This window comes from Allomuricauda ruestringensis DSM 13258 (assembly GCF_000224085.1).
Lineage (GTDB): Bacteria > Bacteroidota > Bacteroidia > Flavobacteriales > Flavobacteriaceae > Flagellimonas > Flagellimonas ruestringensis.
In genome coordinates, this window is record NC_015945.1 from 2,760,857 (window position 1) to 3,222,229 (window position 461,373).

Annotated in this window: 407 protein-coding genes, 1 tRNA gene, 9 pseudogenes and 1 riboswitch (2 of these 418 only partly in view); of the genes and pseudogenes, 254 read left to right on the plus strand and 163 right to left on the minus strand. The window is 42.0% G+C overall.

The genetic code is table 11. From position 1 onward, the window contains the following. The 23 genes from MURRU_RS12390 to MURRU_RS12495 all read left to right on the plus strand — a co-directional run. On the plus strand, window positions 1-268 hold the 3' portion of the coding sequence (locus tag MURRU_RS12390) for a CPBP family intramembrane glutamic endopeptidase (protein WP_014033815.1). Its footprint begins 464 nt before the window's first position; only the last 268 of its 732 coding nucleotides appear in the window; its start codon lies off the left edge, out of view; the stop codon is at window positions 266-268. Between the two features lie 287 nt (window positions 269-555). After that, window positions 556-2,259: a serine hydrolase domain-containing protein gene (locus MURRU_RS12395; protein ID WP_014033816.1), complete on the plus strand. Its 1,704-nt coding sequence runs from the start codon at window positions 556-558 to the stop codon at window positions 2,257-2,259. Window positions 2,260-2,293: 34 nt separating this feature from the next. After that, a complete protein-coding gene (locus MURRU_RS12400; RefSeq protein WP_014033817.1) occupies window positions 2,294-3,406 on the plus strand; it encodes a serine hydrolase domain-containing protein in 1,113 nt (370 codons plus the stop codon). After that, window positions 3,403-4,107, plus strand: a complete 705-nt coding sequence (locus tag MURRU_RS12405) for a hypothetical protein (protein ID WP_014033818.1) — start codon at window positions 3,403-3,405, stop codon at window positions 4,105-4,107. Before MURRU_RS12400 ends, MURRU_RS12405 begins: the two co-directional genes overlap by 4 nt. A gap of 6 nt (window positions 4,108-4,113) precedes the next feature. Beyond that, window positions 4,114-5,577 (plus strand): serine hydrolase domain-containing protein, encoded by a 1,464-nt coding sequence (locus MURRU_RS12410; protein ID WP_014033819.1) that lies wholly within the window; start codon window positions 4,114-4,116, stop codon window positions 5,575-5,577. After that, window positions 5,574-6,674 (plus strand): serine hydrolase domain-containing protein, encoded by a 1,101-nt coding sequence (locus MURRU_RS12415; RefSeq protein WP_014033820.1) that lies wholly within the window; start codon window positions 5,574-5,576, stop codon window positions 6,672-6,674. The genes MURRU_RS12410 and MURRU_RS12415 overlap by 4 nt, the downstream gene beginning before the upstream one ends. A 282-nt stretch (window positions 6,675-6,956) precedes the next feature. Beyond that, the gene (locus tag MURRU_RS12420; RefSeq protein ID WP_014033821.1) at window positions 6,957-8,075 is read left to right on the plus strand and encodes a serine hydrolase domain-containing protein; all 1,119 of its coding nucleotides are present in this window, start codon (window positions 6,957-6,959) and stop codon (window positions 8,073-8,075) included. A gap of 70 nt (window positions 8,076-8,145) precedes the next feature. Further along, window positions 8,146-8,481: a hypothetical protein gene (locus tag MURRU_RS12425; RefSeq protein WP_014033822.1), complete on the plus strand. Its 336-nt coding sequence runs from the start codon at window positions 8,146-8,148 to the stop codon at window positions 8,479-8,481. Then, entirely contained in the window at window positions 8,465-9,043 is a 579-nt protein-coding gene (locus tag MURRU_RS12430; RefSeq protein ID WP_014033823.1) for an RNA polymerase sigma factor, read from the plus strand. Before MURRU_RS12425 ends, MURRU_RS12430 begins: the two co-directional genes overlap by 17 nt. A gap of 21 nt (window positions 9,044-9,064) precedes the next feature. Continuing rightward, window positions 9,065-9,409, plus strand: coding sequence for a hypothetical protein (locus MURRU_RS12435; protein WP_014033824.1), 345 nt, complete (start codon window positions 9,065-9,067; stop codon window positions 9,407-9,409). 3 nt (window positions 9,410-9,412) lie between these two features. Beyond that, on the plus strand, window positions 9,413-10,174 hold the full coding sequence (locus MURRU_RS12440; RefSeq protein WP_014033825.1) for a helix-turn-helix domain-containing protein: 762 nt from the start codon (window positions 9,413-9,415) through the stop codon (window positions 10,172-10,174). Between the two features lie 350 nt (window positions 10,175-10,524). Further along, window positions 10,525-10,650 carry a hypothetical protein gene (locus tag MURRU_RS18165; protein ID WP_281023837.1) on the plus strand — a complete coding sequence of 42 codons (126 nt, stop codon included), beginning with the start codon at window positions 10,525-10,527 and terminating at the stop codon, window positions 10,648-10,650. Between the two features lie 44 nt (window positions 10,651-10,694). Further along, window positions 10,695-12,152 carry an amidohydrolase family protein gene (locus MURRU_RS12445; RefSeq protein ID WP_014033826.1) on the plus strand — a complete coding sequence of 486 codons (1,458 nt, stop codon included), beginning with the start codon at window positions 10,695-10,697 and terminating at the stop codon, window positions 12,150-12,152. Further along, complete coding sequence (locus MURRU_RS12450) at window positions 12,149-13,105, plus strand: PD40 domain-containing protein (protein WP_014033827.1); 957 nt, start codon at window positions 12,149-12,151, stop codon at window positions 13,103-13,105. The genes MURRU_RS12445 and MURRU_RS12450 overlap by 4 nt, the downstream gene beginning before the upstream one ends. Continuing rightward, the gene (locus tag MURRU_RS12455; protein WP_014033828.1) at window positions 13,105-14,112 is read left to right on the plus strand and encodes a C45 family autoproteolytic acyltransferase/hydolase; all 1,008 of its coding nucleotides are present in this window, start codon (window positions 13,105-13,107) and stop codon (window positions 14,110-14,112) included. Before MURRU_RS12450 ends, MURRU_RS12455 begins: the two co-directional genes overlap by 1 nt. A 51-nt stretch (window positions 14,113-14,163) precedes the next feature. Beyond that, window positions 14,164-15,183 (plus strand): polysaccharide deacetylase family protein, encoded by a 1,020-nt coding sequence (locus tag MURRU_RS12460; RefSeq protein WP_014033829.1) that lies wholly within the window; start codon window positions 14,164-14,166, stop codon window positions 15,181-15,183. A 31-nt stretch (window positions 15,184-15,214) separates the two neighbouring features. Next, window positions 15,215-17,086: an RCC1 domain-containing protein gene (locus MURRU_RS17405; RefSeq protein ID WP_014033830.1), complete on the plus strand. Its 1,872-nt coding sequence runs from the start codon at window positions 15,215-15,217 to the stop codon at window positions 17,084-17,086. 67 nt (window positions 17,087-17,153) lie between these two features. Further along, a complete protein-coding gene (locus MURRU_RS12470) occupies window positions 17,154-18,287 on the plus strand; it encodes an amidohydrolase family protein (RefSeq protein WP_014033831.1) in 1,134 nt (377 codons plus the stop codon). Window positions 18,288-18,357: 70 nt separating this feature from the next. Further along, the gene (locus tag MURRU_RS12475; RefSeq protein WP_014033832.1) at window positions 18,358-18,912 is read left to right on the plus strand and encodes an NUDIX hydrolase; all 555 of its coding nucleotides are present in this window, start codon (window positions 18,358-18,360) and stop codon (window positions 18,910-18,912) included. 89 nt (window positions 18,913-19,001) lie between these two features. Next, window positions 19,002-20,345 carry a serine hydrolase domain-containing protein gene (locus tag MURRU_RS12480; RefSeq protein WP_187289847.1) on the plus strand — a complete coding sequence of 448 codons (1,344 nt, stop codon included), beginning with the start codon at window positions 19,002-19,004 and terminating at the stop codon, window positions 20,343-20,345. A 25-nt stretch (window positions 20,346-20,370) separates the two neighbouring features. Continuing rightward, window positions 20,371-21,063 (plus strand): DUF4386 domain-containing protein, encoded by a 693-nt coding sequence (locus MURRU_RS12485; RefSeq protein ID WP_014033834.1) that lies wholly within the window; start codon window positions 20,371-20,373, stop codon window positions 21,061-21,063. A 548-nt stretch (window positions 21,064-21,611) separates the two neighbouring features. Next, complete coding sequence (locus MURRU_RS17410) at window positions 21,612-22,130, plus strand: DUF5004 domain-containing protein (RefSeq protein WP_014033835.1); 519 nt, start codon at window positions 21,612-21,614, stop codon at window positions 22,128-22,130. A 236-nt stretch (window positions 22,131-22,366) separates the two neighbouring features. Next, a complete protein-coding gene (locus MURRU_RS12495) occupies window positions 22,367-23,365 on the plus strand; it encodes an NAD(P)-dependent alcohol dehydrogenase (protein WP_014033836.1) in 999 nt (332 codons plus the stop codon). A gap of 73 nt (window positions 23,366-23,438) precedes the next feature. On the opposite strand, the gene MURRU_RS12500 is transcribed toward MURRU_RS12495, so the two are convergent. Next, a complete protein-coding gene (locus MURRU_RS12500; protein WP_014033837.1) occupies window positions 23,439-24,353 on the minus strand; it encodes a PAS domain S-box protein in 915 nt (304 codons plus the stop codon). 340 nt (window positions 24,354-24,693) lie between these two features. Between MURRU_RS12500 and MURRU_RS17415 the strand changes: the two genes are divergently transcribed. From MURRU_RS17415 to MURRU_RS17420, 3 genes are all read left to right on the plus strand, one after another. Then, window positions 24,694-26,322: a leucine-rich repeat domain-containing protein gene (locus MURRU_RS17415; RefSeq protein WP_049789107.1), complete on the plus strand. Its 1,629-nt coding sequence runs from the start codon at window positions 24,694-24,696 to the stop codon at window positions 26,320-26,322. A 114-nt stretch (window positions 26,323-26,436) separates the two neighbouring features. Beyond that, complete coding sequence (locus MURRU_RS12510) at window positions 26,437-27,723, plus strand: serine hydrolase domain-containing protein (RefSeq protein WP_014033840.1); 1,287 nt, start codon at window positions 26,437-26,439, stop codon at window positions 27,721-27,723. 202 nt (window positions 27,724-27,925) lie between these two features. Continuing rightward, on the plus strand, window positions 27,926-29,494 hold the full coding sequence (locus MURRU_RS17420) for a choice-of-anchor D domain-containing protein (RefSeq protein WP_014033841.1): 1,569 nt from the start codon (window positions 27,926-27,928) through the stop codon (window positions 29,492-29,494). Window positions 29,495-29,738: 244 nt separating this feature from the next. Here MURRU_RS17420 and MURRU_RS12525 read toward each other — a convergent pair whose 3' ends face one another. Next, on the minus strand, window positions 29,739-31,010 hold the full coding sequence (locus tag MURRU_RS12525) for a hypothetical protein (protein ID WP_014033842.1): 1,272 nt from the start codon (window positions 31,008-31,010) through the stop codon (window positions 29,739-29,741). A 129-nt stretch (window positions 31,011-31,139) separates the two neighbouring features. Between MURRU_RS12525 and MURRU_RS12530 the strand changes: the two genes are divergently transcribed. The 7 genes and pseudogenes from MURRU_RS12530 to MURRU_RS18105 form a co-directional block, all read left to right on the plus strand. Further along, window positions 31,140-32,507, plus strand: coding sequence for a hypothetical protein (locus MURRU_RS12530; RefSeq protein ID WP_014033843.1), 1,368 nt, complete (start codon window positions 31,140-31,142; stop codon window positions 32,505-32,507). Between the two features lie 205 nt (window positions 32,508-32,712). After that, the gene (locus MURRU_RS12535; RefSeq protein WP_014033844.1) at window positions 32,713-33,252 is read left to right on the plus strand and encodes a helix-turn-helix domain-containing protein; all 540 of its coding nucleotides are present in this window, start codon (window positions 32,713-32,715) and stop codon (window positions 33,250-33,252) included. Between the two features lie 104 nt (window positions 33,253-33,356). Next, entirely contained in the window at window positions 33,357-34,826 is a 1,470-nt protein-coding gene (locus MURRU_RS12540; protein ID WP_014033845.1) for a serine hydrolase, read from the plus strand. A gap of 826 nt (window positions 34,827-35,652) precedes the next feature. Next, window positions 35,653-37,191: an ABC transporter permease gene (locus MURRU_RS12545; RefSeq protein WP_187289848.1), complete on the plus strand. Its 1,539-nt coding sequence runs from the start codon at window positions 35,653-35,655 to the stop codon at window positions 37,189-37,191. A gap of 103 nt (window positions 37,192-37,294) precedes the next feature. Beyond that, window positions 37,295-38,977 carry an FISUMP domain-containing protein gene (locus MURRU_RS12550; RefSeq protein WP_014033847.1) on the plus strand — a complete coding sequence of 561 codons (1,683 nt, stop codon included), beginning with the start codon at window positions 37,295-37,297 and terminating at the stop codon, window positions 38,975-38,977. Window positions 38,978-39,126: 149 nt separating this feature from the next. Continuing rightward, window positions 39,127-40,806 (plus strand): serine hydrolase domain-containing protein, encoded by a 1,680-nt coding sequence (locus MURRU_RS12555; protein ID WP_148261509.1) that lies wholly within the window; start codon window positions 39,127-39,129, stop codon window positions 40,804-40,806. 145 nt (window positions 40,807-40,951) lie between these two features. Continuing rightward, a pseudogene (locus MURRU_RS18105) lies at window positions 40,952-41,496 on the plus strand (P-loop NTPase family protein); the annotation flags it as partial. A 70-nt stretch (window positions 41,497-41,566) separates the two neighbouring features. On the opposite strand, the gene MURRU_RS12570 reads toward MURRU_RS18105, so the two are convergent. Then, window positions 41,567-42,163: an N-acetylmuramoyl-L-alanine amidase family protein gene (locus tag MURRU_RS12570; RefSeq protein WP_187289849.1), complete on the minus strand. Its 597-nt coding sequence runs from the start codon at window positions 42,161-42,163 to the stop codon at window positions 41,567-41,569. 262 nt (window positions 42,164-42,425) lie between these two features. Here MURRU_RS12570 and MURRU_RS12575 point away from each other — a divergent pair, with 262 nt between their 5' ends. From MURRU_RS12575 to MURRU_RS12670, 17 genes are all read left to right on the plus strand, one after another. Beyond that, on the plus strand, window positions 42,426-42,713 hold the full coding sequence (locus tag MURRU_RS12575; RefSeq protein WP_014033850.1) for a hypothetical protein: 288 nt from the start codon (window positions 42,426-42,428) through the stop codon (window positions 42,711-42,713). Window position 42,714: 1 nt separating this feature from the next. After that, the gene (locus MURRU_RS12580; protein WP_014033851.1) at window positions 42,715-42,993 is read left to right on the plus strand and encodes a hypothetical protein; all 279 of its coding nucleotides are present in this window, start codon (window positions 42,715-42,717) and stop codon (window positions 42,991-42,993) included. Continuing rightward, window positions 42,986-45,400 (plus strand): TraG family conjugative transposon ATPase, encoded by a 2,415-nt coding sequence (locus MURRU_RS12585; RefSeq protein WP_014033852.1) that lies wholly within the window; start codon window positions 42,986-42,988, stop codon window positions 45,398-45,400. The genes MURRU_RS12580 and MURRU_RS12585 overlap by 8 nt, the downstream gene beginning before the upstream one ends. Continuing rightward, window positions 45,397-46,002, plus strand: coding sequence for a TrbJ/VirB5 family protein (locus tag MURRU_RS12590; RefSeq protein WP_014033853.1), 606 nt, complete (start codon window positions 45,397-45,399; stop codon window positions 46,000-46,002). Before MURRU_RS12585 ends, MURRU_RS12590 begins: the two co-directional genes overlap by 4 nt. Window positions 46,003-46,008: 6 nt before the next feature. Continuing rightward, window positions 46,009-46,839, plus strand: a complete 831-nt coding sequence (locus MURRU_RS12595; protein WP_014033854.1) for a hypothetical protein — start codon at window positions 46,009-46,011, stop codon at window positions 46,837-46,839. Between the two features lie 57 nt (window positions 46,840-46,896). Continuing rightward, window positions 46,897-47,523, plus strand: a complete 627-nt coding sequence (locus tag MURRU_RS12600) for a conjugal transfer protein TraK (protein ID WP_014033855.1) — start codon at window positions 46,897-46,899, stop codon at window positions 47,521-47,523. Continuing rightward, on the plus strand, window positions 47,504-48,451 hold the full coding sequence (gene traM, locus MURRU_RS12605; RefSeq protein WP_014033856.1) for a conjugative transposon protein TraM: 948 nt from the start codon (window positions 47,504-47,506) through the stop codon (window positions 48,449-48,451). Before MURRU_RS12600 ends, traM (MURRU_RS12605) begins: the two co-directional genes overlap by 20 nt. Before the next feature lie 10 nt (window positions 48,452-48,461). Then, entirely contained in the window at window positions 48,462-49,259 is a 798-nt protein-coding gene (locus MURRU_RS12610) for a DUF4138 domain-containing protein (RefSeq protein WP_014033857.1), read from the plus strand. Window positions 49,260-49,379: 120 nt separating this feature from the next. After that, window positions 49,380-50,036 carry a response regulator gene (locus tag MURRU_RS12615; RefSeq protein WP_014033858.1) on the plus strand — a complete coding sequence of 219 codons (657 nt, stop codon included), beginning with the start codon at window positions 49,380-49,382 and terminating at the stop codon, window positions 50,034-50,036. 271 nt (window positions 50,037-50,307) lie between these two features. Then, on the plus strand, window positions 50,308-51,654 hold the full coding sequence (locus tag MURRU_RS17425; protein ID WP_014033859.1) for a T9SS type A sorting domain-containing protein: 1,347 nt from the start codon (window positions 50,308-50,310) through the stop codon (window positions 51,652-51,654). 10 nt (window positions 51,655-51,664) lie between these two features. Further along, window positions 51,665-53,743: an AHH domain-containing protein gene (locus tag MURRU_RS12630; protein WP_014033860.1), complete on the plus strand. Its 2,079-nt coding sequence runs from the start codon at window positions 51,665-51,667 to the stop codon at window positions 53,741-53,743. Continuing rightward, window positions 53,721-54,434 (plus strand): imm11 family protein, encoded by a 714-nt coding sequence (locus MURRU_RS12635; RefSeq protein WP_014033861.1) that lies wholly within the window; start codon window positions 53,721-53,723, stop codon window positions 54,432-54,434. Before MURRU_RS12630 ends, MURRU_RS12635 begins: the two co-directional genes overlap by 23 nt. A 577-nt stretch (window positions 54,435-55,011) precedes the next feature. Further along, window positions 55,012-56,262 carry a site-specific integrase gene (locus MURRU_RS12645; RefSeq protein ID WP_014033862.1) on the plus strand — a complete coding sequence of 417 codons (1,251 nt, stop codon included), beginning with the start codon at window positions 55,012-55,014 and terminating at the stop codon, window positions 56,260-56,262. 356 nt (window positions 56,263-56,618) lie between these two features. After that, a complete protein-coding gene (locus tag MURRU_RS12655; RefSeq protein ID WP_014033864.1) occupies window positions 56,619-57,167 on the plus strand; it encodes an RNA polymerase sigma factor in 549 nt (182 codons plus the stop codon). Further along, window positions 57,148-57,417 carry a hypothetical protein gene (locus MURRU_RS12660; protein ID WP_014033865.1) on the plus strand — a complete coding sequence of 90 codons (270 nt, stop codon included), beginning with the start codon at window positions 57,148-57,150 and terminating at the stop codon, window positions 57,415-57,417. The genes MURRU_RS12655 and MURRU_RS12660 overlap by 20 nt, the downstream gene beginning before the upstream one ends. Window positions 57,418-57,437: 20 nt before the next feature. After that, window positions 57,438-58,067: a ClpP family protease gene (locus MURRU_RS12665; RefSeq protein ID WP_222835036.1), complete on the plus strand. Its 630-nt coding sequence runs from the start codon at window positions 57,438-57,440 to the stop codon at window positions 58,065-58,067. 407 nt (window positions 58,068-58,474) lie between these two features. Further along, complete coding sequence (locus MURRU_RS12670) at window positions 58,475-60,271, plus strand: ParB/RepB/Spo0J family partition protein (protein WP_014033867.1); 1,797 nt, start codon at window positions 58,475-58,477, stop codon at window positions 60,269-60,271. Between the two features lie 47 nt (window positions 60,272-60,318). On the opposite strand, the gene MURRU_RS12675 is transcribed toward MURRU_RS12670, so the two are convergent. Beyond that, window positions 60,319-61,077 carry an SOS response-associated peptidase gene (locus tag MURRU_RS12675; RefSeq protein WP_014033868.1) on the minus strand — a complete coding sequence of 253 codons (759 nt, stop codon included), beginning with the start codon at window positions 61,075-61,077 and terminating at the stop codon, window positions 60,319-60,321. 118 nt (window positions 61,078-61,195) lie between these two features. Here MURRU_RS12675 and dinB point away from each other — a divergent pair, with 118 nt between their 5' ends. The 8 genes from dinB (at window position 61,196) to MURRU_RS12715 (ending at window position 71,463) form a co-directional block, all read left to right on the plus strand. Then, window positions 61,196-62,410 (plus strand): DNA polymerase IV, encoded by a 1,215-nt coding sequence (dinB, locus tag MURRU_RS12680; protein ID WP_014033869.1) that lies wholly within the window; start codon window positions 61,196-61,198, stop codon window positions 62,408-62,410. Beyond that, window positions 62,410-65,388 carry a DNA polymerase III subunit alpha gene (locus MURRU_RS12685; RefSeq protein WP_014033870.1) on the plus strand — a complete coding sequence of 993 codons (2,979 nt, stop codon included), beginning with the start codon at window positions 62,410-62,412 and terminating at the stop codon, window positions 65,386-65,388. Before dinB ends, MURRU_RS12685 begins: the two co-directional genes overlap by 1 nt. Before the next feature lie 260 nt (window positions 65,389-65,648). Further along, window positions 65,649-66,323 (plus strand): hypothetical protein, encoded by a 675-nt coding sequence (locus MURRU_RS12690; RefSeq protein WP_014033871.1) that lies wholly within the window; start codon window positions 65,649-65,651, stop codon window positions 66,321-66,323. A 637-nt stretch (window positions 66,324-66,960) separates the two neighbouring features. Further along, complete coding sequence (locus MURRU_RS12695; protein WP_041802015.1) at window positions 66,961-67,308, plus strand: single-stranded DNA-binding protein; 348 nt, start codon at window positions 66,961-66,963, stop codon at window positions 67,306-67,308. A gap of 67 nt (window positions 67,309-67,375) precedes the next feature. Beyond that, entirely contained in the window at window positions 67,376-67,825 is a 450-nt protein-coding gene (locus MURRU_RS12700) for a JAB domain-containing protein (protein WP_014033873.1), read from the plus strand. Window positions 67,826-68,246: 421 nt separating this feature from the next. Beyond that, complete coding sequence (locus MURRU_RS17430; protein ID WP_014033874.1) at window positions 68,247-68,834, plus strand: BfmA/BtgA family mobilization protein; 588 nt, start codon at window positions 68,247-68,249, stop codon at window positions 68,832-68,834. 2 nt (window positions 68,835-68,836) lie between these two features. Beyond that, window positions 68,837-69,856 (plus strand): MobB family relaxase, encoded by a 1,020-nt coding sequence (gene mobB / locus MURRU_RS12710; RefSeq protein WP_014033875.1) that lies wholly within the window; start codon window positions 68,837-68,839, stop codon window positions 69,854-69,856. Window positions 69,857-69,867: 11 nt separating this feature from the next. Continuing rightward, window positions 69,868-71,463, plus strand: a complete 1,596-nt coding sequence (locus tag MURRU_RS12715; RefSeq protein ID WP_014033876.1) for a type IV secretory system conjugative DNA transfer family protein — start codon at window positions 69,868-69,870, stop codon at window positions 71,461-71,463. A gap of 14 nt (window positions 71,464-71,477) precedes the next feature. Here the strand turns inward: MURRU_RS12715 and MURRU_RS12720 are convergent, their stop codons facing one another. After that, complete coding sequence (locus tag MURRU_RS12720; protein WP_014033877.1) at window positions 71,478-72,248, minus strand: hypothetical protein; 771 nt, start codon at window positions 72,246-72,248, stop codon at window positions 71,478-71,480. A gap of 383 nt (window positions 72,249-72,631) precedes the next feature. Between MURRU_RS12720 and MURRU_RS17960 the strand changes: the two genes are divergently transcribed. From MURRU_RS17960 to MURRU_RS12750, 7 genes are all read left to right on the plus strand, one after another. Continuing rightward, window positions 72,632-72,808, plus strand: coding sequence for a hypothetical protein (locus MURRU_RS17960; RefSeq protein ID WP_014033878.1), 177 nt, complete (start codon window positions 72,632-72,634; stop codon window positions 72,806-72,808). A gap of 74 nt (window positions 72,809-72,882) precedes the next feature. After that, window positions 72,883-74,826, plus strand: a complete 1,944-nt coding sequence (locus MURRU_RS12725; RefSeq protein ID WP_014033879.1) for an ATP-binding protein — start codon at window positions 72,883-72,885, stop codon at window positions 74,824-74,826. A 14-nt stretch (window positions 74,827-74,840) separates the two neighbouring features. Further along, a complete protein-coding gene (locus tag MURRU_RS12730) occupies window positions 74,841-75,506 on the plus strand; it encodes a helix-turn-helix domain-containing protein (RefSeq protein ID WP_014033880.1) in 666 nt (221 codons plus the stop codon). A 103-nt stretch (window positions 75,507-75,609) separates the two neighbouring features. Beyond that, window positions 75,610-75,993, plus strand: a complete 384-nt coding sequence (locus MURRU_RS12735) for a PEGA domain-containing protein (protein WP_014033881.1) — start codon at window positions 75,610-75,612, stop codon at window positions 75,991-75,993. A 164-nt stretch (window positions 75,994-76,157) separates the two neighbouring features. Further along, window positions 76,158-76,307, plus strand: coding sequence for a hypothetical protein (locus tag MURRU_RS17965; RefSeq protein ID WP_187289850.1), 150 nt, complete (start codon window positions 76,158-76,160; stop codon window positions 76,305-76,307). Between the two features lie 285 nt (window positions 76,308-76,592). Then, window positions 76,593-77,642 carry a type I restriction endonuclease gene (locus MURRU_RS12745; RefSeq protein ID WP_014033884.1) on the plus strand — a complete coding sequence of 350 codons (1,050 nt, stop codon included), beginning with the start codon at window positions 76,593-76,595 and terminating at the stop codon, window positions 77,640-77,642. After that, the gene (locus MURRU_RS12750; RefSeq protein WP_014033885.1) at window positions 77,632-77,859 is read left to right on the plus strand and encodes a hypothetical protein; all 228 of its coding nucleotides are present in this window, start codon (window positions 77,632-77,634) and stop codon (window positions 77,857-77,859) included. The genes MURRU_RS12745 and MURRU_RS12750 overlap by 11 nt, the downstream gene beginning before the upstream one ends. Before the next feature lie 8 nt (window positions 77,860-77,867). Here the strand turns inward: MURRU_RS12750 and MURRU_RS12755 are convergent, their stop codons facing one another. After that, window positions 77,868-78,680: an endonuclease/exonuclease/phosphatase family protein gene (locus MURRU_RS12755; RefSeq protein WP_014033886.1), complete on the minus strand. Its 813-nt coding sequence runs from the start codon at window positions 78,678-78,680 to the stop codon at window positions 77,868-77,870. 136 nt (window positions 78,681-78,816) lie between these two features. Here MURRU_RS12755 and MURRU_RS12760 point away from each other — a divergent pair, with 136 nt between their 5' ends. From MURRU_RS12760 to MURRU_RS12775, 4 genes are all read left to right on the plus strand, one after another. Further along, a complete protein-coding gene (locus tag MURRU_RS12760) occupies window positions 78,817-79,581 on the plus strand; it encodes a hypothetical protein (protein ID WP_014033887.1) in 765 nt (254 codons plus the stop codon). 72 nt (window positions 79,582-79,653) lie between these two features. Beyond that, complete coding sequence (locus tag MURRU_RS12765; protein WP_014033888.1) at window positions 79,654-80,016, plus strand: hypothetical protein; 363 nt, start codon at window positions 79,654-79,656, stop codon at window positions 80,014-80,016. Window positions 80,017-80,633: 617 nt separating this feature from the next. Beyond that, on the plus strand, window positions 80,634-82,847 hold the full coding sequence (locus MURRU_RS12770) for a DNA cytosine methyltransferase (protein WP_014033889.1): 2,214 nt from the start codon (window positions 80,634-80,636) through the stop codon (window positions 82,845-82,847). Beyond that, entirely contained in the window at window positions 82,844-84,022 is a 1,179-nt protein-coding gene (locus tag MURRU_RS12775; RefSeq protein WP_014033890.1) for an MvaI/BcnI family restriction endonuclease, read from the plus strand. Before MURRU_RS12770 ends, MURRU_RS12775 begins: the two co-directional genes overlap by 4 nt. Before the next feature lie 231 nt (window positions 84,023-84,253). Here the strand turns inward: MURRU_RS12775 and MURRU_RS12780 are convergent, their stop codons facing one another. The 4 genes from MURRU_RS12780 to MURRU_RS12800 all read right to left on the minus strand — a co-directional run bounded on the left by MURRU_RS12780 (window position 84,254) and on the right by MURRU_RS12800 (window position 89,603). After that, window positions 84,254-86,035, minus strand: a complete 1,782-nt coding sequence (locus tag MURRU_RS12780; RefSeq protein ID WP_014033891.1) for a GmrSD restriction endonuclease domain-containing protein — start codon at window positions 86,033-86,035, stop codon at window positions 84,254-84,256. A gap of 87 nt (window positions 86,036-86,122) precedes the next feature. Continuing rightward, on the minus strand, window positions 86,123-87,658 hold the full coding sequence (locus MURRU_RS12785; protein WP_014033892.1) for an IS1182 family transposase: 1,536 nt from the start codon (window positions 87,656-87,658) through the stop codon (window positions 86,123-86,125). Window positions 87,659-87,921: 263 nt separating this feature from the next. Then, window positions 87,922-88,881, minus strand: coding sequence for a hypothetical protein (locus MURRU_RS12790; RefSeq protein WP_014033893.1), 960 nt, complete (start codon window positions 88,879-88,881; stop codon window positions 87,922-87,924). 467 nt (window positions 88,882-89,348) lie between these two features. Continuing rightward, entirely contained in the window at window positions 89,349-89,603 is a 255-nt protein-coding gene (locus tag MURRU_RS12800; RefSeq protein ID WP_014033894.1) for a helix-turn-helix domain-containing protein, read from the minus strand. A 742-nt stretch (window positions 89,604-90,345) separates the two neighbouring features. Here MURRU_RS12800 and MURRU_RS12805 point away from each other — a divergent pair. The 3 genes from MURRU_RS12805 (at window position 90,346) to MURRU_RS12815 (ending at window position 97,217) form a co-directional block, all read left to right on the plus strand. Continuing rightward, on the plus strand, window positions 90,346-93,375 hold the full coding sequence (locus MURRU_RS12805) for a SusC/RagA family TonB-linked outer membrane protein (RefSeq protein ID WP_014033895.1): 3,030 nt from the start codon (window positions 90,346-90,348) through the stop codon (window positions 93,373-93,375). A gap of 15 nt (window positions 93,376-93,390) precedes the next feature. Further along, window positions 93,391-94,827: a RagB/SusD family nutrient uptake outer membrane protein gene (locus tag MURRU_RS12810; RefSeq protein ID WP_014033896.1), complete on the plus strand. Its 1,437-nt coding sequence runs from the start codon at window positions 93,391-93,393 to the stop codon at window positions 94,825-94,827. Between the two features lie 80 nt (window positions 94,828-94,907). Next, the gene (locus MURRU_RS12815) at window positions 94,908-97,217 is read left to right on the plus strand and encodes a zinc-dependent metalloprotease (protein ID WP_014033897.1); all 2,310 of its coding nucleotides are present in this window, start codon (window positions 94,908-94,910) and stop codon (window positions 97,215-97,217) included. Window positions 97,218-97,339: 122 nt separating this feature from the next. On the opposite strand, the gene MURRU_RS12820 is transcribed toward MURRU_RS12815, so the two are convergent. From MURRU_RS12820 to MURRU_RS12835, 4 genes are all read right to left on the minus strand, one after another. Further along, window positions 97,340-97,588 carry a DUF6520 family protein gene (locus tag MURRU_RS12820; RefSeq protein WP_014033898.1) on the minus strand — a complete coding sequence of 83 codons (249 nt, stop codon included), beginning with the start codon at window positions 97,586-97,588 and terminating at the stop codon, window positions 97,340-97,342. 70 nt (window positions 97,589-97,658) lie between these two features. Further along, complete coding sequence (locus MURRU_RS12825; protein ID WP_014033899.1) at window positions 97,659-98,096, minus strand: MauE/DoxX family redox-associated membrane protein; 438 nt, start codon at window positions 98,094-98,096, stop codon at window positions 97,659-97,661. A 96-nt stretch (window positions 98,097-98,192) separates the two neighbouring features. Further along, window positions 98,193-99,119 (minus strand): helix-turn-helix domain-containing protein, encoded by a 927-nt coding sequence (locus tag MURRU_RS17435; protein WP_014033900.1) that lies wholly within the window; start codon window positions 99,117-99,119, stop codon window positions 98,193-98,195. 18 nt (window positions 99,120-99,137) lie between these two features. Then, a complete protein-coding gene (locus MURRU_RS12835; RefSeq protein ID WP_014033901.1) occupies window positions 99,138-99,524 on the minus strand; it encodes a DUF7793 family protein in 387 nt (128 codons plus the stop codon). 198 nt (window positions 99,525-99,722) lie between these two features. Between MURRU_RS12835 and MURRU_RS12840 the strand changes: the two genes are divergently transcribed. From MURRU_RS12840 to MURRU_RS12865, 6 genes are all read left to right on the plus strand, one after another. Continuing rightward, window positions 99,723-102,128, plus strand: coding sequence for an aminotransferase class I/II-fold pyridoxal phosphate-dependent enzyme (locus MURRU_RS12840; protein WP_014033902.1), 2,406 nt, complete (start codon window positions 99,723-99,725; stop codon window positions 102,126-102,128). A 12-nt stretch (window positions 102,129-102,140) separates the two neighbouring features. Next, window positions 102,141-102,980 carry an RteC domain-containing protein gene (locus MURRU_RS12845; protein ID WP_014033903.1) on the plus strand — a complete coding sequence of 280 codons (840 nt, stop codon included), beginning with the start codon at window positions 102,141-102,143 and terminating at the stop codon, window positions 102,978-102,980. A gap of 286 nt (window positions 102,981-103,266) precedes the next feature. Further along, complete coding sequence (locus tag MURRU_RS12850) at window positions 103,267-103,545, plus strand: helix-turn-helix domain-containing protein (RefSeq protein WP_014033904.1); 279 nt, start codon at window positions 103,267-103,269, stop codon at window positions 103,543-103,545. A 2-nt stretch (window positions 103,546-103,547) separates the two neighbouring features. Beyond that, entirely contained in the window at window positions 103,548-104,087 is a 540-nt protein-coding gene (locus tag MURRU_RS12855) for a hypothetical protein (RefSeq protein WP_014033905.1), read from the plus strand. After that, window positions 104,084-104,746, plus strand: coding sequence for a P-loop NTPase family protein (locus MURRU_RS12860; protein ID WP_014033906.1), 663 nt, complete (start codon window positions 104,084-104,086; stop codon window positions 104,744-104,746). The genes MURRU_RS12855 and MURRU_RS12860 overlap by 4 nt, the downstream gene beginning before the upstream one ends. A gap of 2 nt (window positions 104,747-104,748) precedes the next feature. After that, a complete protein-coding gene (locus tag MURRU_RS12865) occupies window positions 104,749-105,024 on the plus strand; it encodes a hypothetical protein (protein ID WP_014033907.1) in 276 nt (91 codons plus the stop codon). A gap of 159 nt (window positions 105,025-105,183) precedes the next feature. Here MURRU_RS12865 and MURRU_RS12870 read toward each other — a convergent pair whose 3' ends face one another. The 6 genes from MURRU_RS12870 to thiM are packed head-to-tail and all read right to left on the minus strand — an operon-like array spanning window position 105,184 to window position 109,684. Continuing rightward, a complete protein-coding gene (locus MURRU_RS12870) occupies window positions 105,184-106,101 on the minus strand; it encodes a ketopantoate reductase family protein (protein WP_014033908.1) in 918 nt (305 codons plus the stop codon). Window positions 106,102-106,140: 39 nt separating this feature from the next. Beyond that, window positions 106,141-106,788: a hexitol phosphatase HxpB gene (gene hxpB / locus MURRU_RS12875; protein WP_014033909.1), complete on the minus strand. Its 648-nt coding sequence runs from the start codon at window positions 106,786-106,788 to the stop codon at window positions 106,141-106,143. Then, window positions 106,779-107,429 (minus strand): thiaminase II, encoded by a 651-nt coding sequence (tenA, locus tag MURRU_RS12880; protein ID WP_014033910.1) that lies wholly within the window; start codon window positions 107,427-107,429, stop codon window positions 106,779-106,781. Before tenA ends, hxpB begins: the two co-directional genes overlap by 10 nt. Continuing rightward, on the minus strand, window positions 107,416-108,249 hold the full coding sequence (thiD, locus tag MURRU_RS12885) for a bifunctional hydroxymethylpyrimidine kinase/phosphomethylpyrimidine kinase (RefSeq protein WP_014033911.1): 834 nt from the start codon (window positions 108,247-108,249) through the stop codon (window positions 107,416-107,418). Before thiD ends, tenA begins: the two co-directional genes overlap by 14 nt. Next, the gene (gene thiE / locus MURRU_RS12890; RefSeq protein WP_014033912.1) at window positions 108,246-108,884 is read right to left on the minus strand and encodes a thiamine phosphate synthase; all 639 of its coding nucleotides are present in this window, start codon (window positions 108,882-108,884) and stop codon (window positions 108,246-108,248) included. Before thiE ends, thiD begins: the two co-directional genes overlap by 4 nt. Then, a complete protein-coding gene (thiM, locus tag MURRU_RS12895) occupies window positions 108,881-109,684 on the minus strand; it encodes a hydroxyethylthiazole kinase (RefSeq protein ID WP_014033913.1) in 804 nt (267 codons plus the stop codon). The genes thiE and thiM overlap by 4 nt, the downstream gene beginning before the upstream one ends. 70 nt (window positions 109,685-109,754) lie before the next feature. After that, window positions 109,755-109,847, minus strand: a riboswitch (TPP riboswitch). A gap of 354 nt (window positions 109,848-110,201) precedes the next feature. Here thiM and MURRU_RS12900 point away from each other — a divergent pair. The 8 genes from MURRU_RS12900 to MURRU_RS12935 are packed head-to-tail and all read left to right on the plus strand — an operon-like array spanning window position 110,202 to window position 116,952. Beyond that, a complete protein-coding gene (locus MURRU_RS12900) occupies window positions 110,202-110,489 on the plus strand; it encodes a hypothetical protein (RefSeq protein ID WP_014033914.1) in 288 nt (95 codons plus the stop codon). Next, window positions 110,489-110,767, plus strand: a complete 279-nt coding sequence (locus MURRU_RS12905) for a hypothetical protein (RefSeq protein WP_014033915.1) — start codon at window positions 110,489-110,491, stop codon at window positions 110,765-110,767. Before MURRU_RS12900 ends, MURRU_RS12905 begins: the two co-directional genes overlap by 1 nt. Continuing rightward, window positions 110,760-113,171: a TraG family conjugative transposon ATPase gene (locus tag MURRU_RS12910; RefSeq protein WP_014033916.1), complete on the plus strand. Its 2,412-nt coding sequence runs from the start codon at window positions 110,760-110,762 to the stop codon at window positions 113,169-113,171. Before MURRU_RS12905 ends, MURRU_RS12910 begins: the two co-directional genes overlap by 8 nt. Beyond that, window positions 113,168-113,773 carry a coiled-coil domain-containing protein gene (locus MURRU_RS12915; RefSeq protein WP_014033917.1) on the plus strand — a complete coding sequence of 202 codons (606 nt, stop codon included), beginning with the start codon at window positions 113,168-113,170 and terminating at the stop codon, window positions 113,771-113,773. The genes MURRU_RS12910 and MURRU_RS12915 overlap by 4 nt, the downstream gene beginning before the upstream one ends. Then, window positions 113,773-114,612: a hypothetical protein gene (locus tag MURRU_RS12920; RefSeq protein ID WP_014033918.1), complete on the plus strand. Its 840-nt coding sequence runs from the start codon at window positions 113,773-113,775 to the stop codon at window positions 114,610-114,612. Before MURRU_RS12915 ends, MURRU_RS12920 begins: the two co-directional genes overlap by 1 nt. Before the next feature lie 12 nt (window positions 114,613-114,624). Continuing rightward, the gene (locus tag MURRU_RS12925; protein WP_014033919.1) at window positions 114,625-115,251 is read left to right on the plus strand and encodes a conjugal transfer protein TraK; all 627 of its coding nucleotides are present in this window, start codon (window positions 114,625-114,627) and stop codon (window positions 115,249-115,251) included. Next, on the plus strand, window positions 115,232-116,164 hold the full coding sequence (gene traM, locus MURRU_RS12930; protein WP_014033920.1) for a conjugative transposon protein TraM: 933 nt from the start codon (window positions 115,232-115,234) through the stop codon (window positions 116,162-116,164). The genes MURRU_RS12925 and traM (MURRU_RS12930) overlap by 20 nt, the downstream gene beginning before the upstream one ends. Beyond that, window positions 116,161-116,952, plus strand: coding sequence for a DUF4138 domain-containing protein (locus MURRU_RS12935; RefSeq protein ID WP_014033921.1), 792 nt, complete (start codon window positions 116,161-116,163; stop codon window positions 116,950-116,952). The genes traM (MURRU_RS12930) and MURRU_RS12935 overlap by 4 nt, the downstream gene beginning before the upstream one ends. Window positions 116,953-117,901: 949 nt before the next feature. Here the strand turns inward: MURRU_RS12935 and MURRU_RS12940 are convergent. From MURRU_RS12940 to MURRU_RS12980, 8 genes are all read right to left on the minus strand, one after another. After that, the gene (locus MURRU_RS12940; protein ID WP_014033922.1) at window positions 117,902-118,822 is read right to left on the minus strand and encodes a DUF5777 family beta-barrel protein; all 921 of its coding nucleotides are present in this window, start codon (window positions 118,820-118,822) and stop codon (window positions 117,902-117,904) included. After that, window positions 118,812-119,357, minus strand: a complete 546-nt coding sequence (locus MURRU_RS12945) for a YceI family protein (protein ID WP_041801538.1) — start codon at window positions 119,355-119,357, stop codon at window positions 118,812-118,814. The genes MURRU_RS12940 and MURRU_RS12945 overlap by 11 nt, the downstream gene beginning before the upstream one ends. Further along, on the minus strand, window positions 119,350-119,787 hold the full coding sequence (locus MURRU_RS12950) for an OB-fold protein (protein ID WP_014033924.1): 438 nt from the start codon (window positions 119,785-119,787) through the stop codon (window positions 119,350-119,352). The genes MURRU_RS12945 and MURRU_RS12950 overlap by 8 nt, the downstream gene beginning before the upstream one ends. A 106-nt stretch (window positions 119,788-119,893) precedes the next feature. Further along, window positions 119,894-121,135 (minus strand): hypothetical protein, encoded by a 1,242-nt coding sequence (locus tag MURRU_RS18030; protein WP_014033925.1) that lies wholly within the window; start codon window positions 121,133-121,135, stop codon window positions 119,894-119,896. A 127-nt stretch (window positions 121,136-121,262) separates the two neighbouring features. Continuing rightward, entirely contained in the window at window positions 121,263-122,111 is an 849-nt protein-coding gene (locus tag MURRU_RS12965; RefSeq protein WP_041802033.1) for a DUF5777 family beta-barrel protein, read from the minus strand. Between the two features lie 29 nt (window positions 122,112-122,140). Continuing rightward, window positions 122,141-122,530, minus strand: a complete 390-nt coding sequence (locus MURRU_RS12970; RefSeq protein WP_014033927.1) for a preprotein translocase subunit YajC — start codon at window positions 122,528-122,530, stop codon at window positions 122,141-122,143. After that, entirely contained in the window at window positions 122,520-123,095 is a 576-nt protein-coding gene (locus MURRU_RS12975; protein ID WP_014033928.1) for a YceI family protein, read from the minus strand. The genes MURRU_RS12970 and MURRU_RS12975 overlap by 11 nt, the downstream gene beginning before the upstream one ends. Before the next feature lie 18 nt (window positions 123,096-123,113). Then, complete coding sequence (locus MURRU_RS12980; protein WP_014033929.1) at window positions 123,114-123,482, minus strand: hypothetical protein; 369 nt, start codon at window positions 123,480-123,482, stop codon at window positions 123,114-123,116. 215 nt (window positions 123,483-123,697) lie between these two features. Here MURRU_RS12980 and MURRU_RS12985 point away from each other — a divergent pair, with 215 nt between their 5' ends. The 8 genes from MURRU_RS12985 to MURRU_RS13025 all read left to right on the plus strand — a co-directional run bounded on the left by MURRU_RS12985 (window position 123,698) and on the right by MURRU_RS13025 (window position 133,760). Then, on the plus strand, window positions 123,698-124,765 hold the full coding sequence (locus MURRU_RS12985; protein WP_014033930.1) for a LytR/AlgR family response regulator transcription factor: 1,068 nt from the start codon (window positions 123,698-123,700) through the stop codon (window positions 124,763-124,765). Window positions 124,766-125,237: 472 nt separating this feature from the next. Beyond that, window positions 125,238-126,134, plus strand: a complete 897-nt coding sequence (locus MURRU_RS12995; RefSeq protein ID WP_014033932.1) for a LysR family transcriptional regulator — start codon at window positions 125,238-125,240, stop codon at window positions 126,132-126,134. Window positions 126,135-126,169: 35 nt separating this feature from the next. After that, entirely contained in the window at window positions 126,170-126,805 is a 636-nt protein-coding gene (locus MURRU_RS13000) for a peroxiredoxin (protein ID WP_014033933.1), read from the plus strand. Beyond that, window positions 126,802-128,589 (plus strand): assimilatory sulfite reductase (NADPH) flavoprotein subunit, encoded by a 1,788-nt coding sequence (locus MURRU_RS13005; protein WP_014033934.1) that lies wholly within the window; start codon window positions 126,802-126,804, stop codon window positions 128,587-128,589. Before MURRU_RS13000 ends, MURRU_RS13005 begins: the two co-directional genes overlap by 4 nt. A gap of 13 nt (window positions 128,590-128,602) precedes the next feature. Then, the gene (locus tag MURRU_RS13010; protein ID WP_014033935.1) at window positions 128,603-130,267 is read left to right on the plus strand and encodes an NADPH-dependent assimilatory sulfite reductase hemoprotein subunit; all 1,665 of its coding nucleotides are present in this window, start codon (window positions 128,603-128,605) and stop codon (window positions 130,265-130,267) included. Between the two features lie 18 nt (window positions 130,268-130,285). Further along, complete coding sequence (locus tag MURRU_RS13015; RefSeq protein ID WP_014033936.1) at window positions 130,286-131,437, plus strand: trans-sulfuration enzyme family protein; 1,152 nt, start codon at window positions 130,286-130,288, stop codon at window positions 131,435-131,437. Between the two features lie 90 nt (window positions 131,438-131,527). Beyond that, entirely contained in the window at window positions 131,528-132,817 is a 1,290-nt protein-coding gene (locus MURRU_RS13020; protein WP_014033937.1) for an O-acetylhomoserine aminocarboxypropyltransferase/cysteine synthase family protein, read from the plus strand. Window positions 132,818-132,827: 10 nt separating this feature from the next. Continuing rightward, entirely contained in the window at window positions 132,828-133,760 is a 933-nt protein-coding gene (locus MURRU_RS13025; protein ID WP_014033938.1) for a ketopantoate reductase family protein, read from the plus strand. A 218-nt stretch (window positions 133,761-133,978) separates the two neighbouring features. On the opposite strand, the gene MURRU_RS13030 is transcribed toward MURRU_RS13025, so the two are convergent. The 22 genes from MURRU_RS13030 to MURRU_RS13135 all read right to left on the minus strand — a co-directional run bounded on the left by MURRU_RS13030 (window position 133,979) and on the right by MURRU_RS13135 (window position 154,245). Beyond that, entirely contained in the window at window positions 133,979-134,758 is a 780-nt protein-coding gene (locus MURRU_RS13030; protein ID WP_014033939.1) for a DUF4843 domain-containing protein, read from the minus strand. Window positions 134,759-134,771: 13 nt separating this feature from the next. Next, complete coding sequence (locus MURRU_RS13035) at window positions 134,772-136,274, minus strand: SusD/RagB family nutrient-binding outer membrane lipoprotein (RefSeq protein ID WP_014033940.1); 1,503 nt, start codon at window positions 136,272-136,274, stop codon at window positions 134,772-134,774. A 9-nt stretch (window positions 136,275-136,283) separates the two neighbouring features. Next, window positions 136,284-139,364, minus strand: coding sequence for a SusC/RagA family TonB-linked outer membrane protein (locus MURRU_RS13040; protein WP_014033941.1), 3,081 nt, complete (start codon window positions 139,362-139,364; stop codon window positions 136,284-136,286). Between the two features lie 501 nt (window positions 139,365-139,865). Then, entirely contained in the window at window positions 139,866-140,810 is a 945-nt protein-coding gene (locus MURRU_RS17440; RefSeq protein WP_014033943.1) for a helix-turn-helix domain-containing protein, read from the minus strand. A 264-nt stretch (window positions 140,811-141,074) separates the two neighbouring features. Further along, window positions 141,075-141,467: a group III truncated hemoglobin gene (locus tag MURRU_RS13050; protein ID WP_014033944.1), complete on the minus strand. Its 393-nt coding sequence runs from the start codon at window positions 141,465-141,467 to the stop codon at window positions 141,075-141,077. Between the two features lie 121 nt (window positions 141,468-141,588). Next, on the minus strand, window positions 141,589-141,948 hold the full coding sequence (locus MURRU_RS13055; protein ID WP_014033945.1) for a DUF488 domain-containing protein: 360 nt from the start codon (window positions 141,946-141,948) through the stop codon (window positions 141,589-141,591). A 37-nt stretch (window positions 141,949-141,985) separates the two neighbouring features. After that, the gene (locus MURRU_RS13060; RefSeq protein ID WP_014033946.1) at window positions 141,986-142,690 is read right to left on the minus strand and encodes an SDR family oxidoreductase; all 705 of its coding nucleotides are present in this window, start codon (window positions 142,688-142,690) and stop codon (window positions 141,986-141,988) included. A gap of 4 nt (window positions 142,691-142,694) precedes the next feature. After that, the gene (locus tag MURRU_RS13065) at window positions 142,695-143,162 is read right to left on the minus strand and encodes a carboxymuconolactone decarboxylase family protein (RefSeq protein WP_014033947.1); all 468 of its coding nucleotides are present in this window, start codon (window positions 143,160-143,162) and stop codon (window positions 142,695-142,697) included. 11 nt (window positions 143,163-143,173) lie between these two features. Next, on the minus strand, window positions 143,174-143,488 hold the full coding sequence (locus MURRU_RS13070; RefSeq protein WP_014033948.1) for a carboxymuconolactone decarboxylase family protein: 315 nt from the start codon (window positions 143,486-143,488) through the stop codon (window positions 143,174-143,176). A 24-nt stretch (window positions 143,489-143,512) separates the two neighbouring features. After that, window positions 143,513-143,929 carry an OsmC family protein gene (locus MURRU_RS13075; RefSeq protein ID WP_014033949.1) on the minus strand — a complete coding sequence of 139 codons (417 nt, stop codon included), beginning with the start codon at window positions 143,927-143,929 and terminating at the stop codon, window positions 143,513-143,515. A 60-nt stretch (window positions 143,930-143,989) separates the two neighbouring features. Then, a complete protein-coding gene (gene acnA / locus MURRU_RS13080) occupies window positions 143,990-146,758 on the minus strand; it encodes an aconitate hydratase AcnA (RefSeq protein ID WP_014033950.1) in 2,769 nt (922 codons plus the stop codon). Between the two features lie 148 nt (window positions 146,759-146,906). Then, on the minus strand, window positions 146,907-147,200 hold the full coding sequence (locus MURRU_RS13085; protein ID WP_014033951.1) for a cupin domain-containing protein: 294 nt from the start codon (window positions 147,198-147,200) through the stop codon (window positions 146,907-146,909). A gap of 2 nt (window positions 147,201-147,202) precedes the next feature. After that, window positions 147,203-148,114: a tryptophan 2,3-dioxygenase family protein gene (locus MURRU_RS13090; protein ID WP_014033952.1), complete on the minus strand. Its 912-nt coding sequence runs from the start codon at window positions 148,112-148,114 to the stop codon at window positions 147,203-147,205. A gap of 3 nt (window positions 148,115-148,117) precedes the next feature. Further along, window positions 148,118-148,555, minus strand: a complete 438-nt coding sequence (locus tag MURRU_RS13095) for a hypothetical protein (protein WP_014033953.1) — start codon at window positions 148,553-148,555, stop codon at window positions 148,118-148,120. Further along, window positions 148,552-148,941 carry a group III truncated hemoglobin gene (locus MURRU_RS13100; protein WP_014033954.1) on the minus strand — a complete coding sequence of 130 codons (390 nt, stop codon included), beginning with the start codon at window positions 148,939-148,941 and terminating at the stop codon, window positions 148,552-148,554. Before MURRU_RS13100 ends, MURRU_RS13095 begins: the two co-directional genes overlap by 4 nt. Continuing rightward, window positions 148,941-149,363, minus strand: a complete 423-nt coding sequence (locus MURRU_RS13105) for a hypothetical protein (protein WP_014033955.1) — start codon at window positions 149,361-149,363, stop codon at window positions 148,941-148,943. The genes MURRU_RS13100 and MURRU_RS13105 overlap by 1 nt, the downstream gene beginning before the upstream one ends. After that, window positions 149,350-149,637 (minus strand): hypothetical protein, encoded by a 288-nt coding sequence (locus MURRU_RS13110; RefSeq protein WP_014033956.1) that lies wholly within the window; start codon window positions 149,635-149,637, stop codon window positions 149,350-149,352. Before MURRU_RS13110 ends, MURRU_RS13105 begins: the two co-directional genes overlap by 14 nt. A gap of 3 nt (window positions 149,638-149,640) precedes the next feature. Further along, window positions 149,641-150,654: a cbb3-type cytochrome c oxidase subunit II gene (locus tag MURRU_RS13115; RefSeq protein ID WP_041802039.1), complete on the minus strand. Its 1,014-nt coding sequence runs from the start codon at window positions 150,652-150,654 to the stop codon at window positions 149,641-149,643. A gap of 10 nt (window positions 150,655-150,664) precedes the next feature. After that, window positions 150,665-152,470 carry a cbb3-type cytochrome c oxidase subunit I gene (locus tag MURRU_RS13120; RefSeq protein ID WP_041801542.1) on the minus strand — a complete coding sequence of 602 codons (1,806 nt, stop codon included), beginning with the start codon at window positions 152,468-152,470 and terminating at the stop codon, window positions 150,665-150,667. A 57-nt stretch (window positions 152,471-152,527) separates the two neighbouring features. After that, window positions 152,528-152,839, minus strand: coding sequence for a hypothetical protein (locus MURRU_RS13125; RefSeq protein WP_014033959.1), 312 nt, complete (start codon window positions 152,837-152,839; stop codon window positions 152,528-152,530). 262 nt (window positions 152,840-153,101) lie between these two features. After that, window positions 153,102-153,464 (minus strand): hypothetical protein, encoded by a 363-nt coding sequence (locus tag MURRU_RS13130; protein WP_014033960.1) that lies wholly within the window; start codon window positions 153,462-153,464, stop codon window positions 153,102-153,104. Window positions 153,465-153,564: 100 nt separating this feature from the next. Next, complete coding sequence (locus tag MURRU_RS13135) at window positions 153,565-154,245, minus strand: RNA polymerase sigma factor (protein WP_014033961.1); 681 nt, start codon at window positions 154,243-154,245, stop codon at window positions 153,565-153,567. Between the two features lie 210 nt (window positions 154,246-154,455). On the opposite strand from MURRU_RS13135, the gene MURRU_RS13140 reads away from it, so the two are divergent. From MURRU_RS13140 to MURRU_RS13175, 7 genes are all read left to right on the plus strand, one after another. Beyond that, a complete protein-coding gene (locus tag MURRU_RS13140; RefSeq protein ID WP_014033962.1) occupies window positions 154,456-155,121 on the plus strand; it encodes an FAD-binding oxidoreductase in 666 nt (221 codons plus the stop codon). Then, complete coding sequence (gene folE / locus MURRU_RS13145) at window positions 155,121-155,780, plus strand: GTP cyclohydrolase I FolE (RefSeq protein WP_245545038.1); 660 nt, start codon at window positions 155,121-155,123, stop codon at window positions 155,778-155,780. Before MURRU_RS13140 ends, folE begins: the two co-directional genes overlap by 1 nt. Before the next feature lie 64 nt (window positions 155,781-155,844). After that, window positions 155,845-156,363 carry a DUF4142 domain-containing protein gene (locus MURRU_RS13150; protein WP_014033964.1) on the plus strand — a complete coding sequence of 173 codons (519 nt, stop codon included), beginning with the start codon at window positions 155,845-155,847 and terminating at the stop codon, window positions 156,361-156,363. Window positions 156,364-156,367: 4 nt separating this feature from the next. Then, entirely contained in the window at window positions 156,368-156,718 is a 351-nt protein-coding gene (locus MURRU_RS13155; RefSeq protein WP_014033965.1) for a plastocyanin/azurin family copper-binding protein, read from the plus strand. 94 nt (window positions 156,719-156,812) lie between these two features. Continuing rightward, a complete protein-coding gene (locus MURRU_RS13160; RefSeq protein ID WP_014033966.1) occupies window positions 156,813-158,165 on the plus strand; it encodes a hypothetical protein in 1,353 nt (450 codons plus the stop codon). A 296-nt stretch (window positions 158,166-158,461) separates the two neighbouring features. After that, entirely contained in the window at window positions 158,462-159,217 is a 756-nt protein-coding gene (locus MURRU_RS13170; protein ID WP_245545039.1) for a CPBP family intramembrane glutamic endopeptidase, read from the plus strand. 94 nt (window positions 159,218-159,311) lie between these two features. After that, window positions 159,312-162,467 carry a cytochrome c biogenesis protein CcsA gene (locus MURRU_RS13175; RefSeq protein ID WP_014033969.1) on the plus strand — a complete coding sequence of 1,052 codons (3,156 nt, stop codon included), beginning with the start codon at window positions 159,312-159,314 and terminating at the stop codon, window positions 162,465-162,467. Here the strand turns inward: MURRU_RS13175 and MURRU_RS13180 are convergent. From MURRU_RS13180 to MURRU_RS13195, 4 genes are all read right to left on the minus strand, one after another. Continuing rightward, window positions 162,464-163,921, minus strand: coding sequence for a pyridoxal phosphate-dependent decarboxylase family protein (locus MURRU_RS13180; RefSeq protein WP_014033970.1), 1,458 nt, complete (start codon window positions 163,919-163,921; stop codon window positions 162,464-162,466). The genes MURRU_RS13175 and MURRU_RS13180 overlap by 4 nt on opposite strands. 6 nt (window positions 163,922-163,927) lie before the next feature. After that, window positions 163,928-164,644 (minus strand): FAD-binding oxidoreductase, encoded by a 717-nt coding sequence (locus MURRU_RS13185; protein ID WP_014033971.1) that lies wholly within the window; start codon window positions 164,642-164,644, stop codon window positions 163,928-163,930. 80 nt (window positions 164,645-164,724) lie between these two features. Further along, window positions 164,725-165,030 carry a hypothetical protein gene (locus tag MURRU_RS13190; protein WP_014033972.1) on the minus strand — a complete coding sequence of 102 codons (306 nt, stop codon included), beginning with the start codon at window positions 165,028-165,030 and terminating at the stop codon, window positions 164,725-164,727. Window positions 165,031-165,039: 9 nt separating this feature from the next. Next, complete coding sequence (locus MURRU_RS13195) at window positions 165,040-165,402, minus strand: group III truncated hemoglobin (protein ID WP_041801544.1); 363 nt, start codon at window positions 165,400-165,402, stop codon at window positions 165,040-165,042. Between the two features lie 152 nt (window positions 165,403-165,554). Here MURRU_RS13195 and MURRU_RS13200 point away from each other — a divergent pair, with 152 nt between their 5' ends. Beyond that, window positions 165,555-166,121, plus strand: coding sequence for a 5-formyltetrahydrofolate cyclo-ligase (locus MURRU_RS13200; protein WP_049789113.1), 567 nt, complete (start codon window positions 165,555-165,557; stop codon window positions 166,119-166,121). A gap of 118 nt (window positions 166,122-166,239) precedes the next feature. On the opposite strand, the gene MURRU_RS18230 is transcribed toward MURRU_RS13200, so the two are convergent. The 12 genes and pseudogenes from MURRU_RS18230 to MURRU_RS13255 form a co-directional block, all read right to left on the minus strand. Next, window positions 166,240-166,488, minus strand: a complete 249-nt coding sequence (locus tag MURRU_RS18230; protein WP_148261512.1) for a hypothetical protein — start codon at window positions 166,486-166,488, stop codon at window positions 166,240-166,242. A 114-nt stretch (window positions 166,489-166,602) separates the two neighbouring features. Beyond that, window positions 166,603-166,716: pseudogene (locus tag MURRU_RS18235) on the minus strand (FAD-binding protein); the annotation flags it as partial. A 488-nt stretch (window positions 166,717-167,204) separates the two neighbouring features. Continuing rightward, window positions 167,205-167,552, minus strand: coding sequence for a hypothetical protein (locus MURRU_RS13210; protein WP_148261513.1), 348 nt, complete (start codon window positions 167,550-167,552; stop codon window positions 167,205-167,207). Then, window positions 167,509-167,970, minus strand: a complete 462-nt coding sequence (locus tag MURRU_RS13215) for a hemerythrin domain-containing protein (RefSeq protein ID WP_014033976.1) — start codon at window positions 167,968-167,970, stop codon at window positions 167,509-167,511. Before MURRU_RS13215 ends, MURRU_RS13210 begins: the two co-directional genes overlap by 44 nt. A gap of 7 nt (window positions 167,971-167,977) precedes the next feature. Then, window positions 167,978-168,707 (minus strand): annotated as a pseudogene (ric, locus tag MURRU_RS13220) (iron-sulfur cluster repair di-iron protein). 65 nt (window positions 168,708-168,772) lie between these two features. Continuing rightward, window positions 168,773-169,207, minus strand: a complete 435-nt coding sequence (locus MURRU_RS13225) for an RrF2 family transcriptional regulator (protein ID WP_014033977.1) — start codon at window positions 169,205-169,207, stop codon at window positions 168,773-168,775. Window positions 169,208-169,790: 583 nt separating this feature from the next. Continuing rightward, window positions 169,791-171,074 carry a chloride channel protein gene (locus MURRU_RS13230; RefSeq protein WP_041802051.1) on the minus strand — a complete coding sequence of 428 codons (1,284 nt, stop codon included), beginning with the start codon at window positions 171,072-171,074 and terminating at the stop codon, window positions 169,791-169,793. Window positions 171,075-171,325: 251 nt separating this feature from the next. After that, window positions 171,326-172,717, minus strand: coding sequence for a pyridoxal phosphate-dependent decarboxylase family protein (locus MURRU_RS13235; RefSeq protein WP_222835037.1), 1,392 nt, complete (start codon window positions 172,715-172,717; stop codon window positions 171,326-171,328). Window positions 172,718-173,338: 621 nt separating this feature from the next. Next, a complete protein-coding gene (locus tag MURRU_RS13240; RefSeq protein ID WP_014033981.1) occupies window positions 173,339-174,049 on the minus strand; it encodes an SCO family protein in 711 nt (236 codons plus the stop codon). Window positions 174,050-174,060: 11 nt separating this feature from the next. Next, window positions 174,061-174,840 carry a formylglycine-generating enzyme family protein gene (locus tag MURRU_RS13245; protein ID WP_014033982.1) on the minus strand — a complete coding sequence of 260 codons (780 nt, stop codon included), beginning with the start codon at window positions 174,838-174,840 and terminating at the stop codon, window positions 174,061-174,063. 21 nt (window positions 174,841-174,861) lie between these two features. Further along, window positions 174,862-176,301, minus strand: coding sequence for a copper-containing nitrite reductase (nirK, locus tag MURRU_RS13250; RefSeq protein ID WP_014033983.1), 1,440 nt, complete (start codon window positions 176,299-176,301; stop codon window positions 174,862-174,864). 109 nt (window positions 176,302-176,410) lie between these two features. Continuing rightward, the gene (locus tag MURRU_RS13255) at window positions 176,411-176,716 is read right to left on the minus strand and encodes a Crp/Fnr family transcriptional regulator (RefSeq protein WP_014033984.1); all 306 of its coding nucleotides are present in this window, start codon (window positions 176,714-176,716) and stop codon (window positions 176,411-176,413) included. Between the two features lie 469 nt (window positions 176,717-177,185). Here MURRU_RS13255 and MURRU_RS13260 point away from each other — a divergent pair, with 469 nt between their 5' ends. Then, window positions 177,186-177,995, plus strand: coding sequence for a ThuA domain-containing protein (locus MURRU_RS13260; RefSeq protein WP_041801545.1), 810 nt, complete (start codon window positions 177,186-177,188; stop codon window positions 177,993-177,995). Window positions 177,996-178,034: 39 nt separating this feature from the next. Beyond that, entirely contained in the window at window positions 178,035-179,237 is a 1,203-nt protein-coding gene (locus tag MURRU_RS13265; protein WP_187289852.1) for a serine hydrolase domain-containing protein, read from the plus strand. 63 nt (window positions 179,238-179,300) lie between these two features. Here the strand turns inward: MURRU_RS13265 and MURRU_RS17970 are convergent, their stop codons facing one another. After that, on the minus strand, window positions 179,301-179,546 hold the full coding sequence (locus MURRU_RS17970; protein ID WP_187289889.1) for a hypothetical protein: 246 nt from the start codon (window positions 179,544-179,546) through the stop codon (window positions 179,301-179,303). Between the two features lie 148 nt (window positions 179,547-179,694). On the opposite strand from MURRU_RS17970, the gene MURRU_RS13270 reads away from it, so the two are divergent. The 4 genes from MURRU_RS13270 (at window position 179,695) to MURRU_RS13285 (ending at window position 183,930) form a co-directional block, all read left to right on the plus strand. Next, on the plus strand, window positions 179,695-180,339 hold the full coding sequence (locus MURRU_RS13270; protein WP_222835038.1) for a ThuA domain-containing protein: 645 nt from the start codon (window positions 179,695-179,697) through the stop codon (window positions 180,337-180,339). Between the two features lie 256 nt (window positions 180,340-180,595). Continuing rightward, on the plus strand, window positions 180,596-181,738 hold the full coding sequence (locus MURRU_RS13275; protein WP_014033988.1) for a lactonase family protein: 1,143 nt from the start codon (window positions 180,596-180,598) through the stop codon (window positions 181,736-181,738). A gap of 33 nt (window positions 181,739-181,771) precedes the next feature. Further along, entirely contained in the window at window positions 181,772-182,707 is a 936-nt protein-coding gene (locus MURRU_RS13280) for an SMP-30/gluconolactonase/LRE family protein (RefSeq protein WP_014033989.1), read from the plus strand. 146 nt (window positions 182,708-182,853) lie between these two features. Continuing rightward, the gene (locus tag MURRU_RS13285) at window positions 182,854-183,930 is read left to right on the plus strand and encodes a PKD domain-containing protein (RefSeq protein ID WP_222835039.1); all 1,077 of its coding nucleotides are present in this window, start codon (window positions 182,854-182,856) and stop codon (window positions 183,928-183,930) included. Between the two features lie 422 nt (window positions 183,931-184,352). Here the strand turns inward: MURRU_RS13285 and MURRU_RS13290 are convergent, their stop codons facing one another. Then, entirely contained in the window at window positions 184,353-184,910 is a 558-nt protein-coding gene (locus MURRU_RS13290) for an RNA polymerase sigma factor (protein WP_014033992.1), read from the minus strand. Window positions 184,911-185,076: 166 nt separating this feature from the next. Between MURRU_RS13290 and MURRU_RS13295 the strand changes: the two genes are divergently transcribed. The 13 genes from MURRU_RS13295 (at window position 185,077) to MURRU_RS13355 (ending at window position 202,899) form a co-directional block, all read left to right on the plus strand. Next, window positions 185,077-186,207: a FecR family protein gene (locus MURRU_RS13295; RefSeq protein WP_041801546.1), complete on the plus strand. Its 1,131-nt coding sequence runs from the start codon at window positions 185,077-185,079 to the stop codon at window positions 186,205-186,207. A 181-nt stretch (window positions 186,208-186,388) separates the two neighbouring features. Next, window positions 186,389-189,766 (plus strand): TonB-dependent receptor, encoded by a 3,378-nt coding sequence (locus MURRU_RS13300; RefSeq protein ID WP_014033994.1) that lies wholly within the window; start codon window positions 186,389-186,391, stop codon window positions 189,764-189,766. A gap of 10 nt (window positions 189,767-189,776) precedes the next feature. Then, window positions 189,777-191,351 carry a RagB/SusD family nutrient uptake outer membrane protein gene (locus MURRU_RS13305; RefSeq protein WP_014033995.1) on the plus strand — a complete coding sequence of 525 codons (1,575 nt, stop codon included), beginning with the start codon at window positions 189,777-189,779 and terminating at the stop codon, window positions 191,349-191,351. A 550-nt stretch (window positions 191,352-191,901) separates the two neighbouring features. After that, window positions 191,902-193,641: a PQQ-dependent sugar dehydrogenase gene (locus tag MURRU_RS13310; protein ID WP_014033996.1), complete on the plus strand. Its 1,740-nt coding sequence runs from the start codon at window positions 191,902-191,904 to the stop codon at window positions 193,639-193,641. A gap of 97 nt (window positions 193,642-193,738) precedes the next feature. Then, complete coding sequence (locus tag MURRU_RS13315; protein WP_014033997.1) at window positions 193,739-194,515, plus strand: SDR family NAD(P)-dependent oxidoreductase; 777 nt, start codon at window positions 193,739-193,741, stop codon at window positions 194,513-194,515. 50 nt (window positions 194,516-194,565) lie between these two features. Further along, window positions 194,566-195,420, plus strand: coding sequence for a fumarylacetoacetate hydrolase family protein (locus MURRU_RS13320; RefSeq protein ID WP_014033998.1), 855 nt, complete (start codon window positions 194,566-194,568; stop codon window positions 195,418-195,420). Between the two features lie 10 nt (window positions 195,421-195,430). Further along, a complete protein-coding gene (locus MURRU_RS13325) occupies window positions 195,431-196,579 on the plus strand; it encodes an alpha-hydroxy acid oxidase (RefSeq protein ID WP_014033999.1) in 1,149 nt (382 codons plus the stop codon). Window positions 196,580-196,737: 158 nt separating this feature from the next. Next, a complete protein-coding gene (gene ppsA / locus MURRU_RS13330) occupies window positions 196,738-199,176 on the plus strand; it encodes a phosphoenolpyruvate synthase (protein WP_014034001.1) in 2,439 nt (812 codons plus the stop codon). 187 nt (window positions 199,177-199,363) lie between these two features. Continuing rightward, on the plus strand, window positions 199,364-200,593 hold the full coding sequence (locus MURRU_RS13335) for an MFS transporter (RefSeq protein WP_014034002.1): 1,230 nt from the start codon (window positions 199,364-199,366) through the stop codon (window positions 200,591-200,593). A 386-nt stretch (window positions 200,594-200,979) separates the two neighbouring features. Next, the gene (locus MURRU_RS13340) at window positions 200,980-201,255 is read left to right on the plus strand and encodes an integrase core domain-containing protein (RefSeq protein ID WP_083816281.1); all 276 of its coding nucleotides are present in this window, start codon (window positions 200,980-200,982) and stop codon (window positions 201,253-201,255) included. Window positions 201,256-201,453: 198 nt separating this feature from the next. Beyond that, a complete protein-coding gene (locus MURRU_RS13345) occupies window positions 201,454-201,669 on the plus strand; it encodes a type II toxin-antitoxin system Y4mF family antitoxin (RefSeq protein ID WP_014034003.1) in 216 nt (71 codons plus the stop codon). Continuing rightward, complete coding sequence (locus tag MURRU_RS13350; RefSeq protein ID WP_014034004.1) at window positions 201,666-201,983, plus strand: HipA N-terminal domain-containing protein; 318 nt, start codon at window positions 201,666-201,668, stop codon at window positions 201,981-201,983. Before MURRU_RS13345 ends, MURRU_RS13350 begins: the two co-directional genes overlap by 4 nt. A gap of 58 nt (window positions 201,984-202,041) precedes the next feature. After that, complete coding sequence (locus MURRU_RS13355) at window positions 202,042-202,899, plus strand: HipA domain-containing protein (RefSeq protein ID WP_245545040.1); 858 nt, start codon at window positions 202,042-202,044, stop codon at window positions 202,897-202,899. Window positions 202,900-203,314: 415 nt separating this feature from the next. Here MURRU_RS13355 and MURRU_RS13360 read toward each other — a convergent pair whose 3' ends face one another. The 7 genes from MURRU_RS13360 to MURRU_RS13390 form a co-directional block, all read right to left on the minus strand. Further along, window positions 203,315-206,476, minus strand: coding sequence for an ABC transporter permease/M1 family aminopeptidase (locus tag MURRU_RS13360; RefSeq protein WP_014034006.1), 3,162 nt, complete (start codon window positions 206,474-206,476; stop codon window positions 203,315-203,317). Further along, window positions 206,473-207,348, minus strand: a complete 876-nt coding sequence (locus tag MURRU_RS13365) for an ABC transporter ATP-binding protein (protein ID WP_014034007.1) — start codon at window positions 207,346-207,348, stop codon at window positions 206,473-206,475. Before MURRU_RS13365 ends, MURRU_RS13360 begins: the two co-directional genes overlap by 4 nt. Before the next feature lie 21 nt (window positions 207,349-207,369). Then, on the minus strand, window positions 207,370-207,573 hold the full coding sequence (locus MURRU_RS13370) for a helix-turn-helix domain-containing protein (protein WP_014034008.1): 204 nt from the start codon (window positions 207,571-207,573) through the stop codon (window positions 207,370-207,372). A 3-nt stretch (window positions 207,574-207,576) separates the two neighbouring features. Then, a complete protein-coding gene (locus tag MURRU_RS13375; RefSeq protein ID WP_014034009.1) occupies window positions 207,577-208,086 on the minus strand; it encodes a DUF2975 domain-containing protein in 510 nt (169 codons plus the stop codon). A gap of 127 nt (window positions 208,087-208,213) precedes the next feature. Beyond that, window positions 208,214-209,032: a serine hydrolase gene (locus MURRU_RS13380; RefSeq protein WP_148261514.1), complete on the minus strand. Its 819-nt coding sequence runs from the start codon at window positions 209,030-209,032 to the stop codon at window positions 208,214-208,216. Next, window positions 208,981-209,610: an NAD(P)H-dependent oxidoreductase gene (locus tag MURRU_RS13385; RefSeq protein ID WP_014034010.1), complete on the minus strand. Its 630-nt coding sequence runs from the start codon at window positions 209,608-209,610 to the stop codon at window positions 208,981-208,983. Before MURRU_RS13385 ends, MURRU_RS13380 begins: the two co-directional genes overlap by 52 nt. Window positions 209,611-209,649: 39 nt before the next feature. Then, the gene (locus tag MURRU_RS13390; RefSeq protein ID WP_014034011.1) at window positions 209,650-210,099 is read right to left on the minus strand and encodes a DMT family transporter; all 450 of its coding nucleotides are present in this window, start codon (window positions 210,097-210,099) and stop codon (window positions 209,650-209,652) included. A 175-nt stretch (window positions 210,100-210,274) separates the two neighbouring features. On the opposite strand from MURRU_RS13390, the gene MURRU_RS13395 reads away from it, so the two are divergent. The 7 genes from MURRU_RS13395 to MURRU_RS13425 all read left to right on the plus strand — a co-directional run bounded on the left by MURRU_RS13395 (window position 210,275) and on the right by MURRU_RS13425 (window position 217,345). Further along, the gene (locus tag MURRU_RS13395; protein ID WP_014034012.1) at window positions 210,275-211,735 is read left to right on the plus strand and encodes a serine hydrolase domain-containing protein; all 1,461 of its coding nucleotides are present in this window, start codon (window positions 210,275-210,277) and stop codon (window positions 211,733-211,735) included. A gap of 4 nt (window positions 211,736-211,739) precedes the next feature. Further along, window positions 211,740-213,077 (plus strand): amidohydrolase family protein, encoded by a 1,338-nt coding sequence (locus MURRU_RS13400; RefSeq protein ID WP_014034013.1) that lies wholly within the window; start codon window positions 211,740-211,742, stop codon window positions 213,075-213,077. 3 nt (window positions 213,078-213,080) lie between these two features. Further along, the gene (locus MURRU_RS13405; protein WP_014034014.1) at window positions 213,081-213,425 is read left to right on the plus strand and encodes a 5-carboxymethyl-2-hydroxymuconate Delta-isomerase; all 345 of its coding nucleotides are present in this window, start codon (window positions 213,081-213,083) and stop codon (window positions 213,423-213,425) included. Between the two features lie 9 nt (window positions 213,426-213,434). Continuing rightward, window positions 213,435-214,577 (plus strand): alpha/beta hydrolase, encoded by a 1,143-nt coding sequence (locus MURRU_RS13410; RefSeq protein WP_014034015.1) that lies wholly within the window; start codon window positions 213,435-213,437, stop codon window positions 214,575-214,577. A gap of 4 nt (window positions 214,578-214,581) precedes the next feature. Further along, window positions 214,582-215,043, plus strand: coding sequence for a nuclear transport factor 2-like protein (locus MURRU_RS13415; protein ID WP_014034016.1), 462 nt, complete (start codon window positions 214,582-214,584; stop codon window positions 215,041-215,043). A 220-nt stretch (window positions 215,044-215,263) separates the two neighbouring features. After that, a complete protein-coding gene (locus MURRU_RS13420; protein ID WP_014034017.1) occupies window positions 215,264-216,361 on the plus strand; it encodes a type 1 glutamine amidotransferase domain-containing protein in 1,098 nt (365 codons plus the stop codon). Between the two features lie 87 nt (window positions 216,362-216,448). After that, on the plus strand, window positions 216,449-217,345 hold the full coding sequence (locus MURRU_RS13425) for an MBL fold metallo-hydrolase (RefSeq protein WP_014034019.1): 897 nt from the start codon (window positions 216,449-216,451) through the stop codon (window positions 217,343-217,345). A gap of 39 nt (window positions 217,346-217,384) precedes the next feature. On the opposite strand, the gene MURRU_RS13430 is transcribed toward MURRU_RS13425, so the two are convergent. From MURRU_RS13430 to MURRU_RS13450, 5 genes are all read right to left on the minus strand, one after another. Then, the gene (locus MURRU_RS13430; RefSeq protein WP_014034020.1) at window positions 217,385-217,684 is read right to left on the minus strand and encodes an antibiotic biosynthesis monooxygenase family protein; all 300 of its coding nucleotides are present in this window, start codon (window positions 217,682-217,684) and stop codon (window positions 217,385-217,387) included. Window positions 217,685-217,708: 24 nt separating this feature from the next. Then, complete coding sequence (locus MURRU_RS13435) at window positions 217,709-218,110, minus strand: DoxX family protein (RefSeq protein ID WP_014034021.1); 402 nt, start codon at window positions 218,108-218,110, stop codon at window positions 217,709-217,711. Window positions 218,111-218,127: 17 nt separating this feature from the next. Then, window positions 218,128-218,751 carry a hypothetical protein gene (locus MURRU_RS13440; protein ID WP_014034022.1) on the minus strand — a complete coding sequence of 208 codons (624 nt, stop codon included), beginning with the start codon at window positions 218,749-218,751 and terminating at the stop codon, window positions 218,128-218,130. Window positions 218,752-218,917: 166 nt separating this feature from the next. Next, window positions 218,918-219,646, minus strand: a complete 729-nt coding sequence (locus MURRU_RS13445) for a GNAT family N-acetyltransferase (protein WP_014034023.1) — start codon at window positions 219,644-219,646, stop codon at window positions 218,918-218,920. A gap of 84 nt (window positions 219,647-219,730) precedes the next feature. Then, window positions 219,731-220,312: a Crp/Fnr family transcriptional regulator gene (locus tag MURRU_RS13450; RefSeq protein WP_014034024.1), complete on the minus strand. Its 582-nt coding sequence runs from the start codon at window positions 220,310-220,312 to the stop codon at window positions 219,731-219,733. A 169-nt stretch (window positions 220,313-220,481) separates the two neighbouring features. On the opposite strand from MURRU_RS13450, the gene MURRU_RS13455 reads away from it, so the two are divergent. Continuing rightward, on the plus strand, window positions 220,482-221,162 hold the full coding sequence (locus MURRU_RS13455) for a DUF4386 domain-containing protein (protein ID WP_014034025.1): 681 nt from the start codon (window positions 220,482-220,484) through the stop codon (window positions 221,160-221,162). 15 nt (window positions 221,163-221,177) lie between these two features. Here MURRU_RS13455 and MURRU_RS13460 read toward each other — a convergent pair whose 3' ends face one another. Both MURRU_RS13460 and MURRU_RS13465 read right to left on the minus strand, forming a co-directional pair. Next, window positions 221,178-221,753, minus strand: a complete 576-nt coding sequence (locus MURRU_RS13460) for a Crp/Fnr family transcriptional regulator (RefSeq protein WP_014034026.1) — start codon at window positions 221,751-221,753, stop codon at window positions 221,178-221,180. Window positions 221,754-221,873: 120 nt separating this feature from the next. Continuing rightward, window positions 221,874-222,242, minus strand: a complete 369-nt coding sequence (locus tag MURRU_RS13465) for a VOC family protein (protein ID WP_187289853.1) — start codon at window positions 222,240-222,242, stop codon at window positions 221,874-221,876. Window positions 222,243-222,921: 679 nt separating this feature from the next. On the opposite strand from MURRU_RS13465, the gene MURRU_RS13470 reads away from it, so the two are divergent. The 8 genes and pseudogenes from MURRU_RS13470 to MURRU_RS17645 all read left to right on the plus strand — a co-directional run. After that, complete coding sequence (locus tag MURRU_RS13470) at window positions 222,922-223,437, plus strand: site-specific integrase (protein WP_083816284.1); 516 nt, start codon at window positions 222,922-222,924, stop codon at window positions 223,435-223,437. A 289-nt stretch (window positions 223,438-223,726) separates the two neighbouring features. Continuing rightward, window positions 223,727-224,167 carry a hypothetical protein gene (locus tag MURRU_RS13475; RefSeq protein WP_014034028.1) on the plus strand — a complete coding sequence of 147 codons (441 nt, stop codon included), beginning with the start codon at window positions 223,727-223,729 and terminating at the stop codon, window positions 224,165-224,167. Between the two features lie 124 nt (window positions 224,168-224,291). Further along, window positions 224,292-225,506, plus strand: coding sequence for an efflux RND transporter periplasmic adaptor subunit (locus tag MURRU_RS13480; protein WP_049789148.1), 1,215 nt, complete (start codon window positions 224,292-224,294; stop codon window positions 225,504-225,506). Window positions 225,507-225,612: 106 nt separating this feature from the next. Beyond that, window positions 225,613-228,783: an efflux RND transporter permease subunit gene (locus tag MURRU_RS13485; RefSeq protein ID WP_014034030.1), complete on the plus strand. Its 3,171-nt coding sequence runs from the start codon at window positions 225,613-225,615 to the stop codon at window positions 228,781-228,783. Between the two features lie 17 nt (window positions 228,784-228,800). Further along, complete coding sequence (locus MURRU_RS13490; RefSeq protein ID WP_014034031.1) at window positions 228,801-230,270, plus strand: efflux transporter outer membrane subunit; 1,470 nt, start codon at window positions 228,801-228,803, stop codon at window positions 230,268-230,270. 66 nt (window positions 230,271-230,336) lie between these two features. Beyond that, complete coding sequence (locus MURRU_RS13495) at window positions 230,337-231,224, plus strand: helix-turn-helix domain-containing protein (RefSeq protein ID WP_014034032.1); 888 nt, start codon at window positions 230,337-230,339, stop codon at window positions 231,222-231,224. 109 nt (window positions 231,225-231,333) lie between these two features. Beyond that, window positions 231,334-232,002, plus strand: a complete 669-nt coding sequence (locus tag MURRU_RS13500; RefSeq protein WP_014034033.1) for an SDR family NAD(P)-dependent oxidoreductase — start codon at window positions 231,334-231,336, stop codon at window positions 232,000-232,002. A 254-nt stretch (window positions 232,003-232,256) separates the two neighbouring features. Continuing rightward, window positions 232,257-232,373 (plus strand): annotated as a pseudogene (locus MURRU_RS17645) (aldose epimerase family protein); the annotation flags it as partial. A 147-nt stretch (window positions 232,374-232,520) separates the two neighbouring features. Here MURRU_RS17645 and MURRU_RS13505 read toward each other — a convergent pair. Next, the gene (locus MURRU_RS13505) at window positions 232,521-234,101 is read right to left on the minus strand and encodes an amidohydrolase family protein (protein WP_014034035.1); all 1,581 of its coding nucleotides are present in this window, start codon (window positions 234,099-234,101) and stop codon (window positions 232,521-232,523) included. Window positions 234,102-234,341: 240 nt separating this feature from the next. Then, window positions 234,342-234,881: an RNA polymerase sigma-70 factor gene (locus MURRU_RS13515; RefSeq protein ID WP_014034036.1), complete on the minus strand. Its 540-nt coding sequence runs from the start codon at window positions 234,879-234,881 to the stop codon at window positions 234,342-234,344. A 169-nt stretch (window positions 234,882-235,050) separates the two neighbouring features. On the opposite strand from MURRU_RS13515, the gene MURRU_RS17455 reads away from it, so the two are divergent. The 6 genes from MURRU_RS17455 (at window position 235,051) to MURRU_RS13545 (ending at window position 246,206) form a co-directional block, all read left to right on the plus strand. Continuing rightward, window positions 235,051-236,211: a FecR family protein gene (locus tag MURRU_RS17455; RefSeq protein WP_014034037.1), complete on the plus strand. Its 1,161-nt coding sequence runs from the start codon at window positions 235,051-235,053 to the stop codon at window positions 236,209-236,211. 162 nt (window positions 236,212-236,373) lie between these two features. Further along, the gene (locus MURRU_RS13525) at window positions 236,374-239,934 is read left to right on the plus strand and encodes a SusC/RagA family TonB-linked outer membrane protein (protein WP_014034038.1); all 3,561 of its coding nucleotides are present in this window, start codon (window positions 236,374-236,376) and stop codon (window positions 239,932-239,934) included. A 19-nt stretch (window positions 239,935-239,953) separates the two neighbouring features. Continuing rightward, entirely contained in the window at window positions 239,954-241,372 is a 1,419-nt protein-coding gene (locus MURRU_RS13530; RefSeq protein WP_014034039.1) for a SusD/RagB family nutrient-binding outer membrane lipoprotein, read from the plus strand. A 240-nt stretch (window positions 241,373-241,612) separates the two neighbouring features. Beyond that, the gene (locus MURRU_RS13535; RefSeq protein WP_014034040.1) at window positions 241,613-243,112 is read left to right on the plus strand and encodes a S10 family peptidase; all 1,500 of its coding nucleotides are present in this window, start codon (window positions 241,613-241,615) and stop codon (window positions 243,110-243,112) included. A gap of 46 nt (window positions 243,113-243,158) precedes the next feature. Beyond that, complete coding sequence (locus MURRU_RS13540) at window positions 243,159-244,766, plus strand: amidohydrolase family protein (RefSeq protein WP_014034041.1); 1,608 nt, start codon at window positions 243,159-243,161, stop codon at window positions 244,764-244,766. A gap of 246 nt (window positions 244,767-245,012) precedes the next feature. Then, on the plus strand, window positions 245,013-246,206 hold the full coding sequence (locus MURRU_RS13545; RefSeq protein WP_014034042.1) for a proline dehydrogenase family protein: 1,194 nt from the start codon (window positions 245,013-245,015) through the stop codon (window positions 246,204-246,206). A gap of 131 nt (window positions 246,207-246,337) precedes the next feature. On the opposite strand, the gene pruA is transcribed toward MURRU_RS13545, so the two are convergent. Further along, window positions 246,338-247,966 carry an L-glutamate gamma-semialdehyde dehydrogenase gene (gene pruA, locus MURRU_RS13550; protein WP_014034043.1) on the minus strand — a complete coding sequence of 543 codons (1,629 nt, stop codon included), beginning with the start codon at window positions 247,964-247,966 and terminating at the stop codon, window positions 246,338-246,340. Between the two features lie 112 nt (window positions 247,967-248,078). Here pruA and MURRU_RS13555 point away from each other — a divergent pair, with 112 nt between their 5' ends. After that, window positions 248,079-248,399 carry a GNAT family N-acetyltransferase gene (locus MURRU_RS13555; protein WP_049789121.1) on the plus strand — a complete coding sequence of 107 codons (321 nt, stop codon included), beginning with the start codon at window positions 248,079-248,081 and terminating at the stop codon, window positions 248,397-248,399. A gap of 80 nt (window positions 248,400-248,479) precedes the next feature. Here the strand turns inward: MURRU_RS13555 and MURRU_RS13560 are convergent, their stop codons facing one another. From MURRU_RS13560 to nirB, 5 genes are read right to left on the minus strand one after another with little or no spacing between them, the layout of a single operon-like run. Beyond that, the gene (locus tag MURRU_RS13560; protein ID WP_014034044.1) at window positions 248,480-248,857 is read right to left on the minus strand and encodes a DUF7009 family protein; all 378 of its coding nucleotides are present in this window, start codon (window positions 248,855-248,857) and stop codon (window positions 248,480-248,482) included. Then, on the minus strand, window positions 248,847-250,712 hold the full coding sequence (locus MURRU_RS13565) for a PAS domain-containing sensor histidine kinase (protein WP_014034045.1): 1,866 nt from the start codon (window positions 250,710-250,712) through the stop codon (window positions 248,847-248,849). Before MURRU_RS13565 ends, MURRU_RS13560 begins: the two co-directional genes overlap by 11 nt. A gap of 9 nt (window positions 250,713-250,721) precedes the next feature. Next, a complete protein-coding gene (locus MURRU_RS13570; RefSeq protein WP_014034046.1) occupies window positions 250,722-251,312 on the minus strand; it encodes a DUF4202 domain-containing protein in 591 nt (196 codons plus the stop codon). A gap of 20 nt (window positions 251,313-251,332) precedes the next feature. Continuing rightward, on the minus strand, window positions 251,333-251,710 hold the full coding sequence (gene nirD, locus MURRU_RS13575) for a nitrite reductase small subunit NirD (protein ID WP_014034047.1): 378 nt from the start codon (window positions 251,708-251,710) through the stop codon (window positions 251,333-251,335). A gap of 10 nt (window positions 251,711-251,720) precedes the next feature. Beyond that, window positions 251,721-254,240: a nitrite reductase large subunit NirB gene (gene nirB, locus MURRU_RS13580; RefSeq protein ID WP_014034048.1), complete on the minus strand. Its 2,520-nt coding sequence runs from the start codon at window positions 254,238-254,240 to the stop codon at window positions 251,721-251,723. Window positions 254,241-254,373: 133 nt separating this feature from the next. Between nirB and cobA the strand changes: the two genes are divergently transcribed. The 6 genes from cobA to MURRU_RS13610 all read left to right on the plus strand — a co-directional run bounded on the left by cobA (window position 254,374) and on the right by MURRU_RS13610 (window position 263,984). Beyond that, window positions 254,374-255,138: a uroporphyrinogen-III C-methyltransferase gene (gene cobA / locus MURRU_RS13585; RefSeq protein ID WP_222835040.1), complete on the plus strand. Its 765-nt coding sequence runs from the start codon at window positions 254,374-254,376 to the stop codon at window positions 255,136-255,138. 208 nt (window positions 255,139-255,346) lie between these two features. Continuing rightward, entirely contained in the window at window positions 255,347-256,747 is a 1,401-nt protein-coding gene (locus tag MURRU_RS13590) for an MFS transporter (protein ID WP_014034050.1), read from the plus strand. 51 nt (window positions 256,748-256,798) lie between these two features. Beyond that, window positions 256,799-258,091 (plus strand): alginate export family protein, encoded by a 1,293-nt coding sequence (locus MURRU_RS13595; RefSeq protein WP_014034051.1) that lies wholly within the window; start codon window positions 256,799-256,801, stop codon window positions 258,089-258,091. A gap of 98 nt (window positions 258,092-258,189) precedes the next feature. After that, window positions 258,190-258,873 carry a response regulator transcription factor gene (locus MURRU_RS13600; protein WP_014034052.1) on the plus strand — a complete coding sequence of 228 codons (684 nt, stop codon included), beginning with the start codon at window positions 258,190-258,192 and terminating at the stop codon, window positions 258,871-258,873. 133 nt (window positions 258,874-259,006) lie between these two features. Further along, the gene (locus tag MURRU_RS13605) at window positions 259,007-262,540 is read left to right on the plus strand and encodes a nitrate reductase (protein WP_014034053.1); all 3,534 of its coding nucleotides are present in this window, start codon (window positions 259,007-259,009) and stop codon (window positions 262,538-262,540) included. Between the two features lie 4 nt (window positions 262,541-262,544). Beyond that, complete coding sequence (locus MURRU_RS13610; RefSeq protein ID WP_014034054.1) at window positions 262,545-263,984, plus strand: rubredoxin; 1,440 nt, start codon at window positions 262,545-262,547, stop codon at window positions 263,982-263,984. A gap of 91 nt (window positions 263,985-264,075) precedes the next feature. Here the strand turns inward: MURRU_RS13610 and MURRU_RS17820 are convergent. Next, window positions 264,076-264,267: pseudogene (locus MURRU_RS17820) on the minus strand (tyrosine-type recombinase/integrase); the annotation flags it as partial. A 600-nt stretch (window positions 264,268-264,867) separates the two neighbouring features. Here MURRU_RS17820 and MURRU_RS13625 point away from each other — a divergent pair. The 9 genes from MURRU_RS13625 (at window position 264,868) to MURRU_RS13665 (ending at window position 271,534) form a co-directional block, all read left to right on the plus strand. Next, the gene (locus MURRU_RS13625) at window positions 264,868-265,278 is read left to right on the plus strand and encodes a carboxypeptidase regulatory-like domain-containing protein (RefSeq protein WP_041801559.1); all 411 of its coding nucleotides are present in this window, start codon (window positions 264,868-264,870) and stop codon (window positions 265,276-265,278) included. A gap of 155 nt (window positions 265,279-265,433) precedes the next feature. Further along, a complete protein-coding gene (locus tag MURRU_RS13630) occupies window positions 265,434-266,285 on the plus strand; it encodes a helix-turn-helix domain-containing protein (RefSeq protein ID WP_014034055.1) in 852 nt (283 codons plus the stop codon). 203 nt (window positions 266,286-266,488) lie between these two features. Further along, a complete protein-coding gene (locus tag MURRU_RS13635; RefSeq protein ID WP_187289854.1) occupies window positions 266,489-266,932 on the plus strand; it encodes a lipocalin family protein in 444 nt (147 codons plus the stop codon). Window positions 266,933-266,962: 30 nt separating this feature from the next. Next, complete coding sequence (locus MURRU_RS13640) at window positions 266,963-267,541, plus strand: lipocalin-like domain-containing protein (RefSeq protein WP_014034057.1); 579 nt, start codon at window positions 266,963-266,965, stop codon at window positions 267,539-267,541. A gap of 17 nt (window positions 267,542-267,558) precedes the next feature. Next, a complete protein-coding gene (locus MURRU_RS13645; protein ID WP_014034058.1) occupies window positions 267,559-268,257 on the plus strand; it encodes a hypothetical protein in 699 nt (232 codons plus the stop codon). A gap of 10 nt (window positions 268,258-268,267) precedes the next feature. Continuing rightward, window positions 268,268-268,906, plus strand: coding sequence for a hypothetical protein (locus MURRU_RS13650; RefSeq protein WP_041801562.1), 639 nt, complete (start codon window positions 268,268-268,270; stop codon window positions 268,904-268,906). A 5-nt stretch (window positions 268,907-268,911) separates the two neighbouring features. Continuing rightward, window positions 268,912-270,306 carry a hypothetical protein gene (locus MURRU_RS13655; RefSeq protein ID WP_014034060.1) on the plus strand — a complete coding sequence of 465 codons (1,395 nt, stop codon included), beginning with the start codon at window positions 268,912-268,914 and terminating at the stop codon, window positions 270,304-270,306. A 1-nt stretch (window position 270,307) separates the two neighbouring features. Beyond that, a complete protein-coding gene (locus MURRU_RS13660) occupies window positions 270,308-270,715 on the plus strand; it encodes a hypothetical protein (protein ID WP_014034061.1) in 408 nt (135 codons plus the stop codon). Between the two features lie 288 nt (window positions 270,716-271,003). Then, window positions 271,004-271,534, plus strand: a complete 531-nt coding sequence (locus MURRU_RS13665; protein WP_014034062.1) for an RNA polymerase sigma factor — start codon at window positions 271,004-271,006, stop codon at window positions 271,532-271,534. Between the two features lie 25 nt (window positions 271,535-271,559). On the opposite strand, the gene MURRU_RS13670 is transcribed toward MURRU_RS13665, so the two are convergent. Beyond that, window positions 271,560-272,228: an NUDIX hydrolase gene (locus tag MURRU_RS13670; RefSeq protein WP_014034063.1), complete on the minus strand. Its 669-nt coding sequence runs from the start codon at window positions 272,226-272,228 to the stop codon at window positions 271,560-271,562. Window positions 272,229-272,357: 129 nt separating this feature from the next. Between MURRU_RS13670 and MURRU_RS13675 the strand changes: the two genes are divergently transcribed. From MURRU_RS13675 to MURRU_RS13725, 11 genes are all read left to right on the plus strand, one after another. Beyond that, window positions 272,358-273,212, plus strand: a complete 855-nt coding sequence (locus MURRU_RS13675) for an SDR family oxidoreductase (protein ID WP_014034064.1) — start codon at window positions 272,358-272,360, stop codon at window positions 273,210-273,212. Between the two features lie 36 nt (window positions 273,213-273,248). Next, entirely contained in the window at window positions 273,249-274,433 is a 1,185-nt protein-coding gene (gene uxuA / locus MURRU_RS13680; protein WP_014034065.1) for a mannonate dehydratase, read from the plus strand. Next, entirely contained in the window at window positions 274,433-275,860 is a 1,428-nt protein-coding gene (gene uxaC, locus MURRU_RS13685) for a glucuronate isomerase (protein ID WP_014034066.1), read from the plus strand. Before uxuA ends, uxaC begins: the two co-directional genes overlap by 1 nt. After that, window positions 275,857-276,903 (plus strand): sugar kinase, encoded by a 1,047-nt coding sequence (locus MURRU_RS13690; RefSeq protein WP_014034067.1) that lies wholly within the window; start codon window positions 275,857-275,859, stop codon window positions 276,901-276,903. Before uxaC ends, MURRU_RS13690 begins: the two co-directional genes overlap by 4 nt. 64 nt (window positions 276,904-276,967) lie before the next feature. Next, window positions 276,968-277,642, plus strand: coding sequence for a bifunctional 4-hydroxy-2-oxoglutarate aldolase/2-dehydro-3-deoxy-phosphogluconate aldolase (locus tag MURRU_RS13695; RefSeq protein ID WP_014034068.1), 675 nt, complete (start codon window positions 276,968-276,970; stop codon window positions 277,640-277,642). Continuing rightward, window positions 277,642-278,622, plus strand: coding sequence for a TRAP transporter substrate-binding protein (locus MURRU_RS13700; protein WP_014034069.1), 981 nt, complete (start codon window positions 277,642-277,644; stop codon window positions 278,620-278,622). Before MURRU_RS13695 ends, MURRU_RS13700 begins: the two co-directional genes overlap by 1 nt. Next, window positions 278,622-279,080, plus strand: a complete 459-nt coding sequence (locus MURRU_RS13705) for a TRAP transporter small permease (protein WP_014034070.1) — start codon at window positions 278,622-278,624, stop codon at window positions 279,078-279,080. Before MURRU_RS13700 ends, MURRU_RS13705 begins: the two co-directional genes overlap by 1 nt. A gap of 5 nt (window positions 279,081-279,085) precedes the next feature. Continuing rightward, entirely contained in the window at window positions 279,086-280,381 is a 1,296-nt protein-coding gene (locus tag MURRU_RS13710; RefSeq protein ID WP_014034071.1) for a TRAP transporter large permease, read from the plus strand. Between the two features lie 40 nt (window positions 280,382-280,421). Next, window positions 280,422-281,786, plus strand: a complete 1,365-nt coding sequence (locus MURRU_RS13715) for a 3-keto-disaccharide hydrolase (protein ID WP_014034072.1) — start codon at window positions 280,422-280,424, stop codon at window positions 281,784-281,786. 3 nt (window positions 281,787-281,789) lie between these two features. Next, window positions 281,790-283,118: a Gfo/Idh/MocA family oxidoreductase gene (locus tag MURRU_RS13720; RefSeq protein WP_014034073.1), complete on the plus strand. Its 1,329-nt coding sequence runs from the start codon at window positions 281,790-281,792 to the stop codon at window positions 283,116-283,118. A 5-nt stretch (window positions 283,119-283,123) separates the two neighbouring features. Continuing rightward, window positions 283,124-284,299 carry a Gfo/Idh/MocA family protein gene (locus MURRU_RS13725; RefSeq protein ID WP_014034074.1) on the plus strand — a complete coding sequence of 392 codons (1,176 nt, stop codon included), beginning with the start codon at window positions 283,124-283,126 and terminating at the stop codon, window positions 284,297-284,299. Window positions 284,300-284,746: 447 nt separating this feature from the next. Here MURRU_RS13725 and MURRU_RS13730 read toward each other — a convergent pair whose 3' ends face one another. The 6 genes from MURRU_RS13730 to MURRU_RS13755 form a co-directional block, all read right to left on the minus strand. After that, window positions 284,747-285,352: a MarR family winged helix-turn-helix transcriptional regulator gene (locus MURRU_RS13730; protein ID WP_014034075.1), complete on the minus strand. Its 606-nt coding sequence runs from the start codon at window positions 285,350-285,352 to the stop codon at window positions 284,747-284,749. Then, window positions 285,349-285,705, minus strand: coding sequence for a gamma-glutamylcyclotransferase family protein (locus MURRU_RS13735; RefSeq protein ID WP_014034076.1), 357 nt, complete (start codon window positions 285,703-285,705; stop codon window positions 285,349-285,351). The genes MURRU_RS13730 and MURRU_RS13735 overlap by 4 nt, the downstream gene beginning before the upstream one ends. Beyond that, complete coding sequence (locus tag MURRU_RS13740) at window positions 285,702-285,965, minus strand: DUF2024 family protein (protein WP_014034077.1); 264 nt, start codon at window positions 285,963-285,965, stop codon at window positions 285,702-285,704. Before MURRU_RS13740 ends, MURRU_RS13735 begins: the two co-directional genes overlap by 4 nt. Window positions 285,966-286,035: 70 nt before the next feature. Beyond that, on the minus strand, window positions 286,036-286,764 hold the full coding sequence (locus MURRU_RS13745) for a hypothetical protein (protein WP_014034078.1): 729 nt from the start codon (window positions 286,762-286,764) through the stop codon (window positions 286,036-286,038). Window positions 286,765-286,841: 77 nt separating this feature from the next. Then, window positions 286,842-287,075 carry a hypothetical protein gene (locus MURRU_RS13750; protein WP_014034079.1) on the minus strand — a complete coding sequence of 78 codons (234 nt, stop codon included), beginning with the start codon at window positions 287,073-287,075 and terminating at the stop codon, window positions 286,842-286,844. 232 nt (window positions 287,076-287,307) lie between these two features. Continuing rightward, a complete protein-coding gene (locus tag MURRU_RS13755; RefSeq protein ID WP_014034080.1) occupies window positions 287,308-288,984 on the minus strand; it encodes a SulP family inorganic anion transporter in 1,677 nt (558 codons plus the stop codon). Window positions 288,985-289,133: 149 nt separating this feature from the next. Between MURRU_RS13755 and MURRU_RS17655 the strand changes: the two are divergent. Then, window positions 289,134-289,771: pseudogene (locus MURRU_RS17655) on the plus strand (transposase family protein). Window positions 289,772-290,108: 337 nt separating this feature from the next. On the opposite strand, the gene MURRU_RS13760 reads toward MURRU_RS17655, so the two are convergent. After that, a complete protein-coding gene (locus MURRU_RS13760; protein ID WP_014034081.1) occupies window positions 290,109-290,876 on the minus strand; it encodes an NUDIX hydrolase in 768 nt (255 codons plus the stop codon). 88 nt (window positions 290,877-290,964) lie between these two features. Between MURRU_RS13760 and MURRU_RS13765 the strand changes: the two genes are divergently transcribed. Continuing rightward, window positions 290,965-292,593 (plus strand): carboxylesterase/lipase family protein, encoded by a 1,629-nt coding sequence (locus MURRU_RS13765; RefSeq protein WP_014034082.1) that lies wholly within the window; start codon window positions 290,965-290,967, stop codon window positions 292,591-292,593. 143 nt (window positions 292,594-292,736) lie between these two features. On the opposite strand, the gene MURRU_RS17660 is transcribed toward MURRU_RS13765, so the two are convergent. Then, the gene (locus MURRU_RS17660) at window positions 292,737-292,964 is read right to left on the minus strand and encodes a helix-turn-helix domain-containing protein (protein WP_014034083.1); all 228 of its coding nucleotides are present in this window, start codon (window positions 292,962-292,964) and stop codon (window positions 292,737-292,739) included. Window positions 292,965-292,967: 3 nt separating this feature from the next. After that, a complete protein-coding gene (locus MURRU_RS13775; RefSeq protein ID WP_014034084.1) occupies window positions 292,968-293,456 on the minus strand; it encodes a DUF2975 domain-containing protein in 489 nt (162 codons plus the stop codon). A gap of 711 nt (window positions 293,457-294,167) precedes the next feature. Here MURRU_RS13775 and MURRU_RS18110 point away from each other — a divergent pair. Next, window positions 294,168-294,563, plus strand: a pseudogene (locus MURRU_RS18110) (integrase core domain-containing protein); the annotation flags it as partial. A gap of 81 nt (window positions 294,564-294,644) precedes the next feature. On the opposite strand, the gene MURRU_RS13790 reads toward MURRU_RS18110, so the two are convergent. Beyond that, window positions 294,645-295,055, minus strand: coding sequence for a Crp/Fnr family transcriptional regulator (locus tag MURRU_RS13790; RefSeq protein WP_222835041.1), 411 nt, complete (start codon window positions 295,053-295,055; stop codon window positions 294,645-294,647). Between the two features lie 895 nt (window positions 295,056-295,950). Here MURRU_RS13790 and MURRU_RS17825 point away from each other — a divergent pair. The 4 genes from MURRU_RS17825 to MURRU_RS13810 are packed head-to-tail and all read left to right on the plus strand — an operon-like array spanning window position 295,951 to window position 303,558. Continuing rightward, a complete protein-coding gene (locus tag MURRU_RS17825; RefSeq protein ID WP_014034088.1) occupies window positions 295,951-301,713 on the plus strand; it encodes a PAS domain S-box protein in 5,763 nt (1,920 codons plus the stop codon). Next, window positions 301,710-302,135 carry a response regulator gene (locus MURRU_RS13800; RefSeq protein WP_014034089.1) on the plus strand — a complete coding sequence of 142 codons (426 nt, stop codon included), beginning with the start codon at window positions 301,710-301,712 and terminating at the stop codon, window positions 302,133-302,135. Before MURRU_RS17825 ends, MURRU_RS13800 begins: the two co-directional genes overlap by 4 nt. A gap of 18 nt (window positions 302,136-302,153) precedes the next feature. Further along, window positions 302,154-303,200 (plus strand): response regulator, encoded by a 1,047-nt coding sequence (locus MURRU_RS13805; protein ID WP_014034090.1) that lies wholly within the window; start codon window positions 302,154-302,156, stop codon window positions 303,198-303,200. Next, window positions 303,172-303,558, plus strand: coding sequence for a response regulator (locus MURRU_RS13810; RefSeq protein ID WP_014034091.1), 387 nt, complete (start codon window positions 303,172-303,174; stop codon window positions 303,556-303,558). The genes MURRU_RS13805 and MURRU_RS13810 overlap by 29 nt, the downstream gene beginning before the upstream one ends. A 116-nt stretch (window positions 303,559-303,674) precedes the next feature. Here MURRU_RS13810 and MURRU_RS13815 read toward each other — a convergent pair whose 3' ends face one another. Further along, a complete protein-coding gene (locus MURRU_RS13815; protein ID WP_014034092.1) occupies window positions 303,675-305,171 on the minus strand; it encodes a sensor histidine kinase in 1,497 nt (498 codons plus the stop codon). Between the two features lie 453 nt (window positions 305,172-305,624). Here MURRU_RS13815 and MURRU_RS13820 point away from each other — a divergent pair, with 453 nt between their 5' ends. The 17 genes from MURRU_RS13820 to MURRU_RS13900 all read left to right on the plus strand — a co-directional run bounded on the left by MURRU_RS13820 (window position 305,625) and on the right by MURRU_RS13900 (window position 335,319). Next, window positions 305,625-306,812 (plus strand): GAF domain-containing sensor histidine kinase, encoded by a 1,188-nt coding sequence (locus MURRU_RS13820; protein WP_014034093.1) that lies wholly within the window; start codon window positions 305,625-305,627, stop codon window positions 306,810-306,812. A gap of 484 nt (window positions 306,813-307,296) precedes the next feature. Further along, window positions 307,297-307,878, plus strand: coding sequence for an RNA polymerase sigma-70 factor (locus tag MURRU_RS13825; protein WP_014034094.1), 582 nt, complete (start codon window positions 307,297-307,299; stop codon window positions 307,876-307,878). A gap of 69 nt (window positions 307,879-307,947) precedes the next feature. Next, complete coding sequence (locus MURRU_RS13830; protein ID WP_014034095.1) at window positions 307,948-308,892, plus strand: FecR family protein; 945 nt, start codon at window positions 307,948-307,950, stop codon at window positions 308,890-308,892. Between the two features lie 143 nt (window positions 308,893-309,035). Further along, window positions 309,036-312,410, plus strand: coding sequence for a TonB-dependent receptor (locus MURRU_RS13835; RefSeq protein WP_148261516.1), 3,375 nt, complete (start codon window positions 309,036-309,038; stop codon window positions 312,408-312,410). 17 nt (window positions 312,411-312,427) lie between these two features. Beyond that, on the plus strand, window positions 312,428-314,002 hold the full coding sequence (locus MURRU_RS13840) for a RagB/SusD family nutrient uptake outer membrane protein (protein WP_014034097.1): 1,575 nt from the start codon (window positions 312,428-312,430) through the stop codon (window positions 314,000-314,002). 168 nt (window positions 314,003-314,170) lie between these two features. Continuing rightward, complete coding sequence (locus MURRU_RS13845; RefSeq protein WP_014034098.1) at window positions 314,171-315,895, plus strand: GMC oxidoreductase; 1,725 nt, start codon at window positions 314,171-314,173, stop codon at window positions 315,893-315,895. A gap of 4 nt (window positions 315,896-315,899) precedes the next feature. After that, window positions 315,900-316,610: a gluconate 2-dehydrogenase subunit 3 family protein gene (locus tag MURRU_RS13850; protein ID WP_014034099.1), complete on the plus strand. Its 711-nt coding sequence runs from the start codon at window positions 315,900-315,902 to the stop codon at window positions 316,608-316,610. A 199-nt stretch (window positions 316,611-316,809) separates the two neighbouring features. After that, complete coding sequence (locus MURRU_RS13855) at window positions 316,810-319,566, plus strand: DNA-directed RNA polymerase sigma-70 factor (protein WP_014034100.1); 2,757 nt, start codon at window positions 316,810-316,812, stop codon at window positions 319,564-319,566. A gap of 233 nt (window positions 319,567-319,799) precedes the next feature. After that, on the plus strand, window positions 319,800-322,850 hold the full coding sequence (locus MURRU_RS13860) for a SusC/RagA family TonB-linked outer membrane protein (protein ID WP_014034101.1): 3,051 nt from the start codon (window positions 319,800-319,802) through the stop codon (window positions 322,848-322,850). A gap of 13 nt (window positions 322,851-322,863) precedes the next feature. Then, window positions 322,864-324,414, plus strand: coding sequence for a RagB/SusD family nutrient uptake outer membrane protein (locus MURRU_RS13865; RefSeq protein ID WP_014034102.1), 1,551 nt, complete (start codon window positions 322,864-322,866; stop codon window positions 324,412-324,414). A gap of 24 nt (window positions 324,415-324,438) precedes the next feature. Next, window positions 324,439-326,811, plus strand: coding sequence for a LamG-like jellyroll fold domain-containing protein (locus tag MURRU_RS13870; RefSeq protein ID WP_014034103.1), 2,373 nt, complete (start codon window positions 324,439-324,441; stop codon window positions 326,809-326,811). Between the two features lie 54 nt (window positions 326,812-326,865). Continuing rightward, window positions 326,866-328,242, plus strand: coding sequence for a glucoamylase family protein (locus MURRU_RS13875; RefSeq protein ID WP_014034104.1), 1,377 nt, complete (start codon window positions 326,866-326,868; stop codon window positions 328,240-328,242). Further along, complete coding sequence (locus tag MURRU_RS13880) at window positions 328,235-329,614, plus strand: glucoamylase family protein (protein WP_014034105.1); 1,380 nt, start codon at window positions 328,235-328,237, stop codon at window positions 329,612-329,614. Before MURRU_RS13875 ends, MURRU_RS13880 begins: the two co-directional genes overlap by 8 nt. A 1-nt stretch (window position 329,615) precedes the next feature. Then, window positions 329,616-330,422, plus strand: a complete 807-nt coding sequence (locus tag MURRU_RS13885; protein ID WP_014034106.1) for a carboxylesterase family protein — start codon at window positions 329,616-329,618, stop codon at window positions 330,420-330,422. A gap of 26 nt (window positions 330,423-330,448) precedes the next feature. After that, window positions 330,449-332,716, plus strand: coding sequence for a beta-glucosidase BglX (gene bglX, locus MURRU_RS13890; protein WP_014034107.1), 2,268 nt, complete (start codon window positions 330,449-330,451; stop codon window positions 332,714-332,716). Between the two features lie 7 nt (window positions 332,717-332,723). Next, window positions 332,724-334,352 (plus strand): sulfatase family protein, encoded by a 1,629-nt coding sequence (locus tag MURRU_RS13895; RefSeq protein WP_014034108.1) that lies wholly within the window; start codon window positions 332,724-332,726, stop codon window positions 334,350-334,352. A 40-nt stretch (window positions 334,353-334,392) separates the two neighbouring features. Beyond that, complete coding sequence (locus MURRU_RS13900; RefSeq protein ID WP_014034109.1) at window positions 334,393-335,319, plus strand: TerC family protein; 927 nt, start codon at window positions 334,393-334,395, stop codon at window positions 335,317-335,319. A 169-nt stretch (window positions 335,320-335,488) separates the two neighbouring features. Here the strand turns inward: MURRU_RS13900 and MURRU_RS13905 are convergent, their stop codons facing one another. The 3 genes from MURRU_RS13905 to MURRU_RS13910 form a co-directional block, all read right to left on the minus strand. Next, a complete protein-coding gene (locus MURRU_RS13905; protein WP_041801569.1) occupies window positions 335,489-337,666 on the minus strand; it encodes a TonB-dependent receptor in 2,178 nt (725 codons plus the stop codon). A 69-nt stretch (window positions 337,667-337,735) separates the two neighbouring features. Then, entirely contained in the window at window positions 337,736-337,969 is a 234-nt protein-coding gene (locus MURRU_RS17830) for a hypothetical protein (RefSeq protein WP_148261517.1), read from the minus strand. A 188-nt stretch (window positions 337,970-338,157) separates the two neighbouring features. Continuing rightward, window positions 338,158-338,733 carry a Crp/Fnr family transcriptional regulator gene (locus MURRU_RS13910; RefSeq protein ID WP_014034112.1) on the minus strand — a complete coding sequence of 192 codons (576 nt, stop codon included), beginning with the start codon at window positions 338,731-338,733 and terminating at the stop codon, window positions 338,158-338,160. A 247-nt stretch (window positions 338,734-338,980) separates the two neighbouring features. On the opposite strand from MURRU_RS13910, the gene mgrA reads away from it, so the two are divergent. Both mgrA and MURRU_RS13920 read left to right on the plus strand, forming a co-directional pair. After that, a complete protein-coding gene (mgrA, locus tag MURRU_RS13915; protein WP_014034113.1) occupies window positions 338,981-339,988 on the plus strand; it encodes an L-glyceraldehyde 3-phosphate reductase in 1,008 nt (335 codons plus the stop codon). 93 nt (window positions 339,989-340,081) lie between these two features. After that, window positions 340,082-340,825, plus strand: coding sequence for an NIPSNAP family protein (locus MURRU_RS13920; RefSeq protein WP_014034114.1), 744 nt, complete (start codon window positions 340,082-340,084; stop codon window positions 340,823-340,825). 227 nt (window positions 340,826-341,052) lie between these two features. Here MURRU_RS13920 and MURRU_RS13925 read toward each other — a convergent pair whose 3' ends face one another. From MURRU_RS13925 to MURRU_RS13990, 14 genes are all read right to left on the minus strand, one after another. Beyond that, a complete protein-coding gene (locus MURRU_RS13925; protein WP_014034115.1) occupies window positions 341,053-341,433 on the minus strand; it encodes a group III truncated hemoglobin in 381 nt (126 codons plus the stop codon). A gap of 19 nt (window positions 341,434-341,452) precedes the next feature. Then, on the minus strand, window positions 341,453-341,776 hold the full coding sequence (locus tag MURRU_RS13930) for a hypothetical protein (protein WP_148261518.1): 324 nt from the start codon (window positions 341,774-341,776) through the stop codon (window positions 341,453-341,455). Between the two features lie 99 nt (window positions 341,777-341,875). Further along, the gene (ric, locus tag MURRU_RS13935) at window positions 341,876-342,604 is read right to left on the minus strand and encodes an iron-sulfur cluster repair di-iron protein (RefSeq protein WP_014034117.1); all 729 of its coding nucleotides are present in this window, start codon (window positions 342,602-342,604) and stop codon (window positions 341,876-341,878) included. A 64-nt stretch (window positions 342,605-342,668) separates the two neighbouring features. Then, a complete protein-coding gene (locus tag MURRU_RS13940; protein ID WP_014034118.1) occupies window positions 342,669-343,103 on the minus strand; it encodes an RrF2 family transcriptional regulator in 435 nt (144 codons plus the stop codon). Window positions 343,104-343,246: 143 nt separating this feature from the next. Further along, window positions 343,247-344,449, minus strand: coding sequence for a hypothetical protein (locus MURRU_RS13945; RefSeq protein WP_014034119.1), 1,203 nt, complete (start codon window positions 344,447-344,449; stop codon window positions 343,247-343,249). Window positions 344,450-344,478: 29 nt separating this feature from the next. After that, on the minus strand, window positions 344,479-345,261 hold the full coding sequence (locus tag MURRU_RS13950) for an ABC transporter permease (protein WP_014034120.1): 783 nt from the start codon (window positions 345,259-345,261) through the stop codon (window positions 344,479-344,481). Continuing rightward, complete coding sequence (locus MURRU_RS13955; RefSeq protein WP_014034121.1) at window positions 345,254-345,967, minus strand: ABC transporter ATP-binding protein; 714 nt, start codon at window positions 345,965-345,967, stop codon at window positions 345,254-345,256. Before MURRU_RS13955 ends, MURRU_RS13950 begins: the two co-directional genes overlap by 8 nt. Next, window positions 345,964-347,163: a nitrous oxide reductase family maturation protein NosD gene (locus tag MURRU_RS13960; RefSeq protein ID WP_041802081.1), complete on the minus strand. Its 1,200-nt coding sequence runs from the start codon at window positions 347,161-347,163 to the stop codon at window positions 345,964-345,966. The genes MURRU_RS13955 and MURRU_RS13960 overlap by 4 nt, the downstream gene beginning before the upstream one ends. A gap of 154 nt (window positions 347,164-347,317) precedes the next feature. Then, a complete protein-coding gene (locus tag MURRU_RS13965) occupies window positions 347,318-347,785 on the minus strand; it encodes a pyridoxamine 5'-phosphate oxidase family protein (protein WP_014034123.1) in 468 nt (155 codons plus the stop codon). 2 nt (window positions 347,786-347,787) lie between these two features. Then, entirely contained in the window at window positions 347,788-348,222 is a 435-nt protein-coding gene (locus MURRU_RS13970) for a nitrous oxide reductase accessory protein NosL (protein ID WP_014034124.1), read from the minus strand. A gap of 2 nt (window positions 348,223-348,224) precedes the next feature. Beyond that, on the minus strand, window positions 348,225-348,845 hold the full coding sequence (locus MURRU_RS13975; protein ID WP_014034125.1) for a hypothetical protein: 621 nt from the start codon (window positions 348,843-348,845) through the stop codon (window positions 348,225-348,227). A 124-nt stretch (window positions 348,846-348,969) separates the two neighbouring features. Then, window positions 348,970-350,922 (minus strand): Sec-dependent nitrous-oxide reductase, encoded by a 1,953-nt coding sequence (gene nosZ / locus MURRU_RS13980; RefSeq protein ID WP_014034126.1) that lies wholly within the window; start codon window positions 350,920-350,922, stop codon window positions 348,970-348,972. 25 nt (window positions 350,923-350,947) lie between these two features. Further along, window positions 350,948-351,529, minus strand: a complete 582-nt coding sequence (locus MURRU_RS13985) for a fasciclin domain-containing protein (protein ID WP_014034127.1) — start codon at window positions 351,527-351,529, stop codon at window positions 350,948-350,950. A 5-nt stretch (window positions 351,530-351,534) separates the two neighbouring features. Beyond that, on the minus strand, window positions 351,535-352,047 hold the full coding sequence (locus MURRU_RS13990; RefSeq protein ID WP_014034128.1) for a c-type cytochrome: 513 nt from the start codon (window positions 352,045-352,047) through the stop codon (window positions 351,535-351,537). A gap of 116 nt (window positions 352,048-352,163) precedes the next feature. Between MURRU_RS13990 and MURRU_RS13995 the strand changes: the two genes are divergently transcribed. Next, window positions 352,164-352,595 (plus strand): RrF2 family transcriptional regulator, encoded by a 432-nt coding sequence (locus tag MURRU_RS13995; protein ID WP_014034129.1) that lies wholly within the window; start codon window positions 352,164-352,166, stop codon window positions 352,593-352,595. 17 nt (window positions 352,596-352,612) lie between these two features. Here the strand turns inward: MURRU_RS13995 and mobA are convergent, their stop codons facing one another. Continuing rightward, on the minus strand, window positions 352,613-353,200 hold the full coding sequence (gene mobA / locus MURRU_RS14000) for a molybdenum cofactor guanylyltransferase (protein ID WP_014034130.1): 588 nt from the start codon (window positions 353,198-353,200) through the stop codon (window positions 352,613-352,615). Next, window positions 353,194-353,571 carry a DUF7009 family protein gene (locus MURRU_RS14005; RefSeq protein ID WP_014034131.1) on the minus strand — a complete coding sequence of 126 codons (378 nt, stop codon included), beginning with the start codon at window positions 353,569-353,571 and terminating at the stop codon, window positions 353,194-353,196. The genes mobA and MURRU_RS14005 overlap by 7 nt, the downstream gene beginning before the upstream one ends. A 195-nt stretch (window positions 353,572-353,766) precedes the next feature. Between MURRU_RS14005 and MURRU_RS14010 the strand changes: the two genes are divergently transcribed. Then, entirely contained in the window at window positions 353,767-355,383 is a 1,617-nt protein-coding gene (locus MURRU_RS14010) for a carboxylesterase/lipase family protein (RefSeq protein WP_014034132.1), read from the plus strand. Window positions 355,384-355,527: 144 nt separating this feature from the next. Here the strand turns inward: MURRU_RS14010 and MURRU_RS14015 are convergent, their stop codons facing one another. The 5 genes from MURRU_RS14015 to MURRU_RS14035 form a co-directional block, all read right to left on the minus strand. Beyond that, window positions 355,528-356,571, minus strand: coding sequence for an LLM class flavin-dependent oxidoreductase (locus tag MURRU_RS14015; RefSeq protein ID WP_014034133.1), 1,044 nt, complete (start codon window positions 356,569-356,571; stop codon window positions 355,528-355,530). Between the two features lie 36 nt (window positions 356,572-356,607). Next, window positions 356,608-356,877, minus strand: a complete 270-nt coding sequence (locus MURRU_RS14020) for an ArsR/SmtB family transcription factor (RefSeq protein ID WP_014034134.1) — start codon at window positions 356,875-356,877, stop codon at window positions 356,608-356,610. Window positions 356,878-357,068: 191 nt separating this feature from the next. Then, the gene (locus MURRU_RS14025) at window positions 357,069-358,466 is read right to left on the minus strand and encodes a Gfo/Idh/MocA family protein (protein ID WP_014034135.1); all 1,398 of its coding nucleotides are present in this window, start codon (window positions 358,464-358,466) and stop codon (window positions 357,069-357,071) included. Between the two features lie 24 nt (window positions 358,467-358,490). Further along, window positions 358,491-359,849: a TolB family protein gene (locus MURRU_RS14030; RefSeq protein WP_014034136.1), complete on the minus strand. Its 1,359-nt coding sequence runs from the start codon at window positions 359,847-359,849 to the stop codon at window positions 358,491-358,493. 55 nt (window positions 359,850-359,904) lie between these two features. Then, complete coding sequence (locus tag MURRU_RS14035) at window positions 359,905-360,606, minus strand: arylesterase (protein WP_014034137.1); 702 nt, start codon at window positions 360,604-360,606, stop codon at window positions 359,905-359,907. 43 nt (window positions 360,607-360,649) lie between these two features. On the opposite strand from MURRU_RS14035, the gene MURRU_RS14040 reads away from it, so the two are divergent. From MURRU_RS14040 to MURRU_RS14075, 7 genes are all read left to right on the plus strand, one after another. Then, window positions 360,650-361,327: an ABC transporter ATP-binding protein gene (locus MURRU_RS14040; protein ID WP_014034138.1), complete on the plus strand. Its 678-nt coding sequence runs from the start codon at window positions 360,650-360,652 to the stop codon at window positions 361,325-361,327. 1 nt (window position 361,328) lies between these two features. Further along, window positions 361,329-363,866, plus strand: a complete 2,538-nt coding sequence (locus MURRU_RS14045; protein WP_014034139.1) for an ABC transporter permease — start codon at window positions 361,329-361,331, stop codon at window positions 363,864-363,866. 306 nt (window positions 363,867-364,172) lie between these two features. Next, window positions 364,173-365,627, plus strand: coding sequence for an efflux transporter outer membrane subunit (locus MURRU_RS14055; RefSeq protein WP_014034140.1), 1,455 nt, complete (start codon window positions 364,173-364,175; stop codon window positions 365,625-365,627). Continuing rightward, entirely contained in the window at window positions 365,617-366,825 is a 1,209-nt protein-coding gene (locus MURRU_RS14060; RefSeq protein ID WP_014034141.1) for an efflux RND transporter periplasmic adaptor subunit, read from the plus strand. The genes MURRU_RS14055 and MURRU_RS14060 overlap by 11 nt, the downstream gene beginning before the upstream one ends. An 8-nt stretch (window positions 366,826-366,833) precedes the next feature. Continuing rightward, window positions 366,834-369,980 (plus strand): efflux RND transporter permease subunit, encoded by a 3,147-nt coding sequence (locus tag MURRU_RS14065; protein ID WP_014034142.1) that lies wholly within the window; start codon window positions 366,834-366,836, stop codon window positions 369,978-369,980. Between the two features lie 85 nt (window positions 369,981-370,065). Beyond that, on the plus strand, window positions 370,066-370,908 hold the full coding sequence (locus tag MURRU_RS14070) for a hypothetical protein (RefSeq protein WP_014034143.1): 843 nt from the start codon (window positions 370,066-370,068) through the stop codon (window positions 370,906-370,908). Window positions 370,909-370,914: 6 nt separating this feature from the next. Then, entirely contained in the window at window positions 370,915-372,285 is a 1,371-nt protein-coding gene (locus MURRU_RS14075; protein ID WP_014034144.1) for an MBL fold metallo-hydrolase RNA specificity domain-containing protein, read from the plus strand. 7 nt (window positions 372,286-372,292) lie between these two features. Here the strand turns inward: MURRU_RS14075 and upp are convergent, their stop codons facing one another. Beyond that, entirely contained in the window at window positions 372,293-372,946 is a 654-nt protein-coding gene (gene upp, locus MURRU_RS14080; protein WP_014034145.1) for a uracil phosphoribosyltransferase, read from the minus strand. A 176-nt stretch (window positions 372,947-373,122) separates the two neighbouring features. On the opposite strand from upp, the gene MURRU_RS14085 reads away from it, so the two are divergent. The 3 genes from MURRU_RS14085 (at window position 373,123) to MURRU_RS14095 (ending at window position 375,296) form a co-directional block, all read left to right on the plus strand. Further along, on the plus strand, window positions 373,123-374,037 hold the full coding sequence (locus tag MURRU_RS14085) for a DnaJ C-terminal domain-containing protein (RefSeq protein WP_014034146.1): 915 nt from the start codon (window positions 373,123-373,125) through the stop codon (window positions 374,035-374,037). A gap of 6 nt (window positions 374,038-374,043) precedes the next feature. Further along, window positions 374,044-374,334, plus strand: coding sequence for a chaperone modulator CbpM (locus MURRU_RS14090; RefSeq protein WP_014034147.1), 291 nt, complete (start codon window positions 374,044-374,046; stop codon window positions 374,332-374,334). 140 nt (window positions 374,335-374,474) lie between these two features. After that, the gene (locus MURRU_RS14095) at window positions 374,475-375,296 is read left to right on the plus strand and encodes a universal stress protein (RefSeq protein WP_014034148.1); all 822 of its coding nucleotides are present in this window, start codon (window positions 374,475-374,477) and stop codon (window positions 375,294-375,296) included. Here MURRU_RS14095 and MURRU_RS14100 read toward each other — a convergent pair whose 3' ends face one another. Then, the gene (locus MURRU_RS14100) at window positions 375,297-375,704 is read right to left on the minus strand and encodes a hypothetical protein (RefSeq protein WP_014034149.1); all 408 of its coding nucleotides are present in this window, start codon (window positions 375,702-375,704) and stop codon (window positions 375,297-375,299) included. It lies immediately after the preceding gene. Window positions 375,705-375,823: 119 nt separating this feature from the next. Here MURRU_RS14100 and MURRU_RS14105 point away from each other — a divergent pair, with 119 nt between their 5' ends. From MURRU_RS14105 to MURRU_RS14155, 11 genes are all read left to right on the plus strand, one after another. Continuing rightward, window positions 375,824-377,320 (plus strand): sensor histidine kinase, encoded by a 1,497-nt coding sequence (locus MURRU_RS14105; protein WP_014034150.1) that lies wholly within the window; start codon window positions 375,824-375,826, stop codon window positions 377,318-377,320. Beyond that, window positions 377,298-378,347 carry a response regulator gene (locus MURRU_RS14110; protein ID WP_014034151.1) on the plus strand — a complete coding sequence of 350 codons (1,050 nt, stop codon included), beginning with the start codon at window positions 377,298-377,300 and terminating at the stop codon, window positions 378,345-378,347. Before MURRU_RS14105 ends, MURRU_RS14110 begins: the two co-directional genes overlap by 23 nt. Window positions 378,348-378,434: 87 nt before the next feature. Next, window positions 378,435-379,271 (plus strand): universal stress protein, encoded by an 837-nt coding sequence (locus MURRU_RS14115; protein WP_014034152.1) that lies wholly within the window; start codon window positions 378,435-378,437, stop codon window positions 379,269-379,271. Window positions 379,272-379,425: 154 nt separating this feature from the next. Then, on the plus strand, window positions 379,426-380,268 hold the full coding sequence (locus MURRU_RS14120; protein ID WP_014034153.1) for a universal stress protein: 843 nt from the start codon (window positions 379,426-379,428) through the stop codon (window positions 380,266-380,268). A gap of 9 nt (window positions 380,269-380,277) precedes the next feature. After that, window positions 380,278-381,087, plus strand: coding sequence for a universal stress protein (locus tag MURRU_RS14125; protein WP_014034154.1), 810 nt, complete (start codon window positions 380,278-380,280; stop codon window positions 381,085-381,087). A 58-nt stretch (window positions 381,088-381,145) separates the two neighbouring features. Beyond that, a complete protein-coding gene (locus tag MURRU_RS14130) occupies window positions 381,146-381,997 on the plus strand; it encodes a universal stress protein (RefSeq protein WP_014034155.1) in 852 nt (283 codons plus the stop codon). Window positions 381,998-382,010: 13 nt separating this feature from the next. Next, window positions 382,011-382,439, plus strand: coding sequence for a hypothetical protein (locus MURRU_RS14135; protein WP_014034156.1), 429 nt, complete (start codon window positions 382,011-382,013; stop codon window positions 382,437-382,439). Between the two features lie 111 nt (window positions 382,440-382,550). Beyond that, window positions 382,551-382,928 carry a hypothetical protein gene (locus tag MURRU_RS14140; RefSeq protein ID WP_148261519.1) on the plus strand — a complete coding sequence of 126 codons (378 nt, stop codon included), beginning with the start codon at window positions 382,551-382,553 and terminating at the stop codon, window positions 382,926-382,928. A 77-nt stretch (window positions 382,929-383,005) separates the two neighbouring features. Further along, the gene (locus tag MURRU_RS14145; protein ID WP_014034158.1) at window positions 383,006-383,446 is read left to right on the plus strand and encodes an Hsp20/alpha crystallin family protein; all 441 of its coding nucleotides are present in this window, start codon (window positions 383,006-383,008) and stop codon (window positions 383,444-383,446) included. Window positions 383,447-383,494: 48 nt separating this feature from the next. Continuing rightward, window positions 383,495-383,941 (plus strand): hypothetical protein, encoded by a 447-nt coding sequence (locus MURRU_RS14150; protein ID WP_148261520.1) that lies wholly within the window; start codon window positions 383,495-383,497, stop codon window positions 383,939-383,941. Window positions 383,942-383,962: 21 nt separating this feature from the next. Then, complete coding sequence (locus MURRU_RS14155; RefSeq protein WP_014034160.1) at window positions 383,963-384,970, plus strand: 2-hydroxyacid dehydrogenase; 1,008 nt, start codon at window positions 383,963-383,965, stop codon at window positions 384,968-384,970. On the opposite strand, the gene cls is transcribed toward MURRU_RS14155, so the two are convergent. Beyond that, window positions 384,965-386,371: a cardiolipin synthase gene (gene cls / locus MURRU_RS14160; RefSeq protein WP_041801575.1), complete on the minus strand. Its 1,407-nt coding sequence runs from the start codon at window positions 386,369-386,371 to the stop codon at window positions 384,965-384,967. The two genes, MURRU_RS14155 and cls, sit on opposite strands and share 6 nt — an antisense overlap. A gap of 398 nt (window positions 386,372-386,769) precedes the next feature. On the opposite strand from cls, the gene MURRU_RS14165 reads away from it, so the two are divergent. The 8 genes from MURRU_RS14165 (at window position 386,770) to MURRU_RS14200 (ending at window position 397,649) form a co-directional block, all read left to right on the plus strand. Continuing rightward, window positions 386,770-388,410, plus strand: coding sequence for a TldD/PmbA family protein (locus MURRU_RS14165; protein WP_014034162.1), 1,641 nt, complete (start codon window positions 386,770-386,772; stop codon window positions 388,408-388,410). A 27-nt stretch (window positions 388,411-388,437) separates the two neighbouring features. Then, complete coding sequence (locus MURRU_RS14170; RefSeq protein WP_014034163.1) at window positions 388,438-389,754, plus strand: TldD/PmbA family protein; 1,317 nt, start codon at window positions 388,438-388,440, stop codon at window positions 389,752-389,754. Window positions 389,755-389,846: 92 nt separating this feature from the next. Continuing rightward, on the plus strand, window positions 389,847-390,467 hold the full coding sequence (locus MURRU_RS14175) for a DUF4159 domain-containing protein (protein WP_041802089.1): 621 nt from the start codon (window positions 389,847-389,849) through the stop codon (window positions 390,465-390,467). Window positions 390,468-390,477: 10 nt separating this feature from the next. Further along, on the plus strand, window positions 390,478-391,482 hold the full coding sequence (locus MURRU_RS14180; RefSeq protein WP_014034165.1) for an AAA family ATPase: 1,005 nt from the start codon (window positions 390,478-390,480) through the stop codon (window positions 391,480-391,482). Continuing rightward, the gene (locus MURRU_RS14185) at window positions 391,482-392,381 is read left to right on the plus strand and encodes a DUF58 domain-containing protein (protein WP_014034166.1); all 900 of its coding nucleotides are present in this window, start codon (window positions 391,482-391,484) and stop codon (window positions 392,379-392,381) included. Before MURRU_RS14180 ends, MURRU_RS14185 begins: the two co-directional genes overlap by 1 nt. Beyond that, the gene (locus MURRU_RS14190) at window positions 392,382-393,653 is read left to right on the plus strand and encodes a BatA domain-containing protein (RefSeq protein ID WP_014034167.1); all 1,272 of its coding nucleotides are present in this window, start codon (window positions 392,382-392,384) and stop codon (window positions 393,651-393,653) included. It begins immediately after the preceding gene. Further along, window positions 393,650-395,893, plus strand: a complete 2,244-nt coding sequence (locus MURRU_RS14195) for a hypothetical protein (RefSeq protein WP_041801577.1) — start codon at window positions 393,650-393,652, stop codon at window positions 395,891-395,893. The genes MURRU_RS14190 and MURRU_RS14195 overlap by 4 nt, the downstream gene beginning before the upstream one ends. Beyond that, complete coding sequence (locus tag MURRU_RS14200; protein WP_014034169.1) at window positions 395,886-397,649, plus strand: hypothetical protein; 1,764 nt, start codon at window positions 395,886-395,888, stop codon at window positions 397,647-397,649. Before MURRU_RS14195 ends, MURRU_RS14200 begins: the two co-directional genes overlap by 8 nt. A 47-nt stretch (window positions 397,650-397,696) precedes the next feature. Here MURRU_RS14200 and MURRU_RS14205 read toward each other — a convergent pair whose 3' ends face one another. Together MURRU_RS14205 and ppdK are read right to left on the minus strand one after the other, a co-directional pair. After that, complete coding sequence (locus MURRU_RS14205) at window positions 397,697-398,578, minus strand: cation diffusion facilitator family transporter (RefSeq protein WP_014034170.1); 882 nt, start codon at window positions 398,576-398,578, stop codon at window positions 397,697-397,699. A gap of 129 nt (window positions 398,579-398,707) precedes the next feature. Then, a complete protein-coding gene (ppdK, locus tag MURRU_RS14210; protein WP_014034171.1) occupies window positions 398,708-401,428 on the minus strand; it encodes a pyruvate, phosphate dikinase in 2,721 nt (906 codons plus the stop codon). A gap of 341 nt (window positions 401,429-401,769) precedes the next feature. Between ppdK and MURRU_RS14215 the strand changes: the two genes are divergently transcribed. From MURRU_RS14215 to MURRU_RS14235, 5 genes are all read left to right on the plus strand, one after another. Next, entirely contained in the window at window positions 401,770-402,372 is a 603-nt protein-coding gene (locus MURRU_RS14215) for a YceI family protein (RefSeq protein ID WP_014034172.1), read from the plus strand. A 35-nt stretch (window positions 402,373-402,407) separates the two neighbouring features. Continuing rightward, a complete protein-coding gene (locus tag MURRU_RS14220; protein ID WP_014034173.1) occupies window positions 402,408-403,670 on the plus strand; it encodes a hypothetical protein in 1,263 nt (420 codons plus the stop codon). A 78-nt stretch (window positions 403,671-403,748) separates the two neighbouring features. Continuing rightward, entirely contained in the window at window positions 403,749-404,348 is a 600-nt protein-coding gene (locus MURRU_RS14225) for a YceI family protein (protein ID WP_014034174.1), read from the plus strand. 141 nt (window positions 404,349-404,489) lie between these two features. Next, window positions 404,490-405,356: a sugar phosphate isomerase/epimerase family protein gene (locus tag MURRU_RS14230; protein ID WP_014034175.1), complete on the plus strand. Its 867-nt coding sequence runs from the start codon at window positions 404,490-404,492 to the stop codon at window positions 405,354-405,356. Between the two features lie 105 nt (window positions 405,357-405,461). Beyond that, window positions 405,462-405,538 (plus strand) — tRNA-Arg (locus MURRU_RS14235). 594 nt (window positions 405,539-406,132) lie between these two features. On the opposite strand, the gene MURRU_RS14240 is transcribed toward MURRU_RS14235, so the two are convergent. The 4 genes from MURRU_RS14240 to MURRU_RS14255 form a co-directional block, all read right to left on the minus strand. Continuing rightward, a complete protein-coding gene (locus tag MURRU_RS14240) occupies window positions 406,133-407,131 on the minus strand; it encodes an aldo/keto reductase (RefSeq protein ID WP_014034176.1) in 999 nt (332 codons plus the stop codon). Between the two features lie 23 nt (window positions 407,132-407,154). Continuing rightward, on the minus strand, window positions 407,155-408,309 hold the full coding sequence (locus MURRU_RS14245; protein WP_245545042.1) for an MFS transporter: 1,155 nt from the start codon (window positions 408,307-408,309) through the stop codon (window positions 407,155-407,157). 115 nt (window positions 408,310-408,424) lie between these two features. Beyond that, window positions 408,425-409,000: a Crp/Fnr family transcriptional regulator gene (locus MURRU_RS14250; protein ID WP_014034178.1), complete on the minus strand. Its 576-nt coding sequence runs from the start codon at window positions 408,998-409,000 to the stop codon at window positions 408,425-408,427. 274 nt (window positions 409,001-409,274) lie between these two features. Further along, window positions 409,275-410,312 carry an alpha/beta hydrolase gene (locus MURRU_RS14255; protein ID WP_187289855.1) on the minus strand — a complete coding sequence of 346 codons (1,038 nt, stop codon included), beginning with the start codon at window positions 410,310-410,312 and terminating at the stop codon, window positions 409,275-409,277. A gap of 251 nt (window positions 410,313-410,563) precedes the next feature. Between MURRU_RS14255 and MURRU_RS14260 the strand changes: the two genes are divergently transcribed. Next, a complete protein-coding gene (locus MURRU_RS14260; RefSeq protein ID WP_014034180.1) occupies window positions 410,564-411,040 on the plus strand; it encodes a (2Fe-2S)-binding protein in 477 nt (158 codons plus the stop codon). A gap of 101 nt (window positions 411,041-411,141) precedes the next feature. Then, window positions 411,142-413,295, plus strand: coding sequence for a xanthine dehydrogenase family protein molybdopterin-binding subunit (locus tag MURRU_RS14265; protein WP_014034181.1), 2,154 nt, complete (start codon window positions 411,142-411,144; stop codon window positions 413,293-413,295). Between the two features lie 262 nt (window positions 413,296-413,557). Here MURRU_RS14265 and MURRU_RS14270 read toward each other — a convergent pair whose 3' ends face one another. The 5 genes from MURRU_RS14270 to MURRU_RS14290 all read right to left on the minus strand — a co-directional run bounded on the left by MURRU_RS14270 (window position 413,558) and on the right by MURRU_RS14290 (window position 416,845). Continuing rightward, window positions 413,558-414,568, minus strand: a complete 1,011-nt coding sequence (locus tag MURRU_RS14270) for a helix-turn-helix domain-containing protein (protein ID WP_014034182.1) — start codon at window positions 414,566-414,568, stop codon at window positions 413,558-413,560. A gap of 125 nt (window positions 414,569-414,693) precedes the next feature. Then, window positions 414,694-415,149: a DUF1569 domain-containing protein gene (locus tag MURRU_RS14275; RefSeq protein WP_222835042.1), complete on the minus strand. Its 456-nt coding sequence runs from the start codon at window positions 415,147-415,149 to the stop codon at window positions 414,694-414,696. After that, window positions 415,130-415,564: a VOC family protein gene (locus tag MURRU_RS14280; protein ID WP_014034185.1), complete on the minus strand. Its 435-nt coding sequence runs from the start codon at window positions 415,562-415,564 to the stop codon at window positions 415,130-415,132. The genes MURRU_RS14275 and MURRU_RS14280 overlap by 20 nt, the downstream gene beginning before the upstream one ends. A gap of 43 nt (window positions 415,565-415,607) precedes the next feature. After that, the gene (locus MURRU_RS14285) at window positions 415,608-416,060 is read right to left on the minus strand and encodes a helix-turn-helix domain-containing protein (protein ID WP_041801579.1); all 453 of its coding nucleotides are present in this window, start codon (window positions 416,058-416,060) and stop codon (window positions 415,608-415,610) included. A 137-nt stretch (window positions 416,061-416,197) separates the two neighbouring features. Further along, window positions 416,198-416,845 (minus strand): NAD(P)H-dependent oxidoreductase, encoded by a 648-nt coding sequence (locus MURRU_RS14290; RefSeq protein ID WP_014034187.1) that lies wholly within the window; start codon window positions 416,843-416,845, stop codon window positions 416,198-416,200. Window positions 416,846-416,936: 91 nt separating this feature from the next. Between MURRU_RS14290 and MURRU_RS14295 the strand changes: the two genes are divergently transcribed. Further along, window positions 416,937-417,326 carry a winged helix-turn-helix transcriptional regulator gene (locus MURRU_RS14295; RefSeq protein ID WP_014034188.1) on the plus strand — a complete coding sequence of 130 codons (390 nt, stop codon included), beginning with the start codon at window positions 416,937-416,939 and terminating at the stop codon, window positions 417,324-417,326. Window positions 417,327-417,392: 66 nt separating this feature from the next. Here MURRU_RS14295 and MURRU_RS14300 read toward each other — a convergent pair whose 3' ends face one another. Then, window positions 417,393-417,749, minus strand: a complete 357-nt coding sequence (locus MURRU_RS14300) for a winged helix-turn-helix transcriptional regulator (protein ID WP_014034189.1) — start codon at window positions 417,747-417,749, stop codon at window positions 417,393-417,395. 96 nt (window positions 417,750-417,845) lie between these two features. Between MURRU_RS14300 and MURRU_RS14305 the strand changes: the two genes are divergently transcribed. Then, complete coding sequence (locus MURRU_RS14305) at window positions 417,846-418,376, plus strand: NAD(P)H-dependent oxidoreductase (protein ID WP_014034190.1); 531 nt, start codon at window positions 417,846-417,848, stop codon at window positions 418,374-418,376. 127 nt (window positions 418,377-418,503) lie between these two features. Here the strand turns inward: MURRU_RS14305 and MURRU_RS14310 are convergent, their stop codons facing one another. Beyond that, complete coding sequence (locus tag MURRU_RS14310; protein WP_014034191.1) at window positions 418,504-418,866, minus strand: winged helix-turn-helix transcriptional regulator; 363 nt, start codon at window positions 418,864-418,866, stop codon at window positions 418,504-418,506. Between the two features lie 96 nt (window positions 418,867-418,962). Here MURRU_RS14310 and MURRU_RS17465 point away from each other — a divergent pair, with 96 nt between their 5' ends. Together MURRU_RS17465 and MURRU_RS18265 are read left to right on the plus strand one after the other, a co-directional pair. Continuing rightward, window positions 418,963-419,472 carry a DoxX family protein gene (locus MURRU_RS17465; RefSeq protein WP_014034192.1) on the plus strand — a complete coding sequence of 170 codons (510 nt, stop codon included), beginning with the start codon at window positions 418,963-418,965 and terminating at the stop codon, window positions 419,470-419,472. 247 nt (window positions 419,473-419,719) lie between these two features. Further along, window positions 419,720-419,963, plus strand: a pseudogene (locus MURRU_RS18265) (IS1182 family transposase); the annotation flags it as partial. Between the two features lie 280 nt (window positions 419,964-420,243). On the opposite strand, the gene MURRU_RS14325 reads toward MURRU_RS18265, so the two are convergent. Together MURRU_RS14325 and MURRU_RS14330 are read right to left on the minus strand one after the other, a co-directional pair. After that, window positions 420,244-420,609, minus strand: coding sequence for a DUF2200 domain-containing protein (locus MURRU_RS14325; RefSeq protein WP_014034193.1), 366 nt, complete (start codon window positions 420,607-420,609; stop codon window positions 420,244-420,246). A gap of 1 nt (window position 420,610) precedes the next feature. Next, window positions 420,611-421,003, minus strand: coding sequence for a DUF1801 domain-containing protein (locus MURRU_RS14330; RefSeq protein ID WP_014034194.1), 393 nt, complete (start codon window positions 421,001-421,003; stop codon window positions 420,611-420,613). A 637-nt stretch (window positions 421,004-421,640) separates the two neighbouring features. Between MURRU_RS14330 and MURRU_RS17845 the strand changes: the two genes are divergently transcribed. From MURRU_RS17845 to MURRU_RS14360, 5 genes are all read left to right on the plus strand, one after another. Further along, window positions 421,641-422,759 carry a nickel-binding protein gene (locus MURRU_RS17845; RefSeq protein WP_014034195.1) on the plus strand — a complete coding sequence of 373 codons (1,119 nt, stop codon included), beginning with the start codon at window positions 421,641-421,643 and terminating at the stop codon, window positions 422,757-422,759. Window positions 422,760-422,961: 202 nt separating this feature from the next. Then, a complete protein-coding gene (locus MURRU_RS14345; protein WP_014034196.1) occupies window positions 422,962-423,450 on the plus strand; it encodes a nuclear transport factor 2 family protein in 489 nt (162 codons plus the stop codon). Between the two features lie 115 nt (window positions 423,451-423,565). Next, complete coding sequence (locus MURRU_RS14350; RefSeq protein WP_222835045.1) at window positions 423,566-424,750, plus strand: acyl-CoA dehydrogenase family protein; 1,185 nt, start codon at window positions 423,566-423,568, stop codon at window positions 424,748-424,750. Between the two features lie 627 nt (window positions 424,751-425,377). Further along, window positions 425,378-426,691 carry a YaiO family outer membrane beta-barrel protein gene (locus tag MURRU_RS14355; RefSeq protein WP_014034198.1) on the plus strand — a complete coding sequence of 438 codons (1,314 nt, stop codon included), beginning with the start codon at window positions 425,378-425,380 and terminating at the stop codon, window positions 426,689-426,691. Window positions 426,692-426,711: 20 nt separating this feature from the next. After that, a complete protein-coding gene (locus MURRU_RS14360; protein WP_148261522.1) occupies window positions 426,712-427,833 on the plus strand; it encodes a hypothetical protein in 1,122 nt (373 codons plus the stop codon). 2 nt (window positions 427,834-427,835) lie between these two features. On the opposite strand, the gene MURRU_RS14365 is transcribed toward MURRU_RS14360, so the two are convergent. After that, the gene (locus tag MURRU_RS14365) at window positions 427,836-429,575 is read right to left on the minus strand and encodes an LTA synthase family protein (protein WP_187289856.1); all 1,740 of its coding nucleotides are present in this window, start codon (window positions 429,573-429,575) and stop codon (window positions 427,836-427,838) included. Between MURRU_RS14365 and MURRU_RS17975 the strand changes: the two genes are divergently transcribed. From MURRU_RS17975 to MURRU_RS14390, 6 genes are all read left to right on the plus strand, one after another. Then, window positions 429,574-429,807: a hypothetical protein gene (locus MURRU_RS17975; protein WP_187289857.1), complete on the plus strand. Its 234-nt coding sequence runs from the start codon at window positions 429,574-429,576 to the stop codon at window positions 429,805-429,807. The genes MURRU_RS14365 and MURRU_RS17975 overlap by 2 nt on opposite strands. A 391-nt stretch (window positions 429,808-430,198) precedes the next feature. Further along, entirely contained in the window at window positions 430,199-434,170 is a 3,972-nt protein-coding gene (locus tag MURRU_RS17475; protein ID WP_014034201.1) for a response regulator, read from the plus strand. Window positions 434,171-434,247: 77 nt separating this feature from the next. After that, window positions 434,248-434,964 (plus strand): Hpt domain-containing protein, encoded by a 717-nt coding sequence (locus MURRU_RS14375; protein ID WP_014034202.1) that lies wholly within the window; start codon window positions 434,248-434,250, stop codon window positions 434,962-434,964. Next, window positions 434,961-435,329 carry a response regulator transcription factor gene (locus MURRU_RS14380; RefSeq protein WP_014034203.1) on the plus strand — a complete coding sequence of 123 codons (369 nt, stop codon included), beginning with the start codon at window positions 434,961-434,963 and terminating at the stop codon, window positions 435,327-435,329. Before MURRU_RS14375 ends, MURRU_RS14380 begins: the two co-directional genes overlap by 4 nt. Before the next feature lie 48 nt (window positions 435,330-435,377). Beyond that, on the plus strand, window positions 435,378-436,343 hold the full coding sequence (locus MURRU_RS14385) for a HEAT repeat domain-containing protein (protein ID WP_148261523.1): 966 nt from the start codon (window positions 435,378-435,380) through the stop codon (window positions 436,341-436,343). Window positions 436,344-436,361: 18 nt separating this feature from the next. Continuing rightward, window positions 436,362-437,795 (plus strand): glycosyltransferase family 2 protein, encoded by a 1,434-nt coding sequence (locus MURRU_RS14390; protein WP_014034205.1) that lies wholly within the window; start codon window positions 436,362-436,364, stop codon window positions 437,793-437,795. Window positions 437,796-438,052: 257 nt separating this feature from the next. On the opposite strand, the gene MURRU_RS14395 is transcribed toward MURRU_RS14390, so the two are convergent. The 3 genes from MURRU_RS14395 to MURRU_RS18240 form a co-directional block, all read right to left on the minus strand. Next, window positions 438,053-441,178, minus strand: a complete 3,126-nt coding sequence (locus MURRU_RS14395) for a ligand-binding sensor domain-containing protein (protein ID WP_014034206.1) — start codon at window positions 441,176-441,178, stop codon at window positions 438,053-438,055. Between the two features lie 405 nt (window positions 441,179-441,583). Beyond that, window positions 441,584-441,820 (minus strand): helix-turn-helix domain-containing protein, encoded by a 237-nt coding sequence (locus tag MURRU_RS14400; protein ID WP_041801586.1) that lies wholly within the window; start codon window positions 441,818-441,820, stop codon window positions 441,584-441,586. Window positions 441,821-441,870: 50 nt separating this feature from the next. Beyond that, window positions 441,871-441,981 (minus strand): DUF7009 family protein, encoded by a 111-nt coding sequence (locus tag MURRU_RS18240; protein ID WP_417870660.1) that lies wholly within the window; start codon window positions 441,979-441,981, stop codon window positions 441,871-441,873. 431 nt (window positions 441,982-442,412) lie between these two features. Here MURRU_RS18240 and MURRU_RS14405 point away from each other — a divergent pair, with 431 nt between their 5' ends. Then, window positions 442,413-444,788 carry a nitric-oxide reductase large subunit gene (locus tag MURRU_RS14405; protein ID WP_014034207.1) on the plus strand — a complete coding sequence of 792 codons (2,376 nt, stop codon included), beginning with the start codon at window positions 442,413-442,415 and terminating at the stop codon, window positions 444,786-444,788. Then, window positions 444,775-445,131 (plus strand): 6-carboxytetrahydropterin synthase QueD, encoded by a 357-nt coding sequence (gene queD / locus MURRU_RS14410; RefSeq protein ID WP_014034208.1) that lies wholly within the window; start codon window positions 444,775-444,777, stop codon window positions 445,129-445,131. Before MURRU_RS14405 ends, queD begins: the two co-directional genes overlap by 14 nt. A gap of 44 nt (window positions 445,132-445,175) precedes the next feature. Here queD and MURRU_RS14415 read toward each other — a convergent pair whose 3' ends face one another. Further along, window positions 445,176-445,628 (minus strand): RrF2 family transcriptional regulator, encoded by a 453-nt coding sequence (locus MURRU_RS14415; RefSeq protein ID WP_014034209.1) that lies wholly within the window; start codon window positions 445,626-445,628, stop codon window positions 445,176-445,178. Between the two features lie 179 nt (window positions 445,629-445,807). Here MURRU_RS14415 and nadA point away from each other — a divergent pair, with 179 nt between their 5' ends. Both nadA and nadB read left to right on the plus strand, forming a co-directional pair. Beyond that, a complete protein-coding gene (gene nadA, locus MURRU_RS14420) occupies window positions 445,808-446,773 on the plus strand; it encodes a quinolinate synthase NadA (protein WP_014034210.1) in 966 nt (321 codons plus the stop codon). Between the two features lie 9 nt (window positions 446,774-446,782). After that, window positions 446,783-448,351: an L-aspartate oxidase gene (nadB, locus tag MURRU_RS14425; protein ID WP_014034211.1), complete on the plus strand. Its 1,569-nt coding sequence runs from the start codon at window positions 446,783-446,785 to the stop codon at window positions 448,349-448,351. 86 nt (window positions 448,352-448,437) lie between these two features. On the opposite strand, the gene MURRU_RS14430 is transcribed toward nadB, so the two are convergent. The 8 genes and pseudogenes from MURRU_RS14430 to mnmE all read right to left on the minus strand — a co-directional run bounded on the left by MURRU_RS14430 (window position 448,438) and on the right by mnmE (window position 456,821). Then, window positions 448,438-450,246 (minus strand): hypothetical protein, encoded by a 1,809-nt coding sequence (locus MURRU_RS14430; protein WP_014034212.1) that lies wholly within the window; start codon window positions 450,244-450,246, stop codon window positions 448,438-448,440. A 190-nt stretch (window positions 450,247-450,436) separates the two neighbouring features. Further along, window positions 450,437-452,290: an anaerobic ribonucleoside-triphosphate reductase gene (nrdD, locus tag MURRU_RS14435; protein WP_014034213.1), complete on the minus strand. Its 1,854-nt coding sequence runs from the start codon at window positions 452,288-452,290 to the stop codon at window positions 450,437-450,439. A gap of 8 nt (window positions 452,291-452,298) precedes the next feature. After that, the gene (gene nrdG, locus MURRU_RS14440) at window positions 452,299-452,748 is read right to left on the minus strand and encodes an anaerobic ribonucleoside-triphosphate reductase activating protein (protein WP_014034214.1); all 450 of its coding nucleotides are present in this window, start codon (window positions 452,746-452,748) and stop codon (window positions 452,299-452,301) included. Window positions 452,749-453,143: 395 nt separating this feature from the next. Continuing rightward, window positions 453,144-453,305 (minus strand): annotated as a pseudogene (locus tag MURRU_RS17705) (helix-turn-helix domain-containing protein); the annotation flags it as partial. 76 nt (window positions 453,306-453,381) lie between these two features. Beyond that, complete coding sequence (locus MURRU_RS14450; RefSeq protein WP_014034215.1) at window positions 453,382-454,185, minus strand: hypothetical protein; 804 nt, start codon at window positions 454,183-454,185, stop codon at window positions 453,382-453,384. A 530-nt stretch (window positions 454,186-454,715) separates the two neighbouring features. Further along, complete coding sequence (locus tag MURRU_RS14455) at window positions 454,716-455,075, minus strand: helix-turn-helix domain-containing protein (protein WP_014034216.1); 360 nt, start codon at window positions 455,073-455,075, stop codon at window positions 454,716-454,718. A 2-nt stretch (window positions 455,076-455,077) separates the two neighbouring features. Continuing rightward, the gene (locus MURRU_RS14460) at window positions 455,078-455,374 is read right to left on the minus strand and encodes a type II toxin-antitoxin system HigB family toxin (protein WP_014034217.1); all 297 of its coding nucleotides are present in this window, start codon (window positions 455,372-455,374) and stop codon (window positions 455,078-455,080) included. A 76-nt stretch (window positions 455,375-455,450) separates the two neighbouring features. Beyond that, window positions 455,451-456,821, minus strand: coding sequence for a tRNA uridine-5-carboxymethylaminomethyl(34) synthesis GTPase MnmE (mnmE, locus tag MURRU_RS14465; protein ID WP_014034218.1), 1,371 nt, complete (start codon window positions 456,819-456,821; stop codon window positions 455,451-455,453). A gap of 86 nt (window positions 456,822-456,907) precedes the next feature. On the opposite strand from mnmE, the gene MURRU_RS14470 reads away from it, so the two are divergent. After that, window positions 456,908-457,270: a DUF4870 domain-containing protein gene (locus MURRU_RS14470; RefSeq protein ID WP_014034219.1), complete on the plus strand. Its 363-nt coding sequence runs from the start codon at window positions 456,908-456,910 to the stop codon at window positions 457,268-457,270. A gap of 56 nt (window positions 457,271-457,326) precedes the next feature. Here the strand turns inward: MURRU_RS14470 and dnaN are convergent, their stop codons facing one another. The 5 genes from dnaN to MURRU_RS14495 all read right to left on the minus strand — a co-directional run. Then, window positions 457,327-458,445 (minus strand): DNA polymerase III subunit beta, encoded by a 1,119-nt coding sequence (dnaN, locus tag MURRU_RS14475; protein ID WP_014034220.1) that lies wholly within the window; start codon window positions 458,443-458,445, stop codon window positions 457,327-457,329. Between the two features lie 120 nt (window positions 458,446-458,565). Continuing rightward, window positions 458,566-460,230: a gliding motility-associated ABC transporter substrate-binding protein GldG gene (gene gldG, locus MURRU_RS14480; RefSeq protein ID WP_014034221.1), complete on the minus strand. Its 1,665-nt coding sequence runs from the start codon at window positions 460,228-460,230 to the stop codon at window positions 458,566-458,568. Further along, window positions 460,230-460,961: a gliding motility-associated ABC transporter permease subunit GldF gene (gene gldF, locus MURRU_RS14485; protein WP_014034222.1), complete on the minus strand. Its 732-nt coding sequence runs from the start codon at window positions 460,959-460,961 to the stop codon at window positions 460,230-460,232. The genes gldG and gldF overlap by 1 nt, the downstream gene beginning before the upstream one ends. A 102-nt stretch (window positions 460,962-461,063) precedes the next feature. Further along, window positions 461,064-461,354: a putative quinol monooxygenase gene (locus MURRU_RS14490; RefSeq protein ID WP_014034223.1), complete on the minus strand. Its 291-nt coding sequence runs from the start codon at window positions 461,352-461,354 to the stop codon at window positions 461,064-461,066. Further along, a protein-coding gene (locus tag MURRU_RS14495) for an SAM hydrolase/SAM-dependent halogenase family protein (protein ID WP_014034224.1) crosses the window boundary here: on the minus strand, window positions 461,355-461,373 show its 3' portion. The gene runs 812 nt beyond the window's last position; only the last 19 of its 831 coding nucleotides appear in the window; its start codon lies off the right edge, out of view; its stop codon occupies window positions 461,355-461,357.

A 461,373-nucleotide genomic window follows, 5' to 3' on the forward strand; every position in this document is an offset into this window, starting at 1 on the left:
TTTTAATAGGGGTTATTTTATCAATGTGTTAAAGGAAACTTTCAAGAATCCAAAAACGGGGCTCTGGTTTTCGGCAGTTTTGTCCATCTTGATATTTGCTTTGGGCCATATGCCGCGTACTGCCTTGGATTGGTTTGATATTTTGGTGCCCACCATTCTTTATACGGTATTGTTCATTTGGACCAAACGCCTTACGGCTTCCATGGTGGCGCATGGGGTGTACAATATGTCGGCCATTATTTTAACGTATTACATGTATTTTCTTTAGGAATCAATGTCAACCCAATGGTGGGTAACGTGACCGTCACCAGGTTGTGGGTTTTATGGCGTCCCTTACCGTCCTAGTTTATATTCCAGAATGCCCCTACTAACAAGATGAGTATCGCTCGGCTTTATCGCGGGATATACACAGGAAGATCGGATGAAATGGATAAAACAGAAACCCGAGTTTTCTGAGATACGGGAGGTTTATCAACACTGAATTGAAAATTGAAGCCTATTGGATTGCAGGTGTGATTTTTATCAAAAACTACATCCAACCATCAAATATTCATTATGATCAAAATATGTTATATCATACCATTACTGGCCGTACTGTTCTCCTTTTGTTCCCCAAAAAAGGCACAATTTGAAACTAATGAACTCATTGGGGTATGGTCTGGATTGTTGTTCCAGACCGAATCAAAGTACGATTCTTTAATCTTGTCACCTGCAAGTGATCCCACCGAAGCCCGCTTGTACTCGAAGGGCAAGGAAACCGTTCACTATATCATCAAAAAAGGAACAGATTTAAATTTCAAGGATTCCTCAGGTTTCCGTTTTGATGCTTTTCTGACCCAGAATGAAAAGACTTTGCATGGAATGCTTACCCATGATCTATGGGCACAAAGCCTCAATTTTCAAAAAAAAGGGAAGCAATGGACCGCCAAAATCCATAAACCGGAAATAATTGACACTGATTACCTTGTCTATTTGGAGTTTTATAAAGATTCCGCAGGTGCGGTACAGGCCAATATTCAGAGTAACAAGGAAAATAGGGAGCTGCATTTTACCATCGATGAGGTTTTGATCGAAGGAAACCATATCGACTTCAACATTACGAACGACCGATTCGGGATTTCGGCTGAGTACAATACAGAGAAAAGGAATATATCCCTTACGTATGGCAATGCTGGGGGGAAAAGGGAAATTCAGTTGGAAAAACTCAACGACGATCAACTGGAAGGCTATTTGCCAAGATCGCCCCATGAAAACTATGTGTATGAGATTCCCAAGGCTCCCGATTCCACCATGCAAACAGCTTCTTTGGAAGATGTCGGCATCAATAAGTCGCTTTTGGACCTCATGGACCCAAAGAACAACAAGAACCTGGAGCACATCCATAGTATTCTGATCACAAAGAATGGAAAACTTGTGTTTGAAGAATATTTTCACGGTTATAATAGGGAATACCTTCATGATGTACGGTCCGCTTTTAAATCCTTGGCATCCTTGGTGGTGGGCAAGGCAATGATGCTAAACCATGAGCTCAAGGTAGAAAATGTCATTTTGGACTACTATCCTGAATATGACATCAACGATGGCCAGAAGAAAAACATTACCGTCCATCATGCATTGACCATGAGTACGGGCTTACAATTGGAGGATGAAGATAAAATGCAATGGGAGCACGATGACTGGGTGGGGTACAAACTCAACCTCCCCATGGAGCACGAGACAGGAACCGTTTACGAATACTCCTCTGGAGGCAGCAACCTTTTGACCGAGGTCATTCAGAAATCGGTGGACACCTATCTTCCTCTTTTCTTTTATGAGGAACTATTGTTGCCCATGGAAATCTATAACTTTCAAATGCTCACATCGCCACAAGGGAGAGGATATTTGGCAGGCTCATTTTATATGCGGCCCATCGACTTTACCAAATTCGGATTGTTGGTGCTCAACAAGGGGGCATGGAACGGAGAACCCTTGATTTCGGAATCCTGGATCAAGAAATCCACGACACCCCATATAAAAGGAAGTTGGCCCAAAAATTCAGATTATGGGTATTTGTGGAGGCTGCTGGAACGCGAAGTAGGTGGGAAACAGATGAAAACCATTGAAGCTTGGGGCAATGGAGGCCAATTTCTTATCATAATTCCTGAAATTGAAATGACCATTACCATGACAGGGGGCAACTATAACTTATTTCCGGACATGGAAGACCGTCCTTTTTCAATTGTAAACAAATACATATTGCCCGCCGTTCAATTAAAATAAGTGCTTACATCATCAAACCGAAAAATGAGTTTAAATGAAATCTAAGAAAATACTTAAAAAGATCCTATTGGCCCTATTGTTTTTGATCGTGGCCTTTGTGATCTACAGTCTTATACCAAGGGTTGGACATTCACAAAATTCGTATGCCAAGGCACTTAAGAAATCCAACGTACTGTCAAAATCGTTTCAAGAAGAGTTGAGGAAATTTGCACAGGACACGGCCACAAAAACAGAAGTTGTCATTGCGCTAAAGAACAACGAAATAATTTTTGAAAAAGGGGACACAAAAAAATTGATCAACCTCCATTCTGCAAGAAAAAGCATTATGAGTCTCTTGATTGGAATTGCAAAAGAAAAAGGGATGTTGCAATTGGATGAAAGTTTGGGGAGTTTGGGTATTGATGAAAGCAAAACACCTTTGACAGAACAGGAAAAAACAGCGACAATCAGAGATTTACTCATGGCACGTTCCGGAGTGTATCTTCAGGCAGAGGCAGAAGTGGACTATGCCAGGGACAATCGCCCAAAACGGGAGCAATACAGACCAGGAGAGTTTTTCTTTTACAATAATTTCGATTTCAATGTTTTGGGGGCCATCCTTGAACAAAAAACAGGGAAATCAATCGGTGAATTTATGGAAGAACATTTAGCCAAACCTATGGGAATGCAAGATTTTTCTGCCTCAAATGTGGTTTATGACAGTCCTTGGCCCATCCCCAACAAATCCTTATCCGATTATCCGGTCTATTGGATATATATGAGTGCAAGGGATTTGGCTAAAATAGGCACTCTGGTTGCCCAAAACGGAAATTATGAAAACAAGCAAATTATATCTGCCGAATGGATGGATGAAAGCTTGAAGCCATATACAAAATTAGCTGACTTTAATTTGGACAAGGCTCCATTGGACGCTTACGGATATTTGTGGTGGCTTGATACGGATGAAAACCTGATTTGGGCAGATGGCTATGGCGGGCAATATCTTTTGATAGACCCTGCAACCAAGCTCGTATTTGTGCAACGGAATTTTACGGGAAATTCATTGATGTCCTCTGGACTTTTTCTATTGGACAAGCACCGGGATGCTTCGCACAAAAATGATTTAAAACATTTGTACGAGAGAACAAAAAAGTATTTGGAAAAATGAAAAAACAGCTTCCAATAATCAACTTCGCTTTTCTGATTGTTTTGACCTGCTTTTACTTTTATGACAGACAGGTCAAGAATGTGGAAACATTCAAAGAAATTCAGGCAGAAAGGTTGAGCATCATAGGACCTGATAAGAATTTATATATCTCGATCAGCAATCCTGAAAGACAAGCCTTGGCCACTACCCATGGTATTCCACATAACCCAGGCTCAAAAAGGGATTTGCCGGGAATCATATTCTTTAATCGCGTTGGGGATGAAGTAGGAGGTATCTATTATGATGGAACTGATGAAGAGAATTTTGCAGGTATCACCTTTGATCAACAAAAGAATGACCAAATAATGGCCATTATGAAAGATGAGTACCTGGAAGGGGGCGAGTGGAAAAGGTGGTATGGAATGTTCTTTAGGGAACGGTCTGACTCCATACGGGTTGAAAAATTATATAATCAGTTTCTTGAGAGGACGAAATCAATGACAAAAAAGGAAAAAGACACTGAATATTTGAAATTCAAAAAACACCTGGACTCCGAAATTAATGTGTACAGAATGTTTCTGGGTCGTGAAGAAAACAAGAATACCGGCTTGTTTATTTATGATTCAAAAGGAAATGAACGGATAAAGATCTACGTGGATGAATTGGACCAATCGCATTTTGAAATTATCGATGAGAACGGTTTTAAACAACCCCTTAAATAGTAACGCATGAAAAAAATAGTTTTATTCCTTCTGGTCATCCTTTCAGCATGTAAGGATAGAAAGAATGCAGAAACAACAGCCATAGGAGGGCATGGCGATTCTGTAGCACCAATTGAACATATAGAGAAAAACTTGGTCCCTGTTCATTACCTGACCGGGAGTACATATAAAAAATCTATCCAACAAATCATGCAAGCAGATCGTATTGCAGGAGTCAGTATAGCCTTCGTTGATAATGGAAAGATTGCCTGGCAAGGGACCTATGGATATTCCCAACTTGAAGATTCCACAGCGGTTACACCACATACGGTGTTTAATGGCGCTTCGTTAAGCAAGCCTGTGACCGCTATGGCGGCCTTGCGCTTGGTCGAGTTGGGTACCCTGAACTTGAACGAAAATGTCAATAATTACCTCGAGGGTTGGAAGGTACCCGAGAATGAATTTACCGCGCAGGAGAAAGTGACCCTTAAGCGACTCATGGGGCATACCGCCGGTTTTGACCGATATGTCCAATCGTCCTTCTATCCCGATGAAGCCCTTCCCACCATTACGCAAATGTTGACGGGAGCGTACCCCTCTGTGGATCCAGCTGTTTCCTTGGTATACGTTCCTGGAGAAAAACAACTGTATTCAAATCCTGGGTATTCCGTTATGGAAAAATTAATTGAGGATGTCACCGACAAGCAATTCAATACGGTACTCACCGAATTGATATTTGAACCATGTGGCATGACCGAAAGTTCTTTTGAACAGCCAGTCCCCGATAGGTTGACCCAACAAATGGCCACAGGTTACTCCAATGATTTACAGCCCTATCCCTATAAGTTATTTCCGTATAAGGCAGCAGGAGGGATTTGGACCACCCCTACCGATTTGGCAAAGTTTTTAGCGACCGTCTTGAAGGACCATCAATCGGGTTCGAATACCATTCTTTCACAGCAAATGACCGATAGCATATTTGCCAAGTCCCCAACACGATTGGGGTTTGCCAAGATCTGCCATGATGAAAGTCAAGATGTTCTCATCGAACATTGGGGAAGTAATTCTGGATTTACCTGTTATATGGTCGCTTCCCCAAAGCATAATCAGGGTCTGGTCATTATGACCAACAGTGATAACGGGATGTCACTGATGAGTTATATCACCCGTGCCGTGGCCAGGGAATATGACTGGGATTTTTTTCAACCTGTGGCATATGACCCCATAACATTGGATGCCTCTAGCTTGACGCGTTTTACGGGAACGTTTACAGGTGGGAATGAAGTTTTGGAATTTAAGGTGACCGCAGGAGAACTTCATTTGATTGCACCAATGGGCACTTCGCTAAAACTGGTTCCTGTGGCGGAAAACAGCTTCATTGATGCCAATGATCAAATACGTTATGACTTCTTGGACAATACGGATGGAGAGGTAGGTTTTGTGCGCATGACAAAAGCAGATGGCTACAATAGTGATTATATCAAACAATGAGCAGATTGCAACATAAGTTCTTGATTTTTGTACTGGTGTTGGGTGTTTCCTTTGTTTATGGGCAAGTGAATCGGAATGAAATACCAACCATCAAAGGCAATCGGATATTGCAATCGGACGTCGACGAATTTATACGGCATCAAATGGACTCACTACAGGTGGCGGGCCTTTCCATAGCAATCGTCCGTAACAATACCATTGTTTATGAAGGAGCGTTTGGTTTTAAAAACCTTGTCACCCAAGACGAGTGTACACCCAATACACTCTTTGAGGCATGCTCACTTTCGAAACCAGTATTTGCCTACTTTGTGATGTTGCAGGTGAAGAAAGGGTTGCTGGATCTGGATAGACCGCTCTACCACTATTTGCCAAACGAGGATTTGGCAGATGATGTCCGTTATAAACGGATAACAGCCCGAATGGTTTTGTGCCATACTTCTGGTTTGCCCAATTGGAGGGAAAATACCGGTGGGAAATTGAAACTTTTGTTTGATCCAGGGTCCAAGTTCGGATACTCAGGGGAAGCTTACCAGTACTTGAAGGATGTACTCAAAAGGGTGTTGAATGTGGATGAGGTTGGCCTGGATGACCTGTTCCAGGAAGCGGTTGTTCAACCATTGGAACTGGAAATGATGCGTTTTACATGGCAAGATGTATTTGCGTCAAAAAAAGCCTATGGACATCGGGATGGGATTCCGACACAGAATGGCCCCAAAGCATTACGGAAGGGGGAAAATACCTTTGGCGCAGCCTACAGCTTGCATACCACAGCTTCCGATTATGCCAAATTTTTGATTCATTTGATGGATAGGGACAAGTATAATGATGAATTTGTACAACAGTGGTTGTCCCTGCAAATGGATATGCCGAATGAAGAAGGCGAGATGCATCGAAGCTTGATTTTTCCAGTGAAACAGGTGGGGGAGACCATACGTTATTATCACTCTGGAAACAATGGTGATTTTAGGGCGTATTGCCATTTTTATAGGAGCAAGGGATACGGTCTGGTCATGTTCAGTAACAGTGATGTATTTTTTTCCTCTGGATGTGCCCAACGCATCATCGAGTTTTTGAACGATAAATGGTTTTATATGTGATGGACGGGTGATTTGAAGCCGCCGCATCCTTGCCCCCTTGTCCAAAATGTTTGTCATCTTAATCGTGTTTTAGGGGGCAAAATATCGTTTATGGTTTGAAGTATCTCCATATCATCCCCCCCTTTTTGTAATGCCATTAAAGGATCAAACATAGGAGGGAGAAGGATTGCTCCAAGATATCCTCTTTTTTTTAAGGGATTTGTAACCATTTCAAAAGTCGTCTTGTCCTATGGATGTGAATTCACAAAAAAAGACGAATTATCAATTTAAAATCACATAGAAATGATTACTGTTACATTAAAACGATTTTCCTTTTTCCTTTTTACCCTGACCCTGTTTTCAGGTGTAAATGGCTATGCACAACAGAAAACGATACATACCATGTATGGAAAAAGTGTTGCGCCCGCTGAACTTACCGAGGGCATCAAAAAGATTATGGAACAATATGATGTCCCTGGTCTCTCCATTGCCGTGATCAATGACAATGCATTGGTCTATCACAATGCATTGGGGGTCTCCAATATCGAGACCAAAGAGCCTGTGGACGGCCAAAGTATCTTTGAGGGAGCTTCCCTGTCCAAACCCATATTTGCCTATTTCGCCTTGAAAATGGTGGAGGAGGGAAAATTGGACCTCGACCGTCCACTCTACGAGTATTTACCACATCCTGGTTTTGCAGATGAATCCCAAGAGGATGCCAAGTTGATTACAGCACGAATGGTATTGGCCCATCAGACTGGAATGCCTAACCATGCTTTTGGCAAAAAGATGAAGTTGGCCTTTAAGCCAGGTACCGGATTTGAGTATTCCGGGGAGGCCTATCAATATTTGGCCGCGGTTATTGGGAAACAGCATGGCATCGGCTTTAAAAGTGATTTGAACAAACTTTTTGAAAAGAAGGTGACCAAGCCTTTGAAGATGCCCCATTCTACTTTTATTTGGGATAATTATGTGGCCCAACATAAGGTATATGGCCATGATGAGGAGGATGGAACGCCAAAGCACAGAGTACCCTCAGAAGGATATTGGGATGATGGGGTCTTTAGTGCCTATTCCAGTTTGCATAGTGAGGCCAAGGAGTACGCGCAATTTGTCATCGCCATGTTAAAGGAAGAGGGCCTGAAGCCAGAGACCTTTGATGAGATGCTTAAGGAGCATACCCATTTTGATAAGGACAATCCCTTGCGTAAGCAGGTCGGTCAGACGGGGTGGGGACTTGGATTTGCACAAAAACGAACTCCTGAAATGACCATGCATATGCACACGGGAAACAATCATGATTTTCAGGCCTATGTGATGTTTGTTCCAGAGAAGAACTATGGATTGGTACTGTTTACCAACAGTGGCAAAATGATCCAGGTGGTTTCCGGTATATCCCAAATCTTAGGGCCACAATTCTAAAGAGGATGCCCCGGGATGGGAAAATTAGTACCTTCTTGGGGCATAATATAAACGCAATAAAAATAATAGTATGGAAGATTTTCAAGATGCCATAGGGGCCGTAGTCCTGATGTCCGGATTGGTAGTGGTCACTTATATCATTGCACGATATACCTATCTGGTCAAAAAGGCCATGATCGAGAACGGGCTTGCATCGCCCACAAAATCAAAGCAAATCATGTTCATTGACTTTGGATGCATTTTGGGGGGCATTGGTCTTGGCTTAATGGTTTCTTCTGTGTTCAGTGCGATGGACTTGGACGAAAATACCACTGACCTTTTGGTGTGGGGAACCATTTTGATATTTGGTGCCGTGGGCATGATCCTGGCCCACTTTTTAAGAAACAAATTTGGCGATCAGGGATAACGATATAGATGCCATATTGATCGAAAGGGTCAAGGAGGGAGACGAAAAGGCCTTTGTTCAGCTTGTTGACAAGTACAAAGACCTTTCCCTTTCCTTGGCCCATTCCATCATGAAAGATCGGGACAAGGCCGAGGATGTGCTGCAGGACGCCTTTATCAAAGTTTATGAAAAGGCAGGAAGTTTTAAGCACCAATCCGCCTTTTCCAGTTGGTTGTACCGTATCGTTGTCAATACGGCCTATAATGCCCTGAAAAAGGAAAGGAAATATCGTGAAATGGATGATTTCACTTTGGAGGGCAAAGGCATTGAGAATCCTCCCGATTCGGACAAGATTCGAGACGGGGATCGAAAAAAATATATTGTAATGGCCTTGGAGCGGTTACGACCGGATGAAGCCCTGGTGCTCAGGCTCCATTACCTTTGCGGGTATACTATCCCGGAAATTCATGAGATTACCGGATTTGGCAATTCCAAGATCAAGGTGGACCTACACCGGGGAAGAGGCCATATGGAAGAAGTCCTTACGGATTTATTGGGAGATCATGTCAAAGATCTATTGTAACGGATACTAAATCAAATACAAATGGAAGACAAAGTGTTTAAAAAAATAATGATGCAAAGTGAGATGGCCACCTCAGAGGGGTTCACGGATGAGCTGATGAAAAAACTGGCTTCCCGAAAAGCGGAACGCCCCACGTTGATACAAATAGCACTTCGACCTGCGTTATGGGGTCTGGTGGTGGTAGGCATGGCCGTATTGGTCATCCTCTTTCTGGTACCGATGTCCTCTTTTACCGTTCTCGAAATGGTGGAGATGGGAAAAACCCCGCTAATGGTAGGGTTTATATTCCTGTTTCTGGCAGCTGTTAACCATTTACTGCGACTTTCACAAAATGTGGAATCCTATAACCAATTGGCCAAACAATAAGGTATGGACTATCAGCGTATCTTGCCTTGCCCGGAGTTGAGAAATTATATCAGTTATTTCTGGGTTGGGACTTGGGATGTGAACCTACCGCCCAACGATATATACTATGTGGTCGCCAATAGCCTTACCGAAATCTCCTTTGCCTTTGAAGGAAATCAACGGGAGGATGACCTTTTGTTCACGGTCGTGCAGGGACAGACCCATCGGCCACAACAGTTCAAGGTGGATGGTTTTTACCATGTGATAGGCGTCTGCTTGCATTCCTTTGCCATCCCCAAGCTTTTTAATATTTCGGCTACGGAATTGTATATGGGGTTTTTGACCTTGGAAACCTTCTTGGGACTGGAAGGAAGGGAGCTTACAGAGAAGATGGCTTTGGCCGCTACTACCGGAAAACGCATTGCCATTTTGACCGATTTTTTCAAGTCATTGGTAAGGAAACGACAGAGGGAGGATCAATTGATTGCCCAAGCCGTACAGATTATTAAAGATGAGGGAGGATCTACACGGATCAATGAATTGGCACAAGAGTTCTGTCTGTCGGAAAAACAATTTAAAAGACGATTTAAGGCCAGTACGGGCTTCAATCCCAAACTCTTTAACCGGATCGTTCGTTTTGAGTCCGTGATCAAGACCAATCCAGACTGGACCAATCTCACTGAAGCGGCTTACAACAATGGGTATTTTGATCAATCACATTTAAACCATGACTTCAAAACATTTACGGGGTTTAGTCCGACCGATTTTTATAAGTTGAGTACTTGAGTTGGCCAATTTATGGGGGAGGCCATAGCGTTTGAAAACTTACTTTAAAAGGTCTTTTATTCATTGCTAACGGTATGTTAACGGTTTGAATGACATGCTATTTTCAGTCATTCTTAATCAAGGTATTTTTGGCTTTAACCATTGGAAGCGATACAAAAGGGTTATAGAGGGCGGTGTTGCGTGTATTGTTGAATTCCTATGAAGAGATGGGGAGTGAAACAAAGATGATCTTAAAATGTCCCTTTTTTACAAGCCTGGTATATACTGCCCTTTATAGTTTTGTTGCCGGTTTTGATGCTGCATTTATCGTTGTTTACGGCGGTGCCGGGTGCATTGCATCAACATAAACTATGAACAGAACGATTGCTCCCACATCGACTATGAATAGGATATCTTCCTTGGATTTTCTGCGGGGGGTCGCCATTTTGGGCATTCTGCTCATCAATATCGAATCTTTTGCTTATCCCAATCCATAGGAGAAGTTATGGCGAACATTGACCTATAAAGCAAATTAGAAGTAATGAACAAAAAAATGTTATTGGTAGGGATTGTCCTTGTATTGGTTATCATACCCCTTTTGGGATATGATTTTGATTCGGACACTGGAGTGGAACGATATCAGAATGGGCAATTGGAATCCACTCGGGACGTATATGCCGATAGTATCGTGAACTATATCAAGCATAATTACTCGGTTTTAGCACTTCGCAATGCCACGATTATTGATGGTACCGGAGCCCCTCCCAAGGAAGAGCAAACGATTATTGTCAGATCGGGAAAATTTCACCTGATCGGAAATGATGATGAGGTGACCATCCCTAGAAATGCAATCGTGATGAACATGCGGGGGAAAACGATCATTCCAGGCCTGGTCGGTATGCACAACCATCTTCATATTCCAGGTTTTCCCGACGTTGGGGAAGTTGCGTCCAAACTGTATTTGGCCGCTGGGGTGACGACCATACAGACCTGTGGGGCCACCGATGCCGGGAAAGAGCTTTTGCTGTCCGATGAAATTGAGCGAGGGCAAAGAGTAGGGCCCAATATTGTCCCGAGCGCCCCTTTTGTAAATGGTCCCGGGGGAAATCCGAACATGATCATACCAAAGAATTGGGGGCATTTGAAGGATACCCTGGGCTATTGGTTGAACAGGGGTGTTAAATGGATCAAGGTCTATAGAAATGTTGACCCGGATGATCTTGAGGTAATCATTGATATGGCGCACAGTAACGGGGCAAAGGTCCGTGGACATTTGTGTTCCGTTACCTTCGAAGAGGCCACCAATTTTGGAATCGATGGCATCGAACATGGATTGAACAGCGCAAGCGATTTTCGTACCGATAAGGCTTACGGTCTTTCCGGGGGAGGTAGGGAATATATGGACCAATTGGACATGAATGACCCGAAAGTCACAAGCTTGCAACAACAAATGATCGATAAAGGGGTGTTTTTGACATCCACACTATCGATATATGAGGCCAGTGTACCCGGTAGGATTTATTTGGACGATCGAGCCAAATCGGTCATGTCCCCCTATTTGATCGGTCAATATGAGGAGCGGTTGAAAGAGGCTCAACGACATAGGGATGATATGACCAGGGAGTTGCGTTTGAAACGTATCATGGCCTTTGAGCGACAATACTTCAAAATGGGCGGTCTTTTGTGCAGTGGAGTGGATGCCGGTAGACATATTGTTCCCGGTTTTGGGGATCAACGAAATTTTGAGTTGCTGCGCGAAGCTGGTTTTAAAACAGAGGAAGCAATCCAGGTCATGACCGGAAATGGGGCCAAGGTACTTGAAAGAAATGATATTGGTTCGATAGCGGTTGGGAAAAAGGCGGACTTTGTCATTTTGGACGGGTCCTTGGTCAACGATACCTCGGTAATCCATAAGGTCAATACGGTATTCAAGAATGGCTTGGGCTATGATCCCGGTAAACTGATTGGGGATGCCCAAGGTAAATTTGGTCTCGAATGAAACGGGAGCGTTTGATGCTGGTCATATTGGTGGTGGTCGTTCCCTTGATGTTTGCTGCCTCACTGTCCTATTTTGGACCACCTGTCTTGGCGTATCTCGGTCAAGATAGCCCAACAATGACCCCAAAAATATTCGCCCCTGGGGTTATTTCCCAAAAAGATGTCTCCGAGTTTGGATCTGTTTTCAATCAGGAGGGAACGGAGTTGTTTTATGGGGTCGACCTCCAAGGTAGATCTGAAATTCGTTACACTTATCTTAAAAATGGTGAATGGACAAAACCTGTGGCCCTTTTGTCGGATAGCCTTGTGAGTTACAATGATCCATTTCTTTCTCCCGACGAAGATCAACTTTATTTTATTTCCAATTATTCGGGTGAAGACCAACCGCCCAAAAGTGATTATGATATGTTGTATATCAAAAGGGGGAAAAAGCACTGGGAAACAAAGGTTTATAATGTGGGACCCAATATCAATACGGATAGGGATGAATACTATATGTCCTTTGATGAAAGGGGTACCGTTTATTTCTCTTCCAATTTTAATGCGTCCGTGCATCGGGAACATGATTTTGATATTTATGCCTCCAGCGTTGTTGATGGCGACTTCCAACCCTCCATTCTTTTGGATGAGGCCATCAACACCAATGCCTATGAGGCCGATGTCTTTGTGGCTCCGGACGCTTCTTATATACTATTCTGTGGGATAAGGGACAATGGCTATGGGCAAGGCGATCTGTACATCAGCTTTAAAGATGAACATGACAACTGGACCAAAGCGGTAAACATGGGAGATGATATCAATACCGGGTTTCATGAACTGTGTCCTTTTGTGACCAAGGATGGTCAGTATTTGTTTTTTACCAGAAACCAGGACATTTACTGGGTAGATGCTGACATTATTGAAAAGATTAGAGCGCGATTGGGAAGAAGTTTAATAATTCAAAATAAAAGCTGATGTATCATCCAAGACTTTATGGGAGGTATTATGATATGGGTTTCAAGTATGGGAAACTGTTATACGAAAAGGTAAATTTTGGTGTACCCATTATAAGTAATGAAAAGATGGATTTTGGATTGAAATCCTATCAGATGCTAAGGGAATACTACCCCGAGGTCATTGAAGAAATTGAGGGGTTTGCATGTGGGATACAAGATCGACCCGAAGTTTTGGGTGCCTTTTTACTCAGTCTTGGGGTTTTTGATACCACGGGACAGTGCAGTGTTTTTGCCTGTAGGAACAAAGAGGATGTTATTATTGGACGCAACTATGATATGCGTTATGACTTTAAAAAGTTCACCGAAAGTTCATTGATTGCCCCAATGGACAGGTATGCCTATATCGGGCAATCCGATGTATTTATAGGCCGATCGGACGGGATCAATGAAAAAGGACTGTTCATTGCGATGTCCTTTGTCAATGGAACGAAGGTCCAGCCGGGAATTGGATTCCATTTTATTATCAGAAAGGTGTTGGAGAACTGTAGCGTTACCCAGCAGGCCATTGAAGTTGTTCAGCAGGCCAATATCTCTACGGCCTGTAATTTTCTCATTGCGGATCGTATGGGTGAGCTGGCCGTTGTGGAATCATGTCCCCAAGGAAGTTTTGTGAGAAGGCCCGGAGCAGGAGAACAGCATCTATTTATCACCAATCAGTTCCAAAGTGCGGAGATGAAAGCGTTCGAGGCAGAAGGAGTAGCCTGGAGCAAAAGCGCCGAACGCTATCAAGGAATGGAAACATTGCTTGGTGGCATGGATGGTATGGACCTACAGAAGGCCAAAGCAATCTTATCCGATGGTTGTGTCTGCCTGGATTTAAAAAAAGAGCGCTTTGGGACCATATGGTCCGTTGTATCCAATTTGAACAAGGGCATCATTGAAAGGGCAGAGACGAAACCGAGGATGAATAATTACAAACAGGATACCCGACTGGCGTGGTGGCTACAAAAAAGAAGTCGGTCCTAATGGATCCAATAGAGCAAATGAAGTTAGAATGATAAAAACAAAGAAGGACAAATGGGGAATGAAAACATAAGGTCAAAACTATTTTTTAAGCGGGCCATTTCAGGGAACCTGGTGGTGCAAGGTATTCGCTATGCTCAGGACAAGTTTCTTTTGATGCTACTGATGCTATGTTTTTTCCAAAACGGTAGAGCACAGGACAAAACAATTTCCATCACCATAGACGATATCCCGAATACCGAAATGTACGAGCAGAATGGATTCCGCTCGGACCTGCTGTTGATGTTGGACGCCCTTGACGTTCCCTTCACCATTTTCATCAATGAGGACAAAATATATAAGACACGATTCCGGGCCAAGAACGAAAAATTATTGGAAGCATGGATAGCGAATGCACAGTCCTTAATTGGAAACCATTCCTATAGCCATCCCAGGTATTCCGAAGTGGGGTATGAGGCCTTTATGGCAGATGTGGTCAAAGGCGAGGAACTGTCCAGGGACTTGGCCATCAAATATGACAAAGAGCTTCGGTATTTTCGCTTTCCCTTCAATGATATGGGGAAAGATTCCCTTCAACACCATCGGATGAGAGACTTTATGGAGTCCAGAAATATGGTCATCACACCCTTTACCATTGAAAGTTCCGATTGGATGTTCGATGTGGTTTACCGATATTATCTCGAACAAGGGGAGCTGGAAAAGGCCAAGGCCATTGGGGAAGCATATGTGCAAAAGACCATGGCGATGGTGGAACATTTTGAAACCGTTGCCCAAACCGAGCATGGGCGCCCCATGAGCCATATCTATCTCTGTCATGACAATCGGTTGAACACGGATTACCTAGAAGAAATCATCATACGGTTAAAGCAGCAAGGTTACGATATTGTAGACCTTGATCAATCTTTGGAGGACCCATTGTATCAACTCCCGGATCATTACTATAGAAAATGGGGGGTCAGTTGGTTGTACCGTTGGATGGCATCCCAAAAAATCAGGGTTTCATGGATGAAACAGGAACCCAGCCTCAAGGATATTGAGAGCACCTATCATGAAATAATCAAAAAACGACAGTAAATACGTAACCTTATTTAAACAATCAATGGACATGAATACATGTATAATCAGAAAATTCAAAACAGTTTTTTTAGTCTGTTCCCTCATTTTTTTGGGAGCCTGTAGTAAGGATGATAACGGAGATGGTGGGCAACCTGTTGTCCCTATAATTAGTGATTTTGCCCCGACCAGTGGTCAGGTAGGGGACGAGGTCACTATAAATGGTAAACATTTCAGTACCACGGCCAGTGGGAACGCGGTGAAGTTCAATGACATCAAGGCCACCGTAAAGACGGCCACGAAGACCCAATTGATAGTGACCGTACCTGAGGGGGCAGCAACTGGAAAGGTCTCCGTAACCGTTAATGGGGAGGTTGGGACCAGTTTAACCGATTTCACCGTGTTGTTTTCCCCGAAGATTACCGTTCTTTCTGTGGACAATGGTTATGTGGGGGACCAGGTGACCATCGAGGGGGAAAACTTTGATGCCACCACCAGTGGCAATGAGGTTCTTTTTAACGGTACTTCAGCAACAGTGACCAGTGCCACGGAAACCGCTTTGGTGGTGACCGTGCCCGAAGGGGCCACAACGGGCAATATCAAGGTGACCGTCAATGGCATGACCACCACAAGTAGTGAAGTGTTTACGGTCAACCAACCACCAAGCATCAGTGGTTTTTCGCCCTTAAGCGGAATTATTGGTGAGGGAATCACCATTGAAGGTGAACATTTCAGCGCTACGGCTTCGGAGAACGAAGTTCTTATTAACGGTATGGTTGCCAATCTCATATCGGCTTCTGAGACCACATTGGTAGTGGTGGTTCCTGAAGGGGCCAGTACAGGAAAAATCAGTGTCACTGTCGATGGAAAGGAAGTGATCAGTGGTGAAGACTTTGCGGTCCTGCCCCTGAAACAAATCGAAGCAGGAGGATATCATACCTTGATGGTAAAATCCGATAATACCTTGTGGGGATTCGGTTGGAATTACCAAGGCCAGTTGGGTGTTTCCGGTCAGGACAGGTATTTGAAGGCAGTTCATATCATGTCTGATGTCAAAACAGTAGCAGCGGGTGAAAGACATACTTTGATTCTAAAAACCGATAATACCTTGTGGGCAACCGGTCGCAATACGTCGGGTGAACTGGGCGATGGTACCCAAACAAATGTCTTTGTACCCAAGCAAATCATGACAGATGTCCAGGCTATTGCGGCTGGACAGGCACATTCATTGATTTTAAAAACAGACAACACCCTTTGGAGTACTGGGAGTAATTCTTTTGGACAATTGGGCAATGGCGGTTCGGGAAACATACATGTTGATTGTCAACAAGTAATGACAGATGTCAGGGCCATAGCTGCAGGGGCTGCCCATTCTTTGATCGTAAAGGAGGACAATACCTTATGGGTTACCGGATTCAACGGATATGGGCAGTTGGGTGACGGTACCCTTGTTCATATTCCTACTCCTAAGCAAGTGATGTCCGATGTGCTAATGGTTTCGGCAGGGCACAGTCACAGTTTGGTGATTAAAACAGATAAGACCTTGTGGGGTATGGGCCATAATGAATTTGGACAATTGCGGGGTAATGAAACAGAAAACGTTCTCATACCAAAACAAATCATGGCCGGTGTTGCCAAGGTATCCGCAGGATATGTGTATACGCTGATATTGGATCAGGATCAAACCTTATGGGGATTGGGCAACAATGAACATGGACTTTTGCATTCTGGAACCACCGAAGTTTCCAATTTTGCCCCAGTACAGATAATGGGGAATATCAAACTACTGTCTGCCGGTAGTGTTCACAGTATGTTATATAGGGAGGACAATACCTTATGGAGTGCAGGAAGCAACAGTTATGGTCAATTGGGAGATGGGTCTACTACTTCCTCCACCAATTCTGTTGGGGTGGAAATACCTTGAATTTCAGTTGATGTTATACTTGAATGTTGGCCACCTCTTCTAAGCATCGACTATTAATTAGAGACGTATGAAAACTTTTTTTTTCAACAATTCAAGACCGATATTGCTTGTACTTTTATTAGCCATGGGCCATATTGATTCTTTGAGTGGACAAAATGTCCTCTTTTCGGAAATAAGATATTTGATTGATCACGTCAATGTAGTGGATGTCAAGAAGGAAGAGGTGCGTCCCGACCAAAGTATTTTGGACTCAAAAGGAATCATCGAATCCGTAAGGAACTCCTATGGGGTAGATGTAAATGATTTTAAAACGGTCATTGGTGCCCAAGGGAAATATCCTTTTCCGGGTCTTAGGGATATGCATTCCCCTAAGCGAGGGAATCGTATGCCCTCCTTTATTAACAGGGAATGTATGATACCGTTTTTTATCGCCAATGAGGTAACCGGAGTTCGCGATATTGTCCTTGGTGGACGCATTCCCCTTCGTAGGTCAGAGGCAGATGCGTCCCGTAAAGGATTGCGCAGTTTGGAACATGCACGTGATCTGTTGTTTGAAGGATTTTTTAACGCCGAGGACTTTCGGCAATTGGCCATGTCCCAAGACCCTTCAGCGGAATGGATGCAGGCGATAGTCGGTCTATACGATCCGGATCGGACAGCAGATATTTCTGAGATCATGGTCAAGAACGATACATGGTATGTGCCCACCCACGTGAAGTGCAAAATGGAGACATTTGATGACGCCCCCAGTTTTATTGAGGATGCCAGAAATCAATATAGCCTCACCATGCTTTTGGATGCTTGGAATGCCGATGCTGATCGGGTGGTCGCCTTGGATTCCACAGCATATGGAAGGGAAGCTTATCGAAAGTTTTACCGAATGGGATTGGAAATCACCATGGAGGCCTTTGACGCTGGGATACGGATCTTAGTGGGAACCGATGTTGGCGACAGTTATGTATATCCCGGATTTGCTGTGCATGATGAGTTGGAAGAACTGGTGTTTGCCGGATCGACCCCTATGGAAGCCTTTCGTGCGGCTACAATCGATACAGCTGAATTTTTAGGTATGGAAGGGCAATTTGGAACCATTGTAGCGAGAAGGGAAGCTGACTTTTTGCTATCGGATGCGATTCCTGTTCGGGACATTGGTCATACCAAGGATATCCATGTACTAATTTGTAGAGGGGGCAGTACCTAAATCGGGATCGACTTGATGGCATGTTGGAAAGTATTAAATCATTGCCGTTTGGCAACTAATTCAAATAATCATGATGAAAAAAAAGATGTTTGTGCTTTTAATGGTTTTGGGAGTATTTGTTCGAAGCAGTGCCCAAGTACCTGAACCAGTAAATCAAACCATCATACGTTTGACCGTGGTCAAGGACGGGGATAAAATCCTAATCCGAAAAACCCCGTACGGGTGGATGACCCCGGCAGTTTATTTTAAAGAACCGCAAAGCATACAAGAGGTTATTGATAAAATGGCGGGAAGCTATGGTGTTCAAATTTCCGGGATTGGTCTAAGGGGACTGTTTACCTATACCTATGATTTTAAGCCTACCGCTGATATACGCCAACTTTATGTGGCCAATTATGTCCGTGGGACCTTGGTGCCGCCATCCAAAAATGAGGAAGTGTATTGGATGCCGATAGAGGAGGCCTTGGGCAAATTAGGTGCAACGGTACCGGCATTAAAGGAAATGACCAAACAAATCTTGGATAAACCCGACAAGGTATGGGGAGGAGCTTTTAATCTTTTTAAAGTAAATGGAAATATGAAATCAAGTATGGTAGAGGACTTTTATCCATTGGCCGGTATGTAATGGATAAATCAAAAATCCTTAGTAACCTCCCAATAATTTTCAAAAATAAAACGGTGTTTAAAAAAATGATCTGTTACCTATTTAGTAAGATGCGATTGTTCACATATAAACCAATTATGATGCTTTGTGCAATTATGCTCTTGGGAATGTTCTTTAATGGAACCTTTGCACAAGATATGGATATCAATAGGTTGGATACCTATTTCAATACCTTGGAAAGCAATGACAAGTTCATGGGCAGCGTGGCTATTCTAAAAGATGGCAAGGTTGTCTATGATAAGCAGGTGGGATATTCCAATTTGGAATTGGAACAACAACCGGATGTAAACACAAGCTATGGGATCGGTTCTATTTCCAAGGTATTTACCGCTGTCCTGATTTTTAAGGCCATTGAGGAGGGGATGCTCGATCTGGATGGAACCATTGAAGGGTATTTTCCTTCGATAATAAATTCGGAAAAGATTACCATTGCCCAATTATTGAGCCATCGAAGCGGTGTGTTCAATTTTACCGATGATAAGGAAAACTACCTTAGTTACCATACTTCCCATAAATCCCCCGAGGAAATGGTCAACATCATAGCGCAAGGGGGAAGTATGTTTGAACCGGGGGATAAAGGGGGGTACAGCAATTCCAATTATGTATTGCTCTCCATTATTTTGGAAAAGGTGTACGGGCAGTCCTATGCAGCGATTTTGTGGGAGCAACTGATCGATCCGCTAGGACTTGCCCACACGTATTTTGGAGGTCCTATGAATGGGAACCAGAAGGAGAGCCGTTCCTATACGTATGATGGCCGATGGAAACTCATGGAGGAAACAGATCCTTCCATTGGATTGGGAGCGGGGGGTATTGTTTCTACCCCGTCGGACCTATTGGTCTTTGCTGATGCCCTGTTTACGGGTGGCCTATTGTCCAAGGCAAGCCTGTCCAAAATGAAGACCATACGGGAGAATTTTGGGATGGGACTGTTCAAGATAGCTTATAATGATCATGTCAGTTATGGTCATAATGGTGAGATTGACGGTTTTATTGGGGCTATGCGATATTTTGAGGACGATAAGTATGGTTTTGTTGTCCTATCCAATGGATTGAACTATACCTTGAACACCATAACGGTCACCATGGTCAATGCGCTTTACGGTAAGCACTATGATATCCCGGACTTTAGGGTGTACCACCCTAGGGCTAAGGAATTGGACGCCTACCTTGGCGTGTACTCCAGTGAATCCTTTCCTGTAAAATTATCGATTACCAGATCAGGGAAACAATTATTTGTACAAGCCCCAGGAGATGCAAAAATGAAGATGGTAGCCACTGCAAAAGGTGAATTTAAATATGAACCTGCGGGGATTGCGATCAGGTTTTTCACTGAAAATGGTCAATTGGCCATTATCCAAGGCGGGAAAACACATGTGCTGACACGGGAGTAACTAAAAATTTATATGAAATACGTACATGATGAAATTTGTTAATCGTAGGGATACCATGGCCGGGCTATTGATTTTACTGGGCCTTGTGGTGGGAATCTTGAGTATTGCCCCTGCCGTGGACAGTGAGGATTTTCTGATCAATGTGGTTGTTGATCCCATAGGAGTACAACTTAGTGCGCTGTTCCAATTCATTCTGTTTTTGACTTATATGGGGTTTGCGATTCTTTTATTTCCCATTTTGCAAAAAATAGACAGGGATCTGGCCCTTGGCTTTTTAAGCTTTCGAATCATTGCCGGTTGTATTTTGATTTTTGGTATCATGGTCATGCTTGCCATTCTGGCCCTAGGGCAAGAATTGGAGCTTTTTGGAAGTGGAAATGTTGGGGTCGGGCAGGCCGTTGGCCAGATGTTAAAGGTAATCAGGGATCAAACCAATCATGTTTTTATGGTCTTTGCCCTTGGTACGGGAAACCTGATGCTTTATTGGATGTTGCTTCGTTCGGATTTGTTACCGGACTGGCTTCCGTTATGGGGTTTGTTTGGCACCATGTTGTCCATTTCCGCTAGCGGGTTTTTATTGTTTGAATATGTGGAGGTAATCACTCCGGAATATTTGATGATGAATGCTCCAACGGCACTTTTAGAACTGGTGTTGGGGATTTGGTTGTTGACCAAGGGGTTTAAGGTGAACAAAGGAGGTGAAGGGCATGTTTTGTAAAATGGTCTGAAAGTATTGAAATATGTCTTGCGTATATGGGTGAATGATATACTATGGGTTTACCCATTTAAAAAATAGTGGTCTACGCTTGGATTACCTTGGCTGTTGATGCGATGGGAAGGACAGTTGGCCCATTCCCTTGCCCCGGCACGAAGGTATATTTTCCTTGTCTTTCGGCTTCTATTTGGGCAACTTTACGGGGAATAAAGGCGTGGAAACAGTGCATATTGAGTTTGGAGACAAAATAGGTGAGGTAGAGAACAATTTTCCTCCTAACATGATGACATGTTTTTGCAGAAAATTTCCTTGGACAGCCCCTGTGTTTTGGGTGAACCAGGAGCCGTATTTTTAATCATAGGTATTGCCTTGTTTTGAGAAAACCAGGAAGTGATCGGTATGATAGGAACAAGAAGTTTGGAACCCTTAAAAAATGAGGTGTATGCCTTGGAAGATTTGTTGAAAAACATTCTAAAAATATCCGATGCAATGGGCAACCTTTTGTGTGTCCGTTAATCAAATATGTAAATCATTTAAACATAAAAATGGCTATGAAAAAAAATGTTTTGGCTTTTGCCGGTTGGGTTTGTTTTGCCTTAATTGTAGTATCCTGTGATTCGGATCAGGGTAATGCTTGTCCCAAGGATTTTGTGGGTGCATTGACCGGGCAGGAAGAACAGTTGGTCGGTACATGGGTATTGTCCGAGATAACTTCGGAATCTGCAATTGACCTGACCGATGATGAAGAGCAGAACCCTTCGACCGATCTGTTCGAACAATATTCCGAATGTGACCGGGATGCTTCCTATATTTTTGATGATGACCGAACCTATCGTTACGATCTAGGTCAACGTGTTGGAGATTGTGATTATCCTATCACTGCAACGGGATCTTGGAAATTCAGTGCCCAAATATTGAGCCTAACTTCGACTTGTAGCATTCAGACCGCTCCATTGAAGTTGAACGCGGAGGGAGATACTTTTACGTTTTCAGAAGTATACAAGCTAAAGGATGTTCATGGAACAATCATCCAGACCAAAATAGTATTTACCTATTCGTTGGCCCCATAGTTGAAGTACATGGCGTTCCCAATGGTTGGTTAGGCGGAGTAAGTTGTAGATATCGGAGATATTGTTGTTGGCTTTTTCCCATGATGGAAGGCTAGATTTCCACCATTTTTATGAATAAATTTCAGTTTCAGGGATAGGAAGGTAAAAAGCTGTTCTAATCCGGTTTAGATTGACCAGAAGGAAGTTCCATGCGTTTCAAAATGTTATTCAATGACGACCATTAAAATCAAAATTATATGTACAAACGGATGAAAGCTGTTACCCTAAATAAGTACGGGAAACCAGATGCACTTCAGTTGGTAGATATTGAAATGCCCATACCCAAGGAGGATGAGGTCTTAATAAAAATTGATGCCATACCCGTTACTACGGAAGATCCGTTGCAAAGAATGGGGAGGCCATACTTTACAAGATTGTTTTTTGGGTTTACCAAACCTAAAAACCCCATATTGGGCGCTGAATTTTCCGGTGAAATAGTGTCAACTGGAAAGCATGTTAGCCAATTTGAGACAGGTGACAAGGTTTTTGGGCATTCCGGAAAAGGATTGGGATGTTATGCAGAATATGTCTGTGTTCAAGAAAAGGGGCTGTTGTTAAAAAGGCCGAAGAAGATTAAGGATGAGGAATTGGCGCCGGTTTGTACATTTATGGCCGCTTGGAACTTTATGGTGTCACTCGCTGAAGTAAAGCCCAACCAAAAGGTGCTTATCAATGGTGCTTCTGGAACCGTTGGTACCGCCGCTGTTCAAATAGCAAAATCATTCGGTGCACAGGTCACCGGGGTTTGCAGCACCTCTATGATGGAAGTGGTCCAATCCTTGGGTGCCGATAAAGTTATCGACTATAGCTGCGATACCTTCACTGAAAATGGAGAGATTTATGATATCATTTTTGATGTTGCCAACAAGACTTCATTTAAAAAATGTTTAAACTCTTTGAGTGAAACGGGTGTCTATTTGAACCCGGTGCTTTCCATAGGAATTATTATACAGATGTGGTGGACCAAAGTGTTCTGTAAAAGAAAGGTGCTGTTTTCTGCAACAGGTCTTTTACCCATTTCAAAAAGAAAAGCATACCTTACAAAACTGTCCAAATTGTTTTCGGATGGAAAATTGAGAACGATTATTGACAAAAGATATCCTCTCGAACATATGGTTGAAGCACACCGATATGTTGAAAGTGGGGTGAAAAAGGGGAATGTGATTGTTGATCTGAATTGGAAATCCAATTCATGAAGGCTGTTTTTCCAAAGTTCAATGGATTAATGGCCCAAATTAAGCATCAAGTTCAATTAAGCCTTGGTGCTACCTAAAGACGTTTTACAAAAGTCACCAGGTCTTCGGAGGCGTCCAATCCCAATTTTTTTTTCAATCGGTTCCTTACCACTCTTAGGCTTTCCTTTTTTACCATCATGATTCGCGAAATATCCGATGAGGTCATCCCTATCCTCATAAAAGCCAAGTGCTTCATATCCTTTTGGGATAGTGTGGGGTAATGCGTGGATAAGTTGGTATAAAAATCAGGATGTACTTTTTTATAGTGCATCATAAAATCCTCCCAATCTTCATCTAGGTTCATGGTTTCCTGAATATGGCATAGGATGCTTCTCAATTCTTTTCTCGTGTCCGGTTCAACCTCCAAGATCCGCTGTTCTATTTTTTTGATAATGTTCTTCTTTTTTTCAAATAATATGGAAGACATCAGGAGGTTCTGTTGGATAATTTCTTTTTCCTTTCGTTCCAATTCCGCCAATTTTCTGTCCTGAATATTCCGGGTACAGCTCAATACCAATACCACTTTGTCCTTTTTATCAAATATCGGCTTGGTATATCCTTCAAACCATTGGTAACCATGGTGTTTGGTCTTGAACCTCAGTTCCAATTTTTCAGGCATGGAGGTCAAGCCCTCGGAAGAATTTGACACATTTTTCAGAAGCTTGGAATATTGTTCGGGATGAATGAAATCATAGGGAACTTTTCCTTTAAGATCTTCCGGGGTATATCCCATGATACGTTCCGTCGAAGGGCTTGCATATAGATATTGTCCATCGGCAGGATGGTGTAAACAGACGACATCAATGGTGTTTTCTGCAATCAGCTTCAACTTGTCCAGTTGTTGAAGTGCCAACATTCTGGACAAAGCTTCCCCATCAAGGTTGTTGTCCTCCTCCAGCAATCGCAACAGCCGTTCCGTCTCTTTACCTTGTCCCTTTGTTTCTTTCATGTATACATTTTGGGTCCCTCTGACCGTGGGATGCTACAAAACTACTATGGTATTTCAAGTTAAAAAAAATGATTGAACCATTATGTTTGTTGTTTGGTTCAAGGCTGAAATTAAACCTGTTCCATGATCTTTCGAAACCATATCCATTGAATATAGGATGCTTATAAGGACTTGGGTTGTTTGGATATGAATAATTTTTTTGGAATTGCTAACGCTATGTTAACGCGACTGAAGATTCAGTCTTGTCAGCGCTGCCATGAACGGCTAGATTTGGCCCAAAATTTAAAAAACGAAGTGTTCTTGGATACTTCACAATTCCTAAATCTTAATCTTATTAATTATGAAAAACATGAAATTCACATTGGCCGTTATGGCGGTAGTCTTACTTTGGGTAGTTGGATGTAGTAAGGATGATGGTCCTGAAATGGCTCCCGCAGCATTTTCAGTGGATAAAAATACTATTGATTTTGGCGAAGTAGAGATCGGATCAATAAAAAAGGTGAAAATTAAGATAACCAATACCGGTGAAGATGATTTGGTATTAAAGGATTATTCGCTTTCCAGCGCTGATACATCTGGGTTCAGTGTGAACTTTAGTGAGTCGGAAGTAATTTTGCCAGCCGATGGAACATATGAAATGGACGTGAATTTTAGTCCAACGGAGGAGGGGGAGAAGACTTCCGTTTTGACCATTGTCAGCAATATTGGTGAGCATAGGATAAATTTATCTGGTAGAGGTGATCTTGGCGCAAATGCCATAGTGCATGTTCCTGACGATAACTTTAAAGCAGGGCTATTGGCCCATGGTGATAGCTTGGTGGCAGCAGATATCAGCAAAATCGATATCAATGGTGATGGTGAGATCCAGGTTGGCGAAGCGGAGGCCTATACGGGACGTATAGCCTGCGTGGGGATGGGTATTACAGACCTAACTGGTATCGAGGCCTTTAAGAACATTAAGGTGCTGACCCTGGTAGATAACCAGTTGACCAGTTTGGACCTTTCCAAAAACATTGCCCTTGAAAAGTTGGTTTGCGACTCCAACGAACTGACCGGTTTGGATGTAAGCAAAAACACTGCCCTGATTGAGCTATGGGTGCAGCGCAATAAATTACTCAGTTTGGATATCACACAGAATACTGCCCTTGAACGATTGATTTGTGACAATAATCAACTCACTGCGCTCGATGTTTCAAACAACACAGCCTTAAAGCAAATATGGGTCCAAAACAATACGTTGACCAGTTTGGACGTATCCAAGAACCTTGCCCTTGAGAAACTATACCTGTCAAACAATAATTTGACCTCCCTGGATATTTCCTTCAATACGGCCCTCAATACCCTGGCGGTCCAAAACAATCAGTTGACCACTTTGGATGTTGCCAATAATACGGGTCTTTATGACCTCGCGGTACATAACAACCAGCTTATGGATTTGGATGTTTCAAAGAATACCGAATTAAAGCATTTAACGGTGACCAACAATGAAATAGCAATTTTGGATGTTTCTCAAAACACCCTTTTGGAAGACCTTTCCTGTGACAATAATAATCTGACCAATTTGAACCTTGTGCAAAACACCAACCTTAGGGAACTCCGCTGTAATTATAATCAAATTTCAGATTTGGATATTTCCAACACTACCAAACTACAAATCTTGGCTTGCGTAGGCAATCAATTGACCAGTTTGGATGTATCCCAGAATGTTGCGTTACGGACTTTTGCTTGTGGAGCCAATCGGTTAACCAGTCTACGATTGGTGGATAACGTTGAATTACGGTCGCTACGATGTGAGCAAAACCAATTGACTTTGTTGAATCTTGCCAACGGGAACAATAGCCTGCTAACGAATGTATCCGCTACCGAAAATAATCTTGATTGTATCCAAATAGATGAAGGATTTACCCCTCCCAATGATAGTTCTTGGTTAAAGGACGATACCGCGAGCTATAGTTCGCTATGTCCGTAATAATTCCTCCCAGGGGGCGTTATCCTTTACATGGGTTAGGTGGTTATCACCTGTAAACAACACTGCCCCCTTTATTTTTTTTGGAAGCATATATTTAAAAGGTAATTTTAAAACATGCATAATTTTAAGGTTTCCCCGAAGATACTTCCAATGCTTGCTTTCCTAACCCTGATATTGGTGTTTTTTGGCAATGGCCCAGTCCAAGATGTTCAAAAATCTGTTAGTAAGCCCATGGTACGGAAGACTGTTGCCGATACGATGGAGCTTAAACGGTATCAGGTGAAACAACGGGAATTGATGCTTGCCGTAAAGTCCTATTTTGATGCCGCCATTGCTTCAGGGAAAATTGTAGGAGCGGGTGTGAGCATTGTCAAAGGGGACTCCATTCTTGTTTCGGAAGGATTTGGAAGGAAAAACGCCAAGCGGCCCGATAAGGTGGACCAGGAAACCATATTTAGATTGGGCTCTTTGTCCAAGGGATTTGCTGGTGTATTGGCGGCCAGCCTTAAAAATGATGGCCTTTTGGACTGGAACGATAGAATTAGTGATTATGTCCCCAAGTTTCAATTGGGGGACATCGAAAACACCCAAAAAATTACATTGGCAAACATTTTGTCCCATACGTCGGGTACCCCGTATCACAGTTTTACCAATTTGGTGGAGGCAGGTCTTTCTCCTAAGGATATCGCAAGCCGGTTCAAAACAGTGGTCCCTATAAGTGAGCCCGGGACCATATACAGCTATCAAAATGCTATGTTTGCACTTTGTGGAGAGGTGGTCCGGCAAAAAACAGGCCAGGATTTGAAATCAGTTTTTACTGAACGAATTTTCAGGCCTTTGGGGATGCACACCGTCAATATGGATCATGTGACTTTGGTCGGTTCACAGAATCGGGCCATTTCCCATAGCAATACGAGTAAGGGTTGGAAACCCCAAAAATTGAAGGATAACTATTATAATGCCATCGCGGCTGGTGGTATCAATGCCAGTGCCCTGGATATGGCCAAATGGATACGTTTTTTATTGGGACATAATCCTGAGGTCTTGGAGGAATCGGCATTGAATGAAGCCTTTACACCTTTTATTGAAGTAAAGGGACATAGCAAGTATTACCAACGTTGGCCAGGCCACTTAAAATCCTATTATGGGTTTGGCTGGCGTATCCATGAGTATGTTGATCGGTTTACCCGAGAAACAAAAACCATGGTACATCATGGTGGAAGCGTCAATGACTTTAGAAATGAAATTGCCCTATTTCCTGATGAGGACTTTGGTATTTGTGTGCTCTTGAACAGTCACTCCAAGATGGCCTCAAGAGTGATTCCTGATGTACAGGCAATCTTTCAAAAGGTGTACCATCAAGATGACCCTGTGCAAAAAATTGATCCAATCAACTCTTAAGGGTGTTGGATATCGGGTATAAATGAATGGAAGTGATTTCATTTTGTTATTAAAACCATACTTTTTTTTGAGACGCTAACGCTATGTTAACGATGGTCGTGTTATAGCCTTGTTCAAGCTGAAATAACCCTTTACTTTTAATCAAAACTTGTAAGCGAAGTGTTTTTTGGATGCTTCGATGTATTCCTAAATCTTTTTAATTATGAAAGACATGAAATTTGCTTGGGCCACTATGGCCGTTGTTTTGTTGTGGGCCTTTGGATGTAGCAAGGACGATGGGCCTACTGTTCCTTCTGGTACTTTTGAAATCGATCAAAGCAGTATGGATTTTGGCCATGTGCCAAAGGGTGAGGTGAAAAGTATGAAAGCTACCGTGACCAATGAGGGGGTAGGGGATTTAATGCTTAAAGAAGTAGCCTTTTCAGGAACCAATGCCTCGGATTTTAATTTGGGCAGTAGTATCGCTGATAGGACAATCCAAATGGGAGGTTCCCTTGAATTGGAGGTTGTTTTTGAGCCAACACAAATAGGCGCTAAAGAAGCCTTATTGACCATCAATAGCAATTTGGGAGTTCATACGGTAAAGCTATCAGGGGAATCATTGGATCCTGATGGTGTGGTAAATGTCCCGGATGCTGCGCTAAAAACCCGCTTGTTAGGCCTTGGAAAGACTTCCAATGGTACCCTCGAAGGGTATACGACATCCATAATTGATACCAATGAAGATGGTGAGATACAGGTCAGTGAGGCCTGGGCACAAGAAGGACTACTTATGTGTTTGGATGGTGAAGTGACCGATATGACGGGCTTGGAAGCTTTTGTTAATATTAGGGCACTGCTGATATCGGGTACCCAAGTTTCCGCTCTGGATCTTTCCGATAACCAAGCTTTGGAGTTTGTATTTGTTCAGGACAATGTTTTGACACAGTTGGATATATCGGAACTCCCCAATCTTCGAGGGTTATATTGTAACGACAATCAACTGACCTCATTGGATGTATCCAATAACCCAGAGCTAAAGGAACTGATGGTTTATAAAAATCAACTGACCGGGTTGGATGTTTCCCAGAACCCAAATTTGAATCGATTGGTAGCATCGGACAATCAATTGGGTTCCTTGGATGTGACAAACAATACCGAGCTAGTCCAATTAAGGGTGCACAATAATCAACTGACCGCTCTGGACGTCACCAACAATGCTAAGTTGATCGCACTGTGGGCGAATGGAAATGAACTTTCACAATTGGACCTATCCCAAAATACGTTATTGATGGATCTGGACATTTCCAATAACCAGTTGAATACCTTGGATATTTCCAAGCTTCTTCTTTTGGAGGAACTGTCCTGTGGCAACAACCAATTGACAAATCTCGACCTGAGCAATAATGTGGAATTAAAAAGTCTGAGCTGTATTTACAATGCGTTGACCAATTTGGACGTGACCCAGAATACCAAGTTGATTTCACTGAGTTGTTTCGATAATGGGTTGACCAGTTTGGATGTGTCCCAAAATGTAACATTACAGTCCTTGTACTGTGGGGTCAATCAATTGACCGCCTTGGATGTTTCCAGCAATGTGGCATTGAGCTATTTGACCTGTGAGCAAAATCAATTGGTCAGTCTGAACCTGGCCAACGGGGTCAATGAAGAATTATTTTTGATGAACGCCCAAAATAATGATTTGAGCTGCATTCAGATCGATGAGGGCTTTGTCCCTCCTGTCGATTGGGTTAAAGATGAGACGGCCAATTACAATTCAAATTGTCCCTAATCCACAATTTCTGTCCTTTTTTCCCATGGACTTGTTTTCATTGTTAAAGCCTTCTTGGTTTTTTGGCTTCGCCAAATTCTTGGTAAGGGGTATTTTATAGCTGTTTTTTATTGTGGCCACTGTATGGACTTTTTGTTCTGCAGTGGCCCATTGATTTATACAGCGTTTTTGGTAACTTCCGCCCAAGCTAATGGGTCAGGGTGGCTCATTGAGGTTGGACTCTTATGCAAGTTATGGAACCACGTTACTTTTCTCTCCCACCATCCTTGGACCCCAAGGAATGAACAACCCCCGAGTCGTTTCCCAGAACTAGTTGATTGACTGTTCCTGTGCCTTCAAATAGAATCCTAAGGCCCAATATTTTCTTTGGAGATTTTGGCACGTTCAAGGTGAATACGGATGTATCGTTGATGCGGATGTCCATTTTCCTGTCCTTTGAAACACAATCCAGTTTCACACCTTTGGACATGTCGACCCCAAATCTGGAAAGGTCGTTCTTTTTGCCATCGATTATCGAATCAAAGGCAAATAGCGAAATATTGGAAATACAACCTTTGTTTGAGAGTACCATACTTATGGGGCCATCTTCGTGCATGATTTGGATTTGGGCTGCCTGGCACGGACTGGCACCGGATTGAAGATTGTTTTTCAAGCTAAGGGACAAATTAAACGCATCCGTATAGATACTTCCAAAATCCCTCACCAGATAAAACCCCGTAATGGTATGCTTGGCAAGGGGATTCACTCCGTGGGAACGCAAGGTTTCAGCTGAGGTGCTGAGCCGATTTTCATATTGATATGCTGTTTTGTTCAAATAGATGGGCAAGGAGTCGGTTTCAATGGTGCCCAACCAATCTTCTGTGGGAATCAATATCTGCCTTTCCTTTACAATGGAATCATCCACCACTAATTTGGATTTGAAATAACCAGGCCAATAGTAGATACTTGTCGACACACTGTCCTCTCTATTGACGGAAACTCTTTTTCCCTCGTCCCAGTCTTGTTGGATAGCAACTTTGGCATCCTTATCGGCCGCTTTTGCATTGTACCTAAAAACAACGGAATTAGGGATTCCCGTGGAGACCGATTCGGCATTGAATTCAAAATCGTTTGCATCATAGTTCACGGGCTTGCGGTAAATCATGAGGAGCACGGTGACCATTATGAGGGCCAACACCAGCAGGGGTTTGGCATATTGAAGCGACTTAGGTGTTGTTGATTTTTCTTTTTTTTGAATTGGATCGGGCTTTTCTTGTGATACAAACGTACGCCAATCCGGATATCCCAAATAAGCTGCCAATACATCCAAGGTGGTTGGGTTGGGTTTTGAGGTATAACTGACCTTCCCACTGAGCCGTTTCAAAGTGGAAACACTCAAAAGGGTACCCGTCGCTTTGTGTATCGATTCACTGAGTATTTGGAAATCGCGAGTGCCCCATGTCGCTATGGGCCCCCACGATAACTTTTGGGCTATGAGGTCAAAGCAATGGGCAAGATAATTTTTGTGATCTTCCATGTAAGGGACGGCTTACCGCCTGTGAATAAACTTGAACAGATTTGAACAGGGTGTTGAGGCCTGTCATATGTACCGCTAAACTACTTTTGACTTTCATCAATCCATAGCAATCAAAAATAAAATTTTAATATGAGAACAAACAGTTTGACTATCCTAATCTTTGCCATTTTGATCAGTACCCTGTCCTGCGGACAGCAAGGACAAATACATAATGGAAAGCAGTACATTCCCTTTAGCAATTCCCTCTGGGACATTTATGATCACAAGGACTCCTTGCTCAGTATCCATGTGGTGACCGATGAGGGAAAACAGGCCCTCAGGTTGGAGCCGGGCCAACGTGCATTGGTCAAGGACAGGAACTTTAAGAATTTCCAAGTGGAGTTTTGGACCAAAGGTCTTACTCCGGGTATAGGTTTTAGGATGCAGGATGCCAAAAATTTTGAGTACCTCTATTTGAGGGCAGCTAAAGGAGGCTATAAGGATGCCCTACAATATGTCCCTGTTCATGGGGGCAATTTGCCATGGCAATTGTACAATTACCCAAAATACGAAGGCAAGGCATCTTTTCCCAGAAAACAGCAAGCTTTATTACCGATATCCTTTAAATCAGATATCGTCAAGGGAGGGGCCAATGAAAACCTCTTAAATGCCTTAAAGAATAGGGGTCTGGTATTTTCTAAAACTTCCTTCATTGATTTTATGGAAGAAGATTTATCCTATATATATGATCCTGAAACAAGCAAGGTTCTTGGCATCCGGTTCACTGAAAAAGGTATCTCTTTTTTGGAATTTAAGCAATGGATTCAAGTGAAAATCATGGTGGTGCAAGACCAAATGTCCGTTTTTATTGAGGATATGGATAAACCAGTTTTTACGGTTGACCATTTGAAGCGGGATGACCTGGGAGGTGGAATCAGCTTGATCAGCAGTTTTGACCCCGTGCTTTTCAGTGATTTTTCCGTTGCTGAAATAAGCGATACAACAAAACCACAAAATGTGGATAAAGGGAATCCATCCGATACGGAAGAATTTCTAAAGACATGGCACATATCACAGCCCTTTGCAAAGGATTCCACAAATTTTAAATCGCAAGTGGATTCAATTTTAAAGCATCGAGTAAAATTTAAAACCGTTTTGGCCGATGAAGATGGTTTGATCAATATCAGTAGGTATCATGATGATATGACCAAAACCGTAGTCTTGACCTGTAATTTGGTATCGGATTCGGATAGGACCGTACTCATGAATTTTGACTATGCCGATCATTTGGTGGTGCTATTTGATTCCAAAATACGATTTGATGGAGGTATGGATTTTCGTCCCCCTGCCGACAAGGGGGTGGAAGGACGGGTCATTGTTACGGACGAGCAAGTGCCTTTGGAACTGAAAAAAGGATCGAATGAACTGGTTTTTATGCTTTCCGGGGATGCAAGACAACAATTCAACTGGGGCTTTATCGCAAAATTGAACAATATGGAGGGAATATCCATTGAATGATAGTATTGAAGTATGATGTGATAACCAAGGACTTTTGTCCTTGGTTTTTTTGTTGGCATCCAAATGGGTTGTGCTATTCTGTAAGACCGTATAATCGTTGGTATCTCAGGAATTATTGTTTAAATCTGTTAAATATCGGACATTTGAAATGAAGCAAACTATTGAAATTAAGGGTTTGCCTTTCTATTTTTAAAAAGTACGTATCGTGTCCAAGATAAAGGAAAAAAGAGAGGAATTGAACATCACACAGGAACAGTTGGCGGAGAAATGTGGGGTTTCCACAAGGACCATACAACGTATTGAGGCAGGTGCGGAACCCAAGGGCCATACTTTGAATGCACTGACAAAGGCTTTAGGACTAGAGGTTTCGGATTTGAAGGAAAGTCCTTCCGTTATGGTACATAGTGACCATACCTGGCTAAAGATCATCAATTTTTCTTCCTTGCCGCTTACGGTGCTGCCTCCTTTGAATATTGTTGTGCCCCTTATTATCATGTTTGCCAAAAAAGAAGTGAACAGGATGAACAAACAGGTGGTGACCCTTCAGATTTTTTGGACCATTGGGGCCTTTATTCTTTTTATGCTGGCTTCATTTATGAAGAATTGGTTTGATTTGGGCAATAAGCTTATTCTCGTAACCATGATTGTTTTGGTGTTGTCCAATGTGTTTGTCATCCTCAGGAATTCCTTTGAAATCGATAAACGGGGAAAGCTTTATGTTGACCTTAACTTCAGTATCATATAGGTCTGTCGTGTGATTGTCATGTGATTGTCGTATGTCTTTTTGGTCGATTTGAAGTGTGTTGCGGGATATTTGCAAAAAATACATTCATCAAAAAATCATCAATCATGAAAATCACAAAGTTTATCATTTCGCATCTTATGTTGACCTGTGTCGGTTTGTTGCAGGTTTGTGCGCAAGTGGGTAGGGATTCCGAACTGTTCCATACCCTCAAGAAACAGGACAGTATTTTTTTTGCCAGAGGCTTCAATCAGTGCGACCTCACTTATTTGGAGGCCCATATTGCGGACGATTTAAAGTTCTATCACGACCAAAGTGGATTTCAGGACAAAACCTCCTTCTTCGAAAATACCAGAAAATACATCTGTTCCAATCCTGATATAAAGCCCATCCGGAAAGTGGATGCCAGCAGTTTGGAGGTATTCCCATTATATAACAACGGTACTTTATATGGGGCCATCCAAAAAGGCAAGCATGATTTTTACATCAGGGAAAAGGGAAAAACCGATATCAAAACGAGCTCGGCCCTTTTTACCCATGTTTGGCTGGTAGAAGGGGAGGATTGGATATTGGGCGAAGCATTGAGCTTTGACCACCAGGACCCGGAGAAGGGCAAGGCAAGTGTCTCTACTATAGAAAAGATGCTTTTGGAAACCAAGGTCCCTGCTTTGGGATTGGGGATCATTGAGGATGGTCAATTGACCAAGGTGAAGGTGTTTGGGACATTGGACAAAACCAAGAAAGCACCTTATAATACTATTTTCAAGGTGGCCTCACTTACCAAACCATTGACTGCATTGACCGTGTTGAAATTGGTGGACCATGGGTTGTTGGATTTACAGGAACCTTTATATAAATACTGGATTGATCCAGACCTAAAGAAGGATAAGCGTTACAAAGAACTGACCCCTTATTTGGTCTTGACCCACCAGACTGGATTTCCGAATTGGAGGTACATGACGGATTCCAATAAACTGCATTTTCAATTCGATCCCGGGGAAAAATACCAATATTCCGGGGAAGGTTTTGAATACCTTAGAAAGGCCATTGAGAAAAAATTGGGAAAGACCTTGGAGGACCTGGCTCGGGATTTTATTTTTGAACCTGTAGGTATGAACGATACCCGATTCTGGTGGGACGGTTCCATGAATGAATCCAGATACGCCAAAAACTTTGATGAAAACGGCAACCAGATTGAAACCGTAAAATATTATGAGGCCAATGCAGCGGCCAATCTATTGACCACTGTAGAGGATTATGGAAGGTTTGTGGCCTATGTAATCAACGGGGCAGGGTTGGATGAGCAGCTTTTTAAAGACATGCAGAAGCATCAGGTGAAGTTGAAGGAAAATGATTTTTTTGGTTACGGTTGGGAAATCTTGACCGGTTTCAATGATGATGAGTTCGCCATGTTGCATACCGGGAAAGACCCAGGGGTAAGTACCTTGGCCATCATGTTCCCTAAATCCAAAAATGGGTACGTGGTCTTTTTGAATGGAGACAATGTCAATCAAATTTATGAATACTTGTTGACCCAAAAGTTGTATCTAGGTCAAGAGCTGTGGGACAAAAGGTAATATTCTATATTAAGCTAACATAATCATGGGTGTTTTGGGAGTGGGAGTGTTCGTGCTTTATGGACGTGCTAGGTAGTTCCAATATATTCATCACTTTTTTTACTCGATTGATAACGTTTTGTTAACGGTCTACCTTAAATCTTATTGTTCATGCATATTCCCCTGATTACTTTTGGTATGGTCTTTCAAAGCCAGTGTTACTTGACTCCAATTTGACTTGGGTTAGCGTTTCGATACCTTGAGAAGCAATATTTGTATTGTACCATCATGAAACCAATTCAGAGGTCATTGTAGCAATGAAGGGAACACTTTATTGAATGGTTTCATGTATTGTCTGGATAATACCCGTCCTTTTGGACCATACAGGCAATACCAAAGTTGTTGATACCAGTGAACTAAAACTGTCCCATAGTGCTTTGTGACTACTTTATCAACCGATTGGATGACATATTGCAGTGGCTTGAAAAAGGGCAACAGGGACTTAACGATTTTCCTTGTCGGTTCCTGTTTTACCGTCGTAGATGTCCCGAAGAGTTTGCATTACCTTCACTCAGTTTCTGATGATTACGTGAGGTCGGATGATAGCATTTGATATGATATAGAAGCGTTTCCTTAAAGTTAAGGAGGTATGGTCAAGGAACAGGGTCATTTATTTTTTAAGCGTATTGACGTAATGTTCGTCAGGTTTTTTCTATGGAATATCTCAAAAACTATCTTGGGGATTTTCTGTTGTTTGATGATTGGATTTGGGATAGGTCAAGAATGGGATTCGAACTTGTTCTATCTGAGTGGGGGTACCTTGTACCAAAAGGTGTCTCCTGTTCAGATGAAAAAAGATCATGGAAAAAATTTGAAGGCATTGGATGAACTTGATTCGGATCAATTGTTTATAAATGCTATCCGTATTGCGAGTTCTGGCGGAGTTTCGAACGTGCTCCATCCTTTGGGTACAAGGGGTATAAGCAATATGGTTTTCCCACATATTGCAGGACAACGTACAATCTCTCGCGCCCTCACCTTTCTTAAATGGTCCAATTTTAAATCCGAACCGAAATATGATGTGATGATGTCCACGAGTCACGTGCTCGGCCTTTATCAGATTAGTTGGAACAACGGTTGGCCCATCGTTCGGAAGTATTTGGAGCGGCATGTATCCATAGATACGATGAAGTATTCCTTCATACAGCAAGGCAGTGCTACAGGAGGCAGGTTGCCCTATATTGAATTTTTTAAGATACTTCCCTTTATCCTTGTATTGCTGACATGTCTTAATTATATGGGTATCATCCTATCTCGTTCAATAAAGTGGTACCGGGAAATAGGGGTAAGAAAAGTTATAGGGGCAAGGAAAGGGACATTGAGGATGCGTTTTTTTACGGAAGTTTTTGTGCAGATCGTCATGGCCATGATACTTGCTGCTGTTTTAATGGAATTAGCCTTGCCTTTGATCAACACAATAACCTCAAGTCAACTGGACATCAACTTATACCAACCCAAGTTATATTTTTCGATACTGGTCATGGCATTCCTCATGCTGATTCTTGCCGGATTATACCCAGCAATGCAATTGGCTGCACTCCCGCCGTTAGGAGCACTGGAAAAAGAATTCCAAACCAAAGGCTTCCCATTGCCGCTGCGTAAAGCCTTGTTATCGATTCAAGTCGTCATAGCTGTTATTTTAATGGTTTGCTTAGGTACCATTTGGCGACAATTGCCAGATGTACAGGAAAAGGCTCCTTACCACTATTTTACAGGTAATCCATGGGACAGCGAATTCAATACCCACTCCAAATCCATGAAGCCAATGCTTTCCCCCAGTAAATTATCTCAAGGCGACAACCAAGCTATCACAATAAAATATGGCGATTCAAAGCAAACTTTGGCATATTTTGATAAAGAAGATCGGCATGTTGGGGAGCAACCATTCCGTTCCAAGTCACTGGGCCAAAACATTGAACGAAACCATATGAACATTCGAAAAGTTTGGACATTATTGATAAGCTGTTCCCTGGTATCCCTGTTTATGGTCTTTCTGGGCATATGGGGTATAGCGATACAACTTTCCAATGCGCATCAAAGGGAATTTGCCGTTCGAAGAGTATTAGGGGCCGGAACCATTTCAATTTTTATCGTCCTTTCAAAGAATTTCATCAAGCCCTTGCTATTGGCTTTTTCAATTGCAATACCAGTCTCAAGCTATATAGGGGTACGATGGCTGGAATCATTTGCCATACATGCCTCCATGCCTTGGGGGAGCTTGGTAGGTGCCATTTTGGTTATCATTTTTAATGCCCTTGTCACCATTTGTGCACAGACCTATACGATTAACAAAAGCAATTGGGTAGGGAGCCTGCGGATGGGGTAAGACATAATTATGGGTTCAAATATTAAAAAAAGATGACAAAACTGTAACATTATGTTATACAAGGTATCTTTTAATGTAAACTACTAATCAAAAATCAATCTAAATGAAACTGAGATTACAACGGGTTTTGCCCGTATTCACACTGGTCTTTATCATGGGATTTACCGCTTCGACTGCACAATATAATGGTCCAAAGGGAAAGCGTGGAAGCTTTACAGACCATAGGGATGGGAGTAGCTATACGACCGTGGAAATAGGAACGCAGGTTTGGATGGCAGAAAATTTTGCCTATTTACCAGAGGTTGACACCATGAACATATCAGTATACGGTTATAAGGGAAATTCTGTTAAAGAAGCCAAACGTAGCAAGTACTACAAAAAATATGGAGCCCTTTATTCATGGGAAAAGGCCAATGAGTTGGCTCCCAAGGGTTGGCGATTGCCGACGGACAAGGATTGGATACTTTTGGAAACCACTGTGGGCATGTCCAGAGATGAGGCCGTTAAAGAAGGTTGGAGAGGAACAAGTAATAGCGTGGCATACTTAAGGGAAAATGGAGGTGCAGGTTTTGATGTTCAGTTGGCAGGCTGGCGAACAGATTACGGTGATTTTAGGTTTATGGGTGAGCATGCCAATTTTTGGGTAGCGGACAGTCATGATTCCGAAAGGGCCTTTGAAAGAATGATTGGTGCGACCAATACGAAAATCGGTAGGGAACAAGGAAACAAAGGCTGTGGATTCAGTGTACGCTATGTTAGGGATGTTCCGGCCGAAAAATATATTACCTATCCTGAAGCTGAATGGGAAATGATGGAGAACGTCTCGGAGTTTGGCTGGAGCCAGGATAAAATAAACCAGCTCTACCGCTATGCGATAGACAGTACACATGCTACGGGTATTATCGTTGTCCAAAGTGGCAAAATGATCTATGACTATGGCGATACCCATGAACTTAGCTATATCGCATCTGTCAGGAAAAGTATGCTATCCATGTTGTATGGGAAGTATGTGGAGGATGGTACCATTGACCTTAATAAGACCCTTGAAGAATTGGACATCGATGATGTTGGTGGGCTCTTGGAATCCGAAAAAAAAGCGACCATATGGGATATCCTGACCTCTAAATCCGGAGTGTTTCATGCAGCCAGTAATCCTGGCGGGAATGAATGGTTGTTTCCTGAACGCGGGAGTAAGGCACCCGGGACCTATTTTATTTATAACAACTGGGATTTCAATGTGGCCGGTCACATCTTTGAGCTGGAGACCGGTCAAAATATCTACAATGCCTTTGAGAACGATATTGTCAAGAAAATTGGGTTCCAACAATGGGACCGCAGTAAGCAGCAGAAATCCGGGGATACCTCCAAATCCAAGTTCAAAGCCTATCATTTTGAAATGTCCACTAGGGATATGGCCAGGGTCGGTTATCTGATGCTACGCAAGGGCAAATGGAAAAATGAACAGGTCTTGCCTGCTTCTTGGGTGGATAAAATGACCACGATTACCACTAGTTATGCGGACATGTACCAAGTCGACCCAAGGCTCAAGGATTGGCCATGGTGGAAATGGGGACAAGGATTGATGTGGCGGATTTGGGACAGTCCGGATATATTGCCTGAATTCAAAGGAGCATATACCGCCACAGGGAACGCAGGTCAATATATTACCGTTATTCCATCAATGGATATTGTTGTCGCCCTTAAGACCAAAGCTGTTTATGGGAGAAGGACAAATAAAGAGGTCTACGAAAAGTTTTTGTATCAATTGTTTGATGCCAGGAAATAATTCCCCTCGTTATTCTTATTTTAGGTAGTCCACGCAATACAGGGATATCTTGCGTAGAAGACCTTGCCGATTGCAAACCTGAAAAGTTGAAGTCGGCAGGTTCTTTTTCTATTGAAGGGGGTATAAAACCTGTGAATTTATTCATTGTAATGAAAGCAGTAATCACCATATTTTTTGTTGTACTAGCCTTGGGATTGGATGTCAATGCCCAGATAAACCCAGAAGAGCAAGCTAAAATCGATAGTATTTTTTCCCAATGGGACCATCCCAACTCCCCCGGGGTCGCTATTGGGACTGTTAAAGATGGAAAATTGGTCTATTCCAAAGGTTATGGTATGGCAAATCTTGATTACGGGATTCCAATATCTGGAACATCAAAATTTTATATCGCTTCTATGGCCAAACAGTTTACCGCGGCATGTATCGCCTTGTTGGCCATTGAAGGTAAGATTGACCTGGATGATGAGGTCCATGCATATATTCCTGAATTGCCCAGATATGGAGAAGTAATCACGATTCGTAATCTGGTGCACCATACAAGTGGTTTACGTGATTACTTGGAGTTGATGTACCTGTCAGGAACGTCGTTCGAGGACTATTTTACTATTGAAGATGGAATTCAACTTTTGGGGCGACAATCCAATGTCAATTTTTTACCGGGTGAGAAACATAGCTATTCCAATTCCGGATATATCCTATTGGCCGAGATTGTTAATCGGGTCAGTGGGATGACCATTCGGGAGTATGCTGATAGGAACATCTTCAAGCCTTTGGGCATGAACGATACTTTTTTCAATGATGACCACAGCCAAATCATTAATAACAGGGTTGTGAGTTATCGAAAGGAATCCGATACTTTCAAACGATATGTACAGAATTTTGATGCCTTGGGAGATGGTAACCTGATAACAACCATCAAAGATTTGTATTTATGGGACCAGAATTTTTATCGACCAAAAGTTGGAGGAGCAAAGTTTCTGGACCTGATGTTGACCAAGGGACGATTGAACAATGGGGACACCATTGATTATGCCTTTGGTCTGGTACACGATACCTATAAAGGGTTACCTACCCTTTCACATGGTGGGGCTTTTTTAGGTTTTCGAACACAGTTTATTCGTTTTCCAGAGCAACGGTTTTCGATAATTGTGTTGGCGAGCGTTTCAGGTTCAAATCCTACAGGGAAGGCCTATCAAATTGCGGATATCCTTCTGAAGGATAAACTTTCTGCTTCTGAACCAGAAGTTCAGAAGCTAACATCGTTCGAGGTGGAACCAGTCCCTTTGACTAAAGATGAATTACGCCAGTTTGAAGCTTCCTATTGGAGTTACGAAGAGAATTATTCAAGAAAGATTTACCTGAAAAGTGACACCCTAAGATATTCACGTGGGGAACAAAATGAAAATAGGTTGTTGCCAATCGATAGGAATGAATTCCAAATGTTGGATGTTACGGATGGTCTAAGGGTCAATTTTCATTTGAAATATGGTAAACCCTATAAAATGATTGTTACGGTCAATGGAAACAATCCAAGTGAATTATATGCCTATATGCCCTTGGAAGCAAAGGACCAAGACCTTAAGGCGCTGGAAGGGTCTTACTACAGCAAAGAACTTGATTGTACTTATGTGCTAAAAGTTAGGCTTGATGGGTTGGTCCTCATGGTCAATGATGTAGAGATGGGGCATTTACGACCGGTTATGGATGGATTGTTTGTTATTGAGGATTTCGGTGTAATTAAGTTTGATGAGAAAAATAAGAACGTATTTGTTTTGGATGCTAACAGAGTCAAGCAAATAAAATTTTCCAAATCGAAGACTATAGGATGAGCCATATGGTTTAGACCACCAAAAACGGAAAATGTTAGCCAATCAATTTTTCGATTTAGTGAACCGAAAATCAGTTTTTTGCGTTAGTCTTGAGGGTGTTCACTTTCATCCGCCGCTGGTGGGATACATTGACCGCCCTATCCACAGGGACAAGCTCATGTCCGGGGAACGGTTCAAGATCTACAAGGAAGACCGTAGGATATTGCTGAAACTCTGCAACTACACATCAAGGACTATGACAGCTGCAAAAAGGACGGCATCGATCCCAACAAGGGCCTGTTGCTGACCGGGCCAGTGGGCTGTGGCAAGAACAGCCGGATGCGGCCATTGAAATTCCTGGAGCCCTACCAAAAACCCTATTCCGTCATTCCCAGCCGAAATATTGTGTTCGGGTTCAACCACATTGGTTTCAAGGTCATTGAGGATTACGGCAACGGGCATTACTTTTGTTTTGATGACCTTGGCGTGGAACCCACGGGAAGGCATTATGGAAAGGATTGCAATGTGATGGGGGAGATCCTGTTACCGCCCTATGAGCTTTTTGTCAACCGGCAGATCAAGACCCATTGCACCACCAACCTCAATGCCAAGGAGCTGGAGGAAAGTTATGACAAGCGGGTTAGGAGTCGCATTCGGCAGATGTTCAATCTGGTGGCCTTTGAAAAGGACAGCAAGGACAAGCGCAAATAACTTCATTACCGTTTGAGCACCATTCCCAATAGTTTTCCGATGACCTTGATGATCTCCATTAAAAATGCTTTCATAGTTCCAGGTTTTTATAATTGTCAATGCCCAATAGGATGGCCCTGATGTTCCTGCCCTTTGATAGATAACCTACTTCATCCTGGTGGGAGAGAAAGGCGATTTCAGCCAAAACAGACGCACAAGTGTGAACTTCCCGCAGCACCTGAAAGTGGGCAGATTCAATGCTTCGTTGTTTGATGCCAAGGTTCCATGCCACTTCATTCAGAATTGACCTTCCCAATGCGAGGGATCCCTTGCTATGGTTGTGCGGTGTGCCATGTACAAAAACCTCCATGCCTTTTGTTTCCGGGTTTTCCGCATGGTTACAATGCAGCGACACAAACACATCGGCACACAGGGCTTTTGCCAATCTGGAGCGATCATCAAGGGATATCAAGGTATCGGTGTAACGGGTAAGATAGATATCGTATTTGCCATCCAAAAGGGTATGGTTCCATCGAAGGATTCCCCTAGCCACACCTAAGGTCACATCCATTTCCCTAACTCCGTATACCCCAATGGCACCGGAATCCACCCCACCATGTCCGAGGTCAATGACTATAATTTCTTTACGGGGTATTTCCTGACCAAAAAGCGAATTGAAATTGCACATCAAAAGGACAAAAACTTTAACTGAGCGAAGTCGAAGTTTAACGTTTTTGACGTTTTTGAGGGTTTTGTAGATCCAAGGTTTTAAGGTTATCAACATGGCATTCCGCTTTTTACATAGATTTTGGTACCAATCCGCAGCAATAAAAACCAAATCATATCAATGAATATGTTATTCACAAATATCTGAAATTCAGTTGTTTGTGTATCAATATAAGGTAATTTTCGAATATCAAAACCAAACGAATTTTTAAACACTTTTTGATATGAAAAAAGCACTGTATTTCACCCTGTCAACATTTTTTGTTCCCTATGGTCTTTTGGCCCAGATCGGGGGCATTGAGGATTCTGTCAATGATATTTCCGATACCATACGGGCCATCTTCCCTATTATACTGGGGGTCATCTTTCTGGTGGGCTTTCTGTTCAATGCGGGACATTTCTTTGGGGAGAACTCCGACTTGAAAAAGGGCATTACCCGGGTACTGGTCTTTGTGCTGATCGCGGGGGCCGTTGTGGGCATCTTCACTTATCTCATCGGAATAGTGGTCTAGAATGAAAAAGTACGAGGTCTATAGAAATATCCGCAAGCAGGCCATGATCATGGGCTTGTCCCTTTCCCTGTTTGCCTTGCAAATGGTATCGGTCATCGGTTCCCTGCTGATCATCATATTTTCCTTCAGTCTTGGTGTCATCGTTGCCCTGCTGTTGTTCAATGCCCTGTTGTTCGGGGTATTGGCACAGTGGGTTAAAAACCCCCATATACTTGCTATCCAAAAGGTCTTTCCCCGGACCATCAGTAATAAACGCTTAAGCCCCTTCTCCTATGCATAAGATCAACCTCAATGCCTATCATCCCATTCTGGACATCCAGGGGCATACCGTGTTTGCCTCCAATGGCAATGTAGTACTTTGTTACAAAGTGGATCTTCCCGAGGTGTATTCCCTTTCCGAGCCCGATTTTGAGGAACTGCACAGTATGTGGTTCCAGGCCTTCAAACCCCTGCCCACGGGTACGGTCATCCATAAACAGGACAACTACCAAAAAGTTGGGTATGATAGCAAGCAATTGCCAAACGGTACCTTTTTGGAAAGGGCCACCCATGATTATTTTAAGGGCAGGGAATACCTAAAACATCTAAGCCATCTGTTCTTTGTACTGCCCTTGGACAAGGCCCTGAATGCGGCCAAGTATGTCAACCCCTTTCGGAAAACGGAAAAAGGCTATTATCGAAAATTGGACGTCCAGGTAGCGGAATTCATCACCGCGGTGAACGATGCCGTTTCCTTCATCAACAATGGCCAAAGAGTGTCATTGGTGCCCATGGCACCCGCTGGGATTCTTACCCATACAAACGATTATTACAACGGTTTCAACCAAGATTTCGATACGGATATTTTGTTGGACAAAAAACATATCGAGATCGGGGACCATTATTTTGATGCCATAGCCGTCAACAATGAAGGGTGTTTTGGCGGAACGGTCCAGAGCAGTAAGATCAATGAAAAATTTACTTCGGATGACTTTAGCTTTCATCAAGGGTTTATCGATGGATTGGGATTGGACCTTAACGAGAACCATATGGTCAACCACATCCTCTATCTGGATGACAAACACAAATGGCGCAAGCTCTTGGACAAGAAAGTGGAGGAACTCAGCAAAAGTTCCAATTTTGGTTCCCAGAACAAAGTGGTCCTCAAAAAGGTCCAGCATATCCTGGATCAGATCAATAGCGATGATTCGTCACGTATCATCCGTGGCCATCTCAATATCATTTTTTGGCATCCGGAAACCGAACAGCTAAAACGGATAGGCTCCAAGATCAAGGCCGAGTTCAAGGAATTGGACATTACACCCTATCACCCCAATGGCGAGGAGCGCAAGCACTACTTTTTGAACTCGCATCCCTGCCATACCACCAACTTCTCCAACGAAGATCTGTATGTAACGGATCTCAAACATGCGCTGTGCCTGTACATCAACAATACGAATTACAGATCCGATGATACGGGCATCCTTTTCGGTGACCGCCAGCACAACATTCCTGTCTTTAAGGATGTCTGGGACGAACGGAAAAAACGCATTAAGGCACGGAACTTTGCCATTTTCGCCCCCACCGGGGAGGGAAAATCCTTTTTGGCGAACAACATACTCCGCCAATATTTCGAGGCGGGTGTTCGGCTGGTCATTATCGACCTGGGGGGCTCCTACGCCAAATTTGCCAAGCTGTACCCGGATGACCATATCATCCTGAGGTACGAGCAGGACAAGAACCTGGGCATCAACCCTTTTTTTATTTCGGATGAATCCGACCTTACCCCTGAAAGGCTGGAGGACCTGGCCGTATTCTTATTGGAACTGTTGGCAGAGGGCAATACGATGTCCAAAGGTAGGGAAGTGGCCATGAAAAAGGTGCTGCTCCATTATTACAAAACTGTACGGGAACACCATTCCCTTGCCTCACTGTACCGGTTTGTGGACCATCATAAGGACAATCTGATCCAGGAGCTCCATATCAGGGAGGAGGATTTCAGTGTTTATGGATTTCTGCACATCCTTTCGGAGTATGTGGATAATGGTCTTTACAGCTTCCTGTTCCATGTCGGGGAGGATCAAACCTATACCATCGAGGACAAAAGGATGATCGTCTTTGAACTGGACGAGGTGCGCGACAACAAGGAAATCCTTTCGGTAATGCTCAAGCTCATCAAGTCGGCCATCCAACGGACCATTTGGAGAAACCGTTCCGAACGGGGCATCATCCTCTTCGATGAGTTTGCCAAGCAGCTGAAATTTGCGAACGTGCTGGAAAGTGTGGAATTCTATTATCAGGCCATCCGGAAGCAGAACGGGGCCATTGGCATCATCCTACAGTCCATCAACCAATTGCCCAATAATTCCACTTCTGCCAGCATTTTGGAGAACACACAGGTGATTTACAGCCTCCGTAACGAAAAGGGCTATGACGAGCTGAAAACCAGATTGAACTTATCGTCCCATGACCTGAATCAACTGCGGTCCATCCGCAACAACCTGACGGGGGATAGGAAGTACACCGAGATCTTTATCAAGATCGGAAAGGAGAGCAACATCTTCCGCTTGGAGGTGCCACCGGAGGTCTTTGCCGCCTATCTGACGGATGGGACAGAGAGTACACAGATATTGGAACTTTTCGAAAAGACGAACGATATGGAACAAGCCATCACCACATTTATTAACTATAAAGACAAAGCGACATGAAAACAATTAGAAAGCTCACTTTTGGGAAAAAGATACTTACTCTGGGATTTGCCCTAACCTTCACTTTATTTATGCCCGGCCGAGCCACGGCCCAGGGGATGCCGGTGTATGACAATACCAACTTTATCAGTCTGGCCAAACAGCTTGTCGAATCCGCCAAACAGACCTCCCAACTGTTGAAGACCGTGGAGTTTTTACAGCAGCAGAAGGAACGTATCGAACAGGTCAGCAGTGTTCTGCAACAGCTCAATGCAGTTCAGGAACTCATCCAGAACAACCAACAGCTCTTCCATATGGTCCAGAACGACCTACAGGAGATATTGAACTCCCCCTATATCAAACCGGGGGAAATTGACAGGATTACGGATTCCTTCAATGATATCATAGAGCGTTCCATGGAAAGCGTGGATTATGTCAACACCATCCTGTCGAGCGGACTTTTGAAAATGGAGGATGCCGAACGTGCCAAGGTATTGAAGGACCATGAACTCAAATCCAAGGAAATGGTCGCCGAGATTCAGGCCAAGACCCGTCGCTACCGGGAGATCATTTCCTTCAGAAAGATGCAGGACAGGATCAATAATCGTGAAACAAATTATTAGGAAGCTATGTTCTTGGGAATAGGATTGGAATATGTGGATGCGGTCTACCGGACCATCATGGACAGTGATTTTGCCCAGTACACCATTACGGGCATGAAGGCACTGGCCGTCCTGTTTTTTTTGGTGAACATCTTAAAGAAGTACAACGAGGGCATCGCTTCGACCGATGGCCATACCTGGGGGCTGACACCTACGGAACTGGCCAAGAACTTTGCCATAGTGATCTTGGTGATATTCTCCACACAGGTATTGGATGTCTTTGATACCATTTTGGTCTCCATTGAGGCCCAATACAGGGATACGGCCCCGGCGCTCCTCCCGTTACAGCTACAGGATGTGGATCTGGAACGGGATGTGGGCGCACTGGAGGCCGCCAAAAAGGCGTTGGCACTGTTGTACGAGGCCTTGGTGACCCCCTTGTACGGATTGAAGGTGCTGGCCTTTATCATCGGCATTTTCCTTTGGATGATGGACCTGTTCATCTATCCGCTGTTCCTGGCGGAACGTTTTTTCTTATTGGGCATTATGCGGGCCTTCTTTCCCTTGGTGATCAGCTTGGCCGTGTTCGAAAAGTTCAGGGGACTGGCCTATAATTTCTTTAAGCTTTATGCGGGGGTCTATATGCTCGTACCGGCCTTCTTTTTGGTCAATGTCTTCGTCAATGCCCTGTACACGGAGATCAACACAAACTTTTGGAACAACCTGTTCGGGACGGACTGGGGCAGTGAATTTTTTGCGCCCTTGATCGAACTGGCTTCCATTGGATTCATCGTGCTGTTGAAGTTCAAACTGTACCGCAAGGCCACCTCCTTTACCTTCAAACTCTTTGGTACCTAAGGGTGCCTAAGGCACATTTATAATTGCATATTATCTGCACTAAAAACTACTACTGAAATGAAAACACCCTATAAAAACATATTCGATGTTCTTAAGCTTAACCGCTTTATCGTGCTGGGCACGATCATCGGGGCCGTACTGACCTGTATCGTTTCGGTGCTGATGGTCATCAAGCTCCACAGGGAAAGTATGGACAATGCCTTTGTGGTCAACGGGGATGGAAGCGTGATTCCGTTAAAAATGGTCTCCCAATTGGAAAACCTCGAAGTGGAGGCCAAGGCACATCTGGAACTGTTCCACGGCTATTTCTATGGAATCGATGCCAGCAATTATGAGAAAAACCTTGAAAAGGCACTGTGGCTGGGCAACAGCTCGGTGGATGCCCTCTACAGACAGAAAAAAGCGGAAGGGGTCTATAACCGTTTGCTTCAATATTCCCTGGTACAGAAAATACGTAGCATTGCATCCAAGGTGGACCTGCAAACGGAACCCTATAGGTTTGAGACCGTCACCGTATTTGAGATCAACCGGGGGTCGGTCACCGATACCTATGAGCTGACCACCACGGGGAACCTGATCCATGTATATCGGAACTTTCCGAACAACACCCATGGCCTGTTGATCACCAACTTTTTTGAAAACACTTTAAAAAGAATTGAAAATTATGAAAGTAGAGAAAAATAAGATTGTCTTTGCGGCAGTCATACTTTGCGTGGTCCTGTTCATTGTGGGCTATGCAATGATGGCATTGGGCGGGGACGAAGAGCCAAGTATTGATATTAACCAAATTCCCGTGCCGGAACTGGGGGAGGAGCAGGAGCAGTACAAAACCAAACTGGAGGCCCTGGATGCCATCAAGGAAGAGCGGCAGACCAACGCCCCGAGCATTTATGACGAGGGCTTCTTGGATTCTACGGGTGTATACGACCCGGACCTGATGGAAAAGAAAAAGATGCGGATCATTGACAGTATCTACAACGAAGGGCGCATTGATTACTCGGAAGGAACATACCGGAATCCCAAGACAGGGAAAGTGGCATTGGGCAATACCAAACGGGATACGGCATCAACTTCTAAAAAAGTTGATGACAAAGACCCATCCATTGAAGTGAAGGAATTGGGACTGGAGCACCAGTTGTTCTTTGCTTCAGATCCCATGGAACAGCCCTTGGAGATGAATGGAACCACGAATGCCCAGATCCTGGTCAGGGTGGATGGCACCCAAACGGTACGCCAGCATTATCGGTTACGGATGCGGCTCTTGGAAGATGTTATGATCAATGGAACTGTGATTCCAAGAAACACGGCCATTTACGGATTCGTGAGATTTAAGCCCAACAGGGCAATAATTGCCATTAATAGTATCGAGCATAGTCCCGTTAGATTGGCCGCTTACGATTTTCAGGATGGCAGTGAGGGCATCTACATCGAGAACAGTTTTCGGGCGGAGGCCAGGCAGGAAGTGGTGGGGGATGCCATTGACGACATCAATATCGGTGGAGTGCCGCAGGTAAGGAGCATCAAATCACTTTTTCAAAGGGACAACCGACAAGTCAAGGTGACCGTCATGGACAATTATCAACTCATATTAAAAGTCCTTAAGGGACAGTAAAACCAATCTTATGAAAACAGTAATTATTATATCGCTATTGGCATTCACCAGTTCATTAAGCGCACAGAAAGTTTTGGATACCATCTACGCCAACGAGCATAAAAATGTGGCCCTGTTCTTTCCAAATCCCATCCGACAGGGCATTGTAGGTTCTTCAAATTTCGTGTTTACCTATAACAGGCAAAAAGAGCAGCACTTTGGATTGTTGCAAGCAAGGCCGGGAGAGGAGAGTAACCTATTGGTGTTGACCAAGGGAGGTAGGGTGTATTCATATATCCTTAAATACCAAAAGGAGCTTAATAAGCTGAATCGCTTCGTGGCCGGTTCTGAAAGCATTGGAACTGAGAAACCACTCGTAATCCCAAAGGAACTGGATAACAGGCAGCTTGACAGTATTACCGAACTTAGGGAATATTTTCAACGTTTTTGCAACTACCTTTTAAAGGCCAAGAACGAGAGATTGGCCACCAAACGAAAAAGGGGAATCAAGCTTCAATTACAGAAAGTGGCATACAATGGGAATGTGACCTATTTGGTAATGGAAGTGTCAAATACATCAACTATAGATTTTGAGGTGGACTATATAAAAGTTTATAGTGTTACCGGGACCAAAAAGAAGAGGGCATCCCAGCAAAAATTGGAGATTATGCCGATACATCGATACAAAATGCCCCCTTCTATCAAGAAGGGAGAATCCAAAAGGTTCGTGTATGTATTGCCCAAGTTCGTATTGGACAAGGGAGAGCATTTGGAAGTGGAATTGCATGAGTTAAGGGGGCACCGAAAGATAGTGCTCATTGACCGTTGATGATCCAATCCATGGCATCGATGTGCCATTTGTTGCCGATTATACATTGATGGTTTCCGGTTATAACGCTTTTGGTAACTTAGTAGGTCCCAAAACCATTAACTAAACCTTGCCTTTGATTTGGAACCAAAAAGAGTACTGATCGTAGAGGACGAGCCCTTGACCTGTCATGCCCTTAAATTGGCATTGGACGATATTTCACAAAAGGACCCTGGCCCAGAATTTGAAGTTGCAATCTACCATACCTATGGTGAAGCCCAAGATTTCATTAGTTCCAACAACATGGTGCATCTTGCTCTATTGGATTTCACGTTGGGACCCGATACCAGTGCCACAGGGTTCAATCTTGCCAAACTTTTAAGAGCATCGGCTACCAATGCCAAAATAATATTCCTCACGTCCATCAGTGATCGGCACCAGTATTACACCATTTTCAGGGAGATCAACCCAGAAGGCTTTATTATCAAGAGCGAATTGGATTTTAAGGGGATTGAAGGAGCCTTGACCAGGGTAATTTCCGGAGAAACCTATTTCAGTCCATCGATCCAGGATTTTTTGAGAAAGGAAATGTCAATACCGAAGGAGGTCGAGGATGTGGACCGACAGCTTTTGTTCCTGTTGTCCAAAGGGGCCGGTACCCGTGACCTTTCAGAGGAACTCAAAATGTCCCCTTCAGGAATCGAATGGCGAAAACGAAGGCTTGCCAGGTTGTTTGGACTTGAAAGCGGACAGACCCTTCCCCTTATCGAAAGCGCCAAGACCAAAGGTCTTTTATAGTGAAACCTTAGTAAAACTAAGGTAAATACCTTAGAAATTCCAAGGAGCCACCGTTGAGTGAAAAAGTAAATTTTGATTTACCTTGCCCCCATATTTCAGAACCAAGAACCTCATGGTCTTGGGACTGAAAAGAGCCCAATCTACCAACAAAACCTAACCAAGTATTTATGGTACATGGCTACTTTTTACACCCTAAAGGGAACCTACTTGATTCCGACTTTATTTCCATTTGGTTTAGAAAAAACCGGAACAAACCATTAATCCATATCATATGAACAGAAATCCGATCATGGCACTTATTGCCATAGTATTATGTATATCCCTCCATGCGCAGGAAGTGGACAACGATTCCATTCTGAAATCCGTAGAGGACTATATCTACCTTGGGGACCTTGACAGAAGGGAATCAAAGCGTGTTTTTACCAAGGTAAAGGAGCTTTCAGAAGCAGGGGATGCAGCGGCTACATGCCTGCTCGGTATCCTGTACAAAGACGGTATTGGGACCCAGCTAAGTTTTGATAGAGCCCGGGAGCAGTTCAGGATAGCCCATGAAATGGGCAATGCCAAGGCCAGCTACAGTTTGGGTTACCTATACCTTAAAGGCTTGGGGAACATCTCTCAGGATTATACCAAGGCCGTGGAATGGTTCACCATAAGCGACCACCCCATGGCCAAGCACTGGTTGGCAAAGATGTACTATTTCGGATATGGGGTTCCGAAGGACAGGGCAAGGGCTTTGGACATCTTAAGCAACAACCCCATTTACAATAGTGAGGTACTATTGGGCCAATTGGAAAATTTGGATGTAATAAAGGATTCAACTGCTCAAGAGGAAATAGAGGATGGGGAATTGTTTGAGGCCATGGCCGATGGGCAAAGGGAAATCCTTTCCATTGCACCAACTGAAATGGGAACCATTCCGGAATCCATTACAGGAAATTGGAAAGGCCAATGGGTGGAAATGGACTGGTCGGGGACATGGATGATCCGAAATTTTCCCGCAAGTTTGACCGTTGGGGAGGTTTCTGATGTCTACGGAACCGTGGAAAGCACCATTCAAGTAGGAGAGAGTTCCACGACCAGCGAGGCCATTTGGAGGAACGGAGATCTGACCATTTTTGATGGGCAGGTGACCATCGAGAAGCAATTTACCGACCATCCCGATTATACAACCCTCGATTACGGATTAAACTCTATGTCTTTTACCGTGAGGAATTTGGAGGGTACTGATTACCTATTGGGAAGATTGGAATCACAGATTCTGAATTGGTCAGAACCCGGTCCACCGATATTGATGGTACTGACCCGTGAAGGTACCCCGATTTCCGAAGAGGCCCTGGCCGCCTTTGCCGAACAGGGGGACAGCTTTATCAAACTGTACCCGAATCCCTTTATGGATGACCTTCTTATCCATTATGGACTGGAATCCGATGCCCATGTACAGGTAAGGCTCATGGACTATTATGGTGGTGCCAATGTGGAAAACGTGGCCAATGGTTTTCTAAGGGCAGGTGAGCATGTCCATACCATTTCCAATGGTTCCCTGAAATCTGGAATCTATGTCGTTCAGGTCCAAGTCAATGACAGATTGTATACAAAATTGGTAATCAAACGATAATCACAAAAAAATGAAGAATCTATACATAACTATATTATTTCTTTCGTTCTTCCTATTAGCGGGGAAAGCAACCTATGCCCAGTACGAACTGCATTATTATGACAAGCAGGCTGCCATCGATGCGGAAAAGGCGGATGTCTCTGGCACTATAATTAAAAAACCAGTGGCCAAGACCGAGGAAAACCCCTTTAATTTTGAAATCACATATAATAACATGCAGGTTTTGCTTGATCTGCAAAGTGCAATTTCCATAGCACAACAAAAAGCGGTGGATGATTGGTTAAAAAAACAGGAGGCCAATTTCACGAAGGAAATCAATAGGCAATTAGGAACGAACCACACAGATTTTGGAACTGCTCAGAAGGCTTTCTTCAAGAATTTTGAAAAGAATTTTAGAAGGGTCGAAACACGCGCAAGATCGGTAGCGTATAGCCATACAAAGAAGGCCAATGGTTTCGACGAGGAACAAGAACAGTATACTTTTGAGCTAAACCTTCTTGATGAATGGGACCAAGTAAAGGGAACTTGTGGATCATACGTAGAACACCGAATAGACTGTTACTTATTTGATATCAATGTCAGAGGGGTCAATTTGGGCCGAGCTAGTGGAGCCCAGCTCACAAATGTTAAAAATCAGGCCACCAAGGATTTTGCTGATCCGGAATATAATTCGGCATTAAACCGTTCTTGGGCACAGGGCTTGATTAAAATAATTAACAATGGGAGTTTGGTCAGTACTATGGCCGGCAAGCATTATTCTTATTATAGACAAAAAGGACTTCAGGACAGGATATTTCTGATGACCGCCTACTTGACCCAGTACAATAACCGTAATTCAGGAGTTATGTCGGTTCCGATTTCAAGATATAACCTTCCGCAGTTCTGGGAATCCACGACACTTTTGAACTTAGGTAAAAAGAATGCCCCAAGCTTATCGCTTGATGCCCTGGTCTTCAATGACGCCTATGTTACAGATGTCCTGAACAAGCAAGCCCAAGGGGTTGGTCCTTACCCTGGAAAATCACCAGGCCAGGTGGCGGCAATGTTCAACGATATCAAAGAGAGGGTAATCGAGGAGCACAAGGATGAGTTTTACACCGAGAGCGAGGCGGGACTGACCTATAAATTGGACAAATTAACGGATGGGTTTCTACCCTCCAATGGTTCGGGTAAATTGGGAGGTTTGGATGCACTGTCCTACAATACCTATGTTTTGGATGGAAGGGGACCTAATAGATTTTACCATCTCAATAATGGCGGTTGGGTTTATCGTTCCAGTTCCCCAAGAAAGGGGATAAACGGGGGGAATTCTTTTTCAGAGCCGAGCCTAAACGATGATGGTTACTACTATTACATTTATAACAAGGAACTTGATGGGTGGCACGAGCTCCTGATGCCTGCTAGTGGTTACAGCACAACCAGTGACCCTTACTTGGCCCAGGTATTCTGGAAGGGCATGAAAGGCGTTGCTAGGTACGCCCTTCCATTTGAGGATGTTGTGATTCTTGTCAATGGAGAGGATTTTGATGGGAATGAGGTCAGCCGAGTGGAAGCAGGTGTTTGGTTGATAATTGGTTCAGTACCTGGTGGAAAAATACTGAAACCAGTGGCAAAGATTACAAAAGCCGGACTGAAAATATCTGCAAAAATGGTCAAAGTTGGAAGTAAGACCGTAAAACTATCATTCAAAACGGTAAATGGTCTTGTTGAATTTGGAGGCAAATCAAGGTTCCGTGAAATTGTCGGTGCAATATCAGGTGAAGAAGCGCACCATATTATTCCTTGGGCTTGGCGCGAAAACAAGGTTGTGCAAAAAGCAGCAGAATGGGGATTTCACATGAACGATAAAATCAATGGGATAGCACTAAAAAAATACTTTCAGGGAATAGGTGGTGTCCATGCCAACCACCCTGCCTATAGTGATTATGTGCTAAGGAGATTAAATCTTTGGGCCAAACAAAACGCTAGTTTTACAGGAAAGGATGCGGTTTATTTTCTGGAAAAGGAGTTAATCCCAGAATTGTTGGAGCTGATTGAACGAGCAGAAAAGTCTGGTTTAAATTTGAATGATTATTTTAAAAACTTATAGTATTTTGGTTTTTATGAAATACTCAAAATTTAGTCATTCAACAGAAATATCACAAATTGGGATTTTTCCACAGTGTGAGTTAAGCCGCAATGTCAACCCTAGGGCTCCAGATGGGATATATAATGTTCCTTACAACGAGTTTCCTGATTTCATACCAAGAGTTGAATTCGATTTGGCCCCTAAAGCTAAATGGACGGATATAATGACATCGGGGGCATTGAGCCACGGATATATCGTAAGCGAAAGAGTTAAAGAAATATTCGAAAAGCACAACTTGCCATCCCATGCATTCTACCCAGCAAAAATCCATTCAGGAGATTTATCGAAGGATTATTACTGGTTTCATTTCTTCAATAATGATTTCTGGAATTGGGTTGATAGAGAGAAATCTGAATTGTACTTGCGGAGTATTTTTCCTGAAGAACGGGATGATATTATCATGGAGGCCAATTTAAAAAAGGATAATGAAGGGTTTATGGAGATGGCACGAAATAAACCAAGTTTAACTGATTACTATTGGGAAAAATTGGTTTTCAATGAAAGTTTTCCAGACCTCGATATTTTTACGACTTTATCTCCCAGCATGCATGATGTTATTAGTAATCGACTTTTAACTGGCTTAGAAGATGTAGGTATAACTGGATATGAGGTTAAGGATTTCTGTATAGAGGAAAGTAATTTAAGGCTTTGAAATTGACTGCAAAAGGAAGTTTATCCGAATTTTGATAATCAGAATACCGTTGGAATTTGAAGAGGAGTTTATTCGAAAATTCATGAAAAATTGGGTCTCCCAAGTATTCTTGTAAAACATTCAATAATATAACTTAATGATTAACAATGCATAGGAATATAGGGTTTAATAAAATTTAAATTTCTTTGTTTTCATTTGTGTTAATTTAAAACCATTTGGTATATTTGCAGCCGTGAAAGACTCAAGTTTCACACGAAGATGTCCTATAGGATGTCCTATTTTGGAATACAGAACATAAACATCTGGTTTATATGGGGTTATGGTCAAGGGTTCAAGCTCTGCCACCCCGACCAATCTAGCAATAGATAAAAATAAAAGCACTGTTAATCAATTGATTTTCAGTGCTTTTTGCTTTTTATGCATTTATCTGATATCATTTAAGACCAAATAATAGGTGTGCAATCAGGTGTGCAATTCGGTGTACAGCCATTTACTTGAATTGTCCTATCTTTAAAGAGCTTTTGGATATGATTTGACTTTCGATTCAACATTATTGTTTAACCAAAGTCATTCAAAAATGAAAGCTAAAAACACATTCGCGGTAAGCTTCTTTACCAGAAAATCAAGGAGCGTTGCAAACCAATTATCCATTTATGTCCGCATTACCGTGGACAAAAAGCGCTCGGAAATCAGTCTCAAACGTAATGTTTCCACTAAAAATTGGGACAATAACAGAAATCGAGTTAAAGGAAGTTCCCAGCCAATAAGGGAATTGAATTCTTACTTAGAGAGCGTATATGGGGCACTGTTAGTGTGCCATAAAGAACTATTAGAAGAGAACAGGGTGGTTACATCAGAGGCCATCAAATCACGTTTTCTCGGGGAGGATGATCATAGCAAGACCTTAAGGGAACTCCTTTGTTACCACAACGAGAAGATGTCCGCTGTCCTTAAAGAAGGTACTATGAAGAACTACTATACCACGGAAAGGTATCTGCACAGATTTTTATCCAAGGAAAAAAAAGTGGATGATGTATTCCTCAAACAATTGAACTATGCCTTTGTGACCGAGTTTGAATACTACTTACGTAACTATCGAGACTCAAATAAGAAACTCTCATTGGGGAATAATGGAGTCATGAAGCATCTGGAAAGATTCAAAAAGATAATCAACCTTGCCGTAAAATTGGAGTGGATGGAGAAGAATCCGTTCAACCAATTTCAATTAAAGTATCACAAGTATGATAGAGAATTTTTGGACGAAGTGGAACTTGAATTATTACAAAGTACCGAGCTAAAAAATGAACGTTTGGAGAAGATAAGGGATTGTTTTGTTTTCGCCTGCTATACTGGCCTTTCCTATGTGGATGTGAAAGAACTCTGTATGGAGAACATTGTTAAGGGAATTGACGGCAACCAATGGATCAGTACCAAACGGGAAAAGACGGACAAGCCTGTCAAAGTTCCATTAATTCCCCAAGCAAAGGCGATTTTGCAAAAGTATAAGAATATCAATGGGACTGGACCGAAAGTGGGGCTATTGCCCATAAACTCGAACCAAAAGACCAACGCCTATCTAAAGGAAGTGGCCGCAGCATGTGGTATTGAGAAGCATTTAACCTTTCATGTGGCCAGGCATACTTTTGCCACTACGGTAATGCTCTCCAATAATGTACCCATTGAAACGGTCTCCAAGCTTCTGGGGCATACCAAATTATCCACGACCCAGATCTATGCCAGAGTAGTGGAGTCTAAGATAAGTGAGGATATCGATGATCTTTTGGTTCGTTTCAAGAGAAAGGAAAGCAAAAGAAATACTGGAACATAAATAAGGTTTGCACTGTTATAATTGAAGTGTGGATGGGATGGTTATTGAGAGCCAATTAAAGTAGCTAATTTGAACTACCCAATGTTTTTTGCAATGGTTTGTAAATCATTATCTTGGGAACGTTGGATAGTGCTCTATTCTTTTCAGTGAAAATGGTATAGGCTGCCTTTTTTTCGCAAAGTTGGAAACAAGACCCTTTAATTGCAGTACTTTTTCCGGAATAAAACTTTTCTGTGGATTGGTTCAATGGGACTGTAACTATATTGTCTCGGCTATCCATTCATTTTCATTTCTTAAAATTTTTTTAGTGATATTCTCATTTATTTCTACACTATACTAATAGAGACCTTGAACAAATGGAACTAAAAGAAAAAACTAGCGTTAAACAGGGAACTGCCAAAAATATGAGGGAAACCTATGAAGCGGCTTTTCCAAAAGTTGCCCGATTTGTAAAAAAAATGGGGGGTTCGTTAGACGATGCAAAAGATATTTTTCACGATGCAATGGTTGTTTATTACGAACTCAAATCAAAAAATGAAAATAATATCCATACCTCCGAAGTAGCGTATATTTTGGGAATAGCCAAGCACATGTGGATTAAAAAATATAATGGCCAACGCATTCACGTTTCTTTAAACCTTATGGAAAACCAGATTGTGATTCCAGAAGATTATAATTTGGGTGTACAGGATAAAAAACTGCTTAGCTTACTGAGTTTGACAGGGAAAAAGTGCATGGAATTATTAAGGACCTTTTATTTCAAAAGAACAGCATTGGATGAGTTGACCAAGGTTTTGGGGTATCCAAACAAACACGCTGCAAGCGTCCAAAAATATAAGTGTCTAGAAACGTTAAGAAATTTCGTCAAAAAAAACGCTCTTTCGTATGATGACTTTAAAAAATAACACCGAATTAATAGAGAAATATATTGAAGGTTCCTTAAACCCTTCCGAAAAGGTATTGTTTGAAGCAAAACTTATTTTAAGCCCTACGCTTCTAGAACAGTACCATTCACAGAAAAAGGTTTATGAAATGGTTAAATCATACCATCGTATGAAGCTAAGGGAGGAATTGGAAACACTGCATGGAACGATATTCAGCGATTCTAAAAATTCTAGGTTCAAACTTAAAATTTATAAGATATTCAATTTATGATACAGTCCAATTTGATCCCAATGGTAGTTGATAATACGGGGGCAGGGGAAAGAGCTTTTGACATTTATAGTCTTCTTCTAAAGGAACGTATTATTTTTCTAAATGGGCCCATAGAATCAAAACTGGCAGGGGTTGTTATAGCCCAACTTCTTTATCTCAATAGTGTGGATGGTAAACGTCCGATAAACCTTTATATTCAAAGCCCTGGCGGAGAAGTTTACTCAGGTCTTGGCATATATGACACAATGAATATGCTGACCGCTCCGGTACATACTTATTCAATAGGATTTACAGGAAGTATGGGTACATTCTTGTTAAGCGCTGGTGCTAAAGGGCACAGATATGCGCTTCCGCATTCAACCATTCATATGCACCCAACGGGAGGTGGGGCCAAGGGCTATACGGAGGACGTGCGCATTGCCACAAGGGAACAGGAACGCTTACAAACCCAAATCTTTCATATAATGGGAAGTAACTCCAATAAAACGTGGAAAGAGATTGAAGCATTTTTTTTACGGGACAAATATTTAAATGCCATTGAAGCCAAAGCATATGGAATTGTTGATGAAATATTGGGTGATACAAGTAATCTTGTTGCTTTGAACAGAGAAGATTTTAAGGTGAGCTTTCTTTCGGAGGATAGTAAATAATGACAATTCAACTAACTGACCTATATTGAAATTGTATTGAAAGGGCCAAATGGCCAAACCGTTCTGGGCCTTCGACAATGTCTTTATCAAAAGGCCGTGGAGAAACATAACATACGAAAAGATTTACTAGAGCCCACCATTTGATTGGGACTTGAAAAGATTGTTCATTGCACCTTTCCAGCAAACCTTTGGCCGATGGCCATTCCATGGGACATCTTTATTTTGGTTTTAATAGCTAAGGATTCCATCAATATTCATCGAAAGATAAACCCGCAAAATATTTCTCGGACAAGGGACGGCATAAAACCGTTCCTGACCTCACTATTTATTCCGTTGCCTTGCCGCTCCAAAATTTTGTCTTCCGTTTGGACCATACTCAAATATTGTTTAACCAAAATCCAAAAATCATGGAAGCACAAACAAAACAAAGAGCGACCCGAAAGAAAAGCAAGGGGCAATCAACAAAAAGACCGGAAATCAAAACTGCTAGAAAAGTAGCCGTAGCTCCACAAATCCAAATACTGGACATCGGATTAATTTCCCCCGATCCCGACCAACCGAGGAAAACCTTTGATGAGCAAAACCTGAATCAGTTGGCCCAGAGTATTTCAGAACATGGGGTATTGCAGCCGATCACGGTCCGTAAATTTGAGGAAGGCTATACCATTGTTATGGGGGAACGAAGGTATCGGGCCAGTAAATTGGTAGGGAAACCGACTATTCCTGCCATGGTCAGGGAGTTTGCGGACAACGATGTCCTAGAGGTACAGATCATCGAGAATCTGCAACGCAAGGATGTGGAACCCACAGAGGAGGCTGAGGCCATCCAGTTTCTGTTGGATCGGTACGAACCTTCAGAAATTGCCAAACGTCTAGGCCGTTCGGAAAACTATATCCGGCAGCGTATCAAATTAGCCAGCTTGATTGAAGGATTTAAGCCCTTTGTACGAAATGGGGAAATGACCTTGGGCCTTGCTGTGGCAGTGGCCCTGTTTGAACCAGGGGAACAGCAGCTGATTCTGGAGAGCCTAGAAGGTGATTTTCAGCCTCATCGAGTTAAACGGATGGTTGATAGCCGGACCTTTGATCTGACCAGGGCCCCCTTTGCTTTGGACGATAAAACTTTGGTACCCAAAGCAGGGGCGTGTACTATGTGTCCCTTCAACGCTGCCAACCAAGGGAACCTATTCGGGGAAGGAAAGATGGTCTGTACCCGGACATCCTGTTTTGAGAACAAAAGGACCAAGACTTTTATGAAACTCTTGAAAAGAGTGAAAAAAGAGGGATTGAAACTGGTGCCCAACATTAGTAAATACTGGTTGGATGAAGAACGCAACCAATGGGTCATGGCCCAGATGGAAAAAGAAGGTCTTCAGGTACATTTGACCAATGAACTGGAAATTTTAAAGGAGCCTGCCGAGCCTACTCTGGAAAACATTAAAGAGGAACATCGGCACTATGAATACACCAAAGAAGAATTGACCGAATTCTTAGACGAGGCCAAGGAATCTTTTACCGAGGAAAAGGAAGCTTGGGACAATGCCATAGAACATGGATTTGAAAAGGGTATCCTACTGGAAACGGACACCTATTTGACCCAGACCATTTTTGTGAAGGTCAGGGAGGAAGTCAATCAAGCAGGTTCAGGCTCCAAGCCCTTGGAGAAACGAAAGATGGCCGAGTGTACTCCAGCCGAACAGATCATAAAGATCAATTCCCGGGAACTGCGAAAAAAGCAGATTGAAAACAACCACCTGTTCAAGGAGGTGGTGGACATGATTCGTGAGACCAATTATATCGAACAAAAGAAAGCCCTGTCCAAGGATGAAATGGTGGCCATCTGCATTTCATTGTTCGAGAACAATATTGGGTTTTACGCCCAAAGAGAGCATTTTGTGGGATTTCTTGGGGATGATACCAAGTTATCTTATGAAGATTCGGTGGCGCAATTCAAAAAGGACTTCAAAAAGGAGTCGTTTTATAAACTACTTCGGTACCTGTTGACCAGACAAGTGCATCTGGGGGAAAGCAACCATACCAATGACCTGACCAATCAATCCTTCTATGTGGCGATGCAAAGCTTTTACAAGGACAATATCTCCGTCATTGAGGAAACCTATAATGAAAAGCGCAAAAAGCGAGAGGCACGGATAAAGGAAAGGGTGGCAGCGTTGGAAGAACGGGCCAAGTTGTTGGAAGAATAGTTGAGATATATTGAGGGGCCTGGAAACAGGTCTCTCTTTTTTTATGGTCATCCATAGGAAATGGAAACCTCCTCGTAGTCCACTTTGTCAATGATGCCTGCATAGTTGGAATCTACACTTCTACTGTACAGGTCCTTGGTGACTGGATAAGCTTCCAAATCTCCTTCCCATAGATCGTCATCGATAAGATCTTGAACATCGGATTCATTATTGCCATTATGTAACCAAGCATCTAAATTTTCATCATCAATGATCACCGGGCGTCGTTTCTTTTCATTGTGGATTTCTTCAAACATAGGAGTGGCATCCTTGGTCAATACAGCAAAGGTCCTCCGTCCATCTGAGGTGTTGGTATAGATGCCTGCAAGATATATGGGGTCACCGTTCTTTCTATGGAAGTAAAAAGGTACTTTAAAGTCTTTGCCCTTGACCTTCACTTTGGTATTGTGGGGTTCGAAGAACCCATCCACAGGAATGACACACCGCTGGTTCTCCCAACAGTATCGGTACACGAAATGGTCAAAGAGCTTTTCGGATTTTGCATTCAGCCCACCAAAGGTCTTTGGGTTCTTGAAATACTCCGTGTAATTTTCCTGCTTTTCCTTTGGGGGCATGATGCCCCACATCGCTGGGAGCAGGTTGTTGGGCTCTTCCTGGCCCAAGGTCCACATTACAGGATGGCTCCAACCGTTGGCATGGAAATAAATAAGTTCCAGGTCGGTGTCGAGATCACCGTACATGGCCTTGACGGATAACAGTTTTTCCAGCTCCTTCCGTTCCCGGGTCTGTCTGGTCGAATAGCACATCTTGAGGTTGATTTTTGTAGCAATAAGATACGCAAAATTGTTAAAGTTTTGAAATGGGTTATCCCTTTCCGTACATTTGGATATTTTCCAATTTATAGGAATAAATCCAATAAAGTTTATGAAACCCACCATTCTTCATCTCGATTTGGATACCTTCTTTGTCTCCTGTGAGCGGCTGCTGGACAGCCGTCTGATGAAGCGGCCCCTCTTGGTCGGTGGGTTGGGGGACCGTGGGGTGGTCGCGGCCTGTAGCTATGAGACCCGGCGTTTTGGGGTGCATTCGGGCATGTCCATGAAAGTGGCACGGAGACTGTGCCCAGAGGCCACAGTCATCAAGGGCAATGCAGGAACCTATATGAAGTTCTCGGACAACGTGACGGAAATCATCAAGGAGAGTGTTCCGGTCTTTGAAAAGGCCAGTGTGGATGAGTTCTATGCAGATCTCTCGGGAATGGACCGCTTCTTTGGCTGCTATAAGTATGCCTCGGAATTGCGACAACGGATCTTGAAGGAGACGGGATTGCCCATTTCCTTTGGACTCTCCCAGAACAAGGTGGTCTCCAAAGTGGCTACTGGGGAGGCCAAACCCAATAATCAGATGAAGATTGATCTGGGGCTGGAAAAGGAGTTCTTGGCCCCTTTGCATATCCGTAAACTGCCCTCAGTGGGGGAAAAGACCTATGGACTCCTTTCGAATATGGGGGTGACCACCATAAAGACCGTACAGGAACTGCCCTTGGAACTATTGGAAAGTGGTTTTGGACGGCACGGGCATACCATCTGGATGCGGGCCCAAGGACTGGACAATTCCCCCTTAGTCCCGTTCCATGAGCGGAAGTCCATATCCACGGAACGGACCTATGGCAAGGATACCACCGATATGGACAAACTGGAGACCACCTTGGCTGCCATGGGGGAGAACCTTGCCTACCAATTGCGCCGGGCCAACAGGATGACTGGCTGTGTCAGTGTGAAGATCCGGTACAGTGATTTTAAGACCTATACCAAACAAAAGCGAATTCCCTATACCTCTGCGGACCATGTGTTGGTACCCTTGGTGAAGGAGCTTTTTACCGCTTTGTATGATAGAAGGATGTTGATTCGATTGGTAGGGGTCAACTACAGCCATATTGTTGGGGGGCACTATCAGATCGACCTGTTTGCCGATGATGAAAAGCTGCTCAACCTCTATCAGGCCATGGACCGGGTAAGGAACCGCTTTGGGGAATCCAGTCTGATGCGGGCCTCGGCCATGGGAGCCCATAGTATTGGAAGGGGTGGGAACCCCTTTGATGGACAGCCACCCATCTTATTGGCCCATAGACAGCAATAATGTACCTTAACTGTCATACATACTATTCTTTGAACTATGGGGTGCTCTCCGAAACGGAGCTCTTGGACCTTGCCCGTTCCCATGGGGTGGAAGTGCTTGCCCTGACCGATATCAACAACAGTTCGGCAGGGATGAACTTTGTGCGCTCGGCCAATGAGCAGGGGATACGTCCCATTCTGGGGATTGATTTTCGGAATGGAAATGTGCAGGAGTTTGTGGGCCTGGCCCAGAACAACGAAGGGTTTCGGGAAGTCAATGCCTTTCTTTCCGAACACCTGCACAAGGGAACACCCATTCCGGCTGTGGCCCCTGCCTTTGAACATGTCCATGTCATCTATCCCTTCGAGAAGATCCAGGAAGAGGAACGGACGAATTTTATGGTCTATGAATATATTGGGGTCTCGGTGGAAGAACTCCGGAAATTACGGTTCTCCCGGTATCGGGATTATAAGGACAAATTAGTGTTGTTACAGCCCGTGAGTTTTCGGAACAAAAAAGATTTCAATACCCATCGCTTGCTTCGGGCCATAGGCTTGAACACACTGTTGAGCAAACTGCCCCAGTCCGAGGAGGCCAGACCCACCGATACCCTTCGGCCTATGGAGGAACTGAAAAAAGCTTTGGTTGATTTCCCCCATATCTGGGAGAACACACGCCGATTGATGGATTCCTGTTCCATTGCCTTTGGGTTTGGAAGTGAGCGGGTTTCCCAGAACCAGTCCCGTTTTTTGACGTCCAGAGCATTGGATGTGGAACGGTTGCGGGAACTGGCCTTGGATGGCTTGTCCAAGCGGTATGCCCATCTCACGGAAAAGGTCAAGGAGCGTATGTTCCGGGAGTTGAAGACCATCCAGGAACTGGATTTTGTGTCCTACTTTTTGATCAACCATGATATTGTCTCCTATGCCAAGTCAAAAGGTTATCCCTATGTGGGCAGGGGGAGTGGGGCCAACAGTCTGGTGGCCTACCTAATCGGAATCACCGATGTGGACCCTATTGAACTGGACCTGTATTTCGAACGGTTCATCAATCCCTTTCGGGCCTCGCCCCCGGATTTTGACATTGATTTTTCCACCTGGGACCGGGACGATGTCACGGCCTATATTTTTGAACGCTTCAAGCATGTGGCCCTATTGGGAACCTACAATACGTTTAAGTACCGGGCCGCCGTTCGGGAACTGGGCAAGGTGTTCGGTCTGCCCACCGAGGAAATCGACAAGCTCAGTGCGGGACGGTACGAACAGGGCACATTGGATGAACTGGCACGATTGGTCTTGAAATATGCCACCTATATCCATGGGATGCCGAATTATATCAGTGTGCATTCCTCGGGGATCTTGATCTTGGACCGCTCCGAGCATTGTTATTCAGCCACCACCTTACCACCCAAAGGGTTCCCTACGGTGCAGTTCGATATGATCATTGCCGAGGATGTGGGCCTGTTCAAATTTGATATCCTTGGCCAACGTGGATTGGCAAAGATCAAGGAAGCGGTGGAGGTGATCAAGGGCAACCAACCCCATGCCGTGCTTTGGGACATCAAGAGTGTGGAAGCGATGAAGCAGGATGCCAACATCAACCGGCTGTTGAGCCAGGGGAGGGCCATTGGGGCCTACTATGTGGAATCCCCGGCCATGCGGGGGCTGATGAAGAAACTACGGACCCATGACTACTTGGGACTGGTGGCGGCCAGTTCCGTGATCCGTCCTGGGGTATCTTCATCTGGGATGAAGGATGAGTACATCCGTAGGGAACGGGAGCCGGAACGCCGCAAGGAGGCCAATCCCATCCTGTTGGAGATCATGCCGGAGACCCATGGAATCATGGTCTACCAAGAGGATGTGCTCAAAGTGGCACACCTCTTTGCAGGACTGGACCTTGGGGAGGCCGATGTGCTGCGGCGGGGGATGAGCGGAAAGTTCCGTTCCCGGGAGGAGTTCCAGGCTGTGAAACTCAAGTTTTTTGAAAACTGTAAGCAGAGGGGGCATGATGCTGCCTTGACCCAAATGGTATGGGAACAGATCGAGAGTTTTGCAGGCTATGCCTTTGCCAAGGGGCATTCCGCTTCCTATGCCGTGGAAAGCTACCAGAGCCTGTACCTGAAATGTTATTTTCCCTTGGAGTTCATGGTGGCCGTGCTCAACAATGGGGGAGGGTTCTATGATACGGAACTTTATGTCCATGAGACCCAAATGTGGGGCGGGGTCATCCATCCTCCTTGTATCAACCGCAGTGACCACGTCAATGCCATCTATGGCAGGAACATCTATCTGGGGCTGGGGCAGCTGAAAAGCTTGGAACGTCTTATCATCCAACGTATCCTCAACGAAAGGCAGCTCCATGGCAAGTTCAGGGATTTTGATGATTTCATCGACCGGGTCCCCATTTCCATCGAACAGTTGACGATCTTGGTACGTATCGATGCCTTTCGGGGCTTTGGCGTGCCCAAGAAGCAAGTGCTTTGGCAGGCCGTGTTCAAGACCAAGGCCCATCGAAAGGATACCATTCAGAAGTTGCTCTTTAGACCCAACCATAGGCATTTTACCTTGCCCGACCTGCCGTCCCATCCCATTGAGGATGCCTATGACCAATTGGAACTCTTGGGATTCCCGCTGTGTGGGTACTATGCGTTGATGGATGCAACAATTAAGAGCCGGTTGACTGCCGGTGATTTTGAAACCCATATCAACCAAAAGATTTGGATCTATGGCTCCATGGTGCATACCCGTTTGAACACTACATCCAAAGGGGATACCATGCGCTTTACCACCATGCTCGATCTGGAGGGACAGTTTTTTGACTGTGTGCATTTTCCGCAATCCATGGCATCCACACCCATTCAAGGAAAGGGCATTTATCTGTGCCACGGCACCGTGACCGAAGAATTTGGGCATTATAGTCTGGAAGTGGTCAGAACCATAAAACAGCCCTTGAAACCCGATCCGAGGCAAGTCAAAACAGTTTCCTTGGCCAAATGACCCATCCCTTGCACCACAACATATGGGATAAACCTTTATTCATAGTATAGCCGGGTTTCCACAGTGCCATTTCCAATCCATTTATAGTGTGTCAAACAATGCCATACAGTGACCAAATGGACACTTGGAGGGTTTCTAGGCAAACCTACGGCCCGCACCGATATACCATTTCGCCATGCTCATGGCTTAATCGGTCTGGGCGGCCCGTGTGCCGATTGCATGAAACTTCCAAGCATGTAACCATTTAAAAACTGTATATCATGGCAAATCATTGTTACAACACCATTACCATTACTGGAACCGATGCCGAGTTGGAAACCCTCCATACGCTGCTTACCAAGGAAAAGGACCATATCGATTTTGAGCACGTCCTAAAGCGCGAGATTCCCTTTAAGGATATCTACAAGGTCGTTGGCACCAAATGGTTCACTCCCGACATTGATTTTAGGGACGGGGAATTGAAACTCTATGGCGATAGTGCATGGTCACCGCCCGTACCTTTTTTCGAAACCCTTGTCGGGACCTACCCATCCTTGAAAGTGGCCATGCGTTTTGAAGAACCGGGGATGGGCTTCGGGGGAGAACTGGAAATCAACAGTGACGGGACCAATATCATATTCGGGGGCACGTACTGGCAGTATATGGTCTACCTGGATTATGAGAGTTTTTACCAAAATGCCATCTCGGAATTGCAATCCTGTTTGGAGGATGGTTACATCTCTACGGAAACCCAACTGATGGAACAGGATATTTTCAGGTGGGTCTACAAGGAGGACCGCCCCAAGCTTCTCAAGAAACTATGGGAACTTACAGGTTTGAAACTTTATACCGTCACATTTGAGGAAAATCCTCATATCGAGGAACGGGTTTTTGCTACCTCTATCGATGACCTGAAACAAAAAAGTCCCAAGGCGGTCATCAAGGAGGACAACTGATAGAAAGGACATTACCACGAAAGAGACTTCCGGTACTTTAGTGTATTGGGAGTTTTTTTGTTTGAACAAGAAGGTACTGGCCAAATACGGAAGGTCAACTGCACGGGCTTCCTAACGTCCTTCCTGGCAAACCCTTCTTGGGGCTTTGCCACGGAACTCCTGAACCCCGCTTGTTGCCCACAAATTTTAAGGGGTCTGTAATAAAAGAAGCCCTGGTTGTTTTTCGGTGCATCGAAAAACAGGGCAGTGCCCAAAGACTTCCAATCAGGACCCCATCGCCTGCACTCGCTTAACTTCCCGTACGCTCCCTGGTCAATGGGTCTGAAGGAATTCCTAAGGGCCCTTATCGAACCTGTCAAGGCCAAGGCAGGTTTTGCTCATAAATAGGGTATCCATTTCCTTGAAAACCGATCCGGCCATTAAAATGACCAAAGGTTTTCTACGTCACGGAACCTCCCGATTTCATCCCAAAAGCCTTGACAGAACCCCCTTCTTCTATTGTGCTGCGCACGTAAGAAGCAAACAAACGCCCCTTAAAATTTGGGAAACAATGACCAAAGAAAATGGGGGGAATTTATTAACCAGTCTGCCCTTATATCAAATGGATGTAGAAGGGAGGCACTTAAAGCTTTTTATCATGAGTACATTGAGAAACAAAGTACAACTTATTGGAAATGTGGGACAAGATCCCGTAATCACTGATTTAGACGGCGGCAAACGTGTGGCACGCCTGACCTTGGCCACCAACGAACATTACAAGAACAAACAAGGGGAGCGTGTCACCAATACCGAATGGCATACCCTGATCGGTTGGGGCAAGCTGGCCGATATCATTGAGGGCTTCGTGACCAAGGGCAAGGAGATTGCCATCGAAGGGAAATTGACCTCCCGTTCCTATGAGGACAAGGAAGGGAACAAACGCTATGTGACCGAAGTGGTGTTGAGTGAGATCTTATTGTTGGGTGGAACTACCAACGAAGAGTAGCAACCATGGGGTGCCCGGGCGTAAAACTTGGGTACTCCATTCTTTTTTCAATTTTAAAACGACCACAATGGAACATAAAGTCAAAGAACTACAAATCAGTTACCGAGAGAAATCGAATACACTTGATTCCACTCCGGTAACCAACTCAGCGGAAGTGGCCCAACTGCTATACCAGAATTGGGATGCCGATACCATCGGACTTCATGAAACCTTTATGATTGTTTTGCTCAACCAAGCCAATCACGTCAAGGGAATCCATGCGCTTTCCAAAGGAGGTATTACGGGAACAATGGTGGATATTAGGGTTCTTTTTGCCATAGTGCTAAAGTCGTTGTCCGTTAAGCTGATTTTAGCCCATAACCACCCGACAGGGGTATTGGTGGCCAGTGAATCGGATAGAATGATAACCCAGAAAATCAAAGAAGGTGCTAAACTCTTGGATGTACAGGTATTGGACCATATCATTCTCGCACCCGATGGTAGATACCATAGTTTTGCCGATAAGGGCGAGCTGTAAGGGAGGGCATGCCCATTAAGATTTTCTGAACATGGATGACAATTGGAACCAAATGAACCCAATCATTATGATTGGGTTTTTCTATGTTCAATGGCTTAATTTTCCTATTTTTAAATCGTTGCTAAATAGCACTTAAAATGTACGGCAATTCGATTTGACTTTCCTAAAGTCCGTACACTTCGATTTGACTTTTAGATAAAATGCAACTGGTTTTTAGGCCATGTTGTGCGCATCATTTTTGTCCCTACGGGACAGAAAGGAGGAGCAAGAGGATAGCGTGCTCGCGCAGCGCTACCGACCATAGTTGCTTCGCAAGGCCCTGTTCATAGGGGTTTTGAGGTGATGTTGAAAAACAGGGTGTTCGATTTTTGGTGAAAAAACCCGATCAGCCCAGTAAAAACGGGAAATTTTTGGTGAAAAAATGGATAAAGGATACGAAAAAGAACGGTTTGCAGCCATGAAGATCAAAATCTCGGTGGCCCTAAAATTCAGGAGTTTTTCCAAGCGGCAAGGGAAGTCCCAATCCCTCACCTTGTTGGCCATGGTGGAATTCTTTGACCACAATGGCATCTCCCCGGACGAGCGGATGCACGAGACCATTGCAAGTCTCAAATACCTGATCAAAAGACGCTTCAATGTCATGGTCGCCATTATGCGCAGTATCGAAAAGGAACAGACCTTGCCCACGGTCAGTATGATCCAGGCACTCTTTCAGCAAGAACTGGAGTCCGATGGAGAGGAGGGATGGGAAGGGGACTTCGATTTTTTCGAACAGCAGCTGACCGAAAAGAAAATACCTTCCAATCCCGAACTCTTGGATACGGAAACCACGGTTCCCAAGATCCTGCACGAACATCTGAAGGAGCAAATGGAGGAATTGAAGCGGGACTTTGGGTATGTCCTGGACCATCTAAGCTTGGTGAAAAACCGCCTTGGGAAGGATTACCTCAAATTGGACCTTGATCCTGAGGCCATTGAAAAGTACCGACAAAAAATCAAAAACCTATAAATATGTATATCGCCATTACACCTCAACAACTGGGGAACAACCATCGGGGCAGTGCCGGGGACTTTGTCAAGTATCTGGAAAAGGAGAACGAGGGGAAATCCCCGGAAGACCGGGAACTGTTTTTCAACCAGAGGGAAAACGACATCGAGGCCGAAAGGGTCATCGCCGAGATCGATACCAACACCGGCAAACTGTCCAAGCGAGACCCCAAGTTCTATTCCATTATGGTCAGCCCTTCCCAGGCAGAATTGAAGCATATCGGGGATGATCCCGAAAAACTGAAACAGTACACCCGTGAACTCATGAAGCGCTACGCTGCTTCCTTTTACCGAGACAATGAGGTGACGGTAAAAGATGTGCTGTATTTCGCAAAACTGGAACGGGAACGGACCTACTCCGAGAAAGATAAAGCGGTCAAGGAAAACCAGGTCTATGCCAGTAAGATATTGGAACTGCATCACCAGGTCAGAGCTGTTCATAGGGGAGAAGCACAAGGGGATATCGCAAAGCTCGAAGAGCGAATCCAAGCCTTGGAACGGGAAGCACCGCATAAGCTGAACGGCAGACGTATTGTTCCCGGGATGGCCAAGGAAGGTAAGCAGAGCCATATCCATATCATCGTCAGCCGAAAAGATGTCACGAATTCCCATAGTCTTTCCCCGGGATCCAAGTTCCGGACCTCTGAAACCATCCTCAATGGGGAAAAAGTAAAACAGGGCTTTGATCGGGATAAATTCTATCGGGCTGCTGAAAAAACATTCGACACGAAGTTTGGCTATCGAAGGAACTTTGTGGAGACCTACCATGCCCGTAATCTATTGGATAAGGACCCCAAACGCTTCTTTGCGACACTCTTGGGACTTCCCGTCAATGAAAAGCAGGCCGCCAAGGAGTTGTTGTTCAAGGCAGGGGTCAAGGTGCCGAGCATACCGACCAACACCGCACAGTTGGCCTACAAGGCCTTGATGCAATTAAAAAAGGGTATCGGAAAGGCCATGGAATCTGGATCGATAGGAATTTAAACTTTTCAATTATGGAAGAAATAGAAGCAATGTACAGTCTATGGTCAGTACTACTGGGAGGAGGGATATCGGTCGTGTTCAATAGGTATGTAAAATACGGGTATGTGTATTTTGTTGGAATCCTTGTAATTGCGGTTTTGACCACAGCCTGGGCACAACATTGGGATGATTTTTTAAAAGGGTCCTTGACCCTTTGGCTCCCCTTGTTTTTTGTGCATACCGTGATCTATGGCCTGGTGGATTACCATAGGGACGCTCCCAAAAAATCCAAAGTTTTCGAGGTGAAACTAAAAGTCCGTGGAAGACCTTTGGTCTTGGGGAATATTCGAAGGGGCGTTTCCGTGATGGCCTCGGCAGGAAGTGGAAAGACCGAAAGTATCATCTATGGGTTGCTGCAACATTTTCGAAAGCAAAGGTTTTCCGGGATCATCCACGATTACAAGGATTTTGAGATCACGGAAATGGCCTATCCGCTATGGAAGGACAAAAAGGTGCCTTTTCGGATCGTGTCCTTTGGCCCCATATACCATCGGGTCAATCCCATTGCCCCTAAATACCTGCCCGATGAGGAAAGCGTGCACGAGGTGTCACGGGTACTGTTGGAAAACCTCATGGAGCATAGGGACTCGGGTGAGAACAGTACTTCCCGCTTCTTTAAGGATGCCGCTGAGGGTCTGGTCAGTGGGCTTATTTGGCGATTAAAAACGGATTATCCCCAATACTGTACCTTGCCCCATCTGATGGCCCTTTACCAACAGTTGGCCACCAAAAGCCTGATCAAGTTTTTACGGGGGAACATCACCTCTCGTGCCATGGCCGATGCCTTTATCAGTGGAATGGGTTCCGATCGGCAGACGGCAGGGGTCCTCAGTACCCTGGCCAATGCCATTAAAAAGATTGCTACACGAAAGATTTTTATGGTCCTCTCCAAGGATGAGATTCCCTTGGATATCAATACGGAAAAACACCCGTCCATTATTTGCTTGGTGAACAATCCGCAAAAGGATGCTTCCTTGTCCCCAGTAATCGCCACGATTATTCACACGATCTCGAAACAGATGAGCCAACGCAACCGTAAACCCTCCTTTATGTTGTTGGAAGAGGCCTCTACCTTACGGTTGTTGAACATGCACCGGATACCGGCGACCTTGAGGAGCTATGATATCGTGAGTGTTTATGTGCTACAGGATAAGATCCAAAATGATATGATGTATGGCGAGAAGGCGAGCAAGGCGATACTTTCCAATCTATCCTATCAGTTCTTTGGAAAGGTCAACGACCCGGATACGGCACGGTATTACGAGCGTTTTTTTGAACTGGTCAAAATACCAACTAGGAGTGTGAGCAAGAGTTCGGGACTGAACCTGGAACGACGGATCACGGAAGGGGAAAAGGAAGTATCCAAAAGGCGTGCCGAGGTGTTCTTTCGGTTGAAAGAGGGGGAGTTTGTGGTGTTTGCAGATGGGAAGGATCGGAAGGTTCGGTTTCCGAGGCCTGAGATTCCCAAAGGCTTGCCCGATCCGTTGGAGGTTACGGAGGAAGCGTTGGAACAGCATTACTTGAAGGTGCACCGGGAGATCAGTTCGATTTTTAAGGGTTTGCAATAATCTTGACGAAAAGTTCAATTTTCCTTTAAAAAAGAACCCGGTCTATTAATATGAGGTGGTACATATTTTTCAATGATATACTCTGTAATCTCATCTAAAGTCTTTCCAGTGGTTGGGTGAAGCCCTGGAGCTGTGAAGTATTCAATTTCATCATCTTTATTTTTGGTGTACCAAATTAGGGGCTGGTTGGTTTGATCAGAAAAAAATTGGGTGGCCATATTCACCTCTACTTTTTTGAAATTTTTCATTTTTTTGGAATCCAAAGGATCAATGGAAGTACCATATGTGGACAATGGTCCTTTATCACAGGAAATGGGAACATATACAGAGTCTGCCCAAGTCATGCATTTTTCATTATTGACCGCATTTTTCGATTCGTTTACGGGCCATATATTATAAACCATGATCAATAAAATTATTCCAATCACGACGAGTATGGTAGACTTGAGTCTTGTCGCTGAAGTTGGCTCCGAAACGGTATCTGTTGGTGGCTTTTCTTGTTCTTCGGTTTTGCCCTCATTTTTTATGAAACCCACATAATTTTCAAAACCTAAATATTGACAAAAAAGGTCAATGCTCTCTGCATTACGTTCACTTACCGTCGTGTCCTTTATGATATGGCGGTCATACGCCCTTTCCAAGGTGCGATAGCTGATATATCCGTGATTTTCCTGGATTTGATTTGCGATATGTTTGGAAAGGGCACTTTTCTTCTGGGAAACACACTCGGTTTTGGCCTTGGCAAAAACCTTTTGAACGATTTCACCGATTCTGTTGTCATCCATAATAGGTAAAAGTACAAATTTAGAATAGACCGTTTTGTGATTTTGTACTCTGGACCCCTTGAATTCATTGGTGTCCAAAAGATGTCCAATACAAGTCTATTCTTTGTCCGCAATCTTGATCAACACTTCAATTTACTTTGTTGCAGAAAATGGATTCCGCTATGTGTTGCTGACATAGCCGTTCTAGAAAATTCATTTTTATGGGATGCTGCAATGTGACCTGTATAGGGTTCATTGGAAAGTAACCTAAAGGGTCACATGCAGTTTCCACTTTCCAACCATAGCAAAGGAGTACTCCAAAACTCGTAGGGTGGCTGTAAAACTCCATCGCTCCGGAAAATCCGGACAGCCCCCTCTTTGTTAAATCTTAAAATTTCATAAAAATGAAAAAAGTGTTTTGGGCCTTGATGGCCGTTGTTTTGAATATGTTTCTGTTCTCTTGTTCCACTACGGATACGGCTGAGATTGAGAGCGAATATGATATGGTCGCGACCGAAGGTGATGACCAAGATCCGACCCCACCACCACCTCCACCACCCCCCGGAGAAGGTGATCAGTAAGAATAATTTCATTAATTTGAGCCATGTCTGGAAATCGGACATGGCTTTTTTAATGAACCACAACTTCTTTATTCTTGAAACGGTACCCATTCCTTATCATATTGACGATTTTAGTTTCCTGTGTACCATCCGATAAAGGTGGGACAAGGGTTGTTTCGGATAAAAACGACAGTATAAACATCTACTATACTCGCTCCATTGGTAAGGATGTTTCATTGGAAGAAAAAAGGGAAAGTATAGACAGGGCCCTTTTCTTGGCCAGAGATCTGGAAGCGGATTCCATCTTGGGCAAGTTGATGTACAAAAAAAGTTCCTTGCTCTTTCAAGCTGGGGACTACGATAGCTTGGTGGCTTACCATGACAGTTTTATCACAATGCGATCCCAATTTGATAACCCTAGAATAAGGGCGTCCCAGTACTACCTAATGGGCTATTATTATGATCGGGTCCGGTCTGATTATAGCAAGGTATTTGAAAATTACAGTGCAGCCAAAAGCCAGTTCGAATTGGCAAAAGACAGCAGCTGGACAGGGAAGTGCTTATTGTTTATGGGGGTTATCCAGAAGAACCAAAATGATTTTTTCGGAAGCAAGGAAACCGTGACCGAGGCCCTGCAATTTTTGAGGGAATCTCATGACAGTACTGAAATTGTCCAATGTTATGGGCTCTTGGCTACTAACCATAGGAAGTTATTAAATTTCGAGGATGCCATATTCTATTATTCCAAGGCCATTAAAAATAGCAATTCTAAGGATGATAGGGTTGCATTTGAAAACAATTTGGCAGCCACCTATATTGATGATGGAAGATATGAAGAGGCCATAGTACTTTTAGATAAGATTATGGGAAATACAGCTTTGGATTCCACTCCTGTGGTTTATGCAAGGATATTGGATAATTTGTCCTATGCCCAATGGCTATCCGTGAATAGGGACGTTGAAGAAGCTTTGCAAAAAGCCCTACAATTTAGAAAGGTGAAAAATGATATACGAGGGCAAATAGCCAGCTATACTCATTTAGGGGAATATTTTATGGAAAAACGGCCCCAAGTGTCCCGTGCTTATCTGGACACTGTAATCCAATTGGCACAAAGAATCAAAGTACCAAGGGCGGAGACCGATGCATTGAAGTTCCTGATGCAGATAAGTCCCGAAAATGTAAAACTCCGTGACCGCTACATATTTTTGATCGATAGTCTTGATGCTAAAGAAACGATGGTCAAGACCCAATTCGCCAAATACAAATACGACGACAAGCTGAAGCAAGAATCCATCTTGAGATTGGAAAAAGAAAATGCGGAACAAGCCTTGTTGGCCACCGAGGAACGCAGTAAGAAAACCATGTCCTACCTAGGTTCCATAGTCTTATTGTTGGGCCTGAGCTTTGCCATTTATTTTTTTGGTCAACGTACCAAACGTTTAAAAGAGCGAAACAAACTCGCCAAGTTGGAGGCTACCCTCGAAACGGAAGCTGATATGTCCCGACGGCTCCATGATGATTTTGGAGCGGGCCTCAACCAGACCATGCTGATGGTACAGGGGGATATGGATCGGTCAAAGATCTTAGATCGCTTGGATGGACTCTATAACCAAAGCAGGAATTTTTCCAGGGAGGTCAATGAGGTGAGCACGGGAGGCCTATTTAAGGCTGAGTTTTTGGAAATGCTACGTTTTCGAACCCCAAATGAGGCGAACCTTTTTGTTACCGGTGTCAAGGATATTGATTGGGGTGAAATGGCCCCTTTATCGCAAAAAGTGCTCTTCAAGGTGATACAGGAACTGATGATCAATATGGGCAAACATAGTAAGGCAAATGTGGTCACCATTGGATTCAAACATACCGGAAAAACCATAGTGGTGAAGTATTCCGATAATGGTGTAGGGGCATCCAAGGAAGAACTAAATGCCAAAAATGGTCTTCGGAATACGGAAAAGCGTATTCAGGCCATTGGAGGAACCGTTATTTTTGATTCCGGTAAGGGTGAGGGCTTTACGGCCCATATCACGATTCCGTTTTAATAAAAAAAACCACTATGTTCAAAAAAGTATTGATTGCCGAGGATTTTCAGGATACCAATCAGGGGATTTCTGAAATGTTGCGGGATACATTGCATATTCCTGTGCTACAGGATGAACTCTATTGTGATAAGGCATACAACCGTTTAAAATATGCTGCAACCAAAAATGAACCTTTTGAATTATTGATCACCGACCTGTTTTTTAAACGTGACCATGTACAACGGAAGCTTACTTCGGGACTTCAACTGATAGGGGCCGCTAGGGCCCTTCAGCCCAACTTAAAGGTCATCGTGAATTCCATGGAGGACAACCCGGTCACGGTCAATGCACTTTTCAAGGAAGAAAAGATCAACGGTTATGTATGCAAGGGACGCCACGGGCTTACCGAATTGGTCAATGCTGTTCAGGAAGTCTATCATAACCGTACCTATGTGTCCCCTGGCATCGACTTGAATGTTTCCAATAACGTATTTGAACTCGAAGAGTTCGACCTGATGATTCTGCAAAGTTTGGCGGGAGGACTTACCAAAAAGGAGATTTCGGAAAAGTTCAAAAAGGAGCATATCACCCCTAACAGCGAAAGTACTATAGACAAAAGGGTCAGTAAAATGTTCGATGAATTCGGGGCCAAGAACACCAATCATTTGATCGCAAAAATGATCCGGGAGGAAAAGATCTGATTTATAGTTTGTTAGTGAACCTTTGAATTTCCCTTGCAGATATCTGTAAGGGATTTTTTTGTTTTAAGGCTAGGTTTGACCAACATATAGAATCAATACAATTATGAGAAAAACCATCATTCTAAGCATTTCGTTATTAATTGTCGCATCCCTGAGTTTTAGTAGTTGTGCCACCTTGTTCGGAAAAAAGAGCCATGCATTGGCCGTAGGTTCGGATCCCGCAGGTGCTGAGGTGTATGTCAATGGATTTAAAATGGGCACTACGCCCGTTGAGCTCAACCTGAAGGCTGATAAGAGTTATACCATTGAATACAGGAAGGAAGGTTATCAGAATGTAACCCGCATCGTTAACACAAGGGTGGGGGCCGGTTGGATAGTGCTGGATGTACTTGGAGGACTAATTCCCATTGTTGTGGATGCAGCTACCGGAAATTGGAACAAACTCGATCAAGATGCCGTCAATGCCGTATTGGAAGAGCAACAGTAGTAGCCAAAAATCCATAACACTGACCATTTTTGTTCACTTTAAAAGAGTGGTGTACTAACGTTCACCAAAAATTTTTTGGACCACATTGATGTCCCTTACAGATTTCTGTAAGGGATTAATTTTTTATAGGGGTAGGTTTGAAAATATAATCAATAATGATCGATATGGCAGTAAAACATATTCCAACAGGAGAAGTACACAAAGGATACAAGGGAGGAATTACAGATTGTGGATTTGATACAAGGGCAAAGCCAGACCATTGGGAAGAAAGCGTTGAGAAAATTACATGCGATAAAAAAGGATGTAAAAATTAGCTATTGGTAAAATGGGGTCGTTTTTAATTTCATATGATTTGTATGTTCCAATTCGAAATCATCAACTATTGGTTGAAGAAATACAAAGAATTGGAAACTGTAGGCAATGTTTGGATTCGTTGTGGGTGGTAAAATCCAATGAAACCTGTGGTTTAATAAAGGAGCGGCTCACCAAACATATCGATAGGGACGATAAACTCCTTGTCGTTGGATTAAAACCCCACTGGGCCGTACATAATCTGAGTAAGGACTGTACCGATTGGCTATCTAAAAAAATATAAGAACATGGAACTTCAGAACCAACTTAAGGCTTTGGCCGAAAAAGTCATCAAGCTCAAAGAGCAAATCGATACCGAGGAATCCACCAAACATGCCTTTGTGTTGCCATTTATCAACTTGTTGGGGTATGATACCTTCAACCCTACCGAGGTAGTGCCTGAATTTACCGCAGACCTGGGATTGAAAAAGGGGGAGAAGGTGGATTATGCAATCTTTCAGCATGATGTTCCCATCATCATTATCGAATGTAAAAACTGGAAAGAAAAGTTGAATGCCCATAATTCCCAATTGTTCCGGTATTTCCATACCACGAAAACCCGATTTGCACTGCTGACCAATGGTATCGAGTATCAATTTTTTACCGATTTGGAATCGGCCAATAAAATGGACGAAAAGCCCTTTTTGGAATTTGATATTACCCAATTAAAGGAGAATGTGGTCAACGAGATAGCTAAGTTCCACAAGACCAACTTTAATGTGGATGAGATTGTGGACAATGCCAGCTCACTGAAGTATACCAAGGAAATTAAAAAACTTATAGGCGAAGAGCTGCAAGCGCCAACTTATGATTTTGTCAGGCTTTTCGCATCACGGATCTATACTGGCCGGCTTACCGAAAAGGTAATGGGGGAATTCACCGATTTGGTAAGCAAGGCCTTTATCCAGACCATTAGCGAAAAGGTGAACGATCGTTTGAATTCAGCGCTTCATAAGGAAGCGGAAAAACAACAGGAAGAGGACAAAGAGCCGGAAAAAGTGAGCAAAGTCGATACCACAGAGGAAGAGATGGACGGGTATCGCATTGTGGTGGCCATTTTGCGCAGAAAACTCTCGGTCGATCGTATCGTGCATAGAGATACCCAGTCCTATTTTGGTATCTTGTTGGACGATAACAACCGAAAACCCCTCTGCCGTTTACATCTCAATGGGGGCAATAAATACTTGGGTACCTTTGATCAACATAAGGAGGAGACCCGGCATCCGATTGAAACGGTGGACGATATTTATCAGTTTGAAGAACTTTTATTGCAAACCGTGGATTACTATGAGGATTAGGATTTTTTTGCTCCCGGTACTTTTTATAGTGCTCTGTGCTTATGGTATGCCTTCCAATAATGATACCATGGTCTATGTATGCATGGGAAAGGGAAGCAAAAAGTACCACTATCGTAAAGACTGCAGGGGCCTTTCCAATTGTTCCACCAAGATCTATGAGGTCACTTTGGCCAAGGCCAAGGATATGGGGCGGGCCCTTTGTGGTTGGGAGGATTGAAGCTTTTTCTAGTTCATCCTAAATTTTATAAATACCGGCAAATGATCGGATAGCTTTCGAGCCTTTTCCAATTCATCACAGTAGCGTACAAAATCTATGACCTTTCCTTCCAATTTTTGAATATTTTTAGAATAAAAAATATTGTCAATGGGGTGGTTGAGATAATCAGTTCGTTCACAGCTCCATTTCAAAGTGGTCTTTTGGTTGGTGATGGCCGTTTGGTACCCCGATTTTTTCAAGGAATTGAAAACGGGCATCTTTTCATCAACATTAAAATCCCCGGCAATGATCAAAGGGGTTTTCAGGGAATCGGTAACATATGTTGAGAGGGCCCGAATCTCACTTTCTGGGTCTTTGTTATAGGGCCTGGAATGAAAATTGACCACGGTGAACGGTTTTCCCTCGATATAGAAGTGTAGTAAAAATGGCTCCCGGTCAATTTGGGTTGCCAATTCGGAAATGAGCCACCCCCTGTTCTTGATCTTGATTCTGCTGGTCTTCCAAATAAAGGCATAACGCTCGGAAACATATTTGGGGCTGTTGGTGGGGTCACTGATGACATAGTCCCATTTGCTCCCTTTTCGATTGAGGATGTCCGAAAGCTTGGCCACCGCTTGTGCTCCGCCATAGCCTGCTACCACTTCTTGGATGGCCAAAATATCGGTATCCCTAACGATTTCTGCAATTTGATTGAGTTCTTCCGTGTTTTTGGTTCTGCCAAAGTCTTTGATGTTCCAGGAAACCAAACTGATCTCATCGCTTTGGGAAAATGCAAGGAAATGGAAGAAAATCAGTACTACTAACGCCAGTCTTCGTATCATGGGGTTGTTTGGTTCAGTGGTTTAAAATTAACAAAATTAAATCACGGGGTTTACGGGAAACTGTAAAGCAATGTGGATGGGACAGTGTAATTTTGGACTACCTAAAGATTTTTGAAAATTATAAAACCAAAGTCCCATGAAAAATTTTAAGCTACCACTAGCTTGTGCTATCGTTTCCTTATTAAATGTTGCCTGTAGTGAGGAATCCGTTACCGATGAATTTGAAGATGCCAATGGAAATGTGGAGGAGAAGTTAATCCGCAGTGTTTCGTACATCTCCCCGGAAAAGCCGGAAGATAATACAACGATCGGTTTCTCCTATAATAATGATGGTAGTTTGAATACGGTCTCCGATGGGACCGATACGAGCATCTTTTTGTATGAGAACAGTGAATTGAAAACGATTACCGGCTCCAATGATAACCTTGATACGGAAGAATTATATCAGTCTCCCTATGATGCCTTTGACATAGGTCAGGTGGTTTCCTTTGATGATAATGGAAATCCAGAAGTGATTGAGTTTTTTGAAGAAGAATGGGATGAAGGGTATGGGGATTATATCGCTAAAGTGTATACCGCAAACTTAGAGTACGACGATGCTCCTAATCCTTTTTATTATACAATGAAATCTGGGGGATTGATAGCTATGCTGGACAATGTACAACTCAACTTTTCAATGACCCCACAATCTTCTGAAATTGTGCAGGCCAGATTGTTGTTTCCGGTAAACAACCTTTCACAGATCATATATAAGAATGAGGAGGGAGAGACAGTGTATTCCATTAATGCAAACTTTGATTATGACGAAGATAATTATCCGACTTCCGCGGATATCACTGCGGTTTCTGTAATGGATTCTGATCAAGGAGTGGTGTCATTGACTTTCACCTATATGGAGTAGGAAACAGGTCGCGATTATTTTACAAAATATGCAAAGGATTTTTTGGGTAGGGGTAATATCAATGTTTGACGTATGAAAAAAATAGTATTAAGTATAATCGTATTGCTGTGCTTCAAGGGTTTGAAGGCCCAGACCTGTGAGGAGATGATGGATTTCGTGAAGTCGGAGAGCTATGGCAGTACTTTCTATAGCTACGATAGTGATGCCATTTCTAAGGTTACCTTCTACAGTGTATATATGGATTATAAAACGTACTATTTTGCAATCGTATGTTTTAAAAGAAAATACGCCTACCAATGTTCGGAATATATTTATCAAGTTGCCTCGAACACCAAAATGTACTATTCCATGAATTATATGGAAAGTGCAGGTAAGGCGTTCTGGGAATATATACAACCCTATAATAAAAATTTGGGATGCGCTCCAGATTTTTAATGATAAAACATATACACTAGATTAGTCCAATACGTGTAACATTTGCGCACTTTGTAAAAGAGAAATAGGGATTTGATAAGGGGAGTGCTGGTACATGTTATAAAAAGGATGGAATTCTTGAAATAGCGGGTTCATTGCCACACCACGCTGTCTTTATCAGCCGTCTGTGCCCCCATCACCCGCAAGGTGCTGGCCCATCCTTGACCGCGGTGTGGCAACTATATGGTAAATTTACGGAAAAGGATCGGGGTCCATCGATGTTTCACGATGGTAAAAGGACTTTTTTACTCTGAACTACTGGATGATGGGCAATTTGTTTTTCTATCGTAAAAGCCTATTTACTATACATGTGATAACAGTATTGTGGAAGTTTATGGGAGGCGTATAAAACAAAAGACACACCCTGGGACGCTGTTCTTACGGTGTAGCGTGGTGTGTACTATTAGTGCAAAATTACTATTCTTATTTCATATTTCACTTCAAATTTTTGGAGTTTATTGTTTTTAAGATGTTAAACAATTGTTCTCAAAAAAATATGGAAGTTCAAAACAAAAATTGGAAATTCCCATTGGTGTCCGTAGATTTGTCCGTGTCCGTAAAAACGTCCGCAACCTATCATGGCAACATTTAACTTCTATCTCGACAAGACCGACAAAAAAGGTTTTTCCCCTATCCATCTGAGGATCAATTGTAATTCCGAACAGGTAAAGATCTCTACCAAGGAGAAAATCAGACCGAAAGAATTTGATAAGGAGACCCAATCCGTGATCGACACGGCAGAGAGGGCAATTGAGATCAATCATTATTTGGGATATTTGAGGGATAGGGCAGAAGAACTTTTCAACAACTCCCCCAAGAAAAATTATACAGATAAGGAAATAAAGGACAAACTCTCTGATTATGTCAATGCCTATAAAGAGGGCCATGATGTCAATATTGTAAGGGAACCCAGCTTCCCAAAGGGAGAGGCATTTACCTTTGTAGACCTGTTCGCCGGTGCGGGGGGATTCAGCGAGGGTTTTTTACAGGCAGAGAGCAAAAACAAGTATTTTGAATTTTTGTTGGCCAATGACATCAATGAAAATTCGGAATTGACCCATTTGGTGCGGTACAATTATCAATTGGGCCTGGATGCCGAATTTTTGTGCCAAGACATCACAGAACCTGATTTTTTGGACAACTTGCTGACCAAACTCAAAGGAAAGCAGGTGGATGTGGTCTGTGGGGGACCTCCATGCCAAAGTTTTAGTCTGGCGGGAAAACGTAAAAAGTTCGATAAGAAGGACGATCTCTTTGCCCATTATCTGGAGGTCATCAAAGTATTGCAGCCCAAATACTTTGTGATGGAGAACGTAAAGGGGATTCTGACCAAGGAACGGGGAAAGATCAAGGAATTGATATTGGCGGAAATCAATTCAATAGTGGACATAAATGAAGTTCCCCGACTGTCAACCTTTATTACGGCGTTGAAGAAAAGCAACCCAGAGGAAAACTTCATTTTGGACTGTCTGGTCAAGCGCATTGAAATCGAACGGTTCACGGATGCCAAGGCGGAAATGGAGAAAGAAAGTTATATAAGGAACGTTGACGCCAGATTTAAAAAATTGACTCCCAATATTGTCGATTACAAAACAAGCAAGACAGATACCCGAATCAGTACCATCAGACACGGTTTCAATATACTGATACGGAACAAGGAATGGGAAAAGCTTAAAAGGGACATCATACGGGAAAAGGATTTCTGCAACATCGACAATGATGCATTTGTGGATACCTTCACCCAATTCCTGACGCATCTTGATTCGCAAGAAATCATTGACAAGATCGAACAGGCCTTCAAAGAATTAAAAGTAGAGAAGAAATTCCGGAAACAATGCGAGGATATTATCCATGCTTTGAAGATCTATATCCTTAACATCGATGACTGTCTATCCATTATCAAGACGTTTTGCAACAAACGACAAAACAATGAGCTTCAAAAGATAATCGATGATATCAGACTGTACAGGATCGAAGCACCATTTGTGGCCAACTCCTCAAATTATGGGGTGCCGCAGAATAGGGAACGTGTACTCTTCATTGGTTGTAGAAAGGACCAGAAGTTTATATCTGAAATACCTGCCACCGTTACCGAGCAGGAGAAAGTATCGGTATTTGAGGCCTTGTACGATCTGGATTTTATCGGCAACAACCAAGAGGCTCACCATTATCATCTTGTCGATATCTCAAAACAGTACAATGGTACTGCCAAAAAGATGAAAGGCTTATTAAAACATCGATCAATTGATGGAAAACCTTTGGTCAAAAAGGGTAAGACCTTTGCCGAGTGGAGCAAGTCTGGCCGCCTCAATGGTAGGTTTACCAACGCCACAAAGCCCTTTTATGTCAAGAATTCGGAGGCATTGGATAATAATCAAAAAGATTATGCCGTGCTGCACAACCACAAGACCAGCAATCAAGGGGAAGATGTCATCAAACGTTTGGATATCATCCTAAAGGAAGGGGATTACAAGAAAGCACAGGTAAAACTGAACCAATATGGTCTGGCTTCAAACAAGCGAAACTATAATGTATTGAAACCTGAATCCCAGAGCCCCACGGTAATGACCATCCCGGATGATTATATCCACTATAATACCCCAAGGGCGCTTACCGTCCGAGAAATGGCCCGTTTGCAATCCTTCGATGACTCCTTTGTGTTTCAGGGGAAGCGCTCCACTGGTGGAAACAATCGCAAATCGGAACTGCCCCAATATACTTTGGTCGGGAATGCGGTTCCCCCTTTGATGGCACGGGCAGTGGCGATGGAAATCTTAAAGAATATCAAGTGAGAAAACTTTCCGACGCCGAACAGAATAAGATAAAGGTCTTAACAAAATACCAAGTCCCATTTACCTTAATAGAGCCGACTGAAACAGGGTTGAAAAAATCCATTATGGATGCCACCGGTGCGGTGCGCAGCTTTTTGGAAGAGGAGAATATCCATAATTATGAATCACAACTGCAAGGACCGAAGAATAAAGTACTGATGCCAGCCGTGATATATGAGGGGTTAAAGATTATAAAGTCTACAGCTTCTCTTTACCGCCCTTTAACAAAAAATGGTGATCCCAGAATCTGGTTCTACGGGCTGTCCAATTTTGCAGACCCCAATGATATTGTTGCCATCATCTATTATGATAATAGTTTTCAGGTCTTTAACCTGACAAAAATGGATGTGGAAGGACTCATAAGCTCTTCCATCGGAAATCCGCTTCAGGAATTGATACTTGAAATCAACACTACGGAAAATGAAGTGGCCCTTGAGCTTTTGGCTATACTGCGAAAACTGGCAAGTAAAGGTCCGATACCCTCCATGGTGGATGCGGACACCTCAGTGGGCAGGACGCTGGAAACAGCATTGGGAATCGATATCAATTCATCCAAACAACCGGACTACAAAGGAATTGAACTCAAATCTTTTCGTGGTAAAAGAAACAATAGGAAAAACCTTTTTGCACAAGTGCCCAATTGGACATTGAGCAAGTTCAAGAGCTCCCAAGACATTTTGGATGCATTTGGTTATGATCGCGGAGATGATTTTAAACTATACTGTACCGTCTCGGCAATAACACAAAACTCCCAAGGCCTGAGCCTTAAATTGGATTCGGACATCGACCAATTGATTGAGAATTCCAACAATCCTGGTATTGGTGATTTTGTGGTGTGGACCTTGGACAAGCTTCATAATCGATTAAGGGAAAAGCACAAAGAGACTTTTTGGGTGGAAGCAGATAGTATCCATAAGGATGGGAAGGAACATTTTCAGTACAAATTGGTGGAACATACCAAAAAGCCCATCACCTCACAATTTGATCTATTGATTGATCAAGGAATAATCACTTTAGATCATTTGATCAAGCGAAATTCCAAAGGAAAGGTTGTTGAAAAAGGTCCATTGTTTAAGATAAGACCCAAGGGAATTGAGCTGCTTTTTCCACCTAGTGAGACATATGCCTTAATTTAAATAGGCAGTCCATTCTGGTTTTTTTCAGATGGCAGTGAATTAAACTGACTTGGTGCGGCACCAGCCACATTTTTCGGGGAGGGTTTCAGGTTGGGTGAAAAATATGCAGTGATTAAGGATGGGTTTGCATGCTTTTACTCAATTACCACTGGCTTTTTTTTATTCCGCAAATGCAAATTTTTCAATGTGATAGTTTTCATAAAGTAAGAAACTAGCATTGTTAGCCTTTCGTTATTCTTTTTCCGCTAATACACTTTCTCTCGTATCAATAACCTCAAATTTAATTCCGTTCAATTTTGATTTTAACTGTTCGATTATCAAATCAATTCTTTGCTCTATGAATATGTCCAAAGCATTTTCAGGCATTTCGGGTAAACTTGACCATTCCAATACTTGTTCAGGGATTAAATGTGATTTAATAGCTGTCGGGAAGTCAGGATTTTTATCATAGTCGCAGATATAATCTAAAGGATTTTTATTGCTAATTTCTAAATTTGTTATTTGTGTCAAATAAGCAATATTCATTAGAGAATTATTGTCGATAGTATTAGAGCCTGGGTTTTTTGCAATGTAGTCTGTTGGGAAAATGTGGTGTAAATTTGGTTTGTCAGTTGAGAAAAAGAAGTTTTCCGCAATTACATTTCTATCAGTAAATTTCCAATCTTTCGGTTGGTTAGTCGCAAAAAGTGCAAGGATTGCTCTTGAAGATACACCTTTTGAACTATATGAAGCTTTTCTCAAAGTGTCTCGGTCAATTAAGAAGCGTTCAAATTGATATTCTTCTTTATTTTTCTCCTTGTTTAGAAAAGTAATATGATTTTTAATATCGGTGGTATTGCTCAATAAGTCGTCTCTATGCAAACTATTAAACCAAAAGTATTTCTTTAGAAAATCGTAATCTGGATTGTTGTTTTGATAGAAGTAATTTGATATTGTAAGATAGAAATATCTGTATGGTATTAACTGTGGACCTTTTAGGTTCAATGTGTTCTCGAAAAAGTCGAATGTCTTTAAAATTGCCTTTTTAGAATCTGCCCAAATCGTTTCTATCTGTTCCGTTTTTATGTCGTTTAAATATCGAGGCGTAATGTTTGCAATTCCCGAATTTTCGATATTTTCCCTAATTAGAATTGATAGAATTTGCAGATAGTCAAAGTCACTTAATTGTAGAAATCTACTGTTGTTAATTTCTCGAAATCCGTCTATTAAATCTCTTAAATAAAATCCGCTGTCCGAATCTGATTTTGGTCTAAATGTTTTAGCTACAACTATATCAAAAATATCTAACGGTTTTCCTGCTTGATTTATACGCTCAAATATTTGACAAACTTCTGAAACTTGAATGCCTTTTAATTCAATGAATGAAAGTCTGTAATTATCAAGAACTTGTTTTATACGACCGAGTTCCTCAATATATTGGTGATCAAAATTCAGGTCAATTTCTGGATGTTTGATAACCGTTTTTTGAATATCGTTGTACTTTTCTTTAATATCGATTAGCTTTAAAATCAGTCCTTCGTCAAACTTTTTTTTCTTGCTAATGTTCCTTTTAAAAGTTCCGTTCTTGTCGTCAATTTCATCCCAATAAAGAAATCGTTTTTTGTAGCTTTCGTCATCTGTATCGTCTGAACTCTCAACTGTAATATCTACAAAAAGTGCTGGGTCTAAATCTTCTCTGCCCTCAATTTTTCCACCATAAAGTGAAGTCAGTAGGGAAGTGGTTCTTTGCTGTCCGTCTAATAAATATTGATATTCAGTTCGGTTGAAATTGTCATTAACGATTTTATGTCCGCCAATTTCTCTGTGATTTTGAAGCTTTAAATCAGTTTTCCAAACGAGAATACTGCCTAATGGATAGAATTTATAAATACTGTCCCAAAGTTTTTTTACATTTTCCTTTTCCCAAACTACGTCTCTTTGGAATGTTGGAATTTGATAATCTTGATTTTTCAGTTCGTCAAGGTAAGTTGTTATTCCTTTGTCTGTTGGTTTTATTCTATCTGTAAAGTTCATTCAGTTTCTCGTTTTTTTTAATGAAGGCTAACGGCAGTCTGTCTCAAAACCACCTTTGATTTTGAATAAATTTACACAATTTGTGATTTAGGGGGTGTTTGGCCGTAAGAAGGTTGGATTTTCACAAATGTGGACATATTGTGCCAAGAACGCGTTTTCCAGCCTTTTAAGGTTGATCAGGAGCATTTTTAGGGCACAGATTGGCTGTTTCATGTTTCTTTTGGCCTCCCATCCCAATTTCATCAGTCTTTTGAGGTTGTACGCCAATGCAATGAGCCCAAAGTCGGCACTGGCCGCGGGCATTCCCTTTTTGGTTATGATGTGGTCAAAGCCCCATTGCCTTTTTATGGTACCGAAGGGATGTTCGACCAGGGCCTGTCGTTTTTTGTAAATATCGGGTTGCGCCGTTACCCTGCGGGCGTTGCGTTCGATGAATCCGGTGAACTCACTGCGTTGCAGGATCTTGCCGTTTTGCTTTGCCGATGTGCATAGGCTTCGGACCGGGCAATGTCTGCATGCCTTTGTCCTGTATTGCTTGAACCGGTAGTTGCGTGCCCTGTACCAGTTCCCGTTGCTGGTAAGCCCGTGGCCCTGTGGGCAGCGATAGCTGTCCCGTTGCGGGTCGTAGTCGAAATGTTCGGCGTTGTATGCCGGGTCCGGTGCTTGGCTGGCACGACCGATACCGGGCACGGCCACCAGGGTGTCGATCCCAAGGTCGCTGGCCATCTTGAACTCGCTCCCAGTATGGTACCCCTTGTCATATAGTGCGTTAAAGGCGTTGGTCCCCAAAATGGCCTTTGCCCTTCTGAGCATACCGCCCATGGCCTTTTTGTCGTTTTGGTTGGTGATCTTGTAATCGATCAGTAGCTTATGTTCGGCATCCACCGTTGTCTGTGCGGTATAACAGACCTCCGTTATGGTGCCCCGCACGATCTGGTGGCGGCTATCGGGGTCACTGGTGGAGATCTGTGGGTTTTCGGTGGAGGTATCGGCCCGCAGTTCCTTTTGGATGCGGACATACCTCTCCCGTTGTAGTTCCCTGTTCTTTGCCAACTGACGGATTTCCTCTTTCCCGTCACCGTCCGCCTTGGCCAGTTCCCGTTGGTGTTCCCCGAGTTTTTTATCGATGTACTCCAGGTGGCGTGCGACCTTCTTCAGGTTGAAGTTGTTCTTTTTGCTGTTCTGTGCCCTGAGTTTGGTGGAATCCCCTGCTATCAGTACCGCCCCTATCAGCTCGTGGTTCTTTGCAATGGACACCGTGGCACGGAACACCCGCTTTATGGCCTTTGGATTGTCCTTCCTGAAACGGGCGATGGTGTTATGGTCTGGCCTTAGGTTGCCGAGCAGCCACATCAGCTCGATGTTACGGGAACACTCCAGCTCCAACTGTCGGGAAGAACGTATCCGGTTCAAATATCCATAGATGTAAAGTTTTAACAGATCTGCGGGATCGTAAGGTGGGCGTCCTTGCGATGCCATGGACCCAAAACCTAAGGAATGTAGATCCAGACCGTCCACAAAACGGTCAATGGTGCGTACCGAATTTTCCTCGGCGATCATATCGTCCAGGCAAGTGGTGTAGAGGGCAAGCTGGGTTCGGGATTGTTTCTGTTGATACTCCATACTTAAAGATAAAGAATATCAAACCTTACAAGGTAAAGCTATCTTTAAGTTTTGAGACAGTCTGACGTCTCCGTATATGAAAAGTAGCGCTGAAAATAGGCGATTACTTTTCGGATAAAACACAAGCCGAATTTTTAAATTTTACTATTTATCTTTATTATTGGGAATCGTCAAATTTAAAAATTTGGCGACTTTCCAAAAAAGCCCAAACCTTAGTGTTAGCAAGGTTTTGCGCTATTTTTTATATACATTGTTGCCATTAGTTATTTTTTCGTCAGTTCTTTTTCAGTTATTTCAATCTCTTGAATTGTTCCTGACTTACTTGCTGTTTCGTTATTGGCTGAATTTATGACTACGAAGTAAAAAATCTTATTATTAAACTGAATTGATGGCGGGAAAATATTACTGTTATCTGTAAAATTAAAATTCAATTCGGCTTTATCCATATTGAAAATTACTAAGTATCCAACATCTTTATTGTAGTCATTAGCATATTTTACTATTTGATTAAATCCATCTTTAATTCGCTCCTTTCCATAGCTCTTGCTTCTGTCAAAAATTTTTATTTCTACAACTAATGGGTCATCAGTTTCAATTTCTCCAATTATATCGGCTCTGCCTGAAGCGGAAGTCGGTGTGGAAAATGGATAATCAATTCCTTGGTCAAAAAGGAATAATCTCAAATCATCTTCAAGAATCTGTTCGTAGCTTTTGTCAGCCGTTTTATATTTTTCAAACAGTTCCTTTTTAGTAAACCATTCTGTTCGCCTTTTATATTTTTCTAATAAGTAGATTGTTGAATTAGATTTGTCAAGTTTATCGTGTAAGTAGTAGATTATTGGCGAAATATAATCTTCAACAATTTTAGTTTTTGTGTCATTAAAGTCTCTACGTGAAAAAATGGTAAGATTGTGTAGATTATGATTTCCAGATTTTGCAATAATATACTTTATAAATTGATAACAATAAGCCGTTTGATGAATCTCAGATTCAAATTCCATATCAAGACCTCTTCTTTCTCGTTCGGTTTGTTTGTCAAAATCCTCATCAGAATAAGGATGCTTATTTATTGTTTCTTGTACAAGACCTTTTATCTGTAAATTGTTGTCAAGGTTATTGAGTAAATATTTGAGCTGATTACCAAATTGAGCATATGGTGCTCTGTATAATCTATTTTTCCATTCTTGTAAATCTGTTCTTAAGTTATGGTTTGAATAATTCATTTTCCGAAATTCTTTAATGTGTTTTCAAGTTCCTTTAAAGCATTATTCATACTATCAATTCCTGTATGAACAGAAGCTTCGCTATCGGAAAGTTTTATTTGAATTTTGCAATTATGACAATAGATGGTTTTTTCTGTCTTTGCATCGATTAGCTGTATCTCGTCCTGATATCCACATTTCGGACATTCCATATCAACCCATAAATTGTCAAAGTCTATCATTTTGCTGGATGAGTCATAATTAATGGTAACTCGTTTATATCCCCAACTTTCTTCGACATATACCACCAAATAGGTTGGCTACGCCCAAACTTTTACATTTCAATGCAAAGCATAGCTTCCTTGGCGTTCAATAAAGCTTTGGGGGGAGATGACGTTAAATGTAAGAATTTTCTAAGACAAGTAAATGTGGAATTCTGTAAGGAAATTAAAAAAAAGAGAAAATCGATAAGTTGAAGGAAGCCAGAATTATTGATTTTTAAATGAGTCTGAAGCAAAAAAATCTTTTAGGTTTATGTTTATCATTCTGCAAAATCTATTGATTGTGTGTATTGAAACTCCTCGGTCATCATTAACACTTTCCCATCGATTTAAAGTTTGCCTTTCCAAATCATTATTTTCTGCAAACCTTTTTTGATTAGGGTCAACCTTTATGCGCAATTCCTTTATTCTACGCGCAATCTTATTGTTCAATGCAATATCCTCTGGTTTTAGCTTACCCATATTGCAATTTTCATTTAATTGTAAAAAAACATGTAGGCCATTTGGATTACATTTTTATATTTCGTTATATTTGGAACTGAATACATACATTTGCGATTCTTCGTTTAGAACATATTTGAAGCTTTCGCTTAGAGTCCTTAAATAGAAAACTGGTAATTTTTGCAACAGGACAATAAGCAGATTGCTCACGACCCGGGCGTGGGCTCTCTTATCGTTGCACGGTATCACCAGTACCTCTATTTAGATAAGTTGAGTTCCGCGCCTTTTTTTGGTGCAATGGTACATTGCAACTTTCTTCTTAGCGTTTGGTTTCTTTGGTCCTTTCGGGGCATCGCCCAACCAATGGGTTATGGGAAACATTTGGCAATTTTTTTATGTAGGGTTCACTCCGTGTTGTTGTCCTGTTTTTGGGGCATCATATTCGGTGTTCGATATTCTGTTTAAAAAGAAGCCAAAGAACCCCGTATAATCCCAAGGCTAGGGTTGTGGGATACACGTTACACTATTTTCCGGTTCACGATATCCTTTAGTCCCACAATCAACACACACACTTTTAGGGCAACCGGCCCAATCACGAAACCATGGTCTTTTTGGTTTAGGAATCCTATTTCCAAGTGCTTTTGCTTCTTGGACAGGATGGCCTTTATCCGAACCTTGATGTCCTTCTGGAAGTTACGGCTTTCCCGTGACTTTTTGGGCAGTGTGGAGAATAACTAACGCTTTAATTAAAAGAACTCAATTTATGCAACCAATAACAATACGCATGCGCAGTGCATCCCTGTTCGTGCTCCTTTATATCTTTTTAATGCCCTTTTGTGCCTTTTATATGCAGGCGGGCTTCTTGGAACCACCGCAGGCCACCGTTTCCGGCACCGTGACAGATACTTCGGGAGAGCCCCTGGCCGGGGTGAACCTTGTGGTGGAATCCAAGAACAGCGGAACCATGTCCGATTTGGACGGTTCCTTTTCTATTCAAGCTGATGGTGACGATGTACTGATCTTTTCCATGGTGGGTTTCAAGACCCTTTCCGTGCCCATTGGGGGTAGGGAAGAGGTCTTTGTTTCCTTGGAAGAGGATGTAACCCAGTTGGGGGAAGTGGTGCTCAATGCGGGCTATTATACCGTTTCCGAGAAGGAACGCACCGGGAACATTGCCACGGTAAAGGCTTCAGTAATCGATAAACAGCCCGTGGGCAATCCCTTGGCGGCCATGCAGGGCCAAATGTCCGGGGTCAATATCGTCCAGACTACCGGGGTGCCCGGGGGCGGCTTTTCCGTGGAGGTCCGTGGCCGGAACTTCCTTAACGGAGTTACCGACCCACTTTACATTGTGGACGGAGTGCCCTTTGGGTCCCAATCCATGGGTGATTTTCAAATCTCAGGCCAAATCGTGGGCGGGAATATCAGTCCACTCAATGCCATCAACCCCAACGACATCGAGAGCATTGAAGTGCTCAAGGATGCGGATGCCACTGCCATCTATGGTTCCCGGGGAGCGAATGGGGTCGTACTGATCACCACTAAAAAGGGAAGGGCCGGCAAAACACGATTCGATGCCCGTCTGAGCACCACCATGGGAGAGGTTTCCCATTTTTTGGACTTATTGAATACCCAACAATATTTGGAAATCCGTCGGGAAGGGATTGAAAACGACGGTTATGGGCCTTTATTGGAAGGTTCCGCCTTCGATGCTTTCTGGCCCGATGTCAAACTCTGGGACAATAGTCGCTATACCGATTGGCAAAAGGAACTCATAGGGGGTACGGCCTATCGGTACAATGCCCAGCTTTCGGTTTCAGGTGGGAGTGAAAGGACGCAGTTTCTGATCAGTGGTGCCTACCAAAAGGAGACCACGGTGTTTCCTGGGGATTCCAATTATCAAAGGGCCAATATCCATAGCAATGTGAGCCACCGATCCAATGATGGTCGTCTCAAGCTTGACCTTTCCACCAGCTATGCCCATGAGGACAACCTCATGCCCAGAACGGACTTTACCGCAAAGGCCTATACGCTTGAACCCAATGCCCCTGCACTTTATGATGATGAGGGCAACCTCAATTGGGAGAACAATACATGGGAAAACCCCTTGGCTTCTTTGGAAGAACGTTTTCAATCCAAGTCCAAGACCCTAATCTCCAATGCCATGGTCTCTTATGCCATACGGCCAAATTTTGAACTACGTTCCAGTATGGGCTTTACCAATTACCGCTTGGATACCTACCGGGCCATGCCAAGTTCGGCCAGAAACCCTGGGTTCGGCCTAACGCCACAGAGCTATTCCAACCTGACCACCAATGCCTCCCAAAGGCAGTCTTGGATTGTGGAGCCCCAACTGCATTGGAACAAGCATTGGAACAAAGTTTTTATGGATGTGCTCATCGGAACGACTTTTCAAAAGGAGAGCACCGAACGGTTGATATTGAGAGGGTCCGGTTTTCCCAGCAATGAACTACTGCTCAATATGGCAGCTGCACAAGAAATAGATGCCATTTCCAATACTGATAGCGAGTACAGTTATAATGCAGTCTTCGGCCGGGTCAATCTTAAACTAATGGACCGCTATATTCTGAACTTGACCGGTCGTAGGGACGGATCTTCCCGATTCGGGCCAGGAAAGCAATTCGGGAACTTTGGGGCCATTGGTATTGCCTGGATCTTTTCCAAAGAGGCCCTTTTCGGCGAAGATTCCGTATTGAGCTTTGGCAAGCTGCGAGCCAGTTATGGGACAACAGGAAGTGACAATATCGGGGACTATCGCTATTTGGATACCTATACGGTCACAGGAAACAACTATGATGGGGTCACCATTGTTGAACCTACCGGTATTTTCAATCCCGAGTTCGGATGGGAAGAGAACCAAAAACTGGAGGCAGCAATGGAACTTGGATTCTTCAAAGATCGATTATTGCTCAATGCCTCCTGGTACCGAAATCGTTCATCCAACCAACTGGTCGGGATACCCTTGGCAGCTACCACCGGTTTTTCACAGTTGACCGGGAATTTTGATGCGATTGTGGAAAACTCCGGGGTGGAAGTGGACCTGCGAAGTGTCAACTTCGATTCAGGGAAATTCAAATGGTCCACGAACCTTAACTTGACCATCCCCAAAAACAAACTGGTCGCTTTCGACGGATTGGAGACCTCCACCTTTGCCAACCGTTATGTCATTGGGAAACCCTTGACCATCTTGAAACTCTACCATGCCCTAGGAGTAGATTCTGAAACCGGGCTCTACCGCTTTGAAGATTATGACGGGGACGGAAATTACAGCAGCATTGGGGACCGGCAATGGATCGAGGACCTCAACCCTAAATGGTATGGCGGTCTGGGCAATTCACTTAGTTATGGGAAACTATCATTTGAATTCTTTTTCCAATTCAAAAAGCAAAAGGCCTACAATACCCTGCGCTTTGATGCGACCCCTGGGTTCAAAAGAAATACCTCGGTCGAATTGTACGATAGGTGGCAACAGGCAGGGGACGACAGCCCCTTTCAAAGGGCTTCCGCCGGCCTAGTGGGTGGACAAGATCTTGGGGAACTCCAAAAGGAGAGCAGTGCCGCTGTTTCGGATGCATCCTTTCTCCGTTTGCGAAGCGTTTCCCTGAATTATAAGATACCCTTTTCGCATCAGGGAACCGAAGTGAATGTGTATCTGCAAGGGCAGAACCTCTGGACCCTTACCAATTACAAGGGGCCAGACCCAGAACAGCCCACCAATAGCCGTTTGCCCCCATTGCGCCAGATTACCCTCGGATTACAAGTCAGTTTTTAACAAAAAAAAATAAACATGAAATATTTGAACAACATAAATATTGGGCAGTCGCCCCTACTTCGAGCATTACTTGGAATGAACCGATTGCTCCAACGCACCCTCCTTATGGTCATCAGTATGATGTGGTTGGGATGTTCCGATTTTGTGGAGGTCGATCCCCCAAAGAACAACTTGGTTTCAGAGACTGTTTTCAAAGATCCAGCCACAGTGGAATCTGCCTTGGCCAACCTCTATTACGGGATGAGGGAACAAGGGATGGTGTCGGGCTCCTTCGGCCTGACAACGGCCTTGGGCATCTATGCCGATGAATTGGACTATTACGAATTCAATGCAGACCAGATGCAAATGTACAACCACAATGTTATGGCCGACAACAATCTCCTGTTGGGGTGGTGGAAACAGGCATACCATCTGATTTATGCCGCCAATGATATTATCAGGGGAGTTGAAAGTTCCAAGGACCTAAATATGGATGAAAAGAAAGCCTTTCAGGGGCAGGCCCTTTTTGTGCGTGCCTATTTGCACAGTCTGTTGGTCTCTCTTTTTGGGGATGTACCCTATATCACCGAAACGGATTATTTGACAAACAACAAGGTGGCCCGTTTGACTCAGGAAGAAGTCTATGATCGCATCATAGAGGACCTTAACGAGGCCATGGCACTATTGGAGGGAATAGGTTCGATTTCCGAAGAACGGGTATGGCCGGACAGTGATGTGGTCAAAGCCCTATTGGCACGAATATACCTCTATACCGAAAACTGGGGAATGGCAGCAGCAACAGCTACCGATCTTATCAATGATTTTCCCTTGGAGGCCGAACTGGACCATGTGTTCTTAAAGGATTCCCCAGAAACGATTTGGCAACTCAAGGCAGATGATGATTTTCCAAGGAACACGCGGGAGGCCGGACAGTTGATCATCCAGACAGTTCCGGGCCAGACCTACGCACTGACCGATGAACTCTTGGCATCCTTTGAACCTGGAGACCTTCGCTCGGACCATTGGATCGGAAGTGCAACGGATGCCGAAAATGGGACTACCCTGTACTTTGCCCACAAGTACAAGGCCGGTATCAATGAAACGGAATCCCTTGAATATTCCATTCTTTTTCGATCTGCCGAGCAGCATCTGATCAGAGCGGAGTCCCGGGCACACATGGGGAATCTGGTCGGGGCACAAAACGATCTTAATGCAATACGCAACCGTGCTGGGCTAAGCAACACCATGGCCAATACCATGGACGGTGTTTTGGAAGCCATTCTTCAGGAAAGAAAGATGGAACTGTTTACTGAACAAGGCCATCGATGGTTCGACCTAAAACGTACTGGAAATGCAGGGAACGAATTGAACGGGATAAAAACGAATTGGCAGGAAAACCATGTATTGCTCCCCGTTCCTGAGGACGAATTGGAGATTAACCCCAATTTATTGCCACAGAACCCTGGGTATTAACTCCATACAATCATGACCGGAAGCTCATGGGATATGGGCATCCGGTCCATTGAATATTTCATTAAAATCAATTGAAGGTTATGAAAAGTATTGTTCTTTTATGTCTTATTTTTCTGGTTCTCACCAGTCATGCCAATGACTCCCCAAAAAAGAGTGTACAACAGCATACCGTGGTTGCAACCTCTGGTAATCAATCTTTTTTGAGCTCCTTTATTAAAGGGGGTCAGCTCTATCTGGACATTCCAGATCATCTATTGGACAAATCCATATTGTTTACTTGTTACGGGCGTATGAGGCGTAGTTACATGCAGGTGGCCTGGTCAAAACACTATGGTAAGATTGTATTAAAGCGTCAGGCGATCAGCTCGACCTCTGGCATTATCTTGCCCCCAAGTAATGGCCTTGTTCAAATGGACAATATCCTCGCCATATTTCCCATTGAGACAGCAGATGATACGCCCGGTCATCACCGGGTCAATATCACGGACTTTATTTTAAGGCAGGATATCGAATGGCCCCAAAAGATGGGGGTTTCCTTGCAAAATACGGTTCCGAAATTATCCCTGTTGCTTGGAGCAAAGGACATGGATAACGAAGTACTGATCAAAACCCAAAGGGGTATGATAAAAAACAAATCCAAGGTTTCCGTTCCCATATTCTTCGGCTTCGGTGCCCTGGGACCGCCTATGGAGTCAAGAAGTTTCGACTTTCGCATGGGCTTCTATGCCGATGAAAAGATGGAGGTCAGATTTGGCTTGAAGAACGGAGCGGCCAATATTGCCCGATGGCGTTTGGAAAAGAAATATCCAGATCAGGAAATCAGTGTTCCGATAAAGCCCATCACCTTTTTAATCTCCCCCGAAGTGCCCAAGAAATGGCGGCCCTATCTCAAGGCGGGTATCGAGGAGTGGTTACCGGCATTCGAATCGGCAGGTTTCAAGGACGCTCTTGTGGTCAAGGAAGTGGACAGTCTGGATCAATGGCAGGCCCATAGCATCCATTCCAATGTGGTGTACTGGAACCAAAGGAAATATTTTAGGGGTTCGGAATATGAGGACTATGGAGGTACCCTGGGCCATATCATCGATCTAAGGACCGGGGAGATCCTACGGGGCGATATCTTTATGGGGGCTTCGGAACGTACTGTTTGTGAAAAATACTTTGTAAGGGCGGCTCCCCTGGACAAAAGAGCGCAGCGGTTTCCCTTTCCCGATGCACTGACCGGGAGATTGTTCCAGGTCATAGCAGCCCATGAAGCTGGACATGTGTTCGGCATCATGGATGCCAATTTTGGGGAATACCATTACCCTTGGAACAAAATGAACGATAGCCTATGGCTGCGAATCATGGGCCATACACCTAGTATCATGAACTATACAAGGACCAACAATATTCCCCAGCCGGAGGACAGCGTTCCCCCAACCCTCTTGCTCCAAAAGGTTGGGCCCACGGATAGGTACAACATCCAATGGGCGTATACGGAATTTCCAGCGGACATGTCCGCAGAAGATAAAAGGGATGCTTTGGAACGTATGGTCCGATGGCAGGATTCCGTTCCTTGGTATAGGTTCAACATCAACCAAATGGAAGTGGTCGGACCCAATGCATCGGATGAAGTGGTGGAGACCAATGATCCCGTAAAAAGTACCAAACTGGCCCTTAAAAATGTGAAACGTGTCATAGGCCTAATACCCGAAGTTTCTTCTGGTCAAAACGAAGATGGGCGTATGGAACGGCTATATGATAAATCCATTCAGCTTTGGAACAACCATATGCTACATGTCTTGACCCTTGTCGGGGGGTACGACATACATTATAAAGCCTTGGGCCAACCTGGCGACCAGTTTATTCCCATACCATGGGAAGACCAAATGGAAGCTCTTGATTTCCTGCTGGAGAACGCCTTGGAGGCTCCAGAATGGTTGACCGAACCGCCTTTCTTGGAAAGGACCGGATACTCCACCTTCCCCGACCATGTTATGCACTATCAACAGAAATTGGTTTTGGACATGCTTACGGCACGAAGAATTAAACGTATGGAAAACCTGGAAAAAATACCGGATCAAGAAGGTCTGGTCAATGCTTACATAGAAAGGTTACAAGATGGATTGTTCAAAGAGTTGAAGGAGGATTTTGGTCATGTTGACCGAAGGAGACAGGAAGTTCAAATGACTTATATCGACTATTTGGGAATGGTCTTCAAGCAGAAAGAAACGGTTATGGATATCCAGTCCCGGTTCTTTGTACATTCCGATTACTCCAAGGGAATCATGATGCAGCACCTTTTGGATTTGAAAAAGGAAATAGAAAACAGACTCAAAAGAAACAAGGAATCAGCGACTTCTGCCTATTGGCAATTATGTCTCAAAAAAGTCAATTCAGTTTTGTAGGGGTTTTCAAATTTTCGTGGGTAAGACCAAAGGTCTTTTCAACCATGGAGATGTTTGAATTAGTGAAAAAGGTGCCTTTGAACAAGGCACCTTTTGTTTGGATTGGAATGGAAACCCTGATTTTAAGGTTTGCTCAATTCCGTGCTATCAAATCGAGGAGCAGAATACAATTGCTGTCCCAAATGCAGACAGGCATTACTTCCTCCATCATAGCAGGCATCCTCCACTGTGGTTTGTTCCCAGTTTTCGGTCCCCGGGATGTTGTAATAGGCATCCATTACCACAACTTTATCTTCAGTGGCAAATGCCAGGCCGACCGCCAACAAAATGGCGAAGGCCGGTAAAACGATTTTTAAAAGATTATTTTTCATCGTAATATGTTTTAATTGTTTTGCCTACTCTTTTCTAGGTTTTCGGCTTCCCCTGTCCCTACGTAGTATTTTAATGTGTTTGCACGTTATATTGTTTTTTGGACCAAAGCATTCCCAAAAAGGCAAGGACCATAAAAGTGATGTTCAATAGTATGTGATCCTTCCATCCCAATGCTGAAATGACCCCACCGCAAGAGCATGGGATGGAATGACTGTACTTAAGAACAATTGTGATATAGGTGGTGAACAGTCCCAAAAGGATAAAACTGGCATAAAATGCTATGATTTGATATCTACGAAACCACAATAGTCCAGCAATAATCAATTCCAGAAAGGGTACGGCCCATGAGAGCAAAGAGGCATAGGGAGCTATGTAGGGCATCCGCTCCAGGCGGAATTCAAAGCTATCCAAATGGATCATTTTGCTCACCGCTGTATACACAAATAAAAGGGTCAGTAAAAGGCTGAACAGGGTAACAAGCTTGGAGTGGATTCCTTTGTTTGACATATCCTTTGATTTGATATGACAAAGTTCGGGAGTTTGGTTTATCCCTTAGGGAGCAATTGTTATCCGAAACGGATTAAATTGATGTTTTTGAAGCTGTTACGACCGTAACTCGCTTGGGGAACGCCCATATTTATCCTTGAATGCCCTTGAAAAATGGGTCTTGCTCTTAAAGCCTGTCATTTGAACAATTTGCTTTATAGTATGCGTACTGTGCAGGATAAGGGTCCTAGCCATTCTAAGACGTTCCTGAATCAAAAACCGAAAAATGGTCGTGCCGTACACTTGTTTGAACCCATATTTCAACTTGTACTCATTGGTGCCCTCTTGATGCGCCAACTCCTTTAAGGAGGGAAGGTCCTTGTCCAGATTGTTGATGATCGCGTCATGGACACCACGGATGATCTGGATATCTTTTGGGGTCAAGGTGACCTTGTGTTCCTTGGTGCCCTTGGTCACTTTAAGTGTCTTTTTGGGAAGTCCCGTTTCAAAAGGTTCCCCTTTGGAAAAGAAAACCGTGTTCAATAGGATTTTTTGACCGCTCCCATCCAATGCCTGGTAGACCGATATTTGACAATCCTTGGCCAGCAAAAGACCATTTTTCGTAATGAATTCCAGGAACAATACCGTTTCAGATCGCTCTCTTTTCAGGTGTTTGGACAACTTTTTGGTCCATCTTTCCCGGGACTTTTCAGTCATGAATTCGGTGATATACGTTCCAATAAGGTCCTTGGGGAGATAGGATAATAGGGAGCAGGTTCCGTTGGTGACCAATTCAATTTGACCGTGACCATCCAAGATAAGAGACAGTTGGATGACACACTGTGGAGTATGGTGTGCGTTGGCAAAACCTTGGTGGATAAAGGCAGCCCTGATTTCTTCACTGACCATGTTCAGCAGGACCACCAGAGAGGCAATATTGTCATTCTTATCCGAAGGTTCAATGGAATAGAAGAAATTGCCCTTGGCCATTTCCAAGAGCATCTTTTGTATTCGTTTTACCCTAAAGTCATCACTGTTTGGCATCCTGTTTTATAGTATAGATCAGTTGACATCGGTTTCCTTAATGCCCAAATAGGCCAGTGCCTCCGCTTTTTTGGTAAAGGATCGTGTAGGTACCTTTTGGGCATGGGTATCCAGGTAAATGGAACTGATCATGTCTGTAACCGGTGGATCGATCAAAAAGGCCAATTTCTCGACCCAAAGGGAACCTTCCAAGGCCAAATAGTCCCGGGCCGCCTTATTGATGGTCCTCACATCCCGAATATCACAGAGCACCGGCATTTCCCTGCCTTCCTGCAAATGCATCCGATCCTGAACGATCAACTGCGCCGCCTTCAGGTCGATGAGGGGCACCTTTTTATAAATGATGTGTATCAGCTCATGGGTCAGGAGATAAATCGCATAGTTGTTTTCATGTGTTCTTTTCATTTTCTGAAAACTGGTTAGCTGGATGAATTTACAAAAATATTGTAATTGGATGAATAGAAATGGATATATCCCATTTTAAAAGGGCTATAGAGTTATCTAAAAAGGAGTATCTGTTATCTCAAAAGGATTATATCATTGTTTGATAATCGTTAATCTGACAATTGCCAGTACTTTTTAGCACAATTTAAACCAAACGATATGGCAAAGATCAAACACCACAATTTTTTGAACACCGTACACGAGGTGTTCACCGATGCCAAACAGGCCGGGGTCCTACATCTGTATGCCGGGGGGAAATCCTTTTCTGGGAGAACCATTGAAGTTGAAGGCAGGGAACTGTACCATTTCGGGACCACGGGTTATTTGGGCCTGGAGCAGGATGCCCGATTAAAAGAGGCCGCTAAGGAGGCCATTGATAAATATGGCACCCAATTCCCCCTCTCCAAATCCTATATTTCCAATCCATTGTACGAGGAACTGGAAGGTTCCATTTCCGAAATGTACGGGCATCCCATTGTCATTACCAAGAACAGTACACTGGGACATTTGGGTGTCATCCCCAGTGCCGTGGACGATGATGATGTGATTATCTTGGACCATCAGGTCCATTGGAGTGTACAGAATGCCGCCAAGATGCTAAAGACACGAAGTGTTCCCATCGAAATGATACGGCACAATAATTTGGAGATGTTGGAGGACAGGATCAAGAAGTACCAACATTCCAAAAGGCATATATGGTATATGGCCGATGGCATCTATTCCATGTATGGAGACTATGCCCCCGTTAAGGAATTGATGGCACTATCTGAAAAATATCCACAACTTCATTTTTATTTTGACGATGTGCACGGGATGAGCTGGACAGGCAGGAATGGTACGGGTTATGTATTGGACCAATTGGGAGATCTGCCCGAAAATGTGTTATTGTTCGGGACACTAAGCAAAACCTTCGGTGCCAGTGGTGCGGTGTTGGCCTGTTCCAATACCGAGATGTACGATAAGATCAAGACCTTTGGCGGCCCCTTGACCTTTTCGGCCCAATTGGAACCGGCTTCTGTGGCCGCTGCCATGGCCTCCGCACTGATTCACCTTTCTCCCGAAATCTATGACCTTCAACAAGAATTGCGGGAACGCATTGACTATTTCAATGCATGCCTATCCACGACCGAGTTACCATTGATAGACCAAAATGAATCCCCGGTATTTTACATTGGTACAGGAATGCCCAAGACCGGCTATAATTTTGTCAACCGATTGATGCGAGAAGGATTCTATGTCAATCTGGGCATTTTTCCTGCGGTACCGGTCAAAAACACCGGGGTACGAATTACTATTTCACGGCATAACGAAAAGGCCGAGATCAAGGGATTGGTGGAAGCCATGCAACATCATTTTCCATTGGCCTTGGAGGATACCCAAACGAATCCAGAAAGGGTCTTTCATGCCTTTAAATTGGAACCCAAGGTCAAAAGGGAACCGCAGCAGTCCACCGAACTGACCATCGAAATTTTGGATACCATCCATCAGGTCGATAAAGTAGCATGGAACCGATATATGGGTGGGCAAGGTGCATACGACTGGGATGGGTTGAAATTTTTGGAAGCTGCTTTTCAAGGAAATATCAAAAAGGAGCACAACTGGTTGTTCCGGTATGTGATCGTCAAGGATTCCAAGGGTATTCCCATTTTGATGACCTTTGTGACCCGTTCCCTGTGGAAGGATGACATGCTGGCCCAGGCGCAAATATCAGCTGCCATTGAACAAGAGCGGAAAGAAGATCCTTATCATTTGTCGTCCATGGTACTATCATTGGGTTGCTTGTTTACGGAAGGGGAGCACCTGTTTTGGGACAAATCCCATGAACTGAGCGGTTCTGCAAGGGATGGCTTGTTGGAACTCATGGAAAAAATGGAGCACCACTTAGGGGCAAAAATGACTGTGTTGCGGGACTATGGGGCAAATACAAATTGGAACGAAGCCCTGTATGGCCATGGGTTTTTACGGGTACAGATGCCCAACTCCTGTACTGTTGACCTGACAGGAATTGATTCGATGACTATGTATATCGAACAATTATCAGCTAGGAACCGAAGACATTTTCGGAAGGATATCCAACCATTTTTCGATTTGGTCCAATCCGAAATTATCCCCAAGGCGAATGCTTTCCAAATACAGGAGTTCAAACGTCTCTTTGGCGGGGTACAAAGGCGGAACCTGGGTCTCAATACCTTTTCCTTTCCCGACAAACTGTTTGAACGAATGAACGAAAATGACCTTTGGGAATTTATCGTTCTTACGCCAAAAGGGAAGCCCAAAACCATCCTCGGGGTGATGTTCTGCTATACCAATCAGGCAGTTGTCTATGTTCCTGCTTTTGTCGGCATGGACTATGACCTATTGGAAACCTTTTCCCCCTACCGCCAATTGCTGTACCGGACCATTGAACGGGCCATAGCACTTAAACTACCCAAAATTGATTTTGGGATGACCGCCTCCTTTGAAAAACGAAAACTGGGAGCGAAGGTCCATGAAAAATATGCATATCTCCAGACCAACGACAATTTCATCATGGAAATGATCGGGGTCATGGAAGGGCAGCACTAATGGGCAGTAATCATGAAGTACCAAAAGCTGCTATCGGAATTTGAAGGCCAATTGGATACCTTGGAAAGCGGGAACGGGGATGTGCTGTTCAAGGCAGAAAAGGGCATTGCAATTGTGGAGAAGTGTATCCGTAAACTGCAAAAGCAGATAACAGGGAAGAATTTTGCCACACAATCCGATGAGATTTACTTTTTCAAGCATGTAAAGCCCCAGATCTTTAGCAAGCTCATCTATTACGCCAGACTATTTAGTATCGAGAGTAAGCGTCCCCGGGGCAACAATGCTGCCCAGATCAAATACCTTCAGCACCAAATTGACAAGTTGCAGGCTTTCTTCAATGACAATTTGGAATTCTATAATTATTACCGTCGCGGCGCCATGTCCTTGGACGAACAATATTTTGTCCGTGGCAACCGTGACCTTAGACTGCCTTTGGAATCCTTCCATTTTCTGATCGATGATCAATTCTCGACCTGTCAAGATGGTACGGTGGCAACCATTATGGCCTATGACATGTTGATCGTATACCTGAGAAAGGAAGTGGACGATTTGAACAACACCCTTGAACCCCCAAAACCCATAACCATGGAAAAACCTTCAAAATTATTCTGGACAGGGAGCAAGACCGACCTTATCGAACTGTTATATGCGCTACATGCCAGTGAATCCATCAATGGCGGTACGGTCGATATCAAGGAAATGGCCTCCCATTTTGAACACTTTTACAATATCGACTTGGGGAATTACTACCACACCTTCATCGAGATCAGATCAAGAAAGACCAGTAAAACTAGGTTTTTGGACAAGCTCATTGAACTGCTTAATCAACGCATGGAATCCTTGGATGAATAAACAAGGATTTTTCCCAAGGTGGGTCCCACCTTGGGAATTTTGGTTTTGAGCCAGTTTCGGGCTATTTTTTTTATCCAACAAGGCAGTAGAATTGATTGCTATATGTCAAATCCCTTCATTTGTGACCATACTTTATGTTGCAAAAATCTTTCCCAAGGTGGGCCCCACCTTTGGAAGTTTTTCCAAAATCATTTTTGAGTTTTGTGGGTGAAAGTCAAATCAGTGAAAGGGCCATCAAATTGAATGAACCCAAGGCGATGGTCCCTTTTTAAAAAACTTAAAAAGTATGGGAGCGACCATCATTACCACAGAAGACCTTATGGAGTTCAAAGTCGAACTGCTGGAGGACATCAAGGATCTATTGGAAAACCAAAACAAGCAAACGAACAAAAAATGGCTCAAATCCAATGAGGTCCGGGAATTGCTGGGCATTTCCCCTGGCACCTTGCAGAACTTGCGCATCAATGGCACTTTGCCCTATACCAAAATAGGAGGGGTGTTGTACTATGAGTACCATGAAATCATGGGGGTACTGGAGAAGAACAAGATCCATAACCGTATCTAGTTTTGGAAGACGTCAATTATATCAAACATCTCAATGGGATATTTGGGCAATTCTCCAAGGACAGCCGATTGAACCCAACCCATGTCAGCCTCTACGTGGCCTTGTTCCAGTTATGGAACACCAACTACTTTAAACCGGAATTCTTTATCAACCGGGATGAAGTCATGCAGTATGCCAAGATCGGGTCCAAGTCCACCTACCATAGATGCATCAAAGAACTGGATCATTGGAATTATATCGTCTACACCCCATCCCACAATCCTTTCAAAGGGAGTAGAATCAAGATGTTCGATTTTGGGACAACTCCTGGACAAGCGGTGGACCCAAGCCGTACCAATATCGGGACAAGCAATGGACAAGCAGTGGTACCTATAAACAAACATATACAAACTATAGAAAACCAAAAAAACAATAATAAACAGGCTAATTTTAAAAATTTGGAATTCGATGGTTTGGAAAACGGAAGCAAACAGAAGGGCAGTGTCCCATACCGGGACAACCTAAAGACCAAGAAGCATAAAGATTACAACCAACCATTGTGAAGTACAGTGCGCCACATATCATCACCGAAGGAGCCGTCCAATATCCTCTGGGCACCCTCAAGGGCCGGGAAATCCATTACGATTTTGAAAAGATCTTGATATATCTCGACGCCAAGGGTAAACTTTTGTTCGGCAAAAAGTTCAAAATCTATCGGGAGGACCGAGAGATTCTCTATAAGCTATGCCTGTACTTCATTCAGGACAAAACCCGTTGTACCCAGTTGGGAATTGACATAAACAAAGGGCTGCTCCTCTCCGGGCCCGTAGGCTGTGGCAAGACCAGCCTGATGAAACTGATGAAACACATCGTCCCCCACCAACGGCCCTATGAAGTCATTCCCTGCAGGAACATTGTTTTTGGCTTCAATCATATCGGGTATAAGATCATAGAGGACTATGGCAGTTCACAATTCTTCTGTTTTGACGACCTCGGCGTCGAACCTACCGGATGGCACTTTGGCCAAGATTGCAATGTCATGGGGGAGATATTGCTCTCCCGCCACGAGCTCTTTATCAACGATAGACGCAAGACCCACACCACTACCAACCTCAATGCCCAAGAGCTTGAGGAACGTTATGGTACCCGTGTGCGGTCCCGAATGCGGGAACTCTTTAATTTAGTGGGGTTTGACAGAAAGAGTAAGGATAAAAGAAAATAAGTATGGATTCAAAGGGAGCCTTTAACCTTTACGAGCAATATTATCGGAACAATAAAACTTACGGGTTTTATTTACGGGAAAGCACCTGGTATTCCATAGGTCAGGTACTTTTTATCGTGGGCGTCCGGGAAGGGGACGAGCTCCAGGGAACTCTTCCGTATTTCAACAATCCCCAAGTGTATGTCAAATTGTACTACACCAATTCCATTGGGGAGATAAACGAGGCTACAAAATACAAGGTCATCAGAATTGAGGATGGAGGCAGTTACCGTTATTAGCCCGTGGAGGAAGATTTTATTCTAACGTAAAATACCCTCCATGCCCCGGAGGGATGCTCTTTCCAGTAGTCTTCATAAAATTCTTTTCCATCAAAACATACGGAATGGGAAGCTTTGTCGAATAGCCCTTTATCCAATCAACACATCATGGAAATACGGTTATTTCATTTTGATGGCTGACTTAAGTTGGATCAATTCCCCAAGCAGCCTCGTATGCGTCACAGTTTCCGGTATTCCTAGATCGTCGGCCAGTTTGGCCACCTCTAAGTTCAAGCTTTCGATTTCCGTCCTTCTGTTATGGAGGATGTCCACATACGTGGAAATCAATTGGCCATCCGAACGCTGGCTGATCAGCATCAGGTTTTTCTCTATGGTGTCACAATCCAGGTCGATTCCTTGTCTTTGAGCCAGTGAAACACATTCTTCAATAATGGTTCTAGCCAATTGTAGCGCATTTGCATTTCTGATAAAAATCCCATTATCGGTTTCGAGCAATGGACAAATGGAATTAAAGGCACAATTCGCGATGACCTTTGTCCATATATGTCGCGTGATATCAGGTTCGCTATGAAAACTGAAATATGGTGTGTTGATCTTATCGATCACATCTTCAAGGCCATCATTATTTCCCTGTAAGTTTCCTACGGGCGATGACATCACGGATTTAAAGGTAACCTTGTTGTCTTCCGTTACTTGACTGGTGGAAAACAGGACACAGCGATATACCTTATCAAACTCTTGAAAAGGGCGTTCGACATGAAGTCCATTTTGAAGGAGAACTAAAGAAAAATCTCCTTCTTTGTCTTTGAGTTTTTTAGCGATTACCGTATTGGCGAATGCCTTGGTCGCGATCAAAACAATACCATTAATGGCCTGTATAGCACTAAATGTAGTTGTGATGATCCTTTGTTGAAATGTGTTGTCTTTTCCAACAACAGTAATAGTATCTTCCGTGTCAGGTATATTGTCCTCTCTGCCCCTGACCAGCACGACCTGTTTGTTTTCCTGTTGTAAAAAGACGGCCAGTGCTTTTCCAATGGCTCCCGAGCCAACAATATAAATTTTTGAGTTTTTCATAGTTAGATTTTTTAAAATGTACCTGTAGTCCAAAAAAAATTACGTTGATCCATCTGAAAACCGGTCTATTTCATAATCGGCCAAATCGAATGACATGTTTTTGTTTCCCTTGGTATAGGCAATCACGGTCATGCCAGCAAGGTTGGCAGCTTTCATTCCTGTCTGACTATCTTCAATTACTACACATTCCTGGGGCTTGACCTTCAGTTTCCTTGCCGTATTAAGATATATGGCCGGGTGGGGCTTGCCTTTTTCTTCACAATCTGCGGATGAAATAATATCAAAAAGAAGCGTGGTCTTGGTTTTTTCCAATACCGTCGGAATGATTTTTTCCGGTGCATTGGTCGCAAGTCCTATTTTATAGTGTTGTGCTTTGAGCTTTTTGATAAAGGCCCTGACCCCCTTGATAATACAATCTTCTGAGCGAATCAGTTCCATGACCCTTTGGATGACCATTTCTTCCACTTCGATAAGTGTTTTTCCCTTCCAGGGAAACTTTTGATACCAAAAACGGGTAACCTCTTCGGTGGTCATACATTGGGTCTGTAGACTTTCTTTTTCTGTTACCGAAACCCCGAGCGAGGAAAAGATTTCAAACTCCGCTTGCTTCCAGATGCCTTCACTGTCCACCAGCACCCCGTCCATATCGAATATGACCGCTTTTTTGTCCTTTAATATCAGTTCCATGTTCTTCCGGTGTATGCCGCATCCCAGAAATGGTACTCCAAATGCGAAGCATGGATAAAGGCTTCGGTCATCCTAGCTCTTGTCCTGGGGGTGGTACGCTCCGCTGCAAGGTCACAGATCATGATTGCACGTTGCACACTTTCGGAAAATTCCTCCCCGCCATAGGTGTCGATCCATCGTTGATATGGGTTGTTGGCTATCTGTTGTCCATTGTAAATGTGGTCGCCCACTTTTTTATAGATCCAAAAACAGGGCAAGGTGGCGGCCATGGCCACTTCCACAGGTTCCAAGGCTGCCGTGCTCTTTAAAAAGTGGGTATAGTGGTGACATGCTGGTTGTATTATACCCTTGTCCCTTACCCCAAAATCCTCAAAATAGGATTCGTGCAAGGCATTTTCCACCACTATGGCCCCTTCCGCAAAACGGATATATGCCAATACATCCCCAATATCATGGGATTTGGCACCTATCAGTGCAAGCGCCCTCCCAAAATGCTCCAAGTAGAGGGAATCCTGCGCCATATAAAATTGAAACTTGGTCTTGGGCAGGGAGCCGTTCGCCAACTCTTGGACAAAGGGCATGTTCAAAATGGCATTGTAATTTTTATCTATTTTTTTCCAGGTCTGTTCAGTCCATTTCATTTTTGATCATTTTTTGAGGGTTAAAAAAGTGGTTCAAGGGACCGTTCCCTTTTCCGGTCCGTACATTTTTTCCGCTGTGAATGGCATGGTGCACATAGCGTTGGCCAAGAGCAACGGCATCGTACAAGTTTTTGCCCTGTGCCAGATAGGAGGCTATGGCCGATGACAGGGTACAGCCTGAACCATGGGTGTTTTTCGTTGGAATTTTAGCCACTTCAAAGGGATGGCATTTATCGTTCTGGTCAAAAAATAGGGAAGTGATATGGGTTGTTTCCTGATGTCCCCCTTTCATGAGGATACTGTTGCACCCCAGTTCCTTGATACGTTCCCCGGCAGTCCGCATTTCTTCCAAGGTCTTCACTTCCGTGTGGGCCAATAGGGCCGCCTCGTCCATATTGGGTGTAATGAGCGTTGCGATGGGCAGCAACTGCTCGATCAGGGCATCTATCGTATCAGTTTCGATAAGACGATGTCCGCTGGTGGCGACCATTACAGGGTCAAATACGATGGGTATCCTGTTGTAATTTCCTAAAGTCCGTACAATGGTTTCCACTAGTTCCGGAGTATGTACCATTCCTATTTTTATGGCTTCAGGTTGAATATCGTCCATGACCGCTTCGATCTGATCGGCAACGGCTTCAACGGGAATGGGATAAATCTTTCGCACCCCTTGGGTGTTCTGCACGGGCAAGGCGGTCAGTACGGAAGTAGCATAACAACCCAGAGCCGATATTGTTTTGATATCCGCTTGAATTCCGGCCCCGCCGCTTCCGTCAAAACCGGCAATGGCCAATACGGATGGATAGGTGTATTTCTTCATTTTACGATTTCATTTTTTAGTTCATAGGCTGCTTTCTTGGGGTTGTCGGCACCACATATGGCCGATACCACGGCAATACAGTTGGCACCTGCCTGTATAACGGCTCCTGCATTTATTGCATGGATGTTGCCAATGGCCACCAATGGTTTTTGCGTCAATTCGCGTATTGTGGCAAGGCCTTCCAATCCCCATTCCGTTACGGTATCCCTTTTTGTATCCGTCCTGAATACCGGGCTTATCGCGAGATAGTCGGACACGGTCGTTTGCGCATTGTCCAGTTGTGCCAGATACTCTATCGAATATCCTATCAGCTTTTCCTTGAAATAAGGCTGCTGTCTCAAGGTTGCGGGACGGGAATCCTTGTTGCCCACATGAATGCCGGCAGCATTTACCTGGTAGGCAACCTTTGGATTGTCATTGATGATCAACGGGACACTATATTTCTCAGTGATTTCCCTTAACCGTTGTGCCCTTTCCAAAAACAGATGCTCCAGTAGCTTCTTTTCACGCAATTGGAGGATATCGACACCTCCCTGAATGGCTTGTTCCGTAACTTTCAACATATCTTTTCCTCTGCAGGCTTCTTCCGAAATGACCAAATACAGTGGGTAAGGGAATTGGGAATGGAGCTTCATGGCTTCGATATCTTGATATAGTCGCAAAACTCCTTTTCCGTTAAGCTATAGAGCTTATCCAAAAGATGCAGTTGTAAGGTACCGGGGCCTTTAGATTGTTTTCTGGCCAATTCACCGGCTATGCCCAACAACGCCATTGCTGCGGTCACTGCCTCGGTTTTATTTTCCACAACTCCAATAAAAGCACCGATCAATGCAGATGCGGTACAGCCCGTTCCGGTCACCTTGGTCATTAAGGGTGTTCCATTGGCTATTTGGATTCTTTGCGCACTATCTGTGATAATATCCGTGGCACCAGATATACAGACAATGGCATTATATGCTGAGCAAATAGTATGTGCAGCTTCTATGGCTTCATTGCTCGCCGCCGTACTGTCCACTCCTTTGGTAGCCTCTTGGTTTGCTTGGGCCAATGCCATGATTTCAGAGGCATTGCCCTTGACCACGGTTGGTTTAAAGTTCAACAATTCTTGCAGTACTTTATCCCTGAACGGGCTGGCTCCGGCACCAACAGGGTCCAATACCCACGGTTTGCCCAATGTATGGGCTGTCTCGGCGGCCAAAAGCATGGCTTCGGACCAGTATTCGTCCAGGGTTCCGATGTTGATGACCGTTGACGAGGCAAGGGCAACCATATCAGGGACCTCGGATTTTGCATGTGCCATAATAGGGGATGCTCCGGCCGCAAGAAGGGCATTTGCCGTATTGTTCATCACGACATAGTTGGTGATATTGTGTACCAGTGGGGATTTTGTTCTTACGTATTGGATGTGTTTCCAAAGATTTTGTTCCATTACCATTTTTGATTTTAAATTAAAATGGCCTTAGGAGCAAATCGGAAAACAAAGGAAAGTAACGTCACAAGAAAGTGATGCCTGTTTCGCTTTTCCCTACGTCGGTGTGAGCCGTATCAGGTTCCAAGGGACTCTCTCAATTCTTTTCAGAATACCCCTAAAGCATAGGCGAATATACATATAATTTAAGCAAAAAAGGTGTTTGAAATACTACTATGCAGTCCCATCCGGGAAATGGGCGAAGCACAAATTCAGAATTATCAGAAAACAGCCTGATTCGTCCAATTTTTTTTGTCCAATGAATTCAAATGGAATTTTATAGCACTATTCTTGCCGGTGATTTTTTGCCTGTCAACAGCGATACCTCGAATTACCCTTCAGGATAAAGCCAATTCACATTAAAACGCAGTCTTTGGATTGAAACAATATGTTATTCACAAATATCTAATATTCAGTTATTTGAGTTGGTATTTCAAGTACTTTTCGTCTATCAAAAATCGTCTAATCCAAAAGCGTTTACGATATGCGAAAATCACAATTCATTACCATCCTCTTACTTTTCGTTTCCAGTTCCATTTTGGCCCAGATCGGGGGTATCGAAGATTCCGTCAATGACATTTCCGAAACCATCCGGGCCATATTTCCCATTATCCTTGGGGTCATCTTTTTAGTAGGATTCCTTTTTAATGCAGGACATTTCTTTGGGGAGAATTCAGACCTCAAAAAAGGGATTACCCGTGTACTTGTCTTTGTGCTGATTGCAGGGGCCGTCGTGGGCATCTTTACCTATCTCATTGGAATCGTGGTCTAATGAAAAGGTATCAGGTCTATCGGAACATTCGAAAACAAGCGATGATCATGGGACTCCCCATAGCCCTTTTTGCCCTGATGATGGTATCGGTCATCGGCTCCTTATTGGTCATCATCTTTTCTTTCAATTTTGGTGTCATCGTGGCCCTACTGCTGTTCAATGCCCTGCTTTATGGGGCATTGGGGCGGTGGGTCAAAAATCCTCAATTACTTGCCATTCAAAAGGTCTTCCCTGGCACCATCAGCAACAAACGCTTAAGTTCCCTTTCCTATGCATAAGATCAACCTGAATTCCCATCATCCCATTCTGGACATCCAAAACCATGTGGTCTTTGCCAACAACGGCAATGTGGTACTATGCTACGATGCAGCCCTTTCCGAAATCCATTCCCTCTCCGAATCCGATTTTGAGGAACTGCACGGGATTTGGTTCCAAGCCTTTAAGTCCCTGCCCACGGGTACGGTCATCCACAAACAGGATGGCTACCAAAAAGTGGGATACAATGCCGAACGATTGCCCAACCGTACTTTTTTGGAAAAAGAGACACATGACTATTTTAAGGGGAGGGAACACCTAAGCCATCAAAGTTACCTGTTCTTTGTACTGCCTTTGGACAAGGCTTTGAATGCTGCCAAATATGTCAATCCCTTCCGGAAAACCGAAAAGGGCTACCACCGAAAGCTGGATGTCCAAGTGGCGGAGTTCATCTCTGCGGTCAATGATGCTGTTTCCTTTGTCAACAATAGCCAACGTGTGTCATTGAGCCCAATGGCTCCTGATGACATTTTTTCCCATACGAACAACTACTACAATGGCTTTAATCAAGATTTCGATACGGATATTTTACTCGGTAAAAAACACATCGAGATTGGCGACCATTATTTTGATGCCATAGCGGTCAACAACGAGTGTTGTTTTGGCGAATCTGTCCAGAGCAGTAAGACCAATGAGAAATTCACTTCAGATGATTTTAGCTTTCATCAAGGGTTTATCGATGGATTGGGATTGGACCTGAACGAGAACCATATCGTGAACCACATCCTTTATCTGGACGATAAACACAAATGGCGCAAACTGCTGGACAAGAAAGTGGTGGAATTGAGCAAAAGCTCCAATTTCGGTTCCTTGAACAAGGTCGTCCACAAAAAGGTCCAGCATATTCTGGACCAAATCAACAATGATGATTCATCGCGTATCATCCGGGGCCATCTCAATGTCATTTTCTGGCATTCGGAAGCTGAACATTTGAAACGGATAGCATCCCAAATCAAGGCAGGTTTCAAGGAATTGGACATCGTGCCATATCATCCCAATGGTGAGGAACGCAAGCATTATTTCCTGAATTCCTATCCCTGTCATGCCACCAATTTCTCCAATGAAGATATGTACGTGACAGATATGAAGCATGCCCTCTGCCTGTATATCAACAACACCAATTATAAGTCGGATGCTGCGGGCATCATCTTCAATGACCGGCAGTACAACATTCCCGTATTGAAGGATGTCTGGGATGAAGGGAAACATCGCATCAAGGCGCGCAACTTTGCCATTTTCGCCCCCACGGGCGAGGGCAAATCCTTTCTTGCAAATAACATCCTTCGGCAATATTTTGAATCCGGAGTCCGGTTGGTCCTAATTGACCTGGGAGGTTCCTATGCCAAGTTTGCCAAGCTCTACCCGGACGACCATATCATCCTGCGCTACGAACAAGGCAAAAATCTGGGCATCAACCCTTTTTATATTTCCGACGATGCCGACCTGACACCGGAACGGTTGGAAGACCTTGCTATCTTTCTCTTGGAACTACTCGCTCAAAACCATGCTTCCAAATCCCAAGAAGTAGCCATCAAAAAGGTGCTGCTGTTGTATTATAAAACCATACGACAAGACCATTCCTTGGCTTCGCTCTACCAGTTCGTGGACGACAGAAAAGACATGCTTATCCAAGATTTGCAGATCAAGGAAGCACATTTCAGCACCTATGACTTTTTGCATATCCTCTCCGAATATGTGGAAGGTGGTCCTTACAGCTTTCTGTTCAATTCCGGGGCCGATCAGACCTATACCATCGAGGACAAGCGGCTCATCATCTTTGAACTGGACGAGGTCCGGGACAACAAGGAAATCCTCTCCGTGATGCTCAAGCTTATCAAGTCGGCCATCCAACGCACCATTTGGCGGAACCGTTCCGAGCGGGGCATTATTCTCTTTGATGAGTTTGCCAAGCAGTTGAAGTTCCCCAACGTATTGGAAAGCGTGGAGTTCTACTATCAGGCCATCCGAAAACAGAACGGGGCCATCGGCATTGTCCTGCAATCCATCAACCAATTACCGGAAAATTCAACTTCGGCCAGTATCCTAGAGAATACCCAGGTCATTTACAGTTTGCGGAACGAGAAAGGTTATGATGCACTGCAAAAACGACTCAACCTTTCTAGCCATGATTTGAACCAACTGAAGTCCATCCGCAACAACTTGACCGGAGACCGGAAGTACACCGAGATATTTATCAAGATAGGGAAGGAAAGCAATGTCTTTCGTTTGGAAGTCCCACCAGAGGTCTATGCCGCCTATCTCACCGATGGGGTCGAGAATGCCGAGATCATGGGGTTGTATGAACAATTGGGTTCGATGGAAAGGGCCATCAAGGAATTTGTAAAACAAAAAAGCACAAGACTATGAGAAAAGTATCAAGACAAAGCATTGGGAGATGGGTACGTACCCTCGGTCTGGCCCTGATTATCGCCATTTATCTGCCAGGCCATGCTACGGCCCAAGGAATGCCGGTGTATGACAATACGAACTTTATCAGCATGACCAAATCCTTGTTGGAATCCGCCAAACAGACCTCGGAACTGTTAAAGACCGTGGAGTTTTTGAAGGAACAAAAGGATAACATTGTAAAGGTGAACAATACCATCAAGCAATTGAAGGCGGTCCGTGAATTGGCGCGGAACAACGAGCGGTTGTACCGGACGGTGCAAACCGATTTGCGGGATATTTTAAACTCGCCCTATATCAAGGCTGGGGAAGTAGAGCGAATATCAGAGTCTTTTGAGGAAATTATGGATGCGGCCATCGATGACCTTGATTTTGTCAACCAGATTTTGTCCAGCGATTTGTTGAAGATGACCGATGCGGAGCGCACCGCTATTTTGATGGAAAAGAAAAAGCAGTCCCAAGAAATGGTGGCCGAACTGGAGGTCAAGACAAGACGTTACCGGGAGATCATCTCTTTCCGGAAGATGCAGGATATTATCAATAACCGTGAAACCGAATATTGATGGCAGGGTTCTTTTTGGGCATAGGATTGGAATATGTGGACGCGGTCTTTCAGACCATCAAGGATAGCGACTTTTCACAATACACGATTGTGGGGATGAAGGCTTTGGCCGTGCTGTTCTTTTTGGTCAATGTGTTGAAAAAATACAATGAAGGCATCGCTGTGACCGATGGGCATACCTGGGGGCTCACCCCCACAGAGCTGGCCAAGAATTTTTTGGTGGTGCTCTTGGTCATTTTTTCCACACAGGTATTGGATGTGTTTGATGGTATCTTGGTCGCCATTGAATCCCAGTACCGGCACACAGCTCCGGCACTCCTCCCGTTACAGCTGCAGGATGTAGATCTCGAACGGGATGTGGGTGCCCTGGAAGCCGCCAAGAAGGCCATGGCCCTGTTGTACGATGCCTTGGTCACCCCCTTGTACGGATTGAAGGTGTTGGCCTTTATCATAGGCGTTATCCTGTGGTTGTTGGATATATTCATCTATCCCTTGTTTTTGGCCGAACGGTATTTCCTTTTGGGGATTATGCAGGCCTTTTTTCCACTGGTCATTAGCCTATCGGTATTTGAAAAGTTCCGAAATCTGGCCTATACCTATTTCAAGCTCTATGCTGGGGTCTATATGCTGGTGCCCGCTTTCTTTTTGGTCAATGTCTTTGTAAACAACCTCTATACCGAGATCAATACCAACTTTTGGGGCAGCCTGTTCGGGACGGATTGGGGCAGTGAGTTCTTTGCCCCGGTCATCCAGTTGGGCTCCATCGGTTTTATCGTATTGCTCAAGTTCAAACTCTATCGAAAGGCCACAAGTTTTACCCTGCGATTGTTCACCGGATAAACAATTATATAAATGAAAACACCTTTTAAAAATATTCAACAAGCTTTACGGTTGAACCGATTTGTGGTCTTGGCCTTGATCATCATGACCGGCCTGGTCTGTATCATTTCGGTCACTCTGGTCGTCAAGATCCATAGACAGACTTTGGATAGTGCCTTTGTTGTCAGTTCCGAAGGAAATGTCATCCCTCTAAAACTGGCTGCCCAACGTGAAAATCTGGAAGTTGAGGCCCTGGCCCATCTGGAACAGTTCCATAACTGGTTCTATGGGGTGGAGGCCAACAGCTATGAGAAAAACATGGAAAAGGCCCTATGGTTGGGCAATGCTTCCGTGGATGCCGTCTATCGACAAAAAAAGGCCGATGGCTTCTATAACCGTTTGCTGCAATATTCATTGGTCCAACAAGTGGAACGCATCGATTCCCAAATCGACATGACGAAGGAACCTTATGCCTTTCAGACAAGAACGATGATTCGGATTAACCGAGGAACCGTTACCGATACCTATGAACTGATCACCTCGGGTCATTTGATCCGTGTGGAGCGGAATTTTCCGCACAATCCCCACGGGTTGTTGATCACTGATTTTTTTGAAAACTCGTTACGTAAAATAGAAGATTATGAAACCGCAAAAGAATAAGATTGTATTTGTATTGGTCCTGGTGGGCGTGGTGCTCTTTATCGTGGCCTACTCCGTTTTCACCTTTGGAAAGGACAAAAAAAGCGAACTCAAACCGGATCGCATTCCGATGCCCGACCTAGAAGAAAACCAAAAGGTTTATGAATCCAAGATGGAGGCCTTGGATGCCCTCAAAGAGGAGCGCGAGGTTACCGCACCACAGATATACCCCGACCATATGGTCGATGATAAGGGCTACTTCAATCTGGACTATATGGAATATGAAAAACAGCGTATCATCGATAGCGTGTACAGCCATTCAAAACTTGTGGGTAAGGGAAATGCTTTACTCCATATGGAGCGGGAAGAAAAAGTCCCTGAAAATCGGATGGTTACCTCCGAAAATAAAAAGGTGGAGGGGCCTGAACCTGTGTCGATTCAAGAGCGATATCTTGCTCACCAACTTTTTTTTGCCTCCAATCCCAATAGGACACAGGCTATGATTTTCAGGTCAGGAGGGCATGGGATACTGGCCTATGTGGATGGGGACCAGACCGTGAGGGATGGACACCGTTTGAATTTGCGGTTGGCACAGGATGTACAGTTCCATGGAGTATCCGTTCCCAGGGATACCCGAGTCTATGGTTTTGTGAAGGTCAGGCCCAACCGGGTCCTGGTGGACATTCTTGGGTTTGGGGATAAAGACATTTCGTTGAAGGCCTATGACCTTGAGGATGGGCGGGAAGGTGTTTATGTGGAAAACCATATAAAGGGAGAAGTGGTGGAACGGGGCCTGGATGAAACCATAGGGGAGGTGAACCTGCCCGGAATGCCTCAGATCGGGGGACTGAAGCGTATCTTTCAAAGGCGGAACAGGGCCATAAAGGTGGATATCAAGAACAACTATCAAGTAGTATTAAAACCGGCATTATGAAAAGTAAGGAAGTTATCCTAGTTGTTTTGGGATTGTTTTGTATCGTTGTTGTCAGGGGACAACGGGTATTGGATACTATTTATACCAACGAAACCACCAATGTGGCACTATTCTTTCCTAGTCCCGTTCAACAGGCCGTAACGGGGCATGAAGGTTTTGTCTTTTCCTATGATAGGGAAGAGGCAGGCTATGTTGGGTTGTTGCAGGGTGTAGAGGGTCCCAATAGTAATTTATTGGTGATCACTTCAAATGGTGGGGTATATGCTTATATTCTTAGCTATGCCAAGGAGCTTTTGCAACTAAACCACTTTGTCCAGAAGGAACATCGGATTGGGATTGAGCGACCGAATGCTGCCAAAGTTCCCATCAATTCCACATCACATAGGGTCAGTGGCCATAATGAAAAAATAATTGGGAAACTGTTGGGTCAAAACTCTAAATCCTTGGCAAGGGAAAGAAAGAAAGGAATGGTATTTCGATTGGAAGATATGCATTATATCGAAAATGATGTTTATCTAGTGGGTGCTATCAAGAACAGATCGGGAATTGATTTTGAGGTAGGTTATTTGGAGGTGTTACGGATCAACGGGTCTAAAAAAAGAAGGGCCTCCTATCAAGAAATTCAATTGGAAGTAAAACAAACCGTTGGATTGTCCCATACCATTGCCACGGGAGAAACCATACGGTTTGTGCTGGTGATGCCGAAATTTGTTCTTGGGGATCAAGAACGATTAAAGTTGATATTACGGGAATTACAGGGAAATAGAACCCTTGAAATTATATATTAGTACCCAATGGCCTAAAGCAAGTTTTGACCCCTTAATTAAGTACGTCATTTCTCAACAAGCTCCCTTTTGGACTTACAACCAAAAGTAATCATACCTGTTTGGACAATAAACAATATAGCACGCCAGTCTTACCAGTATAATCTTTAATTGAACAACTGAGGTTATTAACCTAAAGCATATATCGGGGTGTATTTTCAGACATCTAAGCTATATATTGGGAGATATTTACCATTACAAATTTTAATAGAATATATTATTTTATATGGTAATGGGTTAACCAAGAAATTAGAGTTGGAAATGATTCTATTACCAAGGTAAGTTCAGGTTCAATGATGATTTCATGACACTCAATCCCCTTCCGGTAACGCTCATGATTTTTCACTTTATGAAGCTAGGATGTTACTATAGATTCGTGCCATAATTTAAATCTACTTTGTATTATGAAAGTTTTATTACGAATAGGGCCACACAGCGCAAAAAAGACTATGGCTGCGGTTAGAGGATATTGTGTATGATGGAAGGGAGGAATATATGGTTTTGGCAATCCGAAACCATTCCAGGATCGATTTGGAAGTGAACCGTTTGGAGGTGTTCCGGATCCATGGCAGTAAGAAACGAAAGTCCTCTTATCAGGAAATCCGGATGGTGCCCGTCCACAGGTAACATTACCCCAAAAAAGTGAGACATGGCGAAGCCAAACATTTTGTGTATGTGCTACCTAAGTTTGTATTGGGCACGGGGGAACAATTGGGAATTAGGTTAGGCGAATTTGGAGGCAATAGAGAGTTGGTGCTAAAGATTCACTAGCCAAAAGGATTTTCCATTAAACTTATTCACCTAAAATCCTTAAACCAACTAAGTTGTTTGATCCTTACCTAAAATTGTATTAACAGGGGAAAGAAAAGCCTATCAGAACCAATTCAAATGGAACTTTTGGATTAAATCGCATTCAAGGGTTTTGACCTGTTTGCTTCAAACCTTTCAATTTTCGGTTAAAATGGATAACATATGTGGCGGTAAAGCCAAAATTGAGGTTGGGGTTCTTGAAATTGAAGTTATACGCTGTATCCGTGATATAGGCATCCTCAACTATATGTGAGGCGTTTGTGAGCATAAACTGGAGCATAACATCCCCCAATTCCCAATTTACCCCGATGCTAAAGGGTCCATAAGTATTTCTTGATGTAATGGGATTGAATACCGCATAATACTCCGAGACAAAGGAAATATGTCCTCCCAATTTATACCTTCCCCCAAAGCCAAGTGCAAAATGATTTTGTGGGTCTTCTCCTGAGAACCGTAACCCTTTATGCACAAATGTTGGGGCTATTTGAAAGGAAAAATCGGAGGTAAACTTTCTTGCAATAAGCGCCTGTGTGGTGAACGACAACCTATTGGAAAAATCATCATCAATATACGGTCCAAGGGCTTCGCTGTAATAGCTCGCATTCTGAAAAAGGGTAATACTGAGCGGGGAACCGCTTTTATCGCTTCGTTGCCTTATCAGTTTATATTTTACATACCCATCAAAAAGTCCATCCCAGGTACTTCCTCCCCATCCTGTTGAAAGTCTGTCGCTGATGCCATATTCCAATGCAATACGTGCATTCATTTTATCTGCCCCAAAACTTTGGGAATAGAGACTTGGGGTATTCCAGAACCTGTTGGCCACCGATACTTCCAAAATTCCTTTTTTACGGGTTTCAACAGAATGGCCATAGGAGATTCTCGTGGCCTTAAAGGTAGCCATGGTATATTGAGGGGCGTCTTCTTGCTCCTTTTCCAAAATTTCCAACAGTCCTTTTTGAGCAAGCACACTATTGGCCAAAAGGACTAAAATCAAAAAAAATGTAATCTCTTTAATCTTCATATGGCAAACATTCAAATCTAAAATTCACGGAAACAGTTTTGGCTATATTACCGGCCAAAAGGGGCGGTATTTTTATCTCATAATCCTTTACCACGGCTTCAAAAGTGCCAGATATTATATAGTTTTCATTTATGTGTTCGATTCTGGCTTTGATTTCCAGTTCCTTGGTTACCCCATGCATGGAGAAATTGCCTTTCACTATTCTCGTCTGGTCTTCTTGCTGATTGACATCAAAGTCCTGTATGGTCCCTTCAAAAGTGGCCTTGGGAAATATGTCGGATTCCACATAGCTTTCATTGAAATGTTCACGCATCAGGGCCTTTTCAAAAATAAAGGCGTTCATCAGCATACTTACCGCTATATCCCCATGCTGTAAATCTACGATTCCCAGCACCTGATTGTTTTCAGCTTTTATATTCTCAACCGATGTATACGAAAAAAAAGCTACGTGCCCCTGTCTGGCAATCACCTTCTGCGCCCTTAATTCATGGCTGAAAATTAAAATACTAATACAAAGAAAGGTATGCTTAATCATTCGCTTGGCTAAAAGTAACAATGCAGTCCAAAAATACGGCATCCTTGAGATATCCCTTGAAAATACCCTTTATTTTGACAGAATCGTTTGGTTTGAATTGTGATACTGTCTTCTTTTGATGGGGCATCATATCACATATAATATAAGGAGGGCTATCATTATTTCCTTTTAACAGCACGGTCATCCTTCCATTCATCAAATTGGTTTCTTTTACCAAGCCCGTTACCTCAACAATTTGTTCGGTTTTTAAGCCATTCATTAATTCTTGGTTTCCATCATTAAAAACAGATAATAAATTTTGTGCTGTGATCTCCACTTCCGCACTGGTATTCATCACATTTGTCTTTTTCGTGCCCAGTAGTCCCCATCCAAATAGCAATGCAACACCAAATAGTGTTGCAAAAACTAGGAATTTTATTTTTTTGGGCATCTTGAAATGTTCTATACCAATAAGTAAAGATAAAGCTAGAAGTTAATTAAAAACCAAGACCTCTATATCAGAAGTCTTGGTTTCTTTAGCAAAAGAATTCTCTTTTTCAATCAATTATATTGATAGTTCCTGTCATGGGACTATGAAACTCACAAACATAAAACAAGGTATTCGGAGCGTTTTCGGGAACTGTAAATACCACTGTGCCAGAGGATGCTCCATTATTTGTCACACCATCATCATAGGTGTCCGAAGTGCCAGTACTTTGTACTGTTTTTATCCAAAATGGATGTCCAGGGGCACTCACATTAAATTCGTAAGTATTGCCCCTTTTCAGCGTTAAATCGGGGTTTACAGTATTGCTGAACCCGTCTCCATTAAAAGTATATGCGGTCGCCTCCTGATTGGCTACATCGTACGAGATTGTGCTAGACTGGGGTTGGGGTGCAGTTTCGGTATCGGAATTGGCAATGGGCCAAATTCCAGCAGATGGGAAACCTACACCATAGTTATCGCCACGCTCCTCATCCTGTCCAAAATAGTACAGGGGCCAACCCTTATAGGTCAATTGTTGCCTACCAAAAACATCTATTGAGCCAAAATCCCCCGATGTAAAAGCACTTGGTACTTCTGAAAGGGTCTCCTCAAAAATGGGCCATACACCGTTGTTGGAAAAATCTTCGGCCGTAAAATTATTTACTCCGTTTTCATCGTTGGAGAAAAGATATAGGGTATTACCATAAGCATCGGTCATATAAAACGTCTGTTCATCCCCTGGTTCATAATTGCTGGTCAAATTGGTCTCGACCCCACCGGAATCCCTGCCGACCAATTGGGCCCTGACCTTCATCACGGAATAGTCCGGTTTGGCCACATACCAAATTTCGTTGAAGCCATCGCCATTTACATCGCCTTCCGCACTATCACTTGCATAATAATACAAGGGCCATCCCTTATAGGTTGTTTGCATGGCTCCATCCGCACGTGTAATTGTACCAAAATCATCGCTGTCCAGACCTTCATCCAGCTCTGGGTCAGTAACGTGGAATACCGGCCAAACACTTAGGCAACCCTCTGTACAATTGGACTCTCCTTTGCTGTCCAGAGAGAAAAAATACAATGTTCTCCCATCAGCATCCGTGAGAATACTTCCAAACGTTCCGTTATTGACCAACCTTACCATATCGGAATCACCCGAAGGTGGTGGCGTATCGTCACCTGGTGGTGAATAATCATCCGTTGGGTCTTCTCCCATCGAACCATCACCGTTCATTCCCTCGTTATCAGAACTTGAGGAACATCCCAAAAAAAGTAACATGACCAGAAAAAAAGTGATTTGCTTTCTCATTTTTATTTTTATTAAGTTGATTAACAATTCAAATAAAACATTAATTAAAACCTTGTCCCAAAAAACCTTGGTGAGGACGAATAATGAAGCATAAAAAGGAATTTTAGCCTTTGAATTTTTTAGCTTTTTAAAAAATCCGAAGCAGGTTAAATCCAAAATAAATATCTGCCTTGTCCCAATCTCCTGTGGCTTGGTTTAAAAATGTATTGATGTTCATGGGTTGTGCATTGGTAAAATGCAATTGAAAAACGTGTCCCCCAGTTTCTATATCCACCCCCACGGACAATGGATTTTTGAACGGTGAATTTGAAGCCCTGTTCAAGTGAACGCCATAGTCCGCATTCAACGAAACCCGATTGGAGATTTTATACCTTCCCCCAAATCCAATGGCATATTGTGAGTTGTCCTGCTCGTCCAAGGACACCAAATTGTCATGGAAGAAGGTGGGGATGACCTCAAGCGAAAGTTTTTGACTCATTTTTCGAGAAATCAGGGCTTGTACCGCATAGGACAATCTGTGTTCAAACCCAAGCCCCGGCAAATTATCCTTGTCCAAGGCCCCATTTAGTAGAACAGTGTTGAACGATACAATGTTGAAAGGCGCCCCATTTTCACTTTGTCTCACCAATCTGAGTTTTAGGGAGCTTTCATAGGTCTTTTCAAATGAACTTCGGGATATCCCTAAATTGATGCCGTCCGTAATTCCGTAGATAAAATTCAACCTGGTCACGGCCTGGTCAAGCCCAAAAAAATCTTCGATACCTGTTTTAATACTCCCAAATCTATGCGACACCACAAAGTACAGCCTGCTTTTAGGCACCATTTTAGTGGTCTCAAAATTGACGATCTTTAGCCCCTTGAAGGCGGCAATTTCATAATCGTTTTGGACCGTAACCGTATCTATTTCCTCCAATAGATCATCTTGGGCCAAAGCCAAACAGGGTACGAGGAACAATGCGAGCAGTATTTTTTTCATTTTAAAAAATTGTGGTTTCATTGGTTTATTTATTTTTGAATTATGGATGCTTGATCCAATTTCACTTCTTCCAATAAGTCGTCATAGCCAATACATCTTCCTTTTATGGCAATGCTGTCCCCTATCTCAAGTACGTGGTCAGAAACATCCAAAAGGTTTACAACCACACCATCTTCGAGTGTAATAATGTTACCGTCAATGGCAGATATTCTTCCATAGGTATGAATCACTTTGTCTCCATATTTCTTGGCCATTTCTGCCTGGGACATCTCCTGGGTCAATTCGTTGGCGGAAAGGATGAAGTCTGCACTTTGTGCAGCAATATTTCTAGGCTCAGGGTATAATGTTTTGTAAACAATGACTATTAAAACGCCTAGCAGTAGACCTATCACAAGCAACCGTGTTCTCCTATTTCTCATAATCACCAATAAGTTTAAAATCAAGTTTCACCAATACCTTTTTGGCAATTTTGTTCTCAACTATCTTGGGGATTTCAATATTGAAATCCTCTGGAAGCACTATAAAGCTGCCACTTATTGCCATAACATTATCTATTCTTTGGATTTGGACCGTGGGTTCAATCTTTTTGGTTATTCCCCTAATTTCAAGAGTACCCTTTATAACATACTCCTGTGTGGTGCTACCGGCATGGTCAATATCAAAGTCCACGATCTCCCCCTTGAACAGAGCCTTAGGGTATTGGTCCGATTCAATATAATTTTCGTTGAAGTGTTCCTGCATCAAGGAATTCTTGAAATGAAACCCTCGCATAAGGGCCAATGATGCTATCTTATTGTTCGATGCATCAAATAGCACCGAAACAGATTCGTTTTTTGCCTTTACCGGTTCAAACAGCTTTTCGGAAGCCTCAAAAACCACCACGCCCTTTCTATCAATATACCTCTCCTGTGCATAGGTAAATCCAAGGCACAACATTCCAATTAACACACTTATTTTGATTCCAATTCTTCCCGAAAATACCATACGTTGTTACGTTTATTTTTAATCCTCCAAAAGGCCATCCGCTATCCATTGTTCCACTAGGTCAATGGTGGCTTGGGGCATCCTTCCCGTAGGCGGCATTGCTCCTGCCTCCCCCGTCTGTTTGCTAATGGCTGCGAGCAACGAACCATTTTCTGCCCTATTTTTTACTTGAGTGTAGGTGGTAAGGGAAAAGGGTGCCCCGTTTGTCGGTGGGCTGGAATGGCAACTCAGGCAATTGTTACTTATAACAGCCTTAATATTATCGTTATAGGTTACAAATTCATTTTCATTACCGGTTTGCGGACCGGTCAGATCACTTTCACTGTCATTAGAGCAGCTTAACAAAAACAAAAAGGCGAAAACAAAAACAGTCAATACATTTTTCATGGGCGATTATTTTCTATTTCAAAGCAATCAAATCGTTGAAAGACTCACAATTAAACTTTGGTGAAGCGGAATTATGGAGGGTGAAAAGGAAAAATTGGGATTGAAAATTTATGGTAATCTCTAATGGGAGACTTCATCTATTTTAAGAGCTTTGGAACGGTTTCGCCATCGGAACTTATTGTTATCTTGTGACGGAATTGAATTGTCAAAGCCCAATGAGAAAAGACAAATTATACTTATTTACTTTTTTGTCCGTCGCCATTATTTACTTAATCGTGACCATGGTGGCCATTACCTATTTTTTGGAAGCTACCACATACGAACTCATTGATTCGCAATTGGAGTTTGGCAAAAAGGAAACCAAAACGTTTGCCACATTGGTGAGCAATGAGTTGCTGAACGGCACCCCAAAGGATACTGTAGTGGCACAGGTTCAAGAAGGTCTGCATGACACCGATCAGAACAATGTTTTTTTGAGTATCATTGATTGGTCCGGTAAAATTGTTTGCCATCCAGAGATACAAAATGTAGGGCAAAGTGCACGTTCCGAGGAGTCTTTTGTTTCCTCTGTTGCCGATAATTTGACCGCCACAGAGTTCTACAACTTTTTCAAGGAAGTGGATGTTTCCGAAAACCCTTCCGAAGTTACTTTTATGTTTCCGATTGAAAATTCTGATTGGATTGCGGTTTCCCACATAAACCTTAAAAAACTAAGCTCCAAAACAGAACGGCTCAAGTATCGGTTTTATACCATTTTTTCCATCATTGGACTTATCATCATCCCCACTTTTGTAATGACCACCCGCTACATTGGGGCTATTTATGAAAAGCGTCTGGAACTGCAAAAACAAAAATTGGAGGATGAGGTCTTAAATCTTTCAAAGTTGAATCGGGCCGTTGGGGATTATCAGCAAAAAGTTACGGAGCATTCGAACTCCAATGTGACCAAGAAAAGAATCTTGACACAATTGAAAAACGAACTTCTATCCATTCCAATAGAAGAAATAGCCTATATCTATACCGAAAACTCAATAACGTATGTTGTTGGTATTGATGGGAAAAAATCGACGAGCAATTCCAGCCTTGATGAACTGTTCTCTTATTTGGATGGAACCACATTCTTTAGGGCCAATCGTCAGTTTATCATTGCTATTTCAAGCATCAATAAGATTGTAAAGTACGGTAATAGTCAATTAAAGATATTGGTAAATCCCGGAACCAATGTCGATATTTTGATTAGCAAGAACAAAGCGGCCGAATTTAAAAATTGGCTGAACTTATAATACCTTGGAGATGAGAAGTATGCATTAAATCGGTCCAAAAGCCATCCAAGGAATCCCATCTTGCATTCCAGAAGTCTATGGGAATGCCAATAAACTGATTCGGAACCAGTTTGTTTATACACCCGATGGAAGTTCCCTTATAGGATACTTCCCGAAGAAAAATATACAAATGGGCACTCTTTTTTTGTTTGCAGGGAAACGAGCTGGTTATAGGGGAAGCAAAAACCATATTTCTATTGCTTTCAGAGAGTCTGTAGCGATATTGCAATGGGTTCAGGATCTAATTTTCTACCAAGAGGGAGTTGAGAGGGTATATTTTCATGAAATAAAACCCAATTTGGGTAAACCATTGGCAAAATGTTGCCCTATAGGGATTTATTGAAAATTTTCAATAAAAAGCATTGAATATTTTCATACAATTTTCAGAGTTTCCCCCTGGATAGGGTTTAATTTTGGGCAGAAGACTTTTAAAATGGAGATTAGATACTTGAGATTGATAAAGGCAATCGTGGAAGAAGGGGGGATAACCCGTGCCATGGATGTGCTCCACCTGTCCCAAAGTGCCTTGAGCTATCAATTGAAGGAAGCTGAACTCCAAGTTGGCACACAATTGTTTTATCGCCGGAACAAGAAGCTCATTTTGACCCCTGTGGGCAAAAAGCTGTACAACAGTGCGATTAAAATACTTGCCGAGGTGGACAGGACCGATGAGGAGATCAAACGAATGGTCAATGGGGAGAGTGGCGTCATCCGGGTAAGCACGGAATGCTATACCAGTTACCACTGGTTGCCCGCCGTGCTGAAAAAGTTCAATGGCGAGTTCCCGAACGTGAAAATTGAAATTGTCTTTGAGGCCACCCACCACCCAGTCGAGAATTTGGTCTCCGGTAACCTTGATATTGCCATCACCAGTAATCTGGAACAGACCGATCAGGTGGATTTTATAAAACTGTTTTCTGATGAGATGCTGGCCGTGGTGAGCAAGAGCCATCCCTGGGCAAAAAGATCGTTCATCGAGGCCGAGGATTTTCAGGATGTCGACCTGATCATACATTCACTGCCCCTGGAAACGGTATCCATTTTCAGATCGGAACTGATACCCAAGGGAATCAATCCGAAAAAGATAATTGTGCTGCCCCTGACGGAGGCCTCTATCGAATTGGTGAAGGCCAATTTGGGTGTGATAGTAATGGCCAATTGGGCGCTGAGGCCCTATTTGGATAAGTCGATAAAAACTATCAAGGTAACGGCCAATGGGTTCCAGCGACAACAATATGTAGCCCGGATGAAGGATAGAAAGTACCCCATGTACTTTGATTACTTTATAAAATTTCTGCGCGAGGAGATCAAATTGGATGCCGAGCCTTAAGGGCCGGCCCTATTAAAAACAATAAAAACAAAAGTATGAGTTTAAAGATTGGAGACACTGCTCCTGATTTCAGTGCGGAAACAACTTTGGGAAAAATTGATTTTTATGATTGGACAAATGGACGTTGGGTCATACTGTATTCGCACCCTGCGGATTATACCCCCATTTGTACCACGGAATTGGGCCGCACCGCCCAACTGAAAGATGAATTTGAAAAACGGAACACCTCAGTGCTGGCCCTTAGTGTAGATGATGTGGAATCCCATAGAGGATGGATAAAGGACATCAATGAAACCGCCAATACCCAAGTCGAGTTCCCCATTATAGCCGATTCGGACAAGACCATCGCGAATGCGTATCAAATGATCCATGAAAATGCATCAAGTTCCGTTACGGTACGCACCGTGTATTTCATTGGACCCGACAAAAAAATAAAGGCGACCATAACCTATCCAGCATCCACCGGACGAAACTTTGCAGAAATCCTGAGAGTTTTGGACTCCCTACAACTGACCTCCGAATTCAGTGTGGGGACCCCAGTGGATTGGGAAGACGGACAAGAGGTAGTGATATCCCCATCCGTGGGGAATGAGGAGATCCCGGAAAGATTCCCAAAAGGACACCGTGAAGTGAAACCGTATTTGAGGTATACCCCGCAGCCGAACAAATGAGTGATACATTGCTAAAGGGTGGTCTGGAAAAAGGTCCTTTTTCCAAGCAACAACTCACCTACCTTGATACATCCCTCAAAAGTCTCAATACAGACCAATTGCAATGGCTTGCGGGGTTTCTTACTTCGTTTTCCCGGATACCAATGGAACGTGTGGCCGATCCGATAGATTCCGTTTGGGTGCTGTACGGAACACAGACCGGAAACAGCGAAAGATTGGCAAAGTTGACCGCGGAACGATTGGATGGGCTGGGTATTGGCAATACCCTGTGCAGCATGGGTTCCTTCAATCCGCGGGAACTTGGAAAGATAAACCAGCTATTGGTGATCGTAAGTACCCAAGGGCTGGGGGAACCGCCGGTAGAGGCCGAAGCTTTCCATAATTACCTTCATGGCAAAAGGGCCCCGTCACTTGGACATATGAAATACTCCGTCCTGGCCCTTGGGGACAGTAGCTATGCGGATTTTTGCCAGACCGGAAAAGAATTTGACAAAGTGTTTGAAGATCTTGGGGGGAAAAGATTTTTCGGAAGGGTGGATTGTGACGTTGATTTTGAGGACGACTATGAAGAGTGGCTCGACGGTGTTCTGAATGAAATGTCACAATCCCATGCCCTTTCCGCCAATAGCATTGAAAAAGCAGTTCCGGAAACTTCTGAAATGGAATTCCGTACCTATGATCGGAAGACGCCATATGAAGCAGAGGTCCTTCAAAAAATCAATCTCAATGGTAGGAATTCAGCCAAAGAGACCCTTCATATTGAACTGGACCTGGGGGATTCACGGATACAATATCAGCCAGGGGATGCCCTAGGGGTCTATGCCCATAACCCGGATGAGCTTATGATGGAGGTAGTGGAGACTTTGGGACTTACTGGTACTGAAAATGTTACATCCCATACAGGAGAAAAATCCCTCATGGAAGCCCTAAAGACGGATTATGAACTGACACCGTTGACAGGGGCCAATGTGATCAGATATGCAAAATTGACCAAAGACCCCCGTTTGGAAAAAATAGTCGATGATAATATGGAACTGTTGGAATATCTGCGTGGTAAGGATGTTTTGGACATGATCAGGGAAACCCCATTCAAATTGTCCGCTGAAACATTTATAACGCTCCTGAGAAAGAACAGTCCCCGTTTATATTCCATAGCTTCTTCAAGTGAAGTGTATGGAAATGAAGTCCATATCCTTGTGTCCACCGTCAGGTACGAGGCCCATGGTCGCAGCAGGGGCGGACATTGCTCCACCTATATGGCGGACCGCATACAGGAAGGGGATCGTATCAGTGTGTTCGTGGAGCACAACAGTAGGTTCAAACCCCCAGTGGAATTGGATGTGCCCATGATCATGGTGGGTGCCGGAACCGGGGTTGCCCCCTATAGATCTTTTATACAACAGCGACAATCGGATACGGCCCATGGTAAGACTTGGTTGTTTTTTGGAGACCGCAACTTCAGTAAGGATTTTCTGTACCAGACCGAGTGGCTCGAATATTTGAAAAATGGGATACTGGCACGTGCCGACGTAGCCTTTTCCAGGGATCAAGAGGAAAAGGTCTATGTCCAGGATCGACTGCTGGAAAAGGGAAAGGAAGTATACCAGTGGTTGGAGGAAGGTGCCTACTTCTATGTATGCGGGGATGCCCAAAAAATGGCCAAGGATGTGAACCATGCCTTGAGGTCCATCATTATGCTGCATGGGGGGATGACCGAAGAAAAAGCCAAGGAGTATATGGATTATCTAAGGGCCGCCGATCGCTATCAAACCGATGTTTATTAATGTAATCTAAGCTATGAGAGAGAATTTAGTGGAAAAACGTTCCAAAGAGGAAGGTATAAAGGACAATAGTGATTATTTGCGGGGTACCATTGCCAAGGGATTGGGGGATCCACTCACAGGGGCCATTGCAGAGGACGATGCCAAACTGCTGAAATTCCATGGTTCCTATCAACAACATGACCGTGACCTAGAAAAAGAACGAAGACAACAGAAACTGGAACCCCTGTATCAATTTATGTTGCGTGTAAGGATTGCGGGAGGGGTCACTACCCCGGAACAGTGGTTGGTCATGGATGAACTTGCCGATCGCTATGGCAATGGTACCCTTAAATTGACCACGAGGCAATCCTTTCAGATGCACGGTATCTTGAAGGGAAATCTAAAGCCGACGATCAAGACCATCAATGAGGCCCTGATGACCACCATTGCCACATGCGGGGACGTCAACCGAAATGTGATGTGCAACCCCAATCCCTATCAATCCAAAATACACGGGCAGGTATATGGCTTGGCCCAAGAGGTGAGCGATTATTTTCAGCCCAAGACAAAAGCCTATTATGAACTGTGGTTGGACCACAAACGGGAAATCGAGGTTCCCGATCAGGAACCATTGTACAAGAAAACATATTTACCGAGAAAGTTTAAAATAGCCTTCTGTATCCCTCCCCACAATGATGTGGATATCTATGCCAATGACCTGGGTTTTGTGGCCATAGTGGAAGAGGGAAGGTTACGGGGCTTTAATGTCATCGTTGGGGGAGGCATGGGGATGACCTTTGGCGACGACAGCACTTATCCAAGATTGGGTACCCCAATTGGATTTGTTGCTCCCGATCAGGTACTCCCCGTGGCAGAGGCCATTGTTTCCATACAAAGGGACTTTGGGAACCGCGTAAACCGAAGACAGGCCAGGTTTAAGTATACCATCGACAACTATGGGGTCGATTGGTTAAAAAATGAACTTCCCCAGCGTTTTGACGGCAAATTGGAAGATACAAAACCCTTCAGATTGACCACCAATGGCGATCAGTACGGTTGGGTAAGGGGAATCGATGGTCATTGGTTCCATACCCTGTTTGTTGAAAATGGAAGGATCAAGGATGCCGAAGGGCATTTCCTGAAAACGGCCATCCGTAAAATAGCAGAACTCGGAATAGGTGATTTGAGACTGACCGGCAACCAAAATTTGATCATTGGCTCCATTCCCGAAAATGACAAGTCCAAAATAGAAGAGGTGTTGAAGGAATACCACGTGCATGAAAAAAAACACATGACGGGACTGCGTTTGGGTTCCATGGCATGTGTTGCCCTGAATACCTGCGGTTTGGCCTTTGCGGAATCAGAAAGATATCTCCCCTCCCTTTTGGATAAAATTGATGTGCTCTTACAGGAGAATGGCTTGGAAGACAGGGCCATCAATATACGGATGACAGGATGTCCCAATGGATGTGCCCGTTCGGCATTGGCAGAGATTGGTTTTATCGGTAGGGCACCGGGACGGTACAATATGTATTTGGGCGCCAGTCACAATGGGGATCGGTTGAACCGATTATATCGGGAGATGCTCTCTGAAGAGGAAATCCTGGCCGAACTTGCCCAACTTTTAAAAGATTACGCCAAAACCGGACTTCCTTCCGAACACTTCGGTGATTATGTGATCCGAATGAAAATTGTTTGATCTAATCAAAATAGTACTATGATGGAGACCCTATGCGTGCATCCAATATATGACCTTCAAGGAGGAGGAAATTCCTTGCTTCCAGATATCAGACCATCGACTGCTTATAGGTATTTGGAGTCCGAAACATTGCAATATCCTGGTTTCCACACCACCTATAACCAAATCCGCCTAGGAGAGGTCATGGCCAAGCTCGAACACGGATCATGGGGATTGGCCCTGAGTTCGGGAATGGCCGCTATAACCACCGCCATCCTCGGATTGGTCAAGGAGGGGGACCATATCATATGTACCCGGGAACTATACGGGGGGACCCGAAAGTTTGCCGAACATGAACTGCCAAGAAGGGGAATCGAAGTGAGTTATGTGGGCAGTTCCCCTATGGAATTGGAAAATGCCATTACCGATAGGACCAAAATCATTTTTATGGAGACCCCTTCCAACCCCTTATTGGATATTTTTCCATTGAAAGCATTTACAGAGGTGGCCAAACAATATGGTTTGACCACCATCGTGGACAATACATTTGCTACCCCGATCAACCAGTTGCCACTCTCACTGGGTGTGGATATCGTGGTCCACTCGGGAACTAAGTTTCTGGGAGGACACAACGATCTCTTTTTTGGTGTGCTTGTGGGAAACCGGGAGTCCGATCGGGAAACCATTTTTAGGACGGCCAAGTTGTATGGCGGGGCGCTGGCGGCCCAGGAGTGTTACCAAGCTGAACGGAGTATCAAGACCTTGGCCCTTAGGGTGGAAAGACAAAATGCCAATGCCATGGCCGTGGCCCAATTCCTTTATGGGCACCCACTGGTGGAAGCGGTGTACTATCCGGGCCTGGAATCCCATTCGGGGCATAAGGCGGCCAAAACCCAGATGACAGGCTATGGGGGCATTCTTTCCTTTAAGCTAAGGGCTTCGGACAACCAGGTGGACAAATTTCTCAGAGCCCTTACCATCATTCAGCCAACATTGAGCTTGGGAGGCGTGGAGAGTATCATATGTGCTCCAAGTGCCACCTCACACAAGGATTTGACACCGGACCAGAGAATGGCTTCGGGGATTACCGCTAATCTTCTGCGGTTGTCCGTCGGTATTGAGGACAAGGAAGATTTAAAAAGGGATCTGGGACAAGCCATGGAGGCTTCGTTGGGCCATCCCAATACATAACCTACAATGAGTAGATAAGAAACAAAAAGAACTGGATTACAGCGTTAGCCATATGATTTACAATTAATATTCATTTATAAAATAATGACCATGAACGATTCCAACATTCAAAAATTTTCCACGAGATCGATACACTCCGGACATGATGTCCAAGCTACTGCGGGTACCAGGGCGGTTCCGATCTATCAATCCACTTCCTATGTGTTCCATGACTGTGACCATGCGGCCAATTTGTTCAATCTATCCGAACCTGGTTATATCTATACAAGACTGAACAATCCCACAACCGATATCTTGGAAAAACGGATGGCAGACCTAGAGGGAGGAATTGGAGCCCTGTGCACTTCCTCGGGAATGTCTGCGATCTCCACAACAATTCTCACCCTTTTGAAATCAGGGGACCACATTGTTGCCTCCAATAGTCTTTACGGCGGAACGTTTAACCTTTTCAATGTGACCCTACCGAGATTCGGGATCAGCACCACATTTGTGGACGCCTCCAATCCGGAAAGCTTTAAAAATGCCACTAGGGTCAATACTAAGGCCTATTTTCTGGAATCCTTGGGCAATCCCAAATTGGATATTCCGGATATTAAAAAAATAGCGGATGTGGCCAAGGGCCTCGCTATCCCCTTTATCGTGGACAACACGGTGGCCACTCCATACTTATTGAGACCTATTGAACACGGGGCCAATATCGTGATACATTCCTTGACCAAGTATATCAATGGGAACGGAACTTCCATTGGGGGTATTATCATCGATGCGGGTACCTTTGATTGGAGCAATGAAAAATTCCCAGAGTTCAATGAACCTTCTCCTGGATACCATGGACTGGTCTATAATGAGCAAATTGGACAAGCGGCCTTTATTGCCAAGGCCAGGCTGGAAGGGTTAAGGGATTTTGGTGCCGCCTTGAGTCCCTTCAATGCATTCCAGATTTTGCAGGGATTGGAAACATTGGGAATCCGTGTAAAAAGACATTCAGAAAACAGTTTGGCCCTGGCCAAATGGTTGGAAACACAAGAAGAGGTGCAATGGGCCAATTATCCCGGTCTGGAAAGTAGCCCATATTTTGAACTGGCCTCTGAATACATGCCTGAGGGTCAGAGTGGTATTGTCACTTTTGGTGTCAAAGGAGGGTTTGATGCGGCAAAAATAGTGGTGAACGGGACGAAATTGTTCTCGCTTTTGGTCAATATTGGAGATACCAAGTCCTTGATCGTACACCCTGCCAGTACCACGCACCAACAACTTAAAAAGGAAGAACAGGAACTGGCCGGTGTTACTGAGGATATGATACGGTTGTCCGTTGGTCTTGAAGATGTGGAGGACCTTAAAAAGGATTTAAGACAGGCTTTTGACCTGGTCAACCATTAAAACACCTATTTTGAATATCCTTGTTTATGGTGTTGGGGGAATCGGTGGTTATTTTGGCGGTAAATTGGCACTTACCGACCATCATGTCACATTTTTGGCCAGGGGAAAACATTTCGAAGCAATACATGAAAATGGTCTGTTGGTCAAGAGTTGGCAAGGTGACTTTACCGTTCGCCCCAATATGGTCACAGATGACGTTGCTTCCATTGAAGTGCTCGACCTGGTGTTGTTGGGTGTAAAGAACTGGCAGGTCCCCGAGGCCATTGAGCATCTGCGGCCCCGTCTTTTGGCGCACACAATAATCTTACCTCTGCAAAATGGTGTGGACAATACCCAAAGAATCACCAAGTTGTTGACATCCGGCCACGTACTGGCCGGGTGTTGCAATCTTATCAGTTACATTGAGGCTCCCGGGATCATTAGGCATGCCCATTTTATCCCCAGTATTACCTTCGGGGAAGTTGATGATAAATTGACCCAACAGGTATTGGATGTCAAGGAATTGTTTGAAGAGGCAGGAATAGCCAATAATATTGCATTTGATATTGAAAAGGAGCTCTGGAAGAAATTCCTGTTCATTTGCCCGATCAGTGGGGTGGGGGCCTTGACTCGATTGCAGATAGATACCATTTGTGCTGCTCCCTATCTATTCAAAATGGTTCGGAATGCTGCTTATGAAATATTGGAGTTGGCCCAGACCATGGGAATTGCATTGTCCCAAAGGGATGTGGAAAGGACACTGGAAACACTAAAAAGCCAAGAGCATATGAACACCACGTCCATGCAGAGGGACATCATCCATGGCAGACCCTCCGAGCTGGAACATTTGACCGGATATGTGGTGCATCAAGCCAGAAAAAGAGGCATCTTCGCGCCCACAAATAGATTGATCTATGAATGTTTGTTACCGTCAGAACTGAAAATACGGGAATCCTTAAACTAAAATTGCAATAAGGTCGGGACTGGATTTAATTATGTTTAAGTTGTTCATCGTGGCCTTTAATCCTGATGAGTTATTTATAGTGTCGCATAGATATTCTTTGTAAATATTTAAGGTCGTGAATGTCCTTAAAACAAATTAGGGAGGCTTTGCCTCCCTAATTTCGATCAAAAAACTAACTAGATTACGTGTAGTACAAGTACAACCCAGCAAGTATTGTTTTAATTTTTGATCAAGATCATCTCCCTATCGGAAAAGAAACCGTCCACCGTATAGAATATGGTAATGTTTCCGGATTCTGGATCTACTGTTCCAGCTCCTGAGTTGGGGATTCCGAAATTACTTGGTATATCTCCGCCTACAACCGTTAAGTTGCCACAGATGTCTGTGATCAAAAATGCAAATTCACTTGTAAATGCATTGTCCCCGCTCACCGAAAAGACTCCTGGACTGACCTCGGTAATGGTGGCCTCCCTTGTCACTCCGTTTGCATAGGTATAGTTTCCTTCGATTTTGGATTCACAAATGGCCTGCAGTGTAATTTCCGTTTTATTGAAATCGGATACCGTCTCAGTGGCACTGTCAATCTGCAAAACCACTTTTTTTGGTGTTAAGGCATCCAGGTTCCCCGAAAAAACCGTAATGGGAAACGTTCCAACTCCCGTTCCACCCGGAATGGTGATTTCCGTTGTGGAAGGCAGTTCATATTCAACCCCTGATTGAGCGGTACTTTCTTCGGTATTAACAGAAACGATGACCTGGACATCAGTGCCCAAAGGAGTTCCATCTCCACCAAGGACGACTATGGGGACCTCTAGGGTGTAAACTGGGTTTTCTTCAGTCTGTAGGAAATTTTCAGTGGAAACACGACTTTCAAACTGTACAATGTGCGGACCTTTTCCAAAGTCTGTTACATCATCATCGAGCAGACATGAGGAAAATAACAACCCCACGGCCAAAAGACTTGCTCCTATCTTTAACTTATTTTTTATCTGATTCATAATTAATTGGGCTTTAATTCCAGAAAGGAGGTTTGGTAAATGCATCCTGTACGGTTTGTTGGGGTACATTATTGGTGTTACGTGCAATCTCAGAGGCAGGATAGAGTAATCTTACAGGCCTTGTTCCGTTGGATTCTGCGGGTACCGGAAGCCCTGTCGGAAATCCTGTCCTGGTTTTTTCTATCCAGAGTTCAATTGAGGATGTCCCATTCAAGGCTACCCATTTTTGGGTGATGATGGCCTCAATCTTGTTTGGTGATGCATCCCACAATACATTTTCAATGGGTTGACTATAATAGGCAGCTGCACTGTTGAGTGGGTCTTCGACACCCAATCGTGAAAAAGACTCGCTGATGGCTGCGTTGTACAACTCCTTGGCCATTGTATCATCGCCAGACAAGTATCCTCTAACAATCGCCTCCGCTTGCAGTAGAAGACTTTCTTCCAAGAGCATGATGGGCTGATCTTGGTCCGCACTGACCAATAAACCAGGACCAACCTTGGAAAGGTCATTGGATGTAAAGCCACTACCGGGCAAGATCGTGGACTGTTCAACACCCTTGAAATCTCCATTGGAGGCTGATTCTGCATACAATCTGGAAATTCGCTCATCGTTGGTGTCCAATAAATAATCAATGGTGAAATCACTGGCAACCGTAAAATCCCCGCGATCGCTTTCCTCTCCAGTCGATGGCAAACGGAAATATCCAAAAAATGGACTTTGTTTGTTTTCGTTGTCGGAATAACCCGGGTTGGCAGAAACGGTCATATCGATGAAACCGACACCATTTTGCTCAATAAGGGCAATTTGCTCGTTGATATAGGAATCTTGGCCTAGATTGCTTAACCGAACCAACATGCGCAATTTTATCGTATTGGCAAACTGTGTCCAAAGGGTCACATCGCCATGGAATATGATATCCTGTGTCCCGGGATCCTCGGCGTTCTCCGGTAAATTTTGGAACATCTCCACAGCTGTTGTCAATGCTGCTATATTGGCTTTATAGACAGTTTCGGCATCATCGTAAACGGGTGTGGTGTTCTCTCCCCTTTGGTTGGCCTCAGTATAAGGGATGTCCCCATAGAGATCTACCAAATATTGGTACTGATAGGCTTTTAATACCAGGGCAATGGCCTTGTAGGTGGTATAATCGACCGCCCCACTGGCATCCTCAAAATGTTGGATATAGGTCAAATTTTTGAATATATCCACATAAGAGGTCTCAAAGACCGTGGAGAAAAAGTTAGAGGTCACATTGTACCTTGAAAAATCAGCATTGGCCGACCAATTTGATGGCGTGGCCCAGTTATAGGCCAGGAAATTTCCCAAATAAGTCATGGTGGTGGCATTTAAATTTGCCAGGCTTTGCTGAGCTACCGGTAAGGTCAAGCTCGGAGTTGAAATAGGGGGGTCGTTCGGATTGTCGTTGACATCCAAAAAATCGTCGCAACCGACAAGCATCAGTAACAGTGCGAACATGGATGTGAACTTTGTTATTGTCATTTGTTTTCTCATGTTTTTTTTTTAAAAGGTTACCGTCAAATTCATACCGTATTGGCGTGTAGGGGGAGTCTGGGACTGTGTACCCACTCCGATTGCGTTGCCAGTGGTAAAGTTGAATTCAGGATCTGTATAGACATTGTCCTTGGGCCTCAGGGTAAATAGATTACGTCCAAATAGCCCAATACTTATATTCTGTACGGATAAACGCTCCAGTACTTTGGGACCAAAAGTGTAGGAAAGTGCAATTTCCCGTAACTTGAGGGTAGTGGCATCGGTCACATAGTTTTCCTTGATATCATTGTAAGCATCCCAAAAAGCATTTCCACCACCTGAGGTAAGTCGGTTCGTATTGGCAACAAAACCACCGTTTCCATCGGAGTATGAGGAGTTCGGGAATACAAAAGGTTGTCTGCCGGATGTGACACTGTGTTGTGTCAATCCCGTAAATTCAAGGGCATTTACAATATCATTGAAGAATACATGCCCGGTCCTATAATCCGCCACAGCATATAATTTCCAGTTCTTAAATTTGATATTGGTGTTCAGACCTACTATGTAATCAGGTGTGGTCTTGCCCTGTATCTGGTTTCGACTGTCCTGAATCGGGTCCCCGTCATCACCTACGATGACACGTCCTTGATCGTCCCTTAGATAGGCCGTTGTGCGAATCTGTGGATAAGGTTGACCAACTTTTGCGATGATCTGGGCGGAAGCAAAGCCACCTATGTCCAGTTCATCCACACCATTAGCCAGGGAAAGCACCTCTGATTTATACCCGGTATAGTTCAGACCAAGATCCCATGAAAAATCTGCAGATTTTAAAACGGTTCCGTTAAGGTCCACCTCCAACCCCATGTTCTCTATTTCCCCTATATTGATCAAACTAGAGGAGGCACCAGAGGCAAATGAGGTATTCACGGGAATTATTTGGTCCGTGGAATTGGTCTTGTAAAATGTAGTGTTCAGGTTCAAGCGGCTTCTGAACAAACTCAGTTCCATGGCAGCCTCTATGGATGTGGTAAACTCAGGGCTTAGGTCCGGATCCGGGTCTCTGCTTGATTGCGACAATCCGGCAGTGGAACCATAGGGAAAGTTGCTCGGTGCAAAGAACGTTCCTTGGGTAGCATATATATCAGGATCGTTACCTGTTTTTGTCACATTGAAGCTGGTCTTTAAGTAATTAATACCCCTTTCACCGGTTATCCCAGGAATGGCATTGGAGACAACAAAAGAAATACCGGCTCCTGGATAAAAGAACGAACGATTGTCCTTGGGCAACGTAGAGGACCAATCGTTTCTAGCCGTAGCACTGAGGAACAGATAATCTTTGTATCCTATGGTCAAATCCCCATATACCCCTATTTTCCTGAACAGTTCCGTACCTTCCCCACCGCCAAGGTCACCTGTCCTAGTTGAAACATTGTAAAAATCGGGAATGATCAAATTGGCACCACTGACACTTATTTCCTTCCTTGTGGTAAGCCGTGTATTGTGACCCAATGTCAATTTGGTACTGATATCCTCTGTAATGTTTTTATCAAATTGAAGAATAAAGTCATTGTTCAACCGAGTGGAATTGATCATAGCATCCTCTGTGCGGGCCCCATAGGGTGCAATCTCCGAATAGGTCTGCTGGAGATGGAATGCATAATCGAAGCCTCCAAATTCCCGTTTGAAATTTTGTGTGCTTCCTGTGTACCCCGTATGTAAAGTGGCGGTCAACCAATCGGTAATTTGGTACGAGGCATTGAGCAGGAGGTTGAACTCTTGAAGGTCCGTTTTTTCCCGTTGTGTATCGATGATGAAATATGGATTTTCATAAAAACGAAAATAGGACACCTCATTTCTGGTGAACCTACCGGTTCTCCAATTTTTCATTTCACTCAAAGGAATGTGCAAAGGCGTGTTCAATACATTCCAATATAAGGGTCGGTCCTGACGTCCACCACTCCCGACCAGGTTGGCATGGGACCTAAAAAAGGATAAATTCCCCCCAATGGTGAACTTGCCATATTCCCGACTGGCCTTCAACCTTGCATTGGTGCGATTGTACTGGTCATTGGGAACTGTACCACTGGTATTGGTTTGATCCAAGGAGAATAGAAAATCACTTGTATCGTCCCCTCCACTGATGGTGATACCATGTCTTGTCGTAAACCCAGTATTGAAAAAATTCTTGTGGTTGTCCGGAATAGGGGTGAAGGGTACCAAGAATACAGACCCATCGTCCAAAGTTTCACTAGCCGCTACCATCCGTCCATCATACCGGGGACCCCAATTCACATTTTCCAAGGGCCAAAGGGTCCCATCCGGAAAACCACCGACCCCAAATTCGTCTTGGAGTTCTGGTAAATAGGCAACGGACTCGAACTGGATGGAGTTGTTATAGGTGAACTGTAATTTTCCCTTGCCTTTTTTGGTGGTGATCACCAGGACCCCATTGGCTGCTTCAGAACCATAAAGCGACGAGGCATTTGCCCCTTTCAAGACACTGATATTGTCAATATCATTGGGATTTATCCTGTCCAATACACCTCTAGAGGATGGAAACCCATCCACAACGATTAAGGCTTCATTGTTCCCCAAGAGGGATCTGTTGCCCCTTAAGACCACACGGGTATTTGGGTTCACACCATTGTTCAAGGTGTTGATCTGCAGACCGGCAACCTTACCCACCATGGCGGTGGCCACATTGACCGCCTTGGTCTGGGTGATCTCGTCATTTTTAAGGTTATCTATCGAATACGACAGTTCCTTGGGGTTTCGTTGGATTCCCAAGGCAGCGGTGACGACCACTTCTTGTAGCGCCTGTGCACTTTCGTTCAATTGTACATCAATGGTGTTCGCATCCGAAACAACGACTTCTGCCGTTTCTTGTCCCACATAGGAGAAAACCAATGTCTGACCTTTTTCCGCATTGATTGCATAGTGTCCATCAAAGTCCGTAAGGGTGCCCTTGGCCGTTCCCTTGACAATGATGTTTACACCCGGTAGCGGTAGCGAATTGTGATCGGTCACCGTTCCCGAGATACTTTTTTCCTGTGCTTGCGCATGGGTGAGCCCCGTAAGAACAAGCAATAGAATAGCAAGTTTAATTCTCATAAATTTTGAGTAGTTTATGTTAGACTAGTTTTATGTACAATGAGGGGAGTAATCAGATGGGTGGAAGAGCTATATTTCAAAAATTCAATAAAATGAAAACAAAGTTTTTCATGAATTCCAAACACTATATACCCCCCTGGCTTTTGTACAGGACAAATGAATAACCGATCAAGATCATTTTGGTTAATCAACATGGAGGTTATCGTATTTCCCGACCCAGCGTAACAAAAATGTAGAAGGACGTGGATCATGGATTTTTGGAATTTTAAATACTTGTTTTTGATAACCACATATTGAACAGATGGAACAATTGCGATTTATTGCTGTCTAATGTTTTAGGATATATAAGGAAGGGATTGATACAGGATCATCATTGTTCCTGCCGTCCGAACCGGACTTTGCAGAAATTGGACAAAACACATTTTAATCAATGAATGATCAAAATATAGGGAATGGTTTACGGGATGATTGCCATACACAAACTACGGGCAGACAAAATGGTTAATGATCACACTCACACTCGCAGCGGTGGGAGATATTTCTTTGGATTTCCCGATACTCCGTGGGTGTACAACCCTCAAATTTCTTAAAGGCCTTGTAAAAGGAAACCCTATTATTGAAACCGGCCCTATATCCAATTTCCGTAACTCCGGAATCGTTGTCCATCCGAAATAGTTTTTTAGCCTCTTGGATTCGAAATCGATTCACATAATCATAAAACCCAAGCCTGTATTTTTGGTTAATGATTTGGGACAAATGGTATCTGGTCACTGAAAGTTTTGTTGCCAGATCGTTCAATGAAAGATTATTTTCCAGATGTGGTTTTTTTTCCAACATTATCTTGTCCAACTTTAATGCCAAATGGTTCAACATTTCCTCTGATAGACCTGAATTTGCATATTTTGTCTTATCAAAATCAATAAAGGAAAAGGTGTTCCTTTCCGGGAAATATCTTTTAAGCACTTCCAGTCCCATATCAAACCCAACAAGTACAAGTGTACCAAACCCATAGGTTGATGCCAGGCTATAGGCCAAAATATTTTGTCCAGGTGTGATGAATGAAAATTCAAGGCTGATCTTGTAATAGGTGATGAATAAAATAATATAAATACCAATAAACTTATAGGCAAACAATCTTTCCTTCAATGAACGGGAGGTTTCTGTAAACTCATAAATCAAAAGAAATGAAAAGATGGTATAGAGCATTATATAAAGCAGTTCAAAGATGCCCAACCAATCGAACACACCTTTCCATACCATCAAACCATGGGGTAGCAAAACCTTAATATAGACCACTGCCAAAAAAAAGGGTGTAAAATGCCCTATGTCTCCCTTCGATAATCTTCCATGAAGCCCCCGTTTCAATAAGATGTGGATAAAAGGACAAAGGAGTAGTGAAAAAAATAAAAGTACTTTACTGAAACCTATGCTTATGGTCAAACCCATGTTCGTATTGTATTCCTGTTAGCATCCGTGGTATCTATGTAAACTTCATCGGTACATCAAAAGCCCTTAAAGGGTATGAACATTTTAGCATTCATGAAAACATGACACCCAGTTTCACAAGGATACCAAAAATTGATATTCGTAATACGTTTGATGATTTTGAAGGAGATCGGTTACAAAACTTCAATGGATTTATTGTTACTGATAGAAAATATGGGTAGGGGAAGAATGATACCCTGTCCCTCTGATCTTGCCCCGATCCTCCTAGCGGTTTTCAAAAATGTTTACGTAAAGCATTGTCGCGATTTTTCTGGCCCGGTTTTTTGCGATCCATGCCCTTTCTCCCTCGAAAAGCTGGTCCAAGGTCTGGAGCCATAGATTGAGCCATTGGCCAAAGTGTTCCATCATCAGGGTTCCATTTATCCTTTTATCGACAGCCTGATGTACCTTAATGGGGTTGCCTTTGTATTTTTTGGCCAGAAATAACTGGGACTCCCAAAAATCGGTCAACAGTTCGAAGTGACTTTCCCAGTCCATGACCATTTGATCGAATATGGGACCAAGCGTCTCGTGTTCCCGTATCTTGCCATAGAAGGTACGGACCAGAAGATCAACATCGTTTCTATCCAAAATATCATGCTTAATTTCTTTTTCCATGGCTTTTATGCATAATGATCATTAAACTTGGTAGGGATCCTACATGGGTTGTCCATTTATCACAATGAACTTCTATTTTACCATCCCATTACTTTTCATAGGTAAATGGATAACCAACAGATCAATAGCTTACCCTTCCCTCCAAGACACACTGTAATACCAGGGCATGGTTGTGTTTGGTGTCCTTCGCACCATAAAGCAAGGTCACATTTTGCTTTTTGGCCTTTCTGGCAATTTCATCCAATACCTCTTGTTTGTCTTCCAGTTCAATGAGGTATTTTTTTGCAAATTCCCAAAATCTATCAGGGTCATGGTCAAACCATTTTCTCAAGTTTTCCGAAGGGGCGATCTCTTTCTTCCAACAATCGATCTCTGCTTTTCCTTTCGACACCCCCCTGGGCCAGATCCGATCTACCAATATACGGTAGCCATCTTTGTTGGATGAGGCTTCATATATCCTTTTGATCTTAATTTTTGACATTTTAATGTGTGCTGAAACCTTATTTTTCAAGTGGTGATCATTTGGGAGACATGGGACGTATGGTCAATTCGTCGATCAATAGCGTATCCGGGGTCTCCAGAACATAGATTGCCAAATCGGCAAGCGCTTGTGGCGCGATCATGCTATCATTGGGAAGGATACCGGAGTCCTCAAAGAACCTTGTGGCAATGGACCCTGGATTTAAACAGCTTACCCTGATGTTATGGGAGCGCAACTCCTTGAACAGGGCCGAACTAAATCCCTGTACCCCATATTTGGTCAGGCAATAGACCGCGGCTTCCTGTCTTGTGGTCTTTCCCAATATGGAACCGATATTGATGATATGACATGTTTCCTTTTGCTTTTTCATCAAAGGGACCAGCCCGGCAGTCATATAAAAAAGGCCGTTGAGGTTGGTCCCGATCATTTCATCCCACTGTTCATACGACAGGGCATCGATTTTTGAAAAATATCCCGCTCCTGCATTGTTGATCAGAATTTGAGGGGACCGCATCCCTGAAAATGTTGCCGCTATCCACCCCATGACTTGTTCCCGATTCGAAATATCAAGGGGTACCGGGACGAAATTGCTCCCTAGTGTGGTGTGCAGAGCAATCAAGTCGGCTTCAGTACGGGCCAACCCATAGACCAACGCTCCTTTACTTACAAGGGACGTCGAAATGGCCTTTCCCAAGCCCTTGCTGGCCCCGGTGACCACTGCTATCTTGTTCTTGAGTTCCATACGTTTAAATGACTTTATTTTTTTTTGGGTCGGTGCCTCTACATACCGTATGGAAACATTTGGACAAACGGTTCCAACCATTGGTGGCAATGATACAAAAGGTCAGTGCGACAAGGTCTTCTTCGGAAAAATAGCCCCGTGTGGTCCTATACAGGTCATCCGGAATTTCATGGGCCGCGATCAGGGTCAATGCCTCGGTCCATGCCAAAGCGGCCCTTTCCCGTTCTGAAAACAAGGCAGAGCCTTTCCACTTGCCCAAGGCCATTAAGCGCTGCTCAATTTCTCCTGTGGCCAGGGCATTCCTAACATGCATGTCCAAACATTTGTTACATCCGTTAATCTGGGTGACCCTCAACTTTACCAGTTCACATAGGGAAGGCTTAAGATTTGAACTGGAAGCGCACCTTTCCATTTCTAACAGCCCTTTTAAGGCCGTGGAGTTTGATTTCAGTATGTCCAATCGTTCTTTCATCACGTATGGTTTCACGGATTCTTTTCCATTTCCTCCATGGCGATATTGGCGTGGGAGTAGGCGGCTCCGGCCCGCATTTCAGCGGCCACCCAAATGGCCTCCATAATCTCTTCCTTACTTGCCCCTTTGCGCAATGCCAATGGTGTGTGCGCCTTGATACACCAAGGACATTGTGTGACATGGGCCACCGCCACCGCTATGAGTTGTTTTGTCTTTTCGTCCAGGACCCCCTCCTTAAAGACCGTTCGACTGAACTTGCGCCAAGCTTCAACCTGGTTCGGGGCAAGATCAGCTTTTTTTTGTGCCAATTCTGTTTCTTTGCTCATCGTATTTCTGTTTTGTAGGAATGGTTATTGTAATTCCGCATCCAAGGTTATTTCCAGATCCAGGGCCTTGCTGACAGGGCAATTGTCTTTGGCCTCATGGGCGCACTCCATAAAGGTTTCTTGGTCGATGTCGGGTATGATGGCCCGTAAGGTCAAATGGGATTTGGTGAGCTCAAGGGAATCCACATCCATGGAGACCGTACTGGTGACATCCAGGGATTCTGCCGTAAACCCGGCTTCGTTGAGAAAAAGGCTCAGGGCCATGGCAAAGCAACCGGCATGTGCCGCGGCGAGCAATTCATCCGGATTGGTGGCCTTACCATCCCCGAACCGGGAATTGAAGCAATATTTATGGTTGTCCAACACTTTGCTCTGGGTGGTGATGACACCTTCTCCTTCCATTAAGGAGCCGTTCCAAACAGCATTCGCATTACGTTTCATAATTTTTTGTTTTAAAGATTAGTATACGATTTAAGGGACCCTTGTAGGTCTTCCTTGATTTTATTGTTTTAAATATTGGCGCAGTACATACTGTAATATGCCACCATGACGATAGTAGGCAATTTCAATTTCAGAATCCAACCGTGCCGTTGTCTTGAACCTTACTTGGGTTCCATTTTGTTTTTGGGCAATCACCTCAAGGTCTTTTAGGGGTTTCAAGTCTTCCATTATACCGGTAATGGTAAATATTTCATTACCATCGAGATTTAATTTTTTTGCTGTATCACCCTGTTGGTATTGTATGGGCAAAACGCCCATGCCAATTAGGTTGCTCCTGTGGATCCGTTCAAAACTTTCGGCCAATACACATTGGATCCCCAAAAGAAAAGTGCCCTTGGCCGCCCAATCCCTGGAAGAACCACTACCATATTCCTTACCGGCCAGAACGACCAAGGGTGTTTGATCTTGCTTGTATTTCATGGCGGCATCAAAGACCTTCATTACCTCACCTGTGGGTAAATACCGGGTGTATCCCCCTTCTTGGTCCACAAGCCCGTTCTTGATACGGACATTGGCAAAGGTGCCCCGAACCATGACCGCATCATTGCCCCGACGGCTCCCATAGGAATTGAAATCCCTTGGGCTTACCCCACAACTGACCAAATATTGGCCCGCGGCCGAATTTTCATCAAAGGAGCCCGCCGGGGAAATATGGTCTGTGGTAATACTGTCCCCCAATACCAATAGGGCCCTTGCATTTTTGATGTCCAGTGTTTCCGGTACCGCTGTTGGAAGGTCATTGAAGAAGGGTGCCTCCTTGATGTAGGTGGAACCCCCGTCCCAATGGTACAGTTCTCCGGTTGGGACCTCAAGGGCCTTCCAGCTATTGTTGCCCGCAAAGATTTCCCCATAGTTTTTGGCAAAATCCTCGGGGGAAAGTACATCGGCCAAAATGGAATTGATCTCGGAATCCGTTGGCCAGATGTCCTTGAGGTATACGGCTTGTCCATTCCTATCATGGCTTATGAGCTCTTGGGTCAAATCAATGTCGATCCTTCCCGCCAGGGCGTAGGCGACCACTAGCATGGGGGACATTAAAAAGTTCATTTTTACCTGGGGGTGTACCCGGGCCTCAAAATTTCTATTGCCCGACAATACCGAGGCGGCCACCAATTGGTGTTGGTCGATCGCTTGGGCAATGGAAGGGGGCAAAGGCCCCGAATTTCCAATGCATGAAGTACACCCATAACCGACCAAATGGAATTGTAGGGCCTCCAGATCCTTCATCAAATCCGCTCTTTCCAAATAATCGGTGACCACTTTGGAACCGGGGGCAAGGGAAGTCTTTACCCATGGCCTGACATCAATGCCCCGCTCCCGGGCCTTTTTGGCCACAAGGCCCGCCCCGATCATCACGTAGGGGTTGGAGGTGTTGGTACAGGAGGTAATGGCCGCAATGACGACCGAACCATCCGCAAGCATGAACCCATCATTACCCTGGTCGATCCAAGCCGTTTTGAGCACTTTCCTTTCCTTGGAACCCAAATGCTCCGAGCCGGAAGGAGAAGATTGGTGACCTTGTTTATGGGATAGGGATCCTAAGGTGGGCATTGTCCTATGGTCAGGGGATACATAGTCCCTGTGATGGGATTGGGAGAGGAAATCTATAAACGTGGATTTTAGATTTTTCAATAAGATTTTGTCCTGAGGCCTTTTGGGACCCGCCACTGTGGGTTCTATGGTCGAGATGTCCAGTTCAAGGACCTTGGTGTAGGCGATACGATCCTCATCCTCCCGCCAGAGCATATTGGTCCTACAATAGGATTCCACCAATGCCAGTTGTTCTTCCGGACGATTGCTCGCCCTCATATATTCAAGGGTCTTGTCATCAATGGGGAAATAGGTGACGGTACACCCAAATTCTGGCGACATATTGCCAATGGTGGCCCGATCCGGCACGGAAAGGTGATCCAATCCTGGGCCAAAGACTTCCACAAATTTTCCCACGACCCCCTCTTGCCTCAACAGATTGGCCACGGTCAATACCAGATCAGTGGCCGTGGACCCCAAGGGAAGTCTACCCTTGAGCCTAAGGCCAATGACCTCTGGCATGATAAAGTAAAGAGGTTGCCCCAATACAGCAGCCTCGGCCTCGATGCCCCCGACCCCCCAGGCCAATACACCTATTCCATTGACCATGGGTGTGTGACTATCCGTCCCGACCAAGGTATCCGGAAAAAGTTCACCGTCCCTTTCGATGACACCTTTTGAGAAATATTCCAAATTGACTTGGTGGCAGATTCCCATTCCCGGGGGGACCACCCTAAAATTGGAGAAGGATTTCTGTGCCCACTTCAAAAACGCATATCGCTCTTGGTTCCGTTGGTATTCCTTTTCGATGTTTCGATCATAGGAATAGGCCGTGCCAAAAAAATCCACCTGGACGGAATGGTCAATGACCAGATCAACGGGGACCAAGGGATTGATCGTTTTCGGATCCTTGCCCTTTCGAGCCAACTCGGCACGTAACGATGCTATGTCGACGACAGCGGGAACACCGGTAAAGTCCTGCATCAATACCCGGGCCGGCTTAAAGGGAATATCCTTGTTGGAGGGTTTGGACCCCCAATGCAAAAGGGTTTCAATATTTTCCTGGGTTACCGAGAACCCATCATGGTTCCGTAGGGCATTTTCCAATAGGATACGGATGGAAAATGGCAATCGATCAATATCATGGCCCTGTTTTTTGAGTTCCCCAAGGCTATAATATCCATAATCTTTCCCATTTACCGTAATCTTCTTTTTTGTAATGTAAGGTGTATTTGCCATCGGTTCATCTTTTTTTGTTCCTGTTTATATCATATCCATCTTTCAGTAAGGTAAGAAAATGTCCTTGCCCCTTAAAAGTAAAATGCTCCATATTGGGAAACCACCGCGTCTATCATGTCCGACCGTTGTTCCAGTGATTCATTTCTGGTCAGATAAATTGGATTTCAGCATTCACGGCCATGGTGACAACAGCCTTGAATTCTTTCAATACGGTGAGGGTATGTTCCTTTTTTGCAGGGATGATGAACACACTGTCCTTTCCCAGTTTATGTTCGCCATCACACATTTTTAAAAGGGCCTCTCCCTTTTTGACCATTACCACTGCTTCCCCGGTACTATGATGGTGGGGCATTACCATGCCCGGTAACCCTACGACTTCCAAAACCTTGTAGGTTTTACCTTTGACCATAACCTGTAATTCGGGCCTCTTCATTGTTTCCATAATCAACTACTTTTTGTTTCTCCCCACTGTTCCTTTTCACTTTCAGTCCATAGCGCTGGGAAGAATTTGCGCTGTTGGTGGCTCGGATGTAGATACTTTTTCCATTGGGAACCCCCAGTAGCAGTTTTCTTTTCGTCTTTACTTTCCAAATAATGGGCGGCCGTCTTTAGGTGTACCAAGGGCCACTCCACATTATAGAGATGGTCGAATTCCTTGAGGATACCCAAAAGTAGGGTTGATGGGTCCTGTATGCCCTTTAGTTTATCCTGTAAGGTCTGCCCCCGTACCTTTTTGGCCAAAATCATGAAATCCTCAAGATACCTTTCCTCAAATCGCGCCAAGGTCAAGGTCCTTTTGCCCGTTTTACGATCATACCCGGCATCCCTCCAATAGATATGGTCAAAGTAATCCTGAATGGATGGTTCTTTGGGGAGTCTTTTCCTGCCTTCCGCGTTTATGAGGTTTTCCAAAGGGGTACAAAGGAGTTCGATGTATCGGAACTGGGCACTCTGAAAACCACTGGCAGGGGTCAAGGTCTTACGAAATTCCTGGTATTCCCCATAATCCATCCCATCTTTCATGATAGCAAAGGAATCGATCAGCATTTTGGTGTAGCGTATGCAACGTTTGACCTTTGTGGCCATCTGCTCCCAATCAACTCCCTCCCTGTATACGAGCTGCTCCAGTTCATGCCGCATCATTTTCAATAGGAGTTCGGTAACTTGGTGGTACAGGATGAAGATGGTTTCATCCTTGAACGGGGTTCGGGGCCTTTGCAGGCTCAGCAAGGTATCGACCCCTATATAATCCCAATAGGTAATGGGTGCTGCATGTAGGAGCCCTTGTAGATAGGTTTCCGGGTTCTCACCCATTTCTTGGTATTTGTTAATGATTTGATCAATCGTATCGGTCATAAGCTATCTTTTAAAAAGTTTAGTGCCCAAAAGGGCCAGACAGACGACCTTTATGATTTCCATACCTTCGTAATACAGATGGAGGTATGAATTTTCTGGCTCCTGTCCTTGGAGCAATAGTTCCACCCGTACATTTAAAACTGGTAGAAGCCAAACGGTCTGAAGGACCAATAAGGTCAACGGTATGGCATAAAGAATGGTTCTGGGTGAAGGAAAATGGGCCTTGCCCACTACAAAATTGCCCAGTATGATAAGGGCAAACACCCATTCCACTTTGTTAAGGGCACTGAACACCAAGCGGCCTATGCCCAGTCCAAGGGGTACCGTTATGCCAGGGGCCTGGAACTTGAGCCAAGCCTCCATAAAACTAATGGCCCCGATAAAACCGATCCAAAGAAAGGAAGCAGCCAGTGCAATTGGATATCGTACATGTGCCCTCATCTCCATACATTTTTATTATGATTGGAACCGGTTGCAATGTTCTGATGGAACATTTCTGCCATTTTAGTGATCTGTTTTTTGAATTCCTCGGTTTTTTTGCCTTCAAATAATTGATCCAAGGTTTCATGGAACAATGTAACCCAGTGATCAAAATAATCCTTTTCATGGGGAAGGTCCACATGGGGCAAAAAAGGATTTCCGAAATATAAAGGATCATCGAGCAGCACGGAGTGCCAGAATCGGTACATTTTGTTCCTATGCTCGGGCCAATTCCCCTGCAAAGCCTCTTTGAATACAGGACCCAAAAGGTCATCGTTCCGTACCCCATCATAAAAGGTGTCGACAAATAGTTCAATATCATCTGCTGGCCGTATATCGCGTTTCATTAAAAAAAGGATTTATAGAATTCAGGACTCCAGTACATGATTGCATAAAAAAGTGCGAAACCGACAAAAATGATCAAGAGGGCCCACACCCATGCGGGGATGGCCTTTGGGGTTTCCGATCCGCGGATAACGAATGAATCGTTCGTCTCACTGCCATATGCATTTATGGTAATGGGGACCTGGGTATCGACCACTTCATTGTCCTTTAGGCCGACTACGGCAATTTCAGGACCATTGCGCACCTCGAAGGGAATGGTCCGTATCCCTTCCACATTATTGGATGACCGAGCCACGATGCGCAAACTGTGCTTGCCATCGGGTATCTTGGTGGTGTCGAGGACAAACTTCACGGGAGGGGAAAACTCGGCAAAAGGCCTGGGTTCCTCATCCAAATAAACCTTAATGATCCTATTGTCCTCCATGTTCTCTTAAATTATGATCCCAAACAATATTCTTGATGTGACCGGGATCACTCTCCTTGGGTCGTACCAAGAACTTTATACTAAAAAATAGAGTGACCACGACCAGAACAATGGCGGACCATGTTATGACATAATCCATATTGCCTGTAGGTCCCTGTCCATGGGTGATATTTTCAAAACCTTTGGGCTGGTTTTTTTTACATAGGTCACATGCCCATGCCATCTGATGGCCCAGACCAAAAAGTATGGCGTAGATGGGAATCAATCGTTTCATTTCCTAAGGGTTTAGATCTTTGTTTATGTATTCACGTATCTTACGGACCTCTTCTTCGGTCACCTTTGAACCTGTATTGCCCCAACTGGTCCGCTCATGGGTGGCAATGGCAGCAATCTCGGCATCAGAAAGCTGATCGGCGAAGGCCTGCATGGTCGCAAATTCAGAACGTGCATCATAGCCCTGTAAGATGATCTTGATCATCAGCTCCGGATCCTCGTCATTGACAATCTCGCTTCCTACCAAAGGTGGAAATGCACCGGCCACTCCCTTACCGTTGTCCTGGTGGCAAACGGCACAGGTCTGCAGGTATAGGGTTTCCCCATTAAGGGAACTGGTATTATTGATGTCCTTTGTATCGCCAGTTTGTTTTCGCTCCAAGGCGGGAATGAACTTTTCTTCCCGACCATCGGGCAGATCGGTCTGTTGCAACGACTGTAGATAGGCCACCAGTTGCAATGCTTCCTTTTTGGCTATTACGGTCGTGCCCCCGGGTGGCGCAAAGGACTCGGGAAGATTGACGACCTTGTCGTCCCCGTCAATGGAATTTGTATCAATTATTTCAAACAACCACGGATAAGAGGGCATGATCGATTGTCCAACAACCGACCGTGGATTGTACAAATGAAGCAAGTGCCAATCAATACTGGGCTGGCGTTTTCCGATATTGGTCAGGTCGGGACCTGTACGTTCACTTCCCAAAAGGGAAGGGGATTGCCTCCAAACCCCCATACGTTCCTTGCCGTAATAATAATCAGATGGAATGGAGGGACGGTCCCCCCACATGTTGTCCATTTCTATATTGCGTACCTGTTGGGTATGACAGGCGACACAACCCTCCCGGATATAAACTTCCAGGCCATTCCTTTCGCTCTGTGTCATCACGGGTTGTTGGGGCAGGGGTTGGACATCCTGCATCTGATAGGCTGGAAACACCGCAACGATAAAACTAAGTGTTACAAACCCGACCAGGGCGGCTATGACCAATACTTTGTGATTTTTATGAAAATCGAACATAACATTTATCTTAATTGTTCCCATGTTCCACTCCAGGAACACTTAAAGATTCTACAGACTTCCTTTTGTTGACCATAATATAAAAGTTATAGGCGAAGACCAGATGCGAAGTGAACATCAACGACCCTCCAATGGCACGCCATAACCAATACGGTTTCATCAATATGACGGAATTCAGAAATGCATTGCCCTCAATCCAGCTCAGCCCTTTATAGGTACCGCCCACCATTAATGATATCATATAGGCAAAGAGTCCAACAAAGGCCATCCAGAAATGCGCCCCTACAAGGACCTGTGGTGGTTCCTTGCCGGTAAGTTTGGGCAAAATGGTATAGATACAGGCCCAGAGTATGAAGGTAATGATACCATACATGGTCATATGCGAATGGGCCACATTGAAATCGGTAAAGTGCCACACGTAATTGGTAAACCTGAATGCTTGTACACTGCCCTGGGTGGAACCGACAAAATAAAAGATGACCCCGACCAAGAAGAAGGGCAGGACATAACTCTTCGATATGTGTCTCCAACTTCCCCTCATGGTCATCAAGAAATTGGTCGTGCCGGCCACTACAGGGATGAACATGCCCGCACTGAAGACGATGGCCGTTGTCTGCAACCACCAGGGGAGGGGGCTGAATACAAAGTGGTGCGTACCGATCATGGTGTAGAACAGCATCTGGGTCCAAAACGCCAATACCCCCAGAGAATAGGAATAAATGGGTTTGTTCAACGAAGAGGGCAGGTAATAATAGATCAGTCCCAAGGTGAAGGTCATGAACCACATGCCTACGCCTTGGTGCATGTAATATCCCTGTATAACGGTCTCGCCCAGGCCATTGGAGAAAAAGGGCATGTATCCGATAATGGCCAATACCGTGGTCCAAATCAATGCGGCCAGCATGTACCAATTGGATACATAGATATCCGTAATCTTCCTAGAGGCGATGGTTTTATAGAAATTCCGAAATGTAATGACCAGGCCAATGGCAAAGAGCAGCATCACAGGCCAAGTGTATTCCCGGTACTCGCCACCCCCATTGTTGATTCCTGACATAAGGGAAAGAGTGCCCAGAAGTACAGCAAGATTGATCAAGCGCCAGGTCCACCATGCACTCCCATAACTATGGATCTTGGCATTTGAGGTTCGGGCGATCACAAAATAGCCAAGACCGATCATGGCCAGGGAGGCCCACCCCCAAAATACCGCGTTCGTGTGGACAGGGCGCAACCTTCCAAAGGATAACCAGGAAAAATGGTCCATTTCCGGCCACAGAAATTTCATACCCACATATTGGCCCACCAAAGTCCCAAATACCAACCAGAACACTGATGCCCCCAAATAATAGGTAACGATCTTTTTGAGTGCATAGGGTGTCTCGATGCCCAGTGGTGTTTTTTTCTTTTCATCGAACAGAGGATTTTCAGGTTCATTGGTTACCCGACTTACCAGGCCCTTTTCATCCACAGCTCCGTGGTCACTACCAAGTTCTGTGCCTTTCAATCGGTACTTCAATCCACTTTTACGTTGCTGGAGAATGGTATCGATCTCTTCCTCTTGGAGTGCCAATAGCTCTTCGTTGAAAGCAAGGTTCTTCTTTTCGAGCTGTCGATGTTTCAACAGCTTTACATAGGAGTTGAGCCTCGCCATGAAGATGAGGACCGCAATAAAAACAACAATGAAGACCAGGACCAAAGTGCCAATTATCCCGGGACTCGTTATCCAATCTTCCGAATTCACCGTTGTAGTTTGTGCTACCGCCGTAAGGGGTAGGAAAAAGAGTGATAAAATAAAGATCTGCCTACTATAATCCATTATATTTCTTAAATAGGACAATTTTGTCCTTTATTTATTTAATTTTTTTTTAACCTTTCAAACCGATAGTTGCTTTAAACAACCTTTCCGGAGGTTGGTATTAAGTGTCTGGATATAGACGCCCACCAAGTTGGTCATGGCTCCCCTTTGTACAAAAATGCCCCGAAATAAATCGTTCAACTCACATGTGGCCCCCAATTGGAATTTTTTGGTACTCCCACTGACAGGACAATTCACGCCACATTCTTGGGCAGTGGGATTCCTTTGGTCCATTGGCGGTCCTAATGATCCAAACAATATCTCTATATAAACATTGGACCACTGGGGCGCTTCGACCATAAGTTCTTGTATGATTGATCCGTCGAACATAGTTGGAATAGGATTTAGGACAAAGATAACACTAAAAATAAATCGGACAAAAATGTCTTAAATAATTATCCATGAAAAAATTTAATGTATCATTTCTTAGTTGATCAGGATGGTAGGATAAGATTATATACGGTTGAAAAATAAAGGACCATACTAAAAAAGGCATGGTCCTTTGAAGGCATCATGAGTAAAAAATTGTGCCTGTATCGTTGTTCAATAATTTCACAATGTGTTCACTTGGTCAACATTTTTCACAGGAAGTCTACTCGGATAATTTTACCAAGGACAGGGCCGCAATGGCCATGACCAAATCCCTTACAGCGACATCCAGGTGATTTCCGGTCACGATCAGGACCAATGCGATCAAAACCAGCCATAGAGCGACAATGTAACCACCAATTTGAGGGCGTACCAAAACCACTATTCCAGCGGCAATCTCAATCACCCCTATAGTGCCCATAAAAATTCCAATATCCACGGGCAATAGTTCAACAAGGCCTGTTGACATATATTGGGACCAATCGGTCAATACATTCGTAAACTTATCCAATCCAGCTACGATTGGAACAATACCAAAGGTGTATTTCAATAAATTTTGCACTTTTTGTACATTAGCAAGTATCATAATTTTAGTATTTATTTGTACCCTTTAGATGCAGATATTGAGAAGGGGTTACAAAAATGATGTAGTGAAGCCGTTCCTGTCCTAGGTTTTGGAAGTGGACCTAACTAAATTCCATGCCCTGTATCCTCTTAAGGACCAGTTCCACAAGGCAATCACATTTATGGTTGCCGAACTCAAAAATGTTCTTGGTGTTTGTGGTTGTGAAAATATAGTCTTTGATCATGTTCCTTGCTCTGAACAGTCGCACTTTTACATTGCTGACGGTCAAATCAAGCGTTTTTGAAATTTCAGAAATTTCCATTCCCTCAACTTCCCTCAACATATAGATAATCTTGTACTTTTGGGGAAGGGTATCTACCGCCTTTTCTATAAAGGCAACCGACTCTTTGTAAATGGTGCTGTTTTCTGGGTTCATGACTGACGTATCTGCTATTTGAAGAATGCCCGACTCGTGTTCTAGGGCTGTTGTTCTATAATTTTTGAACTTTCGTTTGCGTTGTAGTGCTTCATTGATCCCTATTCGTACCAACCAAGTTGAAAATGTGGATTCATTTTTAAATTGATACAATTTTTGGTAGGCCTTGACATAGGCGTCCTGCATGATGTCCTCAACATCAGAATCCTGATTGATGTAACTTCGGACAGTTCGGTATAACAGTTCATTATAACGCCTCATCAATATTTCAAATAATTCGGTCTCCCCATTCAATACTTTTTCAACGACCAAATGGTCCGGTAGTACTTTTTGGGTCTGAATGGGATTGTTTTTATTTGATACCACGTTTTCCTTTTTTTAGTTGAGCCACATTCATTGGATGCAGTACGCTATAATTGGTTACAAAAATGTAACCACTTTATAAAATTGTCATCTAATGAACGGCAATGGATTTTTCCATTACAATGGTCCAATGCCCAAATTTGATGATCGAATGATTGCGACTGTACCTCGATGATTCAATCAAGGTACGAAATTGACTTTAACAAAAATACCATGAATTATTCTGTAAAAATTCTTAAAAAGGTGTGGTTGACCCATAATGTGGTCCAATTTGTTTTGGAGAGACCAAAAGAATTTCAATGTGCCCCTGGAGATGCTGTGGATGTCATCTTGGATACCGGAGGGACAAACCAACGGTCGGCACCCTTTACCTTGACCAACATGCCTGATTCGACTGTTCTGGAATTGATCATTAAGGTCTATCCGAACCTAAAGGGGTTTACCCACACCATTTCCCAAAGGAAAGTAGGAGATACACTGAGCATAACCAGTGCCTGGAAATCATTTGAGTATCTAGGCAAAGGGACATTCATTGCGGCAGGATCAGGCATTACTCCCTTTATTCCCATGATCAAGATATCCGAAGAACAAGGTACCCTATTGGGCCATAAATTGATATATGCCAATAGAAAATTGAAGGATGTTATTCTTAAAAAGGAACTCGAAGAAAAACTAGGATCTCATTTTTACAATATCCTGAGCGAAGAACAAGTCGAGGGATATGGCTATGGAAGGATTGATCGAAAATATTTGGATTCCAGAATTGTTGAACCCGATCAGTATTTCTATGTGTGTGGACCGGATGACTTCTCCACCAGCATAAAGGGCATTTTAATGAATCTTGGGGTCAAGGCGCATAATATACAAATAGGATATTAATGAAGAAGGATATGAAACCTGCTGACCAAAGCAGGACAAGCACTGTGACCCAGGTCAATGGAACGTTGTGCAATGGAGAGAACGGTCAACGTCTAAAGAAGAATGATAAAATTGCCGAAATCGCCCATCATTTTGGAAGGATAATGGAAGTGCTCGGGCTGGACCTGGATGACCCTAGCTTAAAGGATACTCCGGCACGGGTCGCAAAAATGTTTGTAAATGAAGCTTTTGTCGGTTTGGATGAGACCCAATTTCCCGAAGTGTCCTTTTTTGACAATACCTACAACTTTGACGAAATGGTGGTTGTCAACGACATTAGTCTGTATTCCTATTGCGAGCACCACTTTGTGCCCTTTTTCGGAAAGGTGAATGTTGCATATTTTCCGAATAAAAAGGTCATTGGGCTTTCCAAGATTAATAGGATCGTGGACTTTATCGGTAGAAAGCCACAGGTCCAGGAAAAATTGACCAGGGAAATCGCAGAGACCTTATCCGTGCTTTTGGACACGGAACATGTGGCCGTATATGTGGAGGCCAACCATCTTTGCGTGGCCTCGAGGGGCATCAAGGACCATAACAGCCATACAAAGACGGGGAGTTATCTGGGGAAGTTCAAAAATGAATGGACCAAAAAAGAGTTCGTGTCGACTTTCCAATAAACTTTTGTAACCGCATTCGCCCGTTTGCATCCAATGGGTGTATTAACAAATAAAAACAATAAAAATGAGAAAAGCTTTTAGCCTAGTGGTCATTGCGATGATGGGTGTTCTTACGTTTGGGCAGGAAACCCCGTTGATGGACACAGAGGTGGCGTCAGTGGCCGTTGTGGCGAACCAAATTGATATCGATTATGCACAGATAGCATTGGAAAAGTCCAATAACAAGGAAATATTGGATTTTGCCAACATGATGGTAAAAGATCACAATGCAGTCATTGCACAAGCTGTGGCCTTGGTCAAAAAACTGGGTGTGGACCCAAAAGATAATGTTGTTAGCCAATCCTTGTTGAAGGATGCCGAGAAAACCAAAAGAAAGCTCAAAAGAACCTCCAAGAAAAAATTTGACGCAGTTTATATCGACAATGAGGTGGCTTACCATAAAGCGGTCATAGGAGCGGTGAAAAACCTTTTGATCCCTGAGACCGAGAATGGTGAATTGAAAGAATTGCTAAGTGCGGTCGTTCCAGCTTTGGAGGCACATCTGGGACATGCTGAGATGGTCCAAAAGAACATTAAAGGGTAGTATAATGAGATCCTTGATTCCAAAAATAACGGTGTCCTCGATAATCCTGTTGACATTTTTTATGGAGGTATGGGCCTATAACAAGCTCAAAGTCATGGAGGAACCCCCAAAGAAGCATACAGTAAAAATATTCCGGATGAAGTTTATTCCCGATCATTTGACCGTGAAGGAAGGAGATACCGTGGAATGGGTGAACAAAGATTTTTACCTCCATGATGTGACCGATGAAAAGGACCAGAAATGGACTTCAAAACCTTTTGGCCAAAATGAGGTCTGGAGTAAAGTGGTGACAGATGATGAACAATATTTCTGTAACCTTCACAAGGTTATGAAGGGAACCATTACGGTTGAATAAAGCTTTTTGAAAAAGAAAATTATGACGAACCGGTTTGGGACGTTGTTGTCCAAATCGGTTCAATAACTGATTTTAAAATCTAAATTAAACTACCATGAACAAATATTTCTATTCGAAATTATCAGTACTTACCGTGGTGCTCGTTTATTTGTCCAGTTGTACAAAGACAGAGACCATTACCGAGACAATTACCGAAACGGTCACGGATACCATTATCGAGACCACTATAGACACTTTGCACTTGGACCCCGTACTGGTGGCCCAGGGAAGAGAAGTGTTCAGACATGATACCTTTGGTGACGAGGCATTTTGGAGCGGTGTTCTCCATTTGGACAAGGCCATCCTAGGAGCGGATAATGGAGGGTATGGCGATGGGGTGAGCCCAGCAACAGCACTGGCCGTTGGGCTTAAGGTGGATGCCGAGGCCTTGCCCGCTGAGGTGGTCTCCCTGATACAATCAGGGGATGTTGACTTGAATGACCCGGCCACCACAGTGGAACTGCTCCGGTTGAATTCGGTTGTCGGGATCAAAGGTAATTTTGATGAGACAGGTGACCTGTCCTCTATCGGTATTACCTGTGCCCTATGCCATTCCACGGTGGATGATTCCTTTTCTGAGGGTATCGGTAAACGATTGGATGGTTATCCCAATAGGGATTTGAATGTTGGCGTCATTGTTTCATTGACGGACAATGCCCAATTTTTGGCCGATTTGCTCCATGTGGATGTCCCTACGGTCAATGCGGTATTGAATGGTTGGGGCCCGGGGAAATTTAATGCCGGTCTGATGGTGGATGGTATCGCCACACGACCTGATGGATCCATTGCCGCAAACCTACTTCCCGCAGCCTATGGATTGCAAGGCGTTAATTTGGCAACCTATACCGGTTGGGGGGATATGGTCTATTGGAATGCCTTTGTCGCCAATCTGGAAATGCACGGTCAAGGGAACTTTACAGATGCCAGGCTGAACGATGCAGGCATGTTCCCCATAGCCGTGGAAAATAATTTTGCCAATGTGGTCAACTCCCCGGATTTGATTACCGGAAAACTTCCAGCACTGCAGGCCTACCAATTGTCGTTGGATGCACCGACACCTCCTGAAGGGAGTTATGATGTGGCGGCCGCTGAGCGAGGCAAAGTCCTTTTCAATGGTCCTGCACAATGTGCCACCTGCCACATCGCACCCATTTTCACGGATGCCGGGTTTAACCTGCATACGGCAGAGGAAATTGGAATCGATGATTTTGAAGCGAGTAGATCGCCCACAGGAATGTACAGGACCACGCCCTTGCGAGGCTTGTTTGCCCGCATGAAAGGAGGTTTTTATCATGATGGGAGATTTGCCACCTTAGCCGAGGTCATCGATCATTACGATGGACATTTTGACCTTCAACTATCACAGGGTGATAAGGACGATTTACAAGAATATCTAAAATCGATATAAAAATTTGGTTGGTTATTGATTGATTGATGGATTGGATGAATGATTGATTGATTGATGATGGTTGTTCCTAACCAGGGCCTCATTGGGTATTACAACCAATGGGACCTTGGTTTTTGATTGACTGGAAATTGGTACTAACGAAAAATTAATTTTCGCTTTAATTCTAAAAAAATTATGATTGGATTTATACCAGAATTGGTCTTTGATGCCCTTTTCGTATCCACAAAGGTTAAACTGGACATTTTGTTGAAAAAGCATGACAAATGTACTTGGGATTGAATCACACAGGTAAAATAATGATCGTCACATTTGGGGCGTTCTTACTCTATTGGGTGCTGGATGATTTGTACTTCAATAGGCTCCGATCCTATTTGGACTTGTTCATTGGGCAGCGGGGGATAAGCCACATACTAGCATATACACTTTCTGCCTTGCCACTTCTTTTTGGTGTATGGCTCGTTCACAAGAAATGGAACTTTGCACGATACTTGGGATTGAACGGAAACATAGGTAAAGCCCTGTTGCTTTCGGGTGTGTTTACAGCCCCAATGTTCATTGGCTATTATTTGGCATTTGATGTAAATACGGAAATCACTGTGAACCAACTATTGGTTTCAGTGATTGCGGCAGGATTTTTTGAAGAGGTTTTTTTTAGGGGATTTTTATTTGGTCAATTGTACAGGTTCACCAGAATGGGTTTTGTTCCTGCAATTTTTATTGGAGCCCTATGGTTTGGTGCCATACACCTGTACCAAAGCCATGATTTGAATTCGGCACTAGGGATTTTTGGGATTACTTTTTTAGGTGCCGTCTTGTTTGGATGGTTGTATACCGAGTGGGAGAATAACTTATGGATGGCCATATTTTCCCACTCCCTTATGAACTTGAGCTGGTTGCTTTTTTCGGTGGATGAAAATGCCATGGGAGGTTGGTATGCCAACCTCTTTCGATTGATTTCCATTGTTTTGATGATTCTACTGACCATTTATTCCAAAAGTCATAAGAATAGATCGATGGCCATTAACCGCCGGACAATTTGGATGAAAAAATAATGATATATCGAAAATGGGATAATGCCTTCACTACTAGGGATTGTTTGAAAAGTGATGATGATTTTATGGATGGTCTTAATCCTAATTACGTATTATGAAAACAATATTCATAAAATTGATTTTCTTCTTGGGATCCACTTGGCTCATGGTGATACTTTTTGTTACCCTTGCCTTGGGAATGGGTCTGGGAACATTTATTGAGAATGCACATTCCATTGATGCGGCCCGGATTACAATATACAATTCATGGTGGTTTGAGACCTTGATGGGGTTGTTTGTGATCAATTTCTTTCTGAACATTAAAAAATTCGGACTGCACTTAAAACATAAATGGCCCACCTTGACCATACATTTGGCCCTGGTGGTCATCATTATAGGTGCCTTTATCACCCGGTATCATGGATTCACTGGACTGATCTCCATCCGTGAAGGGGCGACTTCCGATGAAATCCTTTCGGATGATGCCTTCTTGGAGGTGGAAATTAAAGCAAGTAAGGGAACCCGAACCTTAAAACAGCATATCGAGAAACGGCAGTTGTTGTCCAGTGCGACACCTAGGCTAAATACGTTTTCAATCAAGACCGTTTTCGATAATAGGGATATTACGATTTCATATAAGGACTTTGTGAAGAATGCCCAATGGAGCTTTAGAAAAGAACCCCAAGGTGCTCTATTTTTAAAGATTGTGGAAACAAAACAGGGCGAAAGACACGATCATTTTATCAAGGAAAATGAACTGTTCCATTGTGGGGATATAAGCTATAGCCTCAACAGGCCAGTGGATGGGGCCTATAACTTTTCGACCCTAAGGGAAGAGTCCCTACTTGAGCCACCCTTGACAGGCTCCTTGTTGGAAATGGCCACTGGTAGGGAAGCCGAAATCGTAGCCGGGCAGAGGGACACGGTAAAGACCAAAGCGCTCTATGACTTTGGAAAGGTAAAATTCGTTGTACCGGAACCTCCCTCTAGGGGGGCATTGGTATTGACCTCGGGTACTCCTTCAGGGGAATTGGATGGTTCGGATGGATTGATCCTTACCGTGGCCAGCGATACGATTCAGCGAGAGGTAGTCGTATTGGGTAAAAAAAGAAAAATAGGCGAGCGCACAACTACCGAAATCAATGGATTGACCTATACCTTCACCTATGGGAGCAAGGTACATAAATTGCCCTTCCAGCTACAACTTGATGATTTCATTGCGGAAAGATACCCAGGGACCACCAACAGTTACTCGGCTTTTGAAAGTAAAGTGGAGGTGTTGGATGGCCAAAAAAAACAATCAGCGGAAATTTATATGAACCATGTATTGGACTATAGGGGTTATCGTTTTTTTCAATCGTCCTTCCACCCGGATGAAAAAGGTACCATCCTATCCGTTAACCACGATTTCCTTGGTACAATGGTCACGTATATAGGCTATTTTCTCTTATATTTTGGGCTCTTGGCCATTCTTTTTACCAAAAAATCCCGGTTCGGCCAAGTGATAAGAAAACTAAAACGGCTCAATGTCACGACCAAATGGGCTGGAACGATCATCCTTTTCCTTATTTCATGCCAAGGCTATGGCCAGAGTGATATCGATCCCATGGATTCTATATTCCAAAAAAAATTGGATTCCATTTTATTGCACTATAAAGTTCCGGAAACACATGCTGCAAAGTTCGGCCGCTTGGTCATCCAGGATGCCAACGGGAGGATGAAGCCCATGGACACCTATGCTTCGGAGGTATTGCGAAAAGTCAGTAAAGATTACTCGTATAAGGAGCTCAATGCGAACCAAACCATATTGTCAATGGCACAGTTCCCCGAGCTGTGGTTCAATGTCCCCTTGATTTACATCAAGAGGGGGAATGACAGCCTTAGGAGCCTCTTGGAGATATCGAGGGAAGCTAAACTTGCCCCATTATCGAAATTTTTCGATAAGGAAGGCGAATATAAGATCAAGGACCAAGTGACACTGGCCTACAAGTCCATGGTGCCCAATCAGTTTGAAAAGGACTTTATCGAGGTGGATCGCAGGGTAAACCTCTTGTACAATACCCTTAGTGGGGAGGGTCTGAGATTGTTCCCGATACCCAATGAGTCGAATAATACTTGGACCTCAAATCGCCAATTGGCCGGACTTGGCTTCCAGAAAAAGGACTCCCTGTTCGTGGCAGGTATACTGCCCCTCTATTTCAATACATTTTCAAAAGAGATACCCACCGGGAATTTTCAAGAATCCCTCCGTTTGCTGGAACAAATTGAAAAATACCAATCGAAGTTTGGCCATGGGGTCATTCCCAATGCCTCCAAAATCGATCTGGAGATTCTTTATAACGAATATGACGTTTTCAAGAATCTTTTTTCTTGGTACCTTTCCTTTGGATTATTGCTGCTGATCGCGGCGATTCTCTACCTCTTTAAAGGAAAGGGTACGTTTGCTAATATACTTTGGATACCCCGGGTCGGGATCTACCTATGCTTCGCCGCACAAACCCTAGGCTTGTTGGCCAGATGGTATATCTCGGGACATGCCCCTTGGAGTGATGCCTATGAATCCATCATCTATATTAGTTGGGCCACCATGTTGTTCGGGATTGTCATTGGACGAAAATTTGACTTGGCCTTGGCTGCAACCGCATTTGTAAATGCCATAATCCTTATGGTCGCCCACTGGAACTGGCTCGATCCGGCCATTGCCAATTTACAGCCCGTACTCAATTCCTATTGGCTGATGATACACGTAGCGATCATCGTGGCGAGCTATGGCCCCTTTACACTGGGAATGATCCTTAGCGCACTCAGTCTATTGTTCATGGCCCTGTTGAACAAAAGGAACCATGGTAATCTAAGACTGGCCATCAAAAAATTAACACTGCTCACAGAGATAACACTGACCATTGGATTGGTAATGTTGACCATTGGTAATTTTTTAGGGGGACAATGGGCCAACGAGAGTTGGGGCCGTTACTGGGCCTGGGATCCCAAAGAGACCTGGGCATTGGTAAGTATCATGGTCTATGCATTGATCATCCATATGCGACTGGTCCCTAAATTGAACAATACATGGTTGTTTTCAATCATGGGGGTATTGGGCTTCTATGCCATCCTTATGACCTATTTCGGTGTGAACTTCTACCTGTCAGGACTCCATTCGTATGCCCAGGGGGACAATATCGTCACCCCAGGTTTTATCTACTATTCCATTGGTGCTGTGGGCATATTGGCAGGGATATCCTATTTTAAACGAAAACGATATCCTGTTTAAGGTAAGTTGTTCGTTTCGATCAATGCCCTTTCCAATAAATGCATAAGAAGGTCTATCTCTTTTTTGTGTGTCCTAAAGGACAGTAGGGCGGCACGAAGGACAAACCTATCATGGATCATAGTGGAGGAGAGGAAGATGCGTCCGTCCGATACAAGGAACCTTAGAATGGCCCTATTGTGTTCATCATTGTACAGATGATCATCCGGCCTGGCTTCATACCTAAATGCAATAACGGTAAGTTCCGGTTCACAGAGCACCTTAAAGTTTAGCTGTACCAATTTCCGATAGAGATAATCGGTCAATACCAGTTTCTCTTCCAAGTAATCGGAAAATACCTTTGGTCCATAAAGTTTTAACGGCAACCACATTCGCGGCCCCCTAAAATGTTTGCTCAATTCCGGAGAAAGATCGGCGGGGGAGAAATGGTCATTTTGATAGCTATCCTGCATGTAATGTGCCCCTTGTTTAAAGGCCCTTACCAAACACTTTAGCTCCTTTACCAGAACAATACCGGATCCGTATGGTAGAAATAGGCCCTTATGGGGATCGAGGATTACGGAATCCGCTTGGTGCAAACCCTTGAGTTTGGATTTTCCAGTGGTTGTCAGTGTGAAAAAGCCCCCATAGGCAGCATCCACATGCAACCATATTCCATGTCTTTTGCAAATGGCGCCCAATATTTCAATGGGGTCAATAGCACCTATATCCGTGGAACCTGCATTGGCGACGACCAAAAATGGGCTCAGCCCCATTTTGACATCCCTTTCGATCTGTTCCTCCAGATATTGGGTCGATAGCCTAAATTGTGCATCCAAGGGAATTTTTTGCAGGACACATTCTTCCAATCCAAGCAAATGTATTGCCTTATAAATGCTATGGTGTGTCTGCGTGGAGCAATAGATTACACTTGTTCGTACATTCCGGGAGGAGATATCATGGTGTTTTTTGGCACAGGAAAGTGCTGTAAGATTAGCCAAACTACCCCCAGAGGTCAAATTCCCACCAAACCCATCCTTGTATCCTATCAATTTTCCGGCCCACTGAATTAGGGCATTTTCCATTTTTACTGCACCAGGGGACGCATAGAATACCCCAGCGTACCTGTTGGTCAATGCCGCCAGGTAATCCCCCAGTGCAGAACTGAACAGTCCACCACCTGGAATATAGCCCAAATGGCCACCCGATACAGGGTTTAACCCAGGATCCACTACCGCTTGATCAAAAAAGCTTAGTAGCTCGCCAAGACTCGAGGTATCTTCCCTAATCCTAAATTCCGGTTCAAGATTTTTAAGAGTTTCGGAATTTGTGTTAAAGGCTTTGATGGTTCCCAAGTTATCCAGAAAACCGTGGCCGAATTCCAATATCAATTTTTCCATTTTCCTCCGCTGTTCCCCATCCTCCTCCAAAAGGACATTAGGTTTGTTCAGGAAATCTTGGTTTGTTTCTAAAGCCATGGTTCGTCAGGAATTTAAGATTTTGCTCTGTCCAAACTTATAACCTGTTTGGATCCGTTTTTGGTCAACACCTATTTTCATCAAGTGGGTCATCATATCAAATTCGAAGGACTTGGGCCCACAGATATAAAAATATTGATCTTTTTTTTGAACAATCGATTTTAGGAACCCAAAATCAATACGTCCTGGAAGTTTTTCGCTTGCCGTTGGACTGCTCAACCTCATGATGAAATTGCTGCCCAACATTTTCCTCAATCTTTTTTCAAACAATATATCCTCTTTGCTTTTAGTGGCATAGACCAATAAATGGCTTTCCGTGAACTCGGGACCAAACCTATGGATATAGTCCAGAATGGGCATAAAGGGAACAATGCCCGTGCCGGCGGCAATAAAATGTCCATAACCCCTATATTCAAAAGTATCCCAGGGCCGACTAAGCTGGATTACCGCGCCTGGCTTTAATGCGGACAAACGGTAGGTCAGACTGTCCTTGTTCGGCCGTATCTTAATGATGAACTCCAGACATGGGTCATCTTCGGCACTTATAATCGTAAAGGGAGCCACCTCCAATTCACAACCGGGCTGGTCGATACTCAGTTCCACGGCCTGGCCTGGAATAAAATTGAATCCAAAGGGTCTTTGGACCGAAAAGCGGACGACATTGTGGTTGACTTTTTCTTTTTTTACAAGTCTTGTGGTATAGGGAAAGATGAAACCGTTCATAGTACAAATGGTATGTTGGTTACCAATTGGATTAAAATGTGCGGTCTGGGTTACAAAAAATGAAGATAAGCCGATACGGATTATACCGATTTTGAAAAAATCACTTCATCCGTTCCCATATGGAACATATCCTTTTTTAGAGTGGAGAGGAGATAGGTGATGATATCCTTTTTTGAAAAGGTCGATTTATATTCAAAACGGACAGCGCCACTGTTGGCAAAGCATAGATTATGTTCATCGTTGCCATCCGACATATAAGGGATTTCATAATATTGGGCCAAACGTTGTACAAATTCCATTTTTACATCCAAGGACAGGAGTTCGTCCCTTGAGTACCTAGATCGGTTCGTGGTATTCCCGAAAATTTCTGAAAGTTTGACCTTCATAAGTCCTTGTTATTCAATATGCTTAAAATATTCAATCTTCAATTGGAACATCTCCGCCATCTTTTCCGCCCGAAACTTGGCCTCAGCGGCTTTTTCACCGGTAAAGTTCTCATCCCCCGTTTCCATAAAGAGCTGCTTCCATCGGTCAAAATGTGTTCCTTGGACCGGTAGTTTGATATGGGGGGCTAGGGGACTACCATAATAGGTGTGTTCTCCCAATAGGACCGTTTGCCAAAACCGGTACATTTTTTCCAAATGGGCTGGCCAATTGTCTTGGATTACGCCATTGAAAATATCCGACAATATATCATCATTGCGAACCTTGCCATAGAAAATATCCACCAGTTGCCGTACTTCCTCCAGAGTTACGATTTCTTATTTTTGTATCACTTTTTATAATAAAATAACTATACACCAAATTCCATGAATCCATTTTGGATTTTTATAGGAACAGAACCTAAAATTAGCATAAAGATGCGGAGATTTGAAAATTAACGGATATTTTTGTCCGAAATATTCATTGTATGAGTATCCCTGTCAAAACAAAAAAAAAGAAAATTAGAAAACAGATGTTGCGTCAACGGAGCCTTTTGTCCCCTGCCGCCAAGGCCATTTATGATCAAAATGTCTGTGAAGCCCTATGGCATCTGATGGAACAGAAACGATGCCAAACGGTTCATACCTATCTACCAATGGGTTCCGAAATCAATATTTTTCCATTTATAAAGCAGTGTTTGGCCCATCAAAAAACAGTTATTTGCCCACAGACCTTGCCCAAAAGGAGGTTTATAAATTTGATCCTTACATCCTTGCAGGATTTGGAACCTGGGGTTTTCGGAACCAAGCATCCCGCTGGCAAAAGTATATTTGAAGGGACCTATGACATGATTGTGGTTCCTGGGTTGGCGTGTGATGGTGATAGGTGTCGACTGGGTTATGGGGGAGGATATTATGATACTTTTGTTGCGGATTGTCCGAAGGCCCACAAAGTAGGGGTTTTTTACCCTTTCCAGCAAATCGATAAGATACCTCTTGAACCCCATGATATGCAATTGAACGATTTGTTGGTTTGCCAAGCTTGGATGGACTAGACTTGATATTGTGCCATAAGATTTCAAAGACCTCCTTGGCCCTGGAGCAATGGATATCGTCTATTTATTTATGGAAGAGCCATCCTGATGTGTTGTGGTCCTTATTGAAATAACCTTCTCAGTCCTCCCTTCTTACTAGCGAATGAGAAACAATCATTTGGGCAACATCCAGTATATTTGCCTGTTCATAGAGAGTAGGATTTACCGCTGATATCGACAAAAGTCTACGGACCTTCCCATGGAGAACCTTCAACTGCCTAGCGGCCCCCTTGAGATCTTCTGTACTCCGCACAATTCCCACCTTGTTCCGCATCAATGCTTGGAGGTTGTGGACATGAAGCTTGACCAATTCGAGATCCACGGGCACGGAACGTTTTTTTTCACAATATGAAATTCTCCTAGGTGGTGGGACAAGTGGATGGGAACTCAAATGGGTGTAGGTATTATGGGTATATACAAGGGCTTCCAGTAAGAAGTTTGAGGTCAATTTGTTCGCCCCATGAAGTCCAGTCTTTTCACATTCCCTGCAGGCAAAAAAGTTTTTAATGAAGGTCCTTCCATACCCATCGGCATTAATGCCCCCACAGAAATAAGAGCAGTTGGGACCACAGGTATCAAATCTCTGTCAATTGGGATGTTATGGCCCAGACATTTCCTGTAAATTGTGGGGAAATGTAATTTGAAGGCATCGGTATTCAAATGTGTGCAGTCGAAAAAGGAATGGAGTTGCCCTGATGTCATCAGTTCAAATGCAATGCTTTTGAAGACCACATCCCTTAGTGCGAGTTCCCCTCGCTGGTCATGGTTCACTACCTGAAAATGATGCTAAAACATATCTGGCGCAGTTCATTTAAGTTCATTGTATAAAATTAGAACAAGGGTTTAAGGAATAATTAGAATAGGGCAAAAGTTATAAAAAGACTTATTAATAATAAAATAACCTTTTTATCATTTATATGTATAATCAATATAATCCTTTAATTAGGTGGTCCAACTTAATATCCTAGTGGAAGGCTGGGGATTTTTAAAAGTACACCTGTAAGAGGTGTGGTAAGAAGGTGCTATCCCGTCCTTAGGGAAGAGCTAAGCCAAATACATAAGAATGACTCCCATACTGAACAGCACGCTCAAAATCAATATATTGAATGTGGTCAAAGGTTTCAATTGTGCCAATACGGCCCCATTGAACGCCATGCAAAAGATGGTCACAAAGAATAGTAAGGTCATTTGTACCGCGGTATCTAATGCTCCCATCAACAGTACCATTACTGCTGCAGAGCCCAAACAGCTTTGCCCTATGATTGCTATGGTGGCATAGCCCATCTCACCTTTCTTGTATTCCAAGAACAGACGCTTGTGAACGTTGGTAAGGACATTACCTTTGCTTTTAGTTCCAGAATGGGTCATAGGTATTGTCTTTGAATTTTTCATGGTTGTGATATTTTTGTATTAGGTCCAACTGGGCGTCACTGGCAATTTTTTGAATTTCATTAAAGAGCTGGCGTTCCTCATATCGTATATGTTGTTCCAGTTCCTCTTCAATCTGTACCAACCTCCTGATAGGGTCAACGCTGGAGGTAAATAACCGGACCAATCTGCGATGCTCCCTTAACGCTTTTTTAATTTTTGGATTATCCATACCCAAAATGGGAAAGATGTGATTTTCCTCCAATTCAAAATGCGGGATCAAATGGGTCTTAAAGAACCAATCCACATAGGTCTTTATGCGTTCCGGTGCTACCTTTTTTGAAAGTCCCGTTCGAATCTTCCAACATAGGAGCAGGCCGTGATGGTGTTCACGGCTTACTCCCTGTAGGGCCTTATGTCGTTTGATGGGTGTTCCGGCCATAAGGGCTTTAGTTGCTTAGTACTTTTTTTTCCAATGTTTCTGCTTTTGGGAACAGGATATTGTTCTCCAAATGGATATGTCGATGAAGATCTTCCTCAAATTCCTGAAGAAGGGAAAAGGCAACCCTATAGGTATTACAGGCATCGGAAGGTGGGGTGTAATCACCGCTCAGGGCAGCTATTTTTCGGAACCGTTCCCCTTCATTGTCATGCTCCTCCATCATCATTTGAATAGGGTTATGGACTGTACCAAATTGCGGTGGTCCCAAGGTCTTTCCATCTGCCGTTCCGGCCACCATTCTACGAATCCAGGGGAACAGGACCTGTTCTTCCTTCTTCATGTGCATGGCAAGTTCGCCGGCAGAACCGGTGAAATGTTCAAAAATACCAAACAGTTCAGGGTGTTTGTTGCCATGTACGTGACATAGCTTGTTAAGATATTGCTTTAAGATCGGGATACGTTCCTCAACGTACCGATGGTGCTTTTTTTCGATATAGTCGATCAAAAGATCTAAAGGCCATGTATTGAAATCGGGCTGATCCGATTGACTGTCCCGTTGGACTTCGTCCAGTTCATGCAATAGAACTTCCTTGTCCAGACCATTTTTGTCGGCAACTTCCTGTAAGGTCCGATTGCCTTTGCAGCAAAAATCAATTTTATGATTTTTAAAGACCTGGGCGGGTACGGTAATCCTCGGCCACCATCTGGCCCACTGTTTTTTCCATGGTATCGTTCATGATATTAGAATTAAATGTTATTTCAATAAATAGGATAAAAATGTCCTTTATTAGTTTAAATTTTTTTAACGCTTCAAATAGGTCAGTCCAACTTCCAGTCCCATTGCCAGTTCGTACAAACTGGTATTCTCCAACATATTTTTTAAATCGGTCCTGATATCTACAAACTTGTCATGGAGAGGACAGGGCTGGTTTGCGTTGCACTCCTTGAGACCAAGGCCACAGCCGACATAGGTACCATCCCCATCGATGGCATGGACGATACTGCTCAATTTTACGGTATCCATCTCGGTTCGGTCCAACTCAAAGCCACCTGTGGGCCCCTTGACGGATTGGATGACCTTATTCCTCGAGAGCTGTTGCAAGATTTTGGCCGTGAAAGCGATCGGAGAATCGATTTCTTCAGCAATTTCATTGACACTGACGCGTCTTCCATCCAAGGATTGCAGTGCAATATAGGCCACAGCGCGAATACCATACTCACAGGCTTTTGAAAACATCATTGCTAAATTTATTCATTACAAAGATAACATTAATTTTAATTCGGATAAAAATGTCCTTTATTATTTTCCCGAATCGGGACTGCCAATCGGTCCCAAATATATACTTTATGCTAAAGAAGGATGGCATACTTGAAACTTATATTCGATTTCGGTTTAGGACCCTCAATAAAAGCGGGCTATATAGTATTGATAAACTCGCCAAAGCAGGGATTTCCGTATAATCATTAAAGATGGGCAATGTCGCCAAGCTGGATGGGACGGACAATGAGAACCACTAAAACGGAAAGTTTGAGCCATTTTTTATTCTACTGTAAATGAGTGAGTCAATGACTTATTTGTAATTTAACTATGCTCACTTTTTTCCAGCGAAGGTGGTATACCATGCCCGTTTTTTGCAAACAACCTTGTGTAACATTAAAGCAAAAAAAAGCGACATAAGATTAAACTAATGCCGCTTTATATGTTTTCACAACGGAATAATCCTTATTGTGAATATGGACTTTGTTAATTATGCTCTGTGGCTCTTCCATTTTAGAGAAACCCACAGAGCAGAAAATTCTACCTTAACCTAATACTTGGACTAGGTCATAATTTTTTCTTCTTTCTCCATCTGGGAACTTATAAACGGAATTCTCGGAGCTAAAAAATAGCCTGTCAAACTTGCGAATAAGATTGGAATAAAATGTCCAAACCCTGTCAAGGTGGCAAGTAAAATGGTCGTGCTCATTGGCGTTCGGGTTACACAAGCGTTAATTGCCGCCATACAGCTGACTATCGCTAATGTCAAATTTATTGAAGGGAACAGTTGGTGGATAATCAAGCCCAGCGTTGCCCCCACAAAAAAGAGCGGAATAATAAACCCACCTCTCCAGCCCGATGTTACCGTTATGGAAATGGCTATGATTTTAAAGATCAAAATTGCGAACAACAACGTCATTGAAAAATTTCCATTCAATAGTTCGTTGATTTCGTAATGGCCAAAATATCGGGTTATTGGAAAATAAAATGCTATGACCCCAAGAAGGATTCCCCCGATCAAGGTTTTGACGTAAATAGGTATTGGCCTTTTCTCGAACACTGTTTTGAAAAACTTGGTGCAAAAAATGAAGGTCCAACCAAAAGCAGCACCGATTATGGCAAAGAGAACAGCATGGCCAAAATCAAAAATCCCTGAATACTCATAAGCAGATAGGTCCCATGTTGGACCAAGTCCCAAATGAACGATCAACGCAAACACCAAATAACTGAAACAACTTGCGACAAATGCGGGAATAATGGCTTTGTAGTACTCAACTGCGTGTTTGTGGTGAAGTATTTCCAATGAAAAGAGACTTCCGCCCAAAGGAGCTCCAAATAATGCAGTAAAACCCGAGGCCATTCCTGCGATACTTAATGATCGTAACTCTTCTCCTTTTAGCCGGAACAATTTTCCTAACCAAGTACCGGTTGAGCCTGTAACCTGAACCAATGGTGCTTCGGGTCCGAGACTACCACCTGATGCAATACACAACAAAGAAGAGAGAACCATTGACGGATTGTTCTTTGGATCCAGTTTACCCTTGTTGAACCGAATGTTGTTTACAATCAAATGGATTTCCCCTGGGTCTCCGATGTAGTGAATTATGAAACCTGCCAAAAGTCCACATATTGCCATTACCGGAATTACTTGCCAACCACTAAAAAAAGCCAATTGATGGGTCAGAAACTCAAGTACAATCCAATAAACCCCTGCAATTACCCCGCCTATCAATCCAAGTAAGGCCCATAACATAAAAGTCCGACTGAAAACGAAAGGATTGAACCGAACAGGTTGGTCCAGAATATTTAAATAGGTTACTAATTTTCTTCTTCGTTTTAATTTCACTGCTTTGCTATTGTTTTCCGGTGTGTTGGTGTGCGTGGTTTTTATTTTTTCCACGCCCAAATATTGAAAAAGGAATGGCCAAAATCAAATGTGCCAAGGTAATATAAGTATAAGTGTTATTTTCTCCACACTATTTAAACATCCAATAAAATTCGGCCAAAAATGGCAAGAAAAGGAATATTATACCACCTAAAAACCCATCATGTTAAAACAAAAAGCCCCTTAAAAGAGCTTATGCAACGGTTGCCATTTTAAGTTTGATTTTTATATTTCTCATCAAATATGTCTATTTCCTTAAATAGTGAATCAATATATTCTTCTGTCAAAAAAGGATTTAGTAAAACTGTTCTTAACCATAAGTCATCTTTGTATCTGGGCAAGGAAATGAAGAAATCCGTTTCGTTTATCAAATGGTTTTGTAGGTTTTTATTCCATTCGTCAAATTCTGTTTCTTGGATATAATTTGGTTCTCCACGAAAGCAAATCAAATTCAATTCTGGCTTACTCACAAGTTTTAAATATTCTCGTTTTTTAATTTCTGAAATAAATTTTTCGGTCATTTCAAAACTGAAATCAATAAGTTCTTGAATTCCTTTTTTACCTAAACCAAGTAATGAAAGCCATAATTTTACTATTTCAGCATATTTTGTTCCTTGAATGTTGATTTCACCCAAGTTGATAAAATCCTCTTGCTCTTTCATGTAAGGTGCTGAAATTCTGAAATTCTCTATCATATTTTGGAAATCGCTGAACAAAACCATTGAGCAGGTTTTTGCAACGTATAACCATTTTTGAGGGTTGAATGAGATTGAATCTGCATTGTCGATTCCATTCATTAAATGCTTGTACTTTTCCGAAAAAATGACAGCTCCACCATAAATGGCATCAATGTGAAACCACAAGTTATTTTCTTTGGCAATGCGGTTAATGTCATCCAAAGGGTCTATGTTTCCGGAAACGGTTGTTCCTGCTGTTGCAACAACCGAAAAAGGTATCTTGCCCAGTTTTTTCTGTTCTTCGACCTGCTGTTCTAAATGGACAACGTCCATTTTTGAATTTTCGTCCGCCTTTATTTTAATTACGTTATCTGCGCCAATGCCCAATATCATTCCTATTTTTTGAATGGATGAATGAGAATGTTCGGAAGTGAAGATTACGGGTTCTTTTTGTAAAGCGGAAATGTTTCCGTTATTTAGATTTAGTTTTTCGTTTCTGGCCACTATCAATGCTTGAAGGTTCGATAATGAACCACCACTTAACATAACTCCACCTGCTGAATTTGGAAACCCGAAAAGAGTTGCAAATTGTCTTGTAATCGAATATTCCAATTGAGTTAATATTGGGGACATTTCTAAACTCAATTGATTATTGTTCATTGCAGAAGCAACGTAATCCCCAATAATTGACCAAAGTGTCGGTATTGAGTCCATATGACCAATATATTTTGGATTGGCAGGGTTCATGTTGAAATCAAAAAGTTCTTGTAACCTTAAACCTATTTGGTTGTCACTATTGGGTTCCGTTGGTATTTCAAAGTGTTGCGTTCCGAAATATTGAAATTTGGGATAAGTCGGTTTATTGGCTGCATTTGAAAGAAAGTCCAATAGTTGCGTTGTAATCTCTTGCAGTTTTTTTTCAACCAATTCTTTGTTTGTTCCTTGAGGGCTTATGAATTGATTTAGGATGTTTTCTTTTAAATGCATATATGGTTTTCAAATTGCTTATACAATGTTGGCGGGTCGTTTTTCTATTTATCATTCAGCAACCGATATAAATATTGTAGATACCCCGATCTTTAGGATAGGTTTTCTATAAAATTAATATAATTATCAAGCTGATCTCTTAAATAGATCGATCGGTCTTTCATAGTCAATGGATTGGTGTCTTCTTTCATGGTTGTAATAGTCAAAGTACTCCGCCAATAATAGATAGAGGTCCAATTCTCAAGCAGATAAATTTTTTGACCCTACCGTAGAGAACTTAAGAAACCTTGTTAATGCTCATGAGGTAATTGGTCACGTACACATATCGATATTGGAAGTTTAGGGACCAAACCATTTTATCCGCTATTTTTTATAAACGTAAATAAATCCGATGCTGGACCTAAGGTGTTTGATCAAATATCCATGTTGGCGGCTTCCAGTTTTTTTATATTGACGGAATAGAATCCCAACCCTAAAAAAAATTAATTGATATCTAGTAGTATAAGGTCCGATGATTTTTTCTTGTAGAAGGCCGTGTGGGACATACTCGATCATTGAATATCACATAGCTTCAATAGCTGCGTTGATGTATTTTATGGTATTGTCCGAATTTACCCCCAATCCTTCCTGTTGGAAGATCATTTCTCCATTAGGGGCAAAGACACTTATAATGTTTGAATGGGAAAAATCCATAGGTGAAATTTCCTTGTAGCTCACGGACAAAACAGCGGCAAATTCACGTGTGTTTTCTTCCGAAGAGCGTAAAAATAACCAGGGTTCCCCATCCATAAGGTTTTCTTGGGCAAAGGCTTTTAAACGCTCAGGGGTATCGGTTTCAGGATCTATACTTACAAAGATCATCTTCACATTTTTCTTGGAATGTTCGGGCAAGCGTTCTTCGATATTTCTCATATCGGCCACCAAGCGCGGACAGGCCGCTTTGCAACTGGTATAAATCATGACCATGACCAAAACATCACCTTGTAGGTCCTTGAGCTGAATATCCTTGCCATTTTGTGTTGTCCACGTAGATGGGAGATTGTAAATGGACATATCGGAATATGTCCTATCAGCGGTTTCTTTTGTTTTGTTTTCAACCTTGACCATATCCATATTGCAGATTGGACAGTTCCCCTTTTGGCCATAGGTTTTGTTTCCTTCGCATTGCATTGGGCAATGATATGCCACATCTTTGTCCACAGTCCTGGAATCATTGTTCTTGCAGGCCGTCAAGGCCAATATAGTGATCAATAAAACTATATAGGGTTTCATGTTTTTGATATTTATAGACTTTCTGTACTGTTCTTGGCACACCTAAATCCAAGATTCTTAATGCCGTACCTAGCTTTTATACTTCCCCTGAATGCATAGCGCATAAAGGCTGCATAGTTCATTAGATCTGTTGCGCCTATGGCTGCGCTCCCACAAAACAAATTACTGTCCTTATCCACATCCTTTCTGGATTCGCCCGAAATAAGGACGGAATTAAAATCAAGGGTCCACTCCCAGACCAGACCATGCAAATCGTAAATGCCCCAATAATTTTTAGGCGTTTTACCTATTGATCTCTCATCGGTTCTAGGTGTTTCGTACCACGAGAGTATTTTTTGGTTATAAGAGGCCTTTCTTCTGGCATCGCTGGTAACTTCGTCGGCCATTGCTACATATTCCCATTCATCTATGGTCGGCAATCGTTTTCCTTGGCATTCACAATATGCTTTGGCTGCAAACCAAGATACATTGGTTATAGGACCTTTGGGGTTTTCGGTATCCATGAGGGTCGTGTCGTTTTTGAATTGGCGCAAGTAATTGTCATCCGCAAAAAGCTTCAACACATTGGACTTTTGCCATTTAGGATTAGCCTTTAAAAATTGTATGAACTGGCTATTGGTTACAGGATATATGTCCAGTTGAAAATCTTGGACCTCAACAAGGGTTGAATCCCTTCCGTACAATGGAATATAACGACTTCCCTTGATGCTTGCCATACCTTCGGTCTGTGCGAAACCAAAAGTCTGGAAGACTAGATAGGCAAATGCTACTCCGAAGTTATGCGCAGACATGATATTAAGCTTAAACTTGGATTATTTGTTTTTTACTTTATTGACCATATCGGCGGTAACCACTGTATTGTTATTGCCCCAACTGTTATACACATAGGTCAACACATTGGCAACTTCTTCCGATGAGAGCATTTGTCTTGTCATGACGCTATTGTATTTTTGGCCGTTGACAGTGATTTCACCAGTTTTTCCGTTCAGTACAATATCAATGGCCCGATTGATATCAGCATTTAGATAGTCTGATTTTGCCAATGGCGGAAATGCATTCGGAATACCTTGGCCTTCTGCCTGATGGCAAGCAAAACAAGTTTGCATATATACCTGCTTGCCGAACTTCATTTGTTCTTCAAAATTTTTAGCTGGGATTTCAGATTCCACAATGCCATCAGTGGTCGGCATTTCCTGTATTCCAGGCCCCTCTGGCAGGTAAATGCCATCATATTGCTCACCGGAATAAATATTTTCGTTTTCCTCTCCTTCCACTTTCAGCATGCCCAATGCCCCTTTGTTGAACGCTCTAAAAATGGAATGGTCCACCAAAATAAAGGTCCCGGGAACATTTACGTGAAACTCTATAATGGCAGCTCCTCCTGCGGGGATCATAGTGGTCTGTACATTTTCGTTTATTAAGTCGCCTCCTTCAACATGCACCTTATCAAATATTTCCCCAATTACATGAAAAGAAGACACCAGACCCGGACCACCATTGCCCACAAAAAGTCTAACGGTTTCCCCAACCTTTGCAGTAATGGCATTGTCGCCTGTCAAGGCGCCCACATTTCCATTGAAAACCACATAATCTGCATTTTCATCGACGGCCTTTTGCATATCAAAAGGTTGTAGACCACGCTCACCATTGGCCCCTTTGGTGTAAAAATCCCCTTGCATGATGTAGTACTCCTTGTCAACAAGAGGCAATCCTCCGTCAGGCTCCACTAAAATCAAACCGTACATTCCATTGGCAATATGCATGCCCACTGGAGCGGTCGCACAGTGGTAGACATAAAGTCCAGGGTTTAAAGTTTTAAAGGAAAATACTTTTTCGTGCCCCGGCGCGACAAAAGAGGATTCCGCTCCACCACCAGGACCGGTAACGGCATGCAAATCAATATTGTGGGGCAACTTGTTATCAGGGTGGTTTTGTAAATGAAATTCGACTTCGTCACCGACCCTGGTCCTGATAAAGCTCCCAGGTACCGTTCCCCCAAAAGTCCAGAACACATACCTTACGCCATCGGTCAATTCTCCTTCCATTTCAAGAATTTCCATTTCAACGATGAGTTTTTTGGGCTTTCTTTTCCCTACGGGCCTGGGGACATTTGGTGGTGAAGTCAATTCTGCTTTCATTTCCCTGTAAACAGGAATATCCTCTGTGTTAGTGTATACTTTTTTTTTGCTTTTAAAGCAACCATACACTGAAAGAATTAAAGCAATTGATAGGATTTTTAGAATCGACTTCATTTTTGGTTGATTTTTTGGATATTCATTAAAACTATAAATTATTAAAGAGGAAGGCAAAAATCATTAATAAGATAAAGTTATCCTTTTTATGGAAAAAACCTAATCTAGTTCAAGTGGTATACCATGCCCGTTTTTTGCAATTGACCAAAGAAGGGGTTTGTGACAAAAAACTGGTTAATGAACCTACCATGGAATTTTCGAAGAAAAAATCATTGCAGACCTCCTTGTCGGGCGAGTCGTAGAACAAGCGCATAGACCCCTTTGATATAAAAGCCAACTTATTGCATACCTGTCCAGATTTCAGAAAGACTTCGTTTCTTTTAAGATGTTCTTCCTCCATCGCATTTCCAAGTGCGGACAACTCTTCCTTTGAAGCCTTAAAGGTTCTTTCTATATTAAAGATAAGATGGTTCATTGATTGCGAGAATAAAGTCAAAACTGGAAAAAATTGATTCTCAAATTTAATTTAAAGATTGATGTGTTTTGTAAAAAGAAAAATGATTTATCGGTGATTTTTGGGTTCTGTCGCATTGAATATCTAGGATTTAGAAACGCATATATTTTAGTGGTTACTAGCAAGATATTTTATGTCTAAGCACCATCGTTATCTCAGAAGTGTAATTTTATAAGCAGTTTATTTTAAACTACGATTCAATTTGGATCAGGTTGAACTCCGGTGTACCAGAGACAGTCATGAAAATAAGATATTAGTTGAATCGCTTCTAAACACATGGGTGCGAAATTCACCTTTTTTAAAAGTATTTCTTAAGGGTTTTGCAATTTAATACAGTATAAATTATGTATTGCATAAACAAAATTAACTTTAAAATACATATAACTAGAAATAAATTAACTAATAACCAACCATGAAAGTGTATCACAGTATGAAACTAATACCATCTTTGTCGGAAAGGAGTAAGGGAATAGCAACTCGGTTTTTCGTTCTTTTTGTTCTGACCTTCAGCCTATCAACCGTACTCTCCGCTCAGATTCAGAATACATCGGATGTTTATGAATCGACTAATAGGCCAAGGGCCCTGGCGGTAATAGGAGATCGCTACCACTCTCCTGTACATGTACGTAATGGGCTAATGGGGCCGCTGGCGCTAGAGAATATCCCTGTGGTCTACATAGAAAACCATAAAGCGTTGACTGCCGAAGCCTTGAACGGTGTTGATTTACTGATTTTCTTAAAGGATGGTCAGATATGGCACAACGGTTATGAGCAAGGCTCGCAGGTTATGTGGATGACTGATGAGCAACAACAAGCTATCTACGATTTTGTAAATAACGGTGGTGGATTTCTGGCGTTGCATAATTCGCATGGTATTTACCCACCAGATGGACTTTACTACGAGGTTTTCGGAGGAAACTATGGCGGTCATCCGGCGCCCGAGGAGTTTATGATTCGAGTCGAGGATAAGAACCATCCAATTACAGCTGGCGTTGAGGACTTTAGAACCTACGACGAACAGCACATGAGCAAATACTACGGAGAACCAGATCAGTTGTTGTTGAGAAATATCTCGGACGCCAACAAATCTGCTCCGGCCGGTTGGTGGCGGGAAGTAGGAAAGGGAAGGTTTGTTTACCTCGCCCCGGGACATACACCAGAGGCATTAGGACACCCAATGATGGTGAGGTTGATTCGTAATTCCGTAAGGTGGCTAACGAAGCAATCGGATGACAAGTAAAATAGAAGTATGGCAGATCATGTCCATAAAAGAAAAAGAATGACAAAAGAAATTAGTGCTCGGGAAAAACTGAAAAAACGTAATGGTTGCCAGAATCGTCCTTTGGGTGCTTCCAAATATACAAGAAGCTTGGGTTTGTATATAGGGCTATGTTTCTTTTTCACCTTGATTTGTATTGACAGAGGAATTGCTCAGGACCAAAAACAAGAAGTTTTGGGGCCATGGCCCACATCTACTTGGTCAGAAGCTAATCCTGAATCAGTAGGTATGGACGGTACAACGTTAAAAAACGCAGAACTAATATATCCACAGATTTTTCCAAGTGGTTACAGTTTGCTCATAATCAGGAATGGGAAACTTGTATCCGAATCATATTTCAATGGGCAAACTGAGGATGCTAACAATCATATATTTTCGGTTACCAAAACATTTGTGGCCACATTATTGGGTGTTGCGATAAAGCAAGAATGGATTAAGAATGTCGATGAACGTGTGGCCGACTTACTGCCTGAATATCAGATTCACCCAAAGTTGGCCGATCTAACCCTAAAAGATGTGCTCACGCACCGTTCGGGTGTGGAAAGTAGAAAGGAGTTCATGGATATTGGTCAGCTTCTTAAGGCAGAGCCCAAATTGACTCCAGGAACCACCTTTGAGTACAGTAACTATGCTCCAAGCTTGCTCACAGCTATTTTGGATAGGCAAGCGAAACAGGATGTTGCTGGAAATACTTCCGATGTCTCCGCTATGGCAGAAAAATATCTTTTTGATCAGTTGGGCATTGGTGTAAGTGAATGGAGAAAAGGCCCTGATGGTATTCCAGAAGGAGGAAACGGCCTCTATATGACTGCTAGGGATATGGCGCGTCTCGGTTACCTATTGCTCCGTGATGGGCGTTGGGAAGATAAACAATTGTTGCCTAAAGACTGGGTTAAAGAGGCGTCGAAATACCAAGTGGGGTTTGATAGGCAGAAAGGTTACGGATACCTAAACTGGGTTCGTAGACGCCCAGATAAAGTGAATACAGCCCGAGGGGAACAAGAAGTACAAGGGTATTTCGCCTATGGGCACCGTGGACAATATATTGGTGTATATCCGGAATTAGATCTTTTAGTGGTGACAACAGCCGATGCATCCGATGCTACACGAGATACTTTTTTTGTACCTGACTTACTGCATGATTTTGTGCGCAGATTTATTTTTTCAGCAATCCAAACAAACGATTCCACTGGTGAGGAATAAAGACGTTTCTCCCCGTAAGATATTGCAGTGCAATGCTGATTAATATATAAAAACAAAGTAATTCTAGATTTTAAAATAAAGCAAGTTTCCCAGAAACTGGGAAATACTTAAACAAATTAGATAACCCAAAACAATATTTGGCATGAAACCAAAATCATCTTTACCCAAAAAAAATGTCACGAGACGCTCAGCCATCTCGTCGATGGCAGGATTAACAGCTGGAGTAGTATTAGCCTCCCCAATAGCTTGTGCCCAGGCACCGGAGAAAACCCCTGAGAAAGCTCCGGAGAAAACATCGGAGAAAGCCACAATATTTGCTTTGATGGGCGATCACTATCACAACGCTGATATAGTACGTACGGCACTGACTCGCGACATTGTTAAGGATATGGGCATATCAGTTAAGATGACCGACGACTACACATCTCTCAACGCTGAGACACTGCAAGGTTACCAGATGCTTATTATTCATCGTGACGGCCGTATTTTTCCCGAAGGCAATGGACCCATTGGCGGAGGTGACAAAATGGTTCCGTCAACCTTCAACAATAATTTTGGCAAGGGCATTGATGAGGTCGCTGTTGTTAGTGATCCTCCTCTGGAGCCCACATCAGGCGAAATGAAGGCTTGGATACAACCGCACCAAGGCAAGGCCGTCCGTGATTTCGTCGAGAACGGTGGTTCGGTACTGTTTTTTCACAACGTTACGGACCTGGCAAGTACCAATACCGACATTCGTGACGTTCTTGGAGCTGTTTATGCGGGCCATCCGCCCATTCGAACCTTTAAGGTTAAGGTGAAAAGATCAGACCATCCAATCATGGAGGGGATTACCGATTTTGTGGTTACCGATGAGCAGCATTATATGGAGTACGACAAGGATCCTGAACACATCCTGATGGAGTCTGTAAATGAAGATGGTCTCCGCCATAGTTATCAAGGTAAGGACATGGGCACGACCGCTCCTGCGGTTTGGGCCTATGAATATGGTAAGGGCCGAGTTTGTTACTTGGAACCAGGTCATCTTCTAACAGCGCATTGGAATCCAATGTACCAGAAGCTAAAGCATAATGCCGTCCGTTGGTTGTTGAGACAGAGCTGATATTGTAACAGCAAGATACTGAAAGAGTAAAGTAGATGAAAATCACTTTGGGTGTCTGTCCATGTTCGATCAGCCATATATTTTTTGCAAATATTTTTTTAATTGTCTTCCACATAAACAACGATAAAGAAAAATTGGAACCATCGCTACTTGATGAAAACTTATGTGGGAACAATGATTTATAGTTTGGAATGGAGCAGATGTAGCAATCGGTAGATAATTTATTTATAGTAACACTAAATCGATATATAATAAAATGGGGGAGACCAAAGAAGCCTATCTTTTCGTTGGGAGTTATACAGGATATGAGCCAGGACAGCTACCCTGGGTGGGATCTAAGCAACCTGGAGAAGGAATTTCATCATTCTCCTTTAATAGTTCAGAGGGTACTTTTACTAAAGCGGGCAATATTACAAAGCAAGATTCGCCAACGTGGTTAGAGGTTCACCCGAACGGGCAATTTCTCATAGCCACACATGAGCTTTCCCATCATACGGGCGTAGGTGAAGGCGTTGGTTTCGTAACAGCATACAAAATTCAACCCAATGGTGAACTTGAGAAAGTATCCACACAGTCCACGGGCGGTAGGGGCAATACATGTGCTGCATTTGATCGTACGGGACGCTTTTTGTTGGTAACAAGATATTGGGAAGGTGGCATCTCTGTACTACCATTCGATCCCGATACAGGGAAAATTGGTGAAGTCACATCAACACCAGATCATTCTGGTTCGGGACCGGACCCAGTTCGTCAATCAATGCCCCACCCACACGGTATTCTTGGCGACCCTAAAACAAATATGGTGTATGCCACTGATTTGGGTACAGATCAGGTTCATCAGTACATTCTCGACACAAAAACAGGAATGTTGGAACCAAAGGATAATGTAAAACTAACATCTGGCTCAGGACCACGAGGAATCAAATTTCATCCATCGTTGCGGATAGCATACGTTAATTGCGAACTTAATGGAACTGTATCAGTATGTTCTGTTGATGATACCAAAGGACTTCTTCCAGTGCAGACTGTGTCCTGTTATCCGAAAGATTTTGTGGCGCGTGACCACCCGGAAAATCTAGGCAGGTCTGAATATTGGGGAGCTGAGGGATGCCTATCGGCAGACGGGTCGTATTACTATTATATATGCAGGGTACATCAAAGTATCGCCATTTTTGACGTAGGTAAAGAAAATGGCAAGTTAACCTTTTCGGGTCGATGTCAATTAGCGGATAATTCGAACGCCCGAAACCTTACAATGGATCCAACCGGTAATTTCTTGTTGGTAGCAAGTCAAGATGCCGATCGGGTCGAATGTTTCCGAATTGACCCCGCTTCCGGTGCACTTAAACTTGTTGATGTTCAGAGTGTTCCTTGCGCCGCCGACATAGCAGTGATTTAAGGACGAAAATTAAATTTTAAAAACCAGTCAATAATGAAAAAAGTGTCAATCTTGACCAAATTTGGCCTAAACCAAATTACTCGCTATATACTGCCAATTACTATGGTATTGATATCGGGGTGTACTTCACAATCAGACATTCCATTTCCGGTTGAAGTAGGGGTAAAACCAGAAAGTGTTACAAAAGGGTTTGCCGGAAATTACTACGTAACTGTAATGAACGGAGGCGAAGAAGGTGATGGTGAAGTAGTTGAAATTTCTACCAGTGGCATAAAAGTATTTGCCGAGGGTTTTAATGAGCCCAAAGGTATTGTTCATTTAGATGACCACCTGTATTTTTCGGATTTAACCCGTATCTGGAAAGTTGATAAAGATGGCAATGCGACCATTTTTATTGATAAAGAAGATTTTCCCGAAGAAGTTCTGTATTTAAATGATGTTGCAGTGGATGCTGAGAACAATGGTATTTATGTTACGGATATGGGAGCAACCAAATATATGCGTGATGAAAATAACGAACTGTGGCCACTGGACAGTGAAAAAGCAAAATTGGTCCCACAATTCGGACGTATTTACCATTTAGCCCTAGATGGTCAAGTATCCATAGCACAGGACACCTCGCCACTAATGTTGAACCCGAATGGTGTAGGGGTCGACAACAATGGTGATATTATGGTGGGTGCATTTTTCCTGGGTAATTTTTTAGTAAAAAAGGATGGAGAACTAACACCGCTTAAAGGTCTGTTTAGAGGCGCTGATGCGGTAGAACAAGATAGTAAGGGCAATTATTATGTAAGTAGTTGGGCTGCGGGTACAGTTTGGAAAATAGATGGAAAAACTGAAGAATCAACCGTATTGATTGATGGCCTGCAATCTGCCGCGGATTTTTATTTGGAGGAAGACAAAGGTCGACTACTCCTACCTGATATGTTGGCAGGCAAGGTCTACGAAGTTGATATCAACAGGTAAATAATGTAATGGAAATTCTTTCCAAATTTTTAAATAGAAGATAGCACATAAAGGTTATGAAAAATCATAAGAACTTACATTATAGTATATTCCACAAGCCATGGATATTTTTCTTTTGCTGTTTCTTGGGAACAATATCAGAATCAATGGGTCAATCCACACCATCTTATAAAACCTCAAGGGATGGGAGGGTATTTCAGGTTTTTCAATTCCCTAAAGACCAAATGCCAAGAATTGATGGGGATATGAGCGACTGGGAAATAGTTCCGGAAGATTATATCTATGGAACCGATTTGTTAAATGATACAGAAGATGGAATGGGAACTGACATTCCGCCCGAGGACCTTGACGTAAAGGTTACCATAGGTTGGGTAAAGGGTATGAGCCGTATTTATTTTAAGTATGAAGCCTATGATGATTTTTGGGACTTTGAGCGTTTTAACCCAAAGGGTTATTTGAACGATATATTTGAACTTGTGGTTGATGGAGATCTTTCAGGTGGTCCTTTCATCAAGAATCCCATGTACGACCAAGACGAATTGAAGTGGGATCCCCAAACGGATGCCTATATCGAAAACCATTTAAATTTTAGCGGAGTACATGCTCAAAATTACCATATCTATACCCCGCCAGTAAACAATGCATGGGTATTGGTATGGGGAAGTCAACCTTGGATTTCCGAATTTCCCAGGGCCAACTACGCTTATGATTTCGATTTTGAACACGGCGAAAGTGGGACATTGCAATTGGAAGGCTGGATCACACCTTATGATTATGCACCCCACGATGGGCCTCAAAGAGCCATAGAATCTAAATTATGGGAAAACAAAGTCATCGGACTCTCCTGGTCCATATTGGATTTTGATGGAGGTGATAGAGATGGCCATGTAAACCTTGCCCATACCGTTAGGATGGTGAGCAATGCCTCGTATCTATGCTCCTTTAAATTAATGCCATTGGAAGACCAGTTTCTGGAGCCAATTAAAGCTGCATGGACGTATAAGGTTATTGATGAGGAGAAGGGAATAGTGGCCTTTAAAGATGAATCTGTTGGCAAAATTGACCAATGGACATGGGATTTTGGTAATGGTGATAGTTCCTTGGTACAAGACCCAATTTATAGGTTTGAGGACAAGAATGTACGCACGGTCATTACCCTAGAGGTGAAAGGCCCCGATGGCAGTTCCAAACGCACCCGATATTGGGAGGTGATGATTCGCTAAACTTATGGCAATTTCAAAAATGTTGTTAACTAATTGATTTAAGAATAATTAACAAACCTAATAACCAACCGGAAATCCGGGTCTTGAATTAGAGTATTGACCCGGATTATTTTAAAAATGAAAGTTCAAACTATCATAATGTACAAAAAAGACTAAATGATGACTTTTATTGAGTTGGCTATTTGACATCAATGACAAAGCAATACGTGAAAAGCATGTCTAGCTATAATTAGGGGTGGTATCAAATCCACGACTACATTGTTATAAAATCTTTACCTTGGTCTAAAAGGCTATCCATTCCATTTGCATGCAGATTCATTGATTCCAAATAAAATATGTATAGTTGGGATGTTTTGAATTTTTTTAACATAAAATTACTTCCAATATTGACATCTCGGAAATGTTGAAATTCTGTTTTATAACTATTTAAAAAGTAAAAATAGCAACGGATCGTTCTCCTTAAAGGCTTCCCGTATTTTGGTAAAAGCAATGCGCATTTGTGACTCTACCGTCTTTACGGAGATTCCTAACTGGTCTGCTATATCCTTATACTTTATGCCCTGTATCTTGTTCATAACAATGATTTCCTTGCACTTTGGAGGTAATGCTTCGATAACTTGTTGCATTTTCTGAATACGCAATTGCAAAGCATCCGTATCCTCTTCGATTCTGTTGGCAAGAGCACGTTCCCATATTTGATTTAAAAGTTCATTTTGCTTTTTACTTTTCTTAATGGAATTTATGAATTTATTGTAGACAATGGCATAGAGATATGATTTCGGGGATTTTGTCTCGTCTAACTTTGATTTATTTTCCCAAAAACTAATGAATGCCTGTTGTACAATTTCCTCAGATTCTATTTTGTCATGTGTGTATGTTGTGATATATGCAACAAGACGATCATAGAACAAATTAAATAAATACTTAAAAGCCATTTGGTCGCCGCCTTTCATGGCAACCACCGCTTCAATTTCCGTCATTTTCGATGTAAAGTTTGTTTAGTTAGCTAGGTTCAGTGTGAAATTGAAAAATTTATTTGGTTTTTTTTAAGGGTTTAACTTTTTTTAGCAGTATTAATTATGTATTGCGTAATCGAATGCAATTTAAAAACTTAAAAAGAACTTGAAAGAATCTTCATCTAGTATAATGAAAAAAAATATAACAAAGCTTTTACTTGGAACGATTTCAGAAAAAGAGATCATGGAATTACAGGATTGGTTGGAGAATCCAAACAATCAGAAAATTCTTGAAGCTTATGTTCGCGACTATCATGATTTGAATTTGGCCACATTAAAGAACGATCTTGATGAAGCCTATAGCAAGGTAAACAATAGAATTGGTGATGAGACCAAACCGATTAAGAGACTTTTCCCAGATTGGATGAAGTATGCTGCTGCTGTTATCGTTTTGATGGCACTGGGATTGATTTATCAAAAAGGCTTTTTCTCCACAGAAGACCAATATGTACTTGTCCCAAAAGAAGACACTATTACTTTGGAGTTGAACAATGGAATCGTTCAGTCCATAGATGCTAGTGGAAATAAGGAATATCGGGATAGGGAAGGAAATGTTGTTTATGTACAAAAGCAAGGTTTGATACAATATTCAAAAGTAACTGAAAACGAAGTCTTATTATATAATACTTTGTTGGTGCCCAATGGAAAAACTTTTCAAATAGAATTATCCGATGGCACCAGGGTTCAATTAAATGCAGGAAGTTCTTTAAAATACCCAGTAAACTTTTTAGAAGAGGGGCTTAGGAAAGTATTTCTTACTGGGAATGCTTATTTCGATGTTGCCAAAAACACTGCAAATCCATTCGTGGTCAGTGTTGATGAGTTGGATGTGAAAGTGCTCGGTACGGAATTTAATATTTCGGCATATGAAGAGGATGAGAATATCGATGTTGTGTTGGTTGAAGGAGCCGTAAATATGGCAGGAAAAAATCAGTCTCAAGCTTTAGTTGAACTAGTCCCTGGACAAAAAGGGTCTTTTGACCCTAACTCGAAAGATGTGTTGGTTGAAGAAGTAGACACAAGTCTCTATACTTCATGGAGGCAGGGAAGTCTTGTGTATAGGGAGTTGGCCTTTAATAAAATCCTAAAAAAACTTGAACGTCACTATAATATAGAAATTGTCAACAACAATGTTGAACTTGGGGAGGAGGTATTCAATGCGCGCTTTGATAGAATGGAAATTGAAGAGGTTTTAGGGTATTTTAAGGATATCCACGACATCGATTTCGCAGTTGAAAACAATAAAGTGACGATAAACTGAAATCTAAAAAAATAAAACTAAAGTATAACCAAACAAATAACTGCAATGCCTATGATTTGAAAATTCAGAATCGTCATTCGCTTTCCAAAAAAACTAAACCGGAAAATGCGCTAACATTTCCCGGTTAAAAAAAGCGGTATGGCAAATTATTATGCTAACCACCAAATAACTTTTTAAAATTATGAAAAAAATCTTCAACCACTCCGAGTTGAGTGCAACTTTGTTGAAATTTGACTTAAAAATGAGATTGACCGTATTGTTATTGTTTACTGCATTGGTTGGATTACATGCTAATGACAGTTATGCTCAAAAGACAAAGGTCTCATTGAACGTTGAAAATGCTTCTGTACAGGAAATTTTAGATGACATTGAATCAAAAACAAAGTTTAACTTCGTTTATAATACAGAACATGTAAACCTTCAAAGAAAACTATCCCTTCATATACAGAAGGAGCATATTGAAAAAGTGCTCAATCGATTATTCTTGAATACCGAAACCAATTACAAGGTAAAGGGCACCCAAGTCGTTTTATGGCGGGATCAAAAGGCGAAAAACGCTAAAAAACCGGTTATAAATCCTGTACCAGTTATGAACAAGATGGTTCAGTTAACAGTTACGGGAACTGTAACCGACCCAGATGGGATTCCCCTAGCTGGTGCAAGTATCCTTGAAAAAGGAACCACAAATGGTGTGCAGACCGATTTTGATGGTAATTTTTCCATTAATGTATCGGAAGCAAATGCGACGCTGGTATCTTCGTACATAGGATACTCGACTCAAGAAATAGCTCTTAATGGGCAGACCACTTTATCCATTATGTTGGCGGAAAGTGCTGTAGCCATGGACGAAATTGTAGTCGTTGGTTATGGGTCTGTTCAAAAAAGTGACCTTACAGGCGCGGTTGCCTCTATCTCATCAGAAGACTTGGGAGACCGTCAAGCAACAAGCGTAGCAGGTCTTATACAAGGACGTGCACCAGGTGTGGATGCGACGGGCGGTAAAATTCGAATCCGTGGTATAACTACGTTTAACAATACTGATCCACTAGTGGTCATAGATGGTTTCTTGGGAGGTGATTTATCCACCGTTAACCCTAATGATATTGAGAACATTGAAGTCTTGAAAGATGCATCGTCCACTGCAATTTACGGATCGCGTGGAGCCAACGGTGTAATATTGGTAACTACCAAAAGTGGTCGTAAGGGAGCCATGAAGGTAAATGTGAATTTTTGGAGTGGTTTAAAATCTACTACCAATAAGAGAGATGTTTTGAATGCGAACCAATATATTGACTATGTACATGATGCTCTTAACAATGCTGGACAGACAATTCCGCCTAAATTATTAACAGATGAAGTGAGAGTTGATAGGAATGACTGGCAAGACCTAATTTTTCAAACAGGTCATAGTTCGGAGATCAACGCTAGTTTTTCAGGAGGTACGGAGAAAGCGACCTATTATTTTGGGGTCAGCCATCGTGACGACGAGAACATTATAATTGGTTCTTCTAACAAAGCAACATACCTCAGGACCAAGAATAGTTTTGAAATAAAGCCATGGCTCGATTTGAACGTCAATGCGGCACTTAGTTATAAAACAATTAAAGGGGCAAGCCCTAGTTATATTGGTATGTTGGGATATATGCCTTACAAAGAAATTTATGATGAAAATCAAATAGGGGGATATACTGATGTGGATAGGATTAATGACGCTTCAGATGTATCCAATCCCTTGACTGTTCCAAACAAAGTGAATCCCGAGACTAATACGTTGGCTTACCAGACACAGCTTAATTTAAAAATTAAACCTTTTAAAGGGTTTAGCTATACCATCCAAGCAGGCTTGAAAGGTGATTTTGAGCGGTTTTTTCAATGGCAAGATGAATATGTTTCTGCTGGGAGTCATAATGTAAACACGATGATGGAAAGCAGTTCTTATTTCTATTCACCAATTGTAGAATCCTACCTTAATTATACAAATCAGTTTGGGGATCATAATGTTTCAGCTTTGTTGGGTAACACCTGGCAGGATGGTGTTCAAGGTGGTGGAATAGGAATAGGAGCTACTGGATATGCCACAAACGAAATAAAATTGCTTAGTGTGGCTGGTAGTCCAATGCAACCCACCCAAGACCTTTTCATTGATTCAAGACTATCATATTTTGGAAGGATAAATTATGGTTTTAAGAGCAAATACCTTATGACTTTTAATATGCGGGCAGATGCTTCACCTAACTTTTCGCCGAACAATAGATGGGGTAAGTTCCCTTCTTTGTCCCTAGCCTGGAAATTGGACGAGGAGTCTTTCCTAAGAGACAATGAAGTGATCAATCAGTTGAAATTGAGAGCTGGTTGGGGTAAATCGGGTAACGATGCCATTGGGCAATACCGTTATCTATCTTCTGTATTCTCTCAGGGCGTGGGATACCCGTTAGGCATCAATCAGGAGTATCAACAAGGTGCCTCGGTGGTGCAAAATGCCTCCCCGGAAATCAAATGGGAAACTACGGAATCGTTGACTGTTGGTGTGGATTTCGGACTGTTCAACAACACCTTAACCGGTACTGTCGAGTATTTTGAGAAGCAAACTGATGATATACTCTTTGCAGTACCTAGTCCATTGTCCTTAGGATATGGATCTGGGCAGGATGGAGGAACCATTGATGGAAATGCCATTGTAAATGCAGCTTCTGTTAGTAACAAAGGTTTTGAATTTTTACTTGGCAAAAGAGGGGATATAGGAGAAAAGATAAGCTATGACATCAGTGCAAATTATACATTTCAGGAAAACGTGGTTACTGGTTTAGGGCTTGGACAACCCTTTCTTTCAGGAGTTTCACGAACAGAAAAAGGCAGGCCAATAGGATATTTCTATGGGTACGAAGCAGACGGTATTTATATGACACAAGCAGAAATTGATGCTGCAAATGCCGACGCAGTAGCAAATGGCCACGATTATTTCCAAGAAGCCTCTACAAGTGCTGGGGATGTTAAATTTAGGGACTTAAGCGGTGATGGAAAAATTGATGGAGACGATCGTACCATGATCGGAAACCCAATTCCTAAGCATCTCTTTGGGTTAAATGCCAGTTTAAATATTGGACAATTTGATTTTAATATATTCTGGCAAGGAGTAGCAAAAGTTGACATTTACGACGAAGGTTATAAATGGAATCGTGCAGGGGTTAGGATCTTGAATCAGGAGACCATTGTGCTCAATAGATGGAGAAGTGAATCCGAGCCAGGTAACGGTGTACAACCAAGGGCCCTAAGTGGGGACGCAGTCGCAAATACAAGACCATCTACCCTTATGGTCCAGGATGCTGGTTACTTTAGGTTGAAGCTTATGTCTCTAGGCTACTCTTTTTCTGATGAACTTACAACCAAATTCGGAATGTCCAGATTTAGAATATATGCAAGTGGCGAAAATTTGCTAACGCTTACAAAATACGATGGATTCAACCCAGAAATTGGTGGAGAAAACCTTGTACGTGGGGTAAATCAATTTACTCCTCCTGCAGCAAGGACAGTTGTTTTAGGAATTCAAATAAGTCTTTAAAAAAAAATATATGAAAACGATAACAAACACCAAGTTTAAAATGATAAGGGTATTCGTCCTTTTCTTTTTAACCTTTTCTTCATGTGACGAGGAAGTTTTAGAACTGAGTAATCCAGAACAATTTACACTAGAGACATATTTCAAAACTCCAGATCAAATTGTTCAGGGTACCAATGCAGCTTATGCGGCATTTTTTCAACATTGGATAGGAAGCTATCAATGGCCCGAAATTTGGGACGTATTGGGCAATGAAACAGAGGCGACTGCCGGAGCTTTAGGGAGTTACCACGAAGTTCCAATCATTCAAATGAGGGCATATCAGCATAATCAATTCAACCGCACAGTTGAAAACCTTTGGAGAATGTATTATATGATGATTTTGAGGTCTAACTTGGTCATTGATTCAGCTGATGCTTATTTGGCAGAAAACGATGCCAATGAACTTGTGATTCGATCACGGGGGGAAGCTTATTTTTTGAGAGGCTGGGCCTATTTTAATTTGGCTAATTTATGGGGGGACGTACCACTCCGATTGAGCTTTGATCAATCTGAGAATGTTGATGCCCCACTAAGTAGTGCCGAAGATGTTTGGGCCGTGGCCGAAAGTGATTTAAAAATAGCTCAATCGCTTTTAAAGGAGGTTGGAGAAATTCCTGACACCGAGCTGGGCCGTGCGACCAAAGGCTCGGCGACCGGTTTACTTGGTAAATTATACTTGTATAATGATAGACTTCCAGAAGCAGAAATTGAATTGGCTAAATTGGAAGGACATTATGATTTATTACCTGCCGAGGATTATCTGTACAATTTTGGGGAAATCAATGAAAACAACATTGAAAGTGTCTTTGAATTCCAATGTACATATGCAGGTCAAGGGGGTAGTACCGCAATGTTTACCAATGTTGAAGGTGGTTCAGCTCCGTTTTTGAACAATATGATGCAACAATTACATAGTTGGAACGGATGGCCTAACTGGAAATTCCAGCCAGAGAAGACTGAGGTTTTTATCTATGATGATGAGTCTGGTACAGAATTTATTGACCCAAGAGGAGCGGAAACCTTCTATGGAGGTGTGGCAGGAGATGATACATGGTGTGATTATTGTCCAGAAAACCCGAATCGTCCATATGATTTTGAAGGCTTACAATATTTCTGGAAAAAGAAAAACAATAGAGAGACCAGACCTGATGAAACCGGTCCAGGTGCGGGTGGTGCCGCTTCAGGTAATAACGTTAGGATTATGAGGTATGCCGATGTCTTGCTTATGAGGGCTGAAATCCAGCTTATGCAAGGAAATGCGCCAGGATGTGTCGATTTCATTAATAGAGTTCGTAGACGTTTTGGCATCTTTGAGTACAACGCGGCGAACTATTCTGATAGTGAAGTGTTTGAGCTTTTGAAACGTGAAAGGGAAATTGAGTTAATGGGCGAAGGTTCAAGGTTCAGAGATCTTAAAAGATGGGGAATATTGGAAGAAACGCTTAATCCTGAATTTCAGGATAAATACGGAACTCAACCGGTCAATGCAAGCCATTACTTTTTTCCAATACCTCAAGGAGAGCTTGACACTAATTTTGGAATATAAATCACATAGTCCATTGTTGTTTTAGTTTAGTTGCTGTAGAACAGGTTGATGTAACAAAATGTCGAGAGAAACACTCTCGGTTAAAAGTGGAGCACGATAATATTATCGCATCAATTTTTATGAATTTTGAATTTCAGAATGATAAATTGTATTCACTCTGTTAAGTCAACCTGTTTTTTATTTATGGACATAAAGTTCCTATAATATAGCTGTCTAAAATATTGTGGTTTTGGAGTGTTCAGCACCAACATAGGCAATCTCTATTTTTTTTACCACTAGCACACTAGCATACCGTAATCTGCAATGACTTCCATAAAGGGAACAACTCTTTCCATGTCTTTATTTGTGAATTTGTCTCCAGAATTTTTTTAAAAACTCCTTAAGGGGTAGGGATAAAAGAGAAGTAAATAGGATAGATATAGGAATGATTGTCTACCTAAAACCATAATTAAGTACAATAGATGATTTCACATTTATGGAGCGTAAGGGCAAGAGAAATCACTAAAATATTTACCAAGAAACGATAATCTATAAAATAAAAATATTATAAATGTCATCATTAAAAGTATATTTCTCCAAACTATTATGGATTTCCATAACACTTGTCTTCCTTACTGGCTGTGATCAAATATCAAACCTGCCAGAAGGCGATATCGACAACGGAGGACTTTTCTTGCCAGACAGGTTTGAAGCTCTGGTTGTGGTAGATAGTATTGGCAATGCCCGGCATCTGGCCGTGAATGACAATGGAGATATTTATGTTAAGCTTACAAGTGCTAAACAAGATTCGGGCAATGTAGCTATCAGAGATATAAACAGAGACGGTAAGGGAGATAAAATCGCCTATTTTGGGGATTATCCCGCGGAGGAAGGTTATGGTCCAACAAGTATGAGGATTTACAATGGGTACATTTTTTATAGTACCAAAGACGCTGTTTACAGGCAGAAAATAACCCCTGGTACATTAGTGCCGGAAAGCAAAAGGGAAGTTGTTCTCAAATATGAAATTTATACTTCACATATAGCTAAAACCCTTGCCTTTGATGACGATGGAAATATGTATGTCAATTTCGGGTCATTAACTGATAATTGTCAAGAGGAAGATAGAACTCCTCTTAGCCCGGGTCAATATCCCTGTCTTGAACTGGCAAAGCATGCTGGAATTTGGAAGTTTGATGCTGATAAAATCAATCAGACTCAGCAAGATGGAGTTAGATATGCCACTGGACTTAGAGACGGAATTGCCATGGACTGGAATCATGCTACTAATAGTTTGTTTGTGTTGGAACATGGTAGGGATGATATGCATAGAATATGGCCCTCCCTTTATTCAGAATGGGAAAGTGCAATGTTGCCGGCTGAAGAATTTTTGGAAATCAAGGAAGGAGCCAATGGAGGATGGCCCTATTACTACTATGATCAGATACAAAATAAAAGAGTGGTGTCCCCCGAATACAGAGATGTGGATTTAGAAGTAAAAGTTAGTGATGTAGTAGATCCTATAATCGGTTTTCCTGGACATTGGGCGCCAAACGACCTTTTCTTTTATACCGGAAATCAATTTCCAGACCGTTATAAAAATGGGGCGTTTATTGCTTTTCATGGTGGAGGTCGTCGAGCTCCCTATCCTACAGGAGGTTTTATCGTATGTTTTGTGCCATATGTAAATGGAGAACTTTCAAAATCCTTTGAAATTTTTGCTGATGGATTTATAGGAGAATCGTATAACGATGGCATGGGACCTTCAGCGTATCGGCCGATGGGCATTGCAATGGGACCTGATGGTTCCTTGTATATTGGTGATAGCCGAAAAGGGAAAATCTGGCGAATCATGTACAAAGGTGATAAAGATGATTTTAGTGAAAGTCAGTTAAGCAAGATGGAAGAGCGTAAAGCACTTACGCATATCAGGAATCCCCATGAAATCAATGACAATCTTAACTATCGTTTGGCAGATGAGGGCCAGAGAATTTATAATACTTATTGTATTGCTTGCCATAAGGCAGATGGTAAAGGGGACGGGAACCGTTATCCACCATTAGCAGGGTCAGACTGGGTAACTGGGGATAAAAACAGATTGATAAAAGCGGTATTGGAAGGCCTTGAAGGTCCTATAACGGTAAATGGAAAGACCTATAACGACTTGATGCCAAAAATGGACTTTTTGAACGATGAGGATATTGCCAAGGTATTAACGTATATCCGGATGAACTTAAACGAAGATGTTGGAGGAGTTCAGGAGAGAGAAGTGGCAAGGGTTAGGAATGGTACACAGGGCGAACAGCACTAGAAATTGAAATGTAAATAAGCATCTAGAAGATATTTTAGATGACGATGATGGGTTTTAACGATGTTTTACAATTTTCAAAAACAATAAAAATAATAAAGTGATAAAATTCAGTTTAGAAGGAAAGCATGCGATTATAACGGGAGGCGGCAGTGGAATTGGGAAAGCTATTTCCACCACTTTCGCAAAGCAGGGAGCAACGGTTCACATTCTGGAACTCAGCACCGAGAATGCCGATGTTACCGTGGCCGCGATCAAAGAGAACGGGGGCACCGCATTTGCCTACCAGTGCAATGTGGTAGATCAGGCCCAGGTCATCGAGGTTATTGATCGGATTACTGCAAAAAATAAAATTTCCATACTTATAAACAATGCGGGCATCGCCCACATAGGAAATATTGAAAACACTTCCACGGAAGATCTGGACAAAATCTATAACGTAAATGTAAAAGGCCCATATAATTGTATGCACGCCCTTATTCCAAAAATCAAGGACAAAGGAGGGGTCATCATCAATATGGCCTCTATCGCTTCGACCGTAGGCATCCAGGATAGGTTTGCCTATTCCATGAGCAAGGGTGCGATATTGACCATGACCTATTCTGTGGCCAAGGATTATATCGGACAAGGAATTCGATGCAACAGCATTTCGCCCGCAAGGATACATACTCCCTTTGTTGATGGGTTTATCCAAAAAAACTATCCGGGAAAGGAGAAGGAAATGTTCGATAAGTTGTCCAAAACGCAGCCTATCGGCCGAATGGGAAAACCCGAAGAGGTCGCGGACCTTGCACTTTACCTGTGTTCGGATGAGGCCTCTTTCATTACGGGGACCGATTTTCCAATCGATGGCGGATTTATAAAATTGAACGGTTGACAGACTGCCGTTCGGAACTATAAATATGAAAATATAAACTTTAACCGATTATGAAATTAATACGATTTGGAAAAGAAGGGAAAGAGAAACCCGGAGTCCAATTAGAAGATGGTACTAGGATCGACATTACAGCATTTGGTGAAGACTATGACGAGCATTTCTTTGGAACGGGAGGGATAAGACGGTTGGAACACTGGTTGGATAGAAATCGTGACGAAAGCCCTATCATTTCACAAAGTGAACGCCTTGGCGCACCTCTGGTGCGGCCGTCCAAAATTGTTTGTGTTGGACTTAACTATGCCAAACACGCTTCTGAAAGTGGAATGGAAGTGCCTAAGGAGCCCGTTTTGTTCTTTAAGGCAACTTCTGCCATAGTAGGCCCCAATGATGACCTAATAATACCCAAAGGGAGCGAAAAAACCGATTGGGAAGTAGAGCTGGGCGTTGTCATAGGTAAGAAAGCAAGTTATGTGGAAGAAGCCGATGCCATGGATCACGTGGCCGGGTATGTGTTGCACAACGACTATAGCGAGCGGGCTTTCCAAATAGAAAAGCAAGGACAATGGTGCAAGGGAAAAGGCTGTGATACGTTTGCACCCATTGGGCCTTTTATCGCTACTGCCGATGAAGTAAAAGACCCCAATAATCTAGACCTATGGCTAAAACTTAACGGTGAGACCCTTCAGAACAGCAATACATCGGATTTTATATTCAATGTACAAGAGGTAGTGAGATATATCAGTCAATACATGACACTATTGCCCGGTGATATTATTTCAACCGGAACCCCGGCCGGAGTTGGACTGGGCTTTAACCCACCACGATATCTGAAGCCCGGTGACGTCGTGGAATTGGGAATCGAAGGTTTGGGAACTTCAAAACAGCTTGCCAAAAAGTATCACTAAAAACAAAAAGGTGGATTTAAGTATAAATAAAAAGTACCCTTCGGTTTACGACCTAAGGGAAAGAGCAAAGAAAAAAATTCCAAATTTCGCCTTTGAATACCTGGATGGTGGATGTAATGAAGATGTGAACCTGCACAAGAATACCTCCGATATCAGGGAAGTGGAACTTTTGCCCTACTATTTGAGCAAGCATACCAGGTCGGATATGAAGACCGAATTGTTTGGTCATGTTTATGATGCTCCTTTTGGTATCGCCCCCGTTGGATTACAAGGACTCATGTGGCCCAATGCCCCGGAAATTTTGGCCAAGGCCGCCTTCGAGCACAACATTCCTTTTATACTTAGTACCGTGACCACGAGCAGTATTGAACGTATAGGTGAACTGACCGAGGGCAGGGCCTGGTTCCAGCTGTACCACCCCACAGAAGACAACTTGAGGGATGACATTATCAATAGGGCAGCGGCTGCAGACTGTCCTGTGTTGGTCATTCTATGCGACGTGCCAACATTCGGGTTTCGACCAAGGGATATTCGTAATGGTTTAGCCATGCCTCCCAAAATGTCGGTAAAGAACATCTTGCAGATATTGGGTAGGCCGGAATGGGCCCTAAAGACGTTGGTACATGGACAACCAAATTTTGAGACCCTAAAGCCTTATATGCCAAAAGGGCTTGACCTCAAACAATTGGGGAAATTTATGGACCAAACTTTTTCCGGTAGGTTAAACGAGGAAAAAATAAAGCCTATCCGAGATATGTGGAAGGGAAAATTGGTACTTAAGGGCGTGTCCAATGAAGCGGATGCGGAGAAAGCTATTCGATTGGGACTAGATGGGATTATAGTGTCCAATCATGGAGGGAGACAATTGGATGCAGGAGAATCGACCATAAGACCATTGGTTCGGATAGCCAAGGAATATGGTAATCAAATAAAGGTGATGATGGACAGTGGTATACGGTCAGGTCCGGATATAGCCAGGACAATGGCGTCAGGAGCCGAGTTTACTTTTTTGGGCAGATCTTTTATGTATGGTGTGGCGGCGCTTGGAGCCAAAGGGGGCGACCACACCATTTCACTGTTGAAAATGGAGCTGCAACAAGTAATGGAACAGATCTGCTGCGAAAACATAGGGGATTTTCCCAACCATTTGATAAAATAATATTGAAAATTTCAGGACTGTCCATTATATGCCGTACGAGGAAGTTGTGGATCGACCTGATTCCAGAAGTGATGTAAAGGACAATTTTAAAAAAAACGACCAATACCAAACAAATAACTATAACGATTTCGTAAACAACCTAATACGTATTGAGTGCTATGAAAAACAATAAAAAGTATATCCAAAGATTGAGTGAGATTGGGATGGATGATCTACCACGAGTTGGGGGGAAGAACGCCTCCCTTGGTGAAATGATCCAGAAGCTAACGGCCCAAAATATTAGGGTTCCCGATGGTTTCGCGGTAACAGTGGATGCCTATGATGCTTTTATTGCAGAAAACAATTTAAAGGAAAAAATAAATAACGCTTTGGAAGGGCTGGACACCTCTGATATCATCCAGCTCAGGAAAGCGGGGTCCAATATCCGGAAATTGATTTCCAATGGTAAATTCCCGGTTTCCGTTGAAAAATCGATTTTGGAGTCTTATTACGTTTTATCCGCAGATTATGATCAAGAAGCCACGGATATTGCTGTACGTTCCTCCGCAACCGCTGAAGATTTACCGGATGCTTCTTTTGCAGGACAACAATCCACTTACTTGAATATCCGTGGAGGGGAAATGCTGCTGACGGCAATAAGAAGTTGTTTTGCGTCACTGTATACGGACCGGGCCATTTCCTATAGGTCGTCCCGGGGCTTTGATCACTTTGTGATCAAATTGTCGGTCTGCGTCCAAAAAATGGTACGTTCTGATCTGGGGGCTTCGGGCGTTGCTTTTTCATTGGACACGGAGAGCGGTTTTAAAGATGTGATCCTGATCAATGGGGCCTATGGATTGGGTGAACTTGTGGTAGGGGGCGAAATATCCCCGGATGAATTCATTGTGTTCAAGCCAACCATGAAAAAAGGCTTTAATGCCATTATTGACAAAAAGCTCGGCAGGAAGACACATAAAATGATCTATGGAAACAAACCATTTGAAACGGTTCGGCAGGTCCCCGTGGAACAAAGTATCCAAGACACCTTTTGTTTAAAGGATGCCCAGATCATGCAACTGGCGCAATGGGTCCAAAAAATTGAAGAACACTATAGTTCACGCAGGGGTTCATGGTGTCCTATGGACATCGAATGGGCCGTGGACGGTCTCACCAACGAACTTTTTATAGTACAGGCAAGGCCAGAGACCATTCATTCACAAGAACAGTCTGACAGTATAAAGGAATATGAAATTGAGGAAGAGGACCAGTTAAAGGATAAACTAATTCTAGAAGGAGTCGCTGTAGGAGATAAAATTGGAACGGGAAAGGTACATCGAATCTTTACTTTGGATGGACGGGATGGCAGTTCGGACGAAACGGATTTCAAGGAGGGCAATGTTCTGGTCACCGAAATGACAGATCCCGATTGGGAACCATTGATGAAAAAGGCCTCGGCCATAATCACGGAAAAAGGTGGAAGGACCTGCCACGCGGCAATTGTGGCGCGTGAAATTGGTGTCCCCGCCATTGTGGGCGCTTCGAATGCAACAAGCTTGCTGAAGAACGGACAGAACATTACAGTATCGTGTGCGGAAGGCAATGTTGGAAAAGTGTACAAAGGAAAGATAAACTATAAACTCCACGAAACCGCGTATTCCGAATTTCCCAAGACCAAAACCCCTGTCCTGATGAACATCGGGTCACCAGAGTTGGCCTTCCAATACAGGAAAATACCCAATGGGGGCGTAGGTCTGGCCAGGGAGGAATTTATCATCAACAACTATATAAAAGTCCACCCTTTGGCACTGTTAAAGCACAAAGGGCTCAACGACCCTTCACTTTCCGCATCGATAGAAGAACTAATGAAGGGTTACGAATCGGAGGAAGCCTTTTTTATAAACAAATTGGCGCAGGGAATAGCAAAAATAGGCGCAGCGTTTTATCCAAATCGGGTAATTACAAGATTATCCGATTTTAAGACCAATGAGTATTTCAACCTGTTGGGAGGAAATTATTTTGAGCCCAAGGAAGAAAACCCGATGATCGGGTGGCGTGGGGCCTCAAGATATTATTCCGAAACCTTTAAAGAGGCCTTTGTACTGGAATGCAAGGCCCTCAAAATGGTAAGGGATGATTTTGGATTGGAAAATATTACCGTTATGATCCCCTTTTGCAGGACTCCCCAGGAATTGATCAAGGTGTTGGAGATCATGGAAGAAAATGGTCTCAAACGAGGAGAAAGAGGTCTGGAAATTTATTTAATGGCAGAATTGCCGTCCAACGTGATATTGGCAAATCAATTTGCTCCGATGATCGATGGGTTTTCCATTGGTTCCAATGATCTTACCCAATTGGTTTTGGGCCTTGACCGTGACTCCAGTTTGGTAGCGCATTTGTACGATGAACGCAACCCTGCGGTAAAGGATATGATAAAGTTATTGATAGCTGCTGCCAAGAAGCACAAGACCAAAGTGGGTATATGTGGCCAAGGACCTTCGGACTTTCCAGATTTCTCAAAGTTCCTTATTGAGGAAGGGATAGATACCATTTCAGTTACCCCGGATTCTATGTTAAAAACTTTGAAAGTGGTAAAGGAAATAGAAAATAAACTGAGATAGAAAAATCTAGGGTATATGGAATTGTTTTTTTCAAAACTCAAATACCATTTAAGAACAGAACAATGGAAACTTGTATATGAGCGACCGTTACATAATAAGGGCATACGTAAATAACCGAAATTTCCAGTGTTTGCTCTTGTACAGACAAACCGACAATTAAAATTAATCGATAATAAATTTAAAATGCATGGGAGCACCAAATATTGAATCAAAAAATACAAGACTTATATTATTTTACGCAAGTTGTTTTGCAGTAATAACCAATGCTTTTTCCTTTAGTATAAGAGCGGGTATTCTGCCTCAATTGGGTGAGGAGTTGAACCTTTCTGGTGAGGAATTGGGGTATATCAATTCCATGTGGTTCTTAGGTTTTCCCATTTCCATGATAATTGGTGGGCTGGTGTACAATAAAATTGGTGGTAAATTGATTATGCAATTTGCCTTTTTTGCGCATACCATTGGAATTATTATGACAATTTATTCTGGAAGTTATGCCGGATTACTGATTTCTACCTTATTGATCGGCTTCGGAAATGGATGTACAGAAGCAGCTTGTAACCCTATGATTGCGGATTCATATAAAGGAAATACGATAATTAAAATGATGAATCGTTTTCATATGTGGTTCCCGGGTGGTATTGTGATTGGAGCATTGATTTCGAAATTTATGACCGACGGCGGGTTCGGATGGCAATCTCAAATATGGATATTGTTGGTTCCTACCCTTATCTATGCTTATTTATTTTATGGAAAACCTTGGCCAGAGGCAAAGACAAAAGAAGAGGCTTCATTGTCATATAATTTTAAAGCAATGGGAACCCCATTGTTCATTTTTATGTTGATATGTATGTCTCTAACCGCGGCTTCAGAATTTGGACCTCAACAATGGGTCGGATTGATACTTGCAAGAAGTGGCGCTGAACCTATGCTGATTTTAGCTTTGGTAACAGGACTAATGGCAGTTGTCAGGTACTTTGGAGGAGCTGTTGTTAAAAAGTTGGACCAAACCGGTGTCTTCTTGGCTGCTAGTATTTTAACGCTTCTCGGTATATTTTTATTCAGTACCCAAACAGGTGGCATGGCCTATGTAGCAGCTATCATTTACGCTTTTGGAATCGCATACTTTTGGCCTAATATGCTAGGGTTTGTGGCTGAAAAAATCCCGAAAAGTGGTGCCATAGGTTTGTCGGTTATTGGTTCGGTAGGGATGGTCGCTGGTTCATTCTTTCAGCCGATTATAGGTGCTTGGATTGATTCGAACAGGTCAATAGCAAAAGCAAAAGGAATTACTGGTGATGAACTGGAGTTGGTTGCAGGTCAGGCCACTATGCAAAATATGACCATATTCCCTGCCATTTTAATTGTATTGTTCATTATCCTTTTTATATGGGTTAAAAAAATAAAGCAAAGCCAGTAGCGGAATATCATTAAACTGAAGTATTGTCCTGTTGTGTATCTGAAGGCTTGCTAATACGAAGTAGTTAATATAGCATTGCTTTAATTATCTCACGTCCATAATCATTTATCGAACTTTAACATATTTAGATTAATTGTAGTGTTCTCCCAACAACTAGACATCTGGTATCTGTATTATCGTGTAAAGTGTTAACTAATACAATGCCTTATTATGTCCTCTTTAAAACGATAACCATTGAGTATTTGTAATAGTGGATAGGACGGATAACGAGAACCACTAAAAACGGAAAGTTTGAGCCACTTTTTATTCTGCTGTAAATGAATGTGAATCAATGACTTATTTGTAATTTAACTATACTTACTTTTTTCCGTTTTGGGTGGTATATTATGCCCGTTTTTTGTAAGATAGAGCGTTACCGCCGTTCGATGAAGAACATCATCAAACTGGACAACTACTATCTGTCGGGGGAACTCAAAGAAAGATTGGAGGAGTTCGTGGACTATTACAACAACAGGAGATACCACGAATCATTGGACAACCTGACGCCTGCCTCTATATATTATGGGTATGGCAAAAAGATATTGGAAAACCGTAAATTGATAAAGAAAAGAACGATGCTCAAAAGAAGGAAAGAGCACCAAATTCAAAAGTTGAAACCATGACCTAACTTTGGACCGGTCCAGTTCAGATTCATAATTTTATCGTTATAACGGTAATTCAATACGCCTTTTTGATTATCATTCAATTTTTCAAGTGTAAATCATATATTTTACTGTTATGGCGGTAAAATTGGGTTTTTTACATTTTTTTATGCTCCCTGTAATAGTAAATAACCTATATTTACTGCTAAAACGGTAAAAATGAATAATTTTAGTTTAGGTTCTATGGTAAAGGACCATCGTAAGAAGGCAGGGCTTACACAGCTTGAATTGGCCAATTTGGCTGGAGTTGGGAAAACCACCGTTTTTGATATTGAAAAAGATAAAGAGACTGTTCGTTGGAACAATCTTTTAGCAGTGCTCGAGGTTTTAAATATAAAAGTGGAATTTACAAGTCCATTGACAACTGAACAATGATGAGAAAGGCAGTTGTATATACCCATGGCAAAAGAGCAGGAGTACTTACCGAAGTTTCTCCAAATGAATATCATTTTGATTATGATGAAGATTATGATGGAGATTCTATCTCATTGACCATGCCAGTAAGCCAGAAAAAATACAGTTTTAAATCATTCCCCCCCTTTTTTGAAGGTTTGTTGCCTGAGGGTGTAATGTTGCAGGGGCTATTGAGGATTGTAAAAATTGATCAAAAGGATTATTTCTCACAATTAATGGCGACAGGTGCTGATCTGGTTGGTGCAATAACCGTAAAACCAATGGAGGATGAATAGGTGCCCAATCACATACGAACTGTGCGGTACGGCGAAATACAGTGGGAGAGGACTAAAAATGATTGCACCCAAATTAACCGATCTGAAGGATTTACCCTATTCAGCAGCCGAATTGAGACGGGAATCAGCAAATAGGGCCAAGAAACTATCCATCCAAGGGGTACAACCTAAATTAAGTGCAACTGTTTCCGTGGTTGACCAGGAATTTAAAATTGTAGATCAATTCGGAACCTACATCATAAAACCGCAAAATGATTTATTTCCCCAGTTGCCCGAAAATGAGGACCTGACCATGCGCATGGCTAAAGCCTATGGCTTGAATGTTCCATTTCATGGGATGGTATATGCCAAGGATGGCAGTCTCTCGTATTTTATAAAACGTTTCGATCGTTATGGCAAGGGAAAGAAATACGCTGTGGAGGATTTTGCACAATTAACGGGAAATACGAGGGATACCAAATACCGCTTTACCATGGAAAGAGTGGTTCCCGTTGTTGATGAGTTTTGTTCATTTCCCGTTGTTGAAAAGGCTGATTTTTTTAAAAGGATAATTTTCTGTTATGTAACTGGAAATGAGGATATGCATTTAAAAAACTTTTCCTTGATTACAAAAAACGGAAAAACCACCTTGGCACCAGCCTATGATCTATTGAATTCCACAATTTCCATTAAAAATCCAGAAGAAGAAATCGCATTGACCTTAAAAGGAAAAAAAAGCAATTTCATAGCATCGGATTTTATTGGTTATTATGCGAAAGAGCGATTACAATTGAATGATAGAATAATTGAAGTGATTCTTGGGGACATGTATCAGGCAACTCCAAAATGGAAGGAGTTGATAGCAGTTTCTTTTCTTTCGGATGAAATGAAAGAGAAATATCTAAATCTATTGGAGTCGAGATTGAAATTGTTTTGATGCCGATGTTAAGGCTCAGCAGTTTTTTGGGAGGATAGTTAATTCCTATTGATTCTTTCTATAATTTTATATCATGAAATGAGGGCAAATCTTATTTCAAAAGCTCTTTTTTTGATTTTGTTGTGCAATCAGGTGTGCATGATTTTTGAAATTGTCATAAATTAATGATTAACAAAGTGTTATAAGTGTGTGGCTAAGTCTACCACCCCGACTAAAAAAAAGTTCATTTGATATCAAATGGGATTGTAAATAATTAAGAACCAGAAAATTAATATTTTCTGGTTTTTTTTATGCCCAAATTAAACCTAGTATAAAGATGTACAATGGGGTGTCCTGTTTTTATCTAATATCTACATACCCCCCGTCAAAATTAGGATTCAGTGATTAGGTTCGGATAGAATCGGAATCATTTTTTTTACTCGAATAGTGATTTGACTTTAGTATGATGGGATGTATCACTTACTTCAAGTATCTCCTCTAATAGGTCTAAAGTTATAGGTCTTGCCTTTGGATACCTGTTTTTTTGAAAGAAAGATTTCAGGGCACTGTTCAATTGGTTTTCTCCAATTAATTCACTCAACTCAACAAATACCATAGCGCCTTTTGAGTAGGCTAAATAGGTTTCACCCGGAGCCACTCTAAGTAGGGATTTTTTTTCGTGTAACCCTTTTTCAGCGTCATAAATTTGTTGATGGATGGCCAGACGTTCCATCATTTTTTTCTTCCCATACATTTTTTTGTAGACCATCATTTCTGTATACATGGCCAAACTTTCTGTCAGCATAGAATAGCCCTCTCGATAGTCAGGTGCAATTTGATTGGTGCCCCACCAAAAATGGGCAACTTCATGTCCCGCAAGTTCGTTGACTACGTCCTGATTGTCTCCTGCATCGAGGTTGGCATTGAAGGTCATGTTCTCCGTCATAAAAATGGTTCCGGGATAAGCAGTTCCCGCAAAGCCTTGTGTAAATGAAGATACCTCAGAGTACCTGATGGACGTAAAGGGGTAAGGGCCAAAATTTTCGGTACAGTAGTCCAAGGTAAGCTTGGTGTTTTTGATAAGGTGTTCAACATTGTTCTTATGCAATGGATGATGATATACGCTTATGTTGATGTTGTTATGCTTAACACTTTTTATTTGATAGGCTCCAGAAGAAAGTGCAAAACGGAACGGAATGGATTTGGCGTTGTATTCATAATAATTTCTATCATCAACCTGCCACTGTTTTTTCAATTCTCCGATACCTACCGCTATTTGATCTTCATTGGTGGAAATTTGCATGGTAAGATCAATGGCATCATCCCTTTTTTCCTTAGGTGCTTCCAGCTTTTGCCATTTAGTAGATTTACCTAAACCATGTGTTTCTCTTAATGCTACCTCAGTGAGTTCCTTTCCTTCATCATATCCAAATTGTGGAAAGTATCGGCTGATGCGCATAAATGATCCATCCTCAACAACGGAATTAAAAGGATTGTGGCCATTTATGGCTTGCCATTTATAGGAGGTTTTAAAAATCAGTTTTGCGGAATCTTTTGATTGAACAGGCCGATTAAGGATCAACTCCGATACGTGATCTTCAATTTTTATTTTTTCATTTCCATATTCATAAACAAGGGATATAATCTCCATTTCCTCGGGAACATCTATCAAAATGGAATCGATTGGTTTGAGGTGCGTGTTTTTTAGGATATATTCACCTTTAATGGTATAGGAATGTTCATCCGGATATAGATCAATTTGAGTATTTACTTTTTTGATTGTCGGTTGTTGTATGTTTTGATATTTCCTATACTTTTTTTCATAGGATACCTGCTCTTTAACCAATTCCTCTTTTCCTTTTTTTGGAACATGATTTTCTAAGTACCGTAAGGCACTGACAACTGCAAGGAATGTAAAAATGGCAATACCAATAACTTTAAAGAATCTTTTGGAAGGAAGCTTTATGAAGTTGTAGAGCATGAATACAGTCCCTATCAATGAAAAACCAAAGGCCAATCGCCAAAGGAAGGGATATAGGTAAGCACCATAGCCTAAAAAGTCGCTGTAAGTTCCTCGATATCCAGAGAAAAACCGAAACAACGAATTAGTTATGATGCTTTTGGCAATGGGGGTGGCGAGAAGCAAAAAACATACTATTGAAACACCCAATGCCATGGATTTGTTCTTGCTAACGGTATTTATAAAAAGTAAGAAAAGGGCAAAGAGCAACAAGGGAAGCGTATTAAAAACGAATACCCCAAAATAGGCTTCCCAATCAAAAACCGTGAAACGGAAAACCAACTGAAAAACAATAGCTTCCATCAGCATTATTGCCGTGAGGGAAAATATCAAGAGCACAATGCTTCCCATATGTCCGATACGCTTTTCAATGGCATAGTAGGTTGTTTTCTCAATTAAGGAAAAACCGCTGGCCTTGCTTCTCCAAAAGATATCGTTCACAAAATAAACCAAGACCAAACCTCCCAAAGCATAAAAAGTGCCGTTAATGGTTTGTGCTAAAAGACCAGAACTGGCATAGAGTTGTGGTAAACGGATTCCTTTGTTGATATCATCGAACATTTCTACACCTACATAAAACAGCAGCAATATGGATATGGATACAAAAGCAATGCTTTTGAATAAATAGATTGAATCAACCTTTATGAACGATAGTATTGCTTGCCATTTTGATGTATTGCTAAATACATTTGCCACCGTGGAGTAAGGCTGTGGCGGATAGCTTCTTTTTAAGCTGCTTAGCTGCTTTTTTGATTTCCTTTTAAATCGAGGTAGGAATGAAAAGGAGCGCATCCCAAAATATACCATGCCAAAGGAGAAAAGTATAAAAGCCAACCTGTTGATGAACAGTAGGTTGGAAAGGGGTACAACTTGATTGTTCCGTTGAAGGACATTAAGGTCTTTGGCTTCAAAAAAGTATCCGGATAGCCCAAATAAATCAGCTAAAGCGGAAACACGTTGCACCCATACGGATTGTGGTAACGCTTGAGCCATAAAAGGGGCATTGGAAAACATCAGGGCGATCATGTACAGTACATAGAGCAATACCCCCGAAATAGCTACTAATAATTTATTTTTAAATCTTTGCGCAACAAAAAACAGGATGCTGCACACCACCAATGTATTCACAGCTCCGAATATCAAAAACGGATAAAGAAAATTCCAGAGATCAAAGCCTGGGTTCATCTGGGTATCTGCAGCCAAATGAAGCCCGACAGCATAACCGGTAACCAAGATGAAAAAACCAAAAAGAGTAAATAGGTAAAACGAACAGAAACGCGCGAGAGCAAATGCTTTCTTCTTGATAGGGGTGGAGAAAACGATCAGACCATAATTGGCATCTTGTTCTTTGAACAATAAAGGAAAGGCCAGAACAGTGGCAATTAAAATGATGATAAGGCTCAATAGCCCGATCATAAACCCTACCGAATATGGGGCGTTTGCCGCAAGTTCATCGCCAACCGAAATATTGAACTTAAACCCGATCATGAACCCGATACCTACAAAAACCAGTAAGGCAATGTATGTCGCTTTTTGCTTAGCTAAGATCTGTATATCGTTTAAGAAAATTGTTCTCACAGTGCAGTAGTGTTTAAGTGGGCAAAATAGGCATGTTCCAAACTTGGATCTGTGGGCGTAAAACCAGCAGGCCGGTCGTCGGCAAAAACGGTAACGTTCATTACCCGTTCAACCAATCGCTTGTTTATGACCTGATAATCGGATTCCACTTTCTCCAGCTCCTTTTGAGTAACCGCTTTGCTCCATAATTTACCAGATAGCTGATGTACATAAGCTCTCGGGGACCCTTGCGAAATCACCTGTCCTTTTTTAATAATGGCCATCTGTGAGCAAAGGTTTCTCACATCTTCTACCAAATGGGTGGATAGAATAATGATAATGTCCTCGCTAATAGCACTGAGCAATGTATTGAAGCGGTTTCGTTCTTCAGGATCCAATCCGGCGGTGGGTTCGTCCACAATTACAATCTTGGGCGCTCCCAACAAAGCCTGTGCCACCCCAAAACGCTGTTTCATGCCACCGGAAAACGTATGTACCTCTTTGTTCCTAACATCGGTCAAATTCACTTTTTCCAATAAATTCATGATCTGATCATGACGTTGTTCCTTGTTCTGTACCCCTTTCAACTTAGCCAGATGTTCCAAGAGATTGTAAGCGGACACTTTGGGGTAAACACCAAAGTATTGGGGCAAAAAGCCCAAGCGTTTTTGAATCTCAAGCGGATTTTTAACGATGTCAACACCATTGAAACTAATGCTTCCTTCCGTTGGTTTTTGTAATCCAACAATGGTTTTCATAAGGGAGGATTTACCGGCACCATTGGGTCCCAATAGCCCAAATATTCCATTGTTAATCTCTAGATTTAAGGCAGTAAGCGCCTTGTACCCATTGCTGTACACAAGGGATACATTATCAATTTTTAATGTATTCATGGTTTAAATATGTTGAAGGAACTATGCTACATAGTCAATGATATCTCCCGGTTTACAGTCCAAGGCCTTACAAATGGCCTCAAGGGTTTCGAACCTGACACCTTTCGCCTTGCCATTTTTGAGTATGGACAAATTAGCTGGGGTAATGCCAATTTCTTCTGCAAGATCCTTGCTTTTTATTTTTCGCTTGGCAAGCATTACATCAATATTTATAATTATTGGCATAGCTTAAATGTATAGGTCTTGTTCGTTCTGTAATGACAGCCCTTGATTGAAAATTTCTGAAATGATGAATATGAAGATTCCCAAAACAAGGTGTAACGCTATTATAATGAATATTCCTTTTTCAATTTCAATAAAGAATGATGAAAAGGCAACAAGAACCATGGGCAAAATGATGTTGGCCAAATAGAATCGCTTTAAATGCTTAATATTGGGTTGGGTAAAAAGCTTATTCTGATAAAAGACGCTAAATACGTTGGAAAGCAGCCAAAAAAACAGCGTATAGGATAAAACGGGAATCAAAAACGCAAATAGAAAATACGAAAGATTGTTGTCCAATATTAGAAAAGAAACATCGGTAAAAGGATAATTGATGATCGTTGTGGTACCCGCGGTTTTGATATTGGTTTTGGTAATCCAAGCAAAAATCCCGTAAAGCCCAATTACCAAGTAGATCCAAGCAAGACTTCTGGTTAAGGCATATAATATCTTAGATATTATTTTTGTTTTTTTCATTATTGAAATAACTTAAATATTTCTGCAAACATATAATAAATTATTGTAAAACAATAATAAATTATTCTTTTATTGAATGTATTGTTTCTTAACGATAATTCTGAAGTGTAGCTTTAGTAGGCCTATTTCATTTCTTGTAAATCAACGAACCTGTAATAAGTGTACCGTTACTTACTTTAAAGTCTCTGGATAAAACCCCGAGGTTGCTACTGTAACCATCCTCATCGTTTCGGAATACTTTACCCTTTAATATCCCCCAATTAAAAATGTAGTGGTCACCTTCTTTGTAAATTTTGATGGTGGGCCATTTTTTTGAATTTTGATATGTGCCAATGATGTTGTCGTTATCCATATTGACCATCAGCATTTCTGAATCGGCAGGGTATTGGACCTCATTCTCTCTTTCAAAGCTTTGATTGAACAAAGTTTCTTCACTCTTGAAAATACTGTCTGCTGGCTGCTCATTGATTAAGTTGTAGGCATAATTTGCCATCAAATGTGGCAACAGATATGCTCTGTTATCATTGGAAAAAGCAATGACACCAAGTTTTTTATCGGGCATGAATGAAATATGGAAACTTATCCCTGCCAATCCTCCAAAACGTGTCAAAATCATATTGTTCCGGTATTCGGCAATGTCCCATCCCAAGCTATAGCCAGACCGGTGATAGGTGTAATATTTTTTGTCCTGTGTTGCTGTTGAGGTATGGAGATCCTCCCACGAATCATTGTTCAATAACACATGATCCTGATTAATGTTGGCAGCTAACCATTTGGACATATCATTCATGGTTGAAATAATCCCTCCAGAAGCGTGCATGGTGATATCAGACTTATAAAAGCCTTTCTCAACAATGCCTCTTTTTTGGGTAGCAGTTAATGATGGACCGATTATTAAATTTCCTCGAAGAGGATTTCTTTGGGTTTGCGAACCTTGCTTCTGAATTGGGTGTGGTCTTCCGTTGAGCGATACCCGACCGGAGCGATTACTGCAGCATTTAGCCCTTTTTCATCAAGCCCAAGGATTTTGTTGAATTTTTCTTGCTCAAACCCTTCCATTGGGCAAGAATCAATTTTAAGCTCAGCACATGCGGTCAACAGATTGGAAAGGGCCAAGTAGGTTTGCTTTTCCGACCAGCTTTGCCATGCCGCCTCCGATTTTGCCGATAAGCTCTGTTTGATCAGATTACCATATCCCTCTAGTTTTTCCGATGGGGTATCTTGGGTTTTTGCGGTAGCCTGAATATATTCATCTATGTGTTCATTCTTTCTTTCCGTGTAGTTGCAGAACACGAAAATATGGGAGGCATCGGTCAACTGGGCTTGGTTCCATGCCGCTTCCCTGAGCTGACTTTTCAATTCTTTATTTTGAATGATCAACACTTTGTACAGTTGCAGCCCGTAAGATGATGCCGATAGTTGTACAGCCTCTTTCAATTGCTCCAAATCATCTTCTTTGATTGTCTTCGATGCATCAAATTTTTTAGTGGCATAGCGCCATTTCAAGTTTTCCAATAAATCCATTGTTTTTTCTTTTTAAATTATGTTATAATCGTTCTTTCTTTAGTTTTTATTGATCATTAGGATGCCGATGGCCATGGCCAGCAATCCGAATACTTTTTTAATAACCATAGGTTCCTGCGGCAATCCAAACCATCCATAATGTCCTGCTACCGCAGAAAAGATCAATTGTCCAAAAAGTCCCAAGGAGATCATGGTAGATATGCCCAGTTTGGGAATGGTATAGTAGTAAAGTCCAATACCGACAACACTGAAAAACGCCCCTGTGAACCATAAATATTTGGGAATGCTCAGCAGATGTGATGCTTTCGGAAAGTCTTTGACACTCAAGGCAACGGCCAACAATGCAAACAGCATACTAAAAAAGAATGCGGTCAGCGAAGCCAACAGTGGGTTTTTGAGCTGAACACCAAGTTGTGCGTTCAATCCCCCTTGCATGGCCAGGAACACTCCTCCTATAAAAGCCAATAAAATGTTGATATACTGGTTCATGACTTCACTTTTTGATGTCACAAAACTAGCGGGAAGCTTTATGGGAAATCTTAAGGTAGCTTAAGAAACGAGAAGGGGGGTAGGGCTAATTTTGAATGCTGGTTAATGATGTTCAAGCACTTTCTTAACCAAAGTCAATGGAAAGCATTATTCCACAAAATAGTTTTGTTCAATTATGAGGAACGTAAACAATAAATGTTTTGGCACTGGATTGTCAAGGATTCAAAACCTGATTATTTGGGCGATGTTGGTTTGCCCGATGGTGAGTTTTGGCCAACTATCCAATAGGTTCAAGAATCAGGTTGATTCTTTGTTCATGGATTGGGATTTGGAAAATCATCCTGGTGGAGTGGTGGGGGTTATGCAATCAGATGAAGTTATTTATTTGAATTCCTTTGGAAACGCTAGCTTGGAATATAATGTTCCCAATACCGAGGCTACTTTGTTCAATATTGGGTCCATATCCAAACAATTTACGGCAATGGGCATTGTACTTCTTGAGAAACGAGGATTATTGTCCATAGATGACCCTGTTCAAAAGTACTTCCCAGAGTTTCAGATTTTTGATAAATCCATCACCATAAAGCATTTGTTACAACATACGAGCGGTTTAAGGGATTTTCACGATTTGATGGCGCTTGCCGGTTGGCGGGGTGATGATTACAGGACTAACGAAGATGTTTTACGATTGCTTCAAAAGCAAGCAGACTTAAATTTTGAACCCGGTGAGCAATTTATGTATTCCAACACGGGATATGTTGTGTTGGCCGAAATCATTGAAAAAGTAACGGGAGAGGATTTCAACGTTTGGATGCAAAACAATCTTTTTGAGCCTTTACAGATGCATAACACCTATGTGGAGGACAATTATCAGCGTATTGTCCCCAATAGGGCCACATCTTACTATCATAGTCATGATAGGGTGTTTGAAATGGCCCAAGGGTATTGGGCATATACGGGGGCAGGGAATATGTATTCCACCGTGGAGGACCTGTTGAAATGGTCCAATAATTTTTATAATCCCTCGAAAAAATGGAAGGGAGCGTTTAAAATGCTTCAAACATTGGGCGGTTTAAATAATGGCGATGTTATCAATTATGCCTTTGGCATTTACATAGATGAAATGTTCGGAAAAAAACGGATACAGCATGCCGGTGTGGTGGGAGGATATCGTGCCTTCCTTTGTATCTATCCAGAGGAAGAATTGAGCATTGTTGTGTTGACCAATTTTTCGAATGCGCCATTTGGGGAAAGGGCAGACGACATTGCTGGAATTTTATTTTCGAAAACCAGAAAAAAGAACAATCCATTTTCTAACTCCCATGCAGGGGAGAAGAAAGAAAATCAACCAAGTCCATCATCGGATGTAACGGATTACACAGGTACATTTTATAGCCCTGAAATTGACACTCATTATACATTTTACCTAGAGGGTGATACCTTAAAATGTTCCGATGCCAGACATGGTGAACGTATAATGGAAGTGGTTGGCCTTGATGTGTTCAAAAGTTCTTGGCCTTTGGAAACCAATAAAATGTCACGTAATCAAAAAGGAGAAATAATCGGTCTCTATATATCCACGGGGAGGGTAAAAAACCTATGGTTCAAAAAAATCAATTCATCATCAATCAATTAATATCATGAGAACAACAATCATCAAATGTTTGGTATACATTCTTTGTTATACCATTGGGTATGGTCAAAACGATACCATCATCATTCAAAATGTAAATGTTATCCCAATGCACCAAGAAGTAGTATGGGAAAATCAAACAGTAGCAATTGCGAATGGGAAAATCCTGAAAGTAGCCCCTTCAACCGATACTTTGGTTCGCAAATCGGCCAAAATAATTGACGGTTCCGGCAAATACCTGATTCCGGGATTAAGTGAAATGCATTATCATTGGCGTAACAAAGAGGGAGGAATAGCCCGTGACTTCAAATTGTTACTGGCCAATGGGGTTACCACAGTACGAAACATGGCGGAGTACGATTGGCAGGACCATGTTGCGATACGGGATAGCATAAACAGCAACCTATTGATGGGTCCCAATTACTACACGGCCGGTCCCTACCTCCAATCGGGGGATTTAAAAACCAGTGCAGATGTGGAAAGGTTCATAAAACAGCACCACAAAAAGGGTTATGATTTTATAAAAATTGCGGATAACCTTCCCAAGGATATCTATTTTGAAGTTTTGGAGCAAGCGGCAGCATACAAAATACCAGTGATGGGGCATGCACAGCGCGAGATGGATCTGGAATATTCCCTTCGGATGAAATCCATTGAACACGTAGAGGAGTTTGTGTATTTGTTCAGTGATGAGTATAGAAAAGATAGTCTGTTCCTGAAAAAGGCCGTGCAACAAATTAAAAACAGCGGAATTACCATTGCACCGACTTTGGTGGTTTTTGATATGATCGTAAAGTGTTTGGATGATAATTTCTTTGAGAAACTTAAAGAAAAAGAAGCCGCAACATATATGTTGAAAGGAGATTATGGGTATTGGTCATCGGAAGAAAACCCCTATCGACAAAATTTAAAGGGAAAGGTAATTAACGGAAAGGATGCATTGCCATTGCTGGAAGGTTACTTTAAATGGATGATGAAATTCACCAAAATGTTGGCAAAGGAAGATGTTCCCATGATGACCGGAAGCGATACTTTTGGATTTGTGGTACCCGGATTTTCCTTGCACGAAGAATTTCAATTTCTTCACGAAGCAGGTCTATCTCCCTACGAAATACTTAAGGCCAGCACAATGACACCTGCCAGATATTTGGGATCGATGGCCATGGAAGGCACTATTTCCGAAGGTAAAAATGCCAATATGGTCCTGTTGAACAAAAACCCATTGAAAGATATTAAAAACACCAAAACTATTGAAGGGGTCATATTGAAAGGTAAATGGTTGGATAGAGACCAATTGGATGTCCTTTTAGAAGAAGTTGAATTAGTAAATAACAAAATAAAATAACACATGCCACATTTTGTATTGGACTGTTCCAACACGGTCATTAGATCGCAATCACCGGAATCCATAATGCAATTGGTTTATAAAACCGCAGAATCTACAGGATTGTTCGACCCGCTGGATATTAAGGTGCGGATCAATCCTTTTGAACAATATATGGTCGGGAATGCAAAGGATGACTTTATCCACATTTTTGCAAATATTATGGAAGGGCGGACTACCGAACAAAAGGCTAATTTATCAAAACAAATTGTTTCGGAACTCAAAGGCATGTTACCCGAAGTTCCTATTATTTCGATAAATATCAGGGATTTTGAGAAAGCGACTTATTGTAACAAAACCATGGTATAATCTTCTACTATGAAAATGAAAGTAATAGCGGCGACCATTGCGATAGTTTTGATGTTTTTTGGTGTACAAGCTCAATCGGAGGGTATTCCGAATGTAGTCGGCACCAACCACCATCTTTCCTCTAAAATATTGAATGAAGAGCGGGGAGTTCAGATATATCTGCCTCCAAGCTATCAAAATTCAGATAAAACATACCCTGTGGTTTACGTGTTGGATGGCCAACGTTTCTTTTTACACGTAGTCAGCCTCAGCCAATCGTTCCAACAATTTAAACTGGCACCCGAATTTATTATTGTGGGGATTAACAACAGCTATCCCAACAGGTTTAGGCATCTTGGGGAGGGAAAGGAAAACTTTAAGGGCTTTTTGGAAGATGAATTGATGTCCTATGTGAACGAAAACTTCAGAACCAAGGGAGAAAACCTGCTTTTTGGTTGGGAATATGGCGGAAGCTTTGTTTTTCATATGATGATGGAACAACCTACACTTTTTAATGCCTATTTGGTTGCCAGTCCATTCCCCATTTTTGATGCCATTGATGATTTGGACATCTCTACCAATATGGAAACCCAGCTTTATTTTGCGGTAAGCCCCGATGAGTATGATGTGAGGCACAGTACCGAAAAATTGAACAGAAAACTGACATCGAACCCCATTGATGGGCTTGACTGGAAATATTTTGAGTTTGAACTGGAAGAACACCGCTCCACGGGGTATCCCACCTTGTATCATGGGCTTAGGGACTATTTTAAATATTATCAGGAGTTTGAAACGAACAACCTGAGAAAATTCATCAATGCGGGAGGTATGGCGTATGCTTTGAATCATGCTCAGGAAAGGGCCAAGCGCTATGGATTTGAGCCTGACCTCTCCCTATGGTCACGCTTTACCATTGTTCGCAGTGCCATGCGGGCTGATGATTTTTATCATTTTGAAACCTTATTGAATTCCATGGATAAAGATGTATTTATCAAAGAATTGATAGAACAAAGGGATTATGCCGTGTCTCAAATGGCTTCATTTTATGAAAAGAACAACCAGTTTCAGGAAACCATTGAACTATATGATCTTTTGCTGAAAAAATATCCGGATTCAGAAAGCTTGTTGGCCAAAAAAAAGAATGCAATTCAACAACTAACCAAAAAACAATAGAGAAATGAAGCTTAAATATATCCTAGCCGTAGTTCTACTAGGTATTACTTTTAATCAAATCAATGCTCAGGATTCATCTAAGGTCCAATCAGTTTCCAGTACTTATGTTTTGGACCAATACTACAAATTAAACCTAAAGGTTTTTCAAGCGGACTCGACTCCAGAAGACGTTGACAATATCTTTGAACTGTTTACCAACGATTTTACTTATGTGCATCCCCAATATGGAGGAGTATACACCAGGGAAGATCTATACAACGGTTACATGCGCAACCAGAACAATGGTGGTTATGATGGCAGTGTGGTCGACATTAAAGTGGAGAACAAAATATTGGGCCTCAATGCCATTGCCGTTAGCAAACGTTTCATTAAAAAGGAAGCGGGCAAAATTGTGGAGGGCGAAGCCCAAATGGCCCTTTTTGAGTTTAAGGAAGGCAAAATTTACAAGATCACGGAGTTTTGGTAGAGTTTTTAGAGTTAAGAATTATAATGAAATACGGAATTGTAACGGGAAGCAGTAGGGGGCATTGGTTTGGCGACCGTGAAATTGTTATCAGAAGATAAAAACTTACAACTATTAGGCAGTTCTACTTCAGGAAACCAATTCATTGAATCTAATTTATTTCAAGTCTATATCTGTTTGGCCGCAGGGGATATTCCTGTATAAATCAATTAAAAAATAAATTATGTTTAAAAAATATCGGATCGTTAAATGGATACTAACCGTTATAACTCTTATAGTAGTTATTCTTGTTTCCATTGGCATATATATCGCAAGTCTATTGCCTGAAGAGGATGAAACGTTAATTAACAGTCAAGCAAGTAATATTACTTACATCACTAAAGATGTACCCGCTTATCGCGGAAAAATACTGGCTGTTGTAACCAGCACAGATACAATGGGTACAAGTGGTAAAGGCACAGGATATGAACTAACGGAATTAGCAAGAGCTTACTATGTTTTTAAAGCCAATGGTTTTGATGTTGATATAGCAAGTCCTTTAGGAGGTAAGCCACCTGTGGTTTTGGATGATGATGATATGGGAATATTCGACTATGCATTTTTGAATGATTCAATTGCACAATCCAAAACCAATAATAGTCTATTATTAAAAGATGTTAAACCTGAAATATATGAAGCTGTTTATTTTGTTGGAGGGAAAGGAGCGATGTTTGATTTTCCAAATAACAGATTTATACATGCTCTAATACAAGATTTCCATAAGAATAACAAAGTAATAGGTGCAGTCTGTCACGGCCCTGCAGCGTTTGTAAATATTACTTTAGATGATGGGCAGTCCTTTTTAAAAAATAAGCAGGTAAGTAGTTTTACCAATAAGGAAGAGTTATTATTAATTCCAGATGCAGCATCCGTATTTCCTTTTTTATTACAAGACGAACTGATATCTCAAGGAGCGGTATTTAACGAAGGCATCATGTACCTTGAAAAAATAAGCTATGATAATAACTTGATAACGGGTCAAAATCCATGGTCAGTATGGGCAATGGCAGAAGCTATGGTAAAGCAATTAGGATACATACCGAAAAATAGAGCCATAACTGGGGAAGAAAACGCTGTTAAGGTCCTATTTGCTTATGAAACAAAAGGCAAAGAAGATGCTAAAGCAGTAATAAAACAAATTGTTGAAGACAAGAAACAATCCGTTTCTAGATCATTGCTAGTTAGTCATAGTGCTGTATCAGTAATTCAGGGAGATTTAAAAAAGTCATACGACCTTTTACGATTAGCGTCTTATACAAAAGATATTGAACTTGATAAATAAATAAAAAATGAATAACTTAATTAACAAGGAATTTAATCCAACCCAATTTGTAAGACTATCGTATTATGCAAAATCAAACTCCATAAGATGGAAAGATCTTTAGGATTTATGAGTATCGGTAAAAATTCTTTTTCAATTTTAGTGAGCATTCTGTTTTTGTCCACTTCCCATTTGATGGCACAAGCAAAATACGATGTAAAAAAAGTAAATGACCATGTTTATATTTTTACAGAATTATGGGATGCCAACGCCAATGGAAATTGTGGGGTTATTATTGGGGATAAACAAGTATTGCTCATCAACGCCATGATGCTCAGCAGTGCGGCAGACTTGGAAAGTGAAATTCGAAAAATCACGGATTTACCCATAGGTTTTGTAATCAACAGCGATTCGGATACTTACAATCATCATGCAAACACATACTTTGCAGATAGAGGGGCATCCATAATATCCCATGAAAACATAAAGCATTCACAGGCATACCACCAACTCCTATTTAAAGAAGAAATATCCATTCGCATAGGGGATGAAGTGGTAACCGCCTACCATACCCCATCCCATACCTTAGATCATGTTGATGTTCATTTGAAAAAAAGCAATGTCTTGTTCATGAGCGATGGTTTTCAGCCCCATTGGTTGACCTACACTGGCCCAAATGGAATTGAGGGCGTTCTGTCCGGTATTGACATGGCAATTGCATTATCCGATGATGAAACCATTATTGTACCGGGAAATACTTCCAAAAACCCGGATTTTTATTTTGGCAACAGGAAGCATCTTCTCAGAAACAGGGAAATATATATCAAATTCAATAATCGAGTGGGAGAACTGTTTAAAAAAGGGCTCACTGTAGAAGAAATTGCTTCGGATAAGATTTTGAACAGAATTGTTGAAAAGTTAGAGGCCTATCCAAAGTTTAAGCCCTTCTTAAAGTATGTGGTGGAAGAATCATTGGAAGTCAACTTTAGGACCAAAATCAACTAGGCATTGGTGATACTGTTCGTCTTTGAGGCGCGTAGGCTTTTACAGCAATAAATCGTTTTTGACTTCCATATTGAACAGTACTGTAATTTTCTCACAATACGTATTCATACGTTGCAGGTTTTTTAGAGCCTTTTTTGGTAGTTTTTGCCTAGCGGTTTCCCAAGCTTTTTTATCAGGCCATTGCGCATAGGCAATATAGCTGCCCATCCCGTTTTTGTGGAGACGGGAGCCTAGACCCCCAGCATGTTGTATAAATGATTCTGTTACCATTTGCCACAGCGTCTCAAAGTCTTTTTCCTGACCTTTGGTAACATCAAACCGATATATTACTGCATACATATTGGACATATTTTATTTGTTTTATTAATCCCAGGAGTTGCTTGTTGAGATAGCATGCTTGCCTGCTCCACTATAGAAAAAAGCAATACCGGCTACAATATAAATAAACAATAAATCCAGAGACCAACCTCCAAACGGGTTCAAGGTAAGCATGTTTTGAGTTTGGGCCATCAGTACGGCCAACAAACAATTAAATGACAAAATAAGCCCTGCCAAACGGGTCCTGAAACCTATGAGGAGCATTAAGGGAGCGATGATTTCACCCACAAATATGCCATTGGCCAAAAATAAAGGAAGCCCATAGGCTTCCAATAGGCTGCCTATAAATCCTGTACCGTTCTTGATCTTATCTATTCCATAAATAAGCATGGTAAAGGGAATGGCGATTCTAAATAAAAAAATAGCAATGTTTTTGTTTCGTTTCATGTTGTGGCTATTTGATGTTAAAAATTATATTTCAAAAAAATGCCCGTGTTCGTCAATGTTTTTCGGGCTTTGTTGAACTGGTCCAGATTTATGGCAAAACCGGTGGCCAGTTGTTCTTTACGAATTCCGATTTTAAGTTGTTGGAGTCCTCTTGCATACCCATTGGCATTAATGTTAGCTGTGGCAAGAAGATTTATGTAACCCTGATGATTTTTTCCAAAAGAAGGCAAATAAATGGCTACAATAGATTGCTCAAATGAAAATTCATCTTGATACGTGCTGCCGGCCGAATAGGTAAAGGAGAATCTGGGCGAACGGGAGCTAAAGGACATGGACACGGTCCCAAAAGCACCAGGGTTTTTAATTCCTATGGCCGTGTTGGCTCTTATATTTTTGGTAAGGGCATAGGAAATTGTATTTCTTATGAAATAAAGGTTGTTGAGGTCATTTCCGTATTCGGTATCAAAAAGGGTCAAATTGTCCACCGAAAGTTTTGGGTTGATTGAATACTTGATCAAATGTTTGTAGGTCAATGATCGGTTGCCAAATACCACATCCGGGGCGAAACTTAATTCTTGACCAATAACCAAGGTTGAAACGGACAAATAAAATAGCGTGAATAAAGATGTGCTTCTCTTCATTGTTATAGATTTTACCGTGGCAAACCTATGAGCAAACAAAAGGGGAATAATTAAGGTACCTTAAGAAAGCAGATGGACGATACCTTTCAAATCAAAAAGGGTATCGTTTTCCAATCTTATTGAAAAGCATATACCCTTTAAAAGCAATAAAATGGGTGATATTATATTAATGCAATGATAAGGAATAGCTCTCCAAAACCCCATGTGTTGTAAATCCCATTTTGGTATAAATCCGCTCTCCAGCCTGTGAAGCAACAAGGTAAACTTCCTTGCTTTGGTTTTCGATGGATTGATTTACAAGGAATTGGGTCATCTTCTTTCCAAGGCCCAATCCCCTATATCCCGCTTTGGTGCCGATCATATGAATGCCGGAAACACCATTTTGGTCCAAATACACCATGCCACAACTTGGAAAAGCATTTTCATGATTACCCAAAAAGATTTGGAATCCCGGCTTGTCGACCAGCGCACCAATGGTTGAAGGATCCACCGGATACCCAAAAGATTCCGTGGCTACTTGGGCAAATAGTTCCGCTTCGGTCGGAGAACCCACTTTTATAAATTCCGAAGCATCTATATTACCAAAGAATATGTTGGTTGTATCCAGTGTCATCGCTTTTATTTTCGAAGTGGCCCTTAGCCCTTTAGACCGGAGAAGGTCTTTAATGGCTTCGTTTTCAGGGACGGCAATGGAGTTGGGCAGCTCTTCTGATATAATTTCTTCACAAAGGGCATGGATATCCAACTTTTCCATAGTTAGGTCAAAAACCTTGTTGGGCCAGGAGCCGTTCGTAGGTTTTGCAAAAGAAAAACCATTTTCCTTGGTCAGGAAATTCCCATGTTTTCCAATCTGTTCCCAAAACTCGAATAAATGATCAATAATTTGTTTGTTCATGAGCTATCCTGTACTGATTTGTATGTCAGTGCAAACCTATTGCTGGAACATCACAGTAATCTTAAGGTGTATTAATAAATGGATTTATTTTATCTTTTTTCTGAGGGCACTTAAAAATTCAGGAGTAATGCCCAAATAAGAAGCTACCATGTACTGTGGAACACGCTGCTCAATGCTTCTATATTTTGACAGGAATTCCAAATAGCGCTCTTCTGCCGATTTGCTCATGGAGTTGATTGTACGGTCTTGCAAGGCAACATAGGCTTTTTCAAACTTTAACCGATAGAACCGTTCAATGGCAGGAACCTTTTCGTAAAGTTCATTAAGGGTGTCTCTATGAATTTGAAGTACCGTAGTTGGTTCCAGGGCCTGAACGAATTGTTTTGCTGGGGTACGGGTCAGAAAACTGTATAGATCGTTTACCCACCAGCCTTCAATACCAAATTGTACGATATGTTCTTTGGCCTCTTCATCCATATGATAAGCTCGCAAACATCCTTTGGCAACAAACCGCATGTGATTGGAAACCTCTCCTGCAAAAAGCAGCACCTCTTTCTTTTTGAGTTGGATTTCCGTGTAGCTGTCGCATACAATGGATTCTTCCTCCCGCGTTAGATCGATGGTTTCCTTTAAATGCGATATGAGTTTGTCCTTCGAGTTCAACATCTGAAATTGATTCAGAAAATTACTAAAAGTAGATCAATCAAAGCTGTTTGCAACGAATGAATGTTCATTTCATCCAGTTTAGTTTTGATATTGAAACGCTTATTGACCAAAGTCAACGAAGTTATTGTTGCTTGCCTCTAATTTTGCCCAAAACCATTAAGAAGAAGTAATGAATATTAAGCAAGCACTTTTGGTATCGGGCATTAGCTATCTTTTGATCTTTATTTCAGGGTTTTATGCCAATTTTGCCATCTTGGAAACTATGGTGGTGCCCTCCAATGCCGGGGTGACCGTTTCCAATTTTTTGAAGGACCATTCCGGGTTGGGTTGGGGCATTGTAGGGTTTTCGATCATGCTTTTTTTTGATGTGGTATTAGTGTTCTCCCTCTTTTTGGTGACTAAAAAAGTTAACCGAAAAGTAACGATGGTCGCCTCAGGTTTTCGACTGCTCCATGCCATTTGCTTTGCAGTGGCTTTGATGTGCCTGATCGAGATTTACCAAATCACCACTGATGCTACGGGGTTGGATATGGCAAGTTTACAGCAATCGGTCATGTATTTATTGCAGCAGTTTGATGAAATATGGACGTGGGGATTGTTGCTTTTTGGAGTGCATTTGGTCTTTTTGGGCTATTTGTCCATTAAATCGGATGTGATTCCAAAAAGTATGGGCTATTTATTGCTCCTTGCTGCCATCGGGTATCTGGTGGATAGTTCCGCCAAGCTCTTTATGTCCACTTATTTGGATCATGCGCAAATTTTTGAAACATTGGTGGTGGTATTGGGAGTAGTGGGAGAGCTGTCCTTTACCATCTTTTTGTTGATCAAGGGATTTAAAAACGCTCAATAAAGCCCTGATCACCTATCATCGTTTTGCGATTCGCTTCCGAATTCGACTTAATGACTCTGGTTTGACGCCCAAATAGCTTGCCAAATGATATTGTGGCACGCGTTGTAGCAACTCTGGTCGATTTTCCATTAGATCAACGTATCTTTTTTCCGGACTGGAAATCATGAATTGGGCCAATTTATCTTGATAGGCCCCAAGCTCTTCTTCCACGGAAACTCTGCAAATGGACTCAAAACTGGGTACGCTCTCAAAAAGTTCTTGTTCCTTCTCACGGGATAAAATGGCCAATCTGCAATCTTCCACACATTCCAAAAAATGATTGGAAGGGACTTTTAGGTTAAAGCTCCGCAAAGAGGAAATAGCTTCCTTTTCTACATAAAACTCGGTGGTTTTTTCTTCTCCATCCATCAAATAGTACTTTCTGACCAACCCTTTTATATTAAAATAGGACTCGTTGGAGACTTGTCCTTCCCGAAGTAAAACATATCCTTTAGCGAAAGTTTTGATAGGAATACATTCTGTAACCGCTTTGGCTTCCTCTTCGTTAAGGGTCAAAGCACCTTCGAGCAGTTGTACAATTTCACTTTTCAATTTGACGGTTTAGGTAAATGACATCAATGCCAAGACTAAACTATGAAATCATTTAACAACTTTTCACCAAATCAAATAATTTTAGGTATGTATGTCCTGCACTTATTTAAAGTCATTTCGTCATTGCTTTGAAGTTATTCTCAAATAGTATCCGTCCGGATCTACCAATCGGAAATCTTCAAGTCCCCAGCTTTGCATTCTCAAAGGCCCATGTATGGGATATCCATTTGATTTTACCTGTTCATAGACTTCTTTGATATCATCAACTTCCAGCACAATTTCTACCCCATAACCTTTTTGGGTATTTTTAAGGTTGGGATCAAAGTGGTGGTCTTTGGAAAGTTTGCCAATCGGACCGATTCCAAGGACTACATTTCCCTTCTTAATAGGTTGGTAGGATTTGTTGATCTTTTCACCTTCCATGGTAAAATCCAAAACTTCGGTATAGAAGTTGACGGATTTTTCCATATCCGAAGTGAATAATTCCATTCTAAGGGTCATTCCATCTTTAGCTGACCAATTCTTTCCAGTTAAACAGAAATACACAACAAGTAATAGCGTCGATAATATAATTGTTATAAGTCTCATCCCTTTATTTGATTACTGTTATACCCCATAAAGGGGCCATATTTGGGCAGATGCTTTTGTCATCCTTGGTTTACAAAACAACCTAAACAATGAATTAGATTTATTAACATAGGTTAAGAAAACTTTTTTCTGTTAAAGATATTTTCGCCTTATTCGTTAAATAAAAATCCGCTAGTTTCTGCACTTGATTCAATATGCTATAGTGATGGTAATCACTTTAAAGCTTCAAGAAAGGAGAATATCACATACAAACTCATTTCTAAATAATGTCGTTTGATTATTTTTACAATTAGAAAGTCCAAAACTCACACGAAGATGTCCTATAGGGTGTCCTTTTTTGGATGGTCAAGAAAAAACTCTGGAAACACAAGGGGTTGGAGATAATCGGTTAAAACTGCCACCCCGACGAAAAAATGGTTTATTTGACTTTAAATGAAACCATAAACTGTTAAAAACCAGAAAATTAATTTTTTCTGGTTTTTTTTATGCCCAAATTAAACTTAGGTAAAGATGCCCTATTTTTATCAAGTATCTCCATAACTCCAGTGAATTGTAGAATTCAGCGCTTGGGTTCGAAGAAGTGGAACTGGAACGCTCATCACTGCAAAATGTACGGAACATCTTTATATTCTGTTGTTATACGGGATTGGCCTATGTTGATGTCAAATCACCGAAAAGATCCAATGTAATCATTGGTACAGACGGGAACCCATGGCTATCGCTATGTAGGGAAAAGAGCGATGTGCCGGTAAAGATACCTTTGCTGCCCAAAGCTTTGTCCATAATGGAACGTTACGATACCTATGATGAGGAACTGTTACTGCCCGTATGTTCCAACCAAAAAATGAACAAGTACCTCAAGGAAATCGCTGCCAAATGTGAAATTGACCTTAAGGTTACCTGTCATATCGCCCGCCATACGTTTGCCACTACGGTCTCTTTATCCAACGGTGTTCCGATTGCCACTGTATCAAAGCTTCTTGGGCATTCCAAGATATCCACGACCCAGATTTATGCCAAGGTGTTGGAGAAAAAGGTCGGTGAGGATATGAAGGCATTACGGTCGAAACTGGACCTTCTTGAAAATGCTCAATGAACAGAAACGGGAATGTCGTGGAACCTTTGAAGCTGTGAAATATAATCGATAATTTATCGAACAATTTTTTATTGAAAAATAATTATATGGAATTAGGTTGGAATTTTAATTTTGTTGATTCCTATTCACTCAACAAATCTTGCGTAGAAATTTGAATAGCAACTAAAACCACCCCCCCTATAGCAGATAGCATTGATTTTGGTCGGTAAAACCCTTTTTTTGGTTGCCGGGCGGACCACGCGGCCCTTTAATTTTGTTCTCCAGGACTGCCGAAAATTAAAGGTTACCAATGAAAGGTTTAAAAATATTTTGTACCGTTCTTCTCATCATTTTTCAGGGTGGTATCTGTGCACAGGAATATTCAATGTACCCGACCAAACAGAGGGATAGAGGTGTCGAAATGGCAAACCGGGGATTCAGAAAACTATGCAACCGTATAGCTTTCAATGAAGATTTCGAATACCGTAAGGAACTACGAACTTCTAAGTCCAACAATACCATTTTTCATTTTAGAGACACTGTAATCTCAAAAACTCAGGTATTGAGGCATTTTAAAAAAGCTGCAAGAAAATCGGACAACATAGAGGAGTTCCAGCAGTACTTTTTAAAAAGAAAATTGCACTATATCAAGGTGCTTGACCGAAAGACATTAGCAGAGATTCATCATACGATACGTCTTACCACTTTGAAGGGGTATTTTGACATTCTGGAGATGTTTTGTCCTATTTGATTGGATTTTATCAAAGCTGGAAGGCATAGTTAAGATTTTGGTCATTTCTTAAACTATTATGGTTATCAAAAGTGACTGTTCTCCATATAATTTTGTCCCTGAAACTAAAATCAAAGTAAAAGTCATGATAAAACTAAACTTTAACACTAAAAGAAACCTGGTCCTTGGAGTGGTCGGTTTATCGATAGCCATATTCATCTATGCATTTACAACCGCAGGTGGAAAAGAGATTAATCAAAATGCAGGAATGGCAGCATTACCTGTAGAGGTGGCCCTTCCTGTTCATGAAAACATTACCGAGTGGGACGAGTACACCGGTAGATTTGAGGCCAGCAGTAGGGTAGAGGTCCGTGCCAGGGTAAGTGGATTTCTGGAAAAGGTAAATTTCGAGGATGGTCAACATGTGGATAAGGGGCAGGTACTCTTTGTTATCGATCAAAGGCCCTTTAAAATCGCATTGGATGAGGCTCAGGCCAACTATGCCCAAACTGCGGCATCGCTTCAAACTGCACAGGATAATTTTGTTAGGGTCGAATCCTTAAGGGAAACAGGAGCTTTGTCCATCGAGGAATATGACCGAAGAAAGCAGGCACTGGTACATGCAGAGGCCAGTATTCAATTGGCACAGGCAATGGTCGATAACGCCAAGCTCAACTTGGAGTTCACCAAAGTAAAGGCCCCAATTTCAGGACTTGTAAGCAGGGATAGGGTAAATGAGGGCAATATTATAGATGGTGGTAGTGCCAATTCAACCTTGTTGACGACCATTGTTGCAACCAGTCCCATCCATTTTTACTTTACTGGAAGTGAATCCGATTATTTAAGGTACGTGAGACTGGCCAGAAATGGTGAACGCGGCGAGGCTCGTTCTGAAGGATTGCCCGTGTTCATAAAATTGCTTGATGAAGAGGAGTTTGCACATGAGGCAAAAATGGATTTTGTGGATAATGAAATCGATCATAATTCCGGAACGATTGAGAGTAGGGCAGTGCTGGAAAACAAGGATCATTTACTTGAACCTGGTATGTTCGGCAAGGCCAAACTATTGGGAAGTGCTGAGCATGATGCGGTGATGATCCCCGATGAGATTATCGGTACGAACCAGTCCATGCGCTTTGTGTACACTTTGAACGATAAAAATAAAGTAGTAAGCAAAACGGTAACATTGGGACCGTTGCATTCCAACGGACTTAGGATTGTCAGGGAAGGGATTTCGTCAGAGGATAAAGTCATTGTCAACAACATACAAAAGATAAGACCAGGGATGGTAGTAAACCCTTCGCAAGTAGCGATCGAGGGGGAAACCAACAGTCTGACAACCGTAGCACAGGCGCACTAATCCCATAAAATAAAATCAAAATAGTACCACCTATACCTTCTGACCACCATTTTTTACTGGTGCAGGATAGGTAGTGGGAGACCTATTTTCAAAACAAAAACATAAAATGAAGTTTAGCCATTTATTTATCAAGAGACCCATTTTTGCTGCCGTGCTCAGTGTCCTTATACTAATCGTGGGCGGGCTGGCGTATGTCTCTTTGCCTATTTCACAATTCCCGGATGTGGCCCCACCGACCATTGAGGTGGTGGCTACCTATCCAGGGGCTAATGCCCAGACCCTTTCCGAGAGCGTAGCGGCGCCATTGGAAAAGGAAATCAACGGTGTGGAGGATATGATCTATATGACTTCACAGTCCTCTGCGGATGGTCGAGTGGTGCTACAGGTGGCCTTTGAATTGGGAACGGATCTTGATAGGGCCCAAGTACAAGTGCAGAACCGAGTGGCCATTGCAGAGCCGCGATTGCCCGAATCCGTGAAGCGTTTGGGGATTACAACCAAAAAGATATCTCCCGATATGCTCCTTGTGGTGAATATGTATTCACCCAACAAAACCTATGACCAAATCTACATGGGCAATTATGCAGTACTTCAATTGAAGGATGAGATTGCCCGTATAAAAGGGGTTGGTGATATCCAAATCTTTGGAGCTGCGGAATATGCCATGCGAATTTGGCTCGATCCGGATAAAATTTCGACCCTAGACATAACGGCAGGCGAGGTTGTTGCTGCATTACGAGCACAGAACGTACAAATTGCCAGTGGTACCCTAAATACTTTGCCTTCAGGGAACCAGTCAGCCTTTGAGGTCAATATACAGACCCAGGGTAAACTTGTGTCCACTGAACAGTTTGAGAACGTTATCATCAAATCCAGCGAAGATGGCAGAATCGTTCGGCTCAAGGATGTGGGGCGTGTCGAGCTAGGGGCGCAGAACTATGCCACCAAAGGGTATTTGGGCAAAGATCCGGCAATCGCCATGCCGATCTTTCAACAACCGGGGGGAAATGCCTTGGAAACGGCATCCCAAATCCAGGATAAAATGCAGGAGCTCGCTAAAAATTTCCCAGAAGATTTAAAGTATAAGATTGCCTATAACCCAATCGAGTTTATCCAAAAATCGGTTGATGAGGTGTACCGTACTATTTTTGAAGCTGTCATTCTGGTGGTGTTGGTGATTTTATTGTTCCTCCAATCGTGGAGGGCGGCCATTATCCCAATTCTTGCCATCCCGGTTTCCCTCATCGGAACTTTTGCGGTGATGCAGGCCATAGGATTTTCCCTGAACAACCTAACATTGTTCGGTCTGGTACTGGCCATAGGCATTGTGGTGGATGACGCCATTGTCGTGGTCGAAAACATGGAACGGTATTTGGCAAAAGGGCTATCCCCTAAAGAGGCGGCCTTTAAGACAATGGATGAGGTCGGGGGAGCCCTTGTTGCCATTGGGCTGGTTTTAATAGCTGTCTTTATTCCCACCGCGTTTTTAGAGGGTATTTCAGGACAATTTTATAAGCAGTTCGGGATGACGATTGCCGTGGCAACTGCCATTTCAGTTTTTGTTTCCCTTACCTTGAGCCCGGCCATGGCCGCACTGCTCATGAAGCATGAGGATAGAACACATAGGAAGAAAACATCTATGCTCATGAGACCGATGGCCTATATTGGCAATACCTTTAATGGTTTCATGGATAAGCTTTCCGAGCGCTATGGTAAGGCCGTTCATAAATTGGTACGGACCGCCACGATGGTCATGGTGGTTTATTTTGGATTGATCGCCATCACAGGCTTTGAATTCAATCGGGTTTCCCAAGGATTCATTCCTGCCATGGACCAACAGTATTTTATCACCATTGTGCAACTTCCCCCAGGATCTTCCCTTTCCAGGACCGATAAAGTTATCCGTGAAGTACTTGATCTGGGATTGGATATCGATGGAGTGGAAAACGCAGTTTCATTTGCTGGTTTCGATGCGGCCTCATTTACCAATGCGTCCAACGCAGCAGCTGTGTTTTTAACATTGGAGGATTTTGAACTGCGCAATGAAAAAGGATTGGATTATGAAGACCTTTTGGGAACGGTGAGGGCAAAATTCGCCCAAATTGATGATGCAATAGTATTGGTCATTCCACCACCGTCGGTCAGGGGCATCGGTAATGCTGGGGGATTTAGAATGATGGTCCAGGATAGGGCCAATTTGGGAACGGATGAATTGCTCAAGGCCACCAACGAATTGGCGATGGCAGCCAATCAAGACCCAATATTGAACAATGTGTTCAGCTTTTTCAATAACCAGACCCCACAATTATTCTTGGATATTGACCGTGTAAAGGCCGAAAAATTGGGAATTGATGTGGGCCAGATATTTCAATCCTTGGAAATTTATATGGGTTCCGCTTTTGTGAACGAATTCAATTATCTGGGAAGAACCTTTCAGGTCACAGCACAAGCGGATGCCCCGAATCGGTTGACACCGGATGATATTTCAAGGATAAAGGTCCGCAATAAACAAGGTAATATGATTCCGTTGGGTACGGTTTCCCAGCAAAAGGATATTGCAGGGCCTTCTAGAGTTCCAAGGTTCAACCTCTATCCATCGGCTTCCCTCAATGGGGATTTTGCTCCGGGCTACAGTTCTGGACAAGGATTGGATAGAATGGAAGAGCTTGCTGCGGAAATTCTTCCTCAGGGAATTTCCTTTCAATGGACGGAAATCGCCTATCAAGAAAGGGAAGCCGGGAATACGGCAGGTATTGCCTTTTTGTTGGCCGTAGTGTTCGTGTTCCTTTTATTGGCAGCGCAATTTGAGAGTCTGGTGTTACCACTTGCCGTGATCTTTATTGTACCCATGGTATTGCTTTCAGCGATGATCGGGGTCGACCTGGCAGGTCTTGACAACAATATCATGGTTCAGATAGGTCTTGTAGTATTGGTAGGTCTTGCTAGTAAGAATGCCATTTTGATTGTGGAATTCGCCAAGCAGTTGGAGGATCAAGGTGAAGACTTGAAAACAGCGGTGATCGAGGCTTCAAAATTGAGGCTGCGTCCCATTTTGATGACGGCCATGGCATTTATTCTCGGTGTGGTACCGTTGGCCCTGGCGACCGGAGCGGGAGCAGAGCTGCGGGTTTCGTTGGGTATTGCGGTATTCAGCGGTATGCTTGGAGTAACATTATTTGGAATTTTCCTGACCCCCGTGTTCTACTACTTGGGCCGAAAATGGTCTTTAAAAAAAACGAAGGAGAAGAAAGTAGCATTGGTACATCAGCATAATTAGAATCAGAAAAAACAACAATGAAAAAATCAATTGTAATACTAATTACCACATTCGTCTTGGCTTCCTGTGGCGTCACAAAGCGCGATTATGATGTCCGCAACCAAGTGAATGTTGGAGGGGACTTTCTTGAAAAGGAAATCGCCGATAAAGCTTTTACCCAAGCCATCATTACCAAAGCATGGTGGTCTGAATTCAATGACCCGGTTCTTGATACGCTTATGGAAAAAGCAAGAAGGCATAACTTGGACATCAATGCAGCAGTGGCAAATTATAAAGCCTCCCGTGCATTCCTAAAGGAGAACAAACTGGATCGGCTCCCAACGGTTACCGCCAACGGGGATTATACCAGGACCCGGTTGGGCGAAAATGTATTTGTTCAGGGCAGCAACCCTACTTTTAGCACCTATAGTGCAAGTTTGGATGCCTTTTGGGAGGTCGATCTTTTCGGAAGGGTGACCAATAGGATTAAGGGGGCTTATGCCAACAGTAATCTGGCTTTGGCCGATATGAACGGCATCTATGTGAGCATATTTGCTGAAGTGGCCAATAGTTATATGGAGCTTCGCGGAACGCAATATCTATTGGATATCGCCCAACGAAATTTACAAGGCCAGCAAGAAACTTATGATCTTACGGTCAAATTGTCGGAGGCCGGTACCAGTAATAGTCTGGATGTGTCCAGGGCTTTGGCCCAACTTGAGCGCACCCGTGCCAGTATTCCACCTTTGGAGGCCAGGGTAGAGGCACTAAAAAACAATCTCAGTGTATTGATCGGGGAGGTGCCGGGCAATTTGGATGCTGAAATTGCCAGTAAGCAACCTTTACCAAGTCTACCTGCAACGGTGGCTTTGGGCAATGTTCAAGAAATGCTCAGGAGGCGACCCGATGTTCGCCAAGCAGAAGCAGCACTTCAAGTTAGGATTGCGGCCTATAATATTTCGGTGGCGGATCTATATCCCAAAATAGAATTTGGGGGTTCCGTGGGATTTTCGGCTGTGGATTTTTCCAACTTTGGAGAAAAACCATCGTTCACTTGGAGCCTGGTTCCCAGCATCAGTTGGGCAGCATTCAATTTGGGCCGTGTAAAGCAGCAGGTCAAAAAGAACGATGCCCTTGCCATTGCAGCCATCAACCAATATGAAAAGGCCGTCCTTCAGGGATTGGAAGAAATAAAGACTTCTTTAAGCAACTATACCAAAGAGTTGCAAAGAAGGGAGATTTTACGCATATCCTCTAAAGCAAGCGCCCAGGCTGCGGACTTTGCAAAACAACGCTTTAATTCCGGATTGGACAGTTTTATTGATTATCTCAATGCGGACAACACTTTATTGCAAGCAGAGAATGCATTAGCTTTAAGCGAAATTTCGTCCGCTACGTCCCTCATTGCCATTTACAAAGCTTTAGGTGGAGGATGGGAGATCATCTCAGCGGAAGAATTGGACAGTAAATTTGAAACCATGCAATTGGCCAAGGCCAAAGGCGATTAAAATGACATGTAAGGTGGGTCGGATATATGAGACTAAACCTCGGTATCTCGACCCATCCGATTATTTATGAGCAAGGCTGACATACCAGTTTTTGAAAATACAAATGACCTTCATGAGGCCGTAGGGTTTGCCCATAGGAGCCATATACCCAATTTTGATGTCTTTGCCGTAGAGGATTTGGGGGCCACATCAAGAAGGTGCATGCCACCCTATCGACAGGGGTTTTATCAGATAGGGTTGCTGAACTATACGGGAACAAGTAGGCTGAACCTGAATACAGATGTGATGGAACTAGAGGAGTTTCCGTTGTGGTTCGTAGTACCAGGACAGATCTTCTCATGGGTTAGGGATGAGAAAATGTCAGGTTTTTATGTGATGTTCAGAAAAGAGTTTTTGATCAATACGTTTCCTGACCTTCATAAGGATTTTCCCTTTTTGAAGATGACCGAGAACAATGTGATGATGCTCACCAAAGAAGAACATGAATCGCTGAACTTTGATATAGAACGAATGCACTCCGTATTTAAAAACCCGCATCCCTATCAGGAAAAAATGCTCGAAGGTATGCTGGGCTCCCTGTTGTATTTCTGCAAGGCAATACATGAACGGCATAAGACCACGGAAAATCATTTGAGCAGGTCTCAAATTATAGCAAACCAGTTTGAGGCCTTGGTGGATAAGATGTATGTTGACACAAAGAATGTGAGCGATTATGCCGAAGAATTGAACATAACACCGAATTATCTGACCACGACCATCAAGAAATTGACCGGAAAAAGTGCCAAGGATATCATTCAGGAGCGACTTTTGATGGAAAGTAAGAGTTTGTTGAAATATTCTGGTCTCGATATATCGGAAATTGCATATCGTTTAAATTTTCAGGAACCGACCCATTTTACTAGATTCTTTAAGAATTTAAGTGGCGTTACGCCCAATCAATTTAGGAGAATGTAAAAAAGGTCCTGTAGCACTGATCGAACCGACTAAATAATTATGAAAACGATGTTTTTAACAATGAAAAACCGTACACTAAATTTGTAAAATGTTTTAAAAATGGATTGTAATGAATAGGAAGCATGTTGCCGTTGTTACGGAAGCTGGTAATGGATTGGGCAAGAAATTTGCAAAGATCCTGAAGGACAATGATTATAATGTTGTGCTGGCCGCTTGTAGGGAGAGTTATGAAAAACTTTCCAAAGACGGGGAAGGTTTACGTGATTATGAACTTATCGAAGTCGATTTTACTTCAGAAGAAAGTCTGGCAACATTCGAAAAAACTATCTGCGAATCGTATGGAAAATTGGACTTGCTGATCAACAATGCGGAAATCGTAAACGGTTTTGGACACAAAATAGATCAGATCAACATCGAGGACATAAAGGAAGTCTACGAGATCAATTTCTTTTCGGTCATACGGACCATTCAGGTGCTCAAGCCTTTATTGAAGAAAAGTAATGATCCCCGTATCATAAATATTACCAGTTCCTTGGGAGAAATCGATAAAATGAAGGATGAGTCCTTTTGCTATTCGGGGTACAGCCTTACCGCTTATTCTACGTCAAAAGCGGCCCTTAACATGTTTACCCATTTACAGTGCAAGGAGTTCAAGCCTTCCAAGATCAAGATGTACAGTTTTGATCCTGTAAATATGAAAAATTGCACCTATAATTCCGTTATCATTTGTGATGGTGTCAAGGATGAGTTTATCTCCTTGATCGAAAGAAAGGCATAGCATCTCATTTTCCCCTTAAAAATTTCTTGGCTGGGTGCTTCAATAAGTGTACTTGCAACAAAAAATTTGATAATTGTATAAGAGTCTTGCTGTTGACTATTCATGATACATTATAAATTTCTTTTTCAGATTCTTCTATTGTTTTATGGTCCAACATTTCATTTTTTCAAGCAGAGGTATCATCTGTCAGATGACACAAAAAATTAACAGGAACAGGAAGGCGATATAATTTAATACTCCCTAATCGTTATTGCTGTTTGGAGACACAACATTTCCCTGATAGCCCAAATCATCCAAATTTCCCCTCGGTACAATTAAACCCTGGTGAAATTTATTCTTCCATAACAGTGTACAAAATTTCAAATATGTGACTTTGGTTATGTGATCCCATGTCTAACCATTTACATTGTCAAATATAAAAAGCCCTAATAATTAGGGCTTTAAACAGCTTAGTGAAAGACTTAAACTTCCTTCAAAATTGCTTAGAAATAGTATTGTTTGTAAAAAAACTTATAGTTTTATTTGCTCCTTTCTTGTTTTTGCTTGTCCACCATGGCTTCCACGTCGCTCAACAATTTTTTAGCGTCATATATGATACCATCTTTAATGGTGTATTCTATTCCACCAACTCTTTCAACTTTTGCAGTGTCATCGTTCAAACGAACGGCACCAGTTCCATACAGCACTTTTAGGTTTTGAAGTGGGTTTTCATCCACAATGATCATATCCGCCAACAAACCTTCGCGAATCACTCCATATTCAATAGGTTTTTTTAAAGGTTTGAAGATTTCTTGAGCGCTGTGCATTGTGGCGGCACGAATGACTTCCAATGGATGGAATCCTGCTTCTTGAAACATTTCAAGCTCCAAGATTGTCCCAAAACCGTACAGTTGATATATGAAACCTGAATCTGAACCTAGGGTAATCTTCCCGCCCCTGTTCTTATATTCATTCAGGAACTGCATCCATACTTGATAATATTTTTTCCACGCCACTTCATCTTCTGTGGTCCAGTCGAACCAGTAAGCACCATGGCTTGTACGACTGGGTGAAAAGAAATCCATCAAAGATGGCAAAGTGTATTTTTCGTGCCAGTCTGCATTACGTGCTCTCATCACATCCCTGCCTGCGGAATAGATGGTCATGGTTGGGTTGATGTAGAAATCAAGTTTCAAGAATTCATCAAGTAGGGCGTTCCATTTTTCGCCACCAGGTTTCACCAAGTTCCATTGACGGGCAACTTGCCCAAAGCGATGTTGCTCATCTCCGTAATTGATGTCAACCGGCCAAGGTTGTACATCGTTGTTTTCGTACATGGATTCAAATAGCCCATAAAAGTGGGTCATACTGGTAAGTCCCAATCTGGCAGCATCAATGGTGTTCATTTGTGCCACGCCACTTTGTGCAAGGTGAGCGGTGCTTCCCATTCCCAATGAGTTTGCTTCGTCGAGTACGGCCTCCATGATGGCAGGACGGTGGGACACCAATTTTAGTCCATCCACACCTTTTTTGTTGGCGTAGCGCACCCATTCCCTGGCATCTTCCGGTGTCAAGATTTTACGGCCTTCCCATTCTTTTCCAGTTCCAATTCTATGGAAGGAGACCATTCTGGGCGCCACAATTTCATTTTTGGCACTTCTTTCCTTTTCTTTTAGCGACCATTCCAAGTTGCCAAAAGGTACGCCTCTGATTGTAGTAATTCCATGGGCCATCCATAATTTATATACGTATTCCGCTTCTGGGGCTTTTGGAGCACCTCCAGTGTGTACGTGTAAATCTATAAGACCTGGCATTACGTATTTTCCTGTGGCATCGATTTCTTTGGTTTTGCCATTGCCCAGTTTTGGACGTTTGGATTCGTCGATTGGAACTTTGGGAACACCGACTCTTGCGATATCCACAATTTTGTTGTCCTCGACAATAATGTCCACAGGTCCAGATGCTGGGCCACCGGTCCCATCAATTAAAATGGCACCTCTAATAATAAGTCTGTCAAAAGGGCCCTCTCCTTCACCCGGTTTTCTATCCGGTGCTCCAATGGTTTGGGCACACACCAGCATGGGGAGCAAAAGAAGTACTGCAAATAATAATTTTTTCATGATTTAAGGTTTAAATGATTGTTGGTTGGTCAAGCCCATAGTTATGGAAAATGGGCATAAACAATCCGTATTTAATAACACTGTTCAATACTATGTTAAAAAAATATGAATTTGGGGTGACAGGGGGCTGCTTTTTATCGTTTTTGATAAAAAAATTCAGCTTGATGGTGGAATTTAAATAGCAAGTGTAAAGGAAGGGGGCCAAATTAAAGAACCATCGAGCAATGGGTAGGAGCGCAATCAATAAAAGGACGGTAGCTGTTCCACGATTCGGGATAGCTGTATTAGCAGAATTACAGAAATATAATCTTCTTTTTTATAAGATCTTAAAAATGCATATGCCCGTTTCATTTGGGTTTTTACGGTGTTTACGGAAATACCATTGGCTTCTGCAATCTCCGTATAGCTTTTTCCATCCACCACGACCGACACAAAAATTTCTTTCCTCTTTTTTGGCAATTTATTGATGAGCTCGTTCAATTTATTATTTTGTTTGTCCGATTTGGTTTCGGGGACACCTGTATCCGTTTCAAAGGTGTCTAGGAGCTTTTGCTCTCTTTTCTTCTTTTCTAAATATTGAAGGCTCAAATTCTTGACGGATTTTTTGGCGTAGGCTTCGAAAGATATCTGTATGATAATGGATTCCCGTTTGTTCCAAAACGAAACAAAGAAATCTTGCACAATGTCCTTCGCAATATCCTTGTCCTTTACTATGGAAAAGGAAACCAAGCACAAAAGAGGATAATTGTTTTTAAAAAGCTCTTCAACCTTAAATCTCATATAATTGAGGTTTCGGGGGGTTCATGTAAATTTAAAGTTACCGAAATATAAAATTAAACTTGATCATTACCCAAATTGGTTAAAAAAATTATTGTTTTTTTAAAAAAACTTTGAGGATTGTCACCCTATTTCAAAAAAACATTATCTAATAAATGAGAACAATGATCGAATGCATAAGAAAGAAACATTGCGTACACTTTTAAAAAAGTTGAAGGAGTCGACCAGTTGGAAAGATAAATCCGATAAGGAGTTCGAATATTTCACTCAAGAATTGATCGAGCGTATTATTGAAGAGGATTTGGTGGACGAATCTTTGGAGCTTTTAGAGGGGTTGGATGTGGATAAGGATTGGAAATCCTTGCAATCTAAAATGTCGAAGAATAAGATTAAAAGACTATCCCCTCAAAGAATTTTCAAATATGCGGCCATTTTTGTTGGAATTGTCTCGCTGGGCATTGGTTTTGTTTGGGAAAGTACCACCAACGATGATAGAATGTTTTCCGTAATGGATGATGAGCATGTGACATTGGATACGGGTTCGGATAGAACCCTGATAGAGTCGCATGGTAGCCATGGCGTTATACTTCCATCTGGTGAAACGGTGGCTATTCACAATGGAGATACATTGATTTATGGTTCAAATGAAGAGATTAAGGACATTGTTTACAATGAACTCAATATACCCAATGGTAAAATGTTCACCCTTGTGCTGCCAGATGGTACTAAAGTTCGTTTAAACTCGGGCACAAGAATTAAATTTCCTGTAAAATTTCCTAAACAAGGCATAAGAGAGGTCTTGGTTTATGGAGAGGCATATTTTGATGTGACCAAGGATGAAAGACGTCCCTTTGTGGTCAACTCCAAAGAAATTGCGGTAAAAGTTTTGGGGACGCAGTTCAATTTGTCTTCCTATCAAGACCAAAACGAAGTAGCTATAGTATTGGTCGAAGGCTCAGTCAGTCTTTCTCATTCAGAAAATAGTAAGGATAAGATTTTATTGAAACCAGGAGAAAAGGGTGCTTGGAATAGGGACAAGGGAACAATCGAGGTGGAAAAAGTGGATGTTTCGCTGCATACAGGATGGGTGAATGGAGAGGTTGTTTTTAGAAATGCACCATTTACAGAATTACTCGCCAGTTTGGAAAGGACCTATAATGTGCAAATAGAAAATACGAACAAGGATATTGCTGAACAAACCTTTAGTGCCAGGTTCAATAGAAATGTAGAAAAAATAGAAGACGTTCTCGACGCACTCAGAATAATTACTCCTTTTGATTATGAGGTAGAGGGGGGTGACAATAGGAAAAAGGTGAGTATCAAAATAAAGTGACAGATAACAGCCAAATTATAAATTGCTAATATTAAAACGACTACGCCAATGAAATGACTTTTTTACTAAAAAAAGCACATAAAAAAAGGGAATGTTGGCCCATTCCCTCTCTTAAACTGTGTAATAAATATCGATTCAAACTAATTAAATCAACTCAAAATTATGAAAAAAAAACCATCTAGAATTCTTTTTTTAAGGAGTTTCTTGAAGAATGGTTTATCAACCCGATTGACCATTTTTCTAATTATCGCTTCAATCATCCAAATTCAGGCGGATCCTGGCTCCCAAGGGGAAAAGCTATCGCTTGATCTGGAGGGGGTTACCATAGAGAGTGCTCTTGGGGAGATCGAGTCCCGTTCGGAGTATCGCTTTATGTACGAGTACAATCAAATTCCTTTAAAAAAGAAAGTAAGTTTAAAAACCAGTGATCAAAAAGTGGAGGATATACTCACACTTCTATTTAAGGACACAAAAGTGGTTTTCCAGTTTAGGGGCAGACAAATTATACTGATGAAATCTGTTACTAAGCAACTTGAAGATGGATCCGCTTCGTCCGAGTCCATTAAATCTATTATCCAGAATACAGTAAGTGGTACTGTTGTTGATTTTAGCGGTGTCCCTTTATTGGGGGCAAACGTTATGGTGAAGGGAACTTCCAATGGTGCACAAACTGATTTCGATGGAAATTTTACGATAGATGCCGAAACGGGTGACGTATTGGTTGTTTCCTATATTGGTTTTAAGACGCTGGAGGTGGAAGTTACCGGTGGTGGACCAATCAACATTGTGCTTCAAGAGGATTCGGCACAGTTGGATGAAGTTGTGGTAACCGCTCTAGGTATTTCCAGAGAGAAAAAATCCTTGGGTTATGCAACGCAAGAAGTTGATGGGGAAGATGTCAACCGGACTCCTACGGACAACGTTGTAAATGCTCTTTCAGGTAAAATTGCAGGTGTTCAGATCAAGAACAACACCAATATGGGCGGATCCAGTAATGTTGTGATTCGTGGTAGTACATCTTTAACAGGTAACAACCAGGCCCTTTTTGTTGTGGACGGTGTTCCAGTAAGTAACTCCAACTTTAACACGTCCGATCAACAAAGTGGTACCGGTGGTTTCGACTACGGCAACATGGCCTCCGATATCAACCCAAACGATATTAAATCCATCAACGTACTGAAAGGTGCGGCCGCAACCGCACTTTATGGGTCTAGGGCCACAAATGGTGCTGTTATCATCACCACCAAATCAGGGGCAGGATCAAAACAAAAACCAACCGTTACCATTAATTCCAATGTGACCATGGGCTTTATAGATAAAACCACATGGCCAGATTTTCAATACCAATATGGTACTGGATATGGAGCGGTATATGGTAGCGATGGCAGTAGTTTTTTCAATGATCAAGATGTCAATGGAGACGGTGAGTTGGATTTGGTGACTCCAGCTACGGCCTATGGCTCTTATGGTGCACAATTTGATCCCAACCTAATGGTGTACCAATGGGATTCTTTTTACGAAGGCTCTCCGTACTATTTGCAGCCATCACCTTGGGTGGCACCCGAAAGTAGGTTAATCGATTTCTTTGAAACACCTGTAACCATGACCAACAGTGTTGCGGTTGCTGGAGGAAGCGATAAGGCGACCTACAGAATTGCCTACACGCGTTTCAATCAAGATGGATTGATGCCGAACAGTAACATGACCAGGGACAATATTTCCATCAATACATCTTTTGATATTACCGATAAGTTTTCCGTTTCCGGAAGTGCAAACTACATACTTACCGATGCTCTTGGAAGAAATAGAACTGGTAGTGAAACAGGTGCCAATGCACAAAACGTAATCTCCTCCATGAGAAGATACTGGGCCATGAACGTTGGTATAGATGAGCTTAGAGATGCTTATTTCAACACAGGAATGAATGTTGACCCATTTATGGGCGGAACGATCGACAATCCTTACTGGGTGGTTTACGAGAACTACCAGAACGATTCACGTAGCAGAATTTTTGGTAACGTATCTGCAAAATATAAGTTCACCGATTGGTTGAATGTTGAAGGTAGAGTGTCCTTGGATACCTATTCCTTTATACAAGAAGAAAGGAGCAACGTAGGTACTGCAGGTGCTGTGGGAAGATATTCCAGAAGAAACATCAACTATAGTGAAGAAAACTATGATTTGATGATCAACTTCAACAAATATGTTACCGACAAGTTGAACATCAGTGGTGTTTTGGGTACCAATATTAGGAGAACTGCTCTTAGTTCAATTTATGCCGAAACAAACGGTGGATTGGTGCTTCCTGACTTGTTTTCCCTGTCCAACTCCTTGAACTTGCCACCTGCGCCTATTGAGAATGTGGAGAAAGTGGGGGTTGATGGATTTTATGGATTGGCTTCCTTTGGTTATGATAACTTGATCTATATTGATTTAACAGGACGATTTGATCATTCCTCTACATTACCAGAGGAGAACAGTACCTATTTCTACCCATCGGTTTCTTCCAGTTTTGTGTTTTCCAATTTGTTGGATAAGAGCTGGTTGAGCTTTGGTAAACTTCGTTTGAACTATGCAGAGGTAGGCAGTTCTGCCCCCGCTAACAGTTTGATCGATGTATTGAACAAACCGACTCCGTTTGGTGCTGTGCCTTTGTACGGTACCAATAGCACCAAGAACAACGAGAACTTATTGCCCGAAACAACGATCAGTTACGAGACAGGTCTTGAAATGAGATTTTTGAACAGTAGGTTAGGTTTCGATCTATCCTTGTACCAAACAAATTCCAAGGATCAGATTATTCCCGTGGCCATTTCAACCACCACTGGATACTCTTCCAGATTTGTGAATGCAGGAGAGGTTGAAAACAAAGGTATTGAGGTAGCCATCAATGGAGACATTGTGCAAACAGAGGATTTTCAATGGAAAGCCAACATAAACTGGGCCAAAAACCAGAGTGAGGTAGTTTCCCTGTTCGAAGGAGGAAGCAACCTCCAATTGGGTACGGTCAGTGGAGTTTCCATCAATGCAACCGTAGGTGAACCCTACGGAACCATTCAAGGTACCGATTACATCTATGTGGACGGTGAGCGTTTGATAAACCAGGAAACAGGAGCTTACGAACGTACAACTACATCCAATAACGTAATTGGAAACATTACACCGGATTGGACGGCAGGTATTACCAATCAGTTGAAGTACAAAAACTTTGATTTGAACTTTTTGATCGATATCCAAAGTGGAGGGAATGTATATTCAAACGATATTTCAACAGGTAACCGTTCAGGTTTGTATGCCTGGTCCGTTGGACTCAATGATCTTGGCAACCCAATAAGAAACTCTCTGGCTGATGGCGGAGGTATTATTTTGGATGGTGTAGCTCCCGATGGATCTCCAAATACCGTTAGAACCGCAATGGACAACTACAGAAATGCAACGGGAAGTGTAATGGCACCACAGGCCTACTTTGTGTACGATGCATCCTATGTGAAGTTGAGAGAAGTTTCCCTTAACTACAATTTCCCAAAAATGCCCTTTATGGACAAACTGAGCATTCAGTCGCTCAGGTTGGGGTTGACAGGTTCCAACTTGTGGATAATTCACAAGAACTTGCCATATGCGGATCCAGAAGCTGGATTGAGTTCCGGTAACTTGCAAGGTTCTCAAAACGGGGTTTTGCCTACGGTAAGAAATATCGGTTTTAACCTACAAGTTCAATTCTAAACCCAAAAAAAAACAGAAAATGAAAAACTATTATATCATAATTTTAATGGCACTGTTTTTCTCATGTTCCGGTGATTTGGAAGACATGAACGTTGATGTGAAGAACGCAACGCAGGCTCCAGCAGAAAGCTTTTTCAACAATGCAGTAAAAAACCTGTCCGATACCATGAGCGGTATTACCTATGGAGCCAATGGTAACCCGTTCAATACAACAAGACTGTTGGTACAGCAGATTTCCTCCGTTACTTATAACGAAGGCACGACGTACTATTCCAACTTTACTTGGAACGAGGTCTATATGGATATCTTGAACAACCTTCGCCAAAGCGCAGAGGTAATTCAGAGTGCGGAGAGCTTGACTCCCGCAAACGAAAATCAACTGGCAATCATTGAGATTGTCCAAGTGTACACTTGGTCCAAGCTTGTGGAGTCTTTTGGCGATATACCATATTCCCAAGCACTGGATGTCGACAATATTTCACCTGAATACGATGATGAAGAAGTAATCTATACCGATTTGATTGCACGATTGACAGCAGCCATCAATGCATTGGATGCATCGCAGCCATCATGGGGACAAGATCTTCTTTACAACGGAGATGTTTCCAGTTGGAGTAGTTTCGGAAGTTCACTATTGTTCCAAATGGGAATGAGGATCATTGATGCCAACCCTACTTTGGGCACAGAGGCCATGACCACTGCCTTGCCGAATATCTTTACATCAAATGCAGATATTGCAGAGATAGAGCATTTGGAGTCTCAGCCCAATACCGCAGAACTCTGGACGGATTTAGCAGTAGGAAACCGTAGGGACTTTGTGGGAACTGATGTTTTTATAGACTATATGAACGATTTGGAAGATCCACGAAGAGCAGTCTTCTTTCAAGAAGTTGATGGTACCGACGGTGTTTACCTTGGCTCACCCTCTGGACTTGTAGTGGCGTATTTTGATTTCTCCAGATTTGGGACCCTATTCTATCAGCCGACCACTCCGGTCATTCTTTTGGATTACGCAACAATAGAGTTTTTGTTGGCGGAAGCCGCAGAAAGAGGAATTGCGGGGGTAACCGATCCAGAATCACATTACAATGCAGCCATTCAGGCAAATTTTGATTATTATGGACTTGGCGACAGCGCGGCCGCTTATCTGGCAAAGCCAGAAGTTGCATATGATACGGCTCCCGGTACATGGGAAGAAAAAATAGGCATGCAAAAGTGGGTGGCATTGTTCAACCAAGGATTGGAAGCATGGACAGAGTACAGAAGATTGGACTATCCAACTTTGGAAGCACCGCCTCAATCCTTTGTTCCTACTGTTCCGGTTAGATTGACATACCCTATTTCCGAGCAAACCTTGAACAGGACCAACTATGAAAGTGCAGATGCAGCCATAGGTGGAGACCTGCTTACTACAAGTTTGTTCTGGGATGTGGATTAAATTCAAGTAAATACAACCAGACTTTAACCATAGATTGCCGGGGCTCTCCCCCAGTCCCGGCTCTCATTGATTTTTTTATCCGTTTGATTAGCTCAAAGGGGCAGAATACACTCTATCTAAATTTTATTGCTCACTAAATCGAAGTTCTGCCCCTTTTTTATTGCTGGTTTGAATTACTAATACTAAAAATTGATATACCCGACATTCCGGGCTACCTACGTTATACTAAAACATAAAATAATGAACATAAGACTTAACAGAATAATATATCTTCTCCTTTTTATAGGTACAACAGTCTCTGCGCAGCAGTTGAATACCGCTATGGACTCCACTGTAACTGTACAGGGAAAAGTGAATATTAAAGGAAAAGAAGTAAAATATAAGGCAACCACGGGGAAACAACCCGTATGGGACGATAAGGGAAAAATAATAGCCGGACTGTTTTTTACCTATTACCAAAGAACAGATGTAGATAACATTGCCAAAAGACCACTAGTGATTTCTTTTAATGGTGGTCCTGGGTCGGCCTCGGTCTGGATGCACATTGCATATACCGGCCCAAAAATTCTGAATATTGATGAAGAAGGGTACCCGGTACAACCCTATGGAATAAAGGACAACCCAAATTCCATTTTGGATGTCGCCGATATCGTCTATGTGAACCCTGTAAATACAGGATATTCAAGGGCTATTGATGAAATGGACGACAAGACCAAGTCGGAGACCTTTTTTGGTGTTAAACAGGATATAAAATACTTGGCTACTTGGATCGATAACTTTGTTACAAGAAATAACCGTTGGTCCTCACCAAAATTTTTAATTGGGGAAAGTTATGGAACACCAAGGGTTTCAGGTTTGTCATTGGAACTCCAAAACTCCCATTGGATGTATTTGAATGGAGTGATTTTGGTTTCTCCAACAACCTTGGGAATAGAAAGAGGTACCGTTGCAGGAGCAGCCAACTTCTTGCCTTATTATACAGCTGCAGCTTGGTTCCACAAGCAATTGCCCGCTGATTTGCAGTCCAAGGATCTTGTCGAAATCCTTCCAGAGGTCGAAGCCTATACCATAGATGTGCTTACTCCTGCAATCTCGAAGGGAGGATATTTGCCAGCATCAGAAAAAAAGCGTGTCGCAGCAACAATATCAAGATACTCTGGATTATCCGAAAAAGTGATATTGGAACATAACCTACGCATACCAAAAACCTTCTTTTGGAAAGAACTGCTAAGAAATGAAGGCTACAACATCGGTAGATTGGATTCACGTTACTTGGGAATTGATGAACAGACGGCGGGGACAAGGCCCGATTATGCGGCAGAACTTACAAGTTGGTTACATTCCTTCACTCCGGCCATCAACCATTACTTCAAGAACTATCTAAATTATCATACAGACGTAAAGTACAACATGTTCGGGCCAGTGCGTCCCTGGGATAGAAGCAACAATAGAACAGGATACGACCTGAGGCAGGCTATGGCACAAAATCCATACTTAAATGTATTGGTACAGTCAGGTTACTACGATGGAGGCACGGATTATTTCAATGCAAAATACAACATGTGGCAAATGGACCCCAGCGGTAGACTCAAAGATCGAATGGAGTGGAAAGGATACAGGAGCGGACATATGATGTACCTTAGAAATGAAGATTTGCAAACAGCGAACGACGACCTAAGGGAGTTTATCGCTAAGTCGCTCCCAGCAGAAGGAATGCCTGCAAAATATAGTAGAAAGTAAACAAAAGGCCTTGGGCTTAAAATAAAGATTACAATTAACTTATAAAATGAAGAAACTAAAATTTTACATATTGATTCTTGCTGTTGCCTTGGCGCAAGGAGCAATGTACGGACAGATTGAAAAGGCACCGAAACGTACCGATGGAGAAGGGCCTTGGAGCCAACTGATCATCAGGGGAGCCACAATGATAAATGGTACACTGGCCCCACCACAGGGCCCCGTGGACATTGTGGTAGAAAACAACAAAATTGTAGATGTCAGAGTGGTTGGCTATCCTGGGGTTCCCATAGACCCCAAAAGACGTCCGGTACTAAAACCTGGAGGAAAGGAGCTAAATGCGGAGGGAATGTATATTATGCCAGGTTTTGTGGATACCCATGCCCATATTGGTGGAATGGCACAGGGCACCTCTGCGGAATATGTGTTTAAACTTTGGATGGGACATGGTATTACCACAATTGCCGACCCTGCTTCTGGCAACGGAATAGAGTGGACCTTGGAACATAAGAAGAAGAGTAAGAACAATGAGATTACGGCTCCAAGAATCAAGGCGTATACCGCTTTTGGAAGTAAACTTAACGGCGAAATGGGCAGAGAGGACATAGCGACACCTGAGCAGGCCATTGATTGGGTTCGTGCGAATGCCAAAAAAGGAGCGGATGGCATTAAATTTTTTGGAGCCCCGCCAAAAGTGATGGAAGCTGCATTGGTGGAGAACAAGAAATTGGGGCTACGTTCAAAAATGCACCACTCGCAAACCTATGTTGGGCAATGGAACGTCCTTCATAGCGCACGTGCCGGTTTAACTGCAATGGAGCACTGGTACGGACTTCCAGAGGCCTTGTTCGATGATAGGACCGTACAGGATTATTCCTTGGATTACAATTACCAAAACGAGCAAGATCGTTTTGGCGAAGCAGGCCAATTGTGGACGCAGGCAGCAAAGCCTTACTCCGATAAATGGAATGCAGTAATGGAGGAATTATTGGATCTAGATTTTACATTGTCACCGACAATGGTAATTTATGAAGCAAACCGTGATTTGGCGAGGGCCAGAAGAGCTGAATGGCACGAGGAGTACACCTTGCCGAGTCTTTGGGAATTCTACTCCCCAAGCCGTCAATCCCATGGCTCTTACTGGCATTACTGGGGCACTGAAAGGGAAATTGACTGGAAAGCCAATTATAAACTTTGGATGACCTTCATCAACGAATATAAAAACCGTGGAGGTCGCGTTACTGTGGGAACCGATGCAGGATTCATTTATGAACTTTACGGATTTGCATATCCAAGGGAAATGGAATTGTTGCGCGAGGCAGGTTTTCATCCATTGGAAGTAATTAGGGCAGCAACGCTCAACGGTGCAGAGTCTTTAGGAATGGATGATGAAATCGGTACCATTGCCATAGGCAAATTGGCGGATTTCGTAATTATGGAAGAAAACCCATTGGTGAACCTTAAATCACTATACGGAACTGGAGCCATCAAACTGATGGAAGACAACACCATAGAACGTGTTGGCGGGGTAAAATATACCATAAAAGATGGAATTATCTATGATGCCAAACAGTTGTTGAAAGATGTGAAAGAGATGGTGGATAAAGAAAAAGAAGCCAAGAACTACAAGATACTACAACCAGGAATTAAGGGCTAAATAGATAGTTAGTGCAAAAGTTGTTTAAATAGTTATTTTACTAGTTTAGTATGCCCTTTTAGGAGAGTCGTGGTGACGGTATAGTTGCCACGATTCTTTCCTAAACTACAATGCTACTTTGCAAAAATTACTAGGATACCGAAGATACCCGACGATTAAATCCTATGTTTCGATTCTTTATTAGATTTTCCCAACTCGGCAGGGTTTAAGCTTTGTAGACCTGCACCAACACCAATAATTCTTATTATGTCGGATATATTAGATTTCAATAATACGGAGACGGCCTTTGCGTCAAAGTCCAATATAGAACTTAAAAAGGCTAAAGTTTTGTTCGGAATGTTGGGTTATGACCAACTTACCAAGATAGCAAAGCCTTTACTCAATTTTGCATTCCAAAGCAGACTGCCAGTTGAGGGAGTCTTGAAGAGAACTATTTTTTCACAATTTTGTGGTGGAGAAAACCTTTTGGAGTGTAAAAATCAAATTGACAAACTATACCATAATGGAACGGTTATGTCCATCTTGGACTATTCCGTGGAAGGAGCAGAAAGTGAATTGAGTTTTGATTCAACCTTGGATACTCTGCTTAAAATCTGTAAGTTTTCTGAGTTTCAAAAGCAAATACCCTTTGTGGTTTTCAAGCCTACGGGAATTGGTAGATTGGAAATCTTCCGCAAAGTCTCGGAAAACGTACCCCTAAATTTGTCCGAAGCGGAAGAGTGGACCAGAGTTAAGCAAAGATTTGAAGCCATATGCAAGGCCGTAGCAGAGACTGACAGCCTCAAAATAATGGTCGATGCAGAGGAATCTTGGAGCCATGCCGCAGTAGATGGTCTAACGGAAGAAATGATGCTCAAGTATAATAAAAAGCGAACTGTAGTTTTTGCCACCGTGCAACTCTACTTAAGTAAAAAGTACGAATATCTCCAACAATTAAAAGCATTTGGAGAAAAAAACGGTGTCAAAGTAGGGGTAAAATTGGTACGGGGCGCTTACATGGAAAAAGAGAGGGATAGATCCTTGGCTTATGGATATGATTGTCCAGTATGTCAAGATAAATCGACGACCGATAAAAACTTTGACAGCGGGATGGATTATGTTCTGGAAAATTTAAATGTTTTTGATCTGTTCTTGGGAACCCATAACGAAATCAGCTGCAAACAATTGGTAGAAAAATTGCACAATAAAGAAATTGGCTCTACCGATCAGCGTGTTTGGTTCGGTCAGTTGTACGGAATGAGTGATAATATAAGTTTTAATATGGCCAAAGCCGATTACAATGTAGTTAAATATGTGCCATTTGGACCGATAAAGGATGTAATGCCCTATTTGATTCGACGAGCAGAAGAAAATTCATCTGTTGGATCACAATCTTCAAGAGAAATGGAGTTGCTCAAAAAAGAATTACAGAGACGAAAGGAAATGGCTAAATTGAGGTAAGGAATTCGTAATGAAGAACCCAAAGGTCGTAAAGGCATTGCTTTTATGATCTTTTTTTGCACCATGATATAGGTAGCAACAAAAAAGCCGTCATTTTGTAATGACGGCCTTTAAAATAGGTGTTTTTTGTTTTATCCCAAAAATGGATATCTATAATCCTCGGGGGTAACAAAAGTTTCCTTGATCAATCTGGGGGAAACCCATCGTAGAAGGTTCTGCATAGATCCTGCCTTGTCGTTGGTCCCCGATGCCCTTGCACCGCCAAAAGGCTGTTGTCCCACAACGGCTCCGGTGGGCTTGTCGTTGATGTAGAAGTTCCCTGCGGAATTCTGCAAGGCCTTCGTGGCCTCGTCAATAGAGTAGCGGTCTCCGGACAGTACAGCTCCAGTGAGGCCATATTCCGATGTACCGTCCACTAACTTCAAAGCCTCGCTCCAATCCTTATCCTCATAAACGTATACGGTAACCACTGGACCAAAGAGTTCGGTATACATGGTCTCGTACTGTGGGTTGGTGGTCAATATTACCGTGGGCTCTATAAAATACCCTACGGATTTATCGTAATTACCTCCTGCGATGATTTCGGCATCGTCATCGGCTTTGGCTTGATCAATGTACTTGGCCAACTTGTCGAAAGAGCCCTCGTGGATCACGGCATTGATAAAATTGCCCATGTCCTCTGGGGAGCCCGGCTTGTTGAAGGATGCGATGTCCTTTTTTACCAACTCCAAAATCTCATTGGCAGTGGATTTGGGCAGATACACCCGTGAAGCGGCACTACATTTTTGCCCTTGGAACTCAAAGGCGCCCCTGCTGATGGCCGTGGCCACCTGTTGGGGCTTGGCCGTTGGGTGGGCGAGGATAAAATCTTTTCCGCCAGTCTCACCTACAATTCTTGGGTATGTTTTATACTTGTGGATGTTGTTCCCGATCTGTTTCCACAGATTTTTGAATACATCGGTAGATCCCGTAAAGTGGATCCCCGTAAAGTCCGGGCTGTCCAACACCGTGTCGGAGATCATGACCGGATCTCCGTAAACTACATTGATTACCCCATCGGGCAGTCCAGCTTCCTTGAGCACATCAACAATCACTTTTGCGGAATAAATTTGGCTGTCACTCGGTTTCCATACCACCACGTTGCCCATCATAGCGGCACTGGTGGGAAGATTCCCTGCAATTGCCGTGAAGTTGAACGGGGTTATGGCGTATACAAATCCTTCCAAGGGACGGTATTCCACGCGATTCCATACTCCTTCGGAAGATTCCGGTTGTTCGCTGTATATCTGGGACATATATTCTACGTTGAAGCGAAGGAAGTCCACGATCTCGCAGGCAGAATCAATCTCGGCCTGATAAATATTTTTGGACTGGGCCAACATGGTGGCAGCGTTCATTTTTTGACGGTAAGGTCCAGCAATCAGTTCGGCGGCCTTTAAAAAAATGGCACAGCGTTGTTCCCAGGTCAAATTGGCCCAAGCATTCCTAGCCTCCAAACAATTGGCGATGGCCTTTTCCACGTGTGTTTTATCGGCAAGGTGATATTGTCCAATTACGTGCTTGTGGTCGTGGGGAGGGGACAGGGGCTTGGTGTTGCCCGTTTTTATTTCCTCGCTTCCAATGTAGAGCGGAATGTCCACTTTTTCGTTGTAAAACGCTTTGTACTGCTTTAATACCTCTTCTCGTTCTGGAGAACCCGGAACGTAAGTTTTGACCGGCTCATTGCTGGCGGTCGGAACTTGAAAAAATCCTTTTCCCATGTTTAATTTAAATTAGTTTTTAATATTTATTTACAGTTGAAACAAAGTTACTAAAAGGGATATCCATTTTAAACTTTGTAGAGACACAATTCAAGGAGGAAAACGCTAATTGTTGAGTAAAATCGGGTATGCAATAAATAAATATGTTTTTGATTCAGATGTTTATTTAGCAATTGTTCAACAGGAAGTTATAGGAGCACTTTGTCTTTTGAGTGATAATGAAGGTAATCTTGAAATTAAGAACATTGCGATTGTACCACATTGGCAAAATCGTGGAATAGGTTCTTGTCTTTTGTCTAAAATTGAAGAGACCGCCAAGAAAGAGGAATTTAAAGTCCTCACAGTAGGAACAGCCGATACAGGAAAGAGACAAATTTCCTTTTATAAAAAAATGGATGCGCCCAATATGCCATCAAAAGAAACTTCTTTTTAAAAAATTATAATCAACCAATTTATGAGAATGGTATTATGGCACTGTTCGTCGCTCAAAAATGCTTGTTTATTTTTTTTTGGTTAACATGTGTTGGTGCCACTTTTAGGGTTTGGGTAGTTGTCCGATTGATCTTCAACGGTTTCATCCAAGCATACAAAATCTTTTTCCAGCAATAGGGAAAGTCGTTCACCATGGGGTAAATCCATGGTTGTGCCAAAACCAACATTGTCAGAGGTCGCCCATGTCAATCGTTCTTCCTCGGATAAGTACATGGTTATGGTTTTTTCTTTGAATGAGGCTTCCAGTACATCAACACCCTTTTTTGCCATTAACTTATAAGTGAACAATGCATTTCCAAAAGTTGTTGTTTCCTTGATGGAACCTGTTTCGCAAAAAGTTTCAACTTCAGTCTTGGTCAGTCGGTATCGTATGGAATTTCCTTTTATCCTAATTTTCATAATCTTTTTCTTTTTTATTGCTAGTCTGCCTATTTATCTTATAATTGATGGTCACTCGTGTACCTTCGCCTGGACTAGAGCTGATGAACAATCTGCCATTTATATAACTGATGCGTTCTTTCATGAAAAAGAGCCCCATTCCACCATCACTATTGTTTTTTGGTGGACTGTCCAAATTGGAAGGGTCAAAACCTTGCCCATCATCATCAATAACAACACTTAACAGCTTATCTGAATGATCAATGGTTACTAATATATAGCTGGCATCGGCATATTTTATGGCATTGTTCACCGCCTCTTGCGTTACCCTGTAGATATTGGTTTCCGCCAAGGAATCAAAACGGATGTTTTCCTCTGCCTTGTTCTCGAACAAAATGTTCTTTCCAGTTAATTTACTCAATTCCGATGTCATTTTTTGCAAGGCTGGGAAAATACCGTGGTCGCCCAGTTCTGGTGGGGTTAGATTAAAGGTGGCGGTACGTACCCCTTTGATCAAATCCGAAGTCAGTGCCTTTAAATACGCTATCTTTTCCTTGGTTCGTTCTTTTTGATCGATATTGATGGATTCAATATTGAATCGCAATGCCGTGAGCATTTGTCCTATACCATCATGTATGTCCTTGGCGATGCGTTTCCGCTCTTCTTCTTGTCCTTCAACAATAAGACTGGCCTGTAACTGTTTTTGATACATACGGTCCTCATAGTTTTGAAGCGTCAGCTGTTCCACTTTTTCCTGATTTTTTTTACGTTCTGTGATGTCGGAACACAGTAGCAGTACACTTTGTTTTAAGCTAGTTTGGTGCATGGGAATTATGGATATGTCCAGCCATAATTTGTTTCCTGTTTGGGTTTTGATTTCAATTTCCTCGCTTCTGATGCTTTTGCGTGGCTTGGTCAATATCTCATTTAGGTATTGTTGTTGTCCTTCGTCGGTGGTCAGAATTTGCGATAAAGGCACGTTCGACGGAATGTCGGACACTTCCAAAAGTGAGCGGAACTTTTTGCTGATGAAAACTACAGTGCCATCGGTACGAGCGCTGGCAAAAAGAGCGGCATTGTCGATTACAAAATTAAGCTCCTTTAATTCTTGAAGCGATTTTTCCTTTTCCTGGTATATGATTTTGATGGCCTTTGCATCTTGTTCCGCTTTTAGCTGACTTTTGACCAGGTTTTGTATGGTTTCCCTTATCTGCACCGATAGCGGTTTGAAGATGAACAACACTTCCAACACCAAAATCAAAAGTGAAAATACCAATAACAGATATTCCTTTACTTTTAACCTTTTCAACCGGTCCTTGCTAATATCATCGTAGGCGTTTACGATAATATCCATTTTTTCCAAAAAAGGACCTTCATTGGACAATAGTATGTTGAGCTCAGGATTATATGGAACGGAATCCCCTTGATCTAGTATGGATTCAACGGCTTGGACCATGGCTTTATGATGGAGTGAGAGCTCTTTGAAGTGTTCAAGAATCAAGCTGTTGTTCTCTTTGGGGAGTCCAATACTATCATTCCCATTCTGAAGACCTTGATGAGATGTTTTCCAAACGTTCAAGGTATTGTCCAGTTTTTTCAAGAGTTCTTGTTTTTCATTTTCTTTTAGGTCACCTTGCGTTAACAAGAGCGCTTCCTTGACCAATTTTTGACTGTAGGCACGTTGCCTGCCCGCTACATTGATGACACGCGAATCATCAAGTTGTGAGTTGAGGTGTCGTTGTATAAGAATCTGGGCTACAATAATCGTGAATGCAATGGCGGAAAGCGCCAACAAATACCACTTGCGTATTCTCAAAAAAGTCGAGACATCCAAGGTCTGTTGCTGATTCTTTTTTATATCATCAAGTTTAGCCATCGTTTGGAATTAGTTGGACAGCGCTCTTGTGACCAGTTCTAGACCTCTTTGGGAGTAAGGGAGCGACAAGGCTGCTTGATGCCCTTTCGGGGACATCTTTTTCCAGGTTTTTTGTATTATGGGAATCATCTTTACGTCGTCATGCTTTTCTAAAAAAGAATCATAGTAGTACTTTAAAAAAACCAAACAGATCACGTCTTCCAGAGTTTGGGTCTCCTTATCCTTTTTTAGTTGTTTTTTGAGCAATAAAAAAACGACCCTGTCAATGATTTCATCATCGTACCCCACGGTCTTCAATATGGAACTTGCCTTTTGGGCATGAAATTTTTTAAGTTTCTGCCTCCATTTTAAATAGCCCACTCGATTCATTTCATAGGATTCCCTGGGTATTTCCCAACGACAAATATGTTGGCAGCGTACCGTTAGCTGTAAAGCTTCTGAAGCTTTTGGCTCGAATGTGTTCAGGATGTCCGTCATACGCTGCGCGTACAAAAGTTCTTTGGGATGTTCCTTTTCCCCAAAAAACTCCTTGTTGGGGTCTTCCGCATTTGCTTCGTCGAACCGTCTGAAAGCTTCCACCATTTTTTTGGACGTGCCCATGGAATTTGATTTTCTTAAATCTATTCAGAAAAACCAATATACACAACGCCATCTTCCAATTTTACGGGAAATGTGGCGATAGCGGGCAAATCTCCGTTCAGATTTTCACCAGTTTCAAGGGAAAACGTTTTTTTGTGCATGGGGCAGGCGACTTTTGCAATGCCTTCGGCATCACCGATCATACCCCTGGATAACACCATTTCCATTTTGTGCGGACAAAGGTTTTGACAGGCGTACCATTGTTGTTTGCGTTTGTAGTTGAAAATGGCAATCTGTCGGTTTTTATATTTGACACAGGCCCCGCCATTTTCTGGAATGTCCTTTTCCAGACATGCCTTGAACCAAATCTTGACTTGATCTATTGCAACCGGGTTGTAATTTTGTAGTAAAGTATCCATAACTTATAGTTTAATGGGTCCATGGTTCTGGCATTTTCTGTTCTCTCATAGGGATAAACGCCAAACTGTCATCCCTATCATCAGAGTTCACAAAATGCTTGAATCTTTTTCCGATTTCTTCGTTTTCCACAGCTTGTTTCCATTCGCATTCATACCTGTCCACGAGATCTTGCATATCGCTTTCCAATTCTTGGGCAATGTTTAAACTGTCTTCGATCACCACACGTTTGAGCTGTTCAATGCCGCCTTCGAGTTTCTCCAACCAGGCAGCTGTTCGCATCAGTGGAGCTGCGGTGCGTATATAGTACATTAAAAACCGGTCCAAGTATGTGATCACCGTTTCATTATCTATTTGTTCTGCCAGCAGTTGTGCATGTTTGGGCGTTGCCCCACCATTACCGCATACGTAAAGGTTCCAACCACCCTCTACGGCTATCACACCAAAATCTTTTCCTCGTGCTTCGGCACATTCTCTGATACAGCCCGAGACACCTCCTTTTAATTTATGTGGAGACCGTAGCCCCTTGTAGCGCTCTTCCAAGGCAATGGCAAAACTTACGCTCTCATCCATACCGTAACGGCACCAGGTTGAGCCTACACAGCTTTTCACCGTTCGTAAAGCTTTGCCGTAGGCGTGACCACTTTCAAACCCTGCAGCAATCAATTTTTTCCAGATGGCAGGCAAATCATTTAATTGGGCACCAAATAGATCAATACGCTGCCCCCCAGTTATTTTGGTGTACAAATCATAGGTTCGGGCTATTTTACCCAAAACGATCAATTTTTCGGGTGTAATTTCTCCACCCGGCACTCTTGGTACCACCGAGTAGGTTCCGTTCCTTTGGATATTCGCCAAAAAGCGATCGTTGGAATCTTGAATCACATCTTCCTTATTGGCCGTATCATTATAAATGGTGGCAAAAATGGAGGCCACTGCCGGCTTGCATACCTCGCAGCCATCTCCTTTACCGCACTCATCAAGAGCCTGATCGTAGGTAGTAATGCCCTTTACTTTTATTATGCCAAACAATTCCTGTCTGGTGTATTCAAAATGTTCACAAATAACACCCTTCACTTCTTTCCCCATGGATTTTAAGGTTTCGTTGACCAGTTCCACCACCATGGGTTTACATCCCCCACAACCTGTAGTGGCCTTGGTGCAACTTATAATATCCTTTAGGGAATCAGATTCACCATCTAAGAGCGATGAGCAAATTTTTCCTTTGGAAATACTTTCGCACGAACATATTTGAGCAGTATCGGGAAGATCCATTGCATTACCAAAGGCAGAGCCTCCTTCTCCACGGTTTCCTACGATCAATTCTTCCGCATTATCCGGTAATGCCATGCCGTTCAAATACATTTGGTGCAAGATGTTGTAATCTGAAGCATCGCCAACAAGGATTCCGCCCAAAAGCGTTTTGCCGTCATGACTTACATTGATGCGTTTATAGAGATGTTTAGTTTTATTTTCGAAAATAATGGACAGGCCTTTGTGCGCAGGCATGTAAGGCGTGCCAAAACTGGCCACATCAACGCCCATTAACTTCAGTTTGGTGGACATATCAATATCATCGGGCATAATGATGTCTTGGTTTCCCAAAATTTGGTTTACGGCCACATCCGCCATTTCATATCCTGGGGCCACAAGGCCGTATATCATTTGATTGTAAAGTGCAACTTCACCTATGGCATAAATATCCTTTACGGAAGTTTGCATTTTATTGTTTACCACAATACCACCGCGATTCCCCATTTCAAGTCCGCAGGTCTTGCCTAGTTCGTCCCTTGGTCGAATTCCTGCGGAAATAATGAGCATGTCCACATCCAGGCAATCATCTTCACCGAATTCCATTCCTTCAATGACCTTGTCACCCAATATTTGATTGGTTGCTTTGCTGAGGTGAATACGTATTCCCATGGATTCCAGTTGAAGCCGAAGCACATTGCTGCTTCTAGTATCCAATTGGCGAGGCATTAGTTTTGGAGCAAACTCCACCACATGGGGTTCCAGTCCCATATCCAAAACAGCTTTGCCGGCTTCCAGCCCCAAAAGCCCACCACCCAATATGGCAGCTCTTCCATTGGGCTTTATAGCCTTTATTTGTGATGCATAGGCCATCATATTTTCCAAATCCTCGATGGTACGGTACACAAAAACGCCTTCCTTCTCCATACCGCGAATTGGCGGGACAAAAGGAACCGAGCCGGTTGCCAATACCAAATAATCGTAGGTATAGGTTTGTCCTGTGGCCGTATGGATTTCTTTTTTACCATTTTCTATATCGGTAACTCGTTGCCCTGTAATAAGTTCAATACCATTACCTTGATACCAATCGGCAGGGGCTAGTTCCAATGCTTTGGCATTCTTACTCTCAAAATACGCACTGAGGTGCACCCTGTCATACGCGGGACGAGGTTCCTCACCGAAGACCAACAATCTATATTCTGACCTTGAGGGTTGGGCAATGAATTTTTCACAAAACTTATACCCTACCATTCCGTTACCTACAACGATTACTGTTTTCATATCATGAAATTTTCAAGCATAGGTCAAAACTAAGTATAATTACGTATTATATTAATAATATTTTCAAAAAAAATACGTATTCTTGTTACGAGATTCATAAAAATCAAAACATAATATTGGGATGCAGCAATACATGAATAAAGCAAAAGTTACTTTGGTAGGTGCAGGGCCAGGAGCCTCAGACCTAATTACATTGAGGGGTTTACGGGTTTTACGACAAGCGGATGTGATTTTGTACGATGCTCTTGTGGATACATCTCTTTTAAATGAGTTGGATGATGGTGTACCTAAAATATACGTAGGTAAACGATGCAGTAAACACAGTCTTGCGCAGGTGGATACCAATAGGTTGATTGTGGAAAGTGCCCTTAGGTATGGACATGCTGTACGATTAAAAGGAGGCGATCCCTTTGTTTTCGGAAGGGGTGCGGAGGAATTGGAATATGTGGAATCGTTTGGTATCCCGGTTGAGGTGGTTCCAGGCGTTTCCAGTGCAATCGCAGTACCGGCCAGCCAAGGCATTCCATTGACCAAAAGAGGGGTGAGCAATAGTTTTTGGGTGGTTACGGCCACCACCGAGCAAGGAGGGTTTTCCAAGGATTTTCAATTTGCTGCGCAATCTTCCGCAACACTGGTCATACTCATGGGAATGCGTAAGTTGGGCATCATCTCCGCCGCGCTTCGTCAACATAGAGGAGGAAACACACCCGTGGCCATTATACAGAACGGGACTTTGACTTCGGAAACTTGTAGTACTGGTGTGTTAAGTGACGCAGAAGCACTGTTGGCCCATGTGGATACCAGTCAACCCGGTATTATAATAATAGGTAATGTGGTTACCGAACATCCTGCATTTTTTGAAGAAACCATTCAGAGGGCTATAAATATGGAGCTTTAATAAATGATACAAATAAGTATCGAGCAGACAAGAAATGGTCTGTGAAGATATTAAATAAATAACTGAAGCAGCATAATTTTTGAAAAAATACAAATTAAGCCATCTGATTTAGGAGACTGTGTAAAAATACGTAGAAAATAGGAGTTTTAAATATTTTGATAAGTATTAATACTTAGTTTTAAATATTTAATCAAAAAAACTACGTATTATGAAAGCTACAAAATTAAACTTACTACATGTTAGAAGTATCCCCATTAGAACGTTTTGGATCTCTGCCATAGCCTTTTTCATATGCTTTTTTGCATGGTTCGGGATTGTGCCTTTTATGCCCGATGTGGTAAAAGACCTCGGCCTTACCCCTGCACAGAAATGGAACTCCATAATCCTTGCAGTTACGGGAACCGTGTTTGCACGATTGCTAATTGGAAAGTTATGCGATAAATACGGTCCCAGACTTTGCTATACTTGGTTACTGATTATCGGTGCCATACCGGTTATTTTAATAGGTTTGGCACAAACACCTTTTCAGTTTCTTCTCTGTAGGTTCTTTATCGGATTTATAGGCGCTTCCTTTGTTATTACCCAGTTCCACACTTCCATTATGTTTGCCCCTAATATTGTTGGTACGGCAAATGCCACGTCCGCAGGGTGGGGCAATCTTGGTGGGGGCGCCAACAGGTTGGGAATGCCCTTGATTGCTGCTGCAGTCGTAAGTTTTGGGGTTGCTGACGAGCTGGCGTGGCGCTATTCCATGATCATCGCAGGATTCGTCTGTTTTTTAATGGGGCTGATATACTACTTTTTTACCCAAGATACCCCCAAAGGCAATTTTTCGGAATTACGAAAAACGGGGAATATGCCCGTTTTAAAAAAGGATAAAGTTTCCTTTTTAAGTACGCTAAAAGATTATCGTGTTTGGATATTGTTCCTAGTGTATGCAGCGTGTTTTGGAATGGAACTCACGGTTTATGGCACCATGGACGATTACTTGCAAAATACTTTTGGCCTTGAGCGGATTACCGCGGGAAATATCGTACTGTCCTTTGCACTGATGAATATTTTTGCTCGTACCCTAGGTGGTTTTTTTGGTGATCGTTTTGGAAAACTCAAAGGCCTTCGTGGTCGAGTACTCTTTCTTACGTTTATATTAATGGCCGAGGGCATTATGCTCTCTGTTTTTTCCATGACCACTAGCTTAGTTGTAGGAATTATTTTTTTGGTGGCATTCAGTCTTACGGTTCAGATGGCCGAAGGAGCCACATTCTCCGTGGTACCCTTTATCAATAAAAAAGCGATAGGTTCTATTTCCGGGATTGTTGGTGCAGGCGGAAATGTGGGGGCATTTTTGGCTGCTCTCTTGTTAAAATCTAAATCAGCAATGGCCGAAAGTGCTGCCTTAAAAGCCAATGCTTCGTTGGGCGAGGAAGCGGCAAAAACTGCACAGGCCGCAGCTGCATCAGGAGCTGTGTCAAGCGGATATTTTGTTATTGGAATATTTGTGGTTGTGGCTGCGATAAGTGCCCTAGCCATTAAATTTTCTACGGCCGATGAAGAGGCAGTCCTTCTGGAAATGGATGGAAAACGGACCTTGTCCACTGTGGAAGCATAGTGTATCACTACTGAAAAAACGATTTGTCAACCTAATCTCATAAGGAACACTATGAAAACGATTAAAAAGAAAGGCATATTTGTACTTGCCCTTATTTGGATTCAATTTTCAATGGCACAATTTACCCTTGATGGGCAATTCAGGCCCAGGACAGAATATAGAAACGGGTACGGGAGTTTAATTCCCGATAATGCCGCCCCTGGTTTTGCAACTTCTACACGTGCCCGATTGAATGCTGGCTACCAAGCAACGAACTATTCATTTTATTTAAGTCTTCAAGATGTGATGGTGTGGGGGGAAAACCGGCAGTTACGACCGGATGATGAGAACAATTCCTTTGCGATTTTTGAAGCTTGGGCCAAACTTGACCTTGGTTCCGGTTGGTCCTCAAAATTGGGGCGACAGGTGCTTTCCTATGATGACCAGCGAATTTTGGGCGGAGTGGACTGGACGCAGCAGGGACGTAACCATGATGCAGCTATGGTGAAGTATGCCAAAGACAATTTCATACTTGACTTCGCCTTTGCTTTTAATCAGGATTTTGACAACCCCAGTGGGTATCAATCCATAGGCAATGCCTATAACACAACCGGATTTTTTAGTTACAAGACCATGCAAATGCTTTATCTGAAACAGAAATGGGAAAGTTTTGCCACCAGTTTACTTTTAATGAACAATGGTTTTCAAAACTTTGACGAGAACAATGAAGCAGATGGGGTAAGTAATTTGCAGACATTGGGCACGCACGTTACCTATGGTAAAGGTAGCTTTGGGATGTCCGGGAATGCCTTTTTGCAACTAGGGGAGAGGCAAGGAGAATTGGATGTGAAAAATGCCTATCTGCTTGGCCTTGACTTTAGCTATAAAGTTTCTGAAAAAGTTGGTTTGGGGGCTGGCATTGAAATTATAAGTGGGAATGATGGTTTGACCGTAGGTGAAACAGGTGCCTTTTTCCCTTTGTTCGGTACTAACCATAAATTCAATGGGTTGATGGATTATTTCTATGTGGGCAACCATGCCAATAGCATTGGAATAGTTGATCTACATGCCAGCGCAAACTTTAAACTTGGTGAAAAATCCACACTTTTGGCTAAAATCTGGAACTTTAAAGGTGACCAAGATTTGCCTAGTGGAGAAAACACATTGGGTACCGAAGTGGATTTGGTCTTGACGCAAAAATTTAATGGGTATGCACTTAAATTGGGGTATTCCCATCTATTTCCTACGGATGGCATGTACGAATTGAAAGGTGTGGACGAGGCAGATGCGGCCAGCAACCAAAATTGGGCTTGGGCCATGTTGATAGTTAAACCTAAATTTTTTACAACAGCTAAACGGGATTAGCATATTGATTTAGTTGGTTTTGAGAGCTGTTCCATCTTAAATTGGGGCAGCTCTTTTTTATATCCCTTATATTTCAACAAATCGATTATTTTTGTGTTATGCAAGATTCTGAAATTCAAGATACCATAACCATAGTTTTGGCAGATGATCATTCATTGGTTAGAGATGGTATCCGGGCCCTTTTGGAAGAGGAGCCGGATTTGGATGTGATAGGAGAGGTTTCCAATGGATGGGATGCCCTTAAAATGGTAGATGAAAAATCTCCAGACATTCTGATTATTGATATCCGTATGCCTGAATTGGGGGGAATTGAAACTGTGGAAAAGCTCAATGGCAAGGGCAAATCAGAGACCAAATCCATCATTCTTTCCATGCACGATTCAGAAGAGTATATTCTCAAGTCGGTACAGGCAGGTGCCAGTGGCTATCTTTTAAAGGATACGGGCAAAGCTGAATTTGTAAAGGCCATTCACATGGTTCAAGAAGGTGGGAAATATTTTAGTGGCGATATTTCCAATGTGTTGGTGAACAATCTATTCAGTTCTGGTAAAAAAGTCAAGACCTCGACCAAAGAACAAAAGAGCAACCCTTTTGAGCTAACCAATAAAGAGTTACGGGTATTGGAACTTATTTTGGCAGGATATACCAATAAGGAAATTTCAGAAAAGCTCGAAAACAGTAAAAGGACCATTGAGACCCATCGCTTCAATCTAATGAAAAAGATGGAAGTAAAAAACCTGATCGACCTTTCCAAAAAAGCCAACAAGTACAATTTAGTGTAGGTTTTAATTCTTCATCATTTTACCGAAATTATTGTCATTCTCTCGATTTAGGGCATCATTTTTATGATATTTACACTACGTATTTATACGTATTTTTTTAATTTTCAGCGTCGAAAAAACCTATACAAAGGCGATGCAAGAAAAACAGGCCTATAATACAATTTGTTCCTACTGTGGCGTGGGCTGTGGCATTACAGTGCATAAAGATGCTAAAGGCGTTCTTTCCGTGATAGGCGATGAGGATTATCCTGTAAACAAAGGGATGCTTTGTTCAAAAGGGAAAAATTTAAATTATGTAGCACAGGATACGAGCGATAGAATTTTGTATCCCGAAATGCGATGGAGTCGTAATCATCCTATGCAGCGTGTTACCTGGGATATTGCTTTTAAACGTGCCGCCGCAGTTTTTAAAAGTATCATGGAACGTCATGGTCATGATAGTGTGGGCCTATATGTGTCCGGTCAATGTCTTACCGAAGAATATTATTTGGCCAATAAACTTACCAAAGGCTTTTTGGGAACCAATAATATTGATACAAATTCCAGGCTTTGTATGAGTTCTGCAGTGGTGGGCTATAAGAAAACAGTGGGCAACGATGCCGTTCCGATTGCCTATGCGGATATTGAGTTGGCAGACTGTTTTTTGATCGCCGGTGCCAATCCTGCTTGGTGCCACCCTATTTTGTTCCGCCGTATAGAAAAGCATAAGGAACAAAACCCGAAGGTTAAGTTAATCGTGGTAGACCCGCGTAAGACACAAACGTGTGCATTGGCAGACTTGCACCTACAAATATTGCCGGGAACCGATGTCATACTTTTTAATGCCATGGCCAGATGGTTGATTGAAAAGAAAAAAATAGACAAATCATTTATACAGAAACACACCTCAAATTTTGAAGCATGTAAACAAATGGCCTTTGAACTTAGTATTCGAAAGGCAGCGGAAAAATGTGGTATAACGGCTGATGAAATTCGTAAGGCAGCCAAAATGATTTCGGATGCGAAAGGGTTCATTAGTATGTGGACCATGGGATTGAACCAAAGTGTTATCGGGGTCGATAAGAATGTTTCTTTATTGAACCTTTCCTTGTTGACGGGTCAAATAGGGAAGCCGGGTTCGGGTCCTTTTTCGCTGACCGGTCAACCCAATGCCATGGGGGGCAGGGAGGTTGGCGGAATGGCCAGTTTGCTGGCCGCACATCGGGATTTGGGAAATCCCAAGCACCGTAAAGAAGTTCAGCAATTTTGGGGAGGAAAGGAAATAAAAGGGGAACCTGGGCTTACGGCAACCGAAATGTTCGATGCATTGGAATCGGGGAAAATGAAAGCTATTTGGATTATTTGCACCAACCCCGTGGTGAGTATGCCCAATGCCAAGAAAATTGAAAAAGCACTCCAAAATGCCAATTTTGTCATTGTACAGGATATTTCCCATAATTCCGAGACCACAAAATATGCCGATTTAGTACTGCCAGCGGCAGGTTGGTTGGAAAAAGAGGGTACCATGACCAATTCCGAACGCCGGATAAGTTATTTGCCCAAAGTCATTGATGCTCCCGGCGAGGCCTTGCCCGATGCGGAAATTCTCTGGAGGTTTGCACAAGAAATGGGGTATAGTGGTTTTGACTACAACAATGTTTCCGAAGTCTATGATGAATACTGTTTGATGACCAAGGGAACCAATATCGATATCTCGGGATTGTCACACGAGCGTTTGAAAAAGGAAGGGAGCTTCCAATGGCCCGTACCTTCCCCAGAGCATAATGGAACTCCCCGCCTTTTTCAAGACCAAAAGTATTTTACCGCCAATGGTAAGGTACATTTTAATGCGCCTCGCAACCTGTATAACAAGTCAGAAGTCGCCACGGCGGAATTTCCATTGGTACTCAATACAGGAAGGGTGAGAGATCAATGGCATACCCGAACCAAAACGGGAAAAGTAAAGCGTCTTTTGACCCACATTCCTGCCCCATATCTTGAAATGAACAAGGTAGATGCCTATCTGCGTAAACTTAAGGAAGGAGATATTGCAGTGGTAAAAAGTCAAAGAGGTAGTGTTCGGGTTAAGGTAAGGATAAATTACGATATCAGGGAGCGTGTGGTTTTCCTTCCCATGCACTGGGGCAAAATATTGAACAATGATTTTAGTAGGGCAAATAACCTGACCAACGATATTGTAGATTCCATTTCCAAAGAACCGGATTTCAAGTATTGTGCCGTTCAGGTAAAAAAATATCGTAAGCCCAAACAGAAAATCATCATCATCGGGGCTGGAGCTGCAGCTTATCGTTTTATTCAAACCTATCGTAAAAAAAACAAAGGGGACGAGATTCATGTATTTTCCAAGGAAGCGCAACCGTTCTACAACCGCGTTTTGCTTCCGGAATATGTAAACGAAGAACTGTCTTGGGAATCTCTTCAAAAATTAAAAAAGGGAGAGTTGGAAAAGCTTCGAGTAAGCCTGCATTCAAAGAATGGCATTCAAACAATCAATGTCAAAGAAAAATTTGTTCAGGACGATTTGGGCGAGTTCCATGATTACGATCTTTTGGTTATGGCTACGGGAAGCCGAGCATTTGTGCCCAATGAGGTACGCATGGATTTACCGGGAAGGTTTACCATGCGGGAAAGAAATGATGCAGACCGACTCAAAAAATATCTTTCAGAAACAAAGCTACCCCCAAGCGAACAGCATGTGGTAATTGTTGGAGGGGGCCTGCTAGGCCTTGAACTGGCAGCTGCCCTAAAAAAAATCAATATCAATATCAGCATCATACAGCGTGCCCCCAGATTGATGGAACGTCAGTTGGACCCCGTTTCCAGTAAATTATTGGCCGAGGATGTTTCCGAGCGTGGAATTCAGTTGTTTTTTGACAACGAGGTCAGTACCATTTTTGAAGATGAAGGATCTCAGTACACCTTGATGGTCAATCTTAAGACGGGACGAACTTTACGGTGTAACGCCATTGTTTATGCGATTGGAACCAGACCCAATATATCTTTGGCAAAGGATGCCGGTCTAGAAACTAGAAGAGGTGTATTGGTAGACCCTTACCTTAAAACGAGTAATCCGTCCATATTTGCTCTGGGTGAAATCGCCGAGTTCGAGAACGCACTCTATGGTATTACCTCGGCAGCGGAGCAACAAGCCGATGTGGCCGCAAATTATATCATGGGGGACTTAGGGAGCCTATATAGCGGTTCCGTGCTGATGAATATTTTAAAATTCGAGAATCTGGACCTCTGTAGTATTGGTATGGTGAATGCCCCGAAAAACGACCCCACTTATGAGGAGGTTTTATTGATGGATGTAAGCAAGAGGTTTTACAAAAAATGCATCGTACAGAACGATACCTTGAAAGGAGCCATTTTAATGGGGGACAAAAACGAGTTTGCAGAATTTAAGCGATTGATTGAGGAAGAAATAGAACTCTCCGAAAAAAGGGAGGAACTGCTGCGGGGTTCATCAACCATGGAGCCGCTCAAAGGAGGTTTGGTCTGTTCCTGTAGTCAAGTGGGGGAGGGCAACATTAAGGATGCCATTGTAGGAGGATGCACAGATTTTGCGCTACTATGTTCCCAAACAGGAGCCGGATTGGGTTGTGGTAGCTGCAAACCCGAGGTGCAGTCCATATTGAATGGAGTATTGAAATCAACAATGGTATGAGAGCATGAATGACGATCTGTACAGAATATTGATAAGGGGCGGGATTACATCGCCAGGCGAGCTCAAGGATGGTATAGCAATGCTTGAAGCCGCTGGCTTGACCGAAGTGTATTTTGGTTCTAGACAAGACATGCTTTTTCCTTTGGACGGAATGAACAAAGAGCCTCTGGAGAGCGGAACAAAATATAAAACAGCGATTATAGCCGACCGCTCATACCAAAATATCGTGTGTTCCTATGTATGTGCAGATATCTTTGAAACCACCTATTGGCTCAAGGGCAGCACCTTCCTCTATATTCTGGAACAGTTTGATTACCTGCCTAGATTAAAAATAAATATAACTGATCCAAAACAACGATTGGTGCCCATTTTTAGTGGAAATCTTAATTTTGTTGCGTCTGAGGAGGAAGATTATTGGTATTTGAACATACTCTTACCTCATTGGAAACATAGCGCTTATTATCCCGTACTGATCTACAGTTGGGATATGGTTGCAGTTTGTAAGGCCATAGAGGAAGTGTATCATGCCATGGACAATGTGGACCAACTTTTTGCAATACTGAATCAAAAATTACAAACCGACAACAACAAGACAATAAAAAAAGAACTCCAGATTCCCTTTGTGACCTTTCCGTATTATGAAGGAATGAACCGGATGGGGCTGGATCAATATTGGTTGGGGCTATATTGGCGTAATAATCGCTATGATCTTCAATTTTTAAAGGAGTTTTGCAGGTTTTGTCTGGATAATAGTATTGGGAAAATATGCATCACTCCATGGAAGTCTTTCATCGTGAAGGGAATTTCCACGGAAAGTAGGCCCGAATTGGAAAGGTTCCTTGGACAAAGAGGCATCAATGTTCGACATTCGCAATTGGAAATGAACTGGCATTTACCAGTGGATGACAAAGAGGCACTTGAACTAAAGCAATATTTGGTACATAATTTTGATCAAAACGATATTAGTACCTACGGACTTACCTTTGGTATAAGTAAAGATGTGGGCAAACAATCCCATTTTTCATCCATAGTCATTGAAAAAAATCCTTCGACCCAGATAGGCTTGGATTATAAAGTAAGACCAACCTATAATGTTTGTTACTTTAAAGATTTTGACCCTAACACTAGAGACTATTTGATTTATGCCCAAGATGTGGATAAAAAGGAATTGGCCAATCTTTTAATTGAATTGAGCAGGGCATACTTTAAGCAACTCGGTCAAGAGAAGACCACACCAAGAAAAAAGACTGTTATCGAAAAACAAAAGCAAATCATGGTGCATCAATGTGAAAATTGCTTGACTGTTTACGATGATAAGATTGGAGACCCCAAATCCAATATAGCACCCAATACCCGATTTGATGACTTGCCGGAAGATTACAATTGTCCTGTTTGCAGCGCAGGAAAATCCTTTTTCAAACCTGTTAAGATGATATTTGGTTAAGGAATTTGTTTTAAAAAGAGATGCTTCGGTATTCTAGTGCTCGCTAGTCGGTTTATTTGCAATGCCAATTAGTTGTTCGGATGAGCCTTTTTTAGAAGTTTAGCTTGCTTTGTGGCTCCATCATATCTCCACTTAGTTTTTTATCCAGATTGCGGGCATAGATTTGGGTGGTGGCCAATTTGGTGTGCCCCAGCATTTTTGAAACGGTTTCGATGGGAACACCATTGGATAGGGTAACGGTAGTAACGAAGGTATGAGGTGTCATAAGGAAGGTCAAGTTTTTCCCCTACGATACCTGCAATCTACTTGAAATATAAATTCGTTTTTCATTGGTGATTTGTAGTAATAAAGTTCCTGGGTAAATCTTAGGAACTTCATCATATTTTATTAAACCTGCTTTACAAGGTGAATCGAAACGGTAAAAAGATGCCCATTCGGTTGCCCTTTATGAAAAACAACAACGTAACTTTTTGATTATAAGAATTTTTGTAAAAATATTTTTGGTTCAGTCATTATAGGGGTACGGAACGTGTTGTGTTTGTACTGCCCAAGTTTGTTCTTGGCTATAGGGAGCAACAGCAAATCAACCTTGGTGAGTTACATGCCAATAAACACAGACAATAACACATCTTTATCCAGTGTACAAAAAAGTATAAGGGTTAGCCTGTTTGATTCCTACGCCTCAATTGAATGGTATTTGGAATGCAAACTATTTTCAAAATAAGGTTTTAAAGTTGCTTAGCATTGGATGGCAACCACCAAACCTTCCTCGGAACTCCAAGAAATTAATCGAAACTTTCTACTTTTTAGGAAATAAGTGTAGAAAAAATAAAAAAATGGGAAGGTTTAAAGATTTTTTAAGGAAGTCTTTAAAGATACCGATTTGACCTTCGAAATTATTGCAAGGCAAATTGTTATTAAGAAAAGAAACAATACTACCCTTAAGAATTCGGTTCCACAACAAAAGGTTGAAAGTAGAAAACCTCAAACCAATCTTAAAGGTCTTGTGTTGGACGAATCCGGCATTCCCCTTGCCGGTGCCAGTGTTATCGCAAAGGGAACGAGTGTAGGAACTACCACGGATTTTGACGGTAACTTTGAGATTACCATGCCCATAGGGACCACCATCATTCAAGTGTCCAATACTTTTTGGGTGCAGCTCTTTTCCCACAATGCCCACCTGCAAGACAGGGCAGGAAAAACCCCCACATTTTTACTAACTTTATTGTTTAACCAAAAAACCTTGTTGCTTCTCAACGATACGAGAACCGTTCCCTGCAAGCTGAAAAACTAGGCACACAATTAAGCGAATCGAATCACGAGCCCAAAAAACATAAAAGGCGAGAGTAAACAGCACATTTGGTTTGAGCCGACTTACCTGCCGACTCTTAGGCACGTATGCCGACCGCTGAAAAAATAAAAGAGCTGTTTTTAGCCAAAACCTAAAAAATGTTCAGAAAGTTTGAACCACATCCAATGTTAAAAGATTTCATCCTGTTTTATTTTGAACTGGACTGGGAAAAGGTAGCCTCGGATGACGTCATCAACTACTTGAGCATACCAACTGGATGCAGTTTTATGGGCTTTCAAAAAAAGGGAAGGATGAAGGTGAAAATAGATGACTTTGTTTACGACACCGAAACTTATTATGTGAACGCCCAAACGACCATTCCTTATCAAATGAGTTCGCCCGACACTCATTTAAACGTGCTTGTTGCCTGCCTGAAACCAACGGCTTTATATCATTTGTTTCAAACCGATATATCGAAAATAGTAAATACAGGGGCAAACCCTAAACACTTGTTCAATGACGAGCTTGATCATTTTTCAATTGCATTTGATAAAGAAAACACCATAGAAAGGCGTATTGATTTGTTGAATGGCATTTTTAAAAAACAGCTCCAGATTGCAAAACCGGCTTTCAACTTTATAGACACAGCAATTGACTTTATCATGAAAAAAGAGGGGAAATTGAGTGTTGATGACCTTATTCTTACGCTTAATGTGAGCAAACGGTATTTTCAGAGAAAATTTAAGGAAATGGTAGGCATATCGCCTTTGCTGTACATAAAAATTATCCGTTACAATTTTATCTTTTCATCTTTTAAAGAGAAGGATGCCCACTACAATTCATCTTCAGCATTGCTCTATTTTTATGACAGTGCCCATTACTCCAAAAGTTTTAAGAAGTATTTGGGGATGCCTCCATCTGAATTTGATACCACCCAATATCCGTTTGTACAGTTAACTACTATAGAGAAAGCTGTTTGGACAAATGCTTTCCAGGCTCTTTCTACATAGTCCCTTTACATCTTAAACTTTCTTTTTCTGCAAAATTTCCGATTCCATCTTTTCAAAAGCAATGGCTTGTTTTTTCCTTTTCAAAAAATAAAAAGCCGCTTTTTTACAAAGGGCTGTTATAAAAAAACCTCATTTTAAGCAGTTAAATGTTCCTACACAAATTTTTTCCATTAAAGGACATAACCCATAGAAAAACAAAAACGATGGAAACACTTAAAACATTTTTTGCCCTGATTTTGTTGCCAACACTGGTTTTAACCGCTTGTAACAATGACGACGACACCCCAACACCCGAACCCACGGTACAAGAACTAGTTACCGAAACCGGAAAGTGGTACCTGGATTATCTCGAAAATGAAATCATGGATGATTGTTATAAAACAACCTACTATGAGTTTGACGGTAATACAGTCACAGAAGTGTGGTATTATACCGATGACAGCAGTGGCGATTGCCTGGCCGGATTTACCGAGACCAACAACATCGAATGGTTAAGCGACACAAAATTTAAAGTGCTCGACGACAACTATCCCTACGAGATTACTATCAAATCGATAACCGAAACCGAAATGATGGTGGATTATTATTCTATAGTCAACGAGGAAACAAAAGAGATGGTTTTGGACAAAAACCCTGGCGAGGGATAAACCTGTTTCAACAATAAAAAATGTAACAATATGAAACGAAAAGCATTATTTTTTGTACTACTGGGCCTGGCCTTTTTAATGCCCGTGCAACAAACCGAAGCCCAATTCCTGAAGAAACTGGGTAAAAAAGCAAGAAAGGCTGCTGAGCGGGGTGTTGAAAATACTGTAGAGCGCAAGACCGAGCAAAAGGCAGAAGAAAAAACCGACGAGGCCATCGAAAGTGTTTTTGGCGTTCCCAAAAAAGTAATGGACAAAGATAAGACCACTACGGAAGCCAACAATTTTGAAGGCACTTGGTATTATGAATCACTCGAAGGGGTGCCCGGCTATGAAAACCTGAACGACTGTGGTAAAAAATCGAACATTACCTACACAGGCAATAGCTATCGCACCCAATTTTATGATAATGACTGCAACCTGCTTACCGACAGTGTAGGTACCTACGAACTGGAAGGCAATGTTATGACGGTAAAAGCCGAGGCACAAGACGAGGTAAGCACCACCAAAATAACCACCACCCAAACCATTTTGGAACATACCAATACTATGCTTGTTATCGAAGATGCTATGACGGGCGCAGTGGTAACCTTGGTGCGTAAGGAGGAATAACAAAAAAAACAACAATTATGAAAACGCAACAAATTTTAATCGTTCTCGCCTTGCTCATATCATTTTCAAGTGTGGCACAAATAAGAATACCCAATAAGAATGTAAGAATAAAGGAATCTGTTAATACAAAGACTGATTTAAGGGTTAAAACCATTGCAATTCCCAAAAGAATAGACACGAGGGAGTTTGAAAATTTAAAACCCGCTCAAATAGCAAAACTTCCGGCTGCCAGAATAGACCGTGAGGCAGTATTGGGTCTAAGGATCAATAAATCTTGGGAAATTACACCTTCCCGATTTTCAGATAAAGACATGCAGGTTGTTGAATATTTCGGAGAATATCAAAGTAACCAACGCTACATCAGTATATATCCTGAAAATAAATATTACTCACGTTTAGATAACAATGCCCCCGGATTTTTACCTACAATGCGGTATTTGGTTTTAAAGTTTAACCCGGAAATGGGCGAAAGGTATCGGATGATCATTAAGTTAAAACCCGGAGAATACAGAAACAAAAAGGTAATGACAAATGTAACGGGCAGAAGTTTTGATTCATGGTATATAAATCACCAATATCATGAAGTGATGTTTGACTTTGTAGCATCTGGCAAGGAAATTAAAATAAGCCCCATCATAGCCGGAACTGAAAGCTATTATGTAAAATATGAGCCTCTTGAGATAGAAAAAATCAAGATAGACAAGGTTGAGGAATAACCATTAAATCATGATGATGAAAACCAAGCACATTTCAACCATCGTATTGGTAGTACTGTCTCTAACAAGCTGCGGCAATTCAGAAAAAAAGGAGAAAACAGATTCAGAAGCCGTGCCTGTCGGTATGCATGAAGCAAAAACCGAAACTGTCAAAGCTTCCGAACAGAACGATATCGACCTCAAGCAAAGGGGCGATTACACCCAGCTCTATGCCGAAAGTGAAGACTGTAAACTTACCATCTCCCAATTGGCCAAAGCTTTGGGATATAATGATAACCAAGTGGAGGAACAAAGCAATTACCAAGGCAGCTGTTGGTACAAAGTAACCCATCCCGACAATTTCACGGTCAATTATGGTATAAGTCTGGAAAAATGGGGTGACAAAGCCATAGTGGAAGATCAAATAAAAAGCGGACTAAAAAATGATTTAATAGATGTTCAAGTTAGTGAATCGGGGGACACCTATTTGAAAAGACACCCTGTACAGGGTTTTGTGTTGTTGCTTAACAGTAATTATGGAAATCCTATAAAAATCAGCAACAGTTACTTAAATACAAATGGTCATAAACTGACCGAAGCCCAAAAAGAAGAGCGAAAACAGAACACCTATAAAATTGCTAATTACCTTATTAACGCCTATAAAAACTAACGGATATGAGAGTAATAAAAGTCATATTGCTGTTCGCCTTTCTTTTTTCTGGGATTTCCCAAAGCCTTGCCCAACCCTTTACCTTGGACGAAAATATCAAGCACGTAGAACTCAAATTAAAGGAAGACAATAGAAAAGGGCACGAGGGCGAAATGAGCATTATCACACTAAGTACCGTCGATTCCACCCGGTACTATTTTGTAACCGGCCACGAACTGTGGCAGTTTTTGGACATCCTCGTAACGCCCTTGGATGATGACCGTTCGTTAAAAGTAAGCCTGGCCCAAGACAACTGGGAAGCCCCCGATATGGAAAAAACCGATAATGGCACTGACGAAAATGGCATTATTTCCTTTAAAATAAGAACTTGGGGTTCGTTTGGCATTAAGGTGGAATCGCCAGAGAACAAAACCACCAATTTTTCCATTGCAGTTTTGGCAAGCCCACCACAGCAAAATTATTTAGGCAGCCCCTTTGTAAAAATCACAGAAAACCAAATGAAAGCCAGCGGCAGTTCGGACGGTGCAGTTGAAAATCCAGCTTCCAATGGCGGCGGTAACGGCGGAAATACTTTGCTGTACATCCTTTTGGGTGTGGCCATATTGGTAATTGGCCTGCTGGCCGGCAAGCTGCTGGGCAAAAAATCGGCGTCGGTAATAGCCTTACTGCTCGCATTCTCTTTCCCGGTGGAAGCACAAAACGGTTCCGGGAACGAACAAGGTTTTTTTTATGACGACCAATTTTTTACCCAAGAAGACCTTGAAAACGGCAAGCTCACCAAGCATTTGGACAATAAATATGGGCAGCACAAAGAATTTAAAAAGAAAACCAAAGCCCTGGCAAAGAAAATGAAAGACATAAAGAGCACTTTGGAAAGTATTGTAAACCTATACAAAAGCTACAAGGGGCTGGCCGATTGTATCAACTCGACACCGCCTTCCAATGCGCCGCGTATTCCCTCTTTTTGCACCATAGTTTATGAATATACCATTGCGGGCGAGACAGGGCAAGAAGAATACGAAAAAGAAGGCTGTGCCGAGTGTTTTTTGGAGGCCAGAAAGCAATTTAATACGGTGCGCTATCTTTTTGAACAGTTGGCCACCATTTACAAATGCAACAAAACCTTTAGCGATGCAGCCATTGCATTTGGCGATAATGTTTCGGGTTACCACGGAGTGTCGGGTATGGCCTGGCAGACACAAAAATTGAATATTGAAAAATCAGTTCGGGATTTGCAGGCCGCCTATGACAAAAAATATGGCGAATTACTGCAAAGCCTGGCCGACTCAATGTACGAACTCAGCGAGTGCGAAGCCCGCTACGGCGTAGAAGATTGGTTCGACCGCTTTGGCTATATGTACTTTGAATTCATAAAGGACAAATACCAACGTAAAGATTAAAATGAAAACACTAAAACGTATCATACTTGCGATTTTCGCAACCTTTTTTGCAGGTTGCAAAGTCACCTCAGTCGAGCCGATGATTTCCACGCCTTCTATTGATAGGAACATTATCGGTTCTTGGGAAGGTTGCGACGGACGCGTAATTACCTTCACCAATGAAAACAACGAAATAATAGGGCGTTATACCAAATTGGGCGGGCTGGAAAGATATATGTTCAACATAGATGAAATAGGCTATAAACTTACAGAACAAAAGCCCGGAACTTACTTCGGAACGGTTAAATGGCAGAGCCTATCGGGCAATGAAACTTGGAAAAAGGTAACCGTAACCATTGAAAACAATGTTTATACAGACAATCAGTCTGATGCTTGCAGCAAAGAAATGGAACGGGTAAAAAATCCATAGTCAAATAAAAGCAATAAAAAAGACTTTAGCGCAGACGCAAAATATGGTATCTCATTCGTAATGTGCAAAAACGGGCATAGTATGCCATTTTCACCGAAAAAAATGAGGACAGTAAAAGAACCAAAAAGATACTGATCTTCAATTTATCACAACAAAATGTTGGGTGGTTCAAATCTGCCGTTTTCAGAGGTTCCCATTCTCCGCCCATCCAATGTAGGAATATTTGATGTGATATAATTGAGGAAATATATAACACTTCGTTCCTAAAAAAATCTTGTTTTGTTTTAAATGGAGTTCGTGCATTTAGTAGATCAGTATAGCCAAAGATTGTTCGGTTATGCCCTTACCTTGACAAACAATCATGAAATGGCCGAAGATGTGCTCCAGAACGTATTTTTGAAAACTTGGGAAAAACGGAGAAAACTTCGAATTGAGTCTTCCCTTCAGAACTATTTGTTCAAATCCGTTTACAACGAATTCATCAATCAATACAAAAAGAAACGATCGACCATGATTTTGGAACAAAAGTATTTTCAGGCTCTGGAAAAGTCTGTTACCCTGCATGACGATGCTTCTTGGGAAAAGATTATGGCCAAAGTCACGGAAGAAATACAGCGCCTACCTCCCAAATGTCGGGAAGTATTTCTTTTGAGTAGAAAGGAAGGACTCACAAACCTTGAAATATCCGAATATCTCAATATTTCGATCAAGACAGTGGAAGCACAGATTACCAAAGCCTTCAATAGACTAAAACAAGGACTGGGAAACAACTACAAAGCTATGTTGTTCCTTTTGTTTAAAACAAAATACAGCACTTAAGAATTGATTATGACATAGCCCTCCATTATTTTAACCTGTACAAATACGGCCCTCCCTTAACACCCTGCTTTTTTTTCTCGGTGTTCACCAAAACATCCATTTGGAATATACGCTTTCTAAAATTCCTTCTATCCAGTTCAACATTCAAAATATCCTCGTATAAATTCTGAAGTTCTTGTAAGGTAAATTCCTTTGGAAGAAGTTCGCCAACGATAAGCCTATGCCTTAAATTGTTCTGTACAAATGAGTACGCTTCGCTGATCAGTTTTTCATGGTCGTAACCGAGATTTTTGGGAATAGCGTCCACATCGAACCAGTCAATGCTCGTAATATTGTCCCTTAGTGCCAAAGGGTGGTTCTCGGGTTTGACCAAAGCATAAAAGCACACCGTAATAACTCGCTTTAAAGGGTGCCTGTCCAAGGCGGTATAGGTCTTGACCTGTTCAAAGTGTATGTCCCTAAAGCCTGTCAGGGAAAAAAGGACCTTTGCTGCACAGTCCTCAATGGTTTCATGTTCCTCCATTACCCCTCCAGGAACATGCCATTGGTTTTTAAAATGTCCCAACGACCTTTTTATAAGAAGGATTTTTAGTTTACCGTCAACATATCCAAAAACCGTTATGTCAGCTGTGACAGAACATTCGAACGAGTCCGGTTTTACTTGAATATCCTGGAGTTTTTCTTGAGTCTTCATTTTTTTGTGTAAAATTTTGGTTTTTTCTCTGAATGGATGGTAAAAATTTATATATTTGAAACCATGTAAAAAGTACACAGAATAAATTTTAACCTAATACAATACCTTGTTCAAAGAAAAATAATAGCAATGGATAATCCCAAATATAAAGAATTGAAAGGCAAAGTTGTGGCAATAACAGGTGGTGGAGGTATTTTATGTAGTACCATAGCCCTTGCTTTTGCTGATCAAGGCGCAAAGGTCTGCGTTATGGATTTGAATATGAAGTCGGCCGAGGCCGTTTCGGAAAAAATCATTAATGCTGGCGGGGTCGCAATTGCAGTTCAGGCAGATGTTCTTGATCGGGAAAGCCTACAGGCGGCCAAAAAGGAGATTGCGGAAAAATTTGGCTTTTGCGATATTCTGATCAATGGAGCAGGGGGAAACCACCCTTTGGGAACGACCAGTGAGTCCTATTTGCTCAAGAAAGACATGGAAAGGACAGCAGAGGATTTTAAAACATTCTTTGATTTGGATATGGAAGGGATTCAATTTGTGTTCAACTTAAATTTCATTGGAACCCTTTTGCCCACACAAATTTTTTCCAGGGAAATGGTAGGTCGCACAGGATGCAGTGTTCTGAACATCTCATCAATGAACGCCTTTACCCCACTTACAAAAATACCGGCCTATAGTGGTGCAAAGGCTGCCGTTTCAAATTTTACCCAATGGCTTGCGGTCCATTTTTCCAAAGTAGGCATTAGGGTCAACGCTTTGGCCCCAGGTTTTTTTCTAACGGATCAGAACAGAAGTTTATTGACCAAAGAAGATGGTGGTTTGACCCCAAGGGGGACTACGATAATCGATCAAACCCCCATGGGACGCTTTGGTGAACCGGAGGATTTGGTGGGCACCACTTTATGGTTGAGCAGTGAACAGTCTAAATTTATAACGGGCATTGTGGTTCCCATCGATGGTGGGTTCAGTGCATTTAGCGGAGTTTAAGAAAAGAAATTAAGAAGTGATAAAAATTCAATATTCATGGGTCTAGAACAAACATGGCGATGGTACGGACCAAAAGATCCTGTTTCCCTTGCAGATATCAGACAGGCCGGGGCAACTGGGGTTGTAACGGCATTGCACCATATTCCAAATGGTGATGTGTGGCCCATTGCTGAAATCAATGAAAGAAAAAAAGAAGTAGAAGCTTCGGGTCTTATATGGTCGGTTGTAGAGAGTATCCCTGTTCATGAAGACATAAAAAAAAGAACAGGTAATTATAAAGAGTTTATAGCCAATTACAAACAAAGCATTGAAAATCTTGGCTCATGCGGAATAGATACGGTGTGTTATAATTTTATGCCCATTTTGGATTGGACCCGAACCGATCTTTCTTATAAAATGCCGGATGGTTCCTATGCACTTCGGTTTGATGCCATTGAATTTGCAGCATTTGAACTCTTTATCCTGAATCGTGAAAAGGCCTTTGACCATTATTCCAAGGATACCATTCAAATGGCCAAGGCAACATTCGATGTGATGGAAGATGATGCCAAGAAGCGTTTGGTCCAGAATATAATTGCTGGTCTTCCAGGTGCTGAGGAAGGTTATACGTTGGAACAGTTTCAACAGGCTTTGGATATGTATCAGGACATTGGGGAAGAGGAACTAAGAGAAAACCTATACAACTTTATCAAGGAAATTGGACCGACCGCTGAAAAGTCCGGGGTCTTTTTGGCAATCCACCCGGATGACCCTCCATATCCCATTCTGGGGCTCCCAAGAGTGGTGAGTACGGAAGAAGATGCCAATAAACTGCTCGCTGCCTATGATAGTCCCCATAACGGACTCTGTTTTTGCACGGGATCTTATGGGGTTAGGGCGGACAATGATTTGGCGGGCATGGCCGATCGTTTATCCAAAAAAATCAATTTTATACATCTGAGAAGTACGAAAAGAGATTCGCTGGGCAATTTCCATGAAGCGGACCATTTGGATGGTGATGTGGATATGTATGGAGTGATGCATGCATTGCTTAAAGAACAGCATATCCGCAAGAAAAAAAATGTAAAGAACCAACGCATGCCCATGAGGCCCGACCATGGACACCAAATGTTGGACGATATCAACAAAAAAACAAATCCTGGATATTCCGCGATAGGACGCTTACGGGGTCTTGCAGAATTAAGGGGACTCATGTATGGTATTGAAAAATCCTTACGCTAATGGCATTTATAAAAGATAACTTTTTACTGGAAATCCCACAAGCTGAGGAATTGTATCACGGCTATGCGAAGGAAATGCCCATAATTGACTACCACAACCACTTATCGCCCGAATATGTTGCAAACAATCACCAGTTCAAAAATTTAACGGAAGCTTGGTTGACGGATGATCACTATAAATGGCGGGCGATGCGAACTTTTGGAATTGATGAGCAGTACATTACCGGAGATGCATCCGACGAAGAAAAGTTTCAAAAATGGGCCGAAACCGTCCCTCACACGCTTAGGAACCCACTGTACCATTGGACACATTTGGAATTACAACGTTATTTCGGTATAGAAGATTTGCTTACGGGCAACAATGCCGAACGTATTTATGAGGATACCAAAGAGCAACTACAAGAGAAAAGCCATAGTACAATTGGACTGTTACAACAGTTCAACGTAGAAGTTATCTGTACCACGGATGATCCTACAGACACTTTAGCGCATCATCGTAGTATGGCAAAGAAAGAAATTTCGCCAAAAATGTTACCAACGTTCAGGCCAGATAAGGTATATGCTATTGAGGACAATAGCGCTTACAGAACATATTTGGAAAAGTTGGGTGAGGTATCCGGAATCCAGATATTAACCTATCAGGATTTGATCATGGCCCTTAAAAAAAGGATGGTATATTTCCATGAAAATGGTTGCCGCCTTTCCGACCATGGTCTGGAACAATTGTATCATTTTGAGATAAACAACTATGATGTAGAGGTCATCTTTGGAAAGCTATTGAACGACCTTCCCTTGGAAAGAGAAGAGAAACAATACTTTACCTTTGAGACCTTGATCCATCTTTGCCGTGAATACCATAAACTGGGATGGGTACAGCAATTCCATTTGGGGGCACTGCGCAACACGAACAAAGGAAAATTGGCCCAGTTAGGGCCTGATACCGGGTTTGATTCGATTGGCGATTTTCCGCAGGCCATCAATCTTGCTAAATTCTTGAACACCCTTGAAAATACAGGACAGCTTGGTAAGACCATTCTATATAATCTTAATCCTGCCCTTAATGAAGTTTTTGCAACCATGGCAGGAAACTTCAATGATGGCAGTGTTCGGGGAAAGATACAAATGGGCTCGGGATGGTGGTACAATGATCAACTGGACGGCATGGAAAGGCAATTAAATGCCATATCGAATATGGGATTGCTCAGTTGTTTTGTGGGCATGCTCACCGATTCCCGGAGCTTTCTATCCTTTCCCAGGCACGAATATTTTAGGAGATTGTTGTGTAATATATTGGGGAACGATATAAAAAAAGGTCTTGTGCCGAATGACCTATCTTACATAGGTGGTATGGTTCAGGATATTTGTTACAGAAATGCCAAGGCCTATTTTAATTTAGGATATAATCAAAAAATAGAGATAACGGAATGAAAAAAGTGGTAACGTTTGGAGAAATTATGTTGAGACTCTCCCCTCAAGGTTTTCTAAGGTTTTCACAGGCCAATAATTTTGATGTGGTCTACGGAGGTGGCGAATCCAATGTCGCCGTTTCATTGGCTAACTATGGCGTACCCGTGGATTTTGTGACCCGCCTTCCCAAGAACGACATCGGGGAATGTGCACTGATGGAAATGAGAAAGCGTGGTGTTGGCACTGATCATATCATTTATGGCGGTGACCGTTTGGGCATCTATTTCTTGGAAACTGGTGCCGTAAGCCGCGGTAGCAAAGTGGTCTACGATAGAGCACATTCTGCCATGGCAGAGATAGAGCCTGGTATGGTAGATTGGGACAGTGTCTTCACAGATGTGGAGTGGTTCCATTGGACCGGAATTACGCCAGCTATTTCTCAAGGAGCTGCCGATGCGTGCTTAGAGGCTGTAAAGGTTGCCAGTGATATGGGAGTTACCATATCCACGGATCTGAACTACCGGGCCAAGCTTTGGAAATACTGCGATGATGCAAAGCGGGAGGAAATCATGTCCGAACTAACTTCGTACTGCGACATTGTCTTGGGCAATGAGGAGGACGCGGAAAAACACTTTGGTATCAAACCGGAAGGTTTGGACATTACGAAACAAGGGGAACATGTCAAGGCCGAAGCATTTTTGTCCGTGTGCCAGCAGATGATGAAACGATTTCCCAACGCCAAAAAGGTAATAACCACACTACGGGGATCTATATCTGCATCGCACAATACATGGGCAGGAGTGTTGTATGATGGCAAGACCATGTTCAAATCGCCCCAGTACCAAATTACACATATTGTAGATCGGGTCGGTGGAGGAGATTCCTTTATGGGGGGATTGATTTATGGACTGTTGACCTATCCGAACCATGATCAAAAGGCATTGGACTTTGCCGTTGCGGCTTCTTGTTTAAAGCACACTATAAAAGGGGATGCCAATTTGGCTACCGTTTCAGAAGTAGAAAAGTTAATGGGAGGTGATGCCTCTGGAAGAGTATCTCGATAATATTCGAGTTAGTTAAATTCCCATGGAACCGGGTGTTCCGGTTCCATGTTTTTAATCAAAAATTATGGCAACATATACAAGGTTGGAAGTAGTGCGGGTGATGCAGGAAACAGGTATGGTTCCCTTGTTCTATCATTCCGATATCGAATTGGGCAAAAAGGTGCTCAAGGCTTGCTACGATGGCGGTGCCCGCTTGATGGAGTTCACGGCCCGTGGCGATTTTGCCTTTGAGGTTTTTTTAGCATTGAACAAATATTCCCTGAAAGAACTTCCGGGGATGATCATGGGGGTTGGATCCATTACGGATGCATCGGCAGCATCCTTTTATATGCAAATGGGAGCAAACTTTGTGGTAACCCCATCTTTAAGGGAAGACATCGCCATAGTTTGTAATCGTAGAAAAATACTATGGTCGCCGGGCTGTGGCTCTTTGACCGAAATCAATAAAGCCGAAGAATTAGGTTGTGAATTGATCAAGCTCTTTCCGGGGTCTACCTATGGACCAGGATTTGTAAAGGCCATTAAAGGGCCCCAACCTTGGACAAGCATTATGCCAACAGGTGGGGTAAGTACAGAAGAAGCAAATCTCAAAGCTTGGTTTGATGCGGGAGTAACCTGCGTGGGAATGGGTTCAAAATTGATTTCCAAAGATATTTTGGAAGGTAAAGATTTTGAAGGGCTACAGAAAAAAGTAGCAGAGACCATAAAATTGATCGAAACTATCAGAAGGAAAAAATAATGAAGCACGTTCCTACCATTTTTTTATTGTACGCTTTGCTTTTCGCCACTAGTTGTGAAGAGGTCAGTAGTATCAAGACGATAAGGTTGGCTCATGGTTTGGATATCAACCATTCCGTACACAGGGCTATGGTAAAAATGGGGGAAGATCTTGATAGTGTTTCCAAGGGCAGACTTCGTGTAGAGATCTATCCCAATCAACAATTGGGCACCGAACGTGAAATCCTGGAGTTGATTCAATTGGGAAGTCTGGATATGACCAAGGTATCGGTTGCCACCTTGGAGAATTTTGCTCCAAAGACAAGAATATTGGGATTGCCCTATCTTTTTGAGAGCAGGGAACATGCCTTTGAAGTTCTGGATGGCACTATTGGGCAAACATTGTTGGACAATGCCAAACAATTTCGATTAAAAGGTCTGGGTTATTACGATGCCGGATTTAGAAGTTTTTATACCGAACACGAGCCCATAAATACTCCAGATGATTTAAAAGGACTCAAAATCAGGGTAATGGAAAGTGTTACGGCCATAGATATGGTCAAAAGTCTTGGAGGTTCGCCCACGCCTATTTCATGGGGAGAGCTCTATACATCCCTGCAACAGGGCGTGGTGGATGGAGCGGAGAACAATCCCCCCAGTTTTTACCTTTCCAAGCATTATGAGGTGTGCCCTTATTATTCGTTGGACGAACATACCTTTTCCCCGGACGTTTTGATCGTTGGTACCCAATTTTGGGATACCCTTTCGGAACAGGAACAGGGATGGGTTCAACAAGCAGTAAAAGAATCATTGGCACACCAAAGAAAATTGTGGGCCATATCGGAAGCCGAGGCACTGGAAAAAGTCCAGAAAGCAGGGGTAAAGATTTCATATCCAGATAAAACGCCATTCATCCAAATGACAAAGGAAATGTACCGGGCGTATGAAGATGATACGGAATTGAACAGCATGATACAACAAATCAAATCATTGGCAAAGTGATGGGACTCAAAAGGGCATTGGAAAATATTTTGGCGCATTTGCTGGTAGTACTGATGGGCCTCATGGTGCTGAATGTACTTTGGCAGGTGTTCAGTAGGTATGTAATAGGAGAACCAAGTGCATTTACGGATGAACTCGCCCGATTTCTTATGATTTGGTTGGGATTGCTGGGAGCGGCCTACGTATCTGGAAAAAATGGTCATGTGGCAATAGATGTTCTGGCTAAACGTGCCAATGCCAAAAACCAAAAAGTATTGAAAGGATTGGTGTCTGGTTTCATCATCCTGTTCTGTCTGGCGGCAATGGTAACAGGTGGCGGATGGTTGGTGTACACTACCTATGAACTCAAACAGCTTTCCCCTGCATTGGGGTTGCCCTTGGCATACGTATATATCGTGATTCCCTTGAGCGGACTGATAGTGGTTTATAATAAAGTTGTGGACATAATAACGGATTGAGCCTTATGGATTATATACCCTTACTTGTTTTGATCATTAGTTTTGTGGGTCTTTTGGCCATAGGTACTCCTGTGGCGTGGAGCATAGCTATTTCATCTATGTTGACCTTATTGGTCAGTGTTCCCTCCTTGCCCGCATTGGCGACCATATCACAGCGTATGGCCACAGGCTTGGATAGTTTTGCACTGCTGGCCATCCCATTTTTTATATTGTCAGGGGAATTGATGAACCATGGAGGAATTGCCCACCGTTTGATAGCTTTTGCCAAAACCTTGGTCGGTGCCTTGCCCGGAGGACTCGCCCTAATCAATATTATATCGGCGATGTTCATGGGCGCCATTGCAGGCTCGGCCATGGCCTCGGCTTCGGCCATGGGGAGCATTCTCGGACCAGAAATGGAAAAAGAGGGCTATGACAAAGGATTCTCCACTGCTGTTAACATTACCTCGGCCACTACGGGATTGGTGATTCCCCCAAGTAACATTTTGATCGTGTATTCCTTGGCAAGCGGCGGGGCATCGATTGCCGCACTTTTCTTGGCCGGATATATTCCTGGTTTGATTACCGGGTTGCTTTTGATGGTGGTCGCCATGTTTTGGGCGAAAAAGAAAGGATATGGTACCGGAGAGCGAAGTACTTTAGGTCAGGTTTTTAAAACCTTTGTTGATGCCGTTCCAAGCCTATTCTTATTGGTTTTGGTCATTGGGGGCATCGTAGCAGGAATATTTACAGCTACCGAAGCTTCGGCCATTGCTGTGCTCTATAGTTTGGTCTTAGGTTTTATCTATAAGCAGATAACGTTTAAAAAACTGCCCAATATTTTTTTAAACGCCTCGGCCACTACCGCTGTTGTCATGCTATTGATTGCCGCCTCCATGAGTATGTCTTGGGCACTCTCCTTTGAGCACATCCCACAGGACATCAGTGCAGGGCTTTTGTCCATAACCGATAACAAGGTAGCTCTACTGCTCATCATAAATGTAATATTGTTGCTAGTCGGTGTTTTTATGGACATCACTCCGGCCGTGCTCATATTTACCCCCATATTTTTGCCTGTTGTAACAAAATTGGGGATAGATCCGGTACATTTCGGCATCATCATGATCTTGAACCTTTGCATTGGACTGTGCACACCACCTGTGGGTTCGGTACTCTTTGTGGGAATAGGTGTAGCCAAAACATCCATTGAAAAAGTGATAAAGCCCCTGTTGCCTTTGTTTGTAGCTATGATCGTGGCCTTGTTCCTGATTACGTACATTCCAGCATTGGCCTTGTGGTTGCCCGGCCTATTTGGCCTTTAATCGAATTGTAGAATATAATTTTTAACTAATGATACATAAAATGAACAAATTAAAATTCGGAACATTGGCACTCCTGCTGTGTTGGGGGTGTGCTGAAGCTCCCAAAGATGACACACCATGGATTGACCTATTTGATGGGACCCTCAACGGATGGAACCAAAAGGGCGGTGAGGCCAATTATACGGTAAAAGATGACATGATCGTGGGTTCCACGGTGCATGATACGCCCAATTCCTTTTTGACAACAGATCAGATGTACGACGATTTTATCTTGGAATTGGAATACAAAGTGGATCCAACGATGAACTCGGGAATCCAAATACGAAGCAATAGCTTTCCTTATTATCAAAATGGAAGGGTGCACGGCTACCAAATTGAAATAGATCCATCAGAAAGGGCATGGAGCGCTGGAATCTATGACGAAGGCCGTAGAGGTTGGCTCGTTAGTTTGGAAAATAATCCGGCTGCCCAAAAAGCCTTCAAACAAAATGATTGGAACCACTATCGCATCGAGGCGATCGCAGATACGATCCAAACCTGGATCAATGGAGTACCTGCTGCACATTTGATTGATGACAAAACGGCGAGTGGCTTTATTGCGCTTCAAGTGCACAGTATCGGAAAAGATCAAAAGGAAGGAACGGAGATTGCCTGGAAAAATATCAAAATTTTGACCGACAGTCTTTCAAAATACAGTAAAGAAATGCCCTTAGCCCCAGTGATGACCAAAAACCAGCTTACCCTCGATGAGGAAAAGAACGGATGGAAATTGTTATGGGACGGAGAGACCACTGTGGGATGGCGTGGAGCACGTCTTGATGATTTTCCAGAGAAAGGATGGGAAATTAAGGATGGCGTATTGACCGTTCTGTCCTCCGGGGGCGAAGAATCGGCCGCTGGTGGCGATATTGTTACAACTGAGCTATATGGAGATTTTGAGCTCAAAGTGGATTTCAAATTGACAGAGGGTGCCAACAGTGGCATCAAATACTATGTGGACACCGATTTGAACAAAGGGCCAGGCTCGTCCATCGGATTGGAATATCAAATTTTGGATGACGAACGACATCCAGATGCTAAACTGGGTAACCATGAAGGTAGCCGTACGGTGTCATCTTTGTACGACCTTATACAGGCAGATGTCAATAAACCCATCAATCCTATTGGAGAATGGAATACTGCCAGAATCGTTTCAAAAGACAAGCATGTGGAGCATTGGTTGAATGGTACAAAAGTTTTAGAATACGAGCGAAAAAGCGAAGCATACCGCAAACTGGTCTCCGAAAGCAAGTATGTGAAATGGCCCAACTTTGGAGAGGTCGACAGGGGACACATATTGTTACAAGACCATGGAGATCATGTAAGTTTTAAAAACATCAAGATAAAACCTATTAAAAAGCAGTAAACCATGACTACAAGACGCGATTTCATAAAAAAAACAACTACAGGTACCGCTGCTGTTACCTTGGGCGCTGCAGTATTTCCTTCTTGGGCGAATGCCCGAATTCTTGGAGCCAACGATCATATCAATTGTGCGGTAATCGGTGTAAGGAGCCGAGCCAAAGCACATGTGTTGGCGATTCACCAAGATGTCAACGCCAAGATTTTATACAGTTGTGATGTGGACGATACCATTCTGGAAGAACACAATGCTTGGTGCCAAGAGCGCATAGGATATGTACCGAAGGTAGAAAAGGATTTCCGTAAAATATTAGAGGATAAGGACGTGGATGCCATCTTTATTGCTACACCCGAACATTGGCATGCTCCCATGGCCATTATGGGCCTACAGGCAGGAAAACACGTTTATGTAGAGAAGCCCTGTAGCCATAACCCTTATGAAAATGATTTGTTGGTTGCAGCTCAAAAGAAGTATGGAAAAAAAGTTCAGATGGGCAACCAACAGCGCTCGGCCAAAACTTCCATGTCGGCAGTGGAAGACATCAAAAAAGGTGTGATCGGAGACGTTTTCAAAGGAGAGGCTTATTATTCCAATAACCGCGGTTCCATTGGGCACGGAAAGGCAATTGAAGTACCCCAGACCTTAAACTGGGATATGTGGCAAGGTCCAGCGCCCCGAGAAAATTATCGGGATAACATCCACCCCTATAACTGGCATTGGTTCCGGAATTGGGGCACGGGAGAAATCCATAACAACGGTACCCACGAGATTGATATTTGCCGCTGGGCTCTGGGCGTGGATCTGCCCGAAACGGTAACAGCGTTTGGGGGAAAGTACACTTATGATGATGACTGGGAATTCCCAGACAACCAGCAAGTGACTTATACATTCCCAGGAGATAAATTCATTACATGGACTTCCCACAGCCGTGGTATAATGAAGCCAGAGCGACCTGGACGTGGAATCACTATTTATGGAAGCAAAGGAGTAATCGAGCTGAGTCGAAATTTTTACAAGTTGTACGATCTTGGAGGTAATCCAATCAAAATTGAGTTTGAGAAAGAACTCAGTGCCACCACCAATACCCAAGGTATCGGCGGGCTGGATGTTGATCATGTGTCCAACTTCTTTAATGCTATCCGAAAAGATAACTCTCTAAATTCTGATATAAGAGATGCAAGCGTTTCCACCATGCTCTGCCACTTGGGAAATATGGCCCACGATGCCGGGCATACCATCGAAGTAAATACCCAAACAGGCAAGGTCTTGAACAGTGAAAAAGCCATGCAGGGTTGGAAAAGGGAGTACGAAAAAGGCTGGGAACCTAAACTTTAAATGGTATGAAGCGACGAGACTTTATGGTTAAAGGTAGTTTGGCCGGTTCCGCAGTCTTATATGCTCCAACAGTGCTGGGGTACGGAACCCACAGTCCAAACGAAACCATAAATGTTGGTATTGTTGGAACAGGGGACCGGGGCGGTGGACTTATCCCTTTCATCAACCAGATTCCCAATATGAGGGTAGTCGCCTGTTGTGACATCATTCCCTTTAGACTTAGCTCGGGACTTTCAAAAGTAGAAGGCAAGGCCAAAGGATATTCTGACTACAAAAAAATGTTGGAGGACAAGGATGTGGATGCCGTTTTGGTGGCAACTCCGTTCAGTACACATTCCAAAATCGTTGTCGATGCTTTACAGGCAGGAAAGCATGTGTACGGAGAAAAGACCATGGCAAAGGGATATGAGGGCATCAAGGAATTGGTAGCGGCGACCGATGCATCCAAGAGCATATTTCAAGCAGGTCACCAATATCATAGCTCCCGTTTATATTCACATATCGTGGACGAAATCAAACAAGGGAAAATAGGCAAGATAACAGCCTTTGAGTGCCAATGGAACCGAAATGGAAATTGGCGCCGTCCTGTACCCGACCCAAAATGGGAGCGCATGATCAACTGGCGAATGTACCGCGAATATTCAGGTGGTCTTTTGGCCGAACTCTGTTCGCACCAACTGGATTTTGCCAATTGGGTATTGGATGCCACACCCGAAAAGGTCATGGGCATAGGGGGCATCGATTACTGGAAAGATGGCAGGGAAACCTATGACAATATACACCTTATCTACAGCTACCCCGAAGGGGTGCGGGCATCATTTACCTGCCTTACCAGTAATGCGATGGGCGATTACAAGGTCAAGGTAATGGGGGATAAAGGAACGTATATTTTGGATTATGTCAAGGCTTGGTACTATCCCGAGGGAAGTTACCAAAAAGAGATCGGTGAGGTCGATGGCGTTTCAGGGGCCACCTTAAATTGGGATCAAGGCCGGGGGATTCCATTGGAGTTTGACCATGAAGACCCCAGTAAGCAGGCTTTGATTGACTTCAGAGACAATATCATAAACAATACGCTGCCCGTTTCCAACGCCAAAACAGGTGCCATGGCCGCAGCTTGTGTGCAAATGGGACTGGACGCCATGTATAACGATAAAATTGTGGTCGATGCACGGATTTGATGATAGGTATGATCTGCCCCATATTATTGCTAAATAATCAGTTAGTCCCTCAATTTTAACCCATTGGTAAAATATACGGAATTATTTTCTTGAGCTTGTAACTGTCCGATAAATATTGAAAAAGCTACTAAGATTAAAACTCGTGATGTCATTGTATTTGGTTTACTTTTTATTCTAATAGATGCTCCATATAGAATGACAATGCTTATTTTCAATACCCTGACTTATTTGCAGTTTTTTTCAACTTTGTATGATTAAGCTTTCTTTTTTATTTGCGGATATTTTTGATGCAATAGATATTGAAATCCACTATAATCGGATAATTGTCCTATTGTCTCAACTGGCTGATAGGGGGCAGGACAAACTACTTCAAATTGGCATCCATCCGAGGAAAGCTAAAGAGGCTGGACGAATGGTTACCCAACAGGATTTGGTCTTATTCTTTGTTTACGTAATCCTTTCGTGTTCAGGGCAGTCCAAACGAATTTCAGATTCAGTAAGTTTTGTTTTCAGTAGATTACAATAATGATTTCCGTTTTCACCATTGTAAAAAGAGCAGGTAAAACACATGCGTTGAATGGTAATGACACCAGACTTGTTTAGGTCATAAATCAATTTCAGCAACCCGTTAAGCATTGTTGTTTTCTGTTCTTGTGTTAGTTTTTCAATCGGTTGTTCGATGGAAGAAGCAAAGAATGATGCTTTTTTAGCAATATTTTTTCCTTCGTCAGTAAGTGAAAGGGAATAGCTTCTTGTGTCGGTAGGGTCTGTTTCTTTGGTAACCAATTCTTTGGAGAGTAAAACCCTAACACTATCGCTAATAGTGGCTTTTGTCATATTGAACTCGTCTGCCAAATATCCCACTTTACATTTTTCCAAGGAATGGAAAGAGATGAATATCAAAATTTGAATTTGTATCGGGCTTAATGAGTTTTCTTTACTTTCGTTCCAAAGCAATACCCTGAATGCTTCCGAAATACGTTCCAAAGCAACCACAATTCGGCTTTCTATTTTTTGGTTTTGTTCGTTTAAATTGAATGATGGATATTTCATAGTGTCATATTTTTGCCCACATAGACCCAAGCCTTTTTTCCTGATTCAAAAGTTTCAAGTATTCTATGGTATTCACTTACTTCATAGTTGTCGGTTTCAGCAAGCTCGGTGTTCGTAATTTCAAATAGCATGCCTTCAATAAAATCACTTTCGTGTGCGGATTTTACGGCAATTGGGTGATGTTCCAGCTGACTTTTAGCAAGGACTGTTGTATCTGTAATTTGTATTTTTTCAGTTTTATACCCGATCAATCTATCTCGCTCTCCTTTTAAGGTCCGACCGTAATTTTCAATTTGTACCTTCTCTAACTGTAAGGTGCCGTAAGAGAATAATAAATGTGTTGTCCCTTTCATCTGCAATTTTCCATTTCAACGATAAAATACCCTTTTTGCTTAATCTCAGCTTCCCATTGGGGCCGTACTGTTTCCATGTGGCAGAACCTACATTCTTTTGATGTTAAAGCTCGTCCTTCTTGAGCTTTGGTTTTTAAATATTCTTTACCATAACCGTAAATTAAGGCTGTATCCCTAATTTCTTCAGGAGCAATAATGTCAAAGTGCATTACGCTACCGTCTTTTTTGGTTACATAGGTGTCCCAAACTGCTACTTTCATTTTTGTTTCATTTTGATAAAAAGGAAAGCCCTGTAAAGATAGGAATCCTAACTTTACAGGGCAAAAAATATTACTTGACTTTATAGGGTAGCGACAGGTCGCCACTTGCTACTGAATACACTTTGTAAACACCAAGCATTGGCTTGTCTCCCCCAACTTCTCCGCTTGTATTGACTTGCATAAAGGCTGTAACTCCATCATAGGAAAAATTCGTTTTGTTGTTCATTCGATAATCGGGAACAACTACTCGTATTGTATTCTTGTTTGTGATGACTTGAAAACCTGGTGAGTCCATATACATGGGCATTCCCGGATTGGTCGGCGGTAAAACCACACTAGTGTCTTTTGGGTCAAATTGCTTTACGGCCAAACCGCCTTCCACACGGTTGTCATCGGTTAAGACCACCCAATGCGGATGCCAAACAATGCCGTCATTGACAAAATTTAGGTCAGCATTTTCGTCCCAAAGTGGCGTGTCATCAAAGTCGGGATGTGAGGTCAAGGCAAGTGCCACAATGCCTTCGGTATCGCCAAAGCCAACATCGGTAGATTTTAAAGTAGTTGGAAATACGTAACCTAAAACAGGTGCTCCATTCATTTGACCTGCTGGTGTTGGCGTTGTTTTCCCTGCTGTTCCTTTTACGGTAATTTCCCAAATGGTAGCTGCAATGTCATCCGAGTGCTTTACGCTCACATTTTTAATTTGGAAATCGTCATTGTCGTAGTCTTTGCATTTGTCGCAGGCATAACTCTTAACAGCGAAAAGGGAAACTCCAAGAAGAAAGAATAATTGTTTCATTATTTATTGAATTTAAATTGTTAAAAGTTAGGAGCCTTACAATAAATTAGGACTCCTAACTTATTGATATAAATTTTTTAGCCTTTTACATCGGCCACAGATGCGCCAAAATTGATGTGCAATACATTCCCATTTGGTGTTAGCAAAGCTGGAACAGAGTTTACTCCTGCTTTTTCTGCTTCTGCGATTCGGTCGCGGTCTTCGCCAATGTGAACAAGTTCAACATTTTCCACACCAATTAGATTAACGATGTCGTGCTCTGCACTCACGCATACTGGACATCCTGCGTGATAGAAAATTGATTTAGCCATTTGATTAAGGTTTAAATTGTGTTTTGGCACTATTGCCGATGTAAATATAGTAAGGAATCCTAACAAAATAAATTATTTAAAGAATTTATTTCTGGTTACGTATATAGATACCTCAAAATTCAAATTGCAAAGACTGGCCTAAAAACAGAAAGCTCCTAAAAAGGGCTTAAACAGGTCTCTTTTCCACTGTTCAAGGGCTTGTACAACGGTTACTGTCGTTATAGTAAGTGGTTTACTTTTTCTCATTAATAGTGTCCTTTGCTTTTTTTAATGCGTCATCAATGTTGTCACAAATGTTGTGTTTTCCCAAGTCTTCATAAACTTTCATCTTGAGAAATTCTCTTTTAATTTCATCATTGGCTCCTGAAATAATTATTGTTGTTCCATGGGATTGTAGGTACTTGTATATTTCTTTCAGTCGGTTTATACCTGTCGCATCTATGAATGGAACGTGTCTTACTCTTAAAATTAAAATTTCTGGCTCTTGCTTCAAGTCTTTAATTACTTCTTGAAACTTTTGAGACGCACCAAAAAACAAAGGGCCGTTGATTTCATAAATCAAGACACCTTTCGGAATCTCAGGTATTTCTTCGTCAAAAAGTCGTTCGCCATTTTCATCTTCAGTTTTGAAATAACTCATTGCGTTTTGGATAGATGTTGATTCGCTCATTCGTTTCATAAATATAAAACTGGACAAAATCATTCCTACTTCAATAGCAATAATCAAGTCGAAAAATACAGTTAAGAAAAAGGTTGTGAGCAACACAATTACGTCCATTCTGTTGCTTTTTAGTAAAGCCTTAAAGTGGTGCCATTCACCCATATGCCAAGCAACTACTACCAAAATACCTGCTAAACAGGATAATGGAATTAATTTTGCCACAGGTGCAAAAAGTAACATAATCAATAATAAAACAATAGCGTGAACAATTCCTGAAATGGGTGTTCTACCGCCATTTTTAATGTTTGTTGCTGTACGAGCAATCGCACCTGTTGCAGGTATTCCCCCAAAAAGTCCTGAAAAGATATTGGCTGTTCCTTGTGCCACCAATTCCATATTAGAACGGTGTCTGCCTCCCATCATGCCATCAGCCACGACAGCAGAAAGTAGTGATTCGATACTACCCAATAATGCAATGGCAATAGCGGGTTGAATTAGTTGTTGGATGGTAGCAAAGTCTATGTTAGGAAATGTAGGTAAACTAATCTGGTTAGGTATTTCACCAAATTTTGTTTCAATGGTTTCAACGGGAAGTTCGAAGAAATAAACAGCTATTGTGCTTAATGAGATAGCTACAATAGAACCTGGGATTTTTGATGTGATTTTATTGAAATTTAGAGATATCAAGACCGTTCCAACAGCAATTGAAAAAGCTATCCAATTTATTCTTTGGAAATTTAGAAAATAGGCTCTCCATTTTTCAATGAAATCGGCAGGGACTTCGCCCATTTCTAATCCGAAAAAGTCTTTCATTTGAGATGAAAAAATTATAATGGCAATACCACTTGTAAAGCCAACAATTAACGGATAAGGAATAAATTTTAAATAATTGCCAAGCCGAGCCAATCCAAGACCAATAATGAGAAACCCTGCCATAAATGTGGCTATCGTTAGTCCACCTATTCCGTGAGTTTGAACAATTCCGTAAACAATAACGATAAATGCACCTGTTGGTCCTCCAATTTGTACACGACTACCACTCAGCGCAGAAATTGTCAAACCCGCAATTACTGCCGTTATAAGTCCTTTTTCCGGTGATACTCCTGATGCAATGGCAAAAGCAATAGCCAATGGTAATGCTACTATTCCTACAATTATTCCGGCAATTACGTCTTTAGTAATTTGTTTTTTGCTGATGCCTTCTTTGAGAAGGGTTAAAAGTTTAGGGGTGAATTCATTGTTTTTCATCTTTTTAGATAGTGAAGTGATTTTTAGACTTTTTTTGGATCGAAAGAGAGGGCTACGGATATTTGTGTTGCGCCACCCAAATTCCATAGCCCATCTACAAAGTACTTGACAAAGATATCATAGAAACGGAAATAGTACCCAACATCCCGATGCCCAGGCGCGGTTTTTCCCCGAGGGTGGAGCTGTCCGAAATCGTCATTGCCGTTCTTTACAAGATGAAGACAGGTGTGCAGTGGGAATATTTGCCCGTAACTGCTCTATTTTCCCAAAGGGCATTGGCCTGACAGGGCGTTTACTGCCATTTAGGGAAATGGTGCCTATCGGGTACCCTTTACCCATGTTGGACGGAAATACTTGAAAAATACAGGGACAGGCTCGACCTCTCCGGCATGGACCTTGACAGGAGCCACTCCTGCCCTAAGGGGCGGACAGGGCGTGGAGTACCAAGGTCGCGGCAACACTTGAGAATGCCAAGATAGATGTCAACGGTCTGTTCCTCAATGCGGATGCAGGTTTTGATCCCAAGGACTTCAGGTCGACCTGTGCAGCCAAGGAAATCAACGCCAACGTCTGTTTCAATAAAAGGAACGGGAACTTGGAGAGGGACGAATATTTTGATCAGGAACTATATGATGAAAGATATATAGAGCGCACCAATGTATGGATGGACAGCTTCCGCTCACTGCTCAACAGGTTCGATACCACCAGGGAAAACTGGAAAGGGTTCAACTACCCCTCCTTCATCGTGCTGGCCCTGAAAAAATTCAAAATCGAAAAGTCTAAATGAGTTCAATTTATGGTTCAGTACAGTTTTCTTATTGTTCAATAAATCTTTTGGGAGCACAAAAGCTTAAATGTAAGAATTTTGCAGAAGACTTGTGTGGTATAAAAGGAAGGTTGTATGTCGACTTAAAATAAAAAGTCAGATGTAGTTTTTTGCTCTCTCCAACAAGCTGTCTATTCAAAAAAGTGGGGCAAGTTACTTTCAAAAATCACCTATGGGGCAGAAAATTCAAGTAAATAGGTAGAAATAAATTATAAGGTAGAATAATTGTATTTGATGGATTGTCAGTAATTAAACGACATATTCTTTTCTTTTTCAAAACCAACTTTGTTATGTCGACTCACCTTAATTCACTTTTGTCACCTATATATGGTTTTAGCCGATTGTCGAATGGATTGGGTTTAAAACTGTACAGATAGGGAGCTTTATGGGAGTTTCCGGAAAACCTCTTTTCATGGCGCAACAAGGTATTTGCACTCAACATTTTTCGTTGGAAACCGCTACGGTTAAAGGAGGTGCCGGTAATGGCCTCATATACCTGTTGTAGTTCTTTCATGGTAAATTTTTTGGGAAGCAAATTCATGCCCAGTAGTTTTTTGTCCAGATTTTCTCGAAGGGTTTCAAGTGCTTTTTCAATAATTTGTTGGTGGTCCATCATCAAGGGTGGTAGCTCATCTAACGAATACCAATCGATTCCATCGGATAATGGGTCTGGTTTGGGTATCACTTTTTCAAAGTTGATCAGGGCATAATAGGCAACGGTGATAAACCGGTCCAATAACCAACCATGCGATGCTATGTCCAGCCCGTTCATTTCCAAAATCCGTTTCATGGGCTCAGGGTCAAACCTTTTCACATCACCAAAAGTTTGAAATTGTTCCAAATAGATGTTCTTGAGCCCTGTCCTCTCGCTCACCCCTTTTTTAACAGCTTCTTCTAAATTCTCATTGCGTCTAACAAAACCGCCGGGAAGCGCATAAAGTCCAGTATTTCGATATTCCAGTACAAGTATTTTCAATTTCTTGCCGTTAAAACCAAAAATAACTGAATCAAATGCTAGATTTGGAATGTAGTCTTCTTTGTTAAGGTTCTTTTTTTTTAGGGTCAAAATGTAATTTTTTTCTAAATAAAGTATATTTTCTCATAAAAACAAAGTACTATTGTGACAACATGTAACAATAGAAAAACAAGTTATAATGAAAAAGCGATTACTTTCCGTGGCGTTGGTTCTCTTTGTAATGTCGGAACTGACCTCACAACAGAAAAACGCCTTTCCTGTTCAAGCCAAACTCAAGAATGGTGTTATTGAGGGGCTTTACGATACTCATACGGGTATCCAAAAATATTTTGGAATACCTTTTGCAAAACCACCGATTGGTGAATTACGATGGAAGGCCCCTCAGCCCTTGGACCCTTGGGAGGGTGTGGTAGAGACAAAGCGTTTTGGTCCAAGGCCTATGCAAGCTATGGTGTTCGGCGATATGAAATCCCGCTCCGATGGCGTAAGCGAGGATTGTCTTTACCTTAACGTTTGGACACCTGCCAAGCGTAACGATAAAAACCTTCCCGTTCTGGTATACTTTTACGGGGGCGGAAACGTTGCGGGGGATGCATCGGAATATCGATATGACGGTGAAAGTATGGCGAAAAAGGGAATTGTGGTGGTTACCACCAATTATCGCCTGAATATTTTTGGGAATCTGGCTCATCCAGAGCTGTCCTCCGAGGCTCCTTACAAGGCATCGGGAAATTATGGACAGTTAGATCAAAATATGGCCCTTCAATGGGTACAGGAAAACATAGCTGCCTTTGGCGGAGACCCAAATCAGGTGACCATAGCAGGGGAATCGGCCGGATCTATTGGGGTTAGTGTACAGATGGCATCCCCATTGTCCAAAGACCTGATTGCAGGAGCTATTGGGGAAAGTGGAGCTGCCATTCCGCCAACTATGGCACCAATTCCTTTAGCAGAGGCGGAAAAGCAAGGTGTACAATTTTTGGAAAATGCCGATATCGAGAACATTTCTCAATTGAGAAAATTGAGTACACGCGAGCTGTACGAGATTTATAATGAATCCAAGAAATTTGGCTTTCCTATGGTTATTGACGGGTATTTACTTACCAAGTCCTTGCCCGAAACCTTTGCCTCACAGGAACAGGCACAGGTTCCATTATTGGTTGGATGGAATTCTGCCGAGATACCTGGCATGGCCTTTACCCAGGGCCCCATTACAAAAGAGGTGTTTGTAGCCAAAGTGAAGGAGGCCTATCCAGAGAATTATCAAACTGTATTGAATCTGTATCCACATAGTACGGAAGAAGAACTTCAATGGGCAGCAACGAACCTTGCTTCCGACCGTTTTATAGCCTATAGTACATGGAAGTGGTTCGACTTACACCGTAAGAACAGTGATCAACCCGTATATCGCTATCTATACAGTAAAATCAGACCCCCATTAAAGAACAAAAACCTGGCATCTGGATTGGCGGGTGGTACCGTGGAAAAAAATTCCAATGCCCCACAAATGCCCAAGCCCATCGGCGCGCCACATGCAGCTGAAATCGAATACGCTATGGGTAATCTGCACCTTGTGGATGATTATGCCTGGACCGCCGAGGATTACAAGGCTTCCGAAACCATGCAGCAGTTTTTTGCCAATTTTATTAAGAGTGGAAATCCCAATGGAAAAGACTTGCCCAATTGGGAAGCAGTAGAGCCAAAAGAAAATGAACCCCCCGTGATGATCATAGATACGGAGAGCAAATTGACCAAGGCCGTAGATGATGTACGTTACGAGTTTTTGGACAAGGATTACAAAAATTAATCCTACTTGTTAGAAAAACAGCGATAAGGTGCCTTTGTTGTCGCGCATCTTTTCTACAGGGGGCAATGCCTTTTAGGCATTGCCCCCTGTACCCATTATAGGTACAATATCGAAAACAAACATGCATTTTAAGCAGGTCGCAGTTATCTAGCAATTGTGCTTTGTTGGTCATCGACATATTCCAAGATGTCGCCTGGTTGGCATTCCAATACATTGCAAATAGATTCCAGCGTACTGAACCTAATTGCTTTGGCCTTGCCCGTTTTAAGTATTGAAAGATTTGCCAGTGTCAACCCTACTTTCTCGGAAAGTTCATTTAGGGACATCTTCCTCTTGGCCATTACCACATTCAAATTTACTATAATAGCCATATATTAAACGGTTAGATCATTTTCAGATTTGATATTCAAACCATTTTGAAACAGTTTGAGTAAAACTGCAGCAAATACAGCCACTATAAATGGAACAACTGCCAATATTAACCCCATTAATATAATGCCTGGCGCATCATCAACCTCTCCCACGTAATAGATATACGGCATCCCTCCAGTGTACAACAAACTTATTGTAAAGGCACTTAACTTAATTTTATTTAAGGCCTTGATCGATGCATTTGAAAATGCTTTGTTCCTATCAATATAAAGCAGTAGCCTGTGGGCCTGGTAGAGTGCATACAGGAAAGGAATTTCAGTCACACATATCCCCAATAAAATTGGCCTAAATATCCCCATGCTATCAGCGGCAATGGATACATACAATAAAAAGCCAAACAAACAGATTGCTGCGATAGCTAAAAATAAAACAACAAATTTTAGTAAGAGGGTGGAGCCTCGATCTGTAATTTGTGATTTGATGTTTTTCATTTATCTCAAATTTTGAATACAGAGGCAAATAAAATAAAAATTTATTGAAAAACAACAAAAAATTATCGAATAAAACAAAAAGTTGATGAGGATTGAAAATATGTCAGTTTCTATTAGGAAATTTTTAAGAACCTCTGCCTTTCTTTTCATTATTTAACCAATGAAAGTGAGTTTAAATTGCCACTTTGACATTTCAAAAACTATTTTTATGAGAATAATGTATGATTCATGGTTTGGAATGCATTTTGACTGATTATCAATCGGTATGTTCCAATAGTTTAACATTTAAAAAATTTTAGATTATGGAGAAGAAACCGGTCAAAGTCAGATTAGTGGGTAGAAATGGGAGAAACTACGACATCCAATTTCCTTATCTACATATACCCGTTACAGTCAACGAAACTCTTTATCGTAGAATGTTGAAAAGTGCGGAGTACCAGTTCGATAGTAGTACAGAGAGGCTTAAAGAACAGGGTACCGCGAATTGAACTAAAGTCTATGCCTATTGGTTGACATAGGTGAATAATTTGAAGATTGTTTCCGACCTTCGGACTTGAATAGGTTCCATGTCGTTTGGGCAGAACCAAAGTTGTACATGATAAATGTATTGTCTTTGTCGCAATTTACAGATGTTTAAAGAGTTGAAAACACTTTCTTCTTTGACCAATCAAAGTATGTGCTAATATTTATTCTTTTTTACTGTAGGGCAAGACCTTGGGGCCGGCAGAAACCATAATTCCCGCTTGGAAGATGGCGGCAAGGTCGAACAATATCACGGACAGGCTTATTTTCCATTCCGATAGGGGCTCACAATATGCCAGTTACGAGTTTACCGATATCCTTAAAGGACATAATGGCCTGGTTGTACAATCAATGAGCAGAAAAGGGAATTGCTGGGACAATGCAATGGAGGAATCCTTCTTCAAGAGCTTGAAGGTCGTCGAATAGGTGTACCATCAAAATTATAGCTTCAGGTCCGAAGCGGAACTATCGATATTCCAATGGATAGAGACTTTGTACAATAGGAGGAGGATACACTCGACATTGCACTATAAAACCATAGCGAAATTTGAAAACGAAATGTATAACCAAAAATCAGATGCATGACCCTTATCTAATCGTCACTTTTTTGTTGCAAATCCATTTCCCTCAAGAAATCGTTGGTGGATTGGAAGCTGGGAGTAAGGCTTAAATTCTTTCTTTCATAAGTCTGGATAAAGTCTCCGGTCTTATGGCGAGATAAGATGCCAAATGCTTTCGAGGAATTCGTTCCACAATCTGGGGTTTCATATATTGCATATAAAAGGCCAACCGCTTTCGGGCATTCGGAATTCTTGCCAAATAAACCCTGTGTTCGGCCAGAATGTAATATTCTTCGAGTAATATACGGTTAATGTGTCGCATTTCGGGAAAATGGTTCAAACAGTATTTGTAGTCCTCATATTCCAAATAATCGCAATGGGTCTTTTCCAAACTTTCAATATATTCTTCGCTCTTTTGATTTCTAAAAAAGCCGGTAATAGAGGTGAAAACTTCATTTTCAGTATCTATCCATGTTGTTATTTCTGAAGAATCACAAACAAAATATCCTCTTACCATTCCTTTTTTAATAAGATAAAGTCGGTTGCAAACCTCCCCGGCTTTGCTAATAAGTTCGTTTTTCTCGAAGGAACCACTTTTTATATGCTGAACAAGATAATTTTTTAAACTGGGGCTTAAGGGATAGATTGAGTCGAGAAATAAAATGATAAATAGATTTTTCTCTGTATTCTTTTTGGACAACATGTAAAAAATTAGTTAGGTTTTTTGTTTGGTTCCCAAAAATACCAATTACAAAAGTTTTCTGTATGTTATAGACAATGTTTTTCAATTTGGTGAACAGATGCTTTTGGTTTATCAAATCTGCCCGTCTTTTAGATTACGGCAAAAGGGACTTTAAGAGCTTTTTCCACGTTTATGGCTAATTGTACACGACTGTTGAATTAGTTTATGATCAAACGATATGTATTTCTTGGAAAGCCTAGACATTCCGATAAGCTTTAACACGAAAAGAGATTAGCATTAGGTGCAGTGAATATGTGGGCCCCTCAAAAACTATTTTTGAAATTGTCCATAGCGGACAGGAAAGTAAAAGATAACAAGCCTGAGACTTGTTGATTATTCCAAGTTTAAGGAAAATAAACCTATTGCTCCCATCGTTTTCTATAAAAAACGTAAGAAAAAGAGATGGAATTCTTAATTTGACAGGGCTTTAACCAGCCAAACAAGACATCATTTGATGGTGCTTGACAATAAATAAAAATTGATTTTGATATATAAAAAATCTTCATAATGGTATTGGTATCACTCTAAAGTGATGATTTAAAATGAATTGCCCGAAAAATAACTGTGTTACTGTATTTTCATGGATTTAATCTCCCTAGGGCATAAACTTTCACAAAAAATTATTGTTTATTTTACCATATCAAAAAAAACCTTAACCTACCAAAAGTAAATGAAAGACTATAGCCCATTGTTCCATGATAACCCAAACCCCATTTGGGTCCATGAAATTGATAGTAAGATAATTTTGGAAGTGAACGAGGCGGCTTTGGACCTCTATGGATATTCCCGAAAAGAATTTCTATCTCTCTCATTTCAAGACCTTTTATCTGATGTTGGTGACCTTGGTTTATCAACATTGTTCAATGAATTGGACACTAAGAAAACAGCTTGGCCTCAAAAGACAATTGTTTTTGGGAAGATGGGAAACCCCATAAAATGTAAATTCTCCTTTCAAAAAGTGTTTTTTCAGGACAGGGATTGTATAATGGTGATTGCTACAAATGTAGAACATGCAGAAGAGATGAATTCGGAGCAATCCCTTACCGATTACCTTCGAGTAAGGGCTTCGCAGATTGCCAAATTAGGATACTGGAAACTTGATATAGATACAGGAACATTAATATGGTCGGACGAAGTTTATCATATTTGGGGTGAGGAAAGGGATAAGTTCAATGTCAATTTCGATTCTTTTTATAACAGCATTCATCCAGATGATAGGTTGCTTTTTGACCAAGAGCAGGGGAGTGCTTTGGAGGGTTTGCAGGAACTCGATTTTGTCCATAGGATAATTCGCAGCGATGGAAAAATTAAGTGGGTTCACGAAAAGGGTAGGTTAATTAAGAACAGTAAGGGCAAGCCACTCTCTTTTGAAGGAACCGCCCAGGATATTACAGCACAAATAGAGGAAGAACAGCGGCTTAAACTGTTGGAGAGCGTGGTGACCCACACCAACGATGCCGTTATGATCACCGATTCGGGACCTTTGGAAGAAGAAGGCCCAAAAATAGTTTATGTAAACAGGGCTTTTACCCAAATGACAGGGTACACCCCCGAAGAAATCATTGGCAGAACCCCTGATATGTTAAGAGGTCCAAAGACCGACAGAAATGAATTGGAACGGTTCTACAAAACCTTGACCAAAGGTGAGCCCTGTGAGGTCATCATCACCAATTATCGAAAAAATGGGTCGCCGTTCTGGATCAATATTGCAGCTTCGCCCGTTAAGGACGCCCAAGGGAGGGTCTCACATTATATTGCCATCCAAAGGGATGTTTCATCAAAAATCAATGCCCAGCTCGAAAGGGATTTTTTGGCCAAGATCAGTACCACCTTCAAGGAAAATGAAAATCTGGGCAGCTGCCTTGATCAGGTATGCAAACTGGTCACCCTTCACGGGGGGTTCACTTTTTGCGAGGTTTGGTTGCCCAGCACCCACAAAAACAGCCTTCGGTTCGCGGCCATGTACGGGAAGGATGAAGCTGGGGAAACATTTTATGAACACTCCAAGAATACCAGGGAGATGGGATTTGGCGACGGGCTTCCCGGTACGGTATGGGAAACCGGACAATCGGTGCTCTGGGGCAACATTGACCGGAACAGCCTCTTTATCAGAAAAAAGGCAGCACAACGATCGGGCATTAAGTCGGTGTTGGGCATTCCTTTAAAACACCGGGGCACTATCGTTGGAGTCTTGGCCGTTGGCACCCTGGAAAGGGAGAAACAGTTCAAGGCCCATTATCCCGTACTGTCCAAATTGGAGGATTACTTGGGGTCCGAGATAAACCGCAAGCGTTTGGAGGAGGATCTGACGTACTTGTTCGAGACCCTCCCGGACCTTATTTGCCTGTTTGATTTCAACGGGAATTTCCTTAAAATAAACAAGGCCGGGTGCGACATACTGGGCTACTCCGAAGCTGAGATCGTTGGTTCTCCCGCCCACAGGTTTATACATGTCGAGGACAGGGAAATTTCTGATGGACTGATCCAAAAGATACGGGACGGACAGGAAACCTTCGAGATTGAAAACCGCTACATCACCAAAACGGGCAAACCGGTCTGGCTCAGTTGGCACTGCAAGGTAGTGTTGGACGAAGGCGTGGTCTACGCCACGGCCAAAGATATCACGGAGTCCAAAAAATTACAGGAATTGGTCTCCGATGCATTCCGATTGGCCCGGATAGGTGGCTGGGAAATCGATATGATCCATGAAAAGTTGACATGGTCGGAAGGAGTACACCAAATTTATGAGACCGACCCATTGAACTATGAGCCAGAGTTGGAAGGTGCCATCAATTTCTATAGGGAAGACCACAGGGAGATGGTAAAAGACGCTGTTAGTTCAGCAATGGAAAAAGGAGAGGCTTTTGAATATGAAGCTGCTTTTATCTCGGCAAAGGGCAACGAGAAGTGGGTCAGGGCAATGGGACAGGCCGAAATCGCCAATGGGAAATGTATTCGCCTATATGGAAGTTTTCAGGATATTACCCAATTAAAGGAAGCCGAACATAGGCTTTTGGCCATCACCAACGACCTTCCCGGTGTAACTTTTCAATATTACCTATATCCGGATGGAACCGACAAAATGCAGTCCGTTAGCCAAAAATCCCAAGCAATATGGAATCTTACCCCTGATGAATGCGAGAAACATTCTCAACTTATATGGGATCAGATAAAAAAGGGAGGGGATTATGAAGCGTTGGTGCAAGAAATCCAAAACTCTGTTGAAACACTTCAACAGTGGCATAGCCGATGGCGATATATTATGCCCAATGGTAAAATCCGTTGGCACGAAGGCTATGGTACACCTTATAAATTGGCCGATGGTACCGTTCTCTTCAACTCGATGGTCTTTGATATAACGGACGAGATCAAATTGAAAAATCTCTTGGAGGAGACCTCGGAATTATCCAAGATCGGCAGTTGGGAAATGGAACTGCTTTCAGAGCCTAGAAGCGATACCATGTACTGGTCGCCCATGGTCCGAAAAATAATAGAGGTGGACGGGGACTATGACGCCTCATTGAGCGGCGGCCTTGAATTCTATACCCCCGAAAGCAGGCCAATTGTGGAAAAAAGGATAGAGGAACTTATTGAAAAGGGCACGGAATATGACCAAGAGGTACTGTTAAAAACCGGATCGGGAAAGGAAAAATGGGTACGGATTATCGGAAAAAGCGAACGTGCCAATGGGGTGTGCACCAAAATATATGGAAGTATCCAAGACATACATGCAATGAAAACCACCCAGTTGCAGCTCCAGGAAATTCTGGGCAGTATTTCGGATGCGTTCTATGCCGTGGACAAGGACTGGAACTTTACCTATTTCAACAAAGAGGCCGAAAATTTACTTGGTAAGAAAAGTGATGAGGTACTGGGCAAAAACCTTTGGGAACTGTTTTCCCCTGTCCTGGGTACCGAACTGGAAACCGTGTACAGAAGGGTCGACAAGAAGGGCAGGGCAGAAAGCTTTGAATACCTATATCCTGGAAATGGTTCTTGGTACGAGATCAATACCTACCCTTCCAATGGCGGTGTTTCGGTCTATTTTAAAAACATAGATGAAAGGAAAAAGGCCTCAGAAGCCCTGGAATCGGCCTTTCGGGAAAAAAACATGATTCTGGAGAGTATCGGGGATGCCTTTTTTGCCATGAAGGAGGACTATACGGTAACCTATTGGAACAAGACCGCGGAACGCTTGCTCGGGGTTAAAAGGGAAGACTTGATCGGCAAAAACCTTTGGGACATGTTCCCCGATGCAGTGGACCTGCCCTCCTACACCAACTACAACAAGGTGCTCAAGACCCGTGAACCCATCTCCTTTGAGGACTATTATGGTATTTGGCTGGAAGTCAACGCATATCCATCGGAAGAGGGCATCAGTGTGTTTTTTAGGGACATTACCCAAAAAAAGAAAGCAAACGAGAAAATTCTGCACAAGACAGAGCAGCTGGACATCATTGCCGAAATGAACACGGAGCTGCTCAATTATGACGACTGGTTCAAAGTAGTTGAAAAAGCGTTCGGGAAAGTAGGCAAGTGTATTAAAGCGGACCGGATATATTATTTCCAAAACTCCCTCAATGAAAAAACGGGTGAACTAGAAACTAGCCAGCGCTTGGAATGGAATAATGAAGGGGTGCCTTCCCAGATAAATAACCCCATGCTCCAGAATCTTTCCTTTAGTATGGTACAGGATTTTATGCAACCACTGGCCCAAAACAAGGCTTTCAAGGCCATAGTCAGCGAGATGCCGGATACAGAGACCAAAAGGCTCCTTCTTGAACAGGACATCAAATCCATTTTAGTATTCCCGTTATGGGTCAATAAAAAGTTTTGGGGCTTTATCGGTTTTGACGACTGTAAAAGCGAAAGAAATTGGAACCAAGATGATACTTCCTTTCTAAGGACCATAACAACCAACCTTTCCACGGCAATAGAAACCTCCATGACCAACCAAGAATTGGAACGCTCCTATAATGAAAAGGACCAGATCCTGGAAAGCATTGGGGATGCCTTCTTCGCTGTCGGTAGAGATTGGACAGTCACCTATTGGAACAAACAGGCCGAACAAGTGCTGGGAAGGAAAAGAAATGAGATTGTGGGCAAAAAGCTTTGGGACGAATATGCCGATGCCGTTGAGCTGGAGTTTTATGCACAGTACCACAAGGCCATGGCCACCGGAAAAATGGTCACTTTTGAAGAATTCTACCCCACATTAAATATATGGTTCGAGGTATCGGCCTATCCTGGCAACGAAGGGCTATCGGTCTATTTTAAGGACATCACCTTGCGCAAGGAGACCGATATCGAGATTCTCCGGGCCAACGAGCGCTTTGAAAAGGTGGCACAGGCGACCACGGATGCGATTTGGGACTGGGACATCGAAAACAAGATCTTCCACCGAAGCGATGGATTTGAAAAGCTGTTTGGGCACAGGGTCAAAAAGCGCCTGGATGAAAGCGAGGTATGGGAAGACAGCTTCCACGCGGACGACCTATCGGAGATCAAATCCAGTCTCAAGGAGAGCCTGCAAGACCCTTCCAAGGAATTTTGGAAGAAGGAATACAGGATCGTCCATGAAAACGGAGAAATCAAGACCGTGGTCGACAAAGGGGCCATCATCAGGAACGGGTCCGGGCAGGCCATCCGTATGGTGGGCGCCATCACGGACATCAGCGAGCGCATCGAACACGAAAGGGAATTGGAAGAACTCAACGAAGCGCTCAAAAAAAACATCAAAGACCTGGAAATCACCAACGACCAGTTGGAGCAGTTTGCCTTTATAGCCTCGCACGACCTCCAGGAGCCGCTTCGGATGATTACCAGCTTTTTGAACCAGTTGCAACGAAAATATAGTGGCCAATTGGACGAAAAGGCGGACCAGTACATCCATTTTGCTACCGATGGGGCCAAGAGAATGAAACAGATCATTCTGGACCTCCTCGAATATTCCCGTGCGGGAAGATCTGAGGAGAGCCCCGAGACCATTGACCTGAACGAGCTGGTCGAAGAGTACGAAGTACTGCGGAGCAGGTTGATAAAAGAGAAATCAGTAAAGATCGTCAAGGGGAAATTTCCCAAGGTCACCTGTTATAAGGCGCCATTGACCCAGACCTTCCATTGTTTGATGGACAATGCCATCAAATATTCAAGGGAAGGCGTGCCCCCGCAGATCAAAATCACCGTATCCAACAAGAAAGATCACTGGCAAGTGAAAATCAAGGACAACGGTATTGGCATTGATCCCAGCTTTTATGACAAAGTTTTTATTATCTTTCAACGACTTCATGACAGAGATACCTATGGAGGTACAGGAATGGGGTTGGCCATATCCAAGAAAAATGTGGAATCTTGGGGAGGCAAGATCTGGTTGGAGTCCAGACCAGGTAAAGGAAGTGCCTTTTATTTCACAATAAACAAGAACAAGTCATGAAAACTGTACACATATTATTGGTCGAGGACAATGAGGGGGATATTGTACTAACCCTTGATGCCTTTGAGGAGAGCAAGATCAGGACCAATATCAGTATTGTAAAGAACGGTAACGACGCCCTGGACTTTCTTTTTAAAAGGAACAAGTTTGCCAATGCCCTGCGCCCCGATCTTATCCTTTTGGACATCAACCTGCCCATTTTCAACGGGCATGATGTGCTCAAGAGAATAAAGCAAGACCCTTCCTTGAAGAAGATTCCCGTGATCATGCTCACCACCTCATCCAACCAAAGGGACATCAATATGGCATACGAAAATCACACGAACAGTTATGTGACCAAACCTATAGATATGGATGATTTTATGAAGGCTGTTTTAAAAATCGAGGAGTTTTGGTTACAACTCTCCAAATTGGCCGATTAATATTTAAAAAAATGACCAATGACGAAGGATGACCAACCACTTTCCATACTGGCAATCGAGGACAATCCCGGTGACTTTATCTTGATCGACGATTATTTGCTCGAAAAATTCAGTGCCATCAAGGTTATCCATCAGGAGACCTTTGAATCTGCCATAACGGAGCTCAAATCCTTTGAAAACATCGATATCATATTGCTGGACCTTATATTGCCCGATATGAAAGGGGAACAATTGGTGGAAAAAATCCAAGAAGTCAGTGGCAATATTCCTATCATTATTTTAACAGGCTACTCGGATATTGGCCTGGCCAGAAAAATATTGTCCAAGGGGGTGGCGGATTTTTTGATCAAGGACGAAATCAGCCCGGAGATCATTTACAAGTCCATTATCTATGCCCTTGAGCGAAAAAGTTACATCGCCAAATTGAACAAAAACAAAAAGATATATCAGGACCTGTTTGATTTCAGTCCCCAGCCTATGTGGATTTTTGACCCATCAACCCTCCGTTTTTTGAATGTCAACAAGGCGGCCATCGATAAATATGGCTATACATTGGAGGAGTTCAAGAGCATGACAATTAAGGACATTAGGCCAAAAAATCACATGGAGTTTTTGGAAAAAAGTTTGGAAGAACGCAAAAGAGAAGACCGGGACAGCTATGCGGGTGTGTTTTTCCATATTTTAAAGTCAGGTGAGACTATTTGTGTAGAGATCTATAGCAATAATATTGAATATGAAGGTAGAACAGTGCGATTGATACTGGCAAGCGACATTACCGAAAAACAGGAATATGTGAGCACAGTTGAAACCCAGAACAAAAAACTTAGAGAGATTGCATGGACGCAATCACACGTAGTCAGGGCACCCTTGGCACGTATACTATCGGTAATCCATATACTGGAACAAGATTTTGTGGAACCCCATGATTTTCCATTTCTGCTTGACCAAATAAAAATATCGGGAGATGAACTGGATAAAATTATCCAAAATATTGTTACTGAAACCAATACAATGATGAATTTAAGTAACTTGAAAAATGGAAAAGACAATAATACTGGTGGATGATGACCCAACCTTTAACTGGGTATCATCAAAATTGATACAAAAGGTTTCTCCAGACCTCAAGGTAAAAGAGTTTTCCAATGGCCGGATGGCCTTGGATTTTTTACAGGATAATTTTAACGAAAAGGACCATTACACCATTTTGCTCGATATTAATATGCCAGAGATGAACGGATGGGAGTTTATGGATGCCATAGAGAAAAGTGATTGGGCCAACAGCAAATCAATATCAGTATATATAGTTTCCTCTTCCACGGATCCGAGCGATATGGAAACAGCAAGGACCTATGGATTGATCAAGGATTATCTACAAAAGCCACTGAACTTTGATGTAGTGACCGATATCGTTTCGCAACAATAAGAAGATTTCTGGTGATTTAAACAGCATTCCATAGGACGAATACCTTTCAAGAAAAAGAGTTGCCATTGTCGAAAAAAATACTATTCCTCCTTTGTGGCATCGGGGCCGGATACTTCTCAGTCCGGTGCATGGCCAATGGCAGTATCCTTAAATCGCAATATAAAGGTGGTACCTTTACCTATTTCGCTTTCACAGATCAGTTTGCCACCGTTCATTTCAACAAAATCCTTTGCAATGACCAAGCCAAAGCCAGTGCCCTTTTCTCCATGTGTTCCTGTTCTTATTTCTGGTCGGTCATCGTGCCCAAGTCTCTCGAACCAGTCACTTTGCATTCCCATACCAAAATCTTGCACACCTATTTCAATGCATGTGGCATTGCTTTGTGACCATACGATCACTTTTTGGCCGTTCTGGGTAAACTTGATGGCGTTGGAAACCAAATTGCGGAGAACCACTTTGAGCATATTCACATCCATTAAAAGTGTTGGATGCAAAACCTGTAGCTCAATGGCAATATCCTTATCTTGGGCCATTCGTGCAAACTCATGCTTTATGGAGCTGAAAACAGATTTTAAATCACATAAACTTTTATCCAATTCCATGCCATCCAATTGCTTATGGGACCATTGAAGTAAACCATTGACCATGGAAACCTTATCGGAAATTTCATTCTTCAATTTTTCTAAAATGGGTTGTAGTTCGCTGTCCGTTAAATCGGATTGGATCAATTCAATGATAGCGATGAAATTATTCAGAGGCGCCCTGACATCATGGGTAAGTAGCGAGAACAGCTTATTTTTGAGTTGATTGACCTTTTCAAGTTCCTCGTTTTGATCTTCAAGTGCTTTTTTGGCGAGTTGGAGATTTTTTGTTTGCTTGTCTACTTCATTTTTTAGCATTTGGTTTGCATTAAGCTGTAATTTCAAATGTTCAGATTCAATAGCTTTATACTTAAACCCAATAATCAGCGAAAAAAGAATTAACTGGATAGTTACTAAGATTGAAGTTGTAAGAATAATAGGGTAGGTATAAAAATCAAAATGTCTTTTCAAAAACCAAGTGCCTATGTATAATATTGCGGCCAGTAGAATGGGAGTGTAAGAATACAGATAGTAACGGTTCAATTTATGGGCATGGAACAATCGCAAACCTGAAAATATGTTCAGAAATATAGAAGCCATGGACATAATGGCGGCGAACAGTACAAAAAAATCATTCAACCATTCAATCTTAGTTGTCAAATTATTTGTGATATGCAAAATGGGGAGGCTGCCAACGATACCAACAAATACCTTATACGTCCTGCATAAATTAGGAAAGGTGTCCTTTTCTATACTTAGGTAATTTTTTGTAAAAAGCAATAATCCCAAAGTTGAGATCATGGCCGTGGTAAGGGAAGCCTTATCTGCGATTATTGAAGCCGTACTGCCAAAAGATCCATCTAAAAAAAAATATAGGCTCCAGTGTAGGGTCAACCCAAAGATGAGAATGGAGTAATAGAGCAAAACCTTATGCTTCAACACGAAAAAAGAGAGTAGGTGATAGATACCAAAAACACTAAAAATCGAAGTGAAGACAATGGTTTCTAGATGCCTAAAATCAAGAATGTCCATGTTGGGGAAAGTGATTGGTTAAGCACATATTTTGTTCGCAGGCCCAAAGGTGTTCTTTAGTATAAAGGAATCCAATATATATTTTTTTGGTATAAATAGCAAGAATCTGACTCTATTGATCATGTGTTTGTGGAATGGATAACAGAAACTTCAAGCAACAGGTAAATTTGTCCATGCTAGTTTTTTTGCTTTGGGCAAAAGCACAATACTGTTTTTGTTCATAAACAAAATGGTCCGTTATTGGTTGGGAACCGATTTATTGAGGTAATCACCAACATCTACTTTAGAATACGAGCATAATTACGTAGTAACCATAATTTGGCTGCCAAGTTGGTGATTTCCCAACCAAAAAATTGCTTAGCTGCCTTTAAATTTAATTTAAGCTTAGTACATATTTGATTGGAGTTCAACATCTTTTAATTTATTTTTGTCGGCCAAATAAGGATTAAGCTTATGGATGAGTTTGAGCGTAAGAATGCAGAATTTGAACGGATTAAAAAACTGAACGAATTTGACCTCGATTATAGGAATCTTCAGAACGAATTTCAAGGCTTGGTTCAGCTGGCCGCCAATATCACCGATACAGATTTGTCCTTAATCAACTTAATTGATAATTACTCTCAATGGACAGTAACATCAAATTCTTCGGAATTTATGCAAATTAATCGCGAGGACTCTGTTTGTCAATATACGATTCATACCGAGGAATTAATGGAAATCCCACGTCTTGATGAAGACGCACGGTTCAGTGACAAGCCTTTTGTTAAAGGGAGTGATGGATTCAAGTACTATCTGGGGATTCCACTTAAAACGCAAACAGGCGAAAATATCGGAGCACTTTGCGTAATAGATTATAAAGAAAAGAACATCTCCTCCGAAAAGAAAAAGTTGTTAGGGCTTGTTGCCGACGAGGTCGTAAAGAGGCTCGAGTACAAAATGAAATTGGATTTACTGCAAGAACAACTTAACAAGGCCATTGTGCAACGCAATCAAATGGCGCACGACGTTAGAGGGCCTGTGGGGGGTATTCTTGGACTTACGTTAAGTGCCGAAAATGAAACGCTTGATGATGGGGAATTTGGGATGTACATGGAAATGATAAAGAGCTCGGCTTCCAAACTCATGGATTTTACCGATGATATATTGGATAAACAAAAAGAGCAACAGAAAGAAAATTATTTTAACCTCTCGGAATTAAAAAAACACCTTCACGATCTTTATGTGCTAGCAGCCCTTAACAAGCAGATAAAACTTGAGTTTATTTATAATGGAACAAAAAACCATTATAGATTTTCAAGAAGAAAACTGCTCCCTATTGTTGGGAACCTTATCGCCAATTCCATAAAATTTACAGCACCAAAAGGGAAAATAGAGGTAAAGCTTGACATAATACAGAAAGAAGAAAGCGGAACGCTACAGATAGAGGTGAGGGATAATGGAAAGGGCATTTCAAAAGAAAAGCTCCAAAAACTGACAAACTCGAATTTAGGAGAAGATAAGGGGACGAGTGGTGAAAAGGGATATGGTTTAGGCATTAGACTTGTTACGGATATGGTGGGCAGTATCGGGGGCAAGCTCGATATTATCTCAGAAGAAGGTAAAGGAACAACCGCCATTGTGGAAATACCTGTTGGTCTATAACCAAAAAAACGAGTAATTACCACCTTAAATTATAACCTTAAAATTAATTCAGGCCAAAGATTTTTTGATGATTTGTCTTAGCCCTTTTTTGAGTTTGGGAGGTAACCTATTGCTGTTTTTTGTAATACTGCCCCGAGTCTGTTTTGGTTTGAATTAATCAAAAGTTGTATGTGAGAGCTGAATGAACGATAGCAAGAGTAGAACTGTCCGTCTTTTTAAGAACCAATCGGTCTATTCAATCGTATCATGTATTATCATGATCATTAAAATTTGAAATTCAATGCTTTTTCTTGTTTAGCTGCAACCAGGGTAACCTCTTGAATGAAACTTCTTTATTTTTCAAAGGGCCTAACCAGTTCCTCAACTTTATCATCTAAACTAATGGACCGTATTCTTTGGTTTATTAAAAATAGGGGTGAATGAAAATTTGCTGTTAATTCGAAATTTGTAAATTGCAGGGTCAAATATTTGCATTTCCCAACAAATGAAGCCAGAACATTTGCATAACCTCAAAATCAACTCTCTATCAGATAATGGCACAGAGGACGATTTCAGTATAGTGTACGAGTTCTATAGGCCTAAGCTTGTTGTGATCGTAAACAGTTATATCCCTTCCCAAGAAGATGCCGAGGAAATCGTTCATGATGTTTTTATCAAATTATGGGAGAAATGGGAAACTTTGCAGATCACATCAAATTTTACGGGCTATATCTACAGTATGACTCGAAATGCATGCTTGGACTATCTACGAACAAGAAAGAATAAGCTTACCAAAGATATGTCTGCCGAACAGCAGGAGTTTTGGTTGAACCATAGCGCTTTGGCAGATGATATGGCCTCGTCTATTTTGGCAAAAGAGTTACAAGCTCTGGTTGATGAAGCCATAGAGAAACTACCGGAAAAGTGCAAAAAAGTCTTCAAGAAAAGTCGCTTGGAAGGACTCTGTCATCAAGAAATTTCCAAAGAAATGGAGATTTCCCCAAAAACAGTCGAAAACCATATTACCAGAGCCTTACGGCAGCTTAGAGTAACTTTGAGCGAGTATTTGCCCACCCTATTTTTTTAATTTTTGCATCCAGACTAGGGGATGTTTCTTTTTTTTACGTCCTGCTAATGAATACTGTTCCTGAATACAATGAACAAAAAGGATATTATTGCATTGGTCGAAGGTCGTCTGACCAATGAAAGAAAGCAAGAAGTTGTCAAGTGGTTGCTCAAAAACCCAAAACAACAACAGCGCTATCATATTTTAAAGGCAAAGCATGTGGCCAAATCACTGAAACAAAGTGAGTATGGCAATTCCAGCAGTCCAAAAAGGATATATGCGAAATGGTACAAATACGTGGGGTACGCAGCTTGTGCAGTCCTCATTTTTTCTCTCGCATATACATTGATGTTGCCTGCGAACCAAACGGAAATACAAGACAGTCCCCAAATTACATCGGTAACTTCAATTGGCGAGAATAAAACAATCGTGTTGTCCGATGGCACCAAAGTAACCCTTAATGCCAACACCACATTGTCTTACCCCAAGGAGTTTTCTGGTGAATTAAGAGAGGTAAGTTTAAAGGGCGAAGCATTTTTTGATGTGTCCCACAATCCCAAAAAACCCTTTATGGTAGCCACAGGAAACGGGATGAAAATTCAGGTCTTGGGAACAGTTTTCAATGTAAAATCATACCCGGAAGACCTTAATGTGGAAACAACCTTGGTCTCAGGTAAGGTAAAGGTCGTTGAAGAACGGGACCAAAAAACAGTGGTGTTGAACCCATCCCAAAGGGCCACCTATGTTAAAGATGCCGATAAACTTATTGTAGATAATGTACAGACCGAAAATTTTACCGCATGGCGCCAGGGCAAACTTATTTATGATGAGACACCGATACGCCAGGTAATAAGCGATCTGAAAAGAAAGTACAAGGTTGACATATCCGTTGAGTCGCCAGGGATAATGGACTATAAATATACAGGGGAGTTCGATAACCTCGGTATAGAACAAATACTGGATCTTTTCGAAGTTTCCTCACCAATACTGTATCAAATGAAAAATAACCAAATAACACTTTATATGAAGAAATGACCCAAAAAAGAGAGGAGGGTGTTCCCGCACCCCCCTGCTCAATAATTATTTAACCACATAGAAATGTAATTAAACATCGTAAACTCATCAAAATTATGGAAAAAAAGGAACTTTTTTTACCAAAGGTCCCAATTATTAGGATAATGAAAATCTATTTAATCTTAGTGGCACTTACCCTGGCCAAGTTATTTGCTTCTGAGGCGAATGCCCAAAGTATTTCGTTAGAGGCAAATAATGTGAGATTAAAGAGGATATTGAACGAAATTGAACGCAAGAGCGATTACAGCTTTTTCTACAACAACAGTATTGTAGATGTGTATTCCAAAAAATCACTCAAGGTAGAAAACAAGACATTGGATGCCGTATTGAACGAGCTGTTCTCGGAATCCGATATCGCCTTTAGCTTTGTTAGAGATCAAATCATTCTTTTTCCAAAAGACAACCCCGAAATTAAAAACAAAATAGAGCGTCTTTTAAACAAACATGTCGATAAAATGCCGACAGCCTTGAGTCCCGATAGGATCAATGAGCTTATCAGGACCACGGTACAGTTTACCGTTAATGGAAAGATTACCGACAACGCGGGCACCCCTATTCCGGGAGTATCTATTTTGGTAAAGGGTACCTCCAAGGGTACTACCACCGATTTTGATGGTAATTACAGCATCATGGCAGATACTGGAGATGTTCTTATGTTTAGCTACATAGGCTTTGTAACCCAAGAAATTGAAGTCGGTGATCAACAGACCATAGATGTTGTTCTTAAAGAAAATGTGGCCGCGTTGGAAGAGGTTGTCGTTGTAGGTTACGGTACCCAAAAAAAATCGGACCTCACCGGAGCCGTTGGTGCCGTAGACAGCGAGACCCTCTTAAAAGCCCCAGTGAGCAACGCCCTCCAAGGGATGAGGGGCAAAGTAGCCGGTGTAAACGTGTTTTTGAACTCAGGCTCTCCAACAGGATCCCCTAGAATAGTGATTCGTGGTGTGGGTACCATCAATTCATCAACAGACCCTTTATATGTTGTAGATGGTGTGGTAATGGACGACATCCAATTCATAAACCCCAACGATATTGAACGCATGGAAGTCCTCAAGGACGCATCTTCCGCTGCAATTTATGGTGCAAGAGGTGCCAATGGTGTAGTTTTGATCACAACCAAAAGAGGCACCCAAGACGAGAAAATAACCATTGGCTACGATGGATTTTTAAGTGTGGGCCACCTTCGAAAAAAAATGGACCTGCTTGATGCAGATGAGTGGTTGGAAGTGGTAAGAACAGGTATGGAAAATACGCCCAAATACCGCCCCAACGACCCAGCTCCGGTATTTACTGCAAACGACCCGAACCTTTTTGATGCGGAAGGAAACCCACTTTATGACACCGATTGGCAAGATGAAGCTACGCGCACTGCCTATTCCAACAATCACCAGTTGTCCATTCAGCAGGGGAGTGAAAAATCATCCATAGGGGTGTTTTTGAATTATTCCCACATAGAAGGAATAATGCTGAACAATGAATTGGATCGGATCAGTGGAAAAATCGCTTATGATGTTACTCCAAAAGATTGGCTAAAGTTGGGTGTGAACCTTATGGTGAACGATGTTAAGGATACCGAATTTGAAGAAGGAGGAGGAGGTCAGTCCCCAAGAAGGACCATGATAGAAATGCCCCCTATTTTCCCTGTAAAATTTCCAGATGGAACGTGGAGCAATAGCCAAATGATCAGCGATGCCTACAATTTGGAATCCATGTCCAACCCGGTTCATGTATTGGAAACACAAGAAAGATTCTGGGAAAGAAACCAACTTTTCGGGAATTTCTATGCCAATTTCAATATTATGCCCGGTCTGGAATTTAGAACGCAATTCGGTTTCGATAAAAACATCAGAAACAAAAAAGAATATTCCCCAAGAGATTTGGTGAACATTTCTGCTCCCGATGGCTATGCCAGAATATTTAACGAAAGGAGTACCTACTGGCAACAAGAAAACTATCTTACTTACAATCAGGATTTTGGTGATCACAGCATCAATGCCATGTTAGGTTTGAGCTGGCAAGAACGAACCTACGAATCTTCCAACATTTTTGCGAGAGGGTTTAGTGACGATTTTTTCCGCTACAACAATATTGGGTCTGCCAGTAATCCAAGTGCACCGGAATCTACCACTAACGAATGGGCACTTAATTCCTATTTTGTTCGTGCCAGCTATACCTATAAAGGTAAATATTTGCTGACTTTAACAGGCAGGGCGGACGGTTCCTCAAGATTTGGAGAGGACAATAAATATGGATTCTTCCCATCCATAGGTGCAGGTTGGAACATCAGTGAAGAAACCTTTATGGACAACGTTACAGCTATCAACAGACTTAAGTTGCGTGGTAGCTACGGTATTACGGGTAACACGGAAATTGCCCCCTACAGCTCATTGGCAACAGTTTCTTCGGGAACGGTACTGTTAAATGGCACAAGGGTTAGCTCAAGCTCTGTAAACCGTTTGGGAAACCCGGGATTGGAATGGGAAAAAACCAGTCAGTTTGATATTGGATTGGATCTTGCCGCTTTTGATTATAGGTTGCGTTTGGAGTTCGACTACTACGATAAGTTGACCAAAGACCTTTTATTGGATAGACCAGTGCCCTATACTTCTGGATTTACTTCGGTAAGGGATAATATCGGGTCTGTTTCCAATAAAGGTATTGAAGCCATGATTACTGGAGAGATAATTCGTAAAGCCGATTTCGGTTGGGAGACTTCCTTCAACATGAACTATAATAAGAACAGAATTGAAAGTTTGGGTGAAAACGATGAAGACATCGAACCTGGGCCATTCTGGGTATCCGGTAGCCAGACGATCTTACGTGTCGGAGAATCTTTGAGTTCTTTCTGGGGATACGAGCGTTTAGGCACATGGGGTACGGATGAAGCCGCCGAAGCTGCCGAAGTAGGAGCTGTTCCAGGAGAGGCCAAACGATCTGCAGAAAAGAAAATTCTCGGAAAAGGCCTGCCAGATATTACAGGAAGTTTCATCAACACCTTCAGATATAAAAACTTCGATTTCACTGCAGATATTCAATTTGTGGCCGGTGTGGAGATCATGCAACAATTCTATCACTCCACAGAAGACCGTTCCGGTATTGCCAACGGACTTGCTACCATTCTTTATGATGGTTGGACCGAGAACAATCAGAACACCATGGTACAGGAAATCAGGAACCAAGCCTATGCAGGGCAGAATAGCCAAGTAGACAGCAGATGGGTGGTTGATGGTTCTTACATCAGAGGAAACCTATTCTCTTTGGGCTATAACTTCAACCAACAATTTTTGGATTTGATGGGCTTGAACCGTTTGAGGGTCTATGCCAGTTTGGAAAACGCTTTCGTGATCCATTCCAAAGACTTTCAAGGGTATGATCCCGAAGCAACTTCATGGGGTGGAAACCAATGGGGACAGAACATTTTCTTCTTCCAATACCCCAAGCCTAGGACTTTTACCATAGGATGTAGCCTCAAATTTTAATCCATAAAAAAAATATCATGAAAATTAAATATATAGTTTTTCTAATCGGAATAATTGTATTGGGGTCTTGTTCGGACTTTTTGGAAGAACAACCTCTTGCCGAACTTGATTCCAACCAGTTCTTTTCAGAACCAGATCAAGCATATAGTGCAGTAAATTCTTTATATAGAACAGGTGCTCCAAATATGACCGATGGCGGAGTTTATAGCGGAACTCCCCTAATGTTGGGCGGATACATGTCAGGCTATTTTTATAATGAGTACGCAGGTCAAGAGTTGCACGTGAGCAATACACAGGAACTCACCTTGAACGGTGATAATATTGGCGGGTATTTGCAAGACAGATGGAGGGAACTTTATTTGGGGATATCAAGAGCGAACAACGCTATCAAATATATTCCAGAAACACCCGAGCTGAGCGATTCCGAAAGAGCCCAGTTGTTGGCCGAAGCCAAATTTTTCAGAGCATTTGCCTACTATTATTTGGTAAGATGGTTCGGTCCGGTTCCATTGACAACGGAGCCCTATGAATCTTTGGACAACCTCTATCTGGAAAGAAGCCCGATAGCCGATGTCTATGCTTTGATAGAGCAGGATTTAAAGGATGCCCTTGATGGTGGCTTACCAACGGTAAGTATGGTGGACAATGGCAAACGCGTTACTGCTGGGGCAGTGGCAACCTTATTGGCCGATGTGTACCTGACAATGAGCGGAAACCCTTTGAATGCCGATCGTTACGCCGATGCAGCAGCATTATCTCAGGAAATCATCAACGGAACCTACGGTTCTTATGATTTGGTACAGCATGATGAAGTATCTCCGGGAGTAGTCGATGTTGAGAATTCAGCCTATAATAAAATCCGAAAAGGAGATGCATCATCCATAGAGCACATATATATCAAAGAATATGATCCAGAGATAGCTACTTCGGTATATCCAAGATATTCCTATCCCGTGGCACTGGCTTCAGAAGTTCTTTATGACATTACCAACGGGGGATATTTACCTTCAGAAGGATTTATGGACCTGTATGACTCTGATAATGACCTTCGAATTCAGGAAAAGCAGTTTTTCCATTCCAGTTTTGAAGATACAGAGCAGACTTTTTCAACAGCACCTTATATATGGCACGATGATACAGCGGTATTTGAAACAGCAAACTCGGGAAAGGATTTTGCAGTTTACGGTTATGCCGATGTGCTTTTGATCGCTGCCGAAGCCATTGCAAGATCCAGTGGAGTAACTTCCGATGCCATTAACTATTTGGCCCAAGTACGCTCCAGAGCTTATTGGGAATCCGATTTGGCCACGGTTGAAGCAGACCTTGCCGGTTTGGGAACAGAAGCTTTTGTACAAGAGGTGTGGAAAGAAAGACACAAAGAATTGGTGTTCGAATTCAAAACTTGGTTCGATATTGTTCGTACAGGTCAGTTTCCGGTAGCGGATGCACCAGGTAGTATATCCTTTGTAAATGCAGTAGGACATACCACAGAAAGAGGCAAGCAAATTGAAGAAAAACACATGTTGTTGCCTTTGCCAGGGCCTGAGCTTCAGCGTAACCCGAATCTGGGTACCGATAATAATGGCTATTAAACATATTTAAAATGTATAGGGCCCATGGAATCCTTTATGGATGATGGGCCTCAATTTTACCAATTAAGATATTTATGGCAATCCGTTGCAGACATGTTTATCTCAACATAGAGCAATGGTTGTCCGTTAAGCTTGATTCATTTACTCATAAAAACCAAACTTATATCCATGCAGATTATAGAGAATTCCACGGTCTACGATGCCATTATTGTGGGCTCTGGAGCAGGTGGCGGTATGTCGGCGAAAGTTTTGTCGGAGGCCGGCCTAAAGGTTGCCGTAGTGGAGGCGGGTCCGTTTTTCGACCCTGCCATGCCAGAGCACCAAACCCAGTTGAAATGGCCCTACGAGAGTCCAAGGAGAGGTAAAAGCACAAAGTTCCGACCCTTTGGGGATTTTGATGCCGCTTACGGTGGTTGGGACATCGAAGGTGAGCCCTATACCCAGAAAGACGGTACCCAGTTTGAATGGTTCCGCTCCCGGATGCTCGGTGGGCGTACCAACCACTGGGGAAGGATATCGCTGAGGTTCGGTCCCAAGGACTTTAAGCATAAGGACGTTGACGGCCATGGGGACAACTGGCCCATAAGCTATGATGATGTAAAGCCGTATTACGATAAGGTGGACAAGATGATCGGGGTGTTCGGCACCAACGAAGGCCTTCCCAACGACCCGGACGGTTTTTTTCTGCCACCGCCCAAACCAAGATTGCACGAGCTTTTTTATATCAAAGGAGCACGCAAGAGCAACATTCCCGTGTATCCGTCGCGGATGTCCATGCTGACCAAGAAAATCAATAACGACCGCGGGGTGTGCTTCTACTGTGGGCAATGTAATAGAGCCTGCCAGGTATATGCTGATTTCTCTGCAGGGACATGTTTAATTTTTCCTGCGCAGAAAAATGGAGGACAAATCGATCTTTTTGTGAATTGCATGGTTCGTGAGGTCAATACCGATGAAGAAGGTAGAGCCACAGGAGTGTCCTACATTAACAAAGAAGATCGTAAAGAATATAAATTGAAAGGAAAAGTAGTGGTACTGGGTGCCTCGGCCTGTAGTTCTGCTCGTATCCTTCTCAATTCAAAAAGTAAGCAACACCCGAATGGATTAGGGAACAGCAGTGACGTTGTGGGTAGGTATCTGCACGATTCAACGGGTGCTGATAGAGCTGCATTTATTCCCGATTTGATGAACCGAAAGGTTTCCTATAACGAAGATGGTGTAGGAGGTATGCATGTGTACTCACCTTGGTGGGGTGATAATTCCAAGTTGGATTTTCCACGTGGTTACCACATTGAAGTTTGGGGCGGTATGGGTATGCCCAGTTACGGATTCGGTTTCAATGTGAACGAGTTCAATAAGTTCTTCGGGACCAAGGTGGGCGGCTATGGCGGCGTACTGCGCAGCGATGCCAAAAAATACTACGGTGCCGTAGTGGGCATGGCCGGTCGGGGAGAATCCATTGCAAGGAAGGAGAACTATTGTGAAATAGACCCGACCACGGTGGACGAGTTCGGTATCCCAGTGCTGCGGTTCAACTACAAATGGAGCCAGTACGAAATCAACCAGGCCAAGCACATGCAAGATACTTTTGAGGAAATCTTGACCAATATGGGTGGTGAGTTTATGGGGGAAAAACCAGGTAAAGACATCAATTATGGTTTGCACAACCCTGGAAACATTATCCACGAGGTTGGAACAACTAGAATGGGAGATGACCCGAAAACATCAGTGACCAATAAATTTCAGCAGCTGCACGATGTAGACAATGTATTTATTGTTGATGCAGGACCATTTACTTCGCAAGCGGATAAGAACTGTACGTGGACTATTTTGGCGCTTTCCATGAGGGCTTCGGAATATATCGTGGAGCAATTGAAACAACAAAACATTTAAGGACATGGACAGAAGAAAGAGTTTAAAATCGATAGTACTGGGCTCCGTGGCCGGTGGACTGGCCATACACGGATGCAAACCCGCTACGGAAGGGACAGAACTGACGGAAGCACCAAAGATCACCTACCCGGGAAGAGTGCCGCAGGAGACCGAACTGATCGACGAACTACAGGACGAACAGTTTCTGAATCCCCATGAAGTGGAAACGCTTACCATATTGTGCGACCTTATCCTGCCCCCATCGGAGGATTACAAAGGAGCATCGGATGCCGATGTGGTCGGCTTTATCGAGTTTATGTCCAAGGATGAGGAGACCTTACAGCCCGACATCCGCGGGGGGATCATGTGGTTGGACCACAAGGGCAACACGGAGTACGGAGCGGAGTTCAAAAAGGCGACCGAAGAACAGCAAAGGGCCATACTGGACGAAATCGCCTATTACGACCCGGAAGTCCCAAGCAACGAGCGCCCCTTTGAGGTGAACTTCTTCTCGTTGGTCAGGAACCTGACGATGACGGGCTTCTATACGAGTAAGATTGGGATAGAGGAGATCGGTTATAAAGGCAATCAGCCCAATGTATGGGACGGTGTTCCGGACGATGTACTGGAACAGCACGGGGTATCGTACGACGAGGAATGGCTCGCCAAATGTGTGGACCAGAGCAAGCGTGGCATCATCGCAGAATGGGACGAGGATGGAAACCTCTTAACGTAATGTAAATGGAATAACCAAAGCTTCTTTATGGAAAATTCTGCCATAGATTGGATTTGAGTTAGTTTAGTTAATTTGATACAGGCTCCTTTTTAGGGGCCTGTATTCATTAATTAACACACTTTTGAAAATAAATTGAAAATTCCCATGGTTTTGTATATTCAAAGATTCGAAAGATCTTTATCATACATAACTATACAGCATGCATTTCAGGCTTTTATCAATCGTATTATTATTGGTCTGTTTATCGGTTAACGGTCAACAATTATTACCCCCGATCCAAAATTATCAATTACTGGATTATAAGGGGGGTAGTAAAAACTGGGATGTTTCTGTAAATAACAAAGGAGAGCTTTTTGTGGCCAATAATAAAGGCTTGCTCCATTTTAATGGGGAGCAGTGGACTTTGAACAAATTGCCAAACAATACCATAATACGTTCTGTAGAGAGTATTGGTGATAGAGTGTATACGGGTTCGTACGAGGAGTTTGGTTACTGGACCAAAAACAAGTTTGGAGAGTTGGGCTATACCTCTTTAACACACCTTATTAAAGACCATACTTTTACCAGTGAGGAATTTTGGGAAATTTTTCCATCTAAAGATGGAAAGGTAGTGTTCCGTTCTTTTTCAGCAATCTATTTCTATGATAACAATGATATATCCGTTGTAGATCCTCCAGATGTGGTCTCTGATTTTATTGAGTTCAATGATAGATTAATTGTGGCAGGGGGATCAGTAGGGCTTTTTGAGGTTAAAAATGAAGGGTTGGTGTCCCTGCCAAATCAAGATATTTTGTTGGGGAAGACAGTTAATGATATGGCCATTTTCCAAGATAAACTTTTGATTGGGACTAAATTGCATGGTTGTTTTTTGTATGATGGCAGCACATTATCACCATGGTCCGCTCCTATGAATGAAGACCTTAAACAACATCAACTAAATAAGATAACCGTTTTGGGTAACGGTCTTCTAGCTTTAGGAACCATTAAAAATGGAATGTACCTATACGATACGGTTTCGCAGCGTTACAGCGTATTGAATAGGGAGTCCGGTCTTCAGAATAATACGGTACTATCCGCTTTATTGTTCAAAAATCAGTTGTGGTTAGGGTTGGATAACGGAATTGCCCGGGTAAAACTGAACAATCCCATTTCATATTATACCGACTATACCGGTACACTGGGCATGGTCTACGATATGGCATGGTACAATGGTAAATTATTTTTAGGGAGTAACACAGGGGTCTTTTATTTTGAAGGGAACGAACTTAGGTTTGTAAGTGGTTCACAAGGCCATGTTTGGGACTTGGAGGTTATAGAGGGCGATTTGCTCTGTGGGCACAACACAGGTACCTATAAGGTAACCGAGAATAGCTTTGAACTTGTGGGAGCAATTGCGGGAGGTTATCAAATACTAAAAGTACCGGATGCGAGTTCAACCTATGTTCAGGGCACGTACAACGGACTCGCAAAGTTCAAAAAGCTGGATAACGGCCAATGGGAAGTGATAAAAATTGAAGGATTTGATGATCCCGTTAAGCAGCTGTGTTTTGAAACACCCAATATTCTTTGGGCAGCGCACCCCTACAAGGGTTTTTATAGGATTCATTTTGAAAAGGGAACATATAAAAAGGTTGACAGGATTCAGGGTTTTGAAAACGAAGGCTCTCCGAGTGAATACAATGTAAAGCTCTATAATATCAAGAACAATATTGTACTCAACAGTGAGGGCACTTGGTTTACCTATAACCCTATTGTAGACCACATTGAAAAGTTTGATGCGTTCAAGAATTACCAGAACAAAGAGCTGTTGTTTTTTGATGAACAATATTTCTGGTTTGTCGATGATAAAGAGCAGAAGGCCGTTATCCATACCAATTTAAAAGGCGATAGTCTAATAATCACGGACCTTCCCTTACGGGAACGATTGGCACCGGATTCACAGAACGTGGTAAGGGTGAACGATAGTGCATCCTACATTACTTTAACGGATGGATTTGCCAAGATAAACACCAATGGCCTGAAAAGTCTTTCCGAAAATCAGGAGCTTCCTGTGCCGAATTTTGTTGTGTTAAAGGATCAGAAAGTCAAATATTCCGTTTTAGGTGAATCCGTGGAAATACCTTTTGGGCGTTCCCAATCCTTGGCTATAGAGGTGGCATCACCAGAATATATATCGCCCCATTATTATTACAAGTTGGAAGGTCCTAAAGAATATTCGGAGTATGCGGAGACCGGGTTCATCAACTTTCAAAACCTGCCTTATGGCGCATACACCCTTAAAGTTGCTACCGTAGGTATGGGCAATGCCTTATCCAAATCCAATAGCTTGAACTTTGAAATCTTACCACCATGGTATTATTCGTGGTGGAGTCTTTTCCTTTATGCAGCATTAGGGGGCTTGGCAATTTATTTGGTAAGACGGTACAACAGAAAAAAACTGGAAAGAAAGCATAGGGAACTTATGGAGCGCATGGAACAGGAGCAACAGGAAAGAATGGCGAAATTGGAAAAGGAAGAGTTGGCCAAGGAAGTAAAGCTCAAACAAAATGAGTTGGCCAGTACAACACTGAATATCGCCAGGAAAAATGAAATGATATTGGAACTTAAGAACATGTTGGTGATGAACAAAGATAAATTCCCCAATTCCCACCGATACAGGTCCTTCATTAAAAAACTGAACAGTTCCATCGAGGATACGGAAGATTGGAAACGTTTTGAGGTCAATTTTAAGGAATTGCACGAAGATTTCTTTGAACGACTACTCAAATCATACCCGGTATTGACTCCAAAGGACCTTAAATTATGTGCATACCTAAAAATGAATCTTTCTACCAAGGAGATTGCACCTCTTATGGGGATAACAATTAGGGGGGTGGAAATACACCGATACCGACTGAGAAAGAAACTCGATATGGACAGTTCGGAGAACCTTTCCAATTTTCTTATCACTTTTTAAAACCATAGAATCGCATGCTTAGATATGTTAAAAGTGGTTTAATAAACTACATCAACACTACATCATTGTGTTAAATCTTTTTACATCAAAACTGGGATTACTACTGCAAACACGGTGAAATAAGGCTTTTGAGCCCTTTGTTTGATGATGTATTTTTTATGTATTCCAACTAGCCCTTGAGTGTAAGCTTCTTTATTAATTTAGTAGAAATCTAACTCTATTTTTGCACAATTATGAAAATTAAAAGCAAACTATTGCTAATATCGTTTTTGTTGTTTCAAGCTGTACTTTTGGCTCAAAACAATATAACAATCTCGGGAACGGTCATGGATGACCAGGGACAACCGTTACCCGGGGCAAGCATAGTGCTACAAGGCACTACTACAGGAACCCAAACGGACTTTGATGGCAATTATCGTTTGGAGAACATTCCGGGTAACGGAACATTGGTGTTCAGTTACGTCGGATTTACAACTCAAACTGTACCTATTAATAATAGGACAACCATTGATTTGACCATGCAGGAAGATACCCAAAACTTGGACGAAGTGGTCGTGGTAGGTTACGGTACCCAAAAGAAAGCCGATTTAACGGGTTCCATTGCCACAGTTGATGCAGAACAAATTGAAAAAACACCTTCCGCAAACCCGCTTCAGTCATTACAAGGTAAGGTGGCTGGTGTACAGATTGTTACTACTGGCTCGCCAGGTGCATCCCCCAATGTACGTATTAGGGGCCTCGGAACTTATGATTCCGAAGACTCGGCAGCAACAAAGGTACTCTATGTGGTAGACGGCATGTTTTATAGTAATATAGATTTCTTAAACCCCAACGACATCAAATCTATGAATGTACTAAAGGATGCCTCCTCTTCGGCCATTTACGGGGTAAGGGCGGCCAACGGTGTTATCATCATCGAAACTAAGTCCGGAGGAAAAAACAGAAAACCTACCATAGAGTATAATGGCTATACAGGTATACAGCGGGCCCAGAATGTTTTACAAATGGCCAATGCAGAGCAGTTTGTGACCATGGCCGTAGAGTCTGGCTCAGAAGCCGATGTGCAATACGTATTGAATGCCATGCAACGCTATGGCAGAAGTCGTATTAATCCGAATGTGCCCGATGTGAACACGGATTGGTACGATGAGATTATACGTGATGGACTCATTCAAAACCACAGTTTAAGTGTTACCGGAGGCACCGATAATGTATCCTATTCCCTTGGTACAAACTACTTCTCCCAAGAAGGTCTGTTGGATATGAAAAACGAGTATGAACGGTTCAATATACGCTCCAAGCTGGATGTGGACGTTCTCGATAATTTAAAAATGGGGGTGAACACCGTTTTTAGTAATGCAACGCAGCAAACCCCTGAAAACTCAGCCTGGTTCAAAGCGTATTTTGCCGTTCCAATTCTTCCTGTTTTTGATGACTTGAACACCGAGGCAACACCGACACGCTATGCCAACGCCCAAGCATTGGGGTACAGGGGCACACAAAACCCTTTCCCAGACATGGACTACAACGATAATAGACTGAAGATACGTAAGCTGTTGGCCAATATTTATCTGGAAACAGATTTGATAAAAGACAAGCTTACTTTCAAAACAACATATAATATAGACTTCTCCGCTTTGGAAGAACGCTATGTGAACCTACCTTACAATATGGGCTTTGGGGATCAGCGAATCTCGGATATCAATAGAAAGCAGAACAATTACTACAACCAAATTTGGGACAACGTTCTTACCTATTCCGATACCTATGCTGAAGACCACAATGTTACGATTATGGCAGGTACATCCTTTAGGGACGAGGCATCCAATAGGTTTGAGGCCACTGGTAGCGATATTGCCGGAATCAACTATGAGACATCTTGGTATTTGGATTTTGCCGATCCATTATCGTTTAATAACAATGTTGAAGAAGATAATAATAGAATCTACGGACAATCTTATTTTGGTAGGGTATCCTATAATTATAAGAGCCGTTATCTGCTCTACGGAACATTTAGGGCAGATAGATCCTCGAAGTTTACCAAGGAACAGTGGGGATATTTCCCTTCCGTAGGTGCCGGTTGGGTAATTTCCCAAGAGCCATTTATGGAAAACGTGGGTTTCTTTGATTTCTTAAAATTAAGGGCCGCATGGGGGCGATTGGGTAATGATAATGTTCCTGCAAGTGCCGGAGCCAACACTATTGAAAATGAAACTGTTGATTTGGGGGATACTCCAAATACAGGGGTTACCGCTACAAGTACATACACCGATTTAACTTGGGAGGTAGTGGAAGAGTTGGACTTTGGTTTCAACATGAATACCTTCAACAATCGTTTGTCGCTTGAGGCAGATTACTACATAAGGGATACTGAAGATGCCATTATGCCCGTGTACATCCCCATTGCAGACCAAACAATCTTAAGAAACTCAGGGGTTATCCGCAACTCGGGAGTAGAGGTAGCATTAAATTGGAGTGATGAAATTACCCCAGATTTCACCTATACTGTTGGAGCCAATTTTACCACGGTAAAAAATGAAGCCATTGAGATTGAGGACGAAAGAGGTTATATTGATTCCGGCTCTGCCGAGTTCAGACAGCGAACTATGGAGGGAGAACCATTGTATGCATTTTACGGATACGAAACCACTGGAGTTTATCAAAATCAAGCCCAAATTGATGCCGACCCTGTGGCACAGAGCGCCATTGCTGACGGACAGAATATTCAACCCGGTTACCTGATATTCAACGATAGGGATGGTGATGGCGCCATTACAGACCAAGATAGAATGGTATTGGGATCTTTCCTTCCAAAATTTACCTACGGAGGTAATATTGGATTAAATTATAAAGACTTTGGTTTCTCCCTAAATTTTTATGGTCAATCAGGAAACAAGATCTTGAATAGAAAGCGGGGTGAGGTCATCTTTACCAACGACACCAATATAGATGCCGATTTGGCCAAAAACCGTTGGCATGGTGAAGGCACCAGCAACAGCTATCCTTCATCTGCAGGACTTAGAAATAGCTGGAACCAACGATTGAGCAATTTTTGGGTAGAGGATGGAGATTTCTTCAGAATCCAGAACATACAGTTGGCTTACACCCTACGTGGTGATAAACTTAAGGGCAACATGCCCGATTTTAAATTCACATTGACAGCCGAAAGACCTTTGACCATCTTCAGTTACAATGGATTTAACCCAGAAGTATCCGATGGGGTTGATCGTCAGACCTATCCTGTTCCGGCGATTTACACAGTAGGTGTTAATGTTAAACTATAAAAAGAAAATTGAGATGAAGAATAGTAATAACCCAGTATATAAAATAGTATTTGTCTTGATTGCGATACTCTTTGTCCAATCATGCTCCGACAAATTTGAAGATAGGGAAGGTCAGCTCAATGCAGATGACCTGGATTACACCGCAACCGAGGATATGGTTCAAGCGTTGATCGGCTCCTATTATGTAATTGCTACAAGAGGATGGGAAGAACCTTTATTGCTTTCCGTTCGTGGAGATGATGTAAATGCAGGGGGCCTCGGAGATCAACAACCTTTTGCGGACACCGATAATTTTGTTTATGACCAAGGTTATTGGATGTACAATTCACTTTGGAATGTCCACTATGGTGACATAGTCGAATTGAACACCCAGATAGCGCTGATAGAAAATTTCAAAGACTTCGCCGATGAAAGCGAGAAGGCAACGGCAGACCAATACATTGCAGAGATAAAAGTGATGAGGGCGTGGTTGCATTTCAATCTGGCAAGGGTTTGGAGCGATGTTTTTATCATCGAGTCCACACAGCCTGATGCTGAAATAGCCAACGGACCTGCCACCAAGCAAGAGATGATGCAATATATCTCCGACCAAATGGAGGAGGCCATTCCTGTATTGCCCAACTTAAGGCCAAATGAAAGAACGGACATACCCGGGGGTGTAACACGCTATACGGCTTATGCATTAAAAGCCATGGCACACATGGAAATGGAAGATTATCAAGGTATGGCAGATGCCTGTGCCGCGATAATCAACTCCAATAAATTTTCTTTGTACCCAGATTTTTATAGCCTTTTCAAAAAACCTGGCGAATTGAGCGACGAAAGCCTGTTCGAGCTACAGTTTTCCGATTACGGTTCCAGTACAAGTGATGAGTTTTACCACCTTTATGCACCTTTTGGTCCCCAAGGTTGGACCCCTGCAAGGGAAAACGCATCCGATGGGTGGGGCTTTTACGAACCAAGCATGAAGTTTATCAAATTTATGTTGGACAGGGACGAAGCTGTTCGTTTGGAGACCAGTGTATTGTGGACAGACCGTGGCATTGCAGAATTACAAACAGACCCCAATTATGCCACCCTTCCTTCTTTTGTAAATAACACCACAAGAGATGGCGATGTGATCAATGACTACGCAAGGGCCTTGTTCGCCAGTGGTAAGCACTACTTACCATCCGTACAATTAACAAACCAGAGGAATAACTATGGTGGCGGTAAAAACATGATTGTGATGCGTTATGCAGAAATATTGTTGATGTATGCCGAAGCCTTGACCCGTGGTGCAAGCGGTTCTGGAATGACAGCAGACCAAGCTGTAAACCTGGTTCGTAACAGAGCGGGAATGCCTTCGTTGTCGGGAGTTTCTTCCAGTGACGTAATGGACGAAAAATTCGCCGAGTTAGGTATGGAATGGGGAATCCGCTATTACGATATGATTCGCTTGGATAACTACTCCGAACTGAGCTATGATGGTAGAACCTTTACGGCAAATAAAGAACTATTGCCATATCCACAAGCCCAATTGGATGCACTTCCGACCTTGGGTGGAGGGAGTAGCGATGATTAATACTAACTAAATAAACAACACAAGATGAAATATATAGTTAAATCCATAACGATGCTCTTGGGCCTTCTGGTGGTTTCTTGTAATGAGGGAATCGACCCTATAACGGCAGTCGATGCCGGGGTGGATGAAACAGCACCGCAGGTTACCATAACCTATCCTACCGAAGGAGTGGAACTCATGCCCTTCGAAGAAGAAACATCAATAGATATATCATTCGAAGTTACGGATGATATTGAGGTAGCGAATATCACCGTTTCCATGGATGGGTCACAAATAGCTGCATACAACTCTTTCAAGGATTATAGAATTGTTATGGAAGAAGTAACTTATGAAGGCTTGGGAAATGGCGATCATACGGTCACCGTATCAGCAACCGATATAGAGGGTAAAACAACCACACAAGAAGCAAACTTTGCCAAACTGGCACCATATAGCGCTCAATTTGATGGAGAGGTCCTTTATATGCCTTTCAATGCAGATTATATGGACTTTATCAGTTTCCAAGAGGCAGAGGAAGTAGGTAATCCAGGTTTTGCTGGAGATGCCTTTTTGGGTGCAGATGCTTTTCAGGGGGCCACAGATTCATACTTGACTTTCCCGATGGATAACCTAAAAAGCACAGAATTTAGTGCCGCATTCTGGTACAAGGTCAACCCAACGCCAGATAGAGCCGGAATTTTAGTGGTTGGCGACGATGCAGAAGACAGAAACCAAGGCTTCCGTTTGTTCCGCGAAGGAAACGCCGACGAACAGCGAATCAAATTAAATGTAGGCACCGGTTCTGGCGAAAGTTGGAACGATGGCGGTGTGATCGATGTAACCGCAGGGGAGTGGGTTCACGTAGCCATTTCAATTTCCCAGACCCAGAGTACAATATACTTTAACGGAATCGAAATGTTAACCTCCGATATGGCAGCACCAATAGATTGGACAGATTGTGAGGAATTGCATATTGGTGCCGGGGGTCCAACTTTTGACTATTGGGACCATGGCTATGATGCCAGTCAAATGGACGAACTACGCATTTTTGACAAAGCATTGACGCAAAGCGATGTTCAAATCATGATAAATGCCGCCAATCCATACATCCCTCAATACGATGGCGAATCATTGTATATGCCATTCGATGGAGATTACATCGATCTAATGGGAAGCAAAGCTGCCACCCAAATAGGTTCGCCAAGTTTCACCGATGAAAGTCAAGTAGGGGAACAAGCGTATTTGGGCGCCACCGATTCCTATATCAACTATCCAGCAGAAGGATTGAAGTCTTCAGAGTTCAGTGGGTCCTTCTGGTATAAAGTGGATGCCAACCCGGATAGGGCGGGAATCATAACAATTGGAGATGACGAAGTAGATCGTTTCCAAGGTTTCCGATTGTTCCGCGAGGGAAGTGCAGATGAACAGCGAATCAAATTAAATGTAGGAACAGGAAGCGGCGAAAGTTGGAACGATGGAGGTGTTATAGATGTAACCGCAGGTGAATGGGTACACGTTGCCTTTACCATAGCCAGTGATGAAAGCGTTATTTATTTCAATGGGACCGAAGTATTATCCTCCGCTATGTCAGCACCAATCGATTGGACCGGTTGCGATACCTTCACTATAGGTGCAGGTGGACCAACGTTCGATTATTGGGGTCATGCATCGGATAACAGTATCATTGATGACCTAAGATTCTACAACAAGGCCCTATCTCCGGAAGAAGTAGCTGAAGTTTTTGGAGGTGAGGTCACACCAAAAAACTACGGCTCCACACTTTACATGTCTTTTGACGGATCTAATATTGATGACAACTCCGGCGAAGAAGCTACAGTGGTAGGTACGCCTAGTTTTGCAGGTGAAAGTGCCGTAGGTAGCGATGCTTATGCAGGTGCTGCAGATTCTTATCTCACCTTCCCAATTGATGGATTGTTCAATAATCAATTTAGTGGAGCTTTCTGGTACAAGGTAAATGCTGACCCGGATAGGGCTGGAATCCTAACGGTAAGCCCTCCAATGAACGGAACAGATAATGATCTTTCAGCTGGCTTTAGGCTAATAAGGGAAGGCGATGCATCGGAGCAACGAATAAAACTTCATTTGGGAACCGATGCAGGAGACGTTTGGAACGACGGAGAAGTTATTGATGCCACCGCAGATGTGTGGGTGCACGTAGCTTTTACCGTTACCGAAACGGAAACCTTGATTTACTTGAATGGAGAACCTGTTGTAAACACAGGGGATATGGCTGGAAAAACCATAAGTTGGGAAAACTGCTCAATTCTTTCAATAGGTTCTGGCGCACCAAATTTTATTGGTTGGAACCACTTATCCGATTTGAGTTACATCGATGATCTATACCTTTTCGATAAGTCGCTGACCCAAGAGGAAATCCAAGAAATTATGAACAATTAGGGTGCTTTTACTATTTAGCACTTAAAAATATTTGAGTTAGTTAGTTTAGTTTATATGAAGTTAATTTTAAGAACATTGGCCATTGTTACTTTACTTGTAGGGTGCAATGGCCAAAAAACTAAAGAAGAGGCTAAAAAATCAACCGGAATAGATGCGGATAGTCTTGCTATTGCTGATGAGGCAATGTTGGACTCCGTACAGTACCAAACCTTCAATTACTTTTGGGAAGGTGCGGAACCTGTTTCAGGATTGGCCAGAGAGCGGATGCACATGGACGGGGTCTATCCCAACCACGATAAGGATATCATAACCACAGGAGGATCAGGTTTTGGCCTCATGGCTATCCTGGTCGGGGTGGAAAGAGGGTTTATTTCCCGTGAACAGGCTCTTGAGCGCTACGAACGTATCGTTGGTTTTCTGGAAAAAGCAGATCGCTTTCACGGAGCGTGGCCACATTGGTTATTGCCATCCGGAAAAGTAACCCCTTTCAGTAAAAAGGACAACGGAGGAGATTTGGTGGAGACCGCTTTTTTGGTTCAAGGTCTTTTAACGGTCAAGGAGTATTTTAAAAATGGCAACGAACGCGAAAAGCAACTGGCCCAAAACATACAACAGCTTTGGGAAGGCGTTGAGTGGGACTGGTACACCAAAAACGGTGAAGATGTATTGTACTGGCATTGGAGCCCAGAGTATAAATGGGAAATGAATTTTCCCGTGGGTGGCTATAACGAAGCACTCATCATGTACATTTTGGCGGCAGCTTCCCCAACACACCCGATTGATAAATCCGTTTATGAAATTGGTTGGGCCGGTGAGGGTGAAATCTCACAAGACACCACCTACTACGGCTTGGAAACAGAACTGAACCACTATGAACATAGCGATGCTCCCGTAGGTCCACTTTTCTGGGCACATTATTCCTATTTGGGACTTAACCCGAAAGGACTAAAAGATCAGTTTGGGGATTATTGGAAGTTGAACCAGAACCATGCTTTAATTCATTATAAATATTGTGTGGACAATCCAAAGGACTATGAAGGATATGGAGAGGATTGCTGGGGGTTGACATCAAGTTATTCCATTAAAGGGTATGCTGGGCATCGCCCAGAGGCAGATTTAGGAGTGATTTCGCCCACGGCAGCACTCTCATCCATGCCATATACCCCAGAGGAGAGCAAACAGTTTTTGAGGTTCATGTACAACCAACAAGATAGTCTTATTGGAAAATACGGACCTTACGATGCCTTTAGTCTGGAGGATAATTGGTACCTCCCAAGATATTTAGCCATAGACCAAGGCCCCATTCCGGTTATGATTGAAAATTACCGAAGCGGTCTGTTTTGGAAATTGTTCATGGCAAATGAAGAGGTGCAAAACGGACTCAAAAAATTGGGTTTTGAAAGCCAAAATATCGAAAAAGCAAATGATTAAAACCACGATATCCCTTTTTCTTGTTTCCATAGTGATGGTATCTTGTGGGGGAGGAGATGATTATACCTATGTTCCCACAGAGCCAGAACTTCCGGGCAAAGGTTCCGATGATGATGATGATGAGGTGCCCACCATCTCTGATGAAGCATTGTTGGATTTGACCCAAGAAACCACCTTTAAATATTTTTGGGACTTTGCCGATGTCAACTCGGGAGGGGCGAGAGAAAGGTATCACCCGAATGACCCTGCTAACAGTGAAGGAGTCGTGACCGCTGGAGGCACAGGATTTGGGTTGATGGCCATTTTGGTCGGAATCGAAAGAGGGTTTATCTCCAGAACCGAAGGGTTGGAGCGATTGAATACTTTGTTGGATTTCCTCGAAAATGCCGACCGCTTTCATGGAGCTTGGTCCCATTGGATCAATGGTTCCAGCGGAGCCGTGATTCCTTTTAGCGATTTGGATGATGGTGGTGATCTAGTGGAAACCGCTTTTTTGGCTCAAGGACTTATCTGTGTAAAGGAATATTTCAAAAACGGTACAGATGCCGAACAAGCTTTGGCACAACAAGCCGATGAGCTTTGGAAAGGTGTTGAATGGGATTGGTACACGCAAAATCAAGATGTACTGTATTGGCACTGGAGTCCCAACCACGGTTTCGATATCAATCTTCAACTTAAGGGTTATAATGAGGTGTTGATCACCTACATTATGGCCGCAGCATCACCCAATTTTGGAATCGAAAAACAGGTATATTCCAACGGATGGGCCTCAAGTGGGGGTATCAAATCAGCAAATACCCAATACGGTTATCCACTTTTGGTTAGGCATAATGGCTCCGAGCAATTTGGAGGCCCTTTGTTTTGGGCACACTATTCCTATTTGGGGTTAGATCCAAGAAATCTGTCTGATGAGTATGTGGATTATTGGGACGTTAATGTAAATCACACCATGATCAATTACGAATATTGTGTCAAAAACCCGGACAACTACGAAGATTATGGAGAAGATTGTTGGGGACTGACAGCCAGTTATTCAAGAAATAATGATGGAAGCATGGGTTACAATGCCCATAGCCCAAGCAACGATACAGGAATTATATCCCCAACAGCGGCAATAAGCTCAATTCCTTACGCACCAGACAAATCTTTGGATGCGATGCATTACTTTTATAGGAATAGAGATGATTTATTGGGTCCGGCAGGGTTTTATGATGCCTTTAGTCCAGAATACAACTGGGTGGCAGAAGCTTATTTGGCCATAGACCAAGGTCCACAAATCATCATGATTGAAAATTACCGAACTGGTTTGCTTTGGGATTTGTTTATGGCAAATGAAGATGTTCAGGCCGGTTTGACCAAACTCGGATTCTGATATGACAACAAGACAATTATCATTTTTTATTTTGTTCCTCGCTTGTAATTTGGTCGCTGCACAATGGCAATCAAAATACGAAGCCAAAATGCTTATTGATGGGAATGATACCTTACGATATCGTATTATGTATCCCAAGAACTTTAATGAGGATAGAAACTATCCCGTGGTGCTGTTTCTCCATGGAGCCGGAGAACGCGGAAATGATAATGAAACCCAATTGATGAACGGAGCAAAATTGTTTGCCACCGATTATTTACAGGAGCGATATCCTGCAATTGTAATATTTCCGCAGTGCCCAAAAGATAGTTACTGGGCCAGTGTAGATGTTGACAGAAGCTCATACCCAATCAATTTGGATTTTAAATATAGCGAAGGACCGACCAATCCCTTGAAAATGGTGATGGATTTGTTGGAAACCACTATTCAGGAGTCCTACACCAACGACAATCAAATTTATTTGATGGGTCTTTCTATGGGAGGAATGGGAACTTTTGAATTGTTGAGTAGAAAACCTGAGACATTTGCTGCCGCAATTCCAATTTGTGGAGGGGGCGAACCTGAATCCGTTTCAGTTTATGTCAAAAACACACCATTGTGGGTTTTTCATGGAGCACAGGATAATGTGGTAAACCCCTTGCAGTCTATGGAAATGGTTTCCGCTTTATTAAAAGCAGGTGTTCACCCAAAATTCACCATATACGATTTTGCTAATCATAATAGTTGGGACCCTGCATTCGCCGAACCAGATTTGTTACCATGGTTGTTTTCGCACAAGAAAAGAACTGCGGGCGTGACATCAGAATAGAATATTAAAGTCAAAACAACCTGACCATGCACTATAAAACATTACTTGTCGCCTTTATGGGGTTAGCTTTTTTTTGGGGCAATGCCCAAAAACAAATACCTGAAGTAGAGCAACTACTACAAAAAATGACCATTGAAGAAAAAATCGGTCAGTTAAACTTGTTAACTCCAGGTGGAGGAGTTGCTACGGGCGAAGTAGTGAGTGAAAATGTAGGGGCGAAAATCAAGACGGGACAAGTAGGCGGACTTTTTGGCGTAGCAGGTCCGGACAGAGTAAGAAAAGCCCAAGAATTGGCTGTTAAAGAGAGCCGATTGGGTATCCCATTATTAATTGGTTCCGATGTGATTCATGGGTACAAGACCACATATCCAATTCCCTTGGGTCTATCATCCACCTGGGATATGGATTTGGTAAGACAAGCCGCTCAAATGGCAGCAAGGGAGGCAACTGCAGATGGAATCAACTGGAATTTTTCACCTATGGTGGATATTGCCCGCGACCCACGTTGGGGGCGTATTTCCGAAGGAGCGGGCGAAGACCCGTATCTTGGTTCCAAAATTGCCGAGGCCATGGTGAAAGGTTACCAAGGAGAGGATTTGGCAGCAGTACATACCATGTTGGCCTGTGTAAAGCACTTAGCGCTCTATGGCGCCGCCGAGGCTGGTCGTGATTATCATACGGTGGACATGGGCAAGATCAAAATGTTCAACCAATATCTGCCGCCCTACAAAGCTGCCATCGATGCCGGGGCAGCCAGCGTTATGAGTTCGTTTAATGATGTGGATGGTGTGCCAGCAACTGGTAACAAATGGTTGCTCACCGACTTGCTTCGCACACAATGGGGTTTTGATGGTTTCGTGGTTTCGGATTACACATCGCTCAACGAAATGGTCCCACACGGATTGGGAGACCTTCAGGCCGTTTCGGCATTGGCGTTAAAAGCTGGTTTGGATATGGATATGGTGGGTGAAGGTTTTCTGACCACTTTGAAAAAATCTTTGGATGAAGGAAAAATCACCGCAGAAGATATTACCAAGGCTTGTAGAAGGGTGTTGGAGGCCAAGTATATATCTGGACTTTTTGAAGACCCATACAAATATTTGGATTCCAAACGCCCCAAAAACGATATTCTGACAAAGGAAAACAGGGCATTGGCGCGCAAATTGGCAACTCGTTCCTTCGTTTTGTTGAAAAACCACAACAACCTACTTCCTTTGGAAAAGAAAGGAAAAATCGCCCTGATTGGCCCACTGGCCGATAGTAGGGAAAATATGTTAGGGACTTGGGCACCAACGGGTGATTTTAACCTGGCCGTTACCATTTTGGAAGGCTTTAATAATGTGGCATCAAATGCAGACATCAAATATGCAAAAGGCGCCAACATTTCTGACGATGTCGATTTTGCCAAGAATGTAAATGCTTTAGGTCGAAGGATAACAATGGATGAACGCTCACCAGAAGCCATGTTGAAAGAGGCCGTGGATCTAGCCAAAACTTCGGATGTTGTGGTGGCCGTAGTGGGTGAAGCCACCGAAATGAGCGGGGAGTCTTCCAGCCGTACCGATATTTCAATCCCGGACATTCAAAAGAAATTGATCAAAGCATTGGTAGAAACAGGAAAACCTGTTGCATTGGTGTTGATGAGCGGTAGGCCGCTGACCATTCCAGAAGAGTTCGACCTGCCCGTGTCCATTTTACAAGTTTGGCACCCCGGTGTGGAAGCAGGGAACGCTATCGCCGATGTGGTTTTTGGAGATTATAATCCCTCTGGAAAATTAACGGCTACTTGGCCTGTGAATGTGGGACAGATACCTATTTACCACAGTACAAAAGTCACTGGTAGGCCGGCACCGGAAAGCGGAGAGTTCCAAAAGTTCAGGTCAAACTATCTGGATGCACCCAATGCGCCTTTGTTGCCTTTTGGATATGGTTTGAGCTATACCACATTTGACTATTCCAATCTGCGGTTGAACAAAAAAGAGATCCATCAAGGTGAAGCTATTTCTGCTACTGTGACAATTACTAATACAGGTAATTATGACGGGGAAGAAGTAGTACAATTGTACCTTCGGGATGTGGTGAGGAGCATTACACCACCAAAACGCCAGTTAAAAGGTTTTCAAAAGGTGATGCTGAAGAAAGGGGAGCGTAAGGAGGTAACCATCACTTTGTCACCAGATGATCTGAAATTCTACAACGCCCAACTGGAATTTGTGTCGGAACCAGGAGAATTTGAAGTGTTTGTAGGAACTAATTCCGATGCCGAACTATCAGAAACATTTACGCTTAAATAAATTTAGCATGCGAATAGGATTAGGCCTTGTCGGTTTACTTTTAATTGTTTCATGTAAACAACAAGAAAAACCAAAGGATCAAGTCGCTAAAGGCCCACCGAACATCATTTTTATTATGTCCGACGATCATGCCTTTCAGGCCATTAGCGCCTATGGACATGAGTTGGGGAAATTGGCTCCGACCCCAAATATTGACCGCATCGCCAAGAATGGAGCCATTTTTCAGAATAACTTTTGCACCAATTCCATTTGTGGACCCAGCAGGGCGGTGATTTTAACGGGAAAACATAGTCACATCAATGGTTTTCGGATGAACGGGGAACGGTTTGATAACAGTCAGCCCACATTACCGAAGCATTTGAAAAAATTGGGTTATGAAACCGCCATTGTCGGAAAGTGGCATTTGCACGGTAAACCAACAGGATTTGATTATTGGGATGTTCTGAACGATCAAGGAAACTATTATAATCCTGAATTTATTCAAGGTGAGGATACCACCGTGGTCGAAGGCTATGCCACCGATTTGATAACGGACAAGAGTTTGGAATGGCTGAAGCAACGGGAGGGAAACCAAAAGCCTTTCTATTTAATGGTGCACCACAAGGCCCCGCATCGTAATTGGATGCCGGCACTACGTCATTTAAATGTTTATGATTCGATTACATTTCCCTTGCCCGACACCTATTTTCCGGAATTTAAGAATCAGCGGGCCGCTGCCGAACAACAACAGACCATTTACAAAGACATGTACGAGGGTCATGACCTAAAAATGAGCGATGGCTACGGAAGCACAGATTTGGCCCATAATCCATGGACTAAGGATTTTGACCGAATGACCCCAGAGCAACGTAACATTTGGGACGAAGCCTATCTTCCAAAGAACAATGCTTTTTATGAGGCCGACCTGCATGGTAAGGAACTGGCAGAATGGAAAGGGCAACGTTATTTGCATGAATATTTGGCCACGGTAAAATCTGTTGATGAAGGTATTGGGAAAATTTTGGGCTATTTGGAAGCGACTGGATTGGACGAAAACACATTGGTGGTCTATACCTCGGACCAAGGATTTTATTTGGGTGAGCACGGGTGGTTCGATAAGCGTTTTATGTACGAAGAATCCATGAAAATGCCCTTATTGATGCAATTGCCAGGGGTCATTGAGCCAGGAACCAATATTGATGCCTTGGTGCAAAACTTGGATTTTGCCCCGACCTTTTTGGATTTGGCGGGAGGAAAGCAATATGCCGCAAACATGCAGGGCGAATCTTTTAAGGGACTATTGGAGGGTTCCGAGGACGAATTCAAAGATGCCGTATATTATCACTATTATGATTTTCCAGCCTTTCACATGGTCAAACGGCAATATGGAGTGCGTACAGATAGGTACAAACTTATCCATTTTTACGACGATATTGATGAATGGGAGTTTTATGATCTGGAAGAGGATCCCAAAGAATTGCATAATGCCATCAATGATGAAAAATATAGAGATGTCATAGCCTCAATGCACAAAAAATTGGATAGTTTACAAACTTATTACAAAGTAACTGACAAGGAATTTGAAACCACTCCAAAGGAAAAGGTGGACAAAACCTATAGAGCTTTTGAAAAACTGCGCGGAATACCAATTCAATAGTGTTATATTTTTTAATTTAGCTAGTTAAATCTTCGAAATTATGACCGTTTGGATTCTGTTCCTATTGGGAATCCTTGTCTTTTTGGCCTTGGATCTTGGTGTTTTCAATAAAAACCCCCATATCATAAGCGTCAAGGAAGCATCTATATGGACCAGTGTTTGGGTTACCTTATCAATTTTATTTTCAGGGGTTGTCTATTGGCTATATGGTACTGGAAATATAGACAATGTAGATGCGCTTACCCCCATGGATGCCAGTTTAAAATATATTACTGGCTACCTCATCGAGCTTTCGTTGAGTATTGATAATATTTTTGTTATAGCAGTGATTTTCGGATCATTTCAAATTCCACAAAAATACCAACATAGGGTATTGTTCTGGGGAATATTGGGAGCTATTGTTTTTAGGGCGCTCATGATATTTTTTGGAGTGGCATTGATTAAGAAGTTCGGTTTTATGACCTATATCTTTGGTGCTTTTTTGATCTTTACGGCCATAAAAATGCTGGTTTCCAAGCAGGAGGCCTTCAATCCCAAAAAGTCGTTCATCTATAGGAACCTTAGAAAGGTCATGCCCATTACTACGCACATGCAGGGTCAGAAGTTTTTCATCAAATTACGTCATATTACCGCCGCCACACCATTGTTCATTGCTCTTGTAATTATTGAGTTTACGGATATCCTCTTTGCTTTGGACAGTGTTCCGGCCATTTTGGCGATTACTTCCGACCCTTTTTTGGTCTTCAGTTCAAATATATTTGCCATTTTGGGTCTCAGGTCGATGTATTTTTTCCTTTCTAATATGATAAGTAGGTTCTACTACCTTAAGTACAGTCTGGTGGCCATCCTTAGTTTTGTCGGTATAAAAATGATTCTTGCGCACCACTATACTTTCCCAGAATGGGTTTCGTTGGTCTTTATTGCATTGGCCCTATTTATAGGTGTAGTTGTTTCCAAGAAAAACTGATATTAAAGGACAAAAAAGATATACAATTGATGAAGGACAATGTGTATGTCCAATATTATCTAAAACTCTATTTTAAATTGATGTCAAGAAAAAGGGATGCCGATATATTGATGGTCGACACCCCTTGAATCCAATGTCTGCCAAGATAAATTGTGATTTAATTTAATCTCTATAGCTGTATCTTAAAACCGCCATTGATGACAAAGCCATCAACCGGGGCGTATATATCCAAAAATTCTGGATTGCTTAGATTCCCCGTGTAGATTGCACTGAAACGGGTTTGCCGGGTATCTAAAAAGTTCTCAAAGTTTAGAAAAATCGAAAATTTCTCGCCGAGTTTCTTTTCACTCATCAATCCAAGAATCCAATAGGATTGGCCCGTTTCACCATTGCCCAGTTTTTGTGGACTGTAATAATAAGCTTCGAGACCTACCCAAAGATTTTCCTCCTTTTCGTACATCAGCACATTATTTAAGCGGTGTTTGGCCACCAATGGAAAATCTGATACCATTCCGTTTTCATGCTGTTTCACATTGGCATGGGTGTAACCGGTGAACAACTTGAAATCACCATACTTAATTTTTAGGTTGACCTCAGCACCACGGGTGTCAACATATCCGTCTGGTTGCTGAAAGCTATAGAATCCATTTTCATTCGGGACAAGCGTTATGGGGTCGTTGATTTTGGTATAAAAAAGAAGTGTATTGATGGACATCGTCATTCCTGGCATGGGAACCGACTTATAATTTACATCAAAATTACCACCTAGGGAGCGTTCAAGGTCTGCATCATCTGTATTGATGGGAAGTACGTTCCTGAATTGCAAGCGTTCCGCATCTTCTGTGAACACTGAAGGAGTTTTGTAACCCATTCCACCGCCCAATCTAAAAGTAAGTGCGCTATGGGGCTCGTAAAGTATTGATAGTCGTGGAAGGGCCATGGCTCCATAATCCGAATGAAAATCGGCCCGAAAACCGGTTTCCACGGAAAAAGTCTCGTCGATGGGCCATACATTTTGTGCAAACAGGCCAAAAATCTGGTAGGATTGGTCCAGGGCATTGGTATTGCTATCCCTTGTATCATTAAAGTATTCTGTCCAGAGATTGGCTCCCAAGACCCATTCAAGGTCATTTTCTGAATTTACAGAAAAGTTCAGTTCGCTAAAGGAAGAGCGTTGGTAACCCGTAAATGTGAAATCGGGGATTGCTATACTACGATCATAAAAACTGAAACTGTTCTTGACTTCCAATCGTTTTTGATCATTAAAGGCATGTTTAAATCCCAATTGGGTGGAGATTCGCTCCGTTTCATTGGATTCAAAATAGGGATTGGATACGGGCTCGCCTTTTACATAATCCATGCTCCCCCCAAGACGATCTTCCCAAATGGCATTAAATCCCACTAGGAGTTCGGTTTGTTCGCCCAAATACCAGTACAACTTGGGATTAAGGGTAAAGCGATCAAACTCTGGGATGGCTGTTAATCCGATATCAGCGGGATCGTAGGGTGTGCCCAAGTTATAAGAAGCGAATACCGTTGTTCCTATTTTGTTGAATTTTTGGGAGTAAAAACCACTAAGGTCCAACCCAAGGGCAGAGGTTCCGTTTGCCATAAAGCTAAGCTCGGGTTCATCCTCCGGCGTTTTGGAGATTAGGTTTACCAGTCCCGCAATGGCCCCACCACCGTAGAGGGTAGAGCTCGAACCTTTGATTACCTCTACCTGTTTTAGGTCCAAAGGTGCGATTTGCATTAAACTGAGCCCGCTGGCAAATCCTGAATATAACGGAAATCCATCACGAAGGAGTTGGGTGTACTTACCATCCAGACCTTGAATACGTATACTTGAATTGTAACTTGTGGCAGAGGTTTGCTGGGTTCGGATACCTGTACTCTCGTTGAGCAGCATTCGAATATCACCAGGTTTCATATTGCCCTTTTCTGAAAGTTCCTCACCGGCGATGACCTCGACCCTGGTGGGAATGTCCTCTATGGTTCTGGAGCTTCTTGTTGACACTAGTGTAACCTCTTCCATCTCCTCTGTTTGGGGCACAAGGAAAAAGGTCTGTCCTTGAGCCGCCCCATCCAAAGGAAAGGAAAGGCTGCGTTTCAAGGTAGCATAGCCAATATAGCTCAACCGTAGTTTGTATGTGCCATTGGGGATATTTTCCATATGGATTTTACCCGCTTCGTCGGAGATGGTTCCTTGGTTTAGGGAAGGCAAAACTGCAGTAACCCCTATTAAGGGCTCATTGCTGAGGGAATCCTTTACTGTAATGTCAAGTGTGTTTTGTGCGTATATGGATACCATCCCGAGAAGGGACAATATCATGAATAATTTTATTTTCATTAAAACGGATTTTTGAAGTATGCTGAATTACGGCCAAAAAAATTGACCAAGATTTTATCTTAAGGTAAGCTACACTTCAAGAGTACGTGGGGGTTTCAGGGAAAAGAAATATACTTCTTTGGGAAGAAGTTCAATGTAGTAGGGGACTGGATGAGTTTCTTTCGGAAGTTCCAAGGTTGCGAAATCCAATGTTTCAAAATTCATTGTAAACCCGGGACAGCGTCCGCAGGCATAAAATGGGGAACAAGGTGTGTTGTCTCCTTCTGAGTGTTCTTCCGAATCGCCACCGTCACAATGATTCATGGTCGTTGTGCTTGAGCATGCAACTGTTTCCTGACAACATGGATATGAAGACAGGAATATGGTTAACAATGACATAAAAATCATCAGGAATTTCATGCTTCAAAGATAATGAATTCCAAAGGTTGGATATGGAGCTATTTAAGGTGCTAATAGTTTTTTATGACCACGGATTTTTTATAAATCAACATTTATTGGTGCGCTCTCTTTCTTAATTTGCTCAGGAATTCTTGAGATATCCCAAGATAGGAAGCAATATGATATTGTGGAACACGCTGTACAACGGTAGGGTATTGCTCAAGGAATGTTAGATAACGGTCCATTGCATTTCTAGACATATTTTGAAGCAATCGTTTTTTAAGGACGTGTACATGACGCTGCATCATAATTCGGAACATTCGTTCAACGGACGGAACTGCTTCAAGAAGTTCTTTTTTTGATTCCAAGGAAAGGAACAATATCTCGGTTTCCTCCAAGGTTTCGATACTTACTTGGCTGGGAACCTTGTTCTCAAAACTATTGATTTCACTTATCCACCAATCTTCAACCGCAAATTCAACCGTGTGTTCGTTTCCCTTATGATCGGTAAAAAATTCACGGGCACAACCCCGTTTAATATATGCTTCAAAACTACAGATGTCTCCCGAGCGTAAAATAAGCGTGTGCTTCGGGAATTTCTGATACTCAAAAAACTGAAGTGCCATATCGGATTCTTTATCCGATAATTCAATAAAACGTTCCAAATATTTTTTCAGCTCATTTTTCATAAAATATTAATTGAAAAACCGAAAGTAATTTCTTGTCCTAGTTCAATAAAAAGGGGAAAAAAACCCAATAAATTTGTTTTCGGCAATGTATCAAAGAATTTTGAAAGAAACATCTTTTCAATAATTGATGCCATATTTTTGATAAAGAACTCAAGACGAGTTCAAATGAAACACCAAGGATTTTGCTGTACCATAAAGTTGTTTATGGACTATTGTGTATTGGGATGAACTTTTAATTTAACTGTTTATGGATTACCGACCGAACAAGAATAGATATAATAAAATGACTTATAATCGCTGTGGCGATAGCGGTTTATTGCTACCTGCTTTTTCCCTCGGCCTCTGGCATAACTTTGGTCAGACGGATAGTTTTGATACTGCCCGGACCATAGTGCAAAAGGCATTCGATGCAGGTATCACCCATTTTGATCTTGCAAACAATTATGGTCCCCCACCTGGTTCGGCCGAAACTACTTTTGGTAAAATCTTAAAATCGGATTTGGCCCAATACAGGGATGAAATAATTGTGAGCACCAAAGCAGGGTGGAAGATGTGGGAGGGTCCTTATGGTGATTTTGGCTCCAAAAAATACTTGGTCTCCAGTTTAGACCAGAGTTTAAAACGGATGGGGTTGGATTATGTAGATATTTACTATCACCACCGTCCGGACCCAAACACACCTTTAGAGGAAACCATGGGAACTCTAGATTTAATAGTTCGGCAAGGGAAGGCACTTTATGTTGGAATATCCAGTTACAATGCAGTTGAAACAAAGGCTGCCCTAAAAATATTAAAAGAAATGGGAACCCCATGCTTAATACATCAACCTAGATATTCCATGTTCGATAGGTGGATAGAAGAAGATGGTTTGTTGGATCTGTTGGGGAATGAAGGTGTTGGAAGCATTGTGTTTTCACCCTTGGAGCAAGGGTTGTTGACCAACAAATATCTTCACGGAATTCCAGAATCATCCAGAGCTGCTTCTGGGCGTGGAAACGGTGCTTTGGAGGTTGATCAAATCACTCCAAAAAAGCTAGAGATTGTAGCAAGATTAAACAATGTGGCAAAAGAAAGAGGTCAAAGCTTGGCCCAAATGGCACTTTCATGGGTAAAGCGGGATCCAAGGGTTACGTCCGTCTTATTGGGGGTTAGTAGACCCGAACAATTGGAAGACTCGTTACGGGCTTTGCAAAATCCTGATTTTGACCAAGAGGAATTGAGCACAATCGAAAATATCCTTTCAGGTAAAGGATAATTGCAATACACCTTGCTACTTTAATTTAAAGGATATACCAGTGATAATTTATCCGGCAAGCGCATTAAATTGAATAATTAATCAACAAGAAAGATGAAAGAAGTTTTTTCCATACTGTTTATTTTGATGCTGAACTTCAATGTTACGGCCCAAGAGCAAGTGTATGAACTGAGGACCTATGAGTTGGAATTTGGTAGGCCAGAACAGATACTTCACGATTATTTTAAGGATGCATTCATACCGGCCATGAATCGCCAGGGAATCAAAAATATTGGTGTGTTTGAAGAAGTAGGGGAGCGTTTGCCAAAAAAAATATATGTGCTCATTCCTTATGGTGATATCACTACATTTCAAAAAAGCAAGGAGTTATTGGTCAAGGACAAAAAGTATATGGAAGATGCCGGTACTTACCTTAAAGTAGCTGAAAGCTTAATCCCGTACAGTAGAATTTCCACTGATCTTATTCAGTCTACAACTGGTTTTCCAAGCCTTCATAAACCAGCGGACAATGCAGACTTTTTTGAACTTAGAATTTACGAAAGTTACAATGAGGACGCCCTCCGAAGAAAGGTCAAAATGTTCAATGAAAGTGAATTCAGCATTTTTGAAGATGTTGGCCTTCCCACTGTATTTTTTGGTTCTAACATTGCCGGGAACAATATGCCATGCCTAACCTACATGTTGGCATTCAAAGATAAGCAGGCCCACTCGGAAGCATGGAGCAAATTCGGGCCTCATCCGGAATGGAAGCGAATCTCTAATTTGGAAGAATATGCAAATGCCATGAACAGTATTATACGGGTGTTCTTAAAGCCAGTTTCGTACTCCCAATTATAGTTCAAGAATAATCTTAAACTCTTATGTGTTTCGTCAGAATTTATTTTTAAGACTTAATGAACAATGGGACTATATGGAATGGAATGCTTTATTGGTGTGTTACCATTAAACAACTGGTGTACATGGTCTGTGGTTTAAAGTTTGGCCCAATTTTTTTGGGGAAGCATTGTTTACAAAGTAATTGTATTGGTTGTCGACAGGTCTATTGGCATTGTTAATTTAGTGATTCAGGTGTTTTTATTGAAATATTCGATCTTCAACTGGAACATTTCAGCCATTTTTTCGGCCCTAAATTTAGCTTCCTCAGCTTTTTCTCCATGAAAGTTTTCATCAACAGTCTCAAAAAATAATTGTTTCCACCGATTAAAATGCTCTTTGTTAACACGAAGCTTGGCATGAGGAGCAAAAGGGCTGCCTTGGTAGGTATGCTCCTGTAATAATACTGTTTGCCAAAAGCGATACATTTTCTCTAAATGGATAGGCCAATTGTCCTTTATGACAGCATTGAATATATCTGCCAATAAGGGGTCTTTTCGGACTTTTCCATAAAAGAGGTCTACCAATTGCTTTATCTCCTCCAAGCTTTGGATTTCCTTTTTTTGCACCATTTTTATAGATTCTCCAATATTATATGATATGGGCAATAATAATTAAAGTACTAAAGACAACACTTAAAATCAACAGATTAAATGTGACCACGGGTTTTAGTTGGGCCAATACAGCCCCATTGAATGCCATACAGAAAATGGTAACGAAAAAGAGCAGTATCATTTTTAAGACCATATCCATTTCCCCCATCAATAGTGCCATGGCCGCAGCAGAACCGAGGCAGCTTTGTGCTATAATGGCGATGGTAGAATAACCAAGTTGCCTTTTTTTGAACTCATCGAACATGAGTCCGTAAATGTTTTTTGATCCATTTGTTTTATGTCCAGATTTAGAATGGGTCATGTGTATTGTTGTTGAATTTTCCATTATTCTTTATGATGTTTACGAGATACTTTATTAAAGGGCACTGTATATTAAATGGGTGTGCCTCCAATATTAAAATCAGTTGCTTAATACGTTGTTTTCCAAAATTTCAGCCTTGGGGAAGAGGATGTTGTTCTCCAAATGAATGTGGCGGTGGAGGTCTTCTTCAAATTCCTGTAAAAGTGAAAAAGCTACCCGATAGGTGTTGCATGCATCTGCCGGAGGCGTATAATCATGGCTCAATTCAGCAATTTTTCGGAAACGCTCACCTTCATTGTCGTGTTCTTCCATCATCATTTTGATAGGGTTTTTAACGGTTCCAAAATGCGGCTGTTCAAAAGATGCCCCATTTGTAGGGCCACTCACCATTTTACGTATCCAAGGAAAGAGTACCAGTTCTTCTTTTTTCATGTGCATGGCCAGTTCACCCGCAGACGCATTGAAATGTTCAAAAATATCGAGCAATTCAGGATGACGCTCTCCGTGTACCTTGCAAAGCTTGTTCAGGTATTGTTTTAGAATTGGAATTTGTTGCTCCACATACCGATGGTGTTTTTTTTCAATATAGTCGGCCAAAAGATCTAAAGGCCAGGTTTTAAAATCGGGTTGGTCACTTTGGACTTGATTTTGTACTGCATCGAGCTCTTGAACCAAACTGTTCAAATCCAGGCCTTTTTTCTCCGCAACCTCTTGGAGCGTGCGGTTGCCCTTACAGCAGAAGTCTATTTTGTGGTTTTTAAATATCTGGGCTGTTCGGTAATCCTCTGCTACCATTTGCCCTATTGTTTTATCCAAGGTATCGTTCATAATAATTGATTTATAGGTTTATATATTAATCGGACAAAAATGTCCTTTATTTGTTCAAATTTTTTTATCGTTTCAAATAGGTCAACCCAACCTCCAAGCCCGTGGCCAGTTCATATAAATTGGTACTTTTCAGCATCTTGCTTAAATCGGTACGGATATCAACAAATTTGTCGTGCAGGGGGCAGGGCTTTTGAGCATTGCACTCCTTGAGTCCCAGACCACAGCCCACATAAATCTTGTCACCATCAATGGCTTTGACAATCATGTTCAATTTTACCGTATCCATATCTTTCCGAGCAATTTCAAACCCACCAGTGGGCCCTTTAACGGAGTGGATGATGTCGTTCCTAGAGAGTAGTTGCAAAATCTTGGCCGTAAAAGCTATGGGCGAATCTATTTCCTCAGCAATTTCATTTACACTGACACGTCTTCCATCCAAGGATTGCAGGGCAATATAAACCGCTGACCGGATACCATATTCACAGGCTTTTGAAAACATCATAGGGAACTTTTACAGGTACAAAGATAAGATTAAAAATTTAATTCGGACAAAATTGTCCTTTATTATTTTTGAAAAGATTTTTTGAAAGAAATTAAATATACCCCATTGTAGGGGAGGTCACATAGGTTCATGCAAAAAACTTATTTAGGGGCTCGATTTTCTATGAGCATCATTGCAATCCCCAAAGGAATTAAAAGAGTGAGCAGTGCCAAGATTTCTAAATGTTCATTGAAGATGTTCCATTGCTGCCAAGCAGCCATACCCCTATAAAAAATAAGAGCTTCCGTAAGAAGAAACCCCAAAAAATACCATAAGTAAGATTTCTTCGAAATTCGAAACAAGCTAAAATAATCCATAAATAGGAACAAGCCAATACTGATGATGCCCAAGAATGTCAAGTGCAAATAGCCAATGGTAAAATCAACATAATTAACCGCCATGTTGGCAAAATAGGGAAGAGCGGTCAAAAGTTGCAATACTATTTTGATCAAACCCAAGATCACTATCGTTTTAAGAAACAAGTGATGCACTTTTGAGAAAGATAATTTTGTGATTTTATTTCTGAACATACCCCACAAAAGGACAAATGCGTAGAATTGTGCCACAGCTCCCAGACCTGCCAACACATAAAACCAAAAGGAAGGTTTTGTCCAGAGCGTGGACAAGAAAAAGGTGAGCACAACCCCCAGATTTAGGCTTATAAAAAAGCGAGCGAAGGTTTTTGAGGAAATTTCAAGACCGCGCTGTTCCCAAACATAAATGAAAACCCCTACCAAGGCCAATATCATCCAGCCATTGTATTGAAAATGGAGGTAAAAATATATCGCCAGTCGGTACCAAATGGATTGTGCACCCAAGGTATTCATGATTGCTCCCAAGGCCCAAGGTCCCAAACTGGAGATTACCATGTAGATCAGGGCCGCTTTTGCACATTGCAATCCTTTGCTGTGCCTGTATTTTGGGTTGATGTTTTTCCAGAAATGGTAAACGTAGACATACGATACAATCAGGAACAGCGTAGAAAAAATAATGGAAAACAGCGCATACCCTTGAAAAGGAAAGGTAACTAACATACCCATCAAGGTGGCTTGCGTACACCAAAATATACGTTTGTACCTTCTACTGGACGCATCCTTATCCACAAAAAAATAATGCAGTAAGGTGGTCAAGGCCACATATACCCAACCCAAGAGGGCTATGTGCGAATGGGCATGGACAACAAACCTGTAGTTAAAATCAAAGGCGAAAATAGGGTAGGAGCGCAACAGCAAACCCAATAGGGCCGCCACAAGAAAGTAAATCACTGCAATTTGGATATGCAATTGATACGACTTATGCTTCACCGTGAGTTGTTTATTGTTTTCAATCTACCTTAAAAATCCTTTTTTCCAGCTTTATAGCGTAAGCCCAAGATAGGCAGAATGGTCCATAATAAAAGAATTGCTATGGAAATCAGAAAACCTAGGTCGGTCCCAAAAAACTTTTTGAAAATGGCACCGGTATACCCTAATAGTGCTGAAATATCCAACTTGAGCAGTATCAAAATTCTAGAAAGATCTATTGGATTTAGCGCAGTAGCCACCATGGAATAAGTATCCAAGGGATATTCTTCAAACAGAATCAGGGACATCAGGAACAGTCCGTCATAAACCACGGCCAAGAATAGCCAGAGCAGTACGGCGTAGCCAAATCCCTTTATCTTGTTTTCGTTGGAAATGGCAATCACAAAGGAAAGCCCCACAAAAATAAAGGTGAGAAAGGCCCCGGTGACCAGTAAAAGGGAAAAATCAAAAATAGCATTGCTTCGCAAAAGCCCATACAGCACAAATGGAATCCCCAGCCCTAACACCAGACTCAGCGTCAATGAACCTGCCACACCAAAATACTGCCCCATAAAAATGGAACTCCGTTTTATGGGCTGCGCCAATAAAAGTTCAGTAAATTCTCGGGAATTGTAGTAGTACATCACTCCAAAAATGGTTCCTATCAAAGGAATTAGGACAATAATCACGTTCATTAGGGTGATCACGGCCTTGGAGACATCGTTGTTCAAGAACAACAAAACAAACCCAAGGGCGAGGTAAAACAAAAAATACACGTAGCTCCAACGGCTACGTATCAAATCGTAAAAACTGTATTTTAATATTTTAAGCATGGCTATCGGTGGTTGTTATGGCCGCAATGGCATGTTCAAAATTGGTTTGTTTGGTCTGTTCCAAGAGTTCCTGGATACTTCCCTTGAAATAAATCTCACCTTCCAGTAGGTATAGGATTTCATCGGCCATTTCTTCCACAAACTGCATAATGTGCGAAGTGATTAAAATAGTTTTGCCTTGGGCCTTTTCTTTTTGAATCAATTCTTTTAAACGAATCAATGCTTTGGGATCTAAACCTGTGGTGGGTTCATCCAAAATAATCAGGGGACTGTCAAACATAAAGGTCAATACAATGTTCACCTTTTGCTTGGTACCCCCAGATAAGGTGGATAGTTTTTTGTTTAGAAAAGGTTCCAAACCAAAGAGCTCGATAAGCTCTGCTTCGGAACTTGGGCTGTTTCTTAGATCTTTGATCATATTAATCAATTCCTTGACCTTGATATTCGGAGGAAAATTGGCAATCTGGGGCAGGTAGTCGATTTTTTTGCGGTACTTCCATCCTTTTTTAATGGATTGTTCCAACACGGATATTTCTCCTTTATCGGGAATTACCATACCCAGAATACTCTTGATCAAGGTGGTTTTTCCCGATCCATTGGGACCAAGGATGGCATAAATGCGGCCTTCGTCAATGGACAGGTCTATTCCTTTCAACACTTGGTTTTTGCCAAATCGCTTATGAAGGTTGTTTATTGCAATGGTCATGGTCGTATTTTCATTAAAGGTTGGGCATCTTTTAAATTATCGGGCGTAAAAACGGGGGATACCCGTTCGGAAAAATCAATAATATCCATGAACAAGCTCCGTAAAAGCACAATGGTCTCGGGAGTACGGTTCACCACGTAGGAAAACAACTTGACAGGACGATAGGGAACATCCCCAATGCCATCTTTGTCCAGGTCATAACCCGTGTAGCTGCTCCAGAAATTACCCTCGAACACATTATCGTTCAGTTTGCTGTTGTAGGAGATATCAAAAGAGTTGTATAAAAAATTATTGCCTTTAAAACTATTGGTATAGCAGGCTCCGACCACTCGTATGGCCCAGCCATTGCTTATAAAGTCATTATCGGCGTACTTGATGCGGTTAGAGCCCTCGATATTGATGCCGATGGTATTTTCCTCGAAGGTATTCCCCACAATCTCAGCATCAGTAATCTCTTTCAATAGCATGCCGTAGGCCGCTGTGCCCCAATTCTTGCGAAAAGTGTTGTTTTTCATGGTGATGAACTTGGAGAACATCACGGCAACCCCGGCACCGTTGTTTTCGAACGTGTTGCGGGTATACACATCATGGTTGGAAAACATAAAATGTAGCCCATAGCGGAGATTGTCCATGCTCACATTATCGGAGATGGTTATTCGGTCGGAAAATTCCAGATAGATACCATCCCGAGTACCCTGGACATGGTTTTTGGCCACTTCTACGTCCGAAGAGTACCAAAGTTGAATGCCATTGCCCGAGTTATATTCGTCGACAGCTTCGCCAATAATCCTATTGTGAAAGACCTTGCCGTGTGATGATTTTTCCAAATAGATACCAAAGAACAATTGCTCCAATACCATATTCTGGATGAGAAAATTTTTGCTTTGCACCACCCGTATGGCCGCATTGTCCTTGGTGTAGCTAACCCCTACATTGATGATGAACAGTCCATCCAGCGTAACATCATCCGATGTGATCCTAAAAATTTCTCCCTTTTTTTCGCCATCAACAATGGGATAATCAATCCCTTTGATGACCAAGGGTTTGTCCACCAATATCTCAAACTCCTTGTACGTACCTTTTTCGATCAACAGGGTGTCGTGGGGAGCAGCACGTAAAATTGTTTCCTTGATGGAACTGTTTTCGCAGGTACTACAAACGGTCCAGGTGTTTGCCAAACCTATTTGAAAGCCCATCAAAAAAGCAAATCCCAGAATACGTTTTATATGTTGTACATCTAATTTCATACTATAACCTTCGTGCACTAAATTCTACCAACCTAAACCAGAACAAAACAATGGCGGCTCGTTGATATGCCATACCAAGAGCCTAGTTTCCATTTTATCCGATTTATGTAAAATCCCTTACTGACTTTCCTGTTATTTTGGATACTGCAATACGGTATACCACGGGCATTTCCGCTTCTTGCAATTTTCCGGAAAAGTGACTTAAAAAATGGGGACGTTCAGCATTTTCATGGTCTATGGTTCGCTGTACGCCTTCCGCAAAACGTTTTAAACATAATTTGGCACAATCTCCAGTAAGCTCTTGAAAAGTACCATGTACTTGTACCGATTGCCAATTACGAAACGATTTGATACTATCCACTTGAAAAGAAACTGTATTGCATTTTCTGAGGGCATTTATCCGATGCCCGTTGGATGCAAAACACAAAATACTCTTTTCATCCTGGTCAAAAAAATAAGTTGATGGTACTACATGGGGTTCATTGTTGGCAATGTAGGCCAGGTGTCCCACATAATTGTCTGTTAAAAGTCCGGTGCATTTTACTAGTTCCAAATCTGCGATTGTACTCATGCTCAAAGTTTAAATTGGTTTTTAATTTCCACCCATGTAAAAAGTTTGCCACCTTGGTTGGTCATAGTTTCCTTAGCAGCTTTTTCATTCTTAAAGGCACTCAGATATTCACCCATGGGACTAGGAATATTCTCACTGATCAAATAGGTGGCAGCTGTGGCATCTACCAAGGTTCCGGGTTGGTCAAAATCATTGACCAAGAAAAGGGCCATGGCGGATTCATCTTCCTCCTTTAATTGGTTCATCATGCATTCAACGGCATCAAAATTAAAGACCTTGCCTTTTTTGGTCACCAATTGCGCGGCATGTTGTTTGTCCACAATGGTCATGCTGCAATAATGACAGCCCACATGCCCATAATCAATGGGTTTTGGACTTACGGTACAACCGGTGCTAAAGCCAAAGATTGCAAGCAATAATATAATGGATGATTTCATAATCAATTTTTTACTGGTTTTTTACTGGTTTTCCACCCCAAAAATCCCGCGATCAAGGTAAGCATCATACCTACAAACATAAGCCATCCTCCGGTGGCCGGCATAGAGGTAACATCAAAGTTGAGCATCTTTACATGACCCAATAATGGGGGTTTATAAGTCATGGGCGTACCATCGGGATTGGTCAATTTCATGATCGCATTGGGGTCAAGATCGGTGCCATAATCAACCAACCATTGATTGAAATCGTACATGCCCAATACGCCAAGGATGGACATCAATAGGAACCAACCAATAAACCACTTGTAACTTACTTTGTTCAAGTACCCTAGAATACCGATCAATACACCCAAGGCCACCATAATGCCGATAACCATGGGAAAAGTGCTGAATTCCCACATATCCTCTGGTTTGGGCAATGTCTGCATGCCAATATAGTGATTTAGGCCATCGATGTTCTGGATATCAAATTCATTGACCCCTTGCAAGCCACTGATATGGATGTTCATCCCCAATGGATCGGGGTACTGTGGTGCCCCCAATATAATGTACCAGAGGGGAAAGATGTAGAGACCCAATAAAAGCAGCGGGCCAACGATCATTAAAATACTAGCCTTTTTCATTTTTTATGATTTAAAAGTTACAAATTGAGCGTGGTTTTTGGAGGGTTGATGCTGTTCCAATTTGTAATAAAAGCGGGCAGGTCGTGGAGACAGCCCGCTTTTTTCAATGGTGACTCAATCCGAATTATTCACCAAGTGACCATTTAAGCTCTACATTGGAGTTAGCGGGGGAAACCCTAACATATCCTTGCATTTCTTGATGCAGTGCAGAACAGAAATCCGTACAATAGAATGGCCATACTCCAACTTTTTTAGGTTCCCAAACCGAAGTTTTGGTCTGTCCTGGCATAACCAGAAGCTCGGAGGTGTTTTGCCCTATCATTGCAAAACCGTGCGGAACATCAAAATCCTGTTCGTGGTTGGTAATATGGAAATACACCTTGTCACCAACCTTGATTCCTTCAATGTTATCTGGGGTAAAGTGACTTCTGATGGTGGACATATATACATGTACCTCGTTTCCTTCACGTACCACTTTAGAGTCGGTGGGAGACAATACGGCATAGGGATGTTTGTTCTCATCCAATCTATATATTTTCTTGGATTTAGGCGCCAAAATCTCAGCTGGGATTCCTGCGGCATAGTGAGGTTCACCGTGCGTAGGGAAATCATAGATCAATTCCATTTTTTCACCAGAGATGTCGTAAATCTGGGCTGAGTGTTCCATTTCAGGTCCTGTGGGCAAATACCTGTCTTTGGTAATCTTGTTTAGTGCCACAACATATTTGCCGAAAGGTTTTCTCGAGTTCCCTCCGGGAATCATCAAGTGACCTACGGAATAGTATGTAGGTTTCCTGTCAATGACCTCCCAAGTTCCTAATTTCCATTTTACTACTTCGGAAGAGATAAAGAAAGTGGTGTAGGCATTTCCTTCTCCATCAAACTCGGTATGTAGTGGGCCCAATCCGCCACTTTTCACCTGTCCTGCCAGTACATCTTCAAACTTAAGAATAGGGATTCCATACGCTTCTCCATCAAATTTTTCGCCTTCAATGGCGGCAATCATTTTATCAAAGGAGTGTACAGTCAAGTCTGCGGAGAGTTTACCATTACCAATAATATACTGTCCGGAGGGATCTACATCGCAACCGTGGGGAGATTTTGGGGTGGGCAAAAAGTAAACAGCCCCGGGAACTTTTAATGGATCTACCGTCAACACCTCTTTTTTCATGGTAGTGGTAGCTGTATGGGTACTTTCATCGTATATATTGTGGGCGTATTCGGCGGGCACCTTGGTACCTCCGCCATTGTTCACATATTCCTCAATTTTCTTCCAGTTGACAGCGGCAATAAAATCCTTGTCGTTTTGAGAGGAATTTACTTCTTGAAGGGTGTGTGCCTCTTCTGTGTTATAGGTAGTGAAGAAGAACCAACCATGGGATTTTCCCCTTCCTGGATGGGAAAGGTCATAGTTGAAACCGGGCATCATCAACTGGAATTTGATGTCCATGTGACCGTGTTCCGGGTCTACGCTGATAAAGGACAACGACCCTTTAAAATTGCTTTTGTATTCATTGATGGGGATGTCCCTTTGTGGAATGGGAACAGAGAAACGGGTTCCCGCCACTACGTATTCGGTGTTTTCGGTTATAAAGGAGGAACTGTGGTTACCTGCACTATTGGGTACCTCAATGATTTCTTCGGTCTCAAAAGTGCTTAGGCTGATACGTGCAATTCTGGGCGTATTGTTTCCGTTGATAAAAATCCAACGGCCATCCAATTCACCATTGGTCTGTGATATGTCCGGGTGGTGGGCATCGTCCCAAGGTACAAAACCATGCGAAGTGTTGAGCATCGGTTTGGTTTCTTCGGAGTAGCCATAACCTGATGTTGGGAATTGCGAGAATACCGGTATTTCCTTGAACATTCTTCCAGAAGGTAATCCATAAACAGTAAGATTTCCGCTATAACCGCCCGACATAAAGGCGTAAAATTCATCTTGCTCACCTGGAGCTACGTATACTTTTTCGGCAGCACTGGACGACAACGCACCGTTCGAACTTTGGTTTTGTTGGCCGCATGAAACCAGTAATAAGGTTGCTCCCAGGGCCGTGATTAAATGACTATAGATTTTCATTGTATTAGTTTTTGTTTTATAATTATTATTGAGTAGGAGGTAGGATTACCTTGTCCACTACATGGACGATTCCGTTTCCTGCCGTTATACTTGCAATTATTTTGGCACCACCCACATAAACCTCGTTATCCTTTACCTCAACGGCTACGTTTTGATTATTGGCTTGGCCCAATTTTTTGAAATTCATCAAAAAGTCCTTTGAGTAGTTGCCGGGGGTTACATGATATTTAAGAATATTGGTCAGGGCATCTTTGTTTTCTGGTTTCAATAGGTCTTCCACGGTACCTTCGGGCAATGCATCAAAAGCGGCATTGGTAGGGGCGAAAACCATCAGCGGACCAGCATTGACCAATACATTTTCCAAATCTGCCGCTTGAACAGCAGCGACCAACGTACTATGATCTGCCGACCCAATGGCAATTTGTAACACATTGGGCGTGGATTCATCATCCTCTATAAAGGCTTGCCCCTTGTTGTTTTCCGAAACATCTATGGTCTCGTTTTGATTGGAATCCTTTGTTTCGTTTTGAGATCTGTTTTTACAACTGCTGATAAGTGTGAACAGTGAGAACAATCCCATCATACTGAGTTTAATGGTCGATTTCATAACGTTTATTCTAAGGTTCTAAAATATTCAAGAATGGCTCTGGCCTGATCTTCCGTGAGTCCTTGGTTGGACATTGGCGACCCGTTGAACTCCTGCAAGAGGTCTTTTGCCAAAGGATCTTGCTGTACCATTTCCTGAGGATTCAAAATCATGTTCATGACCCATTCAGGAGTTCTTCTTTCCAATATTCCGTTAGGGGGAGGGCCAATGAATTTTTTACCGATTCTGTGGCAGGCCAAGCACATTTGGTCATATACCTTTTTACCGTTTTCCGCCATGGCTTGGTCAATTTCTGCCGATAATTCAACAGATGTAACGGGGCCAACTCCCTTTGTGGTCATGTCCACTCGCTCTGAAGGTTTAACTTCATCAGTGGAACTGGTTTCGGCCGGTTGTTCTGTTTGTGCCTTTTTGCGTTGTACGCTAAAGCCTTCCTCTTTTTTTTCCTCTTTCTTTCCACCACAACTAATCATTATAAGGGCGAAGAGCAGGGCCATACTTTTTACTATTGCTTTCATGTGATCAATGGTTAAAATTTCGTTTCAAAAGTATATAGTGGCATAGACCTATAACATGATATTAATCATAAAAAGGATAAAAATGTCTTTTAATCTTTGCTTAACATTCTGAAGCCATGCTTTCCAATTCATCCAAATATGCCATTAAAGGGGTACTCTATTTAGCTTTGAACTCCGATGAGAACCATAAAGTCATGGTCAGGGATATTTTTGAGGTAGTGCATGTACCGGAAGCTTATTTGGCAAAATTATTACAGGAATTATCCCGACATGGCGTCATATCATCAACCCGGGGACCCAAAGGAGGTTTCTATTTGAGCGAAGATGACCGAAAACGCACGCTAATGGATATCATAAAGGTTATTGATGGGGATAGGCGAGTGCATTCGTGTGTTATGGGTATCAGTAACTGTGATATGAACAATCCTTGCGTGCTCCATAAACTTGTAGGGGCCAATAAGTCTAAATTTATCAACGTTCTGGAAAATACGACCATTTTGGACTTGGTTGATGGAAAACAGAACATTGAGGAGTTTTTTCCATTATAGTCCAGAACAGCCAATAGTTAAGTTTCTTTTTTAAGTTTTTTGATTGTTTTAAAATCCTCCAGCGTGTTAATATTCCATACTGACTTGGAGTGGGACTTGGGCAATACAATGATTTTGGTTTGCATGGTTGCCAGTAGTTTTTGCAGGCCTAGCTTTCCCTCATCAATGGCCTCCTTAAAGCAAGCTATGCTACTTTTTCTGTAGATACCGATCAATGGCATAGGTACATCTTCATATTGTACGATAAAGCCATCATGCCCGTCATCAATACCATCAATCAAAACATCAATGGTTTCCTTGCTCAAAAACGGGGTGTCACAGGCAACAACAAGGTTAAACTCGGCGCTTGAGAGGGTCAGACCAGTATAAATGCCACCTATGGGACCAAGATTGGGAATCAAGTCAGCATGCCTTGTTACACCCAAGCTATCCAGTTTTTGATTGTTTGATATAATAAGGACATTTTCAGCACATTGTTTTACTGTTTCTACAATATGGGAGATAAATGGTTTGTCCTCAAGGATCAAAAAAGCCTTATCCTTGCCCATACGGGTACTTTTTCCACCCGCTAAAATAATACCCGTCAAATTTGAAGGATTCAGCATTTGGTAGTGTCGCTTTTTGGGTTGGGGTAATTGTCCGATTGATCTTCAATAGTCTCATCCAAGCATACAAAATCTTTTTCCACTAGCAGGGAAAGTTGCTTTCCATCGGGTAAGTCCATGGTACCACTGAAACCAATCCTATCCGATGTCGCCCATCCAGACCGTTCCTTATCGGTAAGGTATAGTGTAATGGTGTTTTCCTCAAAAGAAGCCTCAAGTACATCAATTCCTTTTTTTGCTTTTAGTTGGTAGGTAAACACACTATTTCCAAAATTTGTAGTTTCCTTGTACGAACCTGTTTTGCAAAAAGTTTCTACCTCAGTCTTGGTCAATCTATATCGTATTGAATTTCCTTTAATCCTAATTTTCATGCGCTTATTTTTAGGTATTGTCCAAATTGTAATTAATGGTAACCCGGTAAATATTGGTCTCTGCCAGCGAATCAAAACTGAGGTTTCTTTTGTTATAATCATTCAAAAACAGGTATTCTTTAATAAGTATTATCCCTGAATCAAAAAAAATACATTAAATTTTACACGTAAATATATCAACTAAACAAGCCAAAAATGAAATTAAAAGAATTACTTTTTTTATCCCTAGTTGTAATTGGGATGAGTTCTTTACTGGCACAAACTGAAGTTGTAACCGGAGCAGATGTTGCGGTGACCGATACCGAATCGGGGAAAGTCCGTGGATTTATCCAAAACGGAATTTATACCTACAAAGGGATTCCCTACGCAACCGCAGAACGCTTTATGCCAGCAAAAAAAGTGGAACCTTGGGAAGGGGTAAGAAGTTCAACAATGTACGGCCCGGTTGCTCCCTTAATGACACCGACTACACAGGTTCAGGATGAGCCTGAATTTGTTTTTGACCACGATTGGGGCTACACCAGCGAAGATTGTCTTCGTCTTAACGTTTGGACCCCGAGCATTGATGATGATAAAAAAAGACCCGTACTTTTTTGGATGCACGGTGGTGGATTTACCGCAGGATCTAGCCAGGAACTGCCATCGTATGATGGAGAAAACCTTAGTAATAAGGGAGATGTTGTCGTAGTTTCCATTAATCATAGATTAAACATATTAGGTTTTCTGGATCTATCCGCCTATAACAATAGGTACAAGGAATCGGCCAATAACAGTATGTTGGACATTGTTGCCGCTTTGGAATGGGTAAAAGCCAATATTTCCAACTTTGGCGGAGACCCAAACAATATCACGATTTTTGGTCAGTCCGGGGGAGGAGCCAAAGTAAATACATTGATGGCCATGCCAAGGGCCAAGGGATTGTTCCACAAGGCGATAAATCAAAGTGGTTCGTTCAGGGGTAGCCTATCAAAAAAAGAAACCACAAGAGCCATTGCAGCCGAGGTGTTGAACCAACTTTCGTTGTCCGAAGACCAAGTGGACAGTCTTCAAACCATCCCGTTTGATAAATTAAGCGCAGCGGGAACCGCAGCCTTGCAAAAAGTAGCCGAGCAAATGAATGCAAAAGGTGTTGTCCCTGTGGGGTTGAGCCTCAATTGGGGACCAAGTATGGATGGGAATGTGCTACCACACGATTTAATGTCCGACGAAGCATTCGAACTTTCCAAGGATATCCCCTTGATGTTGGGAACCACCAAAAATGAATTTACACCATTTATGAACGGACGTTTTTTCCAAGCATCTGAAGAAGAAGTGATGGCGCATATCAAAGAAACCTACAAGGACAGGGCAGACGATTATGTGGCCGCGGTTAAAAAAGCATATCCAAACGACACCAGACCATCCGACCTGTTGGACATAGATGCCACATTTAGGCCAGGGGCCGTTTTCCAGGCCGACACAAAGTCAGAATTGAACAACGGGGCACCCGTTTATATGTTTATGTTTACATGGCAATCCCCAGTTTTTGATGGGAAGTATAAAGCCCTGCATTGCATGGAACTTCCTTTTGTTTTTGATAATATTGAACGTGCCCGACAAATGACGGGTGGTGGACAGGAAGCCCATGTACTTGCCGATAAAATGAGCAGTGCCTGGATCAATTTTGCCAAGACAGGAAACCCGAACCACAATGGGTTGCCACAGTGGCCTGAATATGACCCAAAAAGTACATCGACCATGTTTTTTGACAATGCTTGTGAGGTAAAGCCACAGCATGACAAAGAATTTTTGGCTCTGATGGCGGAGATGTAAAAGCAATCCAAGTGTTGAGAGGATAGATTTGATCAAAGCACATTAAAAAATAAACAAGCATGGATATTGGTCCATGCTTGTTTATTTTTCTTTTGAAGAAGAATTGATGAGCTTGATGTTGAAAGCATTCATGACATTCTTTGATCACTCCACAGAAGATGTTTTATGAATTTCGGTACTTTTATTGATTTCCATCATAATCTCGGCGAATAGTTCTGCAGATTTTAATCGGTCTTCGGCATTGTACATTATGGATGATACAATGACTTCATCAACCTGTGTTTCGTCAATAAAGCTCTGAACCTGTTTTTTTACCGTTTCCTTACTGCCTACAAAAGAATATCGCGTCATTTGCATAATGGCAGGGTGCTGTCGTACCTCTTGTAAACTCGTGCTCATTTCGGTGGGAGGTTCAATAAACTCGCTTTGGGTTCCCGACAAAATATTAATGACCATTCTTAAAGCCGATGTATACAAACGTTCCGCTTCCTCATCGGTATCGGCTATGATTACGTTGATACCTGCAATAACATAAGGTTCTTGTAATGCTTCCGAAGGTTGAAACTGCTCCCTGTAAATTTCTAGGGCATTGAAGAGTTGGGCCGTTGCAAAATGACTGGCAAAGGCGTAGGGCAATCCTTTTTGGGCGGCCAATCGGGCACTACTGGTACTTGAACCAAGAATGTAAATGGGCACATCCACCCCTTCGGCCAAAGTCACCCTTACTTTGGATGTTTTGTTGTCGGTTGAAAAATAGTTCTGAATTTTTTCAATATCGCTCGGAAAAGAATGCGTAGCCTCGATAAACCCTGGATTAATGGCGTGGGCCGTTTGTTGGTCGGTGCCAGGAGCCCTGCCCAGTCCCAAATCGATACGGTTGGGGAACAAATTTCCCAAGGTTCCGAATTTTTCGGCAACAACAAAAGGGGAGTGGTTGGGCAACATTACCCCTCCCGAACCTACACGTAAAGTAGAGGTGTGCTGCGCCACATGGCCAATTAAAATTTCGGGAGCACTACTGGTAATGGCAGGCATGTTATGGTGTTCTGCAAACCACATCCGTTCATAACCCAAAGCCTCGGCTTTTTGGGCAAGGGCAACCGTGTTTTTATAAACTTGGTTAATAGAGCTCCCTTTGGGAAGAACGGCCAGTTCCAGAATAGAGTACGCTATTTTTTTTGAATTCATATATTTATATGTATCGATATATTGTTGAAATAAAAACTAAAGTTTTTTGAGGGCTCTCAAGTAGTTTTCCATCACACTTTTGTTGAGTGAATAAAAATAGAACCGTCCCTCTTTTTGAGGTTCGATCAATTCAGCATCGACCAATTTTTTTATATGATGGCTTACCGATGGCTGTGATAGATTTAGTGATGCAGTAATCGTGCTACATTCAAGTTTGTCATCACAGCATTGGATTGCTTGAAGAATCTTTAAACGATTAACATCGCTCAAAGCCTTAGATATTTTTTCTACTTGTTTAAGGTTCAAAACAAATTACATATTGAAACATGTAAATATATCAATAAATGTGATTGTGACAATGGGAGAAGGTGTAATTCTGGACAAAACATCTCTTTTGGGGGAGACAATAGGATATCCAAAGTATGGTAAAAACAATCCGATGTACCATTGAAAAGTTCCTAATGCCTCCAATATTTTCCAAAAGAAACTTGGGAGATTTAGACCAATTTCATATTTATGGGATCCCAGGTCATGATTTTCTTATCAAAATAACTGGTGTTACAAGCCAAGGCTGGAGCCGCTGCCCTAAAGCCAAACTCAGCATCTTCCACCACTTCTTTTCCAGACCTTATGGCATCAAAGAAATTGGTAAAATGGTCCAAATGGGCACTATAGCCTTCAGGTGCTTTGTAAATAACATCGCCTTTTGGGTGTTTCTTTTGTTGCGCCTTGGTCCATTTGGCGTTATAATCGGCCATCATTCGGTTTTGCATTTCCTCTGGAAAGGTAAATACCGAGTCGTACCCGCCAAAACCTGGAGCTTCGGGCATTTTGCTGTACCCCACGGTAATATCGTTCCCGTTTATGGTAATGGTACCTTCGGAGCCTATCATTTGTATGATTTCCTGGCCTCCCGTACCGCTGATAAAGTTTACGCGCAGATTTAATTGAAATGCAGGGTGTTCTTCACTATCCGGGTATTGCATTACACCGGACATCACATCGGGCATGTTTCTACCATCTTTCCAATAACTGAATTGCCCTGTACTATAAATATCTTCTGGCCCTTTGGAATTGGTAATAAAATGGGTTCCACTTAATAAATGGATGTAAAGATCACCAGCTACACCTGTGCCAAATTCCTTAAAAGCCCTCCACCAAAAGAATTTTTTGGCATCAAACTCCATTTTGTCGGTTACCTCTACAAAGGTGTCCCAATCCGTGGTTTCTGCACTGGCATCGTCAGGAATGGTATATTCCCATGCCCCGATGGAACTTTGACGGTCCCAAGCTGCCTGCACCATGTTAAGATTGCCTATTTCCCCTGCGGCCAAAAGCTCTTTGGCCTTGGCATACCCAACGCTACTTACCCGTTGGCTACCTATTTGAACTACTTTGCCCGATTTTTTGGCCGCTTTCATCATCGGATAACCCTCTTCAATTTTGTGCATCATGGGTTTTTCCAGATACACGTGCTTGCCTTTGGCAAGGGCATCCAAGGTTATTTGGGAATGCCAAACATCGGTAGTACAAATAAGCACGGCGTCAATATCATCCCTATCCAAAAGAGCTTTATAGCTTCGGGTAACATAGAGGTCTTTTCCAAATTCTTCTTGAGCCCGGGTTAACCTGCCTTTGTACAGATCACAGATGCCCGCAAGTTCAACTCCTGGAACCTTTAGGGCGGTACTTAGGTCAAAATGGCCCTGTACTCCGTACCCGATTACACCAATTCTTACTTTATCGTTATTGGAAAATCCTTTTTCATATCGTAACATGCGCTCTTCTGCTTTTTTTTGTGCTGCAAAAGATGCGAATGGGGTGGCAGCAGAGGCCAAAGTAGTGGCTCCTATCTGTCGTAAAAACTTTCTTCTTTTGTTTGAATTGTTTTTCATCAATTGTTGATTTATATATAGGTTTTAGTTCACTGAATAACTTACAAAGGCCAATTTTTTACTGTCTGGACTCCAAGAAGGCACATTGATGGTACCTTGGCCACCAAAGAAAACAGGTGTAATATCTTTTATGGTCTTCGTCTCAACGTTCATGAGCCTAAGTTTTACTTGTTTGCCGAACAAATGGTCTTGTTTTTGGTCGGAAGTGTAGGCGATATACACGATCCATTTTCCATCGGGCGATGGATGTGGAAACCAATTGGAATTCTTATCAAAGGTCAACTGCTCTTGTTTTCTTCCGTTGGCAAGCATCCGCCAGATTTGCATGTGTCCAGATTTATAGGAGTTGTAATAAATATATTTTCCATCGGGTGAATATTCAGGACCATCGTCCAACCCTTCAGCCGTGGTCAACCTTTTTTCTTTTCCGCCATTTACACTGATGGTATACACATCGTAATTACCGTTTCGCTCGGCACAATAGGCCAATCGTTTTCCGTTGGGGGACCAACCGTGCCAGTAGGATGGTACTTTAGAAGTTACTTTTCTCGGTTTTCCACCTTCAACAGGCATCACATAGATAGCGGATTTATAAGGTTTGGGCGACGGGTCTGTCACATCGTTATGGCTAATGGCCAACCATTTGCCGTCCGCAGAAATCCCATGGTCGTTGTTGCATTGGTCTGCAAAATCGGTATTCAACACCTCCAAATCTTTGGTATCTAAGTCCAAAGTGTACAGTTTCCCCTTACTGTTTACGATCAAATAATTATCAGGATGCCAGTTTGGAGCCTCAAAATGTTCGTTGATGGTCAACACGGTTTCTATACTTCCAGTTTTTATATCCACGGTTTGGATGTAGCTGGTAGTATCAATTTTATTTTCCGGTGGATGATCGTATAAATGGATGGATTGTGCTACCAGTTTCCAATGGGTATCAAACTTTTCCAAAAAACGAAATTCAGTAGATAGACTTTCTTTGCCATAAGTATCCACAGAAACTTCATCATGTGTTACCCAAGCAGTATTGCCATCAATTTTCATTTTATGGTTGCTGTGGAAGGCAAAACCCCCATTCCCGATCATATTGGATGGTGGGTTTATAATGGTTTTTATCGGGATATCCATAGTGCGTCCATCTGCGGTAGATGCCATAAAACGACTATAAGGCCGTTTTTCCCAGTATTTCGCATGAGCTTCTTTGTCGCCCATCCGCCAAGTAAGCCCTTCATTTTCCAAAAGTTTGATGATAGCAAGTGAATCTTGCTGCTGGGAATACAGGGAGAAACTGCATAGTGCGCCCAGAAAGAACAGGAAATATTTTTGAAACAACCGATGTGTGCTGTCAAAAGTATACTCCTGAAGTACATAAAATGACTTCATGATGTTTAGTTTAGTTTTGTGTGCTCGATAAATATACACTTTGCGCACAAAAAATTTAGAGCATTGGCCCTAAAACCTCCCAAACATTTTCAGCCACCAACTTTTGTCCCGCTACAGTTGGATGAATGCCATCCCCTTGATTGAGTTCGGGAATACCGGCTACGTTTTCCAATAAAAAAGGAATCAATGTTATGTTTTCCGAAGATGCCAACTCCGGAAATAGGCTCTCAAATTTAGAAGTGTATTCGGGGCCCATGTTCGGTGGGATCTTCATTCCTGCCAGAATAATCTTGGCATTGGGTAATTTGCTTTGGACGGTGTCCACCATACTTTGAAGATTCGATTCCGTTTCCGTAAGCGGGACACCCCGTAGCCCATCATTGGCACCCAATTCTATGATGATGATGTCTATACCATCTTCCAGAACCCATTCCAACCTATTTTTACCGCTTGCCGTAGTTTCGCCGCTCAATCCTGCATTGATCACGGTATAATCCAATTCCAAAGAGTCTATTTTTTGTTGGATAAGTGCCGGGAAGGCTTGACTGACCTCCAAACCGTAGCCAGCGGTAAGACTGTCGCCAAAAAACAGGATTTTCTTGTTCGAATCACCGGTCTCGGTAACTGTTGTTTCTTGAGTGGCCGAAACTTCATCAGTATCTTTTTTAGCGTTCTTTTCCCCACAACCAAGGAGTAGTAGCGATAAAAAATAACAAAACATTAACGGTAATGGGAAGCTCGGGGTTTTCTTGGTCATGATCTATTTTAGTATTTTGAAAGTTTTTAACCTAAAACGTGGTATGTCAAAGATATTAAAAGTTCAACACCTCTCTAAAACCTATCGAAGTGGAGAACATGACCTCAATGTACTTAACAATGTTTCGTTTGAAGTGGGAAAGGGTGAAAGTTTTGCGATAGTTGGCCCATCAGGTAGTGGAAAAACCACCTTGTTGGGACTCTGTGCAGGATTGGATACCACCGATGAGGGTGAAATTTGGCTTTGTGGTCAAAATTTGTTCGAACTTGATGAAGACGGAAGGGCACGATTAAGAAACCAGAATGTGGGTTTTGTTTTTCAAGACTTTCAACTACTTCCTACACTGACCGCTTTGGAAAATGTAATTGTTCCTTTGGAACTTCGCGGGGTTAAAAAAGCAGCGGACCAGGGCAAGGAACTTTTGGCCAAGGTTGGACTTCAAGATAGAATAGGACATTATCCATCCCAATTATCCGGTGGTGAGCAGCAGCGTGTTGCATTGGCCCGTGCGTTTGCCAATAAACCGGCCATTCTTTTTGCCGATGAGCCCACAGGAAACCTGGATGATGAAACAGGTACCAAAATAGAAGATTTGCTTTTTGAACTCAACAAAGAGCAGGGCACCGCACTTGTAATCGTGACCCATGATCTGGAGCTGGCCAAAAAAACAGATAAAAGTATTCGCCTAAGATCAGGTAAAATCGAGGAAACTGTTGGTTAATATGGGGAAGCACAACACTGGATTTTCTTGGTTGCTAAAAATGGCGTGGCGCGATGGTAAGGCAAGTTATGGTAAGCTATTATTATTTGTATTCTCTATAACCTTGGGCGTGGCCGCTGTGGTCAGTGTTCAATCATTTAGTGGATTGTTAAAAGAGAACATCGCCAAACAGTCCAAAGCACTTTTGGGCGCGGATTACCTTATAGAAAGTGATAAGCCCGTAAACGATAAGGTAATGGGGATTATGGATTCATTGGGTGGGGCCGATGCACGCGAAATCAATTTCCTGTCCATGGCAGCCTTTCCTGGAAATAATGGCACCAAGCTAATGGAGGTTAGGGGGGTGGAAGGCGGTTTTCCATTTTATGGGGAATTGGAAACCACACCCGTTTCAGCAGCAAACGATTTTAGAAACGGTGGAGCATTGGTTGATGCCACTACCATGCTTCAGCTCAACCTAAAGGTTGGCGACAGCATAAAGTTGGGGGCAGTTACCCTTCCCATAACAGGGGAATTGGAAACAGTTCCGGGCAGCACATCGGTTTTTGGGGCGATTGCACCCCCGATTTTGATTCCTTTTCAATTTATTGAATCGACAGGGCTGGTCCAAACGGGAAGTCGCATTGAGTACAAATATTACTTCAAAGCGGATGAGAGTCAGGATATGGTTCTCTTAGACGAGAAGGTTGACCCTGTATTGGATGCTGAAGAGGCAGATTTGGACACCCATCTATCCGAAGCCCGACGCTTGGGACGCCGTTACGAAAATTTTGGAAAATTCCTCAATCTGGTCGGTTTTATCGCATTGCTCTTGGGATGCGTAGGCATTGCCAGTGGCATGGGAATTTATGTTCAAATGAAGATAAAATCCATTGCCGTGCTCAAATGTTTGGGGGCTTCAAAACGACAGAGTTACCTTATTTTCTTTATTCAAATAGCCTGTATGGGAATCGTGGGAGGATTACTGGGAACCGCTATTGGTTATTCGCTCCAACAATTGTTTCCCATCTTATTGGGCGATTTATTGCCTGTGGATGTTGATGTTAGGCTATCCCTTCAAAGTGTATTGCTCGGACTTTCATTGGGATTGGCGATGTCCGTACTCTTTGCCCTTTATCCTTTGATGAAAACCTTGTATGTTTCGCCTTTGCAGGCCTTGCGTGTGGTTCAGGAAACCAAATCCCGTTCAAAGCGGGCCACCACGGCAGTTGGTTTGGGCATTGTGTTGTTTGTATTCAGTTTTTCGTTTTGGTTGCTCGGCGACTTTATGCGTTCCTTGTTTTTTGTTGGGGGGCTTTTGGTCGTCTTTTTGATTTTGACCGCAGTAGCCCGATTCTTTATGGCCATGCTGAAAAAGTTTTTCCCGTATTCGTGGGGTTTTATAGCTCGCCAGAGTTTAAAGAATCTGTTCAGGCCTCAAAATCAAACCTTGGTATTGGTATTGGCCATTGGAATCGGAACTTTTTTGATAAGCACCCTGTACTTTACAAAGGATATGCTGTTGGAGAAAGCAGCCATTGAGGATAGTGCCAATAGTGCCAATATGATTTTGATGGATATTCAGAATCAACAAGTTGATGGTGTTTCCAATATTATTAAGGCTTCGGGGTATCCTGTAATTGATAAAATTCCTATTGTGACCATGCGGGTAGAAACCCTTAATGGAAAACATGTGGAAGATATCAGGAAAGATACCACGTCGCAAGTGGGCAGATGGATTTTGAACCACGAATTTCGAGTGACTTACCGTGACAGCCTTATTGGTTCCGAACGTATTTTGGAAGGAGATTGGGTCAGTAGCGTGGATACCGATTCCGATGTTCCCATTTCCGTGAGCAGTGATTTTGCAAATCAGGCCAAAGTAACCATTGGAGACACTGTGGCGTTCAATGTGCAGGGAAGAATAATGAACACCGTAGTGCAAAGCATACGCGAAGTGGATTGGAGCAGATTACAACCCAATTTTTCCGTTGTCTTTCCAGCCGGAGTACTCGAAAGTGCCCCGCAATTTGGGGTTATGACCACCAGGACTTCGGACGATCAAGGTTCGGCACAATTACAGCAGCAACTGGTGCGTGATTTTCCCAATGTTTCCATTTTGGATTTAAAACGAATCCTAAGTCTGTTGGAAGATATTCTGGGGAAAATCGGATGGGTCATCAACTTTATGGCCTTCTTTAGCATTTTTGTCGGGGTAGCGGTACTGATGGGAGCCATCTATAGCAGCAAGCACCAACGTGTAAAACAAGGGGCTCTGCTACGGACTTTGGGTGCTCAAAGCGGACAAATTTTAAAAATGATAGCCATCGAGTATGCTGTTCTTGGGTTTTTAGGGGCTTTTATGGGCGTGTTGCTCGCTGTTTTAGGAAGTACCTTGTTAGCCTATATGTTGTTTGAAACCACTTTTACCCCTTCATGGGTTCCCTTCTTTGTTATTCTTCCGGCCATCACCTTATTGGTTTTTGCTTTGGGAGTTGGAAACAGTATCGGGATTGTTAGAAATTCCCCACTCTCCGTTTTGAAGAAGGAAAAGGAGTAGTAAACCCAAATTTTTATCTTGATCATTTCCATATCCCAAACATATTGGATAATGATTACTACAACAACCTTTGAGAGGGTTGGAGTTGGAAGGAAAGTTGTTAAAAATTTCAACCTTAAACAAAATGGGTTATTTTTCCCGTGGACGCAACACTTAAATCGGTTCAAAACTTGCTTTTTTTGGCAATTTTTGTTGTTGACGGGGTCTGTACGGTTGTTTGAACGGTTTTTTTTTCAAAACACCTTGAAATTCACTTAATTATATTGGTGGTGTTTTTTGTTAAACTTAGTTTATCAAATCAAGGCAATGGGAAAAAACAAAATAGAGGGGTATAATTTAAACGTTAAAAACAGACAGAGCTTCACAGTTTTGTTTCTTTTTTCTTTTTTGGGATTGCTCTATTTCAATTGCTCTCCCAGATATTCAAACATTTCGCCCCCTATAGATGAATTTCAAGAGTTTAAATCAAGTGGCGATTCCTTGGTCAGTAATAAATGGTGGGAAGCCTTTAATGACGATAAATTAAACATACTGATAGATAGCGCAATGCAGTCCAATTTAAACTTGGCTGCCACCTGGCAACAATTTTTGTCGACCAGAGCCTCGGTCAGGTCCCAGGCCTCCAATAAATGGCCATCCATTGAAGCGTCGGCCCAGACGGCAAGAACCCTTCCAGAACCAGATTTCGTTGGTGGCGAGAATACTCAGTTGGGATTTTTGTCCAGTTACGAACTCGATTTATGGGGTCGTATCGGTACTGCCGTAAATGCAGAAAAATTCAGATCAGAGGCCAGCTATTTCGACTACCAGACACTTTCCTTGTCACTTTCTGCCGAAATTGCCACAACTTGGTATCAATTACAGGCTGCCAAAAGACAATTGCAGATTACCGAAGACCAGATCAAAACCAACGAAGCCATCATTAAACTGATACGCTCTCGTTTTGTGGGTGGTCAAATACGAGCGGTGGATATTTTACGGCAAGCCCAGTTACTGGAAAACACCAAAGAACAGAAGATAATTTTTGAAACCAACATCCAACTTTTAAAAAACCAATTGGCCGTACTTTTGGGTAAACAACCTCAAGAAGGAATTGTTTTGGAAGAGGCTTCAATGCCCACTGTCCCCAAATTGCCAAAAACGGGCCTACCCTTGGAATTGGTTCGCAGAAGACCTGATTTAAAACAATCCTTTGCAACTTTATTGGCCGCAGATAGGGATATGGCCACAGCGGTTCAAAGTAAATATCCACGAATTACCTTGAGCGGTCGGGGACAGCTTCGTTCCAATAATTTCGATAACCTTTTTGATAATTGGGCGTATTCGTTAGCGGGAAATATTTTGGCACCACTTTTTTATGGAGGACAATTAAAAGCCGAGGTAGATAGAGCCACAGCGGTAAAGAAACAGCGATTATACGAGTATGGACAGGCTACTTTGGTTGCTTTTAGAGAAGTTGAAGATGCTTTGACCCAAGATATGAAACAAGCGGAACGATTGGATAATATTGCCAGACAACTGGAATTGGCCGAAAAAAGCAACAAACAACTTCGGGTCGAATTCCTTAATGGATTTAGCCCGTATTTGGATGTGCTATTGGGCCTGGACCAAGAACAACAATTGCGAAGAGATTATGTTGCTGCCCAATTGCAGCACGTGCAAATACGGATAACCTTGTACCGAGCTTTGGCCGGAGGATTTGATACGGGAAGAAATTTGGATGATCAAAAAAGTAAATTGGACGAATTCTATGAGCAATAAAAAATTAATTTTGATTTGTTTGGCCATTCTCGTGGGAGGAATATTGGTAACTACACTCATATTTTCCACCGAACCCGAAGCACAGCAGGAAGGTGCCACCATCGAGACCGCTATTTTGGTTGATGTGGTCATAGCAGAGAAAGGCACTTTTGCCCCAACCATTGTGGCAACAGGAACCGTGCAACCGGTAGAGGATGTGGTTTTGAGCCCTTTGGTACCTGGACAAATCATACGCAGGGACCCGGCATTTACCCCAGGTGGTTTTGTAAAAAAAGGAGAAGTATTGTTACAAATAGACCCAGCGGATTACCAAAATACCCTGGAACTTCGAAAAAGCGAACTTTTGCAATCCGAAACAACTTTGGCCACCGAAATGGGACGTCAGCAGATTGCAGAACAAGACTTACAGCTGATTAACAATGACTCCCTATTTGGGGACAATCCACTTTCCGATAATGAAACCCAATTAGTACTCCGCAAGCCACAATTAAATGCAGTAAAAGCTACTATTGAAGCTGCCCGTGCATCCGTGAACCAAGCACAATTGAATTTGGAGCGCACCACCATCCGTGCACCTTTCGATGCCCATATTTTGAGTCAGAATGTTACTGTGGGGAGTCAAGTGGCGCAAGGAGATAATTTGGGTAGAATTGTTGGGACTGATAGTTATTGGGTAACGGCAACTGTACCAATTTCTCGACTACAATGGTTAAAGTTTCCTGAATCGAACTCAGAAAGAGGGTCTTTGGTTTATATTGAAAACTCATCAGCATGGACAAAAGGTGCCCACCGTGAAGGTTATTTGGATAGACAAATTGGTGCTTTGGACGCCCAGACCCGACTGGCCAGGGTTTTGGTCAGGGTAGAAGACCCATTGGCAACATCAAAAGAATTGAAAAGCGCCCCCAAGTTGATGATCGGAACTTTTGTCGAAGTAAACATTGAGGCAGACTCCATCCCAAATGTGGTTCGTATGGATAGAAATTTGGTAAGGAGCAATCAAACCGCATGGGTAATGAAAGATGGGCTTTTGGAAATACGGGAATTGGACATCATCCTGACCGATAATGAATATGCTTATGTTCGATCAGGCTTGGAACAAGGAGAAAAAGTGGTTGTCACAAACTTGAGTACGGTCACTAACGGAATAGAATTACGTACAGGAGGCAAGGAGGCTTCGCAAGAAGAAAACGACTAAAAGCTGCTATGATGGAGGAAAAGGATTCGGACAAAAAAGTGAGAAAAGAAGGGGCCATAGGCTATATGGCACGTAACTCCATTGCCGCCAATTTGTTGATGTTGCTATTGTTGGGCGGGGGGATATTTACAATGTACACCATCCAAAAGGAAGTGTTCCCCGAGTTTCAACTTGATTTTGTGGATGTATCCGTAGCCTATCCGGGAGCCTCCCCTGCAGAAGTGGAACAAGGCGTGCTTCAGCCTGTGGAGGAAGCCGTGCGCAGTGTTCAGGGCATCAAGGAAATCGTTTCCCAGGCCAATGAGGGTTCTGGTGAAATCAGCATTGAACTGGTTGCTGGTTTTGAGCGAATGAAAGCCTTTCAGGATATTGATCAGGCCATCAACCGTATCCGAACCTTTCCCGCCGATATAGAACGCCCCGAAGTAAGCTTAAGGTCCCGACAACGGGATGTGTTGCAAATCGGTCTATACGGAGAAACCGACATTTGGACCTTGCGAATACTCGCGGAGCGATTACGCACCATTTTGTTGAGCAATCCCGAAATTACACAAGTAGAACTTAACAATGTCCCCGATTACGAGACCCGAATCGAAATTACACGGAACAACCTTCAAAAATACAACCTTACCCTTGGGCAGGTAGCCAACATCATTCAGCAAAGTAGTAACGATGTGCCTGCAGGTGCGGTGCAGACACAGAGCGGTGAAATTTTGCTGCGGATGAAAGAGCGTAAACAATGGGCCGAGGAATATGGAAACATCACTGTTGTAACGGCACCTTCTGGGGCCAAGGTAAGCCTCAGCGACATTGCGACCATTACCGATGGTTTTGAAGAAACAGGGTTTCACGGTCAATTCAATCAACAAAATTATGTAGGACTTCAAATTTTTAGGGTCGGAGACCAATCCCCTTTGGAAATTGAAGATGCCGTGCTTGGTATTTTGGAGGACTTTAAGTTGCCTCCTGGTGTAAATTACCGTGTTGATAGCAATAGGGCATCCGATTATAGGGAGCGATTGTCCTTGCTGACAGAAAACGGTGTATTGGCCATTGTAATTGTACTCTTGATTCTTACCCTGTTCTTGGAATACCGTCTGGCTTTCTGGGTGATGATGGGTATGACCGTATCCTTTATTGGAGGGATAATTTTCTTGCCCCTTATCGGAATAAGCGTCAATATGATTTCCATGTTCGGATTCTTGGTCGTACTAGGTATCGTGGTGGACGATGCCATTGTGGTAGGGGAAAATGTATACGAATACCGTAAAAAAGGATTGAGCCCCCTAAAAGCGGCCATTGCAGGAACCAAAGATGTATCCAAACCTGTGGTTTTCAGTATTACCACCACCATTATTGCCTTTGTACCCTTACTGTTTATGCCGGGCGAAACGGGTAAATTTTGGCAACCCTTGCCTGCGGTCGTCATCGTGATATTGGCCGTATCGTTGTTGGAAGCTTTGTTCATCCTGCCATCACACTTGGCGCATTTAAAGAAAAATCCAAGCAAGAACAAATGGGTGCATAAACTGGAGGGATGGCAAGGCTCTTTTGCCAATAAGTTCGATGAATTTGTGAATAAGCGCTATCGTCCTATTTTGGACAAATGTCTAAAACACCGATACATTACATTGACGAGTGCCATTGTCTTGTTACTGATTGTGGGAGGATATGGGTATAGCGGTCATATGGGGTTGATTATGATGCCCGAAGTGGCAGCCGATGAAATAGAGGCCGGTGTCCGCCTACCAGTGGGCACCACACCGGATCAGGCAGCAAAAGTGGCCCACGATATTTCGGATGCCACCCAAAGCATGTTCGAAGAACATAATCTTTACGAAGTTGCCGAAGGAATAAAAACGAATGTGAGGGGGCAAAACTTTATTGACGTGGAAATTGTGATGCTTCCACCCGACCAGCGAGATATTACCGCAGGTGAAGTCATAGCGCTTTGGCGGGACAATATTGGTAATATTGAGGGTGTGGATCAGATTACTTTCGAAGCGGAACGTGGACCCGGAGGGGCACGACAAGCTATAAGCATTGATTTGAGCCATACCGATATTGAAGTGCTGGAAAAAGCCAGTGCTGCATTTGTGGAGCGTATGGAAGCTTTTTCCAACACCCGCGATGTTACCGACAACTACAACAACGGGAAGATGCAATATGATTTTAATCTGTTGCCGCAGGGCAGAAACCTTGGGTTAACATCCAATGATGTAGGGAGACAGGTAAGAAATGGCTTCTTTGGGGCCCTAGCGATGCGTCAACTCAGAGGTATGGATGAGGTAGAAGTGCGGGTAAAACTGCCCATGGAAGAACGAAAGGATATCAGAAACTTGGAAAACTTTCTCATTAGAACGCAGGATGGGGTAGAAGTACCCTTGATGGATGTTGTTGAGGTAAAACAACGCGAAGCATTTACCAGTATCAACCGTAGGGACGGCCGTAGAGTGGTCAACGTTGGAATGGACGTGGAACCCGCAAATACTGTCAACAGGGTCATTGCTAAAGTACAGGAAGAAACCTTGCCCCAGCTTAGGGCAGATTTTCCAGGGATTACATGGACCTTTGAAGGAAGTCAGGCCGATATGCGGGAAAGCACAAGTACGCTTCAATCTGGCTTTGCCATTGCCATGTTGTTGATTTATGCCTTGTTGGCCATAGCTTTTGGTAGTTATGTGCAACCCTTGATTGTGATGACGGCCATTCCTTTTGGAATCGTTGGAGCCGTTATCGGTCATATTTTGTTGGGCTACGATCTTTCATTGGTTAGTCTGATGGGTGTTATCGCTTTGTCCGGCGTAGTGGTAAATGATTCTTTGATCATGATTGATTACGCCAACAAACGTCGAAAAGAAGGACACCCTATCTACAAATCCATTCATGAAGCAGGGTTGCGAAGATTCCGTCCCATTATTTTAACGACCATGACCACCTTTGGGGGACTGGCCCCAATTATCCTGGAAACTTCCAGTCAGGCCTTTTATTTGATTCCGATGGCCATTTCCTTGGGGTTTGGTATTGTGTTCGCCACGGCGATTATCTTGGTGATCGTACCCTGTCTTTATTTGGTTTTGGAAGATGTTCGGCTGTCCATTCAAAAAGGAAGGACTGTTAAGGAAGTCGATGTGTCAGAGAATGCTATTTCTTAACCGCTATCAATACAAAGTGTTTCTTTGATATCCGATTTTAATCAAAATCCAGGGCGAGAACTAAAAGGTTGCTTATTTTAGTAGTATGGCAATTAGGGAATTTCATATAACCAAATCAACGGGGGCTCAGGTTGAGTTTTCTGTTGAAAAGCTAAAGAAATCGCTTCTATATAGTGGAGCCAGCGATGATATGGTTCAAGAGATTGTGCAACGTGTCCAAGACGAACTTTATCCAGGTATTTCCACTCGGGAAATTTACAATCGGGCCTTTGCCCTTTTAAAGAAGAAGGAGTCGGTCTACGCATCAAAATACAAACTAAAAAAAGCAATTTACGAACTAGGGCCTACGGGTTTTCCTTTTGAAAAATTTATCAGCGGTATTTTGTATTACTCTGGTTACGAAACCAAAGTGGGCGAGATGCTGCAGGGCACCTGCGTTTCACATGAAATTGATGTACTTGCCACTAAAAATGGCACTTTGAATGTGATTGAATGTAAATTCCACGGAGATGATGGGATTAAATGTAGCGTAAAAGTTCCCCTCTACATCAACTCAAGGTATAAGGATGTTAAGGCCCCATTGAATTCACAAAAAGAAAAGTTATTTAAAACTACTGAGGGTTGGGTAGTGACCAACACGCGATTTACCCAAGATGCCCTCGACTATGGAACATGTGTGGGGCTATATCTTCTGAGCTGGGATTATCCAAATGGCGATGGGCTTAAGGAGCGGATAGATAGATTACGCCTGTATCCTATCACGGTATCCACACTATTGTCGGGAAGGGAAAAAGATTTCTTATTGGAACGGGACGTTGTACTGTGCAGGCAATTGATAAAGAATAGTTTCTTGCTCGACCATTTTGGGGTTTCCAACGGGCGAAAGCAACGGATTCTGAAAGAAATGAAATCACTTTGCAATTTGTAAACGAATATGAAAAAGCTGAAAATTCATTTTTTGGGTGCCTCAGGAACTGTGACCGGGTCAAAATTTTACTTGGAGACCGAGGAGGTCAAAATTTTGGTTGACTGTGGTTTGTTTCAGGGTGTAAAGGAGTTGCGCAAACAAAATTGGGAACGTCTTCCCATAGATGTTTCAGAAATAGATTATGTACTGCTTACCCATGGACATTTGGACCATTGCGGATACCTGCCCCTTTTGGTTCGCCAAGGATTCAGGGGGAAGATTCTAGGAACGGGACCAACCTTGGAAATTGCAAGAATTATCCTTGAAGACAGCGCCAAAATACAAGAGGAAGAAGCGGAGAGGGCCAACAAGGAACACTATAGTAAACATAATCCCGCTTTGCCTTTGTACACCAAAGAAGATGCTGCCTTTGCTTTGAAGTTTTTTGAAAGGGTAGAAGAAGGGGATAACCTTGTACTTTCGGATAACTGTTCAGCAACATTTTTATACAACGGCCATATTATTGGTTCCACCTATATCGAAATCGACCTTCATGGAAAACGGTTTGTGTTTTCGGGAGATGTTGGTCGACAAGAGGACGAATTGCTCAACGCTCCGAAACAACCTGAGTGGGCCGATTATTTATTTGTAGAGAGCACCTATGGGGACAGGCAGCATCCAGATGAGAACGTAGGACATATTTTAACCGGACTCGTGAAGGATAGCTTGCACAATAGAGGAACCTTGATTATCCCTTCCTTTGCCGTGGAGCGTTTACAATCCCTTATGTACCAACTCTGGAAGCTTTATAAAAAGAACAGGATCCCGAATATTCCCATTTTTGTGGATAGTCCCATGGGGAACAATGTATTGGAGGTATTTGAACAATTTCCAAGTTGGCACAAACTTACTTTGGAGGAATATCACAATATGTGCAACCATATTTCAATAGTGAGCTCGTATGCCGAAACTTGGGAGATTATTGATGACCCCAGGCCAAAAATTGTGATTGCGGGCAGCGGTATGGTTACTGGGGGGCGGGTACTTACCTATATAAAACAATTAGGGGATATGGAAACCACCTCCATTTTACTTGTAGGTTTCCAAGCAGAGGAAACTAGGGGAAGGAAGCTGCTCGAAGGAGCAACGGAACTCAAAATTTACGGAAAATATGTTTCTGTTAAAGCCAAGGTCAACCATTTGGAAAGCCTATCGGCCCATGCTGATCAACCAGAACTGTTGACATGGATGGATTCCATAAAAAACATTCCCGAAAAAGTATTTTTGGTTCATGGCGAAAAAGCGGCTATGGAAGTTTTTAAAGGTAAAATTCATGAAAAATATGGTTGGAACTGTCATGTTCCCGAGATGCACGAAGTGCTTGAGGTTCTCCTCTGAAATCATATCATAATTTTACACCATAGCTCAGGTCCCCTGCATCGCCAAGACCGGGAACAATGTATCCCTTGCTCGTAAGTTCTTCATCAACAGCGGCAATCCACAAATGGGTATCTTCTGGAAAATCCTGTTTAACTTTTGCAACTCCGGGCTTGGAACCGATAACAGAAATAATGTGGATTTGTTTTGGGGTTCCATGACTTTTAAGGGCATCGAGTACATTTTCCAATGTTTTTCCCGTGGCCAACATCGGGTCTGTCAATACTAAAACCTTATCATCAAGCGAGGGTGCCGCAAAATATTTCACGATCACTTCAAAATCATCATCGTTGTTTGGATGATGGCGGTATGCCGAAATAAAGGCATTTTCGGCTCCATCAAAATAGCTTAAAATCCCTTGGTGCAATGGGAGGCCGGCCCGCAGTACCGAACAGAGCACCAAGTTATCCGAACATAAAAACGATTTTTTAATGCCCAACGGAGTTTTTACTTCGTTTTCCCCATAATCCAAGGTTTTGCTGAGTTCATAGGCAAGAACCTCACCGATGCGTTCAATGTTGCGTCGAAAACGCATGGCATCTTTCTGGATTTTTACATCCCTGATTTCTGAAATAAAAGTATTCAGGATTGAATTGGTCTGGTCAAACTGATGGATGATCATTATCTGGAAATTGAGTCTTCTTAAAGGTAAATGTTGTTGGGAAGATATAAAAATGAAAAACGTTAGCTAAAAGTGTAGTTTGGATACTGATAAAGGTCATTGTAAAAAAAGAAGATTTTTAACGAAATTTGAAACAGTGATGTGAGGTATTACGAATTCAGATTTCTGTATCGCCTATGGATTTTATTGATTATTACAAAGTATTGGGGGTAGATAAAAAAGCACCTACCGACGAAATTAAAAAAGCGTACCGTAAGCTCGCAAGAAAATACCATCCCGACCTAAATCCCAACGACGAGGAGGCGGAGAAAAATTTTAAGCGTGTTAATGAGGCCAACGAAGTGCTCTCGGATCCCGAGAAAAGAAAAAAATACGACGAGTACGGAAAAGATTGGCAGCATGCAGAAGAGTTCGAGAAAGCGAAACGGTCAAGATCTCAACAAAGTCGGGGTGGGGATTATTCAGGCTATACCTACAGCCGCTCAGGAGGGTCTGCTCAAGATTTTTCAGACTTTTTTGAGTCCATGTTCGGAGGGGGGGCATCTGGATTTGGCCCAGGAGGGCAAAGGGTTCGTTTTAGGGGTCAAGATTACAACGCCCAGCTCCAATTGTCCTTGATGGATGTGTACACTACCCAAAAACAGACACTCACCGTAAATGGGAAAAATATCCGCTTGACCATTCCCGCTGGTATTGAAGATGGGCAGACCATCAAAATAAAAGGACATGGCGGGCCAGGAATTGAAGGCGGTCCAGCAGGTGACCTGTACATTACGTTTTCTATTGTGAACAATACTACGTTTAAACGCGATGGGGCAAATTTGTACAAAACAGTCCAAATACCTTTGGTAAAGGCCGTACTTGGGGGAGAAATACAGGTAGAGACCCTGAACGGGAAAGTGAAATTAAAAGTAGCGCCCGGTACCGATAATGGCACCAAGGTTAAACTTAAAGGGAAAGGCTTTCCAAAATACAAGAAGGAAGGCCAATTTGGGGATTTGTACCTGACCTATACGGTAAAAATACCCAAGAACCTGACACAAGAGCAGCAATCGCTTTTTGAATCTTTGGAGAAAACCAACCTAGAATAAAAAGACATGAAACAAGAGAACTACATATCTATTAAAACTTTTTGTGAATGTTATGGGATTGGCGAATCTTTTGTTTACTCCATGTACGAGTATGAGATTTTACAAATAGCATACGAACAAGATGAGGGAAAGCTTCATGTAGAGGACCTACCGCTTCTGGAAAAAATGGTGCGCCTGCACAAAGAGCTGGATATAAATCCCGAAGGAATTCAGGCTATCCATCATCTTTTAGGGCAAGTGGAAAGTTTACAAGAAGAAGTTGCCTCGCTTAAAAAGAAGCTGGACACACTGAAGTAAGCACCCCATCAATTTTAGATATGACCAAGATCATAGGAATCATTGCATCCCCATGTTACCTTTAAAGGAAAACGCAACAAATGGAAATGGTTCATGTCCTTTTTTAAAAAGAGAACCATTTTGTCTTAAAAATGGATGTCATGAAAAAAATATTGGTACCTGTCGATTTTTCCGAACATTCCGAATACGCCCTCGAAGTTGCCTCAAAAATAGCCAAACAGCATGGGGCCGGAATTATTTTGTTTCACATGCTCGGTCTGTCGGACTCCGTATTGGCCAATTCTGAAATTGCCGAAGAGGCAGAGGCCAAATATTATTTGAAACTGGCCAAAGAGAAAATCAAAGAGTATACGGAAAAGGAATATCTCAAAAATGTTTCTGTAGAGACGATTATCCAAAATTACAAGGATTTTGAGGAAGTAAACGCAGTGGCTCAAGAACAACATTGTGATCTGGTGGTCATGGGCTCGCACGGAACGAGTGGCTTTAGTGAATTGTTCGTTGGTTCCAATACCGAAAAGGTGGTGCGCACCTCAGATATCCCCGTAATTGTAATCAAAGATCAGCACGAAGATTTTACGATAAAAAAAATAGTAATGGCCAGTGATTTTGCCAAGGAAAACATTTCTGTCTACAAGAAAGCAGATGCATTTGCCAAATTATACAAGGCCAGTTTGGAAGTCGTATATATTAATACCACTGGGGCAAACTTTATAGGGTACGATATCGTCGAGAAAAGAATGGAAGCCTTCAAAAAAGAGTTGGGCAAAGATATTCAAATTAACTTTTACAGCCACCCAAGTTTAGAACGGGGAATCTTTAAATATTGCAATGAGAAGGATGCCGACCTGTTGGTCATTCCAACCCATGGAAGAAAAGGTTTGGCCCATTTTGTGGTGGGAAGTTTGGCGGAAAATGTCTCCAACCACGCCGAACTACCGGTAATGACCATTAAATTATGATCAATTGTTAAAGAGCAATTGCAAGCGTCCCAATAAAATGAGTTCCGACTTATTGCTGCCCGAAAAAGAAGCGATAATGGCCCTTGATGTGGACATGGCCAGATTTTTGATCTGCGGAGTAAACAGAACCTTATTATCGGTATAGAAAGCTTCGAATTCTTCATAAATTTCCTCACTTTCCTTTTCATATTCCAATAGCCAATCAAAAACGGACACTATCTGGAAAGCAGAATCCGTACCATATTCATCCTCAATATCATCAACCTCTAGCCAATAATCACGAACCACTTCGTTGAGCTTTTCCACTTCCTGTACGTGAATGCTGTGATCTGCCATGGCCATGGCATAGAACAATTTTCCCAAACTTTGATAAAGTTCGTTTCCGAGCTTTTTCTTAGATTCCAACATTTTCTTAAATTTAGTTGTAAAAGTTTAAATATAGTCATGCAAAAACTTTCCCCCCATGACCAAAATCAGTAAATTCATTTTTCGTTTTGGAAGTATTTGAAAAAAGTAACGTGTTAAGGATGTTATCGGAGGTAATCTCGGAAGGCATCCTTGTTGTCGATGAACAACAAATGATTACTGCCAGCAACACTACCACCGATAAAATGTTCGGTTATCCCGAGGGTGAACTTATTGGCAAACCATTGCAATTATTGCTTCCGGATAAATTAGGGGATCACCATACGGGATTGGTCAATAATTTTATGACAGAGGGCAAGGCCAGACAGATGGGAAAAGGCAAGGATTTGGTGGGCAAGCGCAAGGATGGCACTGAATTTCCTTTGGAGATAAGCCTAAACCCGTTCAAATTACGCCAACGCAAATATGTTTTGGCCCTGATTATGGATATTTCTGAGCAAAAGAAAGCTAAAGAGGCGATGGACCATTGGTTCCGAATCTTTGATGAGTCCCTTAACGAAATTTATGTTTTTGATGCAGAATCGTTTGTTTTTATCAATGTAAACCGAGGCGCCCAACACAATTTGGGATATAGTATGGAAGAGTTGGGCCAGATGTCGGTAATGGACATTAAACCAGCACTTACCGAAGAGGTATTTCGTAGGCTGGTATCCCCTTTACTATCAAAAAGAAAAGAAAAAGTAATTTTTGAAACAATCCATAAACGAAAAGATGGTTCCACTTACCCTGTTGAGGTGCACCTGCAATTATCATTGTTGGGCAAGCAACAGGTATGCGTAGCCATTGTGCTGGATATTACCGAAAGAAAAAACTATACCCAACAACTGGAAAACAAGGTAGAGGAGCGAACACAACAGTTGAAGCAGGCGCTCCAAGCAGAGAAAAAACTGAATGAGCTGAAAACGAAGTTTCTTTCTTTGGTCTCGCATGAGTTTAAAACTCCGCTCAGCAGTATTCTTACTTCTACCTCGCTCTTGTCCAAATATATAGAATCCGAACAGCAGGACAAAAGGGACAAGCACATTGGTACCATCAAATCCAAGGTAAAGTATTTGGACAATATTCTTACGGACTTTTTGTCCATAGAACGTTTGGACCTTGGAAAGGTCAACTATTCCATGTCCCCTTTCCCTTTGAGTAAATTGATCAATGAAGTGGTTTACGATTCCAATATGCTCCTAAAAGAAGGACAGCGAATTCAATATCCCGAGAACATTGATGGGATTGAAGTGGAATTTGACGAAAAAATCTTGGGATTGGCCCTTTCCAACCTTGTGCACAATGCCATAAAATATTCACCGGAAGATTCGACTATCGAGCTTGTGGTATCAAAAGAAAATGGACACCTTCATATTGATATTGTCGATCAAGGTTTGGGAATACCTTTGGAAGACCAACCCTTTATCTTTGATAGATACTATAGGGCCAGCAATGTGCTCACCGTGCAAGGGACCGGCATAGGCCTTAATATTGTAAGGCAGCACCTGCACAACCTCAATGCCAATGTAACGTTTAAAAGCGAATTGGGCAGAGGATCCACATTTACACTGTACATACCCATAAATAACAAGGAAAATGAAAAAAATATTACTGGTTGAGGATGACACCTCGCTACGGGAAAATGTAGCTGAACTGTTGGAATTGTCCGGTTTTAATGTATGTTCGGCATCAAATGGAAAAATAGCAGTGGATAAGGCTATTAAAGAACAACCGGATTTGGTTTTATGTGATATTATGATGCCGGAGATGGACGGTTATGAAGTATTGGAACAACTTTCATCAATTGAGACTACCCGTTACATCCCCTTCATCTTTGTCTCTGCAAAAACGGAGAAGCAAGATGTTAGAAGGGGTATGAACCTTGGAGCTGATGATTATTTGACCAAACCTTTTGAAGAGGAAGAACTTTTGTCGGCCATTCAATGCCGGTTGGAAAAAGCCAAAGAAATGGGAGTCGCTCTAGCGGAATACCCAAAAACAACATCACAGGAACAGGAAATTAGATCATTGAACGAACTGAAGAACTTTTTTGATGATCATGGTCAACTTTTTTCTTTTAAAAAAGATGAAACCATTTATTCAAAAGGGGATCACTCCAATATGGTGTATCTGATCTTAAAAGGGGTCGTAAAAAGTTGTGGATTGGACGAAGAGGGAAAAGAACTGATTACATCGGTGTACTCCGAAGACGATTTTTTAGGATTCACCTCTTTGACGGATCACTTGCCATATCAGGAGTACGCATCGGCAATGGAAGAAGTGGAATTGGCCGGAATATCCAAAGAAAAGGTAAAGGGCATTTTGGAAGACAACAAAAGTGTTTCCCTAGAGCTTATGGATGTCATAACCGGGGATTTGGCAAACATTAAAAACCAGTTGTTGCAAATGGCCTATAGTTCCGTAAGAAAAAAAACGGCCCAGACCCTTTTAATGTTTAGCAGGGCCATTAATAAAGATAAGCTGGAACCTTTAAAAATATCCCGAAGCGACCTGGCCGGGGTGGCCGGTATTGCAACGGAAAGCCTCATCAGAACCTTATCGGATTTTAAACACGAAGGCCTTATCACCATAGAAAACAGAAACATTATGGTGCTGGATAAAGAAGCATTGCAGAACGTGAATTAAAAAATATGTGTCATAAATAGCTTAAGTGATATTTATCATTCCTTTTTTTTCTACGAATGATAAACTTGTACCCATAATTTATGACACATGAAAAATGTTCTTGTTCCGACAGATTTTTCCGAGAACTCCATTCAGGCATTAAAGTATGCTCAGGTACTGTTCAGTTCCATGGAATGCAATTTTTATTTGCTTTATGTCGGCACGCTGTTGGATACAAAAATAGATGCCGAGTCCTTTCAAGAATCAGATGGGGCGCCCACAGAAAACACAAAGAAAAAATTATTGGACTTGGTTAAGGAATGCAGGAAGCATAGCACCGAGGCAAACCACTTTTTTTTTGCATTGCATGAGTACGGTTTTTTTACTTCTACCATTAAAAAACACATAGCGGAGCAAAACATTGACCTGATTGTAATGGGAACCAAGGGAGCTTCGGGAATTAAAGAGAAAATACTGGGAAGCAATGCTGGTGATGTTATTACCAAAGTGCAATGCAATACCCTTATTGTACCTGTGCAAGTTAAACTGTCCAAACCCAGGGAAATAGCTTTTCCCACAGATTTCAATATTTTTTATTCCCTACGTATTTTACACCCAATGGAAGAAATGGTGGAACTGGGAAAATCCAAGCTTAGGGTTATGAATGCCCTAAAGGAAGGAGACAGTCTAAACAAAGAGCAGGAAAAGAACAAGGAGCACCTTTTGGATTTTCTGGAGGATACATTTCCTGGAGCACACAGTTTACATACCATAACAAACCAAAAGGTTAAATCGGCCATACAGTGTTTTATGGAGAGCCGCGAGATCGACATGATCGTAATGGTGGCCAAAAACCTAAACTTTATCCAACAAATCCTCTTTGATTCCATTGTGGAGCAAATAAGTTTCCATACAAAAGTTCCATTCTTCGTAATTCACGAATAAGCTTTGTTTTCAACTGTTTATGAATTCCTTGGGAAGATATAAGACCTATTTTTTATAGCTTTAAAATAGTTTGGGTATGTGATGTAAATCATAGTATTTGACCAACGCCATAAGTAGCTTTGTTAACAGTAGTAGGTTTTTAAATAATGGAATTATGATCAAAATAGTATTGCCCACCGATTTTTCCGAAAATGCATTCCATGCCATTTCCTATGCGGTAAAATTATTGGAGAATTCCACCTGCATGTTTTATCTGGTACATGCATATACCCCGGCCATTTATAGGATTGATTATACATTGGGAAGTCCTGGACAATTGGGTTTACCCGATGATGAAAGATATCGAGCGGAGGAAGCCTTGGAAAACACCAAAGAGAAAATTCAGGCCCAGTTCAATGTATCAAAACATACCCTTGTTGCCCATGCGGCCTTTAATTCGTTGACAGACGAGATTGCATCTATATCCCAAAAGGAAAATATAGATTTTATTGTGATGGGAACACAAGGAGCAACTGGTGCCAAGGAAATTCTTTTTGGTTCCAACACGGTACATGTAATCCAAAAATCGGACATTCCAATTTTGGCCGTTCCTTCTGGTTTTGAATATGAGCCCCCACGTAATATTTTGTTCCCCACCGACTATGAAGTGGATTATAAAAAAGCCAATCTGGATTTTCTGCTCAAATTTTCAAGACTATGGCACTCCAAACTACACATAATGCATGTAACCGCTCCAGAAGGGCTTAATATTGATCAAACTGACCACAAAACCTATCTGCAAGGTAAATTACTGGAACATAACCATAAGTTTTACGATTTACCGGACCAAGAATTAATCGAGGCCATTAATGGGTTTCAACAAGAAACCCCGGTGGAAATGCTCGCTATGGTAAAGAACAAACATTCGTTCTTGGAACGTCTCTTTGTAGAACCAATAATCAGAAATATAGGTTTCCATAGCAAGGTTCCTTTTTTAGTACTTCCCATCAACCCATAAGCAAAAGTCATGTTACAGATTTTAGTGTCCACCGATTTTTCCAACAACTCCTATAATGCATTGTATTATGCAGCTCGGTTGTTCATGAACAAGGAATGCATATTTCATATTGTAAATGTGTGTAGTACTGAGAATAATCCAGATATGGAAAAAGCTAAATTGGATTCAAGCCAAGGATTGGACGCCTTGGTACACCGTTTGGTCCGAGATGTGGGAGAGAACAAAAAACACAGCTTTAAAAAAGTTTCCCTTTGCTCCGATATGACCAAGGGAGTTGCTGAATATGCCAAAGCGAACAAGGCGGACCTTACCGTAATCGGAAATAAGGGACAAGAAGAGATAAAACATATATTGTTCGGAAACAATGCCATGCAACTGGTAAGGGAGATAACCAGTTGCCCTGTGTTGATCGTTCCTTTGGAGATTGATTTTAAAAAAGTCGATAAAATCGCATTTACATCCAATTATGCGAGACCAATTGCGGAAAAGAACATCAAAGCACTCCAATTTTTTAGTGGTTTAACAAATAGTGCAATTGTCCCCATGGTGATTGAGGAAAATAAAGATGATCGGACGGCCAAGAAAAATAAGACCGATTTTCTCAGGGCCATTTCCGAAAACAGTTCCAAAGAGGTTGCTTTACCCGTATTTGATGGCAAGGTGAACACCATTTTGGAATTTGTGGACCTCTGGAGTATAGATATGCTCTGCATGGTGTATTATCCGCATCATTTCTTCTTGGAGTTTATAGGAAAGGGCATTATAAAAGAGCTTAATACAAAATTGAAGGTACCCTTTTTGATTCTGCCGAACAGTTGACCAAAATCATGGTATAACATTTTGATGTACTGTAATTTTCGCTAAAACAAAAACCATCATGAACAAGAGAGTTTTGTTGCCTACGGACTATTCCAAAAATGCATTGAATGCCATTAGGTACGCCTTGGAGCTATACAGTAATGTGCGATGTGATTTTTATATACTCAATGCCTTTCATATTTCAGGATATACTTTGGACAGTATGAGGGTTCCCGAAATAGGGGAACCTTATTATGAAGCGGCAAAAGAAGAATCTGAAGAAGGCATGGAACGATTGATGCAAATCATAAAACTTCATCCTCAAAATGATAAGCACCAATTCCATACCATTACAACCTTCAACAGTTTAAGCGAGGCCATTAAAATTGTAATCGACAAAAAGGACATCGATATTATTGTAATGGGCACCAAAGGAATTACCGAATCCAAAGCCCGCATATTTGGCACCAATACCGTAAATGTGATGGAACAGATACAAGAATGTCCCATTATTGCGGTACCCAACGACTATATGTTCCAAATACCAAGGGAGGTTGTTTTTCCCACGGATTATAAAACCCCTTTTAAGAGAAAGGAAATAGGGGATTTAATAGAGATAGCCAAATTGCACGATGCAAAGATCAACGTGGTGCACATAGATAAGGACAAGGATGGAAAACTCAGCCGAAAAGAAGAGATGAACAAGGAACTGCTGCAAGAAATTTTACAAGGCACAGATTATGAAATGCATTTTCTGCCCGCCGATAAGATCAGTGATGGCATCAACAAGTTTATAGAAGAGAACAATTGCGACATGGTGGCCTTTTTGAACAGAAAACATTTGTTCTTCGGGAGTGTCCTTTCAAATCCCTTGGTAAAAAAGATAGGGTTTGACCCCCAAGTGCCCATTTTGGAACTGAACGATAATTAATAAAGATGAGATTATGAAGCAAGTAGGAATATGGTTGGACAAACTAGAAGCCAACGGAGTAATATTGGACAATGGAAAGGAAAGTCTTTTTAACATTCCTTCGGAACTGGAGTTTTTTAACCCCAAGGGAGGGTCACGGTCCAAAACCAGATGGGGCCCGCAAGATGTTATTCAGGATAGCAAATATCTTGAGCGGGAAAAACATCAGCTGAAAAATTATTTTGAAGAGATAGCCGAGCAGATTTCCGATGCGGACCAGATAGCCATTTTTGGACCGGCCGAAGCCCCGGAAAAATTTGTAGAGTCCCTAAAAGACAACCATCCAAAATTGGCCTCGAAGATAAAGACCACCAAAACGGTGGATAGCATGACCAAGAACCAGTTCAAAGCATTGGTGAAACAATCTTTTGGAATGGATGACCGATATCCTGATGCCACTTAACTAAGTCATCAATATGATTTAGATCATTTCACAATAACCGACCAAACCTTACATTCAATAGCAATTTAATAAAGTGCAATAACGATGTTAAGGGAGAGACAAATAGAGATAATGCACGGAGAACTGCAAAATTGGAAATCTTATTTGCAGTTTATCGAAGGTGAAATGGCCTTTATCCAAGGGCTGTTGGATTCCTATGTATTTGAGCCATGTACTCCCAAACTCTTCGAGCGTCTGGAAACATTCAAAGAACATTTCAACACTTCCAAGAGGAAAAGAAAATCACTATCCGAAACCATTAAGAAACATGAAAATGGACTTGGTGGCATTTTTGAATGTGTACGTGATGAATGTGATGACCACTACTACCAAAAGCACCAGAACCTCAATAAGAAAATAACAGATTATATAAAAGCCTACATCAATCTTAAAAAGGAGGTTTATGATTATGCAGGATCAGTGCTCAAAAAAAAGAAACCATCATACTGACTTGACCGTGTTTTGTAGCGTAAAATACAGTACTTGTCGGATTGTCAAATATTCATTAATCAGTAAATTAAATAGGTATGTCACTTGTAAAATTGAACGGAAAGCGATTTCCATGGAATGAGAGATTGATTGATTTCTTCAATCGAGATGCATTTGTTGACGATGATTTTTTCAATTTGGAAAAAACCCATCCATCAATGAATGTTAAGGAACACAAAGATGATTTTGAAATTGAATTTGCCGCACCTGGATTCGAAAAAAAAGATTTCAAGATCACTATAAAAGATGATGTATTGGAAGTTTCTGCACAAAAAGAAAGGGAAGAGACCGAGGAAGAAGAAAACTTCACCAGAAAGGAATTCAACTACAATGCATTTACGAGAACATTGCAATTGCCCGCTTCTGTTGATCGGTCAAAAGAAGTAAAGGCAGTTTACAAAAACGGTATCCTTACGCTTAAAGTCCTTAAAATGGAAGAAGCCAAGGAAGAACAGAAAAAAGTAATAGAGGTAGTGTAACCGGAGTTCGCGGCAGATGAACTTTCATCTGCCGTCCAAAGCATTAAAATGATGGAAACAAAATCAAATAAAAGAAAGTTTAGGGAATGGTTTAGTGCGGACGAGCTGCACGAAGAATCAAAAAGGTGGTCCTCTGAATTAAAATTCGCCCGAGATGAGCAAAAATTTCTGAACCAAATGGTGAAGGACTACACATTGGATATTATAGATTCCGATATGTTCAAAACCGTACAACCTGTTGTTGCTTCCTTGAACAAATTGGAGAAAGACTTGGTGGACCTCTTCAAAAAAGTGCAATTGCACGAGAATCAACTTCAGATCATGGTAGATGAGGTAAACCAAGAAAAAATGGAGGAGGCCTACTTGGACACGCATAATGATCTGGGCAAGGAGATAGAAGATTACTTTGTAAAATATAGAGACTCCAAAACCAAAATATTCAATATCGTATCCAACGTGATTAAACGTAAAAAGCAAAAAAGATTGTTGAACTAAGTTTATTTAGAAACAAAGCATATGAAAGTACTGGTGTACAGCGCCAAGGATTTTGAGATAAAAGAACTGAAAAAATCCAATGGTAACAAGCATAAGATCAAATTCGTACCCGATACCCTGAACTCCACAACTGCGGTTATGGCAGCTGGGTACGATGCCGTTTCCATTTTTTCAAATGACGAAGCATCTTTGGTGGTTCTGGAGATTCTAAAGGAGCTCGGAGTAAAATACATTACCCTAAGATCAACGGGTTATAACAATGTCAGTGTTAAGTCCGCCAAACGAATAGGGCTTAAAGTAGCCTATGCGCCGGAGTATTCTCCCCACACCATAGCCGAGCATGCGGTAGGGCTATTGTTGGCACTAAACCGTAAGTTGATTCAAGCCAATGCCCAAGTAAAACAGCACAATTTTTTATTGGATGATTTGGTAGGGTTTGATTTGAACGGAAAAACTGTTGGTATTGTGGGAACTGGAAGGATCGGTTCCATTTTGGTGAAAATATTCCATGCTTTCGGATGTAAGGTGGTGGCCAACGATGTGAAACGGAACCAATACCTGGAAAATCATTATGATCTGGAATACCTTCCTTTGGAAGAACTATGCAGAAGATCGGATGTAATCAGTATAAATGTGCCCTTAAATTATGAAACACATCACATTTTTTACGAACCATTGTTCTTGGCAATGAAGCAGGGTGCTTTATTGATCAACACGGCAAGAGGAGGTATCGTAAAAACGGAAGATGTTATCAGCGCATTAAAAGGTGGTCACCTTGGAGGATATGCCACGGATGTTTATGAACATGAAAGGGGTGTGTTCTTTAGGGATAACAGTAAAACAGGATTGAACGATGCGCTTTTACAAGAATTGATCGCATTGCCCAATGTACTTTTAACGCCTCACCAAGCCTTCGCAACCAAAGAAGCCCTTGAAAGAATCGCAGAGACCACCATTTATAACCTTGATTGCTGGGAAGAAGGGAAAATCTGTAAAAACGAATTGGGTTACGAAACCATCTCGTTATAACAAAGGGCTCAACAATTTGGCAAAGCCTTGGGCCAATTTTTTGATCCAAGGCCTCTTCTTGTATTTTTCATAATCTGTTAGGACAATAGACTTTTCGCAATCCTTTAAAAAATCAGATTTCATGCGTTTGCACAGGGCGGCGTCATAAACAAAGACTTGTGCTTCATAATTTTGCTGTAGACTCCTGTTATCGAGGTTTGCCGTACCAATGCTGGCAATCTCATCATCGCACAGCATAACTTTACTGTGCAAAAAACCATCATCGTACAAATAAATTTTGATTCCGGCCTTAAGGTAAGACTCGTAATAGGCCCTAACACACCAGTCCACAAGTTTAATATCTGTACTGGACGACATTAAAATCCTAACATCTACCCCGCTTAGCGCAGCAGTAATAAGTGCTTGTAAAATTGCATGGTTTGGAATGATGTATGGATTAACGATGTAAAGGTATTTCTCAGCACTGTTGATGATGGAAAAATAGGCTTGCTCCATTACATCAAAATCATCATCAGGGCCACTCGGAACTATTTGTAGTGAGGTACCTTTTTGGGGAGCCTTGTACACCTTGAATGCAGCAATATCCACTTTATTTTCACTGGCAAGATACCAATCGCCCACAAAAATCCGGTTCAAATAATCAACAGCCTCACCTTCAATCTTTAAGTGCGTATCGTGCCATTTGCCCAATGCAGGGTCCCCTTTTAGGTACTTATCCGAAATATTGATGCCGCCTGTAAACCCGACCTTATTATCGATTACAATAATTTTTCTGTGGTTTCGGTAATTCAGTGCGCTAAGGAACCTACCAAATTTAAAGGGAAGAAATTGGGCAGTTTCCACTCCGATTTGCTTTAACCTTTTAAGGTATTTTTTACTCAAGGAGTAACTACCGATCCCATCATACAACAATCGCACAGTAACATTTTCAGCTACTTTTCGTTCAAAAACCTCCAATAGCTTATCGGCCAAAATCCCGTCTTCAAAAATGTAATATTGTAGGTGAATGTGTTCTTTGGCTTCTTCCAGCGCCTCAAATATACTTTCAAAGGTGTTCTTCCCATCTTTCAGCAATTCCAAATCATTAAGGCATGTAACGGGGCATTTTGAAGTATTGTTGATTAAGGAAGTTATTTTTTGTTTGTTGGCGGATATTTCTGAATGGCAATGGGCATTTTCCAATTCATCCAAAGGATTAAACTGATTTTTTAAAGAAAACATCTTGCTTTTCCTTCTGTTTCTGCCAAACAAAATATAGAGGAGCGCGCCAGCCACGGGAATGGTAAAAATGGCCAATAACCAGGCTAAGGTCTTGCTGGGCCTAACCCCGTTCAAAAGCAGACTAACAACCATCAACAGGGCAATTATAATATAAAGTCCTATGAGAATAGGTATTAGCATTAACTGTATTGATTCATTAAAATTCATTGACAAGTTAATCAAACTATTTGGGCGATCGAACGCTTCTTTTTAACTAATGGTTTTAATATTTTAAAACGTTTGTAGGATTGATTGTTAAATAAAAATCAATAAAACTGTAACAAATAAGAGAAAAAGGATACAAAAAAGGGATGAAGGTTGCATTTTATTTAAAAAATAACAGTCAACTGTGATATAAATAAAAAATGGCAACGCTTAATTAAGTATTGGAAAATTAAGGTTTTACCTCTTGGATTTTAGGTTAAAATTAACATAAAACTAAAAGAACACTAGTTAATTTTAGAACCCATGGATTCGATTAGACCAATTTTAATATATACTCACCTATTTTTAACTCAAAGTAAATCAAATACTAACTTATGAAAAGAAGAGATTTTGTGCAGTACGCTGGTATGGGTGCAGGGGCAATGATGATGCCCTCGCTTCTTTTGGGGAATGATATTCCTGCAGAAGCATTGCTCGAACCAGGTATGGATACCGTACTTAAAAAGAAAATGGCCGATGTAGCCCTAAATACGGCAAAGTCCATGGGGGCTACCTATGCTGACGCCAGAATAGGAAGATATTTGAACCAATATGTTTTCACTAGGGAAGATAAGGTTCAAAATGTGGTGAACACAGAATCGTTCGGAATTGGAATCAGGGTTATCGCCAACGGAACTTGGGGTTTTTCCTCTACCAATGATGTTACAGAGGATGGCATAAAAAAGGCAACACAACATGCTGTTTCCATTGCCAAGGCCAACTCCAAGATTCAAAAAGAACCTGTTGTTTTGGCGCCAGTTCAGGGTCATGGGGAGGTATCTTGGAAAACTCCGATAAAAAAGGACTTTAAAGAAGTACCCATCTCAGAAAAAGTTGATTTGCTTTTGAATGCAAATGCGGCTGCCATGGAAAACGGAGCCAACTTTGTGAATTCTGCCCTTTTTATGGTGAACGAGCAAAAGTATTTTGCCTCCACCGATGGATCTTACATTGATCAAGACGTACACCGGATTTGGCCAACCTTTAATGTTACGGCCATTGACCGCCAAGCAGGAAAATTCAAGAGCCGTCAGGCATTGAGTGCCCCAATGGGCATGGGATATGAGTATATGGATGGTTTGGAATCTGAAAAATTATCGGGTCCAGAGGGTATCAAATTGTACAACAGAAGTTACGATATTGTGGAAGATGCCACTATGGCGGCAAAACAGGCCAAGCAAAAATTGACCGCAAAATCCGTGGAAGCTGGTAAGTACGATTTGGTTCTTGAACCGAACCACCTAGGATTGACGATTCACGAATCGGTTGGACACCCATTGGAACTTGACCGTGTATTGGGTTATGAAGCCAACTACGCAGGTACCAGTTTTGCTACATTGGACAAATGGGAATCAAAAGACTTTAATTATGGAAGCGACATTGTAAACTTGATTGCCGACAAGACCCAAGAAGGATCTTTAGGTGCCGTGGGTTATGATGATGAGGGCGTGAAAACCAAAAAATGGGATTTGGTCAGAAATGGTACCTTGGTCAACTATCAAGCTATACGTGATCAGGTGCATATGATCGATCAAAACGAATCGCACGGATGCTGTTATGCCCAGAGTTGGGAAGATGTGCAGTTCCAGCGGATGCCCAATGTTTCCTTGGAGCCTGGAAAAGAAAAATATTCCTTGCAGGATATGATCAAGGATGTGGACAAAGGAATTTATATTTTAGGCCGTGGATCGTACTCCATTGACCAGCAACGTTACAACTTCCAGTTTGGAGGAACTTTGTTCTACGAAATCAAGGATGGTGAAATTGTAGGGATGCTCGATGACGTGGCTTACCAATCCAATACCCAGGAATTCTGGAACTCTTGTGTTAAGATCTGTGATAAGGATGACTACAGGTTGTTCGGTTCTTTCTTCGATGGTAAAGGGCAGCCTTCACAGGTAAGTGCCGTTTCACACGGTAGCTCCACATCACGATTCAACGGAGTCAATGTAATCAATACAGGTAGGACCATTTAAGGTTTATTCAAATTAAATAATAAGACAATGGCTATATATACAAGAGAAGAAGCAAAAAAGATTTTGGAAAAGGCGTTGAGTTTTTCCAAGGCCGATGCCTGCGAAATAAACCTAAGTGGAAGTAACAGCGGTAATATCCGATATGCAAGAAATACCGTATCCACTGCAGGATATAGATCAACACAAAGTTTGGCGGTACAATCCAGTTTTGGTAAAAAAGTGGGTACAGCCACCATCGATGAGTTTGATGATGCATCGTTGGAAAAAGTGGTGAGAAGAGCTGAAGAATTGGCTCAATTGTCACCAGAGAACCCTGAGTTTATGTCTCCTTTGGGACCACAGGAATATGATGAAGCGATTACATATAAGGAAGCTACTGCTAATGTAACACCTGAGTACAGAGCTGAGGTGGCCAATAGCAGTATCGTTCCCGCAGCCGCAAAAGATGTAACCGCAGCAGGTTTCTTGGACGATTCGGCCCAGTTTTCCGCTATGATCAATTCCAATGGACTGTTCGCTTACAATCAATCTACCGATGTGGATTTTACCGTAACCATGCGTACCAACGATGGCACAGGTTCCGGTTGGGTGACCAGGGATTACAATGACATCTCCAAGTTTGATGCGGATGAAGCATCAAAAACGGCGATAGACAAAGCAGTAATGTCCAAAGAAGCCCGTGCCATAGAACCTGGAAAGTACACGGTGATTTTGGAACCAGCAGCATCGATTGGCTTGTTGCAAAATATGTTCCGATCTTTTGATGCACGATCTGCCGATGAGGGTAGAAGTTTTATGTCCGCCAAAGAAGGTGGAAATAAAATTGGGCAAAAAATAGTGGACGAACGCGTTAATATTTGGTCAGACCCCTTGGATCCCGATGTTCCCACATCCACTTGGAACGGGGCAGGGCAACCTTTAAAGAAAACCAGTTGGATAGAAAACGGAGTGGTCAAAAACTTGGCCTACAGCCGTTACTGGGCAGAAAAACAAGGCGTAGATCCCGTGCCATTCCCAAGTAATGGGATAATGGAAGGAGGGGACGAAAGTCTTGAGGATATGATCAAGGGCACCAAAAAAGGTATTTTGGTGACACGCTTTTGGTACATACGAAGTGTAGACCCACAAACCTTATTGTACACTGGCTTGACCAGAGACGGAACTTTCTATATCGAAAACGGAGAAATCAAGTTTCCTGTCAAAAACTTCAGGTTCAACGAGAGCCCGATTATTATGTTGAATAATTTGGAATCCCTTGGGCAACAAGTACGTGTCGACGGAAACTTAATACCTTATATGAAGATTCGTGACTTTACGTTCACCAGTCTCTCAGATGCGGTATAACCAAATGAATTGAAACAAACTGGTGGTCAGGTTATCCTTGACCGCCAGTTTTTTATTTTGGCAATGATTTTTTGCCTACGACCCAAATGGCATTGGACAACGAATTCTTTTTTACACGATTACAGTACGAATCAGGAGATTGGGATGTGGATCAGCGTATGCCCTCCAATTTGCTGAATTCCCTTGTCGAGTACACCACGTTAAAGGTGGATACTCAGGAGAAGATTATCACCCTTGCCAGCGATGATATCTTTAAAAGTCCGTTCTGTTATATCTCGGGCCATAAATTGGTTCAGTTCACCAAAAAAGAACGGGAAAACTTTGAGAAATATGTGCGCAACGGCGGTTTTGTGTTTGCCGATGACTGTAACCACGATATCGACGGTCTTTTTGCCAAATCGTTCGAACGCCAGATGGAAGAAATATTCGGGCCAGGAGAACTACAAAAAATTCCCAACGACCACGAAATCTATACCATTTTTTTTGAGTTTGATGATGGTCCTCCCACCACATCCCAAGAACTTAATGGTTGGGGAGATGACCTCGTGCACGATTATCTGAAGGCCATTATAATCAATGGTAGAATTGGCGTGCTTTACAGCAACAAGGACTACGGCTGCGAATGGGATTACGATTTTAGAAACAAACGCTGGTACAAAATTGACAATACCCGGTTTGGGGTGAATATTGTACTATACGCTTTAACCTCTTAACGATACTAATTTGGATAAAGAACTACAACAGATTGCAATTGAAGTAGAAGGGCTTTCCGAAAAGCTGACCGCCCTTAAAAAAGAAATTGGAAAAGTGATCATTGGTCAAGAAGAGACCGTTTCCCAGTTGTTGATAACATTTCTTGCAGGAGGACACGCTTTGTTGGAGGGTGTTCCAGGACTTGCCAAAACATTGATGATACGAACCCTGTCCAACGCCATTGATTTAAAGTTCAAACGGATACAGTTTACGCCCGATCTAATGCCATCCGACATTATCGGAACGGAAATATTGGAAGAGGATCATACTACGGGCAAAAAGTTCTTCAAATTCAACAAAGGACCTATTTTTTCCAATATCATTTTGGCGGATGAGATTAACCGAACACCTCCAAAAACACAGGCAGCACTTTTGGAAGCCATGCAAGAGTTTGAGGTGACCTATGGGGATAAAACCTATGCTTTGGACAAACCGTTCTTTATTCTGGCCACGCAAAACCCCATTGAACAATCGGGAACCTTTGTGCTGCCGGAAGCGCAGCAGGATAGATTCTTGTTGTATATTAAAATAGGCTATCCAACAGACGAGGAAGAAACACAAATTTTAAAAGCCACTACGGGTACCAAAAAGGCGCAATTGAACAAGGTACTTTCAGGGGAAGACATTGTTAGATTGCAACAACTGGTTCGTGAAGTTTCCATCAGCGATGGATTGATTCAATATGTGAGTGATGTAATCCGCGCCACCCGACCCGATACGACTTCGGTCGACTACGTAAAAAAATGGGTGGATTGGGGCGCAGGGCCCCGTGCAGGTCAGGCGATGATTTTGACCGCAAAGGCGAATACACTCTTGGAAGGCCGATTGGCCGTTACGCCGGAAGATTTGCAAAAAGTCGCCTTGCCCGTATTACGACATAGGGTCCTCGTGAACTTTAGGGCGGATGCCGAGGGGATTACCTCTGATACGGTCACAAAAGAAATACTGAAAGCAGTGCAATTAAAGGATAAATAATGGCATCAAGGGACTACCACGACCTTTTACAACCTGAAGTCATCAATACCGTATCGGGCCTCAGTTTGATCTCGCGTATTGTGGTGGAAGGATATACCTCTGGTTTACATCGGAGCAAGAGTGTGGGCCCTGGAATGGAATTCAGTCAATACCGGGGTTATGAACCTGGGGATGACCTTCGATTGCTCGATTGGAAGATGTTGGCCCGGTCAGGTCGGTATTATATCAAACAATCCGAAGTGGAAAGCCATGTCACCGTCAAATTTATTGTTGATGCCAGTGCTTCCATGGAGCACGAAGAGGGCGGTATCTCCAAATTGGAATTTGCTAGGGTAATGGTAGCCTGTTTGTCCCATATGGCTCAAAAGCAAGGAGATTCGGTAGGGCTTTTTGCGCTCAACGAAGATGATTTTGTGAGCATTTATCCCAAAGCAGACCAAAAACATTTTAACCGTTTATTGCTGGAACTGTTGAAGATTTCTACCAAAGGGAAATGGCCCGAACTCAATATTGCATCCAGGAGAATCCACAATAGGGGAGAAAAGGAGTTGGTATTTTTCCTGACGGATATGTACGAGAATGTTTCCGAACTGTCCGATTTTGTAAAAAACCTGAAGACGGCCAAAAATGAGGTGGTGGTTCTTCAAATTATGTCTGGAAAAGAAATGGATTTTGATTATAAAAAATCCGTCACTTTTGAGGATTTGGAAACAGGAGCCAAGGTCAAAGTGGATGTAAACAAAGCCAAAGCAGCCTATTTAAAAGCTTTGAATGAAAAAGTGAATCAAACCAAAGAGCAATTGCTGTCCCAAGGGGTGCATTACCACCTTTTTAGAATGGACAATGACTTGGGAGATGCTTTGCAATTATTTTTAAAAGAACGAATACGATTACAATAAATGGTTTTTGCAAATCCGTCATATCTCTGGGCACTTTTGGGACTTTTGGTTCCCTTGGCCATCCATTTGTGGAGCAAGAAGGAGGCAAAGATCATAAAAATTGGAAGTATCCAGTTGTTGGACGAATCGAATTCTAGGCAATCCAGTAGCATTCAATTGAACGAATGGTTGTTGCTATTGCTACGAATGTTGATAGTTGCATTGGTTGTTTTATTGATGGCAGGCCCACAATGGCGTACCAAAGGCAATCAAAAGCAAATTACTTACCTAGTTGAGACTTCCATTGCCAATGAAGTATCCATCAGCTCTGTTTTGGATAGCTTACAAGAGGATTCCCCCGTTTTTCTATTGAAAAATGGCTTTCCTGAGTGGGAAGATGATGCCGATTATCAATCGGACAAGGAACAGCCCAACTATTGGCAATTGGTTCAAAAAATGGATTCGTTGCGCTCGGATAGTATTGTGGTTTTTACAAAGGCATTGGTCAAAGGAATCAAATCCATGCGGCCCAATACCCAAAAGAAAATACATTGGGTGGTCGTGGACTCCGAAGAAACTCAAGATCAACCTTTGCTGGCCGTTAAACAGGAATCAGCTGTTGAATTGATTACCGCATCCAGTACTGGAAGAGCGACCAAAATAAATAAAGAGTTGTTGGAGGAGGGCTTCAACATCAGTAACGATAGCCTTAGATTACTTTCAGAAGAGCCTCAAACCGTTCCCTTGAAAAAATTGGATACGCTTCGAATCAATTTGTATGTGGAAGACGATTTTGAACGCGAAGGAAAATATATTGAAGCATCGTTTAGGGCATTATCGGCATTTTTAAAGCGTGAAATCGTTATTCACAAAGAAGATGAACCGACGAGTGATCAAGCTAATTTGAACATTTGGTTGAGCAATGAACCTAAGAATAATTTAGAGGGTAAATGGTTGGTCCATCAAGAAAATCCGTTGGCCAAACAATTGATTGAATTATCCCCTCGGGAAAACTTTTTTTACCTAACATCAAAATTGAACCCCAAAAATACGGTAGACCAACACTTGCCCGAACAGTTGCTCAACATTTTGGCATTGGATAAGGATTTAAAAGGTTTAGTGACGAAAATGGATGTAAGACAAATGGACGAAGCTGAACTCAAACCCAATTACGTGGAACCCAAAAGAAAAAGGGAAAGCGCCACCTTGCTTGACGTTTCCCTCTGGGTATTCGCTATTCTCGCTGGACTGATGATTGTTGAACGTTTGCTGTCAAACTATAAAAAACAATGATGGGAGCAGGGGCGATAAAACAATTTCAAAAACGATGGCAGCAATCCAAATATGTGGAAGGGATGCTCTACGCTGTTGGATTTGGTGGTTTTGTGTACTTGTTGACCCAAAATATTTTTTTTGGAATTGTTGGTTTTTTGGTTTCTGCAGGAATTGCTGTTTTTGTTTTAAAACCTTGGGGAATAAGTTCGGAAAATGCAGTGGGTTATATCGACGCTCATTTGCCCCAGGCGGGATTCAGTAGTGGACTATTATTATCACCGGCCAATGAGCTTTCCGACCTGTCCAAATTACAGCAATATCGAGTAGCTTCGCAATTGGAACCTATTTTGTCCCAATTGAAACCGCCTCACAACTTATTGAAGGCTACCCTTGCCATGTTTGGTCTAATTTTTCTAGGACTTGCAGGTAGTTTTATACTGACCAAGTTCGGAAATCCATCGGGAGGAGATTCATCGAATACTGAGCAAATTAGCTTTGCTCCGAAAGATAGCCTAACAAACACGGCCGAAATTCCTGAATTGATACGGACCAATATCACCATTCAATATCCCGGTTACACGAAAAAAGGAACTTCGAATACTTCTGACCCAAATATTAAGGCTGTGGAAGGTTCCAGAATTATCTGGAAACTTGAATTTGATGGCCATGTCCAAGAAGTGGAAATGGATTTGATGGGCGAGCGCATCGGTTTTACAAAAAATCAAGAATCGTATCGGTTGACCAAGACGCTTACTGCATCAGGATTTTATAGTTTCACTTTTAAAGATGTAGATGGAAACGACTACGTGAGCGATCTGTATTCCTTGGAGATGATAACCGATGAACCTCCAATGGTCCAAATTGAAGGGTTGGACAACTACACTTATTTTGAGTTTGATGATGATAAACGTTTGATGCTCAACACCAACATTTCCGATGATTTTGGAATTGATGATGCCTACATTATCGCGACCGTGAGCAAAGGATCTGGTGAATCGGTTAAATTTCGAGAAGAAACCGTGCGTTTTGATAGGGCTATTCCCAAAGGGAATAAACGAATCCAATTGCAGCAGCCCTTGGATTTGGATGCCTTAAAAATGGACCCCGGTGATGAACTCTATTTTTATGTAGAGGCGCTTGACCAAAAAACGCCATCAGCAAATATTGCAAGAAGCGAAACCTATTTTGCCGTGATTCGCGATACCATTGCCGATGCATTTGCTGTAGAGGGTAACTTGGGTGTCGATTTAATGCCGGACTATTTTAGAAGTCAGCGTCAATTGATTATCGATACGGAAAAATTGATTGCCGATAGACCCCATATTTCTGAAAAGGATTTCAAGTTCAGAAGTAACGAATTGGGTTTTGATCAAAAACAATTGCGTTTAAAGTATGGACAGTTTATGGGCGATGAGACCGAAATGCAAGCAGCTGCAGGTCAGGTGTCGAACGTGGCGGGAGAAGTTGATAACGAAGAGGACCATGGGCACGAGGACAATGAGGATGATTTACTGGATGAATACAGTCACAAGCATGACAGTGACAACGAACATAATTTAGTGGCTGAAGGCGACAATCACGAACATGATAATGAAAACGAGGTAGATGATTCGTTGCACGATTATGTGCATAATCATTCAGACCCCGAAGCATCTACTTTGTTTGAAAAATCCTTGAAGGCAAAGCTTCGAGATGCTTTAGACATTATGTGGGATGCTGAACTTCATTTACGCCTTTACGAGCCGGAAAAATCCTTGCCGTATCAGTATGATGCCCTCAAAATAATTCAGGATATAAAAAACAGCTCCAGAATATATGTGCACCGTATCGGTTTTGACCCACCACCAATCAAGGAGGAAAATAGGTTGAGCGGGGATATTGGGGATATTACCAATTTTGATAAAAAGGAAGCGTTTGAATATCAAATGCCCTTTACTTCAACGCGGGAAACCATTGCTCGTTTGGAACGTTTGATTTTAGGTGAAAAGCGGTTTGATGACCGCGATAGCGCCCTTTTTATTGACGCAGGAAATGAACTGGCGCCAAAAGCAATTTCGGAACCGCTCAAATATTTAAAAGTACTTCAGGGTTTACGAGATCTTGAAAAAGTTGCAAATAGAAACAAAGAAAACTTTAAAGCGGTTCAAAAAAACCTATTGGAGGTGCTGCCAGATGTGGAGGACAACCCAATGAAAAAGGCCGAATACCGAGATGATATCAATTTGTTGTACTTAAAAGAATTGGGTGCTTATGAATGATGGGACGGTGCTTGTGAACCAGAATCTTTTGGTGCCCGTGATTTTGTTGGGACTGGTGCTTTGGGCAGTTTTTATCTGGAAAGAATGGTCGCAGCGAAAGGAAAACAGGTTTTGGGTGAAGCTGGTGGTAGCATTTTTGGCGATTGCCTCATTGGCGATGATCGCACTAAAGCCGGGTACTTGGCAAGAATCAACCAGTGGAAAGGGAATTGTTTTAACGGACGGATACCGACCGGCCCAGTTGGACAGTTTAAGATCTATTTACAAGCGAATACAAATAGAAGAATATACCAAGGGAACACCATTGTCAATTTTGAAAGATGTGGATTCTTTGTTTCTTTTGGGTCATGGTTTGGCACCTTTTGATTTTTGGCAAGTGAAGAATGAGTCCGTTGCCTTTTTGGGTGGTGAAGAGGTTTCAGGATGGATGGACATCTCCTATAAAACTGAAATTTCACTGGGCGAAGTATTGTCCGTTAACGCCAAATATTACCAACCAAAAGAGGGACATTGGGCCATTTTGACCGATAATGGAGACAATCCTTTGGATTCCTTGCTTTTTGAAAAAGGACAGGAGCAGGTGTTGCAGTTTAATGCCAAACCCAAGGCAGACGGACAATTTGTTTATCATCTTTTAGAGAAAAATAACAAAGGTAATATTGTGTCCGATGAGCTGCTTCCCATCCAAGTGCTGGAAGGCGAACGCCTGAAAGTTTTGATAGTAAACACTTTTCCCACTTTTGAGACGAAATACCTTAAAAATTTCTTAGCGGAGAAGGGACATGAAGTGTTGGCTCGGACACAGCTTACCAAAGGTAAATACAAGTTTGAGTATTTTAATGGAGCATCAAATCCCATTTATGGTTTTACCAAAGCAAATTTGGAACTGTACGATCTTTTGGTGATTGATACGGATTCCTACACAAGCCTTGGAAGGTCATCAAAAAATGCAATGCAGGAAGCTGTAAAAAACAACGGACTTGGAATTTTTATCCAACCTAATGAAAGTTTGTTCCGGCTTGCCGAGAATGAATCGCCATTACAGTTCAATCGTGATTTTATCACTGAAACTTCTTTGGGTGAGTCAGGGCAAACCCTACAGAAATATCCGTATAGTTTTGAACAGGATGTTCGGGTACAAGAAATTTTGGTGGATTCTTTGGTGGTAGCGGCTTATATTCCTGTAGAAAAAGGAAAAATGGGCACTACGGTGCTTCAAAATACCTATCAGTTGGTTTTAGACGGCAGCGATAGGCTATATGCTAGTATTTGGAGCCAAATTTTGAACACTATTGTAAGGGAGCAAGATAGGGTAGTGGAATGGAAAGCTGTAACCCAAATTCCAAGATCCGATCAACCTTTTGAATTTGAACTTCGTACCTCTTTAAATAATTTGGAGGTCAAAACCGATGGAGGGGCAAACATTCCTTTACTTCAAGATGGTTTGGTGTCCAGTAAATGGACAGGAATTGTATACCCGCGAACAACAGGATGGAGCAAACTAGAAGTTTCCAATGACTCCACTCCCCAGTTTACGTATTACGTTTTTGATGAAGACCAACGTGAATCTGTTACAAGGTCAGGAACCTTGGAAGCCAACCTTCGCGAATTTGGAACTCAAAACAATTTTAGCACTTCGGTTTCGACATCAAAAAAGACCTTAAAACCCATATCCCCGTTTTGGTTTTATGCGTTACTTCTATTGTGTTTGGGTTGGTTATGGTTGGAGCCTAAGCTGTTTAAACAGGCTTTTTGAGATAATTATGAAGTGGTTTAAAAACAAGGTCGTGCTTAATATAATATCTATTTATAAGTGTATTCATTCGGCTCAATATGGATGAGTACATGTCCCAGGTTGGGAATTTCTTTTCGTAAATAATCTTTTAGATCATGAGCAATCCAATGACCTTTTTCCACAGAAATTTTCCCATCTACAATAGCATGAAGATCTACATGATATCTCATCCCAGACTTGCGGATAAAACATTTTTCAGTACCTAAAATTCCATCTACTTGCGAAGATTTTTTCCGGATCTCTAAAATTAGGTCATCATATTGGTGCTCGTCCATGATCTCGCCGAGTGCGGGGCGAAATATCAAATAACTATTGTAAAGTATAAAGGCCGATGCCAAAAGGGCGGCCCAATCATCCGCCGTTTCATAGCCCTCACCAAATAGTAGTGCTATGGAAATCCCCAAAAATGCCATTATGGAGGTTATCGCATCACTTCTATGGTGCCAAGCATCTGCTCGCAAGGAGGAACTTTGGGTTTGTTTACTTTTTCTGATGACTACTTGAAATGAAACTTCTTTCCAAATAATAATACCGCCCAAAACAATCAGTGTCCAAGGTTCTGGAACCTTGTGCGGGGTTTGAATATGCTGGATACTTTCGTATGCAATGATTGTTGCCGATGTTACCAAAAAAGCAACAACAATAAATGTGACCAAGGGTTCTATTTTTCCATGCCCGTAAGGATGGTTTTCATCTGGTGGTTTTTCGGCATATTTAAAGCCCAACAAAACCAAAAAGGACGAAAAAATATCGGTTGTGGATTCTATGGCGTCGGCAATTAATGCATAGGAGTTCCCAAAAAATCCGGCCAAACCTTTTATCAAGGCCAACCCAATATTGCCAAGAATACTAAAATAGGTGGTCCGTATGGCGGTTTTTTCGTTGCTCATATCTTTCCTGTTGGATTTTGCTAAGATCGTGATTACAGATTAAAGTAGTGGTCAAAAAAATCCTCGACACTTGATATGTTTTAAGGCCAGGGATTCTAAAAAACCAGAATATTTAGGTGTACTTAACAATTATGAGATTGCAGCTTGTGCAGCTGCCACCCTTGCAATGGGCACTCTAAATGGAGAGCAGCTCACATAGTTCATTCCCACTTTTTGAAAGAATGCAACCGAATTGGGCTCACCACCGTGTTCGCCGCAAATACCTATTTTAAGATTGGATTTAGTCTTGCGTCCCAATTGGGTTCCCATTTCCACCAATTGTCCAACACCTTCATGATCCAATACCTCAAAAGGGTCATGTTTCAAAATGCCTTTTTCGAGATAGGTGGGTAGAAACTTTCCCGAATCATCCCTCGAATATCCGAAGGTCATTTGGGTAAGGTCGTTGGTTCCGAAAGAGAAAAAATCCGCATTTTCTGCAATTTTATCGGCTATAAATATAGCTCTTGGGATTTCCATCATGGTACCTACGGAATACTCCACGGTGTCCTTACGTTTTTTGAAAACTTCTTGGGCCGTTGTATCAATAATTGCTTTTTGTTGGTTGAATTCTTCCACGGTACCTACCAATGGAACCATAATTTCTGGTTTTACAAGGATACCTTCTTTCTTCACTTTAAGTGCTGCCTCCAAAATAGCTTGGGTCTGCATTTCGGTGATTTCAGGATACGTATTTCCCAATCTGCATCCTCGGTGTCCCATCATAGGGTTGAACTCTTCCAGTTCGGCCACTTTGCTTTTAACAGCGGCCAAAGAGATATGAAGTTCTTCGGCCAATTCTTTTTGTGTAGCCAATTGATGGGGCACGAATTCATGCAATGGTGGGTCCAGCAATCTAATTGTTACAGGGAATCCTTCCATGGCCCTAAAAATTTCCTCAAAGTCGTTTCGTTGCATGGGAAGGAGTTCTTTTAAGGCTTGTTTGCGTCCCTTGATGGTATCGGCCAAAATCATTTCTCGCATCGCTTTTATACGGTCCACTTCAAAGAACATGTGCTCGGTACGGGTCAAACCAATACCTTTTGCACCAAAATTACGTGCGATCAAAGCATCTTTTGACGTGTCTGCGTTTGTTCTTACCTCCATGGTGGTGTATTTGTCGGATAGTTCCATCAACTCAGCAAATTCACCACTCAACTCAGGTTCCTTGGTGCCAACCTTACCTTCCAAAATATTACCTGTTGAGCCATTGATCGAAATCCAATCGCCTTCGTGGTACTCATGGTCATTAACTTTAAGGGTTCGGGTTTTGTAATTGATTTTTAAAGCACCAGCTCCAGAAACGCAACATTTTCCCATTCCCCTGGCAACCACAGCTGCATGGGAGGTCATACCTCCACGGGCGGTCACAATAGCTTTGGCAATGTTCATTCCCTCTACATCTTCGGGAGAGGTTTCTACACGCACTAGAATGCTGTTCTTGAACTTATCGGCCTCATCGGCAAAGAAAACAATCTGGCCGGTAGCCGCACCTGGAGATGCAGGCAAACCTTGTGCAATTACTTCGGCTTCCTCTAAGGCTTTAGGGTCAAAGACGGGATGTAAAAGTTCGTTTAGTTTGTTGGGCTCTATGCGCATTAGGGCTTTTTTCTCATCTATCAACCCTTCTTTAAGCAAGTCCATGGCAATTTTTACCATGGCGGCACCGGTGCGTTTGCCATTACGGGTCTGCAAAATCCAGAGTTTACCTTGTTGAATGGTAAATTCCATGTCCTGCATATCCTGATAATGGGTTTCCAGTTTATTTTGGTATTCAAACAGTTCCTTATAAATGTCAGGCATCAACTCTTCCAGGGAAGGGTAGTTTTCCTTGCGTTCTTCCTCATCTATTTGCGCCAGTTTGGCCCAACGTTGTGATCCCAACAAGGTAATTTGCTGAGGGGTACGAACCCCGGCAACCACATCTTCACCTTGGGCGTTAATAAGATATTCCCCGTTGAATACGTTTTCTCCTGTACCTGCATCCCTTGTAAAGCATACCCCGGTTCCGGAATCTTCACCCATGTTGCCGAACACCATGGCCTGGACGTTCACTGCAGTGCCCCAATCTTCGGGATACCCGTGCATTTTTCTGTAGTAAACGGCACGGTCGCCGTTCCAGCTATCGAATACCGCGGCAATAGCACCCCAAAGCTGGTCCCATGGATTGGTAGGGAAGGGTTTTCCGGTTCTTTTTTGAACTATGTCTTTAAAGTCGTATACCAAATCCTGCAAATCTTGAACGTTAAACTGGGTGTCTTGCTCGATTCTCCGTTTGTCCTTTAAATGATCTATGATTTCTTCAAACGGATCAAGATCGTCTTTGGATTCTGGTTTGAGGCCCATTACCACGCTACTGTACATTTGAATAAAACGACGGTAGGAATCCCAGGCAAATCGTTCGTTGCCTGTCATTTTTATGACACCTTTAATGGATTCATCGTTCAATCCCAGATTGAGGACGGTATCCATCATGCCGGGCATAGAAACCCGTGCCCCGGAACGTACAGAAATCAATAGTGGATTTTCATCATCACCAAAAATAGTACCCATGGTTTCTTCGATGCGGGTTATGGCAGCCCGAACCTCGGGTTCAATACGATTTATTACGGCTTCTTTGCCTTCTTCGTTGTATTGTGTACAAACTTCTGTTGTTATAGTAAAACCGGGAGGTACAGGAATACCAATACGGCTCATTTCGGCCAAGTTGGCCCCTTTGCCCCCGAGCAGTTCCTTCATATCACGTCCACCATCTGTCTTTTTGTTGCCGAAGGAATATACGCTGAGTTGGTTTGCTGTAAGTGTTTCCATCTTTTTATCTATTAAGAGATTGATAAATACTAAAATCTATATGTAAAATTAGCTGCTTCTTGATCTTCAGAACATGATAAAAATCAGGGTTTTACCCCTTACATCTGTTCAAACCTTGATTTTGTCTTTTTTCAAAGTGATTTGTCAAGTACGATGGATAGCAAGTAAATTTTTTAAAGAAACATAGAACAGATTACATTGGTAAATGAGAAAAAACAAAGTAGATAAAAAAATATTTGATGGTTAAGCGCTAAAAATCAGGTTTTTGGGAAAAAACTGACAAATATCATCTTTTAAGAATTTTCCGTAAAGGATCTTTGACCCAACAAAAAACAAGAACTATGCAATACCATACAACACACCGACAGTCGCTTTTAAAAGCAGCAATCCTTTGGATAACATTTGCCCTTGTACCACTTTCGCTTTCCGCACAAAACTTTAAGCTCAACAACGGGGAAGGGGAAGTTATGGTAACAGGGACTTCGACCCTTCATGATTGGGAGGAGGTTGCAGAACAAAAATCAGGTTCAATTACATTGGACAATACAGGGGAGCTTCCAAAGATCAACTCTTTAAAGTTTACGGTTGAAGCTGAGAGCCTAAAGAGTGGAAAGGGAGCCATGGACAAGAATACTTACAAAGCGCTCGAAACCAAAAAATACAAGCAAATTGTATTTGAGTTGAAAAGTGTGAAAAGTATTTCTCCGATCACCGCTACCTCTGATAGATATAGGGTGGTCGCCACGGGTAACCTTACCATTGCAGGAAGCACCAATACCATTGATCTGCCCTTTAATCTAACGATTAAAGAAGATAAAGTGCTGCTCGAAGGCAAGAAACCTTTAAAAATGACAGATTACAACATAGAACCTCCCAAGGCACTTTTGGGTACCATTACCACTGGTGATGAGATTGAGGTTCTCTTTAACACTGTTTGGAAATAATTAAATCTTAATACTCAACTAATAAATTTAACGTAATGAAAAAATACACAAAATTCGGATTATTGGCAGCTGCATTCCTTGTAGGCCTTATGGGATATTCCCAAAATCGTCAACTGGACAATTTCCGGTCGCCGGACAAAAATGGAGTAAATGTTTTTGAAGCTCCAAAAGATACTGTAAGTACCTTTGATGGGGTAAAAGTAAGAGTGGGTGGGTCATCTACTTTACAGTTCCAAGCAGTAGATCACGAAAACTCAGGAGCCGTAGAGCTTATCCCGATCGGGGACAACTTTAACCTGGCAACCGCAAACCTGGATTTGGATGTGGCCTTGGCCAAAGGTGTGAGAATGCACTTGAGAACTTATTTGTCATCCCGTCACCACCCAGAACCATATGTAAAAGGAGGATATTTCCAAGTGGACAACTTGGATTTCATCAGCCCTGGATTTTTGGAAGAAGCTATGAAGTACTTAACCGTTAAAGTGGGGCACATGGAAAACAACTATGGTGATACCCATTTTAGAAGAACCGATAACGCCCAGGCCATGCACAACCCATTTGTAGGCAACTTGATCATGGACGCGTTTACCACAGAGGTTGGTGGAGAGGTTTACTTTAGAAAAAATGGATTCATCGGTATGTTTGGGCTTTCTAATGGTAAATTGAACCAAGCAGTAAGCAATCCAGAAACCACAGGAGCTTCAATATTGGCCAAATTGGGATACGATAGTCAAGTGAACGAAGATTTGAGACTTAGACTTACTGGATCTATGTACACTACAAGTAAATCACGTAGCGTTTACCTTTATACCGCAGACCGTGCAGGATCTAGGTATTACTTGGTGATGGAGGATACTGAAGCTTCTACATCCGGTAATTTTCGTTCAGGTAGATATGACCCAGGTTTTAGGAATGAGATTACTGCCTTTATGATCAATCCATTTGTAAAATATAAAGGATTGGAGTTCTTTGGAACCTTTGAAACTGCTTCAGGAAAAACCGATGCTGAGACCGATGATAGAAATGCTACGCAATTGGCAGGTGAGTTGATCTACAGATTCGGCAACAATGAAAATTTCTACTTGGGAACTCGATACAACACTGTAAATTCAGACGACCCATCGGGGTCGGAAGTAACTATAGATAGATTCCAACTTGGAGGTGGTGTATTCTTGACCAAGAACATTTTGGCCAAAATAGAGTATGTAAACCAACAATACGATGGATACGATACTACAAGTATCTTCCACGATGGTGAGTTTAAAGGGGTTTTATTGGAAGCTGTTATCAGTTTCTAGATTACCATTAATTTTTAACAAGACCTAGGACAGCAATGCCCTAGGTCTTACATCTTAAAATTATTATATTTAGGTATCATGTTGACCTCAATCCCACATATCACAAAAACCCTGTTGTTAGGATTATTTTTTATATCCTGGTTCAACTTTAACGACCCGGAACGGGAAACCAAAGTGAGGGTGGAGCCAGAGAGTGAGGTTGTTATTGCCGGTACCACCAACGTTAATAATTTTACCTGCAAGTACAATTTACAGGAGTTGGAAATGCCCATTCGTTTGATCTATGATGAAAAGTCCGAGCAAATTCTTTTTAAAAATGCAGAACTTACATTGATCAACGATTGTTTTGATTGTGGAGGCAAGGCCATTAATAGAGATTTTCAGGAATTGCTGAAAACAGAACGGCACCCACAAGTAGGGTTAAAACTTCTTTATGTGGAACCTCCATCACCTAATCAAAGTACGGTAGATGTTGGTATAGAAATCAAGATTGCCGGGGTTTCCCGCAAGTACCGGACACTACTTTATTGTGAACAGACAAAGGATATATGTGTCAACGGCACGTTGGAATTAAAGCTCAGCGATTTTGAGTTGGAGCCTCCCAAGAAAATGCTGGGCATGATCAAGGTTGATGATGAAATAAAAGTCCATTTAACATTGCAGTTGAGTGAGATTTAATTATTGATCACTTGTTGCACAAAAAATCCGTTGGAATGTATATATCTAACGGATTTTTTATTTTTTCACACATTTCATAAAACCTATAATCAGTATCTTGTGAACCACATTTGAAACTGAAATTAACTACAAACAATACCAATGAACAGAATTTTATCCTTAAAAGGGATTTTTACCCTCGCCTTTACACTATTTTCAATTACATTTTATGCTCAAGACAGTTTTGGGGGACTCGCATTGTACACCGTGCGTGAAAACATGGGGGAAGATGCCAAGGCTACTTTACAAAAGGTGGCGGATGCAGGTTATGCCTATATTGAAGCTGCTGATTATAAAGACGGAAAGTTTTATGGCATGGAGCCACAAGCATTTAAAGCCTACGCGGAGAGTTTGGGGCTAGACCCGGTAAGTGCGCACATGGGGGGGGCAACTATGGAAAATGCAGATCAACAAATTGCAGACACCAAGGCCGCAGGATTTGAATATTTTACCATTCCAGTACCACCGATGGGTATGTTTACTTTTGATCGTGAGAACAGGACCATGGGCATGAAAGGTACTATGAAAGAGTTTGCCGATATTCTCACAATATTGGGAAAAAAATGTGATGCAGCTGGATTAAAACTGTTGTACCACAATCACGATTTTGAATTCAAGGACAATGAAGAAGGTGTAAAACCAATAGTTTATTTACTGGAAAACACGGACCCAAAATATGTAAACTTCCAAATGGATCTATATTGGGTTACAAGAGCCGGAGCAGACCCGGTCGGCTATTTTGAGGAATACCCAGGAAGATTCAAGTTATGGCACGTAAAGGACATGGACGAGGAAGGGAAATTTGCACCCGTAGGAGAAGGCACCATTGACTTTAAAAGAATTTTGGGAGAAAAAGAAGCTTCCGGAATGATAAAATACTTTGTTGAACAGGATATGACCTGGGATAAAAAACCTTTGGAAGTCATTAAGATTAGCCATAAAGGTTTGAAAGAGATAGGTTTTAAGTAAAAAACAATGTAACCGTTGTGAAGGCCTTTTCATAAAAGTGATAAGAAATCAAAAAAATATTTTTTACAATCGGTTACATTAGTATCTTTGCACCCGCAAAAGTTTGGTCGCGTAGCTCAGCTGGATAGAGCATCTGCCTTCTAAGCAGACGGTCACAGGTTCGAATCCTGTCGCGATCACCAGTAAATAAAGGGCCTTGGAGAGTTTCTCTTTCTAAGGCTTATTTTTTAGCAAACAATTTGCAAACACGTTATTTTTTAACTTTTTTTGAACCCATTTGCGTGGTTTTGCTATTTGATAGCACTATTTACTCATTCAATTGGATGGTAGATAGATTTGATACACCAAAAATTGCATATTGTTTTTCGCCAGTTTTATTTTTTGATGTCTGTAGATACCCCAATCTTTAGGATAGGTTTTCTACAAAACTAATTTAATTATGAAGCCGCCCCTTTAATAGATCGACCGGTCTTTCATAGTTAATGGACTGTTGATCGATGTGCCATTTTACTATTGAATCCAGACTCCAATATAGGGAGGGACGGCCAATATACCACAATTACGGATAAATAGAGCCGATTAAAATGTCCCTTTAAACTATTGTAATGCAAAGAGTTGATGTCAATTTACCCGTGCTCATTCAATTCCGCAGTAGTTGGTGTGCCCTATTCGTTTTTTGCAGTCTTAAGTTTCAATGCCAACGGTTAGAGCACTCCAACTTGATATGACTTTTAACCATATTGCGTTAGGAAACGGGCTTTTACAGCCCTATTTTTCTATCTATCTCCAACCCAATGTGGATAAATTGATGCTTGCGCTGATATTTCATTGAGAAGCTTTAGGTGTTCTTCGGACAAATTCCAGCCGACGGAATCAATATTGGAGAGCAATTGCTTTTCGTTTCTTGCACCAATTACTATGTTGGAAACGCATTTGTTTTGAAGCAACCAGTTGATGGCAATCTGTGGAATGGATTTTCCGATTTCGTTACTTATTTTTTCCAAAACGTCAACAACATTAAATAGGAATTCGTCCTCAACTGGCGGTGCCCCTACATCTCCGCCCGATTTTATCCTGCCTGCCTTCATTTCCATTCCCCTTTTTATTTTACCCGTCAATCGACCCCAACCCAACGGACTCCAAACCATCAATCCCATATTTTGGTCTTCCAATAGTGGCAACAGTTCCTGTTCACAATCCCGACCAATCAGTGAATAATAGCCTTGGTAGATGACGTACTTTTCCAAATTTGCCCTTTCTGATATGGAAAGTGATTTCATCAGTTGCCAAGAAGCAAAATTTGAACAGCCGATGTACCTTACCTTTCCACTTTTTACCATATTGTCAAGGGTTCTCAATGTTTCCTCAATAGGTGTTTTTCGGTCAAAACCGTGCATTAAATACAAATCGATATAATCTGTGCCCAACCTTTTCAAACTGTCTTCAAGGGCATTCATCAAATGGTATCGGGACGAGCCCCTTTCGTTGGGTTGTTCGCCCATTTGGAAAGTTGCTTTGGTGGAAACTATGCTTTTGTCCCTTTTTCCTTTTAACGCTTTGCCCAATACGATTTCCGAATCACCAAGGGAATAGACATTGGCCGTGTCAAAAAAATTGATGCCCCTTTCAAGGCAAATGTCGATAAGCCGAGTAGCTTCTTTTACATCGGTTTGTCCCCAACGCTGAAAAAACTCGTTGGTTCCGCCAAAAGTCCCTGTTCCAAGGCTCAATACAGGTACTTTCAATCCTGAATTTCCTAAATTTCTGTATTCCATTTCTATCTGTTTTTATGTTAAAATTATTTTTCTCTTTTTATACTAATGATTGCCATTACGATTGCCATTAGTGAAAACCCCGCACTCATTAATGTAATTGACAATAGTCCCAATGATTCGGAAATGAGCATTCCCCCAATGGATGAGCCCAATGCTATTCCTACATTGAATGCGGAAATGTTCAAGACCGAAGCGACATCTTCGGTTCCGGCCAGGTATTTTTCTGAAAGCTGAATAACGTACAATTGCATGCCGGGAACGGTCCCAAATCCTATGAAGCCCATTGTTGCTACCAAAATGAGTGCGGTGTTCCTGTACGGTAACAATAGGTACATCAACCCAAATGCGATGAATAGTATGGCGAACAATAAAATCAGGGTTCTGGCAGGTTTTTTATTGGAAAACTTTCCGCCCATAAGGTTTCCGAAGGCAACAGCAACACCATAGAGCAATAGGATAAGGGTGATTTGGTTTTCGGTAAACCCTGAAATATTTTCCAATAGGGGGGATAAAAATGTGAACGTTCCGAACAGCGCGGCAAATGAAAATAATGTCAACGAGAAACCTAAAAGCATTGATTTGTTTCCCAAGACCTTGAACTGGTCCTTGAGTCTAATTGGTGCGCCTTTTTCTATGTCTTTTGGCAGCCAAAGTTGATTTGCCAACAGGCAAAGAAATCCTATAACAGCAATGCCACCAAAGGTAAAACGCCACCCAAATTGCTGACCAATATAAGTGCCGAGCGGAACGCCGGTTACCATGGCAACGGTCAAGCCCGTAAACATAATTGCAATGGACGTGGCCCTTTTTTCTTTGGAAACCATACTGCTGGCGATATTTGCACCAATGCCAACAAAAACGCCGTGGGCAACTCCCGACAAAATCCTTGCAACAATCAATAGACTGAAGTTGGATGAGATCGAAGCCAAACCATTGCCGACCACAAAAAGCAGCATAATGGTAATCAGCAATCTTTTCCGATTGATCTTATTGGTAAATGCCGCTACAAATGGCCCGCCAATGGCCACACCTATGGCGTAGGAAGTTACCAACCAACCGGTCGAAGCTATGCCAATTGAAAATTCTTTGGCGATGGTCGGTAAGAGGCCGATCATTACAACTTCGGTAGTTCCAATGGCAAAAACACTTACGGTCAAAGCCCAAATAGCAATGGGCATGCGATTTTGTTCGACAGTTAAGACCTTGTTATTTTTCATTGGGACAAAGTTCCGAGGAGCAATTTTTGCCCAACAGGACATTTGTCAAAGATTTGATGTGAGGAATGTCACATTTTTAGAGCTCGATTTTGGTCAATCGGCTCAAAGTTTCCCGTGTAACCCCCAGATAGGAAGCTACCATGGACTTGGGCACTCGTTGCATCAAACCTGGATATAAAGTAATGAGATTGTGATATCGGTCGTTGGCATTACTGCTGAGAAAGCAGAGGATACGTTTTTGTAAAGCAATATAGCCATTGGTAGTTTTTTTGAGGAAAAAAGTCTGCATTTTGGGCAATTCCCTGCTCAGCTTTTCTTTATTCTCCAAGGTCAAGGCAAGTGTTTCGGTATTTTCAAGACAGTCTACGATCAAAGTTGCTTTGGTTTTATGGTGAAACGCTTCTGAATCCGTGATCCACCAATTTTCCATGCCAAACTGCAAAATATGTTCTTTGCCGTCATCATCCAGTTTGGTAACGCGCATCAATCCTTTCAGTACAAAGAAATCAAATGGGGCATAGTCGCCCTCATGTAGAACAATTAGATGTTTTTTGAACGTTTTTTTTTGAAAGTGTTCCAGTACAAATTCAAATTCATCATCGGTTAACCGTACTATTTCCTCTATTTGTTTTCTTAATGGATGTTTGTTCATTTATATCATTTGCGTTTTCTTGCATTGCAAAGGTACCAGACCCATACGTAGCCCTGTTCACATTAGGGTTGATTTTAAATGTATTTAAATATACGAAGTACGGGGAGAATGAGGACGGGTTACTTTTTGGTGTTGATGGTTGAGGTTGCCTTTTCGTCTATACTGTGGCATGGTTGATTTTTTGGGCCATTGCGCTGTAATTAGAGGGACTTGATTTTTCTCTAGGGTTGACCTACGATTCTAATTGAACGGGATTTTACACTTATATCTACCGTTATTGTTCTTTTAAAAAATTCACAATCTCATCTATCAATTCTTTCCTTCCCCTTTCATCTCTGTCCAAAAATACGTAGTGGGTTCCTTTGATGGTTTTAACCCTTTTTCTCTCGGTGTTCCTTAAATCTTTTTCAATGGCCACCAAATCCTGAGGTCTTGACCAAAAATCCAAATCGGTTCTCAGGATCAACGTAGGACAGGTAATTGAAGATGCATCCCAATATTTTCTGCCATTGGACATATAAAAAGATTCTTCCCGATAGCCACCCGGAACCTTCATGGTAGTCTTATCCTCCCCAAAACCAACGGCCGTTGTTCGATATGCTTCCATTATCAAAGAATCCCTCCAGTCTTGTTTGTTCTCTATCGGGATCGTAGAAGTCCACTTCCTTACGAGCCCTTCTTTGTCGGAAACCCTAAAAAACCCGGTTTTGTTGAATTTGGTAGAATCAGACTCTTGCCAAAAGAAATGCTTCAATTCCCAAGGCGCATTAGTTCCATATAATGAATTAAGGGATATGAATTCAGCTAATTTATCGGAATTTTGAGCTGCATAACTTCCTCCCCAATGTCCACCTGTAGCCCAACCGAATATGGATACTTTGTCTACCTTGTCTTTTGCCCTTATATATTCAACTACGCTGTTTATATCTTGTGTCGCCTCTTTAAAATTTCCTATGACCGTTGTGCTATCGCTTAAATTATAACTTGGTAAAGTAGATTTTTCCCAACCCCGTATGTTCATCAGGTATACCTTTATTCCCCTTTTTACCAAAGCCTTTGCAAATGAACCATTGGGAACATCTAAATCAAAGGAAGCGATTGCCCCTGGACCACCTCCATGAATTAGGATCAAAGGATATTCACTTATTTGTTCTTTTGATTCAGACAAAAACTCTCTAACGAAGATTTGAACATCATCGGTACTACTTACAAAGAAGTCCTTAAACTCAATATCCTTATTACTTTGTCCTCTATTGTCAGTTCTCCAACTTACCAATTGCAGAAGAATTGTTATTAGTAAAAGCTTTTTCATTTTCCAAACCAGGGTTGTCATAGTGTCTATATTGCTCAATTAATTTAATTAAATTATTTTTTTCTTTTTAATAATTAGCACTTTAAGAGAAAAGTTACAAAACTGCATATTTTGTTTTATTAAATGGCTTAATAAAATAACTCTGTTGTCACATTCTTTTTCGTTTTAGCTAAATCCGTAGTAATGAAACCTATGATTATTAATTGTTTATAACCTTCCACATTACTTTTAGCATCATAAAATTCAAGACAATGGCTACTTATACAATCAATCTTAACGGAGAGGATCAATCCTTCACATGTGATGAAAACATGCCTTTACTATGGGTGTTAAGGGAAGTTTTGCAAAAAACAGGCACAAAGTACGGTTGTGGGATAGGTCAGTGCGGGGCTTGTACTATCCATTTGGACGGAAACGCAGTACGATCATGTATGATGCCAATATCCGCAGTAGGAGAAGCAAAGATAACCACCATAGAAGGAATAGGCGATCCTGAACTTCATCCCGTACAACAAGCATGGAAGGAACTTCAAGTTCCACAGTGCGGATATTGCCAAAGCGGACAAATTATGAGTGCTGTGCATTTACTTCAGCAAAATCCCGATCCGAGCGATGATGAAATAACAGAAGTGATGTCAGGAAATATCTGTCGTTGTGGTACCTACGACAGAATAAAAAAGGCCGTTCGTTTGGCAACTAAATTATTGGAGAATAATCAACTGCCATAGCGTAAGCATATAAGGTCTTCCAACAAAAGGACCTCAACTCATCTGAATGTAGAATACTAAATAATAAGACCCGCTTAGTGGGATTTAAAAAGGCAAATGCTATGACACCAGTAACAAACCGAAGAAATTTTATAAAAAATACCCTGATGGTCTCATCAGGCCTGGCCGTTGGTTTTACGGTAGGCAATGTAACCAGGCTTTTCAGTGTTGAGGCAGGTAGTGTTTCCCATGAACTATCACCGTTTATACACATCGATACCGAAAGTAACATCACACTGGTAAATCCAAATCCGGACATGGGGCAAGGGTCCATTCAGGCTTCGGCTGCAATGATTGCTGAAGAGCTTGAAGTCAGACTGGAAGAGGTACGCATCATACCAAGTGACGGACAGGCAAAATACGACCCTCAGATATCGGGAGGAAGTGGAGCAGTGAGAAGATCGTGGGAACCCCTTCGGAAAGCTGGGGCAGCAGTAAGGATAATGTTGTTGAATGCAGCTAGCCGAAGCTGGAAAATTCCATTGGCAGAATGTTATGCGGAAGATGCCCATATATATAACAGAATTGATGATAGAAAATTCAAATACGGGGATTTGGTGACGCTGGCTTCTACTTTAGAAGTTCCGGAAAACCCTATATTGAAAAGTAAATCTGAATTTAAATTAATAGGAAAAAGCCATAAACGAGGGGATGTCATTGAACGGATTACAGGCAAATCAACCTATAGTATCGATATGCAAGTGCCGGGAATGGTACATGCTGCCATATTGCATTCCCCTACGATTTTAGGAAAAGTGGTCTCCATCAATGCTACTGAAGCATTAAAAGTGAATGGCGTTATCGATGTGGTGAAATGTGAACGCACCATGCCTTATACCAAATTTGATGCAGTGGCCGTCATAGCCAACTCTTCTTGGGCGGCAATGCAGGGAAAAAAGGCATTACAAGTGGAATGGGGAGATGAAGGAGATCACCTGAGCACACAAGACTATTCAGAAGGCTTATACGCAGCAGCTGATAATCCGGGAGCCTTATATTCTGAAACCGGAGCTTTTGATCAGCATTTTACAAAGTCAAGGATAAAAGCTGAAGGGTTGTACGAATCCAATTTTTTGTCACATGCTTCAATAGAACCCATGAATGGAATTGTTGAGGTAAAAGACAATGGAACTGTAGAAGTATGGGCCGGTGTACAAGGATCTGGACAGATTAAAGACCAAATGGCAGAATATATGGAGGTTCCCCTTGAGCATGTAAAAGTGAATGTCAAACTAATGGGGGGCTCTTTTGGACGAAAATCCTATCATGATTTTCTTTTGGAAGCGGGCATGCTTTCCAAAAAAATACAGAAACCGGTAAAAGTGACATGGACCAGGGAGGAGGACATCTCACAAGGACCATACCGTGCGGGCTCGCTTTCCAAATTACAGGGCACGGTTGAAAACGGGAAAATAACGGGCCTACATCATCATGCTATTGGTGAAAGCATAGCCGGACAACTGGACGGCTCTCCAAAAGTAGGTGAAGTAGATGAAGGCCTAGGAAGGGAAATAGGCTTTGAGAATAACAAATATGTGCTCGATCATACAAAAATCAGCTTCACCAGAGTGGCGGCAGATATTCCCATCATGTGGTGGCGGTCTGTTTATGCGGGAAGTTTTGCATTCGGACAGGAATGTTTTATCGATGAACTCGCCCACCTTGGGGGAATAGACCCGCTAAAAGCACGATTGGAAATCCTTGAAGACGAACGATATCGTTTGGTATTGAACACATTAGCTGAAAAAGCAAATTATCACGAAGCCCTGCCGGAAGGAATTGCTCGTGGCATTGCCATCTGGAAATCGTTTGAGAGTATTTCTGCTGCCTGTGTCTTTATTGTTTCCGAAGGACAGGGCGTAAGGGTGAAGAAAGTAGTATCTGTTTTGGATTGCGGACTTTTTGTAAATGAAGATATGGTACGTGCACAGATGGAAGGTAGTATTGTTATGGGGTTAAGTGCGGCGACCAAAGAGGAAATCACCTATGAAAACGGAGCTTGTATACAGCAAAACTTTCATCAATACGAACTGATGCGCATACATGAAGCCCCGGAAATGGAAACACATATCATCGCCAACCAAGACACCCCGGGTGGAGTGGGAGAACCTGCTTTGCCTCCTATCGCTCCGGCTCTCAACAATGCTATTTTCAATTTAACAGGAGTTAGGCTTAGGAAGTTACCTATGGATTTATCCAACATCAAACTAAATTAAGCATAAAAAATCCGTTGTCTTCCCGTCTCTCAAATGAATAAGCTTTTGCAAAGTTCTTTCTTCTGAATTTTCAATCGTCAGAATATTGCAATGGACAAAGGGTGTTTTTAACGTCAACCTAGATTTTTTGGTCGGTTTTTCATCAATGGAAACCGATAACGGAGGTTCACGAACTCAAATTAAAAATAGAAAAGGGCGTGAGCTAAAAAAAGAACAGGTAAAATTTATTTAGGACAAAACTGTTTTCTTTGAAAACAATGAGCTAGTCAGTTGTAGTCACTGTTAAATACCTACGTCTGTAGGCATGGGGTGTGAGTCCGGTTTCTTTTTTAAAAGCCTGATACATGGAAGACATGCTAGAAAACCCAACTTCGTCGGCAATGACTTCCACCTTGTCATTGGCCGTTGTATCTTTTAAGCGTGTAGTAGCTTCTTTTATCCTGAATTTATTCACGTAGTCATTAAATCGAAGCCCGAGTTTTTGGTTGATGGCCTGGGATACGCGATAGGAAGCATGACCGGAAACCCGGGAAACGTCCGCGACAGTGAGTCCTTTGCTCCGATGTAGCTTTTCTTTTTCAAAAATGGTATTAAGTGTGGAAATCACTTCGTCCACCTCGTCTTTATTCAGTGTTTTTCCATTGGAAACATCATTTAGCAGCGACGAATTTTGAAGTATTTTATAGCTGATAAAATACAGCAGAACAACGGCCAGAACAGATCCGGTTGCATAGACCGTGATTCCTTCGATGTAAGCCTGTACTACAAAACAGACTAGCAAGATAAGCACACTGATGGAAAAAACAGGAAAATGGTCGGGGAGGGGACCGGTGTTGCGGTATTTGGCGAAATAATATCCAATTCCGAAATACAAGGCCATTTGTAATAGTCCGATATAATAAAAACTGATGATATAGTCGCCCCAATTGAAAATGCCCAATCCGATGATGATAAATGCAGGGAGGTAGTGAAGAAAATGTATTCTGGTCACTACAGATTTAAGAACACACTTCTGATATAAAAAATAGGAAGGACCGATAAGCCACAAACCTGCAGCTCCGGCTAAAACACCCCATATAGGATATTTCTCCATAGGTAAAAACACAAAATAGGACTTAGCAAGCCTGAAGGCAATGCCGATAAGCATCACACCAAGAAACAATGAAGGTGATAAATTGAACTTACTTCTACCAATAAGATAAACGGCCAAAACAAGACCCTGAAAAAGCCCAACACCACAAAATATACTGATTAAAATCTGCCAAATACTCATTGTTATAGTGTAGTAGAATCTGCCACCTTTTTTCGGTCAATATTTTTTTTAAAGATCCTATCAAAATATATGTTATAAACACTATTGGAATAGTTAAGAAAGTACCAAATCATAATCTTTGTTTTTCAAACTCCAAATTGTCTCAAATGATGATCAGTGTGCTTGTAAACCAATATACCGATCTGTTCTTTGGTCATTTTTCCAAAAAAACCATGCACAAAATTAGGGTTACTGTAGTTACCATAATGGTGGATTAATGAGATCCATTTTGCCTTTTCAGCTTCTAGGTCCCCATATAGTTCCTTGACCTTGAACTGCTGCGGGGTAGGGATGTTCCTGTCAAAGGGTTTTTCATCCTTGATCGTTCTTTTCAAGGCCGTTTTACCGAATATCTTCCCTAGAAATGCCTGCTTGTACGTGTGGTCTTCCGTGCCAAGGATCCAGCCGTTCCAATAGTTGTTATGCCTGAGCATTTGAAAAACGGTCATTTTTCCCCATTGGGCTTTCTTGTCCCCATCGAGCTGTTCAATGCGTTCGATGAGTTGCTCTCTGACCACGGGATCATGAATGTTCTTCATCATTGAAATTATTTATGGGTTGTAGGGAAAAGAAGTTGCCTGAATCGTCTTTGAACAATGCCTCTGTTCCATAAAATTCCTTGGTCGGTGGTTTAATAAATTCCACTCCCTTGCTTTTTAGTTCTTCGTAGGTTGCGTAGATGTCATGGCAGGTCAATACTCCACAGCCAAATACGCCTTTTTTAATTAGTTCAATTAAATTTTCTGCGACCTCTTTGGGAAACATTTTGCTTACGGTAACTGGGAACAGTACAATTTGCAAATCGGGTTGTTCGGGCGGCGAAACGGTCAACCACCTAGTACCCGGCCCCATTGGAATATCATCTACTACCCTAAATCCTAATTTGTTCACATAGAAATCATAAGCACTATCTTGGTCGATAACGTTGACATTGGTAACCGTCATTTTTGTAATCATCACTTCTCTTTGGTGTTAATGTGTTTGCAATATCAGCAATGGTTTATTTGCGTACTTCTTCAAAATTGCTATTTTCCAACCATCCGTGTTGATATGCATAACAACTTGGAACAAACGTCAATGGTTTTTTGTCGATGTTCTTTTTGACCTCCTTTTGATTTTTTGAATAGTTGGATGGTGATTCCCCAGTACTTCTTTTGAAACAACCACTAAAAGAGGACAAACTATCAAACCCTACTGAAAAACAGGCTTCGGTAACTGATTTGCCTTCCTTTAAAAATTGTCGGGCTTTTTCAATTCTAACGGATTTCAAATATTGGTGGGGTGTCTTTCCATAAATGGATTTGAAAAGTCTGATAAAATGGAACTTTGAAAAAAAAGCTTCATCAGAAATCTCATCAACATCTATTTTATGCATAAAGTTCGAGTCAATAAATAGTTTTGCCTGAACTATTCTTCTGTATAAATAAACTTTTGGATACTCGTCTTTTATCATAATAAGTGGATATAATGACTCTAAACTATAAATTTTTTGTCCCAATAACGTATTAATTAATAATACTTAACAACCAACCAACAATTAAGAGAATTGTTAAATCAGCCATGATGTTCATCCCATGGCTTTCTTACACATTATTCCAATTCGGCCAATTGTGTCATCAGTTTTTCCGACCAATCATTCAATACAACTTTTCGTTCATCGAACGTGAGCCGTTCCACAGCATAGATTACATGTGGGTCAAGAACTGTAAACCCCAGAAATTCGAGTATTCCACGATGTATTGGGAATAGAATTGAATTCATATCACCGTATTTTTCCGCTATGTAGTTTTTCTTTGGTCCACCTGTTGTTATCGAAAGCATGGCTTTTTTACCGACTGAGAGTCCATTGTCAAAGATTTTGCCGTTATCGTAAAATTTACCCATAGCGAAAACCTTATCGATCCAACCCTTTAAAATTGCAGGTACGGAAAACCAATACAGTGGGAATTGCCATATCATAATATCACACCATTCCACCTTTTCTTGTTCAGATAAAACATCAATGGAAAATGTATTTTGCTCCACGGCATGTAATTCTTCGTATTGCTGTTTAAAAAATGTTTCATTTTTCAAACGTGTAAAATTTCTTTCATCACTTACGGGTTGAAAATTACCCCTGTACAGATCGGATGTTTTTACTTCATGTCCGTTTTTTTTTAAAGTATCAATTGCAGTGTCAAACAATGCCGAATTAAAACTTTTTGCTTCGGGATGTGCCAGAATGATCAGGATTTTCATTTATACTATAATTATTTTAGTTTCAAAACTAACTTTAGTTATATTTGTTTGCAATAACTATCGAAATGGATAGGTTTAAAAAAGTGGAAGTATGAACACAGAATGTATCGGTGATTGTGTGAAATTGAACGGGAAAGTATATCCCTGTACAATTAGCCTTACTTTGGATTTGGTGGGCGGAAAATGGAAGGCCGTCATACTTTACCATTTAAGGAACAAACCGAAAAGATATAATGAACTCCGCAAGGAAATGCCCACCGTTACTGAAATGACATTGAGTTTACAGCTAAAAAAATTAGAGAAGGACGGTTTGGTATCAAGGAAGGTTTATGGAAAAAAACCGCCAATAAAAGTTATTTATAGTTTAACTGATTTGGGAAAAAGTTTTGTTCCGGTTTTGGAAGCGATTACAGAATGGGGAAACCAGGTTGTTAGCGAAAATGGGAAATTTTTGTATAATTCCCTGTCCCCATCCCAATAGAAGTGATGTCCTATAGCTACTTTTAAACAGTTTGGTTTAGGGGTAGCTTAACTAAATATGTAATTTTTATTCTAGTTTTTTATGTTTTTTCCCCCATTTTTCAAGCTCCCGTATAATTGACTTTAGCTCATATCCAATTGTAGTTAGTTCGTATTCAACCCGGGGTGGGACTTCCGCATAGACTGTTCTCTTTACAATTTTATGCTGCTCTAATTTTCTAAGTTGTAAAGTAAGCATTCGCTCAGTTATGTTTGGTAAACGTTTTTTTAATTCTCCGAACCTATGTTTTCCATGTATTAAATAGCAACATATCGATAAAGCCCATTGACCTCCTATGATATTTGAAGCATATACCTCCAAACACTCCTGTTCTAATATTTTTTTGTTTTCGAAATGTGTTGATGTTTCTTTTATTTTGGTCATTACTTACATTTTTTATAGTACCCTACAATTGGTGGCAAACATGCAAAATTACTGTTTACAAACTATTTTTGTCTTTCAAATTTAGTTTGATAAAATATGAAGACATTAATTATTGTTACGCACCCTAATATTCAAAATTCCATAATCAACAAGAGATGGATTGAAGAGTTACATAAATATCCTGAAAATTTTTATGTTCATCAATTGCACGAGGTCTATCCAAACGAAGAAATTGATGTCCCGGCAGAGCAAGAGCTAATAGAACGGTATGATAAAATTGTATTTCAGTTTCCTTTTTACTGGTTCAATTGTCCTCCATTTCTTAAAAAATGGCTTGATGAAGTTTTAACCTATGGTTGGGCTTATGGTAGTAAGAGCGGTTATAAGGTTGGGGGAAAGAAAATCGCATTCGCGATGTCGGTCGGGATTGATGAACACGAATATAGCCCAACGGCAAAATACAAATACACTTTGGATGAATTGCTTCGTCCTTTTGAGTTGACTTTTGAATATATAAAAGCCGATTACCGTCCATTTTTCGCTTATTATGGAATCGAGCTAAATTCATCAAAGGAATGGATTGAAAAAAGTGTTCCAAAATATCTCTACTTTCTCAATTCTTTATAATATTGGTTGGCGGTATGTTTGATCTGTATGACACACAAGTTGTTATATCAGCTAATTCCTGGGCTATATCCCATTAAAAATAGCATCCTATATCTACTTTTATTAAGTTGCTTACGTTAGTGTAAGGCTATTTACTGATATTTTCTATATAATGTCTTTTTCCCCATTTCGATAATTCATTTAGGATATTGTCCAATGACCTTCCCTTTTCCGTAAGTTTATATTCAACTCTTGGGGGAACTTCGGGATAGGCAATCCTCTCAACTAAATGATCGGATTGCAATTCTTTAAGTTGAGAGATCAGCATTCTTTCAGAAATGCCTTCAATTTTTCGCTTTAATTCACCATATCTAAGTTTTTCATTGGCCATTAGATATCCAATGATACTCAATTTCCATCTCCCGCTAAGTATCCCTATAGCGTAGGCCATTCCGCAGTTTGATTCTAAATTTTCTTTGTTCAGTGTATTTGTCGAATTTTCTTTTCTCATTTCTTACAATTTTGTTAGTACCTACAATTTTGTAGGTACTTGCGTTGTTTAAATGTACTAAGTTTCTTTGTGAAGTAAAACTTATAATCAAAAACAATGAAAAAAGCACTTATTACTAGAGAATATCTCGGGGAATTTAGTTCAAAGGGAATAATGATACTACGGTTGATCGCAGGTTTTACTTTGTTTATGCACGGTTTGCCCAAGATTTTTTTTCCAACATCATGGATGGGAGATACAATTCCAGGGTTGCTACAACTATGCGCCGCTTTCTTTGAAGTATTTGGAGGTTTGGCACTAATTTTTGGCTTTTTTGTACCTATTGCTTCCATAGGAATTGGAATCACAATGATTGTTGCTGTAATTTTTCATGTAACAATTTCCGATCCGCTCTTAAGATTGACTGTCAGAGGTACCTCCGAAGGAATTGGTTCAAAATATTTGTTTTTTCCAGAATGGTTTGTACTAGCCGATGGCAAAAGCGCTTTTGGTTCAGGTTCTGCCGAACTTGCCCTTTTGTTTCTAACCATATCGATTTGTTTTTTCTTTACAGGAGCTGGAAAATATTCTATGGACCACTATTCGGGCAGAATAGAAAAAAAATGAAAATGAAGCAAGCAATTTATGGGCTATCCATAAGAATTCAAAATTGATTTATTATGATACCAGTACACTCTAAGTGGAAGATTTACAAAGCCGGGCATTCAAGTTCCCGTCATCGATGATCAACGGACCGGAAGGGTCAAATAGCTTTTAGGACAAGACTTTGAGTCCCCCGAAGAGCCTTGGATTCTTTAAATACTCCGTGTAACTCTTCTTCCTTTTCCTTGGGGGCACAATCCCCGCCCACATTGCAGGCAACAAGGGCAGCAAGTATACCAGCAACAAGACCCATTACAGCCCAACGGACCTCGGCCAGGATAAGCGTAAAGCCCGACAAGGCAAGGAAACTGAACTAGTTCTCACATCTTACGGTCGATAGGGCCCACCATGTCATCACGGACATCAGGGCCTACCATACGGACGGAAAGGACAACCAGCAGCACCGGGATATTGTTAAACGTGTAAAACGCCGCTTGTGGCAACAGGGGCTGATCAACAAGTGCATGCATCTTTCGGCCATTGCCTATAATCTCAAAAAGTATCTGAAATTCATCAAAAAGAGCTCTAAAAGCGAAGTAGGGGCCTTTGTCTTTTGGAAACGGCTGAAAAGGCACCGGACAAACTATTCTTCACCCTTCTCGGCCACCCAAAATTCAAGTTGCAAAGACTGGCCTAAAAACAAAAGTCCCTAAAATGAGCTTAGAACAGGTCTTTTTTCCACTGTTCAAGGGCTTGTGCAACGGTTACCGATGTTATAGGCTGTGTTTTATTCTGTCAAGCTGTTCTTAAAATTTTTTCCATCTTTTTCCCTTTCGCTAATTCGTCCACCAATTTGTCAAGATACCGTACTTGTTTGGTTAGCGTATTATCAATTTCTTCAATTCGGTAGCCACAGATCACTCCTGTTATGAAATGAGCGTTTGGGTTTAATTTTGCTAGCTTGAAAAACGTTTCAAATGTGGCATTTTCGTCAATCAGCTCTTTTATATTCTGGTCGTCAAAACCTGTTAGCCATTCTATGACTTGATGTAGTTCTTCTTTTGTTCTGCCTTTTCTCTCAACTTTTGTAATGTAGTGTGGATAGACGGAAGCAAAAGTCATTTTTGCCATTCGTTCGTTATGTTCGGGCGTTATCTTCATATTATTTAAGTCTTTCTAATTTCCCTTTTCTTTTGACTATATTTTTATAGTCCCATTGGATTTGTCTTGATTTATTCAACCAACGTTTTAGTTCATCCGTTTTTATTTCAGTCACACTGTTATAGAAAATCGAAGCATCTTTAAATTTCGCTCCTTTAACATTCAGGTTCTCTTCGTCAAAGTCCGCACCACTCCAAAACATTAGTCTTATTCCTTTTTTCTGTTTACTATAACCAACTGTCGGATTGCCGTCCAAAAACCAAACAGGGTGTGAGTGCCAAATTTTATTTTCTGCTTCTGTCAATTCTTTATCTATTGTTTGAGCGAGCAGGTCGCAAATATCCCTGTCATTTGCTGTTTGTTGGTCGTTGTATGATTTAATTTCTTCGTTCATATCTTTACTGAACGTTGTGGTGATTTTCTATTGTTTTACATAGCCTATAACAGTCCGCGTCTACAAAAAGTAGCGGAAAAACAAGCGCGGATTTGTCGGCGTGTTCTTTTTCATTTTTGAAAAATACTGAATTCCGAGCAAACCAGCAGCAGCTTTTTTTTGTAGCCGTTGTGTGTGCCCGGCATGGGCATCTCTTTCTTTACTGAAAGGTAAAGGATTGATCTAGAGGGTGCAAGTTCCCTTATGGGCATGGGTAACGCCTTGAACCATTGGTAAGCTGCAAGGTTGCTATCCGTGAGGATATAATGATAGATAAACACATAAAGATTGTGTTCAGAAGTTGTTTTTTACTTTCCGTGTTCTTATTGGGGGTGTCTTCAAGATAGCAGTGTTAAAACAATGATTTTTAACAACATAAAGTTTCGTCGATGATTCAGTCATCACTACGAAAAGGGCTGAACATAAATATTCGACTTCTTTTACTTTCAGCCTCTATCCAAACAAGTTTCAGAAATTTAGATCGTCATACTTGTATTCTGAAAGTTGGAGTACTGAATCACCTACCTCCTTGAAATATTGCATTTTATGATTAAATAAGTATCTTACTGTTTTGATTGTTAAACAGTAAACTTCAGTTATGCCGCTATATATGGACCTTCATCATATTGACCCAGATATAACCCAAGAGGATTTGGATAAGGCACATAAAAAGGACTTGGAAGTACAGAATAAATACAATGTCTCACACAAGAAATATTATGTAAACTTTGAAGAAAAAACAGTATTCTGTTTAATGGAGGGGCCAAATAAAAAAGCGGTTCATTCTAGCCATGCCGAAGTACATGGGGTTGGTCCATGTAATATTATAGAGGTTTCTTCATTAACGCCTACCTTTAGTTTTAATGCAATGATTGGTGATGAAGGCGGCAAGAATAGCTGGGATGTTGCCTTAACTAAATCTGGCGAAATTGATACGGGTTTTCGAACTTTAATGTTGATTACATTATTTCATTTCACTTCGGATGATAAGTCGTTGGCCAAAGGAATTTTTCAAATAATAGAAAATCAAGATGGTAAGATTGTGTCGCAACCAGATAAGAAAATATTGGTTTCATTCTTGCACGCTCAAGATGGGATGTATTGCTTAAAATCAATTATAAGTTATCTAAGCCAAACCAAAACTATTGAATACAACTTGGCCTTGATAACTGGAAAACCTGTTGACGACACAGGGTCATCTCTGTTTCAAAGCACCATTCATCGATTGCAAACACTTTGTCTTTTAGGGCAAACAAGAAAAGCCTATGTAGATTCAAGTACAAAATCTCTTTTTGAAAAAGGCCTCAACAATATTGAAGAATTGGATTACGGGTTGATACGAATCATTTCTGTTAAGGACTTTTCCATACTTGAAGAATTAAGCAGTGTTCTGGAAAACAATTGCGGAAACTCCAGTTTTAGAATCGGCCAAATAAATGATTTTTTGGGACTGAGCAAGACCCAAACCTATAGAAAAACCAAACAACTGACGGGAATGTCCCCGAGTGGACTGGTACTAGAGATGCGCTTAAGAAAAGCGTTAGTTGACCTTAGGGACACTGACCGAACAATATCCCAGATTGCTTATGACCGGGGGTTTAACAGCCCTAATTATTTCACACGTGCGTTTAAAAAAAGGTTTCGTTTGTTGCCAACGGAATTTGCTGACCTTTCAAAGGAGATAGACCGTACAAAATCAAAGATCAAAACGGTATAATTGTCATCAAAGCTTTGCAATGGATGCAAAGTACCATCTTTTGGAATAAAACTTACACTTAGCTCAAAATTATCCTTCTAATTTTGGAATGGAGGTTTCATCAATAAAGTTGGGCAATGCCTTGATTTTATGGATGTTTCGAGGGTCAAGAAACTGTTTCTTGATTAATTATTAAAGTGTAAACCAGTTAAATTTTTTAAAGATGAAGAATATATTTTTAGGTATTGGCGTTTTAATTTTTTCGATTTCTCATGGGCAGTATAATGGTGGTAACCATACTGATATCCTTACAAATGAGTTTCCATCAGCCAAGGCAGAAGTAATGTCTGTTCTTGATGGTATTGAGCAGAGTATAAGGGATAATGATATGGATAAGCTTATTGCCTTTCATGCTTATGGTCCCAAGTTCACAGAGTTTAAGAATGGCGAACGAAGGACTGGGTCTTTAGAGAATGAAGAGTTTGAACGAGGGTTTTTAGGTTCCTTTACGGATGTTGAAAAATGGGAGTTGGACGACCTTAAAATTGCAGTTTATGGTAATGTGGCCAATGTTACTTTCCATGCAGATTTTGTGCCTATCATTGAGGAAGAAAAATTGCATATGACCGGACAATTTACCTTACTGTTCGTTAAAACGCCAGAGGGATGGAAAATTGTCCATGAACATATGTCCCCTTTGAATCAGGAATAAAGCGAATTGCATCCGAATCATTATATTAAGTGTTGGCGGAGATTTATTAGAGATTTTATGAACCGTTTGAATTTACATTACTGATAAAACCCAGAGAAATATGGAGACAGGGAGTTTGAAAAAATCCAAGGATATTTTATACAAAAACTTGGAAGATGTTTTCGAAAGATGTGGAAAAAGGGCAGCTCATTATGATGCTAACAATCTTTTCTTTCAGGATGACTTTGAAGAACTTAAGGAAGCAGGATATCTATTAATGTCGGTACCAGAAGAACATGGAGGATATGGTATGAAGATGTCAGAAACTATGGCATTAACCCGGAAACTTGCATACCATGCAGCTCCTACGGCATTAGGGCTGAACATGCACGTTTATTGGACTGGATTGATTGCTGACCTCCATAGGTCTGGGGATACTTCCCTTGATTGGGTACTTGAAGAAGCTGGCAGGGGTAAGGTTTTTGCAGCTGGTCATGGAGAGTCGGGGAATGATTCGCCGTTGTTGTACTCTACATGTATTGCAAATAAGGTAGAGGGGGGGTACAAATTTAAAGGACATAAGATGTTTGGGAGTTTGTCACCTGTGTGGGATTTTTTGGGCTTTCATGGTCAAGATAATAGTAATCCCGATAACCCCATGGTCATACATGCCTTTATGCCGAGGAGTGCCCAAAATTATGAAATCAAGAAAACTTGGGACAATGTCCTTGGTATGAGAGCCACTCAATCCAACGATACCATTTTGAATGATGTTTTTGTGCCAAATGAATATGTTGTGCGAAGGGTACCAGCCGGTTTCAAGGGAGTTGATCAATTTATATTAGGAATTTTTGCATGGGCTCTTCTTGGGTTTTCAAATGTATATTTTGGGCTTGCACTACATATTGTTGATATGGTGTTGGAGAAGCTTCCGAATAAAAGCTCTATTTCATTAGGTAGACCTTCAATGGCATATAACGGTCTAATACAGCATGATGTGGCCGATATGATTTTGGAACTCGAAAGTATAGAGCCTCATTTAAATACTATTGTTGAGGATTGGAGCAATGGCAAGGATTATGGAGATGCTTGGGGTGTTAAGATAGTTGCGGCCAAATGTCATGCATCAGAAGGCTCATGGCGAATAGCAGATAAGGCTATGGATATTATGGGAGGAGCAGGGATTATTAGACAATCTGGTTTTGAACGATTGTTTCGTGATGCACGTCTGGCCAAGATTCATCCAGCCAATACTTACCTTGCACGAGAAATAATAGCTAAGGGAATGCTAGGGTTGGATTTGGATTTAAAGCCTAGATAATTACATATTTAAAAATTTAATAAATCGCATACATATAGTTGATTTTCTTTAAAATAGCTCATTTTGTATCTTCCTATATAAGGTTGGATGAGACGGACAATGAGAACCATTAAAAACGGAAAGTTTGAGGCACTTTTCATTTTACTATAAATGAATGCAGTCAATGACTTATTTTATAATTTAACTATGCTCACTTTTTTTCATTTTTAGGTAGTATACTATGCCCATTTTTTGCAAGCTGACTTAAGAAATACAAATCATAGTTGATTTTATTAAAGTTTAAGAGTGACGTAGTGAACACTCTTTTTACTTTGTGGGGTAAGTGCAAAATAAAATTTACTTGGGACGGTTGTTTGTTATCCAATTGTCACTTTTTTGCTACAGGTCTAATTATAGAGCAGTTGGGAACCAAACCCATTTGGAATAGACCATAAGCCCTTGGAATTGAATCCGTATTCTCCGTTGTCGAACAGCTCATCGGCTTGTATAATACTGTCTTTAGCTTAGATATGTAACCATGTTTCCTTTTGAATCAGGTAGTTCATTTTGAAAGAAATATTTAGTTTTAAAACACAAAATGTAATAAATGCCCTACTTTGAAGTTCTTTAATTGGTTAAAAGAATAAAATGATTTTGAAGGATTATGTTTTGGTTGTTTGTTCATTCCAGATGAAAGAAATGAGAATTTACTCCTATTCAGTAATGAGATGTGTTCTCTTGGGAATTTTTTTATTATCCTTTTCAATTTTGGAAGCGCAGGATGAGAAAGAACTGACAAGTGATGAACTTTTCATAAAGGCCCGTGAGGAAGCTTTTGACAATGATAATTATAGTGCAGCAATTCAACTTATGGAGGATGCTGTTCGGAAAGCACCGGAATATGTGGACCTGATCATTTTCTTGGGACGTTTGTACACTTGGACCGATCAAACCGAAAAAGCCAGGAGTTTTTTGCAAAACGCCTTTGATAGGGACCCTGGATATGAAGATGCCGCAATGGCCTACGCAAGTATGGAATATTGGAATGATAATTCTCCTCGAGCTTTGGAAATAGTAAACATAGCCTTGGACAAAAAACCAGATTCGGAAAAATTAGGGATTCTTAAAAGCAAGATTTTAAGGGACTTAAAAAAGTTCCAAGAAGCGCATCAAGTGTTGACCGATTTGTTGGAATATAATCCTAAATCTACTGAAGCACGTTCTTTGATACAAACCATAAAATCGGAGTCGGCCTTAAACCAAATAGGGTTGTCCTATGATTTTGTATACTTTGACAAACGTTTTGATCAACCTTGGCATTTAGCGAGCCTCGATTATACCAGACAGACCAAATTGGGGTCTGTTGCGAGCCGTCTCAATTATGCCAATAGGTTTGGTTCTGGAACTACCCAATTTGAGATGGACATGTATCCGAGGATTTCCAATACATTTTATGCCTATGTCAGTGGAGGAGTTTCAAATGACAGGGGTATTTTTCCCAAATATAGGGCCGGATTTAGTTTGTACTCCAATCTTCCAGGAGCTTTTGAGGCGGACGCTGGGTTTAGATGGTTGTACTTTTCCAACAGTACCTGGATTTACACTTTTTCAGTAGGGAAGTACTATAAAAATTATTGGTTTAATTTTAGAACGTACCTGACACCATCAGATGCCGGATTTTCCAATTCCTATGGGTTGACAATTCGCTACTATTTTGGTGGGGCAGACGATTATTTAGGTTTAAAGTTGGGTACAGGTTTCTCCCCTGATGACACTGCCAATAATGTTTTTATCGACAGCAGCACACAGCTCACCTCTACAAATGTTGCTCTTGGCTACCGAAAACTCTTGGCTAAGACCCATATCATTTATGCCGAGCTCACCTATGAAAATATTGAATATGCTCCTGATTCAAGGGGAAATCAGTATACGTTGGGAATCGGATACATTAAAAGGTTTTAATTGTGGTCAAAAAAATTGCTTTGACTTTCATTATAATGATCCTATTGGTACCATTTGTGATGTATGCCATATGGTTGGGCACACCAAAACAAAAACTGGTAATAGCCATAATAGATAAATCTATTTTAAATAAATCTCGAGCTGACCATCTTTCCCTGACATGGATTTTGAACAATAATAAATATACAAAAACCTCCAAGGAACTGTACGACTCCAAAAGAGATTACTTTGGGTTTCATCCCCTCAACGATGTTTCTTATGAAGTAAAGGGACTGGAAAGGTTTTCGTATGAACAATTGGAACAACTAAGTACAGACTGTAAAATGGCCTATTACTTTGATACGTATGGCGTTTATAACGTGGACTGGTATGGAGATGAAAAGCCTTATGGGGTGTTATATGGAGGGTTGAGTTCCCAAGACATCCAATTTTTACGATTGATGAAGGCCAAGAACAAACATATTGTAGCAGAATTTGATTTACTGGGTGGTCCAACCACCATTGAAAACAGAAAAGATTTTGAGGATGAGTTCCATTTAAGATGGACAGGATGGACCGGCCGTTTTTTTTCAGAGTTGGATTTGGAAAAAAATAAGGATATACCCAATTGGGTCAAAGATAATTTTGAAAAAGAACACCAAAAGAAATGGGACTTTAATGGGACGGGGATAGTATTGGTGAAAGGAAATCAGATTTTGGTATTGGACGGGAAGGATCTTAAAACAGCATATCCGATTATCTGGAGCACCCAAGGAGCACGCAAAAAATATGGGATTCCAGAGAAAACAGCTTACTCTTTCTGGTTTGAGATTATCGATATCGATACCAGTATCAACCAAGCAGATGCCAATTTTAAACTTGACGTATCGGATAGCGGTCATAAAAAATTAAGGGAATTGGACATTCCCAATGAATTCCCTGCCATTGTTTCCAATAAAAAAGGAAATTTTAGATTTAAATATTTAGCAGGCGATTTCAGTAATGGTCACAGCCCTATGTGGACTTCCTATTTCAAGGGAATCGATAAGTTACAGTATATTTTTGGGGAAGAGCATGAAATGGCCCACAGTAATGAATTCTATACATTTTTCTATAAACCTTTGTTGAAAAATATCTTGGAGGAATGTGCCGATGGAAATTAATTTTATTGAGGCATTGAATAAGTTCTCAATATTGAATCGGGAATCATGGATTTCAATTTGGAAACTTGGTTGTTTCTCCTTTTAAATGCTTCAAATATCGCTTGTACTTCTAGTTTGATGGATTCGTTTTCAATAGGGGTCTCGTCCAGGTGCTGGTCCATTTGATATAAATTAACATAATTCAAATGATAGGTCCCAACCACAATATCAAGCAGGTCCGCCTTGGTTTGCATTAGAGGAATAACATGAAGATTTCTATAGTTTTGGAGCGTGTCCAAGCCATAACCAAGCCAACTATTCATGCTTGGTTTACCATATTGGTATCGGTTGGCCAAAAAATTGTAGAGACTGGGAGCAATATCAAAATGAGAAGAGACGGAAGAAATGGTGCTCGTTTTTTTGAGCATTGGAGAATAAATGATAAGGGGTACGTGGTAGCGATCTATTTTGTTCCGCATAGGAATTTCGGGCAAGCGATGATCACCGGTAATTATAAAAATGGTATTGCGAAATACATCCCTTTTTTCATACTCGGAAATAAACCATTTTAGGGAAGCATCAGCATAGAGGATCGTGGCATATTGATCGGCATATATTCTGTATTTGTCCTTGGATGCTTCCGATAAAGCAAGGTTGTTAAGATGATCTTCAAATAGCTTTAAATATTTGGAGTGGTCATTGAGTTGAAAGGGGGAATGGCTCGTCAGGGTAAGAATAATGTCCAACGATGGTTTTGGTTCTATTTTTTCCTTTGTCTCAAAATAATGGGCATATAATTCCCTATCTCCATACCCCCAACTAAAATTACTGGAACTTGGTAGCTTCTTGTATCTCTTGTCAAAACTGGACTCGTCAAAAATAAAATCAATGTTGTTCTGTTGTAGAAAGAGGTCCATTTGATCAAAGGAAGCATTGCCACCATAATAAAAACTTGTTCTATAACCGTTAGGTTTCAATAAGTTCAATAACGAAAGTTGTTGGGGCATTTTGGCACCTAGATCCAAATAGCCATTTTCGGCAAATGGGAGGGCCCCTAAAATAGAGGGAAGTACCCCGAACGTTCGGCCAGTATTGCTCAAAGTGTTTTTCCAATATAAACCTTGTTGTGATAGGGAATCCAGAAAAGGAGTAAAACTCTTCAGGTATGCATCTTCCCCAGAGAAAGCCCTCCCCAGGCCCTCAACCAGGATAAAAACAATATTTGGACTGATGCTGTCGGTTTTAAAAAAAGGTGACAACACATCTTCTTCGACACTCTTATGAAGAAACGGAAAATCAGTATTCTGAAGATAGGTCAACCTTTTCCCCATTTTGGATGAAATGGTATTGATCAAATAGGAGTCGGCATAGATATCAGTTTCCACCTCTTTGGTGGAAAAATAGTTGTGGGCAGCATCCACAAAATGTATTGTTTTGTTGGTAACTATTTCTTTTTCAAACGCACTCTCTTGACTTTTAAACTGTGTGATGTGGCCAATTGAAAGCAAGGCAAAGCACAATACGACCTGGATTGCCGGTTTGAGGTTCAACTTTATTTTCCTGGGAATGGACCAAAGATACCACATACTAAAAAGCGATACGATTATAATTGCAAGAACCACAATGGCAAAAATGCTTCCAGAAGAACCCACTGTCTGTATGATATCGCCAAGGGAGTAGCTGAACAAATCGGCTCCAAGGAGTACAAGGGAAGATTTGTAATAGAAGATAAAAACTAATTCTAGAATAAAAAATAGTAGCATGAAACCGTTGTACGTCCATTTGGCTACCTTAAAAGAGGCCAACGAGATTACAACGAACAAAAAATATAGAATTGGTAGATATCGAAGACAAAATACCAAATCCATTTTCCACATAGATAGTAGTAAGTCAAAAGTGCTTGTAGGAAGATCATGGGAAGTTTTGTATATGAAAATCTCACCTACCCGGAACAATAACATTAAGCTTATAAAGGCAAGGGCCAATTGTATGTAGTAGCTGCCATAGTGCAGAATTTTGGAATTTGATTTATTAGGCAAGATTAATTTCATAAAGTAAAGTTCGATTTTTTTCGAAATGACCTGGACATTGATGGAATATTGATACTGCAGAAATTAGGTTTGGCAATGCAAAAGTCAATATGTTATGTAGTATAACTCCTATATCTAGAAGATTAAAATCCAATAAAGATTGCTCATATTCAGATTGAGGATGTCACTATCGTTTGGATAACTTTTCTACAAATTTATAGTATTGCAATAAGCGAACGATTATGAAAGTAATATAGATAAATCTCTAAATATTTCACGCACGCTTAACTTAATAACGTAGTGTTTATTACAATATTTTGTAAGTAAAACGTTACTTGTTTATAAGGAATGTTGAAATGTTCAAAAAAATAATTTTCATAATTGCTATAGTAATCATCACGGTGTCAATTTTGGCCATTTTCGGATGGATACTCCAGATTGAACTGTTGACCCAAATTGTATCGGGCCTACCAACGATGAAGTTTAATACGGCACTCTCCTTTATGCTTTTAGGAGTAGTACTTATATTTATTATAAAGCATATTAATTTGGCTACCGCCCATATAGTAAATGGGATTTTATTGGTAATTGGAATTGCAACCCTAAGCCAAGATGTTTTTGGAGTTAGTTTTGGACTGGATGAGTTATTTGTTCCCGACCAACAAGGGATACTTTTGGGAAATCTACATCCAGGGAGAATGTCCTCCGCTACTTCTCTTTCCTTTTTACTCTTGAGCATATCACTATTATTGATAATGATAGGGAAACCTAAAGTTCTGGTATTTGCAGCATATCTTTCCCAAGCAGTTGCCTTTTTCTCTTTTTTGGTAATTACCATTTATTTTTTTCAAATTCCTGCAGAAGAAAAAATTGCCTTTATTTCTTCAATGGCTGTTCATACTGCATTTGGATTTCTTTTGGCAAGCCTAGCCATTTCCCTGATGATACCAAAGAATGGTATTATGAACTTTTTTGTTGGAAGAAGAATTGGAAACCACATTGTTAGAAGATTGTTCCTGCAAATGTCTATTGTTTCCCTAATATTGTCATATATCGTCTTCCAAATCTTCAAGTCGGGATATTTTGGAACTGGATTCTCTTTGGCGATACTATCGGCCGCATATATTATGGCGATTCTGTTTATTCTCATGATAGCGGTACCGTCGATAAACATATTGGAGCAGGATAGAAGAATAGCTGAACAGGAACTCAATGCCACAAGTACCTACTTGAATGCTACACCAGATCCCATAGTCATTGTGGATGATTCAGGTAAAATATTCTTATCCAATGCCTTAATGAACAAGGTTTTTGGTTATCGGTCATCAGATTTAATAGGCAACAATATAAGTTCCCTTGTTTCCACAGAACTGGGACACCTTTATAAAAAGCATATCAAAGATTTTAAGGAGACCAACGGCCAATCCGGAGGTCTTGGTCCAGTTTTGGCAAATAAAAATATAACTTCTTTTATTGAGACTGATTTTTTGGATAAAAAAGGGAATAAAATTCCTGTGGAATTGGCTTTAAACTCTATTATATCACCAAAAGGAAATAAGACCATAGTTGCATTTCGAGATATTTCTCGAAGGGTAGAGGCAGAAAGAAAGTACAGGTTGGCCAATGATAAAGTTTTGGCAGCTCTCGATGCTTCGATCATTGGGATATGGGACTATGATATCAAAGATGGCTCCATAGAATGGGACGATACCATGTATAGTATTTATGGTCTTGATAAAGAAAGGGTAAACATAAAGTTTTCAATTTGGATGAATCATGTCCACAAGGATGACTTTGATCGTGTTTTGAAGATATTGGAAAATTCCATCTCCCAAAAAACGCCTTATGACGATGATTTTAGGATTGTTTGGCCCGATGGTTCCATACGCTATATTAGGGGTAAGGGCTCGGTATATTTAGATAAAGATGGAGAGGTGATAAGAATGCTTGGTACAAATTGGGACATTACCGAACAAAAAACGTATGAGTTGGCCTTGGAGGCAAGTACAGAACAGAATAGGATGTTCATCGATGAGGCACCCACTGCCATTGCAATGTTCGACACCAATATGGTCTATTTGGCCGCATCCAAAAAATGGCTGGAAGACTACCACATAACCGAAAGTGTTATTGGGAAGTCTCACTATGACGTATTCCCGGAAATTGATGATGATTGGAAAAAAATACACCAAGAATGTTTAAAGGGTGCTGTGAACAACTGCAATGAGGCTGTTTTTGAAAGAGCAGATGGCTCAAAACAATGGATAACTTGGGAGATCAAACCCTGGTACAAAAAACCTGATGAGGTTGGAGGGCTGCTCATGTTTACGGCGAACATTACCCAGTTCAAGGAAAATATCATGGAACGACTGAGGTTACAGGATATGCTGGACGAATCCAATGAGATTGCAAAAATAGGAAGCTGGGAATATGATTCGATCAATGATACCTTGGCCTGTAGCCCCCTCACCAAAAAGATATACGGAGTACCCAAAGATCATACACCTAGCTTAAATAATATGCTTTCTTTTTATGGAAAGAAAGATTCGGAGCAGTTGCTTCAAGCAATCCAACTTTCCTTAAAAGAATCAAATTCCTTTGACATGGAATTGAAAATAACAGCGGCAGATTCCAGAAAAAAATGGGTAAGGGTCATTGGGAGGACCCAAGGTTCCGAGCCAAATGGGAAAGTATACGGAATTTTCCAGGACATTACCAAAATGAAGATGTACGAACATTCATTGGTCAAGGAAAAACAAAAGGCACAAGCGGCGAGTAAATCCAAGTCGGAATTTTTGGCCAATATGAGCCATGAAATCAGGACCCCATTGAATGGAGTGATCGGATTTACAGATCTTTTGATGAAAACAGAATTATCAGGAAGTCAAAAAGAATATATGCACACGGTCTACAACTCAGCAAACCATCTACTGGATATCATCAATGATGTACTTGACTTTTCCAAAATAGAAGCAGGCAAGTTGGAATTGAGCATCGAAAAAGTGGATTTATTGGAACTTTGTGATCAGATTGCGGACATTATAAAGCACCAAGCACATGCCAAGGGACTTGAAATTTTACTTGATGTCTCTGCTGATATTGATCGTTACGTGTATGCCGATCCAGTACGCCTACGGCAAATACTTACCAACCTTATGGGCAACGCGGTGAAATTCACCAATGAGGGGGAAGTGGAACTAAAAGTGAGATATAAGTCTGAATTGGCCAAGGATGTGAAAAAGAAGTGTTTCGTTTTTTCCATAAGGGACACTGGAGTGGGGATTTCGGAACATAGCCTCGACAAGATTTTTAATGCTTTCGACCAAGAAGATGCCTCGACCACTAAAAAGTTTGGGGGTACGGGACTGGGATTGACCATTAGTAACCGCCTTCTGAATTTTATGGGAAGTCGTTTAAAAGTGGAAAGTAAAGTCAATCAAGGGAGTACATTTTCATTCGTGGTTGAATTTGAAACCGAGGATGAAACTGTTTTGGACAATAAATCTATAAAATCAAAGGTGAAAAAGGTGTTGGTAGTCGATGACAATCAGAGCAATAGAATTATACTACGGGATATGCTAAAATTATCCCAAATTGAGTCAGAGCTTGCTATCCATGGTATAGAGGCATTGGAAATTCTGGAAAAAAATCAGGACTTTGATTTGATGATCCTAGATTACAATATGCCATACCTTAATGGAGTGGAGGTGGTGCAACATGTAAGGGAAAAATTTAACCTGAATGCCGATAAGCTGCCCATAATGCTATTGCACAGTTCGATAGAAGATGAGGCCATTAAAAAGGCATGTGATACGTATGGGGTCAGATTCAACATGTCAAAACCTATAATGTTGAGGAGCTTACAGGCAATTTTGGAAAAAGTAGGAAGGTCCAATGGTTCCATGAGCACTGGCCCGTCCGAGGAAAAACCTACTAAGGGCTTGGAAAGTTGGGAGCCTTCCATACTAGTAGCCGAGGACAATCCCGTAAACAGGTTTTTGGCCAGAACCTTGCTTCAAAAAATTGTACCCAAATCCAAGATTGTTGAGGCCCACGACGGTTCAGAGGCAGTTGAATATTTTACCCAACAAGCATTCGATATTATTTTTATGGATATCCAGATGCCCATCATGAGCGGGTACGACGCCACAAAAAAAATCAGGGAAATAGAAGAAGGCACTAAGACCCATGTTCCTATTGTTGCTCTTACCGCAAGAGGCTTAAAGGGGGAAAAAGAACGTTGTCTGGAACAAGGAATGGACGATTATGTTACCAAACCTGTAGTATATGAAACCTTGAAAGAGATTTTATTAAAATTCTTGTCGTAATAAAATATTACAAAAATTAGTCTTTTCGTACAATTAAATGTAAGATTTTATGTTAAGTAGGTAAACCTACTTAAATAATGGGAACTCCCTTAAAAAATGTTTTGTTCGTATGCCCCAATGAAAGTCTATTAGAGGCCTTTAATAAGTTTGATGTTTTTAATGATTGGGAAATAGACTATTGTCAGGATAGCTTTAGTGTCCTTCAACTATTAAAGAGTTCTAACTACGATTTGGTGGTTATGGATCACGAAATACAACCATTGAATCCCTTTAAGCTGATGGACTATGTGTTTCATGAGCTACAAAAGTCCTGCCTAATGGTAATAGTGGGAGGTGGAAGCGAACCAGAAGTGATTCATGAAAACTACATAAAGTTTAATTATCCCATAGAACAACACAATATAGATACACTTCTTGTTAAAGGGAAGGAGTCAAAAAATACGAAAAAAAAAGACGAATTATTTTCTCTTGATTATTTAAACGAACTGTCCGATAACAATCAAGAGTTTCTTGAAGAATCCATACAATTGTTCCAAAACACCTTGGATATAAGGCTTCTAGACCTGAAAAGGGCAATCGCAAAACCAGATTTTGAGGAGGCCCGCAAAATAGCACATAATATAAAACCCAGTTTTGCTATGTTGGGCAATGATAGTGGACGTGCAATCTGCCATACTATTTGTTATGATGCCACGAATGATGAAATCCCAGAATTATCCCAAATGTTGATCAAGGAATATGGGTTGATTATAAATGAAATTAAAAAACAGTTCCCCAAATTAAAAGTATCATGAAGAAGAGAATTTTGATTATAGAAGATAATCCGATGGTTGTAAAATCGTTGGAGTTTAAATTAACAAAGGATGGTTATGAAGTCATAGTTGCGGAAGACGGCCGAAAAGCCTTGGAAATACTCAAGCAAGAAGAAACTATCCAATTGGTGATTACAGATTTAATGCTGCCCTATGTTACCGGAATAGAGCTTATTGAATATATCAGGAAAAATACGCCGACATTGCCCATAATTGTACTATCTACTTCCAATCAGGAAGAAATTATTACAGACGCCTTTATGATGGGGGTCAATGATTTTATAACCAAGCCATTTAGCCCCAATGAATTGTCTTTGCGGGTAAAAAGAACTATAGAAAGTTATTGATTGTCTACATTGGAGCACATAGTACGTGATTGGCCTTGGCCCTTAAAAATGAGCATTTTGTTCGTGGCGCTATTTTTTTTTCTAGTGGTCGTTACGGTATCGGCGTTGATATTTCTTAGGGTATACAAAATCAGACGAGAACGGAGGAAGAAGTCTTTTCAGCACAACATCGATACTTTTCTGAACAATTGCTTGTTCGATGACATGTTCGATTTTAAAAAGGAGGCACAAGTTTTTAAGACCCAACATTTGGCCTCCGTGTTGCAACGGAAGATAGCCATAAAGCAAGTTTTGGTCTATAATGAAAACTTAAAAGGGGAATCTTCACTTGTTTTAAGGAGCATATTTCATGAACTGGAGCTTGATAAATTTGTTTTGAACTCTCTTAAGAAGGGTAGATGGTTCGATAAAGCAAAAGCCATCTACGTCCTATCCGAACTCCATATAAGGGAGTCCAAGGCGGTAGCATGCTATTTGAACGATAAGCACGAATCCGTGCGTGCCCAAGCCATATATTTTTTTATCAAGACAGCCGAGAACAATCCGCTCATCTTTTTTACCAAGTTGAAAAAGGAACTTACCCTTTGGGAATTGATTCAGATAGAGAACAGCTTAAAGTTTGTTTACAAAGGCCCCACTTCTGACTTTTCAATATGGTTGAACCATAAATTGAGCACCGTGCTCATTTTTTCCATTAGGATGATACAGCAGTTTAACCAATTTGAACATATTCCAGCAATAGTTCCGTTTTTGATACATCCCAATGAATATGTACGAAAAGAGGCCGTAAGCTCTCTGCGTAAACTGAATTATGACAAACTGTTGGATGAAGTGGTACCCAGATATTCCCATGAGAGCCGCTTGGTCAAAAAAGAAATCATTAAAGCTGTGGAATCTCTCGGAGATTTAAGTATACTTCACAAATTGAAACCGGTATTGGCTAAAAAAGAGGAATGGCAGACCAATCTTATGTATTTAAGGGCTGAAAAAAGGATGCAACTCCATCAACCATAATCCTATTCTGTAACAACTATGGCTGTCAACCACATTACGGAAATCATAAGCTGGCTGTTTTTGGCCTATGGGAGTATTGTATGCTCCGGATACATTTTTTCAGCATTTTTCTCCTTTTTGGAAATTAGGGAATATAAACGAAGGAATGGGTTAAAGAATGAGATATCCCTATTGCATTCCACTAATTTACCATCAATTTCAATATTGGCACCAGCTTTTAATGAAGGGGCCAACATAGTTGAAAATGTTAGGTCATTGCTTACAGTAAACTATCCATCTTGCGAAATTGTGATCATCAATGATGGTAGCAAGGACGATACCTTGGCAAAACTTATCGAAAGCTTTCATTTGGTAAAGGAGGATTCCATTTATCACGACGTTTTGTCCTCTCAAACCATCCAACAAATCTATAAGTCCACCTATAAATCTTTTAAAAATCTCACCGTTGTTGATAAAATCAATGGAGGAAAGGCAGATGCTCTAAATGCTGGCATCAATGTTTCCCAACACGATATCATCTGCTGTATTGATGTAGATTGTGTGTTGGAGAGCGATGCCCTGCTTAAATTGATAAAGCCTTTTTTGAACAATGAGAAAAAGGTCATAGCATCTGGGGGAATCATCAGAATAGCCAACTCATGTGTTATTGAGGGCGGGAAGATCGTAGAAGTAAAGTTGCCCAAAAAGTTTATGATCAGAGCACAGGTCATTGAGTATTTCAGGGCTTTTCTGATGGGGCGAATGGCTTGGTCGCGTATTGATGGGCTCTTATTGATCTCAGGTGCATTTGGAATGTTCGATAAGGAAACCGTTATTGAAGCTGGTGGATACAACACCAAAACCGTAGGGGAGGATATGGAGCTGTTGGTGCGTATGCGAAGATTGATGCGGACCAGAAAAGTGGACTACACCGTAGGCTTTATTCCCGACCCACTTTGTTGGACGGAAGTCCCGCCCAACTTCACCATTCTACATAGGCAAAGAAACAGATGGACGAGGGGTACTGCCGAAACCCTTTGGATGCACAGGGGAATGATGTTCAACCCAAAATATGGGGTGCTCGGTATTTTGAGTACCCCATACTGGCTGTTTTTTGAATGGTTGGCCCCACTTATAGAATTTTTTGGGATACTCTTTTTTATTCTTCTTATGATTTTAGGGCAAATCAATTGGATGTTCGTTATAGGTTTTTCCATGGTGTCCTATGGATTTGCCGTTCTGTATTCAGTAACCGCCCTATTTTTTGAGGAATTCTCATTTCAACAATACAAAAAGACCACGTACACCTATAAACTTATCCTTACCGCATTTTTGGAACCCATCTTTTTTCATCCCTTTATTCTTTGGGCTTCCCTAAAAGGGAATATTGATCTGGTACGGGGAAGAAAGTCATGGGGAAGCATGAGCCGTGCCGGTCTTGGCAAAATGGGGAAAGGGTCAACAGTACAATAGATAGTGATACAGGATTTAAATAACACCCCAATGTTCATCATATCATTCTTTGAACAACTTTTTGCTTTAAGAACATACCCTAAACTGTTCAAATGGAGGGATTGTGTTTTCAGTCTATAATTACATCTTTAGTACAGGTCAACCACTCCTCAATCTAATTATGGTCTGGTTGCTTAGGGTTGTCCATAACCCTTAAAAATTATAGCAAGGAACTTTACCAAATTATGGATAAGAAAGGTAAAAAGTAGTGTAGCACCTTATCCAGCAAAGGTATCTATTTCAGCTTTGGGTAAAATGAGTTTGAAGGTAGTTCCTTTTCCTTTTCCTTCGGATTCTGCAATTATGGTTCCTCCATGGGAATCCATTATTTTTTTTATCATGTAAAGTCCAAGTCCTGTTCCCTTAACATTGGAATGGAAGCGTTTAAAAGGTGTGAATAGTTCTTTTAAAGAACTTTCGTCCATGCCAGAACCATTATCGCGGATTAGAAATGTATTGGTCTCACCATCCTCCTCATATTCTACATGGATGGCAGGATTTGGTTGATCTCCCATGTACTTTATGGCATTATCCAATAAATTGCCGAAAACCTGGATGATCCGCTTTCTATCTCCATAGATATGGGGCAGATTTTCGGAAATATGAAGTTGTGTTTTTGAAATATCAAGTTTAGCCTTAATCAGTTTTCTGGCCGTGTTAAGTATCTCATTCGTATTCAACATTTTGTTTTCATTTTCAATCTGGCCCAAATGAGCTATTTCGGTGATGTCAGCAATTAGTTCGCTCATATTGTTACAGGACAAATCTATCAAGGACAGATACTCTTTAATATTGGGAAAATCCTCCATAACGATCTCCATAGGAATCAGGTTGGCTATTCCTTTTATATTGCTCAACGGACTCTTCAAGTCATGGGAAACCGCATAAGTAAATCTCTGTATTTCTTCATTTTTTAGTTCCAGGACTTTCCCCGCCTCTACAAGTTTATCTTTCTGATATTGTAGTTCCCTAGTGCGTTCGTCTATTTTGAGTTCCAAGTTACGTTGGTTTTTTTTGAAGGTCCTTATTCTTATGTAATAGGCAATGTAGAGACAGAGTAAAATAAATAGTATTACCAGTATCCTGAACCACCATGTTTGCCAAAATGGAGGAATAATCTTAATATGAAGATTTTTTTCGTTGTCTACCCATACCCCATCAGAATTGGTGGATTTGACCCTTAGCGTATAGTTTCCCGGATCTATGTTGGTATACGTAGCACTTGATTCATTTCCAACATAATTCCAATCCGTTTCAAAACCTTCCAAAAAATAGGCATAATTGACCTTTTCCGGATGTCGATAGGTGAGGGCCTTAAAACCGATATTGAATACCGATTGATCATAGTTAAAGGTCAGGGAATCTGCTTGGCTAATATCTTTTTGCAAAATGCCGGTTCCATCATTGGGCAAAACTGGGCGATTAAATAGTTTGAGCCCAGAGATAAACAAGTTTGGTATATCCTTGGTTTTTTCTATGTTATTGGGAATGAATATGTTAAATCCATTGACACCGCCAAAAATATATTCTCCTTTCGATGTGGTCATAAATGAATTGGGGTTAAATTCATTTGCCTGTAGACCATCGGCCACATCATAATCAACTGTTTCACCAGTACGTGTATCAAACCTGATTATTCCACCTTCTGTACTTAACCATAAATGCTCTTCCTTATCATTTATGATTCCCTTGATTGCATTGTTGCTTAACCCATCCAACTTGGTGGTTGCCAGGAAAGAATCACTGTTAGGAAGATATCTATTAAGTCCTCCTTGAGTCCCAACCCATAGCACACCTGCTTTATCCTCAATTATCGTGTTGATAAAATCATTGCTCAAAGATCTTTGATCTTGAATTTTATAATAATGGACACTTGCCCATGAGTTATCTCTTTCCGTTAGCTTAAACAAACCGGAAGATTGGGTGCCAATCCAAATATTACCTTTACTATCTTCAAAAATGGTAAATGCTGAATTAATTACCGTACCATCGAGGTCGGATTTAAGAACTATATCTTCATGTTTTTTTGTCGTAGGATTATATAATTGCACCCCGCTAAATGAGCTAACAACCCAAATACGCCCCTGCTTATCCTTTAATAAGTCGGTGATATTGTTCGATTTTAAAAATGAGTTTTTGGTGTTCCACACCTTAAAAGTTTTGTTTCGGGTATTAAAAATCGTTATACCATCTGCCCATGTGCCAGCCCACAATTCCTCATTCTTAGTTTCAAGCAACGACATGACCACATTACTCCCAAAATTCGAGTTGTCAAGCGAGAAGTGTTCAAAAGTCCCAGTAGATCTGTTCCAGTGATTCAGTCCTCCACCATCTGTACCGATCCATATATTTCCATTAGAATCTTCGCTAAAACAATTTACCAATCTATTGTTCAAGGATTGCGGATCAAAGGGATCCGTACCAATGTGCTTGAATTTGGAGTATTCCGGATCATAAAAACTGAGACCATTTTTAAAAGGAGCCATCCACACCATACCCTCTTGGGTACTGAGTAGTGACCAAATGGAATTGCTCGAAATGGAATTGGGCCGTGTCAAACTATACTCCAAATGCCTGATACTTTCCTTTGCTTCATCATAAATAAACAAGCCGTTGTTCTCGGTGCCTACCCAAATAGAACCATCTATATGTTTGGCTAGGGAAAGTATTGTAAAACCTGGCGTGATTTCTTTTCTTTCGGTTTGGAGGCCCGAAGCAGGGTTTATGTTCAATTCAATTAAGGACCCATTTCTGGTACCCAATATAAAATTGGTTTTATCGGATTGTGTAACCGCTGTAATGAATGTGCTCTCTTCGATTTCGGCTAAAATTTCCATGTTTTTTGAAATAACCAAAATATTGGATCGGGATACAATAAGAAGACGGTCCTCATCTAACGGGATGATTTTTACAATATAATTTTTATTGTAATTTTCAGCCTCCATTTTCTTATCCAACAAAAGGTTTTTCAACGTACCAGATTTGATATCATATCTGTAAAGACCTTCTGAATAAGTACCCAGCCATAGGAATTCATTCGTTTTTGCTACGGAGCGTAAAGGTTTTGATTCCATTGCCTTGCCCGTATCCTTGAACTCGAAAGCCTTGACATGATTTAAATCACGGTCAAAGACGCTCAACCCATGGTTTGTAGCGATATATAAATCACCTCTATCCTCATAAATTGAATAAATGCTCCCGTTTGTAAGACCTGTCCTTCCCTTCTGACGTTCTTCGAATATTTCAAATTCTGTTCCATCGTATTTATTTAGCCCATTAGGTGTACCTGCCCAAATAAAACCAAAACTATCCTCGAAAAGCACTGTGGCCGAACTTTGGGACATTCCAGTTTTTATATGATGAAAATTGAGGGAATCCTCGGTTTGCGCATGTGTTGAAAGCACCGAGATTAAACATAAGTAGACCAGGAAAGTTCTCAATGTGTTTTTTGGGGGCATCTTTACAGTTTCAATGAGATTTAGATTTCATTAACGTAATTCTATAGGTGAAATTGTTTTTTTTAACATTTGAAAACAAACATTTTAATGGATATGGTTTACGAATAAACAAAGAAAAGGGCCCAAGTGGATAGGAAGGTGAAGATATACTACTTTCTGTGAAAATCGGTCATAGCGTACTGCTCAAAACCAAAAAAAGTGAGTATGATCGAATTTCACATAAACCACTTATTTGTAGAAAGGACGGATAGAGAGAACCACTAAAAACGGATGTTTTAACCCACAGATAGATTAGTTGGTATTATCCAGATAGACCTTGGAGGGTTTCTGTAACTTGCTGATGCCATGGGCATTCTTGAACAGGTTCTGGGTCAGTCCGATTTCATCCAAATAGTGCAGGTAGGACAATAGGGTCGTCCTATTAATACCGATCTTATCGCTCAACTTGCTTACATTTGGGACAAAGGGAACGGATTCGGCTATGATGACCAAGAGCTGTTCCGCTTTGGTCACATAGGCCAGATCCACGTTTCAAAATAAGGGCAGTTCAATTTCCAGAATCATGTTCACGACTTCTCCTAAGCACATCTCGTATAGGTTTCCCTAAAAGAACCCTCTCGGTAAAAAGTTTCTGCTTCAGTCTTGTTAAGCCGGTACCGGACAGAACTTCCTTTGACCCTTATCTTCATTCCAACTTTTTTGATATTGTAACTTTATATTTGATAACCTTTTACAGTTTACAGTATTCAAAAAAAAAGTTTGTTTGAAAGTAAACGGTTTTTGCTACCCCAACGAATTGTCTTGGCTTCCAATGTATGGCTTCCGTAAAGATAACACAATGATGTAAAAAATCTTTACGCCCTTCACCTAAACAACATCTGTGTTTTTTTGGATATGTTTTGATTATAGCAAGAACCTAAATATAGGTGCCATAAAAAATGTTTGTAGGGTATATGCTTAAAGGGTGATGAATTAATGATTAAACCAAAAATAAAATATATAAAGGTCATTTAATATTTAATTAAATAAAATTGCTTTTCTTTGATGGTACAGATTCAATCTTGAACCATTCTTATGGAATGAGAGAGAGGAAATACTTAATTAACCAAAAACTTTAGGTGTGCACAAAATAAAGAACAAAGAAACGGTTACTGGCAAAAAGGGTTTAAAAAAGAATATTGATTATTGGATGGACACCAAAAATTGGTGGGGACCATTGGTTTTCATATTGATCATAAGTCTGGCAGGAGTAGGCATGATCGGGTTTCAAACCTACAATGACGCGCCGCCGATGACGGGCTTCCGGACCCAGGATGGTGCATTGCTGATCAGTAAGACCGACATAGAAAAAGGCCAAATCGTATTTCATAAGTATGCTCTTATGGAATACGGTTCTTTCTTTGGGGATGGAGCACAACGCGGCCCCGATTTTACTGCTGAGGCCCTGCACCAGATAACCATACATGTCAATGCCTACTATCAAAAGCAATTTGAGGCCCAAAACGGTAGGTCCGCAAACGATAATGAGCAAAAAGTGATTGCCGAAAAGGTGAAACAAGAGCTCAAAAAAAATGGTTATGATAGTGCAGAAGATATTGTTGTTTTGAACGATGCCTACGTGTATGCTCTGGAAAAGGTCAGGGATTACTATCAAAATGTTTTCTTGAATACTTCTAGGGAAAGTTCCTTTCCTTTGAAGAACTATATTACCGACAAGGAAGAGGTCCTCAACCTTTCCAATTTCTTCTTTTGGGGAGCATGGGTCTGTGTCACCGAAAGACCGGGGGAAAGTTTTAGCTATACCCATAATTGGCCCTATGATGCCAAGGCGGGCAATACCCCAACTTCCCCAGTGGTGTTGTGGAGTGTGTTGGGTTTGCTGGCCTTTGTGCTTGTTTGCGGTGTTGTGCTATACTTCATAGGACAGTACAATCAATTGTCAAACAAATTTTTCAAACCAGCCAGCAAGGAATTGTTGACAGCCAGAAGTGTTAGGGATTTTACACCTACAAGAACCCAAAGAGCCTCCTATAAGTTTTTCTTAGTGGCCATTGTTTTATTTTTTGTTCAAGTGTCCAGTGGTTTTGTGACCATCAATGAATTTGTGGATTACCTTGGTTTTTTTGGTGTTGAATTCTCGGAATCCTTCCCCATTACAATTTCCAGAAGTTGGCACCTGATGCTCTCACTATACTGGATATCCACCTGTTGGATCGCCTCTTCCATTTTCATCCTCCCGATTTTGGCCAAAAGGGAAGTGGAACATCAACTTCCCCTGATCAACCTTCTTTTTGTGCTCTTGGTCGTTCTGGTGGCAGGCTCATTGACAGGTATGGTCTTGGGCCCGATGGGTTTTTTGGGGGATTGGTGGCATGCTCTGGGGCATCAAGGTTGGGAGTTCGTTGATTTCGGACAGGCTTTTCAAGTACTGCTCATGCTTATCTTCGTGCTCTGGGGAATTGTGGTCTTCAGGGGCATCAGACCCGCTTTTGTAAAGGGTATGCCCTGGAACCTTCCCAATTGGATCATGTATTCGATAATAGGTATTCCCTTATTGTTCATATCGGGTTTTGTGGCCCGGCCAGAAACCAATTTTGTTATTGCCGACTTTTGGAGGTGGATGGTGGTACACATGTGGGTAGAGGCATTTTTTGAAGTGTTCATCACCGTTATAGTTAGCTATTTAATGGTATTGATGGGACTTGTGAGCAGAAATGCCGCCATAAGGGTCATTTATTTTGCCACCATTCTATTTTTGGGCACTGGCCTTTTGGGGATTTCGCACAATTTCTATTGGAATGCCAAACCTGTGGCTACAATGGCCTTGGGCAGTATATTTTCCACATTGCAATTTGTACCCCTTATTTTATTGACCGTGGAAGCCTGGCGGTTCAAGAACATGCCCCGAATTGCCCTTGAGGGAGTAAAGCCGAGCGAACTCGGTGATTTTGGTTTTCCAGAGGTATTTTCATTCTTGATAGCAGTGAACTTTTGGAACTTCTTCGGGGCAGGGGTATTGGGAATCATCATCAACCTGCCCATCATGAACTATTATGAGCATGGCACTTACCTGACCGTGAACCATGCCCACGCTGCTTTAATGGGAGTGTACGGGAATATTTCACTAGCTGCCATGTTGTTTGCTACAAAGTTGCTGTTCAAAACAAAGAAATGGAACAAGAAGCTGGTGAAAGTTTCTTTTTGGTCCATTAACATAGGATTGATGCTCATGGTACTTCTGGACCTTCTTCCCGCGGGCACAATCCAGTTCAAGGCAGTGGTTGACAATGGGCTTTGGTTTGCCCGTTCCGAAGAATTTATAGGTGGCGGGGTATTCCAATCCTTGACATGGCTAAGAGGCATAGGAGCTTGTCTTTTTCTTTTTGGCGGGGTAATTCCCTTAATGTTGTTCATCGTATCTAGGGCGGGTTCCCTAAAACGTTCCCAAAGTTCGGATAAAAGTTTGATTCAAATAGCGAGACATGATACTATTTAAACATTTCAACTTTGATTCGGCCCATTTTTTGCCCAATGTACCCGATGGACATAAATGTCGGATCCTACATGGCCATACCTACCGATTGACATTGTATTTTGAGGGGGAATTGGACAAGGACCTTGGATGGGTCATCGATTTTTCCGATATCAAAAGAGCAGTCAACCCAATAATAGGACGTGTTGACCATAAGTTGTTAAATGATATTGAGGGACTTGAAAATCCCACATGCGAGCAGGTCGCAATTTGGCTATGGGACAAGATCAAGGCCAAAATTCCACAACTCTGCAAAATCAAATTGTATGAAACCCCTACATCGGGTGTTGTTTATGAAGGAGCATAGGTCATTGGCAAAAAAACAGTGTTCTGAATTTTTTTCGGTTAAGGTCAACTAGACAGATCGACCCCTTTTAGGGAAATGATTGTTCCGTTCTGCTCCATATCGGCAGCGAGCACAGCAATGGACTTTTCCTTAAAGTTGTATAGAATTTTCTCTTTAAACGGCGATACAATATGGTGAACGGGACAGGGATTTTCATTGTTGCACTTGGAAAGGCCTAAAAAACAATCATCAAATTTGTACTCCCCATCTATGCTGGAGATAATGTCCCAAAGCGTATTGTTCAAATTTTTCTCGTCCAGAAAAAAACCTCCACCCGGGCCTTTGCTCGAGGAAACCAATTTGTTCGTAGTCAGTTTTCGGAGCAACTGGGCCAAAAAAGGCTGGGGCACTTCAAGCGCTTCAGCGATGTTTTTGGCACCGAGTTTATTGTCCACATTACTATGGATCGCTAAATAAACTACTGCACGTACGGCATATTTACAGGCATTGGACAACATACTCAATAACATTTGGATGGCTCAAAGATAATTAAAAGATAATTTTATATTTCATTATGACATTTATCATTTTTTGCTCAGTGCGGATACCCTAGTTTCGAATCTCAAAAAACCCGTCACCAGACATCGAATATTAACGGATTTCAAAAACAGTTACCGAATCAAGATATAGCTATGCCATGAAAGGAGGACAATCAGTCAATCATTTTACCCCTGAAATTGACTTACATCAGGAAATCCTAAAACTCAAAAAGAAAAAAAATGCAGTCCTGCTCGCCCATTTTTATCAGCGTCCCGAAATCCAGGAAGTTGCCGATTATGTGGGCGATAGCTTAGGCCTTTCCCAAGCCGCGGCCAAAACCGATGCGGATATTATTGTATTTGCCGGGGTGCATTTCATGGCTGAAACCGTCAAGATCCTCAACCCAGCAAAAAAGGTGTTGCTGCCCGACCTGTCCGCAGGTTGTTCGTTGGCCGATTCCTGTCCACCAGAGATCTTCGGGCCTTTTGTGGAAGCCCATCCGGAACACCTTGTAGTGACCTATATCAACTGTTCGGCCGAGATCAAGGCTTTGAGTGATTATATATGTACCTCGTCCAATGCCCTAAAAATCATTTCGGCTATCCCTAAAACCACTCCCATTATTTTTGCACCGGACAAAAATTTGGGCAGCTACCTGATAGGACAAACGGGAAGGGATATGTTGCTTTGGGAGGGCAGTTGCATTGTCCACGAAGCTTTCTGTATCGATAAATTGCTGGATCTATACCAAAGGCATCCGGATGCAATGATCATTGCCCACCCTGAATCAGAAGAACATATATTGAAAATTGCAAACTATATCGGTTCCACCTCCGCTATGATAACCTATGTGAAGCATCATCCCAGGAAAAAATATATTGTCGCCACTGAGGCCGGTATCCTTCATGAAATGCAAAAAGAAGTCCCGGACACCATACTGATTCCTGCCCCATCAGTGGAAGACAACAGTTGTGCCTGCAGCGAATGCGCTTTCATGAAAACAAACACCCTGCAAAAAACATATCGCTGTCTCAGGGATGAAACCCCTGAAATAAAAGTACCGAAAACCATTGCAAAAAAAGCGCTGGTTCCCATAGAACGAATGCTGAAACTGTCCAAATAGGTGTCAATAATGATTTCAACGGATTACCTTGTGATAGGCTCGGGAATTGCCGGACTGTCGTTTGCTCTTAAGATGGCACATAAATTTCCAGACCGTACCGTCTGCATTACTACCAAGTCTGATGAAGCTGAATCCAACACCAAATATGCTCAGGGTGGTGTTGCGTCCGTATCGGATTTAGGGGAAGACTCTTATCAAAAGCATATAGCTGACACCTTGATTGCAGGAGATGGACTTTGCGATGTAACCATAGTGGATATGGTTGTCACCGGAGGCCCGGAACGGGTAGGGGAACTGATGTCTTGGGGGGCGCAGTTTGACAAAGGTAAGAATGGTCAGTTGGAATTGGGGCGTGAGGGAGGCCATTCAGAGCACCGCATTATACACCATAAAGACAGTACGGGGCGTGAGATAGAACTGGCCCTCCTAAATCAGGTACGTCAGCGACACAACATCACAATGTTTCAACACCATTTTGCCATAGACCTTATAACGGAGCACCAGCTCTATGGAACCAAACCAAGCACACCGACTTGTTACGGGGCCTATGTCCTTGACCAAAAAATGGGTAAAGTAGAGACTTTCTACGCAAAGAACACAGTTTTGGCCACAGGTGGGGTGGGCATGGTCTATGGACATACCACAAATCCTGCAATTGCTACGGGAGATGGCATTGCCATGGCCTATAGGGCAGGGGCACAGATCCAGGATATGGAGTTTGTCCAATTTCACCCTACCGTTCTTTATGATGGTAAAGCTGGTCAGTCATTTTTGATCTCAGAGGCCGTAAGGGGCTTCGGGGCATATTTAAAAAACAAAAAAGGGCATAGATTTATGCCCGACTACGATATAAGAGCGGAGCTAGCACCCCGTGATATTGTTTCCAGAAGTATTGACCATGAACTAAAAAAATTTGGAGATCCTTGCGTTTTTCTGGACTGTACACATCTTGATTTAAAAGAGTTCAAGGCACATTTCCCCAACATTTATGAAGAATGCCGAACTAGACATATCAATATTGAAAAAGATTGGATTCCTATTGTCCCAGCGGCCCATTACCTCTGTGGTGGAATTGTTGTGGATTCACACGGAAGGACTACCGTAAAAAACCTTTTTGCCTGTGGAGAATGCTCACGGACAGGTTTGCATGGAGCCAATAGGTTGGCATCCAACTCCTTATTGGAGGCCTTGGTATATGCCCACAATATTTTCGGGTATTTGGAACACCGGGAAATATTCCCAGCATCGGTTGCCATACCCAAATGGGACGATACGGGAACACAGTTTACCAAGGAAAAAATTCTTATCAAACACAACGTGGATCGGTTACAGGCACTTATGCAAGATTATGTGGGGATTGTAAGAAGTACTGCCCGCTTGCAAAAAGGCATTAAACACCTCGATACAATATATAATGAAATTGAGGAACTGTATCGGACAACAAAAGTGGACGTAGCACTTTGTGAATTGCGAAATATGATCAATGTGGCTCATCTCATCATCGGACAATGTTTGAAGAGAAAAGAAAATAAGGGCGGATTCTACAATATTGATTTTGAACCTATCAGAAGCGTTTAAAAACTTAATATAGCACAACTCCATGTCACAAAATGCACATGGAATGATTCAAGAAAGTATCCAGAAAGGTATCAATGAATAACCTTTTATTGGGCCGTTGTTTTTAAACCAAGTATTTGATCAGATATGTTGTCCAGAACAGTTTTGAAATCGACCAAAGCCCCTGAAATTTGGGAGCTGTTGTCGTTAAAAACCTTGTTTGCCCTGCCAAATATGGTTTGGTAATAAGAGATCCCTTCATGTAAATTAGTGGTGAAAGTGGACAAGTAGGATATTTGCTTATCCGTAATGGAACCTTGTACTTCTTCAATCTTGCCTTTCAGAAAATCAATGTAAATTTTAAGCTCCTTGATGAACATGTTGGGTCGGTCGGTTCTCTTGATCAAACTGGATTCCCCATAAATGTGTTGCATCATTTCCCTGAGACTGGCAATCTTTGAAAAGTATGCCATATTTGGTCCCGGGCAAATGGAGACACCATCGCCTTCGGTCTTGGTATCCAACCCGTATTTTAACAAGGCCGAAGTGCCCAGCCCTACACAGGCACATGATTTCTCGACAATCTTGTCATAGGCCGCTTGGCGGGCTTCTGGAGCAAGGTTCTTTTTGTCCAATTCTTGTATTTTTAGATGTTGGTATTGTCGTGATGCCATACAAATACCCTCACTGGTGAATTCCTTGTTCAAGGCGACATATTTTTTGGGGCATGCACTTCCGGGCCTGTTTTTTTGGATATTGGCCAACTTTTCCATGTCTTTGGTATTTCCTCTTAGGCTATTGAAAGGAACGCCCAAGGGAGAGATGTTGCTCAAGTAAAGGTCCTTTTCTTTGGCCTGCGATAATTTTTTCAAGGTAGTGTCGTCCACCGTGGTGGCTTCGGGCACTAGAAGAAACGGGGTTCCCCAACCCACGGAATCCAATTTATAGTGTTCCAATAGAAAATCATGCTCTTCCGAGGTGCCCACCCCACCTTGGGCAGTGATTTTAACGGGCAAGGCAGATTGGGGAACATAACGTTTTTTTTGTGAAAGTGCACGGACCAGCACAGCGTTGGTTTCCGATACCAACTCTTCTTTCTCGTCTCGGAACTGCGCCAATATCGGCCCCATAAGATGACCATCTGTAGCAAAGGCGTGCCCACCACAGTTCAATCCCGATTCGATTCTGTATTCCGATACCCATAGCCCTTTCTTTGCGAGAAACTTCCCCTGGACCAAGGCCGATCTATAATCACTGACCTTTAGGATTATTTTCTTTTTTATGATTCCGTTTTCATCTGGATAAAAATCATCGAATTCCTCGATATAGCTGTACAATCGGGGGTTCATGCCCGCCGAAAAAATAACAGAGGAACTAAGGTTGCTATTGGCATATCCCCTAAGGGCGGCATGGGCATCATTGTACTTGTTGGGCAAGGGCTCTTTGTGTCGATAATTCTCCCTATCCAATTTGGTCATGATGTTGACCTCAATATTGCCCATGGAAAGGTTCTCATCAAGAAACTCCTTGAGGGAGGCCGTGCGATCGGTTTTTTGGGTCAAATCGATAAACCGTTTCTTTAGCAACGAAGTGTCGGGCAACATATCAAAGTATTGTTTTAACCCATCGCTATGGCCATAAGTAACATCCTTTAGCTGTTCAAACCTTTTTTCTACCAGTTTTTTAATGAGATTAAGATAAGCGGTGATTCTTTTGGCCCTGAAATCCTCGATTCCCTCATTGATTTCATGGTAGGGCACTTCAAATTTTTCACAATACATCTTCCTCATTTTTTCCATAAGGATATCATCGACCAAGGATATTGCCGAATCTATGCCCAAATGGGAAACTTTCAATGGGGTGTCAATAGTAAATGCAATTCCCATAACGGGAATATGGAAGGAGTGGTGTGTCATAAAATTAGGTTTTTTACCTACTTGGGGTAATTTTTAAAAATTGATTCGGTAATTCCAAGATTGTTGGGTCACCCTGAACAGGATATAACAGAAGATAACGAATCCAGGGTGATGCCTTTGTTCCAACTAAAAAACTGATGAGTCTTTTTTGATGAAATGTAGCGTACTACTCAGTGAAAATTGTCTCAAATTACCGATATGTAAATTCATTTGTTTTTAGTTTGTTGGACAGGATTTCTGCCCTTCTGTTTGCCAAGGGATTGTGCCCGCCTTGTAAGTGATAATGTCGCAGACCGTGTTCTTTTTGCCTACCGGAACTGAAGTTGGAGACCCGTTTGAGATATCCGATGACCCGGGTGGCATGATCCACATTCTGCGAATTGCATGCACTGCATTCATACAAGGTACGTTTGTCAATATGGGAACATTCGTTGCAGATGGTGATACGGATATTGAAACAAAAATAATTGCACCCGGCCCGGGCCGTAGCGTGTATCAATTTTTTGAACCCTTCCTTGTTCGGGGTTTCCTCTAGGTTGAGGTGCAGTGCGGAACCACCGTCCAAATATTGGATGGTTTCCTTACCGTGCAGCATGATCTTGTCCAAAGCGTTTACCCGTTCATCCTCGACCGCATAGAAATAGGAGTTGTAGCAGTCCCTGGGCACAAAAAGTCCGTCCTCCCGGTCCCATTTGGCATTTTTGACCCCCAAATTTTCGGCTGGAACGAACTCCGTGTTGAACATGTACCCGTAGGTCTCTCTGGCCTTTCTATTTTCATGGTAGATGGCCTTGAGGTAGTGGTTAACAAACTCCTTGTAACCATCATTGTTGCCAACTTTGATGCCTTGACTTTCTGCGGCCTCGACCATTCCGTTGATGCCCACGGTCAGGAATTGCTTGTCCAAGGAGATCAAACCAGCGTTATAGACGGGTAACATGCCAGCCCTTTCATAGTCATCGATGAGTTTGCGAAAGGCGACTTGGTACTTATGGACCTTGCGGACCTCTTCCACAATATCGGCCCCCTGTTGTACCAAACGGTTCATGTTCAAGGTGATGACATTGACAGAACCTGTGGCCACCCCGCCGGCTCCAAGGGAATAACTAAAAGTGTGGTCACTGATCTCATTGCGTAATCGGCAGCAGGACGCAAGGCTGTCCGCATTTTCGGATTGGTAGATAAAAAAGGAGTTTCCCTTGCTCAACTCATGCGCGCACATTTCGGTAAACGCCGTATCGACAGGGATTCCTTCCTTGGTCAACATCGCAGCGGTCACTACAGGAAAGGTCAGTACGGCCCTGGTACGCTCTTCGTTGAACCATTCCATGAAGAAGGCTTGGAGTTTTTTTACACTTCCCCATTGGGGCCTGCTCATATCCGGAAAGACAAAATCCCCGAACATACTGTCAAAGTAGGGTTTGTCATAGAGGGAAATATTCCAGAACACCGATTGGTACCCCCTTGCCGCAGCCGGTTGGTTGATGGCATAGACGACATGTTGGAGGTGGTTGGCGATGGTATCGGTATGGGTGTCGAGATAGTCCCGCCCATAGTCCTTGGCTGCAAAATGGTCAAAATACATCAAAAATTCCACGGTGGCCAAGGCCCCGGCAAATTGGGAGCTTACCGCAAAGACCAGGTTGACGAATTCCCCGCAAAAACTTTCCAAGTGTTTGGGGGCCAAACTTTCACCCCCGAGCTTGGTAAGGCCGTCCAATAGAAATGGGTACATGCTAATGGAAGCACAATAGGGTTTTAAAGAGGTTTCGTCATGCACATAGATTTCATGGGACTCTATTTGCCGGATATATTCTTCCGCTAGGTTATTCCCGAACAAGGCGGCTATTTTTTGTTTGACCAAAGCCCTGTTTATCTGTATGTTAATGTCCTTGTTGAGCTCTGCTTCCATGGTCGCAATGTTCTTGGAAGTGACATTGGCGTTGGCATCGACCTTGGAACCGTCGGCAGCATTGTCGGAATGCAGGTAATGGTCTATGAACGCAATTTTTTTGGAGATTTGTTTATCGGTTAGCCGTATCATATTGAAAACTATTTAGAGGTGAATAAATGATTGAGTTTTTTATTGGTCTTTACTTCCTTGAAAACTTGATTTGTGGTATGACTTTCAAGGCCGCCAAGGTCTTTGTCCCATTTACCGGTCTTTATCCAGGTCAGATGCCCAAGGATGTTGAATGGTACATTGTCTTCCCCGGTATAAAGACAGGTCCTATATCCTTGTTGCTGGGCATATTTCAGGTGGGCCACCAATTCTTCACGATGCCATTCGCCCCCCATAAAGACAACACAGGTGGCAAAACCGGAATATTGACTCAAAAGTGCTTGGAAATATTCAGAGGTAAGCTCGTTTCCATTTCCTTCCTTCCATAAAAAAGGGGAATGACATCCCTTACATCGGAGGGGACATCCAGAAATTGAAAAGCAAAGACTGATTTCACCGGGAACTTCTTGAAACACTACCTCAAAATCATGATAAAACATAAAGAGCACATTAGGTTTTTGTCCTTTATAAAATTAGGACATGGTTTTTTCGGATGGCTGGGATACTTCAAAAGTTATAAAGAGACTTATTAACAATAAAATGACCTTTTAATCATTTATATGGATTCAAACAATTTTAAACAACCCGTAGTGCATTAAGTGGAACCAGGTTAAGAGAGAATGGGGGCTAATACTTACCATGGCCATAAACCCTGATTTGGGCTGAGTTCACCCGATTCTCTTTTTGATTGCCACCAAAGTTATCCATAAAATGAAGGTCAAAGATTTAGTACGATGACCAACTTTTGGGAATCAATAACAATGGTATTTTAAATGAAGATGTAATCTAAAGGATTTGGTCTTGAAGCACGAAACTTAATTTCGCTCACTTTTCACTAATTCAACAACCTAAATTCATTTGGGGTATGGCCCACACGTTTTTTAAAAAGCCTACTAAAATGCTGTGGATATTTAAAACTAAGTTCATACGCGATTTCACTTACAGATTTATTGGGGTCGAATACCTTTTCCTTCGCAAAGTCGATAAGCTTGTTCTGTCAACAAGCACTCAATTACATTCCAATGTTCCCAAAAAAGCCTATTTTAGGGATTCACATAAGAGTACGTAATGGCTCATTCTATTGAAATCCCATCCAAATTTTCCAACTTGGCCACACATCCCCAATTATATTTCTGACGGTTATCGCCCGACAGCACAAAGATTAGTTTATTGGGGCCTTTGGATAAATTCAGGACGGTCTGTTCATCATCCACGAAAACCCTGCCTTCCATGCCCTTTTCCAAAGGTGGCCTAAAGTTCATTCCCCCGTCGAACAGGACTTCGGAATTCAATAAGATCACCAAGTGGTCAGCGTAATCAAAGTTTAGTTTGACATCCTTATCAGAATCAGATACTATGTTACAGGTCAGAGCGACCGTTTTATCCATATCATCATAAAAGCGACTGATGTTCAAAAGCCCATCCATATCGGCCGTTACCGTTTTAAATTTTTCTCTGTAATCGAATAGGGAATCCACTTGGGATATAAAGTTCACGGAGTCCTTGGCAAAGGGTTCCGATATTTGCCACTTGGTCAAATAGTTTGGCGAAATCATTTTTTCGGTATCCCGTTGTTTTGGCGCATTGAAACTTTCAATTTCCCGAATGGATACATCGCTAAAGTAGACTTGGCCAAAGGTGCTGAACAAGCTTATACCGCCTTTCTTAGAATCGCGCTTTAGGTTGTCAACAACAAAGGTCGGGATATTCATATCCTCAACATAAACGGACATTTTGTCCGCTATGACCTCCACCTTTACATGGACCCAAGTACTTATATCCAAGAATACGATGCCATCCCCCCGTTTCTCGAAAAGCAGCGCTTTATTGCTTTGTGGGTCGTAAATATAGGAAATGGTTTCGTCGGGAAAGTCCAAGAACGATTCCTCCGAGAATATGATATCTTTCTCCTCTAGTGCCTTTAAAAGTTTATCGCTTACTTTTCCTTGAACCTGTTGATTCTCCAGAAAAGGTGGTAATCAAGTCCTCCCTTAATCCCTCCAAGGAGGGAAACTTCTCCCCTTTTGGGAGACCGGAGAGGGGATCATCCAAAAAATTTATAGAAACTAAAGTAACTGCAATGAAACCTGACTGCCGTTAGGCAAAGGCAGGGTTTTAACCTTTAACTAGATAATAAAATTGAAATTATTTGCCCCCGATGCAGAAAGTAATTGATGTTGATTATCAATACTTTATGTTTTAAAGGTGTAAATAAGATACATTACTGCATTTAAAAACTTTTGAGGCTAAATTACTAGGGCTTTCAAAACGGGAAGTAAGAAACTTTCCGCCCAACATTTCAACTTTAATCTGAATAAAATGCTGCCCTTTTACGGGTAGTCTTACCGTTGCTAAATGTATGGTGTCTAATCAAAACAATAAAGACGAACAGTGTTTTTTACAAAATCTATATGCCTAAAACAATAGAAGCGTCGATATTTAATTTCCTGCTTATTTCCCGAGCTACTTTTAAAGTAGGTTCGCTTTTTCCGTTGAGGTACTCACTTACCCTTGACGTACTCACTCCCAAAAGTTCGGATAGTCGTTTTTGGTTCAATCCCATTTCAGCCATACGCAATTTAACCACCTCGATCAATGATGGCTTTTTTACCGGATAATGGCGTTCTTCATAATCTGCCACAAGGTCAGATAACAGGCTTAGTTCCACATAACCCTTTGCATCTTTGTTTTCGATATTGTCGGGATTTTGCAAAAGTTCTTCTATACGTTCAACAATGGCGTTATACTCTTTTTCTGTCTGTATCATTGCTAAATGTTTTTAATGTCCTTAATCTTGTCATACTCCGAGTGCGTACCTATAAACCTAATGTAAACCTTTTTGGCATTGAACGAAATTATGGCAACTAGCCTGTAATCGTTTCCTTTAATATTGAAAACAAAACGGTGGTTTCCCACATAATCAACGGTGTTGAAATCCTGCCTTAACTCGTTGATGTTATCCCAGTTCTTTGCCATTACGGTATGATACCAAAAGTTTAAAGAGTTTTCGCTATCTGCGTGTATTTCTATAAACTCCTTTATTCTTTTGTAGGTAACAATACGCATTGTTTAAACTTCAATTACTGTTAAGCAAAGGTAATACCAGATTTTTAATTTCAAAATATTATTTTGAAATATAGAATTATTTTCCGATACAAAAGTTAGAAAAAATATTGCCCAATAAATCATCTGTGGTAACGCTACCTGTAATTTCTCCCAAGTGATAAAGGGCTTGTCTGATGTCTATGGCCATCAAATCGCTTGAAAGCTCCATATCCAACCCTTCTTTTACTTTTTGGATTTCCTCCAGAGCTTTTAACAACGCATCGTAGTGCCTGCTGTTGGTAATTATGGTGGTATCGCCACTCAACACCCCTGAGTCTACCAAAGAAAGAAGCTTACTCTCGAGTTCTGAAATACCCTCCTTAAATTTAGCAGAAAGGAAAAGTACATTGGGAATTTCTGATTTTATCTTTTCTTTCTGCTCTTGGTTTAAGAGATCCATTTTATTGCAGATGGGTAACAACTGTTTGTTGGGGTAGCGCTTTTGAATCTGTTCCAATTCCGCCTTGTCAAAATCCATACCATCAAATAGGTAAATAATGAGCCGTGCCTTTTCAATTTTGTCAAAGGTTCGTTCAATCCCTATTTTTTCCACCACATCCACGGTTTCGCGGATTCCAGCCGTATCAATAAACCTAAAATTGATACCTTTTATGCTGATATGGTCCTCGACCGTATCCCGGGTAGTACCCGCAATTTCACTCACAATAGCTCTCTCTTCATTAAGCAGTACATTGAGCAGGGTTGATTTCCCTACATTGGGTTGCCCCACAATAGCTACGGGGATTCCATTTTTTATCACATTTCCGAGTGCGAAGGAGTCGATTAATTTCTTTAGTACCTCACTAATGCGGTTGAGTAGTTCGTTGAACTGGGTTCTGTCTGCGAACTCCACATCTTCTTGGGAAAAATCGAGTTCCAGTTCAATAAGCGAAGCGAAGTTCAGCAGTTCTTGTCGCAGTTCTTGGATTTCATTGCTGAATCCACCGCGCATCTGCTGCATGGCAATGTCGTGGGCCGCTTCACTATCGCTGGCAATAAGGTCGGCCACAGCTTCAGCCTGACTTAAATCCATTTTACCGTTAAGGAATGCTCGTAGTGTAAATTCACCTGCCGATGCCGAACGGCAACCATTTCGCAACAAAAGCTGAATGATCTGTTGTTGGATGAACGGGGAGCCGTGGCAGGAAATCTCCACAACATTTTCACCGGTATAGGAGTGCGGCCCTTTAAAAATAGAAACAAGAGCTTCGTCCAAAATCTTTTCTTGGTCCACAATATGGCCCAAATGAATGGTATGGCTTTTTTGTTGTCCCAGTTTCTTTCCCTTAATGGATTTGAAAAGGGTATCCACAAGGGTTATGGCATCTGGTCCCGAAACCCGAATTACGGCAATGGCCCCTGTTCCCGAGGGTGTTGCCAAGGCTACAATGTTATCTATGTACGACATGGAGACAAAAGTACAAATTAGCTGGTGTTTGTAACATTTTTAGTGATTTGTATACTAATAAGATGAATCATCAAAATCAATCAAAAATGGAAGTTATCAATCAAAAAGCAGTTAGAACGGACAATACCTTGTTGGCCGTGACACATCTTACACAACTTTTATCGTATGTTACAGGATTTGGAAGCCTGATTATACCCTTGATTATCTGGTTGTCATCAAAAGATAAGGTCGAGGGAATGAACGAGCATGGAAAGGCCATTATCAATTTCCAGATCAGTTTGATACTTTACATTATCATTAGTATTCCTGCCATCCTTCTTTTGGGCTTGGGTATACTGGGCTTGATAGGAGTGGGAATCCTTGGGTTTATACTGCCTATTGTTAATGCAGTAAAAGCATCGAATGGGGAGTCACCGTCTTATTTTATGACGATTAAATTTATATCATAAAATCAAAAAGCTGGAACAACGTGCTCCAGCTTTTTCAATATGGTTGGGTAGTTAATTTAACTATTCAGCATCACGGGCATCACCAACATGGTCACATGTTCGCCTTCGTCCAAACCGTCGATAGGGGTAAGGATACCTGCTCTGTTTGGAAGGCTCATTTCCAAAGAAACTTCGTCAGACGACAAATTGTTCAACATTTCCAATAAAAATCTTGAGTTGAAACCAATTTGCATATCGTCACCTTGGTAAGAACATGATAGCCTTTCTTCTGCCTTGTTGCTGTAATCAACATCCTCAGCAGAAATATTAAGTTCAGCTCCTGCAATCTTCAAGCGTATTTGGTGCGTGGTCTTATTGGAGAAAATAGAAACCCTGCGCACAGAACTCTGGAACTGGTTTCTAGCGATCGTTAACTTGTTCGGGTTTTCTTTTGGAATCACCGCTTCGTAGTTCGGGTATTTACCGTCAATCAATCGACAAACCAATTCAGTATTGTCAAAATAGAATTTGGCATTGCTGTCATTGTATTCGATGGTTACTTCGGATTCGGAACCTGCCAAAATACCCTTTAACAATGTCAATGGTTTTTTGGGCATAATGAATTCCGCTACTTCGGAAGCAGTTACATCCTGTCGCTGATATTTCACCAATTTATGGGCATCCGTGGCCACAAAGGTCAGATTCTCTGGAGAAAACTGGAAAAACACCCCGCTCATCACTGGGCGAAGATCATCGTTTCCTGCGGCAAAAATCGTTTTGTTGATTGCTGTTGCCAAAATATCGCCCAATAGGGTAGTGGAGCTCGGATTGGAGACTTCCACCGCTTTAGGGAATTCCGCTCCATCGGCATACGCCAAAGCATATTTACCGTGGTTGGAACTGATCTCTACCGTATTGTTGTCCTCAACCACAAAAGTCAATGGTTGTTCAGGAAAAGTTTTTAAGGTGTCCAACAACAAACGTGCTGGCACGGCGATGGTACCTTCCGAATCGGAATCTACTTCCAAAACGGTACTCATGGTAGTTTCCAAGTCCGATGCGGAAACGGTTAGCTTACTTTCTTTTAGATCAAATAAAAAATTGTCCAGGATGGGCAAGGTGTTGCTATTGTTGATAACTCCTCCCAAAACCTGCAGTTGTTTCAATAAATATGTACTGGATACGATAAACTTCATCAACGAAATACTTTAGTATAGTTACCTTTTTGGCAATTTTCCCCTGTTAAAGGGCCTATAAAATCAATAAAAACAAATATATCTCAAATGGATTTAGCAGAGAAACAAATTTATCAACATCTAAGCCGTAAACGTGCGCTTTCTGTAATAGCCAAAGAAAAGACCGAACAACAATGTTAAAACTACTGGCAATCCAATGTTTATGAGCTGCCACTTGGTTTTTTGCTCTGCTATTTTTTTAACATCCAACAGTGGGATGGACACTTTCTTGTTCCGAATGTTAATAAGCCCAGTATGGTCCAAGAGGTAATTTGTGCTGTTTACCAAGAATTCCTTGTTGCCATAGAAGCTGCTGGTCCATTTATCGTAGCCCAATTCCAAAGGTCTGCCGTTTCGCAACTGGTTTTTGATTACATCTCCATCAGAGATTACGATCATTTTATTTTCGGGACCTTCTTCCATGGTGTTTTGCAGCCTTAAAGGCTTTACCCTGTTCTTGTACATGGATGTGAAATTACCCTCGATCAAAACGGCCAACGGTAGATTTCCGTTGTTGTATAATTCTCGATCAGGTTGTTGATTGATCATATCCAAACTCACTACTCGTGGAATTCCATCGGTTTTGGACAATGGTGAACTCTGCAACAGAATTGTTTTTTTGTAATCGTTTTCCAAAACATCTATTGGGCTAGTAAACTGAAAACGCACCGCCTCAATATTGGTGTTGATAGGATGGTTGTTCTGTGAAAAAACCATTGGGTAGTAAAACCAAGGCAAGGGATTGTACTGCGAATCGTTTCCTTCGCCCGTAGCCAAAACTATTTGGGTGAAATAAAGATCGTTCACCAAAACAGGAGTGATTCTAACCCCATATTTAAAGAACATATCCTTTAAATTCAAATCTCTGGGAACAGCAATGGCCTCTCCGCCACCAGCATAAATGCTGTCCATTTCCATATTCACTTGGTCCATCATCCAAATGGATTTACCTCCTTGAACCATATATTGGTCCATCACATATTTTTCTTGGTCGGTAAATGCCTCTGTTGGCTTTGCAATGATGGCAAGGTCAAAACCTTTTAATTGGTCCAATACCTTTTGTGGATTGGTAGCTACGGAATCCAAAGTAATGGCTCCAATGTTGTAATAATCCCGAATCGTAGTGAGGTAATCGGCAATAAAAATATCATCCAGTTCGCCATTTCCTTTAATGACGGCTATGCTCTTTTTTTCTTCAATGCTCAGTTTGGTAAAAGCATCGGCAAAGGCATATTCCAATTGCTGTACCGAATTGTTGATGCGTTCCTCCGCTGTGGAACCCAATTTATTTTTTAGTAATGGCACTTTTACCGTTTGGTCCTTGTAGTTGACCATGGCCCATGGAAATACCAATTCGTTGGAAACCTTACCGTTTTCCTCAACAGTTACATTTGCTGGTTGCAATCCCAGGCTCTGAAGTTCAGCAACAGTCTGTTGAGCCTGTTCTTCGTTTGCCAATGGGTCCACCAAATTGTATTTGATGTTACTGTTTTTTGACCCGAAGGATTCCAACAACTGAATGGTTTCCGCTTTTAGTTTGGAAAACTCTGCGGGAATGTTTCCATCCAATAAAACATCCACAATAACGGGTGATTCAAATTTTTGAGCTACCTGTACGGCAGGTTCCGATAAGGTGTACCTTTTATCTTCGGTAAGGTCAAAACGGGTATAGACAAAACTGGCCAAGAGGTTGATGACCACGACCGCTACAATCACTTTTAGTATTGATACAAAAAACTTTCCCATTACCTTGGCAATTGTTTTAAACGTTGAAAGGTGAGATACAAAAACAATAGGGTCAATGAAATAAAATAAACCAAATCCCGCGTATCTATCACGCCTCTTGCAATGCTATCAAAATGCGATTTTGCCCCTAATTCTTGAATGGTTTGTTGGGTTTCTCCATTCGAAAACAAAGATGAAATAGCATCAAACCCATTAAAAATTAGAAAACAGACCAATATGCCAACTAAAAAGGCGATAATTTGATTATCCGACAGCGTAGAGGCAAATATTCCGATGGAAGTATAGCAAGCCATCAAAAAAAGCAATCCAAAGTAAGAGCCCAGCACTACTCCGAGGTCGTAATTACCTTCTACCATTCCCAATCCTGAGATGGAAAAAACATATACTATGGTCGGTATTACTGCGATAACGCACAACAGGAATGCTCCCCAGAATTTACCGAGCACCAATTTCCAAACAGAGATGGGTTTGATCAATAACAATTCGAGTGTTCCCATTTTACGCTCTTCGGAAAAACTCTTCATGGTGATGGCGGGCACCAAAAAGATAAAAACCCAAGGGGCCAACAAAAAAAAGTTGCTCAAATCGGCAAATCCGTAATCAAAAATGTTGTATTCGCCCTTGAACACCCACAAAAAAAGTCCGTTGAGCAGTAAAAAAGAACCCACGATCAAATAACCGATGGGCGATGTAAAAAAGGACCGTACCTCTCTCTTAAAAATTGCGAACATATTTCTTAATAATCAGCTTTGGGCAATATGCATAATAGTCCTTTGTCCGGTGATACCGATTAACCGATATCAAAAACAATTTCAACCAATAACCCATAACTCCTAACTCATAACTTTTTTAACGCTCCAAGCTTCAGGTTTTTCGGAGAACAATTTTTTGGTATTGCCCCAAACCCTTTTGAAGAAATCCGAGTTTCTATAATTTTCCAGATGCGATTCCGTATCCCAAAAACTATAGGTGAAAAATATGTTGGAATTATTGATGTCTTGATACAACTCTACCATATTACATCCTTCAAAAGCCAAGATGTCATTTTTTGATTCTTCAAAGATTCGCTCAAAACTAGCAATATTTTCGGGTTTAAAAGTCAGTTTTACGATGCGTATCAACATTTACAGGAAATTTATGGTT

What these genes read in the sequence shown, in the direction of transcription:
- MURRU_RS12395 (WP_014033816.1), top strand. Translation starts at nt 556, where the DNA reads ATGATCAAAATATGTTATATCATACCATTACTGGCCGTACTGTTCTCC.
- MURRU_RS12400 (WP_014033817.1), top strand. Translation starts at nt 2,294, where the DNA reads ATGAAATCTAAGAAAATACTTAAAAAGATCCTATTGGCCCTATTGTTT.
- MURRU_RS12405 (WP_014033818.1), top strand. Translation starts at nt 3,403, where the DNA reads ATGAAAAAACAGCTTCCAATAATCAACTTCGCTTTTCTGATTGTTTTG.
- MURRU_RS12410 (WP_014033819.1), top strand. Translation starts at nt 4,114, where the DNA reads ATGAAAAAAATAGTTTTATTCCTTCTGGTCATCCTTTCAGCATGTAAG.
- MURRU_RS12415 (WP_014033820.1), top strand. Translation starts at nt 5,574, where the DNA reads ATGAGCAGATTGCAACATAAGTTCTTGATTTTTGTACTGGTGTTGGGT.
- MURRU_RS12420 (WP_014033821.1), top strand. Translation starts at nt 6,957, where the DNA reads ATGATTACTGTTACATTAAAACGATTTTCCTTTTTCCTTTTTACCCTG.
- MURRU_RS12425 (WP_014033822.1), top strand. Translation starts at nt 8,146, where the DNA reads ATGGAAGATTTTCAAGATGCCATAGGGGCCGTAGTCCTGATGTCCGGA.
- MURRU_RS12435 (WP_014033824.1), top strand. Translation starts at nt 9,065, where the DNA reads ATGGAAGACAAAGTGTTTAAAAAAATAATGATGCAAAGTGAGATGGCC.
- MURRU_RS12440 (WP_014033825.1), top strand. Translation starts at nt 9,413, where the DNA reads ATGGACTATCAGCGTATCTTGCCTTGCCCGGAGTTGAGAAATTATATC.
- MURRU_RS18165 (WP_281023837.1), top strand. Translation starts at nt 10,525, where the DNA reads ATGAACAGAACGATTGCTCCCACATCGACTATGAATAGGATATCTTCC.
- MURRU_RS12445 (WP_014033826.1), top strand. Translation starts at nt 10,695, where the DNA reads ATGAACAAAAAAATGTTATTGGTAGGGATTGTCCTTGTATTGGTTATC.
- MURRU_RS12450 (WP_014033827.1), top strand. Translation starts at nt 12,149, where the DNA reads ATGAAACGGGAGCGTTTGATGCTGGTCATATTGGTGGTGGTCGTTCCC.
- MURRU_RS12455 (WP_014033828.1), top strand. Translation starts at nt 13,105, where the DNA reads ATGTATCATCCAAGACTTTATGGGAGGTATTATGATATGGGTTTCAAG.
- MURRU_RS12460 (WP_014033829.1), top strand. Translation starts at nt 14,164, where the DNA reads ATGGGGAATGAAAACATAAGGTCAAAACTATTTTTTAAGCGGGCCATT.
- MURRU_RS17405 (WP_014033830.1), top strand. Translation starts at nt 15,215, where the DNA reads ATGAATACATGTATAATCAGAAAATTCAAAACAGTTTTTTTAGTCTGT.
- MURRU_RS12470 (WP_014033831.1), top strand. Translation starts at nt 17,154, where the DNA reads ATGAAAACTTTTTTTTTCAACAATTCAAGACCGATATTGCTTGTACTT.
- MURRU_RS12475 (WP_014033832.1), top strand. Translation starts at nt 18,358, where the DNA reads ATGATGAAAAAAAAGATGTTTGTGCTTTTAATGGTTTTGGGAGTATTT.
- MURRU_RS12480 (WP_187289847.1), top strand. Translation starts at nt 19,002, where the DNA reads ATGCGATTGTTCACATATAAACCAATTATGATGCTTTGTGCAATTATG.
- MURRU_RS12485 (WP_014033834.1), top strand. Translation starts at nt 20,371, where the DNA reads ATGATGAAATTTGTTAATCGTAGGGATACCATGGCCGGGCTATTGATT.
- MURRU_RS17410 (WP_014033835.1), top strand. Translation starts at nt 21,612, where the DNA reads ATGAAAAAAAATGTTTTGGCTTTTGCCGGTTGGGTTTGTTTTGCCTTA.
- MURRU_RS12495 (WP_014033836.1), top strand. Translation starts at nt 22,367, where the DNA reads ATGTACAAACGGATGAAAGCTGTTACCCTAAATAAGTACGGGAAACCA.
- MURRU_RS12500 (WP_014033837.1), bottom strand. Translation starts at nt 24,353, where the DNA reads ATGAAAGAAACAAAGGGACAAGGTAAAGAGACGGAACGGCTGTTGCGA.
- MURRU_RS17415 (WP_049789107.1), top strand. Translation starts at nt 24,694, where the DNA reads ATGAAAAACATGAAATTCACATTGGCCGTTATGGCGGTAGTCTTACTT.
- MURRU_RS12510 (WP_014033840.1), top strand. Translation starts at nt 26,437, where the DNA reads ATGCATAATTTTAAGGTTTCCCCGAAGATACTTCCAATGCTTGCTTTC.
- MURRU_RS17420 (WP_014033841.1), top strand. Translation starts at nt 27,926, where the DNA reads ATGAAAGACATGAAATTTGCTTGGGCCACTATGGCCGTTGTTTTGTTG.
- MURRU_RS12525 (WP_014033842.1), bottom strand. Translation starts at nt 31,010, where the DNA reads ATGGAAGATCACAAAAATTATCTTGCCCATTGCTTTGACCTCATAGCC.
- MURRU_RS12530 (WP_014033843.1), top strand. Translation starts at nt 31,140, where the DNA reads ATGAGAACAAACAGTTTGACTATCCTAATCTTTGCCATTTTGATCAGT.
- MURRU_RS12540 (WP_014033845.1), top strand. Translation starts at nt 33,357, where the DNA reads ATGAAAATCACAAAGTTTATCATTTCGCATCTTATGTTGACCTGTGTC.
- MURRU_RS12545 (WP_187289848.1), top strand. Translation starts at nt 35,653, where the DNA reads ATGAAAAAAGATCATGGAAAAAATTTGAAGGCATTGGATGAACTTGAT.
- MURRU_RS12550 (WP_014033847.1), top strand. Translation starts at nt 37,295, where the DNA reads ATGAAACTGAGATTACAACGGGTTTTGCCCGTATTCACACTGGTCTTT.
- MURRU_RS12555 (WP_148261509.1), top strand. Translation starts at nt 39,127, where the DNA reads ATGAAAGCAGTAATCACCATATTTTTTGTTGTACTAGCCTTGGGATTG.
- MURRU_RS12570 (WP_187289849.1), bottom strand. Translation starts at nt 42,163, where the DNA reads ATGTGCAATTTCAATTCGCTTTTTGGTCAGGAAATACCCCGTAAAGAA.
- MURRU_RS12575 (WP_014033850.1), top strand. Translation starts at nt 42,426, where the DNA reads ATGAAAAAAGCACTGTATTTCACCCTGTCAACATTTTTTGTTCCCTAT.
- MURRU_RS12580 (WP_014033851.1), top strand. Translation starts at nt 42,715, where the DNA reads ATGAAAAAGTACGAGGTCTATAGAAATATCCGCAAGCAGGCCATGATC.
- MURRU_RS12585 (WP_014033852.1), top strand. Translation starts at nt 42,986, where the DNA reads ATGCATAAGATCAACCTCAATGCCTATCATCCCATTCTGGACATCCAG.
- MURRU_RS12590 (WP_014033853.1), top strand. Translation starts at nt 45,397, where the DNA reads ATGAAAACAATTAGAAAGCTCACTTTTGGGAAAAAGATACTTACTCTG.
- MURRU_RS12595 (WP_014033854.1), top strand. Translation starts at nt 46,009, where the DNA reads ATGTTCTTGGGAATAGGATTGGAATATGTGGATGCGGTCTACCGGACC.
- MURRU_RS12600 (WP_014033855.1), top strand. Translation starts at nt 46,897, where the DNA reads ATGAAAACACCCTATAAAAACATATTCGATGTTCTTAAGCTTAACCGC.
- traM (WP_014033856.1), top strand. Translation starts at nt 47,504, where the DNA reads ATGAAAGTAGAGAAAAATAAGATTGTCTTTGCGGCAGTCATACTTTGC.
- MURRU_RS12610 (WP_014033857.1), top strand. Translation starts at nt 48,462, where the DNA reads ATGAAAACAGTAATTATTATATCGCTATTGGCATTCACCAGTTCATTA.
- MURRU_RS17425 (WP_014033859.1), top strand. Translation starts at nt 50,308, where the DNA reads ATGAACAGAAATCCGATCATGGCACTTATTGCCATAGTATTATGTATA.
- MURRU_RS12630 (WP_014033860.1), top strand. Translation starts at nt 51,665, where the DNA reads ATGAAGAATCTATACATAACTATATTATTTCTTTCGTTCTTCCTATTA.
- MURRU_RS12635 (WP_014033861.1), top strand. Translation starts at nt 53,721, where the DNA reads ATGATTATTTTAAAAACTTATAGTATTTTGGTTTTTATGAAATACTCA.
- MURRU_RS12645 (WP_014033862.1), top strand. Translation starts at nt 55,012, where the DNA reads ATGAAAGCTAAAAACACATTCGCGGTAAGCTTCTTTACCAGAAAATCA.
- MURRU_RS12655 (WP_014033864.1), top strand. Translation starts at nt 56,619, where the DNA reads ATGGAACTAAAAGAAAAAACTAGCGTTAAACAGGGAACTGCCAAAAAT.
- MURRU_RS12660 (WP_014033865.1), top strand. Translation starts at nt 57,148, where the DNA reads ATGATGACTTTAAAAAATAACACCGAATTAATAGAGAAATATATTGAA.
- MURRU_RS12665 (WP_222835036.1), top strand. Translation starts at nt 57,438, where the DNA reads ATGGTAGTTGATAATACGGGGGCAGGGGAAAGAGCTTTTGACATTTAT.
- MURRU_RS12670 (WP_014033867.1), top strand. Translation starts at nt 58,475, where the DNA reads ATGGAAGCACAAACAAAACAAAGAGCGACCCGAAAGAAAAGCAAGGGG.
- MURRU_RS12675 (WP_014033868.1), bottom strand. Translation starts at nt 61,077, where the DNA reads ATGTGCTATTCGACCAGACAGACCCGGGAACGGAAGGAGCTGGAAAAA.
- dinB (WP_014033869.1), top strand. Translation starts at nt 61,196, where the DNA reads ATGAAACCCACCATTCTTCATCTCGATTTGGATACCTTCTTTGTCTCC.
- MURRU_RS12685 (WP_014033870.1), top strand. Translation starts at nt 62,410, where the DNA reads ATGTACCTTAACTGTCATACATACTATTCTTTGAACTATGGGGTGCTC.
- MURRU_RS12690 (WP_014033871.1), top strand. Translation starts at nt 65,649, where the DNA reads ATGGCAAATCATTGTTACAACACCATTACCATTACTGGAACCGATGCC.
- MURRU_RS12695 (WP_041802015.1), top strand. Translation starts at nt 66,961, where the DNA reads ATGAGTACATTGAGAAACAAAGTACAACTTATTGGAAATGTGGGACAA.
- MURRU_RS12700 (WP_014033873.1), top strand. Translation starts at nt 67,376, where the DNA reads ATGGAACATAAAGTCAAAGAACTACAAATCAGTTACCGAGAGAAATCG.
- MURRU_RS17430 (WP_014033874.1), top strand. Translation starts at nt 68,247, where the DNA reads ATGGATAAAGGATACGAAAAAGAACGGTTTGCAGCCATGAAGATCAAA.
- mobB (WP_014033875.1), top strand. Translation starts at nt 68,837, where the DNA reads ATGTATATCGCCATTACACCTCAACAACTGGGGAACAACCATCGGGGC.
- MURRU_RS12715 (WP_014033876.1), top strand. Translation starts at nt 69,868, where the DNA reads ATGGAAGAAATAGAAGCAATGTACAGTCTATGGTCAGTACTACTGGGA.
- MURRU_RS12720 (WP_014033877.1), bottom strand. Translation starts at nt 72,248, where the DNA reads ATGGATGACAACAGAATCGGTGAAATCGTTCAAAAGGTTTTTGCCAAG.
- MURRU_RS17960 (WP_014033878.1), top strand. Translation starts at nt 72,632, where the DNA reads ATGAAAAAAGTGTTTTGGGCCTTGATGGCCGTTGTTTTGAATATGTTT.
- MURRU_RS12730 (WP_014033880.1), top strand. Translation starts at nt 74,841, where the DNA reads ATGTTCAAAAAAGTATTGATTGCCGAGGATTTTCAGGATACCAATCAG.
- MURRU_RS12735 (WP_014033881.1), top strand. Translation starts at nt 75,610, where the DNA reads ATGAGAAAAACCATCATTCTAAGCATTTCGTTATTAATTGTCGCATCC.
- MURRU_RS17965 (WP_187289850.1), top strand. Translation starts at nt 76,158, where the DNA reads ATGGCAGTAAAACATATTCCAACAGGAGAAGTACACAAAGGATACAAG.
- MURRU_RS12745 (WP_014033884.1), top strand. Translation starts at nt 76,593, where the DNA reads ATGGAACTTCAGAACCAACTTAAGGCTTTGGCCGAAAAAGTCATCAAG.
- MURRU_RS12750 (WP_014033885.1), top strand. Translation starts at nt 77,632, where the DNA reads ATGAGGATTAGGATTTTTTTGCTCCCGGTACTTTTTATAGTGCTCTGT.
- MURRU_RS12755 (WP_014033886.1), bottom strand. Translation starts at nt 78,680, where the DNA reads ATGATACGAAGACTGGCGTTAGTAGTACTGATTTTCTTCCATTTCCTT.
- MURRU_RS12760 (WP_014033887.1), top strand. Translation starts at nt 78,817, where the DNA reads ATGAAAAATTTTAAGCTACCACTAGCTTGTGCTATCGTTTCCTTATTA.
- MURRU_RS12765 (WP_014033888.1), top strand. Translation starts at nt 79,654, where the DNA reads ATGAAAAAAATAGTATTAAGTATAATCGTATTGCTGTGCTTCAAGGGT.
- MURRU_RS12770 (WP_014033889.1), top strand. Translation starts at nt 80,634, where the DNA reads ATGGCAACATTTAACTTCTATCTCGACAAGACCGACAAAAAAGGTTTT.
- MURRU_RS12780 (WP_014033891.1), bottom strand. Translation starts at nt 86,035, where the DNA reads ATGAACTTTACAGATAGAATAAAACCAACAGACAAAGGAATAACAACT.
- MURRU_RS12785 (WP_014033892.1), bottom strand. Translation starts at nt 87,658, where the DNA reads ATGGAGTATCAACAGAAACAATCCCGAACCCAGCTTGCCCTCTACACC.
- MURRU_RS12790 (WP_014033893.1), bottom strand. Translation starts at nt 88,881, where the DNA reads ATGAATTATTCAAACCATAACTTAAGAACAGATTTACAAGAATGGAAA.
- MURRU_RS12800 (WP_014033894.1), bottom strand. Translation starts at nt 89,603, where the DNA reads ATGGGTAAGCTAAAACCAGAGGATATTGCATTGAACAATAAGATTGCG.
- MURRU_RS12805 (WP_014033895.1), top strand. Translation starts at nt 90,346, where the DNA reads ATGCAACCAATAACAATACGCATGCGCAGTGCATCCCTGTTCGTGCTC.
- MURRU_RS12810 (WP_014033896.1), top strand. Translation starts at nt 93,391, where the DNA reads ATGAAATATTTGAACAACATAAATATTGGGCAGTCGCCCCTACTTCGA.
- MURRU_RS12815 (WP_014033897.1), top strand. Translation starts at nt 94,908, where the DNA reads ATGAAAAGTATTGTTCTTTTATGTCTTATTTTTCTGGTTCTCACCAGT.
- MURRU_RS12820 (WP_014033898.1), bottom strand. Translation starts at nt 97,588, where the DNA reads ATGAAAAATAATCTTTTAAAAATCGTTTTACCGGCCTTCGCCATTTTG.
- MURRU_RS12825 (WP_014033899.1), bottom strand. Translation starts at nt 98,096, where the DNA reads ATGTCAAACAAAGGAATCCACTCCAAGCTTGTTACCCTGTTCAGCCTT.
- MURRU_RS17435 (WP_014033900.1), bottom strand. Translation starts at nt 99,119, where the DNA reads ATGCCAAACAGTGATGACTTTAGGGTAAAACGAATACAAAAGATGCTC.
- MURRU_RS12835 (WP_014033901.1), bottom strand. Translation starts at nt 99,524, where the DNA reads ATGAAAAGAACACATGAAAACAACTATGCGATTTATCTCCTGACCCAT.
- MURRU_RS12840 (WP_014033902.1), top strand. Translation starts at nt 99,723, where the DNA reads ATGGCAAAGATCAAACACCACAATTTTTTGAACACCGTACACGAGGTG.
- MURRU_RS12845 (WP_014033903.1), top strand. Translation starts at nt 102,141, where the DNA reads ATGAAGTACCAAAAGCTGCTATCGGAATTTGAAGGCCAATTGGATACC.
- MURRU_RS12850 (WP_014033904.1), top strand. Translation starts at nt 103,267, where the DNA reads ATGGGAGCGACCATCATTACCACAGAAGACCTTATGGAGTTCAAAGTC.
- MURRU_RS12865 (WP_014033907.1), top strand. Translation starts at nt 104,749, where the DNA reads ATGGATTCAAAGGGAGCCTTTAACCTTTACGAGCAATATTATCGGAAC.
- MURRU_RS12870 (WP_014033908.1), bottom strand. Translation starts at nt 106,101, where the DNA reads ATGAAAAACTCAAAAATTTATATTGTTGGCTCGGGAGCCATTGGAAAA.
- hxpB (WP_014033909.1), bottom strand. Translation starts at nt 106,788, where the DNA reads ATGGAACTGATATTAAAGGACAAAAAAGCGGTCATATTCGATATGGAC.
- tenA (WP_014033910.1), bottom strand. Translation starts at nt 107,429, where the DNA reads ATGAAATGGACTGAACAGACCTGGAAAAAAATAGATAAAAATTACAAT.
- thiD (WP_014033911.1), bottom strand. Translation starts at nt 108,249, where the DNA reads ATGAAGAAATACACCTATCCATCCGTATTGGCCATTGCCGGTTTTGAC.
- thiE (WP_014033912.1), bottom strand. Translation starts at nt 108,884, where the DNA reads ATGAAGCTCCATTCCCAATTCCCTTACCCACTGTATTTGGTCATTTCG.
- thiM (WP_014033913.1), bottom strand. Translation starts at nt 109,684, where the DNA reads ATGGTAATGGAACAAAATCTTTGGAAACACATCCAATACGTAAGAACA.
- MURRU_RS12900 (WP_014033914.1), top strand. Translation starts at nt 110,202, where the DNA reads ATGCGAAAATCACAATTCATTACCATCCTCTTACTTTTCGTTTCCAGT.
- MURRU_RS12905 (WP_014033915.1), top strand. Translation starts at nt 110,489, where the DNA reads ATGAAAAGGTATCAGGTCTATCGGAACATTCGAAAACAAGCGATGATC.
- MURRU_RS12910 (WP_014033916.1), top strand. Translation starts at nt 110,760, where the DNA reads ATGCATAAGATCAACCTGAATTCCCATCATCCCATTCTGGACATCCAA.
- MURRU_RS12915 (WP_014033917.1), top strand. Translation starts at nt 113,168, where the DNA reads ATGAGAAAAGTATCAAGACAAAGCATTGGGAGATGGGTACGTACCCTC.
- MURRU_RS12920 (WP_014033918.1), top strand. Translation starts at nt 113,773, where the DNA reads ATGGCAGGGTTCTTTTTGGGCATAGGATTGGAATATGTGGACGCGGTC.
- MURRU_RS12925 (WP_014033919.1), top strand. Translation starts at nt 114,625, where the DNA reads ATGAAAACACCTTTTAAAAATATTCAACAAGCTTTACGGTTGAACCGA.
- traM (WP_014033920.1), top strand. Translation starts at nt 115,232, where the DNA reads ATGAAACCGCAAAAGAATAAGATTGTATTTGTATTGGTCCTGGTGGGC.
- MURRU_RS12935 (WP_014033921.1), top strand. Translation starts at nt 116,161, where the DNA reads ATGAAAAGTAAGGAAGTTATCCTAGTTGTTTTGGGATTGTTTTGTATC.
- MURRU_RS12940 (WP_014033922.1), bottom strand. Translation starts at nt 118,822, where the DNA reads ATGAAGATTAAAGAGATTACATTTTTTTTGATTTTAGTCCTTTTGGCC.
- MURRU_RS12945 (WP_041801538.1), bottom strand. Translation starts at nt 119,357, where the DNA reads ATGATTAAGCATACCTTTCTTTGTATTAGTATTTTAATTTTCAGCCAT.
- MURRU_RS12950 (WP_014033924.1), bottom strand. Translation starts at nt 119,787, where the DNA reads ATGCCCAAAAAAATAAAATTCCTAGTTTTTGCAACACTATTTGGTGTT.
- MURRU_RS18030 (WP_014033925.1), bottom strand. Translation starts at nt 121,135, where the DNA reads ATGAGAAAGCAAATCACTTTTTTTCTGGTCATGTTACTTTTTTTGGGA.
- MURRU_RS12965 (WP_041802033.1), bottom strand. Translation starts at nt 122,111, where the DNA reads ATGAAAAAAATACTGCTCGCATTGTTCCTCGTACCCTGTTTGGCTTTG.
- MURRU_RS12970 (WP_014033927.1), bottom strand. Translation starts at nt 122,530, where the DNA reads ATGAGAAATAGGAGAACACGGTTGCTTGTGATAGGTCTACTGCTAGGC.
- MURRU_RS12975 (WP_014033928.1), bottom strand. Translation starts at nt 123,095, where the DNA reads ATGGTATTTTCGGGAAGAATTGGAATCAAAATAAGTGTGTTAATTGGA.
- MURRU_RS12980 (WP_014033929.1), bottom strand. Translation starts at nt 123,482, where the DNA reads ATGAAAAATGTATTGACTGTTTTTGTTTTCGCCTTTTTGTTTTTGTTA.
- MURRU_RS12985 (WP_014033930.1), top strand. Translation starts at nt 123,698, where the DNA reads ATGAGAAAAGACAAATTATACTTATTTACTTTTTTGTCCGTCGCCATT.
- MURRU_RS12995 (WP_014033932.1), top strand. Translation starts at nt 125,238, where the DNA reads ATGGAGATTAGATACTTGAGATTGATAAAGGCAATCGTGGAAGAAGGG.
- MURRU_RS13000 (WP_014033933.1), top strand. Translation starts at nt 126,170, where the DNA reads ATGAGTTTAAAGATTGGAGACACTGCTCCTGATTTCAGTGCGGAAACA.
- MURRU_RS13005 (WP_014033934.1), top strand. Translation starts at nt 126,802, where the DNA reads ATGAGTGATACATTGCTAAAGGGTGGTCTGGAAAAAGGTCCTTTTTCC.
- MURRU_RS13010 (WP_014033935.1), top strand. Translation starts at nt 128,603, where the DNA reads ATGAGAGAGAATTTAGTGGAAAAACGTTCCAAAGAGGAAGGTATAAAG.
- MURRU_RS13015 (WP_014033936.1), top strand. Translation starts at nt 130,286, where the DNA reads ATGATGGAGACCCTATGCGTGCATCCAATATATGACCTTCAAGGAGGA.
- MURRU_RS13020 (WP_014033937.1), top strand. Translation starts at nt 131,528, where the DNA reads ATGAACGATTCCAACATTCAAAAATTTTCCACGAGATCGATACACTCC.
- MURRU_RS13030 (WP_014033939.1), bottom strand. Translation starts at nt 134,758, where the DNA reads ATGAATCAGATAAAAAATAAGTTAAAGATAGGAGCAAGTCTTTTGGCC.
- MURRU_RS13035 (WP_014033940.1), bottom strand. Translation starts at nt 136,274, where the DNA reads ATGAGAAAACAAATGACAATAACAAAGTTCACATCCATGTTCGCACTG.
- MURRU_RS13040 (WP_014033941.1), bottom strand. Translation starts at nt 139,364, where the DNA reads ATGAGAATTAAACTTGCTATTCTATTGCTTGTTCTTACGGGGCTCACC.
- MURRU_RS17440 (WP_014033943.1), bottom strand. Translation starts at nt 140,810, where the DNA reads ATGGGTTTGACCATAAGCATAGGTTTCAGTAAAGTACTTTTATTTTTT.
- MURRU_RS13050 (WP_014033944.1), bottom strand. Translation starts at nt 141,467, where the DNA reads ATGGAAAAAGAAATTAAGCATGATATTTTGGATAGAAACGATGTTGAT.
- MURRU_RS13055 (WP_014033945.1), bottom strand. Translation starts at nt 141,948, where the DNA reads ATGTCAAAAATTAAGATCAAAAGGATATATGAAGCCTCATCCAACAAA.
- MURRU_RS13060 (WP_014033946.1), bottom strand. Translation starts at nt 142,690, where the DNA reads ATGGAACTCAAGAACAAGATAGCAGTGGTCACCGGGGCCAGCAAGGGC.
- MURRU_RS13065 (WP_014033947.1), bottom strand. Translation starts at nt 143,162, where the DNA reads ATGAAAGAACGATTGGACATACTGAAATCAAACTCCACGGCCTTAAAA.
- MURRU_RS13070 (WP_014033948.1), bottom strand. Translation starts at nt 143,488, where the DNA reads ATGAGCAAAGAAACAGAATTGGCACAAAAAAAAGCTGATCTTGCCCCG.
- MURRU_RS13075 (WP_014033949.1), bottom strand. Translation starts at nt 143,929, where the DNA reads ATGAAACGTAATGCGAATGCTGTTTGGAACGGCTCCTTAATGGAAGGA.
- acnA (WP_014033950.1), bottom strand. Translation starts at nt 146,758, where the DNA reads ATGGCAAATACACCTTACATTACAAAAAAGAAGATTACGGTAAATGGG.
- MURRU_RS13085 (WP_014033951.1), bottom strand. Translation starts at nt 147,200, where the DNA reads ATGGAAACAATGAAGAGGCCCGAATTACAGGTTATGGTCAAAGGTAAA.
- MURRU_RS13090 (WP_014033952.1), bottom strand. Translation starts at nt 148,114, where the DNA reads ATGACCGATACGATTGATCAAATCATTAACAAATACCAAGAAATGGGT.
- MURRU_RS13095 (WP_014033953.1), bottom strand. Translation starts at nt 148,555, where the DNA reads ATGAGGGCACATGTACGATATCCAATTGCACTGGCTGCTTCCTTTCTT.
- MURRU_RS13100 (WP_014033954.1), bottom strand. Translation starts at nt 148,941, where the DNA reads ATGAAACGCGATATACGGCCAGCAGATGATATTGAACTATTTGTCGAC.
- MURRU_RS13105 (WP_014033955.1), bottom strand. Translation starts at nt 149,363, where the DNA reads ATGGAGGACAATAGGATCATTAAGGTTTATTTGGATGAGGAACCCAGG.
- MURRU_RS13110 (WP_014033956.1), bottom strand. Translation starts at nt 149,637, where the DNA reads ATGAAACGATTGATTCCCATCTACGCCATACTTTTTGGTCTGGGCCAT.
- MURRU_RS13115 (WP_041802039.1), bottom strand. Translation starts at nt 150,654, where the DNA reads ATGTTCGATTTTCATAAAAATCACAAAGTATTGGTCATAGCCGCCCTG.
- MURRU_RS13120 (WP_041801542.1), bottom strand. Translation starts at nt 152,470, where the DNA reads ATGGATTATAGTAGGCAGATCTTTATTTTATCACTCTTTTTCCTACCC.
- MURRU_RS13125 (WP_014033959.1), bottom strand. Translation starts at nt 152,839, where the DNA reads ATGTTCGACGGATCAATCATACAAGAACTTATGGTCGAAGCGCCCCAG.
- MURRU_RS13130 (WP_014033960.1), bottom strand. Translation starts at nt 153,464, where the DNA reads ATGATACTTGCTAATGTACAAAAAGTGCAAAATTTATTGAAATACACC.
- MURRU_RS13140 (WP_014033962.1), top strand. Translation starts at nt 154,456, where the DNA reads ATGAATTATTCTGTAAAAATTCTTAAAAAGGTGTGGTTGACCCATAAT.
- folE (WP_245545038.1), top strand. Translation starts at nt 155,121, where the DNA reads ATGAAGAAGGATATGAAACCTGCTGACCAAAGCAGGACAAGCACTGTG.
- MURRU_RS13150 (WP_014033964.1), top strand. Translation starts at nt 155,845, where the DNA reads ATGAGAAAAGCTTTTAGCCTAGTGGTCATTGCGATGATGGGTGTTCTT.
- MURRU_RS13155 (WP_014033965.1), top strand. Translation starts at nt 156,368, where the DNA reads ATGAGATCCTTGATTCCAAAAATAACGGTGTCCTCGATAATCCTGTTG.
- MURRU_RS13160 (WP_014033966.1), top strand. Translation starts at nt 156,813, where the DNA reads ATGAACAAATATTTCTATTCGAAATTATCAGTACTTACCGTGGTGCTC.
- MURRU_RS13170 (WP_245545039.1), top strand. Translation starts at nt 158,462, where the DNA reads ATGATCGTCACATTTGGGGCGTTCTTACTCTATTGGGTGCTGGATGAT.
- MURRU_RS13175 (WP_014033969.1), top strand. Translation starts at nt 159,312, where the DNA reads ATGAAAACAATATTCATAAAATTGATTTTCTTCTTGGGATCCACTTGG.
- MURRU_RS13180 (WP_014033970.1), bottom strand. Translation starts at nt 163,921, where the DNA reads ATGGCTTTAGAAACAAACCAAGATTTCCTGAACAAACCTAATGTCCTT.
- MURRU_RS13185 (WP_014033971.1), bottom strand. Translation starts at nt 164,644, where the DNA reads ATGAACGGTTTCATCTTTCCCTATACCACAAGACTTGTAAAAAAAGAA.
- MURRU_RS13190 (WP_014033972.1), bottom strand. Translation starts at nt 165,030, where the DNA reads ATGAAGGTCAAACTTTCAGAAATTTTCGGGAATACCACGAACCGATCT.
- MURRU_RS13200 (WP_049789113.1), top strand. Translation starts at nt 165,555, where the DNA reads ATGAGTATCCCTGTCAAAACAAAAAAAAAGAAAATTAGAAAACAGATG.
- MURRU_RS13210 (WP_148261513.1), bottom strand. Translation starts at nt 167,552, where the DNA reads ATGAAAAATTCAAAGACAATACCTATGACCCATTCTGGAACTAAAAGC.
- MURRU_RS13215 (WP_014033976.1), bottom strand. Translation starts at nt 167,970, where the DNA reads ATGGCCGGAACACCCATCAAACGACATAAGGCCCTACAGGGAGTAAGC.
- MURRU_RS13225 (WP_014033977.1), bottom strand. Translation starts at nt 169,207, where the DNA reads ATGTTTTCAAAAGCCTGTGAGTATGGTATTCGCGCTGTGGCCTATATT.
- MURRU_RS13240 (WP_014033981.1), bottom strand. Translation starts at nt 174,049, where the DNA reads ATGAAACCCTATATAGTTTTATTGATCACTATATTGGCCTTGACGGCC.
- MURRU_RS13245 (WP_014033982.1), bottom strand. Translation starts at nt 174,840, where the DNA reads ATGTCTGCGCATAACTTCGGAGTAGCATTTGCCTATCTAGTCTTCCAG.
- nirK (WP_014033983.1), bottom strand. Translation starts at nt 176,301, where the DNA reads ATGAAGTCGATTCTAAAAATCCTATCAATTGCTTTAATTCTTTCAGTG.
- MURRU_RS13255 (WP_014033984.1), bottom strand. Translation starts at nt 176,716, where the DNA reads ATGAACCATCTTATCTTTAATATAGAAAGAACCTTTAAGGCTTCAAAG.
- MURRU_RS13260 (WP_041801545.1), top strand. Translation starts at nt 177,186, where the DNA reads ATGAAACTAATACCATCTTTGTCGGAAAGGAGTAAGGGAATAGCAACT.
- MURRU_RS13265 (WP_187289852.1), top strand. Translation starts at nt 178,035, where the DNA reads ATGACAAAAGAAATTAGTGCTCGGGAAAAACTGAAAAAACGTAATGGT.
- MURRU_RS13270 (WP_222835038.1), top strand. Translation starts at nt 179,695, where the DNA reads ATGCTTATTATTCATCGTGACGGCCGTATTTTTCCCGAAGGCAATGGA.
- MURRU_RS13275 (WP_014033988.1), top strand. Translation starts at nt 180,596, where the DNA reads ATGGGGGAGACCAAAGAAGCCTATCTTTTCGTTGGGAGTTATACAGGA.
- MURRU_RS13280 (WP_014033989.1), top strand. Translation starts at nt 181,772, where the DNA reads ATGAAAAAAGTGTCAATCTTGACCAAATTTGGCCTAAACCAAATTACT.
- MURRU_RS13285 (WP_222835039.1), top strand. Translation starts at nt 182,854, where the DNA reads ATGGGTCAATCCACACCATCTTATAAAACCTCAAGGGATGGGAGGGTA.
- MURRU_RS13290 (WP_014033992.1), bottom strand. Translation starts at nt 184,910, where the DNA reads ATGACGGAAATTGAAGCGGTGGTTGCCATGAAAGGCGGCGACCAAATG.
- MURRU_RS13295 (WP_041801546.1), top strand. Translation starts at nt 185,077, where the DNA reads ATGAAAAAAAATATAACAAAGCTTTTACTTGGAACGATTTCAGAAAAA.
- MURRU_RS13300 (WP_014033994.1), top strand. Translation starts at nt 186,389, where the DNA reads ATGAAAAAAATCTTCAACCACTCCGAGTTGAGTGCAACTTTGTTGAAA.
- MURRU_RS13305 (WP_014033995.1), top strand. Translation starts at nt 189,777, where the DNA reads ATGAAAACGATAACAAACACCAAGTTTAAAATGATAAGGGTATTCGTC.
- MURRU_RS13310 (WP_014033996.1), top strand. Translation starts at nt 191,902, where the DNA reads ATGTCATCATTAAAAGTATATTTCTCCAAACTATTATGGATTTCCATA.
- MURRU_RS13320 (WP_014033998.1), top strand. Translation starts at nt 194,566, where the DNA reads ATGAAATTAATACGATTTGGAAAAGAAGGGAAAGAGAAACCCGGAGTC.
- ppsA (WP_014034001.1), top strand. Translation starts at nt 196,738, where the DNA reads ATGAAAAACAATAAAAAGTATATCCAAAGATTGAGTGAGATTGGGATG.
- MURRU_RS13335 (WP_014034002.1), top strand. Translation starts at nt 199,364, where the DNA reads ATGGGAGCACCAAATATTGAATCAAAAAATACAAGACTTATATTATTT.
- MURRU_RS13340 (WP_083816281.1), top strand. Translation starts at nt 200,980, where the DNA reads ATGCCCGTTTTTTGTAAGATAGAGCGTTACCGCCGTTCGATGAAGAAC.
- MURRU_RS13345 (WP_014034003.1), top strand. Translation starts at nt 201,454, where the DNA reads ATGAATAATTTTAGTTTAGGTTCTATGGTAAAGGACCATCGTAAGAAG.
- MURRU_RS13350 (WP_014034004.1), top strand. Translation starts at nt 201,666, where the DNA reads ATGATGAGAAAGGCAGTTGTATATACCCATGGCAAAAGAGCAGGAGTA.
- MURRU_RS13355 (WP_245545040.1), top strand. Translation starts at nt 202,042, where the DNA reads ATGATTGCACCCAAATTAACCGATCTGAAGGATTTACCCTATTCAGCA.
- MURRU_RS13365 (WP_014034007.1), bottom strand. Translation starts at nt 207,348, where the DNA reads ATGAATACATTAAAAATTGATAATGTATCCCTTGTGTACAGCAATGGG.
- MURRU_RS13370 (WP_014034008.1), bottom strand. Translation starts at nt 207,573, where the DNA reads ATGCCAATAATTATAAATATTGATGTAATGCTTGCCAAGCGAAAAATA.
- MURRU_RS13375 (WP_014034009.1), bottom strand. Translation starts at nt 208,086, where the DNA reads ATGAAAAAAACAAAAATAATATCTAAGATATTATATGCCTTAACCAGA.
- MURRU_RS13385 (WP_014034010.1), bottom strand. Translation starts at nt 209,610, where the DNA reads ATGGATTTATTGGAAAACTTGAAATGGCGCTATGCCACTAAAAAATTT.
- MURRU_RS13390 (WP_014034011.1), bottom strand. Translation starts at nt 210,099, where the DNA reads ATGAACCAGTATATCAACATTTTATTGGCTTTTATAGGAGGAGTGTTC.
- MURRU_RS13395 (WP_014034012.1), top strand. Translation starts at nt 210,275, where the DNA reads ATGAGGAACGTAAACAATAAATGTTTTGGCACTGGATTGTCAAGGATT.
- MURRU_RS13400 (WP_014034013.1), top strand. Translation starts at nt 211,740, where the DNA reads ATGAGAACAACAATCATCAAATGTTTGGTATACATTCTTTGTTATACC.
- MURRU_RS13405 (WP_014034014.1), top strand. Translation starts at nt 213,081, where the DNA reads ATGCCACATTTTGTATTGGACTGTTCCAACACGGTCATTAGATCGCAA.
- MURRU_RS13410 (WP_014034015.1), top strand. Translation starts at nt 213,435, where the DNA reads ATGAAAATGAAAGTAATAGCGGCGACCATTGCGATAGTTTTGATGTTT.
- MURRU_RS13415 (WP_014034016.1), top strand. Translation starts at nt 214,582, where the DNA reads ATGAAGCTTAAATATATCCTAGCCGTAGTTCTACTAGGTATTACTTTT.
- MURRU_RS13420 (WP_014034017.1), top strand. Translation starts at nt 215,264, where the DNA reads ATGTTTAAAAAATATCGGATCGTTAAATGGATACTAACCGTTATAACT.
- MURRU_RS13425 (WP_014034019.1), top strand. Translation starts at nt 216,449, where the DNA reads ATGGAAAGATCTTTAGGATTTATGAGTATCGGTAAAAATTCTTTTTCA.
- MURRU_RS13430 (WP_014034020.1), bottom strand. Translation starts at nt 217,684, where the DNA reads ATGTATGCAGTAATATATCGGTTTGATGTTACCAAAGGTCAGGAAAAA.
- MURRU_RS13435 (WP_014034021.1), bottom strand. Translation starts at nt 218,110, where the DNA reads ATGAAACGAAACAAAAACATTGCTATTTTTTTATTTAGAATCGCCATT.
- MURRU_RS13440 (WP_014034022.1), bottom strand. Translation starts at nt 218,751, where the DNA reads ATGAAGAGAAGCACATCTTTATTCACGCTATTTTATTTGTCCGTTTCA.
- MURRU_RS13445 (WP_014034023.1), bottom strand. Translation starts at nt 219,646, where the DNA reads ATGAACAAACAAATTATTGATCATTTATTCGAGTTTTGGGAACAGATT.
- MURRU_RS13450 (WP_014034024.1), bottom strand. Translation starts at nt 220,312, where the DNA reads ATGTTGAACTCGAAGGACAAACTCATATCGCATTTAAAGGAAACCATC.
- MURRU_RS13455 (WP_014034025.1), top strand. Translation starts at nt 220,482, where the DNA reads ATGAATATTAAGCAAGCACTTTTGGTATCGGGCATTAGCTATCTTTTG.
- MURRU_RS13465 (WP_187289853.1), bottom strand. Translation starts at nt 222,242, where the DNA reads ATGGAATTATTCACTTCGGATATGGAAAAATCCGTCAACTTCTATACC.
- MURRU_RS13475 (WP_014034028.1), top strand. Translation starts at nt 223,727, where the DNA reads ATGAAAGGTTTAAAAATATTTTGTACCGTTCTTCTCATCATTTTTCAG.
- MURRU_RS13480 (WP_049789148.1), top strand. Translation starts at nt 224,292, where the DNA reads ATGATAAAACTAAACTTTAACACTAAAAGAAACCTGGTCCTTGGAGTG.
- MURRU_RS13485 (WP_014034030.1), top strand. Translation starts at nt 225,613, where the DNA reads ATGAAGTTTAGCCATTTATTTATCAAGAGACCCATTTTTGCTGCCGTG.
- MURRU_RS13490 (WP_014034031.1), top strand. Translation starts at nt 228,801, where the DNA reads ATGAAAAAATCAATTGTAATACTAATTACCACATTCGTCTTGGCTTCC.
- MURRU_RS13495 (WP_014034032.1), top strand. Translation starts at nt 230,337, where the DNA reads ATGAGCAAGGCTGACATACCAGTTTTTGAAAATACAAATGACCTTCAT.
- MURRU_RS13500 (WP_014034033.1), top strand. Translation starts at nt 231,334, where the DNA reads ATGAATAGGAAGCATGTTGCCGTTGTTACGGAAGCTGGTAATGGATTG.
- MURRU_RS13505 (WP_014034035.1), bottom strand. Translation starts at nt 234,101, where the DNA reads ATGAAAAAATTATTATTTGCAGTACTTCTTTTGCTCCCCATGCTGGTG.
- MURRU_RS13515 (WP_014034036.1), bottom strand. Translation starts at nt 234,881, where the DNA reads ATGAGATTTAAGGTTGAAGAGCTTTTTAAAAACAATTATCCTCTTTTG.
- MURRU_RS17455 (WP_014034037.1), top strand. Translation starts at nt 235,051, where the DNA reads ATGCATAAGAAAGAAACATTGCGTACACTTTTAAAAAAGTTGAAGGAG.
- MURRU_RS13525 (WP_014034038.1), top strand. Translation starts at nt 236,374, where the DNA reads ATGAAAAAAAAACCATCTAGAATTCTTTTTTTAAGGAGTTTCTTGAAG.
- MURRU_RS13530 (WP_014034039.1), top strand. Translation starts at nt 239,954, where the DNA reads ATGAAAAACTATTATATCATAATTTTAATGGCACTGTTTTTCTCATGT.
- MURRU_RS13535 (WP_014034040.1), top strand. Translation starts at nt 241,613, where the DNA reads ATGAACATAAGACTTAACAGAATAATATATCTTCTCCTTTTTATAGGT.
- MURRU_RS13540 (WP_014034041.1), top strand. Translation starts at nt 243,159, where the DNA reads ATGAAGAAACTAAAATTTTACATATTGATTCTTGCTGTTGCCTTGGCG.
- MURRU_RS13545 (WP_014034042.1), top strand. Translation starts at nt 245,013, where the DNA reads ATGTCGGATATATTAGATTTCAATAATACGGAGACGGCCTTTGCGTCA.
- pruA (WP_014034043.1), bottom strand. Translation starts at nt 247,966, where the DNA reads ATGGGAAAAGGATTTTTTCAAGTTCCGACCGCCAGCAATGAGCCGGTC.
- MURRU_RS13560 (WP_014034044.1), bottom strand. Translation starts at nt 248,857, where the DNA reads ATGAAAATTAGGATAAAAGGAAATTCCATACGATACCGACTGACCAAG.
- MURRU_RS13565 (WP_014034045.1), bottom strand. Translation starts at nt 250,712, where the DNA reads ATGGCTAAACTTGATGATATAAAAAAGAATCAGCAACAGACCTTGGAT.
- MURRU_RS13570 (WP_014034046.1), bottom strand. Translation starts at nt 251,312, where the DNA reads ATGGGCACGTCCAAAAAAATGGTGGAAGCTTTCAGACGGTTCGACGAA.
- nirD (WP_014034047.1), bottom strand. Translation starts at nt 251,710, where the DNA reads ATGGATACTTTACTACAAAATTACAACCCGGTTGCAATAGATCAAGTC.
- nirB (WP_014034048.1), bottom strand. Translation starts at nt 254,240, where the DNA reads ATGAAAACAGTAATCGTTGTAGGTAACGGAATGGTAGGGTATAAGTTT.
- cobA (WP_222835040.1), top strand. Translation starts at nt 254,374, where the DNA reads ATGAATAAAGCAAAAGTTACTTTGGTAGGTGCAGGGCCAGGAGCCTCA.
- MURRU_RS13590 (WP_014034050.1), top strand. Translation starts at nt 255,347, where the DNA reads ATGAAAGCTACAAAATTAAACTTACTACATGTTAGAAGTATCCCCATT.
- MURRU_RS13595 (WP_014034051.1), top strand. Translation starts at nt 256,799, where the DNA reads ATGAAAACGATTAAAAAGAAAGGCATATTTGTACTTGCCCTTATTTGG.
- MURRU_RS13600 (WP_014034052.1), top strand. Translation starts at nt 258,190, where the DNA reads ATGCAAGATTCTGAAATTCAAGATACCATAACCATAGTTTTGGCAGAT.
- MURRU_RS13605 (WP_014034053.1), top strand. Translation starts at nt 259,007, where the DNA reads ATGCAAGAAAAACAGGCCTATAATACAATTTGTTCCTACTGTGGCGTG.
- MURRU_RS13610 (WP_014034054.1), top strand. Translation starts at nt 262,545, where the DNA reads ATGAATGACGATCTGTACAGAATATTGATAAGGGGCGGGATTACATCG.
- MURRU_RS13630 (WP_014034055.1), top strand. Translation starts at nt 265,434, where the DNA reads ATGTTCAGAAAGTTTGAACCACATCCAATGTTAAAAGATTTCATCCTG.
- MURRU_RS13635 (WP_187289854.1), top strand. Translation starts at nt 266,489, where the DNA reads ATGGAAACACTTAAAACATTTTTTGCCCTGATTTTGTTGCCAACACTG.
- MURRU_RS13640 (WP_014034057.1), top strand. Translation starts at nt 266,963, where the DNA reads ATGAAACGAAAAGCATTATTTTTTGTACTACTGGGCCTGGCCTTTTTA.
- MURRU_RS13645 (WP_014034058.1), top strand. Translation starts at nt 267,559, where the DNA reads ATGAAAACGCAACAAATTTTAATCGTTCTCGCCTTGCTCATATCATTT.
- MURRU_RS13650 (WP_041801562.1), top strand. Translation starts at nt 268,268, where the DNA reads ATGATGATGAAAACCAAGCACATTTCAACCATCGTATTGGTAGTACTG.
- MURRU_RS13655 (WP_014034060.1), top strand. Translation starts at nt 268,912, where the DNA reads ATGAGAGTAATAAAAGTCATATTGCTGTTCGCCTTTCTTTTTTCTGGG.
- MURRU_RS13660 (WP_014034061.1), top strand. Translation starts at nt 270,308, where the DNA reads ATGAAAACACTAAAACGTATCATACTTGCGATTTTCGCAACCTTTTTT.
- MURRU_RS13665 (WP_014034062.1), top strand. Translation starts at nt 271,004, where the DNA reads ATGGAGTTCGTGCATTTAGTAGATCAGTATAGCCAAAGATTGTTCGGT.
- MURRU_RS13670 (WP_014034063.1), bottom strand. Translation starts at nt 272,228, where the DNA reads ATGAAGACTCAAGAAAAACTCCAGGATATTCAAGTAAAACCGGACTCG.
- MURRU_RS13675 (WP_014034064.1), top strand. Translation starts at nt 272,358, where the DNA reads ATGGATAATCCCAAATATAAAGAATTGAAAGGCAAAGTTGTGGCAATA.
- uxuA (WP_014034065.1), top strand. Translation starts at nt 273,249, where the DNA reads ATGGGTCTAGAACAAACATGGCGATGGTACGGACCAAAAGATCCTGTT.
- uxaC (WP_014034066.1), top strand. Translation starts at nt 274,433, where the DNA reads ATGGCATTTATAAAAGATAACTTTTTACTGGAAATCCCACAAGCTGAG.
- MURRU_RS13690 (WP_014034067.1), top strand. Translation starts at nt 275,857, where the DNA reads ATGAAAAAAGTGGTAACGTTTGGAGAAATTATGTTGAGACTCTCCCCT.
- MURRU_RS13695 (WP_014034068.1), top strand. Translation starts at nt 276,968, where the DNA reads ATGGCAACATATACAAGGTTGGAAGTAGTGCGGGTGATGCAGGAAACA.
- MURRU_RS13700 (WP_014034069.1), top strand. Translation starts at nt 277,642, where the DNA reads ATGAAGCACGTTCCTACCATTTTTTTATTGTACGCTTTGCTTTTCGCC.
- MURRU_RS13705 (WP_014034070.1), top strand. Translation starts at nt 278,622, where the DNA reads ATGGGACTCAAAAGGGCATTGGAAAATATTTTGGCGCATTTGCTGGTA.
- MURRU_RS13710 (WP_014034071.1), top strand. Translation starts at nt 279,086, where the DNA reads ATGGATTATATACCCTTACTTGTTTTGATCATTAGTTTTGTGGGTCTT.
- MURRU_RS13715 (WP_014034072.1), top strand. Translation starts at nt 280,422, where the DNA reads ATGAACAAATTAAAATTCGGAACATTGGCACTCCTGCTGTGTTGGGGG.
- MURRU_RS13720 (WP_014034073.1), top strand. Translation starts at nt 281,790, where the DNA reads ATGACTACAAGACGCGATTTCATAAAAAAAACAACTACAGGTACCGCT.
- MURRU_RS13725 (WP_014034074.1), top strand. Translation starts at nt 283,124, where the DNA reads ATGAAGCGACGAGACTTTATGGTTAAAGGTAGTTTGGCCGGTTCCGCA.
- MURRU_RS13730 (WP_014034075.1), bottom strand. Translation starts at nt 285,352, where the DNA reads ATGAAATATCCATCATTCAATTTAAACGAACAAAACCAAAAAATAGAA.
- MURRU_RS13735 (WP_014034076.1), bottom strand. Translation starts at nt 285,705, where the DNA reads ATGAAAGGGACAACACATTTATTATTCTCTTACGGCACCTTACAGTTA.
- MURRU_RS13740 (WP_014034077.1), bottom strand. Translation starts at nt 285,965, where the DNA reads ATGAAAGTAGCAGTTTGGGACACCTATGTAACCAAAAAAGACGGTAGC.
- MURRU_RS13745 (WP_014034078.1), bottom strand. Translation starts at nt 286,764, where the DNA reads ATGAAACAATTATTCTTTCTTCTTGGAGTTTCCCTTTTCGCTGTTAAG.
- MURRU_RS13750 (WP_014034079.1), bottom strand. Translation starts at nt 287,075, where the DNA reads ATGGCTAAATCAATTTTCTATCACGCAGGATGTCCAGTATGCGTGAGT.
- MURRU_RS13755 (WP_014034080.1), bottom strand. Translation starts at nt 288,984, where the DNA reads ATGAAAAACAATGAATTCACCCCTAAACTTTTAACCCTTCTCAAAGAA.
- MURRU_RS13765 (WP_014034082.1), top strand. Translation starts at nt 290,965, where the DNA reads ATGAAAAAGCGATTACTTTCCGTGGCGTTGGTTCTCTTTGTAATGTCG.
- MURRU_RS17660 (WP_014034083.1), bottom strand. Translation starts at nt 292,964, where the DNA reads ATGGCTATTATAGTAAATTTGAATGTGGTAATGGCCAAGAGGAAGATG.
- MURRU_RS13775 (WP_014034084.1), bottom strand. Translation starts at nt 293,456, where the DNA reads ATGAAAAACATCAAATCACAAATTACAGATCGAGGCTCCACCCTCTTA.
- MURRU_RS13790 (WP_222835041.1), bottom strand. Translation starts at nt 295,055, where the DNA reads ATGGTAAGAGGATATTTTGTTTGTGATTCTTCAGAAATAACAACATGG.
- MURRU_RS17825 (WP_014034088.1), top strand. Translation starts at nt 295,951, where the DNA reads ATGAAAGACTATAGCCCATTGTTCCATGATAACCCAAACCCCATTTGG.
- MURRU_RS13800 (WP_014034089.1), top strand. Translation starts at nt 301,710, where the DNA reads ATGAAAACTGTACACATATTATTGGTCGAGGACAATGAGGGGGATATT.
- MURRU_RS13805 (WP_014034090.1), top strand. Translation starts at nt 302,154, where the DNA reads ATGACGAAGGATGACCAACCACTTTCCATACTGGCAATCGAGGACAAT.
- MURRU_RS13810 (WP_014034091.1), top strand. Translation starts at nt 303,172, where the DNA reads ATGGAAAAGACAATAATACTGGTGGATGATGACCCAACCTTTAACTGG.
- MURRU_RS13815 (WP_014034092.1), bottom strand. Translation starts at nt 305,171, where the DNA reads ATGGACATTCTTGATTTTAGGCATCTAGAAACCATTGTCTTCACTTCG.
- MURRU_RS13820 (WP_014034093.1), top strand. Translation starts at nt 305,625, where the DNA reads ATGGATGAGTTTGAGCGTAAGAATGCAGAATTTGAACGGATTAAAAAA.
- MURRU_RS13825 (WP_014034094.1), top strand. Translation starts at nt 307,297, where the DNA reads ATGAAGCCAGAACATTTGCATAACCTCAAAATCAACTCTCTATCAGAT.
- MURRU_RS13830 (WP_014034095.1), top strand. Translation starts at nt 307,948, where the DNA reads ATGAACAAAAAGGATATTATTGCATTGGTCGAAGGTCGTCTGACCAAT.
- MURRU_RS13835 (WP_148261516.1), top strand. Translation starts at nt 309,036, where the DNA reads ATGAAAATCTATTTAATCTTAGTGGCACTTACCCTGGCCAAGTTATTT.
- MURRU_RS13840 (WP_014034097.1), top strand. Translation starts at nt 312,428, where the DNA reads ATGAAAATTAAATATATAGTTTTTCTAATCGGAATAATTGTATTGGGG.
- MURRU_RS13845 (WP_014034098.1), top strand. Translation starts at nt 314,171, where the DNA reads ATGCAGATTATAGAGAATTCCACGGTCTACGATGCCATTATTGTGGGC.
- MURRU_RS13850 (WP_014034099.1), top strand. Translation starts at nt 315,900, where the DNA reads ATGGACAGAAGAAAGAGTTTAAAATCGATAGTACTGGGCTCCGTGGCC.
- MURRU_RS13855 (WP_014034100.1), top strand. Translation starts at nt 316,810, where the DNA reads ATGCATTTCAGGCTTTTATCAATCGTATTATTATTGGTCTGTTTATCG.
- MURRU_RS13860 (WP_014034101.1), top strand. Translation starts at nt 319,800, where the DNA reads ATGAAAATTAAAAGCAAACTATTGCTAATATCGTTTTTGTTGTTTCAA.
- MURRU_RS13865 (WP_014034102.1), top strand. Translation starts at nt 322,864, where the DNA reads ATGAAGAATAGTAATAACCCAGTATATAAAATAGTATTTGTCTTGATT.
- MURRU_RS13870 (WP_014034103.1), top strand. Translation starts at nt 324,439, where the DNA reads ATGAAATATATAGTTAAATCCATAACGATGCTCTTGGGCCTTCTGGTG.
- MURRU_RS13875 (WP_014034104.1), top strand. Translation starts at nt 326,866, where the DNA reads ATGAAGTTAATTTTAAGAACATTGGCCATTGTTACTTTACTTGTAGGG.
- MURRU_RS13880 (WP_014034105.1), top strand. Translation starts at nt 328,235, where the DNA reads ATGATTAAAACCACGATATCCCTTTTTCTTGTTTCCATAGTGATGGTA.
- MURRU_RS13885 (WP_014034106.1), top strand. Translation starts at nt 329,616, where the DNA reads ATGACAACAAGACAATTATCATTTTTTATTTTGTTCCTCGCTTGTAAT.
- bglX (WP_014034107.1), top strand. Translation starts at nt 330,449, where the DNA reads ATGCACTATAAAACATTACTTGTCGCCTTTATGGGGTTAGCTTTTTTT.
- MURRU_RS13895 (WP_014034108.1), top strand. Translation starts at nt 332,724, where the DNA reads ATGCGAATAGGATTAGGCCTTGTCGGTTTACTTTTAATTGTTTCATGT.
- MURRU_RS13900 (WP_014034109.1), top strand. Translation starts at nt 334,393, where the DNA reads ATGACCGTTTGGATTCTGTTCCTATTGGGAATCCTTGTCTTTTTGGCC.
- MURRU_RS13905 (WP_041801569.1), bottom strand. Translation starts at nt 337,666, where the DNA reads ATGAAAATAAAATTATTCATGATATTGTCCCTTCTCGGGATGGTATCC.
- MURRU_RS17830 (WP_148261517.1), bottom strand. Translation starts at nt 337,969, where the DNA reads ATGAATCATTGTGACGGTGGCGATTCGGAAGAACACTCAGAAGGAGAC.
- MURRU_RS13910 (WP_014034112.1), bottom strand. Translation starts at nt 338,733, where the DNA reads ATGAAAAATGAGCTGAAAAAATATTTGGAACGTTTTATTGAATTATCG.
- mgrA (WP_014034113.1), top strand. Translation starts at nt 338,981, where the DNA reads ATGGATTACCGACCGAACAAGAATAGATATAATAAAATGACTTATAAT.
- MURRU_RS13920 (WP_014034114.1), top strand. Translation starts at nt 340,082, where the DNA reads ATGAAAGAAGTTTTTTCCATACTGTTTATTTTGATGCTGAACTTCAAT.
- MURRU_RS13925 (WP_014034115.1), bottom strand. Translation starts at nt 341,433, where the DNA reads ATGGTGCAAAAAAAGGAAATCCAAAGCTTGGAGGAGATAAAGCAATTG.
- MURRU_RS13930 (WP_148261518.1), bottom strand. Translation starts at nt 341,776, where the DNA reads ATGACCCATTCTAAATCTGGACATAAAACAAATGGATCAAAAAACATT.
- ric (WP_014034117.1), bottom strand. Translation starts at nt 342,604, where the DNA reads ATGAACGATACCTTGGATAAAACAATAGGGCAAATGGTAGCAGAGGAT.
- MURRU_RS13940 (WP_014034118.1), bottom strand. Translation starts at nt 343,103, where the DNA reads ATGTTTTCAAAAGCCTGTGAATATGGTATCCGGTCAGCGGTTTATATT.
- MURRU_RS13950 (WP_014034120.1), bottom strand. Translation starts at nt 345,261, where the DNA reads ATGCTTAAAATATTAAAATACAGTTTTTACGATTTGATACGTAGCCGT.
- MURRU_RS13955 (WP_014034121.1), bottom strand. Translation starts at nt 345,967, where the DNA reads ATGACCATTGCAATAAACAACCTTCATAAGCGATTTGGCAAAAACCAA.
- MURRU_RS13960 (WP_041802081.1), bottom strand. Translation starts at nt 347,163, where the DNA reads ATGGGCTTTCAAATAGGTTTGGCAAACACCTGGACCGTTTGTAGTACC.
- MURRU_RS13965 (WP_014034123.1), bottom strand. Translation starts at nt 347,785, where the DNA reads ATGAGTACAATCGCAGATTTGGAACTAGTAAAATGCACCGGACTTTTA.
- MURRU_RS13970 (WP_014034124.1), bottom strand. Translation starts at nt 348,222, where the DNA reads ATGAAATCATCCATTATATTATTGCTTGCAATCTTTGGCTTTAGCACC.
- MURRU_RS13975 (WP_014034125.1), bottom strand. Translation starts at nt 348,845, where the DNA reads ATGAAAAAGGCTAGTATTTTAATGATCGTTGGCCCGCTGCTTTTATTG.
- nosZ (WP_014034126.1), bottom strand. Translation starts at nt 350,922, where the DNA reads ATGAAAATCTATAGTCATTTAATCACGGCCCTGGGAGCAACCTTATTA.
- MURRU_RS13985 (WP_014034127.1), bottom strand. Translation starts at nt 351,529, where the DNA reads ATGAAATCGACCATTAAACTCAGTATGATGGGATTGTTCTCACTGTTC.
- MURRU_RS13990 (WP_014034128.1), bottom strand. Translation starts at nt 352,047, where the DNA reads ATGAAAGCAATAGTAAAAAGTATGGCCCTGCTCTTCGCCCTTATAATG.
- MURRU_RS13995 (WP_014034129.1), top strand. Translation starts at nt 352,164, where the DNA reads ATGCTTTCCAATTCATCCAAATATGCCATTAAAGGGGTACTCTATTTA.
- mobA (WP_014034130.1), bottom strand. Translation starts at nt 353,200, where the DNA reads ATGCTGAATCCTTCAAATTTGACGGGTATTATTTTAGCGGGTGGAAAA.
- MURRU_RS14005 (WP_014034131.1), bottom strand. Translation starts at nt 353,571, where the DNA reads ATGAAAATTAGGATTAAAGGAAATTCAATACGATATAGATTGACCAAG.
- MURRU_RS14010 (WP_014034132.1), top strand. Translation starts at nt 353,767, where the DNA reads ATGAAATTAAAAGAATTACTTTTTTTATCCCTAGTTGTAATTGGGATG.
- MURRU_RS14015 (WP_014034133.1), bottom strand. Translation starts at nt 356,571, where the DNA reads ATGAATTCAAAAAAAATAGCGTACTCTATTCTGGAACTGGCCGTTCTT.
- MURRU_RS14025 (WP_014034135.1), bottom strand. Translation starts at nt 358,466, where the DNA reads ATGAAAAACAATTCAAACAAAAGAAGAAAGTTTTTACGACAGATAGGA.
- MURRU_RS14030 (WP_014034136.1), bottom strand. Translation starts at nt 359,849, where the DNA reads ATGAAGTCATTTTATGTACTTCAGGAGTATACTTTTGACAGCACACAT.
- MURRU_RS14035 (WP_014034137.1), bottom strand. Translation starts at nt 360,606, where the DNA reads ATGACCAAGAAAACCCCGAGCTTCCCATTACCGTTAATGTTTTGTTAT.
- MURRU_RS14040 (WP_014034138.1), top strand. Translation starts at nt 360,650, where the DNA reads ATGTCAAAGATATTAAAAGTTCAACACCTCTCTAAAACCTATCGAAGT.
- MURRU_RS14045 (WP_014034139.1), top strand. Translation starts at nt 361,329, where the DNA reads ATGGGGAAGCACAACACTGGATTTTCTTGGTTGCTAAAAATGGCGTGG.
- MURRU_RS14055 (WP_014034140.1), top strand. Translation starts at nt 364,173, where the DNA reads ATGGGAAAAAACAAAATAGAGGGGTATAATTTAAACGTTAAAAACAGA.
- MURRU_RS14060 (WP_014034141.1), top strand. Translation starts at nt 365,617, where the DNA reads ATGAGCAATAAAAAATTAATTTTGATTTGTTTGGCCATTCTCGTGGGA.
- MURRU_RS14065 (WP_014034142.1), top strand. Translation starts at nt 366,834, where the DNA reads ATGATGGAGGAAAAGGATTCGGACAAAAAAGTGAGAAAAGAAGGGGCC.
- MURRU_RS14070 (WP_014034143.1), top strand. Translation starts at nt 370,066, where the DNA reads ATGGCAATTAGGGAATTTCATATAACCAAATCAACGGGGGCTCAGGTT.
- MURRU_RS14075 (WP_014034144.1), top strand. Translation starts at nt 370,915, where the DNA reads ATGAAAAAGCTGAAAATTCATTTTTTGGGTGCCTCAGGAACTGTGACC.
- upp (WP_014034145.1), bottom strand. Translation starts at nt 372,946, where the DNA reads ATGATCATCCATCAGTTTGACCAGACCAATTCAATCCTGAATACTTTT.
- MURRU_RS14085 (WP_014034146.1), top strand. Translation starts at nt 373,123, where the DNA reads ATGGATTTTATTGATTATTACAAAGTATTGGGGGTAGATAAAAAAGCA.
- MURRU_RS14090 (WP_014034147.1), top strand. Translation starts at nt 374,044, where the DNA reads ATGAAACAAGAGAACTACATATCTATTAAAACTTTTTGTGAATGTTAT.
- MURRU_RS14095 (WP_014034148.1), top strand. Translation starts at nt 374,475, where the DNA reads ATGAAAAAAATATTGGTACCTGTCGATTTTTCCGAACATTCCGAATAC.
- MURRU_RS14100 (WP_014034149.1), bottom strand. Translation starts at nt 375,704, where the DNA reads ATGTTGGAATCTAAGAAAAAGCTCGGAAACGAACTTTATCAAAGTTTG.
- MURRU_RS14105 (WP_014034150.1), top strand. Translation starts at nt 375,824, where the DNA reads ATGTTATCGGAGGTAATCTCGGAAGGCATCCTTGTTGTCGATGAACAA.
- MURRU_RS14110 (WP_014034151.1), top strand. Translation starts at nt 377,298, where the DNA reads ATGAAAAAAATATTACTGGTTGAGGATGACACCTCGCTACGGGAAAAT.
- MURRU_RS14115 (WP_014034152.1), top strand. Translation starts at nt 378,435, where the DNA reads ATGAAAAATGTTCTTGTTCCGACAGATTTTTCCGAGAACTCCATTCAG.
- MURRU_RS14120 (WP_014034153.1), top strand. Translation starts at nt 379,426, where the DNA reads ATGATCAAAATAGTATTGCCCACCGATTTTTCCGAAAATGCATTCCAT.
- MURRU_RS14125 (WP_014034154.1), top strand. Translation starts at nt 380,278, where the DNA reads ATGTTACAGATTTTAGTGTCCACCGATTTTTCCAACAACTCCTATAAT.
- MURRU_RS14130 (WP_014034155.1), top strand. Translation starts at nt 381,146, where the DNA reads ATGAACAAGAGAGTTTTGTTGCCTACGGACTATTCCAAAAATGCATTG.
- MURRU_RS14135 (WP_014034156.1), top strand. Translation starts at nt 382,011, where the DNA reads ATGAAGCAAGTAGGAATATGGTTGGACAAACTAGAAGCCAACGGAGTA.
- MURRU_RS14140 (WP_148261519.1), top strand. Translation starts at nt 382,551, where the DNA reads ATGCACGGAGAACTGCAAAATTGGAAATCTTATTTGCAGTTTATCGAA.
- MURRU_RS14145 (WP_014034158.1), top strand. Translation starts at nt 383,006, where the DNA reads ATGTCACTTGTAAAATTGAACGGAAAGCGATTTCCATGGAATGAGAGA.
- MURRU_RS14150 (WP_148261520.1), top strand. Translation starts at nt 383,495, where the DNA reads ATGATGGAAACAAAATCAAATAAAAGAAAGTTTAGGGAATGGTTTAGT.
- MURRU_RS14155 (WP_014034160.1), top strand. Translation starts at nt 383,963, where the DNA reads ATGAAAGTACTGGTGTACAGCGCCAAGGATTTTGAGATAAAAGAACTG.
- cls (WP_041801575.1), bottom strand. Translation starts at nt 386,371, where the DNA reads ATGCTAATACCTATTCTCATAGGACTTTATATTATAATTGCCCTGTTG.
- MURRU_RS14165 (WP_014034162.1), top strand. Translation starts at nt 386,770, where the DNA reads ATGAAAAGAAGAGATTTTGTGCAGTACGCTGGTATGGGTGCAGGGGCA.
- MURRU_RS14170 (WP_014034163.1), top strand. Translation starts at nt 388,438, where the DNA reads ATGGCTATATATACAAGAGAAGAAGCAAAAAAGATTTTGGAAAAGGCG.
- MURRU_RS14185 (WP_014034166.1), top strand. Translation starts at nt 391,482, where the DNA reads ATGGCATCAAGGGACTACCACGACCTTTTACAACCTGAAGTCATCAAT.
- MURRU_RS14190 (WP_014034167.1), top strand. Translation starts at nt 392,382, where the DNA reads ATGGTTTTTGCAAATCCGTCATATCTCTGGGCACTTTTGGGACTTTTG.
- MURRU_RS14195 (WP_041801577.1), top strand. Translation starts at nt 393,650, where the DNA reads ATGATGGGAGCAGGGGCGATAAAACAATTTCAAAAACGATGGCAGCAA.
- MURRU_RS14200 (WP_014034169.1), top strand. Translation starts at nt 395,886, where the DNA reads ATGAATGATGGGACGGTGCTTGTGAACCAGAATCTTTTGGTGCCCGTG.
- MURRU_RS14205 (WP_014034170.1), bottom strand. Translation starts at nt 398,578, where the DNA reads ATGAGCAACGAAAAAACCGCCATACGGACCACCTATTTTAGTATTCTT.
- ppdK (WP_014034171.1), bottom strand. Translation starts at nt 401,428, where the DNA reads ATGGAAACACTTACAGCAAACCAACTCAGCGTATATTCCTTCGGCAAC.
- MURRU_RS14215 (WP_014034172.1), top strand. Translation starts at nt 401,770, where the DNA reads ATGCAATACCATACAACACACCGACAGTCGCTTTTAAAAGCAGCAATC.
- MURRU_RS14220 (WP_014034173.1), top strand. Translation starts at nt 402,408, where the DNA reads ATGAAAAAATACACAAAATTCGGATTATTGGCAGCTGCATTCCTTGTA.
- MURRU_RS14225 (WP_014034174.1), top strand. Translation starts at nt 403,749, where the DNA reads ATGTTGACCTCAATCCCACATATCACAAAAACCCTGTTGTTAGGATTA.
- MURRU_RS14230 (WP_014034175.1), top strand. Translation starts at nt 404,490, where the DNA reads ATGAACAGAATTTTATCCTTAAAAGGGATTTTTACCCTCGCCTTTACA.
- MURRU_RS14240 (WP_014034176.1), bottom strand. Translation starts at nt 407,131, where the DNA reads ATGGAATACAGAAATTTAGGAAATTCAGGATTGAAAGTACCTGTATTG.
- MURRU_RS14245 (WP_245545042.1), bottom strand. Translation starts at nt 408,309, where the DNA reads ATGCCCATTGCTATTTGGGCTTTGACCGTAAGTGTTTTTGCCATTGGA.
- MURRU_RS14250 (WP_014034178.1), bottom strand. Translation starts at nt 409,000, where the DNA reads ATGAACAAACATCCATTAAGAAAACAAATAGAGGAAATAGTACGGTTA.
- MURRU_RS14255 (WP_187289855.1), bottom strand. Translation starts at nt 410,312, where the DNA reads ATGAAAAAGCTTTTACTAATAACAATTCTTCTGCAATTGGTAAGTTGG.
- MURRU_RS14260 (WP_014034180.1), top strand. Translation starts at nt 410,564, where the DNA reads ATGGCTACTTATACAATCAATCTTAACGGAGAGGATCAATCCTTCACA.
- MURRU_RS14265 (WP_014034181.1), top strand. Translation starts at nt 411,142, where the DNA reads ATGACACCAGTAACAAACCGAAGAAATTTTATAAAAAATACCCTGATG.
- MURRU_RS14270 (WP_014034182.1), bottom strand. Translation starts at nt 414,568, where the DNA reads ATGAGTATTTGGCAGATTTTAATCAGTATATTTTGTGGTGTTGGGCTT.
- MURRU_RS14275 (WP_222835042.1), bottom strand. Translation starts at nt 415,149, where the DNA reads ATGATGAAGAACATTCATGATCCCGTGGTCAGAGAGCAACTCATCGAA.
- MURRU_RS14280 (WP_014034185.1), bottom strand. Translation starts at nt 415,564, where the DNA reads ATGATTACAAAAATGACGGTTACCAATGTCAACGTTATCGACCAAGAT.
- MURRU_RS14285 (WP_041801579.1), bottom strand. Translation starts at nt 416,060, where the DNA reads ATGATAAAAGACGAGTATCCAAAAGTTTATTTATACAGAAGAATAGTT.
- MURRU_RS14290 (WP_014034187.1), bottom strand. Translation starts at nt 416,845, where the DNA reads ATGAAAATCCTGATCATTCTGGCACATCCCGAAGCAAAAAGTTTTAAT.
- MURRU_RS14295 (WP_014034188.1), top strand. Translation starts at nt 416,937, where the DNA reads ATGAACACAGAATGTATCGGTGATTGTGTGAAATTGAACGGGAAAGTA.
- MURRU_RS14300 (WP_014034189.1), bottom strand. Translation starts at nt 417,749, where the DNA reads ATGACCAAAATAAAAGAAACATCAACACATTTCGAAAACAAAAAAATA.
- MURRU_RS14305 (WP_014034190.1), top strand. Translation starts at nt 417,846, where the DNA reads ATGAAGACATTAATTATTGTTACGCACCCTAATATTCAAAATTCCATA.
- MURRU_RS14310 (WP_014034191.1), bottom strand. Translation starts at nt 418,866, where the DNA reads ATGAGAAAAGAAAATTCGACAAATACACTGAACAAAGAAAATTTAGAA.
- MURRU_RS17465 (WP_014034192.1), top strand. Translation starts at nt 418,963, where the DNA reads ATGAAAAAAGCACTTATTACTAGAGAATATCTCGGGGAATTTAGTTCA.
- MURRU_RS14325 (WP_014034193.1), bottom strand. Translation starts at nt 420,609, where the DNA reads ATGAAGATAACGCCCGAACATAACGAACGAATGGCAAAAATGACTTTT.
- MURRU_RS14330 (WP_014034194.1), bottom strand. Translation starts at nt 421,003, where the DNA reads ATGAACGAAGAAATTAAATCATACAACGACCAACAAACAGCAAATGAC.
- MURRU_RS17845 (WP_014034195.1), top strand. Translation starts at nt 421,641, where the DNA reads ATGCCGCTATATATGGACCTTCATCATATTGACCCAGATATAACCCAA.
- MURRU_RS14345 (WP_014034196.1), top strand. Translation starts at nt 422,962, where the DNA reads ATGAAGAATATATTTTTAGGTATTGGCGTTTTAATTTTTTCGATTTCT.
- MURRU_RS14355 (WP_014034198.1), top strand. Translation starts at nt 425,378, where the DNA reads ATGATTTTGAAGGATTATGTTTTGGTTGTTTGTTCATTCCAGATGAAA.
- MURRU_RS17975 (WP_187289857.1), top strand. Translation starts at nt 429,574, where the DNA reads ATGAAACCGTTGTACGTCCATTTGGCTACCTTAAAAGAGGCCAACGAG.
- MURRU_RS14365 (WP_187289856.1), bottom strand. Translation starts at nt 429,575, where the DNA reads ATGCTACTATTTTTTATTCTAGAATTAGTTTTTATCTTCTATTACAAA.
- MURRU_RS17475 (WP_014034201.1), top strand. Translation starts at nt 430,199, where the DNA reads ATGTTCAAAAAAATAATTTTCATAATTGCTATAGTAATCATCACGGTG.
- MURRU_RS14375 (WP_014034202.1), top strand. Translation starts at nt 434,248, where the DNA reads ATGGGAACTCCCTTAAAAAATGTTTTGTTCGTATGCCCCAATGAAAGT.
- MURRU_RS14380 (WP_014034203.1), top strand. Translation starts at nt 434,961, where the DNA reads ATGAAGAAGAGAATTTTGATTATAGAAGATAATCCGATGGTTGTAAAA.
- MURRU_RS14385 (WP_148261523.1), top strand. Translation starts at nt 435,378, where the DNA reads ATGAGCATTTTGTTCGTGGCGCTATTTTTTTTTCTAGTGGTCGTTACG.
- MURRU_RS14390 (WP_014034205.1), top strand. Translation starts at nt 436,362, where the DNA reads ATGGCTGTCAACCACATTACGGAAATCATAAGCTGGCTGTTTTTGGCC.
- MURRU_RS14395 (WP_014034206.1), bottom strand. Translation starts at nt 441,178, where the DNA reads ATGTCCCAAAGTTCGGCCACAGTGCTTTTCGAGGATAGTTTTGGTTTT.
- MURRU_RS18240 (WP_417870660.1), bottom strand. Translation starts at nt 441,981, where the DNA reads ATGAAGATAAGGGTCAAAGGAAGTTCTGTCCGGTACCGGCTTAACAAG.
- queD (WP_014034208.1), top strand. Translation starts at nt 444,775, where the DNA reads ATGATACTATTTAAACATTTCAACTTTGATTCGGCCCATTTTTTGCCC.
- MURRU_RS14415 (WP_014034209.1), bottom strand. Translation starts at nt 445,628, where the DNA reads ATGTTGTCCAATGCCTGTAAATATGCCGTACGTGCAGTAGTTTATTTA.
- nadA (WP_014034210.1), top strand. Translation starts at nt 445,808, where the DNA reads ATGAAAGGAGGACAATCAGTCAATCATTTTACCCCTGAAATTGACTTA.
- nadB (WP_014034211.1), top strand. Translation starts at nt 446,783, where the DNA reads ATGATTTCAACGGATTACCTTGTGATAGGCTCGGGAATTGCCGGACTG.
- MURRU_RS14430 (WP_014034212.1), bottom strand. Translation starts at nt 450,246, where the DNA reads ATGACACACCACTCCTTCCATATTCCCGTTATGGGAATTGCATTTACT.
- nrdD (WP_014034213.1), bottom strand. Translation starts at nt 452,290, where the DNA reads ATGATACGGCTAACCGATAAACAAATCTCCAAAAAAATTGCGTTCATA.
- nrdG (WP_014034214.1), bottom strand. Translation starts at nt 452,748, where the DNA reads ATGTTTTATCATGATTTTGAGGTAGTGTTTCAAGAAGTTCCCGGTGAA.
- MURRU_RS14455 (WP_014034216.1), bottom strand. Translation starts at nt 455,075, where the DNA reads ATGATACAGACAGAAAAAGAGTATAACGCCATTGTTGAACGTATAGAA.
- MURRU_RS14460 (WP_014034217.1), bottom strand. Translation starts at nt 455,374, where the DNA reads ATGCGTATTGTTACCTACAAAAGAATAAAGGAGTTTATAGAAATACAC.
- mnmE (WP_014034218.1), bottom strand. Translation starts at nt 456,821, where the DNA reads ATGTCGTACATAGATAACATTGTAGCCTTGGCAACACCCTCGGGAACA.
- MURRU_RS14470 (WP_014034219.1), top strand. Translation starts at nt 456,908, where the DNA reads ATGGAAGTTATCAATCAAAAAGCAGTTAGAACGGACAATACCTTGTTG.
- dnaN (WP_014034220.1), bottom strand. Translation starts at nt 458,445, where the DNA reads ATGAAGTTTATCGTATCCAGTACATATTTATTGAAACAACTGCAGGTT.
- gldG (WP_014034221.1), bottom strand. Translation starts at nt 460,230, where the DNA reads ATGGGAAAGTTTTTTGTATCAATACTAAAAGTGATTGTAGCGGTCGTG.
- gldF (WP_014034222.1), bottom strand. Translation starts at nt 460,961, where the DNA reads ATGTTCGCAATTTTTAAGAGAGAGGTACGGTCCTTTTTTACATCGCCC.
- MURRU_RS14490 (WP_014034223.1), bottom strand. Translation starts at nt 461,354, where the DNA reads ATGTTGATACGCATCGTAAAACTGACTTTTAAACCCGAAAATATTGCT.